372 protein-coding genes, 2 tRNA genes, 2 rRNA genes and 18 pseudogenes (1 of these 394 only partly in view) are annotated in these 461373 nt (G+C 71.5%); 182 read left to right on the top strand and 212 right to left on the bottom strand.

Annotation, left to right across the window (positions count from 1 at the left end; translation table 11 throughout):
- Positions 1-110: 110 nt before the first annotated feature.
- The 3 genes from F7Q99_RS22840 to F7Q99_RS22830 form a co-directional block, all read right to left on the bottom strand.
- The gene (locus tag F7Q99_RS22840; RefSeq protein WP_153464317.1) at positions 111-1937 is read right to left on the bottom strand and encodes an NAD(P)-binding protein; all 1827 of its coding nucleotides are present in this window, start codon (positions 1935-1937) and stop codon (positions 111-113) included.
- An 87-nt stretch (positions 1938-2024) separates the two neighbouring features.
- A complete protein-coding gene (locus F7Q99_RS22835) occupies positions 2025-2666 on the bottom strand; it encodes a DUF6461 domain-containing protein (protein ID WP_153464315.1) in 642 nt (213 codons plus the stop codon).
- A gap of 31 nt (positions 2667-2697) precedes the next feature.
- Entirely contained in the window at positions 2698-4143 is a 1446-nt protein-coding gene (locus F7Q99_RS22830) for a CoA transferase (protein WP_230210292.1), read from the bottom strand.
- A 161-nt stretch (positions 4144-4304) separates the two neighbouring features.
- On the opposite strand from F7Q99_RS22830, the gene F7Q99_RS22825 reads away from it, so the two are divergent.
- Both F7Q99_RS22825 and F7Q99_RS22820 read left to right on the top strand, forming a co-directional pair.
- Positions 4305-4997, top strand: a complete 693-nt coding sequence (locus tag F7Q99_RS22825) for an N-acyl homoserine lactonase family protein (protein ID WP_153464313.1) — start codon at positions 4305-4307, stop codon at positions 4995-4997.
- A 206-nt stretch (positions 4998-5203) separates the two neighbouring features.
- Positions 5204-6130 (top strand): hypothetical protein, encoded by a 927-nt coding sequence (locus F7Q99_RS22820; protein ID WP_153464311.1) that lies wholly within the window; start codon positions 5204-5206, stop codon positions 6128-6130.
- Positions 6131-6415: 285 nt separating this feature from the next.
- Here the strand turns inward: F7Q99_RS22820 and F7Q99_RS22815 are convergent, their stop codons facing one another.
- Positions 6416-6649 carry a zf-HC2 domain-containing protein gene (locus F7Q99_RS22815; protein WP_153464309.1) on the bottom strand — a complete coding sequence of 78 codons (234 nt, stop codon included), beginning with the start codon at positions 6647-6649 and terminating at the stop codon, positions 6416-6418.
- Between F7Q99_RS22815 and F7Q99_RS22810 the strand changes: the two genes are divergently transcribed.
- The 4 genes from F7Q99_RS22810 (at position 6648) to F7Q99_RS22795 (ending at position 11423) form a co-directional block, all read left to right on the top strand.
- Positions 6648-7268, top strand: coding sequence for a sigma-70 family RNA polymerase sigma factor (locus tag F7Q99_RS22810; RefSeq protein WP_153464307.1), 621 nt, complete (start codon positions 6648-6650; stop codon positions 7266-7268). The genes F7Q99_RS22815 and F7Q99_RS22810 overlap by 2 nt on opposite strands.
- A gap of 218 nt (positions 7269-7486) precedes the next feature.
- Positions 7487-8878 carry an MFS transporter gene (locus tag F7Q99_RS22805; protein WP_153464305.1) on the top strand — a complete coding sequence of 464 codons (1392 nt, stop codon included), beginning with the start codon at positions 7487-7489 and terminating at the stop codon, positions 8876-8878.
- Between the two features lie 64 nt (positions 8879-8942).
- Positions 8943-10319, top strand: a complete 1377-nt coding sequence (locus F7Q99_RS22800; RefSeq protein WP_153464303.1) for a cytochrome P450 family protein — start codon at positions 8943-8945, stop codon at positions 10317-10319.
- Between the two features lie 102 nt (positions 10320-10421).
- The gene (locus tag F7Q99_RS22795) at positions 10422-11423 is read left to right on the top strand and encodes an L-tyrosine/L-tryptophan isonitrile synthase family protein (RefSeq protein ID WP_153464301.1); all 1002 of its coding nucleotides are present in this window, start codon (positions 10422-10424) and stop codon (positions 11421-11423) included.
- Here F7Q99_RS22795 and F7Q99_RS22790 read toward each other — a convergent pair.
- The 3 genes from F7Q99_RS22790 to F7Q99_RS22780 are packed head-to-tail and all read right to left on the bottom strand — an operon-like array spanning position 11408 to position 14439.
- The gene (locus tag F7Q99_RS22790; RefSeq protein ID WP_153464299.1) at positions 11408-12217 is read right to left on the bottom strand and encodes an ABC transporter ATP-binding protein; all 810 of its coding nucleotides are present in this window, start codon (positions 12215-12217) and stop codon (positions 11408-11410) included. The two genes, F7Q99_RS22795 and F7Q99_RS22790, sit on opposite strands and share 16 nt — an antisense overlap.
- On the bottom strand, positions 12214-13344 hold the full coding sequence (locus tag F7Q99_RS22785; protein ID WP_153464297.1) for a FecCD family ABC transporter permease: 1131 nt from the start codon (positions 13342-13344) through the stop codon (positions 12214-12216). Before F7Q99_RS22785 ends, F7Q99_RS22790 begins: the two co-directional genes overlap by 4 nt.
- Positions 13345-13347: 3 nt before the next feature.
- Positions 13348-14439, bottom strand: coding sequence for an ABC transporter substrate-binding protein (locus F7Q99_RS22780; protein ID WP_153464295.1), 1092 nt, complete (start codon positions 14437-14439; stop codon positions 13348-13350).
- Positions 14440-14589: 150 nt separating this feature from the next.
- Here F7Q99_RS22780 and F7Q99_RS22775 point away from each other — a divergent pair, with 150 nt between their 5' ends.
- Positions 14590-15396: a helical backbone metal receptor gene (locus F7Q99_RS22775; RefSeq protein WP_230210290.1), complete on the top strand. Its 807-nt coding sequence runs from the start codon at positions 14590-14592 to the stop codon at positions 15394-15396.
- Between the two features lie 48 nt (positions 15397-15444).
- A complete protein-coding gene (locus F7Q99_RS22770; protein WP_153464293.1) occupies positions 15445-16464 on the top strand; it encodes a lytic transglycosylase domain-containing protein in 1020 nt (339 codons plus the stop codon).
- 60 nt (positions 16465-16524) lie between these two features.
- Here F7Q99_RS22770 and F7Q99_RS22765 read toward each other — a convergent pair whose 3' ends face one another.
- From F7Q99_RS22765 to F7Q99_RS22755, 3 genes are all read right to left on the bottom strand, one after another.
- Positions 16525-18654 (bottom strand): hypothetical protein, encoded by a 2130-nt coding sequence (locus F7Q99_RS22765; protein WP_153464291.1) that lies wholly within the window; start codon positions 18652-18654, stop codon positions 16525-16527.
- A 321-nt stretch (positions 18655-18975) separates the two neighbouring features.
- Positions 18976-20502: a lipase maturation factor family protein gene (locus F7Q99_RS22760; protein WP_153466516.1), complete on the bottom strand. Its 1527-nt coding sequence runs from the start codon at positions 20500-20502 to the stop codon at positions 18976-18978.
- 355 nt (positions 20503-20857) lie between these two features.
- The gene (locus tag F7Q99_RS22755) at positions 20858-21925 is read right to left on the bottom strand and encodes a GAF domain-containing protein (protein ID WP_153464289.1); all 1068 of its coding nucleotides are present in this window, start codon (positions 21923-21925) and stop codon (positions 20858-20860) included.
- Positions 21926-22332: 407 nt separating this feature from the next.
- On the opposite strand from F7Q99_RS22755, the gene F7Q99_RS22750 reads away from it, so the two are divergent.
- The 5 genes from F7Q99_RS22750 to F7Q99_RS22730 all read left to right on the top strand — a co-directional run bounded on the left by F7Q99_RS22750 (position 22333) and on the right by F7Q99_RS22730 (position 27627).
- Positions 22333-23607 carry an acyl-CoA dehydrogenase family protein gene (locus F7Q99_RS22750; RefSeq protein WP_407697817.1) on the top strand — a complete coding sequence of 425 codons (1275 nt, stop codon included), beginning with the start codon at positions 22333-22335 and terminating at the stop codon, positions 23605-23607.
- A gap of 442 nt (positions 23608-24049) precedes the next feature.
- A complete protein-coding gene (locus F7Q99_RS22745) occupies positions 24050-26098 on the top strand; it encodes a sensor histidine kinase (protein WP_153464287.1) in 2049 nt (682 codons plus the stop codon).
- Positions 26098-26529, top strand: coding sequence for a roadblock/LC7 domain-containing protein (locus F7Q99_RS22740; RefSeq protein ID WP_153464285.1), 432 nt, complete (start codon positions 26098-26100; stop codon positions 26527-26529). Before F7Q99_RS22745 ends, F7Q99_RS22740 begins: the two co-directional genes overlap by 1 nt.
- Entirely contained in the window at positions 26526-26906 is a 381-nt protein-coding gene (locus F7Q99_RS22735) for a DUF742 domain-containing protein (RefSeq protein WP_326847000.1), read from the top strand. The genes F7Q99_RS22740 and F7Q99_RS22735 overlap by 4 nt, the downstream gene beginning before the upstream one ends.
- 148 nt (positions 26907-27054) lie before the next feature.
- Positions 27055-27627: a GTP-binding protein gene (locus F7Q99_RS22730; RefSeq protein ID WP_230210289.1), complete on the top strand. Its 573-nt coding sequence runs from the start codon at positions 27055-27057 to the stop codon at positions 27625-27627.
- A 311-nt stretch (positions 27628-27938) separates the two neighbouring features.
- On the opposite strand, the gene F7Q99_RS22725 is transcribed toward F7Q99_RS22730, so the two are convergent.
- The gene (locus tag F7Q99_RS22725; protein WP_326846999.1) at positions 27939-29051 is read right to left on the bottom strand and encodes a PQQ-dependent sugar dehydrogenase; all 1113 of its coding nucleotides are present in this window, start codon (positions 29049-29051) and stop codon (positions 27939-27941) included.
- Between the two features lie 130 nt (positions 29052-29181).
- Positions 29182-29655, bottom strand: coding sequence for a hypothetical protein (locus F7Q99_RS22720; RefSeq protein WP_153464283.1), 474 nt, complete (start codon positions 29653-29655; stop codon positions 29182-29184).
- 63 nt (positions 29656-29718) lie between these two features.
- Between F7Q99_RS22720 and F7Q99_RS22715 the strand changes: the two genes are divergently transcribed.
- A complete protein-coding gene (locus F7Q99_RS22715; protein ID WP_153464281.1) occupies positions 29719-30450 on the top strand; it encodes a helix-turn-helix transcriptional regulator in 732 nt (243 codons plus the stop codon).
- Positions 30451-30590: 140 nt separating this feature from the next.
- On the opposite strand, the gene F7Q99_RS22710 is transcribed toward F7Q99_RS22715, so the two are convergent.
- Positions 30591-31190, bottom strand: a complete 600-nt coding sequence (locus F7Q99_RS22710; RefSeq protein ID WP_153464279.1) for a class IV adenylate cyclase — start codon at positions 31188-31190, stop codon at positions 30591-30593.
- A gap of 131 nt (positions 31191-31321) precedes the next feature.
- Here F7Q99_RS22710 and F7Q99_RS22705 point away from each other — a divergent pair, with 131 nt between their 5' ends.
- The gene (locus tag F7Q99_RS22705) at positions 31322-31726 is read left to right on the top strand and encodes a hypothetical protein (RefSeq protein WP_153464277.1); all 405 of its coding nucleotides are present in this window, start codon (positions 31322-31324) and stop codon (positions 31724-31726) included.
- Here F7Q99_RS22705 and F7Q99_RS22700 read toward each other — a convergent pair.
- Positions 31662-32828, bottom strand: a complete 1167-nt coding sequence (locus tag F7Q99_RS22700; protein WP_153464275.1) for a CapA family protein — start codon at positions 32826-32828, stop codon at positions 31662-31664. The two genes, F7Q99_RS22705 and F7Q99_RS22700, sit on opposite strands and share 65 nt — an antisense overlap.
- A gap of 225 nt (positions 32829-33053) precedes the next feature.
- Between F7Q99_RS22700 and F7Q99_RS43220 the strand changes: the two genes are divergently transcribed.
- The 4 genes from F7Q99_RS43220 to F7Q99_RS22680 all read left to right on the top strand — a co-directional run bounded on the left by F7Q99_RS43220 (position 33054) and on the right by F7Q99_RS22680 (position 36838).
- Positions 33054-33794: a universal stress protein gene (locus F7Q99_RS43220; RefSeq protein ID WP_153464273.1), complete on the top strand. Its 741-nt coding sequence runs from the start codon at positions 33054-33056 to the stop codon at positions 33792-33794.
- Between the two features lie 103 nt (positions 33795-33897).
- Complete coding sequence (locus F7Q99_RS22690; protein ID WP_153464271.1) at positions 33898-35118, top strand: M48 family metallopeptidase; 1221 nt, start codon at positions 33898-33900, stop codon at positions 35116-35118.
- A 63-nt stretch (positions 35119-35181) separates the two neighbouring features.
- Positions 35182-35604 (top strand): MarR family winged helix-turn-helix transcriptional regulator, encoded by a 423-nt coding sequence (locus F7Q99_RS22685; protein ID WP_326846998.1) that lies wholly within the window; start codon positions 35182-35184, stop codon positions 35602-35604.
- Positions 35605-35662: 58 nt separating this feature from the next.
- Entirely contained in the window at positions 35663-36838 is a 1176-nt protein-coding gene (locus F7Q99_RS22680; RefSeq protein WP_326846997.1) for a PP2C family protein-serine/threonine phosphatase, read from the top strand.
- 42 nt (positions 36839-36880) lie between these two features.
- Here the strand turns inward: F7Q99_RS22680 and F7Q99_RS22675 are convergent, their stop codons facing one another.
- Positions 36881-38281 carry an ABC transporter substrate-binding protein gene (locus tag F7Q99_RS22675; protein WP_153464269.1) on the bottom strand — a complete coding sequence of 467 codons (1401 nt, stop codon included), beginning with the start codon at positions 38279-38281 and terminating at the stop codon, positions 36881-36883.
- A complete protein-coding gene (locus tag F7Q99_RS22670) occupies positions 38272-38838 on the bottom strand; it encodes a hypothetical protein (RefSeq protein WP_230210288.1) in 567 nt (188 codons plus the stop codon). Before F7Q99_RS22670 ends, F7Q99_RS22675 begins: the two co-directional genes overlap by 10 nt.
- Before the next feature lie 106 nt (positions 38839-38944).
- On the opposite strand from F7Q99_RS22670, the pseudogene F7Q99_RS22665 reads away from it, so the two are divergent.
- The 4 genes and pseudogenes from F7Q99_RS22665 to F7Q99_RS22655 all read left to right on the top strand — a co-directional run.
- Positions 38945-39493, top strand: a pseudogene (locus tag F7Q99_RS22665) (hypothetical protein); the annotation flags it as partial.
- Between the two features lie 132 nt (positions 39494-39625).
- On the top strand, positions 39626-41587 hold the full coding sequence (locus F7Q99_RS22660; RefSeq protein ID WP_230210287.1) for a branched-chain amino acid ABC transporter permease: 1962 nt from the start codon (positions 39626-39628) through the stop codon (positions 41585-41587).
- A complete protein-coding gene (locus F7Q99_RS41365) occupies positions 41584-42384 on the top strand; it encodes an ABC transporter ATP-binding protein (protein WP_326846996.1) in 801 nt (266 codons plus the stop codon). Before F7Q99_RS22660 ends, F7Q99_RS41365 begins: the two co-directional genes overlap by 4 nt.
- Positions 42385-42466: 82 nt before the next feature.
- Positions 42467-43156, top strand: coding sequence for an ATP-binding cassette domain-containing protein (locus tag F7Q99_RS22655; protein WP_153464267.1), 690 nt, complete (start codon positions 42467-42469; stop codon positions 43154-43156).
- Between the two features lie 96 nt (positions 43157-43252).
- On the opposite strand, the gene F7Q99_RS22650 is transcribed toward F7Q99_RS22655, so the two are convergent.
- Positions 43253-44182 (bottom strand): NADP-dependent oxidoreductase, encoded by a 930-nt coding sequence (locus F7Q99_RS22650; protein WP_153464266.1) that lies wholly within the window; start codon positions 44180-44182, stop codon positions 43253-43255.
- 159 nt (positions 44183-44341) lie between these two features.
- Between F7Q99_RS22650 and F7Q99_RS43215 the strand changes: the two genes are divergently transcribed.
- From F7Q99_RS43215 to F7Q99_RS22615, 7 genes are all read left to right on the top strand, one after another.
- Positions 44342-45685: a helix-turn-helix transcriptional regulator gene (locus tag F7Q99_RS43215; RefSeq protein WP_153464264.1), complete on the top strand. Its 1344-nt coding sequence runs from the start codon at positions 44342-44344 to the stop codon at positions 45683-45685.
- Between the two features lie 193 nt (positions 45686-45878).
- Positions 45879-46310 carry a protein-tyrosine phosphatase family protein gene (locus F7Q99_RS22640; protein ID WP_326846995.1) on the top strand — a complete coding sequence of 144 codons (432 nt, stop codon included), beginning with the start codon at positions 45879-45881 and terminating at the stop codon, positions 46308-46310.
- Between the two features lie 319 nt (positions 46311-46629).
- Positions 46630-49413 carry a sensor histidine kinase gene (locus F7Q99_RS22635; protein WP_326847247.1) on the top strand — a complete coding sequence of 928 codons (2784 nt, stop codon included), beginning with the start codon at positions 46630-46632 and terminating at the stop codon, positions 49411-49413.
- Positions 49410-49871 carry a roadblock/LC7 domain-containing protein gene (locus tag F7Q99_RS22630; RefSeq protein ID WP_153464261.1) on the top strand — a complete coding sequence of 154 codons (462 nt, stop codon included), beginning with the start codon at positions 49410-49412 and terminating at the stop codon, positions 49869-49871. The genes F7Q99_RS22635 and F7Q99_RS22630 overlap by 4 nt, the downstream gene beginning before the upstream one ends.
- Entirely contained in the window at positions 49871-50299 is a 429-nt protein-coding gene (locus F7Q99_RS22625) for a DUF742 domain-containing protein (RefSeq protein WP_153464259.1), read from the top strand. The genes F7Q99_RS22630 and F7Q99_RS22625 overlap by 1 nt, the downstream gene beginning before the upstream one ends.
- A 5-nt stretch (positions 50300-50304) precedes the next feature.
- A complete protein-coding gene (locus F7Q99_RS22620; protein WP_153464257.1) occupies positions 50305-50931 on the top strand; it encodes a GTP-binding protein in 627 nt (208 codons plus the stop codon).
- Between the two features lie 20 nt (positions 50932-50951).
- The gene (locus tag F7Q99_RS22615) at positions 50952-52109 is read left to right on the top strand and encodes an FAD-dependent monooxygenase (RefSeq protein ID WP_153464255.1); all 1158 of its coding nucleotides are present in this window, start codon (positions 50952-50954) and stop codon (positions 52107-52109) included.
- Here F7Q99_RS22615 and F7Q99_RS22610 read toward each other — a convergent pair.
- From F7Q99_RS22610 to F7Q99_RS22595, 4 genes are all read right to left on the bottom strand, one after another.
- A complete protein-coding gene (locus F7Q99_RS22610; RefSeq protein ID WP_326846994.1) occupies positions 52072-52842 on the bottom strand; it encodes a serine hydrolase in 771 nt (256 codons plus the stop codon). The two genes, F7Q99_RS22615 and F7Q99_RS22610, sit on opposite strands and share 38 nt — an antisense overlap.
- Positions 52843-52972: 130 nt before the next feature.
- Complete coding sequence (locus F7Q99_RS22605) at positions 52973-54538, bottom strand: hypothetical protein (RefSeq protein WP_153464251.1); 1566 nt, start codon at positions 54536-54538, stop codon at positions 52973-52975.
- 85 nt (positions 54539-54623) lie between these two features.
- Positions 54624-55376, bottom strand: a complete 753-nt coding sequence (locus F7Q99_RS22600) for a leucyl/phenylalanyl-tRNA--protein transferase (RefSeq protein ID WP_326846993.1) — start codon at positions 55374-55376, stop codon at positions 54624-54626.
- Positions 55373-58753 (bottom strand): amino acid adenylation domain-containing protein, encoded by a 3381-nt coding sequence (locus F7Q99_RS22595; protein ID WP_195911149.1) that lies wholly within the window; start codon positions 58751-58753, stop codon positions 55373-55375. Before F7Q99_RS22595 ends, F7Q99_RS22600 begins: the two co-directional genes overlap by 4 nt.
- Positions 58754-58935: 182 nt before the next feature.
- Between F7Q99_RS22595 and F7Q99_RS22590 the strand changes: the two genes are divergently transcribed.
- A complete protein-coding gene (locus tag F7Q99_RS22590) occupies positions 58936-62091 on the top strand; it encodes a putative bifunctional diguanylate cyclase/phosphodiesterase (protein WP_153464246.1) in 3156 nt (1051 codons plus the stop codon).
- 86 nt (positions 62092-62177) lie between these two features.
- Here the strand turns inward: F7Q99_RS22590 and F7Q99_RS22585 are convergent, their stop codons facing one another.
- The 3 genes from F7Q99_RS22585 to F7Q99_RS22575 all read right to left on the bottom strand — a co-directional run bounded on the left by F7Q99_RS22585 (position 62178) and on the right by F7Q99_RS22575 (position 65625).
- On the bottom strand, positions 62178-62912 hold the full coding sequence (locus tag F7Q99_RS22585; RefSeq protein WP_153464244.1) for a hypothetical protein: 735 nt from the start codon (positions 62910-62912) through the stop codon (positions 62178-62180).
- 90 nt (positions 62913-63002) lie between these two features.
- Positions 63003-63536 carry a PadR family transcriptional regulator gene (locus tag F7Q99_RS22580; RefSeq protein WP_153464242.1) on the bottom strand — a complete coding sequence of 178 codons (534 nt, stop codon included), beginning with the start codon at positions 63534-63536 and terminating at the stop codon, positions 63003-63005.
- Between the two features lie 49 nt (positions 63537-63585).
- Positions 63586-65625, bottom strand: a complete 2040-nt coding sequence (locus F7Q99_RS22575) for an NADPH-dependent 2,4-dienoyl-CoA reductase (RefSeq protein ID WP_153464240.1) — start codon at positions 65623-65625, stop codon at positions 63586-63588.
- A 200-nt stretch (positions 65626-65825) separates the two neighbouring features.
- On the opposite strand from F7Q99_RS22575, the gene F7Q99_RS22570 reads away from it, so the two are divergent.
- The gene (locus F7Q99_RS22570) at positions 65826-67058 is read left to right on the top strand and encodes an FAD binding domain-containing protein (protein WP_326846992.1); all 1233 of its coding nucleotides are present in this window, start codon (positions 65826-65828) and stop codon (positions 67056-67058) included.
- A 76-nt stretch (positions 67059-67134) separates the two neighbouring features.
- Here the strand turns inward: F7Q99_RS22570 and F7Q99_RS22565 are convergent, their stop codons facing one another.
- Positions 67135-67710: a TerD family protein gene (locus F7Q99_RS22565; protein WP_326846991.1), complete on the bottom strand. Its 576-nt coding sequence runs from the start codon at positions 67708-67710 to the stop codon at positions 67135-67137.
- Positions 67711-67976: 266 nt separating this feature from the next.
- Here F7Q99_RS22565 and F7Q99_RS22560 point away from each other — a divergent pair, with 266 nt between their 5' ends.
- Positions 67977-68270: a hypothetical protein gene (locus F7Q99_RS22560; protein ID WP_153464238.1), complete on the top strand. Its 294-nt coding sequence runs from the start codon at positions 67977-67979 to the stop codon at positions 68268-68270.
- A gap of 18 nt (positions 68271-68288) precedes the next feature.
- On the top strand, positions 68289-68471 hold the full coding sequence (locus F7Q99_RS22555; RefSeq protein WP_153464236.1) for a hypothetical protein: 183 nt from the start codon (positions 68289-68291) through the stop codon (positions 68469-68471).
- On the opposite strand, the gene F7Q99_RS22550 is transcribed toward F7Q99_RS22555, so the two are convergent.
- Both F7Q99_RS22550 and F7Q99_RS22545 read right to left on the bottom strand, forming a co-directional pair.
- Positions 68468-70039: a glycerol-3-phosphate dehydrogenase/oxidase gene (locus F7Q99_RS22550; protein WP_153464234.1), complete on the bottom strand. Its 1572-nt coding sequence runs from the start codon at positions 70037-70039 to the stop codon at positions 68468-68470. The genes F7Q99_RS22555 and F7Q99_RS22550 overlap by 4 nt on opposite strands.
- A complete protein-coding gene (locus F7Q99_RS22545) occupies positions 70036-70659 on the bottom strand; it encodes a TetR/AcrR family transcriptional regulator (RefSeq protein WP_153464232.1) in 624 nt (207 codons plus the stop codon). Before F7Q99_RS22545 ends, F7Q99_RS22550 begins: the two co-directional genes overlap by 4 nt.
- Before the next feature lie 20 nt (positions 70660-70679).
- Here F7Q99_RS22545 and F7Q99_RS22540 point away from each other — a divergent pair, with 20 nt between their 5' ends.
- A complete protein-coding gene (locus tag F7Q99_RS22540; protein WP_407697816.1) occupies positions 70680-72302 on the top strand; it encodes an FAD-binding oxidoreductase in 1623 nt (540 codons plus the stop codon).
- Positions 72299-73210 carry a diacylglycerol kinase gene (locus tag F7Q99_RS22535; RefSeq protein WP_326846990.1) on the top strand — a complete coding sequence of 304 codons (912 nt, stop codon included), beginning with the start codon at positions 72299-72301 and terminating at the stop codon, positions 73208-73210. Before F7Q99_RS22540 ends, F7Q99_RS22535 begins: the two co-directional genes overlap by 4 nt.
- 32 nt (positions 73211-73242) lie before the next feature.
- Here F7Q99_RS22535 and F7Q99_RS22530 read toward each other — a convergent pair whose 3' ends face one another.
- Both F7Q99_RS22530 and F7Q99_RS22525 read right to left on the bottom strand, forming a co-directional pair.
- The gene (locus F7Q99_RS22530; protein ID WP_153464230.1) at positions 73243-74163 is read right to left on the bottom strand and encodes a DUF6891 domain-containing protein; all 921 of its coding nucleotides are present in this window, start codon (positions 74161-74163) and stop codon (positions 73243-73245) included.
- A 126-nt stretch (positions 74164-74289) separates the two neighbouring features.
- Positions 74290-75042, bottom strand: coding sequence for a helix-turn-helix domain-containing protein (locus tag F7Q99_RS22525; protein WP_326846989.1), 753 nt, complete (start codon positions 75040-75042; stop codon positions 74290-74292).
- An 86-nt stretch (positions 75043-75128) separates the two neighbouring features.
- On the opposite strand from F7Q99_RS22525, the gene F7Q99_RS22520 reads away from it, so the two are divergent.
- The gene (locus F7Q99_RS22520) at positions 75129-76070 is read left to right on the top strand and encodes an LLM class flavin-dependent oxidoreductase (RefSeq protein ID WP_153464226.1); all 942 of its coding nucleotides are present in this window, start codon (positions 75129-75131) and stop codon (positions 76068-76070) included.
- Here F7Q99_RS22520 and F7Q99_RS22515 read toward each other — a convergent pair.
- The 5 genes from F7Q99_RS22515 to F7Q99_RS22500 form a co-directional block, all read right to left on the bottom strand.
- Positions 76048-77406 carry a DUF2252 domain-containing protein gene (locus F7Q99_RS22515; RefSeq protein ID WP_153464224.1) on the bottom strand — a complete coding sequence of 453 codons (1359 nt, stop codon included), beginning with the start codon at positions 77404-77406 and terminating at the stop codon, positions 76048-76050. The two genes, F7Q99_RS22520 and F7Q99_RS22515, sit on opposite strands and share 23 nt — an antisense overlap.
- A gap of 123 nt (positions 77407-77529) precedes the next feature.
- Positions 77530-79098 carry a multicopper oxidase family protein gene (locus F7Q99_RS22510; protein ID WP_326846988.1) on the bottom strand — a complete coding sequence of 523 codons (1569 nt, stop codon included), beginning with the start codon at positions 79096-79098 and terminating at the stop codon, positions 77530-77532.
- Positions 79095-79565, bottom strand: a complete 471-nt coding sequence (locus tag F7Q99_RS41355; RefSeq protein ID WP_230210286.1) for a hypothetical protein — start codon at positions 79563-79565, stop codon at positions 79095-79097. The genes F7Q99_RS22510 and F7Q99_RS41355 overlap by 4 nt, the downstream gene beginning before the upstream one ends.
- A 264-nt stretch (positions 79566-79829) precedes the next feature.
- On the bottom strand, positions 79830-80636 hold the full coding sequence (locus tag F7Q99_RS22505; protein WP_230210285.1) for an aminotransferase class IV: 807 nt from the start codon (positions 80634-80636) through the stop codon (positions 79830-79832).
- 22 nt (positions 80637-80658) lie between these two features.
- Positions 80659-81564 carry a GNAT family N-acetyltransferase gene (locus tag F7Q99_RS22500; RefSeq protein ID WP_153464220.1) on the bottom strand — a complete coding sequence of 302 codons (906 nt, stop codon included), beginning with the start codon at positions 81562-81564 and terminating at the stop codon, positions 80659-80661.
- A gap of 492 nt (positions 81565-82056) precedes the next feature.
- On the opposite strand from F7Q99_RS22500, the gene F7Q99_RS22495 reads away from it, so the two are divergent.
- The 3 genes from F7Q99_RS22495 to F7Q99_RS22485 all read left to right on the top strand — a co-directional run bounded on the left by F7Q99_RS22495 (position 82057) and on the right by F7Q99_RS22485 (position 85983).
- Positions 82057-83496 (top strand): MFS transporter, encoded by a 1440-nt coding sequence (locus F7Q99_RS22495; RefSeq protein WP_230210284.1) that lies wholly within the window; start codon positions 82057-82059, stop codon positions 83494-83496.
- Complete coding sequence (locus tag F7Q99_RS22490; protein WP_153464218.1) at positions 83486-84487, top strand: Lrp/AsnC family transcriptional regulator; 1002 nt, start codon at positions 83486-83488, stop codon at positions 84485-84487. The genes F7Q99_RS22495 and F7Q99_RS22490 overlap by 11 nt, the downstream gene beginning before the upstream one ends.
- Before the next feature lie 212 nt (positions 84488-84699).
- Entirely contained in the window at positions 84700-85983 is a 1284-nt protein-coding gene (locus F7Q99_RS22485; protein ID WP_153464216.1) for a carbohydrate-binding protein, read from the top strand.
- 78 nt (positions 85984-86061) lie between these two features.
- Here the strand turns inward: F7Q99_RS22485 and F7Q99_RS22480 are convergent, their stop codons facing one another.
- A complete protein-coding gene (locus F7Q99_RS22480; protein ID WP_153464214.1) occupies positions 86062-87114 on the bottom strand; it encodes a hypothetical protein in 1053 nt (350 codons plus the stop codon).
- A gap of 14 nt (positions 87115-87128) precedes the next feature.
- Between F7Q99_RS22480 and F7Q99_RS22475 the strand changes: the two genes are divergently transcribed.
- Complete coding sequence (locus F7Q99_RS22475) at positions 87129-87284, top strand: hypothetical protein (RefSeq protein ID WP_153464212.1); 156 nt, start codon at positions 87129-87131, stop codon at positions 87282-87284.
- A 275-nt stretch (positions 87285-87559) separates the two neighbouring features.
- On the opposite strand, the gene F7Q99_RS22470 is transcribed toward F7Q99_RS22475, so the two are convergent.
- Together F7Q99_RS22470 and F7Q99_RS22465 are read right to left on the bottom strand one after the other, a co-directional pair.
- Positions 87560-88372 carry a hypothetical protein gene (locus tag F7Q99_RS22470; RefSeq protein ID WP_153464210.1) on the bottom strand — a complete coding sequence of 271 codons (813 nt, stop codon included), beginning with the start codon at positions 88370-88372 and terminating at the stop codon, positions 87560-87562.
- A 320-nt stretch (positions 88373-88692) separates the two neighbouring features.
- Positions 88693-90135: a glyceraldehyde-3-phosphate dehydrogenase gene (locus F7Q99_RS22465; RefSeq protein ID WP_326846987.1), complete on the bottom strand. Its 1443-nt coding sequence runs from the start codon at positions 90133-90135 to the stop codon at positions 88693-88695.
- A 141-nt stretch (positions 90136-90276) separates the two neighbouring features.
- On the opposite strand from F7Q99_RS22465, the gene F7Q99_RS22460 reads away from it, so the two are divergent.
- Positions 90277-90906: a hypothetical protein gene (locus F7Q99_RS22460; RefSeq protein ID WP_153464208.1), complete on the top strand. Its 630-nt coding sequence runs from the start codon at positions 90277-90279 to the stop codon at positions 90904-90906.
- 121 nt (positions 90907-91027) lie between these two features.
- On the opposite strand, the gene F7Q99_RS22455 is transcribed toward F7Q99_RS22460, so the two are convergent.
- Complete coding sequence (locus tag F7Q99_RS22455) at positions 91028-91915, bottom strand: LLM class flavin-dependent oxidoreductase (protein WP_153464207.1); 888 nt, start codon at positions 91913-91915, stop codon at positions 91028-91030.
- A gap of 267 nt (positions 91916-92182) precedes the next feature.
- Between F7Q99_RS22455 and F7Q99_RS22450 the strand changes: the two genes are divergently transcribed.
- From F7Q99_RS22450 to F7Q99_RS41340, 16 genes and pseudogenes are all read left to right on the top strand, one after another.
- Positions 92183-103117 (top strand): type I polyketide synthase, encoded by a 10935-nt coding sequence (locus F7Q99_RS22450; protein WP_407697873.1) that lies wholly within the window; start codon positions 92183-92185, stop codon positions 103115-103117.
- Positions 103118-103184: 67 nt separating this feature from the next.
- Positions 103185-105977 (top strand): annotated as a pseudogene (locus F7Q99_RS22445) (type I polyketide synthase); the annotation flags it as partial.
- Between the two features lie 71 nt (positions 105978-106048).
- Positions 106049-106489, top strand: a complete 441-nt coding sequence (locus F7Q99_RS22440; RefSeq protein WP_153464203.1) for an ester cyclase — start codon at positions 106049-106051, stop codon at positions 106487-106489.
- Positions 106490-106531: 42 nt separating this feature from the next.
- Complete coding sequence (locus tag F7Q99_RS22435; protein WP_153464201.1) at positions 106532-108910, top strand: acyltransferase domain-containing protein; 2379 nt, start codon at positions 106532-106534, stop codon at positions 108908-108910.
- Positions 108907-115389: a non-ribosomal peptide synthetase gene (locus F7Q99_RS22430; RefSeq protein ID WP_153464199.1), complete on the top strand. Its 6483-nt coding sequence runs from the start codon at positions 108907-108909 to the stop codon at positions 115387-115389. Before F7Q99_RS22435 ends, F7Q99_RS22430 begins: the two co-directional genes overlap by 4 nt.
- On the top strand, positions 115382-118378 hold the full coding sequence (locus F7Q99_RS22425; RefSeq protein ID WP_153464198.1) for a type I polyketide synthase: 2997 nt from the start codon (positions 115382-115384) through the stop codon (positions 118376-118378). The genes F7Q99_RS22430 and F7Q99_RS22425 overlap by 8 nt, the downstream gene beginning before the upstream one ends.
- The gene (locus F7Q99_RS22420; protein ID WP_153464196.1) at positions 118375-122814 is read left to right on the top strand and encodes a non-ribosomal peptide synthetase; all 4440 of its coding nucleotides are present in this window, start codon (positions 118375-118377) and stop codon (positions 122812-122814) included. The genes F7Q99_RS22425 and F7Q99_RS22420 overlap by 4 nt, the downstream gene beginning before the upstream one ends.
- Position 122815: 1 nt before the next feature.
- Entirely contained in the window at positions 122816-123658 is an 843-nt protein-coding gene (locus F7Q99_RS22415; RefSeq protein ID WP_153464195.1) for a methyltransferase domain-containing protein, read from the top strand.
- A 2-nt stretch (positions 123659-123660) separates the two neighbouring features.
- A complete protein-coding gene (locus F7Q99_RS22410; RefSeq protein ID WP_153464193.1) occupies positions 123661-123879 on the top strand; it encodes an MbtH family protein in 219 nt (72 codons plus the stop codon).
- A gap of 258 nt (positions 123880-124137) precedes the next feature.
- Entirely contained in the window at positions 124138-125676 is a 1539-nt protein-coding gene (locus tag F7Q99_RS22405; protein ID WP_195911148.1) for an MFS transporter, read from the top strand.
- A 191-nt stretch (positions 125677-125867) separates the two neighbouring features.
- Positions 125868-126287: an aspartate 1-decarboxylase gene (gene panD, locus F7Q99_RS22400; protein ID WP_153464189.1), complete on the top strand. Its 420-nt coding sequence runs from the start codon at positions 125868-125870 to the stop codon at positions 126285-126287.
- 139 nt (positions 126288-126426) lie between these two features.
- Positions 126427-127269 (top strand): 2OG-Fe(II)-dependent halogenase WelO5 family protein, encoded by an 843-nt coding sequence (locus F7Q99_RS41350; RefSeq protein WP_153464187.1) that lies wholly within the window; start codon positions 126427-126429, stop codon positions 127267-127269.
- A gap of 49 nt (positions 127270-127318) precedes the next feature.
- Positions 127319-128131: a phytanoyl-CoA dioxygenase family protein gene (locus F7Q99_RS22390; RefSeq protein ID WP_153464185.1), complete on the top strand. Its 813-nt coding sequence runs from the start codon at positions 127319-127321 to the stop codon at positions 128129-128131.
- On the top strand, positions 128128-129228 hold the full coding sequence (locus tag F7Q99_RS22385) for a zinc-binding dehydrogenase (protein WP_153464183.1): 1101 nt from the start codon (positions 128128-128130) through the stop codon (positions 129226-129228). Before F7Q99_RS22390 ends, F7Q99_RS22385 begins: the two co-directional genes overlap by 4 nt.
- Positions 129229-129429: 201 nt before the next feature.
- Positions 129430-135020, top strand: a pseudogene (locus F7Q99_RS22380) (type I polyketide synthase); the annotation flags it as partial.
- Positions 135021-135155: 135 nt separating this feature from the next.
- Entirely contained in the window at positions 135156-137816 is a 2661-nt protein-coding gene (locus tag F7Q99_RS41340; protein ID WP_153464181.1) for a type I polyketide synthase, read from the top strand.
- A 48-nt stretch (positions 137817-137864) separates the two neighbouring features.
- On the opposite strand, the gene F7Q99_RS22370 is transcribed toward F7Q99_RS41340, so the two are convergent.
- From F7Q99_RS22370 to F7Q99_RS22365, 3 genes are all read right to left on the bottom strand, one after another.
- Positions 137865-139025: a methyltransferase domain-containing protein gene (locus F7Q99_RS22370; protein WP_326846986.1), complete on the bottom strand. Its 1161-nt coding sequence runs from the start codon at positions 139023-139025 to the stop codon at positions 137865-137867.
- Positions 139022-139156: a hypothetical protein gene (locus F7Q99_RS42685; RefSeq protein WP_268267557.1), complete on the bottom strand. Its 135-nt coding sequence runs from the start codon at positions 139154-139156 to the stop codon at positions 139022-139024. Before F7Q99_RS42685 ends, F7Q99_RS22370 begins: the two co-directional genes overlap by 4 nt.
- Before the next feature lie 355 nt (positions 139157-139511).
- Complete coding sequence (locus F7Q99_RS22365) at positions 139512-139907, bottom strand: ATP-binding protein (protein WP_153464179.1); 396 nt, start codon at positions 139905-139907, stop codon at positions 139512-139514.
- Between the two features lie 454 nt (positions 139908-140361).
- Here F7Q99_RS22365 and F7Q99_RS41335 point away from each other — a divergent pair, with 454 nt between their 5' ends.
- The 6 genes from F7Q99_RS41335 (at position 140362) to F7Q99_RS22340 (ending at position 145140) form a co-directional block, all read left to right on the top strand.
- Complete coding sequence (locus F7Q99_RS41335; protein ID WP_230210282.1) at positions 140362-141465, top strand: hypothetical protein; 1104 nt, start codon at positions 140362-140364, stop codon at positions 141463-141465.
- Complete coding sequence (locus F7Q99_RS41330) at positions 141462-142022, top strand: GNAT family N-acetyltransferase (protein WP_326846985.1); 561 nt, start codon at positions 141462-141464, stop codon at positions 142020-142022. Before F7Q99_RS41335 ends, F7Q99_RS41330 begins: the two co-directional genes overlap by 4 nt.
- 14 nt (positions 142023-142036) lie before the next feature.
- A complete protein-coding gene (locus tag F7Q99_RS22355; RefSeq protein ID WP_153464173.1) occupies positions 142037-142615 on the top strand; it encodes an HD domain-containing protein in 579 nt (192 codons plus the stop codon).
- A gap of 46 nt (positions 142616-142661) precedes the next feature.
- On the top strand, positions 142662-143102 hold the full coding sequence (locus tag F7Q99_RS22350; protein WP_153464170.1) for an NUDIX hydrolase: 441 nt from the start codon (positions 142662-142664) through the stop codon (positions 143100-143102).
- A gap of 185 nt (positions 143103-143287) precedes the next feature.
- Entirely contained in the window at positions 143288-143833 is a 546-nt protein-coding gene (locus tag F7Q99_RS22345; protein ID WP_153464166.1) for an NUDIX hydrolase, read from the top strand.
- A 122-nt stretch (positions 143834-143955) separates the two neighbouring features.
- The gene (locus F7Q99_RS22340) at positions 143956-145140 is read left to right on the top strand and encodes a sporulation protein (RefSeq protein ID WP_326846984.1); all 1185 of its coding nucleotides are present in this window, start codon (positions 143956-143958) and stop codon (positions 145138-145140) included.
- 279 nt (positions 145141-145419) lie between these two features.
- Here F7Q99_RS22340 and F7Q99_RS22335 read toward each other — a convergent pair whose 3' ends face one another.
- From F7Q99_RS22335 to F7Q99_RS22325, 3 genes are all read right to left on the bottom strand, one after another.
- The gene (locus tag F7Q99_RS22335; RefSeq protein ID WP_195911147.1) at positions 145420-145956 is read right to left on the bottom strand and encodes an RICIN domain-containing protein; all 537 of its coding nucleotides are present in this window, start codon (positions 145954-145956) and stop codon (positions 145420-145422) included.
- A 250-nt stretch (positions 145957-146206) separates the two neighbouring features.
- Entirely contained in the window at positions 146207-147367 is a 1161-nt protein-coding gene (locus F7Q99_RS22330) for an acyl-CoA dehydrogenase family protein (protein WP_153464160.1), read from the bottom strand.
- A 239-nt stretch (positions 147368-147606) separates the two neighbouring features.
- Positions 147607-150267, bottom strand: coding sequence for a helix-turn-helix transcriptional regulator (locus F7Q99_RS22325; protein WP_153464158.1), 2661 nt, complete (start codon positions 150265-150267; stop codon positions 147607-147609).
- Between the two features lie 367 nt (positions 150268-150634).
- On the opposite strand from F7Q99_RS22325, the gene F7Q99_RS22320 reads away from it, so the two are divergent.
- The 4 genes from F7Q99_RS22320 to F7Q99_RS22305 all read left to right on the top strand — a co-directional run bounded on the left by F7Q99_RS22320 (position 150635) and on the right by F7Q99_RS22305 (position 158414).
- Entirely contained in the window at positions 150635-151642 is a 1008-nt protein-coding gene (locus tag F7Q99_RS22320) for an AfsA-related hotdog domain-containing protein (RefSeq protein ID WP_153464156.1), read from the top strand.
- Between the two features lie 13 nt (positions 151643-151655).
- The gene (locus F7Q99_RS22315; protein WP_230210281.1) at positions 151656-154244 is read left to right on the top strand and encodes an AfsR/SARP family transcriptional regulator; all 2589 of its coding nucleotides are present in this window, start codon (positions 151656-151658) and stop codon (positions 154242-154244) included.
- Between the two features lie 103 nt (positions 154245-154347).
- The gene (locus tag F7Q99_RS22310) at positions 154348-156675 is read left to right on the top strand and encodes an ATP-binding protein (protein ID WP_326846983.1); all 2328 of its coding nucleotides are present in this window, start codon (positions 154348-154350) and stop codon (positions 156673-156675) included.
- Positions 156672-158414 carry an AMP-binding protein gene (locus F7Q99_RS22305; protein WP_326846982.1) on the top strand — a complete coding sequence of 581 codons (1743 nt, stop codon included), beginning with the start codon at positions 156672-156674 and terminating at the stop codon, positions 158412-158414. The genes F7Q99_RS22310 and F7Q99_RS22305 overlap by 4 nt, the downstream gene beginning before the upstream one ends.
- A 42-nt stretch (positions 158415-158456) precedes the next feature.
- Here F7Q99_RS22305 and F7Q99_RS22300 read toward each other — a convergent pair whose 3' ends face one another.
- Positions 158457-159341 carry a polyprenyl synthetase family protein gene (locus tag F7Q99_RS22300; RefSeq protein ID WP_153464153.1) on the bottom strand — a complete coding sequence of 295 codons (885 nt, stop codon included), beginning with the start codon at positions 159339-159341 and terminating at the stop codon, positions 158457-158459.
- A gap of 251 nt (positions 159342-159592) precedes the next feature.
- Positions 159593-160363, bottom strand: a complete 771-nt coding sequence (locus tag F7Q99_RS22295; RefSeq protein WP_230210820.1) for a metallophosphoesterase family protein — start codon at positions 160361-160363, stop codon at positions 159593-159595.
- 390 nt (positions 160364-160753) lie between these two features.
- On the opposite strand from F7Q99_RS22295, the gene F7Q99_RS22290 reads away from it, so the two are divergent.
- Entirely contained in the window at positions 160754-161440 is a 687-nt protein-coding gene (locus F7Q99_RS22290) for a 4'-phosphopantetheinyl transferase family protein (RefSeq protein ID WP_230210280.1), read from the top strand.
- 519 nt (positions 161441-161959) lie between these two features.
- Positions 161960-163006: a helix-turn-helix domain-containing protein gene (locus F7Q99_RS22285; protein ID WP_153464148.1), complete on the top strand. Its 1047-nt coding sequence runs from the start codon at positions 161960-161962 to the stop codon at positions 163004-163006.
- Between the two features lie 11 nt (positions 163007-163017).
- Here the strand turns inward: F7Q99_RS22285 and F7Q99_RS22280 are convergent, their stop codons facing one another.
- The 34 genes from F7Q99_RS22280 to F7Q99_RS22115 all read right to left on the bottom strand — a co-directional run bounded on the left by F7Q99_RS22280 (position 163018) and on the right by F7Q99_RS22115 (position 206419).
- On the bottom strand, positions 163018-163869 hold the full coding sequence (locus F7Q99_RS22280; RefSeq protein ID WP_153464145.1) for a 4'-phosphopantetheinyl transferase family protein: 852 nt from the start codon (positions 163867-163869) through the stop codon (positions 163018-163020).
- Entirely contained in the window at positions 163866-164102 is a 237-nt protein-coding gene (locus F7Q99_RS22275; protein ID WP_153464143.1) for a phosphopantetheine-binding protein, read from the bottom strand. Before F7Q99_RS22275 ends, F7Q99_RS22280 begins: the two co-directional genes overlap by 4 nt.
- Positions 164099-166018, bottom strand: coding sequence for an HAD-IIIC family phosphatase (locus tag F7Q99_RS22270; protein ID WP_153464140.1), 1920 nt, complete (start codon positions 166016-166018; stop codon positions 164099-164101). The genes F7Q99_RS22275 and F7Q99_RS22270 overlap by 4 nt, the downstream gene beginning before the upstream one ends.
- Positions 166015-167046 (bottom strand): 3-oxoacyl-ACP synthase III family protein, encoded by a 1032-nt coding sequence (locus F7Q99_RS22265; protein WP_153464138.1) that lies wholly within the window; start codon positions 167044-167046, stop codon positions 166015-166017. Before F7Q99_RS22265 ends, F7Q99_RS22270 begins: the two co-directional genes overlap by 4 nt.
- A gap of 26 nt (positions 167047-167072) precedes the next feature.
- A complete protein-coding gene (locus tag F7Q99_RS22260; protein ID WP_230210279.1) occupies positions 167073-170009 on the bottom strand; it encodes a type I polyketide synthase in 2937 nt (978 codons plus the stop codon).
- On the bottom strand, positions 170006-170308 hold the full coding sequence (locus F7Q99_RS22255) for an acyl carrier protein (RefSeq protein ID WP_153464135.1): 303 nt from the start codon (positions 170306-170308) through the stop codon (positions 170006-170008). Before F7Q99_RS22255 ends, F7Q99_RS22260 begins: the two co-directional genes overlap by 4 nt.
- A gap of 59 nt (positions 170309-170367) precedes the next feature.
- Positions 170368-172113: an acyl-CoA dehydrogenase gene (locus F7Q99_RS22250; RefSeq protein WP_326846980.1), complete on the bottom strand. Its 1746-nt coding sequence runs from the start codon at positions 172111-172113 to the stop codon at positions 170368-170370.
- Entirely contained in the window at positions 172107-173927 is a 1821-nt protein-coding gene (locus tag F7Q99_RS22245; protein ID WP_153464132.1) for a fatty acyl-AMP ligase, read from the bottom strand. The genes F7Q99_RS22250 and F7Q99_RS22245 overlap by 7 nt, the downstream gene beginning before the upstream one ends.
- 181 nt (positions 173928-174108) lie before the next feature.
- A complete protein-coding gene (gene ahcY, locus F7Q99_RS22240) occupies positions 174109-175536 on the bottom strand; it encodes an adenosylhomocysteinase (protein WP_153464129.1) in 1428 nt (475 codons plus the stop codon).
- On the bottom strand, positions 175517-176428 hold the full coding sequence (gene metF / locus F7Q99_RS22235) for a methylenetetrahydrofolate reductase [NAD(P)H] (RefSeq protein WP_326846979.1): 912 nt from the start codon (positions 176426-176428) through the stop codon (positions 175517-175519). The genes ahcY and metF overlap by 20 nt, the downstream gene beginning before the upstream one ends.
- A complete protein-coding gene (gene metH / locus F7Q99_RS22230; RefSeq protein WP_326846978.1) occupies positions 176425-179916 on the bottom strand; it encodes a methionine synthase in 3492 nt (1163 codons plus the stop codon). The genes metF and metH overlap by 4 nt, the downstream gene beginning before the upstream one ends.
- Positions 179913-180911: a carbohydrate kinase family protein gene (locus tag F7Q99_RS22225; protein ID WP_153464125.1), complete on the bottom strand. Its 999-nt coding sequence runs from the start codon at positions 180909-180911 to the stop codon at positions 179913-179915. Before F7Q99_RS22225 ends, metH begins: the two co-directional genes overlap by 4 nt.
- Positions 180912-180959: 48 nt before the next feature.
- Positions 180960-182183 (bottom strand): methionine adenosyltransferase, encoded by a 1224-nt coding sequence (gene metK / locus F7Q99_RS22220; protein WP_153464122.1) that lies wholly within the window; start codon positions 182181-182183, stop codon positions 180960-180962.
- Positions 182184-182213: 30 nt separating this feature from the next.
- A complete protein-coding gene (locus tag F7Q99_RS22215; RefSeq protein WP_326846977.1) occupies positions 182214-183029 on the bottom strand; it encodes a thioesterase II family protein in 816 nt (271 codons plus the stop codon).
- The gene (panD, locus tag F7Q99_RS22210) at positions 183026-183445 is read right to left on the bottom strand and encodes an aspartate 1-decarboxylase (RefSeq protein WP_153464120.1); all 420 of its coding nucleotides are present in this window, start codon (positions 183443-183445) and stop codon (positions 183026-183028) included. Before panD (F7Q99_RS22210) ends, F7Q99_RS22215 begins: the two co-directional genes overlap by 4 nt.
- A 19-nt stretch (positions 183446-183464) precedes the next feature.
- The gene (locus tag F7Q99_RS22205) at positions 183465-184226 is read right to left on the bottom strand and encodes a thioesterase II family protein (protein ID WP_326846976.1); all 762 of its coding nucleotides are present in this window, start codon (positions 184224-184226) and stop codon (positions 183465-183467) included.
- A 22-nt stretch (positions 184227-184248) separates the two neighbouring features.
- The gene (locus F7Q99_RS41325) at positions 184249-184425 is read right to left on the bottom strand and encodes an acyl-CoA carboxylase epsilon subunit (protein WP_326846975.1); all 177 of its coding nucleotides are present in this window, start codon (positions 184423-184425) and stop codon (positions 184249-184251) included.
- A 305-nt stretch (positions 184426-184730) separates the two neighbouring features.
- On the bottom strand, positions 184731-185414 hold the full coding sequence (locus tag F7Q99_RS22195) for an HAD family hydrolase (RefSeq protein WP_153464114.1): 684 nt from the start codon (positions 185412-185414) through the stop codon (positions 184731-184733).
- 266 nt (positions 185415-185680) lie between these two features.
- Positions 185681-186466, bottom strand: a complete 786-nt coding sequence (locus F7Q99_RS22190; RefSeq protein WP_153464111.1) for an HAD family acid phosphatase — start codon at positions 186464-186466, stop codon at positions 185681-185683.
- A gap of 216 nt (positions 186467-186682) precedes the next feature.
- Positions 186683-187144 carry a winged helix-turn-helix transcriptional regulator gene (locus F7Q99_RS22185; RefSeq protein ID WP_153464108.1) on the bottom strand — a complete coding sequence of 154 codons (462 nt, stop codon included), beginning with the start codon at positions 187142-187144 and terminating at the stop codon, positions 186683-186685.
- Positions 187145-187271: 127 nt separating this feature from the next.
- Positions 187272-188114: an ABC transporter permease gene (locus tag F7Q99_RS22180; RefSeq protein ID WP_326846974.1), complete on the bottom strand. Its 843-nt coding sequence runs from the start codon at positions 188112-188114 to the stop codon at positions 187272-187274.
- Positions 188111-189076, bottom strand: coding sequence for an ABC transporter ATP-binding protein (locus tag F7Q99_RS22175; protein WP_153464106.1), 966 nt, complete (start codon positions 189074-189076; stop codon positions 188111-188113). The genes F7Q99_RS22180 and F7Q99_RS22175 overlap by 4 nt, the downstream gene beginning before the upstream one ends.
- 27 nt (positions 189077-189103) lie before the next feature.
- Positions 189104-190210 (bottom strand): thiopeptide maturation pyridine synthase, encoded by a 1107-nt coding sequence (locus F7Q99_RS22170; RefSeq protein WP_153464103.1) that lies wholly within the window; start codon positions 190208-190210, stop codon positions 189104-189106.
- Positions 190207-192633 carry a lantibiotic dehydratase gene (locus tag F7Q99_RS22165; protein WP_153464100.1) on the bottom strand — a complete coding sequence of 809 codons (2427 nt, stop codon included), beginning with the start codon at positions 192631-192633 and terminating at the stop codon, positions 190207-190209. The genes F7Q99_RS22170 and F7Q99_RS22165 overlap by 4 nt, the downstream gene beginning before the upstream one ends.
- The gene (locus tag F7Q99_RS22160) at positions 192630-194483 is read right to left on the bottom strand and encodes a TOMM precursor leader peptide-binding protein (RefSeq protein ID WP_153464097.1); all 1854 of its coding nucleotides are present in this window, start codon (positions 194481-194483) and stop codon (positions 192630-192632) included. The genes F7Q99_RS22165 and F7Q99_RS22160 overlap by 4 nt, the downstream gene beginning before the upstream one ends.
- Before the next feature lie 13 nt (positions 194484-194496).
- On the bottom strand, positions 194497-195912 hold the full coding sequence (locus tag F7Q99_RS22155; RefSeq protein ID WP_153464094.1) for a nitroreductase family protein: 1416 nt from the start codon (positions 195910-195912) through the stop codon (positions 194497-194499).
- A gap of 2 nt (positions 195913-195914) precedes the next feature.
- Positions 195915-196955 (bottom strand): lantibiotic dehydratase C-terminal domain-containing protein, encoded by a 1041-nt coding sequence (locus tag F7Q99_RS22150; protein ID WP_153464091.1) that lies wholly within the window; start codon positions 196953-196955, stop codon positions 195915-195917.
- Positions 196948-199608 (bottom strand): lantibiotic dehydratase, encoded by a 2661-nt coding sequence (locus F7Q99_RS22145; RefSeq protein ID WP_153464088.1) that lies wholly within the window; start codon positions 199606-199608, stop codon positions 196948-196950. The genes F7Q99_RS22150 and F7Q99_RS22145 overlap by 8 nt, the downstream gene beginning before the upstream one ends.
- Positions 199608-201185 carry a SagB family peptide dehydrogenase gene (locus tag F7Q99_RS22140; protein WP_195911146.1) on the bottom strand — a complete coding sequence of 526 codons (1578 nt, stop codon included), beginning with the start codon at positions 201183-201185 and terminating at the stop codon, positions 199608-199610. The genes F7Q99_RS22145 and F7Q99_RS22140 overlap by 1 nt, the downstream gene beginning before the upstream one ends.
- Positions 201182-202831 carry a TOMM precursor leader peptide-binding protein gene (locus F7Q99_RS22135; RefSeq protein WP_153464083.1) on the bottom strand — a complete coding sequence of 550 codons (1650 nt, stop codon included), beginning with the start codon at positions 202829-202831 and terminating at the stop codon, positions 201182-201184. Before F7Q99_RS22135 ends, F7Q99_RS22140 begins: the two co-directional genes overlap by 4 nt.
- A complete protein-coding gene (locus F7Q99_RS22130; RefSeq protein ID WP_153464079.1) occupies positions 202824-204800 on the bottom strand; it encodes a hypothetical protein in 1977 nt (658 codons plus the stop codon). The genes F7Q99_RS22135 and F7Q99_RS22130 overlap by 8 nt, the downstream gene beginning before the upstream one ends.
- Before the next feature lie 120 nt (positions 204801-204920).
- Positions 204921-205088, bottom strand: coding sequence for a thiomuracin/GE37468 family thiazolyl RiPP peptide (locus F7Q99_RS22125; RefSeq protein WP_153464076.1), 168 nt, complete (start codon positions 205086-205088; stop codon positions 204921-204923).
- A 60-nt stretch (positions 205089-205148) separates the two neighbouring features.
- Positions 205149-205316, bottom strand: a complete 168-nt coding sequence (locus tag F7Q99_RS22120; RefSeq protein ID WP_153464073.1) for a thiomuracin/GE37468 family thiazolyl RiPP peptide — start codon at positions 205314-205316, stop codon at positions 205149-205151.
- A 38-nt stretch (positions 205317-205354) separates the two neighbouring features.
- Complete coding sequence (locus F7Q99_RS22115) at positions 205355-206419, bottom strand: LLM class flavin-dependent oxidoreductase (RefSeq protein ID WP_326846973.1); 1065 nt, start codon at positions 206417-206419, stop codon at positions 205355-205357.
- Between the two features lie 303 nt (positions 206420-206722).
- Here F7Q99_RS22115 and F7Q99_RS22110 point away from each other — a divergent pair, with 303 nt between their 5' ends.
- Complete coding sequence (locus F7Q99_RS22110) at positions 206723-208744, top strand: radical SAM protein (RefSeq protein WP_153464071.1); 2022 nt, start codon at positions 206723-206725, stop codon at positions 208742-208744.
- 35 nt (positions 208745-208779) lie between these two features.
- Here F7Q99_RS22110 and F7Q99_RS22105 read toward each other — a convergent pair whose 3' ends face one another.
- The 12 genes from F7Q99_RS22105 to F7Q99_RS22050 form a co-directional block, all read right to left on the bottom strand.
- Positions 208780-209382: a response regulator transcription factor gene (locus F7Q99_RS22105; protein ID WP_326846972.1), complete on the bottom strand. Its 603-nt coding sequence runs from the start codon at positions 209380-209382 to the stop codon at positions 208780-208782.
- Positions 209379-210497 (bottom strand): sensor histidine kinase, encoded by a 1119-nt coding sequence (locus tag F7Q99_RS22100; protein WP_153464068.1) that lies wholly within the window; start codon positions 210495-210497, stop codon positions 209379-209381. Before F7Q99_RS22100 ends, F7Q99_RS22105 begins: the two co-directional genes overlap by 4 nt.
- On the bottom strand, positions 210494-211231 hold the full coding sequence (locus F7Q99_RS22095; RefSeq protein ID WP_153464066.1) for an ABC transporter permease: 738 nt from the start codon (positions 211229-211231) through the stop codon (positions 210494-210496). The genes F7Q99_RS22100 and F7Q99_RS22095 overlap by 4 nt, the downstream gene beginning before the upstream one ends.
- A 5-nt stretch (positions 211232-211236) precedes the next feature.
- Positions 211237-212139 (bottom strand): ABC transporter ATP-binding protein, encoded by a 903-nt coding sequence (locus tag F7Q99_RS22090; protein WP_153464064.1) that lies wholly within the window; start codon positions 212137-212139, stop codon positions 211237-211239.
- 171 nt (positions 212140-212310) lie between these two features.
- The gene (locus F7Q99_RS22085; protein WP_326847246.1) at positions 212311-213147 is read right to left on the bottom strand and encodes an RNA polymerase sigma factor; all 837 of its coding nucleotides are present in this window, start codon (positions 213145-213147) and stop codon (positions 212311-212313) included.
- 1071 nt (positions 213148-214218) lie between these two features.
- Positions 214219-214734, bottom strand: a complete 516-nt coding sequence (locus tag F7Q99_RS22080; protein WP_153464058.1) for a hypothetical protein — start codon at positions 214732-214734, stop codon at positions 214219-214221.
- Between the two features lie 17 nt (positions 214735-214751).
- Positions 214752-215780, bottom strand: coding sequence for an SCO0930 family lipoprotein (locus F7Q99_RS22075; RefSeq protein ID WP_230210278.1), 1029 nt, complete (start codon positions 215778-215780; stop codon positions 214752-214754).
- Between the two features lie 216 nt (positions 215781-215996).
- Positions 215997-217439: an NADH-ubiquinone oxidoreductase-F iron-sulfur binding region domain-containing protein gene (locus F7Q99_RS22070; RefSeq protein ID WP_326846971.1), complete on the bottom strand. Its 1443-nt coding sequence runs from the start codon at positions 217437-217439 to the stop codon at positions 215997-215999.
- A complete protein-coding gene (locus F7Q99_RS22065; protein WP_153464056.1) occupies positions 217436-218377 on the bottom strand; it encodes a hypothetical protein in 942 nt (313 codons plus the stop codon). The genes F7Q99_RS22070 and F7Q99_RS22065 overlap by 4 nt, the downstream gene beginning before the upstream one ends.
- 143 nt (positions 218378-218520) lie before the next feature.
- On the bottom strand, positions 218521-219909 hold the full coding sequence (locus F7Q99_RS22060) for a DUF1996 domain-containing protein (RefSeq protein WP_153464053.1): 1389 nt from the start codon (positions 219907-219909) through the stop codon (positions 218521-218523).
- 72 nt (positions 219910-219981) lie between these two features.
- Positions 219982-220653: a DUF4142 domain-containing protein gene (locus F7Q99_RS22055; RefSeq protein ID WP_326846970.1), complete on the bottom strand. Its 672-nt coding sequence runs from the start codon at positions 220651-220653 to the stop codon at positions 219982-219984.
- Positions 220654-221191: 538 nt separating this feature from the next.
- Positions 221192-222106 carry a helix-turn-helix domain-containing protein gene (locus tag F7Q99_RS22050; RefSeq protein ID WP_326846969.1) on the bottom strand — a complete coding sequence of 305 codons (915 nt, stop codon included), beginning with the start codon at positions 222104-222106 and terminating at the stop codon, positions 221192-221194.
- Positions 222107-222844: 738 nt separating this feature from the next.
- Between F7Q99_RS22050 and F7Q99_RS22045 the strand changes: the two genes are divergently transcribed.
- Positions 222845-223780 (top strand): LysR family transcriptional regulator, encoded by a 936-nt coding sequence (locus tag F7Q99_RS22045; protein WP_195911145.1) that lies wholly within the window; start codon positions 222845-222847, stop codon positions 223778-223780.
- Between the two features lie 659 nt (positions 223781-224439).
- Here the strand turns inward: F7Q99_RS22045 and F7Q99_RS22040 are convergent.
- From F7Q99_RS22040 to F7Q99_RS41320, 3 genes and pseudogenes are all read right to left on the bottom strand, one after another.
- Positions 224440-226986, bottom strand: coding sequence for a collagenase (locus tag F7Q99_RS22040; RefSeq protein ID WP_153464048.1), 2547 nt, complete (start codon positions 226984-226986; stop codon positions 224440-224442).
- Between the two features lie 717 nt (positions 226987-227703).
- Complete coding sequence (locus tag F7Q99_RS22035; RefSeq protein ID WP_326846968.1) at positions 227704-229035, bottom strand: NADH-quinone oxidoreductase subunit D; 1332 nt, start codon at positions 229033-229035, stop codon at positions 227704-227706.
- Positions 229036-229329: 294 nt separating this feature from the next.
- Positions 229330-229425: pseudogene (locus F7Q99_RS41320) on the bottom strand (Hsp70 family protein); the annotation flags it as partial.
- A gap of 121 nt (positions 229426-229546) precedes the next feature.
- On the opposite strand from F7Q99_RS41320, the gene F7Q99_RS22030 reads away from it, so the two are divergent.
- Positions 229547-229843: a helix-turn-helix domain-containing protein gene (locus tag F7Q99_RS22030; protein WP_326846967.1), complete on the top strand. Its 297-nt coding sequence runs from the start codon at positions 229547-229549 to the stop codon at positions 229841-229843.
- A gap of 23 nt (positions 229844-229866) precedes the next feature.
- On the opposite strand, the gene F7Q99_RS22025 is transcribed toward F7Q99_RS22030, so the two are convergent.
- From F7Q99_RS22025 to F7Q99_RS22010, 4 genes are all read right to left on the bottom strand, one after another.
- Complete coding sequence (locus F7Q99_RS22025) at positions 229867-230268, bottom strand: DUF2267 domain-containing protein (protein ID WP_153464045.1); 402 nt, start codon at positions 230266-230268, stop codon at positions 229867-229869.
- Positions 230269-230323: 55 nt separating this feature from the next.
- Complete coding sequence (locus F7Q99_RS22020) at positions 230324-230710, bottom strand: DUF2267 domain-containing protein (protein WP_153466484.1); 387 nt, start codon at positions 230708-230710, stop codon at positions 230324-230326.
- 74 nt (positions 230711-230784) lie between these two features.
- Positions 230785-231051, bottom strand: coding sequence for an anti-sigma factor antagonist (locus tag F7Q99_RS40465; protein ID WP_195911144.1), 267 nt, complete (start codon positions 231049-231051; stop codon positions 230785-230787).
- A gap of 140 nt (positions 231052-231191) precedes the next feature.
- The gene (locus tag F7Q99_RS22010; protein WP_153464040.1) at positions 231192-231626 is read right to left on the bottom strand and encodes an Hsp20/alpha crystallin family protein; all 435 of its coding nucleotides are present in this window, start codon (positions 231624-231626) and stop codon (positions 231192-231194) included.
- Positions 231627-231735: 109 nt separating this feature from the next.
- Here F7Q99_RS22010 and F7Q99_RS22005 point away from each other — a divergent pair, with 109 nt between their 5' ends.
- The 4 genes from F7Q99_RS22005 to F7Q99_RS21990 all read left to right on the top strand — a co-directional run bounded on the left by F7Q99_RS22005 (position 231736) and on the right by F7Q99_RS21990 (position 233713).
- Positions 231736-232419 carry a type III effector protein gene (locus tag F7Q99_RS22005; protein WP_153464037.1) on the top strand — a complete coding sequence of 228 codons (684 nt, stop codon included), beginning with the start codon at positions 231736-231738 and terminating at the stop codon, positions 232417-232419.
- On the top strand, positions 232394-232645 hold the full coding sequence (locus tag F7Q99_RS22000; RefSeq protein WP_153464034.1) for a hypothetical protein: 252 nt from the start codon (positions 232394-232396) through the stop codon (positions 232643-232645). The genes F7Q99_RS22005 and F7Q99_RS22000 overlap by 26 nt, the downstream gene beginning before the upstream one ends.
- A 247-nt stretch (positions 232646-232892) precedes the next feature.
- On the top strand, positions 232893-233399 hold the full coding sequence (locus F7Q99_RS21995; protein WP_153464031.1) for a J domain-containing protein: 507 nt from the start codon (positions 232893-232895) through the stop codon (positions 233397-233399).
- Entirely contained in the window at positions 233390-233713 is a 324-nt protein-coding gene (locus F7Q99_RS21990; protein WP_153464028.1) for an STAS domain-containing protein, read from the top strand. Before F7Q99_RS21995 ends, F7Q99_RS21990 begins: the two co-directional genes overlap by 10 nt.
- Positions 233714-233859: 146 nt before the next feature.
- Here F7Q99_RS21990 and F7Q99_RS21985 read toward each other — a convergent pair whose 3' ends face one another.
- Positions 233860-234819: a LysR family transcriptional regulator gene (locus tag F7Q99_RS21985; RefSeq protein WP_153464025.1), complete on the bottom strand. Its 960-nt coding sequence runs from the start codon at positions 234817-234819 to the stop codon at positions 233860-233862.
- Between the two features lie 202 nt (positions 234820-235021).
- On the opposite strand from F7Q99_RS21985, the gene F7Q99_RS21980 reads away from it, so the two are divergent.
- The 6 genes and pseudogenes from F7Q99_RS21980 to F7Q99_RS21955 all read left to right on the top strand — a co-directional run bounded on the left by F7Q99_RS21980 (position 235022) and on the right by F7Q99_RS21955 (position 239867).
- On the top strand, positions 235022-235717 hold the full coding sequence (locus F7Q99_RS21980; protein ID WP_153464023.1) for a type 1 glutamine amidotransferase domain-containing protein: 696 nt from the start codon (positions 235022-235024) through the stop codon (positions 235715-235717).
- 5 nt (positions 235718-235722) lie between these two features.
- Entirely contained in the window at positions 235723-236298 is a 576-nt protein-coding gene (locus F7Q99_RS21975; protein ID WP_153464020.1) for a TetR/AcrR family transcriptional regulator, read from the top strand.
- Between the two features lie 42 nt (positions 236299-236340).
- Positions 236341-237354, top strand: a complete 1014-nt coding sequence (locus tag F7Q99_RS21970; RefSeq protein WP_153464017.1) for an NADP-dependent oxidoreductase — start codon at positions 236341-236343, stop codon at positions 237352-237354.
- Positions 237355-237413: 59 nt separating this feature from the next.
- Positions 237414-238002: pseudogene (locus F7Q99_RS21965) on the top strand (YibE/F family protein); the annotation flags it as partial.
- 96 nt (positions 238003-238098) lie between these two features.
- Entirely contained in the window at positions 238099-239022 is a 924-nt protein-coding gene (locus F7Q99_RS21960) for a permease (RefSeq protein WP_407697872.1), read from the top strand.
- A gap of 11 nt (positions 239023-239033) precedes the next feature.
- The gene (locus F7Q99_RS21955) at positions 239034-239867 is read left to right on the top strand and encodes a TIGR03943 family putative permease subunit (RefSeq protein ID WP_153464012.1); all 834 of its coding nucleotides are present in this window, start codon (positions 239034-239036) and stop codon (positions 239865-239867) included.
- 2 nt (positions 239868-239869) lie between these two features.
- Here the strand turns inward: F7Q99_RS21955 and F7Q99_RS21950 are convergent.
- Positions 239870-240457 (bottom strand): annotated as a pseudogene (locus F7Q99_RS21950) (GTP-binding protein); the annotation flags it as partial.
- Positions 240458-241051: 594 nt separating this feature from the next.
- On the opposite strand from F7Q99_RS21950, the gene F7Q99_RS21945 reads away from it, so the two are divergent.
- A complete protein-coding gene (locus tag F7Q99_RS21945) occupies positions 241052-243046 on the top strand; it encodes a putative Ig domain-containing protein (protein ID WP_407697815.1) in 1995 nt (664 codons plus the stop codon).
- Between the two features lie 121 nt (positions 243047-243167).
- Entirely contained in the window at positions 243168-244364 is a 1197-nt protein-coding gene (locus F7Q99_RS21940; protein WP_153464009.1) for a S53 family peptidase, read from the top strand.
- Positions 244365-244501: 137 nt separating this feature from the next.
- On the opposite strand, the gene rpmF is transcribed toward F7Q99_RS21940, so the two are convergent.
- Genes rpmF through rpmB form a run of 5 tightly spaced genes read right to left on the bottom strand, consistent with a single transcriptional unit; the run spans position 244502 to position 246648 of the window.
- Positions 244502-244666: a 50S ribosomal protein L32 gene (gene rpmF, locus F7Q99_RS21935; protein WP_153464006.1), complete on the bottom strand. Its 165-nt coding sequence runs from the start codon at positions 244664-244666 to the stop codon at positions 244502-244504.
- Positions 244667-244678: 12 nt separating this feature from the next.
- The gene (rpsR, locus tag F7Q99_RS21930; RefSeq protein WP_153464003.1) at positions 244679-244921 is read right to left on the bottom strand and encodes a 30S ribosomal protein S18; all 243 of its coding nucleotides are present in this window, start codon (positions 244919-244921) and stop codon (positions 244679-244681) included.
- Between the two features lie 16 nt (positions 244922-244937).
- A complete protein-coding gene (locus F7Q99_RS21925) occupies positions 244938-246110 on the bottom strand; it encodes a CobW family GTP-binding protein (RefSeq protein ID WP_326846965.1) in 1173 nt (390 codons plus the stop codon).
- On the bottom strand, positions 246107-246412 hold the full coding sequence (gene rpsN, locus F7Q99_RS21920; RefSeq protein ID WP_153463999.1) for a 30S ribosomal protein S14: 306 nt from the start codon (positions 246410-246412) through the stop codon (positions 246107-246109). The genes F7Q99_RS21925 and rpsN overlap by 4 nt, the downstream gene beginning before the upstream one ends.
- On the bottom strand, positions 246412-246648 hold the full coding sequence (rpmB, locus tag F7Q99_RS21915; RefSeq protein WP_153463996.1) for a 50S ribosomal protein L28: 237 nt from the start codon (positions 246646-246648) through the stop codon (positions 246412-246414). The genes rpsN and rpmB overlap by 1 nt, the downstream gene beginning before the upstream one ends.
- A 142-nt stretch (positions 246649-246790) precedes the next feature.
- Between rpmB and rpmG the strand changes: the two genes are divergently transcribed.
- Complete coding sequence (gene rpmG / locus F7Q99_RS21910; protein WP_153463993.1) at positions 246791-246955, top strand: 50S ribosomal protein L33; 165 nt, start codon at positions 246791-246793, stop codon at positions 246953-246955.
- 41 nt (positions 246956-246996) lie between these two features.
- Here the strand turns inward: rpmG and F7Q99_RS21905 are convergent, their stop codons facing one another.
- A complete protein-coding gene (locus F7Q99_RS21905) occupies positions 246997-247245 on the bottom strand; it encodes a hypothetical protein (RefSeq protein WP_153463990.1) in 249 nt (82 codons plus the stop codon).
- On the bottom strand, positions 247220-247906 hold the full coding sequence (locus F7Q99_RS21900) for a hypothetical protein (protein ID WP_153463987.1): 687 nt from the start codon (positions 247904-247906) through the stop codon (positions 247220-247222). The genes F7Q99_RS21905 and F7Q99_RS21900 overlap by 26 nt, the downstream gene beginning before the upstream one ends.
- Positions 247907-248015: 109 nt before the next feature.
- Between F7Q99_RS21900 and F7Q99_RS21895 the strand changes: the two genes are divergently transcribed.
- Positions 248016-248450 carry an Hsp20/alpha crystallin family protein gene (locus F7Q99_RS21895; RefSeq protein WP_153463985.1) on the top strand — a complete coding sequence of 145 codons (435 nt, stop codon included), beginning with the start codon at positions 248016-248018 and terminating at the stop codon, positions 248448-248450.
- Positions 248451-248460: 10 nt separating this feature from the next.
- Complete coding sequence (locus F7Q99_RS21890; protein WP_153463982.1) at positions 248461-248916, top strand: DUF2267 domain-containing protein; 456 nt, start codon at positions 248461-248463, stop codon at positions 248914-248916.
- Positions 248917-248939: 23 nt separating this feature from the next.
- On the opposite strand, the gene F7Q99_RS21885 is transcribed toward F7Q99_RS21890, so the two are convergent.
- Together F7Q99_RS21885 and F7Q99_RS21880 are read right to left on the bottom strand one after the other, a co-directional pair.
- On the bottom strand, positions 248940-249278 hold the full coding sequence (locus tag F7Q99_RS21885) for an NIPSNAP family protein (protein ID WP_326846964.1): 339 nt from the start codon (positions 249276-249278) through the stop codon (positions 248940-248942).
- An 11-nt stretch (positions 249279-249289) separates the two neighbouring features.
- Positions 249290-250258, bottom strand: coding sequence for an NADP-dependent oxidoreductase (locus F7Q99_RS21880; protein WP_153463980.1), 969 nt, complete (start codon positions 250256-250258; stop codon positions 249290-249292).
- A 141-nt stretch (positions 250259-250399) separates the two neighbouring features.
- On the opposite strand from F7Q99_RS21880, the gene F7Q99_RS21875 reads away from it, so the two are divergent.
- Positions 250400-250777 carry a winged helix-turn-helix transcriptional regulator gene (locus F7Q99_RS21875; protein WP_153463977.1) on the top strand — a complete coding sequence of 126 codons (378 nt, stop codon included), beginning with the start codon at positions 250400-250402 and terminating at the stop codon, positions 250775-250777.
- Between the two features lie 245 nt (positions 250778-251022).
- Here F7Q99_RS21875 and F7Q99_RS21870 read toward each other — a convergent pair whose 3' ends face one another.
- The 3 genes and pseudogenes from F7Q99_RS21870 to F7Q99_RS21860 form a co-directional block, all read right to left on the bottom strand.
- Complete coding sequence (locus tag F7Q99_RS21870; protein WP_326846963.1) at positions 251023-251253, bottom strand: OsmC family protein; 231 nt, start codon at positions 251251-251253, stop codon at positions 251023-251025.
- Positions 251254-251314: 61 nt separating this feature from the next.
- Positions 251315-251842 (bottom strand): annotated as a pseudogene (locus F7Q99_RS21865) (MmyB family transcriptional regulator); the annotation flags it as partial.
- Between the two features lie 114 nt (positions 251843-251956).
- Positions 251957-252550: a TetR/AcrR family transcriptional regulator gene (locus F7Q99_RS21860; RefSeq protein ID WP_153463974.1), complete on the bottom strand. Its 594-nt coding sequence runs from the start codon at positions 252548-252550 to the stop codon at positions 251957-251959.
- Positions 252551-252666: 116 nt separating this feature from the next.
- Between F7Q99_RS21860 and F7Q99_RS21855 the strand changes: the two genes are divergently transcribed.
- Together F7Q99_RS21855 and F7Q99_RS21850 are read left to right on the top strand one after the other, a co-directional pair.
- Entirely contained in the window at positions 252667-253578 is a 912-nt protein-coding gene (locus F7Q99_RS21855) for an SDR family oxidoreductase (RefSeq protein WP_153463972.1), read from the top strand.
- Positions 253575-254531 (top strand): alpha/beta fold hydrolase, encoded by a 957-nt coding sequence (locus F7Q99_RS21850; RefSeq protein ID WP_153463969.1) that lies wholly within the window; start codon positions 253575-253577, stop codon positions 254529-254531. The genes F7Q99_RS21855 and F7Q99_RS21850 overlap by 4 nt, the downstream gene beginning before the upstream one ends.
- Positions 254532-254819: 288 nt before the next feature.
- Here F7Q99_RS21850 and F7Q99_RS21845 read toward each other — a convergent pair whose 3' ends face one another.
- Positions 254820-255461 (bottom strand): TetR/AcrR family transcriptional regulator, encoded by a 642-nt coding sequence (locus F7Q99_RS21845; protein WP_153463966.1) that lies wholly within the window; start codon positions 255459-255461, stop codon positions 254820-254822.
- 137 nt (positions 255462-255598) lie between these two features.
- Between F7Q99_RS21845 and F7Q99_RS21840 the strand changes: the two genes are divergently transcribed.
- The gene (locus F7Q99_RS21840; protein WP_153463963.1) at positions 255599-256708 is read left to right on the top strand and encodes an FAD-dependent oxidoreductase; all 1110 of its coding nucleotides are present in this window, start codon (positions 255599-255601) and stop codon (positions 256706-256708) included.
- An 18-nt stretch (positions 256709-256726) separates the two neighbouring features.
- Here the strand turns inward: F7Q99_RS21840 and F7Q99_RS21835 are convergent.
- Positions 256727-257122: pseudogene (locus F7Q99_RS21835) on the bottom strand (LLM class flavin-dependent oxidoreductase); the annotation flags it as partial.
- A gap of 172 nt (positions 257123-257294) precedes the next feature.
- A complete protein-coding gene (locus F7Q99_RS21830; RefSeq protein ID WP_195911143.1) occupies positions 257295-257447 on the bottom strand; it encodes a hypothetical protein in 153 nt (50 codons plus the stop codon).
- A 402-nt stretch (positions 257448-257849) separates the two neighbouring features.
- On the opposite strand from F7Q99_RS21830, the gene F7Q99_RS21825 reads away from it, so the two are divergent.
- Together F7Q99_RS21825 and F7Q99_RS21820 are read left to right on the top strand one after the other, a co-directional pair.
- Complete coding sequence (locus tag F7Q99_RS21825) at positions 257850-258404, top strand: cupin domain-containing protein (protein ID WP_153463960.1); 555 nt, start codon at positions 257850-257852, stop codon at positions 258402-258404.
- Positions 258405-258406: 2 nt separating this feature from the next.
- Positions 258407-258856: a rhodanese-like domain-containing protein gene (locus tag F7Q99_RS21820; RefSeq protein WP_153463957.1), complete on the top strand. Its 450-nt coding sequence runs from the start codon at positions 258407-258409 to the stop codon at positions 258854-258856.
- Here F7Q99_RS21820 and F7Q99_RS21815 read toward each other — a convergent pair.
- The 6 genes and pseudogenes from F7Q99_RS21815 to F7Q99_RS21790 form a co-directional block, all read right to left on the bottom strand.
- Entirely contained in the window at positions 258853-259092 is a 240-nt protein-coding gene (locus F7Q99_RS21815; RefSeq protein WP_153463954.1) for a hypothetical protein, read from the bottom strand. The two genes, F7Q99_RS21820 and F7Q99_RS21815, sit on opposite strands and share 4 nt — an antisense overlap.
- 25 nt (positions 259093-259117) lie before the next feature.
- Positions 259118-260107, bottom strand: a complete 990-nt coding sequence (locus F7Q99_RS21810) for an ABC transporter substrate-binding protein (protein ID WP_153463952.1) — start codon at positions 260105-260107, stop codon at positions 259118-259120.
- A 23-nt stretch (positions 260108-260130) separates the two neighbouring features.
- Positions 260131-260898 (bottom strand): amino acid ABC transporter ATP-binding protein, encoded by a 768-nt coding sequence (locus tag F7Q99_RS21805; protein WP_326846962.1) that lies wholly within the window; start codon positions 260896-260898, stop codon positions 260131-260133.
- Positions 260895-261869 (bottom strand): amino acid ABC transporter permease, encoded by a 975-nt coding sequence (locus tag F7Q99_RS21800; protein WP_153463948.1) that lies wholly within the window; start codon positions 261867-261869, stop codon positions 260895-260897. Before F7Q99_RS21800 ends, F7Q99_RS21805 begins: the two co-directional genes overlap by 4 nt.
- Positions 261866-262657 (bottom strand): annotated as a pseudogene (locus F7Q99_RS21795) (ABC transporter substrate-binding protein); the annotation flags it as partial. The gene F7Q99_RS21800 and the pseudogene F7Q99_RS21795, both read right to left, overlap by 4 nt.
- Before the next feature lie 40 nt (positions 262658-262697).
- Positions 262698-264260, bottom strand: a complete 1563-nt coding sequence (locus F7Q99_RS21790) for an ISL3 family transposase (protein WP_153463945.1) — start codon at positions 264258-264260, stop codon at positions 262698-262700.
- A gap of 169 nt (positions 264261-264429) precedes the next feature.
- Between F7Q99_RS21790 and F7Q99_RS21785 the strand changes: the two genes are divergently transcribed.
- A complete protein-coding gene (locus F7Q99_RS21785; RefSeq protein ID WP_153463942.1) occupies positions 264430-265125 on the top strand; it encodes an alpha/beta hydrolase in 696 nt (231 codons plus the stop codon).
- A 73-nt stretch (positions 265126-265198) separates the two neighbouring features.
- Here F7Q99_RS21785 and F7Q99_RS21780 read toward each other — a convergent pair whose 3' ends face one another.
- Positions 265199-265492: a hypothetical protein gene (locus tag F7Q99_RS21780; RefSeq protein ID WP_153463939.1), complete on the bottom strand. Its 294-nt coding sequence runs from the start codon at positions 265490-265492 to the stop codon at positions 265199-265201.
- A 130-nt stretch (positions 265493-265622) separates the two neighbouring features.
- On the opposite strand from F7Q99_RS21780, the gene F7Q99_RS21775 reads away from it, so the two are divergent.
- Positions 265623-268391: an ATP-binding protein gene (locus F7Q99_RS21775; protein WP_195911142.1), complete on the top strand. Its 2769-nt coding sequence runs from the start codon at positions 265623-265625 to the stop codon at positions 268389-268391.
- A gap of 2 nt (positions 268392-268393) precedes the next feature.
- Here F7Q99_RS21775 and F7Q99_RS42680 read toward each other — a convergent pair whose 3' ends face one another.
- The 5 genes from F7Q99_RS42680 to F7Q99_RS43200 all read right to left on the bottom strand — a co-directional run bounded on the left by F7Q99_RS42680 (position 268394) and on the right by F7Q99_RS43200 (position 272862).
- Positions 268394-271249 carry an ATP-binding protein gene (locus F7Q99_RS42680; RefSeq protein WP_195911141.1) on the bottom strand — a complete coding sequence of 952 codons (2856 nt, stop codon included), beginning with the start codon at positions 271247-271249 and terminating at the stop codon, positions 268394-268396.
- 149 nt (positions 271250-271398) lie between these two features.
- Positions 271399-271623: a response regulator transcription factor gene (locus F7Q99_RS42675; RefSeq protein WP_268267636.1), complete on the bottom strand. Its 225-nt coding sequence runs from the start codon at positions 271621-271623 to the stop codon at positions 271399-271401.
- Entirely contained in the window at positions 271620-271997 is a 378-nt protein-coding gene (locus F7Q99_RS41300) for a hypothetical protein (protein ID WP_230210277.1), read from the bottom strand. The genes F7Q99_RS42675 and F7Q99_RS41300 overlap by 4 nt, the downstream gene beginning before the upstream one ends.
- 39 nt (positions 271998-272036) lie before the next feature.
- A complete protein-coding gene (locus F7Q99_RS43205) occupies positions 272037-272561 on the bottom strand; it encodes an RNA-guided endonuclease InsQ/TnpB family protein (RefSeq protein WP_153463927.1) in 525 nt (174 codons plus the stop codon).
- Between the two features lie 181 nt (positions 272562-272742).
- Positions 272743-272862: a helix-turn-helix domain-containing protein gene (locus F7Q99_RS43200; RefSeq protein WP_326847242.1), complete on the bottom strand. Its 120-nt coding sequence runs from the start codon at positions 272860-272862 to the stop codon at positions 272743-272745.
- Positions 272863-273811: 949 nt separating this feature from the next.
- On the opposite strand from F7Q99_RS43200, the gene F7Q99_RS21750 reads away from it, so the two are divergent.
- Positions 273812-274264: a hypothetical protein gene (locus tag F7Q99_RS21750; RefSeq protein ID WP_153463923.1), complete on the top strand. Its 453-nt coding sequence runs from the start codon at positions 273812-273814 to the stop codon at positions 274262-274264.
- A gap of 28 nt (positions 274265-274292) precedes the next feature.
- Entirely contained in the window at positions 274293-275231 is a 939-nt protein-coding gene (locus F7Q99_RS21745) for a 3-hydroxyacyl-CoA dehydrogenase NAD-binding domain-containing protein (RefSeq protein ID WP_153463920.1), read from the top strand.
- A 936-nt stretch (positions 275232-276167) separates the two neighbouring features.
- On the opposite strand, the gene mctP is transcribed toward F7Q99_RS21745, so the two are convergent.
- Together mctP and F7Q99_RS21735 are read right to left on the bottom strand one after the other, a co-directional pair.
- The gene (gene mctP, locus F7Q99_RS21740; RefSeq protein WP_153463918.1) at positions 276168-277793 is read right to left on the bottom strand and encodes a monocarboxylate uptake permease MctP; all 1626 of its coding nucleotides are present in this window, start codon (positions 277791-277793) and stop codon (positions 276168-276170) included.
- Entirely contained in the window at positions 277793-278020 is a 228-nt protein-coding gene (locus tag F7Q99_RS21735; RefSeq protein ID WP_326846961.1) for a DUF3311 domain-containing protein, read from the bottom strand. Before F7Q99_RS21735 ends, mctP begins: the two co-directional genes overlap by 1 nt.
- 367 nt (positions 278021-278387) lie before the next feature.
- Here F7Q99_RS21735 and F7Q99_RS21730 point away from each other — a divergent pair, with 367 nt between their 5' ends.
- Positions 278388-279137 carry a COG4315 family predicted lipoprotein gene (locus F7Q99_RS21730; protein ID WP_153463911.1) on the top strand — a complete coding sequence of 250 codons (750 nt, stop codon included), beginning with the start codon at positions 278388-278390 and terminating at the stop codon, positions 279135-279137.
- A gap of 17 nt (positions 279138-279154) precedes the next feature.
- On the opposite strand, the gene F7Q99_RS21725 is transcribed toward F7Q99_RS21730, so the two are convergent.
- The gene (locus F7Q99_RS21725; RefSeq protein ID WP_153463908.1) at positions 279155-279775 is read right to left on the bottom strand and encodes an RNA-guided endonuclease TnpB family protein; all 621 of its coding nucleotides are present in this window, start codon (positions 279773-279775) and stop codon (positions 279155-279157) included.
- A 311-nt stretch (positions 279776-280086) separates the two neighbouring features.
- Between F7Q99_RS21725 and F7Q99_RS21720 the strand changes: the two genes are divergently transcribed.
- From F7Q99_RS21720 to F7Q99_RS21690, 7 genes are all read left to right on the top strand, one after another.
- The gene (locus F7Q99_RS21720) at positions 280087-280575 is read left to right on the top strand and encodes a sigma factor-like helix-turn-helix DNA-binding protein (protein WP_153463906.1); all 489 of its coding nucleotides are present in this window, start codon (positions 280087-280089) and stop codon (positions 280573-280575) included.
- The gene (locus F7Q99_RS21715; RefSeq protein ID WP_153463904.1) at positions 280572-281315 is read left to right on the top strand and encodes an anti-sigma factor family protein; all 744 of its coding nucleotides are present in this window, start codon (positions 280572-280574) and stop codon (positions 281313-281315) included. The genes F7Q99_RS21720 and F7Q99_RS21715 overlap by 4 nt, the downstream gene beginning before the upstream one ends.
- A gap of 389 nt (positions 281316-281704) precedes the next feature.
- The gene (locus F7Q99_RS21710) at positions 281705-282271 is read left to right on the top strand and encodes a sigma-70 family RNA polymerase sigma factor (protein ID WP_195911140.1); all 567 of its coding nucleotides are present in this window, start codon (positions 281705-281707) and stop codon (positions 282269-282271) included.
- 147 nt (positions 282272-282418) lie between these two features.
- Entirely contained in the window at positions 282419-282943 is a 525-nt protein-coding gene (locus F7Q99_RS21705) for a hypothetical protein (protein WP_153463898.1), read from the top strand.
- Positions 282944-283171: 228 nt separating this feature from the next.
- The gene (locus tag F7Q99_RS21700) at positions 283172-283627 is read left to right on the top strand and encodes a WhiB family transcriptional regulator (RefSeq protein ID WP_326846960.1); all 456 of its coding nucleotides are present in this window, start codon (positions 283172-283174) and stop codon (positions 283625-283627) included.
- Positions 283628-283863: 236 nt separating this feature from the next.
- On the top strand, positions 283864-284769 hold the full coding sequence (locus F7Q99_RS21695; RefSeq protein WP_326846959.1) for an oxygenase MpaB family protein: 906 nt from the start codon (positions 283864-283866) through the stop codon (positions 284767-284769).
- Between the two features lie 322 nt (positions 284770-285091).
- Positions 285092-286345 (top strand): threonine/serine exporter family protein, encoded by a 1254-nt coding sequence (locus tag F7Q99_RS21690; protein ID WP_195911139.1) that lies wholly within the window; start codon positions 285092-285094, stop codon positions 286343-286345.
- 26 nt (positions 286346-286371) lie between these two features.
- On the opposite strand, the gene F7Q99_RS43705 is transcribed toward F7Q99_RS21690, so the two are convergent.
- Positions 286372-286650, bottom strand: a complete 279-nt coding sequence (locus F7Q99_RS43705) for a lantibiotic dehydratase C-terminal domain-containing protein (protein WP_407697814.1) — start codon at positions 286648-286650, stop codon at positions 286372-286374.
- A gap of 605 nt (positions 286651-287255) precedes the next feature.
- Between F7Q99_RS43705 and F7Q99_RS43700 the strand changes: the two are divergent.
- Both F7Q99_RS43700 and F7Q99_RS41285 read left to right on the top strand, forming a co-directional pair.
- A pseudogene (locus F7Q99_RS43700) lies at positions 287256-287609 on the top strand (hypothetical protein); the annotation flags it as partial.
- Positions 287610-287916: 307 nt separating this feature from the next.
- On the top strand, positions 287917-288558 hold the full coding sequence (locus F7Q99_RS41285; RefSeq protein WP_326847241.1) for a site-specific integrase: 642 nt from the start codon (positions 287917-287919) through the stop codon (positions 288556-288558).
- A gap of 66 nt (positions 288559-288624) precedes the next feature.
- On the opposite strand, the gene F7Q99_RS21680 is transcribed toward F7Q99_RS41285, so the two are convergent.
- From F7Q99_RS21680 to F7Q99_RS21670, 3 genes are all read right to left on the bottom strand, one after another.
- Positions 288625-289023, bottom strand: coding sequence for a hypothetical protein (locus F7Q99_RS21680; RefSeq protein WP_326846958.1), 399 nt, complete (start codon positions 289021-289023; stop codon positions 288625-288627).
- The gene (locus tag F7Q99_RS21675; RefSeq protein WP_153463757.1) at positions 289020-289874 is read right to left on the bottom strand and encodes an IS5 family transposase; all 855 of its coding nucleotides are present in this window, start codon (positions 289872-289874) and stop codon (positions 289020-289022) included. The genes F7Q99_RS21680 and F7Q99_RS21675 overlap by 4 nt, the downstream gene beginning before the upstream one ends.
- A 397-nt stretch (positions 289875-290271) precedes the next feature.
- Complete coding sequence (locus F7Q99_RS21670) at positions 290272-291648, bottom strand: IS1380 family transposase (protein ID WP_326846949.1); 1377 nt, start codon at positions 291646-291648, stop codon at positions 290272-290274.
- A 1440-nt stretch (positions 291649-293088) separates the two neighbouring features.
- Between F7Q99_RS21670 and F7Q99_RS21665 the strand changes: the two genes are divergently transcribed.
- The 3 genes from F7Q99_RS21665 (at position 293089) to F7Q99_RS21655 (ending at position 300023) form a co-directional block, all read left to right on the top strand.
- On the top strand, positions 293089-297576 hold the full coding sequence (locus F7Q99_RS21665) for an AAA domain-containing protein (protein WP_153463889.1): 4488 nt from the start codon (positions 293089-293091) through the stop codon (positions 297574-297576).
- Entirely contained in the window at positions 297573-298421 is an 849-nt protein-coding gene (locus tag F7Q99_RS21660) for a hypothetical protein (protein ID WP_195911138.1), read from the top strand. Before F7Q99_RS21665 ends, F7Q99_RS21660 begins: the two co-directional genes overlap by 4 nt.
- Before the next feature lie 183 nt (positions 298422-298604).
- Positions 298605-300023: a hypothetical protein gene (locus F7Q99_RS21655; RefSeq protein WP_153463886.1), complete on the top strand. Its 1419-nt coding sequence runs from the start codon at positions 298605-298607 to the stop codon at positions 300021-300023.
- 160 nt (positions 300024-300183) lie between these two features.
- Here F7Q99_RS21655 and F7Q99_RS21650 read toward each other — a convergent pair whose 3' ends face one another.
- From F7Q99_RS21650 to F7Q99_RS21640, 3 genes are all read right to left on the bottom strand, one after another.
- A complete protein-coding gene (locus F7Q99_RS21650; RefSeq protein WP_153463883.1) occupies positions 300184-300927 on the bottom strand; it encodes an HNH endonuclease in 744 nt (247 codons plus the stop codon).
- Entirely contained in the window at positions 300924-302285 is a 1362-nt protein-coding gene (locus F7Q99_RS21645; RefSeq protein ID WP_153463880.1) for an AAA family ATPase, read from the bottom strand. The genes F7Q99_RS21650 and F7Q99_RS21645 overlap by 4 nt, the downstream gene beginning before the upstream one ends.
- A 658-nt stretch (positions 302286-302943) precedes the next feature.
- Positions 302944-304509 carry a hypothetical protein gene (locus tag F7Q99_RS21640; protein WP_153463877.1) on the bottom strand — a complete coding sequence of 522 codons (1566 nt, stop codon included), beginning with the start codon at positions 304507-304509 and terminating at the stop codon, positions 302944-302946.
- 21 nt (positions 304510-304530) lie between these two features.
- Between F7Q99_RS21640 and F7Q99_RS21635 the strand changes: the two genes are divergently transcribed.
- On the top strand, positions 304531-306648 hold the full coding sequence (locus F7Q99_RS21635) for a hypothetical protein (protein ID WP_153463874.1): 2118 nt from the start codon (positions 304531-304533) through the stop codon (positions 306646-306648).
- 70 nt (positions 306649-306718) lie between these two features.
- On the opposite strand, the gene F7Q99_RS21630 is transcribed toward F7Q99_RS21635, so the two are convergent.
- Entirely contained in the window at positions 306719-306895 is a 177-nt protein-coding gene (locus F7Q99_RS21630; RefSeq protein ID WP_153463871.1) for a hypothetical protein, read from the bottom strand.
- Between the two features lie 281 nt (positions 306896-307176).
- Between F7Q99_RS21630 and F7Q99_RS21625 the strand changes: the two genes are divergently transcribed.
- Positions 307177-308040 (top strand): helix-turn-helix domain-containing protein, encoded by an 864-nt coding sequence (locus F7Q99_RS21625; protein ID WP_153463869.1) that lies wholly within the window; start codon positions 307177-307179, stop codon positions 308038-308040.
- 28 nt (positions 308041-308068) lie between these two features.
- On the opposite strand, the gene F7Q99_RS21620 is transcribed toward F7Q99_RS21625, so the two are convergent.
- The gene (locus tag F7Q99_RS21620; protein ID WP_153463866.1) at positions 308069-309202 is read right to left on the bottom strand and encodes a Fic family protein; all 1134 of its coding nucleotides are present in this window, start codon (positions 309200-309202) and stop codon (positions 308069-308071) included.
- Between the two features lie 59 nt (positions 309203-309261).
- On the opposite strand from F7Q99_RS21620, the gene F7Q99_RS21615 reads away from it, so the two are divergent.
- Positions 309262-310542: a site-specific integrase gene (locus F7Q99_RS21615; RefSeq protein ID WP_230210276.1), complete on the top strand. Its 1281-nt coding sequence runs from the start codon at positions 309262-309264 to the stop codon at positions 310540-310542.
- 985 nt (positions 310543-311527) lie between these two features.
- Here F7Q99_RS21615 and F7Q99_RS21610 read toward each other — a convergent pair.
- Both F7Q99_RS21610 and F7Q99_RS21605 read right to left on the bottom strand, forming a co-directional pair.
- Positions 311528-312187: a hypothetical protein gene (locus F7Q99_RS21610; RefSeq protein ID WP_153463863.1), complete on the bottom strand. Its 660-nt coding sequence runs from the start codon at positions 312185-312187 to the stop codon at positions 311528-311530.
- A gap of 131 nt (positions 312188-312318) precedes the next feature.
- Positions 312319-312897 (bottom strand): DUF4240 domain-containing protein, encoded by a 579-nt coding sequence (locus F7Q99_RS21605; protein WP_153463860.1) that lies wholly within the window; start codon positions 312895-312897, stop codon positions 312319-312321.
- Positions 312898-312949: 52 nt separating this feature from the next.
- Here F7Q99_RS21605 and F7Q99_RS21600 point away from each other — a divergent pair, with 52 nt between their 5' ends.
- The gene (locus tag F7Q99_RS21600) at positions 312950-313552 is read left to right on the top strand and encodes an HD domain-containing protein (protein WP_153463857.1); all 603 of its coding nucleotides are present in this window, start codon (positions 312950-312952) and stop codon (positions 313550-313552) included.
- A gap of 228 nt (positions 313553-313780) precedes the next feature.
- On the opposite strand, the gene F7Q99_RS21595 is transcribed toward F7Q99_RS21600, so the two are convergent.
- Both F7Q99_RS21595 and F7Q99_RS21590 read right to left on the bottom strand, forming a co-directional pair.
- A complete protein-coding gene (locus tag F7Q99_RS21595) occupies positions 313781-314944 on the bottom strand; it encodes a HEAT repeat domain-containing protein (RefSeq protein WP_153463853.1) in 1164 nt (387 codons plus the stop codon).
- Between the two features lie 112 nt (positions 314945-315056).
- Positions 315057-315488, bottom strand: a complete 432-nt coding sequence (locus F7Q99_RS21590; RefSeq protein WP_153463850.1) for a hypothetical protein — start codon at positions 315486-315488, stop codon at positions 315057-315059.
- Between the two features lie 254 nt (positions 315489-315742).
- Here F7Q99_RS21590 and F7Q99_RS42665 point away from each other — a divergent pair, with 254 nt between their 5' ends.
- Complete coding sequence (locus F7Q99_RS42665; protein WP_153463845.1) at positions 315743-316000, top strand: IS110 family transposase; 258 nt, start codon at positions 315743-315745, stop codon at positions 315998-316000.
- On the opposite strand, the gene F7Q99_RS43695 is transcribed toward F7Q99_RS42665, so the two are convergent.
- The 5 genes from F7Q99_RS43695 to F7Q99_RS21560 form a co-directional block, all read right to left on the bottom strand.
- Entirely contained in the window at positions 315985-316866 is an 882-nt protein-coding gene (locus tag F7Q99_RS43695; protein ID WP_407697871.1) for an L-tyrosine/L-tryptophan isonitrile synthase family protein, read from the bottom strand. The genes F7Q99_RS42665 and F7Q99_RS43695 overlap by 16 nt on opposite strands.
- 494 nt (positions 316867-317360) lie before the next feature.
- Complete coding sequence (locus F7Q99_RS21575; RefSeq protein ID WP_153463839.1) at positions 317361-318131, bottom strand: hypothetical protein; 771 nt, start codon at positions 318129-318131, stop codon at positions 317361-317363.
- Positions 318132-318465: 334 nt separating this feature from the next.
- Complete coding sequence (locus F7Q99_RS21570; RefSeq protein WP_153463836.1) at positions 318466-319104, bottom strand: class I SAM-dependent methyltransferase; 639 nt, start codon at positions 319102-319104, stop codon at positions 318466-318468.
- Complete coding sequence (locus F7Q99_RS21565) at positions 319094-319651, bottom strand: KdsC family phosphatase (RefSeq protein ID WP_195911136.1); 558 nt, start codon at positions 319649-319651, stop codon at positions 319094-319096. Before F7Q99_RS21565 ends, F7Q99_RS21570 begins: the two co-directional genes overlap by 11 nt.
- Positions 319652-319680: 29 nt before the next feature.
- Positions 319681-320697 (bottom strand): zinc-binding dehydrogenase, encoded by a 1017-nt coding sequence (locus F7Q99_RS21560; RefSeq protein ID WP_153463830.1) that lies wholly within the window; start codon positions 320695-320697, stop codon positions 319681-319683.
- A gap of 867 nt (positions 320698-321564) precedes the next feature.
- Here F7Q99_RS21560 and F7Q99_RS21555 point away from each other — a divergent pair.
- Positions 321565-321969, top strand: a complete 405-nt coding sequence (locus F7Q99_RS21555; RefSeq protein WP_153463828.1) for a tyrosine-type recombinase/integrase — start codon at positions 321565-321567, stop codon at positions 321967-321969.
- 83 nt (positions 321970-322052) lie between these two features.
- Positions 322053-323186 carry an IS630 family transposase gene (locus tag F7Q99_RS21550; RefSeq protein ID WP_326846957.1) on the top strand — a complete coding sequence of 378 codons (1134 nt, stop codon included), beginning with the start codon at positions 322053-322055 and terminating at the stop codon, positions 323184-323186.
- A 24-nt stretch (positions 323187-323210) separates the two neighbouring features.
- Here the strand turns inward: F7Q99_RS21550 and F7Q99_RS21545 are convergent, their stop codons facing one another.
- Complete coding sequence (locus tag F7Q99_RS21545) at positions 323211-323507, bottom strand: hypothetical protein (protein ID WP_153463825.1); 297 nt, start codon at positions 323505-323507, stop codon at positions 323211-323213.
- A 138-nt stretch (positions 323508-323645) separates the two neighbouring features.
- On the opposite strand from F7Q99_RS21545, the gene F7Q99_RS41275 reads away from it, so the two are divergent.
- Together F7Q99_RS41275 and F7Q99_RS41270 are read left to right on the top strand one after the other, a co-directional pair.
- Complete coding sequence (locus tag F7Q99_RS41275; RefSeq protein ID WP_230210275.1) at positions 323646-324137, top strand: IS5 family transposase; 492 nt, start codon at positions 323646-323648, stop codon at positions 324135-324137.
- Between the two features lie 49 nt (positions 324138-324186).
- Positions 324187-324573: a transposase gene (locus F7Q99_RS41270; protein ID WP_326846956.1), complete on the top strand. Its 387-nt coding sequence runs from the start codon at positions 324187-324189 to the stop codon at positions 324571-324573.
- Positions 324574-324597: 24 nt separating this feature from the next.
- Here F7Q99_RS41270 and F7Q99_RS21535 read toward each other — a convergent pair whose 3' ends face one another.
- Positions 324598-325116 (bottom strand): cupin domain-containing protein, encoded by a 519-nt coding sequence (locus tag F7Q99_RS21535; RefSeq protein ID WP_153463823.1) that lies wholly within the window; start codon positions 325114-325116, stop codon positions 324598-324600.
- 124 nt (positions 325117-325240) lie between these two features.
- Here F7Q99_RS21535 and F7Q99_RS21530 point away from each other — a divergent pair, with 124 nt between their 5' ends.
- A complete protein-coding gene (locus tag F7Q99_RS21530) occupies positions 325241-325801 on the top strand; it encodes a TetR/AcrR family transcriptional regulator (RefSeq protein ID WP_153463819.1) in 561 nt (186 codons plus the stop codon).
- A 122-nt stretch (positions 325802-325923) separates the two neighbouring features.
- Here the strand turns inward: F7Q99_RS21530 and F7Q99_RS21525 are convergent, their stop codons facing one another.
- Complete coding sequence (locus tag F7Q99_RS21525; RefSeq protein ID WP_326846951.1) at positions 325924-327021, bottom strand: IS630 family transposase; 1098 nt, start codon at positions 327019-327021, stop codon at positions 325924-325926.
- 128 nt (positions 327022-327149) lie between these two features.
- Here F7Q99_RS21525 and F7Q99_RS21520 point away from each other — a divergent pair.
- Positions 327150-328136: pseudogene (locus F7Q99_RS21520) on the top strand (IS701 family transposase); the annotation flags it as partial.
- A gap of 229 nt (positions 328137-328365) precedes the next feature.
- Here the strand turns inward: F7Q99_RS21520 and F7Q99_RS21515 are convergent.
- The 3 genes from F7Q99_RS21515 to F7Q99_RS21505 form a co-directional block, all read right to left on the bottom strand.
- Positions 328366-328719: a DoxX family protein gene (locus F7Q99_RS21515; RefSeq protein ID WP_326846955.1), complete on the bottom strand. Its 354-nt coding sequence runs from the start codon at positions 328717-328719 to the stop codon at positions 328366-328368.
- A 64-nt stretch (positions 328720-328783) separates the two neighbouring features.
- Complete coding sequence (locus tag F7Q99_RS21510; protein ID WP_326846954.1) at positions 328784-329137, bottom strand: DoxX family protein; 354 nt, start codon at positions 329135-329137, stop codon at positions 328784-328786.
- A gap of 163 nt (positions 329138-329300) precedes the next feature.
- Positions 329301-329672, bottom strand: a complete 372-nt coding sequence (locus F7Q99_RS21505) for a hypothetical protein (protein WP_153463813.1) — start codon at positions 329670-329672, stop codon at positions 329301-329303.
- A gap of 3 nt (positions 329673-329675) precedes the next feature.
- Between F7Q99_RS21505 and F7Q99_RS21500 the strand changes: the two genes are divergently transcribed.
- From F7Q99_RS21500 to F7Q99_RS43690, 10 genes and pseudogenes are all read left to right on the top strand, one after another.
- Positions 329676-330434, top strand: a complete 759-nt coding sequence (locus F7Q99_RS21500) for a helix-turn-helix domain-containing protein (RefSeq protein WP_326846953.1) — start codon at positions 329676-329678, stop codon at positions 330432-330434.
- Positions 330435-330589: 155 nt separating this feature from the next.
- On the top strand, positions 330590-331801 hold the full coding sequence (locus F7Q99_RS21495; RefSeq protein ID WP_153463810.1) for an NAD(P)/FAD-dependent oxidoreductase: 1212 nt from the start codon (positions 330590-330592) through the stop codon (positions 331799-331801).
- A pseudogene (locus F7Q99_RS21490) lies at positions 331777-332756 on the top strand (RNA polymerase sigma-70 factor). The gene F7Q99_RS21495 and the pseudogene F7Q99_RS21490 overlap by 25 nt, the downstream one beginning before the upstream one ends.
- A gap of 35 nt (positions 332757-332791) precedes the next feature.
- Positions 332792-333823, top strand: coding sequence for a hypothetical protein (locus F7Q99_RS21485; RefSeq protein WP_153463807.1), 1032 nt, complete (start codon positions 332792-332794; stop codon positions 333821-333823).
- Between the two features lie 24 nt (positions 333824-333847).
- The gene (locus F7Q99_RS21480) at positions 333848-335047 is read left to right on the top strand and encodes an NAD(P)/FAD-dependent oxidoreductase (protein ID WP_153463804.1); all 1200 of its coding nucleotides are present in this window, start codon (positions 333848-333850) and stop codon (positions 335045-335047) included.
- Between the two features lie 205 nt (positions 335048-335252).
- Positions 335253-335918: a nitroreductase gene (locus tag F7Q99_RS21475; RefSeq protein ID WP_326846952.1), complete on the top strand. Its 666-nt coding sequence runs from the start codon at positions 335253-335255 to the stop codon at positions 335916-335918.
- Positions 335919-336130: 212 nt separating this feature from the next.
- Entirely contained in the window at positions 336131-337336 is a 1206-nt protein-coding gene (locus tag F7Q99_RS21470; protein WP_407697870.1) for an IS701 family transposase, read from the top strand.
- A 241-nt stretch (positions 337337-337577) separates the two neighbouring features.
- Complete coding sequence (locus F7Q99_RS21465) at positions 337578-338675, top strand: IS630 family transposase (protein WP_326846951.1); 1098 nt, start codon at positions 337578-337580, stop codon at positions 338673-338675.
- A gap of 48 nt (positions 338676-338723) precedes the next feature.
- On the top strand, positions 338724-339479 hold the full coding sequence (locus F7Q99_RS21460) for a tyrosine-type recombinase/integrase (RefSeq protein WP_326846950.1): 756 nt from the start codon (positions 338724-338726) through the stop codon (positions 339477-339479).
- A 736-nt stretch (positions 339480-340215) separates the two neighbouring features.
- Positions 340216-340557: pseudogene (locus tag F7Q99_RS43690) on the top strand (DUF317 domain-containing protein); the annotation flags it as partial.
- A 180-nt stretch (positions 340558-340737) separates the two neighbouring features.
- On the opposite strand, the gene F7Q99_RS21450 reads toward F7Q99_RS43690, so the two are convergent.
- A complete protein-coding gene (locus F7Q99_RS21450) occupies positions 340738-342114 on the bottom strand; it encodes an IS1380 family transposase (protein WP_326846949.1) in 1377 nt (458 codons plus the stop codon).
- A gap of 134 nt (positions 342115-342248) precedes the next feature.
- On the opposite strand from F7Q99_RS21450, the gene F7Q99_RS43685 reads away from it, so the two are divergent.
- Positions 342249-342680, top strand: coding sequence for a DUF317 domain-containing protein (locus F7Q99_RS43685; protein ID WP_153466470.1), 432 nt, complete (start codon positions 342249-342251; stop codon positions 342678-342680).
- A gap of 66 nt (positions 342681-342746) precedes the next feature.
- On the opposite strand, the gene F7Q99_RS21440 is transcribed toward F7Q99_RS43685, so the two are convergent.
- From F7Q99_RS21440 to dndB, 13 genes are all read right to left on the bottom strand, one after another.
- Positions 342747-343217: a DNA phosphorothioation-associated protein 4 gene (locus F7Q99_RS21440; RefSeq protein ID WP_153463794.1), complete on the bottom strand. Its 471-nt coding sequence runs from the start codon at positions 343215-343217 to the stop codon at positions 342747-342749.
- Positions 343217-345274: an AAA family ATPase gene (locus F7Q99_RS21435; RefSeq protein ID WP_326846948.1), complete on the bottom strand. Its 2058-nt coding sequence runs from the start codon at positions 345272-345274 to the stop codon at positions 343217-343219. The genes F7Q99_RS21440 and F7Q99_RS21435 overlap by 1 nt, the downstream gene beginning before the upstream one ends.
- Positions 345271-345435: a hypothetical protein gene (locus F7Q99_RS21430; protein ID WP_153463792.1), complete on the bottom strand. Its 165-nt coding sequence runs from the start codon at positions 345433-345435 to the stop codon at positions 345271-345273. The genes F7Q99_RS21435 and F7Q99_RS21430 overlap by 4 nt, the downstream gene beginning before the upstream one ends.
- A gap of 42 nt (positions 345436-345477) precedes the next feature.
- Entirely contained in the window at positions 345478-347637 is a 2160-nt protein-coding gene (locus F7Q99_RS21425; RefSeq protein ID WP_153463789.1) for a DEAD/DEAH box helicase family protein, read from the bottom strand.
- Complete coding sequence (locus tag F7Q99_RS21420) at positions 347637-348512, bottom strand: hypothetical protein (protein WP_153463787.1); 876 nt, start codon at positions 348510-348512, stop codon at positions 347637-347639. Before F7Q99_RS21420 ends, F7Q99_RS21425 begins: the two co-directional genes overlap by 1 nt.
- 335 nt (positions 348513-348847) lie before the next feature.
- Positions 348848-351016, bottom strand: a complete 2169-nt coding sequence (locus F7Q99_RS21415) for a ParB N-terminal domain-containing protein (RefSeq protein WP_326846947.1) — start codon at positions 351014-351016, stop codon at positions 348848-348850.
- Positions 351017-351103: 87 nt separating this feature from the next.
- Positions 351104-351823 (bottom strand): GIY-YIG nuclease family protein, encoded by a 720-nt coding sequence (locus F7Q99_RS21410; RefSeq protein WP_153463781.1) that lies wholly within the window; start codon positions 351821-351823, stop codon positions 351104-351106.
- A 170-nt stretch (positions 351824-351993) separates the two neighbouring features.
- Positions 351994-353730 carry an ATP-binding protein gene (locus tag F7Q99_RS21405; protein ID WP_326846946.1) on the bottom strand — a complete coding sequence of 579 codons (1737 nt, stop codon included), beginning with the start codon at positions 353728-353730 and terminating at the stop codon, positions 351994-351996.
- 100 nt (positions 353731-353830) lie between these two features.
- Positions 353831-354304 carry a hypothetical protein gene (locus tag F7Q99_RS21400; protein WP_153463778.1) on the bottom strand — a complete coding sequence of 158 codons (474 nt, stop codon included), beginning with the start codon at positions 354302-354304 and terminating at the stop codon, positions 353831-353833.
- A 361-nt stretch (positions 354305-354665) separates the two neighbouring features.
- A complete protein-coding gene (gene dndE / locus F7Q99_RS21395; protein ID WP_153463775.1) occupies positions 354666-355043 on the bottom strand; it encodes a DNA sulfur modification protein DndE in 378 nt (125 codons plus the stop codon).
- Entirely contained in the window at positions 355033-357024 is a 1992-nt protein-coding gene (gene dndD, locus F7Q99_RS21390; RefSeq protein ID WP_153463772.1) for a DNA sulfur modification protein DndD, read from the bottom strand. The genes dndE and dndD overlap by 11 nt, the downstream gene beginning before the upstream one ends.
- Entirely contained in the window at positions 357011-358519 is a 1509-nt protein-coding gene (gene dndC, locus F7Q99_RS21385; protein WP_153463769.1) for a DNA phosphorothioation system sulfurtransferase DndC, read from the bottom strand. Before dndC ends, dndD begins: the two co-directional genes overlap by 14 nt.
- On the bottom strand, positions 358516-359622 hold the full coding sequence (gene dndB / locus F7Q99_RS21380; RefSeq protein ID WP_326846945.1) for a DNA sulfur modification protein DndB: 1107 nt from the start codon (positions 359620-359622) through the stop codon (positions 358516-358518). Before dndB ends, dndC begins: the two co-directional genes overlap by 4 nt.
- A gap of 91 nt (positions 359623-359713) precedes the next feature.
- On the opposite strand from dndB, the gene dndA reads away from it, so the two are divergent.
- Entirely contained in the window at positions 359714-360850 is a 1137-nt protein-coding gene (gene dndA, locus F7Q99_RS21375; RefSeq protein WP_153463766.1) for a cysteine desulfurase DndA, read from the top strand.
- On the opposite strand, the gene F7Q99_RS21370 is transcribed toward dndA, so the two are convergent.
- On the bottom strand, positions 360851-362323 hold the full coding sequence (locus F7Q99_RS21370) for a DNA phosphorothioation-associated putative methyltransferase (RefSeq protein ID WP_153463763.1): 1473 nt from the start codon (positions 362321-362323) through the stop codon (positions 360851-360853).
- 300 nt (positions 362324-362623) lie between these two features.
- Between F7Q99_RS21370 and F7Q99_RS21365 the strand changes: the two genes are divergently transcribed.
- From F7Q99_RS21365 to F7Q99_RS21350, 4 genes are all read left to right on the top strand, one after another.
- Complete coding sequence (locus F7Q99_RS21365) at positions 362624-362785, top strand: hypothetical protein (RefSeq protein ID WP_153463760.1); 162 nt, start codon at positions 362624-362626, stop codon at positions 362783-362785.
- Positions 362786-362853: 68 nt separating this feature from the next.
- Entirely contained in the window at positions 362854-363708 is an 855-nt protein-coding gene (locus tag F7Q99_RS21360; RefSeq protein WP_153463757.1) for an IS5 family transposase, read from the top strand.
- A gap of 219 nt (positions 363709-363927) precedes the next feature.
- The gene (locus tag F7Q99_RS41265; protein WP_230210274.1) at positions 363928-364104 is read left to right on the top strand and encodes a hypothetical protein; all 177 of its coding nucleotides are present in this window, start codon (positions 363928-363930) and stop codon (positions 364102-364104) included.
- A gap of 479 nt (positions 364105-364583) precedes the next feature.
- Positions 364584-366155 (top strand): hypothetical protein, encoded by a 1572-nt coding sequence (locus F7Q99_RS21350; RefSeq protein ID WP_153463751.1) that lies wholly within the window; start codon positions 364584-364586, stop codon positions 366153-366155.
- Between the two features lie 675 nt (positions 366156-366830).
- On the opposite strand, the gene F7Q99_RS21345 is transcribed toward F7Q99_RS21350, so the two are convergent.
- On the bottom strand, positions 366831-367577 hold the full coding sequence (locus F7Q99_RS21345; protein WP_153463748.1) for a DNA-methyltransferase: 747 nt from the start codon (positions 367575-367577) through the stop codon (positions 366831-366833).
- A gap of 239 nt (positions 367578-367816) precedes the next feature.
- Here F7Q99_RS21345 and F7Q99_RS21340 point away from each other — a divergent pair, with 239 nt between their 5' ends.
- The 17 genes and pseudogenes from F7Q99_RS21340 to F7Q99_RS21260 all read left to right on the top strand — a co-directional run bounded on the left by F7Q99_RS21340 (position 367817) and on the right by F7Q99_RS21260 (position 385072).
- Positions 367817-369193 (top strand): IS1380 family transposase, encoded by a 1377-nt coding sequence (locus F7Q99_RS21340; protein WP_326846080.1) that lies wholly within the window; start codon positions 367817-367819, stop codon positions 369191-369193.
- Positions 369194-369826: 633 nt separating this feature from the next.
- Positions 369827-370966 (top strand): C40 family peptidase, encoded by a 1140-nt coding sequence (locus F7Q99_RS21335; RefSeq protein ID WP_153463745.1) that lies wholly within the window; start codon positions 369827-369829, stop codon positions 370964-370966.
- 93 nt (positions 370967-371059) lie between these two features.
- Entirely contained in the window at positions 371060-371368 is a 309-nt protein-coding gene (locus tag F7Q99_RS21330) for a DUF6112 family protein (protein WP_153463742.1), read from the top strand.
- A complete protein-coding gene (locus tag F7Q99_RS21325; protein ID WP_153463739.1) occupies positions 371368-372075 on the top strand; it encodes a hypothetical protein in 708 nt (235 codons plus the stop codon). Before F7Q99_RS21330 ends, F7Q99_RS21325 begins: the two co-directional genes overlap by 1 nt.
- Positions 372076-372101: 26 nt before the next feature.
- Entirely contained in the window at positions 372102-373517 is a 1416-nt protein-coding gene (locus F7Q99_RS21320; protein WP_153463737.1) for an SCO6881 family protein, read from the top strand.
- A gap of 142 nt (positions 373518-373659) precedes the next feature.
- A complete protein-coding gene (locus F7Q99_RS21315) occupies positions 373660-375117 on the top strand; it encodes an SCO6880 family protein (RefSeq protein ID WP_153463735.1) in 1458 nt (485 codons plus the stop codon).
- Between the two features lie 36 nt (positions 375118-375153).
- Positions 375154-375606, top strand: coding sequence for a DUF6238 family protein (locus F7Q99_RS21310; RefSeq protein WP_153463732.1), 453 nt, complete (start codon positions 375154-375156; stop codon positions 375604-375606).
- Between the two features lie 30 nt (positions 375607-375636).
- Positions 375637-377135, top strand: a pseudogene (locus F7Q99_RS21305) (ATP-binding protein).
- A gap of 114 nt (positions 377136-377249) precedes the next feature.
- Positions 377250-378026, top strand: coding sequence for a hypothetical protein (locus tag F7Q99_RS21300; protein WP_153463729.1), 777 nt, complete (start codon positions 377250-377252; stop codon positions 378024-378026).
- 27 nt (positions 378027-378053) lie between these two features.
- Positions 378054-378551, top strand: a pseudogene (locus tag F7Q99_RS21295) (hypothetical protein).
- A gap of 124 nt (positions 378552-378675) precedes the next feature.
- Positions 378676-379998, top strand: coding sequence for a hypothetical protein (locus tag F7Q99_RS21290; RefSeq protein ID WP_153463728.1), 1323 nt, complete (start codon positions 378676-378678; stop codon positions 379996-379998).
- A gap of 351 nt (positions 379999-380349) precedes the next feature.
- Complete coding sequence (locus F7Q99_RS21285; protein WP_195911135.1) at positions 380350-382137, top strand: type IV secretory system conjugative DNA transfer family protein; 1788 nt, start codon at positions 380350-380352, stop codon at positions 382135-382137.
- Positions 382134-383057, top strand: a complete 924-nt coding sequence (locus tag F7Q99_RS21280) for a hypothetical protein (RefSeq protein ID WP_326846944.1) — start codon at positions 382134-382136, stop codon at positions 383055-383057. Before F7Q99_RS21285 ends, F7Q99_RS21280 begins: the two co-directional genes overlap by 4 nt.
- 36 nt (positions 383058-383093) lie before the next feature.
- The gene (locus F7Q99_RS21275; RefSeq protein WP_153463725.1) at positions 383094-383330 is read left to right on the top strand and encodes a hypothetical protein; all 237 of its coding nucleotides are present in this window, start codon (positions 383094-383096) and stop codon (positions 383328-383330) included.
- A pseudogene (locus F7Q99_RS21270) lies at positions 383327-383449 on the top strand (DnaB-like helicase N-terminal domain-containing protein); the annotation flags it as partial. The gene F7Q99_RS21275 and the pseudogene F7Q99_RS21270, both read left to right, overlap by 4 nt.
- A gap of 211 nt (positions 383450-383660) precedes the next feature.
- Positions 383661-384164, top strand: a complete 504-nt coding sequence (locus F7Q99_RS21265) for a hypothetical protein (protein ID WP_153463723.1) — start codon at positions 383661-383663, stop codon at positions 384162-384164.
- A 71-nt stretch (positions 384165-384235) separates the two neighbouring features.
- Entirely contained in the window at positions 384236-385072 is an 837-nt protein-coding gene (locus F7Q99_RS21260; RefSeq protein WP_326846942.1) for a transposase family protein, read from the top strand.
- A 269-nt stretch (positions 385073-385341) separates the two neighbouring features.
- On the opposite strand, the gene F7Q99_RS21255 is transcribed toward F7Q99_RS21260, so the two are convergent.
- Positions 385342-386712, bottom strand: coding sequence for an IS1380 family transposase (locus F7Q99_RS21255; RefSeq protein ID WP_195911134.1), 1371 nt, complete (start codon positions 386710-386712; stop codon positions 385342-385344).
- A 199-nt stretch (positions 386713-386911) separates the two neighbouring features.
- On the opposite strand from F7Q99_RS21255, the pseudogene F7Q99_RS21250 reads away from it, so the two are divergent.
- The 4 genes and pseudogenes from F7Q99_RS21250 to F7Q99_RS21235 form a co-directional block, all read left to right on the top strand.
- Positions 386912-387985: pseudogene (locus tag F7Q99_RS21250) on the top strand (amino acid permease); the annotation flags it as partial.
- Complete coding sequence (locus F7Q99_RS21245) at positions 387982-389391, top strand: glutamine synthetase family protein (protein WP_153463714.1); 1410 nt, start codon at positions 387982-387984, stop codon at positions 389389-389391. The pseudogene F7Q99_RS21250 and the gene F7Q99_RS21245, both read left to right, overlap by 4 nt.
- A gap of 73 nt (positions 389392-389464) precedes the next feature.
- On the top strand, positions 389465-390151 hold the full coding sequence (locus F7Q99_RS21240; RefSeq protein WP_195911133.1) for a Mur ligase domain-containing protein: 687 nt from the start codon (positions 389465-389467) through the stop codon (positions 390149-390151).
- 140 nt (positions 390152-390291) lie between these two features.
- Positions 390292-390972, top strand: coding sequence for a glutamate ligase domain-containing protein (locus tag F7Q99_RS21235; protein WP_153463709.1), 681 nt, complete (start codon positions 390292-390294; stop codon positions 390970-390972).
- Between the two features lie 37 nt (positions 390973-391009).
- On the opposite strand, the gene F7Q99_RS21230 is transcribed toward F7Q99_RS21235, so the two are convergent.
- Positions 391010-392212, bottom strand: coding sequence for an IS110 family RNA-guided transposase (locus F7Q99_RS21230; RefSeq protein WP_153463706.1), 1203 nt, complete (start codon positions 392210-392212; stop codon positions 391010-391012).
- A 212-nt stretch (positions 392213-392424) separates the two neighbouring features.
- Between F7Q99_RS21230 and F7Q99_RS21225 the strand changes: the two genes are divergently transcribed.
- The 11 genes from F7Q99_RS21225 (at position 392425) to F7Q99_RS21175 (ending at position 404330) form a co-directional block, all read left to right on the top strand.
- A complete protein-coding gene (locus tag F7Q99_RS21225; RefSeq protein ID WP_153463703.1) occupies positions 392425-392946 on the top strand; it encodes a helix-turn-helix transcriptional regulator in 522 nt (173 codons plus the stop codon).
- 14 nt (positions 392947-392960) lie between these two features.
- Positions 392961-393188 carry a hypothetical protein gene (locus F7Q99_RS21220; RefSeq protein ID WP_153463701.1) on the top strand — a complete coding sequence of 76 codons (228 nt, stop codon included), beginning with the start codon at positions 392961-392963 and terminating at the stop codon, positions 393186-393188.
- A 146-nt stretch (positions 393189-393334) separates the two neighbouring features.
- Positions 393335-393808, top strand: a complete 474-nt coding sequence (locus F7Q99_RS21215) for a hypothetical protein (protein ID WP_153463698.1) — start codon at positions 393335-393337, stop codon at positions 393806-393808.
- A 300-nt stretch (positions 393809-394108) separates the two neighbouring features.
- Positions 394109-394588: an NUDIX domain-containing protein gene (locus tag F7Q99_RS21210; RefSeq protein WP_195911132.1), complete on the top strand. Its 480-nt coding sequence runs from the start codon at positions 394109-394111 to the stop codon at positions 394586-394588.
- Positions 394589-394590: 2 nt separating this feature from the next.
- Positions 394591-395130, top strand: coding sequence for an NUDIX domain-containing protein (locus tag F7Q99_RS21205; RefSeq protein ID WP_153463692.1), 540 nt, complete (start codon positions 394591-394593; stop codon positions 395128-395130).
- Positions 395131-395206: 76 nt separating this feature from the next.
- Positions 395207-395629, top strand: a complete 423-nt coding sequence (locus F7Q99_RS21200) for an NUDIX domain-containing protein (protein ID WP_195911131.1) — start codon at positions 395207-395209, stop codon at positions 395627-395629.
- Between the two features lie 32 nt (positions 395630-395661).
- Complete coding sequence (locus F7Q99_RS21195; RefSeq protein WP_326846941.1) at positions 395662-397581, top strand: ABC transporter ATP-binding protein; 1920 nt, start codon at positions 395662-395664, stop codon at positions 397579-397581.
- Between the two features lie 89 nt (positions 397582-397670).
- Positions 397671-398423, top strand: a complete 753-nt coding sequence (locus tag F7Q99_RS21190; protein WP_153463685.1) for a TnsA-like heteromeric transposase endonuclease subunit — start codon at positions 397671-397673, stop codon at positions 398421-398423.
- Positions 398420-400591, top strand: a complete 2172-nt coding sequence (locus F7Q99_RS21185; protein WP_326846940.1) for a helix-turn-helix domain-containing protein — start codon at positions 398420-398422, stop codon at positions 400589-400591. The genes F7Q99_RS21190 and F7Q99_RS21185 overlap by 4 nt, the downstream gene beginning before the upstream one ends.
- The gene (locus F7Q99_RS21180; RefSeq protein WP_153463678.1) at positions 400588-401724 is read left to right on the top strand and encodes an ATP-binding protein; all 1137 of its coding nucleotides are present in this window, start codon (positions 400588-400590) and stop codon (positions 401722-401724) included. The genes F7Q99_RS21185 and F7Q99_RS21180 overlap by 4 nt, the downstream gene beginning before the upstream one ends.
- On the top strand, positions 401721-404330 hold the full coding sequence (locus F7Q99_RS21175) for a TniQ family protein (protein ID WP_153463676.1): 2610 nt from the start codon (positions 401721-401723) through the stop codon (positions 404328-404330). Before F7Q99_RS21180 ends, F7Q99_RS21175 begins: the two co-directional genes overlap by 4 nt.
- A 145-nt stretch (positions 404331-404475) precedes the next feature.
- On the opposite strand, the gene F7Q99_RS21170 is transcribed toward F7Q99_RS21175, so the two are convergent.
- From F7Q99_RS21170 to F7Q99_RS21145, 6 genes are all read right to left on the bottom strand, one after another.
- On the bottom strand, positions 404476-404913 hold the full coding sequence (locus F7Q99_RS21170; RefSeq protein WP_153463673.1) for a PIN domain-containing protein: 438 nt from the start codon (positions 404911-404913) through the stop codon (positions 404476-404478).
- The gene (locus tag F7Q99_RS21165; RefSeq protein ID WP_153463670.1) at positions 404910-405458 is read right to left on the bottom strand and encodes a hypothetical protein; all 549 of its coding nucleotides are present in this window, start codon (positions 405456-405458) and stop codon (positions 404910-404912) included. Before F7Q99_RS21165 ends, F7Q99_RS21170 begins: the two co-directional genes overlap by 4 nt.
- A gap of 559 nt (positions 405459-406017) precedes the next feature.
- Complete coding sequence (locus tag F7Q99_RS21160; RefSeq protein WP_153463667.1) at positions 406018-406275, bottom strand: hypothetical protein; 258 nt, start codon at positions 406273-406275, stop codon at positions 406018-406020.
- A 13-nt stretch (positions 406276-406288) separates the two neighbouring features.
- Entirely contained in the window at positions 406289-407644 is a 1356-nt protein-coding gene (locus tag F7Q99_RS21155; protein ID WP_153463664.1) for a S8 family peptidase, read from the bottom strand.
- A 391-nt stretch (positions 407645-408035) separates the two neighbouring features.
- Positions 408036-408106, bottom strand: a tRNA-Thr gene (locus F7Q99_RS21150).
- A 57-nt stretch (positions 408107-408163) separates the two neighbouring features.
- Entirely contained in the window at positions 408164-408448 is a 285-nt protein-coding gene (locus F7Q99_RS21145) for a hypothetical protein (protein ID WP_230210273.1), read from the bottom strand.
- Between the two features lie 78 nt (positions 408449-408526).
- Here F7Q99_RS21145 and F7Q99_RS21140 point away from each other — a divergent pair, with 78 nt between their 5' ends.
- Together F7Q99_RS21140 and F7Q99_RS21135 are read left to right on the top strand one after the other, a co-directional pair.
- A complete protein-coding gene (locus tag F7Q99_RS21140) occupies positions 408527-409177 on the top strand; it encodes a helix-turn-helix domain-containing protein (RefSeq protein WP_153463661.1) in 651 nt (216 codons plus the stop codon).
- Between the two features lie 109 nt (positions 409178-409286).
- A complete protein-coding gene (locus F7Q99_RS21135) occupies positions 409287-410486 on the top strand; it encodes a tyrosine-type recombinase/integrase (RefSeq protein WP_326846939.1) in 1200 nt (399 codons plus the stop codon).
- A 115-nt stretch (positions 410487-410601) separates the two neighbouring features.
- On the opposite strand, the gene F7Q99_RS21130 is transcribed toward F7Q99_RS21135, so the two are convergent.
- From F7Q99_RS21130 to F7Q99_RS21105, 6 genes are all read right to left on the bottom strand, one after another.
- A tRNA-Pro gene (locus F7Q99_RS21130) sits at positions 410602-410675 on the bottom strand.
- Positions 410676-410813: 138 nt separating this feature from the next.
- A complete protein-coding gene (locus F7Q99_RS21125; protein WP_153463658.1) occupies positions 410814-412142 on the bottom strand; it encodes an MFS transporter in 1329 nt (442 codons plus the stop codon).
- A gap of 52 nt (positions 412143-412194) precedes the next feature.
- Complete coding sequence (locus F7Q99_RS21120; protein WP_153463655.1) at positions 412195-412986, bottom strand: DUF1684 domain-containing protein; 792 nt, start codon at positions 412984-412986, stop codon at positions 412195-412197.
- 224 nt (positions 412987-413210) lie between these two features.
- A complete protein-coding gene (locus tag F7Q99_RS21115) occupies positions 413211-414071 on the bottom strand; it encodes an acyl-CoA thioesterase (protein WP_153463652.1) in 861 nt (286 codons plus the stop codon).
- Positions 414072-414330: 259 nt separating this feature from the next.
- Positions 414331-415023: an alpha-ketoglutarate-dependent dioxygenase AlkB family protein gene (locus F7Q99_RS21110; RefSeq protein ID WP_407697869.1), complete on the bottom strand. Its 693-nt coding sequence runs from the start codon at positions 415021-415023 to the stop codon at positions 414331-414333.
- A 255-nt stretch (positions 415024-415278) separates the two neighbouring features.
- Entirely contained in the window at positions 415279-416043 is a 765-nt protein-coding gene (locus tag F7Q99_RS21105) for a LysM peptidoglycan-binding domain-containing protein (protein WP_153463646.1), read from the bottom strand.
- Positions 416044-416625: 582 nt separating this feature from the next.
- Here F7Q99_RS21105 and F7Q99_RS21100 point away from each other — a divergent pair.
- Together F7Q99_RS21100 and F7Q99_RS21095 are read left to right on the top strand one after the other, a co-directional pair.
- On the top strand, positions 416626-417531 hold the full coding sequence (locus tag F7Q99_RS21100) for a hypothetical protein (RefSeq protein WP_326846937.1): 906 nt from the start codon (positions 416626-416628) through the stop codon (positions 417529-417531).
- Positions 417532-417740: 209 nt separating this feature from the next.
- Positions 417741-418415, top strand: coding sequence for a hypothetical protein (locus F7Q99_RS21095; protein ID WP_153463641.1), 675 nt, complete (start codon positions 417741-417743; stop codon positions 418413-418415).
- Positions 418416-418587: 172 nt separating this feature from the next.
- On the opposite strand, the gene der is transcribed toward F7Q99_RS21095, so the two are convergent.
- From der to F7Q99_RS21075, 4 genes are all read right to left on the bottom strand, one after another.
- Positions 418588-420042 carry a ribosome biogenesis GTPase Der gene (gene der / locus F7Q99_RS21090; RefSeq protein WP_153463638.1) on the bottom strand — a complete coding sequence of 485 codons (1455 nt, stop codon included), beginning with the start codon at positions 420040-420042 and terminating at the stop codon, positions 418588-418590.
- Positions 420043-420190: 148 nt separating this feature from the next.
- Positions 420191-420904: a (d)CMP kinase gene (gene cmk / locus F7Q99_RS21085; protein WP_326846936.1), complete on the bottom strand. Its 714-nt coding sequence runs from the start codon at positions 420902-420904 to the stop codon at positions 420191-420193.
- A gap of 110 nt (positions 420905-421014) precedes the next feature.
- Complete coding sequence (locus F7Q99_RS41260) at positions 421015-421836, bottom strand: DUF4419 domain-containing protein (RefSeq protein WP_326846935.1); 822 nt, start codon at positions 421834-421836, stop codon at positions 421015-421017.
- A gap of 48 nt (positions 421837-421884) precedes the next feature.
- The gene (locus tag F7Q99_RS21075; protein ID WP_153463636.1) at positions 421885-422970 is read right to left on the bottom strand and encodes a prephenate dehydrogenase; all 1086 of its coding nucleotides are present in this window, start codon (positions 422968-422970) and stop codon (positions 421885-421887) included.
- A gap of 281 nt (positions 422971-423251) precedes the next feature.
- Between F7Q99_RS21075 and F7Q99_RS21070 the strand changes: the two genes are divergently transcribed.
- From F7Q99_RS21070 to F7Q99_RS21060, 3 genes are all read left to right on the top strand, one after another.
- A complete protein-coding gene (locus tag F7Q99_RS21070; RefSeq protein ID WP_153463634.1) occupies positions 423252-425390 on the top strand; it encodes a DUF4139 domain-containing protein in 2139 nt (712 codons plus the stop codon).
- Positions 425391-425393: 3 nt separating this feature from the next.
- Positions 425394-426956: a mucoidy inhibitor MuiA family protein gene (locus F7Q99_RS21065; RefSeq protein ID WP_153463631.1), complete on the top strand. Its 1563-nt coding sequence runs from the start codon at positions 425394-425396 to the stop codon at positions 426954-426956.
- A 61-nt stretch (positions 426957-427017) separates the two neighbouring features.
- Positions 427018-427380: a DUF952 domain-containing protein gene (locus tag F7Q99_RS21060; protein ID WP_153463628.1), complete on the top strand. Its 363-nt coding sequence runs from the start codon at positions 427018-427020 to the stop codon at positions 427378-427380.
- A 69-nt stretch (positions 427381-427449) separates the two neighbouring features.
- Here F7Q99_RS21060 and F7Q99_RS21055 read toward each other — a convergent pair whose 3' ends face one another.
- The 10 genes from F7Q99_RS21055 to F7Q99_RS21010 form a co-directional block, all read right to left on the bottom strand.
- Complete coding sequence (locus tag F7Q99_RS21055; protein ID WP_195911130.1) at positions 427450-428433, bottom strand: helix-turn-helix domain-containing protein; 984 nt, start codon at positions 428431-428433, stop codon at positions 427450-427452.
- A 220-nt stretch (positions 428434-428653) separates the two neighbouring features.
- On the bottom strand, positions 428654-429919 hold the full coding sequence (locus F7Q99_RS21050; protein ID WP_153463622.1) for a pseudouridine synthase: 1266 nt from the start codon (positions 429917-429919) through the stop codon (positions 428654-428656).
- Entirely contained in the window at positions 429919-430575 is a 657-nt protein-coding gene (gene scpB, locus F7Q99_RS21045; protein ID WP_230210786.1) for an SMC-Scp complex subunit ScpB, read from the bottom strand. The genes F7Q99_RS21050 and scpB overlap by 1 nt, the downstream gene beginning before the upstream one ends.
- Before the next feature lie 233 nt (positions 430576-430808).
- Positions 430809-431675, bottom strand: coding sequence for a segregation and condensation protein A (locus F7Q99_RS21040; protein WP_153463617.1), 867 nt, complete (start codon positions 431673-431675; stop codon positions 430809-430811).
- A gap of 92 nt (positions 431676-431767) precedes the next feature.
- Positions 431768-432298, bottom strand: coding sequence for a hypothetical protein (locus F7Q99_RS21035; protein WP_153466460.1), 531 nt, complete (start codon positions 432296-432298; stop codon positions 431768-431770).
- Positions 432299-432339: 41 nt separating this feature from the next.
- Positions 432340-433407 carry a ParA family protein gene (locus tag F7Q99_RS21030; protein ID WP_030290161.1) on the bottom strand — a complete coding sequence of 356 codons (1068 nt, stop codon included), beginning with the start codon at positions 433405-433407 and terminating at the stop codon, positions 432340-432342.
- Positions 433408-433831: 424 nt separating this feature from the next.
- Positions 433832-434947, bottom strand: a complete 1116-nt coding sequence (ald, locus tag F7Q99_RS21025; protein WP_326846933.1) for an alanine dehydrogenase — start codon at positions 434945-434947, stop codon at positions 433832-433834.
- Positions 434948-435207: 260 nt separating this feature from the next.
- A complete protein-coding gene (locus tag F7Q99_RS21020; protein WP_195911129.1) occupies positions 435208-437229 on the bottom strand; it encodes a tetratricopeptide repeat protein in 2022 nt (673 codons plus the stop codon).
- Between the two features lie 267 nt (positions 437230-437496).
- Positions 437497-438144 (bottom strand): NUDIX domain-containing protein, encoded by a 648-nt coding sequence (locus F7Q99_RS21015; protein WP_153463611.1) that lies wholly within the window; start codon positions 438142-438144, stop codon positions 437497-437499.
- Between the two features lie 113 nt (positions 438145-438257).
- Positions 438258-439937, bottom strand: coding sequence for a CTP synthase (locus F7Q99_RS21010; protein ID WP_153463608.1), 1680 nt, complete (start codon positions 439935-439937; stop codon positions 438258-438260).
- Between the two features lie 727 nt (positions 439938-440664).
- On the opposite strand from F7Q99_RS21010, the gene F7Q99_RS21005 reads away from it, so the two are divergent.
- Both F7Q99_RS21005 and F7Q99_RS21000 read left to right on the top strand, forming a co-directional pair.
- Positions 440665-442662 (top strand): glycoside hydrolase family 15 protein, encoded by a 1998-nt coding sequence (locus F7Q99_RS21005; RefSeq protein WP_407697812.1) that lies wholly within the window; start codon positions 440665-440667, stop codon positions 442660-442662.
- A gap of 102 nt (positions 442663-442764) precedes the next feature.
- On the top strand, positions 442765-443850 hold the full coding sequence (locus tag F7Q99_RS21000) for an IS630 family transposase (protein WP_326846734.1): 1086 nt from the start codon (positions 442765-442767) through the stop codon (positions 443848-443850).
- Here F7Q99_RS21000 and F7Q99_RS20995 read toward each other — a convergent pair.
- From F7Q99_RS20995 to yczE, 3 genes are all read right to left on the bottom strand, one after another.
- Positions 443847-445025, bottom strand: a complete 1179-nt coding sequence (locus F7Q99_RS20995; RefSeq protein WP_153463605.1) for a glycosyltransferase family 4 protein — start codon at positions 445023-445025, stop codon at positions 443847-443849. The genes F7Q99_RS21000 and F7Q99_RS20995 overlap by 4 nt on opposite strands.
- Positions 445026-445201: 176 nt before the next feature.
- Positions 445202-446935, bottom strand: a complete 1734-nt coding sequence (gene recN / locus F7Q99_RS20990; protein ID WP_153466457.1) for a DNA repair protein RecN — start codon at positions 446933-446935, stop codon at positions 445202-445204.
- A gap of 88 nt (positions 446936-447023) precedes the next feature.
- Positions 447024-447701 carry a membrane protein YczE gene (gene yczE, locus F7Q99_RS20985; protein ID WP_153463603.1) on the bottom strand — a complete coding sequence of 226 codons (678 nt, stop codon included), beginning with the start codon at positions 447699-447701 and terminating at the stop codon, positions 447024-447026.
- A 133-nt stretch (positions 447702-447834) separates the two neighbouring features.
- On the opposite strand from yczE, the gene yczR reads away from it, so the two are divergent.
- On the top strand, positions 447835-449346 hold the full coding sequence (gene yczR / locus F7Q99_RS20980) for a MocR-like transcription factor YczR (protein ID WP_153463601.1): 1512 nt from the start codon (positions 447835-447837) through the stop codon (positions 449344-449346).
- Between the two features lie 20 nt (positions 449347-449366).
- On the opposite strand, the gene F7Q99_RS20975 is transcribed toward yczR, so the two are convergent.
- The 4 genes from F7Q99_RS20975 to F7Q99_RS20960 all read right to left on the bottom strand — a co-directional run bounded on the left by F7Q99_RS20975 (position 449367) and on the right by F7Q99_RS20960 (position 452240).
- The gene (locus F7Q99_RS20975; RefSeq protein ID WP_153463599.1) at positions 449367-450275 is read right to left on the bottom strand and encodes an NAD kinase; all 909 of its coding nucleotides are present in this window, start codon (positions 450273-450275) and stop codon (positions 449367-449369) included.
- Positions 450276-450366: 91 nt separating this feature from the next.
- Positions 450367-451173, bottom strand: coding sequence for a TlyA family RNA methyltransferase (locus F7Q99_RS20970; protein ID WP_326846932.1), 807 nt, complete (start codon positions 451171-451173; stop codon positions 450367-450369).
- A gap of 37 nt (positions 451174-451210) precedes the next feature.
- A complete protein-coding gene (locus tag F7Q99_RS20965; RefSeq protein ID WP_153463593.1) occupies positions 451211-451420 on the bottom strand; it encodes a hypothetical protein in 210 nt (69 codons plus the stop codon).
- Positions 451413-452240, bottom strand: a complete 828-nt coding sequence (locus tag F7Q99_RS20960) for a hypothetical protein (RefSeq protein WP_153463590.1) — start codon at positions 452238-452240, stop codon at positions 451413-451415. The genes F7Q99_RS20965 and F7Q99_RS20960 overlap by 8 nt, the downstream gene beginning before the upstream one ends.
- A gap of 174 nt (positions 452241-452414) precedes the next feature.
- Between F7Q99_RS20960 and F7Q99_RS20955 the strand changes: the two genes are divergently transcribed.
- Complete coding sequence (locus F7Q99_RS20955) at positions 452415-452762, top strand: SCP2 sterol-binding domain-containing protein (RefSeq protein WP_153463587.1); 348 nt, start codon at positions 452415-452417, stop codon at positions 452760-452762.
- 62 nt (positions 452763-452824) lie between these two features.
- Here the strand turns inward: F7Q99_RS20955 and F7Q99_RS20950 are convergent, their stop codons facing one another.
- Together F7Q99_RS20950 and F7Q99_RS20945 are read right to left on the bottom strand one after the other, a co-directional pair.
- The gene (locus F7Q99_RS20950; protein ID WP_153463584.1) at positions 452825-453865 is read right to left on the bottom strand and encodes an HAD-IIA family hydrolase; all 1041 of its coding nucleotides are present in this window, start codon (positions 453863-453865) and stop codon (positions 452825-452827) included.
- A 61-nt stretch (positions 453866-453926) separates the two neighbouring features.
- Complete coding sequence (locus F7Q99_RS20945) at positions 453927-454529, bottom strand: tetratricopeptide repeat protein (protein WP_153463582.1); 603 nt, start codon at positions 454527-454529, stop codon at positions 453927-453929.
- Between the two features lie 105 nt (positions 454530-454634).
- Between F7Q99_RS20945 and F7Q99_RS20940 the strand changes: the two genes are divergently transcribed.
- Positions 454635-456005, top strand: coding sequence for a DUF1015 family protein (locus F7Q99_RS20940; RefSeq protein ID WP_153463579.1), 1371 nt, complete (start codon positions 454635-454637; stop codon positions 456003-456005).
- 98 nt (positions 456006-456103) lie between these two features.
- Here the strand turns inward: F7Q99_RS20940 and F7Q99_RS20935 are convergent, their stop codons facing one another.
- The 4 genes and pseudogenes from F7Q99_RS20935 to F7Q99_RS20920 form a co-directional block, all read right to left on the bottom strand.
- A complete protein-coding gene (locus tag F7Q99_RS20935) occupies positions 456104-457009 on the bottom strand; it encodes a tetratricopeptide repeat protein (RefSeq protein WP_153466455.1) in 906 nt (301 codons plus the stop codon).
- Positions 457010-457381: 372 nt separating this feature from the next.
- A pseudogene (locus F7Q99_RS43865) lies at positions 457382-458005 on the bottom strand (DEAD/DEAH box helicase); the annotation flags it as partial.
- Positions 458006-458585: 580 nt separating this feature from the next.
- A 5S ribosomal RNA gene (rrf, locus tag F7Q99_RS20925) occupies positions 458586-458702 on the bottom strand.
- Between the two features lie 110 nt (positions 458703-458812).
- Positions 458813-461373: ribosomal RNA gene (locus F7Q99_RS20920) — 23S ribosomal RNA — on the bottom strand (it continues 559 nt past the right edge of the window).

Here is a 461373-nt window from a genome sequence, read left to right as displayed (position 1 = left end):
AACAGCCAGCAGGAGACGGCGAACGGATGACAGCTGACAGATTTCATCATCTGTTATCTGTTCGCTGAAATCTGTCGGCTGTCAGCCGTCCCGGTCAGCCGCCAGCCCCATCAGCCCTCCTCCACCAGCACGGTGTTGAGCCGGGCGAGCCCACTGCGGGTGGCGGCAACCACGATCCGGTCACCGGGGCCGAGCCTGCGGGTGCGGTCTGCGAAGTTCCACTGGAGGTGCGGGCTGCGGGCGAGCCGGACGGCGATCACCCGGACGCCGCCCGGGTCCTCCAGGTCATGCCGGTTCCTGCCGATCAGCCCACTGCCGTCCTCCACGGTCAGCTCCGCGATCAGCAGCACGTGCCGGAACACCGAGAGGGTCCCCCTCACCTCGCGCCCCATCAGGGCGGCGGCGAAGGCGGGCGCCGCCAGGTAGGAGACGGACCGCGACGCTGCGTTGTCCAGCGTGGCGTAGACGTGGCCGGCGAAGTTGTCGTCGAACAGCCGCACCACCACGCGCACTTCGGGGTTGCCGTGGCGTGCCTCCAGCGCCGCCTCCAGGTTGGTGGCGTCATCGCCGCTGACCGCGACCAGGGCCCGGCTGTGCTTCAGCCGGGCCCGGCGCAGCTGCTCCTCGAACGGGCCGTCGCCGAGGACGAGCGGTATGCCGAGCGCCCGGACGGCGGCGATGCCGCGCGCCTGCGGGTCGCGCTCCATGCAGACCACCGGCACACCCAGCTCGTGCAGTTGGGCGGCGACCCGGGTGCCGACGTTGCCGAGCCCGACGACGATCACGTGGTCCCGGGTGCCCGCGCTCGGGTTGCGCGGCTGGCCGCGCCGCCCGGAGGCGAGCACCTCGACGACGATGGCGGTGGCGACCGGAGCGAAGGTGATGCCACAGATGGTGATGACCACCTGCGCGGCCCGCTGCCACGCACCGCCCGTCCCGGTCCCGGCGGCGATGTCGGCGGGCTGGTCGGGCTGGGCCGCGCCGGCGAGGTCGAGCAGTGAGATGTAGAGGGTCCAGCCGAAGTCCCGGTTGAGGTACCAGAGCACACCGAAGGACATCAGCACGGCGGCGAACGCCGTGAGCAGCATCAGTCGCAGCCGTGCGCTGGTGAAGAAGCGCGCCGTGTCGAGCACCCGCCAGCGCAGCCGCCGCCCCCAGCCGATCGGTTCGCGGGGTTCCGTGGGCAGTGCCTGCAGGGCGGCCACCCCGCCCGTCTCCGCGACGGTCTCCAGGGCCCTGTCCGCGTTCCGGTCCGCGCCGACGGCGGCTCCATCGACGCGGACCGGTCCGTCGCCCCCGATCTCGGTGGCGAGCCGGACGAACTCCGCGGAGCCGCCCTCCTGTTCGGGCATCAGGCGGATCTTGCTGAGGTCCTGGCGGTCGATGTGGTCGGCGACGATGCAGAGCCGGTCCGCGGCGATGGCGTCGTCGAAGGCGATGTGCAGGAAGCGCCCGCCGACCTCGACCGAGTTGGGCCGCCCGAGTGCGGCGGCGGCGAACGCGGGAGCGGCGGTGGCGGAGCCGGAGAGCGCGGCGCCGTTCCTGAGGAGGCGTTCGATGTTCTCGCCGAGACGCTGGTTGAACATCCGGAGCACGATCCGGATGTTCGGGTTGTGTCCCTGGGCGCTGAGCGCCGCGTGGATGTTCTCCTGGTCGCTGCCCTCGACGAGGGCGAGGCCGCGCGCGGTCCCGATGGACACCGCGCGCAGCGCCTCGTCGGTGATGCTGCTGTATTCGACCACGGCGGCGACGCCGGCCAGCTGCTCTATGTGGGGCGCGTGGTCTCGGCTGCGGTCCGCCACCAGGACGACGACGGGCACTTCGTAGTGTTCGACGAGTTCCAGGATCAACCGGTGGGCCAGCGCGTTTCCGCCGCAGACGATGTAGTGCTGGCTGATCGGCTCGACCGGAGGGGTCCCCCACCCTTCAGAAGTCATACCGCCGGATGATATCGACCGCGGGTGTTCTGAGGGTGTCGCTCCGGTAACCGGCGGCTGACCGATTGCGTCGCCCGCCAAGCGCGGTCACGGCCTGGGCGCGTAGCCGATCCGGAACGTGGCGGCCTCCAGCCGTTCGACGTCGAGGCGGACGTCGGTCAGCCGCTCGGCCAGCGCGAACGCGGCCTCGGTGTTGAGGTCGAGGTTCTTGTCGTCGAGCCGGAACCCGCTGGCCGTCAGCAGGTTCGGGATCCCGGGCGCGTCGGCGTCCGCGCCGTCCCGCTGGGTCGGGAACAGCGGCTCGAAGTGGAGCCGGCAGGTGGCGCCCTCCCACCAGTTGAAGTGGTCCACCGCGTTGACGTTCCGGAAGTGTGAGACCGCCCGGGTGCCGTCGGCGAGGCGGGGCAGCACGTCCCAGAGACTGCCGAGGTAACCGTAGGGCTCGGCCGCGAGGGCCCAGCCGTCGATCTCGGTGACGGCGACGAGGAGCCGGTCCGCGTACTCGTCCTCGTCGAACAGGTTCTCCGCCTCCTCGTCCTCCCCGTCGTCGAAGGTCTCCCAGGCCGCGACGACCGCTTCCAGCCCGGTGACCTCCCGGCCCGGGACGGCGTCGAAGCGGCGCAGCAGTTCGTCGGCGGTGACACCCTGGACGTGCGTCAGGCAGTACCCCTCGCCGAGGACGGGATAGCGCTTCGCGAACCAGGTGAAGTCGGTGGCGTCTGCAGTCATGGCCCGATGCTCCCAGACGGCTGTGACACCGTCAGAGCCAGGTGGCCGGATCGGTCCCCCAGCGGCTCGGCGGGCGGGACCAGTCGGTGGGTGCGCCGTCGTAGGAGATCGGCGGGAGGGCGTGGCGCAGCCGGCCGTAGGGGGAGTCGCTCTCGGTGAGCCACCGGGCCGGATCGTACGGCTCGTGGTCGGCAGGGGCTTCGGGCTCGATGCCGTGCAGCAGCCAGGCCGCGGTGGCGGCCAGGGAGAAGCGCACGTGGCGCCCGCCGGGGCGGCCGGTGCGCTGGTCGGTGAGGGCACGCAGGACGGCTGCGGCGACGAGGTAGCCGGTGCCGTGGTCGAGCGCCTGGGCGGGGAGCACGCCGGGGGCGCCGTCCGGGGAGGCCTCGTGGGCGGCGATGCCGACACCGGCCTGGACGAGGCTGTCGAAGCCGCGCCGCCCGGCCCAGGGCCCGGTCCAGCCCCAGGCGCAGAGCTGGGCGACGATCAGGCCGGGGCGGCGCTCCAGGAGGGCCTCGGGGGCGAGGCCGTGGGCGTGCAGGGCGCCGGGGCGGTAGCCGGTGATGACGGCGTCGGCGGTGGCGAGGAGGTCCTCGAAGGTGGCACGGTCGGCGGGTTCGGCGAGGTCGAGGCGGGTGGAGCGCTTGCCGAAGCCGGTGTCGGCGTGGGCGTCGTCGGCCTCGGGGAGGTGGGGCGAGTCGATGCGCAGCACGTCGGCGCCGAGCAGGGCGAGGGTGCGGGTGGCGACCGGGCCGGCGATGACGCGGGTGAGGTCGAGGACGCGGATGCCCGCGGCGGGCAGCGGCGCGGACCCGAGCGGGCGCGCCGTCGAGGGGCCGGAGTCGACGATTCGGGTCTCCACCAGGGGGTGCAAGGTGGCACTGACGGGCGCGACGGCCACGGCGAGCGCCCCTGCCTCGTAGGCGCGTTCCTGGATCCGCTCGGCCGGCTGCTCGCTCAGGACCTTGGCGAGCTGCTCGGGCCCGGCGTCGGCGGGCAGGTCGAGGGCGGCGAGCAACCGGGCGCGGTGGTGCGGGTAGTTGGCGTGGGTGCGGACCCAGCCGTCGGCGGTGCGCCAGAAGCCGGAGTGCGGGGCGAAGGTGACGGGTGTGCGGCCGTCCACGGTGAGGTGGCGCTCGCTGACGAAGGCGGTGGCGACGGCGCCCTGGTCGACGCGCACGGCCGGGACGGGGCCGCCGTTCCGGTGGGCGGCGAGTTCGGCGGCGGCCAGCGAGCAGGTGGCGACGGCGGCCCGGGCGAGCTGCCGCACCGGCAGGCCGGACGGAAGGACGGCGTCGGGGCCGTGGAAGGAGACCCGCTCCAGCAGCTCGGCGGATCCGTCGAGGGCGGCCCAGGCGTGCGCGGTGGGCGCGTCGAACGGGGCGCGCGCGGCGGCGGGTTGCTGCGCGGAGGTCTGTTCGGCCGGGGCTTGCTCCGTGGGGCGCTGACTGGCCGGGGGCATCGGACGCTCTGTCATGTCCGGCATTGTGCTCCCTCTGCCGGGCTTCCGCCGTGACGCCGGCCACCAGCCCGACGGCCAAATGGCCCCTGCCGATCGGCACATGGAACACGGACGACCGGCGGGTAGGGTGCGAACGGGGGCCGGAGCGGCACCCCGTACGGCGACAGGGGGCCTGAATGCACGCGATCCGCCGTCTCGACCTGGGCTACTTCGTCCGGCCGGCCGCCGAGGTGGGCGGCCCGCAGCCGCGGGTCGAACCGGTACTCGCCTACCTGGTGCGGCGCCCGGAGGGACTGCTGCTGTTCGACACCGGGATCGGCGCCGGCGATCCGGAGACGGAGGCGCACTACCGCCCGGTCCGCCGCCCGCTGCCGGAGGCGCTCGCGGCAGCCGGGGTCGCGCTCTCGGACCTCGACCTGGTGGTCAACTGTCACCTGCACTTCGACCACTGCGGCGGCAATCCGCTCCTGGCCGGCACGCCCGTGGTGGTGCAGGCGGCGGAGCTGGCGGCAGCCCGGAAGGGCGACTACACGATCGACGCGCTGGTCGACTTCCCGGGCGCCAACTACCGTGAACTGGACGGCGAGGCCGACGTGTGGCCGGGCGTGCGGGTGGTCCCGACGCCCGGGCACACGGCCGGGCACCAGTCACTGGTCGTGGAACGGCCGAGCGGCGGCGTCGTCCTGGCCGGCCAGGCGTACGACTTCGCGTCCGAGTACGGCTCGGCGATACTCGCACGGCGGGCGGTGTGCGAGGGCGCGGCGCCACCGCTGCCCGGTTACCCGGCCTGGCTGGACCGGCTGGCCGCGTCCGGACCGCGCCGGGTGCTGTTCGCGCACGACAACGCCGTCTGGGAGCCGGCCGGGTAGTCCGGGAAGGACGTGCGCAGGCCGAGCAGGAAGGCCGGGCAGTCGTGGTCAGGGGTGAAGGGCCCGGCTCGCCGACCGACCGCCGTTCCGGGCCGGCGGGTGGACAGCTCGCGGTGGCGATCGGGACGCGGTCGGGCATGGTCTCACGGAGTGGAACCGGCCAATACCGGAGGGTGCGGTCCGGGCCGAGCCGGGTGGGTGCGACGATGAGTGCCATCGTGATGACCGACCGGATCCGCTCGCTGCGCGCCGTGGTCTTCGCCGCGCTGTGCGTGGCGCTGGCCGCCACGGCACACGTCATCATGGGCGGGGTCGGCGTGTCGATGCCGGTGCTGGCCGGCGCGTTCGGCGCGGTCCTCATACTGACCTGGCTGCTCGCCGGAAGGCGGCGGGGCCTTGGGGCGATCAGCGCCTGGATGATCGCGGCGCAGAGCACTCTGCATCTGTTGTTCGAGCAGGCCGGGACGTTCGCCCCTGATGGCGGCGGTCTCGGCCGGCACGCCGGCACCGACTGGGCCGCCCTGCTGCTCTGCAACCCGGGCCGGGTGCCCGCCGGAGTGTCGCCCGCCGACCTGGCCAGGATGGCCGGGCTCGACCCTGACGTCCCGCCAGCCGCCGGTCTGCGCGCCATGTCCGGCCTGCACCACGGCGCGGGAGCCGGGACGGGCACGGGGACGGCATCGGTACCGGGCGACGGCATGGCGATGGACATGGCCGGAATGCCTGGCATGTCCTCGGTGTCAGGCGCGTCTGATGCCACCGGCCATGCCGTGGCGTCACCTGGCATGGCCGCGCACGACGTGACGACCCATGGCATCGCGTCCCACAGCATGGTGCACGGGATGTCCCTAGGGATGATCAGCGCCCACGTGCTGGCCGCGCTGGCCTGCGTGCTGTTGCTCTGGCGTGGCGACGCCGCACTGGTGCGGCTCTTCGAACTGCTCGGCACACTCCGCGCCGTCGTGGCGGGCGCACTGCTGCTCCCGCTCCTGGCGCTGTTCGCCCGGCCCCTCGGCTACCGTCCGCCGACCCCGCCACGGCCCACCGACCGCCGGACGCGACTGCCCCGGCAGGTGCTGCTCACGCACGCCGTCGTCCGGCGCGGGCCGCCCGCGCTCGCCCTCGCCTGCTGACGCGCCCGTCGCCGTACTCCACCCGCCACTCCCGGCCGCCTTCCCCCGCCGCCGGAGGCGCTGCGACGGGCAGGTCGCCCTGCCGTCCGGCCGATCGTTCCACCGCCGTGCCGTCAGGGCCCGGGCCCGCGCACGCCACCACCCCCTGTTCGGGGTGCGGCGCGCCGCGCGGAGGCCCCACGGACGCCGACGGCGCCGCCCAGGGCGGCGCCGCACCCAGCCATTCCTTCAGGACCTTCCATGCCTGACTACGACGACGCACCGGTTCCGGCCGACGCCACCGTCCTACCGTTCCGGGCCCCGCGGCCCTTCCTCACCCAGGCGAGCCAGCAGGCGGGCGGACCAGTCCGCCGACGGGCCCTCGGCGGTGACCCGGTCGCGCAGCCGCTGCGCCCGCTCCAGCCAGTCCCGGCAGCCTGCGCAGCGCGCGACGTGCTTGTCGAGGCGGCCGTCCGAAAGCCCGGCCGGCTCGCCGTCCATGCGGGCGGACAGAGCGGTACGGAACTGCGCGCATCTCATGCGACCATCGTCCCGCACGTCTTCGGCGGCGGGACCGGCCAGGTGGGAGGCCGCCTTGGATGACGAGCAGCTCACCGCACTCGCCCTGACCGCCCGTGCCGGACGGGCTCCGGACGTCGAGGCCTTCGTCCGCGCCACCCAGCGGGACGTGTGGCGGTTCGTCGCCCACTTGACCGACGTTCAGTCCGCCGACGACCTCGCCCAGGAGACCTTCCTGCGCGCGCTGCGCAGCCTTCCCTCGTTCGCCGGCCGCTCGTCCGCCCGCACGTGGCTGCTGTCGATCGCCCGACGCACCGTGATCGACCGGTACCGGACGGCCGCCGCCCGGCCGCGCTGCGCGGCGCTGCCGGACTGGCAGGAGGCCGCCGAGCGCCAGGGCGCCGAACCGGCGGCCGGGTTCGAGGACGGCGTCGCGCTCGGCGACCTGCTCGGCCGGGTGCCCGCGCAGCGACGGGAGGCGTTCGTGCTGACCCAGGTCGTCGGCCTGAGCTACGCGGAGGCCGCCGAGGTGGCCGGCTGTCCGGTCGGCACCATCCGGTCCCGGGTCGCCCGAGCCCGAGAGGAGCTGATAGCGCGGCTGCGGGCGGCGGAGAGCGGGGAGCTGGCGGCGGCCTGCTGACAGCGGACGGAGTTCAGGCAACAGATGACAGATGACAGATGACGGATTTCGAAATCTGTCATCTGTCATCTGTCGATTGTTCGCCGACACCGCCGACCGCCGACCGGAAACATTCCTTCAAGTGTTCGGGAACTGGATCCGCCGCGCCCCCGACTGCTGTACCGGACCCCGCCGCCGAGGCGGTGCCCGGTACGCAAACGGGGGAAACGGAGGACACCATGGCAGCGCAACACCGGCTGCCCGCCGATGGTTTGACGGTCGGCCCGGACGGATCCGACGACCGGTGGAACCTGGTCGTGGCCGCCGGGCTGCTCTCGTTCGTCGCGATGCTCGACATGAACGTGGTCAACCTGGCGCTGACCGACATCTCGGCCGGTCTGCACGTGTCGGCCGAGGTCGCCCAGTGGGCCGCGCTCGGTTACCAACTCCCCCTGGTGGCCTTGCTCTTGCCCGCCGGGCGGTGGCTGGACCAAGTCGGCACCCGTTCCGCGCTGCTGCTCGCGGTCGGCTGCTTCGCCACTTGCAGCGTGCTCGCCTCCCTTGCCCCGTGGGCGAGTTGGCTGATCGCGGCGCGTCTGGTGCAGGGGGCCTTCGGCGCGGTGCTGTTCGTGCTGATGCCTGTGCTCGCGGCCACCGCCGTCCGGCCCGAGCTGCGCGGGCGGGCCATGAGCGTGCCCGCCACGCTCGGTCCGCTCGGCGCCGTCACCGGGCCGGTGGTCGGCGGCCTGCTGCTCGACCACGTCGGCTGGCGGGCGGTGTTCCTGGTGAAGCTGCCCGTCTGCCTGGCCGCCGTGCTGATCGTGCGACGGCATGCCCCGCGCACCGGCACGTTGCGGCTGCCCGACCGGGGCTCGCTCGGCGACGCCGCTCTGATCGGTTCCGCCGTCGCAGCCGTTCTGCTCTCGCTCACCCTCACACCCCGGGCGCCGTTGTGGCTGCTCCTCGCCCTGCCCGCCGTGCCCCTGGTCCTGGTCTGGCTGCGCCGCCCCGGCGGTCGGCCGGTGGCCGAGACCCTGCGGGCCGCGGGCACCACCGGGGTCAACGCCTCCGTGCTGGCGCTCGCCGCCGGCTTCGCCGCCTGCCACTACCTGCTGGCCCAGCATCTGCGCGGGCAGGAGGGCGAGAGCGCCACCCGCACCGCACTCACCATGCTGGCCTTCCCGCTCGGCATGGTGGTGGCGGGCCGCTTCGGCGGACGGCTCGCCGACCGGTGGGGTGCCCGGCCAACCGCACTCACCGGCGCCGCCGTCACCACCATCGGCCTCCTGCTGCTCGTCCCGCTGGACGGCGGCTGGTCCAGCGGTGACATCGCGTGGCGGCTCGCCCTCGCCGGTGCCGGCATGGGCCTCAACGGCGGCCCCACGCAGGCTCTGGTGATGACCGCCTCCCCGCCCGGCAGGCTGGCCACCGCGGGATCCGCGGTCCAGCTCTCCCGCAGCCTCGGCTTCGCCCTCGGTCCCGCCCTCGCCACCGCCGCCACCCTGACCGGCGACCGCGCGACCACCGGTTCCAGAGCCGGCATCGCCCTGGCCGTCCTGTCCGCCGCGACGGCGGTCGCCCTCCTCGCCCTGCACCACCGCGCCCATCGTCGCCACCGCGCAACGGCGTGACGCCGCCGGCCCGACCGGCTGCCCGCCACCCCTGAGACACCGTACGACCGGAGGAACACCGCCCATGACCGACACCACCCCCCAACCGGCAGCGGGCTGCCCGTTCGGCCACGACCGAAGCACCGACCCGGCACTCCCGAACCCGGCACTCCCGGACCCGGTGCTCCCCGACCCGGTGCTCCCCGACCCCGTCAAGCTCTACGGGCCGGACTACAAGCGCGATCCGTACCCCCTCTACCGGCGGATGCGCGAGGCCGGACCGGTCCACCGGGTGGAGTTCCCGAGCGGCATCCACGCCTGGCTGGTCACCGGCTACCGAGCCGCGCACGCGACCCTCAACGACACCCGGCTCGGCAAGAACCACGCTCTGGGCAACGCGAATTGGCGCCGGCTCGCCTCGATCATGCCCGAGCCGCAGCACTCCCAGCTCCAGGTCCACCTGCTCCACCAGGACCCGCCCAAGCACACCACGATGCGCCGACTCGTCCTGGACGCCTTCGCGCCCCGCCGGGTGGAGGCCCTGCGCCCGCGCCTGCAGGAGCTCGCCGACGCCCTGGTCGACGCCCTGCCGGCCACCGGCGGCACCGACCTGGTGGCCGGCTTCGCGGCTCACTTCCCGTTCCGGGTGCTCGCCGAAGTCATCGGCCTGCCACCCGAGTTGGCCGCGCGTTTCGACCGGGACTGGGGCAAGGTCGTCCAGCCGGTCGGCCCGCTCGACCCGGCCCGGCCAGCGTACGAGGCGCGGCTGCGCGGGCTGCAGACGTACATCGCGGATGTCGTCGCCCACAAGCGTGCCCACTACGACCCTGCCCGGGCCGGGGAGGACCTCCTGGGCCGGCTCGTCGCCGCTTGCGACGCGGGCGAGTTGAGCCACGAGGAACTGGACTCGATGGTGTTCCAGCTGCTGGTCGCCGGCCAGGAACCGGTCACCAACCAGATCACCACCATGCTCATCACGCTGCTGCGCCACCCGCAGCAGCTCACCCGTCTGAGAGACGGCCTCACGGACGACCCCGGCCTGCTCGCCCGCGCCGTGGAGGAACTGCTGCGCCACGACGCCGCGTTCGAGCTCACCACCTGGCGGTTCTTCGCCGAGGACAGCGACCTGTTCGGTACCACCGTCCCGGCCGGTGACTCGGTCATCGTCTCGCTCTGCGCCGCCAACCGCGACGACGAGCAGTTCCCAGACGCCGACCGCCTCGACTTCGACCGCACTCCCAACGCCCACCTCGCGTTCGGCCACGGCATCCACTACTGCCCCGGCGCCGCCCTGGCCCGCACCGAACTCCAGATCGCCATCGGCACGTTGCTCATCCGACTGCCCGGACTGCGCCCGGCCGGGACGGAAGGGGGCGGCGGTATGAGCGCCCTCACCTGGATCCCCGCCGTCCTGGCCCGCGGGGTCGACAGGCTGCCGGTCGCCTACGACAGGCGCGTTTGATCGGCCACGCCACTCCCCGGCACCCCGGCGCCCCTTCCGCACACAGCCGGGGAGCGGCTCCGCCCTGCCCGAAGCCCGTACGACGTTCCGTGGAGGACCAGCATGCCGCCCGTCGGCACCCTTCCAAGCAGTTCCGCCCCTTCCCCCGTCTCCACCGTTCGCGGCGGTGCCCGGACCTCCCCGCCCGGCCGAGCGGGCGCCGACGAGCTCGCCGCCCGCATCCTCGGCCTGCTGCTCCCGCACCGCCGCGCCTCCGACCCCGAACTCGACGCAACGCCGGGCCACTTCCCACTCCAACTGGAGCAGCTCGTCGACTTCATCGCCGCGGGCGACCCGATCCTGTTCACGCTTCCCGGCTTCCCCTGCAAGTCACCGAACCCGGCGAAGGTGCTCGGCCACCTGCCCGACGAGGGCGAGCGCCTGTCCCTCACCTTCCTCAACGGGCTCTGCGGGGAGATCGGCGCCCTCTACGAGCCCGGCGCGCGGATCCTGATCTGCTCGGACGGGCACCTCTTCGGCGATCTGATCCACGTCCCCGACGACCACATCGACGACTACTCGGACGAGTTGGCCGCGATGATCGAGCGCGAGGGCCTGACCCACCTGACCACCTTCGACCTGCGGGCCGTCCTCGGCGACCTGCCGTTCGACGAGAAGCGCGCCCGCGTCCACGACCGGTACGCGCCGAGCGTCGAGGAGTTGCGCGAGCAGATCCTGACGGACGAGGAGACGCTGCGCCTCTACCGGGGCATCACCCGCTTCCTCACCGGGGACACCGTCGGCTTCACCGGCACCAGGTCGGCGCTCCAGCGCGACTGCCGCCGCCGCGCCTACGGCGTGATGCAGCGCAGCCGCGCCTGGGGCAACCTGATCGCCGAGCAGCACCCGCGTTCGTTCCGGCTGTCGATCCACCCGCAGAGGGCGGGGGTGCTGAAGTTCGGCATCCGGCTGCTGGAGGCGGCCGACAGCTGGATGACGCCCTGGCACTCCTCCGTGCTCCACCGAGCCGACGGCCGCTGGGAGTTGCTGCGCAGCGAGGACGCCGCGAAGGTCGGGCGGCTGGTCGAGCGCGACGGCCGCCCGAGCCACTACGAGATCGTCTGACGAGCGGGCCGCGGGGGCACATCCGCGGGCGTGCGGTGATCGAAGGCGATCAACGGGTCGCCGGTGAGGGGGTGTTCGACCACGGCCGCCCGCACGCCGAACACCTCGGCCAGCAGTTCGGCAGTGAGTACCTCGCGCGGCGCCCCGGACGCCACCAGGGTGCCGCGGTGCAGGACGTGCAGCCGGTCGCAGACCGAGGCGGCGGCGTTGAGGTCGTGCAGCGCGACGAGGGTGGTACGGCGCTGTTCCCTCAGCAGGGCGAGGAGTTCGACCTGGTGCCGGACGTCCAGGTGGTTGGTCGGCTCGTCCAGCACCAGGACGTCCGGCTGCTGGGCGAGTGCTCGGGCCAGCAGCACCCGCTGGCGTTCGCCGCCGGACAGCTGGGCGAACCGGCGCGCGGCGGCGTCCGTCATGCCGACCCGCACCAGCGCCTCGGCGACGATCCGGTGGTCCTCGGCGTCGTCCGCGGCGAACGCCCGCTTGTAGGGGGTGCGGCCCATCGCGACGACCTCGCGGACGGTCAACTCGAAGTCCCCACCCCGCTCCTGCGGCAGGGCGGCGATGTGCCGGGCGGACTGTGCGGGGCTGAGCTCGTCCAACTCCCGTCCGGCCAGCAGCACCCGCCCGGCGCTCGGCCGCAGGTGCCGGTAGACGGTGCGCAGCAGGCTGGACTTGCCGCTGCCGTTGGGTCCGACCAGTCCGGCGATCTCCCCCTCCTTCGCGACCAGGTGGACGCCGGCCACCACCGTCCGTCCGGACAGGGCGACGCTCAGGTCCTCGACGGCGATTCTCAACTGTGCTCCAGTCGTCGGTCCAGCAGGTAGAGCAGGGTGGGGGCGCCGAGCACGGCGGTGACCACGCCGATCGGCAGTTCCTGGCCGTCCAGGGCGGTGCGGGCGAGGGTGTCGACGACGACGAGCAGCAGGGCGCCGGTGAGCGCGGACAGCGGCAGCAGGCGCCGGTGGTCGCCGCCGACGAGCAGCCGGCACACGTGCGGCACCATCAGTCCGACGAAGCCGATCGCGCCGGAGACGGCGACCAGCACGCCGGTGAGCACGCTGGTCACGACGAAGATCTCGCGGCGCAGCCGGGTGACGTCCACGCCGAGTCCGGCGGCGGTCTCGTCGCCCATGAGCATCGCGTTGAGTCCGCGGGCGCGGGCCTGGAGCAGGGCCAGGCCGAGCGCCACGGCTGCGGCGGGGACGGCGAGTTGGGCCCAGACGGCGCCGCCGAGGCTGCCCATGAGCCAGAACAGGACGCCCCTGGTCTGCTGTTCGTCGCCGGTCTGCAGAACGAGGTAGCTGGTGATGCCGCCGAGGAACTGGGCGATGCCGATGCCGGCGAGGACCAGGCGCAACGGGGAGAAGCCTCGCCTGCCGCGCCGCGCGAGCAGCCAGACCAGCGAGAACGCGGCGAGCGCGCCGGCGAAGGCCGCCAGGGAGACGGCGAGTCCGAGCGCGCTGCCGAAGCCGAGTTCGAGGCCGAGGGAGGTGCCGAGGACGAGGGTGGCGACGGCCCCGAGGGAGGCGCCGGAGGAGATGCCGAGCAGGTAGGGGTCGGCGAGGGGGTTGCGGACGAGGGCCTGGACGGCGGTGCCGACCAGGCCGAGCCCGGCGCCGACGACGGCCGCCAACAGCGCGCGGGGCACGCGCAGTTGCCAGACGATGAGGTCGCGGGTGCCGGGTTCGGGGGCGCGCCCGGTGAGCCGTCGGGCGACCACCGACCAGACCTCGCCGGGCGGCACGTCGACGGCGCCGAGCGAGACGGCGGCGGTCAGCGCGAGCACGAGGGCGGCGGCGAGGGAGGCGGCCAGTGGCCCGGCCCGCAGGGCGCGGGCCGGGCGGGCGGCGGCTCTCCCGTTGGCTTCCTCGGTAGCCGTGGAAGCGGCCTGGGAGGTGCCCTTGGAGGCGGCCGACGTCATGCTCTACTGACCGCCCTTGACGAGATCCGGGTGGACGGTGGCGGCGATCTGCCGGACGGCGTCGGCGTTGCGCACGCCCGCGATGGTGGTGACCTCGGAGCCGATCCGCACGAAGTGCCCCTCCTGGACGGCCTTGAGGCCCTGGGTGGCCGGGAAGCTCCGCAGGAACGCCTCGGCGTCGTCGAAGGCCTTGCGGGTGGCCTCCTCGGTGCCGCGGTTTCGGACGGCGAGCTGGATCCAGTCCGGGTTCTTGGCGATCACGTCCTCCCAGGAGCCGGGTTTGAAGTCGGCGTCGCAGTCGGCGAACACGTTGCGGGCACCGGCCAGGGTGATCACCGCGTTGGCGACCTGCCGTCCGCAGACGGCGGTCGGCTGCTTGGTACCGGCGTCGAAGTCGAAGACGAAGTAGCTCGGCCGCTGCCCGTCCGGAACCGCGGCGAGTGCGGCGCGCACCTCGCCGATCCGCTGCTCCATGCCGGTGACGAGTTCCTCCGCGCGGGCGGCCGTACCGGTGACGGCGCCGAGCCGGCGGATGTCGTTCTCGACCTCGGCGAGGTCGGTGCGCGGCGCCTTGGCGGCCTTCGGGGTGCCGGCGCAGGCCGTGGAGAGCAGGAAGACGTGCTGGATGCCGGCCGCCGTGAACTCCTCCTCGGTGGGCCCGGTGGCGCCGCCGCCCATCATCGGCATCGCGCTGAAGGTGTCGACGTAGAGGTCGGCGCCGGAGCCGAGCAGTTTCTCCTTGGGGACGGTCCGGTCGCCGAGGACGGGCACCTTGCCGCCGCGCTCGGCGAGGTCCGCCGGCAGGGTGCCCTTGCCGGGCGGGAAGCCCGTGCCGATCAGGCGGTCGCCGGTGCCGAGCTGCAACAGCATCTCCAGTGCAGCGGCGTTGCTGGTGACGATCCTGGCGGGTGCCTTGGCGATGGTGGTCTCCCTGCCCGCGCAGTCGGCGACCTTGACGGGGAAGCCGCCGGCTGGGGCGGCCTTGGCGGCGTCCTGCGCGCCCCGGCCGTCCCCTCCCCCGCTGCTTCCGCAGGCCGTGGCCGTGGCGAACAGGGCGACGGCGGCCGCGATGGCGCGGACAACGCGAGGGCGCATGGGAACTCTCCTGGTCGGTGATCGTGCTCGGGGCCCGTCCTGCGGACCCGGACCAGGTAGTCGGCCGGATTCCCCGGCGGGTTCCCGAACGTTTCCAACCAGGCCGGAGACGACGGCAACAGGCTGGAGAGGTCGGCGTAGGCTGGCCGGATGTCCGCTCCCACCGTCCTGCGGGACGATCTCGACCTGCCCGTCCGGATCGGCCCGGGCCCGGTGCGGCGGGTCGTCTCGCTGGTGCCGTCGCTGACCGAGGCCGTCGCTGCCACCGCGCCCGAGCTGCTGGCCGGCGCCACCGACTGGTGCAGCCACCCGGCCGGACTCGTCGTTCCCCGGATCGGCGGCACCAAGAACCCGGACGTGCCGCGCATCCTCGCGCTCGCCCCGGACCTCGTCCTCGCCAACGACGAGGAGAACCGGCGGCCCGACCTGGACGCGCTGCGGGCGGCCGGTGTGCCGGTGTGGGTCACCGACATCCGCACCCTCGACGACGCGTTCCGCTCGCTCGACCGGCTGCTCACCGCCGCCTGCGGGCTGCCGCGCCCGGCCTGGCTGGACGAGGCCGAGGCCGCGTGGCGCGAGGTGCGCCCGCGGTCAGACGAACCGCGGGCGATCGTACCCATCTGGCGCCGCCCGTGGATGGTCCTCGGCCGCGACACCTTCGCCGGTGACCTGCTGCGGCACCTCGGCGTGCGGCTCGTCCACGCCGGCCACGCCGAGCGCTACCCGGCCGTCCCGCTGCCGGAACTGCTGGCCTGCACCCCGGACTTGGTGGTCCTGCCGGACGAACCGTACCGCTTCGCCGCGGACGACGGCCCGGAGGCGTTCCCAGACGTCCCCGTGGCACTGGTCAGCGGACGCCATCTGACGTGGTACGGACCCTCGCTGGTGACGGCCCCGGCCGTCCTCGCCGAGGCGTTGGGCCACCCGTTCGTACAAGGCGGGATCAACGCATCGTAGGATGACCGCCATTCACCGGGCCCGCCGGTGAAGAGTGGGGGGAACCACATGGCAGTGAGCACATCCCGGCGTGCGCTGGTGATGGTGTCGGCCGCGGCCGTCTCGACGGCCGTCCTGGCCGGGTGCGGCAGCAAGCCCGCCGACACCCGCACCGACGCGGCGCCGAACACGACGGCGGCGGCCGCGGCCGCCTCGGCCACGGACACGCCCGGCGCGAGCCCGTCCGCGACCGCGACACCGTCGCCGACGGCGAGCCCCGGAGACACCGGCAGCCCTAGCCCGACGGCTAGCAAGTCGGCCAGGCCCAGCCCGACCGCGACGCCGAGCACCACCAAGCCCGGCGCGACCAAGCCGTCCGCCGGGAGCGCCGACAAGGGCTTCGCGCAGGCCGCCCCCGTCGTGGCGGCCCCCGCACCGACCGCCAAGCCCGGCCCCGTCGCACCCCCGCCGCCGCCCGCACCCGCGACCCCGCACGTCCCTCCGTTGCAGAGCGGCTGCCAGCCGAGCAAGCCCCAGCCCGACGAGCCCAAGGAGGCCGTCGGCGCGGCCCTCGCGTCCGCCGCGGGCCAGCCCCGGACGCTCAGTCTCAGCAACGGCGGCACCGACAAGCTCCCACCGCTGCCCGTCAACCTGGTAAAGGCCATCGCCTGGCAGGAGAGCGGCTGGCAGTCAGGCATCCTCGCCTGCGACGGCGGCATCGGCACCATGCAGATCATGCCGAACACCGTCAGCTGGATGCACAACAAGTTCGGCACCGACTCGGACCCGAAGACGCTCGCCGGAAACGTCCAGCTCGGCACCCAGCTGCTCGACTGGCTGGTCGCCTACTTCGGCGACTCCTCCTTCGGAGGCAAGTACGACCTCTCTCCCGACGCCGCCACCGGCAGGACGCCACTGCTCGACCTGGTCATCTCCGCCTACAACGCGGGCGCGGGCAACGTGCACTACAACACCGTCACCGACCCCGCCACCGGTCAGACCGTCGGCAGCCTCGTCATCCCCAACCCGAGCTACGTCGCCAACGTCAAGGCGCTGATGTCCAGCCAGCCCTGGAACAAGGCGGGCTGACAGCGGAGGGCCCGGGACGCACGCTCGCGTCCCGGGCCCTCCGTGTGGCGTTGCTCGGCGTCAGCTCCGCGCGGCCGAGACGGCGGCGCCCAGCGCCTCCTTGATGCGCGGCCCGAGCCGGCCGAAGCCCAGCTCCTTCATCGCCGCCCGCAGCAGCTCCTCGTCACTGCGCTCGACACCGTCGCCGTCCACCCACCGCACCACGGCCAGCAGTTCCTCCGCCGAGTAGGCGGTCACGGGCCGCCCCGGCGTGAAGTCCGGCTTCGCCGGCCGCCCGGCGGGCTCGGCGGCGGAGGCGGGAGCCTCCTCGACGACCTCCGGCTCGGCGGCGGGCTCCTCAGCAACAGCCTCGACGGCAGGAGCCGCCTCCACCTCGACCTCGGCGACGGCCACCGGCTCGGGCTCGACGGCCGACTCCTCAGCCGGAACGGGCTCCTCGTCGCCGGCCTCGACCTCGGCCTCGACCTCCGCGGCAGGAGCTTCCTCAACGGCCTCCGGCTCGGCGGCGGGCTCCTCGACAACAGCCTCGACCTCGACGGCGGGCTCCACCTCAACCTCGACCGGACCCGGAGCCTCGTCGACGACCTCAACCTCGGTGACGGCCTCGGCTGCCGGAGCCTCCTCGACCTCGTCCGGCTGAGAAGCCTCAACCCCGGCAACCGGCTCCTCAGCGGCCTCCGGCTCAGACGTCAGCTCGGGCTCGACGGCCACCGGCTCCTCAGCCTCGGCAGCCTCCTCGTCGACGACCTCAACCTCGGCCTCGACGGTAGGAGCCTCCTCAACGGCCTCCGGCTCGGCGGTCTCGGCAGCCGGCTCTTCAGCACCAGCCTCGACCTCGGCAGCCGGCTCCTCAACCTCAACTGCCTCCGGCTCAGACGTCAGCTCGGGCTCGACGGCCACCGGCTCCTCAACCGGAACGGGCATCTCCTCGGCAACCTCGACCTCGACTTCGGCCTCGGCGACCTCGACTTCGACTTCGGCCTCAGCAGCCTCCGCGAGTTCGTCCGCCGCAGCGGCCTCGGCGAGGGCGGCGGTGGCGGCAGCCACGAGGTCGTCGGCGGCCGGCGAGGGCGCCGGGAGGGAGACGACGGCCGGCTCGGCCTCGGTCTCGGCGTCAGCTTCGGCCTCGGCTGTCTTCTCCTCCTCCGCGGTCGGCTCGACGTCCGGAGCCTCGGTCGAGGTCTCGACCTCGGCAACCGGCTCCTCCGCCGGCTCCTCCCCCGCTGCCTCCGCGAGCCCGTCGCGCTGGCCGCCGGCCAGGGCCTGGCGGGCGGTGTAGGCGGCCTCGGCGGCGCGGCGGTCGGCCTGGGCGGCGGCGAGTTCGGCGAGCAGCTCGCCGAGGCCGGCCTCCTCCAGGGTGGTGCGCAGGCCGCGGATGGTGGGCAGGCGGTAGAGGGTGCCTTCGTCGGCGGCGAGCCGCTCGACGAGGTCGACGAGGTCACCGAAGGCGATCCCGTCGAGGTCGTGGTCGGGGAGCACGCGGGCGAGTTCGCGCAGCCCGGCGTTGATCGCGTCGAAGGTCTGCGCGGTCCGCTCGACCAGGGCGCCGTCGGCGGGGGCGGCCGGGAGGGTGCCGGTGGGGGCGAGGACGGCCCAGGCGCGGCGCTCGATCTCGGCGGAGGTGAGTGCCTCGTGCAGGTCCTCGCGGCGGGTGCGGCGGTCGGTGGCGAGGGCGGCGGCCTGCTTGCGCAGGACGCGGGCGCGCAGCCAGGAGAGCTTGATGCCGCGCTCGCGCCGCCAGGCGCTGTCGGCGGTGGCGGCGGTGAGGGCGTCGAGGTCGGCGTCGTAGGCGGCCACGGTGAGGATGGTGGAGGTGCGGTGGACGCGCTGGAGCATCTCGACGAGGAGCGCGGTCTTGGCGACGGTGTCGGGCTCGTCGAGCTTGGCGTCGGCGGCGAGGGCGGTGACGGCGTCCCAGGTCTGCTGGAGGTCGCAGCCGCGGAGTTCGGCGAGGGCCGTGGAGGCCGCGCGGGCGTCCTCGGGGGTGGCGATGGTGTCGACCGCCGCGTACCAGGCGTGGGTGTCGGCGGTGAGGGTGAAGGCCCCGAGTTCGGCGTAGCGGCCGAGGTCCTCGCGGAGGTCGGGCTCCGCCGTGGTGGCCTTGGCGTCCTGGGGGTCCTTGACGTCTGCGGCGTCGGCGACGTCCGCCGGGTCGGCTGCGTCGGCGTTGCGCGAGTGAAGCACTGTCATGTGAGGTCCGGTTCTGGGCGACGACGGCGGGGCTGGCGGCGAGGGGCGGCGGACCGATCGCGCGGGGTGTCCCGGGTGTGGGGCCCGGGGGTCGCGCGGTCGGGCTGCCGGTTGTGGAGGCCCAGAATACGGGTGCCCGTTCGAGCCTTGCACGCACCCACCGTCCGACGGGCCGGTGTCGTATGCCATACCGCCCGCCTGGCCGCTACTCGGGAGGGCCGGACGGGTGGCCGGGTGCTGCTCCGGGCGGGTGGCCGGGGCCGTCACCACGTGGATGTCATCGCCCGTCCCGGTCCCCGTCCCTACGCCCGTTTCCCGCCCCTACGCCCGTCCGTTCCCGTGCCCCCGCCCGTCCCGGGGGCGGCGCAGCCGGTCCAGCGGGACGCTGCGGACCCGCCGTCCTAGGGGCGGGCGGTATCCGGCGCGGGTGAGGGCGGGGAGGTCGACGGGAGGGAGGTACTCGTACAGCGCGGTGCGGTGCCACCATGCGCCGGTTTCGCGCAGTTCGCGCCAATCGGTGAACCGGTAGAGGTGGAGGGTCGCCCGGACGTGGGTCGGTGGGGCGTCGGGGAAGGGGTTGTGGCGCAGCAGCCTGAGGGTGGCGGGATCGCCGGCGAGGAGGCGGGCGACGAAGGGCAGGAACCAGGGGCGGGCGTAGGCGGGTGAGATGCCGGCGAACCACATCAGCCAGTCGAGCCGCAGGTGGTAGGGGGCATACTGGCGTGGGAGGCGGCGCACGTCGCCGGGCTTGCCCTTGAAGCCGTACTCGCGCCAGACGGTGTGGGCGGTGACGACGGCCTCGTCGGTGCCTTCGACGACGACTTCCTGGCGGATCCGGTTGATGCTGCCGAAGGCGCCGTAGGTGTTGACGAGGTGGAGCCGGTTGAAGGAGCGGTTCATGATCTGGCGGCGGGAGAGGAGGTTGCGGGCGGGCCAGTAGCTGAGGACGGCGACGGCCGTGGTGAGGGCGATGACGAGGGCCTCGTACCAGGCGGGGGCGGCGGGGTAGCCGCGGGGGTGGACGGGCAGGCCGAGGCGGGCGGGTTCGACGGCGGCGAGGGCGAGCGTGATGGTGAGCCAGTTGAGCCAGGCGAAGTTGCCGGAGGCGATGAGCCACAGCTGGGTGGCGACGACGAGGCAGGCGGCGTAGGTGGCGACGGGCTGCGGGAGGAAGAGGCACACCGGTACGACGAGTTGGACGAAATGGTTGGCGGCGACCTCGACCCGGTGCAGCGGGTCGGGGAGGTGGTGGAAGAACCAGCTGAGCGGTCCGGGCATGGGCTGGGTCTCGTGGTGGTAGCGCAGGCAGGTCAGGTCGCGCCAGCAGCTGTCGCCGCGGATCTTGATCAGCCCGGCGCCGAACTCGACCCGGAAGACCAGCCAGCGCATCAGCCAGAGGACGAGGGCGGGCGGGGCGGTGTCGGCGTTGCCGAGGAAGGCGGCGAGGAAGCCCGCTTCGAGGAGCAGCGATTCCCAGCCGAAGGAGTACCAGGTCTGCCCGACGTTGACGATGGAGAGGTAGAGCACCCAGAGGACGGCCCACGGCAGTGGGGAGGCCCAGAGGGGGACGGCGTCGCCGAGTCCGGCGACGAGGGCGGCGGCGACCGCGGCGCCGGTCCAGGCGACGGCGGCGAAGAAGCGGTCGCTGTAGTGGAGATGGAAGAGTCCGGGTGACTGGCGGAACGGGACGCGGCCGGTGAAGCGGGGCACCGGGAGCATGCCGTCGGCGCCGATGAGGGCGCGGAACTGGGCGGCGGTGGCGAGGAAGCCGATCAGGTAGAGGCCGGCGAGCATCCGCTGGACGAGCAGCCGGCTCAGCCAGTAGTCGGGGGCGGCGAACCAGTCCATGCGGCCCATGCCTACCACCGGCGGCCGCCGGCCGGGCCCGAACAGGGGCGCTGGGGCGGACGGTTCACCCGACCGGGCCCGGAGAGGGGCACGAGGGCGGACAGTTCACCCTGCCCAGTCCGGACGAAGGCACGTACGGTTCACCCGGCCCGACCCGGACGACGGCGCGGACGGTTCGCCCCACGGCCCGGCCCCGGACGAAACGGCACCACTGGACGGCAAAGTGGCGGGGAGCCTCTCCTCGGGGGTGAGAGGCGCCCCGCCACACTGGACGGCCCGGACGCGAGGCGCGTCGTCGGGATGTTCGGTTGCGGACTGGTGCGGTGGGTGGTGCCGCGAACGGCCGGTCGGCGGCTCAGCCGGGCAGGACCAGACCGGAGTCCCCGCCGATGCCCGGGCGGCCGGCGACGGTTCCGCTCTGCTGGAGCCGGTCGACCAGGAGGGCGGCCAGCGTGCCGAGTTCCTCCTCGGTACGGGACTGCGCGGTGACGTCCATACCGACGGTGAGGACGCCGTTGATCTGGCCGGTGCGCGCGGTCCGCATCGGAGTGCAGGTGAAGCTGAAGATCTGCTGGCCGCGCTGGCCCTCGCGGCCGGACTGGATCCGGACGTCGTTGAGCACGGTGGCCCGGCCGGTGTGATACGCCTCGGCGACGGCCTGCTGGAGGCCGGCCGCGCCGAGCTGCGGGTAGCCGACGCCGATCGCCCCGTACGCCGCCGGCGCGCCGAAGGTCTCGGCGTGCTGGGCGTTGGCGTAGCGGATCTCCTGGCCGGGGCCGTCGGTGAGCATGATGGGGAACGGCGAGCCGTCGAACGCGGCGAACATCTCCTGCTGCTGGGCGAGGAGGTTGTCGCGCAGCCGGATCTCGGAGAGCAGCGCCTCGGCGAGGTGCTGGATGTCGCGCAGCCGCTCGCGGCCCCACTGCCGGGGCTCCCGGTCGAGGACGCAGACGGTGCCGATGACGGTCTTGGTGTCGTCGACGAGCGGGGCGCCGAGGTAGGCGCGCACGCCCAGTTCGTCGACGACCGGGTTCCCGGCGAACCGGGGGTAGGCGAGGATGTCGTCGAGGGCGAGCGGCGAGCGCTGGGCGACCACGTGCGGGCAGAAGCCGTGACTCAGCGGCATCTGCCGGGTGGGAAGGTCGAAGGCGATGCCGCGGTCGGCCCAGGACGCGCCCTCGTCCGCCACGACCTCCGGGGAGTTTGGCGGAATGTAGAGCCCCCGGAACATCTGGCGCTCGTCGTTGATGAAGTTGACCATGGCGATGGGGGCGCGGGTGATGCTGGCGGCCAGGTGGGCGAAGCGGTCGAAGGCCTCGTCCGCGGAGGGGTCGTTGAGACCGAGGCTGCGCAGTCTGCGGGTCCGCTCGGACTCCCCGGCGGCACCCGGGAACTGGCCTTGAGTGCTCATCACATCAGTCATGACCCACATGTAATCAGACATCCGGTACGTTCGGCGCTCCCGGGTTCGCCACCGGTTCTGCTGATGCTCAGCCAAAACCGCATGTGGGCCGCCCGTTCAGCCGGGCGGCGAGACGGGGAAGATCACTTCCCACCCGTCACCCCGTCAAAACCCGTTCCGGTTTCGACGGCCGGAATCCCGCCAATCCAAGATCGACTCTGGAGAGGCCCCGGTCGACATATGACAATGAGCCCTGCCGAAAACACGGACGGTATCCCTGAGGACGCCGCCCGTAGTTCCGCACGCACCGGTTTTGCGTTGGGGCAGCCGGCCGCCACTCTCAAGAACCCCCACTCCCCGAGCGGCCGGCGCGGGATCGGCGGCACGGACGGAGGCACGACCACCCCCTGAACCGAGAGGACCGCAGCATGGCGATGGAGTACTTCACCGACGAGCGTCACGAGAGTCTCCGGGCGGAGGTGCGCGAGTTCGCGGAGAAGGAGATACGTCCGCAGGTGGCCAGAATGGAGGCCGACCGGAAGGTCGAGTTCGAGCTCTCGCGGGAGATCGCCCGCCGTGGCTGGATCGGTGTGACCATCCCCCGCGAGTTCGGCGGCATGGGCCTGGGGCACCTCGCCAAGACGGTCATCGTCGAGGAACTGGCCCGGGTCAGCGGCGCGATGGGCGCCATGGCACAGGCCTCGCAGCTCGGCGTCGCCAAGGTCATCCACTTCGGCACCAACGCCCAACGGCGCAAGTGGCTGCCGAAGTTCGCCTCCGGGCAGGCGCTGCCGACCATCGCGGTCACCGAACCGGAGTGCGGCGGCCACGTGCTCGGCATGGCCGGCACCGCACGCCGGGAGGGCAACGAGTACGTCCTCAACGGCCGCAAGTGGTTCGTCGGCAACTCCCACATCGGCGACGTCCACGGCGTGGTGCTCCGCACCGGCCAAGGCAGCCGCGGCCTCTCCGCCTTCCTCGTGGAGAGCGACCGCCCCGGCTTCCGCACCGGCACCCTCGGCTCGCAGAGCGGACTGCACGGCTTCAGCTTCGGCGAGATCGTCTTCGAGGACTGCCGCATTCCGGCCGGAAACCGACTGGCCCGGGAAGGCCAGGGCCTGGACGTCGCCTACTCCTCCTCCACGCTGTACGGGCGGCTCAACCTCGCCGCCGTCGCGCTCGGCATCCACATCGCGATCGTCGAGGACACCGTGCGCTTCGCCGAGGAGCGGGTGCTGTACGGCAAGCCGCTCAGCCAACTGCCCAACATCGCACTGAAGCTCGGCGAGATGCAGTCCCGGCTGATGACCGCCAAGCTCGCCGCCTACCACGCCTCGCACCTGCTCGACCACGGCAAGGCCTGCGACGCCGAGCTGATGAACGCCAAGCTCATCAACACCGAGTACGCGCTGGACTCGGCACGCAACGCCATGGAGATCCACGCCGCGCGGGGCCTCCAGGCCGACTTCCACATCGAGCGCTACCTGCGCGACGCCACCCACGTCTACCCGCCCGCCGGCACCTCGGACGTCCAACGGCTGCGGCTCGGCCAGGTCGCCTCGGGCACCTACGGCAAGCAGTGGTCGGCGGAGCTGTCCGGGCTGGCCAGCTGGGCGTGGACCGAACTGGCCCAGCGCGAGGCGGCGGTGGAGGAACAGGCCGAACGCGGCGGCCTTGTGCTGCCGATGCCGCTGGCGGGCTGAGCGAGCACAGGCTGAGTGAGAACCGCCGACGGACCGAGCGAACCGGCCACCCCTGCATGCCGGACCGCCTGATCAGAAGTCTGCCGACCCTTCAGCATACCTACGGTTTTGACCTGTTCCTGACGGCTCTTCGGGAGGGCCCACCAACCTCCCGAGGAGCCGTCGCCACCCCCGCCGAACCTGCTTGACCTGCGACGATCCGTCGCCGCACGATTCGGCCGAAAGCTTTCATCGTGACCATCAACCGTTCAGATATCGTCAGTTGATGTTGCGATGAGGGCACCTGGGACTGGTAGCGTTCCTGACATAGGCGGCCGTGCTGCACCCCGCCCGGACGATGACGTCACGTCACACCGTTCGGCAACCCCGGCCGTGGCGCCCTGAAGCCCGGCCGGACCGCGCGCGGGCCAACCCGCCGTTCGGCCCTGCAACAAGGAATCAGATGCCAGGCATATCGGCCCCCCGCACGGGCCACCGCGCCGGCCCGTCCGGCTCCCTCCGCAGCTCGCTCCTCGCCCTCGTGCTGGTCCCCAGCCTGGGCCTCGCCGCCGCCTGGGGCTACGCCGCCTACCTCCTGCGCGACACCGGCCAGAGCACAGCCCTGCTGGCGGGCACCGCCGCCGTCTCCCTGGTCCTGCTGGTCAGTCTGATCCGCGGCGTCCGCGCCGCCCGGGCCCTGCCCGCCCGCCTCGCCGGGCTGCACGCCGACACCCTCGCGCTCGCCCATCAGGAGATCCCCGCGGTGGTCGGACGGCTGCGCTCCGGCGAGCCGGTGCCCACCCCGCCCACCTGGTCCCCGTCCCGGCGGGCCGGCGACGAGGTGCAGCAGACCGCCGACGGCCTCGCCGCCGTCCGCCAGGCCGCCGTCGCCGCCATCGTCCACCAGGCCCAGGGTCGCGAGGGGACGAAGAAGGTCTTCCTCAACATCGCCCGCCGCACCCAGATCCTGATCCACCGCCAGATCAGCATGCTGGACGCGCTGGAGCGCGAGCACGAGGAACCCGACCTGCTGCGCGAACTGTTCGCCGTCGACCACCTCGCCACCCGCATGCGGCGCAACGCCGAGAACCTGGTCATCCTCGGCGGCGCGCTGCCCGCCCGACGCTGGCGCAACGCCGTGCCCGTCGTCAACGTGCTGCGCAGCGCCGTCTCGGAGACCGAGAACTACGCGCGCGTGGTCGTCCAGGGCGTGCCGCGCGCCTCCCTCAGCGGGCAGGCCGTCGCCGACGTCATCCACCTCATCGCCGAGCTGATCGAGAACGGCACCACCTTCTCCCCGCCGTACACCCAGGTGCAGGTCTCCGCGCAGGAGGTCCCCAAGGGCCTCGCCGTCGAGGTCGAGGACCGCGGCCTCGGCATGAGCGAGGAGGAGTACGAGCGGCTCAACGACTACCTGGCCAACCCGCCCGAGCTGGACGTCTCCGCGCTCGGCGACGACCTGCGGCTCGGCCTGTTCGTCGTCGCGCGCCTGGCCGCCCGGCACGAGATCCAGGTGACCCTGCGGCCCTCGCCGTACGGCGGCACCCGGGCCGTCGTGCTGGTGCCCTCGGTGCTGCTGGAGCAGGCGGAGCAGCCGGCCGCGGTGCCCGGGCTGCCGTCCGGCGCGCGCGTCACGCGGACGCCGGTGCCCGAGCCGCTGCCGGCCGGGGACGGCGATCTCGGCGAGGTGGACGACGAGTTGTCGGGCGCGCTGGCCGGGGTGCTCGGCGGGCTCCTGGGCGGTGGGGCTCCTGTGGTTCCTGCGATTCCCGAGGCAGTCAGGGCGGCTCCGGCGCTGCCGGGTGTTTCTGGCGCTCCTGGTGCTCCCGGGGAGGACGACAGTGGCGCGATCATCGGTGAACTGCTCGCCCAGTACCCAGTAGGGGGCGGCCAGGACGGCGGTGCGCCCGCCAACGGCGGCCTGACCGTGGGCTCCACCATCCCCGGCCTGCCCGGTGCCGTGGTCGTCCCGCGGCCCGTCCTCCCCCGGCCGTACGACGACCTGGCAGAGGACCTGGCCGAGAACCCCACGGAGCGCCTCGGTGGCTCGGACGGCACGGAGGGCACGGGCAGCAGGACCGGGCCTGGCGGTTCAAACGGTGCGGGCGGTGCGGCCGGGGCCGGCTTCGGCGGCATGTCCGCCGACCGCGCCGTGCCCACCCACGAACGCGCCCAGGAGGCCTCCCTGGATCACGGCCCGGACGGCGAACTGCGCACCCCGCGCGTCCTGCCGCAGCGGGTCCGCAACGCCAGCCTCGCCGAGCAGCTGCGAGAGGCCCACGCGCCCGGCGCCATGATGCCCCCGCCCGCCGGACTCCCCGGCTTCGCCGGCCATGCCGCCCCTGCCGGCACCCGGTACGGCACCGCCGAGGCCGACGATCCGTCCCCGCAGCGCTCCCGCGCCACCATGGCCGCCATCCAGCGCGGCACCCGGACCGCCCGCGCGGCCGACCCCGAACCGGACGCGCCGACCGCACCGTCCGCCGCCCAGGAAGCCAAGGAACAGCAGTGATGACGCAGCAGACCGACACCCAGCGCGACCTCAACTGGCTGCTGGACCAGCTGGTGGCGCGGGTACCCGAGACCCGGCACGCCATCGTCCTCTCCGAGGACGGCCTGCTGGTCGGCATGTCGCAGGGCGTCGACCGGGCCGACGCCGAGCACCTGTCCGCCGTCGCCTCCGGCCTGCAGAGCCTCGCGCGCGGCGCCGGCCACCGGTTCAACGGCGGTCGGGTCCGGCAGACCGTGATCGAGATGGACCAGCTGTTCCTCTTCGTCACCACGGCCGGCCAGGGCGCCCGCCTCGCCGTGCTCACCAGCGAGCAGGTGGACGCCGGACTGATGGCCTACGAGATCAACATGCTGGTCAAGCAGGTCGGCCAGTACCTCACCGCGGCGCCGCGCAGCGACGCCGGCCAGGTCGGCGTGGGTGGCGGTGCGTGACCGCCGACACCGACGAGGCCTGGTTCTTCGACAAGGACGCAGGCCATCTGGTCCGTCCTTACGCGATCACCAACGGGCGCACCGGCCCGGCCCGTGACGGCTTCGCGCTGATCACCCTCGTCGTGACCGCCGACCCGCGCACCGACACCAGCCGGCTCGCACCCGAACCGGCCGCGATCCTCGACCTGTGCCGCGAACGCCCGCTGGCCGTGGCCGAGATCGCGGCCACGCTCGACCTCCCGGTGAGCGTGGTCAAGGTGCTGCTGGACGACCTGGCCGAGGCACGACTGATCCTCACCCGCGCCCCGGTCCAGCTCGCCGAGGCGCCGGACATCTCGCTGATCCAGGCCGTGATCGAGGGCGTCCGCCGGCTCTGAATCGCCGGCTCTGAATCGCCGGCTCTGAATCGCTGGCTCCGAACCGGCGGCTCCGAACCAATGGCGCCGAACCTGCACCGCTGAACCGGCCGCCACACCGACCGGCATCTCTCCGCGAAGCCCCCAGCCCCACTCCAGGAGACCCGAATTGACGACCCAGAGCCTGGTGCCGGGCGCGGTCAAGATCCTCGTCGCCGGCGGATTCGGCGTCGGCAAGACCACCATGGTCGGCTCCGTCAGCGAGATCGAACCGCTGCAGACCGAGGAGCGGATGACCCGTGCCAGCATCGGGGTCGACAGCCTGGAGGGCATCCAGGACAAGTCCACCACCACCGTGGCCATGGACTTCGGGCGGATCACCGTCCGCGATGACCTCGTGCTCTACCTCTTCGGCACGCCCGGGCAGTTCCGGTTCTGGTTCATGTGGGACGACCTCGCGCTCGGCGCCCTGGGCGCGATCGTCCTCGCCGACACCCGGCGACTCGAATCCAGCTTCGCCGCCGTGGACTTCTTCGAGCAGCGCGGCATCCCGTTCGCGGTCGGCGTCAACTGCTTCCACGGCCGGCGCGAGGCCACGCCGGAGGACGTCCGCCGAGCCCTCGACCTCGGCCCGGAGGTGCCGATCGTCCTCTGCGACGTGCGGGAGCGGGCGTCCAGCAAGGAGCTGCTGCTCGCCCTGCTCGACCGGGTCCGCCGCGACGCCCTCGCCGGGCGGCGGTGAGCGCTCACCGCTAGGTCTTTCTGTCCCAGGAGGCCGGTGTGCGGCCTGGCGACGCCAAACCCCTCGAACGAGTGAACGGCCTGGTCGCCGCCAGAGGGGTTGAACCCCGATCGGGTGACTTCGGGGCGAGGCCGGAATCGGCGCGGGTGCTGATGGGCTGTGCGTGGGTGAAGCGGTACTCGAACGAGGAGGCACCCATGCGGCACGTGGTGGAGATCCGGGACGAGACGTTCCGTGCGGCGCGGAGGCGGCGTGGGCGGGCGGCGCGTGCGTGCCCGCTGCGGGGGTGGTGGGCGACGCTGCTCCGCAGCCTACTTCGCCACGGTGAACCGGAGGATCCGGTCGTCGCCGGGGCGGAGGTCGCCACGGCCGTCGGTGTTGTTGGTGACCAGCAGGAGCGTGCCGTCGCGATCGGTGACGACGGTGCGAAGGCGGCCGTAGGCGTTGACGAGGTAGTCCTGCGGACGGCCGGCGAGGTGGTCGCCGGAGACCGGGATGCGCCACAGGCGGGTGCCGCGCAGGGCGGCCATCCAGAGGGCTCCGTCGGCGTAGGCGAGGCCGCTCGGGGAGGCCTCGGCGGGGCGCCAGACGGCCAGCGGGTCGATGTACCCGGGCCGGTTGCCGATGCCCTCGACGGACGGCCAGCCGTAGTTGCCGCCCGGGCGGATCAGGTTGAGTTCGTCCCAGGAGTTCTCGCCGAACTCCGAGGCCCAGAGCCGCCCTTCGGCGTCCCAGGCGATGCCCTCGACGTTGCGGTGGCCGTAGGAGTAGACCGGCGAGCCGGGGAACGGGTTGCCGGGCGCCGGAGCGCCGTCCGGGGTCAGCCGGAGGATCTTGCCGCCGAGCGAGCCCTTGTCCTGGGCGAGTGCCGAGTTGCTGCTGTCGCCGGTGGTGGCGTACAGCAGTCCGTCCGGTCCGAAGGCGATCCGGCCCCCGTTGTGACGCGGGCCGTGCGGGATGCCCGTCAGAAGGACTGCGGGCGCGCCGAGTTGGGCGGCCGCGGGCAGGGCGGGGTCGTAGCTGAAGCGAACGATCCGGTTGTCCGCAGTGGTGCTGAAGTAGGCGTACACGAGCCGGTCGGTGGCGAAGGCCGGGGAGAGCGCGATGCCGAGCAGACCGCCCTCGCCTCCGGCCGTCACGCCCGGCACGGTACCCGCCACGGTCTTCGCCCCACTGGCCGCGGCGACCCGGACGATCTGCGCGCTGTCCCGCTCCGAGACCAGCAGGTCGCCGTCGGGCAGCACGGCCACGCCCCAGGGAACGGCCAGCCCGTCCGTCACGGTGGCCTGAACGACCGGGGCGCCCGAGAACGACGCAGTCGCGGCCGGGGTGGTCGCGACGCCGCCTGGAGCGGGCGAGGAGGAGCAGGCGGCGGCAGGGCCGAGCAGCAGGGCCAGCAGGGCGGCGGCAAGACGATGGTGCACCGGGGCCCTTCCGTGGACGTGACGGGGTCCCAGCACAGCACACCCGCTCGCGCGGGCCCCGGCAACCCGCCGCACCACGGCCCGCGTGGCACGTCTTCCGCCCTTGATCCTGTCGCCGATCAGGTCGTTCTCAGTCCCCGATGGGCCCGTCGGGGAGGCGGTCCGCCAGGTAGCCGGACAGGTCAGGGGTGTCCGGGGCGAGCATGTGGCGGACCCAGGCCCGGCGCTCGTGTTCCATGGTGGGCAGCTCCCAGACACATCCGACATAGGGGGTGGAGTTGATCGTCCAGTGCTTCAGGTCGTCGTCCGGGCAGCCCAGGAAGGGCTCCCCCGCGGCAGCCACTCGGGCGTGGACGACGTTGTCCCAGACCCATGCGTACACGCAGAGGTAGAGGGCGCCCTGGCCTTCGTGCAGCACGAGCCAGCCGCCGGGCGGCGTGTCGTCGCGCTCGGGCAGCATCTTCGCCGCCGTCTCGTAGGCCGCTGCCACGAGTTCCGCCGCGAGAGGGCGGTCCGCGGCGCGGGTGATGTGGTAGGGCTTGAGCTGCCGGCCGTCGATCTCGACGGTCGGGAGTGCCTGAACGTACTTGTGGTGGAATGCCATGCCGGGAACGGTAGGGGGGATCGACTGACATCCTCTGTCAGTCGATCGGGAACGGAGGCGACCGTGCGGGCGAGCCGGCTGATGTCGATCGTGCTGCTGCTCCAGAGCCGCGGCCTGATGACCGCACGCGCGCTGGCCGAGGAACTGGACGTGTCGGTCCGGACGGTCTACCGGGACGTCGAGGCGCTGTCCGCCTCCGGTGTCCCTGTCTACGGCGAGGGCGGCCGTGACGGCGGCTACCGGCTGCTCGACGGCTACCGAACTCGGCTGACAGGGCTGACGCCGTGCGAGGCCGAGACGCTCTTCCTGCTGCCCATGGCAGGACCGGCATCCGACCTCGGACTGGCCTCCTACGCCGCGTCCGCGCAGCTCAAGATCGCCGCCGCGCTTCCCGCCGAAGTGGGCGATCACGCGGCCCGCATCGGGTCCCGCTTCCTGATCGACGGCGACTCCTGGCGCCGCGACGCTCCGGGCGTCGGCCGACTCCCGGTGCTCGCCCAGGCGGTCAAGGACGAGCAGGCGGTGGAGGTCCGCTACCGCACGCCGGACGGCAACGAAGACGAGGTGCACGCCGTCTCGCCGTACGGCATGGTGCTGGAGGCGGGCGCCTGGTACCTCGTGGCCGCCCACACACCTGGCACCACGCCGATGGTCCTGCCCGTGTCGTGGGTTCGCGCGACGGCGCCGAGTCTGCACGACTTCCGCCCGCCTGCCGACTTCGACCTGCGCACCTTCTGGGCCGCCCGCACCGCGGGTGCCACGCCGTCGGGCCGACTCACGGGTCAGTCCTTATAGCTCACGGGTCAGTCCTTATAGGGGGACAAGCCTCGACGGATCCAGCTCAAAGCCGAAACGGATCGGCAAAACGGATCGTCTCGCCGAATTCAATCAGGGCCAGCCAGAGGGGCACACCCACCCGAGAGCCCGCGCGACCGTCAACGTCCCGCCCGACCGGTACCTCCGCCACCGGCGCCCCTCCCCCGCCGGGCCACCGCGTCCGTGTACAGCTCGCTTGTGAAGTCGCCATGCTCGATGCCGAGTTCGGCCATCAGCTCGCGCACGGCGGCGAGCGCCGGCGTCAGCTCGTCCTCCCCCGCCGCAGCCGTCTCCACCTCCAGGTACACCCCGTCGAGCCCGGGCACCCGCACCAGCGTCACGAGGAAGCGCCGACCGGCGCGCTCCACGGCGTAGTTGCGACACCGTTTCTCGAACGCGAGCCGCGGCAGATAGCCGAGACCGCGGACGATCCCGTGCGCGGCCCCGGCGTCCGCCACCACCGTCTCGTACTCCGGTTTCGATCCGGACGCCTCGTCCACCCGGGCATCCTTGTACGTGAGCAGCGTCCGCCGGCTCCCGTCCGCGCCCTCGACCTCCCGGATGCGCAACTCACGGTCACCGTCGAGCAGTTCGCCGCCGGGCGCGTCGTAGTAGGTGTCCCGGTACACCTCCGCCCGCCCCGGCCCGTACCGGCCCTCCAGACGGCGCAGCAGCGCCCCCGACTGGCGCACGACCGCCTTCAGCTCCGCCTCGATCATCCCTCTGCCTTCCGGTCCGCTCGGTCCCTGCATCATGCCCCCACCAGGGACGTGGTGAGGACCGCTGCCGCTGCCCCGCGCCGCGCGAAATCCGGGTGCCGTCGCGCCGTCAACCTCCTACCGTGGCACGCATGTGTACGCGATCCCAGACCTCCCGGCGGCACTACGTGTGCCTGTCCTGCCGGGTGTCGACCAAGAGGCACGGGGCCGCCGGGCAGAACGGGTGCCCGCGCTGCGGCGAGGAACTGTTCGACGCCGGGCACGATCTGGAGGTGCCGAAGAAGCGGGACGAGGCGGGGTGGCGGGCGCTCACCGCACTGCTGCGCGCCGGCGTGACCTTCCACTCCAGGTGCTGCTACGGCCCCGGCTGGCGCCCGCGCACGCCGCGCGAGGTGCGCGAGCGCCTGGCGGCCTCGCGCGGTACCGGGCTGGCGGTGGCCGAGGCGTTGACGACGCAGGACGTCGAGGAGCTCAGTGCGAGGCGGCGGGCGCGGGCGCGAGTCCCGCGCAGCCGCGCAGACCGTCGCGCCGCTTGAGCGCCGCGTCGGCGGCGGCGCCGGTGACCGGCTGGGGGATGCCCTTGTCGTCGATGGCGGCCGGGGCGAACGCCTCCCCGGTCACCTTGCCATCCCGCGTGAGGGTGAGCGTGGTGACGCCGGTCTCGTTCGAGAAGGGGTAGTTGGAGGTGCCGTACCAGAGGAAGTTGCCGAAGCCGTACCCCACATAGGTGTTGCCGAGCATGCCGGAGCCGACCATCGTGTGGGCGTGCGTACCGACCACGGCCGTGGCGCCGGCGGCCGCGAGCTTCTTGGCGATGGTGGTCTGGGCGCCGGTCGGGCAGGCCTTCCCCTCCTCGCCCCAGTGCAGGTAGACGAGGACGACGGGGGCCTGCTGCTTCGCCGTCTCCACGGCCTTGACCAGCGCGGGGACGTCCAGCGCCGAGGCGATGCCCGGCTTGTCGGCGCCGGCGCGCCACTTCTGGTTGGTGAGGTCCTCGATCTGGCTGGCGGCGACGACGGCGACCTTCACGCCCCGCACGGTGGTGACGTACGGGGCGTACGCGTCCTTGGCGGTGCGGCCGACGCCGATCACCGGGATCGGTGAGGAGTCCTTGGCGGCGAGGGTGTCGGCGAGGCCGTCGGCGCCGAAGTCCACGGCGTGGTTGTTGGCCATGGAGACGACGTCGACGCCGGAGTCCCTGAGCAGGCCGAGCGCCTTGGGCGAGGTGCGGAAGGTGTAGAGCTTGGGCTCGGGGGCGCCGCGGCCGGTGATCGCGGTCTCCAGGTTGAGCACGGACAGGTCGGCGTCGGCGAGGGCCCCGGAGATCGGGCCGAGCGCCCGCTCGGGCGGCTGGACGGCGAGCCGGGCCTCGGTGCGGCCCTCGAAGTGGACGTCCCCGGCGAACGCCACCGTGATGGTGCCGTCGGGCCGGGGCGCGGTCGGCTTGGCGGTGCGCCCGGCGCTCGTCGTGCCGGATGCGGACGGCGATCCCGCCGGGGCACCGGCCGGGGCTCCCGACGGCGCCGCCTGCGGCGCCGTGGATTCGGCGGCCGAGCCGGGGCCGGGATCGTCCGGCCCGCAGGCCGCGACGGCGGTCAGCCCGATGAGCAGCGCGACGGCGGCCGCGGCACGGCGCATGAGTGGTCCCCCCGGGGTCGGTTCAAGAACGGTCAGCCTATGTCACTCCTCCACCACGCCTCCGCGCGGTATCCACAACGCCCCGAACGCAGTTCGGACAGGATCGGTACACGGTTCGGAAGGGATCGATCCGGCCCCGGCCGCGCACAGCGTGCACAGTGGAAGCAGTGGAAACCGTGGAAGCCCTGGAAGAGGACGCACGCTCGACGCCGAAGGTGGTACGCCATGGCCAGCAATCAGCCGACCGCCGGCCGCGCACGCCGGATCGTGGTCGGGATCGACGGTTCACCGCCCTCGAAGGCGGCCCTGCGCTGGGCGGTCGGGCAGGCTGTGCTCACCGGGGCGACGGTGCACGCGGTGGCGGCCTGGGAGTACCCGTCCCTCTACGGCTGGTTCGCGCCGACGGTGGACGACGGCTTCGAGGAGACCGCCCGCCGCACGCTCACCACCGAGGTGGACGAGGTCGTCGGCCGGGAGCGGCCGGTGGAGATCCGGGAGAGCCTGGTGCTCGGGCACGCCGCCGACGTGCTGCTGGAGGCGGCCGAGGACGCGGACCTGCTGGTCCTGGGCAGCCGCGGGCGCGGCACCTTCGCCCGGACGCTGCTCGGCTCGGTGAGCGCCCGCTGCGCGGCGCACGGGGTCTGCCCGGTGGTGATCGTCCGCGCCGACGGGACGGCGTCGCCGCCGCGCCCGACCACGGCCGAGGCGGCCGAGGGCACCGTCCGCACCAAGGACTGGCAGCTCAGTCTGCACGTGGTCGAGGAGGGGGACACCACCCGGGTGCACGCGGTGCTGGACACCGACGGCGACGTCCTGCACAGCGACGCGCTCGCCCGCCGCAACCCGCGCGACACCCCGGCGCCGGCCATCGGGGACGAGTTCGCGGTCGGCCGCGCGCTGGTCGACCTCGGGCACCAGTTGCTGCGCGCGGGCGTCCAGAGCGCCACCGGGCCCACCGAGGAGTGAGCGCCCGGGAGCGAGCACCAAGGAGCGAGCGCGGCTCCGGCGTGGTACGCCATGCTGAACCGCGACACCTCCCGCCCGACTTCCCCGGAGCCGCAGCCCACCCATGGACAGCACGACCACGGACGACGCCACCGGCGCCACCGACTCCGCCGACGACTTCACCCCCGCCGAACGCGCCCGCGGCCGGGCCCTGCGCCGCGCCCAGCTCCCGTGGGCACTGGGCGGACGCCTGACCGGCCTCGCGCTCACGCTGCTCCTCGGCCTCACCCCGGCCGGGGCCGGCCTGGTGACCGCCGTCGGCGGCTGGTTCGGCGGCTCCCGCACCGCCGAGGTGCTGGCGGGCGCGGCGGCGCTCGTCGTCCTGGGCCAGGCCGTGCAGTTGCCGTTCGGCGCCGGGGTGCGGGTCGTCCGGGCCCGGTACGGCCTGGTGACGCAGGGCTGGGCCGGCTGGGCGGCGGACGCGCTGCGCGGCCTGGCGCTCACCCTCGTGCTCGTCCTGCCGCTCGCCCTCGGCCTGTTCGCGCTCACCGCCTGGTCGCCGGACCGCTGGTGGCTGCCGGCGGCGGGAGCGGCCGCGCTGCTCACGGTGGCGCTGTCGTTCCTCCACCCCCTCCTGATCGAGCCGGTGTTCAACCGCTTCACCCCGATGCCCGACGGCCCGCTGCGCACGGCCCTCCTCGAACTGGCCGAGCGGGACGGCGTGCGGGTGCGGGACGTCCTGGTGGCGGACGCCTCCCGGCGGACCACCGCGCTCAACGCGTACGTGTCGGGGCTGGGCGCGACCCGCCGGATCGTCGCGTACGACACGCTGCTGTCGACGGCCGAGCCGCGCGAGGTGGAGCTGGTGATCGCGCACGAGCTGGGGCACGTGAAGCACCGGGACGTGCTGACCGGCACGGTGCTGGGCGCGGCGGGCGCGGCCGTGGCGGTGTGCATGCTGGGCCTGCTGAGCACCTGGCGCCCTCTCCTGCACGCGGCCGGGGCCGCGGACGCGGCCGACCCGCGGGCACTGCCGCTTCTGGCGGCGTGCGCGGCGCTGCTGGGCTCGCTGTCGGGGCCGGCGCAGTGCGTGGTGAGCCGCCGGATCGAGGCGAGGGCGGACCGGCACGCCCTCGAACTCACCTCGGACGCCGAGCAGTTCATCGCGATGCAGCGCAGACTGGCACTGGCCAACGTGTCCGATGTCGACCCGCCCCAGGTGCTTGAGCTACTGTTCGCCACTCACCCGAGTGCGACCCGCCGCATCGCCGCCGCCCGCGCCTGGAAGACGACGAGCGGAACCGCTGACGGCACGGCTGACGGAGCGGCGAGCGGCACCGGTTGAGCCGGTCATGCGCCAGGCGAAATCCGTTGTATAGTGCAACAAATTCGGAGAGGTAGGAACGCCGTGCCCGGCCGCCAGACGTCGATCGACACCATCCAGCGCGAGCTGACCGCCTTCGCCCGCCGCGCCCGGCACAAGGCCTCCCAGCTGCACCCCGACCTCTCTCTGGTCACCTACAGCATCCTCGACCTGATCACCGAGCGCGGCGGCTGCCGGGCCGCCGACGTCGCCGCGTACTTCATGCTCGACAAGTCCACCGTCAGCCGCCAGGTCACCGCCCTGGAGAAGCTCGGCCTGCTGCGCCGCGAGGCCGACCCGGACGACCAGCGCGGCCAGATCCTGCGCGCCACCGACGCCGGGCTCACCCTCCTGCGGGACGCCAACGAGCAGCGCCGGATCTCCTTCACCGCCCGCTTCACCGACTGGTCCGACGAGGACGTCGCCCGCTTCGCCGACTACCTCGCCCGCTACGGCTCCGAAGGCTGACGCCGGCCCCGAAGTGCCCGGGGTGCGCCCGACCGCCCCCACGGTGTACAGAGGAGAGGTGCCACTACGGCAGCGAGACCGTGACCCGCACCCCCGCGACCGCCGCCGGCCCTGGCGGCCCGACCGCCGCGTCCTGACGGCGCTGTCGCTCGCGCTGATCGTGGTGATCACGATCGTCGACATCCTCTCCCCGCCGCAGATCCACCTCGGCCCGCTGCTGATCGTCGCCCCCGCCCTCACCGCCTCCTTCGCCGGCGCCCGGGCCACCGCCGCCGTCGCCGCGCTGGCGCTCGCCGCGCTCACCGTCATCGGCCTGGCCCGGGACGGCCTCACCACCGCCAACCACCAGACCCAGCTCGGCGCCCAGCTCGCCGTCTCGGTGCTGATCGTCGTCCTGCGGGTGCTGCGCGACCGGCACGAGCGCGAACTGGCCCGGGTCCGCTCGGTGTCCGAGGCCGCCCAGCGGGTGCTGCTGCGCCCCCTGCCGGACCGGATCGGGCCACTGCACCTCGCCTCCGTCTACCTGGCCGCCGAGGCCGAGGCCCAGGTCGGCGGTGACCTCTACGCGGCGGCCCGCACCACCACCGGCACCCGGCTGCTGGTCGGCGACGTCCGCGGCAAGGGCCTGTCCTCGCTCGGCGACGCGGCCCTGCTGCTCGGCGCCTTCCGCGCCGCCGCCCACCTGCACGCCGACCTGCCCGGACTGGCCGCCTACCTGGACGGCAGCGTCTGCTGGGACCTCACCCAGCTCGCCGACCAGGCCCGGCGCCGCCGGCTCAGAGGGGACGCGGGCGACACCGCGGCCGACGACACGGGCGAGTCCTTCATCACCGCCGTCCTGCTCGACATCCCCGACGACGACACGGTGGTCCACATGATCGACTGCGGCCACCCGCCCCCGCTGGTGCTCCACTCCTACGGCGTCAGCCCGCTCGTCGCCCGCCACCCCGCACCGCCGCTCGGCCTCGGCGAACTGGCCCCGACCACATACGAGGTGGAGACCTACCCGTTCGAGCCCGGCGACCGGCTGCTGATCTACACCGACGGCGTCATCGAGGCCCGCGACGCCCGCCGCCGCTTCTACCCGCTCACCGAACGCGTCACCGCCTGGCAGTCCGACCGCCCCTCCGTCCTCCTCCACCGCATCCGCCGCGACCTCCTCGCCCACGTGGGCGGCCACCTGGACGACGACGCGGCCATGGTGATCGTCGAACGCCTCCCCGGCGACGGCTGACGCAGGCGCCTGAGCTGCCGGACGCCTCCGACGAAGCCAGCGCTACGGCTTGTACGGCAGCTGCGGGACGTCGAAGCACGTGGTCGTCATGGACGGCACCTGGGTGACCCAGCCGCCCTTTCCTCCCTGGGCCGCGTCCTGCCAGCGCGCGGCGTTCAGGCAGGCGTGCAGAAGACCGGTGGGCGGGGGCTGCGGGACGAAGGAGGCGGGCAGGATCAGGCCGTGGGCGTCGTACGGTTCGGCGCGGTTTATGAAGGCCTCCACGCACGCCCGGGTCAGGTCGGCGCCGCAGGAGTCCATCGCGTCGGTGAGCCACTGCGCGCCCGCCCAGCCCTCCAGCTCCCAGGCGGACAGCTGCGCCGCGCGGTCGGGGTAGTAGCGGGCCATCGCGGTGCGGAACTCGTGCACCGCCGGGTACTGCTCGTCCTCGTAGTTGAGGCTGGACGACGTCGCCCAGAGCGCGTTGCGGCACCCGGGCGAGGACTGGTAGTCGGTGCGCACCGACTCCGACCAGTTCTGCACGTTGGTCACCTTCGCGGTCACCTGCACCCCGGCCTCGTCCAGGGCCCGGCAGAGCGCCGCGTTGCCGCGGGTGTCCATGGCGTCGAACAGCAGCTGCGAGCCGTCGGCCCGGACGGCCGCCGCCACCGCCTGGAAGTTCGGCAGCGCGAAGTCCACCGTCTGGAGCAGCACCCGGTAGCCCTCGGCCTCCAGCCCGGCCTTCAGCTGGCCGGCGTAGCGGGCCGAGTCGGCCTGGTTGTACGCGACGACGGCGGCGCTGTGCGCGCCCAGCCGCTCCTTGAAGAAACGGAACACCTCGGTGCTCTGGTAGAGCGTCCCGTTCCAGCCGACGGCCCGCCCGTCGCGCGGGGCGCTGCTGCCGTAGATCCCGTACAGGTGCGGCCAGCGGTCGTACGCGGTGCCGATCGGCTGCCCGCCGACGTCCGGCACCGCCTTGCCGCTGACGTACGGGGCGCCCGCGTAGTCGAGGACGCTGCCGCTGACGAAGGCGAAGACGTGCCCCTGGTCGATCAGGCGGTGCACGCAGTCCTGGTTGCCGATGCCGCTGCCGCCGTCGTCGCAGGTCACGAGCCTGACGGTGCGCCCGTGCAGGCCGCCGCGGTCGTTGAGGGCCTGGAAGAACGCCTGGGCGCCGAAGCGCGGGCCGCTGAAAACCTCGCTGCCGACCGGGCTGGTCAGCGAGGTGACGATGCCGACCCGGATCTCGGTGGCGGTGACGCCGGTGTCCGAGGCCGGGTTGGTGCCCGAGGCGGAGGGGTGGGTCGGGGTGGGACGGCCGGAGAACGCGCCGTCCGGCAGCCGGGTGCCGCACCCCGCCAGCAGCAGGAGCAGGATCGGCACGGCTGCCGGCACGCGGCCGGGCCGTCGCCTGCGCGGGAGCGCGGCGGCGGCGCGGCTCGGGGTTCGGGCCGTCAGCTGCATCCGGGGATCGGGGTGCCGCTGGCGCCGGCGGCCTGGGTGAGCAGGCCGCAGAGCGTGGAGCGGGAGACCTTCCAGGTGCCGTTGTCGAGGACGGCCTGGCCGGTCGCGCTCTGCTCGACGACCTGGCCCTGGAGGGAGAGCGAGTAGGTGACGGTGGCGTCGGTCGGCGAGGTGAACGCCACGTCCGTCACCGTGGCCTTCACCTGGCCCACGCGCGGGTCCTGCGAGAAGCCCTGGAGCACGGGGAGCAGCGCGTCACCGTTCTGAAGCAGCTTGGCCTTGTCGGGGATGGGCGTGGCGGGGTCGAAGAACTTCTCCCAGTTGGCGGTGATCTGCGCCTTGGCGGCGGCCGCGTCGGCGGGCGCGGTGCCGGTCGCGGAGGCGGACGGGCTCTCGCTGGCACTGGCGCTCGGGCTGGCGCTCGCGCTCGGCGACGGCGAGGCCGTGGAACTGGGCTTGCTGCTGCTGCACGCCGCCACCGTGCCCGCCAGCAGCAGCGCGAGCAGCCCGCTCGCCGCCCGCAGGACCTTGGGGGTGCCGCTCCGCATCACGTGCATGGGTGTTCCCTCTCGACTGCGCCGGCCGGGGCGGTTTCTCGGTGTCCCGGATGCTGTTCCAGGCCGATCCTGGAAACGTCGCAAGTGACACCATGAAGGCGGATCGATGGACGAATCGCAATCCGGCGGAAGAATCACCCGAACCGCCGTTGAAGGTTCCCCCGTCCGGCGCGGTGCCCGCCTGCTGCGGACCGTCCGGGGCGTCCGGGGCGCGCGCGAGTGGGCCGGCTGGCTGCTCGTCGCCGCCGGAGCGGTGCTGTGCGTGCTCGGCTGGTATGGGGTGTCCGGCGAGCGCTTCGTCGAGCAGCAGATCCCGTACCTCGCGTCGTCCACCATTCCGGGCGCGGCCCTGATCGTGGCGGGCACGGTCCTGGTCGCGCTGCGCCCGGACGGGCCGTCCGGGCGCGGCGACCTGACCGACCGGAGGATGGAGCAGCTGTACGCGCTGCTGGTCGAACCGGACGAGCCGGGGCCGGCGGCCGGACGGCGGGCCGCCGGCGACGGGTGGCTCGCCGTCCCCGGGGGCACGCACTACCACCGGCCGGACTGCCCGCTGGTCGCCGGAAAGGCGCAGGCCGCGCCGGTGGACGCGCGGACCGTCCGGGCGCGGGGCCTGACGGCCTGCCCGGTCTGCGAGCCGCCCGCCGAGTCGGACGGACCGACCGCGCGGTCGGGCGAACCGGGCACAGACTCGGGCGAAACGCCCACCGGCTCGGGCGAAACGCCCACGGACTCCGGCGGACCCACCCGTCCGGGCGAATCCGACCCACCGAGCGGCTGAACCCCGATGACCCTCGCGCTCGCCGCCTCCGCCCCCGACTCGCTCGGCCTCACGATCGACCTCGCCCTCGCCGGGCTGACCGTCGGCGGCGCCGCCGCGCTCAGCGGGATCGGCCTGGTCGTCTGCCACCGTGCCACCGGCGTGCTCAACATCGCCCAGGGCGCCCAGGCCATGGCCGTCGCCTACCTGCTGCGCGAGCTCGTCGTGGTCCGGCACTGGCCGGTCTGGCCCGCCGTCGCCTGCTGCCTGCTGGTCGTCGCCCCCGTGCTCGGCATCCTGCTCGACGTCCTCGTCTACCGGCCCCTCCAGCGGCGCGGCGCCGGGCCCGCCGAGACCATGGTCGCCGGGCTCGGCGTGTTCGTGCTGCTCATCGGCGTCGTCGTGCTCGTGTGGGGCGGCGCACCACTGGCCGGGGTCCCGTCCCCGCTCGGGGGCGCCCCGATCCGGCTGTCCGGCGGGCACAGCCTGCGGCCCGACACCGTCGCCGAGCTCGCCGCCATCCTCGTCCTCGGCCTCACGGTCGCCGCCACCACCCGCTGGACCCGCTTCGGCCTCCACCTGCGCGCCGTCGTCGACGACCGCCGGCTCGCCGCCCTCGCCGGGGTGAACGCCGACCGCGTCTCGGCCGCCGGCTGGGCGTTCGGCTCGTTCACCGCCGGGCTGGTCGGCATCGCCCTCGCGCCCTACCTGCTGCTCGACCCGTACGGGCTGCCGCTGCTCGTCATGGAGACCATGGCCGTCGCCGTCGCCGCCCGGCTGCGCAGCATCCCGGTCGCCGTCGCCGTCGGGCTCGGCCTCGGCATCGCCCAGGCCGAACTCACCCGCCTGCGCCCGTCCGGCCAGTTGCTGCCCCTGGTCCAGGCCGTCCAGTCCAACCTGTTCGTCATCGCGCTGCTCGCCACCGCCCTCCTCGCCGGGCCGCGCATCGCCGGCGAACGGGCCGACGCGACGGCGCTGGCCGTTCCGCGGAGCGGCGGGAGCGGACGGGTCGCGAGCGCCGTCTGCCTCGTCCTGCTCCTGCTGCCGTTCGGCTTCCGCGGCAACGACCTGCGCAGCGCGCTCTTCGTGCCCGCGCTCGCCCTCGTCCTGCTGTCCATCGTCGTCGTCACCGGCTACGGCGGGCAGATCTCGCTCGGCCAGGCCGGGTACGCCGGGCTGGGCGCGCTCGGCACCGCGCTGCTGATGTCCGGGCGGATTCCGGGCCTTCCGCCGTTCCCGGCCGTCCCCGCCCTGCTGGTCGCGGTGCTCGCCACCGCGCCGCTCGGGCTGCTCACCGGCTGGCCGGCGATCCGGCGGCGCGGGCTCGCGCTCGCCCTGGTCACGTTCGCGGTGGGGACGGCCATGAGCCGCTTCGTGTTCCAGCAGCCGTACGCCACCACCGGGCTCACCCTCGACCGGCCCGCCTTCCTGGCCGGGGACCGCGCCTTCTACCTCGCCGAACTCCTCCTCCTCGGCCTCGGCCTGCTCGCCGTCCGCGGCCTCCACCGGGGCCGCCTCGGCCGTGCCCTCACCGCGATGCGCGACCACGAGGCGGGCGCGGTGGCGGCGGGGGTGGACGTGCCGGGGCTCAAGCTCTTCGCCTTCGTGGCGGGCGCGGCGCTGGCCGCGCTGGGAGGCGCGCTGACGGGCATGGCCGGGCGCGCCTTCGACGCCGCTTCCTTCGACCCGGTGCGGGGTCTGCTCTGGTTCGCCGCCGTGGTCGTCGCCGGCGCCGACAGCGCCCTCGGCGCCGTGCTGGCCGCCGCCCTTCTTATCGGTCTCGACGCGGGCACCGTCGCGGGCGTCTCGGCCGTGGCCGTGGGCATCCTCGCCACCGCCATCGGCCGCCTCCCAGGCGGCCTCGCCGGTCTCGCCACCCGCCTCCGTCCGGCTCCCCCGCCTCCTCTGCCCCCGGGCCGCCTCACCCCGGCGGGGCAGCGGGCCCGCGCCGGGATCGCCGCGCGGCTCGCCGGGAAGGAGCAGCCGTGAACGACCCGGCGCAGCGGCCTCCTCACCCAGCCAGGCCACGCCGGGCAGGGCGCCGCCAACCTCCGCAACCGGGTACCGCCGCCCGCCTCACCGCCCGCGGCATCGTCCGCCGCTACGGCGGCATCGAGGCCGTCTCCGGCGTCGACCTCACCGCCCCGCCCGGCCGCATCACCGCGCTCATCGGGCCCAACGGCGCCGGCAAGAGCACCCTCTTCGACTGCCTCGCCGGCACCGCGCGGCCGGACGCCGGGCGGGTGCTGCTCGACGGGCAGGACATCACGCGGGTTCCGGCGCACGCACGCGTCCGGCTCGGGCTGGCGCGGACGTTCCAGCAGATCGCCGTCTTCCCGACGCTGTCGGTGGCCGACAACGTCCGCGTCGGTGCCGAGCAGCGCCGGGGCCGCCCGGACGTCGAGGACGTGGCCGAGCGGACGGCGCGGGCCCTCGTCCTGTTCGGGTTGCAGGACGTCGCCGCCGAGTCGGCCGGGGCGCAGCCGACCGGGGTGCTGCGGCTGGTCGAGCTGGCCCGGGCGCTGGCGGGCGGGCCGCGGGTGCTGCTGCTGGACGAGCCGGCGGCCGGGCTGGATTCGGTGCAGACGGCCCGGCTGGTGACCGTGCTGCGGGGGCTCGCGGAGCGGGGCATGGCGCTGCTGCTGGTGGAGCACGATCCGGGGCTGGTCGCGGAACTCGCCGACACCGTCTATGCGATGGCGGACGGCCGGGTGGTCGCGGGCGGCCCGACGGCGGCGGTGCTGGCCGACCCCCGGGTCACCCGGGCCTGGGGCGGTGTGGCGTGATGCTTCCCGGATCCGGTCCGAACCGCGGCTGGGACGTCGGCCGGGCCGTGAGGCCTTCGGTCGCCCCGGGCGAGGTGGCGTGATGCCCGTCGAAGCGGCCCTGCACGCCGCCCGCGTCCGGTACGGCCCGCTCGAAGCGCTGCACGGGGTGGACCTCTCCTTCCCGTCCTCCGCCGTGACCGTCCTGCTCGGGCGCAACGGTGCCGGCCGGACCAGCGTCCTGCACGCCCTCGCCGGGGTGGTGCGGCTGTCGGGTGGGCGGGTGGTGTGGCGGGGGCGGGACGTGACGGGGCTCTCGATGCATCAGCGGGTGCGGCTGGGGATGGCGTTGGTGCCGGCCGAGCGGGCGGTGTTCGGGTCGCTGACCGTGGCCGAGCATCTGCAACTCGGCGGGCCCGGTCGCGATGCCGCGTTGGAGTTGTTCCCCGAGCTGACGGCGCTGCTGGCGCGCCCGGCCGGGTCCCTGTCCGGAGGGCAGCAGCAACTGGTCGCCATCGCAAGGGCGTTGGCGGCGCAGCCCGCCCTCCTCCTGCTCGACGAGCCCGAGCGCGGCCTCGCTCCCGCGGTGGCCGCCCGGTTGCACGCCCGCCTGCTGGCCGGTGACACCACGGTGGTCCTCACCGCGCAGGAGCTGCCGCGCACGCTCGCCCGGGCCGCCGTCGTGCACGTGCTGCACCGGGGGGAGGTCAGCTTCTCCGGGGAGCCGGCCGAGCTGAGCGCTGCTGCGGGCGCCGGGTCCGGATCGGCCGGCCCGGGGCCGTCGCTGCGATGAATACCCTCCAACGGGCTTCGTGCAGCGGCAAGTTCGTCGATCCCGGGGGTGTCCGCCCGCCCAGCCGGCGCCGGGCTGGCGGACCCCGCCAGAGGCTCAGACCGTGAGCACGATCTTCCCGCGCAGGTGCCCGTGCTCGCTCGCCCGGTGCGCCTCGGCCGCCTCCGCCAGCGGCAGCACCCGGTGCAGCGGCAGCCGTAGCGCGCCCGCCGCGTGCAGCGCGAGCGCCGACTCGTACGCCCGCCCGTTGTACGACTCGCCGGCCTCGGCGCCGCCGCTGAACCGGATCCCGTGTTCCGCGGCGCCCGCGAAGTCGGCGATCGTCAGCACCCGGTCCGCGCTGCCGGTCAGCTCCACCGACAGCGGCAGCACCCCGCCCTGGCCGGCCGCGTCCAGCGCCCGGTCCACGCCGCCCGGGGCGACGGCCCGCACCCGCTCGGCCAGCCCGTCGCCGTACGCGACCGGGATCGCGCCCAGCTCGCGCAGGTGCGCGTGGTTGCCCTCGCTCGCGGTGCCGATGACGGTGATCCCGCGCGCCCGGGCGAACTGCAGCAGCACGGTGCCGACCCCGCCCGCAGCGCCGTGCACCAGCAGCGTCTCACCGGCCCGCACGCCCAGGACGTCCAGCGCCCGCTCGGCCGTCTCGGCCGCCACCGGGATCGCCGCGGCCTGCTCCCAGCTCAGCGTGGCAGGCTTGCGGGCGAGCAGGTCGGCGGGCACGAGCGCGTGCTCGGCGTGCGCGCCGCCCATCACGGCGCCGAACACCTCGTCGCCCGGCGCCCATGCGGTCACGTCCGGACCGACCGACCGCACCACGCCGGCCAGCTCGAAGCCGGGGACGAACGGGAGGGGGACGGGGAACACTGCGGCCATCGCGCCGGCGCGGAGCTTGAAGTCCAGCGGGTTGACGCCCGCCGCGCGGACCTCGACCAGCACCTGGCCGGGGCCCGGCGCGGGCAGCTCGACGTCGATCGGGCGCAGCACGTCCGTGCCGCCGAACTCGAAGAAGGCGATCGCCTTGGTCATGTGGAAAGTCCTTGCCGTATCCGGACGTTGGAAGGGAGTCATCGGTGGTACGACTCCAGCCTCGGGCACGGACGGCGGCGGCGCGGCCCGCCTTTCGGACGGTTCCACCCGTCCGAACGGCCAGGTGGACCGGCGGCCCCGCGGGCTAGGGTGGTCGGCATGGACGACGTGACCACGGACGGCGGTTGGCAGCGCTCCTGGGGGCGTCCCGAGGACGCGCTCGCCCGGGCCGTCGAGGTGCTGCGCACCCCCCGGCCGGACATTCTGAGCCGCCTCTCCGAGGTGCTCGCCACCCTCGTCCCGCACGTGGCGATCGCCCAGCTCAGCGGCGTCTGCACGTACTCCCCCACACTCGCCCACGGCCTGCCGGAGCTCGCCGGGGACGTCGGCGGGCTGGAGCTCGCCCGGCTGGCCGAGACCGCGGCGGGCGCGACGGCCGGGGGCCTGCCCTGGCAGGGCGAGGCCGAACTAGCGGGCCGCAGCCGGCCCGTCGTGGTGGTCGCGGCGTCACCGGAGAACAGCAACCCCGCGGTTTTGGTGCTGGTCCGCGCCACGGCCGCCCCGGTGGCCGACGACGCGCTCGCCGTCCTCCAGCAGCTGTGGGAGCTGGTCACCACCCACTCGCACCACCGCGCGACCGACGCCGCTCCCAGGCACGCGGCGGCCTCGCGTGCCTCGGCGAACGCCCGGGCCCGCGCGATCGCCGAGTTCACCGGCAGGCACGGCGCGGCGCTCACCGCGATCCTCGCGCCGCTGCGCTCGCCCGCGCTGGACGACGCCACCGCGCGGCGCAGCGCCACCGAACTCGCCGTCACCGCGCTGCTGGACCTGCGCGCGGGTGCCGAACTCGACCGGGCGCTGAGCGAGGAGCCCGCCGGCACGGCGTTCGCCCGGCTCGCCGAGGAGTTGCGCCCGCTGCTGCGGCACGGCCGGGTCCGGCTCGACCTGGCGCCCCCGGCGGAGGCCGGCCGGTCCGTCCCCGCGGACACCGCGCACACCGCCCGGGACGCCGTCCGCGCGACCGTCCTCACCATGCTCGGCCAGGACGGCCTGACCAGACTGCGCGTCAGCTGGACGTTCACCGGCGACACGCTGCGGGCGGTGGTCCGGGACGACGGCCCCGGCCTGCTGGCCGCCGACGCGCTCGCCGTCCACCGCACCGCCGACCGGATCGCCGCCCTCGGCGGCCGGTCCACCGTGGACGCGGTGCCCGGCTGGGGCAGCACGGTGACGGTCGACCTGCCGCTCGTCGTACCCGAACCGGCCCTCGCCACCCACCCGTCGGACAGCCTGCAGCCGCGCGAACGGGAGGTCCTCGACCAGCTCGCACAGGGCCGCCGCAACCGCGAGATCGCCCAGGCCCTGCACATCAGCGAGTCGACGGTGAAGTTCCACGTCGCCAACATCCTCGCGAAGCTGGGCGTCGCCTCCCGCGGCGAGGCCGCCGCCCTCGCCCATCGGGCGGGCCTACCGACGGCGCCCGCGCTGGACGTCGCGTCGTGACGACGCCTGGCGATTCGGTTCAGCAGGCGGTGCCGGCCGTCGCGCTCCAGCCGGTGTCGTTGGTGCCGGGGACGAGGGAAGGAAAGCGCTCGATCATGGACATCTCCCAAGTTAAGGGGCCGTACAGCGACCCTTGCTGACGATTAAAATCGCCAGCTTCGTTCCAGACAAGCGGAAATCCCCGAGAGGTGACGTGACCGAGACAACATGGGACCCGGCGGCCCCCGGCATCCTCCGACTGCCCTCCGGCCGCCTCGTCCGCGGCCGCGGCCTGAGCCGCCCCCTGCCGCCCGGCCCCCTGCCCGAGTACGGGCTCTACCTGCTCGGCCGCCGCCCCGCCCCCGTCCCGTGGCAGAGCCGCTGGCTGCGCTGGCCCGACTTCCGCCTGCCCGCCGACCGCGCCGACGCCGCCGACGCCTTCCGTGAAGCCTGGGAACGGTCCGCCACCGAACGCGTCGAAGTCGCCTGCGCCGGCGGACGCGGCCGCACCGGTACCGCACTCGCCCGCATCGCCGTCCTGGACGGCGTCCCGCCCGCCGAGGCCGTCGCCTACGTCCGCACCCACTACAGCCCGCACGCGGTCGAGACGCCCTGGCAGCGGCGGTACGCCGAACGGCAACCCTGACCGGCCACGAGTCGACGCCGGCCACGCACAGGTGCCGGCCGGACAGCTGATGGCATGTTCGCGATCAACATCACACAGTTTTCACACGGGCGCGCACGCGCCACGCTGACATTTTGTCAAGAGGCTGCGACCAGGGATCCTTCGATGACGAACGGTCAACATCCAGGTGACATTGTGCCCAGTCCGTGTGCGAGCACCACCAAGGCGGCGAACGAATGTTCACTCGAATCACACGGTATGACTAGTATCGCCTCGTCAAGGCCCGTGCCCCGGACGGCCCGGCCCGAACCGGTCGGCCGCCAGCCCCAAGGAGTCAGCTCTGCGCGCGCGTGCGAATCGGCGGCCCCCGACGCCGAAGGACCCCCGCAGGCGTCCGCGCCTGTCGCTGCGGACGGCGCTGATCGTCCTCGCCGTCGTCCCCGGCGTCGCCCTCGCCCTGCTCTGGGCGGTTACCAGCGGCGAGACGCTGTTCTCCTTCCAGCGCCAGGCCGGCCAGGGCCTGCTCGCACAGAAGGCCGGGCAGCCGTCCAACGTCGTCTACTACAATCTCCAGGAGGAACGCCGGCTCAGCGCCGAGGCGCTCGCCCGGCCCGGCTCCAACGCCGACCAGCTGCGCCGCCAGCGGCAGCTGACCGACGACGCGGTGCGCCGGTTCCAGACGCTCTCCGGCGAGACCGCCGACGAGGCCCCCGCCGAGGTGCGCAGCGCCGTCGCCGAGGCCCGTCAGGCCATGGGCAGGCTGGCCGAGCAGCGGGCCGCCGTCGACCGCGGCGCGATCGACCAGCAGTCCCTGTACGCGTACTACACCGACCTGATCGCGGTCGACCTGCGGCTGTTCACCGCGCTCAGCCACGTCGACACCGGTGAGGTCACCTGGATCTCCAAGACCCTGGTGAACGCGTTCTGGGCCAAGGAGATGCTGGCCCGCGAGGACGCCGTCCTGGCCCGCGGCTGGCCGTCCGGGCGACTCGCCGTCGCCGACTACCAGCAGGTGCAGGAGGCGATCGGGGCGCAGAACCACCTGTTCGCCGTCCAGGTCGCGCCCTACGTCCCGGCCGGCGAGGCGCAGGCCTGGCACGACCTGATGAACAGCCCGGCCTGGCAGGCGAAGACGGCCGTCGAGCAGTCGCTGACCAGGCCGACGGCGGCCGAGCAGGGCGGCGCCACCGTCAAGCTGCCGCCGTCCCAGGACCAGTGGCGCCAGGCCGTCGACCAGCTCACCCCGCAGCTGGTCAAGGCGATCGAGACCCGCACCGACGGCGTCGTCGAGGTCGGCCGGGGCACCATCCTCTCCCTGCTCACCACCGTCGTCCTGACCAGCGCGGTCGGCCTGGTCGCGGTCGTCGCGGTGGTCGTCGCGAGCTGGCGGCTGAGCCGCTCGCTGCGCCGCCGAATCACGGAACTGCAGACCCAGGCCGAGGAGTTGGAGCGCACCCTGCCCGAGGTGGTGGAGCGCCTCGGACGTGGCGAGCAGGTCGACGTGGCGGCCGAGTCCCGGGCCATCACGGCCGGCCCGCACGGCAGCGGCACCGACGAGCTGGCCCGCCTCGGCCGGGCGCTCGACCTGGCCCGCACCTCCGCCCTGGAGACCGCCGTCCGGCAGGCCGAGCAGCACCGCGGCTTCGAGCGGCTGCTCCAGCGCATCGCCCGCCGCACCCAGCTGCTGATCGGCCGCCAGCTGCGCAAGCTGGACGAGCTGGAGCGCCGGCACGAGGACCCGGAGGTGCTGGAGGGCTTGTTCGACCTCGACCACCTCGCCGCCCGCCTGCGCCGCTACGAGGAGAACCTGGTCATCATGGCCGGCGGCCAGCCGCAGCGGCGCTGGCGCAAGCCCGTCCCGCTGCTGGACGTGCTGCGCGCCGCGCAGGGCGAGGTGCAGGACTACCGCCGGATCGTGCTGGACGTCGAGGGCCACCCGTGGCTGTCCGAACGGGCCGTCGGGCCGGTCGCGCACGTGCTCGCCGAGCTGATGGAGAACGCCACCGCCTTCTCCAAGCCGCCGACGCCCGTCGAGGTCCGGGCCGCCATGGTCGGGCGCGGGCTCGCGGTGGAGATCGAGGACCGCGGCCTCGGCATGGACCCGGAACAGTACGACGCCGCCAACGAGCTGATGATCCGCCCGCCGCGGATGGACGTGCTCGATCACGGGGACGACCTCCGCCTCGGCTTCCACGTGATCGCCCGGCTGGCCGCCGGCACCGGGCTGAAGATCGAGTTCCGCCCGTCGGCCTTCGGCGGCACCCGGGTGGTCGTGCTCGTCCCGACCGAGCTGGTCATCGACGGCGACGCCGGGCTGCCGGACGCCGCCCTGCCCGCCGCCGCCCCGGCCGGGCCGATCCCGCTGGTGCGGCGCTCGCGCAAGGCGCTGCTCACGGCCTCCAACGAGGCACCCGAGGAGCGGCCGGGGCAGCCGGTCGCTCCCGTGGACTCCTTCGGGCCGGCCGTACCGGGCTTCCGGGGGCTTCCGGCCGCGGCAGCTCCCGTCGAGGCGCTCGGGCACGTCGAGGCCGTCCGCCCACGCGCCGGCGCCCCCCGCGCCGACCAGCCGATCGAGCACAGCTCCCCCGCCCCCGACGCCCCGACGGACAAGGCGCCCTCGCACGGCGCCCCCGCCTACCCGGACATCGCCTACGCCCGGGTCACCGCCGCGGAGGCCCCCTACGCCGACGAGCAGTACCGCTCGGCCGACCACTACCGGTTGGCCGAGCGGCGGCAGCACCGCGGGCACGCCTCCGCGGTACCGCTCGGCGCGGCCGACGGCGAGCAGCCGCCGCTGCCGCAGCGGATCCGCCAGGCCAGCCTCGCGGCCGAGCTGCGCGTCCCGCCGCCGCGCCACCGGCAGCAGCCGGTCGACTGTGGCCCAGGTGGTTCCGAAGGTGGTTCCGAAGACGGCTCCGGCGGCCCGTTCCAGCGACCGGTGCGCCGCTCCGGCGCCACGATCGGCGCCTTCCAGCGCCAGTCCCGCGCCGCCCGGGCACGGGACGTCGCCCCGCAGACACCCCCCACTGCTCCCCCCGGCTCCCCGGCCTCCGCGCCGGACCCGTCCCCTTGGGCGACGTCGGCCGCGGACCCCCGAACCACACGAACGGATGACCAGCCATGAACCGAACGATCGCCACCCACCAGGACCTGGACTGGCTGCTGGACGGACTCGTCGACTCGGTGCCCGGGACCAGGAACGCCGTCCTGCTCTCCGACGACGGCCTGGTCGTCAGCCACTCCCGCTCCGTCGAGCGCGCCGACGCCGAGCGGCTGGCCGCCGTCGCCACCGGCCAGCAGAGCCTGGCCCGGGGCGTCGGCCAGCTCTTCGACGGGGGGCCGGTGCACCAGGTGATCGTCGAACTGGCCGAGTGCTGGCTGTTCGTCATCGCCGCGGCCCGGGGCACCCATCTGGCCGTGATCGCCTCCCAGGAGGTGGACGCCGAGGTGATGTCGGTGGCCATGCACACCCTGGTGCAGCAGGTCGGCCAGAAGCTCAGCACCCCGGCCCGCGGCGACGCCGCCCCGGCCTCGTTCGACGCCTTCGCCGCCCGCCGGTCCAACGGCAACGGGCAGGGCTGATGCCGGTGGTCCCGCACTGGAGCGCACCCTCCGACGAGGAGGCCGAGGACGACGCCGGGATCATGGTGCGCCCGTACACCATCACCCACGGCCGCACCGCGCCCGAACGCGACGACCTCACCCTGATCACGGTGCTCAGCACGGTCGAGGACGAGGCCGCCCCGGCCCCGGCGCGGGGCAGCCGCGCCGGCGCCCGCGGCCTCCAGCCCGAGCACCGGTTGATCCTCGACCGCTGCCGGCGCCCGGCCGCGGTCGCCGAGGTGGCGGCCGGCCTGGACCTCCCGGTCTCGGTCACCAAGATCCTGCTGGGCGACCTGGTCGCCCAGGGCCTGCTGCGGGCCCGGGCACCGCTCTGGGTGGCCCGGGCCGCCGGAGGCGTGGACCTCGGCCTGCTCACGGCCGTACGCGAAGGACTCCGGAGACTCTGAACCCCATGGCAACACCCAACCCCGGCACCGTCGTGGCGCCCCACGCCCCCGTCACGCCCGCGGAAGCGCCCGCCGCGCCCGCCGCCGTCAAGATCCTCATCGCGGGCGGCTTCGGCGTCGGCAAGACCACCCTCGTCGGCTCGGTCAGCGAGGTCACCCCGCTGCGCACCGAGGAGTACCTGACCAAGGCCGGCATCGGCGTGGACGACCTGGCCGGCGTCGACCAGAAGGACACCACCACCGTCGCGCTGGACTTCGGCCGGATCACCGTCAATCCGGACCTCGTCGTCTACCTGTTCGGCACGCCCGGCCAGGAGCGCTTCTGGTTCATGTGGAACGACCTGGTCAACGGCGCGCTCGGCGGGATCGTCATCGCCGACACCCGGCGGCTGGACACCAGCTTCGCCTCCGTCGACTTCTTCGAGAGCCGGGGCATCCCGTTCGCGGTCGCGATCAACTGCTTCCACGGCCACAACACCCGCACCCCCGACGAGATCCGGGCCGCGCTCGACCTCGACCCGCAGGTGCCGATGCTGCTCGGCGACGTCCGCGAACGGGCCTTCGGCCGGGACCTGCTGCTCGCCCTGGTCGACCACCTGATGGACCTCGCCGCCGTCGCCCCCGCCGGCTGACCCCCCTCCTGGAGCTCGTCATGACCCCATCCCTGCGCGTCCTCGTCCACGGCGGCGGCATCGGCGGCCTGACCCTCGCCACCGCCCTCGCCCGGCGGGGCCACCACGTCGACGTCGCCGAACTGCGCGACGGGCTGGAGGCGCTGGGTGTCGGCATCATCCAGCCGTCCAACGCCCTGCACGTGATGCGCGAGATCGGCGTCCTGGACGCCTGCCTGGCCGTCGGCTTCGAGTGGGAGGTGCTGACCATCTGCGACCCGGACGGTGCCACCCTCGCCGAGATCCCGCAGCCCCGGATGGGCGACGCCCCCTCCTGCAACGGCATTCCGCGCCCCGCCCTCGCGAAGGTGCTGAGCACCGCCGCCGCCGAGGCCGGCGCCGCCCTCCGGTTCGGCACCACGATCGCCGAACTCGCCGACGACGGCGCGGGCGTGGACGTCTCCCTCACCGACGGCCACACCGGCCGCTACGACCTCGTCGTCGGCTTCGACGGCATCGGCTCGCCGCTGCGCGGGCGACTGTACGGCGACGCGTACGCCCCCGAGTACACCGGCTTCGCCAACTGGCGCGTCACGCTGCCGCGTTCGCCCGAGGTACGGGGCGTGGTGATGTCCGCCGGCGACATCGAGGCGAAGGCGCTGCTCACGCCGATCAGCGACGAACTCATGTACCTGGGCTCGGTGTTCGCCGAGGCCGAGGACTTCCGCCCGGACCCGGCACGCGCCCACGAGCAGCTCGCCGAGCGCCTGGCGGGATTCGGCGGCCCGATCGCCGAGGCGCTCGCCCGGGTCACCGACCCGGCCGCGGTGGTGTACTCGCGCATCTCCCAGGTGACGGTCGAGGAGCCCTGGCACGTCGGGCGGGTCGTCCTGGCCGGCGACGCCGCGCACGCCAGCACCCCGCACCTCGCGCAGGGCGCCGCCATGGCAGTCGAGGACGCGCTCGTCCTCGCCCGCAGCCTCGACGCCGCCGACGACGTCCCCGCAGCGCTGACCGCCTGGGAGGAGCGCCGCCGCCCGCGCGCCATGTGGGTGCAGGCGCTGTCCCGGGCGATCCTCAAGCAGGAGACCGGCACGCCCACCACGCCGGAGGAGGACGGGCTGCTGAAGGTCGGCATCCCGGGCGCCGCGCACGTCCTCGTCAAGCCGTACTGGACGACTTCCCGTTCCGAGGGGTGATGTCCCGGCGGCGGGCCCACACCGCCGCCGAGATGCGGGCCACCAGCCGGGCCGCCGGGTCCGCGGTGCCCTTGCCCGAGGCGAGCGGTCCGGTGTAGCAGACCGCGATCAGGTACGGCGGGCAGTCGTCGGGATGGACGAGCCCGACGCTGTGGCGCGCACCGCCGACCCAGCCGTTCTTGAACGCGATCCGGGTGCCCGGCGGCAGTCCGGCCGCCAGATCCACCCGGAACACGTTCCGCTCCAGGATCCGCAGCAACTCCGGCTCTCCGTCCAGGGACTGGAGGAGCCGGACGAGATCCCGCGCGCTGACCAGGTTCTGAACACCCGCGTCACGTGCCGCGTGGTCCTCGATCCCGCGCGGGCTCGCGCTGCGCGTCGCCCCGGCCCGCCGCCACACCTCCGCCACCGCATCGCGGCCGACGGCGGCGAGGCACAGGTTGGTGGCGAGGTTCGACGAGTGCGTGATCATGCGCTCGGCGAGCGTGCGCAGCGGCGCCGTCCCGCCGAGGAGCTCCCAGGGCACCGGATCGCTGTCGCCGGCCCGGTCGTTGCCGAACTCGCCGCCCACGGCCGAGGGATGCCGGTTCACCACCGGCACCTCGGTGTCCAGGTCCTTGCCGCTCCGGTACAGCGCGGCCAGCACGGCCACCTTCATCGTGCTCGCCGCGTAGTGCAGTTCGTCCGGTGCCCGCGCGAACACCGGCTCGCCACCCTCCGAGGGAGCCACCACCACAGACAACATGCGAAGTGGCGTTCCCGGCGCCGTCGAGGGGCAAACTCCGCCTCCCCCGGGTCCACCCCCGCACAGCAACGGGCCCCGGCCGGGTAGTCCCGGCCGGGGCCCACGTGTTCACGCCTCGTCAGCTGCTCGGGCGCGGGGCCGGAATGGCGCCGGAGCCCGTCAGGAGCGGCCATTCGCGGTGGAAGGCGGGCAGCGGGAGCTTGCCCTCGATGATCGGGGTGCCGAAGATCTTCAGGTGCGCGGTCAGCGCGCCATTCAGGTCGATGCCGCCGACCACCGACCAGCTGCCCTGGGCCTGCGGGGCGCCGCCGGGGACGTCGGCGGTGAGGGAGCCTTCGGCCTTGGCGCTCAGGTAGGGGGCGACGGTGGTCTCGACGCCGACGGTGTCGTAGAGGCCGATGCTGGCCTCGGCGCCCAGGGACGCGCGGACGGAGGCCTTGCCGCTCAGGCGCAGGTGCACCGGGGAGACCTTGGTGTCGGAGGCGTCGGTGATCGGGGCCCAGCCCTTGCCGCCGGTGTAGTCGGCGCGGACGGCCCAGGTGCCGGTGGCCTCCTGCTCGGCTTCCACGTGGATCTGGCCGTCGGCGCCGATCTCCAGGTAGCAGGTCAGGCCGAGGTTGACGACGACGGGCAGGCCGGCGACGGTCAGCACCGGGCTGGCCTGGAGCTTGGCGAAGGGCAGGCGGATCGGGGCCGCGCCGGTGTTGCGGGCGAGGTCGCCGCTGACCTTCCACTGGGCGTGGGCGCCCAGGTCGAAGCCGATGGACGCGGTGCGCGGGCTGCCGGCACTGGCGCCGTGGTAGGCGAAGTGGACGGCCGGGTGGAGCTGGAGGGAGCCGGAGGCCGCCACGCTCGCGCCCTCGGGGAGCGGGATCGGGGCGTTGACGTCGACTTCCAGCGTGCCGGAGGCATCGGCCTTCACGCCGCCGTTGTCCTTGCCGATGCTCGCCTTGAGGTCCTTGACCAGGGGCGTGACCTTGATGTTGTGCGGGTCGACGGCGACCTTTCCGTCCGCCTCGGTGCCGCCGAGCAGCTCGGCGATGGTGGCGGGCCGGGTGGCGAGCTTGATGGTGTCGCCGGCGCCCTGCTGGACGGATGTGACGGCGACGAGGGCGCCCTGGGGTGCGGCGGCGGTGGGCGGGCTGGCGATCAGCGCGCCGGGCTGGACGGCCTGGGCACCGCTCGGCGTGGCGCTCGCAGTCGCACTCGCCGTGACGCTCGGCGTCGTGCTCGGGGTGGCGCTCGGGGTGGCGGTCGGGGTGGCGGTCGGCGACGCGGTGGAGGCCTGGGCGGCCGACAGGACCGCCGTCCCGCCCGCCGGGTCGTACGCAGTGAGCTGCAGGTTCTTCGCCGTGGCGGTGACCGCGCCGCCGTCCTTGCCGGGCGTGCCGATGGCGGCCTGCTGGACTCCGGCCGGGGCGGCCGTGACGGTCACGGAGGCGGTCGGCCGCGCGCTGGTGGGCGCGGAGCCGGGCGTGGTGGCGCGGGCGTGGGGTGTGCCGGAGGACTGGGCGGCGGCCGGGCCGGTCCCGGTAGCCGCAGCCGCTACCGGGGTGGCGGCCGGGTCGGTGCCGGCGGCGGCCTGGGGGGTACCGGAGGACGTCGGCCCGCACGCGGCGACCCCGGTCAGGACGAGGGTGAGGAGGGCGGGCCGGACGGCCCTGCCTATTGCGCTCTTGAACACGCGGCGTCATGTTACTGACGCGGAATAAGTTTGTCGAAGACAGGCCAAGTCGGGTAATGACACGACCACCGATGGTGAGAGGGCGTCAGGCCAGTCGTGCGGCCGGGAGCCGGTCCCCCGGGAGCTCCCGGACGTCGGCCGGAACCTCCAGCTCCGCGAGGTACCGCGCCCGCGGCAGCGGCACGGCGCCGAGGCTGCGGATGTGCGGCCCGTCCCACTGCGCGTCGAGGAGCCGGCCCCCGGCGGCCGCGAAGCGCGCCGCGAGGTCGGCGACGGCGACTCGGGAGGCGTCCGGGCGGCGGTGGAACATCGAGTCGAGGCTCAGCACCGGCCCCGCCGAGACGCCGAAGACGCCGCCTATCAGCTCGTCGCCGTCCCACACCTCCGCGCTGTGCGCGGCGCCGAGCGCGTGCAGCCGCGCCAGCCCGTCCTGCAACTCCTTGCCCAGCCAGGCCGGCTGGCGCCCCTGCGCGCAGGTGGCGAGCACCTCGTCGAAGGCCCGGTCGGCGCTGGTCCACCAGCCGAGGCGGTTGCGCAGCCGCCGCGCCAGCTGCCGGCCGATGCGGACGCCGCCGGGCGGAATGACGGGCCGGGGATCGGGCGACCACCACGCCACCGCGTACGGGTCCTCCCCGCCCAGCAGTGCGATCTCGCCCGCCGCGACGGACTCCTCGAACCGCGCCTCGTTGTACGCGCTCGCGAACTCGTCGGCCGCCGGCATCGGGAAGAGCCCGTGCCGGTAGGCGGCGAGCAGGTCCTCCGGCCCGACGCCACCCCCGAACGCCACCGGCCCGTCCCCGGGGCCGCGTTGGACGTCGAGGTCCGCGAAGACGCTCACGGCCGGCCTCCCGGAGGCGGTCCGAGGTAGCCGTCCGCCAGCAGCTGCTCCAGGTAGTGGTCGAGCAGCGCCGCGTCCACCGCCGGCAGGTCGATGCCGCTGCCGGTGAGCGCGGCCTCGGTGTTGGTCCGGTCGAAGAGCGGGAAGGTCGGCCGGAAGTACATCTCGCTGAGGGACAGGTCGGTCCCGGGGCTGCGGTCGACGAACAGCGGGACGAACGGGGTGATGGGGTGGGTGGGGTGTCCGGCGGCGAACCGGACCAGGCTCTGCACCCATTCGTCGTAGGGGAGTTCGGCCACCGGGTAGCCGCGGGCCCGGAGCCGGTCGGCGAGGTCGGCGAGGACGGCGGGCCGGGGCGAGGTCAGGTGGTACACCTCGCCGTTGGCGGGGGCGTGGGCGGCGATGTGGACGACGGCCTGGCCGAACCGGTCGGCGGGGACGAAGTCGAGCAGCAGCCGCGCGTCGGGACACGTGCCGCTCTCCGCCATGTACTTGATCAGGGCGCAGATCTCCGTCCCGGTGTTCATGACGCCCGTCACGAGGTCCCCGGTGACGTCGTTGGTGCGCAGCACGGTGACGGGCAGCCCGACGGCGGCGGCGTTGTGCAGCAGTTGTTCGGCGACCCACTTGCTCTCCACGTACCCGACGCCCAGCTTCTCCGGGTGGGCGAGCGGAGTCCGTTCGGTGACCTCGTCGATGCCGGCCGCGCCGAAGCCGACGAGGACGGCGAGCGTGGAGAGGTAGTGCACGGGGATGCCGCGGCTGTGTCCGGCGAGTCGGACGACCTCGCGGGTGCCGCCGACGTTGGCACCGCGCAGCTGGTGGTAGGGGTAGAGGAAGTTGACCTGCCCGCCGAGGTGGTGGATGGCGTCCAGGTTGCCGGCCAGCCATTCGAACTGGCGCTGTGTCAGCCCGAGCAGCGGTTCGGCGAGGTCGCCGACCAGCGGCACGACCCGGGTGTCGGACAGGTCGTGGCGCAGGAAGCGCTGTTGGGCGGCGCGGACGCGTTCGAGGGCGTGTTCCTCGTCGGGGGCGCGGACCAGGCAGTGGATGCGGGCACGGGTGGTGGCGAGCAGGGTGTTCAGCAGGTGCGAGCCGCAGAATCCGGTGGCACCGGTGAGCAGGATCTCGGCGGGTTCGGCGCGGCTGGGTGCGGGGCGCCAGGACTGCCGTACGGGGTGGCCGATTTCGGTTTCGGCGGCCCAGTCGACGGCGGCCCGGTCGGCGGGGCTGCCGCCCGAGGCTGTGCCGGCGCGGGCTTCCTGGACGGCTCCGGCGAAGGCACCGAGGGTGGCGTCGCGCAGCAGGGAACGGGTGAGGGTGCGGATCCGGGTCACGTCGATGCCCATCATGATGCGGGCTCGGGCGAGCATCTCCATGGCGAGCAGCGAGTTGCCGCCGAGGTCGAAGAAGTCGTCGGTGGGCTTGACCTCCTCGACGCCGAGCAGTTCGGACCACAGGTGCCCGACCACTTCCGCGGTCACACCGCCGGTCCTCGCCGGAGTCGGACCCGCCGCGGGCTCCGCCCGGCCCACCGCGCCCCCGCCGCCGCTGCGCCGCTGCAGCTGGGGCTCGGTGTGGGGCAGGAGCCGCCGGTCGATCTTGCCGGCCGGGGTGAGCGGCATGTCCTCCAGCAGCACGAAGTCGGCCGGGACCATGTACTCGGGCAGCCGTTCGGCGAGGTAGGCGCGGATCCGGTCGCGCCGCGCCCGGGCGCCGGACTTCTCCCGGTCGACGAGCGTGTAGTAGGCCGTCAGGATGCGGGCGCCGTCGAGGGGGCTGAAGTCGGCGGCGACCCGGGCCAGCCGGACGTCGGGGTGGCCGTCGAGCACGGCCTCGATCTCGGACATGTCGACCCGGTAGCCGCGGACCTTCACCTGGTCGTCGAAGCGGCCGAGGATCTCCAGCTGCCCGTCGGCCCGCCAGCGCCCGGCGTCGCCGGTGCGGTACATCCGCTCGCCGGGCACGGGTGCGTAGGGGTCGGGCAGGAAGGATTCGGCGGTGGCCACGGGGGCGCGCCAGTAGCCGCGGGCGAGGCCGGGCCCGCCGAGGTAGATCTCGCCCTTCTCGCCGGGCCTGACGGGGCTGAGCCGGTTGTCGAGGACGTGCACCTGTACGCCGGGCAGCGGCCGGCCGATCGGTACGGGCGCCGCCGCCGCGCCCGTGTCGCCGCTCTCCAGGAGCGCCGGGGTCACCTCGCACAGGGTGGAGGTGATGGCGGCCTCGGTGACGCCGTACGCGTTGACCAGCCGGACGCCGGGCAGCCGGTCGAGGCAGATGCGGCAGTCGTGGTCGTGCACGGTGTCCCCGCCGACGATGATCAGCCGCAGGCCCTCGGGCCCCGGCCCGCCGGCGGGCAGCAGCCCGAGCACGTGGTGCCAGTAGGCGGGGGTGAGGTCGGCGACGGTGAGGCCGAGATCGCGCATCCGGTGGACGAGCTCGGTGGGTGCCCAGGTGTGGCTGCCGCCGAGGACGAGGGTGGCGCCGGTGAGCAGGGTGGCGAAGACCTGCTCCAGCGAGGTGTCGAAGCCGAGCGCGGCGAGTTGCAGGACGCGGTCACGGGAAGTTAGCCCGTAGGCGCGGATGACCCGGTCGAGGGTGAAGACCATGGACCGGTGCGTGACCGCGACGCCCTTGGCCCTGCCGGTACTGCCGGAGGTGTAGATCAGGTAGGCGAGGTCGTCGGGCGCGGCGCCGTCGGGCAGTCGGCCGTCGGGCAGCGGCCCGTCGGGGGCCGGGGCGTCCACGGCCAGCACCTCCGCGCCCGGGAAGCCGGCGGAGACGCCGTCCGGGCCGCCGGAGGCGATGACGATCCGCGCCCCGCACTCCTCGACGGCCTGTGCCAGCCGCCGCGGCGGGTACGCCGGGTCCAGTGGCAGGAACGCCGCGCCCGTCTTGAGCACGCCCAGCCAGGCGACCGGCAGGTCCGCGCCGCGCTCCAGGCAGACCGGCACGACCTGCTCGGCCCCGACGCCCCGGGCCCGCAGCGCGCCGGCCAGGCGGTCGCTGCGGCGGTCCAGTTCGTGGTAGCTGAGCGTGGCGTCGTCGGCGATCACCGCGACCGCGTCGGGGTCGTGCGCGGCGCGCGCCCGGAACAGTCCGTGCACGGTGTCGGCGAAGCCGGCGACGGCACGGCCCGGATCACGGACGGTGGCGGGCCCGGGCGCGAACCCCAGCCCAGCGGGCCGCCATTCGCGCTCGACGTGGGCCCGGCAGTCCGCCCGGGTGGCGGGCCCGAAGACCTTGTGCCATCCGCCCGGGACCGTTAAGTCGCCCGGCCAGATGGCGTACTGACCGTTGTCATCGCGGACTACGGCGTGACGCTCGGAGTTCACATCCGTCCGTACGCCCTGTGCGCTGTTGGCTGCGTCATCCACCGGCTTGACCTCGTGGTGTGGCGGCAGAATGCTGAGAGGTACGACATTCCTGACTATACGCACTCACGGCACATTAGGAATGTCGAGCCGCAAACCAGCCGGAATCCAGGTGCCGTACCCTCATCAGGCGCCCTCGCAAACCGGCGGGGTGATGTCGCGGAGGAGCGGAGGAGGTTGCCCCGTTGACTCGCCGGCGACAACGCCTGATGGCCTGTTACCTGCTGTGGATGGTGCTGTTCACCGGCATCTACTACACCAACCCGGCCCAGCGGATCGTCTGGTGGACCGGCATCGGGGTGGGCGGCGTGGCCGCCATCGTGATCGGCGTCCGCCTCAACCGCCCGTCCCACGCGCTGTTCTGGTACCTGCTGGCACTCGCCAACCTCAGCTTCACCGCGGGTGAGGTGGTGCAGGCCGTCCAGCTCCAGATCCTGCACCTGGACAATCCGTTCCCGTCCGTCGCGGACGGCTTCTACCTGGCCGAGTTCGTCCTGTACGCGGCCGGCGTGCTCGGCTTCATCCGCTGGCGGACCGCCCGGCAGGACCGCGCTGGCCTGCTGGACGCGATGATCCTCACCATGGGCCTCGCTCTGCTCTCCTGGATCTACCTGATCCTCCCGTACGAGCGGGACCAGTCCCTCACCTGGATCCAGAAGGCCGTCTCGATCGCCTACCCGCTCGGCGACGTCGTCGTCCTCGCCCTGCTGCTGCGCCTGCTGACGCCGCGCGGCGGCAACAGCCGCTCGCTGCAACTGCTCACCGTCGGCACCCTCGGCATCCTGACCTCCGACGTGCTGTACGGGCTGATCCAGCTGCACGGCACCTGGCACATCGGCACGCCCGTCGAGCTCGGCTGGGCCGCCTTCTACACCGCCTGGGGCGCCGCCGCGCTGCACCCGTCCATGGTGGAGCTGACCCGGCCGGTGCCCACCCAGCAGCCCGACCTCGGCCGCGGCCGGCTGGCGCTGCTCACCCTCGCCTCGCTGATCGCCCCGGCGATCCTGATCATCGAGTCGCTGAACGGCAACACCACCAACGCGGGTGTGATCGGCGCCTTCTCGGCGCTGCTGTACCTGCTGGTCCTGGCCCGGCTGGCGGTCGTCGTGGTGGCCCGCCGCCAGGCCATCGCCCGCGAGCGCGCCCTGCGCGAGGCCGGCGCCTCGCTCACCGCGGCCGTCACCGTCGAGCAGGTCGCCGACGCCGTGCAGGCCGCCGCCTCCGCCCTGATGCCCACCCAGCCCGGGCACGTCGCCCTGCTCGCCGTCACGGAGGGTGGCGTGCCGCACATCCGACACGCCGAGCGCGGCGCGACGCGAAGTCACGTCGGGGCTCCTGCCGAGCCGGACTCGGACGAGGTGCTGGCGCTCGCCGCCCACCGCGAGACCCGGCTCCTGCCCGTCGAGGACGTCGGCACCGCGCTGTCCACCCGGCTCGACGGCATGCCCTCCGCGCTGCTCTGCCCGCTCACCCTCGCCGAGCGCCCCTCCGGCGACCCGCTGATCGGCGCGCTCGTCGTCACCGGCACCGAGCAGGAACTGACCAGCCTGTGGGGCTCGCTGGAGATCCTGGCCGCGCAGGCGGCACTGGCCGTCGAACGCGTCACGCTGAGTCAGGAAATCAACCGCCGCAACAGCGAGCTGTACTTCCGCACCCTGGTGCAGAGCGCGAGCGACGTCATCCTGATCCTCGAGGCCGACGACACCATCCGTTACGCCTCCTCCTCCGCCGAACGGGTCCTCGGCTACCCGAGCCTGGACGGCACCCTGCTGACCGAGCTGGTCCCGCCCGAGGAGAGCCACGCCGTCGGCAAGGCGCTGGCCCGGATGCGCGGCCCGGCGGACCCGCCCGTGGCGGTCCCGCAGTCCCGGGAGCACTGGCGGCTGCTGCGCCACGACCGCGCCCCGATCGAGGTCGAGGTCCGCCACAACGACCTGCGCGGCGACCCGACGGTGGCCGGCCTGGTGCTCACCCTGCGCGACGTCACCGAGCAGCGCCGGATGGAGCGCGAGCTCACCCACCGGGCCTTCCACGACTCGCTCACCGGCCTCGCCAACCGCGTCCTGTTCCAGGACCGGGTGGGCCACGCGCTGTCCCGCGGCGAGCGCAGCGGCGCGGTGATCGGGGTGCTCTTCATCGACCTGGACGACTTCAAGGTGGTCAACGACACCCAGGGCCACACGGTCGGTGACGAGCTGCTGGTGGCCGTCTCGCTGCGCATCTCCACCGCCCTGCGCACCTCGGACACTGCGGCCCGGCTCGGCGGCGACGAGTTCGCGGTGCTGGTGGAGGACGCGCTGCGCCCGGACGACGTCGACGCGATCGCGGCCGGCGTGATGGCGGTGTTCACCGAACCGTTCCGGCTGGGCGCGGGCTCGGTCCGGGTGACGGCGAGCATCGGCGTGGCGACGACCGAGGACAGCGTGGACGCGGCCGAACTGCTCACCCACGCCGATCTGGCGCTGTACTCGGCGAAGGCGGCCGGCCGGCGCCAGTGGCGCCACTACCAGCCGGTGCTGCAGACCGGGCTGGTGGAGCGGCACGAGCTGAACGAGCACCTGGACACCGCGATCGCCGAGTCCGCGTTCAAGCTGTACTACCAGCCGGTCGTCGACCTGCGGACGGGCGATCTGGTGGCCTTCGAGGCGCTGGTCCGCTGGCCGCACGACCGGCGCGGCATGGTCCTGCCCGACGAGTTCATCTCCCTCGCGGAGGAGAGCGGCCAGATCGTCCCGCTCGGCGCCTGGGTGCTGGAGCGCGCCGCACAGGAGGCCGCCGTCTGGCACGCCGAGAGCTCCGCCGTCCGCGCCGCCACCGGCCGGCCGCCGCTGCGCGTCAACGTCAACGTCTCCGCCCGGCAGTTCCGCGACGCCGGCTTCGTCGACGTCGTGCGCCACGCCGTCGACGTCTCGGGGATCGACCCGCGCGCTCTCGTGCTGGAGCTCACCGAGTCGGTGCTGATGCGCCGTGACGACCGCGTCCACACCGACATGCGCACCCTGGACGACCTCGGCGTCGGCATCGCCATCGACGACTTCGGCACCGGCTACTCCTCGCTCTCCTACCTGCGCGAGTTCCCGATCTCGATCCTGAAGATCGACAAGTCGTTCATCGACGGCCTGGGCGTCTCCCAGCAGCAGTACGCTCTCGTCGAGGGCATCGTCCGGATCGCCGACACCCTCGGCGTCCAGGTCATCGCCGAGGGCATCGAGCAGCCCGAGCAGCGCGACCTCCTCGCCGCCATGGGCTGCCCCCTCGGCCAGGGCTACCTCTTCGCCCACCCCCTCACCCCCGACCAGGCCCGCACCCTGGTCCGCGACACCACCTACGAGCCGGCCTGATCCTCCGTCCGACGTCAGTCGCCATGGACGTCCCGCGTCAATCGCCATGGACCGCGGCCGACTTGCCGGCTGTCGGCGGGCGACCGTCAGACGGCCAGGCCCGGGGTGAGGGTGGCGGTCGGCGGTGTGGTGCTGCCGGCGGTGGTGCCGAGGGTGTGTTCGGTCTTGGCGACGGCGGTGCGGTACTGCATGGAGGCGAGTTGGGAGGAGGAGCCCTCGCGCTGGAAGAAGCCGAAGACCATGCCGACGGTGCCGAAGCGTTCGATGCCGATGTAGGCGTTGAGCTGGACGCCGTCGAGGGTGCCGTCGAGGCGGACGGCGGGGGCGTCCTGGCGGTCGCCGAGGGTGACGGGGGTGACGGAGAAGGTCACGGAGTCGCTGGTGCCCGCGTCGAAGGTGATCTGGTGACAGGTCCTGAACGCGTCGGTGACGGTGTTGACGTCGCTCGTGAGCTTGCCCGGGTCCTCGGCGGTGAGGGATTCGGTCACCATCGGGTTGCCGTCCGGGCCGTCGAGTTCGACCTCCGCGTGCGGGGTGGCGGGTGTCGGGAAGGCGTCGGCCTGCTCGTTGATGAGCGCGCTCAGGGCGTCGCAGCCGCTGGCCGGGGATGGGTTCTCGCCGGGGGTGGGGCTGCTGGTGACGGGGATCGCGGTGTAGCCGGGGCCGAGGTCGTCGGCGGTGAGCAGGGCCGCCTTGAGCTGGTCGGCGGAGGGCAGGTCCTGGGCCGGTGCGGCAGCGGCGGCGAGGCCGGCCGTGCCTAAGGCGACCGCTGCGGCGACGGCCGCGGCGGTGAGGGCGTGGAGAGGCCTCGGGTGGAGCATGCTGGCCCCCGGTCGAGAGTTCGGGCAGGGACAGGTGACCAGTGTCCCATCGGGGCCTGCCCGGGGCGCGCGGAAGGGGGAAGGCACAGGTCAGGCCCGTGGCAGGGTGTCCAGGGTCTCGGTGAGCCACTCCACCCAGAAGGCCTCCAGGCCGATCCCGGCCCGCAGCACGGCGTGCTGGAGCCGGTTCTCGTCGGCCGCCCGCCCGGGCGGGAAGTCGCGCCGTTCGATCTCCAGATAGTCGTCCAACTGCGCACGGTGGAGCGCGAGATGACGTTCGAGTTCGGCGTCCAGGCCGGCCGTGCCGACGACCGCGGCGGCGCGCAGCCTCAGCAGCAGCGGTTCGCGGACGGCCCGTGGGTCGGAGCCGTCGGCCGTCCAGCGCTCCAGTTCGGCGCGGCCGGCGGGCAGCACCTCGTACTCCTTCTTCTGGCCGCGGGCCGGGCCGGCCTGCGGGAGGGCCCGGATGAGTCCGGAGGCCTCCAGCCGGCCCAGCTCGCGGTAGATCTGCTGGTGGGTGGCGGACCAGAAGAAGCCGATCGACTTGTCGAACCGCCGGGTCAGCTCCAGCCCGGAGGAGGGCTTCTCCAGCAGGGCGGTGAGGATGGCGTGGGGCAGCGACATGCCGTCGATCCTAGAGCTGTCGGCGCCGTGCTCGGATCGTTCGCGGTGCTCAGATCGCCGCGGCCAGTTCCGTCCCCTGCTTGATGGCCCGCTTGGCGTCGAGTTCCGCCGCCACGTCCGCGCCGCCGATCAGGTGCGGGGTGACGCCGAGGGCGCGCAGGTCGGCGTCGAGGTCGCGGCGCGGCTCCTGGCCGGTGCACAGCACGACGGTGTCGACGGGCAGCAGCTGCCGTTCGCCGTCCACGGTGATGTGCAGGCCGGCGTCGTCGATGAGGTCGTACGTCGCGCCGGCGACCATGGTGACGCCGCGGTGCTTGAGCTCGGTGCGGTGGATCCAGCCGGTGGTCTTGCCGAGCCCGGCGCCGACCTTGGTGGTCTTGCGCTGGAGCAGGTGGACCTGGCGCGGGGGCTTGGGCGGCTCGGGGCGGCGCAGCCCGCCGCGCTCGCGGTACTCGGGGTCGATGCCCCACTTGGCCTGGAAGGCGGGCGGGTTGAGGCTGGCCGCGTCGCCCTGGTCGGTGAGGTACTCGGCGACGTCGAAGCCGATGCCGCCCGCACCGAGGATGGCGACGCGCTCGCCGACGGACGCACCGTCGCGCAGCACGTCGAGGTAGCTGAGCACGCTGGGGTGGTCGATGCCCGCGATGTCGGAGGGAATTCGCGGCGTGACGCCGGTGGCGAGGACGATCTCGTCGAAGCCCTCGGCGGTCAGCTGCTCGGCGGTCACCGCGGCGCCGAGGCGCTGGGTGACGGCCAACTCGCCCAGCCGGGTGCGGTAGTAGCGCAGCGTCTCGTCGAACTCCTCCTTGCCCGGGATGCGCCGGGCGATGTTCAGCTGCCCGCCGATCGCCGCGGCGGCGTCGAACAGGGTGACGTCGTGGCCGCGTTCGGCGGCGGAGACGGCGAACGCGAGCCCGGCCGGCCCGGCCCCGACGACGCCGATCCGCTTGCGCGACTTCGTGGGAGAGAGCACGAGTTCGGTCTCGTGGCAGGCGCGCGGGTTGACCAGGCAGGAGGTGATCTGGAGGCTGAAGGTGTGGTCGAGGCACGCCTGGTTGCAGCCGATGCAGGTGTTGATGGACTCGGCGCGGCCGTCCTTCGCCTTGGCGACGAAGTCGGCGTCGGCGAGCAGCGGACGGGCCATCGAGACCAGGTCGGCGTAGCCGTCGGCGAGCAACTGCTCGCCGATTTCGGGGGTGTTGATGCGGTTGGTGGTGACGAGCGGGATCCCGACCGTGCCCATCACCTTCTTGGTGACCCACGCGAAGCCGCCGCGCGGCACCGAGGTGGCGATGGTGGGGATGCGGGCCTCGTGCCAGCCGATGCCGGTGTTGATGATGGTCGCGCCGGCGGCCTCGACGGCCTGGGCGAGCTGCACGACCTCGTCGAGCGTGGAGCCGCCGGGCACGAGGTCGAGCATGGAGAGGCGGTAGACGATGACGAAGTCCTCGCCGACCCGTTCGCGCACCCGCCGGACGATCTCGACGGGGAAGCGCATCCGCTGCTCGTACGGCCCGCCCCACTCGTCCTCGCGGTGGTTGGTGGCGGCGGCGATGAACTCGTTGATCAGGTAGCCCTCGGAGCCCATGATCTCGACACCGTCGTAGCCGGCGCGCCGGGCGAGGGCGGCGCAGCGGGCGAAGTCCTCGATGGTCCGCTCGACCTGCTCACTGGTGAGAGCGTTCGGGACGAACGGGCTGATCGGCGCCTGGATCGCGCTGGGGGCGACGAGGTCGCGGTGGTAGGCGTAGCGGCCGAAGTGCAGGATCTGCAGGGCGATCTTCCCGCCGGCGGCGTGCACGGCGTCGGTGATGACGCGGTGCTTGTCGGCCTCGGCCTCGGTGGTGAGCATCGCGCCGCCCTCCCAGGGTCGTCCGGCCTCGTTGGGGGCGATGCCGCCGGTGACGATCAGGCCCACGCCGCCGCGGGCGCGCTCGGCGTAGAAGGCGGCCATCCGCTCGAAGCCGCCGGGGGCCTCCTCCAGGCCGACGTGCATCGAGCCCATGATCACGCGGTTGGGCAGGGTGGTGAAGCCGAGGTCGAGCGGGCTGAGCAGGTGGGGGTAGGGGCTGCCGGGCGTGGCGCTCATCGACGTCTCCTGGGGCGGCGGGGGGCTCTTGGTTACCGCAGGGTAGGGGACGGGTGTGCGGCTATGCAACTAGTTGCATAAGGCGCCCGGGACGGGGAACCCGGGTATGACCGAAAGCCGCCGGCCACCGTCCCGACGGCGTATCGTCCTAGCGACGTCTCCTCCCAGCGACGTCGTGACGCGTCAGGAAGGGGACGGACGTGCGGGGTGGATCGATCGCCGTGGTCGGCGGCAGCATCGCCGGCAGCGCCTTCGCGCGGGCTGCAACCCGGCAGGGCGCCGAGCGGGTCGTGGTGCTCGAACGCAGCCCGGGCCGGCTAGAGGACCGCGGCGTCGGCATCTGCATCCTCGACGACCGCTTCGCCGAACTCGTCGGCGCCGGGCACGTCACCGAGGACGTCCGCCGCCACCGCCTCACCGTGCGCCGCTGGATCACCCGGGACGCGTCCCGTGGCGGGGACGCCCGCGGGCGGCACCTGTGGGCCCAGCCGTTCGCCTTCCACTCCTACCACTGGGGCGTGCTCTGGCAGGCGCTGCGCGAACGGATGCCCGGGAACGTCGAGTACCGGCTCGGCACGACGGTCACGGCAGTCGGCACCGGCGAGGACGACGCGTGGATCACGGACACGACCGGCGCCCGCGAGCCGTACGACCTCGTCATCGGCGCTGACGGCTACCGCTCGGTGGTCCGCGAGGCGGTCTGCCCGGACGCCCTGCCCGAGTACGCGGGGTACGTGTGCTGGCGCGGCAGCTACGACGCCGAGCGGCTGGCCGAACTGCCCGGCGGGGCCGAGGCGTGGCCGGAGCAGGAGTGCGCCACCGTCTGCTACCCGGGCGGCCAGGTGGTGATCTACCGCATCCCGGGCGTCACCCCGGGCCGTACGCAGGTGAACTGGGTCTTCTACGCGCCCGCGCCCGCGTGGCTGCGCCTCGACGGCCCGACCAGTATTCCGGCGGGCACGCTCGACGACGGCCGGGCGGACGAGCTGAAGGCCCTCGCGGAGCGCGAACTGCCGCCCTACTGGGCCGCGCTGGTCACCCTGACCCCGCTCGAGCGGACGTTCCTGCAGCCGATCTACGACCTGGCGACCCCGCGCCGCACCGCCGGCCGACTGCTCCTCGCCGGGGACGCCGCCACCGTCGTGCGCCCGCACAACACCAGCGGCGCGGTGAAGGCGCTGCAGGACGCGCACGCCTTCGAGGACGCCTGGCGCGCCGGGCGCTCATGGGCGGCCACGCTCTCCGCGTACGACCGCGAACGAGTCACGATGGGGCGGGAGTTGGTCGAGCTGGGCCGGCGGCTCGGCCGGGCGCAGGTCGGCGCCGCGCCGGACTGGTCGACGATGGACGAGCCCGGGATGATCGCCTGGTGGCAGCAACAGCTCACCGGCAGCGGAGGTTTCGGCGGCCATGCCCTGACGCGCAGGTCCTGACGCGCAGGCACTGCTGAGGCACTGGACGCGCGCCGGGCAGGCGGGCCGCCGAAACCCCGTGAGAACTCCCCGACCGTCAGACGTTGACGCCGTAGTCGGTCGCGATGCCGCGCAGACCGGAGGCGTAACCCTGGCCTATGGCGCGGAACTTCCACTCGGCGCCGTTGCGGTACAGCTCGCCGAAGACCATCGCGGTCTCGGTGGACGCGTCCTCGCTGAGGTCGTAGCGGGCGATCTCCTGGCCGTTGGCCTGGTTGACGATCCGGATGAACGCGTTGCGGACCTGGCCGAAGTTCTGCATCCGGGCGTCGGCGTCGTAGATCGACACCGGGAAGACCACCTTGGCGACGTCGGCCGGCACCCGGACCAGGTCGACCTTGATCTGCTCGTCGTCGCCGTCGCCGCCACCGGTCAGGTTGTCGCCGCTGTGCTCGACCGAACCCTCCGGGCTGCGCAGGTTGTTGAAGAACACGAAGTGCTGGTCCGAGACCACCTTGCCGAGCGCGTTGCAGAGCAGCGCGCTGGCGTCCAGGTCGTAGTCGGCCCCGGTGGTGGTGCGCACGTCCCAGCCGAGCCCCACGATCACGGCGCTCAGACCGGGCGCCTCCTTGCTCAGCGAGACGTTGCCGCCCTTGGCCAGCGAAACTCCCACAATGCCCTCCTCGGATCTCTCCCTGCGGACGAATCTACAACACTGTAGAGATCACGAGAATCCATCTGCGGTCGGGCCCGGCCCCGGGACTTCCTCAGGGTGCGCGGGCTTCCGCAGCAGCTTTCCCCAGCGGCTTTCCGTAGCGGCTTCTGTGGCGGCCTTCCTCGAGCCGCCTTCCGGCACGCGCGCCCGGGCGGGTCGCCGACCTAGACTGGCAGCACGGATCCACGCGCCGCCGGGCGGCGCTGGCCGCGCGGGAGGTCCCCATGCGCCGGCGGTACAGCTTCCACCTCGACCAGGCCGGGCACTCGGTCACCGTCAACGTCCGGTCCGGCTGGATCACCGAGACCGAGCTGCTGGTGGACGGCAAGGAGTGCGCCTTCCACCGCATCCACGGGCACGGCGTCTACCCGCTGACGCTGGCCGCGCAGCTCGCCGAGGACCCGCCGCTCCCACTCGCGGTGCGGCTGGACCGCACGGGGGCGGCGGAGCATCCGCTCGCGTGCGTGCTGGAGGTGGGCGGGGCCGCGCGGACGATGCCGGAGCGGGCGGCCCGCTGAGGAGTCGGGCGGACGTCTTTGTCCGGTCGAGCTGGTCGCCCGGCGCGCCACCGCGGGCGAGGACTTCGACGCGTTGCCCTGCGCCGTCCCGACCTGCTCGACAAGGAGCTGCTCACCCGCCACTACCGGCCCGGGACCCTCGCCGACGAGCGCGCCCGGACCAGCTGGGTCGCGCCCGACCTGAAACCGCTGGACGGCTAGACCTTCTGGCGCTCCGCCACGATCTCCTCGACGGCCTCCCGCGCCCGCTCGGCGTCCTCGTCGACCAGGCCGATCCTGGTCCGCCGGTGGAGCACGTCCGCCGCGTCCAGCGCGCCCTCATGGGTGACGGCGTACGCGATCTCGGCCCGCGTCACGGCGATGCCCTCGACGACGGGGGCGAGGTCGCCCGCCTCCAGTACCTCCCGGGCCGCGCCGCCGTGCCGGGCCAGCAGAGAGCCGGGCACGCCGTCCGCCCGGACGGGGCGGCTGTCCCGGTGGCCGGGGGCGCCGACCAGCGGCAGCCGGGCCGTCCAGCACGCCCGGGCCGGCAGGCCGCGCAGCCGGACGGCGGCGTCCACCGCGTCCTCGGCCATCCGCCGGTAGGTGGTGAGCTTGCCTCCGACCACCGTGACCACCCCGGACGGCGACTCCAGCACCGCGTGCTCGCGGGAGATGTCCGCGGTGTTCCCGCCCCCGGTGTCGATCAGCGGCCGCAGCCCGGCGTACGCGCCGCGCACGTCCGCCCTGGTCAGCGCGGTGCTCAGTGCGGCGTTGACGGTGTCGAGGAGGAAGGTGATCTCGCCGTCCGTCGGCACCGGCTCGTCCGGGATCGGGCCCGGCGCGTCCTCGTCGGTGAGCCCGATCGCCACCCGGCCGAGCTGCTGCGGCAGCGCGAAGACGAAACGGCTCACGGAGCCGGGCACCGGCACGGTGAGCGCGGCGGTCGGGTGCCCGAGCGCGGCGGCGTCGACCAGCACGTGGGTGCCGCGGCTGGGCCGCAGGCGGATGGACGTGTCCACCTCGCCCGCCCAGACGCCGGTGGCGTTGACGACGGCGCCCGCGGAGACGGTCAGCGACTCCCCGGTCAGCACGTCGGTCAGCCGGGCGGAGTCGCCGGTGACGTCCTCGGCGCGCACCCGGGTCAGCACCGTCGCACCGTACTGCGCGGCGGTACGGGCCAGCGCCACCACCAGCCGTACGTCGTCCACGAGTTGGCCGTCGTGCGCGACCAGCCCGCCGCGCAGGCCCGCCGTCCGGACCCCGGGCACCAGCCGGCGCGTGTGCTCGGCGTCGATCCGGCGCACCCGGGGCAGCAGCGCTCCCGGCGTGCCCGCGCTCATCCGCAGCGCGTCCCCGGCGTGGAAGCCCGCACGGATCAGCGCGCTCTGCCCGGGACGCAGCAACCCCGGGAGCAGCGGCACGAGTTGGGGCAGGGCGCGGATCAGGTGCGGGGCGGTGCGGGTCATCAGCACCCCGCGTTCGAGGGCGCTCTCCCGGGCCACCCCGATCCGTCCGGAGGCGAGGTAGCGCAGGCCGCCGTGCACCAGCTTGGAGCTCCATCGGCTGGTGCCGAACGCGAGGTCGCGGGACTCGACGAGCACCGTGCGCAGCCCGCGCGTGGCGGCGTCCAGGGCCACCCCGGCGCCCGTGACGCCGCCGCCGATCACCAGCAGGTCGATCTTCGGGCGGGCGGCGAGCGCGTCCAGCTCCAGCTGCCGCCTGGCGGCGTTCAGCTGACTCGTTCCGGCGAAGGGGCCGGCTATCACCCCGTGGTTCGGTGTCGTCATGGCGCGAGGTATCCGTTCAGTGCTCTGGCCAGTTCGCACCGCCAGGCCGCCTCGGGCAGCACGGAGGCGACCATGCGGTGCGACTGGACGGTGGACTGGGCGATCAGCAGCACCATGGCCGCCAGTTCGATCGGCTCCCCGGCCCGGATCGAGCCGTTCGCCTGGCCCTGTTCGATGCCGATGCGCAGCGCTTCGAGGAGCCCGCGCTGGCTGGTGCCGAGCCGTTCGACGACGTACTCCATGAAGAGGTCGGCGTCGGCGGAGTGCAGCAGCGCGCCGAGCACCGGGTGGTCGCGCAACCGGACGGCGACCTCGACGACCCGCTCGACGAAGGTCTCGCGGTCGCTCACGTCCAGCGCCGCGCCCTCCAGGGTGGCGAGGATCTCCCGGGTGAGCAGCGCGCCGATCACCGCCTTCACGTCCGGCCAGCGCCGGTAGACGGTCGGCCGGCTCACCCCGGCGCGGCGCGCGATCTCCGCCAACTGGGTGCGGCGCACGCCGAGATGGACGATCAGCCCGGCGGCGGCGTCGAGGATCGCGTCGTCCGTGCTGCGCGGCTGTTCGGAGCCGGCGGCGGAGGGCTGCTGGAGGCTGGGGGAGTCCGCGTTACTACTTGACATGATGTGTGAAACTGTAACGCATGGCACCTGAGACGCAAGCGGGACCGGCCGGCGCCGCGCTGCCGCTCCCCCCGATGAAGTGGGACGCCTGGGGCGACCCGGCCCTCGCCAAGGAACTGTCCGCCGACATCAAGGGACTGCTCGCCGCCGCCCTCGGCGTCACCGGCGACGCCGAGCCCGGCCCCACCGCCGACGAGGTCGTGCTCCGCCCCTCCCGGCTGACCGACGCCGACCTCAAGGCGCTCGCGGACGCCGTCGGCGAGGCGCACGTCAGCGCCGCCGACGCCGACCGGCTCCCCCGCGCCGGCGGCAAGTCCACCCCCGACCTGCTGCGCCGCCGCAGCCGCGAAGCGCAGGACGCGCCCGACGCCGTCGTGCTGCCCGGCAGCGAGGACGAGATCGCCGCCGTCCTCGCGCTCTGCGCCGAACGCCGCATCGCCGTCGTACCGTTCGGCGGCGGCACCAGCGTCGTCGGCGGCCTCGACCCCGAGCGCGGCGGGCTCACCGCCGTCATCTCGCTCGACCTGCGCCGCCTCGACCAGCTGCTCGACCTCGACGAGACCTCCGGCGAGGCCCTCCTCGGCGCCGGCCTCACCGGCCCGGCCGCGGAGGCCCTGCTCGCCGACCGCGGCTACGAACTCGGCCACTACCCGCAGAGCTTCCGCTTCGCCACCATCGGCGGCTTCGCGGCCACCCGCTCCTCCGGCCAGGACTCGGCCGGCCACGGCCGCTTCGACGAGATGGTGCGCGGCCTGCGCGTCGTCACCCCCGTCGGCGTGCTCGACCTCGGCCGCGCCCCCGCCTCCGCCGCCGGGCCCGACCTGCGCGAGCTCTTCCTCGGCTCCGAGGGCACCCTCGGTGTGATCACCGCCGTCCGGGTCCGCGTCCACCCGCTGCCCGCCGTCAAGGCCTACGAAGCCTGGAGCTTCCCCGACTTCGCCACCGGCACCGCCGCCCTGCGGGCCGTCGAGCAGCAGGGCACCGGGCCGACCGTCATCCGCCTCTCCGACGAGGCCGAGACCATGGTCAACCTGGCCATGACCGAGCAGATCGGCGGCTCCCCCGCCGTCAGCGGCTGCCTCGCCGTCACCGTCTTCGAGGGCACGGACGCCCTGGTCGCCGCCCGGCACCAGCTCACCCGCGAGGTCCTCCTCGCCGCCGGCGGCACCTCGCTCGGCGAGGCCCCCGCCCGGGCCTGGGAGCACGGCCGGTTCAGCGCGCCCTACCTGCGGGACTCGCTGCTCGGCGCGGGCGCGCTCTGCGAGACCCTGGAGACGGCCGCCAACTGGAGCCGGCTGCCCCACCTGCGGGTCGCCGTCACCGAGGCGCTCACCACCGCCCTCCCCGGCGCCCTCGTCCTCTGCCACATCTCGCACGTCTACCCGACCGGCGCGTCGCTCTACTTCACCGTCGTCGCCGCGCTCGGCGAGGACCCGCTCACCCGGTGGACCGCCGCCAAGCACGCGGCCGGCGACGCCATCGTCGCCGCCGGCGGCACCATCACCCACCACCACGCCGTCGGCGCCGACCACCGGCCCTGGATGACCGACGAGATCGGCGAGTTGGGCGTGCGCATCCTGCGCGCCGTCAAGGCCGAGCTCGACCCGGCGGGCATCCTCAACCCCGGCAAGCTGATCCCGTGACCGGGGGGCCGAGAGCGGTTCGCCGGGTCGCCGTCCTCGCCAACCCGGCGGCGGGGGCGGGACACGCCGGGGCTGCCGCGGGCCGGGCGGTCGCCCGGCTGCGGGCCCTCGGCGTCGACGTCGAACCGCACGCCGGACGCTCCGCCGCGGACGCCGTCCGCCGCGCCCGCGAGGCCGTCGCGGACGGCGTCGACGCGGTGGTCGTCGTCGGCGGCGACGGCATGATCAACCTCGCCCTCCAGGCCGTCGCCGGCACCGCCGTCCCGCTCGGCGTCGTCCCCGCCGGCACCGGCAACGACCACGCCCGCGAGTACGGCCTCCCCCGCGACGCCCCGGAAGCCGCCGCCGACGTCGTCGCCGCCGGGCGGACCAGGACGGTCGACCTCGGACGGATCACCGGCCCCGACGGGGCCAATCGCTGGTTCGGCTCCGTCCTCGCCACCGGCTTCGACTCCCTGGTCAGCGACCGCGCCAACCGCCTGCGCTGGCCGCGCGGCCGGATGCGCTACAACCTCGCCATCCTCGCCGAGTTCGCCAACCTCCGCCCCCTGCCCTTCCGCATCACCCTCGCCGACGGCACCGTCATCGAACGCGACCTCACCCTCGCCGCCGTCGGCAACACCCGCAGCTACGGCGGCGGCATGCTCGTCTGCCCGGCCGCCGTGCCCGACGACGGCCTACTCGACGTCACGCTCGTCGCCGCCATGCCCCGGCTGCGGATCGCCCGCTTCTTCCCGACGATCTTCAAGGGCACGCACATCCGGCACCCCGAGGTCGCCACCCACCGCACGTCCTCGCTGCGGATCGAATCGCCCGGCATCACGTCGTACGCCGACGGCGAGTTCATCGCTCCCCTGCCCATCGACGTCACCGCCGTCCCGAACGCCCTGCACCTGCTCGTCCCGTAGGGGCCGACCGTCGGAGGTGCCGGCTCTGACGGTCAGCCCACCAGCCGGCGGCGCCAGAGCAGGGGGTGTATCTCGATCGCCTCCGACGGCTCGCCGTTCCAGACCGCCGGGAGGCCGGCGTCCTTCAGAGCGGCCACCACCTCGTGGCCGACGGCGGTGGTCGTCAGCGGGGAGCCGTCGAAACCGCCGTAGTAGAGGGAGAGTCCGTGGCCCTCGGCGGCGGATTCGGTGCACTGGTAGTGGAAGTAGACGAAACCGCGGGCGTCGGGCGCGCCGGCCCCGCCGATCTCGCTCTCACCGCAGGAATGGCAGCAGGTGAAGTGCTCCCGGGCGGTGATGCCGCTCTCCTCCAGGGCGGCGAAGGCGCGGGCGAGCCGCTCCGGGTCGGTCTCGCCCACCCAGCCGGTCTGCTCGCCCACCCGCTCCAGCCACAGGCGGTCGGCGAGCTGCTCGGCCTGCTCGCGGGAGACGGGCCGGCGGTCCCCGGAGACGAGGTAGTCCTGGGCCTGCTCGGCGAGTCCGGCGCGCGTGGTGTAGCCGCAGGCCAGGGTGAGGCGCAGGCGCTCCTCCAGCACGCGGCGGTCGTCCGGGGGAACGTCGAGCGGCGGGACGGGCTCGGGCGCGGGGCCCGTGTCGAGCAGCTGCCAGTCCAGCCCGTCGCCCCACCCCGGCGCGCGGCGCGCCCAGCCGGTCATGGCGGCGATCACCGCGTCCGGGCCGTCGAGCGGGACCGCGAAGTGCCGGTCGGCGGCGCCGTCCCGGTGTTCGAGCCGGTAGTCGCCACCCTCGTCGTGCCACACCTGGATGAAGACGTCGGGCAGATCGGGTATCCGCTCCACGACCACGAAGTTGTCCCCGGGCGCGCCGAGCCTGCGGACCAGCAGCTCCAGGGCATGCTCACTCACCCGGACCTGCCGGGTCCCGTCGTTCTCCTGCACCGTGATCGCCAGCATGCGCACACCATGGCACACACCACTGACATCGACGATCACGAGGCCGGTCGGCGGCCGAGGCCCAATCCCGGGGCAGCTCGCGACGTCGAGGGCAGGAAATCCGGCCCGCCCCATTGGACGGGCGGATCACCGCGGACCACCAGTTCCCCGGGCTCTGAGCAGTACCTCCGCGGTCTCGGCGTCGGCCGGCAGGAACGCCTCCAACTTCAGCTCGGCGAGCGTGATGTCGACGGCGGTCGCGAAGGTGGTCACCGTCGTCATCAGGTGCAGCTCGCCGAACGAGGTGCGCAGGTGCAGCGGTACGGCGAATCCCAAGTGCTGGTCGGAGAGCTCCACTTCCGGCACGTAGGAGCGCAACTCCTCGTGCAGCTCGCGGAGATGGCCGGTGCGTTCCAGGACGTGCCGGGCCCACGCGACGAAGTTGAGGATGCGCGGCGCGAGGCCGTCCGGATGGAGGGCGAGCCGGTAGGCGTTGGTGCCGGGGCCGACGAGGCGCGGGTCGGCGCCCTCGGTCACCACCGCCAGCGCCTCGTTCACCGCGATCACGTCGCCGCGACGGTCCACCACCAGGGCGGGGTACGGGAGATGACCGGCCAGGATGTGGTCGATCGCCGCCCGGACCGGCGCCATCGACGGCCCGTCGAGCGGCGTCTCGGGGTAGACGGGAGCGTAACCGGCCGCCAGCAGCAGCTCGTTGCGCTCTCTCAGCGGCAGGTCGAGGGACTCGGCGAGCCGGACGACCATGCCCCGCCCGGGGACGGAGCGCCCGGACTCGATGAAGCTCAGGTGGCGCTGGGTCGTGCCCGCGAGGGCTGCGAGGTCGAGCTGGCTGAGGCGGCGGCTGGTACGGCGCTCGCGCAGCGCCTGGGGGAAGTCCACGCCACCAGTTCTAACCCGGAGCGATCCCACTCGCCATTCCCCCGGGGGAATTGAGCCCAGGCACCGGTGCCAGCAGGATCGGGGGCATGGACATCGGCGTTTTCCTTCCGACCGGCCAGGCCCTGTGGGAGCCTGCCGGCGACCCTCGCGAGCTGATCGGATTCGCCCGCCGGGCCGAGGAGTTGGGCCTCTCCTCGCTCTTCGTCAACGACTCCCTCCTCGGCCCGAGGATCGAACCGCTCACCATGCTGGCGGCGCTCGCCCCGGTGACGGACCGCATCCGCCTGGGCACCGGAGCCCTCCTGCCGGTCCTGCGCCGCCCGGTGCAGGCCGCGCAGACGCTGGCCTCGGTGGACCTGCTCTCCGGCGGCCGGCTGACGGTCGCGGTCGGCGCCGGCTTCCCGGGGCGGTTCGGGCAGCCGCTGCACGAGCTGTCGCAGGTGCCGTGGGAGCGCCGGTTCGCCCGGCTGGACGAGACGGTAGCCCTCTGGCGGGCGCTGTGGGCCGGGGCGACGGCCTTCCACGGCGAGTTCCACTCCTTCGACGCCATCCCTCCCGCGACCGCGCCGGCGCAGCCCGGCGGGCCGCCGATCTGGCTCGGCGGCGCGACCCCGGCCGCGCTGGCCCGCACCGGGCGGCACTACGACGGGTGGCTCCCGTACCCGCCTGACCCGGCCGACTACGCCGCCGGCCTCGGCGCCGTCCGGGCGGCCGCACGAACCGCCGGCCGCGACCCCGAGGCCGTCACGCCCGCCCTCTTCGTCAACGTCCGCGTCGACCGGAGCGCCGACGCGGCCCGGCGGGTCATGGACGCCTACGCCCTCGCCAACTACGGCATGCCGCTGGACGACCTGGAGAAGATCCAGGCCGTCGCCCTGGGCACCCCGGAGGAGGTCGCCGCCGCTCTCCACCGCTACGCCGCAGCGGGCGCCCGGCAGGTCGTGGCACGGCTCGGAGCACTGGACCTGGCCGGTCAGCGCGAGCAGTTGGAGCAGCTCGCGGCGCTCAGACCCCTCGTGTCGCCGTGATCCGTCCGGCCTCGATCGCCGCCACCAGCTCCGCGTGGTCGAGCACCGTCCGGTCGGCGTACCGGACCGCGAAGTCGGCGATCGCCTCCGCGAAGGAGTCCGCCGTTCCGAGGTAGCCCGCGATGGCGAGCCGGTCGCCGGTGCGGGCATGGGCGCGGGCCAGGGTGCGGCCGCACAGGTCGGCGTAGGCGCGCAGGCCGGACGGGGTCATGCGGGCGACCTCCGCCGAGCCCTTCATGTCGCGCAGCTGCCGCCCGTAGAAGTGGCGGCCGGCCGGGCCGGTGGTCCAGCCGAGGAAGATGTCGCTGGCGGCCTGCATCAGGTGCTGGCCGGTGACGACGCGCCGGCCGCCGTGGTGGGCGGCGACCTCGGCGTCCACCCGGGTGACCGGGAGGTGGTCCTCCAGGACGGACCGGCCGGCCTCCTTCAGCTGGAGGAACAGCGGGTCGCGCGCGTCCCGTCCCTCCAGCAGGACGATGAAGCAGCGGGTGCCGACGCTGCCCACGCCGACCACCTTGATCGCCGCATCGACGAAGGTGTAGCGGTCGAGGAGGACCCGGCGGTCCTCGGCGAGGGTGGCCCGGTAGTCGCTGAACACCTTGCCGATGCCGCGCAGTTCGGTCTTCTTCAGCGGTTCGATCAGCGGGGGTTCGCTGATGATGCGGCGGCGGCCTTCCCGTTCCTCGGTGAGTTTCTCGAAGGCCTGCAGGCTGGTGCGGCGCCTGGCCTGGGCGAGGCCGGCTTCGACGCGCTTGCGCTGCTTGGGATCGCGCACCAGCGGGAGCAGGTCCTCGGTGCGGATCCGGGCGTACCAGACGTCGAGTTCGCCCATGTCGGCGAGCCGGCGGATCGCGGTGCTGTAGCCGTGGGCCGCGCTGAGCGCGGCGCGGCGGACGCGGTCCTCGTCCTGGCCCCTGTCGCGGGCGGCGACGGCGACGCTGGCGGCGAGGCGTTTGACGTCCCACTCGAAGGGGCCGGGGTAGGTCTCGTCGAAGTCGTTGACGTCGAAGAGCAGCGCGCGTTCCGGCGAGGCGTACACGCCGAAGTTCAACAGGTGTGCGTCACCGCAGAGTTGGACGGTGAGACCGGTGTCGGGCACGGCCGCGAGGTCGGCGGCCATGACGGCGGCGGCGCCGCGCAGGAAGGTGAACGGGGTGTCGGCCATCCGGCCGTAGCGGATCGGCAGCAGCCGGGCGACCCGGTCCTCGCCCTGCCGTTCCAGCACGGCGACCGGGTCGGGCCGGTCGGCGGCGGCGATCCACCGCCCGTGGGCGGAGCGGGAGACGCGCTCACGGGCGGCCCGGCCGCGCCGGCGGCGTTCGGCAGGGGTGGTCATACGCGACTCCTCGTCCGGAGGGAGTGGGTGCACCTCCGATCGACGCTAGGCCATCGGCGCCGGAGGCGGCACCGCACGCCCTCCGGCGCTCCGCCGAACGGATGATCTCCCCGGTCCGCGGCGTCACTCCACGACGAAGTCCGCCATCATCGCCATGTCCTCGTGCTCTAGGTTGTGGCAGTGCAGCAGGTACGTCCCCGCGTAGTCGGTGAACCGCACCAGCACCTCGACCGCCTCGGCCGGCCGCAGGCCGACGGTGTCCTTCCAGCCCGCGTCGTACGGGCCGGGGTCGTCGCCGTTGCGCGCCAGCACCTGGAAGTGGTTGAGGTGCACGTGGACCGAGTGGTGCAGGTCGGACGAGAAGCGCCAGAGCTCGGTGCTGCCGAGCGCGGGCCGGGCGAGGTCGCGGCCGGGCTCGAACAGCTCGCCGTTGATGGTCCAGCCGTCGCCGCGGCTGCGCCGGAAGGTGAAGTCGCGGGTGGCGACGACGGCGTCGGGATCGAGGCGCTCGACGGCGGCGAGCCGCTCGGGCACCGTCGCGTCGTCGGTGACCCGGCGCGAGGAGACGTCGAAGCGCATCACCTCGGCCGTCCGGCCGGTGCCGAGGGTGTTCAGCAGGCAGACGGAGGTGCCCGGCTCGTAGCGGGAGAAGTCGACGACGACGTCGAAGCGTTCGGCGGGGGAGAGCTCCAGCGTGTCGTGGGTGACCGGGGCCTCCAGCAGGCCGCCGTCGGAGCCGATCTGGACCAGGGCGTCGCCGCCGGAGGGCTGCGGGTCGAGTTCGAGGCGGTAGAGGCGGGCGTTGGAGGCGTTGAGCAGGCGCAGCCGGTACCGGGCGCGGTCGACGTCCAGGCGGGGCCAGGGGGCGCCGTTGACGAGGATGACGTCGCCGAGGACGCCGTTCATGTAGTCGTCGGTGACGCCGGGCACGGCGGGGTCTGTGGGATCGGCCGCCGGGTAGGCGAAGGAGCCGTCGGCGGCGAAGGAGCGGTCGGCGAGCATCAGCGGGACGTCCCGGTCGCCCTGCGGCAGCGGCAGGGCGGCCTCCTCGTCGTCGTGGACGAGGTGGAACCCGACCAGGCCGCGCCAGACACCGGGGCCTGTGAAGCCCATCCGGTGGTCGTGGTACCAGAGGGTGGCGGCGCGCTGGTGGCCCGGGTAGGTGTTCGTCCGCTCGCCGGTGACGCACCTCCCCGCCGCGTGGTGCTCCATCCCGGGCATGCCCGGGATGCTGCGAGCGCCGTCCCACCCCACCGGCAGCAGCAGGTCCATCGGGTACCCGTCGCTGTCGGCGGGGGTGTGGCCGCCGTGCAGGTGGACCACGGACGGCACCGGCAGCTGGTTGCGGTGGCGGATCACGGCCGCCCGGCCGGAGCGGGTGGCCACGGTCGGCCCGGGGAAGCTGCCTCCGTACGTCCAGGCCTCGGTCCTCACGCCGGGCAGGATCTCCAGCTGCGCCACCTGCTGGGTGATCTCGTAGTAGTCGGACGTCCCGTCGCTGCCGACGGGCTTGAGCACCGGCGGCACCGGCAGCGGCACCTGGAACGGGGGCGGAAGTTCGAGCTCGCTGGACAGCACCTGGCCGGGGCGCCCCTCTGCCAGCAGCCGGACGGCCGAGGGGGCCGCGACGGCGGCCAGCGCGCCCGCGCCGAACACCGACGCGCCGAGGCCGAGGAACCGACGACGGTTCACTTGGCCACCTCCACCGGCCCGCCGGGCCGCGGAAGCCGCCCGTGGCCGTCCGGTCCGCTCGGGCTGTCCGCGCAGGCGGGCAGCGGCACCCGCCAGGCGCCGACCAGCCCGAACAGGACGGCGCTGACCAGCAGCACGCCGAGCGTGATGTGCACGCCGAGCGCACGCGTGTAGGCGGCGACGATCTGGCCGGTGACGGCGGCGGCAAGCGCGGCCGTGGTCCACAGCGGCCAGAGCGGGCCGCGTCCGGGCCATCGGACGAGGACGGCGGCCGCGAGCTGGAGCAGGACGGCGGCGGCCAGGGTCGTCGCGTTGTCGGCGTGGTCCCGAAGGGACTCGTAGGTGCCGTTGAGGAAGCTCGCGGCCAGCACGGTCTGCAGCAGGGTCAGCACCGCCAGCGTGGTCGCGGTGACGCGCAGCAGGATCAGCGGCCAGCGGTGTGCGGGGGCTGCAGGAGGACTGCTCATGTCGGGCTACTCTCTGCTCGGCGGTCGGGCGGGGGCGGGCGAGAGCGTAGCTGATCCGACATCACGATCAGTGGTGCGAAAGCGCGTTGGGGATCCGAGCCATCCCATTGCGCCCACTCGGCCCAGGGTTTGCCACCCGGACGAGCGACACCGGCCCGACCGGCTCCCGGAGGGCCCTGCCCGACCCGTGGGCGGCCAAGAGCACCCTGCTGCCACACCCCGGCGGCCACCTGGATGCGGCCGTCGGCCGACCGCGGCGCCGGCTCAGACCAGGTCGGTGGCCACCTCCTCGTAGGCGGCGCGCAGCTCGGCGAGCACGGGGTGGGCGGGGTCGAAGCGGAAACCGTCGACCGCCGCCACCGGGCGGACGCCGACGCCGGCGTTGACCGCGAACGCCGCTTCGAAACGGCCCAGGCCGGTGGCGTCCACCGGCTCGCGGCCCTGCGCCCCGCCGTACGCCCCGGCGAGCAGCGCGGCGGTGACGCCCGGCAGGCTCGGACCCTCGGGCCAGACCAGCCGGCGGCCGTCGAAGAACCCGGTGTTCCAGGTCGCGCCCTCGGTCACCCGGCCTGCCGGGTCGGTCAGCAACGCGTCGTCGTAGCCGTCCAGTTGGGCGCTCCTGCGGTGGCGGATCAGGCCGAACAGCCCGACGTGCTTCACCTCGGGCGTCTCTCGGACGTACGCCACCGTCCGCACCCGCAGCGGGCCGGGCGCGGCGGCCGGGGCCGGGCGGGTGGTCACCAGCACGCGCGGCACCGCCGGGCCGGACGGGCGCTCCAGACCGAGCTCCGGGTCGTACACGGTGACGCGGACGATCACCGGCGCGCCGTCCGCCGGCAGCACGGCGCGGATCCGCTCGCGCACCTTCGCCGGGTCCAGCTCGGCGGCGAACAGCGCCCGGCAGTCCCGGACCAGCCGCTCCATGTGCAGCGCCAGACCGCGGACCCGGCCCGCCTCGACCCGCAACGTGGTGAAGTGCCCGTAGTTCAGCAGCCCCAGCGCCGCGACCCGCGCCGCGTCGGCGGGCGAGCCGTCGATCTCGATCTGAGCCATGTCAGCCTTCTCAGCCATGGCGCGAGTGTGCCAGCTTCCGTTATGGGCTCACCGGCCGGTACGGGCTGACGACCCGCCGTCCGGCCGCCTGGGCGAGCTGCTCGAAGTGCTCGATCTTGTACGCCAGCCCCTCCGGCTCCCCGGTGTCCGACCAGCGCCACGCCTCCGCCCACCACTGCGGCCCTCGCACCAGCGGCCGGCCCGCCAGGGCCAGGTGCAGGGCCAGCGTGGAGCGCGCGTAGCCGCGCACCCAGCCGTCCGTCCCCCGGTAGGCGGCCGTCTCGTCCAGCCGCAGCCAGCGGCCCTCGCACCCGGCGGCCAGCAGCGGCACCCAGCCCTGCGGCCCGTCCGCGACCAGCAGGAGCAGCCGCCCGTCCTCCTCCCGCACCCGGTAGGGCGGGAGCTGGGGCATCCGGGACAGTCCGATCGAGTGCTTCCAGCCGACCACCCACAGGCCGCGGCGCAGGTAGTAGCGGACGGCGTGCTGCCAGGTCCAGTGCGCCTCCAGCCGGAAGCCGGGCAGGCCCTCGGCGGCGGCCGCCGCGTACACCTCGTCCAGCACTCCGGCGGCCAGGCCGCACCCACGGGCCTCCGGCCGCAGGTAGAGCGAGGAGACGGCGAGCTGGCCGGGCCCCTTCGTCCAGTTGTCCACGGCCACCGTCCCGGCGACCGCGCCGTCCGCGGCGAGCACCCAGTACCGGCGCCGGTACAGCTCGCCGCCCGGCCACTCGCGGCCGCTCTCGCCCAGCCGCTCGCGCCACCCGCGCTCGGCCTCCGGCGCGAGCCCGTCCGGGTCCACCGACTCCCCCAGCTCGCCCTCCACCAGGGACGCCAAGTCCCAGAGCGCGAACCGCCGTTCCTCACCCTCGGGCACCACCGTCAGCCGCGGCCCAGCCGCCAGCCGGTCCTGCGCCCGCTCCACCGCCGCATCCCACGACCTCAGCACGTCGCCACGATAGCCCCACGGTGGATGCGGATCGTAATTCGATGGACACCGAACGTCAGATCGGAGACGAATTCAGCTGTCCGGACGTCCCGGGTTTCCGCCGCTTTGTCGGGAGGCGGGACGGAACCCGCACGGGGAGGGGAGTCCCGTATGCACGTCTTCGTCATGGTTGTCGGCCTCCTTCTCTTCCTGTTCCGCTCGGTCGTGGGCGCGAGGGTCGAACGACCGTCAGCTTCGCGCCGTCGGGCCGGCCGGCGCGGCTTCGACGTGCGCCTCCGGCGGGGCCGGAGCCGGGGCGGTGGCCGGGGCTTCGGCCGGAGCCGTGGCCGGGTGGGTCGGGGGGCGGGCTGCTGAGTTCCCGAGACGGCACTTATCCGCGATTCAAAAGCCCACGATGGAGGTTTTCGCCGATGACGGGCCCGCTCGCTGGATCGGGGGCGGGGCACGCCGGAGGGTGGCGGGCGTTCCGGCCGCCGTCCGAGGGAGATCCCGTTGTCCACGAACCCCCCGAGCCCCCATCCGCGCCGCTGGGCGGCGCTCGCCGCGCTGCTCACCGCCGAGGCGATGAACCTGCTGGACACGACGATCGTGCAGGTCGCCGCACCCCGCATGCACGCCGAACTCGGCGGCCCGATATCCGCCGTGCCATGGCTGACCTCGGCCTACACCCTGCCGTTCGCCGTCCTCCTGCTCACCGGCGCCCGGCTCGGCGACCGGGCCGGACGGCGGCGGATGTTCCGGATCGGGGTGGCCGGTTTCCTGCTCGCCTCCCTGGCCTGCGCCTGCGCGCCCGCCCTCGGCGTGCTGATCGCCTTCCGGGCGGTCCAGGGCGCGGCGGCGGCCCTGATCGTGCCGCAGACCATCGGCCTGATCAAGGCGATGTTCCGCGGCGACGAGACGGCCCGCGCGCTCGGCAGCATCGGGCCGGTGATGGGTCTGGCGGCGGTATGTGGCCCGGTCCTCGGCGGGGTCCTCACCCACGCCGATCTGTTCGGCTCCTCCTGGCGCGCGGTGTTCCTCGTCAACGTCCCGCTCTCGCTCGCCGTCCTCGCACTCGCCCCATTCCTCGCCGAGGACCGCGCACCCCGGCGCCCCGGCCTCGACCCGGCGGGCACCGCACTCGCGGTCCTCGCCACCGGGCTGATCGTGCTTCCGCTGCTGAGGTCCGACGGCGGCGTGACGGACGGTTCTGCACTCGCCTCGCTCGGCGCCGGGCTCGCGGTCGCCGCGGCCTTCGCCGTCCAGCAGCGGCGCGGCACGCGACGCGGGCGCGGCACGCTCGTCGAGACCAGCCTCTTCACGTCCGCACGGTTTCCGGCCGCGCTGGTGAGTTCGGCGTTGTTCTTCGGGGTCAGCACCGGGCTCACCCTCGTCGTCGTCCTCCACCTTCAAGTCACTTCCAGCGCCGACGCGTTGACCTCGGGGCTGACCCTCCTGCCCTGCTCGGCCGGGATGGCGGCCGCGTCCTGGTGCGCGGGCGCCCACCTGGTCCGCCGGTACGGTTCGGCGGTGCTCGCCGCCGGGCTCGCGGTCATGGCGGCGGGTGTGGCGGCCACCGCAGGCGCGTTCGACGCGGCCGACCACCCCGCGCTGCTGCCGTGCGCGCTCGCCGTCGTCGGCATCGGGCAGGGCCTGTTCACGCCCGCGTTCTTCACCGCGGCCCTGCATCCGCTCCGACCGCAGGAGATCGGCTCCGCCGCGGGCCTCCTCAACGCCGTCCAGCAACTCGGCGCCACCCTCGGTGTCGCCGTACTCGGCCGCGTCTACCTGGCATCGGCGGCCGGCGGCGGGGCGCAGCGGGCCTGCTGGGCGAGCCTCGCCGCACTGGCCGTGGTCGCTGCAGCAGGGCGGTTGATGCACACGGCCGGCCGCCCGGTCGCGGCAGAATCGGAACCTGCCGCCGAACCCCTGGGGACCACGCATGCTCGATGAGCTCGACCGCGCCCTCGTCCACGCGCTGCGGATCGACGGCCGCGCCCCGTTCGGCCGCGTCGCGGCCGTCCTCGGCGTCTCGCCGCAGACCGTCGCGCGCCGCTACCGGCGTCTGCGCGCCGAGGCCGGCCTGCGGATCGTCGGACTCGCCGACCCGCACCGCACCGGTCGCACCCGGTGGCTGCTCCGCCTCAGCGCCGGTCCGCACGCCGCCCAGAGCCTCGCCCAGGCGCTGGTGCGGCGCGGCGACACGGCCTGGGTGAAGCTCACCTCCGGCGGCACCGAGATCACCGCCATCGTCGAGACCGCCCCCGGCGACGACGGCCACAGCCTGCTGCTGCGCGACATCCCGCGCGCCGCCACCGTCACCGCCGTCTCCGCCCACTGCCTCCTGCACACCTACCGCGGCGGCCCGACCGTGTGGCCGGGCAGCGCCGAGGCCCTGGACGAGGACCAGCAGGCGCGGCTCCGGCCGATGTTCGAGCGCCCCGCACGGCCGATGGCCGGCCTGGACGACTCCGACCGAGCACTGATATGCGCCCTCCACCACGACGGCCGCACCGCGCTCGGCGACCTCGCCGCCGCCACCGGCCGCACCCCCGCCACCGTCGCCCGCCGGCTCGCCGAACTCCGCGCCGACGGCACCGTCTTCCTCGACGTCGAACTGGACCCCCGCCTGCTCGGCGTCGGCCTCCAGGCGCTCCTCTGGATGACCGTCGCCCCCGCCCACCTCGACCGTGTCGCCCGCGCGCTCACCCACCACCGCGAACTCGCCTTCGTCGCCGCCACCACGGGCCCCACCAACCTGGCCGCGACCGCCCTCTGCGCCGACCCGGCCGACCTGCACCGCTACCTCACCCACCACCTCGCCGCGCTGCCCGGCATCACCGCTCTGGAGTCCGCCCCCGTCCTCCGCACCCTCAAGTCCGCCGGCCCCGTCCCAGCCCCACCGGGCCGCCCGTCCGGACCGCAGCGCCGCGCGTTCGCCTGACCCGACGTCACACCCGCCCAGGTCCTGGGGCATCCGTGTCCGCGGGGCCGCGGCCGCCGCAGGGGTTGACCGGGCTCCCTCAACAGGTCTATACCAGTGACAGTCCCCGGGCAACTACCCCACGCCCCCGGGCCGTTCGGCCTGTGCCCGCGCCACCCCCACATCCGGCGCGAACGGGCCAGTTCCCCCTGTCGTTTCCGGAAAGGCTTCCCATGGAACGCGCTCTTCCCCCACATTCCGCACCCCTGCACCGCCGCCCCCGCACGGCCCGGCGCCGGGCCGCCGTCGCCGTGGCAAGCACGCTCGGGCTGGTCGCGGGGGGTGTCGCCGCACTGGCCGGCACCGGGTCCGCCGCCGCCGGTACCACGACCGTCACCACCGGACTGGGCAGCAACTGGTACGCCTCCGCGCCGTACCTGATGCCCGAGGACAACAGCCCGCCGGACGCCGCAGCGGTGATGGACGCCACCGGACAGAAGGCCTTTCAACTGGCCTTCATCCTGGCCCAGGGCAGCAGCTGCGCCCCGGCCTGGGGCGGCACCTCCTCGATCGAGACCGACACCGCCATGCCCACCGTGATCCGGACGATCCGCGGCAAGGGCGGGGACGTCTCGGTGTCGGTCGGCGGCTACGGCGGCACCAAGCTCGGCCAGGTCTGCGGCACGCCGGAGGCGACCGCCGCCGGGTACCAGCAGGTGATCACCAGGTACCAGCTGAAGGCGATCGACTTCGACCTGGAGGAACCGGAGTACGAGAACAGCGCCGCCATCCACAACGAGATCGGCGCGGCCCGGATCCTCCAGCAGAACAACCCGGGCCTGTACGTGTCGATCACCACCGCCGGCACCACCTCGGGCACCGGCTGGTTCGGCACGCAGATGCTCAACGAGGCCAAGGCGCAGGGCTTCACGCCGAACAACTACTCGATCATGCCGTTCGACGGCGGGTTCAACGGCGCCGCCGCGCAGACCGACGCGCTGGTGAAGTTCAACCGCATCCTGCAGACCACCTTCGGCTGGTCCGAGGCCACCGCGTACGCCCACGAGGGCGTGTCGATGATGAACGGCCGCACCGACACCGCCGAGTACTTCCGGCAGGCGGACTTCCAGACCGTGCTGGACTTCGCCACCGCGCACAACCTCGCGCGGTACACCTACTGGTCGGTCAACCGCGACCGCCAGTGCCCGGGCCCGGTGGACCCGGGGCTGTCCGGCTCCTGTTCCAGCGTGGCGCAGAACGACTGGGACTTCACCAAGTACACGGTGAAGTTCGCCGGCGCGACGCCGCCCACCACTCCCCCGACCACGCCGACCACGACGCCGCCGACCACCCCGGGCAGCTGCACCGACCCGGTGTGGAGCGCGAGCACCGTGTACACCGCGGGCAACAAGGTCTCGTACAACGGCCACCGGTACCACGCCAAGTGGTGGACGCTGAACGAGGTGCCGAGCGCCAGCGGCCAGTGGGGCGTCTGGGCCGACGACGGCCCCTGCTGACGGCCCGGGCACAACGAGGCCTCCGGCACGAGAAAGGGGGCGGGCCCGGGTACACCGGGCCCGCCCCTCACGCGCGTCTCAGCTCTCGCTCGCCGCGATCCGCTGCCGCAGGTCCGCCAGGATCTCCGCCGCCTCCGGCAGCCCGACGGCCTGGCAGCGGGTGATGGCGGCGGTCAGCCGGGCCACCGCCGCCTGCGTCCGGCCGAGGTCGGCACCCTCGATCAGCGCGGCCAGCCGGACCGCCTCGGCGCGCGGCGACTCGGCGGGCCGGCCGCCCTCCTCGTACGCCGGGACGGCCCGCTCGACCTCGGCCAGCGCCTCCTCGAACCGCCCGGCGATGGCCAGGCAGCGCGCCCGTTCGTAGTGCGAACCACCGCGCAGGAACCACGAGTTGTACGACGCACCGGCCCGCTCGGCGGCCTCCCCGACGGCGTCCGCCTCGGCCAGCAGGGCGAGCGCGGCGTCCATCCGGTCCGAGCCGTGCTCGCGAATCACCAGCTTGGCGAACTCGCGCAGCGTCCCGACCATCTGGTCCCACTGGGGCGCCTTGGCGTGCGCCGCGAGGGCGCGCTCGCGGGCGGCCTCGACGGCCTCCCAGCGGTCCGCCCGGGCCAGTGCGAGGGAGGCCTCGCAGGCGACCATGGTGTGGGTGGACTGGTCCTCCCAGCCCGCGACGGCGTCGGCGAGCCTCAGGTACTCCTCGGCCGCGTCCCGGTGCTCCTCCAGCTCGGACAGCCCGCGGGCGAGGTCGAGCCGGACCTGGGCGAGCATCCGCTCGTCCAGGTCCGGGGCGGCGGCGTCGAGCAGCACCGACTCCAGTACGGCCACCGCGTCCGCCGCCCGTACGTTGCCGCGCAGCAGGTCGGCGAGCTGGAGCCGCACCTGGGCGGCCTCCTCGACGGCGGCCCGACCCTTGCGGTCGAAGCGGGCGGCGGCCTCGGACAGCGCCCGGATCGCCGCGCCCTCGTCACCGGCGCACGCGCTCGCGTGGCCGAGCATCATGTAGGTGGGGGCGAACGGATAGGAGTCGTCGCCCCAGCGGCCGGCCTCGGCCAGCGCCCGGTGGAACACCTCGACGGCCTGGGCGGCTTCGCCGTTCTGCAGCAGCACCTGGCCGAGCAGTCCGAGCACCCGCGGTGTCTGCCATGGGCAGTTCCGCCGCGTCCAACTGCGCCATGACCTCGCGCAGTTCGGCCGCGGCCTCGGCCATCCGGCCCTGCCGGGCGGCGGCGTCGGCGGCGTACTGCCGCGAGGCGGCGGCGCGGCGGATCGAGCCGAGCGCGGCGCTCTCCGTCCCGTAGGCGCGGACGGCCTCCTCGAACCGCGCCACGGCCTCGGCGGGCGGCTCGGGCAGCGCATCCACCAGGTCGTGGTGCGCGGCGAAGGCCCGGCACTGGAGCACGATCAGGTAGTCGTCGTCGGAGATGCCGCCGGCGGCGTGCAACTCCCTTGCGCGCACGAGGGCTTCGTCGAGGGCCGGCCAGCAGATGACAAGGAACAGATAACAGATGACAGATTTCAGCGAACAGATTCTGTCATCTGTTATCCGTCCGTTGTCCGTCCACTCACCGGAGCGTCAGTTCGGACCGAGCCCCGCGTCCGGCGCCTTCCCCGCCTGCGCCTGTTCGATCCGCTTGACCAGCATCGCGGCGAACCGCCGAGCCGCCGCGACGTCCGCCGGGCCGCCCTCGGTCGTCACGCTCGCCACCACAGTGCCCGACCGCACCACGATGCCGACGCCTTCGCTGCCGGCCAGCTGCCCCTGGAAGGCCTGGCTCTCGCTGCCCAGCACCGCGACGTCCACGGCCTTGAACGGCCCGCTCCGGTACGAGGCGTAGGTCTCCTTGAGACGGTCCTTCGCCGCGTCCCGGGTCGGCAGGGTGTCGACCATGAACCGCGCGACGAGGTCCCCCGAGGAGAACCGGACCGACCCGCTCAGCGGCTTGCCCGTGCAGGGTGCCGTCGCGGTGCAGGTGGTGGCGTGGTCGGCGGTGTCGACGCGCCGCTTCTCCTCCTCCCACCCGGCCATCGCCTTCTGGTCCGGCAGCACCCGCATGACCACCTTGTCGTCCAGCAGCACCGCGTCCGAGTCGGCCCCGGGTGCACCGGCCCCGCCCGCCGGCGGCGGCACGGGCGCGCCGGTGCCACCGGCTACGGCAGACGCCGTGGCGCCGGCGGACGCGGGCACCGAAGCCGCGCCGGAGGCGGCGGGGGCAGACGCCTGCGCGCTGGCCGCCGCGCTCGCCGAGGGCGCCGCACTCGATCCCGAACTCGCGCTGCCCGCCGCGCCCTTGACAGCCTCCGAGCCGTCCGACGCGCACCCGCCGAGCACCCCCACCAGCACGCCGACCGCCACCGCGGTGGCCATCCGCCGACCGACCTTGCCCATCGCCCGCTCCCTCCTGCTGTCCGTGACCCATCAAGATAGCCGCCCGCCCCGGCCGGACTCCGGGCGGGTTCGCCCTGCTCAGCCCCGGCCGCCGGCGCAATCCGGCGGCGTCCACCCCGGCCGACTCCGACATTCCGTCACGTCGAGGCCTGGGCCAGCAGCCGATATCCGAGCTCCTCGATCCACCGCCCGGCACGGTCAGATCGCGCCGCCTGATCCACGACGCGGGAAAGGCAGACGGCGGTGGGCGGCGACCACACTGGTCGCCGCCCACCGCCGCTCATGCATCGCCGCACTACCGCGCTACGGCATCGGACGGATCAGACCGCCGGAGCCGGGTAGGTCGGGTACTCGACGCCCGAGATGTACTGGACGACCCGGACGACCTGGCAGGAGTAGCCGAACTCGTTGTCGTACCACAGGTAGAGGATCGCGTTGTCGCCGTCGACCTTGGTGGCGCCGGCGTCGACGATCGAGGCGTGGCGCGAGCCGATGAAGTCGCTCGACACCGCGTCGGGGGAGTCGATGAAGTCGATCTGGCGCTTCAGCGGCGACGTCAGCGAGACGTTGCGCAGGTAGTCCAGGACCTCCTCGCGGTTGGTCTCGCGCTTCAGCTGCAGGTTGAGGATGGCGATCGAGACGTCCGGCACCGGCACGCGGATCGAGCTGCCGCTGATCTTCGCCTTGAGGTCCGGCAGCGCCTTGGCGACGGCCGAGGCGGCACCGGTCTCGGTGATCACCATGTTGAGCGGTGCCGAGCGGCCGCGGCGGTCGGCCTTGTGGTAGTTGTCCAGCAGGTTCTGGTCGTTGGTGAACGAGTGGACGGTCTCCACGTGGCCGCGGAGCACGCCGTACTCGTCCTCCATCGCCTTGAGCGGCGGGACGATCGCGTTGGTGGTGCAGGAGGCGCAGGAGAGGATCTGCTCGTCCGGCTTGATCATGTCGTGGTTGACGCCGTGCACGATGTTCGGCACGTCGCCCTTGCCCGGGGCGGTCAGGACGACCTTGGCGATGCCGGGGCGCAGGTGCTTGGACAGGCCCTCGCGGTCGCGCCAGCGGCCGGTGTTGTCGATCAGGATGGCGTCCTTGATCCCGTACTCCGTGTAGTCGACCTTGGCCGGGTCGTCGGAGTAGATCACGGTGATCTCGTTGCCGTTGGCGATGATCTTGTTGTTCGCCTCGTCGACGGTGATCGTGCCCTGGAACTGGCCGTGGATGGAGTCGCGGCGCAGCAGCGAGGCGCGCTTCACGATGTCGTCGCCGCCGCTGTTGCGGACGACGATGGCCTTGAGTCGCAGGCCGTTGCCCGAGGCCTTCTCGATCAGCAGGCGGGCGACGAGGCGGCCGATGCGGCCGAACCCGTACAGCACGACGTCGCGGGCTTCCCGGCGCTCCAGCTTGTTGTCGCCGGTGGCGCCGGCGACGGCACGGGCCGTGAACTCCTCGACCGACAGGCCGCGGTCGTCCGCCCGGTAGGTGGCGGCGAGCATGCCGATGTCGATCTGGGAGGGGCCGAGATCCAGGGTGGTGAGCGCGCTCAGGAACGGCATCGTCTCGGTGACCGAGAGCTCCTCACCGGCGATCTGGCGGGCGAAGCGGTGCGTCTTGAGGATGCTGACCACCGACTTGTTCACCAGCGACCGGCTGTGGAGGAGGACGGTCACGTCCCGCTCCCGGTGCAGTCGACCGATGATCGGGATCATCGACTCCGCGATCTCCTCGCGGTTCTTCCAGTCCGTGAACACGTCGTCGTTGACAGTCACAAGTCCATCTTTCGAGCTGAGGGTGTTGCCCACATGGTAACTAGGCGGATTTTCGACCCGCCGCCCTCCCCCGCCCGCTGTTGACCCGGGGGCCTGGCGAGACCTACTTTGAACGCGTTCAAGACGATCGGGGGAGGGCTCGTGGAAGACGCCGTGGACGCCGGACCGGCGATCGTCGAACCACCCGGGCGGGCGGTCGGGTACGCGTTCGGGAAGCCCGCTCTGACGGCCCTCCTGGCGCAGCCCGTCCTCGCGGTCGGGCTGCACGCGTACTGGTCCGGTCCGCAGGTGCTGGAGATCACGGGCCCGGTCCTGGGCATACCGGTGCTGCTGGTCCTGTCCGTCCGCCTCATGCGCCCGCTCGGACGGTCGCGCCTCCGGGCGGAGACATGGTGGCTGGCTCAGGCGGCGGCCCGCTACGTCGCATGCTGTGTGACGCCGCTGCTCGTGCCGCTGCTGGTCGGGATGGCGACGACGCAGGCCTGCCGGATCGGAGCCGGGTGTTACGAACTGGATACGCGCGGATATGCCGTGTTCATCAGTGCTCTCACGTTCGGCGTGACCTGCCCGGCGCTGGCGCTCCTGCTCCTCCTCGCCCCACACGCACTGCGAGGCCGGCGCGTCCGCACCCTCTTCGCGCTGATCACCAACGCCCCGTCCGCCCTGCTCCTGCTCGCCGGGTTCGGGCCCGCCTTCCTGATCATCTGTGCCCAACTGATCTACGCCTACGCTCTCCTGCCCGTCGCCCCGCGGCCGGCCCGCGCCCGCTGAGCCATCCGCCGCCGGCCGCACACGAGCACGCACACGCCCAGTGGCAGCCCGGCGCGCCGAACACAACTGCCCCGGATCGCCGTTGGCGGTCCGGGACAGTTGTGCTGAAGGTGCGCTCGGCTCAGGCGAGTTGGGCCAGTCCCTCGGTGGCGATGCGTTCGAAGGTGGTGGGGTCGGTGGCGAAGACGGAGTCGGGGATGGGCCAGTGGATGACGAGGTCGGTGATGCCGAGGTCGCGGTAGGTGCCGGCCCAGTGGACGAAGGCGTCGACGGAGGCGAGGGGGCTGTCGGCGGTGGGGAGTTGGAGGAGGACCTTGGCGAGGTCGTCGGGGTTGCGGCCCTCGGCCTCGCAGGCGGTGCGGAGGTTGGCCAGTTGGGCCGCGACGACGGCCGGCGCGCGCTCGGCGCGGGGGTCGGCGGGGCCGGCCGGGTCGCCGTAGGTGACCCAGCCCTGGGCGTGGCGGGCAGCCAGGCGCAGGCCGCGGGGGCCGGTGGCGGCGAGGTAGAAGGGGACGCGCGGGCGCTGGACGCAGCCGGGGATGTTGCGGGCCTCGACGGCGGAGTAGTAGCGGCCCTCCGCCGTGGTGGCGTCCTGGGTGAGGAGGTCGTCGAGGAGGGGCACGAACTCGCCGAAGCGGTCGGCCCGTTCCTTCGCGGTCCACCCCTCCTGGCCCATCGCCGTCGTGTCGAAGCCCGGCGCGCCGGCGCCGATGCCGACGGTGAGGCGGCCGCCCGAGATGTCGTCGAGGGTGAGCAACTCCTTGGCGAGGGTGACGGGGTGGCGGAAGTTCGGTGAGGTGACCAGGGTGCCGAGGCGGATCCGCTCGGTGGCGGCCGCGGCGGCGGTCAGGGTCGGGATCGCGCCGAACCAGGTGTCGTCCCGGAAGGACCGCCAGGACAGGTGGTCGTAGGTGTAGGCGGCGTGGAAGCCGAGGTCCTCGGCGCGCTGCCAGATCTTCTGGCCGAGGCTCCACCGGTGGACGGGAAGGATCACTGTGCTCAGGCGCATGGCGGCGACCCTAACCCGGATCGGCCCGGCCGGAGCCGGTGCCGTGCCCCCTGTCCCGGTGGCCCGGTAGGGGTCCGGGTTAGGGGTTTCGCGGGCTCGGCGGCATTGGGACATTGACGTCGAGCAAATGATCGAAGTGCGGCCGATGCGGGGCGTGAGGCCGTTCTCGATTCCTCCGGAGAGGTCGGGGTCCGTCCGCGCGGCGGTCGGCCCCCGTGAGCCACGGTCACCGCCCCTCGACCCACCTCTGTTGTGCCCGAGGAGTGACTGGACCCCATGTCGGAAGAGAAGCTGCGCGGTTATCTGAAGAAGGTCACCACCGAGCTGCACCGCACCCGTCAGCGGCTGCGCGAGCTGGAGGACGCGGAGCACGAGCCGATCGCGATCATCGGGATCGGCTGCCGCTTCCCCGGCGGGGTGACGTCGCCGCAGGACCTGTGGCAGCTGGTGGCCGACGAGGTCGACGCCGTCTCGGAGTTCCCCGCCAACCGCGGCTGGGACCGGGAGGGCCTGTACGACCCGCAGGGTGCGGTGCCCGGCACCTGCTACACCCGCAACGGCGCCTTCCTCTACGACGCGGACGAGTTCGACCCGGAGTTCTTCGGGATCAGCCCCCGTGAGGCGCTCGCGCTGGACCCGCAGCACCGCCTGCTGCTGGAGACCAGCTGGGAGGCCTTCGAGCGGGCCGGCATCGACCCGAGCACGGTCCGCGGCAGCCGGACCGGGGTGTTCGCCGGTCTGATGTACCACGACTACGGCGGCCGGCTGCTGCGCGCGCCCGAGTCGCTGGAGGGGCACGTCCGGATCGGCAGCCAGGGCGGCGTGGCGTCCGGCCGGGTCGCGTACACCTTCGGGCTCCAGGGCCCGACCCTGTCCGTGGACACCGCGTGCTCGTCCTCGCTGGTGGCGCTGCACCTGGCGGTGCGTTCGCTGCGGGCCGGGGAGTGCACGATGGCGCTGGCCGGCGGCGTCACCGTCATGGCGACGCCGCAGATGCTGGTCGAGTTCTCCAAGCAGCGCGGCCTGTCGCCGGACGGGCGCTGCAAGTCCTTCGCCAAGGCCGCGGACGGCACCGGCTGGGCCGAGGGCGCCGGCATGATCCTGGTGGAGCGGCTGTCGGACGCGCGCCGCAACGGGCACCCGGTGCTGGCCGTGATCCGCGGCACCGCCGTCAACCAGGACGGCGCCAGCAACGGGCTGACCGCGCCCAACGGGCCCGCGCAGGAGCAGGTGATCCGGGACGCGCTGGCCGACGCCCTGCTCGGCCCGGCCGACATCGACGTGGTGGAGGCGCACGGCACCGGCACCGTCCTCGGCGACCCGATCGAGGCCGAGGCGCTGATCGCCGCCTACGGGCAGGACCGCCCGGCGGACCGGCCGCTGCGGCTGGGTTCGCTGAAGTCCAACATCGGCCACGCCCAGGCGGCGGCCGGGGTGGGCGGCGTCATCAAGATGGTCGAGGCGATCCGGCACGGCGTCATGCCGAAGTCGCTGCACATCGACGAGCCCTCGCCGCACATCGACTGGGCGGGCGGTGCGGTGTCGCTCCTCACCGAGCCGACCGCGTGGCCCGAGACCGGCGCGCCGCGCCGCGCCGCCGTCTCCTCCTTCGGGCTCGGCGGCACCAACGCGCACCTCGTGCTGGAGCAGGCGGACGAGGAGGAAACGGAGGCCGAGGCCGCGCAGGCGCAGGCCCTCCCCGCGCTGCCCTGGCTGCTCTCCGCCCGCACCGAGGCGGGCCTGCGCGAGCAGGCCGAGCGGCTGCTGGCCGAGGTCGAGCGGCGGCCCGAGCTGCGGCCGGAGGACGTCGCGCACACGCTGGCCGCCGGCCGGAGCCGGTTCGAGCTCGGCGGCGCCGTGGTCGGCCGCGACCGCGCCGAGCTGGTCGACGCGCTCACCGCCTTCCTCGCCCGCGACCGGCGGGCTGACCTCGTGACCACGGACGCCGGCCGCACCGCCTGGCTGTTCTCCGGGCAGGGCGCCCAGCGGCCCGGGATGGCGCGCGAACTCTACGCCGCCGCACCGGAATTTGCCCGGCTGCTGGACGAGGTCTGCGCCGAGCTGGACCGTCACCTGGACCGGCCGCTGCGCGAGCTGATGTTCGCCGAGGCCGACAGCGCCGAGGCCGCGCTGCTGAACGAGACGCAGTACACCCAGTGCGCGCTGTTCGCGGTCGAGGTCGCGCTCCACCGGCTGCTGGCGCAGTGGGCGCCCGCGCCCGACTTCCTGATCGGCCACTCGGTCGGCGAACTCGCCGCCGCCCACGTCGCCGGCGTGCTGACCCTCGAGGACGCCTGCACGCTGGTGGCCGCGCGCGGCCGGCTCATGCAGGCCCTGCCGGGCGGCGGCGCGATGGCGGCCGTCGAGGCGGCCGAGGCCGAGGTGCTCGCCGCGCTCGCGGGCCGCGAGCAGCAGGTGACGATCGCCGCGGTCAACGGGCCGCGCTCGGTCGTCGTCTCCGGTGACGAGGACGCGGTCGCCGAGCTCGTCGCGCAGTGGCGCGAGCAGGGGCGCCGCACCAGCCGGCTGCGCGTCTCGCACGCCTTCCACTCGCCCCGCATGGACGCGATGCTGGAGGACTTCCGGGCGGTCGCCGCGGGGCTGGTGTTCAGCCCGCCGAGCATCCCGGTGGTCTCCAACCTGACCGGCCGCACGGCCGACGCCGCCGAGCTGTGCACGCCCGACTACTGGGTCCGGCACATCCGGGAGGCGGTGCGGTTCGCGGACGGGATCCGCCACCTGCGCGCCGAGGGCGTGACCACCTTCGTCGAACTCGGCCCGGACGCGGTGCTCACCGCCCTGACCGAGGAGATCCTCGCCGACGGCTCCGAGGACGCCACCGGGGACACCGTCTGCACCGCCGTCCTGCGCCGCAACGTCCCCGAGCCGGTGGCCGCCGTGACCGCGCTCGCCGTACTGGCCGGCCGCGGCGCCGTCGTCGACTGGGCCGCCCTGCTGCCCGGCACCCACCTGCCCGAGCTGCCCACCTACGCCTTCCAGCGGCAGAGCTACTGGGTGCACCCCGCCGAACGCCGCGCCGAGGACGTGCTGTCCGCCGGGCTGCGCCCGGTCGGCCACCCGCTGCTCGGCGCCGCCGTCCGGCTCGCCGACGACCGCGGCGGCATGCTGCTCACCGGCCGCCTGTCGGCCGCGGCGCAGCCCTGGCTCACCGACCACCGGGTGCACGGCCGGATCCTGGTACCGGGCACCGCCCTCGCCGAACTCGCCCTGCGGGTGGGTACGGAGGCGGGCTGCGACCGGCTCGACGAGCTGACGCTGGAGGGGCCGCTGGTCCTGGACGAGGACGGCGGCGCCGACCTCCAGGTGTCGGTGGGCGCCCCGGCCGCGGACGGGCGCTGCGCGTTCCGGCTGTACTCGCGCCCGCAGGACGCGGCGGCCGACGCCGAGTGGACCCGGCACGCCTCGGGGACCCTCGCCATCGACGAACCGGCCGACGAACCGGCCGACGACGCCTGGGAGTTCGCGCTCGCCTGGCCGCCGGCCGGGGCGCAGCCGCTGGATGGCGCGCAGGCCTACCGGGGCTTCGCCGAGGCGGGCATCGAGCACGGTCCGGCCTTCCGGGGCCTGCGGGCCGTCTGGCGGCACGGGCGGGACCTCTGCGCCGAGGTGGCCCTCGACGGCGTCGGGGCGGACGACTTCGGGCTGCACCCGGCGCTGTGGGACGCGGCGCTGCACGCGATCGGTCTGGGCGAGCTGCCCGAGGTGGCCGCCGGATCGCTGCCGTTCTCCTGGTCGGGCGTCACCCTCCACGGCGGCCCGACGGACCTGCTGCGCGTGCGGATCTCGCCGGCCGGCCCGGGCACGGTGTCGCTCGCGCTCGCGGACGGTGCCGGCCAGCCGGTCGCGTCGGTGGCCGCCCTCGCCGTGCGGCCGGTGCCGTCGGGGGCGCTGCGGAGCACGTCCGACGCCCTGTACCGGCTGGCCTGGTCCCCGCTGCCGGACACCGCCGGGGCGGCCGTCCCGGAGGGCTGGGCGGTGCTCGGCGACGCCGTCGCCGGTCCGGTCCCGGCCGCTCGCCACCTCGACTTCGCGGCGCTGGCCGCCGCCGTCGACGCCGGCGCGGCGGTGCCCGCCACGGTGCTGGTCGCGGTGGACGCGGCGCGCGACGCCGCGTCGGTGCCGCAGGCCGTGCGCACGGCCACCGGCGCCGTGCTGGAGCTGCTGCACGCCTGGTCGGCCGACGAGCGCTTCGCCGGCTCCCGGCTGGTCCTGCTCACCCGCGGCGCGGTCGCCACCGGCAGCGGCAGCGACAGTGACATCACCTCCGATCCCGTCCAGGCGGCCGTCTGGGGCCTGGTCCGCTCGGCGCAGACCGAGCAGCCGGGCCGGTACGTCCTGGTGGACCTCGACCCGTTCGACCAGGCCGACGCCTCCGAGACGCGGGTGCTGGCCGCCGCCCTGGCCAGTGGCGAGCACCAGCTCGCGCTGCGCAGGGGTGCGGCGAGCGCCGCCCGGCTGGAGCGGGGCACGGCCGGCCAGGACGCCACGGAGTGGGACCGGGACGGCACCGTCCTGGTCACCGGCGCCACCGGCGCGCTCGGCCGCCTGGTCGCGCGGCACCTGGCCGCCGTCCGCGGCGCCCGCCACCTGCTCCTGGTCAGCCGTCAGGGCGCGGCGGCCGCCGGTGCGGCGGAGCTGGCCGCCGAGCTGTCCGAGGCCGGTGCGCAGGTGTCCTTCGCCGCCTGCGACGTCGCCGACCGCGCGGCGCTGGCCGCCGTCCTCGACGCGATCCCGGCCGACCGGCCGCTGACCGCCGTCGTGCACGCCGCCGGCGTCACCGAGGACGCCACCCTGGGCGCCCAGTCCGGCGCGCACCTGGACCGGGTGCTGCGGCCCAAGGCGGACGCGGCCTGGCACCTGCACGAGCTCACCCGCGACCGCGAGCTGGCCGCCTTCGTCCTGTTCTCCTCCGTCGCCTCCACCATCGGCAGCGCCGGCCAGGCCAACTACGCGGCCGCCAACGCCTTCCTGGACGCCCTCGCCCGGCAGCGGCGGGCCGCCGGCCTGCCCGCGGTCTCGGTCGGCTGGGGGCTGTGGGAGCTCTCCGACGGCATGGCGGGAGCGCTGGACGAGGCGGCGCTGCGCCGCCTGGAGCGCTCCGGCCTGGCGCCGATCGGCGCCGAGGACGGGCTGGCCCTGTTCGACGCGGTGCTGGCCTCGGACGAGCCCGCCCCCGTCGCCGCCCGGCTGGACCGGTCCGCGCTGACCGCGCTGGCCGAGGCCCGCACCCTGCCCGCGCTGTTCGGCGCCCTGGTGCGCACCCCGGCGGCCCGGGAGCAGAAGCCCGCCGCCGCGCCGCTGAGCCGGATCGCCCGGCTGCCCGAGGCCGAGCAGCAGAGCGCGCTGCTGGAGCTGGTGCGCGCCAGGACGGCGGCCGTGCTCGGCCACCCGTCCGCCGACCGGGTCGACCCGGAGCGCAACTTCAGCGAGCTGGGCTTCGACTCCCTCATCGCCCTCGAACTGCGCAACGAGCTCACCGAGGCCACCGGCCTGCGGATGCACTCCACGGTGATCTTCGACTACCCCACCCCCACCGCACTCGCCCGGCACCTGCGCGGCGAACTCGCCGGCACCCGGCAGACCGCGGCCACCGCTTCCCCGGCCGTGGCGCAGGCGGCCGCGCGCGTGGACGCCGACGAGCCGCTCGCCGTCATCGGGATGGCCTGCCGCTTCCCCGGCGGGGTGCGCTCGCCCGAGGACCTGTGGCAGCTCGTCCTCGACGAGACCGACGCGATCGGCCCGCTGCCCGAGGACCGCGGCTGGGACCTGGACGGGCTCTACCACCCGGACCCGGACCACACCGGTACCAGCTACGTGCGCGACGGCGGATTCCTGTACGACGCCGCCGGGTTCGACGCCGACTTCTTCGGCATCACCCCGCGCGAGGCGCTCGCCATGGACCCCCAGCAGCGGCTGCTGCTGGAGACCGCCTGGGAGGTCCTGGAGCGGGCCGGCATCGACCCGGCGTCGCTGCGCGGCACGGACGCCGCCGTGTTCGCCGGGCTGATGTACCACGACTACGCGACCGGCCTGGCCACCGTCCCGGACGGCGTGGAGGGCCTGCTCGGCACCGGCGGCGCCGGCAGCGTCGCCTCCGGCCGGATCGCCTACACCCTCGGCCTGGAGGGGCCCGCCCTCACCGTCGACACCGCCTGCTCCTCGGCGCTGGTCGCGCTCCACCTGGCGGGCGAGTCGCTGCGCCGCGGCGAGTGCTCGCTGGCCCTGGCCGGCGGGGCGACGGTGATGTCGACGCCCGGCACGTTCGTCGAGTTCAGCCGCCAGCGCGGGCTCTCCCCGGACGGCCGCTGCAAGCCCTTCGCGGCCGGCGCGGACGGCACCGGCTGGGCCGAGGGCGCGGGCTGGATCCTGCTGGAGCGGCTGTCCGACGCCCGCCGCAACGGCCACCGGGTGCTCGCCCTGGTCCGCGGCAGCGCGATCAACCAGGACGGCGCCAGCAACGGCCTGGCCGCCCCCAACGGCCCCGCCCAGGAGCGGGTGATCCGGCGGGCCCTGGAGGCCTCCGGGCTGACGCCCGCCGAGGTCGACGCGGTGGAGGCGCACGGCACCGGCACCCCGCTCGGCGACCCGATCGAGGCGCACGCCCTGCTCTCCGTGTACGGGCGCGAGCGGCAGGACGAGAACCCGCTGTGGGTCGGCTCGGTGAAGTCCAACATCGGCCACACCCAGGCCGCCGCCGGCGTCGCCTCCGTCATCAAGACGGTCATGGCGATGCGGCACGGCGTCCTGCCGAAGTCGCTGCACATCGACGAGCCGTCGCGGCACATCGACTGGCAGTCGGGGGCCGTGTCGCCGCTGACGGAGCGCGTCGAGTGGCCGCGGACCGGACGGCCGCGCCGGGCCGGCGTGTCCTCGTTCGGCATCAGCGGCACCAACGCGCACGTCCTGCTGGAGCAGGTCACCGAGGACGAGCCGCAGTCCGCTCCGGCGAGCAGCCTGCCCGTCCCGCTGCTGCTCTCCGCCCGCAGCGAGTCGGCCCTGCGCGACCAGGCCTGCCGGCTGCGCGCCCGGCTGGCCGATCCGGCCGGGCCGGCCCCGCTCGACGCCGCGCTCTCGCTGGCCACCACCCGCGGCGCTCTGGAACACCGGGCGGCCGTCACCGGCGCCGGCCGCGCCGAACTGCTGGACGCCCTGGATGCGCTGGCCGCCGGCCGGCCTTCGCCCGAGGTGGTGCAGGGCATCGCCGGCGGCGAGCGCAAGGTGGTCTTCGTCTTCCCCGGCCAGGGCTCCCAGTGGGCCGGCATGGCCGCCGAACTGCTCGACACCGCACCGGTGTTCCGGGCCCGGATCGAGGAGTGCGAGCGCGCGCTGGCGCCGCACACCGACTGGTCGCTGACCGAGGTGCTGACCGGCGCGCCGGGTGCGGCCTCACTGGAGCGGGTCGACGTCGTCCAGCCGGTGCTGTGGGCCGTCATGGTCTCGCTGGCCGAGCTGTGGCGCTCCTACGGCGTCGCGCCGGCCGCCGTGATCGGCCACTCGCAGGGCGAGATCGCCGCCGCCGCGGTGGCCGGGGCGCTGTCCCTGGAGGATGCGGCCCTGGTGGTCGCGCTGCGCAGCCGGCTGATCCGCACCGCGCTCGCCGGCAAGGGCGGCATGGTGTCCGTCCAGGCGTCGCAGGCCGAGGTGGCGCAGCGGATCGCGCCGTGGGGCGAGCGGATCTCCGTCGCCGCCGTCAACGGCCCCCGCTCGGTGGTCGTCTCCGGCGACCCGGAGCCGCTGGAGCGGCTGGTGGAGCAGTGCGAGGCGGACGGCGTGCGGGCCCGCCGGATCGACGTCGACTACGCGTCGCACTCCGCGCAGGTCGAGTCGCTGCGCGCGGAGCTGCTGGAGCTCCTCGCCCCGATCCGTCCGCGCCGCTGCGAGGTGGCGTTCTACTCCACCGTCGAGGCCGAACTGCTCGCGGACACCAGCGTGTTGGACGCGGACTACTGGACGCGGAACCTGCGCCGGACCGTCCGCTTCGAGGAGACCAGCCAGCTGCTGCTGGCCGACGGCCACAGCGCGTTCGTCGAGTCCAGCCCGCACCCGGTGCTCGCCATCGGACTGCAGGAGACCGTGCTGGACGCGGGCGCGGACGCGGTGGTGTTCGGCTCGCTGCGGCGCGGCGAGGGCGGCCTGCCCCGCTTCCTCGCCTCCCTCGGCGAGGCGCACACCCGCGGCGTGCGCGTGGACTGGCGGACGGTCTTCGAGGGCAGCGGCGCCCGCCGCACCGACCTGCCGACCTACGCCTTCCAGCACCGGCGCTTCTGGCTGGAGAGCACCGGCGCGGGCACCGCCGACGTCACCGCGGCCGGCCTGACCGCCGCCGGGCACCCGCTGCTCGGCGCGGCCGTCGACCTCGCGGACGGCGCCGGACGGGTCTTCACCGGGCGCCTCTCGTTGCACACCCACCCCTGGCTGGCCGACCACGGCGTGGCCGGCACCGTCCTCGTCCCGGGCACCGGGCTGCTGGAGCTCGCCCTGCGGGCGGGCGCCGAGGCCGGCTGCGACCGGGTCGAGGAGCTCACCCTGCAGGCCCCGCTGGTGCTGCCGGAGAGCGGCGCCGTGCGGGTGCAGGTCACCCTCGGCGCCCCGGACGCCACGGGCCTGCGTCCGCTGGGCATCTACTCCCGCCCGGACTCCCGCGAGGACTCCCGCCCGGACGGTGACGGCGAGGAGCGGTGGCGGTGCCACGCAGCCGGCCTGCTCGCCGCAGACCCGGCCCCGGCCGGCGCGCAGCTGGGCGCCTGGCCGCCGGCGGGCGCCGAGTCCGTCGACGTCGCCGGCATGTACGACTCGCTCGCGGAGCGCGGCTACGACTACGGCCCGGTGTTCCGGGGCGTGCGCGAGCTGTGGCGGCGCGACGGCGAGTACTTCGCCGAGGTGGCGCTGAACGCCGCCGAGGCGGAGCAGGCGGGCGCGTACGCGGTCCACCCGGCGCTGCTGGACGCGGCGATGCACGCCGCGCTGGTCGGCATGTTCGACGGCGAGCGGCCGGTGCTGCCGTTCAGCTGGAACCGCGTCGCGGTGCACCGTGCGGGCGTGCCGGCCGTGCGGGTGCGCATCCGGCGCGACGGCGAGCACGCGGTGAGCGCCGACCTGGTGGGCCTGGACGGCCTGCCGGTGGTCAGCGTCGGCTCGGTGTCCGGGCGGCCGGTCGAGCCGGAGCAGCTGTCCGACGCGTCGGCCCGCCTGGACCGGCTGCGCTACCGGGTCCGCTGGACGCCGGTGCGCCCCGCCGAGGCGGCGCCGGTGCGCGGCACCTGGCTGGTGCCGGTGCCCGCCGAACTGGTCCAGGACGGCTGGGTGCTGGGCGTGGTCCGGGCCCTGGAGGAGCACGGCGCCCGCGCCGTCACCGTCCCGGTGGACGGCGCCACGGCCGACCGCGCCACGATGGCCCGACTGCTCGACGAGCACCCGGACCTCTCCGGCGTCCTCGCCCTGCTCGCGGTCGACGAGGAGCCGCATCCGCGGCACCCGGCGGTGCCGCGCGGCCTGGCCGGCGTGCTGGCGCTGCTCCAGGCGCTGCGCGACGGCGGCAGTGCGCTGCCGCTGTGGCTGGCGACCCGTCAGGCCGTCGCGGTGGCACCCGGCGAGCACCTGGCCAGCCCCGTGCAGGCGATGGTCTGGGGCCTGGCCCGGGTGGCCGGGCTGGAGGAACCGCGGCGCCTGATCGGCCTGATCGACCTGCCCGAACACCTCGACGCCCGGGTGGCCGCGCACCTCGCCGCCGTCCTCGGCGCGGCGGGCGACCGGCAGACCGGCGACGTCGAGTACGCGGTGCGCCCGTCGGGCCCGTACGTCCGCCGCCTGGAGCGGGCCGCGGCCACCGCGGCGCCGGACACCGAGCCGTGGCGGCCCGCCGGGACGGTGCTGGTCACCGGCGGCACCGGGGCGCTCGGCGGCCACGCCGCCCGCTGGCTGGCCCGCTCGGGTGCCGAGCACCTGGTGCTGACCAGCCGGGCCGGGGCCGACGCCCCCGGTTCCGCCGAACTCGCAGACGAGCTAAGGGAGTCGGGCGCCGAGGTGACGGTCGCCGCCTGCGACGTCGCCGACCGCGCGGCGCTCGAAGACCTGCTGCGGACGCTCGCCGAGGACGGCCGTACCGTCCGCGCGGTGGTCCACACGGCGGGCGCGGGCGACACCTTCCCGCTCGCCGACGCCACCCTGGCCGAGGTCGCGACCGTCCTGGCCGGCAAGGCTGCCGGCGCCGCGCACCTGGACGAGCTGCTCGGCGACGACCTGGACGCCTTCGTCCTGTACTCCTCGGGTGCCGGCATCTGGGGCAGCGCCGGTCAGGGCGCCTATGGGGCCGCCAACGCCTACCTCGACGCCCTCGCCGAGCACCGGCGCGGCACCGGCCTGGCCGCCACCGCGGTGGCCTGGGGCCAGTGGGGCGGCGGCGGTATGGCCGACGAGGAGATCGGCTCGCGGCTCGACCGGTTCGGCGTGCTGGCGATGACCCCGGAGACCGGGATCGCCGCACTCGGCGCCGCGCTCGACCGGCAGGACGTCGCGGTGGTCGTCGCCGACATGGACTGGAAGCGGTTCTACCCCGTCTACACGGCCACCCGGCCCGGTCCGCTGCTGCGCGAACTCCCCGACGTCCGCCGCCTCGTGGCCGCCGAGAAGGAGCCCGACGCGGCCGCCGACGGCTCCGCCGATCCGCTCGCCGAGCGGCTGGCGGCGCTCTCCGCACCGGAGGGCGAGCGCCTGGTACGCGACCTGCTCCGCGCCCACGTCGCGGCCGTGGTCGGCCTGGCCGGGCCTGACGAGGTCGAGCCCGACCGCGCCTTCCGCAGCATGGGCTTCGACTCGCTGTTCGCGGTCGAGCTGCGCAACCGGCTCTCCGCGGCCACCGGGCTGCGGCTGCCCGCCACGCTCGTCTTCGACCACCCGACGGTCGCGGAGCTGTCCGCGCACCTGTACCGGCTGGCGGGCGAGGGCACGCCGCCGGCCGGCGCCCCCGCTCCGGCCGGCAACCCGGCCGAGGACCTCGACCGGCTGGAGGCGAGCCTGCTCGCCGTCGGCCCGGACGAGCCGGGGCACCCGGAGCTGGTCGAGCGGCTGCGCGCGCTCCTGGCCAAGGTGGCGCCCGCCGAACAGCCCGCGCAGGCCGCCCACCTGGCCGACGCCGACGTCGACGAGGTGCTCGCCTTCATCGACCAGGAGCTGGGGGTCTGACGCCGTGACCGCCACGCCCACACCTCCCGCACACACGAAGGACTCGACCATGTCGAACGACGCCCGGCCGACGGACGCCAAGCTCGCGGAGTACCTCAAGCGCGTCACGATGGAGCTGGCCGCCACCCGGCAGCGCCTGCAGGACCTGGAGCAGGCCCGCCAGGAGCCCGTCGCCGTGGTCGCCATGGGCTGCCGCTACCCCGGCGGCGTGACCTCCCCCGAGGAGCTCTGGCAGCTGCTGCTGGACGGCCGCGACGCGGTCTCCGACCTGCCCGGCGACCGCGGCTGGAACCCCGGCGAGCTGTACGCCCAGGACGCCGACGCGCTCGGCCACAGCTACACCCTGGAGGGCGGATTCCTCGACGGCGCCACCGAGTTCGACCCGCTGCTGTTCGGCATCAGCCCGCGCGAGGCGACCGGCATGGACCCGCAGCACCGGCTGCTGCTGGAGGTGACCTGGGAGGCGTTCGAGCGGGCCGGCATCGACCCGCGCGGCCTGAAGGGCTCGCGCACCGGCGTGTACGTCGGCGCGATGTACAACGACTACTGGCGGCTGCTCCAGGCCGAGCCGGAGAGCTACGAGGGCCACCTGGTCAGCGGCAACGGCACCAGCGTCGCCTCCGGCCGGCTCTCCTACGCCTTCGGCCTCGAGGGCCCGGCCGTCTCGGTCGACACCGCCTGCTCCTCCTCGCTGGTCGCCGTCCACCTGGCCGTCAAGGCGCTGCGCGCCCGGGAGTGCTCGCTGGCCCTGGCCGGCGGCGCCACCGTGATGGCGACGCCCGAGATGCTGGTGGAGTTCAGCCGGATGCGGGCGCTCTCCCGGGACGGGCGCTGCAAGGCGTTCTCGGCCGAGGCGGACGGCTTCGGCATGGCCGAGGGCGTGGGCCTGCTGGTGCTGGAGCGGCTCTCCGACGCGCGCCGCAACGGCCACCCGGTGCTCGCGGTGCTGCGCGGCACGGCGATCGGCCAGGACGGCGCCAGCAACGGCATCACCGCGCCCAGCGGCCCGGCCCAGGAGGGCGTGATCCGCGAGGCGCTCGCCGACGCGGGCCTGTCCGCGGCCGAGGTCGACGCGATCGAGGCGCACGGCACCGGAACCCCGCTCGGCGACCCGATCGAGGCCGGCGCGCTGCTCGCCACCTATGGCCGCAACCGGCCCGCGGACCGGCCGCTGCTGCTCGGCTCGGTCAAGTCCAACCTCGGCCACACGCAGGCCGCGGCGGGCGTCGCCGGCGTCATGAAGGCGGTGCTGGCGCTCCGCCACGGGGCACTGCCCCGGACCCTGCACGCCGAGCGGCGCAGCGAGCACGTCGACTGGGACGCGGGGGTGCTGCGGCTGCTCGACGAGACCACACCCTGGCCCGAGACCGGACGGCCGCGCCGCGCCGCGGTCTCCTCGTTCGGCATGAGCGGGACCAACGCGCACGTGATCGTCGAGCAGGCCCCCGAGCCGGAGGCCGAGCCCGCCACGGAGGCCCCGGGGCCGGTACGGTCGGCCACGCTGCCCTGGCCGATCGGCGCCCACAGCGCCGCCGCGCTGCGCGGCCAGGCCGAGCGTCTGCGCAGGCACCTGGCCGAGCACCCGGACGCCACGCCGGCGGACCTCGGCTACTCCCTCGCCACCACCCGCGCGCGGCTGGAACACCGGGCCGTCCTGCTGGTCGACGACGCCCGGGGCGCGGCCGAGGACCTGCGGGTGCTCGCCGCCGGCGGCGAGTCGCCGACCCTGCTGCGGGGCAGCGCCCGGACCGAGCCGGACCTCGCCCTGGTCCTGCCCGGCGACCTGGAGGCGGTCCGTTCCTGGAGCCTTCTTGCCGCCCAACTGCCGCTGGACGCACCGGTCTTCGCCGAGCGGATCAGCGCCTGTGAGCAGGCCCTGGCAGGCCTGGTCGACTGGTCGCTGTGGGCGGTGCTGGCGGACGAGCCGGAGGCCCCCTCCCCCGCGCTGCCCGAGGTCGCCGCGCCGGTGCTGTTCTCGGTGCTGGTCGCGCTGGCCGCGCAGTGGCGCGCCTGGGGCGTCCGGCCCACCGCGGTCCTCGGCACCGGCGGCCCGGGCGAGGCGGCCGCGGCCGTCGCGGACGGTAGGCTGCCGCTGGCCGACGGCCTGCGCGCGGTGCTCGCGGGCCGGTCCGGCTCCGGCGAACTCCCCGGCGGGAAGAGCCTGTTCCTCGTCCCGCTGGCCTCCCCCGGCACCGTGCGGGCGCTGACCGCCGCCGGCGCGAGCGTCCTGGCGCCCGACGCGGGACCGGACGCGACCGCCCGGCTCTCCGGCGAGCTGCACGTGCGGGGCGTCGACCTGGACTGGGAGGCGTTCTACGCCGGCCGGGGCGCGCGCCGCACCGACCTGCCGAGCTACGCCTTCGCCCGCGAGCGCTACTGGCCCGACCTCGCGGCCGAGCGCTTCCACAGCGCCGGCCGCACCCGGCCCGCCCAGCCGCCGGCCGGCCTGCGGACCGGCTGGCAGCCCGACGATCGGCTTCCCGAGTCCGCGGCGGCCGGGGAGACCTGGCTGGTCGTCGTCCCGGCCGCGGGCGCCGACGGCGCCGAGGCGTGCGAGGCCCTGGACCGGCTGCCCGCCGGCGCCCGGACCCTGCGGGTCGACCTGCCCGGGCCGGACACCGGCCGCCGGGAGCTCGCCGGGCTGCTGCGCGGCGCGACCGGCGACGCGACCGCCCTCGCGGGCGTGCTCTCGCTGCTCGCCCTGGACCGCACCCCCGTGCCGGGCAGCCCCTCGCTCCCGGCCGGCGCGGCGGCCACCGCCGCCCTGGTCGGCGCGCTGCACGACACCGCCCTGCGCGCACCGCTGTGGTGCGTGGGCGAGGACGCCCCGGCCGCCGTCCGGGTGCCGCTCACCGCCTGAGCGGCGCCCCCCTCAGACCATCCCGATCCATCCCGATCCATCGCAATCCATCACCGAAAGAAGGAAGTTCCATGACTCCGGAAGAGCAGAAGGCCGCCGAGGCGCTCCTCAAGCGCTACCTGACCGAGCACCTCAACGGCCGCAACGACGACGTCCTGGACGAGTTCATCCACCCCGACTTCGTCCACCACACCGACGAGTCGGCGCTGGGCTTCGAGAACACCGAGCCCGACCTGGCGGGCATCAAGGCCGGCATGGTCGAGATGCGCGAGAAGCTCGACCCCACCTACGAGTTCGAGATCGTGAAGTGGGAGGACGACTGGGTGCACCTCAACTGGACCTTCCACGGCGTGCACCGCGGCGCCGTCATGGGTCTGGAGCCCACCAACAAGCCGTTCACCATCCACTACACCGGCCGCACCCGGTTCAAGGACGGCCGGATCATCGACGCCCAGAACGAGTGGGACCCCGCCGCCACCCTCGAGGTCGTCAAGGCCCAGATCTACAGCTGACGGCCGGAAATCCAGGAACAGAAGCCCGTGGAGGGGAATCTCATGCACGCGCACCACGGACGACCGCACCCGGTCGCCCTGCTCCCACTGTCCGGGGAAGACCCACAGGCCTTCGCTGCCCGGGCCGCCGCCTGCGCGGACGCGCTGGAGCAGGGCCGCGGTGAGCCCGCTGGCCCTCTCCACGGAGCCGCCGTTCCCGGCACCCGCCACCGTTACCGCCGGGCGGTGCGGGCGCACTCGCCGGAGCAGGCCCGCCAGTGGCTGGCCGAGCTCCGGCAGAACCCGCCCGCGCCGTCCCCGGGCACCGGGCCGGTCGCCCTGGTCTTCTCCGGCCAGGGCAACCAGTGGCCCGCCATGGTGGCCGAACTGCTCGCGGCCGACCCCGTCGCGGCCGAGGTGCTGGCCGACTGCGACCGCGTCCTGCGGGACGCGGCCGGCTGGTCCCTGCTGGACGGGTTCGGCGCGGGCGCGGATCCGTCGGCCGCCGAGCGGCTGACCGATCCGGCGGTGCTCCAGCCCGTGCTGGTCGCCCTCCAGGTGACCGTCGCCCGGGTGCTGGCGCACTGGGGCGTCACCTGGTCCGCCTGTGTCGGCCACAGCCTCGGGGAGCTGTCCGCCGCCGTGGTCTCCGGCGTGCTCGACCTGGACACCGGTCTGCGGCTGGCCGCCGCCCGCGGGACGCTGATGCGCGACGCGGTCGGCACCGGCCTGACCGCCCTGCTCGGCCGACCGGCCGACCGGGTCGCCGAGTTGCTGGACCGGCTCGGCCCCGGCACGGACGTCGCCGCGTGGAACGGGCCGAGCTCCACCCTGATCGCCGGCCGTGACGAGGAGGTGCGCGCGATCGTCGACGAGCTGGCGGCCGAGGGCGTCTTCGCCCGGGTGCTGCCCGGCACCGTCGCCTTCCACAGCCGGTACCTGGAGCCGCTGCGCGCACAACTCGCCGACCGGTTCCAGGATTTGGTGCCGGCCGCGGCGAGCGGCGCGCTGGTCTCCACCGTCACCGGCGACTTCATCGACCCGGCCGAGCTGGACGCCCGCTACTGGGGCGCTAACCTGCGCGAGCCGGTGCGCTTCGCACAGGCCGTGCACGCCCTCGCCGCGGCCGGCTACCGCACCTTCGTCGAGGTCGGTGCCCACCCCACCCTGCAGCCCTCGATCCGCGAGATCCTGGGCGACGGCTGCGACGTCATCCCGACCCTGCAGCGCGACCACGGCGGCCGCGACACCCTGCTCGACGCGGCGGTACGGCTCTTCGAGGCCGGCGCCGACCTCGACTGGGACGCCCTGGCCGGCACCCCGGTCGACGCGCCCGCGCCCGCCGCGGCCGAGGGCACCGGGCTCTGGCGGGCCGTCAGCACCACCGGCTCCGCCGGGCACCGGCCCGGCACGGCCCGCACCGAGATCATCGCCACCGCCCTGGCCGCCGCCGCGCACGCCACCCGCGCGGCCGGTCCGCGCACGGTCACCGACGTCCGGCTGACCGGGGCGGACGCCCCGGACGAGGACCTCGTCGCCGTCACCGTCGCGCCCGGCACCGTCGAGGTGCACGCGCGCACCGCGGCCGGTGGCTGGACCCGGCGGGCGGTGGCCACCACCCGTCCCGCGGGCCCGGCTCCCGAGGCTCCCGACCTGGCGGCCGACCAGGCCGCCGGCCGCCCCGACAACGCCGTTGGGGAGCGGGAGCTGGTCGACCTCCGGCTCGCGGACGCCACCGGCGGGCAGCTGCTGCGGCTGCTGCCGCACGGCCTGTCCGCGCTGGAGGTGCTGCTCCACCCCGAGGTCACCCCCGGCCTGCCGACCGCCCTCGTCGGCTGGGAGCAGGCTCCGGGCAAGGACGGGCAGGCCCGCTGGATCCGCCTGTGGCCGGCCACCGACGTCGCGGCCACCGGCCCGCAGTACACCGCCGCCGTCCTCGACGCCGCTGGCGCCGTCTTGGCCCGCGCCGACCGCGTCGTCCTGCCCGCCGGCACCGCCACGACCGACCCGACCGCCGCCGAGACCTCGCCGCGCGAGGCCCTGCTCGCCGTCGACGGCGAGCAGCGGGTGCAGCAGCTCGCCGACTACCTGGCCCGGGAGGCCGAGCGGGTGCTGCGGCTGCCGGCCGGCGGCGTCGACCACGACCGTCCGCTCAACTCCCTCGGCCTCGACTCGATCATGGGCCTGGAGCTGTCCCGGCGGATCGAGGCCGACCTCGACCTCGCGGTGCCGATCGTGCGCCTACTGCGCGACGCGTCGGTCGCCGCGCTCGCCCCCGAGCTCGCCCTGGAGCTCGCCCCGCCGGCCGCCGACGGCGCGCCACTCACCCTCGACGACCCCGACCGGCTGGAACAGCTCCTCGCCGACGTCGACTCGCTCTCACCGGAGGAGGTGGACTCGCTCCTCGCCCAGCTCGGCGCCGAGGCAGCGGGAGAACGATGACCACACACGCCGTCCCCACCGCCCCCACCGAGGCCGACCGGCGCGAGCAGCTGCGCGCGCTGCTGAAGGCCCGGGCCGCGCGCGGCCCGCAGTCGCACCCGGTCGCCGAGGGCCAGCAGGCCCTGTGGACCTTCCAGCAGATGTACCCGCACTCCCCCGCGTACAACGTCGGTGTGGCCGCCCGCGTCCTGGGCGACCTGGACGTCCCGGCGCTGCGCACCGCGCTCCAGCGCCTGCTCGACACCCACCCGGCCATGCGCACCGCCCTGGTGGCCGAGGACGGGCAGCTGCGCCAGCGCGTCCGCACCACCGTGCCGCTGGACTTCACCGAGGTCGACCTCACCGGCCGCACCCCGGCCGAGATCGACGCGGCGGTCGCCGCCTTCAACGACCGCCCGTTCGACTTCGCGCAGGACGCCATGCTGCGCGCCGCCGTCGCCCGGCTCGACGGCGGCACCCACCTGCTGATGCTCTGCGCCCACCACGTGGCCAGCGACCTGTGGACCTTCGACGTCCTCATGCGGGACCTCGAACAGCACTACCGCGCCGTCCGGGCCGGCCGCCCCGCCGGGGCGGCGCGCCCCGAGACGGAGTACCTGGACTTCGTCCGCTGGCAGCGCGAGTGGCTCGCCTCCCCCGCCGGCCGGGCCGCCGAGCGGTACTGGCTGGACCGCCTCGACGGCGACCTCCAGCCGCTCGACCTGCCCCTCGACCGGCCCCGGCCGGCCACCCCGGCCCACCGGGCCGGCGCGCACACCTTCCGCCTGGGCGAGAAGCTCACCGCCGCGCTCAAGGACCTCGCCCGGGAGTGCGGCGCGACCCCGTACTCCGCCTCCCTCGCGGTGTTCCAGCTGCTGATGCACCGCTACACCGGCCAGCGCGACGTCCTGGTCGGGTCGGTCGCCTCCGGGCGCAGCCGGGCCGCGTTCCAGCAGGTCGCCGGGTACTTCGCCAACCCGCTGGTGATCCGCGCCGAAGTGCGCGGCGAGCAGAGCTTCCGCGAGCTGGTCGGGCAGACCCGCACCACCGTGCTGGACGGGCTGCAGTACGGGGACTACCCGTTCCCGCTGCTCGCCCGCCGCCTCGCCGAGCGGCGCCCTGGCTCGCCGAGCGGGCTCTACAACGTCACCTTCTACTACGAGTCGGCGTCCTGGGACGCCCAGGACGGGCTGTCGCTGTTCGGCACCGGGCACGCCGACGCCCAGATGCGCTTCGCCGACCTGACGCTGCGCCCGTACCCGCTGGCCGTCCAGGGCAACGAGCACGACCTGACGCTGTTCGTCGAGGAGGTGGACGGCAGCCTGTGCGGCTCGCTGCGGTACGCCACCGACCTGTTCGACGCCGCGACGGCCGCCCGGATCGCCGAGCACTTCGTCAGCTGCGCCGAGGCCTGCGTGGCCCGGCCCGACGCCGCCATGGGCACGCTGCCGCTGCTCACCGCGGACGAGGAGCGGCAGCTGGCCTCCTGGAGCCGCCCGGACGACGGGGTGGCGACGGCCGACTCGCTCGTCCACGAGCTGATCCTGGCCCAGGCCGAGCGCACCCCGGACGCGGTGGCCGTGGACGCCGGGCAGGACCGGCTGACCTACCGGGAGCTCGTCGAGCGGGCGCACCGGCTGGCCGCCGTGCTGCGCGGCCACGGCATCGGGCCGGAGGACAAGGTCGGCCTCAGCGTGGACGGCTCCGTCCGGCTGGTGACCGGCATGCTCGGGGTGCTGCTGGCGGGCGGCGCGTACATCCCGATGGACCCCAACTACCCGGTCAAGCGCCTCGAGTACATGATGGAGGACTCGGCGGTCCGGCTGCTGCTGACCGAGCGCCACCTCCTCGGCAGGCTCCCGCACGAGGGCGTCCCGGTGCTCTGCCTGGACGAGGACCACCCGCTGCCCGACCCGCTGCCGGAGCCGGCCGCCCCGCGTGCCGACAACCTGGCCTACGTCATCTACACCTCCGGCTCCACCGGCCGCCCCAAGGGCGTGATGGTCGAGCACGGCGGCCTGGTCGACCTCGACCTCGCGCACCGCGAGGCGCTGCCGCCGCAGGCGGGCCGCCGGGTGCTGCAGAACGCCTCGATCAGCTTCGACGTCTCCACCTGGGAGTGGATGTCCGCGCTGTGCACCGGCGCCACGCTCTGCCTGGCCCCGCGCGAGGAACTGCGGCCCGGTCAGCCGCTGGTGGACACCGTCCGGCGGCTCGGCGTCACCGCGCTCAGCGCCACCCCTTCCGTGCTGGCGACCATGGATCCGGCCGAGGTGCCGTCCATCACCGAGCTGACCTCGGTGGGCGAGGCGATCTCCGCTGACCTGGTGCGCTCCTGGTCGCCCGGGCGGCGGATCGTCAACGCCTACGGCCCGACCGAGATCACCGTCTTCTGCACCACCGAGACGCTGGTCGCCGACGGCCGCACCCCGCCGGTGGGCCGGGCAGTGGCCGGCACCGAGCTGTACGTCCTCGACGAGCAGCTCCAGCAGGTGCCGATCGGCGCGGTCGGCGAGCTGTACGTCGGCGGCACCGGCGTCACCCGCGGCTACCAGAACCGGCCCGACCTCACCGCCGACCGGTTCGTCCCGCACCCGTTCTCCGCCGAGCCCGGCAGCCGCCTGTACCGCACCGGCGACCGCGTCCGCTTCGACACCGAGGGCCGGCTGCACTACCTCGGGCGCTCCGACCACCAGGTGAAGATCCGCGGCGTCCGGGTGGAGCCCGGCGAGGTGCTGGAGGCGCTGGCCGGGCACCCGGCGGTGCGCGAGGCCGTGGTGCTCGCCCGGCCCGTGCGCGGCGAGCTGCAGCTGGTCGGGTACGTCGTCCCCGAGGCCGGCGTGGTGGCGCCGGACGCGGCAGAGCTGCGCACCTACCTGGCGCAGCGGCTGATGCCCACGATGATCCCCACCTTCCTGGTGGTGCTGGAGAAGTTCCCGCTCAACCCGAACGGCAAGGTGGACCGCGCGCTGCTGCCGGATCCGGAGCAGATCGACCTGCCTGCCTCCTCCGCACCGCCGGCCGGCCCCACCGAGCAGGCCATCGCGGACATCTGGTCGGCCGTGCTCGGCCTGCCCTCGGTCGGCCGCGACGACGACTTCTTCGACCTCGGCGGCCACTCCCTGCTGGCCACCAAGGTGGTCGGCCGGGTGCGCGAGGCACTCGCCGTGGACCTCCCGCTGCGCGAGCTGTTCGAGGGCCGCACCGTCCGCGCGCTCGCCGAGCGGGTGGACGCCCTCACCGGGTCGGGCGGCGCCGTCGACGCGCCCATCACCAGGCTGGCGCGGGCCGGCAGCGGGCTGCCGCTGTCCTTCGCCCAGCAGCGGCTCTGGTTCATGGAGCAGTTGCGGCCCGGCGACCAGGCGTACCGCATCGCCGGCGAGCTGCGGCTGACCGGGCCGGTGGACGCCGCGCTGCTCGACCGGGCGCTCGCCGAGGTGATCCAGCGGCACGAGGTGCTGCGCACCGTCTACCGCGCGGTCGACGGCGAGCCCCGGCAGATCGTCGCCCGCACGCCGGCCGAGCCGCTGCCGCTGATCGACCTGACCAACTCCGTGGCGATGACGGTCGAGGAGGCGCGCGTCGCCCACACCGAGGCCTTCGACACCACGCCCTTCGACCTGACCCGCTCCCCGCTGCGGGCCCGGCTGCTGCGGCTGGCCGAGGACCGGCACGTGCTGCTCCTGGCGCTGCACCACATCGCCTCCGACGGCTGGTCCATGCGCGTCCTGCTGCGCGAACTCACCGAGGTCTACCGGGCGTTCGCGAAGGGCGAGGACTCGCCGCTCACCGGCCCCGAGGTCCAGTACGCGGACTTCGCCTCCTGGCAGCGCGAGCGCCAGGAGACCGGGCAGGGCGCGGCCGCGCTCGCCTACTGGGAGCAGCGGCTGGCCGGCAGCCCGCCGGCCCTGGACCTGCCCGCCGACCGGCCGCGCACCCGCCCCGGCGGCTCGGCCGCGGGCAGCACCGCCACCCGGCTCGACCCGGACCTCGTCCGCTCGCTGGAGCGGGTCGCGTCCGGCGCGCAGGCCTCGCTGTCGATGGTGCTGCTCAGCGCCTTCAACGTGGTGCTCTCCCGCTGGTCGGGGCAGCAGGACGTGCTGGTCGGCATGCCGGTCGCCGGCCGGCTGCGGACCGACCTGGAGAACACCGTCGGCCTGTTCGTCAACACCGTGGTCGTGCGCACCGACAACGCCCCCGGGCAGTCCTTCCGCGACCTGCTCGGTGCCGTGCGGCAGTCCACCCTGGACGCCGACGCGCACCAGGAGACGCCCTTCGAGCGGATCGTCGAGCGGATCGCCCCCGTGCGCGACCTGACCCGCACCCCGCTCTTCCAGGTCGTCTTCAACATGCAGAACCTGGACGCGTTCACCGCCGAGATCCCGGGCGTGGACGTGCAGCTGGTGGAGGCCGAGGACGTCAACGCCCGCTTCGAGCTGACCCTGTACGCCGTCCCGCGGGACGGGCGGGTGGACCTGCGGCTGGTGTACGACGCCGGGCTGTACCTGCCGGACACCGTGCGGGCGATGCTGGCGCAGCTCGTCCACGTCCTGGAGCAGGTGGCCGCCGACCCCACCGCCGTGGTCGGCGAGCTGTCGCTGGCCGGCGGCGAGCCGGCCCAGGACCCGGCGCTCCCCCTGCCGCCCGCCCCCTGGCGCTCCGCCGTGCACGAGCGCTTCCTCGCGGCGGCGCAGCACACCCCGCACGCCCCCGCCCTCTCCCTGCCCGGCGGCGCCAGCCTGAGCTACGCCGAACTGGCCTCCTGGACAGGCAGGTTGGCGGAGCGGCTGCGCGGCCACGGCATCGGCGCCGGCGACCGCGTGGTCATCGACGCCGAGCGCACGCCCGGCCTGGTGGCCGCCGTCATCGCGGTGCTGCGCACCGGCGCGGCGTTCTGCGTGCTCGACCGGGCCCACCCGCTGGAGCGCCGCGAGCACTGCGCCCGGCTGCTGCGCCCGACCGCCTGGCTGGACGCCACCACGGCGCCCGCCGCGGACGGGCCGCAGCTGCCCGGCGTGCGCTGCACCCTGCGCGCGGAGGACGAGCGGCACACCGAGGGCACCGGCGGCCGGGACCTGCCCGCCGCCCCGGACCAGCTCGCCTACGCCGCCTTCACCTCCGGCTCCACCGGCACCCCGAAGGCCGTCCTCGGCCCGCACGCGCCGCTCGCCCACTTCGTCGACTGGTACACCGAGACCTTCGACGTCGGCGCGGACGACCGGTTCGCGCTCACCGCCGGGCTCTCCCACGACCCGCTGCTGCGCGACATCTTCGTGCCGCTCAGCCTCGGCGCCGTGCTGCACGTGCCCGAGCCCGCGCGGCTCGCCGCGCCGGAGAGCCTCGCCGCCGAGCTGACCGGCGCTGGCGTGACGGTCTGGCACCTGACCCCGCCCACCGCCCGGTTCCTGTCCGGGCTGCCGGCCGGGGCGCTGCCGACACTGCGCCACGCGTTCTTCGGCGGCGACGTCCTCACCGGGCACGAGAGCGGCATCCTGCGCGCCCTCGCCCCGGGCGCCACGCTGGTCAACTTCTACGGCGCGACCGAGACCCCGCAGGCGCCGGCCTTCCACGTGCTCACGGACGAGGACACCCAGGGCCCGATCCCGCTGGGCACCGGCATCGACCGCACCCAGCTGCTGGTCCTGCGCGACGGACGGCCCGCCGGCGTCGGCGAGCTCGGCGAGATCGCGGTCCGCGGCCCGTACCTGGCCGAGGGCTACGCCGACGACCCGCAGGCCACCGCCGAGCGGTTCCTGCCCTCGGGCGCGGCCGGCGAGCGCGCCTACCGCACCGGCGACCTGGGCCGGCTGCGCGCCGACGGCACGGTGGCCTTCGCGGGCCGCGCCGACCGGCAGGTCAAGGTGCGCGGCTACCGGGTCGAGCCGCAGGAGATCGAGGCCGCGCTGCGGGCCGAGCCGGAGGTCCGCGAGGCGCTGGTCGACGCGGTGACCGACGGCTCCGGCGAGACCGTGCTCACCGGCTACGTCGTCACGAGCACGCCGGTCGGCCCGATCGAGCTGCGCGCCCGGCTGGCCGGGCGGCTGCCCGCCCACCTCGTCCCGGCGTCGGTGGTGGCGGTGGACGCCTTCCCGCTGACCGCCAACCGCAAGGTCGACCTGGCCGCGCTGCGCCGCCTCGGCCAGGCCGCCCGGCCCGCCGCCGCGGGGCCCACCCCGGCCGACGGCCCGGAGGCCCGGATCGCCGAGCTGTGGCGCCGCCTGCTCGGGGTCGAGCACGTGGGCCGGGAGGAGAACTTCTTCGACCTGGGCGGCCACTCGCTGATGATGGTCCGCCTGCACACCCTGCTGCGGGACGAACTGGGCCACGACGTCCCGGTGGTGGACCTCTTCCGCTACCCGACCGTCGCCGCGCTGGCCGCCCACCTGCGCGGGCCCGCGGCCGACGACAACCGGCCCGCCGCGGCCCCGGCGGCCGCGAACACGAACCATCTGCGCGCCGCACGCCGGCGCCGCCTGAACAAGGAGCGCAACGGTGGCTGAGGACCTGCAGGACCACGAGGGCGAGCCGCTGGAACGGATCGCGATCGTCGGGATGGCGTGCCGGGTGCCGGGGGCCGCCGACGTCGGCGCCTTCTGGCGCAACCTGCTCGGCGGCGTCGAGTCGCTGCACCAGGCGGACGGCGGGCCGGACGCCCCGGAGGGTTACGTCCCGGCGACCGGAAAGCTGGACGGCGTCGAGGAGTTCGACGCCGAGTTCTTCGGCATCCCGCCACGCGAGGCCGAACTGATGGACCCCCAGCACCGGCTCTTCCTGGAGCAGTGCCAGGCGGCCCTGGACGACGCCAACTACGGCTCCGGGCGCCCCGGCGAGCGGGCCGGCGTCTTCGGCGGGTGCGGCTTCAACGCCTACATGCTGCTCAACCTGGCGCCGCACTACAGCCGGGGACAGCTGCTCTCCGAGTACCCGGCGGCGCTGCTGCACGGGAACGACAAGGACTACCTGACCACCCGGGTCGCCTACCGGCTGGGGCTCACCGGCCCCGCCGTCACGGTGCAGACCGCCTGCTCCTCCTCGCTGGTTGCCGTCGCCCAGGCCTGCCAGTCGCTGCTCGACTACCAGAGCGACTTCGCGCTGGCGGGCGGCGTCTCGGTGAAGCTCCCGCAGGACTGGGGCTACGTGTACGAGGCGGGCGGCATCCAGTCCGCCGACGGCCACTGCCGGCCGTTCGACGCCGACGCCAGCGGGACGGTCTTCGGCAGCGGCGTCGGCGTGGTCGCCCTCAAGCGGCTCTCCGACGCCCTGGAGCACGGCGACCGCATCCACGCCGTCATCCTCGGCACCGGCGTCAACAACGACGGTGCCGCGCGCGCCGGTTACACCGCGCCCAGCGTGGACGGGCAGGCCGAGGCGATCGCCGCGGCCTACCGCGAGGCCGAGGTCAGCCCGCTGACCGTCGGCTACGTCGAGGCGCACGGCACCGGGACGGCGGTCGGCGACCCGATCGAGATCGCCGCGCTGGACACCGTGTTCGGCGCGGAGGGCGCTACACCGGACTCCGTCCTGATCGGCTCGGTGAAGAGCAACATCGGCCACCTCAACGCCGCCTCGGGCGTGATCGGGCTGGTCAAGTCCGTCCTCGCGGTGCGCGAGGGGCAGCTGCCGCCGAGCCTGCACTACCACAGGCGCAACCCCAGGGTCGCCGAGAAGAGCGCCTTCGCGGTCAACGACCGGCTCCGGGCCTGGCCGGAGCAGGACGGTCCGCGCCGGGCCGCGGTCAGCTCCTTCGGAGTCGGCGGCACCAACGTGCACCTCGTGCTGGAGCAGCCGCCCGCCGAGGAGACGTCCGAGCGCCACGCCCGCCGGCACCAGGTGCTGACCGTCTCGGCCCGCACCGCCCCGGCCCTGGAGCAGGCCCGCGCCGAACTCCTCGGCGTGCTGGCCGAGGCCGGGCCCGGCGACCTGCCCGACATCGCGCACACCCTGCAACTCGGACGCCGCCGGCACCCGCTGCGGCTGAGCGCCGTCGGTGCCACGCCGGAGCAGGCCGCCGCCGCCCTGGCCGCGGCCCCGGCCCGGCAGGCCGCCGAGGGCAGCCCCGTCGCGTTCCTCTTCCCCGGCCAGGGCAGCCAGTTCCGCGGCATGGCCGCCGACCTGCTCGCCACCGAGCCGCGCTTCGCCTCGGTCGTCCGCGAGTGCGTGGAGATCCTGAACCCGCTGCTCGGGGTGGACCTGCTGGAGCTGCTCGCCACGCCCGCGCCGCCCGGCACGCCCGACCCGCTGACCGACACCGCCCTCGCCCAGCCCGCCCTGTTCACCGTCGAGTACGCGCTCGCCCAGTGGTGGCGCGGGATCGGCGTGGAGCCGTCGGCGATGCTCGGCCACAGCATCGGCGAGTGGGTCGCCGCCTGCCTCGCCGGGGTGTTCGAACTGCCGGACGCGCTGCGCCTGGTCGCCGCACGCGGCCGGCTGATGGCCGGGCTGCCGTCCGGCGCGATGCTGGCCGTCGAGCTGTCCGAGGCGCAGGCCGCCGCGCTGGAGGGCCCCGAGCTGTCGCTGGCCGCCGTGAACGCCCCCGACCGGTGCGTGCTGTCCGGCACCCACGAGGCGATCGCCGCCGCCGAGGCACGGCTGGCCGCGGACGGCCGCAGCACCCAGCGGCTGCACACCTCGCACGCCTTCCACTCGGCGATGCTCGACCCGATCGTCGAGCAGTTCGCCGAACTGGTCGCACAAGTGCCGCGCAAGGAGCCCCGCATACCGTTCCTTTCGAACGTCACCGGCACCTGGATCGGCGCCGCCGACGCGACCGACCCGCGCTACTGGGCCCGCCAGGCCCGCGGCGCGGTGCGGTTCGCCGACGGACTCGCCGCCCTGGTCACCGGGGAGCGTCCCGCCCTGCTGGAGGTCGGCCCCGGCCGATCGCTCGGCCGGCTGGTCGCGCAGACCGCGGGGCCGGGAGTCGCGGTGGCCCAGGCCATGCCGCACGCCAAGGAGGAGATCCCGTCCGACGCGGTGCTGCTGGCCGCGGCCGGCCGGCTCTGGGAGGCCGGGGTGGCGCTCGACTGGACCGCGTTCGCGGCCGAGGAGGAGCGCCGGCCGACCGGACTTCCCGGCTACCCCTTCCAGCGGCGCCGCCACTGGGTGGAGCCGCCGGCGGAGGTCTTCGGGGCGCTCCCGGCGGCCCCGGCCGCCGACCCGGCCGACGCGGCGGCGCCCGCGCCGGAGCGGGAGCGGCCGGACGCCGGGGACGACGCGCCCGCGATGGACCGTACGACCCGGATGGTGCACGTGCTGTGGCAGGAGATGCTGGGGGTCAGCGAGGTGAGCCTGGACGACAACCTGTTCATGCTCGGCGGCGACTCCCTGCTCGCCACCAAGCTCGTCTCCCGGGCGCAGAAGCTCTTCGACACCGAGATCCCGCTCGACCAGTTCCTCGACGACCCCACCGTCAGCCGGATGGCGGCGCTCGTCGGCGGCGCGACCGACGTGACCGACCCTCAGGACCCGCACAAGGCGGTAGACCAGTGACCATCACCCCCACGCACCACCGGCCCGGCCCAGCGCCCGTGCCGCGAGATCCCGCCGCACCCCAGCCGCTCTCCTTCGCGCAGCAGCGCATGTGGTTCGCCGAGCAGCTGGCGCCCGGCACCGCGCTGCAGAACGTCCCGCTGGCCGTCCGGCTGACCGGACGGCTGGACACCGCCGCGCTCACCGAGGCGCTGCGCCGGGTCGTCGCCCGGCACGAGTCGCTGCGCACCTCCTTCGCGGTGGTCGACGCCACGCCGGTGCAGCGGATCGCGCCCGAGGCCGTCCTGACGGTCGACCACCGGGACCTGAGCGGGCTGCCGGAGGCCGCGCGGGAGAAGGCCCTGCGCGGCTGGCTGGACGCGCTGGCCACCACGCCGTTCGAGCTGGACCGGGCGCCGCTGGTGCGGGTCGGCCTGGCCCGGCTCGGCGAGGACGTGCACGTGCTCGCGGCCACCCTGCACCACCTGGTCGCGGACGGCTGGTCGACCGGCGTGCTGATGCGCGAACTCAGCGCGTACTACGCGGCCCTGGTCGGCGAGGGCCCGGCCGAGCTTCCGGAACTCCCGCTCCAGTACGCCGACTTCGCCATCCGGCAGCGCGAGCGGGTGGAGTCCGGGGCGCTCGACGGCGCGCTCGACTACTGGCGCGAGCACCTCGCCGACGAGGACGCGGCGCCGCTGGAGCTGCCCACCGACCGGCCGCGCCCGGAGGAGCCCGGCTACCGTGGGGCGCGCGCCCGCCGGCCGATCCCGGGCGAACTCGTGGCCCGGGTCGGGGCGCTGGCGCGCAGCACCGGCGCGACCCCGTTCATGGTGCTGCTCGCCGGGTACGCGAGCCTGCTCGGCCGGATCACCGGCCGCGGCAGCGTGGTCGTCGGCACGCCGATCGCCGGCCGCAACCAGCTGGAGACCGAGCAGCTGATCGGCCTGTTCGTCAACACCCTCGCGCTGCGCGTCGACCTGGCCGGCGACCCGGAGTTCACCGAGCTCGTCCGCCGGGTCCGCAAGGCGGCGATCGGCGGATTCGCCCACCAGGAGCTGCCGTTCGAGAAGATCGTGGAGGCTCGCCGGCCGGACCGCGCCAGCCACCTCTCGCCGCTCTTCCAGACCATGTTCGTGCTCCAGAGCGCGACCGGCGACGAGTTCCGCCTGCCCGGCCTGGACGTCGCCACCGTCGAGACCGACACCTGCACCGCCCGGTTCGAGCTCCAGCTGTTCGTCAGCCTGCGCCCCGAGGGCTGGGTCGCCACCCTGGAGTACGACACCGACCTCTACGACGTGGCGACCGCCGACGCCGTGCTGGAGCGCTACCTGACGCTGCTGGCGGGCGCGGTGGCCGAGCCCGCCACCCGGCTCTCCCGGCTGCCGGTGCTGAGCCCGGCCGACGAGCAGATCGCCCTCGAACTCGGCCGCAGCACCGCCGAGTTCCCGGTGGAGCACTGCCTGCACCAGCTCTTCGAGGAGCAGGCCCGGCTGCGCCCGGACGCCGTCGCGGTGCGCTGCGCCGGCGAGCAGATCAGCTACGCCGAGCTGGACGCCCGCGCCGACCGGCTGGCCGCCCGGCTGCGGGGGGCCGGCCTCGGCCCGGAGCAGCTGGTCGGGCTCTTCCTGGAGCGCGGCATCGACACCGTCGTCGCCATCCTCGGCGTGCTGAAGACCGGCGCCGGCTACGTCCCGATGGACCCGCTCTACCCGCGGCCCCGGCTGGCCCGGATCCTCGCCGACGCCCGGCCGCCGGTGGTGCTGGTGCACGAGAGCCTGCGCGAGCTGCTTCCGCCGTACGAGGGCCGGCTGCTCGACCTCGACGACCAGGACGCGTGGGGCCCGGACGGGCCCGCGGCCCCGGCGCAGGCGGAGCCCCGGCCCGACAACGCGGCGTACGTCATCTACACCTCCGGCTCCACCGGCACGCCCAAGGGCGTCCACACCACCCACTCCCAGGTGGTGCGGATGTACGCGGCGATGCGCGCCGCCACCGACGCGATGGCCTTCGACGAGCACGACACCTGGGCGCTGTTCCACTCCTTCGCCTTCGACGTGTCGGTGGTCGAGATGTGGGGCGCGCTGCTGCACGGCGGCCGGCTGGTGATCGTGCCGGCCGACACCATCCGCGACATCGAGTCCTACCGCGAACTCGTGTGCGCCGAGGGCGTCACCGTGCTCAACCAGACGCCGTCCGCGTTCGCCCAGCTCTCGCTGGTCGACGCCGCCCACGACCCGGCCGAGTTCCCGGTGCGCACCGTCCTGTTCGGCGGCGAGGCGCTGGAGCCCGGCGCGCTGCGCAGCTGGTTCGAGCGGCACGGCGAGCGCGGCCCGCGGCTGGTCAACCTGTACGGCATCACCGAGACCATCCACGTCACGGCCCGCGAGATCACCCCGGCCGACCTGGCGCTGGCCGGCCGCAGCCCGATCGGCCGGCCGATGCCGGACCAGCAGCTGTACGTGCTGGACGACCTGCTCCAGCCGGTGCCGGTCGGCGTGACCGGCGAGCTGTACGTCGGCGGCGCGGGCCTGGCCCGCTGCTACTTCGCCGACCCGCACAAGACCGCCGACCGGTACGTCCCCAACCCCTTCGGCCGGCCGGGCGAGCGCCTGTACAAGAGCGGCGACCTGGCCCGGATCTCCCGCCGGGGCGAGCTGGAGTACCTCGGCCGCGCCGACCACCAGGTGAAGATCCGCGGCTACCGGATCGAGACCGCCGAGATCGAGGCCCGGCTGCTGGACCACCCGCTGGTCCACTCCGCCGTGGTGGTGCCGCTGGAGTCCGCCACCGGGGAGCTCCAGCTGTACGCCTGGGCGACCCTGGACGCCGAGTCCGCCGCCGAGTGCACCGCCGACGAGACGGGTGCCGTCCTGCGCTCCCACCTCGCCGAGCAGCTGCCCGGCTACATGGTCCCGGCCGCCGTCCTGGTGCTGGACGCCCTGCCGCTCACGGTGAACGGCAAGGTGGACCGGCGGGCGCTGCCCCGCCCGGACGCCGATCAGGCGGTCGCCGGCATCGAGTACGTCGCGCCGCGCACCGACACCGAGCGGCGGGTCGCCGCGGCCTGGTGCGAGCTGCTCGGCCGGGAGCGGATCGGCGTCCTGGACAACTTCTTCGACCTGGGCGGCCACTCGCTGCTCGCCACCCAGCTGGTCTTCCGGCTGCGTGAGGAGTTCGGCACCGAGCTGCCGCTGCGCACCCTGTTCGCGGTGCCCACCGTGGCCGGGGTCGCCGAGGCGCTGGACGGTGCCGACGGCCGCACCGACGGGCCGGACCTGGAGGGCGACGCGGCGGTCCTCGGCGACGGCATCGCCGGCTACCCCGCGCCGGCCGCGCCCGGCGGGACGGACGAGGTGCTGCTCACCGGCGCCACCGGCTTCCTCGGCGCGTTCCTGCTGGGCGACCTGCTCGCCCGCACCGGCGCCGTCGTCAACTGCCTCGTCCGGGCGGCCGACGAGGCTTCCGGCCGGGAGCGGATCGAGCGGACCCTGCGCGGCTACGGCCTCTGGCGGGACGGCTGGGCCGGGCGCGTCCGCCCGGTGCCAGGCGACCTCGGCGCACCCCGGCTGGGGCTGTCCGAGGCCGACCACCGCCGGCTGGTCGCCGACGTCGAGGCGATCTACCACTGCGGGGCCGAGGTCAACCTCGTCTTCCCGTACGAGAAGCTGCGCGCCGCCAACGTCGACGGCACCCGCGAGGTCCTGCGGCTGGCCACGGCCACCGGCCGGGCGCCGGTCCACCTGGTCTCGACCGTCGGCGTCTTCGCGGGCGCGCCCGAGGACGGCTCGGTGCTCGCCGAGTCCGCCCCCACCGGCCCGTCGCGGCTGCTGCGCCAGGGCTACACCCAGAGCAAGTGGGTGGCGGAGCAGCTGGTCTTCCAGGCCCGGAAGGCGGGCGTGCCCGTCACCGTGCACCGCCCCGGCCGGATCTCCGGCCACTCCGGCAGCGGCGCCTGCCAGGCCGACGACTTCCTCTGGCGGGTCGTCAAGGGCTGCGTCGAGGCCGGCGCCGTCCCCCGGGACGTCGACGTGCCGATGAACCTCGTCCCGGTCGACTACGTGAGCGCCACGATCGTCGAGGTGTCCCGGCGGCCGGAGGCCCTGGGCGGCGCCTACCACGAGGTCAACCCGGCCGACGTCTCGCTCGGCGAGATCTTCGGCCACCTGCGGGACTTCGGCTACCGGCTGGAGCTCCTCGACACCGACGCGTGGCTGGCGCGGATCCGCGCCACCCCGGAGAACTCGGCGTTCCCGCTGCTGAGCGTCTTCGAGTCCGGCTCGGAGGGCGGCTTCGGCTACGTCGCCTTCGGCTCCGACCGCACCCGCGAACTGCTCGACGGCTCCGGCGTCACCTGCCACGCCCCCGACGCGGAGCTGTTCCGCACCTACCTGTCCTACTTCGCATCCACCGGCTACCTGCCCAACCCGGCAACCGCACAGAAAGACTTCGAGTGAGATGACCACCACCACGCCTCGCCCCACCTCCTACTACCTGCCCGGCGAGCACCCCAAGCCGGAGAACGAGCTGGCCCGCCTGGCCCGCCAGGCCACCCTGTCCTGGGCCAAGGAGGCGAACCTCCTGCGCGAGTACGGCCTCGCCGCGAACCACGACGTGCTGGAGGTCGGCTCGGGCCCCGGCTACATCAGCGAGCTGATGCTGCGCGAGATCCCCGAGGGCACGCTGACCTGCCTGGAGCTCGAAGAGCACCTGATGGACTACGCCCGCGGCTACCTCGCCGACGCCGGCCCGCGCCTGACCCTGGTCAACGGCTCGGTCCTGGAGTCGCCGCTGGCCGACGAGTCCTTCGACCTCGCCTACGCCCGCCTGGTCATCCAGCACGTGCCCGGCCCGGACAAGGCCCTCGCCGAGATCCACCGGATGCTGCGCCCGGGCGGCCGCGTCGTCATCGCCGACGTCAACGACGAGGTGTGGGGCTGGGTCTCGCCCGACCTCGGCACCCCGGCCTTCCAGGAGGTCCTCCAGGCCCGCATCGACCTCCAGGTCGAGCGCGGCGGCGACCGTCTGATCGCCCGCCGCCTGCCGCAGCTGCTGCGCGAGGCCGGCTTCCAGGACGTCCGGGTCGACGCGGTGATGGTCTCCAGCGACGAGTTCGGCATGGACGACCTGCGCCCGCAGATGGACTTCCGCTCCCGCACCGCCGCGATGGTGGCCGCCAAGCCCGAGTCGGGCCCGGCCGTCGAGGCCACCGCCGACGCCGTCGACGAGTGGCTGAAGGAGCCGAACGCCTCGGTCAACATGCTCATGTACCTGATCTCCGCCACCAAGCCGGAGGCCTGAGCATGAGCGCGGTGGACACGGCCGCCGGTCAGGACGCCCGGACCTGGGCCGTGGTCCTGAACGACGAGGAGCAGTACTCGGTGTGGCCGGCCGACCGGCAGCCCCCCGCGGGCTGGACGGCCGTCGGCGCGCAGGGCACCCGGGAGGAGTGCCTCGCCCACATCGCCACCGTCTGGACGGACCTGCGCCCGCTGAGCCTGCGCCGGCGCATGGCCGCCTGAGAGCCGCGAAGCGCGGGTCGGCAACAACTCCCCCGGTTGCCGGCCCGCGCTTCGCCGTGTCCGGGTGGGCACGCCCGGACGACCGTCCGCATGACCTCCCTGGTGACCGTCCTGATGACCGTCCGTCACCAATGGTTCGTGGCAGCACAGTAGGGGTTGCCCCTAACCTCGCGCGAACGCGTTGAGCAGCCATTACGCGGACCTTAGCGTTGAAGCATCCGATTCATGTCAAACCAACCCCAAGGAGGCGGAGGAGCCGTGGCAGATCACAAGGCCCAACCTCGCAAGTGGGCGATTCTCGCGGTATTGGCGGTCGCGGTCTTCGTGGTCTCCATCGACTCGACCATCCTCAACGTCGCGCTGCCCACGCTCGGCGAAACCCTCAAGGCCAGTACCGACCAGCTCCAGTGGATGGTCGACGCCTACTCCCTCGCGATGGCCGGCCTGCTGCTGATGTCCGGCGCGCTGTCCGACCGCTTCGGCCGCAAGAGGCTGCTGATCCTCGGTCTGCTGCTGTTCGGCGTCGCCTCGGTGGCCGCCGCGGTCTCCACCGAGGCCTGGCAGCTGATCGCCGCCCGCGCCGTGATGGGGGTGGGCGCCTCCGCGTTCATGCCCGGCACGCTGTCGATCCTGGTGCACGTCTTCCCCGAGGACGAGCGCGAGAAGGCGATCGGCATCTGGGGTGCGGTCACCGCGCTCGGCGTCGTCTTCGGCCCGCTGCTCGGCGGCGTCCTGCTCGACCACTTCTGGTGGGGCGCGGTCTACCTGATCAACGTCCTCGTGGTGGCGGTCTCGGTGTTCGGCGCCCTGGTGCTGGTGCCGGAGTCCACCGACCCGGGCGCCCACCCGCTCGACGTCCTCAGCACCCTGCTCTCGGTGATCGGCGTGACCGCCCTGGTCTACGGCGTCATCGAGCAGCCGCACTTCGGCTGGGGCTCCCCGCGGGTGCTCGCCGGGCTGATCGGCGGCGGCGTGACGCTGGTGCTGTTCTTCGTCCGCCAGGCCACCGCGCGGCACCCGATGGTCGACCTGAAGATCGTCCGCAACACCCGCTTCCTCGGCTCCAGCGGCACCATGGCGGTGCTGATGTTCTCGCTGACCGGCATCCTGTTCGTCCTCACCCAGGAGCTGCAGCTGCGGCTCGACTTCTCGCCGCTGCTGGCCGGCGCCGCGATCCTGCCCGCCGCCGGGGCCCTGATGATCGCCTCGCCGCTGTCGGCCGTGCTGTCCAAGGCGATCGGCACCCGCAACACCGTCGTCGTCGCCCTGCTGGTCTTCGCCGCCGGTTTCGGCACGCTCGCCCAGTTCACCAAGGACCAGGGCTACCTGGCGATCGCCGTGGCCATGGTGCTGCTCGGCATCGGCATGGGCCTGTCCCAGCCGATCGTCAACGACGTGCTGATGTCGGCCGGCCCGAAGGAGCAGTCGGGCCTGCTGTCCTCGATGAACGACACCGTCCAGGAGCTGGGTTCGGCCTTCGGCATCGCCGTGGTCGGCAGCGTGCTCGCCGCCCGCTACAGCTCCGCCTACGAGCTGCCCGGCAAGACGGCCGCCTCGCACTCGCTCGGCGAGGCCGTGGTCGCCACCCAGGGCATGCCGAAGGACGCGGCCGCGGCGACCGTGCACGCCGCCAAGTCGGCCTTCGACTCGGCGTTCTCGACCTCGTCGCTGGTCTGCGCCGGTGTGGCGCTGCTCGGCGCGGTGGCCGCGATGGTCCTGCTGCCGGCCCGGCTGCGCACCCCCGGTGCGGACGCCGAGGCGGAGCAGGCGCCGGCGGAGCCCGTTCTCGCCGTCTAGCGACTTCCTTGTGAACGAACAGATCTGACGGACCGTCGGCACACTCTTCGGGGAGTGCGCCGACGGTCCTTTTGGCATGTCCGGGCCCGGAAGAACAGTAGGGGTCGACAGGGGTGCCCCCGCGCACCCCCCGCTGCCTACCGTCGAAGCGCCGACCCGCCGGCACCCGAAGCCTCAGGGAGCGAGATCCCATGTACCGCACCATGTTCAAGTCCAAGATCCACCGGGCCACGGTGACCCAGGCCGACCTGCACTACGTCGGATCCGTCACCATCGACGCCGACCTGCTCGACGCCGCCGACCTGCTGCCCGGCGAGAAGGTCGACATCGTCGACATCGACAACGGCAACCGGCTCTCCACCTACGTCATCGAGGGCCCGCGCGGCACCGGCGTCATCGGCATCAACGGCGCCGCCGCCCGCCTCATCAGCCCCGGCGACCTCGTCATCATCATCGCCTACGCGACCGTGACCAACGCCGAGGCCCCCGCCCTGGAGCCGCGCGTGGTCTTCGTCGACGAGACCAACCGGATCGTCCACCAGGGCAGCGACCCCGCCGACGTCCCCGCGGGCAGCGGCCTGCACCGCGGCGACCTGGTCGCCGCCCGATAGTCGGCACCCCTGGGATCCAACACCCCTGGGATAAGGGGCGGTTAGGGGTGCAACGGGGGACTCGCCGCTCCTACCGTCGAGCCCGAGGGGCCACCCGAGGCGGGAACGTTCCTCCTCACACTGACTACCTGGAGTACCCGTGGCAACCATCTCACCGGCCAAGCAGGCCAACGTCAGCAGCAACCAGACCCCCATCTACGTCCTCTTCGACGCGGAGACCGTCGACGGCGCCGCCGCGCTCACGCGCGACCACCTGGTGCGCCTCGCCGCCGGCACCGTCGGCGCCGTCCGGATCAGGAACTTCGGCAGCCCGCAGGAGTGCGCGAGCGTCCTGCACGGCCTCGACACCTGCCCGATGGGCTCGTACGACGAGGAGATCGTCGTCCCCCGGATCCCCAAGCTCGGCCCGGCCGCGTACGATCACTACGACGCCCACGGGCTCGGCGAGGCGTACTGGCGCGACGCCGAGGAGTCGGAGCACCACCGCTCCACCCTGCTCGACGGCGCCGACCCGCTCGACCTCGCCGTCGACCGCATCCGGCGGGCCTGGGGCGGCGGGATGACCCCGGCGACGTGTCGCGGCCGCGCCATGTACGCGGGCATGATCCGGGAGACCACCGGCGGCATGAAGATGCACTGGGACGAGATCGCCCGCGAGCTGCCCGGCGCGCTAGACGAGCCGGTCATCGCCCAGCTCGGCTTCAACTGGTACCTGTCGATGCCCGAGGGCGGCGGCGCCACCAAGATCTTCCGCCGCCGCTGGCTGCCCGGCGACGAGCAGTGGCGCGACGGCTACGGCTACGCCGAGGAGATCGCCGAGCACGAGCCGAGCGTCCTGGTGCGCCCCGAGGCGGGCGACGCGGTGCTCTTCGACCCCCGCAACTTCCACGCGGTGCGCGGCAACGAGGGCCCGGGACGCCGGGTGGCGATCTCGTTCTTCATGGGCGTCACGGCGAGCGGATCGCTCGTCTACTGGTCCTGAGCCTGGTTCCGATCCACGTCAACCCGCCCACCACCGAAGGACATTCACCATGACCCTGAGCCAGGAACAGATCGACCGCTACCACGAGGACGGCTTCCTCGTCCTCGACTCCGCCCTCGACCCGCGCGAGGTGGAGAGTCTGCGCGAGGCCTTCGAGCGGGACTGCGAGACACCGGGCCCGCAGGTCGTGCCGGAGGAGGGCAGCAACCGCGTGCGCGCGGTCTACGCCTCCCACCAGCGCCAGCCCGAGTACGCCGGCCTGGTCCGCGACCCGCGCGTCCTCGGTGCGGCCAAGCAGCTGCTCTCCGACGACCTCTACATCTACCAGTTCAAGATCAACGCCAAGCCGGCCCTCGGCGGCGAGAAGTGGTCCTGGCACCAGGACTACGTGGCCTGGCAGATCGCCGACAACCTGCCCGCCCCGCTCCAGGTCAACGTCGCCGTCTTCCTCGACGACGTCGACGAGTTCAACGGCCCGGTCATCTTCCTGCCCGGCTCGCACCGCTCCGGCCTGGTCCAGCAGTCCCGCAAGGCCACCGCCAAGTCCGAGCAGCACCTGGACCCGGAGGACATCGCGCTCAGCGGCGCGCAGCTCACCGAGCTCGTAGGCCGGCGCGGCATGGTCAGCCCCAAGGGCCCGGCCGGCTCGGTCGTGCTCTTCTCCCCCGAGATCGTGCACGGCTCCGGCCCCAACATGTCGCCGTTCGCCCGCCGGCTGCTCATCATGACCTACAACGACTCGTCCAACCTGCCCAGTTGGAGCGGTGAGCCGCGCCCGGACCACCTGGTCTGCCGCGACACCGAGCCGCTGCGGCAGCTCGACACCACCTTCCTCGCCGCCCTCCAGGGAGCCGCGGCATGACGCCCCGCGCCCGCGCCGTCGTCCTGGAGAGCTTCGGCGAGCCGCTGCGGCTGCGCGAGTTCGACCTGCCCCCGGCCCCGGCCGGCGGCCTCACCGTCGCGTGCAGCCACGGCGGCGTCTGCGGCACCGACCTGCACCTCCAGCAGGGGCACCTGGCCATCCCCACCCCGCTGGTCCTCGGGCACGAGGGCCTCGGCACCGTCCACGGGCTGGGCAGCGCCGACGCCCGCGATGCCGCCGGCCGCCCGCTGCAGGTCGGCGACACCGTGATGTGGGCCTCGTCGATCGCCTGCGGCACCTGCGTGCCGTGCCGGCTGCACCGCGAGCCGACGCTCTGCGAGAACCGCCGCACCTACGGCGTCAACCGCCCGCTGGACGGCGGCGAGCCGCTCTCCGGCTCCTGGGCCGACCACATCGTGCTGGAGCAGGGCACCACCGTGGTGAAGCTCGCCGACGGCACCGACCCGCTCGCGGCGATGTCCCTCGCCTGCGCGGGCCCGACCGTCGTCCACGCCCTCTACGAGCGGCGCCCGGTCCGCGTCGGCGAGACCGTCATCGTCCAGGGCAGCGGCCCGGTCGGCCTCGCCGCCGCGGCCCTCGCCCAGCTCGCCGGGGCCGCCAAGGTCGTCGTCCTCGGCGGACCGGCGGCCCGGCTGGAGGCGGCGGCCAAGGCCGGCATCGGCGACGTGCACATCGACGTCACCGGCCCCGGGGGCGTCGAGGCGGCCATGGAGCGGGCCCGGGCGGAGGTCGGCGGCGGCGCGGACCTCGTCATCGAGTGCGCCGGGGTGCCGGCCGCCGTCGCCCAGGGGCTCACCCTGGCTCGGCGGGGCGGCTCCTACCTCGTCATCGGCCAGTACACCGACGCCGGCGACACCCTGCTCAACCCGCACCAGATCGTCTACCGGCAGCTCGACGTCGTCGGCTCGTGGGCGTTCACCGGCGCCCACCTGGTCGAGTACGTGACCCTGCTCCCGGCCCTGACCGCCCGGTTCGACCTGGCCTCGCTGGTGACGGCCTACCCGCTCGCCGAGCACGGCGCCGCCCTGGCCTCCGTCGCCGACGGGACCGCGCTCAAGGCCGTCCTCACCGCCTGAGTACGCCGCGCCGCCGCCCCGTCCGGGACAACGGGCGGGGCGGTCCGGCTCACCCTTTCGCACCGGCCTCCGCGGCTCTTGGCCGCGTTGACACCGTCTTCTGCACCGCCTTTTGCGCCGCGTTCGCACCGCCTTTCGCACCGCCTTCTGCACCGCCGCCTTCACACCGCACCAACCTGCCACGAGGGGAATCGAGTTCATATGCGTACGGACGAGGGGACGACCCGGGACCGCGTAGCGGCCGACGAACCCGTGGCCATCGTCGGCATGTCCTGCCGCCTGCCCGGCGCGGACTCCCCCGACGACTTCTGGCGGCTGCTCAGCGGCGGCGGCTGCGCCATCACCCTCGACGAGCGGACCGGCCGCCGGCGCGGCGCCGTCGAGGGCTCCGACACCTTCGACGCCGCGTTCTTCGGCATCTCCGCGCGCGAGGCCGCCGCCATGGACCCGCAGCAGCGCATGGCGCTGGAGCTGGCCTGGGCCGCCCTGGAGGACGCCGGCATCGTGCCCGCCCGGCTGCGCGAGAGCAGCGTCGGCGTCTTCGCCGGCGTCATCGCCGACGACTACGCGACCCTCGTGCGCAAGGCCGGCCCCGCCGCGACCTCCGGATTCACCGTCACCGGTCTCAACCGCGGCATCATCGCCAACCGGGTGTCCTACCTGCTCGGGCTGCGCGGCCCCAGCCTCACCGTCGACTCGGCCCAGTCCTCGTCCCTGGTCGCCGTCCAGCTCGCGTGCGAGAGCCTGCGGCGCAGGGAGAGCTCCCTGGCGCTCGCGTTCGGCGTCAGCCTGATCCTCGCCGAGGAGAGCAGCCGCGGCATGGAGCAGATGGGCGCGCTCTCCCCCGACGGCCGCTGCTACGTCCTCGACGCCCGCGCCAACGGCTACGTCCGCGGCGAGGGCGGCGCCACCGTCGTCCTCAAGCCGCTCCGCGCCGCCCTCGCCGACGGCGACCGCATCCACGCCGTGATCCGCGGCGGCGCCGTCAACAACGACGGCGGCGGCAACAGCCTGACCGCGCCGAACGCCGCCGCGCAGGAGGAGCTGCTGCGCGCCGCGCTGTGCAACGCCGGCGTGGGCGCGCACGACGTCGGCTACGTCGAGCTGCACGGCACCGGCACGCCGGTCGGCGACCCGGTGGAGGCGGCCGCGCTCGGGGCCGTCCTCGGCGCCGGCCGCACGGCCGGACGGCCGCTGCTGGTCGGCTCGGCCAAGACCAACGTCGGCCACCTGGAAGGCGCTTCGGGCATCGTCGGGCTGGTCAAGACCGCGCTGTGCCTCACGCACGGCCGGATCCCGGCGACCCTCGACCACGAGACGCCCAACCCGGCCATCCCGCTCGACGAGCTGGGGCTGCGGGTCCAGACGGACCTGCGCGAGTGGACGTCGCCGACGGATGCTCCGCTGCTGGCCGGCGTCTCGTCCTTCGGCATGGGCGGCACCAACGCGCACCTCGTGCTGGAGCAGGCGCCCGCCGTCATCCGGGACGAGCCGGTCGACGAGCCCGAGGGCGCCACCGCGTTCGTGCTGTCCGCCCGGACGCGCGCCGCTCTGCGCCGCCAGGGCGAGCGGCTGCTCCGACACCTGGAGCTGCACCCCGAGCTGCGGACCTCCGCGGTGAGCCGCGCGCTGGCCACGACGCGGACCGCGTTCGAGCACCGGGCGGTGGTGGTGGGTGCCGACCGTGGTGAACTGGAGGCCGGGCTGCGGGCGTTGGCCGCCGGTGAGCCCGCCACCTCCGTCGTCACCGGCGTCGCCGAGACCGACAACCCCGACGTCGTGTTCGTCTTCCCCGGCCAGGGCACCCAGTGGGCCGGCATGGGACGCGAACTCCTCGCCACGTCCGACGTGTTCCGGGGAGCGATCGAGGAAATCGCCACCGCCATGGCCCAGTTCACCGACTGGTCCCTCATCGACGTCCTCAACGACGCACCCGGCGCGCCCTCCCTGGAACGCGCGGACGTCGTCCAGCCCGCCTCCTTCGCCATGATGGTCGCCCTCGCCCGCGTCTGGGAATCCCTCGGCGTCACCCCCGCCGCCGTCATCGGCCACTCCCAGGGCGAAATCGCCGCCGCCCACATCGCCGGCGCCCTCACCCTCACCGACGCCTGCCGCATCAGCACCCTCCGCAGCCAGATCATCGCCCAACAACTCTCCGGCCACGGCGCCATGGCCCACGCCAGCCTCCCCGCGAGCACCGTCCAGGAACACCTCGCCCCCTGGACCGGCCACATCGACATCGCCGCCCTCAACGGCCCCGCCTCCACCGTCCTCAGCGGCGAACCCACCGCCATGGACGAATTCCTGGCACACCTCACCGCCCAGGGACACCGAGCCCGCCTCATCCCCGTCAACTACGCCAGCCACTCCCACCACGTCGAAGCCATCCACCAGCAACTCCTCGACGCCCTCGCCCCCATCACCCCCCACACCCCCCACACCCCCATCCACTCCACCCTCCTCGCCCGCCGCCTCACCGACCACGACACCCTCAACGCCGAGTACTGGTACCAAAACCTCCGCAACCCCGTCCTCTTCCACGACACCATCGCCACCCTCGCCACCGACGGCCACACCCACTACATCGAAATCAGCCCCCACCCCGTCCTCACCAACGCCATCCACGACACCCACGAACAAACCACCGGCCAACCCCCCACCCTCACCACAGGCACCCTCCGCCGCGACGACGGCGGCCACAACCGCCTCCTCACCAGCGCCGCCACCGCCCACACCACCGGCACCACCATCACCTGGCCCACCACCCCCACCCCGCACCTCCACCTCCCCACCTACGCGTTCGAGCGGACCAGGCACTGGCTGCCGGGTCTCGACGACGCCAACTCCCCCGTCTCCACCGCGCCTGCCACCGAGGCCGTGGTCGAGGTCGTGGCCGCGGCCGAGGCCGAGGCCCTGCCGGTGCTGCCGCTGCACGCCGAACTCGCGCCGCTCACCGCGGCCGAGCGCGTCCGGCGCCTGCTCCGGCTGGTGCGCGCGAGCGCGGCGGTGGTGCTCGGGCTGTCCGGGCCGGAGGGCGTCCAGGTCCGCGAGACCTTCAAGAACCAGGGCCTGGAGTCGATCACCGCGGTCGAGCTGCGGGACCTGCTGCGCGAGGCGACCGGCCTGCGGCTGCCGAGCACCGTGGTCTACGAGCACCCCACCCCTGCCGAGCTGGCCGACCACCTGCTCGCCGAGCTGGCCGAACTCCCCGAGCCGTCCGCGCCCTTGACGCTCCCCACCCCCGTCGAGACCCCGCAGGCTCCGGCCGCTGCGGCACCGGACGCGACCGAGGACGACGATCCGATCGCCGTCGTCGGCATGGCCTGCCGCTTCCCCGGCGGCGTCGCGGGCCCGGACGACCTGTGGCAGCTCGTCACCTCCGGCACCGACGCGGTCGGCGGCTTCCCCACCGACCGCGGCTGGCAACTGGACGGCCTCTACGACCCGGAGCCCGGCACACCCGGCCGCACCTACGTCGGCGAGGGCGGATTCCTGCACGGTGCCGGCGAGTTCGACGCCGAGTTCTTCGGGATCTCGCCGCGCGAGGCGGTGGCGATGGACCCGCAGCAGCGGCTGCTGCTGGAGACGGCGTGGGAGTCGCTGGAGCACGCCGGAATCGACCCCACCGTGCTGCGCGCCAGCAACACCGGCGTCTTCGTCGGCGCCATGGCCCCCGAGTACGGCCCCCGCCTGCACGAGCAGGCCCAGGGCGCCGAGGGCTACCTGCTGACCGGCAGCACGGTCAGCGTGGCGTCCGGCCGGATCGCGTACACGCTGGGCCTGGAGGGTCCGGCGGTCACGATCGACACCGCGTGCTCCTCCTCCCTGGTCGCCCTGCACCTGGCCGGCCAGTCGCTGCGCTCCGGGGAGTGCACGCTGGCCCTGGCGGGCGGCGCAGCGGTGATGTCCTCGCCGGGCATGTTCGTGGAGTTCAGCCAGCAGTGCGGCCTCGCCCCCGACGGCCGGTGCAAGGCCTTCTCCGAGGACGCGGACGGCACGGCCTGGGGCGAGGGCGTCGGCATGGTCGTCCTGGAGCGCCTCTCGGACGCGGTCCGCAACGGCCACCCCGTCCTCGCGGTGGTGCGCGGCTCGGCGATCAACCAGGACGGTGCCAGCAACGGCCTGACCGCCCCCAGCGGCACCGCACAGGAGCGTGTGATCCGGCAGGCCCTGACCGCCGCCGCACTGGAGCCGCACGACGTGGACGCCGTCGAGGCGCACGGGACGGGCACCAGGCTCGGCGACCCGATCGAGGCGCGCGCGCTGCTCGCGGCCTACGGCCAGGGGCGGCCCGCGAACCGTCCGCTCCGGCTGGGCTCGCTGAAGTCCAACATCGGCCACACCCAGGCCGCCGCCGGGGTGGGCGGTGTCATCAAGATGGTGATGGCCCTGCGGGCGGGCGTGCTGCCCAAGACCCTGCACGTCAACGAGCCCAGTCCGCACGTGGACTGGTCCGCCGGCGCGGTCTCGCTGCTGACCGAGCAGGTGCGCTGGCCGGAGACCGGCCGGCCGCGCCGGGCGGCGGTCTCCGCGTTCGGGATCAGCGGCACCAACGCTCACCTGGTGCTGGAGCAGGCTCCGGCGGTCGCCGTCGCGGAGCCCGTCGTGGAGCCGGACACCCCCGTGACGTGGCCGCTGTCGGCTCGCGGCGAAGCGGCGCTGCGCGAACAGGCGAAGCGGCTGCTGGAGTTCAGCTCCGCCAACCCCGGTGTCTCCGCGCACCGCATCGGCTCCGCACTCGCGACGGACCGGGCGGCGCTGACCCACCGGGCGGTGGTGGTGGGTGCCGATCGTGGTGAACTGGAGGCCGGGCTGCGGGCGTTGGCCGCCGGTGAGCCCGCCACCTCGGTCGTCACCGGCGTCGCCGAGACCGACAACCCCGACGTCGTGTTCGTCTTCCCCGGCCAGGGCACCCAGTGGGCCGGCATGGGACGCGAACTCCTCGCCACGTCCGACGTGTTCCGGGGAGCGATCGAGGAAATCGCCACCGCCATGGCCCAGTTCACCGACTGGTCCCTTATCGACGTCCTCAACGACGCACCCGGCGCGCCCTCCCTGGAACGCGCGGACGTCGTCCAGCCCGCCTCCTTCGCCATGATGGTCGCCCTCGCCCGCGTCTGGGAATCCCTCGGCGTCACCCCCGCCGCCGTCATCGGCCACTCCCAGGGCGAAATCGCCGCCGCCCACATCGCCGGCGCCCTCACCCTCACCGACGCCTGCCGCATCAGCACCCTCCGCAGCCAGATCATCGCCCAACAGCTCTCCGGCCACGGCGCCATGGCCCACGCCTCACTGCCCGCCCACACCGTCCAGGAACACCTCACCCCCTGGACCGGCCACATCGACATCGCCGCCCTCAACGGCCCCGCCTCCACCGTCCTCAGCGGCGAACCCACCGCCATGGACGAATTCCTGGCACACCTCACCGCCCAGGGACACCGAGCCCGCCTCATCCCCGTCAACTACGCCAGCCACTCCCACCACGTCGAAGCCATCCACCAGCAACTCCTCGACGCCCTCGCCCCCATCACCCCCCACACCCCCACACCCCCATCCACTCCACCCTCCTCGCCCGCCGCCTCACCGACCACGACACCCTCAACGCCGAGTACTGGTACCAAAACCTCCGCAACCCCGTCCTCTTCCACGACACCATCGCCACCCTCGCCACCGACGGCCACACCCACTACATCGAAATCAGCCCCCACCCCGTCCTCACCAACGCCATCCACGACACCCACGAACAAACCACCGGCCAACCCCCCACCCTCACCACAGGCACCCTCCGCCGCAACGACGGCGGCCACAACCGCCTCCTCACCAGCGCCGCCACCGCCCACACCACCGGCACCACCATCACCTGGCCCACCACCCCCACCCCGCACCTCCACCTCCCCACCTACGCCTTCCAGCACCGGCGTTACTGGATGGAGCCCGCGCGACCCGCGGCCGACGCGGACGACCTCGGCCTGGACCGCACCGAGCACCCGTTCCTGGCCGCCTGCCTGGAGCCGGCCGACGGCGGCCCGACGGTCTTCACCGGCCGCGTGTCGCTGCGCACCCACCCCTGGCTCGCCGACCACGGCGTCCTGGACAGCGTGCTGCTGCCCGGCACCGGCTTCGTCGACCTGCTGCTCCACGCCGGCGCCCGGCTCGGCTTCGCCGACCTGGACGAACTCGTCCTCCAGGCGCCGCTGGTGCTCACCGAGGACACGGCCGTGCGCCTCCAGGTCGTCGTGGCGCAGCCCGACGGCTCCGGCCGCCGCCCGGTGACGGTCCACTCCCGCGCCGAGGGCCCGGGCGCCCCGGAGGCCTGGACCCGGCACGCCGCCGGCCTGCTCGCCCCCGGCGGCGCGGCCCGCGAGGCGGCCGGCGAGTGGCCGCCCGCGGCCGCCGAGCCGATCGACCTCACCGGCCTGTACGAGCGGCTGCTGGCCCGCGGCTACGCGTACGGTCCGGCGTTCCAGGGCCTGAAGGCCGCGTGGCGGCTCGACGGCGAGGTGTACGCGGAGGTCGCGCTGCCCGACTCCAGTGGCGCGAGCGCGTTCGGCCTGCACCCGGCCGCGCTGGACGCCGCCCTGCACGCGATCAGCCTGCTGGACGGCGGGGACGGCAAGCTGCTGCTCCCGTTCTCCTGGAACGGGGTGCGGCTGCACACCCACGGCGCCTCGCAGCTGCGGGTGCGGCTGGCCCGCAGCGGCCAGGACGCCGTCTCGCTGGCGGTGTTCGACGGCGCGGGCGCTCCGGTCGCCTCGGTGCAGGAGCTGGCGATGCGACCGGTCGACCCGGCACGGCTGACCGGCGGCAGCGACAACCTGTTCCAGGTCCGGTGGGCCCCGGTGCCGCTCGCTGCTGCGGCAGCCGCCGGTACCCACACCGTCCTCGGGAGCCTGCCCGGCCTCGACAGCCACGGCTACGCGGACGTGTCCGCGCTGGTCGCCGCGCTCGACGCCGGTGTCGCCGCGCCCGCCGTCGTCTACCGCCCGGTCCTCGCCGACCCCACCGACCCGGCCGCGGCCTCCCACCAGGTGACCCGGGCCCTGCTCCGCGACGTCCAGGCCTGGCTGGCCGAGGACCGGCTGGCCGGCTCCCAGCTCGTCGTGGTGACGCGCGGCGCGATCCCCACCGACCGCGACGCGGACGTCCCGTCCCTGGCCGAGTCCACCGCGTGGGGCCTGGTGCGGAGCGTCCAGACCGAGCACCCGCGCCGGGTCGTCCTGCTGGACGCCGACACGTGGTCCGCCCCGCTCTCGCGTGCCGTGGCCACCGCCCTGGACCTGGCCGAGCCGCAGCTCGCCCTGCGCGGCGAGGCCGCCTACGCGCCGCGCCTGGCGCCTGCTGCGGGCACCCCGCGCACGGACCGTCGCACGCTGGACGGCACCGTGCTGATCACCGGCGGCACCGGCACCCTGGGCGCGATGCTCGCCAGGCACCTGGTGACGCAGCACGGCGTCCGCCACCTGCTGCTCACCAGTCGTCAGGGAGTCCGGGCCGCGGGCGCCGCCGAACTGGTGGCCGAGCTCTCGGAGTTGGGGGCAGAGGCAACCGTCGCCGCCTGCGACGCCGCCGACCGCGACGCCCTGGCGGCCACCCTCGCGGGCATCAGCACCTCTCACCCCCTCAACGCCGTCATCCACGCCGCCGGCCTGCTGGACGACGCCACCGTCACCGCCCTCACCCCCGAGCAGCTGGACCGCGTCCTGCTGCCCAAGGCGGACGCGGCCTGGAACCTGCACGAGCTCACGAAGGACCACGACCTCGCCGCGTTCGTGCTCTTCTCCTCCGTGGCGGGCACCCTCGGCCTCGGCGGCCAGGCCAACTACGCGGCGGCCAACGTCTTCCTGGACGCCCTGGCCCACCGGCGCCGGGCCCTCGGCCTCCCGGCGGTCTCGCTCGCCTGGGGCCTGTGGGAGCAGACGAGCGGCATGACCGGCGCCCTGAGCGAGGCCGACCACTCCCGGATGGCCCGCTCCGGCGTCGCCCCGCTGCCGTCCGCGCAGGGCCTGGCCCTGTTCGACTCGGCGCTGGAGCTCGCGGATCCGCTGCTCGTCCCGGTGGCCCTGGAGACGACGGCCGTCCGCGAACGCGCCGCCGCCGACCCGTCCTCCCTTCCGCCCATGCTGCGCGGAGTGGTCCGTGTGCCCGCACGCCGGGCCACCACCACCGAGCCCGCTCCGGCCGCGGCGCAGCCGGCCGGCTTCCTCGACCAGATGGCAGCCCTGGACGAGGAGACCCGCCTGGAAACCGTCCTCGACCTGGTCCGCCGCTGCGCAGCCGCCGTCCTGGGCCACTCGACGGTGGACACCGTGCCGGCCGACCGGATCTTCATGAAGATCGGCTTCGACTCCCTGACCTCGGTGGAACTCCGCAACCGCCTCAACACCGAGACGGGCCTCCGCCTGCCCACCACCCTCCTCTTCGACTGCCCGACCCCGCGCGCAGTGGCCGAACGCATCCTCGCCCCGCTGGCCGAGCAAGCCTCTGCGGCCCCCGAGCCCGAGGAGCAGGAGGCGGTCCTCGCCGAAATCGAGACGGCCGACGACGACGAGATGTTCGCCTTCATCGAGGAGGAACTCGGCATCCTCTGATAACCCCTGTTACGGCCCCGCCCTCGGTCTCCCGAGGGCGGGGCCGCCCTATGGCAGCGCCCGAATCAGATCGGTAGGCCGGTCCAGCCAGACCCACTGGTCAGACCTGGTGACCGTCAGCCCGAAACGCTCCGGCCCCGGCCGGTCGTGCTGCTCCCACCACCGATGGGCGGCCTCCATCTCGTCCCAGAGTCGACGGGGACCGTGCTGCCAGACGATGAACCGCTCACCGTCAGGGTCCACCGCCGCCCAGGACCGGGCATCGGTGGTCGCTACCCAGAGCCGGCCCGAGTCATGGTCCCACGCAGTCCAGACGTCACCCAGCTTCAACCCGAGCGCGAACCGGGCCTCCCAGTCGTCCCCGGCCACTTGGTGCGGCGACAGCGACATGCTGGACTCATCGGGAACGTGGTCGTCTCGGACGACATCGCGAAAGATCCGCAGATCCCGACGCTGGCCCCGCATCAGCATGAATGCCGAGTGCGGGCTGAATCGCCCCTGCGCTTGATCGGGCCCGACAATCAGCTTCAGCAGGCCCCAACAGAGCATCGGGTTGTCCCACGGCGTGAGGATGATGCCACCGGGTGTGGTCTGCTCGATCCAGGCCTTCGGCACGTGTCGAACCGAACAGGTCGAGATGATCCGGTCGAACGGCTGCCGGAGCATCCAGCCGCGGACGCCGTCCCCACAGAGCACGTCCACGCTCAGGCCGGCCGCGTTCAGCGAGCCGCAGGCCTGTCTGGCCACCTCCTGATCGACCTCGACCGAGGACACATGGCCGGCTCCGAGGCGATGAGCCAGGAGCGCCGCGTTCCAACCGGTGCCGGTCCCGATCTCCAGGACGTTCATACCGGGCTTAACGTCAAGGTCCTGCAGCATCCTGACGACGATCGACGGCGCCGAGGCCGAGGAGGACGGCCAGACGTCGTCCGGGCCGTCGGGCTCCACCCCGTCGTTGACCTGGGTCACGACGGGGACGTCGGAGTACGCCGCCTCGAACCACCGCTCGGGGTCCCGTTGGATATCGCAGGGCGCGTAGCCACCGTCGCCGTCCTCCAGCCAGATTCTCTCGGGCAGGAAGCAGTGACGCGGGACCGCCTTGATCGCTTCCTTCCACTCCGTGGGGACCGGGCCGCCGAGTTCGTCACCGACGGCCCGGAGCAGGCCACGCACAGCGGCCTGCTCCGGTCGATGCACGGGATTCGTCACTTCTTGTCGTCGTCCTTCTTGTGCTTCGGGGCAGGCGCCGGCCGCGCGCCGTCCGGGGACGGCTTGTCCGTGCCGGGGTCCTTCTTGCCCCCGTGCTTTCCGCCGCTGTTCTTGTCGGTTCCCCAGCCCATGGGGGTCTCCTTGTGCGATCGATAGGTGGATGGTGAACGCTGTCTCGCTACCGGTCCGGCGGCCGGGGCAACGGCTGGCTGTCGGGCTTCGGCGGAGGCGGCTGAGGCTGCGGGGTGGGCATGGCGGAACTCCCTTCTGGTGACAGTGCGGAGGTGTCCCGCCCGGTGCCGCTTCGCCAGCGGCACCGGGCGGGAGATCAGTGGGTGCGCGTGGACAGCACCAGAGCGACAGCAGCGAGGTGGAACAGGGCCGTCACCGACACTGCGCAGGCGGTCCAAACCCGGATGGCATCGGGCTCACCGCCCCGACGGTGGTCGTCCGTAGCGTCAGTGTGGTGGCCCGCAGGCGATTCACTCACCGACTGATGTCGGCGTGGACGACCTTGCCGAGCGGCTCGACGGTAACTCCCCACCGCCCACTGGTCAGTTGGTGGACAAGGCCGAGCCCGCGGTGCCCTTCGCCGCCCTCCGAAGCCTGGATCAACACGGGAAGGGTTCGCGACCCGTCCCGCACCAATACACGCACCGTCGCGCTGGCAACGAGCTGAACGGTGACCGTCATCCGACACTGGCAGCCGGTCTTCGCCGCGTTGGTGACGAGCTCACTGGTCACCAACGCAGCGGAGTCGATCAGGTGGGACAACCCCCACCCCGTCAGCGCTTCACGGACCAACCGCCGAGCCTGCCCGACCGACTCCGACCGGTACGGCAGGTAGATGGTCGCCGGTTCGGTTAGTTCGCTACCGGCCAACTCGGTGAGTGCGACCCTTGAAGGGCACAGCGGCTGCCCGCTGCCAACACCCGCGTGGGCCGGCAACATGGACCGTGGAGGCATCGAGGTCACTCCCTCGGGTGGTCCGGTCATAGTTTCCCCGACGGTTTATCCGCCGGGGAGGTACTCCTAGTTCACCGTCTCGGTAGGGTCCGCGGAGCGAGAGCGACCGGACGTTTCACCGGACGTTTCGGGTCTGGCCGGTGTTCCGCAGTGGCAAGGTGACCGAGCCACGGGGACTCTTGAGGGGAACTCTGTGACAGCACCACCGTTAGCCGAACGACGGAAAACTGCCGGTTACACCCAAGAAGCCTTTGTCGTAGCGTTCTCAGACATGGCGCGACGCATGGGCATCGACGCAGCAGTGAGTGTGCGCCAGCTCAGACGATGGGAGTCGCCCAGTCCCCCCTTGCCACACCCTGGCCAACAGGCCGTGCTGGAATCTCTGTTAGGCGTCCCGCTTGGGGAACTCGGGTTCACCGTCCCTTCCCGGCGGTCCTGCGGCATAGCGAGAGGCGACGAGCAGGAGGACGTGTTGCACCGTCGACAGTTTGTCGTAGATGTCGGAGCCCTCGTCGGCGCCACCGTTCTTCCCGCTGCGCGGACTGGCCGACGGATCGGCACAGCCGATATTCAGGCCTTTCGATCAGACATCGCCGGCCTGTACGCCATCGACCACTCACAAGGCGGCAGAGCAGCCCGGGAAGCCGCAGGGCACGTCCTACGGAGCGTCGAGAAGGCCATGACCGACGGGGCCTACCTTGCTCCGGTCGGACGTGACCTTCAGGCTCTGGTAGGAACACTCCATTCTCACCTTGGATGGATCGCGTTCGACGCGGGGAAGTCGGCGGCAGCCCGAGTGGCGTGCACCGAGGCGCTGGCCTCAGCCCGTTTGGTCGGCGATCCTCTGTTGGAGGTACGGGCGCTAGATAGCCTGTCCCTGCTCGCGGTCGAGCAGAAGCGGCCCTGGGAGGCGGTCGCAGCTGCGGTCGCCGCTGGGGAGATCGCGCTGACGATGGGCGGGCCGAAGGTGAAATCCGTGGTGGCCCTGCGGCAAGCCCGGGCCCTTTCATCAGCCGGAGATCACGCGGGTGCCCGTAGGGCGCTTTCGCAGGCGCTGACCTGGCAGGACCGGTCCGACAAGGACACCGACGCACCGCCGTGGACGGCGTTCGCCGGCCAGGTCGAAGTGGACTACGCGACCGCCGCATGGCATGTGGAGGCCGGGCAACTCGCGCACGCAATCCCCTTTCTCCGGTCCGCCGTCGACAGGCTCGGTCCGGCATACAGTCGAAACGCGGCACTCTACCGGGCGCGGTTGGCGGAGGTATTGATGAACGCTGGCGAGATCGAAGAGGCTTGTGCCGAGGCAGTGTCAAGTGCCATCGCATCCCAGGGGATGACTTCGGCCAGGCTCGCGGACCGGCTGCACAGCGTGGCGTATTCGGCTGCCCAGGTGAATACGGCAGCGGCAAAGGACTGTGTCGAGGAACTTCGAGGGCTTGGAGTTTCGGTACGGAAGCAGAGGACAGCGTGACGGTGACGATCCGACTTTTGGACGGCGAGCAGACGACAAGGTTGGAAGGCCAGTTGAAGGAGGTGTTTGCCGAGGCATTCGCAGAGCCTCCTTACGACGAGGGGCCGGCCGACGTGGAGCGTGCGTTTCGCCGGTTCCGCTCCCAGGTGCGGCGGCGCGGGTTCCGGGCGGCGGTCGCCTTCGATGGCGACGCCGTGGTGGGCATGGCCTACGGCTACCCGCTGTCGGCGAACACGCGGTGGTGGGACACCCTGACTGATCCCGTTCCCGACGATCTCAAACACGAGGACGGGAATCGCACGTTCGGGCTGTTCGAGCTGGCGGTCCGGCCTGCGTGGCGCCGCCAGGGCGTCGCCACGCGCATGCAACGCGTCCTCATTGGCGGGCTCGACAACGCCAGGGTGATGCTGAACAGCCGGCCGGAGGCCACCGCAGCTCAGGCGTCCTACCGTGTCTGGGGCTACCGGCGCGTCGGATCGGCGATCCCGTGGGACGGAGCGGCCCGGCACGATGTGATGATCCTCGATCTGGTTGGGACGAGCAGTGACACGCGATGATCGAGAGGATGGTCATGACGGAAGACATGCAGGCGAAGGGCACGGCGGGCTACCTCTTCGAGGCGGGGATGCTCAAGCGGGCCAAGCGGTCCGGCTGGTGGATCGCGGGGGTGAAGGACCCGGAGACCATCGCGGAGCACTCCTTCCGCACCGGACTGGTCGGCGCGGTCCTTGCGATGATGGAGGGCGCCGACCCGGCGAAGGTCGCCCTGCTCTGCCTCTTCCATGACACCCAGGAGACCCGGATCGGCGACATCCCGCACATCGGTCGCCGCTACCTGACCGCCGCCTCCAACGAACGGGTCACCGCCGACCAGATCAGCGCCGCCCATCCGGCCGTCGTCTCGGGTGTCCAGGCGGTCGTGGAGGAGTACGAGAACGGGGAGAGCCCGGAAGTCGTCGTGGCACACGACGCCGACAAGCTCGAATGCCTGCTCCAAGCCGTGGAGTACCGTGAGCAGGGATACCAGAACGTACAGCCCTGGATCTACAGCAGTCTCGGCAGCCTCAAGACCGAATCCGCTCGCCAACTTGCGGAGGTGGCGCTGTCGATGACCTCACTGGAATGGCAGAAGGTCTACCTCGGCCAGTGACCGCTTACCCACCCGGGTGATCGGCCACAGAATGGGAGCAGTCCGAATGGCCAACAGCGCAACGCCGCTCCACTCGGTGTCCGTCGCTGGCGTCGTGGTCCGCGAGGACGGCCGGGTTCTCGCGATCCGCCGTACAGACAACGGCACTTGGGAGCCTCCGGGTGGCGTGCTGGAGCTGACGGAGGCCGTCGAGGACGGCGTGCGCCGGGAGGCCTACGAGGAGACCGGGATCAAGGTCGGCGTGGAGCGGCTCACCGGTGTCTACAAGAACGTGACGCGCGGAATCGTCGCCCTGGTCTTCCGCTGCCACCCCGAAGGCGGGACCGGCCAACTCACGGACGAGTCGACCGCCGTGGAGTGGCTCACGCCCGCGGAGGTCTCGGAGCGCATGGCGGAGGTCTATGCCGTGCGCGTGCTGGACGCGCTTCGGGACGACGTGGCACCGTGCATCCGGACCCACAACGGCCGGCACCTGCTGGGCGAGTAAGTGGGTGTGAACGATCCCGAAGGTGGAGCATGCCCAGGCGTGACTACAAGGACGATTCGAACGCCCCAAGTCCAACAGCCTGATGCCGACCGAGAGCGTCGTCGTGGGCGACGGCGACGGCCGAGCTCACAGCGCGCGTGAGAGAGTCGGAGCACCAGCTCGCACGCGCGTGAGGAGTACCCGGGATGGAGTGGGCGACGTACGGTCGGCAGCGGGTGTACGGCTCCGCGTGGGTTGAGGTGTGGCTCGACGACGTGGACGTCCCTGGCCTCGGCCGGATCAACCACCACGTCATCCGGATGCCCCGACCGTCGGTGACCTCGGTCGTCACCGACGAGCAGGGGCGGTTCCTCCTGATCTACCGGCACCGTTTCATCACCGGCCGGTGGGGCTGGGAGGTTCCCGCCGGCTGGGCCGACCCGGGCGAGGACCCGGCAGAAGCGATCGCCCGCGAGGTCGAGGAGGAAACCGGCTGGCGCCCTGGCAGAGTCGAGTTGATGGCCGAGTACGACGCCCTCGCTGGTATCTCGGACATGCACTTCCGTTCGTACCACGTCACCGGCTGCACGCAGGTCGGCAAGCCCGAGGACGCCAGCGAGGCCACCGCTGTCGAGTGGGTCCCGGAGGTCGAGGTGGTCAAGCTGCTGACCAGCGGCGGGGTGGCCGACGGCCCGTCACTGGCCGCGCTTTCCTACTACCTCGGACCGTACCGGCTATGTCGACATTCCTGAGCTGAGTCCAGCGCCTGGCCAACAGTGCCAAGTAGCCGCAGTCGACGCCGCTCGACTCCACCCATACGAGTGTTCTGCGCTGGCTCCGCGGCCACCCGCCCAATGAGCCGATTCCCGCCCTCGTGGCCGCTGCGCTGGCCGAGCGCGTCGGCCGCCGGGTCAGCGAGGCCGACATCGGCATGGACGGGGTCCACGATCCGGTGGCGGCAATGGGGTTGGATTTCCCGAGAGATCCGACCACCGCCGTGCGCGGCGCCGTGACCTACTGGAGAAACGTGCAACGTCGTCACTTCCTCACCACCGGTGGCTTCGCCGTCTCCGCCTACGCGACTCCGGTGACGCGCTGGCTGGCCGTCCCGTCCACGGCTCCGACGGCGCACCGGGGTACCCGGCACGTCGGCCAGAGCGATGTCGAGGAGTTGTGGGCGGCTGCCGAGGACGCCCGACTCCAGGACAGCAGGTTCGGCGGCGGGCACTGGAAGTCCTCCTCCGTCAGCCAGTGCCTCACCCACCAGGCCGCCCCGCTGCTGAACGGCACCTACACGGAGGCGGTTGGCAGGGAGCTGTTCTCCGCCACCGCCGAGCTGTCCCGGGTGGTGGGGTGGTCCGCGTTTGACGTCGGCCAACATCACGCGGCGCAGCGCTACTTCATCCAGGCTCTGGCAATGGCACGGGCCGGCGGCGACGTCCAGGCCGGCTCGTACATCCTGGCGACCATGGCCCTGCAGACCTGTCTCGGCGGCTATCCCGACCAGGCCGTCGACATGGCCCAGGGCGCCTCCGAACGGGGCAAAGGAGTCGCAGCCCCGCGCGTCCTGGCCTTCGCGAAGCTGGCCGAGGCCCGAGCCCATGGCAGGCTCGGCGACGCCGCGGCCGCGTCCTCCGCCCTGCGGCAGTCGGAGACCCTCCTGGAGACGATCCAGCCCGGCGGCAACGACCCGGACTGGCTCGCGTACTTCACCCACGAGCGGATCTCCGCCGACGCCACCGAGATCTACCGCGACCTGCGCAACCCCCGCGCCGCCTTCGTCTGGAACCAGCAGGCCGACGCCATGCCCGCCGGCCGGTACACCCGGGCGGTGGGCATCAGGTACGCCGTGTTGGGCACCGCCCACCTTCAGCAGCGCGATCTCGACCAGGGACTCGCCATGGGCCATCAAGCCGTCAAAGTGCTCGGCCGAGTACGGTCTTCCCGGGCCTGCGGCTACATCTCGGACTTCGTGGGCGCACTCGGTGAATGGAAGGCGGAGCCTCGCGTGGCCGACTTCATCCACCACGCACGGAGCGAACTCGCCGCCACGACCTGACCCAACACGGCTGAGTCGGGCGAGGCCGGAAAAGCGTCCGGGGCCGGTTCCCACGAACCGGCCCCGGACGTCGTTTCGAGATTCGGAGCACCGAGGTGCTCCCGGTCGTGCGGTAGGCCACCAGGATCGGCTGTCGATGGCTCGCTGGAGCCGCAGCAGACGGCACCGGCAGGAGCGGCCGAATCCGCTCCTGCCGGGAGTCCGTCAGATCGCCCCTGTGTCCCAGAGCCACCTCGACAACTCGGCTGATCAACACGGACCCCACGGCCTGATGGCCAGTCAGCCAGCGGGGTTGAGGCTCCAGCGCTGGTTCGCGTGGTTGTCCGCGTACCACTGGATCACCGGGGTGCCGTCGTTCGCGTTCGCGCCGGCGACGTCGAGGAGGAGGCCGCTGTGGAAGTTGACGACGGCCTGGGTGTCGCCGTTGACGTTGACCTTCCCCCAGCGCTGGTTGTCGCCGCCGTTGCAGGTCCACTGGTCGATCGCCGTCCCCGCGGCGGTGCTCCAGCCCGGCGCCTCCAGGCACTTGCCGCTGTTGACGTTGACGACGTAGCCGTTGCGGACCTGCCACTGCTGGTTGTCGTCGCCCGTGCAGGCCGCCTGGCGCACGGGCGCGCCGTCGTCCGTGCGCGAGTCCGCGACCTCCAGGCACTTGCCGCTGAAGGCGGCCCGGATCTCCACGGCGGAGTCGGCCGAGAGCGGGACGAAACCCGAGGCCGAGGCCGGTGCGGCGGCCAGCAGCCCGCCCCCCAGGCCGAGGGCGAGCACGGCGGCGGCGGAGCCGAGGCGGCGCTTGGCGGCGGTGTGGATGTTCATGGTTGGTTCCCCCCTGTGGATCCTGTGGATCCCGTACGGATGCGGTTCGAAGCGAGACACCCGGGCCTCCCCGCCGTCTCGCTTCCATAGACGTGCGGGGTGCGCGGAGGTTGCAGGTCCGTCAGAACCTTTTTTGCGAAACGGAATTGGGAGGTGATGACTGCGACCGCATCGCGGGCACGCAGGCTGCGTGGATGGACGACGTCCGGGGCCGGTTCCCATGAACCGGCCCCGGAAGTCGTTACGGGATTCAGCCCCGGTTGGCGGCCGGAAGGACGTAGCGGTTGTAGACGAGCTCGCGGAGGACGTCGTCGCCGCCCTCGATGATGGAGACGTAGCGCACGTCGCGCAGCAGCTTGCCGATGATCGAGTCGTGGGTGTAGCCCATCCCGCCGAACATCTCCGAGGCGGCGGCGGCGATCTGGAAGCCGGTCTGGCCGCAGAACATCTTCGCGGCCAGGGCGGACTTCAGCGTGCCCCGGCGGTAGAACTCCTGGGCGGCGTCCGGGCGGGCGGCGATCTCGTCCCACTCGCGCGCCGCGGCCAGGCACTGGCGGGTCATCACCTCGATCTGCATCTCGAACTGGCCGAGCCGGCCGGCGAAGACGGCGTTGTCCTCCAGCGGGGCGCCCTTGACCTGCTTGGTCGCGGCGTAGTCCATGCACAGGTCGCGGACCCGGCGGGCGATGCCGAGGGCGGTGGTGGCGATGAGGATGCGGCTGGCGTTGAGGCCGATCTCCAGCAGGCGCAGGCCGTTGCCCTTGAGGGCGTGGTCGGCGGGCACCCGGCAGTTCCGCAGCGACACCTCGTACGTCGCCGAGGAGCGCACCCCGATCACGTCCCAGCGCTTCTCGACGACGAGCCCCGGGGTGTCCCGCGGCACCACGATCGCCAGGTAGTCGCCCGGGTCGTCCGCCGAGCGGGCGATCACGACGACGAAGCGGGCGAAGCCGGTGTTGGTGGAGAACGCCTTCTTCCCATCCAGCACCAGCTCGTCGCCCTCGCGGCGGACGGTGGTGGTCATCCGGCCCAGTTCGCTGCCGGCCTCGTGCTCGCTGCCGAGCGTCGCGCAGAAGCCCGGGTGGGCGACCAGGCCGGGCAGGTACTTCTGCTTGAGCTCGGGGCTGCCGTACAGGTTGACCATGCTCGTCGCCAGCACCGTCATGAAGAGGCTGAAGGCCGCGCCCGCGTCGCCGTAGCTGAGCGCGGACACCATCCGCACGCTGTCCTCCAGGCTGACGGCCTGCCCGCCGTACTGCTCGGGCAGCCACCAGTTGGCGAGCCCGGTGTCCATGAACGACTTGTAGAGCGGCAGCGGTGCGTCGGCCAGCGAGTCGAGCGCGGTCTCCTGCCCGATCAGTTCCTGGCGGACGAAGTCCTCGACGGTGCGCAGGCGTTCGGCCTGGTTCATCACAGTGCTCCCCGTTGAAGTGCGGTTGTGCTGAAGGTGGATGCTCGGAGTGTGGCCCGAGTGGCTAAAGAAACGGCTGCGCCGGCGGGGCGACGCAGAGACGGCGCCACGGGTAGGACTCGGTTGACGGGCCTGGCGGTTGACGGGCCTGAAGGAGCAGCCCCCCAACGCTGCACACGACGAGGCGCCCCCGCCCGGGTGTGCGGGCGGAGGCGCGGCGGGTCGGCGGGTCACGCGGTCTACACGGCGGCGCCGAGTGCCATGGGCAGGGCCTGGCGGCCGCTGATGTCGAGCTTGCGGTAGACGCGGGTGAGGTGCTGTTCGACGGTGCTGACGGTGATGAACAGCTTGACCGCGATCTCCCGGTTGGTGCAGCCGTGGACGGCGAGGATCGCCACCCGGCGTTCGGAGTCGCTGAGTGCGGCGCCCGGTTCGCTGCCAGCCAGGCCCGCGGTGGGGGCCGGCGGGCGCTCCTCCAGCTGGGCGGGCCGGTTGAGCACCTGGTCGTGCAGGGTCTCGGCGCCGCATTCGCGGGCGAGGTGCCAGGCGCGGCGCAGCACGATCTCGGCCCGCCCGGTGTCGCCGCGTTCCTTCAGCACCTGCCCGAAGTCGTCGAGGGCGAGGGCGAGTTCGTAGCGGTCGCCGCAGCGGCGCAGGTCCTCGACGGCGCGGGTGAGCAGGGCCTGGCGTTCCTTGGGTTCGCTGAGCGCGGCCTGGAGGCGCAGCGTGGTGCCGGAGACCTTGGGGTGGCGGGCGTCGGCCGAGGCGAGCTGATCGGCGACGAAGCGCGCGGCCTGGCCGACCTCGCCGAGCCGGAGGAGGGCCTCGGCCGCGCCGGTGCGCCAGGGCAGCAGCAGCGGGCGGTCGACGCCCCAGCGTCTCATGGTGCGGCCGATGTCGAGGAAGTCGCCGAGCGCGGCGTGGAAGCGGTTGACGGCCAGGTGGTGCTGGGCGCGCGCCCGCAGGTAGGCGAGCCCGGGCATCGAGCCGGCGAGGCTGTCGGGCTGTGCCCGGGAGAGCTCGCGGGCCGCGTCGTCGTGGCGGGCCAGGGCGGTCTGGGCGCGGACGAGTGTCGCGGTGACGCCTGCGGCGAAGAGGCTGTCCACGCCCTCGGGGCCCTCGGGCAGCAGTGCCAGTGCGGCCCGGGCGCCCTGCTCGGCGGCGACGAGGTCGCCCTGGCAGAGCCGGGCTTCGGCGTTCAGGGCGGTGAACAGGGCCTCCCAGCCGACGGCGCCGCTGCGGGCGGCCTCGGCCTGGAACACCTGGCTCCAGGTGGCGGCCGAGGCCGGGTCGTCGCCGTGGAGGAGGCAGCGGACGGCCTGGGCCACCGAGGGCAGGGTGCCGTCGGTCAGGTTCACCCCGCGCAGGAACTTCTCGACGGTGGCGGTGGCGCCGCTGCCGGGCGTGTACTCGGGCACCCGCCACAGGGCGACCGGGGAGCCGGCCTCGGCCCACTGCGGGAAGGCGGTCAGGCCGTCCAGCGGGTCGAGCCGCCGGCTGCGGGCGGGCCGGCCGGCGGCTCCGGGCGGCGGCGGGACGGGCGTGAGGCGCTCCATCACCTCGACGGCCTCGTCGATGCGCCCCTGGACGGTCAGCAGCCGGGCGAGCGGCACCAGGCCGTCGGTGTCCAGCCGGCCGTCGCGCAGCAGCCGCAGCGGCTCGGTCAGGTGGCGTTCGGCCGCGCCGGGGTCGGTGCGCCCGGCGGCGGCCGCGATCCTGATCCGGAAGCGGGACCGCTGCTCCTCGTCGGTGCTGCCGCGGAAGGCGAGGTCGAGGCAGGCCACCGCGCGGTCGACGGCGCCCTCGGCGAGCAGCTGCTCGGCGGCGGCGCACAGCACGGGCGGCGCCCACTCGGGCATCGGCCCGCCGGCGGCGAGCAGTTGGGCCGCGACCGCGCGGGCCGGCAGGCCGCGGCGCTGGGCGAGGGCGGCGGCGGTGCGGTGCAGCGACCCGCGGGCCTCCGGGTCCATCCAGTCGAGGACGGCGGCGCGGGCGGCCGGGTGCCGTACCTGGGCGTCGGCGGTGAAGCCCGCCGCGTCGAGCCCGGCCAGCTCCCGGGTGACGGCGGCCTGTGCCACGTCCAGCAGGCGTCCGGCCAGTTCGGCCGTGGCGAGTTCGCCGAGCACCGCCAGGGCCTCGACCACCTGTCGGGTGGCCGTCGGGCAGCGGTGCAGGCAGGCGATCACGGCCTGGCCGAACGGCCCGCTCGGGGACGGCTCGGTCCGTCCGGTCGCGCGGTACTCCTCCAGCAGGGCGCGCAGCAGCAGCGGGCTGCCGCCGGACGCGTCCGCCAGCGCGCCCGCCGCCGCCTCGTCGGCGCTCCCCCGCAGCGCCTCGGCGACGGCCGTCCGGTCCAGCCGCTCCAGCCGCATCCGGCGGAAGTTGGGCAGCCGCAGCAGCTCGGTGCGGAACACCGGGTCGTCGCTGCACGCGTGGATCGACTCGGAGAGCACCAGCACCAGGCGTTGCGCCCGGCTGCGGCGGGCGAGGTGCAGCAGGTAGCGGCGGGACAGCTCGTCGGCGTGGTGCAGGTCGTCGACGCAGACGACGACGGGCGCGCTCGCGCTGAGCCGCTGCACGGCGGTGCAGAACGCCTGCATCGCCTCCACCCGGGCCGCCAGCGACGGGGCGGGCGCGGGCGCGAGCCCCGGTTCGCGATCGGCCGCGCAGGCGGCGAGCTGGGCGATCACGCCCAGTTCCAGCTCGCGTTCGCCCTCCGTGGCGATGGCGCGCAGCACCAGTGCCCCGGCGGCGGTGGCCCGTTCGGCGACCGTCTCGGTGAGTTCGCTCCGGCCGCAGCCCACCGCCCCCTCCAGCAGCAGTATCCGGCCGGAGCCGGAGCGGCCGGCGGCGAGTGCGTTGTCTATCTCGGCGAGTTCCGACTCACGACCGATCAGCATGATTTGATCCCCCGTAGGTCACGCAGATGGGAGTGGATCACGACGGCAGCCGACGGCAGACGAGCTGCGGACGACCCGTCGGTCACGCTCCGCCGATCAGCTTAGGAGCGATCACCGGCCCGGCCCGGTGCCCGGCCGCTGACCGCAAGTTGCACCGCAGCAACTGACACCACGGCGACCGGGAGCGTCCGTTCAAGCTCCCGCGGGCCGGAATCCGCCGATCCTCCCGTTACCCGCGCGAAGGCGCCGGTACCGCCGGAGTACTGGCCGTGCAACATGCTGCCAGCGCGCTGCGGTGGCCCCCGTCCGTTTCCGCCGCGCACGCTGATGGTCCGGGCACGGGTCCGTGCCGACGCGAGGAGAAACCATGACGGATGTCACCACGATGGCCGGCAGGCCGTCCGCACACCGCGGGCGGCGCGCCCACGACAGCGGCACCCGGCACCTGGTCCACTGCCCGCCGTCCTGGGAGAACTACCTGCTGGACGCCCCCAGCCTGGGCGACGAGCATTTCACGCTGACCGGCGAACTGCCCGGCCGGCACCCGCTGTTCAACGACGGGCCGGGAATCTTCCACGACGTCCAGACGGTGACCGAGTCGGTCCGGGAGGTCGGCGAGTTCGTCGGGCACCGCTACTTCGGCGTCCCGGCCGACCGCACCGGCCTGTTCCACAGCTTCGCGCTGACCCTCACCGACCTCGCCCCCTGGCGCGTCGTGCCCGGCACCCGGCCCCGGCTGAGCACCGAGATCCGCGCCACCCCGGCCAACGTGGTCAACGGCGTCCCGCGCGGCCTGGACTTCCAGCTGCTGGCCCGGGTGGACGGCACCCCCTGCGCGACCGGCTCGGCCGGCCTGGTCTTCCTGATGCCGAAGCTGTACGGGAACCTGCGCGCCCACAACCGCCGGGCCGTCCGCGCCACCCCGGAACTCGACGACCGCCCCAGCGGCCCGGTGCTCGCCGCCGACCCAGCCGCCGTCGGCCGCGCCAGCGCCGCGAATGTCGTCGTCGCCCGGCCCGAACCGGACTCCCGCGACCGGCTCAGCACCTGGGTGCTCACCCGGGACGTCGGCGCCGTCTTCGCCGCCGGCGACGAGCGGCTGCCCGGCCTGCACCTGCTCGAATCCCTGCGCCAGGCCTCCCTGCTGGCCGCCGGACGCAGCCGCGGGCTGACCGCCTCGCGCTGCGTCCTGGCCTCCCTCGAGGTGCGCTTCCGCAGCGAGGCCGAGGCCGCGCTGCCGCTGCGCTGCCTGGCCACCGCCGAACCGGTCGGGCGCGACGCCCACGGCCGCCCGTCCGTACCGGTCACCGTCACGCTCACCCAGTGCCGCCGGACCGTGGCCGAGGCGCGCACCGTCGTGGTCCAGGATTTCTGAGAGGCCGCCGCACATGAGGTTCCGGATACTGGGGCCGCTGGAGATCGCCGGCGACCCGGACGCTCCCGACGCCGGGAGCAGGGTGCCGCGCGCCCCCAAACTCCGGGCCGTCCTGGGCACCCTTCTGGTCCGCGCCAACGAGGTCGTGTCGGTCGACAGCCTGATCGACGAGCTGTGGCCCGACGCCCCGCCGCGCACCGCCACCAGCACCCTCCACGTGTACGTCTCCCACCTGCGCAAGCTGCTGCGCGCCGCCGACGCGAACCAGGGTCCCGGCACCCTCCTCACCCGCAGCCCCGGCTACCTGCTCGCCGCCCGCACCGACGAGCTGGACGCCACCGTCTTCACCGAGCTGCACGAACAGGCCACCACCGCACTGGAGGAGGCCAGGTACGCCCGCGCCGTCGAACTCGAACAGCGCGCCACCCGGCTCTGGCGCGGCCCGCTGCTCTCCGACACCCCGCACGGCCTGCTGCTGGAGAGCGCCGCCACCCGGCTCGGCGAGGCGCGCCTGGCCGCCGTCGAGCAGCGCATCCTCGCCGAACTGCACCTCGGCCGCGGCGCCGCGCTGGTCAGCGAGCTCCAGGCGCTGACCACCGAGCACCCGTTGCGCGAGGAGTTCCACGCCCAGCTGATGCTGGCCCTGTGCCGCAGCGGGCAGCAGGCCGAGGCGCTGCGGGTGTACTCGCACGTGCGCCGCACCCTCATCGACGAACTCGGCATCGAGCCCGGCCCCCGGCTGCGCCGCCTGCAGCAGCAGGTCCTGGACGGCGACGAGGCGCTGCTGCCGCCAGGACGGGCCGAACTCGCCGACCTGGCACCGGCGTTGGACGCATCGCCGGTGGCCGAGGAGCCGGCGGTGACCGCCCCGGTCAGCCTGCTGCCCGCGCCCGACCCCGGCTTCACCGGCCGCGCCGAACAGCTCGACCAGATCGAGCACCTGCTGCTCACCGCCCCGCCGGGCGGCTGGGTCGCCGTCCTCGGCATGCCCGGCAGCGGCACCTCGGCGGTGGCCGCCGTCGCGGCCCGCCGGGTCGCCGACGCCTTCCCGCACGGGCTCGTCTACCTCGACCTGCGCCCCTCGCACGGGCCGCAGCTGGGGCCCGTCGAGGCGGCGGCGGCGCTGCTGCGGCGGGCCGGGGCCGCGCCGGTCCGGGAACCGGTGGAGGAGCTGCAACTGCTGCTCGCCCGGCGCCGCATGCTGCTCGTCCTCGACCACGCCGCCACCGAGGAGCAGATCCGCCCCCTGCTGCCGACCACGCCCGGCAGCACCGCGCTGGTCACCGGCCGGCTCGCGCCCACCGGCCCCGCCGGAATGCTGCCGGTCGTCCTCGGCGGCCTCACCCGGTCCGAGGCCCGGCAGCTGCTGGGCACGCCCGACCACGCCGCGGCCGACGAGATCACCCGCCTCTGCGGCGGCCTCCCGCTCGCCCTGCGCACCGTCGCCGCCCACCTGGCCGCCCGCCCCGAACTCACCGCCGCCGCCTTCGCCGCCCGGCTGCGCGAGGAACGCACCCGCCTCACGGTCCTGCGCGTCGGCGGCCTCGACGTCCGGGCCCGGCTGCACGGCGCCTACGCGCGGCTGGCCGACGGCGAGCGGGACGCCTTCCGGCTGCTCGGCCTGCTGCCGCGCGGCCGGTTCGGGCTCGGCGCCGCGGCCGCCGTCCTCGGGCGCGATCCGGTCGAGGCGGCCGTCCTCGCCGAAGCGCTGGTGGGGCGGCACCTGCTGGCCCCGGTCGGCGCGGACGCCTATGCCCAGCACGAGCTGCTGCGGCTGCTGGCGCGGCACCTGCTGGCCGAGCAGGACGGCACGCGGACCGTCCGCGCGGCCACGGCTCGCATGTGCGAGTGGTACGCGCAGGAGGCCGAGGCCGCCGCCCGCATGCCCGGCGCCTCGGTCGTCGCACCCGAGGGCCCGCCCCGCCGCATCGAACTGGTGTACGCGCTGCGGGCCGCCCACGAGGCCGGCCTGTGGCCGCTGACCGTCCGCCTCGCCGACGCCCTGAGCATCCCCCTGGAACGCGACGGCGCCTGGGACGACTGGGCCACCGCCCACAGACTCGCCCTCGACGCCGCCCGGCGCGGCGGCGACCGCCGCGCGGAGGCCAGGATGCTCCGCTCGATCGGCGAACTCGCCTGGTACCAGCGGGATCTGACCCGCGCCGCCGACTGCTACCGGCAGGCCGCCCGGCTGGCCACGGACCCGGCCGAGTACGCCCGCATCCTGGTCGGGCAGGCGGAGCTCCTGCTCGACGAGGGCGCCGCCGACGAGGCCCGCGCGCTCCTCGACCCCGCCACCGCCGCACTCCACGACGGCCCGCCCGGCCGCAGCCACTTCGAACTCCACCGCGCCCTGGCCCTGGTGGCCCTGGAACGCGGCACCCCCGAGGCGGCCCGCGAGTCGTTCGCCGAATGCGCCCGTATCGCCGCGGCCCTCCGCGACCCCCGGCTGGAGTCCTACGCCCGCCGCCGCCTGCGCACCGTCGACGACTCCCCGGAGGCCCTCGAGATCCGCCCCGGCCTCTGGCGCCTCCGCCCACCGGCGACGGCCGTCCGCACCCCCGTCGACGGGGACGTGCTCGCCGGCGTCGGGAGCGAGTGATGACCATCGACACCGCAACACGCTCAGCACACCCGTGCCCGCCGGTAGCCGGCGTGCCGACCGCGAACGAGCCGAGCACTGCAGCCGGGAGGGAAGGATGACCGTGGAGACCAGCGTTGCCACCCCGTACGTGCCTGCGGCGGCCGGGCCTGCCGGTCCTCCGGCGCCGACGGCCGCGACTGCCGGGCCGATCGGGCGGGAGGCCGATCTGCTCGCGCTGGACGGGCGGCTGCACGATCCGGGGATCCGGCTGATCACGTTGATCGGGCCGGCGGGCGTCGGCAAGAGCCGGCTGGCGGAACACGCGGCCCGAGCCGCCCGCGGCGCGTTCCGGGCGGTGGCCACACCGGACCTCGGCAGCACCGACGATCCGGCCGCATCCGCCGAGCGCATCGCCCGCGCGGCCCGGGCCCTTCGGGGCACGTCCGACGCCGGGCCCGGCCGACACGCCGGAACCACCGGCCAGGACGCCGGAAGCACCGGCACCGACGAGCCCGCCGGGCGGCGGCTGCTCGTGCTCGACGGGTGCGACCACGACGGGCGTCCCGATCCGGCCGCGCTGGCGGCGTTGCTGGACGCCGAACCGGGCCTGACGGTGCTCGCGACCGCCCTGCGGCCGCTCGGGCTGTACGGCGAGCAGCTGGTGCCGGTCGGCCCGCTGGCGGTGCCCGGCGACGAGGTGGGGGACAGTCCGGACGAACTGCTCCGGGTGCCCTCGGTGGCGCTCTTCGTGCGGCGAGCGGCCCAGGCGCGGCCGGGGTTCGCACTGACGGAGGAGAACGCCACCGCCGTCGCGGACCTCTGCCGGCTGCTCGAAGGGCTGCCGCTGGCCGTCGAGTTGGCGGCCGGACGGTTGCGGCTGTTCCAGCCGCAGGAGTTGCTGGACCAGCTGCGCCGCGCCGGGGTGAGCTCGCTGGCCGGGGGTCCCGCGTACGCGCCGGCGCGGCACCGTTCGCTGGCGGCTCTCGCGCAGTGGCACTGCGCGGGGCTGGATCCGTCCGAACTGGCGCTGCTGGAGCGGCTGGCCGTCCACGTCGGCGGGTTCGCCGCTAGCGCCGTCGAGCGCCCGGACGCGGCGGCCTTCGAATCGCTGCTGGACCACGGTGTGGTCACCGTCGCCGGGCCCCGGTTCGTCGTCCCCGAGCCGGTGCGCTCCAACTGCCTTGCGCTGCTGGACGGTTCCGTCCGCGACCAGCACGCCGAGCGGTACCAGCAGCTGGTGGCCGCCGCCGCGCCCCGCCTGGCCGGGACCGAACAGGCCCACTGGCTCGGCGTGCTGGCCGCCGAGGGGCCGAACATCGAGGCCGCGCTGGACCGCTTCCAGGAGCGCGGCGCCCACCAGGCCGCAGCAGCCACGGCGGTCGCCTGCCTGGAGTCCTGGCTGGCCCGGGGGCTGCTGCGCGAGGGGCTCGACCGGTACGACCGCCTCGCCGCCACCACCGGCCTGCCCGAACAGCTCACCGCCCAACTCACCGACGCCTCCGGCACCCTGGCCCTCGCCCTCGGCGACCCGGCCGACGCCGCCGAGCGCCACCGGCAGGCCCAGGCGGCGGGCCGGCGCGCCGGCGACCGCCGGCTCGTCGCCCTGGCCACCGCCCGGCTCGGCTCGGCCCAGCTGGCGGCGGGCGACCTGCCGGCCGCGCGCGCCGCCCTGGAGTCGGCGCTGGCCGCCCAGGAGTCGATGGGCGCGGCGGGCCAGGCCGCCCGGACGGCCACCGCGCTGGCCCGCACGCTCCGGGCGCAGGGCCAGCTGCGGCCCGCCGTCGCCGCACTGGAGCGCGCGCTGACCGGCGCCCGCCGCACCCGCGACGGCCGGGGCTTGGCGCAGGCGCTCCACCTGGCCGCGGCCGTCGCCACGGACCGGGGCGACCACGCCGAGGCCGACCGCCACCTGCGCGAGTGCCTCGCCCTCCACCGCACCAACGGCGAACGGACCGAACTGCCCACCGCTCTGGAGTCGTTCGCCCTGCTGACGCTCGCCGCGGCACCGACCCAGCAGCCGCGGGTCGTCCGGCTGATCGCCGCCGCGACCCGCCTGCGCCAGTGCCTCGGCACGGCGCCCGACACCCCCACCGGCACGGCCCTCGACGAGGCGCTCGGCGGCCTGCGCGCCCGCCTGGGCTGGACCGGCTTCACCGTCGCCCACGCCGAGGGCCTGCGCCTGGACCCGGCCGAGGCCGTCCTGGAGGCACTGTCCGCGCCCGAGGCCGGCCGCCCCGCCAAGGAGGCCGAGGACAAGGACCAGCAGCAGCTCACCCCACGCCAGCTCCAAGTGGCGATGCTGGTCTCGGAGGGTCTGACGAATCGTCAGATCGCCGAACGCCTCGGCCTGTCGGAGTGGACGGCGGTCAACCACGTGCGTCAGGTGATGCGCCGCCTGGGCTGCACCTCCCGCGTGCAGGTCGCCTGGTCCCTCGGGCGGCGGCCGTGAACCCCCGGGCCGCCGCGGCCGGCCCCGGCCTGACCCCGGCCGTCCTCGACGCCGTCACCGTCCCGCCGCACGTCGCCGAGGGCTACCGGGCCGAGGGCTGGTGGCGCACCGAGACCTTCCTGCACGACCTGCTGCGCACCGCCGCCCGCGCCCCCGAGCGCCCGGCGGTGATCGCGCACCGGCTGCACCGCCCGGCCGGCCGCCGCGTCCAGACCGTCGGCTACGCCCAACTCGCCGCCTACGTCGAGCGGTTCGCCGCCGCCCTGTACGCACTCGGGGTTCGCGAGGGCGATCCCGTCGCCTACCAGCTGCCCAACTGGTGGGAGACCACCGCGCTGACCCTGGCCTGCCTGCGCCTCGGCGCGGTCGCGGCGCCCGTCCTGCCGACGGTGCGCACCCACGAGCTGGCGCAGACGCTGCGGCTGACCGGCGCCCGGGTGTGCGTCGTGCCGGACGTCTGGGAAGGCCATCCGCACGCCGAGGCGTTGGCGGATCTGGCCGCCGACCTGCCGTGGCTGCGCCACCGGGTGGTCCTGGGGGACGCCGCGGCCACCGGAGCGGTGGACTTCACGACCCACTTCCTGCGCACCCCCCACGAACGGGCCCTGCGCCCGCCGCAGCCGCGCGCCGACGCCGACCGGCCCGCCCTCGCCGTCTCGGTGATGAACGTGGACGCCGCCGCCTCCTGCGTCCTGCACACCCCGAACACGCTGTACGCCAACATCAGCGCGCAGCACGACCCCACCGGGCCGGGCCGCCGCCCCGGGGAGGTGTTCTACTCCGCGCTGCCCCTGACCTCGCTGGCCTCGCTGCTGTACACGGTGTACTGGCCGCTGGCGGTCGGCGGCACCGGGGTCTGCCAGGACGTGTGGGACCCGGACGTCTGCCTCGACCTGCTCGACACGGCGGCCGTCGACCAGGCCTACGCCGCCCCGGTGTACTGGACGGAGGTGCTGGCCGCGCAGCGCCGCCGCCCGCGCACCCCGCACCGCCTGCGACTGGTCCTGTCCGGCGGCCGGACCGGCACCCCGGGCCCGCTGCTGGACGACCTCGGCCGGGCGCTCGACACCTCGGTGCGGACCCTGTGGGGCGCGCCCGAGGTCGGCATGGGCACCCTGACGAAGGGCGACACCCCGGCCGAGCGCGAGGGCCGCAGCGACGGACTGCCGCTGGACGGCCTCCAGATCTCGGTGCTCCCCCGCCCGGGCCACGCCGGCGCGAAGGCGGGCGCGCTGCGCGTGCGCGGCCCCTCGGTGTGCCTGGCGCGGTGGCACCACGGCGAGCCGACCCCGGTCGCGACCTGGGCGGACGGCGACGGCTGGCTCGGCACGGGCGACACGGCGCTCGGCGACGGCCTGGGCGGGATCCGGGTGACCGAACGGGCCGGCACCCGCACCGGCAGCATCTTCATGGCGCCGGTGGACCGGATCGAACGGGAACTGCTGGAGCATCCGGCCGTGGCCGAGGCGGCGGTCGTCGCCCACACGGATCCGGACCTCGGCGAGCGCACCTGCGCCGTGGTGGTGCCCGCGTCGGACCAGCCTCCGCCCGCGCTGCTGGAGCTGCGCGAGCACCTGGCCGGGGGCGGCACCGGCGAGGCGTTCCTGCCGACCCGGCTGGAACTGGTGAGCGCGCTGCCCCGGGACGAGCACGGCGCCGTCCGGCACGAGGGCCTGCGCCGCTGGATCTCCCGGCTGCTGCCGGGCCAGCCGCGCACGACACCGTTCACGGGCACCTGAGCACCGTTCACGGGCGGCTGACCGGCGTCGACTGAACGCCGGTCACGGCCGGGTGAGCGCCTCCAGGCAGTCGTACAGCTCGGCCCGCCAGTCCGCCCGCAGCGGTGCGGCCCGCAGGGCGGCCCGGGCGCGGTCGAGCTGTTCGGTGATGAGCAGTTCGGCGCGGTCGTGGCTGTCCTGGTCGAACAGGACCTCGCGCAGCAGCCGGGCCATCCCGTCGAAGCCCTGCCCGCCGCCGAGGAAGCCGCGCAGCCGCCAGCCGGCGTGCACGGCCCGGCCGAGCTCGCCGTAGTGCGGGTCGAGGTCGCGCCGGCCGGCGAGGGCGGCGCCGAGCAGCAACGGCTGTTCCACCGCGTACCAGCCGGCGGCACAGCCGTGCCCGCAGTCGCCGAGGCATTCGGCGGGCCAGGGCTCGTCGCGGTACTCGCCGGCCCGGGCGGCTTCGCTGTACGCGCCGAGCACCCGGTCGGTGCGCAGTTCGTCCCAGACGCTGCGGGCACGCTGGGGCAGGCCGACGGCGAGCCGGTCGGCGAGGGCGAGCGCGAGGTCGCCGGCGAGGACGGCCATGCCCTCGCCGAAGCGGCGGGACTCGCCGCGCCAGCCGTTGCGCTCGTGTTCGGCGGCGTGGCTGACGTGCAGGGTGGGCAGTCCGCGGCGCAGCACCGCGCCGTCGCGGGTGTCGTGGCGGATCAGGTGGGAGGTGTCGAGGAGTTCGAGGGCGGCCGCCGCGTCGACGATCTCGGCGCCCTTCGGGTCGCCGCCGGCGGCGAGGTAGCCGGTGACGCAGACGGCGGCACGGATCCGGTAGCCGACCCGCACCAGCGCGCCGATGTCGCCGACCAGGCAGGCGGCGTAGCCGTCGGCGGCCACGCGGCGGTCGCGCTCCTGGGTGAGCAGCCCCCCCAGCCGGGTTTCGACGCGACGCATGAGCTGGTCCCGGAATTCGCCGGGCCCGGCGGTCCTTTGCGTGGTCGGTTGCGTCGTCATGCTGGCGTCCCCTCTCGGCGGGCTTCCTCACGACGAGCTTTCAGCACATCGGATTCGGCCGCAGCACAAGGGAGTTCGGCACGGTGCGACACGGGGCGGCGATTCCCCCCGGTGGGCTGGTTCCGGTCAGTGGGGTTCGCCCCCACCCGGCGGTCAGCCATGCGCTTGCCATAACCGGGGGTACCGGCCGGTCACCGCCCCCACCCGGGCTCGGGAAAGATCCTGCGCGGCACGGTCCTCGGGTGCCCGGGCCGCTGCCACTCGCGGGGGTAGCCGACCGAGACCTCCTCGAACCGCACCCCGTCGTGCCACGTGGTGCGGGGGACGTGCAGGTGCCCGTAGACGACGGCGGCGGCCCGGAAGCGCAGGTGCCAGTCGGCGGTCAGCTCGGTGCCGCACCACTGGGCGAACTCCGGATGGCGCAGGATGTCGGTGGGTTCGCGCAGCAGCGGGTAGTGGTTGACCAGGACGGTGCTCAACTCGGGGTCGCACTCGGCGAGTCGGGCCTCGGTGGCGACGATCCGGGCGCGGCACCATTCGGCGCGGCCCGGGTACGGGTCGGGGTGCAGCAGGAACTCGTCGCTGCACACCACCCCGGCCTCGTAGGCCTGTTCGAGCGCCTGGGCACCGGTGTCGGCCGTCGGGGTGCGGAAGCTGTAGTCGTACAGCAGGAAGAGCGGTGCGACGACGAGCGGTCCGCCCGGGCCGACCCAGACCGGGTACGGGTCCTCCGGGGTGAGCACCCCGAGCGAGCGGCAGAGTTCCACCAGGCGCAGATAGCGCTGCTCGCCGCGGAGTTGGACCGGGTCGTCCGGCGTGACCCACAGTTCGTGGTTGCCGGGGGTCCAGATCACGCGCGCGTAGTGGCGGCTCAGCGTTTCCAGGGCCCAGGCGACGTCGGCGAAGACCTCGCCGAGGTCGCCGGCGACGAGGAGCCAGTCGCCGGGGTGCTCGGGCCGCATCCGCTCGACGAACGCTCGGTTCTCGGGGTGCCGGACGTGCAGGTCGCTGATGGCGAGAAGGCTCGGCTGGGTCACCTGGCAACACTAGGTGCGGCCGGTTTCACCCGACACCCCTACCGGCCCCACACCCCGCTGCGGCCTGCCATGGCAAGGCGATGGCAAGGTCGGCGGCCGGGCCCGGCCGGGCACTGGCTGCCCGGCCACGACCGCGGTCGGCCGATGGCTGCAACCGGCCGCCCCAAGGCGTTTGCGGCGCCCGGTCGGGTCGGCGGGAGGCCGCCGGAGGGGCGTTGAGCCCGGCCGGCGGCGAGCGTGGAAGCAGTCCACCGCGAGGCGTCGGGAACGCCGCCCGCGGCCGTCGAGCGAATCGGGATCGCGATGCTTTCCACCATGTTGCCCTCGTGCGTCTCCGCCGAGGAGTCCAGACAGGACCTGGTCGAGATCGAGCTCTTCCCGGAGGAGGAGGCCCATGTCAGCAATGCGGTGAGCCAGCGCCGCGCCGAGTTCACCACGGTCCGCTGGTGCGCCCGCCGGGCGATGGGCCGGCTCGGCCTCGGCCCGGTGCCGATCGTGCCCAACCGTCGCGGTGCGCCGGGCTGGGACGAGCGGCTGGTCGGCAGCATGACCCACTGCCGGGGCTACCGGGCCGCGGCCGTGGCCCTGAAGAGCCGGGTGCACTCGATCGGCATCGACGCCGAGCGCAACGACGCCCTGCCGCCAGGCCTGCTGGAGTCGATCGCGCTGCCGTCGGAGCAGGCCTGGGTGCGCGACCTGCTGCGCACCGAGACCTCGGTGGCGTGGGACCGGCTGCTGTTCAGCATGAAGGAGGCGGTCTTCAAGACCTGGTACCCGCTGACCGGCCGGGAGCTGGACTTCGAGGAGGCCCGGATCACGGTTGACCCGGAGGAGGGCACCTTCCGGGCCCGGCTGCTGGTCGACCCGGGCACCGAGCTGTGCCCGCAGGTGCTCTCCGGACGCTGGCACGCCGACGAGGAGATCCTGCTCTCGTCGATCGCGCTGACCGTCCCCGCCCCGGTACGGCACTCGGCCCCCCACGCAGTGCTCGTGAGGGGCTGAGAGGCTCCGGACCCGCCGGCCCGCACCGGGTGCGGCGGGTCATCATGTGCTGGAAAGTCAGTTCAACTGTCGTCAGTTCCAGCGGTCGTCGCCTGGACTCGGTGTCACCTGTCAGCCGATCCGCGTCAGTTCCACCGATCGTCGGCCGGGGTCGGGTGGGGCGTCGGGGCCGGCGGCGGCGTGACGCCGGCGACCGTGCCCGCGGTCGGAGCGCTCGGCCCGGATGCGGACCCACCACCCAGCAGAACACCGACACAAGCCGCGGCCACGACCGCCATACCAGCTGCAGTGCGCACAAAGCCGACATTGAATCGCATTTTTGTCTCCCCCGAGACTCAAATTAATCCGGTCTTCAACCAAACTCCCTCCGGAGGGGTTCCGACCGCTTCCGGAGGCATGAGCAATATTGCTGGGAGGTACGACGGATAACCAAGGCGTCGCCGCTGGCGTACTGTTGCATGGCAACAAGTACGCATGAAACAGCGTGTGCGGTCGGTTATCGGGGGGTGAGCCGCCGGGATGGTGGCTGAGCGGGATTCGTTTTCACATTTCTCGGAGCTGGACGACACCAGCGCCGCGGCCTACGGCCAGGCGGTGCGCCTCGGGGAGTTCGAGCGTGACGTCATCGCCGAGCGCATGAACGTGCCGCTCAGGGACGTCGAGCGCGCCGAAGCGGTGCTGCGGAACCTGAGGCTGCTCCAGCCGATGCCCGGGCGCCGGGACGTCCTGGTCCCGATCGGCCCCGAGGTCGCCGCCGCCGACCTGGTCGGGGACGCCGAGCGGCAGATCCGCGAGCTCCAACAGGCCGTCACCAGCGTGCGCTCCACCCTGATCTCGCTCATGCCCACCTACTTCGAGGGCCGCCGGGAGCGCAACAGCCTGGAGGCCTTCGACATCGTCAACGACGCCGACCTGGTCCAGTCGATGATCGACGAGCAGCGGGAGAAGTGCCGCTCCGAGGTCCTGATGGTCCAGCCCGGCGGCCCCCGCCCGGCGAACATCCTGTCCGCGGCCCGGGACTCGGCCACCTCGATACTCTCCCGCGGCGTGAAGATGCGCACCATCTACCAGCACACCGCGCGCAGCGACCTGCCCACCCGCGCCTACGTCCGCGACATCATCGACCTGGGCGGGGAGTTCCGCACCTGCGACGAGCTGATCGACCGCATCTTCATCTACGACCGCGAGGTGGCGTTCCTGCCCGACCGCTCCGGCGGCCCCGAGGCCGCGCCGGGGGCCGCCATCGTGCGCGAGCCCGTCCTGGTCAACTTCCTGTGCTCGGTCTTCGACTACATGTGGAACAACGGCAGCCCGTTCACCGCGGAGTCCACCAAGGCGCCGGCCGTGGCCGACGACCTGAAGACCGCCATCGTGCGGCTGATGGTGCAGGGCCACAAGGACGAGATGGTGGCGCGCCGGCTGGGCATGTCGGTGCGCACCTGCCGGCGCCACATCGCGGAGATCACCGAGGACCTCCAGGCCACCAGCCGGTTCCAGGCGGGCTACAACGTGGCGGCGCTGCAGCTGCCGCACCTGGGCCCGCCGGTCGACACGGATGCGGGGTAGCCGGCGGGACGTCACCGACCGCTCTCCAGGGAGTCGTTGATGGCGTCCACCCAGTCCTGGTCGAGCATGGTGGTGATGACGGTGTCGGCGGTCGCCCCGAATCCGGCGTCGTAGACGGCGGCGCTCACGCAGTAGCCGCTGTCCAGCGTGAAGGTGCGGAACGCCCACTCGTCGCCGGTCCCGGTGGTGCCGTCGGGCCGCTGCACCCGTACCGGCTTGCCGTCCGGGCCGAACCCGAAGTCGGTGAAGCGGAACTGCATGCCCTGGCCGATCGCCTTGCTGTACGCCTCCTTGAGCGTCCACAGCCGGACGAGCCCGGCGTCGCGTCCGCTCTCCGGCAGCGAGGCCAGGGAGATCAGCTCGAACGGCGTGCAGACGGTCCGGCTGAGCCCGCTGCTGTACAGCGGCCGGTCCGTCCGCTCGGCGTCCACCCCTATGAGCCCGCGCCTGGTCAGCCCGACCAGGAGCAGGCCCTCGGTGTGGCTGAGGCTGATGTCGATCTGGTCGTAGCCGCGCAGGTACGGGCGCCCGGTGGGCCCGTAGGCCAGCTCCAGGGCCGCCGGGTCGCCGCCGAGCACCTTGCTCGCGGCGGTCTTGAGCATCACCCGGGACGCGGCGTAGCGCGCGCGGACGTCCGAGTGCGCGAGCTCCAGATAGCGGCTCCAGTCCCGGCCGAGCACCCGGCGCAGTTCGTCGTCCGCCGGCATCAGGGGCAGCAGTTCGGCGAGCTCCGCGTGGACGAGGGCGGTGCCGTACTCCCGCAGGTGCCGGCCGACCTCCTCCCAGGCGGTGTCGGAGTCGCCGCGCACCTGGATCGGCGCGCCGAGCGGGGGTCCGACGGCGGAGTCACCGGGGGCAGTCATCGGACCTCCGTCACGAGTTCGTGGAGTCGGCCCAGGGTGCGGGCCTCGATCATTGCGCGGATCGGAAGATTCCGCTTCTGTCGGCGTTCCAGCAGGGCCACCAGTTGGAGCAGGAACAACGAGTCCCAGCCGGGGATCACGGCCAGTTCGGTCTCCTTCTCCAGGCCTTCCGGGACCAGGCCGAATTCCTCCTGGAGAAGATCCAGAAATGCCTCGAAATCCACCGGATTCACCTCGCTTCCTCGCTTTCTGACCCTTCTGACGTGTCCCGCACAAATGATGGGACTGTCTCGCCAGACGTCATGGAAATGTGCGCCGGGATCTCCGGCAGCTCCCCGCCCAGGTCGTGGCGGAACAGCACCCGGTCGGGGTGCTCCTCCACCGTCGCGAAGCCGAGCGAGGGGTAGAAGCCGCGCGTCCTGGCGTTCTTCGGGGTCGGCCGGTACCAGGCGTGCACCGCCGCGGCCCCGCGGCTCCGGGCCTCGGCCAGGACCGCAGCAAGGCAGGCCTGCTCGATGCCCCGGGAGAAGACCCGGCAGCTGAGCCAGACGTTCTCCAGGTGCAGCCCGTCGCCGTCCCAGCGGCCGAGCACCGCGCCGACCAGCCCGTTCGAACCGAACCGGTCGGACGTCCGGGCGGCCAGCACCAGCGACCGCGGGTCGGCGCAGCGCAGTTCGAGCTGGGCGGCCGTCAGCCGCAGGCCGGCGACGTTGAACTGGTTGGTGCGCTGGGTCAGCTGGGCGAACCGCTCGTACTCGTGCCGGCCGGCCGGTGCCAGCTCGACGCCGACCCGCAGCTCGCGCAGGAAGCCCGCCTCGCCGCCGGCCCGTTCGCGCAGGCGCTCGCGCTCGCCGTCGAGCCGGTACTGGCGGGTGCGGTCCAGGTCCTCCTCGGTGAGCCGCGGGCAGTCGAACCAGCCGTCGGCCAGCAGCCGGGTGACGTGCAGCGCGGGCTCGTCGTCCAGCGGGACCAGGGCGATCTCCGGTGCGCCGTGCCGCACCCGGGCCCGCTCGGCCGGCGAGTCGTCGGCGAACACCAGGGCGCCGGGCGCGATGCCGAGGCTCCCGGCGATCTCCAGCAGGTTGCCGTCCTTGGGCTCCCAGTTCGCCCGGACCCGGACGAAGTCCTCGCCGCGCAGCACCAGGTCCGGGTGGTCCCGCAGCACCTCGGCCACCCGGTCCGGGTCGTTCTTGCTGCTCACGGCGAGCAGCACGCCCTGCGAGCCGAGCTGCTTGACGACCCGCTGGAACGCGCCGAACGCCTCGCCGCGCAGCGTCCCGGCGGCGGCGACGCCCTCCGGGCCGTCGTCTCCGAGCACGCCGTCCCACAATGTCTGGTCGAGGTCCACCACCAGGCACTTGCGGGCCAGCCCGCGCAGCGCGCGGACCAGGTGGGCCACCTCGCGGGCGTAGCCGGCCAGCAGCGGCTCGGTGTACTGCGCCCCGGCGTACACGGCGAGCCGGGGGTCGTGGACCGGCCCGGTCTCGGCGACCAGCGGATCGAGGTCGATCACCTGCACGCCGGGGTGCTCGTCGGCGAACCGCAGCAGTCCGCTGTTGAACTCGCGCCAGCGCAGCGCCAGTTGGGTCCTGGCATGCCGGTCGATCAGCTGGTGGCTGTACCGCCGGGTCAGCGGGACGGTGTTCAGCACCAGGGTGCCCGGCTCGGCCGCGGCGATCACCGCCAGCTCGGCCAGCACCTCCGCGGCGGCCCGTTCGACGTCGGCCGGGCGCCACACGGCGGGCAGCCGCGCGAAGACCGTCTCCTGGTCGAGCAGGCAGAGCGCGAGGTCCCGGTCGACGCCATGGAAGCGGCCGCCCGGCTCCGTCAGGTCGTAGCGGTACGCGCCGTGGTCGCCGAGCAGCGGGCGCAACAGGACGCCGTGCCGGGCCAGTTCGGCGGTCAGCGGGTCGACCAGCCCGGCGACGGTGGACTGGCCGGTGATCGCCACCGTGACCGTCTCCATGCCGGGGCAGGCCGCCAGCACCGCGTCCGGGTCGAGCCCGGCCAGCAGCCGGCCGGCCCGGTGCAGCTCGTCCGGGTCGGCGGCGAGGGCCTCGTCGGCGAGCAGCCCGGCGACGGCCGGATACTCGCGTTCCAGCAGCCCCTGCGCGCGCAGTTCGCGCAGGCGGGCGAGGGCGGTCGTCATTCCACGCCCCCGACCCGCTCCAGGCCGAGCCCGGTCTTGATCCACTTGCTGGACTCGACCGCCAGCACCAGGGCCCGCTCGCCCTCCTCCATCTGCTCCATCAGCTGTTCGAGCTGGAGGAACGGCAGGGCGTTGCCGGTGTTGCCGGTCCGCGCCACGCAGGAGACCTCGCGGGGGCCGTCGAGCGCCAGCTGCTGGACGATGCGCTCGGTCATCCGCCCGGAGAGCTGGGGCGGCAGCAGGTAGTCGACGTCCTCGGGGCGCCAGCCGAGCCGGTCGAGCAGCTCCCAGAGGATCTCGCCGGCCAGGGTCGGGACGCCCTCCTCGATGGCCTTGTAGTCCTCCCGCAGCATCGGCCGCTCGCTGTCGCGGTCGGTGACGCCGTACCAGTCGATCCGCTGGCCGGCCGGGCGGCCGCGGCCGACGAGGCGGTGCAGCACGCCGCGTACGGCGACGGCTTCCGCGACCGGCTCGGCGGTGAGCACCGCCGCGCCCGCGCCGTCGCCGAACAGCACGTAGTTGACCAGTTCCTCGCCGGGGATCCCGGTCGCGTCGACCCGCAGGTCCAGGTGCCGGTGGGTGACGTCGCCGCCGATCACCAGTCCGGCCCGGGCACCCGCCGCCAGCAGCGCCTGCCCGAGCTCCACCGCCTGGAGGGCGCCGGAGCAGCCCGCCTGGATCTGGTAGGCGGGCAGCTGGTCCAGGCCGAGCAGGTCGGCGACCTCGCTGGCGGTGGTCGGCAGCAGCGTGTCCGGGGTCGCGGTGGCCAGGACCAGGAACTCGATGTCGGCCGGCTCCAGGCCCGCCGCCGCCAGCGCGTTCCGGCCGGCCTCGGCGCACAGGTCGGTGAGCGTGCGGCGCACCTCGCCGGTCGACAGGTCCCGGCCGAAGTACCGGTGGCTGGTGCCGACGAAGACGTCGATCCACTCGGCGCTCACCCCGAGCGCCCGGCCGAGGGCGATGTTGTCCACGGCCTCGCCCGGCAGGGCGGTGCCGATGCCCGCGAGGTACGCCGTCGTGCGTTCCATGTCCTTCTCCACGTTCCTGACTCCGCTCATGCCGCCGTCACCAGCAGCAGTTCGCGCAGGCACTGGGCGAGCGAGTCGATGCTGCGCAGCGCCGGCAGCAGGTGGTGCACCGACAGCTCGCCGAGCGCCGGGAGTCTGGTCTCCAGCTGCACCTTGAGCTGGACGATCATCACAGAGTCGAAGGCGAGGTCCTCGTAGAACCGGGCCTGCGGCCGGACGACGTCCTCGGCGTAGCCGCCGACCTGGACGATCGCGTCGATCACCGTCGCGAGCACCGCGTCGGGCTCGACCCGGCTCCGCTCCAACTCCGCTGGAGCCGGCGGCCGTTCCACCGCACGCTCCGGCCCGGCAGGTGTCCGCACCGGCTCCCAGCGGGCCCAGTAGCGGTGCGCGGTGGCGAACCTGTACGGGGGCAGCCGGTCGGCGAGCGGCCGCCCCGGCTCGTACAGCGCCTCCCACTGCGGGTCGAGGCCGGCCCGGTACAACTCGGCGATGACACCGGCGAGTTCACGCCCACCCGAGCGGCCGCCGGGGCCGGGGTGCAGCAGGCACGGGGTGTCGGGCAGTCCGGCGCGGCCGACCAGCGGCAGCAGCTGCGCACGGGGGCCGATCTCCATCAGGTGCGTCGGCGCCGCCGATCCGACCAGCGCGGCCAGGGCGTCCGAGAACAGCACAGGCCGGGCGGCCTGCCCGGTCCAGTAGTCGGCGTCCAGCGCATCTGACGGATCATCACTGATCATCCGTCCACGATACGTCGAGGCGAACGGCATCGCGGGCGCACCTGCAGGAAGCTGCCGGATCGCCGCGCGGAACCGCGCCTCGCTCTCCGCGGACAGCGGGGTGTGGAAGGCGTGCGAGACCTCCAGCATCCGGGTCCGGACGCCCTCGCCGGCCAGCACCGCCTCGATCCGCTCCAGCACCTCGACCGGCCCGCTGAGCACCGTGTCGCCCGGCCCGTTGACGGCGCCGAGCGCCACCTGCGGCTCCGCCGCCAGCAGTTCGGCCACGCGCTCCCGGCCTGCGCCGACGGCCAGCATGCCGCCGCCGGCCGGCTGCTCCCGCAGCAGGGCGCCGCGGGCGGCCACCAGCCGGGCGGCGTCCGGCAGTTCGAGCGCGCCCGCGATCACGGCGGCCGCGATCTCACCGACGCTGTGGCCGAGCACCGCCGCCGGGCGGATCCCGAGGTCGGTCAGGGTGCGCGCCAGGGCGTAGCCGACGGCGAACAGGGCGGGCTGGGCCAGGCCGGTGTCCCGCAGGTCGTCCGCGCCTTCGACGATCAGGTCCCGCACCGAGACTCCGACGTGCGGGGCGAGCGCGGCGTCCGCCTCGTCCAGGTGGGCGCGGTAGCGCGCCGAGTCCCGGTAGAGCTCGGCGGTCATGCCCGCGAACTGGCTGCCCTGCCCGGTGAAGGCGAAGGCGACGACGGGCGCGCCCCACGGGCGCTCCCCGGACTCGCCAGCCGTGCCGAGCACCCGCCGCAGCTCCCCCGCGAGCTCGGTGGTGTCCCCGGCGGCGACGGCGAACCGGTACGGCAGGCCGGTCTTGGTGCGGTTGCTGAGCCGGCACAGCGCCGCCGCCGGACCGTGCGGGCGGCGGGCGAGCGCGGCCTCCTGCTCGACGAGGTTGCGGCGCAGCGCCTCCGGGGTGTCCGCGGTGACGGTGAACACCCCGCCGTCCCACCGCGCCCGGCGGCCGCGCTGCGGCCGGGCCGGGCGGACGCGCGGGGCGGAGGCGAGCACGACGTGCGCGTTGGTCCCGCCCATGCCGAAGCTGGAAACCCCGGCGAGCGACTCGCCGGGCGGCAGCCGCAGCGGGGACTTGAGCAGCCGCAGCCCGCGGTCGGCCAGGCGCAGCTGCCGGTTCTCCCGGTCGGCGTGGCGGCTGGCCGGCACCACCCGGTGGTGCAGCGCGAGGGCGGCCTTGATCAGGCCGGCGATCCCGGCCGCGCCCTCGGTGTGGCCGATGTTGCCCTTCACCGAGCCGATGGCGCACGGCTCGGGCCGGGCCACGCCGTGCACGGTGCCGAGCGCGGCGCACTCGATGGCGTCGCCGAGCAGCGTCCCGGTGCCGTGGGCCTCGACGAAGGCCACCCGGTCGGGGGTGACCCCGGCCCGGCGGTAGGCGTTCTCCAGGACCTTCTGCTGGGACCAGCGGTTGGGCGCGGTGACGCCGTTGCTGCGGCCGTCGTGGCTGACCGCGCTGCCGCGGATCACCGCGTACACCCGCTGCCCGTCTGCGACGGCGTCGGCCAGGCGGCGCAGCACCACCACGCCCACGCCGTCGCTGCGGCCGATGCCGTCCGCGTCGGCGCTGAACGGCCGGCACCGGCCGTCCGGCGAGCCGACGCCCAACCGGTCGTACACCAACCCCAGGACCGGCGAGAGCACCAGGTTGACCCCGCCCGCGAGCGCCGTGTCGCACTCGCCGGCGAGCAGGGCGCCCGCCGCCAGGTGCACGGCGACCAGCGAGGAGGAGCAGGCGGTGTCCACGGCCATGCTGGGGCCGGTCAGGTTGAGGTGGTACGAGATCCGGTTGGCGGTCATCGCGGCGCTGCTGCCGGAGCCGTCCTGTGGGCGGATCCGGTCCGGGTCGGCCAGGGTCAGCCGGCCCCACTCGCCGCCCATCGCGCCGACGTAGACACCGGTGCCGGTGCCGGCCAGCGCGGCCGGCGACACCCCCGCGTCCTCGATCGCGCGCCAGGCGCACTGGAGCAGCAGCCGGTGGTGCGGGTCCATCGCGGCGGCCTCGCGCGGGGCGATGGAGAAGAACTCGTCGTCGAAGGCGTCCGCGTCGGCCATCAGCCCGGCCGGGGCGAGGTCGGGGTGGTCGGCCCGGTCCCAGCGGGTGCCCGACGCCGCGCCCGCGGCGTCGGCGCCCCGCATCAGGACGTCCCAGAAGGCCTCCGGGTCGGCCGCCCCCGGGAAGGCGCAGTCGAGCCCGACGACGGCGATGCCGTCGCTCAACGCACTCCCTCCTCGGCGGTGGCCGGCAGGTCGGGCAGGGCGTCCGTGAGGTACCCGAGCAGGCTCTCGATCGTCGGGTAGTCCCACAGCAGGGTCGGCTCGACGTCGAGGCCGAACTCCTCCTCCAGGTCGCCGCAGAGGCTGAGGGCCTGGACCGAGTCCATGCCGTACTCCGCCAGCGGCACGGTGGGCTGGATGCTGATCGCGGGCCGGCGCAGGTACATCGCCACTCGTGCCGACAGCCACTCGTGCAGGGGCGCGCCTGAGGTCGCGGCCGGCAGGCGGTAGGGGGCGGTCATCGCTGGGCTCCTTGTCGTGCGGGTTGTCTCGTGCGGGTCGTCCTCGACGGACCGTCGGATCAGCCGGAAACGGGGGTGTTCCACAGGTCGTAGCTGTGCCGGGCGCTGAACCGGATCCGGACCTCCTGGAGGATCCGGGCCTCGCACTCGGGCGGCAGGGCGGGCACCTTCGGGGTGAGCCGTCTGGCCACCTTGTGCAGGGCGGCGGCGGCCCAGGACGGGTCGGCGAGGAAGGGATCGTCGCCGCCCTGGGCGTGCCGCCAGACGCCGAGGACGCTGGCACCGGCCAGCAGCAGCGCGTACCGGTCGACCAGCGCGAAGCCGGCGACCTCACGCGCGGCCGGATGCTCCTCCAACTCCAGTACCTGCTCCCGCAGTTCCCGGAACTGCTCGGCCAGCAGGGCGACCAGTTCGCGCAGCACGGCGAGCACCCTGCCGCGCCCGGCGGCCTCCTCCGCCACCCCGGCCAGCAGCTCGGCGCTCACGCTGTCGCGGTCGCAGGCGAGGCTCAGCCGCTCGGTCCGCAGCGGCGGCAGCGGGTCGCGCAGCCGGAACAGCCCGGCCGGGGCCGGCTCCTCAGCGAACCAGGACCGCCTTGCCAGCCACGGCAGTTGCGGGATCACGGTGGCCTGGCAGGCGACCGTCCCGGCGTGGCCCAGGCTGAGCACCGGGACGTCGCGCAGGTGCTTCTGGAAGATCCCGAGGCTGCCCTCGCGCGCGTAGATGCCGGAGCCGAGGACGGTCGACAGCTCGTACATGGTCTCGATCAGCACCCGGGGCATCAGGTACTTGAGCGCGGCCGAGTAGACGCTGGTCTGCTCGGGCAGCAGGTGCAGGGCCCGCAGCGCGACCGCCGCGAAACTGTCGTAGAGCAGCACGTTGACGAACGCGCCGGCCACGGCGGTGTCGGTACGGGCGGCGCTCGCCCGGGCCGCGCCCCAACCGTTCGGCCGGTGCGACTGGTCGAAGCCGGCCGCGGTGCGCAGCACCGTGTCCACCGCCCCGACCGCCAGCGCGGACATCACCGTCCGGCTGAGGTGGAACGAGCGCAGCGCGGCCTCGATCCCGCTGCCCGGCGGCCCGAGCAGGGCGCCGTCCGGCAGCGGGCAGTCGTCGAACTCCAGCCCGGCGAACCGGCAGCCGCGCAGGCCGACGGCCAGGTGCCGGGGCAGCGTCCGGGCCCGGCCTAGCGGCAGCTCGCGCGGGTCGAACAGCAGCGCCGACAGGCTGCGGCTGCCGGGCTCCGGGTCGGTGCGGCAGAACAGCACCAGCGCCTCGGCCCGGTCCAGGTTGTTGATGGCCGGCTTGCCGCCGCTGAGCAGCAGTCCGTCCGCCACCCGGCGGGCGGTCACCTGGCTGCGCACGTAGTCGTTGCTGTGAGTGGTCTCGGGCTGGGCGATGGCCGCCCGGCCGCCGGCCAGCAGCACCTTCGCCAGCCGGGCCTGCTGCTCAGGCGTCCCCTCGGTCCACACGTCGGAGGCGGCCATGTAGCTGGTCATCCCGTAGCCCATGCCGAGCGCGACGTCGCGGCGGAACACCGGGCGCATCACCTCGACCAGGCCGGGGACGGAGTCCAGCCGCCCGCCGAGCTCCACCGGGACGAACTCGGCGGAGCCGCCGAAGCCGTCCAGCGCGTCCTCGCCGGCGTCGAACCGCCGTGCCTGCTCGTCGGCCCGCAGCAGGGCGGCGAAGCCGAGCGGGTTGCCCGGGTCGCCGGGGTCGCCGAGCCGGGCCTCCAGCTCGGCGGCCCGGGCGGCAGCGGTCGGGGCCGGCCGGGTGGTCGGGGCCAGCAGGGCGGTCACCACGGCTGCACTCCCCCGCCGACCGGCTGCGGGTGGAGCAGGTCCTCGCCCAGCGCGCGGTCCCGGGCCCGAACGACCGCGCGCACGGCGCCGTCCAACACCTCGTAGTCGCCGCGCACCTCGCCCGCCAGGAACAGCGAGCGCATCAGGGTGCGCTGGACCTTGCCGCTGGTGGTGCGCCGGACGGTACCGGGCCGCACCAGCAGCAGGTTGGCGACCGGGACGTTGAACTCGCGGCCGACCTTCTCGATGATGCGCCGGGACAGCTCGCGCAGGGTCTCCTCGCTCTGGCCCGCACTGCGGACCTCCTGCACCAGCACCAGCTGCTCGCGGCCGGCATCGACGCTGAACGCGGCGCCGGTGGCGGCGGACAGCTGCGGGGCGGTCGAGCGGACGGCCGCCTCGATGTCGTACGGGTAGAGGTTGCGCCCGTTGAGGATCAGCACCTCCTTGAGCCGGCCGGTGACGTACAGCTCGCCGTCGCGCAGCACGCCGAGGTCGCCGGTGCGAAGGTAGCCGCTCTCGCCGCCGCGCAAGGCGGCTCTGAAGGTCTCCTCGCTCTCCTTGGGCCGGCGCCAGTAGCCCTGGGCGACGCTGGGCCCGCGCAGCCACACCTCGCCGACCGTGCCCTCCGGCAGCTCCGCGCCGGTGGACGGCTCGACGATCCGCAGGTCGTAGCCGGCCGGGCGGCCGCAGGCGACCAGCGTGCGGGCGTCCGGGGCGCGCTCCGCGACCGGCTCGAAGACGTTCCGCTCCAGCTCACGGGGGTTCACCGGGGTGCGCCCGTACGGCTCGCCGGGCGTCCCGGCGGAGACCAGCAGGGTCGCCTCGGCCAGGCCGTAGCTCGGGTACATCGCGGTGGCCCGAAGGCCCGCCGGCGCGAAGCGGGCCGCGAACGCCTCCAGGGTGTCGCGCCGGACGGGCTCCGCGCCGTTGAGCACCAGCCGCCACCGGGAGAGGTCGAGGCCTGCCACCTCCTCGTCGCGGATGCGGTTCAGGCACAGGTCGTAGCAGAAGTTCGGGCCGCCGCCGACGGTCACGCCGTGGTCGTCGATCGCGCGCAGCCAGCGCAGCGGGTGCTTGACGAAGGCGACCGGCGACATCTGCACGGAGGCGCTGCCCAGCCAGAGCGGGTGCAGCAGGTGGGCGATGAAGCCCATGTCGTGGAAGTGCGGCAGCCAGCCGCCGAAGCGGTCCTCTCCGGTGGTGCGCAGGGTGGCCTGGAGGGCCTCGTGGTTGGCGATCAGGTTGCGGTGCGAGACCATCACGCCGCGCGGCCGGGAGACCGAGCCCGAGGTGTACTGCAGGAAGGCCAGGTCGTCCGCGCCGGTGCGGGGCCGGCGCCAGTCGTCGGCGTCGCCGCGGTCCGGGTCGTCGGTGACCACGCAGGTGACGCCCTCGGCGCGGGCGGTGGCGAGCCACAGGGAGACGTCCGGGGCGCTCGCCGAGCCGGTGAGCACCAGCCGGGCCGCGCTGTCCTGGAGCACCCCGGTGACCCGGTCCACCGCACGTGCGGCCCGGCCGCCCGTGCTCGGCATCGGCGCGGGCACGCCGATCGCCCCCGCGTACAGGCAGCCCACGTAGGCGGCGAGGAAGTCGGCGGTGGACGGGTAGAGCAGCAGGACGGGGCTGCCCTCGCCGCCGTGCCGGCGGATCAGCGAGGCGATCCGCCGGGCCGTCCGGTCCAGCTCGCCGTAGGTCAGCCGCCGCTCGGCCACACCGGCCGGGCTGTGGCTCAGCTCGATGTGGGCGTCCGCCTCGGGTTGCTGCTCCGCTCGGTCGAGCATCAGCTCGGTGAAGGTCCGGAACCCCGCCATGACTCCCCCTGTGGATACGACGTCTGCTGATCGGCGGAGTCCCCCGATCGGTACTCCCCACGCGCGTAACGGTCCGATACCGGGCTTAAGTCCTGCTTGCGGGGCCGTCGGTGCCGGCGGACGGCAACGCGCGAGCGCCCGGCGTCGGGGTCTCCGACGCCGGGCGCTCGCTGGTGTTCGGTCAGTAGCGGTACTGCTCCGGCTTGTACGGGCCCTCGACCGCCACGCCGATGTAGTCGGCCTGGTCCTGGGTCAGCGTGGTCAGCTTCACGCCCAGCGCGTCCAGGTGCAGACGGGCGACCTTCTCGTCCAGGTGCTTCGGCAGCACGTACACGCCGATCGGGTACTGCTCGGTCTTCGTGAACAGCTCGATCTGCGCGATCGTCTGGTTCGCGAACGAGTTCGACATCACGAACGACGGGTGACCGGTCGCGTTGCCCAGATTCAGCAGACGACCCTCCGACAGCACGATGATCGTGCGGCCGTCCGCCTTGCGCCACTCGTGCACCTGCGGCTTGACCTCGGTCTTCACCACACCCGGCAGCTTCGCCAGACCGGCCATGTCGATCTCGTTGTCGAAGTGGCCGATGTTGCCCACGATCGCCTGGTGCTTCATCCGCTCCATGTGGGAGGCCAGGATGATGTCCTTGTTGCCCGTGGTGGTGATGAAGATGTCGGCGGTCTCGACGACCTCCTCCAGGGTGGTGACCTGGTAACCGTCCATCGCCGCCTGCAGCGCGCAGATCGGGTCGATCTCGGTGACGATCACGCGCGCGCCCTGGCCGCGCAGCGACTCCGCGCAGCCCTTGCCCACGTCACCGTAGCCGCAGACGACCGCGACCTTTCCACCGATCAGCACGTCGGTGGCCCGGTTGATGCCGTCGATCAGCGAGTGCCGGCAGCCGTACTTGTTGTCGAACTTCGACTTGGTCACCGAGTCGTTGACGTTGATCGCCGGGAACAGCAGCTTGCCGTCACGGTGCATCTCGTACAGGCGGTGGACACCGGTCGTGGTCTCCTCGGTCACGCCCTTGACGGTGCCGGCGATCGCGGCCCAGTCGATGGTGGAGCGGCCCAGCAGCTCCAGGACGATCCGGTACTCCTCGTTGTCGGCCGTGGCCGGGTCCGGGACCTGGCCTGCCTTCTGGAACTCGACGCCCTTGTGGATCAGCAGCGTGGCGTCACCGCCGTCGTCCAGGATCATGTTCGGGGTCTTGCCGTCCGGCCAGGTCAGCGCCTGCTCGGTGCACCACCAGTACTCCTCCAGCGTCTCGCCCTTCCAGGCGAACACCGGGATGCCCGCGGCCGCGATCGCCGCGGCCGCGTGGTCCTGCGTCGAGAAGATGTTGCAGGAGACCCAGCGGACCTCCGCGCCCAGGGCGACCAGGGTCTCGATCAGCACCGCCGTCTGGATGGTCATGTGCAGCGAGCCGGTGATCCGGGCGCCGGCCAGCGGCTTCGAATCCGCGAACTCGGCGCGGATCGCCATCAGGCCGGGCATCTCGTGCTCGGCCAGTTCGATCTCCTTGCGCCCGAGTTCGGCCAGCGCGAGGTCGGCGACCTTGAAGTCGGCCCACTCGGTGTGCTGCTCAGTGTCGTGCGAGGGCATGCCCGGTACTCCTAGAGGTCTGGACGTTCTGGTGGATCTCCACGGTCGCCGTGGAGCGGTTGAGCGTGATGTAGTGCAGGCCGGGAGCGCCCTCGGAGAGCAGCTGCCGGGCCATCGCGGTGGCGTGCTCGACGCCGATCCGGTGGCCCTCCCGCGGGTCGTCCCGGGCGGCGTGCAGCCGGTGCGCGAGGTCCTCCGGGAAGACGGCGCCGCTGAGTTCGGCGAAGCGGGCGATCTGCCGGACGTCGGTGGCCGGCATGATCTCCGGGATGATCGGGGTGTCGCAGCCGGCCGCGGCCACCCGGTCGCGCAGCCGCAGGTAGTCCTCGACCCGGAAGAACATCTGGGTGACGGCGTAGTCCGCCCCGGCCCGGCACTTGGCGACGAAGTGCCGGATGTCGCTCTCCCAGTCGGGCGAGCGCGGGTGGCGCTCGGGGAAGGCGGCCACGCCGACGCTGAAGTCGCCGGACTCCCTGACCAGGCTGACCAGTTCGTGCGCGTGGTGGAAGCCATCGGGGTGCGGGTGCCACTCCCCGCGCGGGTCGCCCGGCGGGTCGCCGCGCAGCGCGAGGACGTCGCGCACGCCCGCGTCCGCGTACTGGCCGATGATGCGGCGCAGTTCGGCGCGCGAGTGGCCGACCGCGGTGAGGTGGGCGACCGGCCGCAGGGTGGTCTCGGTCGCGATCCGGCGGGTCATCTCGACCGTGCGGTCCCGCGAGGTGCCGCCGGCGCCGTAGGTCACCGACACGAAGTCCGGTGCCAGCGGCTCGATGCGGCGGATCGCCTCCCACAGCGTGCGGGCGCCGGCCTCCGTCCTCGCCGGGAAGAACTCGAACGAGAACGTCGGTCCGCCGCTGCGCAGCCGTTCCCTCAGCGTGCTCGGCGTGCTCACGGGCGGCCTCCGATGTTGAAGTAGGTGGCGTCGGGGTGGTGGATGACGATCGCGTCGGTGGACTGCTCGGGGTGCAGCTGGAACTCCTCGGAGAGCACCACGCCGATCCGCTCGGGTCGCAGCAGCTCGGCGATCTTGGCGCGGTCCGCCAACTCCGGGCAGGCGCCGTAGCCGAGCGAGAACCGGGCGCCCCGGTACCCGACCGCGAACATGTCCTTCATGTTCGCCGGGTCCTCCCCCGAGTAGCCGAGTTCGGACCGCACCCGGGCGTGCCAGAACTCGGCCAGCGCCTCTGCGAGTTGGACGGAGAGGCCGTGCAGCTCCAGGTAGTCGCGGTAGGCGTCGGCCGCGAAGAGCTCGTTGGCTGCCTCGGAGATCCGGTTGCCCATGGTGACGACCTGGAGGCCCACCACGTCCGTCTCCCCCGACTCCTCCGGGCGGAAGTAGTCCGCGAGGCACAGCCGGCGGCCCCGCTCCTGGCGGGGGAAGGTGAAGCGCATCCGCTCCCCGCCGTGCTCGTCCAGGATGATCAGGTCGTCGCCCTTGGAGACGCACGGGAAGTAGCCGTACACCACCCCGGCGTCGAGCAGGTGCTCCGTCTGGACGCGCTCCAGCAGCGCCCGCAGCCGCGGCCGGCCCTCGGTCTCCACCAGCTCCTCGTAGGACGGCCCTTCGCTGCGGCGGGACGGCTTGAGGCCCCACTGCCCCTTGAAGAGCGCGTCCTCGTCCAACCAGGAGGCGTAGTCCTTGAGCTGGATGCCCCGCACCACCCTGGTGCCCCAGAACGGCGGCGTCGGCACCCGGTTGTCCACGGCCACGTCCGAGCGGGTCGGGCCGCCGGCCGTCTCGGGCTTGACCTCGACGCGGGCGTGCCGGCGCTTGCGCAGCTCCGGCAGCACCGCGCCCGGCACGCCGCGCTTGATGCCGATCAGCGCGTCCATCAGCCGCAGGCCCTCGAACGCGTCACGGGCGTAGCGGACTTCACCGTCGTAGATCTCGTGCAGGTCCTGCTCGACGTACGCCCGGGTGAGGGCCGCGCCGCCGAGGATCACCGGATAACTCGCCGCCAGCTTGCGCTGGTTGAGCTCCTCCAGGTTCTCCTTCATGATCACGGTCGACTTGACCAGCAGGCCGGACATCCCGATGACGTCGGCCCTGTGCTCCTGCGCGGCGTCGAGGATGGCCGAAACCGGCTGCTTGATGCCGAGGTTGACGACGTTGTAGCCGTTGTTGGACAGGATGATGTCGACCAGGTTCTTGCCGATGTCGTGGACGTCGCCCTTGACGGTGGCCAGGACGATCGTGCCCTTGCCCTCGTCCTCCGACTTCTCCATGTGCGGCTCCAGGTGCGCCACCGCGGTCTTCATCACCTCGGCGGACTGGAGCACGAACGGCAGCTGCATCTGGCCCGAGCCGAACAGCTCGCCGACCACCTTCATCCCGTCCAGCAGCGTCTCGTTGACGATCTCCAGCGCGGGCCGCACCGCCAGCGCCTCGTCCAGATCGGCCTCCAGGCCGTTCCGCTCGCCGTCGACGATCCGGCGCTTCAGGCGCTCGTCCAGCGGCAGCGCGGCCAGCTCCTCCGCCTTCGACGCCTTCACCGACGCCGCGCTCACCCCCTCGAACAGCTCCAGCAGGCGCTGCAGCGGGTCGTAGCCGTCCCGCCGGCGGTCGTGGACCAGGTCGAGGGCGGTCTCGCGCTGCTCCTCGGGGATCCGCGCCATCGGCAGGATCTTGGACGCGTGCACGATCGCCGAGTCCAGGCCGGCCTCCACGCACTCGTGCAGGAACACCGAGTTCAGCACCTGCCGGGCCGCCGGGGAGAGACCGAAGGAGATGTTCGATAGCCCCAGCGTGGTCTGGACGTTCGGGTGCCGGCGCTTCAGCTCGCGGATCGCCTCGATGGTCTCGATGCCGTCGCGGCGGGACTCCTCCTGGCCGGTGCCCAGGGTGAACGCCAGGCAGTCCACCAGGATGTCCTCCTCCCGGATCCCGTACTCGCGCCCCAGCTGCCCGATCAGCCGCTCGGCGATCGCGACCTTCTTCTCGGCGGTGCGGGCCTGGCCCTCCTCGTCGATGGTCAGGGCGATCAGCGCCGCACCGTGCTCGCGCGCCAGCCCGGCCACGCGGCCGAAGCGGGTCTGCGGGCCGTCGCCGTCCTCGTAGTTGACCGAGTTGAGCACCGCGCGGCCGCCGAGCATCTCCAGGCCCGCCCGGAGCACGTCCGGCTCGGTGGAGTCCAGCACGATCGGCAGGGTGGAGGCGGTGGCCAGGCGTCCGGCGATCTCCTTCATGTCGGCGACGCCGTCGCGGCCGACGTAGTCCACGCACAGGTCCAGCAGGTGCGCGCCCTCGCGGATCTGATCGCGGGCGATCTCCACGCAGGCCTGCCAGTCGCCGGCCAGCATCGACTCGCGGAATTTCTTCGAGCCGTTGGCGTTGGTGCGCTCGCCGATCGCCAGGTACGAGGTGTCCTGACGGAACGGCACCGCCTGGTAGAGCGACGCCGCCGACGGCTCCGGCTGCGGCGTGCGCGAGGCGATCTCCCGGCCGCGCACCCGCTCCACCACCGCCCGCAGGTGCTCGGGTGTGGTGCCGCAGCAGCCGCCGACCAGCGACAGCCCGTACTCGCGGACGAAGCCCTCCTGCGCCTCGGCCAGGCCGGCCGGGTCCAGCGGGAAGTACGCCCCGTCCTTGCCCAGCACCGGCAGCCCGGCGTTCGGCATGCAGGACAGCCCGATCCGGGCGTGCCGGGCCAGGTACCGCAGGTGCTCGCTCATCTCGGCGGGGCCGGTGGAGCAGTTCAGCCCGATCAGGTCGATGCCCATCGGCTCCAGGGCCGTCAGCGCGGCGCCGATCTCGGAGCCGAGCAGCATGGTGCCGGTGGTCTCCATCGCCACCTGGACGATCAGCGGCAGCGACACCCCCGCCTCGGCCAGCGCCTGCCGGGCGCCCAGCAGCGCCGCCTTGATCTGCAGCAGGTCCTGGCTGGTCTCGATCAGCAGCGCGTCCGCGCCACCGGCGATCAGCCCGGCGGCGTTGCGCTCGAAGCCGTCGCGCAGCACGTCGAACGGCAGGTGGCCGAGCGTCGGCAGCTTGGTGCCCGGGCCGATCGAGCCGAGCACCCAGCGCGGGCGCTCCGCGGTGGCGAAGGCGTCCGCGGCCTCCCGTGCCACCCGGGCGCCCGCCTCGGACAGCTCGAAGATCCGGTCGGGGATCTCGTACTCGTTCAGCGCGGAGAAGTTGGCACCGAAGGTGTTGGTCTCCACGCAGTCCACGCCCACCGAGAAGTAGGCCTCGTGGACGCCGCGCACGATGTCGGGCCGGGTCAGGTTCAGGACCTCGTTGCAGCCCTCAAGGTTCTGGAAGTCCTCCAGCGAAGGGTCCTGCGCCTGGAGCATGGTGCCCATCGCACCGTCCGCGACCACGACCCGGGTGGCCAGTGCCTCGCGGAGAGCGTCCGCACGACGCTGCTGACTGACAGTCACAGCTTCTCCTCCGTAGGGATGGTGGCCAGCACGATGTCCAACTCGGCGACGGCGTCCGCCCCGTAGGCGGACCGCACCCGGGCCGCCAGCTCCGCACGGTCCACCCGGTACTCCTGGCCGCCGACCGCCTCCAGCACCACCGCCGCCAGCGTGCAGCCCAGCTGCGCCGACCGCCGCGCGTCCAGGCCCTGGGCGTACGCGGCGAGATAGCCGGACCGGAAGGCGTCGCCACCCCCGGTGGGGTCGGCCACGGCCGCGACCGGGACGGCCTCGACCACGAGCGGTTCGGCCCCGGCCCGGGCGATCCGGGCCCCCTGCGCGCCGAGCGTGGTGATCCAGACCCCGGTGCGGGAGAGGATCTCCTCCTCGCTCCACCCGGTGCGCTCCTGCAACAGCGCGGCCTCGTACGCGTTGGTGAACAGGAGCGCCGAACCGTCGACCAGTTCGCGCGCCTCGGCCGGCTCCAGCCGGGCGAGCTGCTGCGAGGGGTCGGCCGCGAACGGGATGCCCAGCGCCCGGCAGTCCCGGGTGTGCCGGACCATCGCCGCCGGGTCGTTCGGCGAGACGACCACCAGGTCCAGCCCGCCGGTTCGCTCCGCCACCGCGGCCAGGTCGATCTCGCGCGCCTCGGCCATCGCGCCGCCGTAGAACGTCGCGATCTGGTTCTGCGCGGCGTCGGTGGTGCAGACGAAGCGCGCGGTCTGCCGCTCGGCCGAGACGTGCACCGCGCCGGTGTCGACCCCGTGCCCCTTGAGCCAGGTCTCGTACTCGGCGAAGTCCGCGCCGACCGCGCCGACCAGGACCGGCGACAGCCCGAGCCGCCCCAGCCCCAGCGCGATGTTGGCCGCGACCCCGCCGCGCCGGACCTCCAGGGTGTCCGCCAGGAACGAGAGCGACACGTGCTCCAGGCGGTCGGCGACCAGCTGATCGGCGAACCGACCCGGGAAGACGAACAGATGGTCGGTGGCGATGGAACCGGTGGCGGCGATCCGCATGACGCTCCTTCGGTCGGCTGCGGCGGGGACGGTCGGCGGAGCGGCGGGTCAGCGCCCGGCTGCCCGGCGGAGCTGCTCGGCCCGGTCGGTGCGCTCCCAGGTGAAGTCCGGCAGCTCACGGCCGAAGTGGCCGTACGCGGCGGTCTGCGAGTAGATCGGCCGCAGCAGGTCCAGGTCGCGGATGATCGCGGCCGGACGCAGGTCGAACACCTCGGTGACGGCCTTCTGGATCGCCAGCACCGGCACCGACTCGGTGCCGAAGGTCTCCACGAACAGACCCACCGGCTCGGCCTTGCCGATCGCGTACGCGACCTGCACCTCGGCCCGGCGCGCCAGACCCGCGGCGACGATGTTCTTCGCCACCCAGCGCATCGCGTACGCGGCCGAACGGTCCACCTTGGACGGGTCCTTGCCCGAGAACGCGCCACCACCGTGACGGGCCATGCCGCCGTACGTGTCGATGATGATCTTGCGGCCGGTCAGCCCGGCGTCACCCATCGGACCGCCGATCTCGAACCGCCCGGTCGGGTTGACCAGCAGCCGGTAGCCGTCGGTGGTCAGCTTGATGCCCTGCTCGGCCAGCGCCTTCAGCTCCGGCTCCACGACGAACTCGCGGATGTCCGGGGTCAGCAGCGACTCCAGGTCGATGTCGGAGGCGTGCTGGGTCGAGACGACCACGGTGTCCAGGCGGACGGCCTTGTCACCGTCGTACTCGATGGTGACCTGGGTCTTGCCGTCGGGACGCAGGTACGGGATCGTCCCGTTCTTGCGCACCTCGGTCAGCCGGCGCGAGAGCCGGTGGGCCAGGGTGATCGGCAGCGGCATCAGCTCGGGCGTCTCGTCCGACGCGTACCCGAACATCAGACCCTGGTCGCCCGCACCCTGCTTGTCCAGGTCATCCGCGTCGTCCCCCTGGGAGGCACCCTCGACACGGGCCTCGTACGCCGTGTCCACACCCTGCGCGATGTCCGGCGACTGCGCACCGATGGACACCGACACGCCACACGAGGCGCCGTCGAAGCCCTTCTTGGAGCTGTCGTAGCCGATCTCCAGGATCTTGTCCCGGACGAGCTGGGCGATCGGCGCGTACGCCTTGGTGGTCACCTCGCCGGCCACGTGCACCTGGCCGGTGGTGATGAGCGTCTCCACGGCGACCCGGGACGTCGGGTCCTCCCGCAGGAGAGCGTCGAGGATGGTGTCGCTGATCTGGTCGGCGATCTTGTCGGGGTGCCCCTCGGTCACGGACTCCGAGGTGAACAGACGGCGGGACATAAGGGGTTCTCCAAGAGGTGAGTCGATAACTCAGGCCGATTCGTCGGCCCGGTCCAGCTGCGCGGTGACGGTCGCCAGGACCTCCCGCTCGTGTTCGGCCAGGTAGAAGTGGCCGCCCGGGAAGACCCGGAGGTCGAAGGAGCCGATCGTGTGGTCCCGCCAGGCCGCGGCCTGTTCGAGGTCGACCCGCGGGTCCTGGTCGCCGAGCATCGCGACGACGCGGCAGCGCACCCGGCTGTCGTCCTCCGCGCGGTAGTTCTCCACCGCGGCGAAGTCGGCGCGGATGGTCGGCGCCACCATCGCGAACAGCTCGGGGTCGTCCAGCAGCCGCGCGTCCGTGCCGCCCAGCTTCCTGAGCTCGCGCAGCAGCTCCTGGTCGCCGAGCCGGTGGAAGCCGTCCTCCCGGCGCAGCCCCGGTGCGCGCCGGGCGGAGACGAACAGCAGGCTCGGCGCCGGGCCGGCCCGGTGCGCCTCCAGCCGCAGGGCGGTCTCGAAGGCGAGGACGGCGCCCATGCTGTGTCCGAAGAACGCCAGCGGGCGGTTGCCCGTCACCGTCTCCGCGATCGCGCCGGCGATCCCGTCGGCCAGTTCGGCGACGGTCTCCAACCGCCGCTCCGCGTACCGGTCCTGGCGCCCCGGGTACTGCACCGCCAGGACGTCGTACCGGGCGGACAGGGCCTCGGAGTAGCGGTGGAAGAAGCTCGCCGCCCCGCCCGCGTGCGGGAAGCAGACCAGCGTGGCGGCCGGTCGCGCCGGCGGCCCGTGGTAGCGGCGCAGCCAGGGGCCCCAGTGCGCGGTCAGCGCCCGCCCCCGGCCGGCCGCGACGGGCAGGACCACCGGGCTCACCCGGCCGCGACCAGGTCGCCGCGGAAGAGGCCGCTGCCCGCGGGCACGTCGGCCGGGTCGCTGCCCTGGTGGACGATCCGGTTGGTCTCGTCGACGAAGACCACGCGCGGCTCCAGGGCGGGGGCCTCGGCGTTGGTCACGGTCGCGTAGGCGATGATGATGACGAGGTCTCCGGGGCTGATGAGGCGGGCGGCGGCGCCGTTGATGCCGATGACGCCGGTGCCGCGCGGGCCCTCGATGACGTAGGTGGAGAGCCGGTTGCCGTTGTCGATGTCGACGATGTCGACCTTCTCGCCGGGCAGCAGGTCGGCGGCGTCGAGCAGGTCGGCGTCGATGGTGACGGATCCGACGTAGTGCAGGTCGGCCTGGGTCACCGTGGCCCGGTGGATCTTGGACTTGAACATGGTGCGGTACATGGGAACTCCCCCGTGTGGTCTATGAGTTGACGTTCGCGAGCTCTCGTGCAACGAACCCGCGGATCCGCTCCACCAGGGCCGGCACGTGATCGTTCAGGTAGAAGTGGCCGCCCGGGTGGACGTCCAGCTCGAAGCCGCCGGTCGTGTGGTCCACCCAGCCGCGCGCCTCGGCGACCGACACCAGCGGGTCCGCGTCGCCGGTGAGGCCCACGATCGGGCAGGCCAGCGGCGGCCCGGGGCGATAGGTGTACGTCTCCGCCGCCTTGTAGTCGCCGCGCACGCACGGCAGCACCAGCCGCAGCAGCTCGTCGTCGGCCAGCAGGGCGTCGTCGGTGCCGCTCAGCCGGCGCAGCTCGGCGATCAGCCCGTCGTCGTCCAGCAGGTGCGCGGTGTTGTGCCGCTCCACGTGCGGCGCCCGGTGCCCGGAAGCCAGCAGACCGAGCGGCCGCCGGCCCTCCGCCTCCAGCCGGCGCGCCACCTCGTAGGCCAGGACGGCGCCCAGGCTGTGCCCGAACAGCGCGAACGGCCGGTCCAGCCACGGCCGCAACTGCTCCACCACCCGGTCGGCCAGCTCCGGCACCGAGTCGATCACCGGCTCGTGGCGGCGCTCCTGCCGGCCCGGGTACTGCACCGCCAGAACGTCCAGCCCGGGGGCCAGCATCCGCCCCACGTGGTAGAAGTACGGCGCCGAACCGCCCGCGTGCGGGAAACACACCAACCTGGCCGGAGCCTGGTCGGCGGGGTGGAACCGGCGCACCCATTCCTCCGTCGCTGTCGTCACTGCCCGTCCTCGCTTCCGTTCGTCATTCGTCCCACGCCCCCGGGGCCCGGTAGCCCACCGCTCGCCACCGTGCCCGCCCGGCTGCCGGCCAGCCGGCCGCAGCGGGGCGGCGCCGGCGCAGCGCAGCGATCAACACCACGGTAACGGCGGCGAGTTCGTCGTCCGCCACCGAGCCCCGCTCGACCCGAAGCCCGTCCACGCCCGCCCTTTCCGCCCCATCCCGTCCCGCGGAGCATTGAATCCGGAGTCCCACTCACCCCGACACAGCGATCCACCCCTATCCCGACCGCACCGCACCCCTACCGGCCGCGACGGAGACCGACGCGGGGTGGAAGCACCCTTCGCCCTACGGAAGGTACGGGTGGGAGATCGAGCGACGACGGAGAAGAGGCCGTCCGGCCGCCGCGCGGGCGGGGAGTCGGCCTCTGAAACGCACGACGGGCAGCACCTCCAGGTGTAGGAGGGGCTGCCCGTACGGCTGCGGCTTCTAGCGGAGCGGGTGGATCAGAAGTGCTCCAGCAACTCGGCGAAGCCGCGCAGCGCGAGCGTCGCGTCCTCGGGCCGGAACTCCTCGTGCTCCAGCACCCAGGTGTGCTCGTGCGGGATGTAGACGGCCTTCAGGCCGGCCCGGAGCGCGGGCAGGATGTCGGACTTGGGCGAGTTGCCGATCATCCAGGTCCGGCCGGCGTCCAGGCCGAGGTCGGCGGTGAGCTGCCGGTAGGTGTCCACGTTCTTCTCGGGGACGATGTGGATGCTGCGGAAGTGGTGGGCGATGCGGGAGGCGTCCACCTTCCGCTGCTGCTCCTCCAGGTTTCCCTTGGTGAGCAGCAGCAGTTCGTGGTTCTCGGCGAGTGCGACCAGGGTCTCGGCGACGCCCTCGATGAGCTCGACCCCACGGTCCGTCAGGGGGGTGAGGAGTTCTTCGATGCGGGCGTTCTCCTCGGCCGTCGGGATTCGGCCGTTGACGACCTCCAGGCAGTCCCGCAGGCTCTGCCGGAACATCTCCGCGCCGTACCCGAGCGACACCGCGTTCTTCGCCTCGATCTCGTCGAGAAGCGTCCTGGTGCGGCCGCGCTCCTCCGGAGCGGAGACCCAGTTCAGAAAGCCGTCGATGACGCGCTCGAAGAGCACGTTGTTCTCCCACAGCGTGTCGTCGGCATCGAAGACGAGCGTCTGGCCCTTGAACATCCCTGATCCACCCCTGAGTTCGCGCCGAAGACCGTGTCCCGCGACTCGGACGTGAGCGGACGACGAACGGGTGCGGAAGCGGTCGTACAGAAACCTCATCATGCCAGAGCGGCCACCGGTGCACGGGCGTCGCGCCGCGGAGATCACCGCCGACGTCGACCAGCCGTCACCGCCGCCCCGGCTTTCGGCGTGCCGACCGCCGGAGCCTGCCGCCCGTGCCGTCTCCGCCCCCGGAACGACGCGCGGCAGGCCCGGCGGCCAACGGCCTACGGCAGGTAGTACATCGGGTTGGGCAGCTTGAAGCCCTTGTCCGCGTGGCCGCCGGCCAGGTCGCTGTTCTGGTCGCCGAAGTTGCCCACGATGTCGTAACCGAGGCTCTCGATGTGGGCCCGGGTACCGGACTTGTACTCGGTGACGGTGCAGTTCGCCCCGCACGGCAGGTACGGCGCGGGCGAGGTCTTGTTCTTCATGAACAGGTGCGAAGAGTCCGCGGCGGGGAATCCGACGGCGGCGAGGTTGGCCGCCGTGGGGGTGCGCTGCTCCTCGGGGCGGCCGGTGATGTAGAAGACCGTGTAGCCCTGCTGCTCTGCCCAGGTCGCCAGGTCGTTCATGCCGAAGACGGCCGGCATGGTCTTCGTGGCGATGTACTGGGCGTTGCCCGCCGGGCTGTAGACGAAGGTGGTCTCCAGCTCGTAGTTGTACGTGGACAGCGAGGTGTCGTCGACGTCGAGGACGATGGCCTTCTTGCCGGAGTGGTCGTGCTTGACGCGCTGCGCCAGGTACTTCTTCGCCTGGGACTCGATGCCCCGGACCTGGTTGGCGTAGTTGCTGTCCGGGGAGGCCCAGTGCTCGCCCTTGGCGTCGACGGTGTCACCGTAGTACGCCTTGATCTTGGCCACCTCGTCAGTCATGTTCGTGATCTGACGGTCAGTCTTGGGGGCGGCGGCGTCGGCCGCCGCTATCCCCCCGCCGACCACCACCGCGCCGGCGACAACGCCGACGGCAAGGGTGGTCAGCTTCCGCGTACGGGACGTCAGGGTGCTGTCGAGCATGAGGGTTTTGCTCCTTCTGCCGCAGGCCGGGAGGGCGTGACTCGCCCGTCGAACCGATGTGGCGGCTGCGTGATGCCCGAACCGTAGGGGCGATCAACACCACAGGTCAAGCACACTCTACGCGCATGGTCTACGCGCGATGCCGACCAAGGACGGTTGGTCCCACCGGCCTCGCGCGGGCGCGATGGCATCGACGCCCCCTGCGCCACGCGGCGGTCACAGCATCGAGGGACGCCCTTCGGGGGATCCGCCCGGGGGAGCCGAGGCGGGCCCCGGGGGCAGGGGGGTTCCGTAATCGAGCATCCGCCGGTCGTATTCCTTCTGGTGCGCCCGGATCTCGTCCGTGTTGTCGACGGCCCAGGTGTGCAGCCGGCTGAACGGCTCTCGCAGGGATTCGCCGAGCCGGGTCAGCGAGTACTCGACCCCGACCGGCGAGGTCGGCAGCACCCGACGTCTGATCATCCCGTTGCGCTCCAACCGGCGCAGGGTCTGGGTCAGCACCCGCTGGGTCACCCCCTCCAACTGACGCTTGATCTCGTTGAACCGCTTGGGCTCGCTGAGGACCGCCAGGACGGTCATCGACCACTTGTCGGCGATCTGCTCGAGGATCGGGCGGCTCGGGTCGTCATTGGGTCGACGGGCGCCGTTCACGGCGGCACCGGACTCGGAAGTAGCCATGATGCTCCCCCTCACGTTCGCGGCACACTGGGCAGGAAGTGCGCCGGAAGCATGAGCATGCCACAGCAAGCTGGCATTCAGTTATATATGGTCATATTGAACAACATTGCTGCGTTCCGAAAGACCATCAGCCGATCGCGCGGGACATGAACCCCCTGATGCCGACCGCCGCGGCGACCAGCAGCGCGAGGAGCAGCACCAGGACATCGGTCCACAGGGCGATGGACCCGTGGCCGGGCAGCGTCGCGGCCCGCAGCCCCTCGCTGACGTAGGTCAGCGGGTTGAGCGCGGAGATCACCTGGAACCATCCGACGTGGCCGAGGGACGACCACGGGTACTGGACGGATCCGGTGAACGTCACCGGGGCCAGAACCAGCGCGAAGGTGACACTGATGCGGTCCGGGGCGATCACCGTGCCCAGCACCAGCCCGATGGCGGCTCCGGTCGCCGAGCCAAGTGCGAGGATGAGCAGCACACTTGGCCAGACCGTCGGCGCCCAGCCGGAGGTGCCGAGTACGAGAAAGCCGATCGGGGCCATGACCAACCCGGCGAACAGGCCGCAGAGCGTCCCGAAGACCAGCTTGGCCGCGGCCACCAGAGGTCCCGGCAACGGCGCGAGCAGCCGGTCCTCGATCTCGCCGGACCAGGAGAAGTCCATGATCAGCGGCATCGCGGTGTTCTGCAGGGACACCAACACCGCGTTGAGCGCCATCACACCGGGAAGCAGCGTCGCGCCGAAGTCGCCCCTGGTGTAGCCGGCTTCGTCCAGCACCTTGCCGAAGACGAAGAACAGCAGCAGCGGTTGGACGATCACCTGCACGAGGAAGGCGGTCGGCCGGCGGGTCGTGGTGAACACGTCGCGCCACAGGACCGCGAGGAAGGTCCGCAGCACCGACCCGAGGTCGTACCGCGGTCGCCTCCCGGCGTCGGGGCTCGTGTCCGGTTCGGCGGTCTCCGCCAACGTGGTCACCGCAGTTCCCTTCCGGTCAGGCTGATGAAGACGTCCCGCAGGCTCGGCCGCTCGACCGACAGGTCGACCAGATCGGCCCCCTCCCCTCGCTCCACGACGGTGCGCAGCACATCCGGCAGCAGCGCGGCCGGGTCCTTCTCCGTGCGTACCCGGAAGCAGCCGGAAGACGCGTCGTGGTCGACGGCGCCGGCGCCGGGCAGCTCCGCCAGCGCGGCGGCGATCGTGTCGGCAGACCCCAGCGTGACGCGGGCCCGCGCGGTGATCGTGGCGCCGCCGGGGAGTGCCGCGGTGAGCGCACGCGGCGTGTCCAACGCCAGCAGCCGGCCGTGGTCGACGATGCCGACGCGGTCGGACAGGCTCTCGGCCTCGTCCATGTCGTGCGTCGTGAGCACCACGGTGACGCCGCGGTCGCGCAGTTCGCGGATGCGCTCGTGCAGGAAGAGCCGCGACTGCGGGTCCAGCCCGGTCGAGGGCTCGTCCAGGAACAGCACCTCGGGGGCGTGCATCAGCGCCCGCGCGATCACGACCCGCTGGGCCTGGCCGCCGGAGAGCCGCTCGACCCGCTGGCCGGCCTGGTCGGTGAGCCCCATCAGTTCGAGCAGCTCCGCCGCGCGGCGCAGCCGTTGCTCGCGACGGACGCCGTGGTAGCGCGCGTGGAAGAGCAGGTTCTGTCGCACGTCCAGTGAGCGGTCCAGGTTCTGACGCTGCGGCACCACCGCCAGCAGGCGTTTCGCCGCGGCGGGGTGGGCCACCACGTCCGTGCCGAGGACCAGGCAGCGGCCCGAGGTCGGCAGGATCCGCGTGGTCAGCACGCCGACGGTGGTGGACTTTCCCGCCCCGTTTGGGCCGAGCAGGCCGAAGACCTCGCCCTTCGCGACGGTGAAGCTCAGACCGTCGACGGCGGGCGGCGCCTGCGGGTGGTAGCGCTTGACCAGGTCGGTGACGGTGACGGCGTGGTTCATCTCGTGCTCCCCTCTCCTGTGGTCCGGCTACAGACGACCGCCGCTGTCGACGAAGCCGATCAGGTCCTGGATCCTGTCCATCGCGGTCACCCCGTTCACGTCCTCCACGGCCCGGGAGACCACGTGGCAGACCAGGTTGCGTTCCAGCTCGCCGATGCCGATCCGGTACATGTTCAGATACAGCCAGTTGAGGACGACCCGGTACTGCTGGAAGGTGTTCCAGCCGCCGAGTTGGTCCGCCGCCCCCCGGTGGCCGCCGAGCGTCCGGTGGAACGGGCTGCGGTCGGACCAGGCGCTCCAGCTCGAACCCCACTCCTCCGGTTGGCCGTTCGCGTCGGTGTCGAGCGCCAGCTCCCCGGCCCGGATCAGCTCGTCGGCCCGGTTGCGGTAGCGCAGCAGGGTGTCGAGCAGGCTGCCGAACGGCAGCACCTCGTGGTAGTCGGCCGCCGCCGTGATGGTGACGACCCGTTGCCTGAAGCGCTCCGCGTTGCTCTCGTAGACCCGGTCGAACCGCTCGCGCAGACCGTCGGGGTGCTTGGCGAGGAAGGCGTCGGCGTGCCCGCGGTAGGAGAGGTAGCCGTAGGTCACCGGCGGCAGGAACCGGTGCGCCGCCGCGATGAACAGGTCGACCGCGAGCGCCATCCTCGAACCGCCGCCGCGGACCCGGTCCAGGACGGCGAAGACGGTGTCGTTGGTGTCCACGTAGTAGTCGGCGAGCAGGTCGGCCGCGGCCTGCCCGCCGAGGACGGACAGGCGCCGGTCGAAGGGCTCGACCTCGACGGAGTTGTTGGCCGCCCACGGGGTCAACGGCCCCTGCTCGCGCTCGTACCGGGCGAGCAGCCGGTGCTGCTCCAGCGCGGCCTGCTCGTCGAGCACCGCCGTGGACGGGTGCGCCCGCAGGTACGCGCCGAGGATGTCCGCCGCGGCCGGAGCGACCACGGTGTCGAAGGTCTCGGCGCTCGCCTGGATCGGGATGCGGACGTGCGGCCCGCGCCGCCAGTGCGGCTGGAACCAGACCCGGGAGGTCGCGGGGGCCACGGCGCGCAGGAACGGGCGCACCGCGTCGAGCAGCAGATCGGTCCGGTCGCCGTCGTGATGGTAGACGTTCACGCTGCGCCAGGTGGACTCCGTCATCGTCCATCTCCTTGACAGTTCAGCTCGATCAGGAATTCGGTCACCCGCGGCAGGCCCTCGTGGTCGGTGAGTGCCGTCTCCGGCTCCGGCGCGACCTCGGAGAAGACCGCCGCGGCGGCCGGATCGGCAGCCAGTTTCTCGAAGGCCATCACCAGCGGCGGCGAGCCGATGTCGACCAGCAGCGGTTTTCGGGCCCGGTCGCGGGCGAGTGAGCCGGCCGAGCCGTCGCCCAGGCGCAGCACGGAGGCGAAGAACCGGGGCGGGATGCCGTGTTCGGTCAGCCAGGCCGCCAGCAGGAGCAGGAAGTCCGCGTCGGACTGGCCGGCCGCGCGGCGCGGCAGGGTCCCCGGCTGGGCCACCCAGGTGGCCCGCCTGAGCACCACGCGCCCGACGTCCAGCCGCGGCGCGTGCAGGACCCGGCCCGTCCCGGTCCCCGCGGCGGCGTCGTGCTGCAGCGGCTGGTCGGGCCGGAGCAGGATCGGGTTCTCGCCGAACGCCTCCACCAGCAGGGCCATCACGGGGGGGAGCTGTCGCTCGTAGGAGAGCCCGCCGTGGACGGGGCGGACGGCCGTTCCGCCGTCGAGCAGGACCGGCAGACCGTCCGCTCCCACGCCGACGGTCAGCCGGGCGGGCGGCGGGTAGTCGAGGCGCTCCGGCAGGGCGAACTCGCGCTGGTTGAGCGAGGTGGCCAGGGTCTGCGCGAACTCGGCGTACCTCGCCCCGCCCGGGTGCACCGCCGCGACCGGGAGCGGATCCCCGCCGACGGCGCTCAGCAACCGGCGCAGCTGGGAGCGGCCGCGGCCGAAGCCGGAGTTGACCGCGTTGACGACCAACTGCCCGCCGTCGTACTGGGCGTAGACCGCGACCGATCCCACCGGGCGCACCCAGGCCGGGAGCGCATCCAGCACCTGCGCGATCCGCCGCCGGTCCGGCAGCGAACGCCGCACCTCGCCGATCAGGCCGGCCAGTCGGCGCACCTCCGCGATCGGGCTGGCGGCCAGGGTCCCGGTCAACCCGGTCGCGGCGAAGGCGACGGCGGCCGGATGCAGGCGCATCGCCTCACGGCCGCCCCGCACCAGCTCGGCGTAGAACCGGTCGAACGGCACCGGCGTCCCCACTCCGAACCGCTCCCTGACGAACGAGGCGATCGCCAGCTTGAACGGCAGCGTGTGGTCGAAGACGGCCAACAGCCGGCAGGTGAGGGCCAGATCGTCGAGGGCCGCCTGCCACGACGGCAGACCCGCCTCGATCACCACGCCGGGGATGACCGACTGCTCGGTCACCACGTCCCGCAGCCGGCCGGTGACGCCGAGCGGCGCGAGGCGTTCGGACAGCGTCGCCCCGAGCACGGCCCGCTCGGATCCGTCGGCGTGCGCGTAGGCGCGCAGCGCCTCCCGGACCGGAGCCAGCTCGGGTGCGCGCCGCACCAACTGGCCGAGCGGGTCGGGGCCGTGCTCGTCGAGATCGGGCTCGGCCAGCAGCAGTCCGGCTGCCAGCAGCGAGCGCAGATACCCGGCGGCCTGGTCCGGCGGCGCGGGAAGTCCGGCGGTCAGCTCGGCGAGGGTCGGCCGGGCGGCGGCGGTCCGCAGGCAGTGCCGCAGCGACGCGGTCAGCGGCAGGCTGAGCAGTTCCTCCCTCGGCGCCGGGCCGAGGAACTGGACGGCGCCCGAGACCACCCGCGCGCTCGGGTTGACGCCGACCCGAGTACTGGTCGCCCCGGTCCGTTCTGCGGCCAGCGGGACCAGCGCCGCGAGATCGAGCTCGACGACCGACCGAGCCGGTGCGGTCGCGGTCCAGCGCAGCGCCGGACCGTCCGGGACGAAGCGGCCCAGGCCGCTCGCGGTGAAGGTGCTGAACGGGCTGGTCTTGACGGCGGCCCGGGCGACGTAGACGGCCAGCCGGATCAGCTCCTGTCGGCCCGGCCTGCGCCGCAGCACCTCGCGCAGGGTGGGGCTGGCATGGGCGAGGCCCTGGTCGAAGCGGGGGTGGGCGCCGATCTCCCGCAGGGCGGCGGTCACGGCCCGCTCCGCCTCGGCCAGCAGCGCCGGCAGCTCCGCACGCTCGGCCCGGTACCGGTCCACGCTGTGCCCGAACTCGGCGACATCAGCGGCCAGTTCGTGGCCGAGGGCGGCGGCGACCAGCGGATCGGCCAGCAGTCTCGACGTGTCCCGCAGCTGGTGCACGCGGCGCCGCAGCGCGACCAGCTTCGGCTTGGCGGCCGGGTCCGGGAGCGCCCCGATCACCGCGTGGCAGCGGTCGGACAGCGCGGCCGCGCGGGCCGTCAGCTCGGTGGCCGTGCCCGCCGTCGCCAGCAGCGCGTCGCGCAGCCGCTTGTCGACCAGCCGCTCGGTCACGGCCGCCGGCAGGGCCGCGACCCGGACCCCGAAGGTGGGGGCGACGGTGGTGGGGTGACGGCTGCTCATGGGAACGGGTGGGGGTGGGGGTTGATGTCGGCGTCGGTGAGCGGGTGCGGCGCGTGGCCGAGCCGGTACGGCACCTCCCGCAGCCGGGGCAGGCCGGTGATCCGCCGGTTGCGGTGACCGAAGGTCATCGGCAGCGCGCCGGGCGCGATGACCTTCACGCAGTGCAGGCCGGCGGCCCGGTGCAGCGGCGAGGTCTGGTCGACGACGACCACGTCCATGCCGCCCGCCAGCATCCGGCCGACGGCCTCGGTGAGGTCGTCCCGCAGGTCGGCGTGGTGCGGCCAGGGGCCGCGGCCCAGGCGGTCCCAGCCGATGGTGCGGTCGGGGCCGGAGAGCAGGAAGGAGAAGCGGTCGAAGGCCTCCGGGGTCGCGCTGCACAGCGCATGGTCGGTCATCACGCGCACCAGCTCGGGATCGGCCGCCATCCGCCGGGCCCGCTCGGCCTCGGCGGGGTAGCGGCGCAGCTCCTGCTCGACGATGGGCGCGAGCTCGCCGAGGGCGCTGAGCACGGCGGCGGCCGGGTCCAGGGCAGATCCGCTGGTGCAGACGACCCGGGGCCGCGCGGCGTCACCGCCGGTGTCCTGCGCCAGCACCCAGAACGCGGGGATCGCCTCGGACAGGGTCGTGTCGAAGACCCGCACCCGGTAGCCGGTCCGTTCCAGGCGTTCGACGACCAGCCCGATGCGCGGGTCGGGCGCGCGGGCCAGGTCGACCTCGGGCACCGGCATCCTGGCGTACCAGGTCATCAGGAAGGCGTCGCGCTCGACGACCTCCAGGATGCCGTGCAGGATCGCCTCCTCCAGGCAGCCGCCGAGCGCGCAGCCGTTGGAGATCTCGAAGGTGAAGGGCTTGTCCGCCTCGGCTCCCGGCTGCCAGGTCGTCCGGTAGTAGGCGTGGCTCTCCGGGACGAGCACCGGCCGGGCGCGGCCGAACGAGTACCCCCACACCCAGGACACCACCGCGTCCTCGGTGAACGGCTGGTAGACGCCGTCCGGGTCCGGGTGGCGCTCCGGCGGGAACAGGCCGAGCGAGCGCGGGTCGAGGGCGTCGTCCGCGAGCTCGGCGTAGCTGCCGCGCACGGTGGTCCGCTTGCCCCAGGGCCACTGGCCGCCCAGGCGTTCCAGAGCCTCGGCGACCGCGGTGACCCGGCAGGAGGAGTAGTCGCGGCCGCGCCCCCAGCCCGCCTCGCCGCGGTAGCCGTACTCGGCCAGGACCGCCTCGGCCAGCGGGAACCGTGCGTCCCGCATGCCGTTCGGCGGGGCGACCACGCCGGTTTCGGCGTCCACGTACAGGCCGGTCAGCTCGGACTCGGACAGGTCGCGGACCCTGGTGGCCCCCGGCCGCGGCTTGGGCCGCGACCGCGGGGTGATCGCGGCCAGGGCGGCGGTGTCCTCCGGCAGCGCCCCGCAGACCCGGCACAGCGGGTCGGGCAGGAACGGGTGCCGGGCGAGGGAGAGGTCCCGCAGGCCCAGGTACCAGCAGCAGTCCGAGGCCGCGCCGGTGTGCAGCAGCTCGCGCACCGTCTCGGCGGCGAAGGAGGACAGCCAGGGCGAGGGCCGCTGCGCGATCCGCTCGTCCTTGCGCAGTTCGGCGGTCCACTGGTCGCGGCGGGGCGCGGCGGCCCGCCAGGTCTGCACGCACCACGCGCAACCGGGCTCGCCGGGCCGGACGACCGGGCCGATCACGACCCGGTCGAGCTCGGTCCACACCGGCAGCCAGGGCTCGCCCCGGTCGTGGGCGGCGGCCCAGTCCCCGGTGTCCCACGCGTCGTGCGCCACCACCAGCAGCGACGGCGGACGCCTGGCGACGGCGTCGGCCAGCAGGCCGTCGCCGATTACCGTCTCACTCACGTACGCCTCTCCCTCACCACGTCAGCCGGAACTCGGGGCGCAGCCCGGCAGGGTGCTCGGTGCCCAGCTGGGCCATCAGCAGGCTGCGCTTGCGCCCCTCCAGGCCGAACCACTGGTCCAACAGGTGCGTGAGCACGTCGTTCTGGATCCGGCTCGCCACGTCGATCGACGCGGCGGCCAGGCAGGCCCGGTGCAGTGCGGCGCCGGCGGCGGCCTGCTGCACCCGGTACCAGCGGGCGCCGAACCGCGCCTCGGCGGCCTCCGCGTCGCCGACCGGCAGCAGCCACAGGTTCGCGGTCCGTGCGCCCTGTTGGGTCAGTGCGGCCAGTGCGGCCTCGCGCAGCCGCTGCCGGGGGTCGCCCTCGGCGACCAGCTCCAGCTGGTGCTCGTCGGGCAGGTAGCGATAGGCCCCGGACGGGATGCCGGTCACGTCGGCGACGACGCAGTAGAACTCGACCAGATCGGCCGGCAGGTCCCAGCGCGCCTGCTGTCCGTAGGCGGCGAGGACGGTGGCCAGCGCGCCGGGCGACATCGGGTCGCCGTTGAAGCCGCGTATGGCCGCGTGCCGGGTCAGGGTGCCAGCCCGCAGGTCGGGTGCGGCCAGCGGCAGGCTGATCCGCTTGCCGTCCCCCGCGGCGCAGGTCGCCAGCGGCTCGGGGCCGGGACGGCTCTGTGCGAGCACGGCCGCGTGCGCGCCGTGGGCGCGCGGGAAGGCGGCCAGCGACGGGCCGCGCACGGCGGGCGGCGTCGGCGGGAGCAGCTCGACGAGCGCGTGGACTCCCTCCTCACGCGGGTCGAGGCCCAGCAGGTCAGTGAGGTCGGCGTCGGGGAAGCAGAGCCGGGCCGTGGCCTCCTGCTCGCCCGCGACCGCCAGCGCCTGCGCCACCTGGATGCCGGCCTCCAGACAGGCGAGCCGGTAGTGCATCTCGCCGTACTTCGCGGCCAGCCGCCAGAACACGTTGGTCTGCACGAGCACCGTCGCGGCCGGCCGGGAGGCGACCTGGGCGCGGTAGTCGCCCGCGCGCAGCCGCACCAGGTCGTGGCGGGCCGGGTCGTAGTAGTGGACGCCGGTCGGCACCTCGGAGTCGGGACCGGCGATCACGTACCACTCGGCGCTGTAGCGGGCGCCGCCCGACGGTGTCGGACGCCTGGTCACCAGCCACTGCAGCGGGTCGTCGTCGGGGATGGCCTCGAAGCTGTCGGTGAAGGGCAGCATGTCCAGCGGCGTCAGCCACTGCGAGCGGGTGATGCCGCCGAGGTCGGCGAGCAACCGGCCGAGCCGGTGCCCGGCGCGCTCCGGCGGCCAGGGCAGCGGATGCCGCGGCGCGCCCGGGTAGCTCTTGACCACCCGGGGCGGGAACGCCTGCGGGTCGGCCACCTCGGTCGGCGTGTGCACGTCCTCCTGGTAGCGCGTGACCTGGTCGCTCATGGTCACACCGCACACAGGTCGAACGCGGTCCGGGTCAGCAGCAGCCGCAGGTGGGACTCCTGGGCCAGGCTGATGCCGAGCCGGTTGCACATCAGGTGCGCGCACCGCTCCACGATCAGCTGCGGCACCAGGTGGTTGATGTGGTCCAGCACGTCGGCGGGCGCCTCGAAGCTCGGATAGGCGTCCAGCCGGCCCAGCAGCTCCAGTTGGACCAGGGTGTCGTTCAGGTCCCTGGTGCTCGCCAGCCAGCCGTTCGCCACCGACCCGTCGGGCAGCGCCACGCCCCGTGTGGCCGCCCACACCGCCTCCAGGGTGGAGCGCAGCTGGGCCTTGTTGGCCTCGAAGTACCGTTCGAACTCCGGCGTGCCGATCAGCTGCGCCGCCTGACCGCCGCTCTCGACCATGAACCGGGCCTGGTAGGCGAGTTCGGGCAGGATACCGGTGAACAGGGTGCGGTTGGCGGCCAGCATGGCGAAGGCGTCCATGGCACGCTGCCCGGGCTTGCGGCCGCGGGCGATCAGCTCCACCGCCAGCGCGCTGGCCGCCATCAGCTGCCGCTCGACCGCCTCCAGCGAGCGGCCGGTGCCGAACACCTCGGTCTCCGGCACGTAGTCGACGAACGCGACCGAGTTGTCCGGGTGGAGCACCGTGTCGTAGTCGGCCATCCGCTCCAGCGCGGCCAGGCCCGGCGCGGAGTCGGCGTACTCCCGGGGAGTCATCGAGGACTCCGACGGCGAGGCCCGGTAGAACTCCGAGGCCGTCTCCTCGATCACGGACCGGACCTGCGCCACGTGCTCGGGGCCGGTGAGCACCCGCAGCCGCACGTGCGGGCCGCCCTCCCAGTAGCGCAGGAAGAAGAAGCCCTCGGCCTGCCCGGCCAGGCGCAGCCGTTCGACGGCGGGCCGGACGGCGCCGACGACCACGGCGTCCTGGTCGCCGTGGTAGAAGAGGTGGGCGCTGACCCAGGTGCGTTCGGCCGTCTCCGGCATCTGCGGCATGTCGGCCATGGCGGACGTGGCAGGCGTGGCAGACGTGTCAGACATAGGTGACTCCGGGCTCGTTGAGTTCCACGATGTACTCGGCGACGCGCTCGCCGCGGATCCGGCCGGGGTCCGGCAGCATCTCGCTGATCTGCACGATCGCGTTCGGCTCGGTGAGCCGGCGTTCCAACCCGAGCAGCAGCAGCATGCTCGCGAAGTCCACGTAGTTGGGTTTGGTGTCGTTGCTCGGGCCGTGGCCGCCGCCCTGGGCCAGGACGGCCGGGTCGAGCACGGTCACGAAGCACCGCTCGGGGATGCCGTGTTCGGCCAGCCACGCGGCCGTCCGCAGCATCCAGGCCGCGTCGGTGGCGGCCTCGGCGCGCCGGGGCAGCCGGTCCGCGCGGGTCATCCACATGGCGCGGCGCAGCACCACCTTGCCCACCATCAGCCGCGGCAGGTGGCGCACCCCGCTGTCGGCGCGCGGGTCCGAGGTCATCCGAAGTTCGGTGTGCGCGCCGAACCAGGTGTTGGACTCGCCGAAGGCCTCGACCATGAACCGCGCGGTGGGCGGCAGCAGCCGGTCGCCGAGACCGGGGTGAACGGGGCAGATCTGCCTGCCCAGCCGCCGCGACATCAGCTGGAGCAGCCCGTCGCCGCCGAGCCGCACCGACAGGTCGTTGACGGGCAGCAGGTCGTCCGGGTCGCGCACGCTGCGCACGCCAGGGTAGTCGACGACGAGCCGCACCCCCGGCTTCCTGACGTTGACCGCGGACCTGGCCACGGCCTCGAACTCGGCGAACAGCACGTCGCCGTGGCCGTCGGCCAGCCCCTGTTCGGCCGGTGCGCCGGCGCTCAGGTCGAGCCCGTCCAGGATCTGCCGCACCCGGTTCCGGCCGCGGCCGAAACCGCAGCTGATGGTGTTGACCACCAGCTCCCGGCCCTGCGTGGCGTCGGCGAGCTGGCAGTAGGCCGCCACGGAGGTGGGGGTGCGCACCCAGCTCGGCCACTCCTTGGCCAGTGTGCGGACCTCCTCCGGGTCGACGCGGACGACCCCGTCCGGATCGGGCTCCCGCTCGCCCAGCAGCCGCTTGCCGGCGGCGCGCAGCCGCTGCAGCTCGCGCAGCGCGTCCCCGGCGCTGTCCTCGTCCGTGTTGTCCCCGTCCGTGCTGTCCCGGTCCGCGCCGGCCCGGTCGGAGGCCGCGGGGGCGCCGGTCTGCTGCTGGGCCAGCACGTCCCGGTAGAACACCAGCAGCGGGACCTCGGCCCCGGCCGGATACCGGCCCTGGAACAGCCGGCTCAGGGTCAGCTTGGTGGGCAGGTCCGGCCCGATCAGGCCGAGCAGGGCGCGCACGGCGTCCAGGTCGTCCAGAAGGGGCTGCCACCGCTCCGGGTCCAGCACGGCGGCGGTGCCCGGGTGGACCGCGTTCTCGTAGAAGCTGTACCGGGCGAACTCCTTGGCCAGCTTGGGGTTGTGCAGATGGGCGTGGTCGCCCGCCTCGCGCAGGGCCGTGTCCAGGCCGCGGACCACGGCGTCGCGCACGTCGACCCGGGCTCCGGCGGAGGCGATGGTCGGGTAGTTCGACAACGCCTCCTGCACGCCGTGCAGGGTCCAGTCCAGCTTCCGCAGACCGGGCTGGCGCAACTGGTGCAGCCAGGCGCGCAGTTCGGCGACCGGGTCCGGCGTCTGGTCGGCGAGCGGCGGGACCAGCTCCAGCACGCCCAGTGTGACCAGGCGGCGCAGGAACACGTCGACCTGGTGGCCGTCGGCCGCCTGTGCCAGCAGCGCGCCGCGCAGGTCGTCCAGGGTGGTGTCGTGCGTGGTCACGTCGAGCACCCGGCGCAGCGTCGGCGTGAGCGCCAGGCCGTGCACGTGCTCGACCGGGCGGCGGCCGAGGAAGACCAGCGCGTCGTCGACGACCGTGGCGCTCGGGTTGATCCGGATCCGGCAGCCGCCGACGACCTCCGGGCGTTCGCTGACGGCGCGCGCGATCCGGTGCAGCGAGCCGATGCTGACCTCGGTGCCGGTCGGCGCGGCGAACTGCCCCTCCGCCAGCCGCCCGGACAGCTCGACGATGTCGTCGGACCGGCTCCAGGCGGCCAGTCCGCTGCTGGTGAAGGTGGAGTAGGGGCTGGTCTTGGCGGCGGAGCGGGCCAGGTACTGGGCCAGCCGCAGCATGCTCTGGCGCTGCGGCGCGCGCCCGGTGGCCAGCCACTTGTGCAGGGCCAGGAACATGTCCGGATTGGCGTGCACCAGCCCCAGTTGGAAGGCCGGCAGTCGGCCGGCGTCGCGCAGCGCCTGGCAGCTCGCCGCCCAGTCCTGTTCCAGCTGCCGCGGCAACTCCCCCTGCAGCCGGTCACGTTCGGCGAGCAGCTCGGACCACTGCTGTAACGGGCCGGTGAGGTCGGCGGGCACGTCGGCCAGTCGAGCGGGATCGACGCGGCGGCTGCGGTGGACGGCCCGGCGCACCGCGACCAGCCTGGCCTTCGCCTCGCCGTCGCCGAGGGCGCCGATCGCCGCGTGCAGCAGCTCCGACAGCTCACCGGCCGCCTCGGAGATCTCGGCGCGCAGGCGCACCAGTTCCCGGGCGGTGCCCCAGCTCCGCGCGCAGCGCAGGCCCTCCAGCGCGACGACCGGGCTTCCGGCGAGCCGGACCACGGCGGCCGGGCCGAGCGCGTACCGCGCCGCTCCCGGCGCGGCTTCTCGCAGGCTCTCCATCACTCCACCGCCTCGGGCTCGACGGGCACGATCACGCGTCCGCCCGGCCCCGTCCTGGCCAGCAGGATCTGGAAGACCGGGGTGTGGCGCTGCTCGGTCAGGCCGAGGGCCGCGCGGACCCCCTCGGCGTGGTAGGCGTTGACGATGCGGCCGGACATGCCCTGCGCGGCCGCGGCCACGCAGATGCGGTGGGCGAGCAGCCCGGCCTCCTGGTTCATCACGCGGTAGCCGCGGTCGCCGAAGGTGTCGAAGGCCCAGTCGCGGTCCCCGACCAGGTGCACGACGGCGTTCATGTGCGTGAAGACCGGTCCGGGGATGGTGACGCGCTCGATCGCGGTGACGGCGTTCAGGCCGGCGTCGGCGGCGTCGCCGCGGGTCTCCGCGCGGGCGACCGGGTGCAGCGCGCCGGTCTCCGGGTCGAGCCGGTAGGCCCCGGCCGGTATGCCGGTGAGGTCGCCGACGGTCAGGAAGATCTCCAGCGGGGCCGGTGCTCCGGCAGGGACGGCGTCGCTGACGATCCCGGCTCGGATCCTGGCCAGTCGCGCCCACAGCTCGACTCCGTCGACGCGCGAGGCGACCGGCCGGAAGATGCCCGGGCCCGAGTCACGCGCGCGCAGCACCTCGGCCAGGCCCGGCTCGGGGACCTCGGTCGTGGGCAACGGCCGCGGCTCGGCGTCGGAGACGGCGGGCGCGACCGGTACGGCCGTCGTGAAACCCGTGGTGTCGGTGCACAGGGACGACCGGTTGACCCTGGTCAGCATGGGGCAGGCCTGGGGGACGCGCAGGCCGCTCGGGACCACCGGCGGCTCGATCGCCTCGATGGTCGCGGCCAGCGACGCGGCCGTCTCCGCGACCGGCGGGCCCGTCGAATCGGCGCCGGCGGCGGCCTCGGCGAGGTGGAGCGGCAGCACCAGCAGGGCCGGTTCCTCGTCGCCGTCGAGCCCGAGCAGCTTGTCGACCGGCTCGTCCAGGAACTGGTGGTGCACGTGTGCCCGCAGGCCCATGGCCCGGGCGACCAGGTCGAGGTTCCCGGCGACCATGCCGGCTTCCTGCGTGCACAGGCGGTAGGCGTAGTCCCGGTAGATGTAGGCGATCTTGGAGAACAGTCCGGAGAGCACGAACACGGCCTGCGGCACCGGGCCGCCGGTTCCCGTCGCCCGGGTGAGCAACCCCCGGTGGTCTCCCTCGCGCAGCCGCACCAGCGCGTGGTGCGGCGCGTCGTAGTGGTGGACGCCGTCGGGCAGGCACACGTACAGCTGGACGCCGAACAGGCAGCGCGCCGAGGCGACCATCCGGTGGTAGGGCCAGGTCCCGTTGGTGTCGAACTCCTGCCGGGAGATGCCGTAGCCGTAGTGGAGCAGCGTCGACAGGGCCGGCTCGTCGAAGGCGTCCACGGGGCCCAGTTCGGCGGGCAGCCTGGTGGTCAGCGGGCGGCGCGGCAGGCCCCGGTAGATCTTGAACTTCAGCGGCTCGTCCGGGTTGCCGTACTCCGACTGCCGGGTCTCCATCGCCGTGGCCAGGTCCTCCAGGCTGATCCGCCAGAACTCCCGGCCGACGCCGTCCGCGCGCCCCGTCACGGGAACGGGTGCGGATGCGGATTGCGCACCCGCCCCAGCCGGGGCAGTCCGGTCACCCGCCGGGCCGTGTGGCCGAAGGTCATCGGCACCGAGCCCGGTGCTATCACCTTGACGCATGTGAAGCCTCCCGATGCCTGTTCCGTTGAGGTGGTGTCGACGGCGACGACGTCCATGCCGGCGGCCGCGAAGCGCCGCACGGCCTCGTCCAGGTCCGCGCCGATCTCGGCGTTGCGCGGCCACCGCCAGCGTTCGAGTCCCTGCTGCCAGGTCGAGGCCCGCGGGTTGTCCAGCAGGAACGCGTACCGGTCGAAGCTGTCCGGATCGGCCGCGCAGAGCAGGTGGTCGGCCATCGAGACGACCTCGTCCGGATGCCCGGCCAGGTGCCGGGCGCGGTCGCGCCACCCGGGGTCCAGCGCCAGCAGGGTCACGTACTCGACGGTCTGGCTGAGCTCGTGCAGCGCGGCCAGGATCGCCTCGGCCGGTTGCAGCCCGCTGCCGCCGGTGGAGACGGCTCTCGGCCGCCCGTCGCCGGTGACGTCCTCGGCGAGGGTCCAGAACGAGGGGATCCCGTGCTCCCGAGTGCTGTCGAAGACCCGCACCCGGTAGCCCTGTCGCTCGATCCGCTCGGCCACCAGCGGGATCCGTCGGTCGGGCACGGCGGCCGGGTCGAGCTCGGGCAGCGGGGTGCAGCCGTACCAGGCCGTCAGGAACGCGTCGCGCTCGGCGACTTCGAGGACTCCGTGCAGCACCGCCTCCTCGTAGCAGCCCCCCAGCGCGCAGCCGCTGGAGATCTCGCAGGCGAAGGAGGCCTCGCCGCCGTTCCTCGGCAGCCGGTAGTAGACGAAGCTCTCCGGGACCAGTACCGGACGGGCCTGGCCGAACGACCAGCCCCACACCCAGTTCGCCACCGCGTCCTCGGTGAACTCCCGGTAGGGGAAGCCCGGCGTGCGGTACCGGTCGGCGGGATACAGCCCGAGTGCGCGAGGGTCGACCGCGTCGGCGGCCACCTCCGCCCAGCCGGCCCTGACGCCGGTGCGCTTGGCCGGCGCGTAGGCCGCGAGCCGTTCCAGCGACTCGGCGACCGCGACGGCCCGCGCGGACGCGAAGTCGCGGGTGCGGCCGTAGCCGGACGCCTCGGTGGAGCCGCCGGGCACGGCCAGCACGGCTTCGGTGAAGGGGAACGCGTGCTGCGTGTAGGAGGTGACGGACGGGATCAGGCCGCTCTGCCCGTCCACGTAGGCCGCCTCCAGCCCGGCCCGGTCCAGCAGGCGGACCCGGCTCGACCCGGGGGAGAGCTTGGGCCGCGCCTGCCGGGTGATCCGCGCGCCCTGCTCGGTGTCGGGGGTGACGGTCGAGCAGGTCGGGCAGTGCGGGTCGGCCAGGAAGGCGTGCCGGGACAGCGCGAGCGTGGCCGCGTCGACGATCCAGTAGCGCTGTTCCTGCGGCCCGGCCCCGGTCAGCTCGGCGACGGTGTCCGCGAGGAACGTCGGAAGCTCCGGGCGCGGTGTCCCGGTGGCGGGCTCGGCGGTGCGGTCGTCGCCGGACGCCGCGGTGCGCCGGGTGCGCAGGCACTCCGGGCAGCCCGGCGGCCACGGTCCGACGATCACCTGATGGGGTTCGAGCAGCACCTGGGGCCGGTCAGCCATGGACGACCACGGCCTGTGCCACGAACGGACACAGCCGGGCGACGCCGGGATCGTGGTCCAGCGGCACCGCCACCACGCGGCCGCCCTCGCGCGTCAGCCGCGCCACGACGTCGTCCAGGGTCACCGGTCCCGGCCACGCCCCGCTCCGCCCGTGGTCCGGCTCCCCGCGCAGCTCCGCGGGCAGGTCGGGCACGGGCTCCGGCGCGTAGCCGGGCTGCTTGGCGGCCCGGGACTGGTAGGCGAGCAGGGTCAGCTCCAGCCCCTGCTCCAGCGCGGCGCCGGCCTCCAACCCGCTGGCGAAGGCGACGGTGGCCTCCGGGGTGGTGAACGCGAAGGTGGGCAGGCCGAGCAGTCCGGACAGGTCGTAGACCTCGAACGGCTGGTCGACGATCGCCAGCAGCTTGCGGTAGCGCGCGCCACGGGCGGTCAGCTCGGCGCCGTCCAGGTCGAGCCGGGGCAGCGGCGCGGTCGCGGTCGCGAGCGCCGCGCCGACGCCCGCTCCGGCCGCCGCGACCACTGCGGCGCGCACGGCCTCGGACCAGTCGCCCCCGGACGCCGCGGTCCGCGCCGGGAAGACGGCCGCGGCCTCGACCTCGACCGGCTCACCGGTCAGCACGTCCACGCCGTGCAGGCGCTCGCCCTTGCGGGAGTCGGGCATCACGGCCGCATAGCGCTCGAACGCGCGCCGCACGGCCCGCTGGCGCGATTCGACGACGCTCTCGCCGCAGCCGTGCACCGGGAACGGGCCGCCGGCCAGGCCGACCGGGTCGGAGACCACCACTTCGCTGACGAACAGCGGCAGCTGTTCGTAGTCGCGCTCGGTGATCTCCGCGAACACGCCGGTCCGGGCGTCGACGCAGTCCACCGCGCGCCGGCCCAGCTCCTCGTCGTCGACGGGCGGTGCGGCGGACAGGACGGCCAGTCGGGCCGGGTCGTCGGGGACGGCGGGGAGCGCCAGCGGGTGCGGCAGGAAGGCGTGGGTCGCGGTCTCCAGCGTCTCCAGGTCGAACCGGACCAGCCGGTCGGGCGCCTGGCCCTGGTCGATGCCGGTCAGGTGGCGGAACGCCGCGAAGCAGAGCTGGTTGGCGACCAGGGCGACGGTCGGGCCGCGCAGGAACTCGCTCGGCGCGAGCTCCGGGTGGTCGCGCAGATCCGCGCCCGCGAGGTCCGGCGCGAGCGCGCGCAGCCGCCGCCAGGCCGACTCCCAGGCCGTGGCGTCGCCGTCCTTGCCGATGACCGGGCCGATCCACGCCTCGTCACCGACCGCGACCGCCTGCGCGAACGCGGCGTTCGCGGCGCGGGCGGCCCTCGGCAGTCGCAGGGCGCGCTCGATCATGGGCCGGTCGGCGACGTGCAGCACCATGGCGGCGCCGGCCACGAGCCGGTCGTCCGCGGCGGCGTCGAGGTAGGCCACGTGCTGGTCCGGGTCGAGTGCCCGGGCCGCGGCCAGGTGCTCGGCGACGCGGTCGCGGTCGAACGGGGACTCGGCGAACGGTGCGACCGAAGCGGTGCGCACACCGGAGCGCAGCTGCGAGTTGGTCAGTGCCTGCAGCAGCGGGCCCGCGCCGGCCAGCACGACGGCGGCGTCGCGGTAGCGCTCGAAGCGCAGTTCCGGCGAGTCCACGAAGTACTCGATGAAGGCGATGTTGGCGGCGTAGGTGCCGGCCAGGTCGGCGGTGAGGGTGTGCGGGCGGTCGTCCAGGACGTTCTTGACGTAGCCCTTGCCCAGCAGCAGCAGTGTCAGCTTGGCCAGCGCGGCGCGGCTCTGCTCCGGTACGGCCGCGCACAGCTCGCCGAGGGTCCTGGTGCCGTCGAGCAACGGTGCGATCCGCTGGATCCACTCGTAGGTCGACGCGCCCTTGAGCATCGACCCGCCCAGGTTGCTGCGGATGTAGGCGCCCTCGGGCACGCGCATGACGTACACGTCACCGCGCAGGCGCGGCCGGATCCGCTCGACATTGACTTCCATGTCCACCGCTTCTTCAGGCAGAACTGATGACAGGTCAGGAGGAGGACCGAGAGCCACCCGGTCCCCGTTCACGAACACGCACCGGCTAGAGCACAAGTGCCGGAAAGATCAGCACCCGGATCAGGTGCAGGAGCAGCACGGGCAGCAGCAGCAACAGCTGCTCGCACCACCGGAAGCGGACAGCTCCGTGAGGCCGTATCCGGCCGTCACCGACGCGGGCACCACCTCGCCCAGGTCGACGAGCTCGAAGGCGCCGTCGTCCAGCACCAGGTCCTCGAATCCCTCCATGTCTTCACACCCCCCTTCTCTTCTCGATGTCGAGCACGCGACGGAAATCCGGCACCTGGATCAGGTGCAGGAGCAGCACGGGCAGCAGCAGCAACAGCTGCTCTGGCCGCCGGAAGCGGACAGCTCGGTCAGGCCGTATCCGGCCGTCACCGACGTGGGCACCACCTCGCCCAGGTCGACGAGCTCGAAGGCGCCGTCGTCCAGCACCAGGTCCTCGAATCCCTCCATGTCTTCACACCCCCCTTCGCAGTCCGGGTGACGGATCGTCACAGTGATTTCACTTCGGGCAGCACCTTGGTGCAGAAGAGCTCCAGGGTCTGCCCAGCCTCGGCGAGCGGCATCGCACCGAAGTCGATCTGCCAGAGGATCTGGTCGACGCCGCCGATGTGGTCGTTGAAGGCGCGGATCCGGTCGATGACCGTGGACGGGGAACCGACGATCGCGCCGCCCTCGGTGAAGAGCTTGGCGGGCTTGAGGTTGCGCAGCATCCAGCCGAATCCGGAGTAGCCGCGGTAGGCCGTGGACTCCCTGCGGTCCCAGGCGTTGACGGCCAGGGCCCACACGTCCAGGTAGCGCTGCAGGTAGGTCTCGGCGATCTGCTCCGCGCGCGCGTCGGTGTCGGCGACCACCAGCGGCAGGCTGGCCGCGACCCGGGGGCGGAGCCCGGTACCGCCGTGCGCGGCGTGGAACGCGTCGCGGTAGAGGGTCAGGTGGTCGCGGAACTCGTGCGGCGAGATCAGCGGGGTGATCAGCAGCCCCAGTCCCTCCGCGCCCAGCCAGGTGAAGCTCTCCGGCGTGCGCACCGCCGCACCCCAGACCGGCGGGTGCGGCCGCTGGGTGGGCCGCGGCAGACCGGTCACGTCGCGGTAGGAGAAGAACGGCGTGTCCTCGCTCACCTTCTCCTCGGTCCAGATGCGCAGCACCGCCCGGATGGTCTCCCGGAACCGGTCGGTGCTCTCCTCCATGGCCAGGCCCAACGCGTCGAACTCGTCGGGCAGGTAGGCCCGGGCGAAGCCCACGTCCAGCCGGCCGCCGCTGATCGCGTCCACCTGCGCGGCCTCCGCGGCCAGCTGGATCGGGTGGTGGAACACCGGCAGGACGCAGCCGGTCATCAGCCTGACCGAACTCGTCCGGGCGGCCACCGCGGAGAGGAAGCCCAGCGGGCTCGGGCAGTAACCGCCGTAGTAGTGGAGATAGTGCTCGGTCATCTTGATGGAATCCAGGCCACCGAGCTCCGCTTGGACCGACAATTCCAGCGCGTCACTGAAATAGGTCTGCGGAGATTTCGTCTCGGGCGTGCAGTCAGGAAGGAAGGAAAGCCCGAAGCGCACCGACACCACTCCTTGAAACGGATGCCCGGGGATATCCGGGGATATTCGCGAGATCGACGTCCGCGGTGGTCATCCACACGGTCCGAGGCCAGTTGGCACCCAGCCGGGGGTTTTTCCGGGCCGACGCTACATCGAGCCACCGACGTCGTCAATATCCAACATCCAGACCGGCCGCACAGGAAAGGATTTCAGGTCGGGGCCGGTATCCTCCGGGATACTTACGATACAAATCGCGCGTTATTGACTGAGCCACCTTGCGCTGCGAACGTGTGTATCCGTTGCCGACTGCACGGATTGGTAGCCATGACCTCCACCTGGCCGGCCGGCGCGGCCGCGAAGAAGAAGACCGTCCGGCTCGTCGAGTTCACCGCGATGCACGGTGTCCGGTACAGCGTCACCCTCGGCTATTTGAAGGCCACCGCGGTCGCCGACCCGGTGCTCGACGATGCCTGCGATTTCCGGATCAGCGTGCGCGAGCAGAGCGGTGGCGAGCAGGCCATGACCGAGCTGCTCGACTCCTGGGACGAGCCGTTCGCCGTCGCGCTGACGGTGTTCTTCTGGAACCGCGCCCAGTCCCTGGAACTGGCCCGCCGGGTGAAGGAGCGCTGGCCGAACTGCCGCGTCGTCCTCGGCGGAAACGACGTCAGCCACCAGCAGGACCCGCTGTTCGCAGAGGCGCCCTGGGTGGACGTGCTGGTCCACGGCGAGGGCGAGCTGCGGTTCCGCGACCTGATCCGTTGCTTCCTGGCCGAGGGTGACCTCGCCACCATCCCCGGCATCAGCTACTGGTCCGACGGCGTCGTCGTCACCACCGCGGACGCGGACCGGATCACCGATCTCGAACAGGTCGTCTCGCCGATCCTGACCCCGGTCTACTCCGACGAGGAGATCGCCGGCTCTTCGATGATCGTCTACGAGACCAACCGCGGATGCCCCTACAAGTGCGCCTTCTGCTACTGGGGCGGCGCCACCAACTCCAAGGTGCGCCAGTTCGAACTGGACCGGATCTTCGGCGAGTTGGACCGGCTCATCCGGCTGATGCCGACGGACGCCACCCTGTTCATCGCGGACGCCAACTTCGGCATCGTCGCCCGGGACCGGCAGATCGCCGAACACATCGTGGAGCTCACCCGGCGCTACGACAAGCGGCTGATCATCAGCACCAACTGGGCCAAGAACGGCAACGACCGCATCGTGGAGATCGCCGGCATGCTCCATGCCGCCGAACTCACCGGCGCGATCACCCTGTCCGCGCAGTCCTTCGACCCCGACGTGCTGAAGATCGCCAACCGCGCCAACATCCGCACTGACCACTACCGCCGGCTGCTGTCCCGGTTCCGCGCGCTGGACGTGCCCACCTACACCGACCTGATCTGGGGCCTGCCGGGAGAGACCCACGACTCCTACCTGGCCGGGGTCGAGGAGGTGCTGACCGCGGGCGGCTCGCCGGTGATCTATCCGCTGCTGCTGCTCAACAACACCGAGTACTCGCGGGAGTCCTTCCAGGACAAGCACAAGCTGACGACGCGACGGATGCCGGCCGACGTCACCAACCCCGAACTCGTCGCCGAAGTCGTCGTCGCCCACGACGACATGACGGCCGAGGAGTGGGTGAGCGGCATGGCGTTCCGGGTCTCCATGACGCTGTTCCAGAAGATCCTGCTGCGCTGCGCGCTGCGCGTCGTCCACGCCACGACCGGCGTGCGCATGGTCGAACTGTGCGAGCAGCTGTGGTCGTTCCTGCTGGAGGACTGCGCCGACCCGTTCCTGCGCGCCGTCGCCCGCAACGTCGCCGTCGCCCACCGGGAGCCTGCCGACCTGGACATGGCGCTGCTGCGGACGGTGATCGGCGACCGGGTCGTGGTGCCCGAGGAGGTGCACTTCCAGGCGCTGCTGTGCCGCGCCGCCGGCACCGAACGCGCCTCGAGGGAGCTGCTCACGGCCGCGGTCGATTGGCTGTGCGACCGGCTGGCCGCTTCCGGGCACGAGATCGACCGCGCGCTGGTCGACGGCGCGCTGACGCTGGACCTCGCGGCGACGACGATCCTGCGTGCGAGCCTGCGCGCCGAGCTGGACGAGGCGGAGTTCGCCGTGCCGCGCAGGGCCTGGGAGCTGCTGGTGGAGGCCGGGGACGTGCCCTCCGGCCTGGACGCCGACGGCCAGGGCGCCACCGTGCGGGGCACGGTGTGGGCGCCGCCGCGCTGGATCCACTACCCGATCAGCGTCTACGCGCTCTCCATCTGGCACGGCACCGGCCGACCGTTGCACGACCTTCTGTTCGCCCTGTCCGCCGGACCGGCCCGGGGGCCGGTGGTCCTCGGCTGAGCCGGGGCGGGGCCCGCGGCGCGGTGTTCCCCGCTCTACAACCAGCCGCGCGCCTTCGCCGTCCTGGCGGCCTCCGTGCGGTTGCGCGCGCCCAGCTTGGCCATCGCGGTGGACAGGTAGTTGCGCACGGTGCCCTCGGCCAGGAACAGCCGCGCCGCGATCTCCACGTTGCTCGCCCCGTCCGCGACCGCGCGCAGCAGTTCGCGCTCCCGGTCGGTCAGCGGATCGGCCGCGTCCCACGCGGCCACCGCGAGCTCCGGCGCGACCACGCGCTCGCCCGCGTGCACGCGGCGCAGGGCCGCCGCGAGCTCGCCGATCGGCGCGTCCTTGAGCACGTAGCCGGCCACCCCGGCATCGACCGCGCGGCGCAGGTAGCCGCTGCGCGCGAAGGTGGTCACGATCAGCACCCGGGTCGGGTCGCCCATCCGGTTCAGCTCCGCGGCCAGGTCGAGGCCGGTGCGGCCGGGCATCTCGATGTCGGTCACCAGCACGTCGGGGCGGTGCTCGCGTACGGCGGCCAGCGCGTCGTCGCCGTTGGTCGCGGTCGCCACCACCGTGATGTCGGGCTGCAGGTCCAGCAGGGAGGCGAAGGCGCCCAGCACCATGCCCTGGTCCTCGGCCAGCACCACCCGGATCACCGGGCCGCCGCCTCGAGCGGAACGGTGATGGTCAGCGTCGTGCCGGCCGAGCCGCTGCGCTGCACCACACCGCCGAGCTTCGCGATCCGCTCCCGCAGCCCGGTCAGCCCGGTGCCCTCCGGAGCCGAGCCGCCGATCCCGTCGTCCGCGATCACCAACTGCACCCTCTTCTCGTCCGCGTCCAGTCCGATCCGGCAGTGGGAGGCCCGCGCGTGGCGGGCCACGTTGGTCACCGCCTCGCGCAGCGCCAGCCCCAGTTCGTGCTCGACCGCCGCGACCAGCAGCAGCCCGTCGTCGTAGTCCACACCGAGGCTCACCCCGGTCCCGGCCAACGCCCGCCGCGCCGCCTCCAGTTCGCTGCGGACGGTGGTCCGCCGCCAGCCGGTGACCGTGCTGCGCACCGCGGCCAGCGCTTCGCGGGCGTTGCGTTCGATCTCCTCGGCCTCGGCGCGCGCCCGTTCCGGATCGACGGGCACCAGCTCCTTGGTCAGCTGTGCGCGCATCACCACGGCGGTCAGGGAGTGCCCGAGCAGGTCGTGGAGGTCACGCGCGATCCGCTCGCGCTCGGCGAGGGTCGCCAGCAGCTCGACCTGGGAGGTGCGCAGCCGCTGGTTCTCCCACTCCTGCCGCCGGTCGCGCTGCCTCAGTTCGAGCAGACCGATCACCCAGATCAGCACGGACGCCGACACGAAACCCCACAGCCGGTAGGGCATCGGCACCCTCGACACCACGGCGGCGGCACTGCCCAGGACGGTCAGGGCCGCGAACCACAGCCGCGCCTCGCGCCAGGACAGGGTGTCGCCCACGACGGCTGCCGCGTAGACGAGGAGCACGCTCGCGTTGGTGTTGAACGGAGTGGCCAGCGTGCCGATCGCGGCCATCGGCACGATCGCCGTCCAGACGTGACGTGCGGCCGGACCGCGCAGCAGCTTCGCCGCGTACAGCGCGGCCGTGGCGGTGCACACCGCGATCGCCAGCGGCCACTCCCACCACGCCGGACGGGGTGAGAAGTACGGCTGCGCGGGCACGAACAGCAGATAGCCGAGGTAGACCCAGTCCCAGGTCCGCAGCCGGGCGGTGAGCGACCCGGCAGCGGCGGCCCGCGGGACGGTCATGTCCGGGCGTGGCGGTAGGCCAGCATCGCCAGTCCGAACGCCGCCGCCGTCGTCACCAGCAGGGCGAGGACGTGGATCAGCACGCTGCCCTGGCTCAGTTGGGAGAGCCCGAGTTGGGCGAGGTGGTAGGTGGGCAGGAACCTGGCGATCTGACGCACCGCCGCGGGCAGGAACTGGAGCGGGATCCACAGCCCCGACAGTACCGCGAGCGGGAAGAGCAGCGCATTGAGCAGCGCGATCGTCGCGTTGGTGCGGAATCTCAGCCCGACCGCCACGCTGACCAGCGTGAACGGCACGGTGCCCAGCAGCAGTACCACCGCCACCCGCACCAGCTGCCAGGCCGAGGCGTGCAGGGTGCCGAAGGCCGCGGCCGCCACCCCCATCAGCGCCAGCACCCCCACCCCGTACAGCAGCGCGGCCGTGGCCTTCGCGGCGAGGCTGATCCCGATCGGCACGGCGGAGACCCGCTTCATCCGCAGCCAGCCGAGGTCACGGTCCTGCGCGACGCCGATCCCCGGTTGCAGCGCGGCCACCGTGATCACTCCGTAGGTGCCGAAGGTGGCCACCATCGCCGTGCCGGCCGAGATCCCCCCGGTGACCTTGTCGCCGTAGAGCAGGTTGAACAGCACGAAGAACCCGACCGGCATGAGGATGCTGAAGAACAGCGAGGTGGGCTCGCGCACGATCGCCCGCAGCTCGTCCCGCAGCTCCACTCCGAAGACCCGTGCCGTCATCGCGCTCACTGTGCCGCCTCCGCCCTGTCCGTCAGCGCGAGCACGGCTTCCTCCAGGCCCGCGTCCTGCACCCGCAGCTCCGACAGCTGCTCGTCCCGGTCCAGCAGCGCCCGCAGCAGGTCCTCGGGCGAGCGCGTCTGGATCCGCATCAGGTCGTGCTCCGGGGTGACCGAGAGCACTCCCGGCAGTTGCTCGAGTTCCCACCGGTCGAGCCGGGTGCTGACGGTCACGGTGCGGTCCGGCAGCCGGGCCACCAGCTCCTCCGGCGGCGCGTCGGCCAGGATCCGGCCCCGGTCGAGCACCACCACGCGGTCCGCGACCGCGGCCGACTCCTCGATCAGGTGCGTGGTCACCAGCACCGCGGTGCCCTGCGCCCGGCGCCGCGCCAGGATCTGCCAGAAGTGCCGCCTGGCCGAGGTGTCCAGGCCCACGGTCGGCTCGTCGAGCACCAGCAGGGCCGGGTCGGTGACCAGTGCCATCGCCAGCTGCACCCGCTGCTTCTGACCGCCCGACAGCTTGGGCACCCGCCTGCGCCGCAGCTCGGCCAGTCCGAGCTCCGCCAGCACCGGAGCGGCGGCGGAGGCCCTCAGCCCGCCGCGGACGGCGGCGCCGGTCACCAGCTCGTCGACGGTCAGCGTGTTCGGAAAGCCGAGCGTCTGCTGCGCCACCCCGAGCCGCCGCCGGGTCGCCGCGCGGCGCGGATCACCGCCGACCACCCGCACCGAGCCCTGCTGCGGAGCGAACAGCCCGACCGTGAGTGCCACCAGCGTCGACTTCCCGGCGCCGTTCGGCCCGAGCAGCGCGACGCACTCCCCGGGGTCGACCCGAAGGTCCACACCGTCCAGCGCGAGGGTCTCGCCGTACCGGTACCGCAGCCCCTCGGCAGTCATCACCGCCTGTGTCGTCATGGTCGCCAGCCTCGCGCCGGACGACCCACGCCGGTAGTGATGCCCTGTCACCGGCCCCGAATGACAAATGTCAACGGCGAAGCCATCCGGCGGCCCGACCCCGCCTGCCCGCGGAGGCAGGACGGGGCCACGGTGATGCATCGGCGCCGTGCGAGAGTCGAGGACGGCTCCTCACCGCGACGGGATCGGGTGCCGGCGTCGGCGCGCGGCCTCGGGGCCCGGGGCCGTCGACACCGTCTCCACCGCGCGGTGGCTGGCACGCTCGACCTCCTCCGCCACCCGGGCGCACCCCTCGCAGTTCTCCAGGTGCCGTGCCAGGTCGGGGCCGCGCCGCCGGCCGGGGCGCCGGATGGCGTCGGCCAACCTGGCGGTGAAGTAGCGGCACGCCGGCTCGGCCGCCTCGTCCGCGTCCTCGCGCAGGTAGGCCTCGCGCAGTCCCTCCCGGGCCCGCGCGGCGAGGGAACGCACCCCGCTCGGTGTCATCCCCATCCGTCGCGCGACGGCGGCCGCCGGCTCCCCCTCCACGACGGTGAGCCACAGCAGCGCCTGCCACCGCTCGGGAAGGGAGCCGTAGGCCTTGGCGACCAGGGCGGTCTCCTCGGTGGCGAGCAGCGCGGCCTCGGTCTCCGCGTCCCCGGCGAGGTGTTCGACCCAGGTCTCGAAGTCCTCCGGCAGCAGCACGCGACGGGTGAAGTGCCTGCTCCACTCCATCGCGGTGCGGCGGACACAGGCCATCAGGTAAGGGCGCCAGGCATGGCGCGGTCCGTGGCCACGGGCCACCGACATGTACGTACGGGCGTAGGCCTCGGCGGCGAGGTCCTGCGCGGTCTGCGGATCGCGGCAGTACCCGCGCGCGTAGGCCAGCACCGCGCCGTGGTAGCGGGTGAAGACCTCGGCCATCACTTCTCCGACACGGGAGGTGTCGGTGGCGGTCGCGGCGGGAAGGACCGCGGAGAGCTCGACGTCGCTCAAGGTGCTCAGACCCAGTCCGTAGTCGTCGGAACGCACGGTCAATGTGTTCTCCTCAGGTCTGGTTGCCTCGTGACGGGCGGATCGCGCGCACCGGGGGGTGCGGCGGCCGCACGGGGCGGGGGGGGAGAGATCGGGCGTGGCTCGGTTGTCGGCGAGGCGGGGCAGGCGCGGCGCTGCGCCTGGCGGCTCTTGGGTGGACGGGCGCGGGGGCACCCGGTCGCGGGGGACGTGACGTTGTCGACCCTCGGCCTGCCCGGGTTGGACGACACCGGTGACGGACGGCTGCCGTGCCGTCGGGAGGCGGTGCAGGGTGGTCCACAGCACATCAGCCGGACGGCGTTCGGGCAATCGTCTCCATGCCCGCCTCCCGCCCGCCCATTCCCAAACCGAATAGCGAGCGGCGCCCGTCGGGCGGTGCGCGCCGTGTCGGGTCGCTCGCAGGCCCGCGTCTCCGCAGACCCCACTGGTCCCATCCGTCCCAGGCTCCTGTCCGGCGTCGCGGGTATAACAGAAATACGGATTCGGGTTTCGCATGTTGCGATTCGGTAGCGCGTGCAACCGGTGGCACCGTGACCGACGAGCGATGCCACGCGGGCGGGGACGGGACTCGTGAGGGGGCTGTGAAGGACGGGCGGAACCCGCCGCAGAGATCTGTCACATCGCCAGGAGTCGCTTCGCCAGCACGAGTTCGGCTCGTCGTCGCCCGCACCACGAGGGCGGTTTCGAGAGGCCCGGGCACTGCGGACCGCGCGCACGGCTGCCGGACAGCCCTCTGTCGCCCACTGGGCGGTGGAACCGTGGAACCGGCCGTAGCGGCGCTCTGGCGCCCGCGACGCCGGCGAAACGGCGCGCTCCCGGATGAAGTCACCAGGGCCGCATGGTCGGCCGCCCGTCCCCCCGTGGGGACCGGCGTGGGCCCGCGCGGACCTGGTCGTCCCCACGGTCAGCGGCTGCACGGCCGGCGGGACCGCAGCCGGGCACGCCGGCCCCGGCCGGGGACGCCCGGACTCCGACGGCGGTGGCGACACGACGGGGACTCCCCGGGCCCAAGCCCGGGGAGTCCCCGTCGTGTCGCCACCTTTTTGATCTGTCGAACGCTCGCCGGGGTCAGCCGGCCCCGGACGGATCGTGGCCGGTTTCCTCGGCATGGTCGCCGTGATCGCTGTGATCGGCACGGTCGGCGTGATCGGCGTGCCCCGTGTGGTCGGCGCCGCCCGTGATCACCCCGCCCAGCTTCGCGTGCAGGAGGTCCGCCGTGGTGTCGGACACGACGAGCACCCACCGGTCACCCACCAGGTACGACCCTCCGTACGCCTCGGCCTCCGAAGTCCAGGCCTTCTGGGCCCCGGTGGTCGGGAAGGTGGCGATCCAGACCTCGTCCTCGCCGAGGGTGCACAGTCCCTGGCGGAGGTCCGTGGTGTCGGCGGTGATGTCGGCCGTACAGCCGATCCGCTGGGCCAGGTCCTCCACCGTGGCCCGGGCGACGTCGGCCGACGTCCGCGGCGGGCCGAGCAACCCTCCTGTCCCGCCGAGCAGTTCGACGACGCCCAGGACGAGCAGGACGGTCAGCGCGAGCCACTGGAGCGTGCGACGGACGGCCTTCTGCGGTCGGACGGCCGCCACGGTGGAGTCCCCGGCCGTCACTTACCGGTCACCGGCTTCCCGGCGGGGTTGATGGCGAACCACAGGTTGTCCTTGCCGTTCCCGTTGGCGTCACCGGGGGCCTTGTCGCCCGCGAAGGTGTAGACGGGCTTGCAGTTGACGGACAGCTGCCACGTGCCGTCGGAGCGCTGCAGCTTGCCGATCAGCTTCGGGTCCACGCCCTTGACCTGGCTCGGGTCGACCACGGGCGCCGGCTTCCAGGTCATCGCGCACTGGCCCTCGCACATGGACTTCATCGGCCAGGACGGGTCCTTGGCGAACTGGTACAACGTCATGCCCTGGCCGTCCACGACGATCTGTCCGAGCTGCGGGTTGTTGGTCACGGAGACCCCGGCCCCACCCGTGGCGGGCTGCGCCGGCTGGGGCGCCGGCGCCGCGCTGGTCGGCGTCTCCGACGGGTAGGTCGACGTGCCGGGGGCCGCGGCGGCCGCCTTCTTGCCGTCGGGAGCCACGGCGAACCAGGTGCCGCCGACGCCCTGGCCCTTGGTGTCGCCGGGCGCGGTGTCCTGCGCGTAGCGGTAGACCGGCCAGCCACCCAGCGTCAGCTGCTTCGATCCGTCGGCGCGCGTGACCTCGCCGATCACGCCGGCGTCGATCCCGCTCCCGCTCACCGCGGTCGTGCCCTCCTTGGCGACCGGCGGCCAGGTCTTGGCACAGCCGTCGTTGCAGTTGGACATCGGGGGCTTGGCGGTGTCCTTGTCGAACCGGTAGAGGGTGAAGCCCTGGCCGTCGGTGACCACCATGCCGAGCTTGGCGTCGTTCCGCACGGTCAGCGCTCCCCCGGCCCGGCCGCCGGCGGACGGCGACGCGCTGCCACCGCCGTAGGAGTCGTACGAGCCGTAGGATCCGCTGCCGGCCGGCGCGGCGTCCTGCGCGCCCACCAGCTGGCCGGGGCCCGAGCCGGACGGCGTCTTGGCGCTGCTGCTCATGCTGCCCCACAGGGCCATCACCACGAGTCCCACCAGCAGGACGCAGAGCCCGGCCAGTCCGTATCGCTTCGTCATCATGTTCCTTGCCTTTCCATCGGTGGAATTGGCCTTCCGTGGATGTGTGCGTGCCCCGGTGATCCGGTCCGGCGTCGAACGCCGGCCCCGCGGACACGGGGCGTGGGTTTCAGGGTCGATAGCCCTCCGGAACCTCTCGATCGGCCGGCCGCCACGAACGCCCCGGGCCGGACGGGCCACGTTCGGGCAGGAGCGGCAGCGCTCGGAACCGCGTCGGCCTCACTGGATCCGCAGGGCGAGCGCGGGACAACGGTCGACGGCTCGCGCCGCCTGGGAGAGCAGCTTCGCGGGTACGGGCATCACGCCCGCGGCGGGGAACCCGTCCTTCCCCAGCCGGATGACGTCCGGCAGGACGCCGGTGCACAGGCCGTGGGCCTCGCAGAGCGTCCAGTCGACCACGATGGTGCCGGCGCTCTCCACCTCCGGCAGCGGCAGGACGTCCTGCGACGGCCGCCCGCACCCTCCCTGGTACGAGTGCGCGACCAGGTCGTCGTCGAACACGGCCAGGGACGAGGCCACGAATCGGGCGGCGGCGTCGGGGTGACTGCACGCACCCCGGCCGGTGACCGCCCGCATCCCGGCCTGCACCCGGTCGAGTGCGCGCTGGCCACCGCCGCGCACCAGGTCCTCCAGGGACGCGGTCAGGTCCGGGAGCCCCAGGTAGCAGGGCCCGCACTGGCCGGCCGTCTCGTCCGCCATCCAGCGGGAGATCCTGACGACCTCCCACAACGGACAGGTCGTCTCCGGCAGCGGCAGGATGGCCCCGGCACCCAGTGCCCCTCCGAGGCTCTGGAAGGACTGGCGGGACACCACGGCCGAGCGGGCGGCCCCGGGGGTCAGCCACTTCCCGTGGTAACCGCCGACCAGGACCCCCTGTCCCACGTCCAGGCCGCACGCCGCGAGGACGGTTTCGAGCGGGACTCCGGTGGGGGTCTCCACGACGGTCGAGCCGGCGATCGTGAGCAGCACCGTGCCGGGTTCCTCGGGGGTGCCGATCTCCCGGTAGGGCAGCGCACCCCACCGGGCCGCCACGGCGAGCTGGGCGTACGTCTCGGCGTTGGACAGCAGCGTGGGGGCTCCCCCGACACCGCTGTCGCTGGTGCGCACGCCGCCTCCCCGGGGCAGGGCTATCCCGTTGGTGATGCCACGGGCGAGGGCGCTCCCCTCGCCCGTGACGAACCGTTCGGGCAGCCGCACCACCGACACCGGCGGCTTCACCGACCTCCGTTCGGCCAGCGCCCGGCGCAGGGACTCCTCGGTGTCGGTCCGCGTGACGCCGATCGCCACCTGTTCCGCGTCCAGCGCGGCGGCCGCGATCAGGGCACCGTCCACCACCAGGTGCGGGGTGCGCAGGAGCAGCGTGGTGTCTTTCAGGCAACTCGGTTCTCCTTCGGTTCCGTTGACGACCACGACCGGCCGGGTGCGGCGCCGGGCGACCGCTTTGACGACCGCCCTGAGCTTCCGGGCGAAGGGGAATCCGGCACCTCCCCGGCCGCGCAGGTCCACGTTCTCCGCCAGCTCGGCCAGCTCCTCCGCGCGCAGCGCCGGCATCTGGCCGTGGACCACGAGGTGGGAGCGGTAGTCGACCCGGTCCAGGCTCTCCAGGCCGGCGAACAGGACCGGCCGTCCGAACCAGATGACGGGTGCGGGGAAGCCGCTCACCCGTCCTGCCGCCTACGTGCGAGTCCGATGCCGGCCAGGCCCGGCCCTGCGGCCATGCCCTGTCCCACGGCCAGGCCCGGCCCGGCGGCCATGGCCTGTCCCACGGCCACCGGAACGCGCGTGCCGGTGATCTCGGGGCTCGTGGCCACCGGCAGGCGCGGGACGGTGACCTCGGGGCCGCCGGCCTCCGGCGGGAGCGGCCGGACGGGGGCCTGACGCGGACCGGAACGGTCCTGGAGGACCAGCCTGAGCGTGAGCGCGACGATCACGCCGACCACGGCCAGGCCGTACAGCATCACCACCCAGGAGGCCGCGAGCCGGCCCGACTGCAGCCCGTGGATCAGACCCGCGCCCCAGGCCGGGTACGCGGACAGGTGGATGGCCCTCCACCGGCGCGCGTTACCCGAGCGGGCGAGCCGGTTGCGGGCGGCGCCGGCGAGCGCCACCGCAGGGAACAGGTAGCCGGCGACGGTCCCCAGTCCGAACACCACCGGCTTGGCCGAGTCGGTGAACGGGATGAAGGCTGCGATCACACCGATCTGTCCGACGATCAGCTTCATCCAGACGTGCAGGACCAGGAAGACGACGCCCGCGACGCCCATCACGCGGTGGACGGTCTGTGCGACGAGCCGGTGGGCCGGGCTGAGGATCAGCCGGTCGGTCGCCACCAGCCCCCACAGGACCCCGGAGGTGAACGACACGAGTGCGAGCACCCCGACGGCGTACGTCAGGAACGACTGCAGTCTGGGGTCGACCACGACGGCCGTCACCCCCAGGCCCGCCGCCAGCGGCGGCAGGAGCGACCACGGGCTCGGCCGCTTGCGACCGCCCTCCGCGGGCTGCTCGCCCCCGGCCGCCGCGCGCGCCCGGCCGGCCCGCTCGACGCCCCGCGGTACCGGGCCGAACCGCCGTGACCGCCGCTTCTGCCCTCTCACCATTGCTGAGCCCTCCGGCCTCGTCCTGAACCTGTTGTCTAATCGGATGTCCGGGATCCCGGCGCCGGCGGCGCGGGCAGTCGCGATCGCTCCCGGGCTCCGGGCCCGCCCGTTGCTCTCCGGGAGCCGGCCCCGGAAGGGATGGGTCACTCGCAGCGACGCCCCTGGTTGATGCAACTGACCATCTGGTCCAGCAGGTCCTTGTTCATGTTGTTGATGAAGTCACCGTGATCGGTGATCGGGTTGTGCAGCTGTTCGGGGAAGCTGTCGACGGCGAACCGGACCCCGGCCGGCACGTCGTAGGCGATGCGCTGCGTCAGTTGCGGGATCGCCCTGAAGTTCTTCGGGCACGCGCCCGACTTGTCGGAGAACGCCGTGTGGGTCCGGTGGTTGGCGCTGTCGATGTTCTTGCCGTCCCAGCAGTCCGGGAACTTCAGCGTCCGAACGACCCTGCTCCCCTGCGGGCAGATCGGGTACTTGTCGACGACCTGGCGGTTCTCGAAACCCGTGCAGCTCCACGACGCATGGGCGTTCGCCGGCCCGTTGGTGAAGGCCTTGGCGTCGCCGGTGATGATGCGCAGGAACCGCTTCATCGGCTGGACGGGGTTCCCGACGTTGGAGGTGTAGGTGATGTCCGCCTCGGCCGGCTGGAGGATCCGTCCCACATTCTTGTCCTTGCCACCACCGGGCGCCTTGGCGTCCTTCTCGTTGGTGCCGTCGAAGACGCGCAGGACGGGCCAGTAGTACGCCGACCCGTCGCCGTTGCTGCACGTGGTGCCCGAGGCGGCGAGCTTGTTGTTGGAGGCGAACGCGTCCGTGGCCACGTTCCCCACGTAGTCGTGCATGTGGTGCGCGCCGTTGCTCACACCGGGGGCGACGATCACGTTGTCGGGGTTGAGGTGACGGTTCTCGTTGCGCCCGCACTGGGACGTGAAGGAGCCGGTGGCCGACCCCTTCTTGACGGGCGTCGGGACGTTCGGGGACACGCTCTTGATGTCGACGAACCCCTTCTTGGGGAGGGACTTCACCTGCGCGGCCGCCTTGGTCTGGGCGACGGCGCCGCCCATGCCGTCGGCACTGAACCCCTTGGCCGCGTCCTGAGCCACCAGGTCGCGCCTGACCGTGCACTTCGCCATGCCCGAGAGGTCCTTGGGCAGACCGGAGTCCGGACCGGCGCTGTCCGCCAGCTTCTTCAGGGTGTCCGCGCGCTTGTCGGCGAGATCGCCCATGACGCGGTTCTCGTTGTCGCCCGGGGCGGGCGCGGACAGCCGGTTGTACGCGTCCGCCACCTGGACGTCGAGCTCGGCGAGGTTCTTGTCGACCGAGTCCTGTGACGCTTCCGGCACCTCGTTCAGGGCCACGCCGGCGTCGGCGCAGGCGACGGTGCCGAGCTGCGGGGACGCCGACTTCCAGGTTCCGGGCCGCTGGCCGGCGAAGGCCACCGCCGCCACCGTTCCCGCCGCGCCGGTACCCAGGACCACCGCCAACAGCAGGGCACCGGCCCTTCTCCTCGTGCCACGTTTACGGGACTTCATGGAATTTCACACTCCTCAGACGGGATCAGGCCTGCCGAGCAGGCCGGGGACGGCCTTCATCCGGGCCGTCGTCTAGCGGGTCGATCCGGCGGGCGCCGGCGAGCGGCTCGCGGACGGAGCGGCCGAACCGGTCGGCAGCGGGGTGAGCTTGTCGAACTTGACGAGTTGGGTGTTCTCCAGGACGTTCATGTGATCGAGCACCGTGCCGTTGGCCGTGTTCGCCAGATCGCGGATCGTGGAGTTCTGGGTGGCGGCGCGCACCTGGGCCACGACCGCGAACACCTGACCGTGCGCGCTGCGCAGGATGTTCGCGAAGAGTCCGTCGAACTCCCCGCCCTGCGCGGCGTCCAACTGCTTGAGCCATCCCTGCTGCTGGGCCGATGGCTCGCTGGGCACGTCCAGGTTCAGCGTCTGCGCGGCGGTCAACACCGCCTTGTCGAGATCGGTGTGACCTTGGATCAGATGCTGTCCGGCCTCCCTGACTTCAGGGGTCGTGCCCTTCGCGAGGGCCATCCGGCCGGCGGGGATCTCCCACAGTCCGGCCAGCCGCACCCGCTTGACGAAGTCACGGTCGAGCGCGGTGAGCGGCCCGGTGGGCGTCTGCACCACTCCCTGGTCGTCGCTCACCGGGGCGCTGCGATAGGCACCGGCCGACTTCGCCACCGGGTACAGCAGGGCCGCCGCGGTGAGGATCATCGCGACGATGATCAGGAGCGTCGCGAACGACCTCGGAAGACGGCTCACCACAGGGAGGCCGTAGGCAGCCGTTCCCCGTCCGCGCTTCTTCCTCAAAGATGACATGGGGCTCTTCCTCCATCGCACCGGGAGGATCGGGGCCGCGCGGAACCCAGCGGAACCGGCCCGGGTGGGCCTGCCTGGTCCGCACGGCGATGACACGCGCAGCGGTCCACGGACGGCGCGACCGACGAGGGGATGACGCGGCAGCGCGGGACGGCTGCCACGATGGGACGGCCCGGCTTCGAACGCTCGGCGTCGCCCCGGAAGGGATCACCGCCAGGACCACCGGGCCGACGGACCACGGACGCGATCAGCGGCTGGATCCACGGCGGAAAGACGGGTGGTGTGTCGAGCGCGTGACGGGCGGTGTACCGCGCGGTTGGGCGGCGTGTCACGCGTGACGGGCGGCCTTACGTGCTTGATCGCGGGCCACGTCACCGACGTCGGCGCTCAAGCCCTGTGGCGGCGGGGACACTCCCGGAGCCGGGCGCTCCGGGTGCCGTACGTCGCCGGCGTGGAATAGGCCGGCGTCAGCGGGCGGGCCTCAGCGCCCGCTCGTCCGGGCGTTCCGCTGGGGCCCGGACGACTGGAGCAGGGACAGCATCCCGGCTCTGCGGCGCAGGCGCGCGTACTCGGACGCGATGATCTGGATCTTCAACGCCAGCAGGAGCTCGAACCTGGCCCGGGGGTCACGCAGACCGCTGCCGAAGATCTTCTCCAGGTTGCGCAGCCGGTTCCGGACGGCCTGCGGGTGGATGTGGAGCAAGCGGGCGGCCGGGAGAATGCCGCCGCCCTCCAACCAGGCGAGCAGCGTCTCCTCCGTCCACGCCCTCTGCTGCGGTGTCATGTCGGCCAGGCGCCCTAGCCACTTGGCCGACAGGTGACCCGCCAGCAGCGGGTCCTGGAACAGCATGAGCGTCGCCAGGTGGTCCTCGACGAAGTGGATCCCACCGGAGGCTCCGTGCGGCACCATCGTCAGCAGCTTGCGGGCCCAGCCGAGCGAGACCACCGCGTCCTCGACCGGCACGGCCGGCCCCACCACGGCGGTCCGACCGTCCAACCAGCCGGCGAGCACCCGGGGCATGCCCGGCAGCGGGTCGGGGATCAGCAGGTAGGGCAACGTCCCCTTGATGCCGGCGACGACCTCCGTTCCGGAGAGGCCCGACGGCGGCGCTCCCGGCGACGAGTACAGCGCCACCGCCTGGACGGTGGTCGGCTCGGTGCGCCGCACCCGGCCACCGTGGGGACCGTGACCGGTGCCGGTCCGTCCCGCCGCGGCGCCGTGGCGCGTCATGCCGGTGCGGCCTTTCATGCCGGTCCGGCCCGCCGTGCCATCACGGCCGGCGGCGCCGCCATGACTCACCGCGCTGCCGATCCCCGCCGTGCCCCCATGACCGGCGAGCCGGCGTTGCGCGGGTTCCCGGCGGTCGACGGCCCCCGGTAGGGCGAGATCGCTCACCGCTGCCTCCTTCCCGCGACGCCGAGACTCCCGCCGCCGGCACCCTCCGAGAGCGCGCCGACCCGGAAGGCCCGGGTGGGACGCGACCCGACGCACCGCGACCCGGTGGCCGCCTCTCCGCCCGCGACCCTTCCCAGCACGAAGAGTTCGTACGGAGTCGGCACCGGCGACCTGCTGCCGGAGCATGCTTCCCGCATGACGACACCCCTCTCTCTTGAAACCGTCGGCCCCAACCGGGCCGGACACGTTTAGAGATGGGCCGCCAGAGGTTTCGTCCCGCCGCGTTATCAATCCGTTATCTTCCGCGCGGCACCCCGCACCCCTCACCCGCCACCGGATCCGGCGCCACACAAGGACCGCAAGTGCACGCACCGATGGCGTCAACGGTCGTTCCGACACGTGCACTTGACGCAACCTCGGTCACCCTTGAGCCCCCACAACCCCATGCGACCGACACTCGCGCCACACTTTGAAACCGTGCTGACGCACCATCACATCGCCACGATCGTGGACCGCTTCACTCCGATCAGGAGAGATCAACGGCGGAGCGCGGAGAGTCGTGTTGAGCCCCGAATCGACGAACGCCGGTCCGCCCCCGCAATTGTGCCGACCGAACAGGTATTCTCCGGGTTGCTTGTAGGCTGTGGCCCCCATCAGGGGATGACAGGAACTGCGGAAGCCTGTCCCACGGCCCGCAGGCCCGTTGCCCTGCACCACATCCACGCGATCGGGGCCGTGATGCGACTCAACCTGAACCAGCTGGCGATCTTCGCGAAGGTCATCGAATGTGGTGGGTTCTCCGCGGCGGCCCAGGTGCTGTTCCTGAGCCAGTCCTCGGTCTCCAAGCAGGTGCAGAACCTGGAGACGTCCCTGCGGACCGTCCTGGTCGACCGCTCGGGCCCGAAGATCCGCCCCACGCCGGCCGGACGGGTCCTGCTCGCCCAGACCAAGGAGATGCTGGCGCTGGCCGATCACGCCGTCGGCGCCGTCCAGGCGGCCGCGCGCTGGCCGATCGAACGCCTGGTGGTCGGCAGTACGAGCGCGGTCGGCGACTACCTGCTGCCGGCGGTGATGCGGGAGCTGCGGCGCCGCGAACCCGACGGGCTGTTCACCGTGGTCGTCAATAGCCCCGAGTGCCTGGCGGGCGCGCTCGAGCAGGGCCGCATCGGCGTCGGCGTGGCCGACGGCCCGCTGCCCCCGGGTCGGTACGAGTCGGAGCAGCTCGCTAGCGACGACATGGTGTTGATCTGCGCGCCCGACCACCCGCTGGCCGGGCAGGAGGTCACGCCGGCAGAGCTCTCCTCCGAGTCCTTCCTCCTCCTCGAACCCGGCTCCCAGACCCGACGACAGCTGCTGGAGCTCCTGCACACCTGGGACCTCGTCGGCGCGCGCACCCTCGACCTGTGGGGTACCGAGAGCGTCCGGGAAGCCGTCCGCATCGGCCTCGGCGTCAGCCTGGTCTCTCGACGCTCCGTCCGCTTCGAGCTCCTCCACGGCATCCTCGCCGAACTCCACACCCGCCCCGGCCCGGCCCCCCGCACCGTCACCACCAACTGGACCCTCGCCCGCCCCCTCTCCATCTACGAGGAACTCCTGCTCTCCCTCCTCCACGAAGTCGCCGACGCCCCCGCCCCCACCGCCCCCCACCGCCCCGCCGAACTCATCACCGACTGACCCCGCCGCCCCAACACCCACGGCCGCGGCCAAGCCCGACACACTTGCCACCAGTCGCGGCCACGGGCAGACCAACAAATGGTGGCGGCAGCCCGGTTGGCGTTCAGCATCGCGGCGCCCAACACCGTCCCAGCCGCTACCGATGCGGGAGTCGGCCCGCCGTTCTCGCCGAGGCTCCTCAACCAGAACCCGCCGTCCATCAGCCGCCCTGTGCGCTTCGCCGCCCAGGGCTCGACGTCGAGACGGCAGCCTCATCGACGCACCCCGCGATCCGCCCGGCCTCGCGGCCCGGCCGGCCCCCGACGCCATCGCCTAACGTGAACACAGCTGCATTTCGGCGATCGGCATGCCCTGACTGGCCGTCCGGTGATTCCTCTCGACCTGGAACGAGTAACCGTTGGACCGGAACCCAACCTCCGAAACGTCCGCGACAGGCTGACCAAAGCTGGCCAGCCTGTCACATGACAGACTTATACGATCCTTTTGTGCGGGTTTAACCCCACCGGCCCAACCGGAGTGGCCGGGCGACCCTTCGCGGCCTGGCGCCGGCACCGTCCTGCTCGAATCGCTTGAACCCGAACCCCGAACGTGAATCCGGCGTCGAACAGCGGCAGTTCACCGGCAGAGAGCCGGACGTCGGGACGGCGCGACCGGCGGGGTCAGAACGTGGTCGTCACGGTGGCGCCGGTGAGGGCGGCGGTGGCGTGGAGGGTGATGTAGTTCCAGCCGGCCGGGGGGTTGGTGATGGTGAGGGTGTGCGGGCCGTTGCCGGTGGCGGAGGCGGTGTTGGCGGTGCTGTCGGCCCAGGTGGTGGGACTGTAGTAGAGGTCGGCGGTTCCGGTGCCGGGGGTGGTCGTGATGGTGAGGTTCTTGGTTCCGGCGGGGATGTCGATGTAGAGGTAGCTGTTGTCCCGGGCGGCGGCGGTGAGGTTGGACCGGCTGCAGTTCTGAGCCAGGCGGCGGGTGTCGTCAGCGGTGCACTCGGCGGTCGAAGCACCGACCGCGACCGTCTGGTCGGCGGTTGCGGTGGCGCCGGCCTTGTCGGTGACGGTCAGCCGGACGTGGTAGCTGCCCGGTTTGGCGTAGGTCTTGGTCGGATTGGCATCGGTGGAGGTGGTGCCGTCGCCGAAGTCCCACTTGTGAGCGGTGATCGCTGCGGAGTCTTCGGTGGTGTCGGTGAGCGCGACGTTCAGGCCGTTCGCCTTGGCGGTGAATGTGGCGGTGAGCGGCTTGCCGGGGGCGTTGCACGCACCTGCGGCGCATTCCTTGAGCCACTTGGCCCAGTCGGCGTCGTAGCTGGTGCCGATGGAGTTGATCAGGCCGAATGCGGCTTTGTAGTCACCGGATCGGTAGTGGCCGAGCAGGGTGTCGATGTCGGAGCGGTGGTGCTCCATCATGTAGCGCACCGCGAGGTAGCCCCAGGGATAGATCCGGTCCGTGCCGCTGCTGTAGGTGTTGGCGAAGACGGTGCTGAGCGGGTAGCTGCCCTTGGCCGCATCGGCGACCGCCGCGGTGTCGGTCACGCCGCGGTAGCCGTAGGACTCGTACTCGGCGAAGCCTTCGATCCACCAGATGGTGCCAGGGGTGGCGGTTGCGGCGGCGAAGTCGCCGGCGGTGTTGAAGCGGCCGTCCAGGTAGTGGGTGTACTCGTGGTTGAGGTTCCAGATCTGGAAGTTCGGACGCAGCCAGTCGGCTTCGTAGGCGACGAACCGGGCGTGGTTGTCGGGCTTGGAGGGGTCGCCTTCCTCGTAGATGCCACCGTTGTTGGTGTCGACGCCGAAGATGACGTTGGCGTAGGTCTGGTAGTCGCTGGTGGAGTGGAAGACGTCGACCTCCATGGCGCTGTTGTGGTCGTTGGGCAGCGGGCCGGGGTCCTTGGCGAGCTTGTGGAAGTAGGCGTTCTCGCCGGTGAGGCTGTCGCAGGTGCTGAGCAGCTGCTCCTTGGTGAGCGCCTGGGTCACGATGTGGATCGTGCCGCACTGGTAGTCGATGGTCAGCACGGCCTTCTTGAGCCGGTTGGGGAGGTCGCAGGTGCCGTAGTCGGAGCAGTTGTTCTGGTCGTTGTCGTTCGCCTGGGCGGCGATGCCGACCCAGAGGGGGGCGGTGGGGCCGGTCATCGAGGACTTGGCCAGCAGGTTCTTGATCATCGGGCGGACGGTGGGGGCCAGGGTGCGGTCCTGGAGGAACCGGGCCAGCTCGGTGCCGGCGTTGGACGCCAGGTAGCTCTGCGGTCCGCCCAGGAGGCCGAGGTTGTTGTTGGCGAAGGTCTCGAGGGTGGTGAGGATGGAAGGGTCGGCTTCGGTGGCGGTGGCGAAGTCGGCGTTCTGGTGGCCGCGGAAGAGGACGGTGTAGACGTTGTTGACCGCGGTCAGCATGTTGTACGAGTTGTTGTACGAGCTGTTGTAGCCCGTGAGCAGCTTCTTGAGGACGGGCAGGTAGCGGGCGTTCTGGCTGGCGCTGTCGATCAGGGTGACGGCTTCCGAGAGGACGGCACCGTTGGCGTCGGTGGCGTCCAGGCTGTGGGCGTTGGCGTAGAAGGCGTCCAGGGCGGACCGGATCGCGGTCTGCAGAGCGCTGCCGTAGGTACCGACGTCGGATTTGTGGTTCCACTGCACGTAGTAGCCGGCCCGGAGGTAGAGCACGAGCTCCAGAACGTGGGTGCTGTTGTCCCCCGGGTAGCTGCGGGAGGCGGCGGCCAAGGCGTCCGCCACCGTGGTCATCTGCGACTCCTGGAAGGCCAGGTGTGCGTCTGAACCGGTGACGTTGAACAGGCCGTTGATGCAGTCCGGGCCGGCGGACTGGATCGCCTGGATCAGGGCGCCGCCGGTGTTCGTGGTGAAGGCGCTGATGGAGCAGGCGGCGGCGCTCGCCTTCGGGCCGCCTGCCTCCCCGGTCGTTGCCTTCGACTTTGCCGCGGCGGACCTTGTCGGGCTGCCGTAGTCCTGGTGCTGTGCCTCGTTGCTGGACGGCAGAGGTCGACGATCCTTGGGGCGCACCTGCTTCGCGTCGTCCTGGACGGCGTCGGTGGCCGACTGGGGTGCCAGATCTGGGCGGGGAGCGTCGGTCTTGGCTTCGGGGGACGGGCTGGTGAGACCCGCGTGAGCGCTGCCCGGCCCGTTGGAGGCGATCCCGACCCCGGCGGTCAGCGCGAGGGCGGCGGCTATCAGGAGCTTGGGCAGCTTGTTGCGGGCGTGTGCGGCTTTCATGGGTTCTCCTGGTGTGGGGGCAGCACCCGTGCGGCGCGGCCTAGTGGGGAGGCTGCGCAAATGAGGTGATGCTTCGTCACTTTTCCTGACGCGGCTGGCCCGTGTCGGTTGTGGGGCGCCGAGCCGATGGCTGGTCCCGGCCGGTCGCGGGCCCGGCGATGAGTCGACTGACAGTCAGTTCGGGGACCATCCGTGGCGGGACAGGGTGGCGACGATGACGCTCGCCGCTACCGAAGTGCCCACCAGTACAGGGCCGTTGTCGCGCCCGCGCACCACTCGTTTGCCGGTCATGTTCTCTCCTCGTCGGCAGAGGGGGGTGGTTTGCTGCCGACGTATGGGAGATCGGACATGGAGCTGCGGATAACGGAAAAGTCTGCGAGATCTTCAGGATGGTGGACGCGGGTGCTCGGCACGAAGCGCTCGACCGCAGGTGGGAGGCAGTCTGGTGGCGTGTCAACTTCCGTGCCGTGAAGGCCGATCCGGCAGATGGCATCGCTGGTTGTGAGGCGGTCCCCCATGTCGAGTGACCCGTCAGACTGAGCCTGCGATCACGGCGAGCAACCATCGAAACCATAGTTGTGACCGCCAGAGCAGACATAAAGGTAGGAACGACGCGATAGTCACCAGTTCACGACCGGCTCCAGTCACGGCGAGCAAAGGGAAATCTGTCGGGCTTTCAACGCCGCCAGCAACGGCGCGTCCGCGGTGCGACGGCTCTCACCGGTCCACGCCCCCCATCACCGGGTCGATGCTCGCCACCGCGACGATGACGTCCGCGACCTGCCCGCCCTCGCACATCGCGGCCATCGTCTGCAGGTTGGTGAAGCTCGGGTCGCGGAAGTGCACCCGGTACGGCCGCGTGCCGCCATCGGAGACGACATGGACGCCCAGCTCACCCCTGGCGGACTCGACCGCCACATAGGCCTGCCCCGTCGGGACGCGGAAGCCGTCCGTCACCAGCTTGAAGTGGTGGATCAGCGCCTCCATGGACTCGCCCATGATCTTTCGGATGTGGTCGAGCGAGTTGCCCAACCCGTCCGGGCCGACGGCCAGTTGGGCGGGCCAGGCGATCTTCTTGTCGGCCACCATGACCGGGCCGGGGGCCAGCCGGTCCAGGCACTGCTCGACGATCCGCAGCGACTGGCGCATCTCCTCCAGCCGGATCAGGAACCGGCCGTAGGAGTCCGCTGTGTCGGCCACCGCGACCTCGAACTCGTAGTTCTCGTAGCCGCAGTAGGGGTCGGTCTTGCGCAGGTCGTGCGGCAGGCCGGTGGCCCGCAGGATCGGGCCGGTGGCGCCGAGCGCCATGCAGCCGGCCAGGTCCAGGTGGCCGACGTCGACCAGCCGGGCCCTGAAGGCCGGGTTTCTGGTCGCCAGCTTGTCGTACTCGTGCATCCGCGAGCGCAGCAGCTGCACGCCCTCGTGGATCTGGTCCAGCGCGCCCGGGGGCAGGTCCTGCGCCAGGCCGCCTGGCCGGACGTAGCCGTGGTTCATGCGCAGGCCCGTCACCAGCTCGAAGATGTCGAGGATGACCTCGCGGTCCCGGAAGCCGTAGACCATCAGCGTGGTGGAGCCGATCTCCATCCCGCCGGCGGCCAGCGCCACCAGGTGCGAGGAGATCCGGTTGAGCTCCATCACCATCACCCGGATCACGCTCGCACGCTCCGGGATCTGCTCGGTGATCCCGAGCAGCTTCTCCACCGCCAGGCAGTAGGCGGTCTCGTTGAACAGCGGAGTCAGGTAGTCCATCCGGGTCACGAAGGTCGTGCCCTGAACCCAGTTACGGAACTCCATGTTCTTCTCGATGCCGGTGTGCAGGTAGCCGATACCGCAGCGGGCCTCCTTCACCGTCTCGCCGTCGATCTCCAGGACCAGGCGCAGCACACCGTGCGTGGACGGGTGCTGCGGACCCATGTTGACGATGATCCGCTCGTCGTCCGCGCGGGCGACGGTGTCCACCACCTCGCCCCAGTCGCCGCCGGTGACGGTGTAGACGCGGCCCTCGGTCGTGTCCCGCGCTCCTGCCGACTCGTGCTCGATGCCGTTCACCAGCCGTATGACCTCCGCTCGGGTCGCCGGTCGCGCCTGGTACGTCCGTGTCGCGGCGCGCGATCGGGCACGACGGGGCGCGGCCCGTCTCAGCAGGCCAGCCCTCGTGCCGGGCACACGGCACGACTTGGCGGCATGGGCTGCTCAAATCCAGGATCGCGCACATCCGCTATGCCCACCCGGCCGGACCGGCAGCGCACCATCCATGGCCATACCGCGGAGCGGTCAGGCGGTTCTGGGCCGGGCAGGCCGTTTTCGTGATCGGCACGCACCGCGCCGAAGGTCCGGCGGACGGCCCGCGCAGCCGGGGACGACTGTCGGCTCGCCGCCCTCCAGCACGCAGACCACCGAGTTCGTCGTTCCCAGGTCGATACCGACTGCGCGTGCCATCGCCGGGCCTCCTCTCCTGCTATCCCTCCCGCCTTGCCTCAACGGGAGGTAGAAAACTTGTGGCTGGAGGAAATCTGTAACGTGGAAGTGAGGTTTCAGCGAACGACGAGGTGAGGTCGCGGTGGTGGAGCTGCCCATTGATGACGCGGATGCCGCGCTGTACACGGTGGGGCAGGTCGCCGCGATGCTGCACGCCCAGGTGGCGTTCCTGCGGCGACTGGACGAGCTGGGCGCGGTCGTGCCCGTGCGCTCGTCGGGCGGCCAGCGGAGGTACTCGCGTCGGGAGATCAACCGTGTCGCGGCCCTGATGAAGCTGATCAGCGAGGGACTGACCCTGGAAGGCGCGCGCCGGGTACTCGAGCTCCAGGCCCGAGTGGAGGAGCTGGAGGCCGACCTGGACCAGGCCCGCGGGCAGTGACGCCGGCCCCGGCCCGTCGGGGTTCAGGCGGCGGTGGCGGCGAGGTCGGCACGGCCGAACAGGAGCGCGTAGCCGCGGGGCAGATGGTTGAGGACGCGGTCGGTGAGCCGCTCGCCACCGAGGGATGCGAGGGCAGCCAAGACGGAGGAGGCGTCCCAGCGGGCGCTGGTGAGGCTGGTATTCAGGCCTCGGGCGACGGCTTCGACGAAGGCGGGGGCGGCGACGGGTTCGGGCAGGGGGACCTGCGAGGCGAAGACGGCGCGGGCCCGCTCGGGGAGCACGGCGGCCAACTCGCAGCGCTCGTCGCCGGTGAGCTGGGAGCCGAGGACGGCCAGGACCGTGTCGAGGACTCGTTCGGCTTCCTCGTCGCTGGGGTAGCGGCCGAGTCTGCGGACCTGCTGGATCAGGCGGCGGTGTCGGGTCATGGAGGTGGCCTTCCGGTACGGGCCGCCGCAGCGTGGGCGGCGGAACGAAAGCGGGTCAGGGTCGGCGGCCGGGGGCGGGGCGGCCGAACAGGACGTCGTAGCCGGGCGGCAGCTGGAACAGCACGCGCTCCATCAATTCGTCGCCGGCGGCGTCGGCCACCGTGGACAGGACAGCTCCGATGTCCCACACGGCGGTCTTCTCGGTGGCGCCCTCGATCCAGGCGGCGGTGGCGCGCACGAACCGTTCGGGACTGAGCGGCTCGGCGGCCTGCAGGGGATTGAGCAGGATCAGGGCGAAGGTCTCGGGCAGGCGGGCCGCGAGCTTCGCGCGCACGTCGCCGACCAGGTGAGCACCGAGCAGGGCCAGCACAACGCGGGCCGCGCGCTCGGCGTCCTGGGGCGTGTCGTACTCTCCGCGTTCCTGGACCCGGTCCAAGAACATCTCCCATCGAAGAGTCACCGCGCATTCCTCCCTTCGTCCCGGCACGCTGCCGGGTCCGGGCGTACGGGGGCCGGTCAGGGGCCGGCGGCAAAGCGGCGACTGAGGCCAGTGATCTTGAGCAACCTGGCCACGGGCCTGTCTACGCCGCGCAGGACGAGCCGCCCGCCGCACCGGTCGGCCTGGTTGCGGGCCTGGACGAGGACGCCCAGGCCCGAGCAGCCCATGAACGTCACCTCCGGCAGCTCGAGCACCACCTCCCGGTGCGCCTCGAACGCGGCGCCCAGCCGATGGCGAAGCCGCGGCTCGGTGGCGATGTCGATCTCACCACCGGCCCTCACCACGCACGGTGCCGACCGCCCATCGCACCGGGCATCGCCGGCCGGCACTGCGCATGCCTGCCCAGGGGACGCGGAGCCGCTGCGGGGGTTCCGTGCCGCCCGCTCGGGGGGTGCAGGCGGCACGGAAGGGCACAGGGACGTGGTCAGGCCTTGATCTCCTTGCGGTTTCCGCTGTGGCCGATGGCGATCTTGCGGGGCTTGGCCTTCTCGGCGACCGGGATCTTCAGGGTCAGCACGCCGGAGTCGTAGTCGGCGGTGACCCCCTCGGGGTCGAGCCTGTCGGAGAGCATGACCTGCCGGGAGAAGACGCCGAGCGGACGCTCGGACAGCTCCCACTTCACGTCCTCGCCCTCGTGGCGGGGACGCCGTTCGGCCTTGACGGTCAGCATGTTCCGCTCGACATCGATGTCGATCGCGTCGGGGTCCACCCCCGGCAGGTCGAAGCAGATCACGTACTCGCCGCCGGCGCGGTAGGCGTCCAGCGGCATCGGGGTCGGCCTCGACCAGGTACCGGCCGTGCCGAAGAACTGCTGGGTCAGCCGGTCCAGCTCGCGGAACGGATCGGTGCGCATCAGCATCGCGAAACACCTCCACTGATCGATGGGTGCCAGTGCGCTTCACCTGAAACCGTTCTAACATGTCATCTATCCGATGACAAACCCTGACGTCGCCAAAGGAGTGACACCGATGAGAAAGCGGCCCGAAGCGCCAGCCACCGGCGGCGGACCGCCGAGGGGCCCGGCGTCCTTCCTCGCCGCCGCCGCGGCGCTCGCCGCCATAGACGACGCCGTCCGCACCGCGCAGGACACCGAAGGTATGAGCCCGCCCACCACCCAAACCGGCCCCGAGCAGGCCTTGGCCGCCCTGCTGCTGCTGCGCGAGCTGCGTACCGAGCTCGCCGACTGGGAGGCCCCGCTGGTGGAGACCGCCCGCGCCGCCGGCGCCACCTGGGCCGACCTCGCCCGCCCCATGGGCGTCGCCAGCCGCCAGGCCGCCGAGAACCGCTACCTGCGCCTTGCGCCACCCGCCATCGACACCGCGGGCACCACCAGGGCCAAACGTGTCAAGGCCGTACGCGACCGCCGCGCCGCAGAGCGCTCCGTCACCGACTGGGCCCGCGCCAACGCCGCCGACCTGCGCCGGCTCGCCGCCCAGGTCACCGCGCTGACCGACCTCGCCCCGGCGGCCCGCCCCGCCCTCGACCGCCTCCACACCGCGCTCGGCGCCCCGGACGCCACCGAACTCCTCACACCCCTGGCCGCCGTCCGCCCTCACCTCGGCACCCGCCATCGCCAAATCGCCCACCGCCTCGACGACCTCGCCCAGCACACCGACCAGCTGCGCCATGACAGCGACCACCGGCGCGCCTGACCCCCTGGCCGCCGCCGAGGCGCGCTGGCGGCGGATCGAGGACCGGCTCCCGGCCGTCGGGCACCAGACGCGGACCGACAGCGACGCCGCCATCGCCTCGATGGACGCCTGCCTCGCACACCTGGAAGCCATACGCGAAGCCCTCCACACATCCCTGGTACAGGTCGAACAGGACATCGCGGCGCAGACCGGGGCCAGCGCGGCGCATCACACCGCCGGGTACTGAGGGACCGTCATGCCGACGACAGTGGGGGGACCCCATCAGGCCGAGGGGATCTTGCTCGCCCGGCAGTACCGCGGCCTCGCGGCGGAGCTAGTCACTCTCCTTGTGGGTCGGTGACAGCGATGAGGCTCTCGCGGGAGTCCACCAACAGCCCATACACCCCCATTTCGGGCATCTTGACAAGCGTTGGCCAAGGTTCTATCCAGGTCAATGAGGAGGTTTGCCGGGGTCACCCGGGAGGTGGTCCGCCATGACGAGATCGCGAGATCGACGCGATCACTATGCGGTGCTGGGAGTGGAACCCACGGCGTCCGCGCGGCAGGTCACCTCGGCCTATCGCACCCTGGTCCGGCTGCTGCACCCGGACACCAGCCCCGTCGAACCGGGATCGGCGGAGCGGCTCGGCGCGGTGGTCGCCGCCTACGAGGTCCTGCACGATCCCGAGCTGCGAGCCGCCTACGACGCCGAACGCGAGACCGCCCGGCCCCACCCGGGGACCGCCCGCGCCTCGGCCCCTCCCCCGACCGCGGGCCGACGGGTGCCCATACGAGTCGTCCGGAAAACCGGTGGGGCGGGGCCTGCGCGCGCCGCGCCTACTCCCCTCGTCGGAGCGATGACACGAGGAACCGGACCGCTCGTTCGAGTGGGCCCGGTGCGGACCGCACCGCCAGGTGCGTCGACGTGGGCGCGGGATGAATCCGGCGACCTCTGGGAGTGGATAGTGCACCGGCCGTGGGAGGTGGAGCCATGGCTGTGAACGGCAACGACTTCCGCACCGCCGTCTCCCGGTGGGACGGCCAGGTCACCGTCGCGATCACGGGCGAGATCGACCTCGCCACCGCCGCCGAGCTGGAGAGCCGTGTCAAGGAGTGCCTGGCGCACCGGCCCAGGCGCATCGACCTCGACTTCGCGCAGGTGAGATTCTGCGACTGCTCGGGCGCGCACACCCTGGAACGGCTCCATCACCAGGCGCAGGAGGAAGGCGTCGTCCTGAAGGTCACGGATGTGCGGGCCCCGATCGTCGCCCGGCTGTTCGACCTTTCTGGCCTCGCCGACCTGGTTGACGGCTGACACCGGGCCGCGTACCGCGGCGCTGCCACCATCGCGCCCGCTTCGTGAACCCTCCGGCAACAGGCCCTGGTCGAGGACCTTCCCGGCGGCCGGGTGGGACGAGCGGCTGGTCGACTTCGCCGCCGCCCTGAAGATCGCGGATCAGCTCACCGCAGGTGAGAGGGGATCGTGATCGGCTGCGGCGGCCCCCAGGCCTCGTGGGCGGAGCGCATCAGGTGGTCGCGGACCAGTGCGACGTGGGGATTCGTGGACGATCCCGGGCGCTGGACCAGGAAGCCGGTGTTGATCGGTGGGTCGTCCGGATCGTTGAGGAGGGCCAGGGCGCCTGAGGCCAGGTCGTCGGCGCACAGGTAGCGCGGCAGCACGCTGAACCCGGCGCCGCCGACGACAGCCTCTTTGACCGCCCTCAGGTCGGGCACGGTGACGGTCGGACTGCAGGTCAACCGCCTGCCGAAGACATGGCGCCAGTAGCGGCGGACGATCGGCAGGTCCTCGGCGTACGAGACGAGCGGCACTCCGTGCAGCGCTGCGGGCCCCTCGGTGGCAAGGCGTGATCCGATCCGTTCGGCCCATGAAGGTGCGGCGACCAGGACGAATTCCTCGTCGGCCAGCGGTACGGAGGCGAGCGCACGGCCGCGTGGGCGCAGGGTGGCCACCACCAGGTCGTGCCGGCCCGCGCGCAGTCCGTCGAGCAGATCGTCGGTGAGGCCGAATGCGACGCGTAGGCGCACCCCCTTGTCAACGAGCGGGGCGAGCGTTGGCATGACGCAGTGCGTGAGGTACTCGGCAGGCCCCGCCAGGTGCACGGGCTCCGCGTCGCTCTCGCCGAAGAGGGCGCCGCCGCTGACCGGGCCGAGGGCGTCCAACGGCTCCATGACCCGAGCGGCCAGCTCGTCGGCGAACGGGGTCGGGGCGACGCCGCGGGACAGCCGCTCGAACAGCTCCCGGCCCAGCTGCTTCTCCAGCGAGCGGATCTGCGTCGTCACTGTCGGTTGTGACAGGCCCAGCACGCGGGCGCCCGCGGTGAACGCGCCGGCGCGGTACACCGCGAGGAACGTGCGCAGCAGATTCAGATCGAGAAGGCCGCTGCCCTGCGGCGACGGCATTCCCGGCTGTCCATTGGGATCCCTATCTCTCACATGTACGAGCCTATTGGATTCCGATGGGGTAGGGGTCCTACCTTCGAGGACATCGCCGCACTGACGAACTGGGTGCGAAGTGTCAGTGCTTCGGAAACGTCAGCGGCGGCGACGCACCGTCCCCGATCCCTACGGCCCGTACGGGATCCGCACCCTCGGAGACCACCTCATGTCGAAGATCCTCTTCGTCGTCACCGGCACAGACCACTGGACGCTGGCCGACGGCACGAAGCACCCCACCGGCTTCTGGGCCGAGGAGGCCGTCGCTCCCTACCAGGCCTTCAAGGCGGCCGGTCACGAGATCGTGGTCGCCACGCCCGGCGGTGTCGTTCCCGCCGTCGACAAGGGCAGCCTCGCCCCCGAGGTCAACGGCGGGCAGGACAACGCCGACCGCATCGCCGACGCCCTGGCCGGCTTCAGCGAGCTGCAGTCGCCGATCAAGGTCGAAGACGTCAACCTCGACGACTACGCGGCCGTCTTCTACCCCGGCGGCCACGGCCCCATGGAGGACCTCGCGGTCGACGCCGACTCCGGCCGCCTCCTCACCCTCGCCCTGGAGTCCGGCAAGCCGCTCGGCGTGGTCTGCCACGCCCCGGCCGCGCTGCTGGCGGCCGCCAGGGCCGACGGCACCAACGCCTTCGCCGGCTACGACGTCGCCGCCTTCACCAACGCCGAGGAGACCCAGGCCGGCTTTGCCGACAAGGCGAAGTGGCTGCTCCAGGACCGCCTCACCGAGGCCGGAGTGAACGTCCGGGTCGGCGAACCGTGGGTGCCGAACGTGGTCGTCGACCGCAACCTGGTCACCGGCCAGAACCCCGCCTCCTCCGCCCCGCTGGCCGTCGAACTGCTCAAGAGGCTGGCCTGACCCCGATGGGCACCGACCGGCTCGACGAGGTCCTCGACGCCACGTACGACTGCCTGACCAGGTACGGCGTGCGGCGCACCACGATGGACGACATCGCCACCACCATGGGCGTGTCCCGGTCCGCGGTCTACCAGTACGTGCGCAGCAAGGACGACGCCTTCCGGCGGCTCGCCGGGCGCCTGCACGAGCAGGCGCTCGTGCGGGCCCGCCGGGCGGCGGCCGACACCACCCTTCCGTACGCCGCCCGCGTCCGGGGCGTCCTCGCCGCCAAGCTCGAACTCGTCCTCGCCCTGTCCGGTGACTCCCCGCACACGGCCGAACTCCTCGACGACAAGGCCCGCCTCTTCGGCGGGATATGTTCCGACTTCACCGCCGAGCTGCGCCACCTGCTCACCGGACTCTTCACCGAGGCGGGCACCGTCGAAGGGGCCGGGCCCGCCAGGGCCGCGGACATCTGCATCGCGCTCGTGGTCGGCCTGGAGAACACGACGGACGCGCACTGCCTGCTGCCCCTGGGATCCGATGCCCTCGTGGCCGGTCTGCTGGGCGTACCCGTCTCCACCGTTGCCGCGGGCAGCTGACTTCCCTGTCTCCCTCACACTGCACTACTCCCTAGGATCGTCATGTCTTCTTCCAGCCGTGAATGGCACCTCGTCGCCCGCCCCGTCGGCGAGCCCAAGGACTCGGACGTCGCGTTCGAGACGGCCACCGTGCCCGACCCGGGCCCCGGCCAGGTCGTCGTCCGCAACGACTACCTCTCCGTCGACCCCTACATGCGCGGGCGGATGAACGAAGGCGAGTCCTACATCCCGCAGTTCGAGCTGGGCGAGGCCATGACCGGCTCGGCCGTCGGCACCGTCGTCGCCTCACAGGCCCCCGAGGTCCCGGTCGGCGCGACCGTCACCCATTTCCTCGGCTGGCGCGAGTACGCCCTGCTGGGTGCCGCCGACGTTCAGCTCGTCGACCCCGACCTCGCCCCTGCCCAGGCCTACTTGGGCGTCCTCGGCACCACCGGCCTGACCGCCTGGGCCAGCCTCAAGGAGGTCGCCCCGGTCAAGGAGGGCGATGTCGTCTTCATCTCCGGTGCCGCGGGCGCCGTCGGTTCCGTCGCCGGGCAGTTCGCCCGCAAGCTCGGCGCCTCGCGCGTCATCGGCTCGGCCGGCGGCCCGGCCAAGGCCGAGCGGCTGACCGAGGACTTCGGCTACGACGTCGGTCTGGACTACCGCGCGGGCGACATCGCCGGACAACTCGCCGCCGCCGCTCCGGGCGGCATCGACGTCTACCTCGACAACGTCGGAGGCGACCACCTCGACGCCGCACTCCGGACCATGAACCTGCGCGGCCGCGTCGCCCTGGTCGGCGCCATCTCGATGTACAACGCCACCGAACTGCCCGCGGGCCCGCCGCACCTGCCGCTCGCCATCGGCAAGCGCATCAACCTGCGCGGCATGAACGTCAGCGACCACCTCCACCTCGTTCCGGACTTCGCCCGGCAGGTCGGCGGCTGGCTCAAGGACGGCTCGCTCATCACCGACGAGACTGTCGTCGACGGCATCGAGAACGCCTTCGAGGCCTTCCAGGCCATGATGCGCGGCGCCAACACCGGCAAGATGCTCGTCCGCCTCCCGCAGGCCTGACCTCGCCAGGCCTCATGAACGCCGGCAGGTGGGCGCCCCCCAGCCCACCTGCCGGCTCACTGCTCTCCCGCACGGGGTCGGTCTTCACCTCCTGGGCGCATCTGACGGGCAACACCTCGGAGGAGAGCGGCCTCATCCACGACCTGTATCCGAACATCGAGATCCGCGGCCTGCTGCTGGCCGGATTCATCATCGGCTCGCTCGGCGTACTCGACGACGTGACGGTCACCCAGACCAGCTCCGTGTGGGAACTGCACCAGGCGGACCCGGCGATGGGCGCCCGCAAGCTCTACCGAGCGGGGCGGGATCGGGCGCGACCACATCGCCTCCACGGTCAACACCCTGGTGCTCGCCTACGCGGGCGCGGCGCTTCCGCTGCTGCTGCTCTTCTCGGTCGCCCACCGCGACGTGCTGTCGGTGGCCACCAGCGAGCTGGTGGCCGAGAAGATCGCCCGCACCCTGGTCGGCAGCATCGGCCTGGTCGCCTCGGTACCGGTCACCACCGTGCTCGGCGCGCAGATTACCGATCGCGGGAACGGCGCGAAAGACCTAGATGAATATGATTATCACCGCTACGCTGTCTCCGGCTCCCCGAACATGACGGTGAGCAGACAGGTCTCGCCGGCGGATCGGCGGCGAGTGGGCTGAGGAGCGGTCACCTTGGTGGAGACGAGTCTCGGCAGCGTCCGGCACGTCCCAGTAGCGCCGGCGGAGGCCCCGCCGCGCTGGAAGTCGCCGCTGCTGATCGGAGTACCGGCGGTCGTGGCGGTGGCCGCGCTGGTAACAGTGTGGGACGCCGGCAGTGTGCAGACCTGGCGGACGGTCATGGTTGCCATCGTGGTTCAGGGCGTGCCGTTCCTGGTTCTGGGCACCGTGGTGTCGGCCGCGATCGGTGCGTTCGTCCCGGAGCGGGTGTTCACCCGGGTGCTGCCGAAGAACTCGGCGCTCGCCGTACCGGTAGCCGGGGTGGCCGGCGCCGTCCTGCCGGGCTGCGAGTGCGCGTCCGTCCCGGTGGCCGGCAGCCTGATGAAGCGTGGGGTCGCGCCGGCTGCCGCCCTGGCGTTCCTGCTCTCCGCGCCCGCGATCAACCCGGTCGTCCTGGTCGCCACCGCGATCGCCTTCCCCGGCAAGCCGGAGATGGTGCTGGCCCGGCTGCTGGCCTCGCTCGCCACCGCGGTCGTGATGGGCTGGCTCTGGGTGGCCTTCGGCCGGCCGGAGTGGCTGCGGCTGCCGAAGAGTGCGGGTGGTCACGGTGAGGGCGGCGCACGCAACCCGTTGGAGGAGTTCCGGCGCGGCCTGCAGCACGACTTCCTGCACGCCGGCGGCTTCCTGGTGGTCGGCGCGGCAGCCGCGGCGACGTTCAACGTGCTCGTCCCCCCGTCGGTTCTGCGGATCTTCTCCGACTCGCCGTGGCTGGGCGTGCCCGTGCTGGCCTTCCTCGCCGTGATCCTCGCGGTCTGCTCGGAGGCGGACGCCTTCGTGGCCGCCTCCCTCACCGGCTTCTCCCCCACCGCCCGGCTCGCCTTCATGGTCGTCGGCCCGATGGTCGACCTCAAGCTGATCGCCCTCCAGTCGGGCGCCTTCGGACGCGCCTTCGCGCTCCGGTTCTCCAGCGCGACCTTCCTGGTCGCCGTCCTCGCCAGCATCGTGATCGGAGGGACGCTGTGAAGGCCACCGCTGTGACAGCCACCGTCCGGGGGCTCGCCCCGTCCCTGCTCGTCGCACTGGTCGGGGCGGCCCTGCTGCGGATCACCGTCGGCAGCGACGTGTTCCTGCAGTACGTCAAGGAGGGCCTGCGGATTCCGCTGATCGCCTCGGGGATCGTGCTGCTCGGGCTGGGTATCGCGGGCGTGGTGCGCCGCGTGACCGCCCACCGGCAGGAGCCGGTGATGCAGTTCGGCCGGGACGCCGAGGGCAACGCGGTCTGGCTCCGGCCCGCCAAGGACGACGGACACGGACACGATCACGACCACGGCCCGCGCGTGGCCTGGCTGCTGACCATCCCCGCCGTGCTGCTGCTCTGCCTCACCCCGCCCCCGCTCGGCTCGTTCAGCGCCTCCCGGGAGGGCACGGACGCCGTCGTCGAACCGGCGAAGTACGCCGACCTGTCCCAGCAGCCGGCTGCCCCGGGCAGCGCCGCCGGTGCCTCCGTCACGGTGCCGACTCCGATGTCGCTGACCGAGTTCATCGGCCGCAGCCACGACCCGAACAAGAGCCTGGCGGACCGCAAGGTGCGGCTCACCGGCTTCGTCTCCCCCGGAGCGCAGCCCGGCGAGTGGTACCTCAACCGGCTGGTCGTCAGCTGCTGCGCGGCCGACGCCCGGCGGCTGCGCGTCCTGGTGCACGCCACCGGGCCGGCCCCTGCCACCGACAGCTGGGTGGACCTCACCGGCGTCTGGAATCCGACCCCGGAGGCACCGGCCACCACGGCGCCGCGGATCGACGTCTCCGAGCAGCACGCCGTCCCCCAGCCGCGTGCCCCGTACCGGGACCTCCCGCCCTCGGACCAGTAGCCCTATACGGGGCAGTCGCCGTGCGCCTCCCAGGCGGGGAACGGGTCCCCGCCCCGCAGGATCGGCTCGCCGTCGGCCAGTAGGCAGGCGGCGAGTCGATCGTGCAGGGCGTCGGCGTTCAGTGCGGTGCCGATGAAGACCAGTTCCTGGCCCTGGCCGTCCGCATGGACGCCGGCCGGTTCGAAGCGGGCGACCGAGCTGGCCTGGGACCACAGGCCGGTGACGTGCGGCCTGGTGGCCAGGCGGAAGAAGCCCTTGGAGCGCAGGACGGTGCCGTAGGCGCCGCCGTCCAGGTCCTCGGTGACGAACTCCCAGAGCCGGCCGGGGTGGAAGGGCCGCTCGGCGCGGAACACCGTGCTGGAGATGCCGTACTCCTCGGTCTCGGGGATGTGGTCGCCGTTGAGTTCGGCGACCCAGCCGGGGGCCTGCTGGGCGCGTTCGACGTCGAAGCGGCCGGTTCCGAGCAGTTCGGCGGGGTCCACCCGGCCGTGCCGGGCCGGGACGATCCGGGCGGCGGGGTTGAGGCGGGTGAGGGCGGCCCGCAGCCGTACGGCCTCCTGCTCACCGACCAGGTCGAGCTTGTTGAGGACTGGCAGCCGCCGGCTCGGGAACCGTCGTGACGCTTCCCGAGGACGACCACGCCCTGGCACTCCTCGGCCGACAACTGTTCGTCGCACGGATTCGCTAACCTCCCCACAACGTAATGGGGGTTCGCCGGGCCACCCAGGGCGTCGACCGCAGTATGGCCGCCGCACGGGTCGACGCCCCCGTGACGGCACGGACGCGGGCCGGCCCACAGCCCGCCGCTGACACTCACCCGACCCGGCCTCGTCACACGATCTTCCTCTGCTCTACTCCTCGGAAATTCATGGGCAAGGGGCGGTAAAGGCAGCGACCGTCGCCTTGTTGCCCTCGATGACCCGTCAGTAACCTCAAGGCCCGCACCAGTCGGCGACAGTCCGGCGCGGTGAGGCCATCGACCGGCAGCTGCCTGTCATGAGCCTGGCATTCCACCCCTCTGGAACGCCCAACTCCCGTACAGCGCAAGCACCACGTCGGTCCGTGGACACCCACCGGGGCCGACGGCACATGCCGAGATCCGTCAGCACGGGCACGAGCCCGTACCGGCGAAAACCCCCATGCCGGCACCGGCCGCGCCCTCGTCCCCCACGGAGGGTCGACTCTTGCGCTCCCACTCCCCCAGCAGCCCGCGGCTGCCCAGAGCCCGCAGACTGCTCGCCGCCCTGCCCGCCCTCGCCATGGCCGCCACCGGCCTGCTCGCGATCGCCGCGCCGGGCGCCAACGCCAAGACCGACGCGCCCACCAACGGCGCCGCCACCAAGCGGGTCTGCGCCGCCCCCACCCACCCCGGACAGATGGCCTGCCTGGCCCTCGCCCGCACCGACGTGCCCCAGCACCTGACGCTGGCCCCGAACATCAACCCGTCCGGGTACGGCCCGAGCGACCTCGCCTCGGCCTACAACCTGCCCGCCTCGGCCGGCTCCGGCGCCACCGTCGCCATCGTGGACGCCCAGGACGACCCCAACGCCGAGTCCGACCTCGCCGCCTACCGCTCCCAGTACGGCCTGCCCGCCTGCACCACCGCCAACGGCTGCTTCAAGAAGGTCGACCAGCGCGGCGGCACCAGCTACCCGAGCGCCGACAGCGGCTGGGCCGGCGAGATCTCGCTCGACGTCGACATGGTCAGCGCGGTCTGCCCCAACTGCCACATCCTCCTGGTCGAAGCCGACAGCGCGACCATGGACAACCTCGGCGCCGCGGTCAACACCGCCGTCTCGATGGGCGCCAAGTACGTCTCCAACAGCTACGGCGGCCCCGAGGACTCCACCGACCCGAGCTCGGACGCCAGTTACTTCAACCACCCGGGCGTCGCCATCACCGTCTCCTCCGGTGACTCCGGCTACGGCGTCGAGTACCCGGCCGCCTCCCAGTACGTCACCGCCGTCGGCGGCACCAGCCTCAACCGCGCCTCCACCAGCCGTGGTTGGAGCGAGAAGGTCTGGGGCAGCAGCTCCGGCGGAAACGGCGCCGGCTCCGGCTGCTCCGCCTACGACCCCAAGCCCAGCTGGCAGAAGGACACCGGCTGCGCCAAGCGCACCGTCGCCGACGTCTCCGCCGTCGCCGACCCCGCCACGGGCGTCGCGGTCTACCAGACCTACGGCGGCTCCGGCTGGAACGTCTACGGCGGCACCAGCGCCTCCGCCCCCATCATCGCCGCCGTCTACGCCCTCGCCGGCACCCCGGCCACCGGCACCAACCCGGCTTCCTACCCGTACGCCCACACCGGCTCGCTGTACGACGTGACCAGCGGCGCCAACGGCAGCTGCTCCCCGTCCTACCTGTGCACCGCCGGCGCCGGCTACGACGGCCCGACCGGGCTCGGCACCCCCAACGGCACCGCCGCCTTCACCTCCGGCAGCACGGGCGGCAACACCGTCACCGTCACCAACCCGGGCAGCCAGAGCACCGCCCAGGGCTCCCCGGTCAGCCTGCAGATCCACGCCAGCGACTCCGCGTCCGGCCAGAGCCTCAGCTACAGCGCGAGCGGCCTGCCCGCCGGACTGTCCGTCAACGCCACCACCGGCCTGATCACCGGCACCGCGACCACCGCCGGCAGCTACACCGCGACCGTGACCGCCACCGACACCACCGGCGCCAGCGGCTCCACCACCTTCAGCTGGACCGTCACCGGCACCGGCGGCGGCTGCACCGCCACCCAGCTGCTCGGCAACCCCGGCTTCGAGACCGGCAGCGCCGCGCCCTGGACCGCGACCCCCGGCGTCATCGACAACAGCAGCAGCGAGCCCGCGCACAGCGGCAGCTGGAAGGCCTGGCTCGACGGCTACGGCTCCAGCCACACCGACACCCTCACCCAGACGGTGACGATCCCGGCCGGCTGCAAAGCCACCCTCAGCTTCTACCTCCACATCGACACCGGTGAATCCGGCTCGACCGCGTACGACAAGCTGACCGTCCAGGCCGGCACCACCACCCTGGCCACCTTCAGCAACGTCAACGCGGCCGCCGGCTACACCCTGCGCAGCTACGACCTGAGCGCCTTCGCCGGCCAGAGCGTCACCGTCAAGTTCACCGGCACCGAGGACTCCTCCCTCCAGACCAGCTTCGTCATCGACGACACGGCCCTCACCACCTCCTGAGGCCACGCCGGGGTGGGTCGCGGCCACGGCCGCGACCCACCCCGGCCACGACCCGGCATCCCCAAAGCCGTTGCCGTGCAACGCCCCCACGCCCCGCCCCCACCGATCCGGAGGACCTCCGTTGCGCGCCACCACCCTCACCCCCCACCTCGCCCGCCGCACGGCCGCCGCGCTCGCCGGCTCGGCCGCCCTCGCCACCATCGCCGTTGTGGCCCCCGCCAACGCCCTTCCCTTACAAGCTGGTTCACCGTCCTGGGTGCGCTCCTGCACAACCCTCGCCAAGGGCGACACGATGTCCTGCCACGCCCTGCGCGTCACCGACACCACCACCGCCCTCACCCCCTCCGGCTACGGCGCCGCCGACCTGCGCAGCGCCTACAGCCTGCCCGCCAACGGCGGCGCCGGTGTCACCGTCGCCATCGTCGACGCGTACGACGATCCCAACGCCGAGGGCGACCTCGCCGTCTACCGCGCCCAGTACGGCCTGCCCGCCTGCACCACCGCCAACGGCTGCTTCAAGAAGGTCGACGAGAACGGCGGCACCAAGTACCCGCGCGCCGACCGCGGTTGGGCGGGCGAGATCGCCCTCGACCTCGACATGGTGTCCGCCATCGCCCCCAACGCGAAGATCGTCCTCGTCGAGGCCTCCCGCGCCACCACGGCCGACTTGGGGACGGCCGTCAACACTGCCGTGAGGCTCGGCGCCAAGGTCGTCTCCAACAGCTACGGCGGCAGCGAGTCCTCCAACGACCCGACCTACGACAAGCAGTACTTCAACCACCCCGGCGTCGCCATCACCGTCTCCTCTGGCGACTCCGGCTACGGCGCCCAGTACCCCGCCGCCTCCCGCTACGTCACCTCGGTCGGCGGCACCACCCTCAAGAAGGCCGGGAACACGCGCGGTTGGAGCGAGTCCGTGTGGAACGGCGCCGGCTCCGGCTGCTCCGCCTACGACGCCAAGCCCAGCTGGCAGAAGGACACCGGCTGCGCCAAGCGGACCATCGCCGACGTCTCCGCCGTCGCCGACCCGGCCACCGGCGTCTCCGTCTACCTGACCTACGGCGGCAACGGCTGGGTCGTCTACGGCGGCACCAGCGTCGCCGCCCCCGTCATCGCCGGCGTCTACGCCGACGCGGGCGCGCCCTCGGCGGGCAGCTACCCGGCCGCCTTCCCCTACGCCCACACCGGCTCGCTGAACGACGTCACCAGCGGCTCCAACGGCAGCTGCTCGACGTCCTACCTGTGCACCGGCACCACCGGCTACGACGGCCCGACCGGCCTCGGCAGCCCGAGGGGCACCACCGCGTTCACCGGCTGACCCGCCTCGGGTGGCCGCGCCGGGCCGACCGGTCCCGGCGCGGCCAGCGCACCTCGGGCACCTGTGCCGGCCTTGCCGCTCATCGGCCCGAGATCCGCCGCGAGGGGGCAGCGGTCACGCCACGGCTCCTCGTGCTCTCACGGCGTCAGCAGCCCTCGCTCGTACGCCTTGACCAGGTTGCGGGGCACCAGGTGCTCGCGCCCGTCGACGGTGATCGGGACAAGCTGCGGGGCCGCGGCCTTCCACTGGGCGCGGCGGTGCCGGGTGTTGCTGCGGGAGGTTTTCCGCTTGGGAACGGCCATGTGGGGTCTCTCCTATCGGGCGGTGGAGGCGTAGGGCAGCAGGGCCATCTCGCGGGCGTTCTTGATCGCCCGGGCCATCACCCGCTGCTCCTGCACAGTAAGACGGGTGACCCGGCGGCTGCGGATCTTGCCGCGGTCGGAGATGAACTTGCGCAGCAGGTTCGTGTCCTTGTAGTCGACGTACGTGATCCCGGCTTCCATGAGCGGGTTGGGGCGCGGGCGGGCCGGACGTCCGCCGGTGGGGCGCTTGGCCATCGGTTCTTCTCTCTGGTCAGGAGACGGGTTCGAGCAGGTCCTCGAAGGCGTCGGGCAGGGTCTTCCAGCCGGCCTCCCCCGCCATCAGTTCGGCGTCGGTGAGCAGGCAGGAGTCGAGCAGTTCGGTGACGCCATCGACGTCCAAACCCTCGGCGATGAAGGCGAGTTGCTGGACGCGGTCGCCGTGGACCGGGTGCCAGTCGAGGGCGGCGGCGGCCCTGCGGGCGGGCGGGTAGAGCTCCCAGGCGGCGTCCGGCAGCGAGGCGAGCCAGGGCCCGCACTCCTCGACGGCGAGGTTGGCTCCGGCGGCGTCCCAGGCCAGCATCAGTTCGGGCCGGTTGGCCAGCCAGAACCGGCCGCGGCTGCGCTGCGCCGCCGGGACGAGCAGCTCCAGCGCCTCATACAGGCGGACCGGGTGCAGCGGTCGGCGCCGCTCCCACACCAGGGTGGCCACCCCCGCCTCGTCGGCTTGCTGCGGCAGCAGCGCGAGGGCCGGATTCACCCGGTCGCGGGCGGCGGCCACGTCGAAACCGCCGAGCGCCGCCCGCAACAACTCACCGGTACCGAGCAGGACCCGCCGAGCCGTCGGGTGCAACTGGCGGAGCATGGACAACCCTGCCTCGCCGCCACGGGCGACGGCGATCGTGGCGGCGTACTCGATCTGATGGGCGAGCGCCTCGGCGCGGGTACGGGAGTCGTCCGGGGCGGTGTGCTCGCCGTGCTCCGCCAGGTCGTCGGAGACGGAGAGTTCTCCGAGCAGCCGGTCCGGGTCGACGGCGACCACCGCGCCCGCCAGTTCGATGGACTCCCCCATCGGACGGCCGTCCACCTCGCCCCCGGCAATCAACTCGACCGCCGGGTGCGGGTCACTGCCGCCCCACAGCTCGACGATCGCGAGCCCGTGCTGCCCGGCCTCGGCCAGGCGCAGCAGCTCGGGCAGCAGGTCCTCGCGCAGCGCGCAGCAGGGGCAGTCGTTGGTCAGCGGGACGTCCGCCGTCATGATGGTGTCGCTGGCGTCGCGGAGTTCGCGGTGGACGGTGCCACGCGGGGCATCGCGCAGGTCGTGGTGGAGGACCACGCCGTTGACGCTTCCGTCCAGCAACTCCTGGACGGCGCGGCGGCGTTCGGCCCGGTGGAGGCCGGCCACCACCACGACCGGGAGCCTGACGTGTTCGGGCACCGCGCTCACCAGCTCGACTTCCGCACACCGGGCAGCTGTCCGGCGTGGGCCAGGGTGCGCAGGTTGATCCGGGAGAGGCCGAAGGCGCGCTGGTAGCCGCGCGGGCGGCCGTCCACGGCGTCGCGGTTACGGATCCTGGTGGCGCTGGCGTCGCGCGGCTGGCGGGCGAGTTCGGCCTGCGCGGCGGCGCGCTCGGCGGGCCCGGTGTCGGGGTGGGCGATGGTCCGCTTGAGTTCGGCGCGGCGCTCGGCGTACCGCGCGACGACCGCGCGCCGCTGCTCGTTCTTGGCGATCTTGCTCTGCTTGGCCATCAGACCTTCTCCCCACGGGCGCGGATGCGGGCCACCGCAGCCTCGATTCCGATCACGTCGACGGTCTTCAGGCCCTTGGCGCTCAACGTGAGGCGCACGTACCGGCCCTCACTGGGCAGCCAGTAGCGCTTGCGCTGGATGTTGGGGTCGAAGCGGCGGCTGGTACGGCGGTGCGAGTGCGAGATCGCATTGCCGAACCCAGGCTTACGACCGGTCAGTTGGCAGTGTGCGGACATGGGCTGCTCCATCGGACGGGCACAAGGACATGGCGAGAGGCCACCCCGGGCACGGCGGCCCGGACGGCATCCTCACCTTAACCTAGATGAAAATGGATTTCATTTGCTATGGTCGATTCCCATCCGACCACAGGAGGACCTCATGGCCCGCAACGAGCTGCGCCCGATCATCAAGCTCCGCTCCACCGCCGGCACCGGCTACACGCACGTGACCCGCAAGAACCGCCGCAACGACCCCGACCGACTGGTCCTGCGCAAATACGACCCCGTCGCCCGCCGTCACGTCGACTTCCGCGAAGAACGCTGACCCCACCAAAACCCGGGTGGCTGCGGTGGCTCCCGGCCCTGTCAGTCCGGCCGGTTGTTCGGCGGTGTGGCCTGGGGACTGCCCGGATCGGGGGCGGGCAGTGGCCAGGTGGTCTGAGCGAGCTGGTGGCCCAGGGCGTCGAGGCGGGCGAGGTGGGTGTCGAGGGCGATGGTGACGGTGCTCGTGGTGGCGGCCACTCGTGCTTCGAGGTCGTGGATCCGGTCCAGGAGGTCCTGCCAGCGCCTTTCGGCGGCGGCGACAGGGTCAGGCGCGGCGTCGGTCGCTGTCATCGCGGAGCCGGGTGGTGTGGTGGGTGAGGGCGGCGAGGCGGGCGGCGAGGTCGCCCTGGCCGGTGCCGAGGTGGGGGCGGATGGCGGCGAGAGGCTCTATGAGGTCGGCGGGGTCGGTGGCTCCGAGGGCGGCGGTCAGGGCCGCCTGGGCGGGGCGGGCGCCGGGGGCGAGTGCGGTCATGGTGATCTGGGCGGCGAGGACCCGCAGCTCGGCGGCGTTGTCGCGGGCCCAGGCGGTGACCGTTCGGTCGGCGGCCCGCCGGTCGCGGACCGCCTTGACGCGTTCCGCGCCGGTACCGGCCTGCGTCGTGCCGCTGGCGGGCTTGAGGCGCAGGTAGCGGTTCTCGGCGGCCTGGCGGCTGGCCACGCCCATGGGGCGGGCGAGGTCGGCCCAGGTGGCGCCGGCCTCCCGGGCGGTCTCCACCAGGCCGGCTTCCCAGCCGGCGAGCTCGGTGCGCAGCTCGCGCAGCAGCACCAGGGCAGCCAAGGCCTGCTCGGGGCCTGCCTGCGCAGCAGGGGCGATCGGGGGCTGGGACGCGGGGTTCTGGGCGGTGCGGACGGCGTCGTCGATGGCGGCCAGCGCCGCCGCGGCCGCCAGGAACGAGGTGGGCTCGACCGGCCGGGGAGCGGCAGCGGCGGGTCTGCGGGGCTTCTCACTCATGCAGTCACTCTATAGGCGACACCAGGACTTGTCATCGGATGGATGACGCGCTAGAAAGGTGGCAGGTGAAGCGCACTGGCACCCATTCGATCAGTGGAGGTGTTTCGCGATGCTGCTGCGCACTGACCCGTTCCGCGAGCTGGACCGTCTGACCCAGCAGTTCCTGGGCAACACGGGAACCTGGTCGCGTCCGGCGCCGATGCCGCTGGACGCCTACCGGGCCGGCGACGAGTACGTCATCTGCTTCGACCTGCCCGGAGTGGACCCGGAGGCGATCGACATCGACGTCGAGCGGAACATGGTGACCGTCAAGGCCGAGCGCCGCCCGCGCCAGGAAGGCGAGGGCGTGAAGTGGGAGCTGTCCGAGCGCCCCCTCGGCGTGTTCTCCCGCCAGGTCATGCTCTCCGACACCCTCGACCCCGCCGGGATCACCGCCGACTACGACGCCGGCGTGCTGACCCTGAAGATCCCGGTCGCCGAGAAGGCCAAGCCCCGCAAGGTCGCGATCAGCCACAGCGGCGACCGCAAGCAGATCCAGGCCTGACCGGCCCCCGATGCCGTTCCGCGCCGCCCCTGATCTCTCCCCTCGATCGAAGGGGCGGCCGGAACATCCCCCGACCGCCGACCGCCGGCCGCCTCGCCGAGACCGCCCGCGGCGACGGGGCAACGCCAAGTACGACACCCCGCAGGAAGCCGAGCGCGCGGCCCGGGTCGTCCTGGCCCTACTGGGCGCCCACCTGGTCGCCGAGGTGCGCGCCGAACTGGCCGCCCGCCTGCCGGAGACCATGGCCCTGATCCTGCTCAACCCGCTGCGGACTGCCGAGCCGCTCAGCCCGGAACGGTTCGTGCGCGCCACCGCCGCTTGGATCGAGGGCGCCACCGAAGCCACGGCCCTGTGGGACATCGGCGCCGTCCTCAGCACGGTGGCCGACGCCGCCGGCGAGGACCTCACCGGGCGCGTCCTGCTCCAGCTGCCGCGTCTCCTGTGTCGCTGTACTGGTGGCGAGTGACGGGTGCGGGGGCCGCAGCCGGGTCACCGCAGCGGCGAGGCGGGCGTGGGGGTGACGCGGGTGACGACGGACTTCTCGGGGATCAGCAGGCCGTAGACCACCGGGCCGATCTCGTTCTTCCAGCGGTCGTTCTGGTAGACCGCCTCGTACAGCGCCTCGCTCTGAGCCTCGTCCTCGAAGCGGCGGATCCACACATAGCCGTCCTCGTCCTGGGCGTCGACGAAGGAGGCGGTCACGTCCATGCCCAGCGAGGCCTGGAACGGGATGACCACGTCCTCCATGTAACGCACCCACTCCTCGCGACGTCCGGGCTGCGCCTGGTAGCGGCGGATCTCGTAGTACATGCTTTCTCCGAACTCCACGTGAGAATGGTTCAGTTGGTGACAGTCAGAACGAGCTTGCCGCGGGTGCGGCCGGCCTCGCCGCGGGCGTGGGCCGCGCCGGCCTGCTCCAGCGGGAAGGTCTCCTCCACCTCGACGGCGACCTCGCCGGCGTCGATCAGCCCGGCGATCGCCGTCAGCGCGGCACCGTCCGGCTCGACCAGGAACGGGGTGACTCGCACCCCGGCGGACTCGGCGGCCTGCGCCAGCTCCGGTGAGACACCGGCCGGAATCGCGACCAGCAGGCCGCCCGGGCGCAGTACCTTCAGCGAGCGGGTGCTGGTGCTGTCGTGGGCGTCGCCCACCAGGTCGATGACGACATCGACGTCCTTGATGGCGTCCTCGAACCGGGTGGTGGTGTAGTCGACGCTCTCGTTGGCGCCGAGTTCCTTGAGCCAGGGGTGGCGGGCGGCGCTGGCGGTGGCGATTACGTGGGCGCCCAGGTGGCGGGCGAACTGGACGGCGAAGTGGCCGACGCCGCCGGCCGCGGCGGTGATCAGGACGCGCTGGCCAGCCGTGACGTGGGCGGTGTCGACGACGGCCTGCCAGGCGGTCAGCGCCGCCAGCGGTACGGCCGCCGCGTGCACGTGGTCGAGGGTGGCGGGCTTGCGGGCGAACTGCCGGGCCGGCGCGGTCACGTACTCGGCGTAGGCGTTGGCGACGCGCGGGAACCACGGCATGCCGTACACCTCGTCGCCGACCTTGAGGGTGGTCACGCCGAAGCCGACCTCCTCCACCACCCCGGACACGTCCCAGCCGAGGGTGAACGGCGGCTCGCCCAGCAGGCCGGCCATGCCGGTGCCGCCACGGGTCTTCCAGTCCACCGGGTTGATTCCGGCGGCGTGCACCCGCACCAGCACTTCGGTCGGCAGCGGCGCCGGGCGCGGCACCCGCTCGACCCGCAGCACCTCCGGGCCGCCGAAGGTGTCCTGGACCACCGCGCGCATCATGTCTGCGGACATGCGTCATCTCCTGAAAGAGCACTCTGCGGAAGGCCGTTGCCAGGCCTTCCTGTTGACGTCGACGACGCTATCCCCGTGGGTATAGTTACCTTCAAGGTCCATTACTTCCCATCAGGAAGTGACCTGGTGAGGAGAGCAAGCATGACGACCACCTGCCCCAGCGGCCAGCACTCGCACCACGACGTCTACGCCGCCCAGTGCCCCTGCCGCGCACTGCTCGACCTGCTCGCCAACAAGTGGTCCGCCCTCGCCATCGGCGCCCTCGAGGGCGGACCCCAGCGGTTCGGAGAGCTCCAGCGCAAGCTTCAGGGCGTCAGCCCGAAGGTGTTGACCCAGACCCTGCGCCGTCTGGAGGAGTTCGGCATCCTCGACCGCACGGTCTACCCCGCCGTGCCGCTGCACGTCGAGTACTCCCTCACCCCGCTCGGTCAGAGCGCCGCGATCCCGCTCAACCACCTGCGCAACTGGGTCGAGGACAACATCGACCACGCCTTCCGGCCGGAGCCGGTCGCGTCCTGAGGCCGGCACCTCCGGGTGGTGCCCGAGTCCGGCGCGAGCCGAGGCCGGCGGGACTCGGCCGTAGTGGGGGCGACAGCCCCGCCGCGAAGGCGGCAGGGCCAGTCGGCGGCAGTTCTGCAACAGGCCTCGGCTTTCTACGCGGGCGACCCCCTACATGCACGACCCGAAGCTGCACGGCCGCCTGCCGGTTCGTGCCCGTCCCCGACGGCGACGTGAGCCGCTCACGTCGGGACGGCTGCTCGGGCTCAGACGGTGGCGCTCAGGTCCACCTCCACGTTGCCGCGGGTGGCGTTGGAGTAGGGGCAGACCTGGTGGGTGGCCTTGACGAGCTCGTCAGCCACACCCTGGTCCATTCCCGGCAGGTCCACCCGCAGTCGCACGGCGAGAGTGAAGCCGCCGTCGTCGAGGGCGAGCAGGCTCACGGTGGCGGTGACGCTGGACTCCGACAGCACCACGCCCTGCTGACGTGCGATCACACGATCGCAGTCGGCCCACCGCGTCCCTGGCCTTCTTCGGCCAGTCCTCGTAGAGGTCCCGGGTGTGGGGGTCGGTGAAGACCAGACGCGCGGTGTTCGGGCGTGCGGCCGGATCGGCCGGACTGTCCGGGTCGAGGTGGCCTGCGAACAGTGCGTGGCCGGTGGGGTTCCAGCCCAGCACGTCGCTGCGCAGACCCAGGACGATCACAGGGGTGTCGCCGAAGGCGGCGATCAGCTGCCTCGTCTCCTCGCTCAGCCGCTCCCGCGCCCGGCTTCGCCCCCTGGCGCGACCTCCCTCGTCGGCCGCGCGCGCCGCGCCGGCCAGGTCGTACAGGTGGCTCCGTTCGGTGGCGTCCAGGAGCAATGCCCCCGCGATCGCGTCCAGCACCTGCGGCGAGGCGTGCTGCGAAACCCCCTGTTCCAGCCGGATGTAGTACGACTCCCCCACCCCGGCCAGTCGAGCCACCTCGTCCCGGCGCAGGCCCGGCACCCGCCGCTGCTCGCCATAGTGCGGCAACCCCACGTCAGCGGGCTGCAGCTGTCCCCGGCGGGCCCGCAGGAACCGTCCCAACGGCGTTGTGCTGTCCATGCGTTCGAGTATGACCACAGCCCCTGGCGGCTGCCTGCCCCTGCCAAGGTCAGGCAGCCGCGAACTCGCGCACTTGGCGTCGTGACCAGCCACGTGATCGGCCGGATTCCCAGGTCAGGCGCGAACCTCGGTGTCTGCGGCAAGACCGGCCGCGCGGGACTGGAGATCGCGCAGGGTCGTGCGCGCGATCTCGGTGTACGGCTGCCGGTTCTCCGGCGCCGCCCAGCGGGCGAAGGCGGTGCTGAAGGCGAGGACCCCCAGCGCGGCGGCCAGGTCGGCGGTGGTCTCGTCGGCTCCGTGTGCCCGGAGGGCGTCGGCGATGGCGGACGTGAGGCGGGCGCGTTTGAGGAGCTCGCGTTCCTGCAGTTCGCTGTTGGCGGCGATGATCGCTCGCCGTTGAACGGCGAGGTCGTGGCGCTCGGGTGTGAGCCCGGGGGCGGCGGATTCCAGTGCTGCGGCGAGGCAGTCGCCGATCGTCGCCGATGGCCCGGCGGCCCGGATCGCGTCGCTGAAGAGTTCCGCCAGCATGTCCTGCCTGCCGAACACCACCTCTCGCTTGTCGGCGAAATGCCGGAAGAACGTGCTCTTGGTCAGGCCTGCGCGGTCCGCGATCTCGGGGACGGTCGTGGCGTCGTACCCGCGTTCGGCGAACAGTGCGAGCGCGGCGCGCTCCAGGCGTTCCCACGCGTTCGGTTCCCATCTGGCCATGACCACATCCTAAGTGATGGCACCGAGTCCCATCACGCGCTACGGTGGAACTAGTGACGGGACTCAGTCTCATCACTTCTTCCTGCCCTTCCCCCACCACACCCACGGGAGTCACCATGCGTGTCTTCGTCACCGGTGCGTCCGGCCATCTCGGCTCGGCGATCGTCCCCGAACTCGTCGCCGCCGGGCACGACGTCGTCGGTCTCGCGCGATCCGACGCCGCCGCAGCGGCGGTGACCGGGTACGGTGCGACCGCGCACCGCGGCGACCTCGCCGAGCCCGCCGCGATCGCCGAGGCCGCCGCGGACTGCGACGGTGTCGTCCACCTCGCCTTCGACCACGAGCAGATGCGCTCCGGGAACTACCCCGCCGCCGTCGCCGCGGACCTCGCCGTCGTGCACGCGCTCGGCGAGGCGCTCGCCGGCACCGGCAAGCCGCTGGTCGCGGCGTCGGGCACGCTCGGCCTGGTGTCCGCGGGCCTGGGCCGGCCCGGCACCGAGGAGGACGCCGGCGGCCCCGGCGGCCGCACCGAGAACGAGAACGCCGTGCTCGCCCTGGCACGGCGGGGCGTGCGCTCCTCGGTCGTGCGCATCCCGCCCATCACCCACAGCACCCTGGACCGGCACGGCTTCGCCAGGACCCTGATCGCCATCGCCCAGCGGACCGGCGTCTCCGGCTACCCGGGCGACGGCGGGAACCAGTGGCCCGCCGTCCACACCCTCGACGTCGCCCACCTGTTCCGCCTCGCGCTCGAGAACGCACCGGCCGGCACCCGCTGGCACGCGGCCGGGGACGAAGGCATCCCGCTGCGCCGGATCGCCCAGAGCATCGGCGACCACCTCGACATACCCACCGCGAGCATCCCCGCCGACCAACTGCAGGCACACTTCGGGTTCCTCGCGATGGTCATCTCCCTCGACAACCCGACATCCGCCCTGACCACCCGGCAGGTCCTGGGCTGGGAACCGACCCACCCGGGCCTGCTCGCCGACTTCGAGACCGGCGACTACTTCAAGGGACTGCGATGAACTACGGACCGCACAACCCCGACGCCACCTACGTCGAACACGGCTACCCCGAGGAGACGTTCGACACCGGCGAGGTGACACTCAACTACGCCACCACCGGACCGGCCGACAAGCCGGCCCTCCTGCTCATCCCCGCACAGGGGGAGTCCTGGTGGGGCTACGAGGCAGCCATGAAGCTGCTCGAAGACGACTTCGAGGTCTTCGCCGTGGACCTGCGCGGCCAAGGCCGCTCCACCCGCACCCCCGGGCGCTACACCCTCGACAACATGGGCAACGACCTGGTCCGGTTCGTCTCCGGACGCGTCCGCCGCTCGGTGGTCGCCTGCGGCCTGTCCTCCGGCGGCGTCATCGCGGCCTGGCTGTCCGCCTACGCACCGCCCGGCATGCTCCGCGGGGCGTACTACGAGGACGCACCGCTGTTCTCCTCCGAGATCCAGCCCCCCTACGGCCACGGCATGCACCAGGCCATCGGCCCGTGGTTCACGCTCATCAGCAAGTACCTCGGCGACCAGTGGTCGATCGGCGACTGGCGGGGCCTCAAAGAGGCGATGGCCCGCGAACTGCCGCCGGTACTGGCCAAGGGCCTGGCGCAGATGGGCGCCTTCATGGACGGCGACGAACCGCCCCAGACCTGGAAGGAGTACGACCCCGAGTGGGCCCGCGCCTTCGCCACCGGCTCGGCCAGCGCCTCCTGCGACCACGCCCGCATGCTCGCCTCCGTCAAGGTCCCCGTCATGTTCTCCCACCACTTCTGGAAGGTCGACGAGGAGAGCGGCCGGCTGCAGGGGGCCGTCTCGGACCTCCAGGTCCGGCACATGCGCGAACTCATCACCAAGGCCGGGCAGCGGTTCGACTACCAGTCGTTCCCGAAGGCGGGCCACGTCATGCACCAGAGCGACCCGCAGACGTACGTCGCGGTCCTGCGCGACTGGATCTCCACACTCGACGCCTGATCTCGACGAGACATGACCAGGGACCACGCGGCCGAGCACCAGCGACACAGGGAGGCGGCCGCAACGCACCGCCACACACGGTATGCGTGTCCACGGGCGGTCGGGCGCGCCAAGCCGCCCGACCGCCGCCACATGCACCCGCAGAAAGACATGTTCGCAACGAACATGTTCGCTAGATTGGCGGCATACTCGCCAGGAGCTCCGCGCCCGAACATGGCCGGGCGCGCGGCGTGGTCAGCCGGGCGCGGAAACGCGCTAGGACCCGCGTCCGCCTGCTTGAAACCGGCTCTATGCGGTTGGGGAGGTGGCAGTGGCGGGGTCGTGTCGGGCGACCGCGGTCGTCCAACCCTGGTCGAGCAGGAGACAGGCCTGCTCGACGGCGGCGGCCGGGTCAGGACGGGATCCGGCGAACGCGATGATCTCCAGGGTGAACCGGGCATAGGCGGCGCAGATGAGGTCGTCGTGCGGCCGGCCGGTCTGGTCGGCGAGAGCGCGGGCCAGAGCCTCTTCGTGGCGCAGCCACATCGCGCGGGCGTACTCGCGTAGGGCCGGAGTCTGCTGGATGAGCCGCTGAAAGTCGGCGAAGCGGGGGTCTCGGGTGTGGGCCGAGTCGACGAAGCCGGTGAGGTGGGCGCGCAGGGCGTCGGAGACCGTCTGGCCCGGGGGCCGGTCGGTGACCGCACGGACCAGGGCGGCCTCATGGCGGGCGTCCTCGTCGAAGACCAGGGCTTCTTTGCCTTGGGGGAAGTAGTTGAACAAGGTCGACACCGACACGTCGGCGACCTCGGCGATCTCGCGGACGCCCACCTGCTCGTAGCCGCGCTCCAGGAACAGCCGCAGCGCCGTGTCGGCGATCGCCTGCCGGGTGGCGGCCTTCTTGCGTTCGCGCCGCCCGCCCGTTCCTGCGCGGTCGATCGTCGTCTCTGCCATGTGCCAACCCTACCCGGAATCCAGCAAAATCGAAACAGTTGCATATTTGGAACGGTTCAAAAATAATGGAGTCGGTGTCTGACGACTCCGCGGCACAGGGCCGCGGCCGCGATCCGGCACCGGCGAAGGGACCACCCATGAACTCCCCGGCACCTGCCCATGCCCGCATCAGCATCATCGGCGCGGGACCCGGCGGGCTGACCTGCGCCCGCATCCTCCAGCGGCGCGGCCTCGCGGTCACCGTCCACGACCGCGACCCGGGCCCGGACGCGCGCAACCAGGGCGGCACCCTGGACCTGCACGCCGACAACGGCCAGATCGCCCTGCGCGAAGCCGGCCTGCTCGACGAGTTCTTCCAGCTGGCCCGCCCCGAAGGGCAGGAAATGCGCCGGCTGGACCCGACCGGCCGGATGACGTCCCATCAGCTCCCGGAGGCCGACGAGCTTTTCAAGCCCGAAATCGACCGCGGCCAGCTGCGCGACCTGCTGCTCGACTCCCTGCAACCGGGAACCGTGCACTGGGGACAGGCCCTCGACTCGATCAGCGGGCCCGCCGACGGGCCGCGACAACTGCACTTCACCGACGGCACGACCGTCGAGACCGATCTGGTCATCGGCGCCGACGGCGCCTTCTCCCGGGTACGCCCGGCCGTCTCCCCCGCCGTCCCCCAGTACACCGGGGTGAGCTTCCTGGAGGCACGGTTCTCCGACGTCGAGAACCGCCACCCCGACCTTGCCGAACTGGTCGGCCCCGGCAGCGCTTTTTCAGCCGACGGCCACCGCGGCCTGGTCGCCCAGCGCAACAGCGGAAACCACATCCGTGCCTACGTCATCCGGCGGGTCCCGGTCGACTGGATCAGCCGGAGCGGTCTGACGACCGACGACACCGACGGCATCCGCGCCCTGCTCCTCGACGAGTACGCCCACTGGTCGCCCCGCATGCACCAGATGATCACCGACAACGACGCCCCCTACGTCGACCGCCCGATCTTCGCCCTCCCCGTACCGCACACCTGGCAGCACAACCCGACGGTGACCCTGCTCGGCGACGCCGCCCACCTCATGCCCCCGCTCGGCGTCGGCGTCAACCTCGCCATGCTCGACGCCAGCGAACTCGCCCTCGCCCTCGCCAACTCCACCACCGTCGACGAGGCCATCCGCACCTACGAGAAGACCATGCTCCCCCGCTCCACCGAGACCGCCAAGATGCTCGAAGGCGGCGCCGAGCACCTGCTGTCCGCCGACTGACGCGAGCAGGGCGCGGTAGGCGGCCTGCGCGTCGTCCAGGGAAGCGCCGGCCACCCTGGCGTAGTGGCCGGGCTGTCCGACGCTGACTCCGGGGTTGAGCCGGCCGCCGGACAGCAGGTCGGTGGTGGCCAGGTCCTCGGCCAGCCGGAGCGGGTTCTCCCACCCCAGCGGTATGACGGCGGTGCCCAGGTGGATGCGGCTGGTGCGCTGGGAGGCCGCCGCCAGCACGGCGATGGGGGAGGAGATCCCGTGCTGCAGATGCCGGTGCCGTACCCAGGCACTGTCGAATCCCAGCTGCTCGCCGAGTTCGATCAGCCGAAGCGTCGACTCGTGTCCCCGGGCAGGATCGGCCGGGTCGAACAGCCCGATGGTCAGGAATCCCAGTTTCCGAAGGGGCTGCGGGCGCGACGGCACCGGGTCCTCCGTCCTCCGCAGCGGGCTCGGCACCGAGCAGCGCGGTTCGTCCTGCACGGCCCCGGTGCCGATCACCGGGCGTCCGGGCCACCCTCACACGCGGGGCGAGCGGTGCTCAAGTGCCGCAGCGGAAAAGCAATCCGGGGCAACACTCCCGTGACTTTCCCGCAGATCACTCGAACGCGGCGGCGGCCTCCCGCAGGGCCTGGGCCACGGTCTCCGGGTCGTACGGGGTGGGCTCACCGGGCAGGTGGGGCACCGAACGGAGGCCGCCGCCGTAGCGGAAGGTGCGGTGCCGTTCGAAGACGAGCCAGGACACGGGCAACTTGCGGTCCGCGCCGACGCTGACGGCCTGGCCTGGGCAAGCCGCCCGCGCATGGTTGTCCACCAGCGTCGATGCCGATGCCGCCCCGCGCCGGCCCGACAGGCTTGACCTCTTCACTACTCTCCTGGTTCACTGCCGACCGTGGGACACCTCGACCTCAGGCTCTTCCGGCGCACGCACCTGGACACCGTCCGGTACGCCGGCTGCCTGTGTTGTCGCCCCGCCGCCTGATCGAAGCGCAGCCCCCGAGACTCCGTCCGTGCGGGAGCTCCATCCGCGCCCCCTGGGGCAGTCTGCCGCGCACAGCGCCTGCGCACGCCCGCGCACTCGATCAGTCGGCTCCGGAACGCGTCACCATCCGCAGCCCGTTCCCCAGGGCGACCCACACGCAGGACGGTTCCCTTGCTCCGCACCGACGGCACCGCTGTATCCAGCCCCACCCCGGCGATCCGCCCCACCGGCAACGACGGCCCCACGCTCGGCGAGCTGCTCGAGTTCGCCCACCGGACCGCGGCCGACCCCGGGGTGCTCGCCCGCCTGCCTCGCCGGCCCGGCGAACGCAGCTGGATCTCGCTGCCCGCACCCGGCGGCGCCGAGGCCTGGGTGATCGGATGGCCTCCGGGCGCCGAGACCGGCTGGCACGACCACGGCGGTTCCCGTGGCGCCTTCGCCACCGCCTCAGGGCTGCTGCGCGAGAGCTCGATCGCCGTGGAGCTGCCCACCGAGGGTTGGCGGGTGCTGGAGCTGGCCGACGGCGTGGACCGCCGGCGGGAGCTCTCCACCGGGCGGGGCCGCGCCTTCGGCCCGCACCACGTCCACCAGGTGGTCAATCCGTCCCGGACCGAGCACGCGGTGTCCGTCCACGTCTACTACCCGCCGCTGCCGCTGATGCGCCGGTACACCCGCGACGGCCGGGTCCTGCGGCTGACACGGACCGAGCAGACCCAGGAGTGGTGATCATGCCGGAAATCCCCAAGACCGTCGACCAGCTCCTCGCGGAAGCCCGGAGCCCGCTGCACCGCCTGACGCCGAGCCAGGCCGCGGCTGCCGCACGCGAGGAGGGGGCGCTGCTGGTGGACACCCGGTACGGTGCGCTGCGCGACCGCGACGGTCTCATCCCCGGAGCGGTCGTCGTGGAACGCAACGAACTGGAGTGGCGCCTGGACCCGCAGTGCCCATACCGGCTGCCCGAGGCCACCCATCACGACCTGCGGGTGATCGTGCTGTGCAACGAGGGCTACGCCTCCTCCTTCGCCGCACTGTCCCTGCGGCAGCTGGGGCTGCGGCGGGCCACCGACGTGATCGGCGGCTTCCAGGCCTGGGCGGCCGCCGGGATGCCCGTCACGCCGCCGGGTGCGGAGCCGTCCGTACCGACTCCGCACCTGCCCCCGCACGGCCGGCCTTCCTAGCCCGGGGACACCCGGACCACACCGGTCACGGCGCCCTGGAACACCACCCCGCCCGGCGCGACGGTGCCGGTCATCTGCGGGGTGTCGTACAGGAAGCCGCTGCCCAACCCTTGCGTCGCACCACCTCCCCCGTCGCGGGCGAGATCTCCGCGTACACGTAGTGCGGCCGGCGTGGCCAGGGCCAGGAGGGCGGCTGCCGAGAGCACGGCGGCACGGCTGAGCGGCTTCAGTCGCATGAGGAGGCCCTTGGGGATGCCTGGGCTACGGGTTGGTCTTGGGCAGCCCGGGCGGGTTGGTCTCCGAGGTCGGGACGGCCTCGTTCGCCAGGCCCCAGCGCTTGAGCGCCTGCCCGTAGGTCCCGTTCTTGATGATCTCGTTGATCGCCGCGTTGAGGGCCTTGACCAGGCCGTCGTCCTTCCGGGTGGCGGCTCCGATCTTGCCCACGGTGTCGGCTCCGGCGCCGGAGTAGGTACCGATCACCTCGGTCTCGCCGGTCTGGGCGGCGTGGAAGGCGAGCAGCGGGTTGGGGCCGAGGTAGGCGTCGATCCGGCCGGAGGAGAGGGCAAGGTAGCGGTCGGAGGCGTTCTGGTAGTACTTGATGTCCACCGGCTTGAGCCCGGCCTTGACGTTCTGGTCGTTCCAGCTGACCAGCAGCTTCTCCTGGTTGGTGCCGGACTGCACCGCGATGGTGTGGCCGGCCACGTCCTTGGGGCCGGTGACCTTCCAGCCGGTGCCCTTCTTCGTCTCGAAGCCGAGGATGTCCAGACGGTAGGTGGCGAAGTCGTACTTCTCCTTGCGCTCCTCGGTGACGGTGATGTTGGTCAGGCCGACGTCGTACTTGCCGCTGTCCAGGCCGACGAAGACGTTCTCCCAGGAAACCGGGTTCAACTCGACCTTGAGGCCGAGGACATCGCCGATCAGGTACGCGATGTCCGGCTCGACGCCGATGATGGTCTTGTTGTCGGTGGCGTAGAAGTCGAGCGGCGGGGTGGTGCCCAGGCTGTCGACCACCTGAAGGGTGCCGCGCTGTCTGATGGCGTCCGGGACGAGGGCCGCGACGGCGTCCACCTTGGGGGTGGTTATGCGCTTCTGATCAGCGGTCAGGTTGACCAGGGTGCCGTCGGGCGCTGCGCTTCCCTTTCCCGCGCCGAGGTCGGCGGAGGCGGTGTCGGCACTGCCGCAGGCGGTCAAGGTGAGCGCGGCGACCAGGCCGAGTGCGGAGGCGAGAAGGGCGCGGCGGGTCAGAGGCATGGCGTTGGCTCCAGTGCAGAGGGTCAGAGGACTTTGGAGAGGAAGGCGCGGGTGCGCTCGTGCTGCGGGTCGTCCAGGACGTCGGCGGGCGGTCCCTGTTCGACCACCACCCCGCCGTCCATGAACACCACCGTGTCCGCCACCTCGCGGGCGAACCCGATCTCGTGGGTGACCACGATCATGGTGGTGCCGGCCCGGGCGAGGTCCCTGATCACGTCCAGGACCTCGCCGACCAGTTCGGGGTCGAGCGCGGAGGTGGGCTCGTCGAAGAGCAACACCTTGGGCTCCAGCGCCAGCGCCCTGGCGATGGCGACGCGCTGCTGCTGGCCGCCGGACAGTTGGCGCGGGTAGGTGTCGGCCTTGTCGGCGAGGCCGACCCTGGCGAGCAGGTCGAGGGCAGACGAACGTGCCTCGGACTTGGGCTTCCTGAGGGCGCTGACCGGGGCCTCGATGACGTTGTCGAGCACGGTGAGGTGCGGAAAGAGGTTGAAGTTCTGGAAGACGAAGCCGATGTCGGTGCGCTGGCGCAGGACTTCGCGCTCGGGCCGCTCGTGCAGTTTGCCGCCCGCGTAGCGGTAGCCGATCAGTTCGCCGTCGATGGAGACGTAGCCCCGGTCGAGCTTCTCCAGGTGGTTGACCGCTCGCAGCAGCGTGGACTTTCCGGAGCCGGACGGACCGAGGATGACGGTGACCGAGCCGGCCGCTACCTGGAGGTCGACGCCGCGCAGCACTTCGAGTCGGCCGAAGCTCTTGTGCACGCCTCGGATGTCGACCATCGCGGTGGTGGTCATCGGGTGGTCCTCGCAGTCGGTGGGGTCGGCCTGTCGGCCAGGGTGGTGTACAGGAGCCCGCGGATGCGCTGCCACGGGGTCGGCGGCGGGTTGCGCAGGCTGCCGCGGGCGAAGTGCCGCTCCACGTAGTACTGGGCGATCGACAGCAGCGTGGTGAGCACGACGTACCAGACGGTCGCGACCATCAGCAGCGGCACGACCCGGCCGGTCCGGCCGTAGATCACCTGGACCTGGTAGAAGAGTTCGCCGATCGCCATCACGTAGACGATCGAGGTGCCCTTGAACAGCGACACGACCTCGTTGGCGGCGTTCGGCAGGATCGCCCGCATCGCCTGCGGCAGGATGATCCGCCGCGCCTGCCGCAGGCGCGGGATCCCGAGCGCCGCTGCCGCCTCCAACTGGCCGCCGTCGACCGCGATCACACCGGCCCGGATGATCTCCGCCGCGTATGCGGCCTGGTGCAGGGCGAGTCCGAGGACGGCGGCCCCCGTCGCGCCGAGCAGTCCGTTGGTGTCGAAGGAGAGGAACGTCGGGCCGAACGGGACACCGACGCCCAACTGCTTGTACAGGTAGGAGAGGTTGAACCAGAAGACCAGTTGGACGATGAGCGGGATCGAGCGGAAGGCCCAGGTGTACGTCCAGGCGATGGTCTGGAGTATGGGGCTGCGGGAGAGTCGGAGGGCGGCGACGGCGGCGCCGGTGGCGAAGCCCAGGACCGTGCCGTAGCAGGTGAGTTGGATGGTGACACCGACGGCTTGCAGGATGACGGGGGTGGTGAGGTAGGCCTGGAAGGTCGGCCAGTCCCAGCCGGGGTTGGTGGCCAGTCCGTGCAGGAACTGCGTGACCAGGACCAGGGCGGCTGCGCCGGCCGCCCAGCGCCAGGGATGGCGGGCCGGGACGACGGGGAGATCGGCCAGGTTCTCGACCGGTGCGATGCCGGCCGGGCTCTCGGTACGGATGACGGTGCTCATGGGTGCTCCGGTGGGCTGATGTCCGACTTCTCGATCGCGGAACCGGTGATGCCCCACTTCCGCAGGATGCGGTCGTAGGTGCCGTCCTTGATCAGTTGGTTGACGGCGGCCTGGAAGGCGGGGGCCAGCGGCGATCCCTTCTTGAAGGCGACGCCGACGTCCAGCCGGTGGAACTCGCCCAGGAACCTGGTGCTGGAGGCGGGTCGGCTCTCCTGGTAGCGCAGGCCGTTGATGGTCGACATCACGGTGTCCACCCGGCCCTGCTGGAGGCTGGTGAGGATGGCAGCGGTGTCGGAGTAGACCTTCACCTCGTACGGCTTCTTGCCGGCGGCGGCGCAGACGTCCTTCTTGGCGTTGAGTGTCGTCTCGAAGGTGGTTCCGGCGCCGGTGCCGATGGTCAGCCCGCAGAGCTGGGTGAGGTCGGTGACGGGCTGGAGGGAGGTGTTGTCCTTCCGTACGGCGAAGCCCTGACCGTCGTCGATGTAGGTGACGAAGTCGATTGTCTTCAGACGGGCGGTGGTGACACCGAAGTCGCCCGTCCCGACGTCGAACTTGCCGCTGCCCAGTGCCGGAAGTATGGACTCGAAGGACGCCTCCTGCCGGTCCACGGTGATGCCCAGGACCTTGGCGACGGCGTCGGTGACGTCGATGTCGACGCCGGCCGCCTGCTTCTTCGCCGGGTCGGGGTAGTAGGCCGACGGCGGCGTACCGATGGACGCGCCGACCTTCAGGACACCGACTCTGCGGACATCCGCCGGCAGCAACGCGGCGACGGCCTCCACCTTCTGGCTCTGGCGTGAGTTCCGTGAAAGCCGCCCGCGGTGACCCTCAGGACGCGAGGAGTACACGCTTGCGCAGGAGGTCGAGCTTGGCGCGTCCGAACATCTGCCTCTTGAGCATCTTGATCCGGTTGACGTGACCCTCGACCGGGCCTGAGTTCCAGCGGAGCGTGAGGCCGGCCATGACCGCGTCCCAGTCCTTGCGCAAGCCGGTAGCGAAGCCTCGCAGCTCGGGCATGGTGCTCGCCTGAGCGTCTGCCGTCCACTGTTCGAGTTCCTCCTGGCCGCGCCGGTTCACGAGGATCGAGGCGAACCGGGAGATGAGGTCACACGCGTCGCCCAACTCCCTGCAGCGGAGACGTAGTTCCTTCAGGAGGACTTGCTGTTCCTCGGACCGGTGGTCGGGGCGGGTGAGGATCAGTCCAGTCACCTCGCGGACCTTGGGGACCGGCGGGCAGGTGGTCGGCTTGGCGTTCTCGCGCAGCCTGTACACGAAGCGTCGTATCGTGCGCTCGCTGACGGCCAGGCCGCGCTCGGTGAGTTCACGATGGAGCCGAAGTGCGCTGTGGCAGCCCTCGTTGAACCGGGCGATCAGGTAGGCGGTGTGGCCCTGCAAACTGGTCTGCCGACCGCCCGAAGGCCCCGCGCCGATCAGCTCGTCTGCAGTGGCGGCCCTCATGAACTTCCGTACCGTCTTCGGGTCCAGGTGCAGTTCGGCGACGATCTGGCTGTGCCCCATACCCCTGTCCATCAGCGCGTGGACGGCGGCGTGGCGCTCACGAGTGCGCCGGGCCCGCGGTCCTTCGGGCAGCGCCACCTTCTCCTTGTCTGGCGCGGGCGGGACCCACTGCGGGCGCAGGCGGGCGACCAGCCGCTCGGCCGCATCGCCGAGGTTCGCCCAGAGGTGGTACCTGTCCGCGACCTGCGTCGCGGTGCCGGCACCGCGGGTCGCGCCCTCGGCGTAGTAGGCAGCCCGGTCACGGCAGATCACCTCGACGCCGGGGTGCTCGGTGAGCCAGTGGGCCAGGGCGTCGGCGGACCGCTCGGGCAGGACCTCGACGGGACGGCGACCTTCGATGTCGATCAGGACGGTGCCGTAGTGGTGGCCCTTGCGCAGGGCGAAGTCGTCGACGCCGAGCACGCGGACCCGTCCGGTGGCCGGGTCTGGTAGTGCGCGGATCAGGCGTATCAGGGCGTCCCGACCGATCCCGACTGACAGGTGCTCGGCCAGGCGAGCTCCGGCTCGGCCGCCGAGTGCGAGAGCGACGGCCTCGCGGAGCTTCCGCAGCGGCACCGTGCACCGCCCATAGCGGAACGTCAGGCCGGGGATCTGCTCGGCGAAGGTCCGCCGCCCGCAGTCGTCGCTGTCGCAGAAGAACCGGCGAACCCGCAGGTGAAGCACCAGCTCCTGGCCGGAGACCGCCGTGTCGCTGACCCGCCGCTCGTAGCTGCTGTGGACACGCCCGGACCACCTCGCGCAGCCCGGGCACTCCGCCCCCGGCGCCCGACCCCGGGCATGCACTCGTACCGACCGGCCAACCGGCCTGATGAAGTCCACGCTCAGCAGCGCGAACTGGGGGAACAGGATGGCCAGAAGATCAGCGACAGACACCCATCATGATCGACAATCACCAAGATCCGCGGGCGGCTTTCACGGAACTCACGCCAGAGCCTCATCTGGGTCTGGCCGCGATTCCGTGAATGATCTTCGCCTCCCCGTCGTAGCGGCGGCTACGTCTACCGTTGGTGGAAGGGCAGTCAAGGCAGACGTGGAGGCAGCCATGAGGGTCGTGTTCGTACATGGGGCATGTGTGCGGGACGGGTCGTGGTGGTGGCACCGCACCGCCGAGCTGCTGCAGGAGCGAGGGGTGCCGAGCGTGGCCCCGGCGCTGCCGAGCTGCGGCGAGGCGGGCCTGCCCGGTGGCGTCGGCGGGCCGGGGCTTTCCGAGGACGTCACGGCGGTGCGGCAGGCGCTGCTGGGCAGCGACGAGCCGACCGTTGTGGTCGCCCACAGCTACGGCGGCATCGTCACCGCGGAAGCCGCTGCGGGTATCGGGTCGGTACGCCACCTGGTGCTGGTCTCCAGCTACCTGCCCGAGGTCGGGCAGAGCCTGTCGGAGTTCGGGGACGGCAGCCCCGCCCCGTTTCTCGACGTCGACACCGACGCCGGCACCTTCGGGGTTCGCCCCGAGTTGCTCGTGAACACGTTCCTGCAGGACTGCGACCCCGAGATCCAGGCGCAGGCGGCGGACCATCTCGCCCGGCAGAGCGTGCAGGTGACCGGGCAGCCGGTCGGGGCGGCCGCATGGCGGCAGGTGCCCTCGACCTACCTCGTCTGCGCCCAGGACCGGGGCACCCCGCCGCACCTCCAGCGCGAGTTCGCCCGCCGGGCCGGCGGCGTCGTCGAACTCGACGCCGGCCACCACCCGTTCCTGTCCCAGCCTGCCGCGGTCCGTGACCTGCTGCTGAGCCTGTGACGGCAGCGACAAGATCGCTCACGGAATCGCGGCCAGAACCAAGTCCACCTGGCCACTGATAGTCCGGCCCGCATCACATCACTCCGCGGGCCAGGGCCAGGCATCGCAGGTCACGCTCCAGGCCCTCGTCCTTGTGTCGGAGCCAGGCGGTCGCGCGTGCGCCGTCGGCGAGACGGAGCTCTTCGCCGAACCGCTCGTCTTGCGTGTCACGCGTCCGGTCGGGCCAGATGCTCTGGCCGTCTTCCGGCTTGGGGCCGATTTCCTTGATCCACGGACCGACGAGGCACGCTTTGTCAACCTGGCGCTCTCCCCGTCTCGGTTGCCCCACTCTACGCACCGGACGGCCGGCGGGTTCGACGTGATCCACGCCACGGCCCCGAGGGCCGGAGTTGGCATCAGGTAGCCTCCTGACCGGAATGGGGAGCGAACGGTTGATCGACTCGTTTCCTGGTCAGTGCGGGCGAAACGGGCAGATGGCGGGCGGCGGGCAGAAGACGATGACGGCAACCGACGAACCGCTGTTCGGCCGTGACACGGAGCTGGCCCGCCTGGCGGACCTGCTCACCCGCGCCCGCCAGGGCTACGGCGCCGCCGTGTTGGTCGAGGGCGAGCCCGGCAGCGGCAAGACCACGCTGGTGGAGGCGCTCGAAGCACAGGCGCGGCCGGCCGGCTGCACGGTGCTGCGCGGCTGCTGCGACGAGGCCGCCGTCGATTTCCCGCTGCTGCCGGTGCTCGACGCGCTGGGCGTGCACCGCCGCGGCGAGGACGTCGCCCGCGCGGAGATCCGTCAGTTGCTACGCGTGGGCGCGGGAGCGAACCAGGACGCCATCCCCGCCCTGGTCGAGCGGCTGCTGGACCTGGTGGAGACCGCCTGTGCGGCCGGACCGGTGGTGCTCACCGTCGACGACCTCCAGTGGGCCGACGACACCAGCGCCGTGTGGTGGCAGCGGCTCGCGCGCTGTGCCGGCGAGCTTCCCCTGCTGCTGATCGGCGCGGTGCGCAGCAGGGCCGACTCCCCCGCCGTGGACGCGCTGCGCCGCGGCCACACCAGACGCCAGGGCCCGACGCTGCGTCTGGGCCCGCTCGCCCCGGCCGCGCTGACCGCACTCGCCACCCACCGGCTGGGCGCCGCCCCGGGCCCGAGGCTCTCCCGGCTGCTGCTGGCCACCGGCGGCAGCCCGCTCTGCGCGGTCGAGATCCTCGCCCACGTCGGCCGGGAGAACCTGCTCCAGCCGGGCGCGGACGGCCAGGCCCTCGACCTCACCAAGGAACTGGCCGGCGCCACGCTGGCCGGCGCGGTCCGCAACCGGATCAGCCATCTCAGCCCGGAGCAGCGCGAGTTCCTGCAGACCCTCAGCGTGCTCGGTCCGGAGTTCGGCACTGATCAGGCGCTGGCCGTGCTGGACGGCTCGGCCCGCGAGCTGGCCCCGCTGTTCGCCACGACGCAGGGCGTCGGCCTGCTCGCCCAGCACGGGACGGTGACCGCGTTCCGCAATCCACTGCTCCAGGAACAGCTGTACGAGGAGATCCCGCTCCCGCTGCGGGCCCGGCTGCACACCCAGGCGGCCGAGCGGCTGGAGGCCGCCGGCGCCCCGCTCGACCGCGTGCTGCAACAGCTGACCAAGGCCGCCGCCGGGTCGGACTCGTATGCCCCGCAAGGCAGTTGGGCCCACGGCTGGCTGCACGAGCACACCGAGGCGCTGGTCAACCGCACGCCCGCGGTCGCCGTCGAGCTACTGTCCCCGCTGGTCGATCCGGCGGCACCGGGCGGCCCGGTGCACCTGGCCGTCCTCACAGCGCTGCAACGCCTGCAGCGGCACGATGAGGTGGAGGCGCACTGCCGGCGGCTGCTGGACTCCGCCGCCGACCCCGAAACGATCGGCCAGGCCGGCTACCAGCTCGCGGTCTGCCTTCAGCGCGGGGCACGGTTCGCCGAGGCGAACGACCTAACCGACCGGCTGTTCGGCCGCGGCGACCTCCCACCGAAGTGGCGCGCGGCGCTCCATGCCGTCCGCAGCACGACTGAGGACAACGTGGGCCGCCAGGAGGCGGCGGAGCACCACGCCGAGCTGGCGATCACGCTGGGCCGGTCCTGCGAGGCCTGGTTCGCCGTCGGTCTCGGCGGCTGGTACAGCGCGCAGTTCGCGGCATCGGCCGACCCGCATCTGGCGCTGCGCCGGTACGACGAAGCCGTCGACGCGCTGCGCCGCGACCCGTCGCAGCGCTTCATGCTGACCATCGCGCTGGGCGGCCGGCTCGGTCTGCTCCACTGGCTCGACCGCACCGCCGATCTCGCCGACACCGTCGACTCGATGCGCCGCCTGATCGGGGCCAACGGCGGCGTCGCGCCGTTCGTCACCACCATGAACCTGGCCGAACTCCGGTACCACCAGGGCCGCTGGGACGAACTCCTGGCGGACACCGAGCACCTGACCGAGCAGAGCCCGGCCGAGAACTGGCAGCTCTACACGCTGCACGGGATGCTGGCCGTGGTCGCGGCCCACCGCGGCGACGAGGCGGCGCTTCGCCGGCACCTCGACAAGTGCGCGGACATGCCGCAGGAGGAGGGGTACCTGCTCGACTTCGGACAGTGGACGAGGCTGGCGCGGGCGGTGGCGGCGGACCGGGCCGGGGAGCCCGGCCGGGCGGTGGCCGCTCTGCTGGAGTTCCACCGCCCCGAGCTGATGCACCAGCAGCGGCTGCGCTTCCACCTGCTGCCCCACCTGGTGCGGTTCGCGCTGGCCGCCGGAGAGCGGGCCACCGCCGCCGACGCCGCCCGGCTGTGCCGGGCCCAGGCGGAGCCCCGCCCGGTTGCGCACTGGCAGCACGCCGCCGCGCACTGCGCGGCCATGCTCGCCGACGACGCGGCCACCCTGCTCGACGTGGCGGCGTACTACCAGCGCACCGAGCGACCGTTGGAACACGCCCAGACCTTGCAGGACGCGGCGCGCGCGTTCACGGCCGTCGGCGACCATCAGGCGGCCGAGGCTGCCACGGCCCAAGCGGCCGCCGCCTGCCACCGGCTCGGCATCCCGAGCGGCGTGGACGCCCCGGCAAAACAGCCCGACCGCGGCTGGGAGTCCCTGACCGCCACCGAGCAGCGGATCGCCCGGCTGGCCGCGCGGGCCAGGTCGAACCCGCAGATCGCGGCGGAACTCAACCTGCCGCGTCGGACCGTCCAGACCCACGTCTCACGAATCCTCACCAAGCTCCAGCTGCGCTCCCGGGTGGAGATCCCGCTGCACGTCCCGGCCGACGCCCGGTAGCCTCAGCGCGCGCCCGGACCCTCGGCGCGGAGGGCGAGTTCCCGGGCGATGGCAACCCGGGAGGTGGCGCCGAGCTTCGTCAGGATGCTGGATACGTGGGTCTGCACCGTTCGCGCGGAGACGCCCAGCCGGGCGGCGGTCTCCGGGTTGGACAGACCCTGGCCGACCAGCCGGGCCACCGTCAGTTCGGTGGGCGTCAGCGCCTCCCAGCCGGCCGCAGCCCGCCGCCGCCCGGCCCGGTGCCGGACGACCGCGTCGACGCCCGTCGCGCGCAGCCGGTGCTCGGCCCGCCGGGCCTCGGCCAGCGCGCCCATGCCCCGGTACAGCTCCAGTGCCTCGGCCAGGGCCGGCCGGGCCTCGGCGATCCGTCCGGTGGCCGCCCGGGCCGCCGCCAGGTCCTCCAGCGCCCAGGCCAGCTGGGTGCGCCGCCCGGCCGAGCGGAGGTATTCGGCGACGGCACCCAGCTCGGTCGGGTCCACCGCGACCAGCGCCTCGCACCAGGCCAGCAGCCAGGCCCGGTGCGGCACCGGCTCCACGGCCGCCGTCTGCCGGGCGAACTCGACGAACCGCTCGGTGAGTTCGCGGTGCCCGCAGTCCAGAGCGTGCCGTACCGCCCGGGGGCACCAGAGCAGCCGGTACGCCGCGCCCGCCACGCGCCCCGCGGTCAGCTCGCCCTCCAGCGCCCGCAGTGCCCGGTCGGGTTCGCCCGCGCGCTCGGCCTCCATCGCCTCGGCGACCCGGAGCAGCGTCGCGGCCCGGCCCACCGCCCGGCCGCCGGCGATCTGCTGGGCGCGGCGCAGCTGCTCGGACGCGGCCTCCGGCTCGGCGCAGACGGCCTGCTGGACGGCAAGGGCGCAGTGCGCGCTGAGCATCGGCTGCGGCTCGTCCGGGCGGCACAGTTCGGCGAGTTCGTCCCCGCCGAGGGACCAGTCGCCGTTGCGCATATGGAGGGCGAAGCCCGCCACGGCCGTCCAGCGCCCGTCATGGGTGCGCGAGCGTGCGGCCGAGGCCCTGGCGCGCGCCTGCGCGGCGTCCGATTCCGTCCGCCGGTCCAGCTCGCCCAGCAGGTCGGCCAGTTCGGAGAGCACCACCGCGTGCAGCTCGGGCCGGCCGTCCTCGCTGCCGCCCAGCAGGCCGTCGGCCTCCTTCAGCAGCGCCAGAGCCCGCTCGGCCGGGCCGTTCGCCCGGGCCGCGACGGCCCGGCAGAGCGCCAGTCCGGCCAGCGCCCAGTGGTCGCCGGACGCGCGCGCCGCGGCCTCGGCGGCGGCCTCGGCGGCGGCGAGCCGAGCCGGGACGGGCTCGCCGGGCACCACGAGCGCGTAGACCAGGCAGGCCCCGAGCCGGGCGCGCAGTGCGAGCGGAACGCCGTCTCTGGCGAGCTGCTCCGCGCACAGCCGGCCGGCCTCGGTGTGGCCGCCAACCAGGTGGAGGCTGCGGGCGAGGTCCCAGGCCAGCTCGGATGTCAGCACCGGGTCGTCGGCGGAGGCGAGGATGTCGCGGGCCAGTTCCAGCGCCTGGGTGTAGCGCCGGGTGCGCAGCATGGCCCGGGCCAGCGCGGCCTGCAGCGCCGTGTCCCGGTCGTCGAGCTGTTCCCCTCCGGCCGCCGCGCGCAGCACCGGTACGGCGACCTGCGGCGCCTGCTCGACCAGCACGGACGCCTGTTGGCGGACCCAGCCGACGGCCCACCGGCTCAGCACCGGCCCGGCCCGCTCCAGGTGCTCGGCGACCTGGCCGGCGTCGGCGCCGGCCTCGGCCAGCCGACGCGCCGCGTCGGCGTGCATCGACCAGCGCAGCACCGCCGGGACGTTCTCGCGGATGCCGCGCCAGAGCACCGGGTGACGGAAACTCAGGCCCGTCTCGGTCTCCGCCAGCAGCCCCGCCGAGACGGCCTCCCGTACCCCGGCCAGCAGGGCGGTCGCGGGCTGCCCGGTGACGGTCGCGAGGTCCGAGACCCGGGTGCGCCGCCCGAGCAGCGCCGCTTCCCGGACGGCCTGCGCCGCGCCCGGCGAGAGCTCCGCGAGCCGGAGTGCGGCCAGCTCCGTGAAGGCCGGTTCGGTCTCGCCCTCGACGACCTCGACCGCGGTCGCGGTACGGCGCAGCAGGCCCTGCCGGTCCAGGACGTCGAGGAGTTCCAGCAGGTAGCGGGGGTTGCCGCCGACCTGCGACAGCAGCCGGACGAGGCGCTCGCCCGGCGCGGCGCCCAGCCGGTGGCGGGCCAGCGCCAGGATGGCGTCCGGTGCGAGCGGGCCGAGTTCGATCACGTCACCGTCCAGCCGGCCGGCCACCACCAGGGAATCCACCGGCCGGGACCACTGCCCCTGCCGCACGCAGGCCACCAACAGCAGCGGCAGGTCCCCGGCGGCCCGGGCCAGCCGGCGCCAGGCCGCGACGGAGGCGTCGTCCAGCCACTGCGCGTGGTCGATCACCAGGACCAGCGGCCCCCGCGCGCACTGCTCCTCGACCGCTTCCAGCAGCAGACCGCTGGTCGCGGCCACCGACACCGCGCCGCCGGCGCTGCGGGCCAGCTCGGCCAGGTCTGGGCTGGAGCGGTAGAGCGCCCGGCCACCCGCCGTCCGGCACTCCAGGAAGGGCAGCAGCGGCAGCCGCCGGTCGAGCTCGTCCGCCTCGCCGCGCCAGACCTGCACGCCGGCCCCGACGGGCTCGGCCAGGCAGTGCTCCACCAGGCCGGTCACGCCCGCACCGGCCTCGCCGGTCAGGAGCACTCCGCCGCCGGAACCGCTCCGGGCCCGGGCCAGCCGGTCCCGCAGCGCGGCCGTCTCGCGCTCCCGGCCGAACAGGGCGGCGGCGTCGGCCGCGCGGCCCGGCCGGCGCTCCGGCAGGATGGAATCGGCGTCCAAACGGAACTCCTCAGCGGTACGTGACGGGCCGGCCCGGTGCGCCGTCGATCCGTCAGGTGCGGTCCCGTTCCCGGCCCTCATCCTCCGCCGGGCGGTGCCTGGCCCACAACCGGGTGAACACGTAATCGGTGTCCGGGCGGAGTACGTGCTCACCCCTCGCTGCGGACCACCCAGACCGCGAGCTGGGCCCGGGAGCCGAGACCGAGCTTGGTCATGATGCGGCTGACATGGGTCTCGACCATGCGGTGCGAGAGCACCAGCCGGTCGGCGATCTCCCGATTGGTCAGGCCCTGCGCCACCAGGCCGGCGACCTCCTGCTCGCGCCGGCTGAGCTCCGACCGGTCGGCGGCCGTCGGCCGTTCCCCGGTGCTCAGGGCGAGCCGGACCGCCTCCGCCAGTTCCAGCCGGGTCCCGGCGTGGAAGGCCTCGGCGAACGCCGCTCGCCCAGCTCGGCCCGCGAACGCCGCACCGCCTCCTCGTAATACGCGACCATGTCCTGGAACCCGAACTCCAGCGCGCCGACGGACTGCCAGATCGGCTCGGTGGAACCCAGCAGGCGGGCCGCGAACTCCGCCCGCCCGTCCGCCGCCGCGACAAACCCGAGGATGTCGACCGCCATCGCCAGCCCCAGTGCATCCCGGAACGGCGCGCGCAACTCCACACTGCGCAGAGCCAGCGCCTTCGCCTCGCCGAGCTCGCGTCGGCGTCCGACGAAGCTGGTGAGGTCCGCCGGGAGGTTCCCGTTCATACGATCGACGTGCGCTTCCACACAGCAGAGGTATCCCGCTCATCGATCGTCTGTCCAATCGCGCCCCACCGGACAACCGTCAGGAAGCGGTGCACTCGGCCCGCACGGCCGCCGCCGCGTGGTGCGTACGTCTTCCTCCCGCCGGACCAGTCCTGGCCCCGGGTGTGCAGCATGACCGCGAGCCGGGCGTCGGCGACCGGGTAGCTGTCGGCGTCGACCCACTGGCCGAGGTGGCCGGCGGGACAGCTCCCGCTGCGCGGCCTTGAGCTTCTTCTCCGCCTTACGGAGGAAGCGCGGATTGTCGATCACGCTGCCGTCGGAGAGGACGGCATAGGTGGTCAGTCCCAGGTCGATACCGATCTCGGCCGGCACCTCCGGCAGGGGATCGGGCTCCCCCTCCACCACGAAGCTGGCGTGATACCTGCCCGCCGCATCGAGCACGACCGTCACCGACGACGGGTCCGCGGCAAGCGAGCGGGACCACTTCACCCGCACATCGCCGATCTTCGCCAGGTTCAGCTTCCCGTTCGAACGGATACGGAACCCGTTACGGGTGAACCGCAACGCCGGTTGTCCCGCTTCGACTTGAACCGGGGCAGACCGACCGGACGCCCGGCACGCTTGCCGGACACCGAGTCGAAGAAGTTCCGATAGGCCGTGTCAAGATCCCGAAGGGACTGGATCAGCGGGTCCACCCCGACCGAAGCGAGCCACGCCCGCTCCGGGGTCTTCTTCGCCGCCGTGATCACCAGCTTCTGGAGATCCGTGCTCCTGGGGTACGGCTGCCCGGCCTTCCGGCTTCCTTCCGTGCCGCGAGAGCGTCGTTGTACACCACCCGCGCGCACCCGAACCTCCAGGCCAGCACAGCACGCTGACCTGCCGTCGGATAGATGCGATACGAGTACCGGAGATGCACGAGATCAACCTACCGAGGCCCACTGACAACGGCCTCATCCAGAACTCCGGAGCTCACTCCGCCGCATCGCGGCTCCGAGACAAGGAGCCGATCCCTCCCAAGGCTGAAGCCCCGGGCTTCCTCGGCAGAATCAGGTGAACTCCTCAACCCGAACCCGCACAACTCGGGTGATCCGCGTCACGCCACTTCCGCGAGACCCGGTCCGGACCCGGCTGAACCGGGCACCGCGACCACCCGTCAAGCAGGCCGGCGGCACCCGGAACGAAAGAGAGAGCATGTCGGCGACACTGGCACCGCGCACACCGAACACCGAGGAGGGCGACCGCACTCCCGCCGGGGACGGGCCGCAGTTACTGAAGGACCAGCTCGGCTTCGTGGCCTCCGTCCGTTCCACCGAGGAGAAATCGTCCCGGTCCGCCTCGGGCCTCGGGAGGTGTATCTCCTCACCTCGCCGGACCTGGTGGAACAGGCACTGGTCGACGAGCTCGCCCGCTGGACCTTCCGGCCGATCTCCGACCAGCCGGTGCGACCGGTCGTGCGCCGCACCGTCCGCCCGGACCGGCTCGAGCCGACAATCAGCCCTCGTCGTGCAAACCCCACCGTCACCTCCCCAGCCCCGGAAGGTCCGCTGCCGTGCGCGCCATGAGCAGGATCAATCCGCTTTTCACGCTCACCTCCCTGTCCGTCGTGCTCGTCGCCGTCGAGCGCTTCTCCTTCACCCCCGGAGTCCTGCTGCAGCCCTACGGGTTCCTGCGCCTGCACGAGCTGCTGCAGATGACCGTACCGATCCTCGTCAGAGTGATCATTCCGGCTCTGATCTTCCGCGAGGTGTCCCCGCGACTTCGCGGCCCTGCGGTCGGGGAAGGGGACATGGCTCTTCCTCCTCTTCGTCATCGGCGTGTACTTCTACGCCACCGGAAACGGCCTGCACGAAGTCGCCTCTGCTGCCTTCAACGAGTACTGCGACCCCGACATCTTCAGCGGTGATCTCTGCGGCGGCCTGTTCGTCAACGACTTCTACACCGGCAACACGATGTTCTTCGTCGGCGTCCTGCTGATGAACACGAGCCTGCTGATCACCGAGCGCAGGAATCCGGACGAGACTTCCGCCGGGAGCTCACAGGCCGCCCTCATGGTCAACGCGGCCGTGTACGCGGTGACCGTCCTGGCGTACGCCGGATTCGACCGGGCCCCCGTCGGCCTCGTCTACTCCGTGGCGATGCTCCTGATCGCGGGCGGGCTCTTCCTGAATGTCCGTCCGCAACACCGGAAGTTCCCGTTCATCACCTACAGCGCCCTCGGGTACGCGCTCGGCGGATCCGCGTCGCTGGTGGCTCGGATATGGGCCTGACATCCTCCCCGCCGCGAAAGGCAATCACATGAGCACCTCGAAGACTTTCTCCCGCGTCGCCGTCGTCGGCGCCGGCACCATCGGCGCCTCCTGGGCCGCCCTCTTCCTCGCCCACGGCCTGCACGTCACGGTCAGCGACCCGCGCCACGACCTGGAGGAGTACGTCACCGCCCAGCTCGCCGCATTCACCCCGACGCTGGCCGCGCTCGGCCTGCCGACCGATGACCTCACCGCGCGACTCGTCTTCGAGCCGGAGTTGGAGAAGGCCGTCGCCGACGCCGACGTGGTCCAGGAGAGCGGCCCGGACGACCTGAACCTCAAGCAGGAGCTGTTCGCCCGGCTGGGGGCGGCCACCCGCCCCGGCACCCTTCTGCTCTCCTCGACCTCCGGCATCCGCGCCACCGACTTTACCGCGCGGATGGCCGACCCGGGCCGAGTCGCGGTCGGCCACCCGTTCAACCCGCCGCACCTCATCCCGCTGGTCGAGATCGTGCCCGGCGAGCAGACCGAGGCCGGCACCCTGGCGGACGCCGCCGCGTTCTACCGCCAGGTCGGCAAGCAGCCGCTGATCCTGCGCCGGGAGATTCCGGGCTTCGTCGCCAACCGCCTGCAGTCCGCGCTGTTCCGCGAGGCCGTCCACCTGGTCACCACCGGGGTCGTCGGCCTCGAGGACCTGGACACGATCGTCACCAGCTCGATCGGCCCGCGCTGGGCGGCCGGTGGCCCGTTCCTCACCTTCAATCTCGGCGGTGGCCCCGGCGGCCTCGAGCACTTCCTGAAGCACCTCGGCTCCGGCATGGAGATGCTGTGGCAGCTGCTCGGCAAGCCGTCCTTGGACGAGGCCACCGTCGCCACCCTGAACGCCCAGGTGCGCGAGGCCTACGGCGACCGGACCCACGGCCAGCTGAGCGCGGCCCGCGACCGTGACCAGCTGGCCCTGATGGCCGCCCTGCGCAACGCCGACTGAGCGGTCCGGAACAGAAGTCAGCCAGCTCTTCCGACAGCCGGCTGCGCGCCGCACTCACTCCGGGCAGCACTCCGGTCGACGTCCGAACCGAGCTTCCCGAGGTTCTGGCCGGCGTCGGTGCGAGCCCCGCACACGCACGGCTCTCGGTCGAGGAAGTAAGGACGGCGGTGCTGTTCCGTCCGTAAGAAAGGTCGCGCGGCGCCGACGGCTTCCGCCCCGCACTCCGTTCGGGAGCGTCAAGGAGGGCATCGGCGTCACCCTCGAGGTCGCGGTCGTCGACCCCGAGACCATGGAGCACTCGGTCGGCAAGCTCAGCCGCGTCCATGACCTGCGGGAACGGTGATCTGCGCCGACCGGCACGGACTCGGGACTTCGGTCGACGGCCTGTCACTGCATCTTCGTCGCCAAGGGCGTCCGACGCGGCGCGTCCTCTGCGCCGACCCGCTACCGTGGGTGCGTGTTCGGCCTCCGCTGGCAGACTGGCCCAGAGCAGTGCCCGGGCGAGTTCGACGTCAAAGTCCCGGAAGTTCTCGCCCGCGGTGGCGGTGGCACGGTGCAACAGCTCGACCGCGAGCGCCGGTGCCCGAACCAGGAGCGGATCCAGCGGCGCGCGCAGCCACGCCACGTCCTTCCGGGTGGTCCGGGGGGAGCCGTGGCCACCGCCACGGCGACGGCGCTCTTCCTCACCGACGCGACCACCCAGGCACCGCTCGTCGTCGCGGGCGGCATCGCGATGCTGCTGCCCGCGAGCCCGTGGCCGAAAGCCGGTCCCGGTCCGTCAGGAGCCGACCCGGCGTCGAACTTCGTGGCCTCGTCCACCAGGATCTGTTCGAGCGGTGGCACGGAAGGTCAATCGCGTCCGGACCGGGTTCTGCCGAGTCCGGCGGGCCGGGGAGTGGCGCCGTGCGGGCGCCGCACCCGGCCCGCCGCAGCGGGTCAGTCGGCCATGGCCGGGGCCGGACCCGGCGTCGGCTCGGGCGCCTCCGCTTCAGCCCGGTAGTCCTCCGGGCTGGTCTCGTCGGTGCCCTGCGGAGTCCGCGCGAGGCGCAACAGGACGGTGAGCACGGCGGCGACCAGGAGGTTGAGCACGAAGGCGGTCAGGCCGATGTAGCCGTTCTGGCCGATCAGCGGGATCAGCGTGGTGCTGCCGCCGAAGTGCTTGGTGGCGGGCGTGGCGATCCCGTACGCCTGCCAGGTGCCGTAGGCCATGCCGACCGCCCAGCCGGCCAGCAGCGCCCAGTGGTGGAACCACCGGGTGAATAGGCCCACGACGACGGCTGGCAGGGTCTGCAGGATCCACAGGCCGCCCAGCAGCTGGAGGTTGATCGCGAACTGCTTGTCCATGCTGAGCACAAAGGCCAGCGCGCCGACCTTGACCAGCAGCGAGGAGACCTTGGCGACCTTGGTCTCCTGCTCGGGCGTGGCGTTCGGCTTCAGGAACTCCTTGTAGATGTTCCGGGTGAACAGGTTGGCCGCGGCGATCGACATGATCGCCGCCGGGACCAGCGCGCCGATGCCGATCGCCGCGAAGGCCACGCCGGTGAACCAGCCCGGGAACAGCTGGTCGAACAGCTGAGGCACCGCGAGCTGGGCGTTGTAGCCCTTGACGTCCTTGCCCACGCCGGCCGCGATCGCCATGAAGCCGAGCAGCGCCAGCAAGCCGAGCATCAGCGAGTAGGCGGGCAGGAGCGCCATGTTCCGGCGCACGGTCTTGCGCGACTTGGCGGCCAGCACACCGGTGACGGTGTGCGGGTACATGAACAGCGCCATCGCGGAGCCGAGCGCCAGCGTGGCATACGCCCACTGGGCGTTCGGGCCGGTCACCATCGAGCCGGTCGGCTTGTGGGTGACGGGGCTGACCGTGCTGAACTTGGTCGCCGCCGCGTCGAAGATGTGCCCGTAGCCGCCCAGCTTCATCGGGAGGTAGACCACCGCGACGATGATCACGATGTACACCAGGGTGTCCTTGACGAAGGCGATCAGCGCCGGCGCCCGCAGACCCGAGGAGTAGGTGTACGCGGCGAGGACGGCGAAGGCGAGGAACAGCGGCAGGTCCTTCATGAACCAGTTCCCGCTGCCGCCGACCCCGAGCACGTCCAGCACCGCCTGGATGCCGACCAGTTGGAGCGCGATGTACGGCATGGTCGCCAGGATGCCGGTCACCGCCACCGCCAGCGACAGCGCCTTGGAGCCGTACCGCCCGCGCACGAAGTCCGCCGGGGTCACATAGCCGTGCACCCGGGCCACCGACCACAGCCGGGGCAGGAACAGGAACACGAGCGGGTACGCGATGATCGTGTACGGCACCGCGAAGAAGCCCGCCGCACCCGTGCCGTAGATCGCCGCCGGGACGGCTATGAAGGTGTACGCGGTGTACAGGTCACCGCCGAGCAGGAACCAGGTGACCCACGTCCCGAAGGAACGCCCGCCCAGGCCCCACTCGTGCAGGTGCAGCGCGTTGTCCGCCTTGCGCCAGCGCGCGGCGAGGAAGCCGAGCACCGTCACCAGCAGGAAGAACAGCACGCACACCACGAGGGCCGGCACATTGACGTGATTGCTCATCACACATCACCGCCCCGGACAGCCTTGCGCTGCTTCTCGTCCCGCCCGACCAGCAGGTACGCCGCACCGGTGAACACGGCCGACACCGGGATCCACAGGATCTGGTACCAGTAGAAGAACGGCATCCCGCCGACCGTCGGCGTCAGCTTGGCGTAGGAGGAGACCCACAGCACCGTAACCACCGGCACGGCCAGGGCCAGCCCGGCGAGCACCCGTTCCGGTGTCACCGGCGGCAGGCTGCGCGACCCCTCTTCCCCGCTGGTTTGACGGACTTCCGTTGACATCTGTGCAGCCTCCGTGTTTCTGATCCAGCATCCGCTCGGTCGGGCTCTCCCGGCCGGCGCATGCCCACCCTTACGGCGGTGCACCGGCTCGGGTTCAGGCAGTGGAGGGGCTCATTGCCCGAAGAGCCGTCCGGGCCGTCAACCGCGCCGGCGCCCGCGCGGGACGACCACGGCGAGGCCGGCGACCAGCAGGCTCACCCCGAGGGAGACCGCGCCCCAACGGCGTTCCTGTCCGCGGCAGTTGGCCGAGCCCCTGGGTGACCTACCTCACATGCCGGAGTTGGGGCGCGGTTGAGGAATTCGCGGACCGGTGCCGTCAAGTCGCCGGACGGCTGCCACCGCAACGGTCGTCCACAACGCCGCCGGCTTCACGCTCTACCGGTTCGACAAGGACATTGCGAAGCCGTCCAAGTCCAACTGCCACGACGCCTGCGCCACCACCTGGCCGCCGGCCCTGGTGCAGCCCGGTTCGCGGATCTTCGTCGACGGCGTGCCCACCTCGGAGATCGGAATCGTGGACCGCGCCGACGGAACCCGTCAGGTCACCATCGGGGGTTGGCCGGTCTATCGCTTCAGCAAGGACACGGCCGCAGGGCAGGCCAACGGCGAAGGTGTCGGCGGTACCTGGTTCGCGGCCTCCCCGCACGGTGGGAAGGTCCTGCGCCCGACGGACGGTACGGGCGCGCCCTCCTCCGCCACGCCGAGCGCCGGCGCCTCCGCGTCCGCCTCCTCGCCGGCGAGCGCTCCCACCGGTACGCCGAGCGCCGCCGCGCCGTCCAGCCCTGTTACCTCCCCGGTGGCCCTCGGAAACGACGTGGTCACCCTGGACAGCGGCCTCAACTTCACCGAGCCCGACGCCTCCGAGAACATCGCCGGCCCGGGCTGCAAGAACACCGGCCGCGGTGACCTGGCGCTGTCCCTGGACCTCAGCGGCGGCCCGGTCAAGATCTGGACCGGCCGCGACTGCACCGGCACCTCGGCCGTCGTGACCAGCAGCATCCTGGACCTTTCCAAGATCGGCTTCGACAAGAAGATCGCCTCGATCCGGTTCGGCGACTGATTGACTTCCTCCCCCGGCTAAAGCCGGGGGATTCCTCCCGCGCCTGCGGCACGGACACCCGTGGGTCGCAGGTCGCCGAGGTGGGTTCCCCGTTCAACGGGCCGTGCCTGGCGTGGGATCGCCACACCGGGACTTGCCGGCTCTCCAGGGGCGTTTAGCCTGTCCGCCTGCCCGGCGGCCAGGATGTTGCGAGCAGCGTTGAGATCACGGTCATGCAGCACACCGCACGCCGGGCAGGCCCACTCGCGCACCGCGAGGGGCTTGGGTCCGTCACGGTGCCCGCACTCCGAGCAGAGCTGGGACGACGGGAGCGCGCGGTGCACGATGTGGACGGTGCGCCCATACCGGGCCGCTTTCTCTTCGAGCAGTCGCCGGAAGGTGGCCCATCCGGCGTCGTGGACGGACTTGGCCAGACGGCCCCGGGCGAGGCCGCGCACGTTCAGATCCTCCAGGGACACCGCTTGGGTTTCGCGGATGATCCTGGTGGTCTGCTTGTGCAGCCAGTCCATGCGGCTGTCGGCCACCCTGGCGTGCGCCTTGGCGACCTTGCGCCGGGCCTTGGCCCGGTTCCTGCTGCCCTTGGCCTTACGGGACAGCTCCCGCTGCGCGGCCTTGAGCTTCTTCTCCGCCTTGCGCAGGAAACGCCGTCGCGCTCAAGCCGGCGAGCCTCGTCATGGTCTTCCGCATGCTGGCCGCTGTCCTGCCCTGTCGGTTCGCCCTTGACCTGGAAAGAGAGCCGTTCAACCGATTGTCAGACTCACGCGGGGATGGTCCTGGACACCGGCCGGACGTCCGCCTGCCGCCGACCGGTGGCGCGAGCGACGTGGCGAGACCATGACGGGGATCACGCTGAACCGGACGCCTGGCCTGTCCGTAAGGTGAGAGGACGTCGAGTGGGAGGCGGCCCGACCGCGCGCTCCCACCGCTGCCCCGGAAGATTGTCAGGCTGATGAAGCATGCTCAGGAGCGGCTGGTGCGCGAGTTGTACGCGCGGCACGCCGCTGCGGCGTATCCGCTGGCCCTCGCACGCACAGACGGCGACCGGGAGCGGGCCGGTTCGCTGCTCCGGGTTGCCCTGATGGGCGCTCTGCGCCGCCCGGCCGCTCCGGCCGGTGCCGACATCGGCGGCCGGCTGGCCGATGAGCTGCGTCGGCGGTCCGCCGCCCGCCCGCGGTTCGGGCTGCTGCGAAGGCGCCGCAGTGCCCCGGCCGAGCCCGAGCCCGCCCGGCCGCCCGTCGGGCCGCCAGCCATCGCGGACACGCTGGCCGGACTGCCGTCCGAGTACCGGGATGCCCTGGTCGAGACCTTCCTCAGGGGCCGGACCGTGCAGCAGGCCGCGGAGGCCCTCGGCGTTCCGCCTCAGGCGGTGAAGTCCCGTCTGTACTACGGGTTGCACCGCCTTGTCCTCGCGATCGAAGAGCAGGAGTCGACCTGGTGAACCGGAGTCCCGCCTGCGCCGACCTGGGCGCCTACGTACTTGGCGGACTGGACGGGCCGGAGACCGACGGGTTCGAGGAGCACCTGCTCGGCTGCGAGCAGTGCCTGAGCGAGATCGGATCCTTCCAGTCGGTGCGCGACCTGTTGCTCCCGCTCGTCGGGCAGCCGCTGGAGCCCGCCGTCGCCGGCGAGAGCCGCACGCCGGTCGCAGGCCCGCCGGGTGACGACCTGCTGCACGAGCTGCTGCGGGACGTCGCCCGGGAGCGGCACCGCGCGACCTGGCGGACCGTGGCGGCGCTGACCGCTGCCGCCGCGCTGCTGGTCGCGCTGCCCTTCGTCGCGCTGTGGTCCGGCTCCGGTCGGCCGGTGGCCGGCGGCCCGGCCACTTCGATGCCCAGCCCGGCCGCGATGCTGATGATGACCGGTGAGCAGCACACCGCCACCGACGCGGTGACCGGCGTCACGGGGGCGGTCGGCCTGGAGGACAAGGCCTGGGGCACCCATGTCGCGCTCCAGCTGAGCGGCGTCGACGGGCCGCTGGTCTGCTCGCTGGTGGCGGTGTCCAAGAGCGGCGAGCGGGAGCCGGTGACCAACTGGTCGGTGCCGTCGCCCGGGTACGGCGTCGCGGGTCACCCCGATCCGCTGGTCGTCCACGGCGGCACCTCGCTGACCCGGCCGCAGCTCGACCACTTCGAGGTGCGCACCGCGGACGGCCGCCGGCTGGTGTCGGTTCCCGTCTGAACCCGCTCCGCCTCTGAGGAAGGGGACGGCCCGGTCCACTGGACCGGGCCGTTTCCGCGTTTCCGGCCACCGCCGCGTGCGGTGGCGGCGCCCGCTGAACGACACTGTCACGGAACCCCGCCAACTGGCACATCGTCGCAGGTCAGCGCGGCGATGAAGGCCTATTCGCGGCTCAGCCGCCGGTGCACCGGGAGGAACGGGCGACCGTTGGACCCGCGAAATCCTCCGTTCGTCGCGCACAGCGGCGCCCTGGACGTGCCGTCACCTCGCCGAAACGGCGCGGACCGCGCGCTTGCGGAGCCACTTGGCGGATGTGCGCGATCACGGCAGCCGGGAGGCTCGGTATGACTCGCCAGAGAGGCCAGCAATCACCGCATCAGAGGACCCTCATGACCCAGCTCGCCCGTCAGCCCCAGGCCGCTCCCGCGACCGGGACGCGGATGACCGACGCCAAGTTCCGCGCCGTGCTGACCACGTACCAGCCGGCCGTGTACAGCTACATCGTCAAGCGCACCTTCGGCGACGCCCAGCTGGCGGAGGACCTCACCCAGGAGGTCTTCGTCCGGGCCTGGCACCACCCGGAGATCCTCACCACGGACCACGGCACGCCGCTGCCGTGGCTCTACCGGGTGGCCCGGAACCTGCTCATCGACCACCTGCGGGCCCGCGGCAGCCGGCCGACCGAGGTGGGTGCGCCGGACTTCTCCGTCTTCGCGGAGAAGTCCGCGCTCGGCGACGAGATCGACCGGCTGCTGAACAACTGGTCGGTCCGCCAGGCCCTGGCGTCGCTCAGCGAAGCGCACCGGACCGTACTCACCGAGCTGTACTTCAACCACCGCTCGCTCGCCGAGACCGCGCAGCTGCTCGGAATTCCCGAAGGAACCGTCAAGTCCCGTTGCTTCTACGCCATCCGCGCGCTACGCCTGGCGCTCCAGGAGCACGGCCTGCCGCGGTAGCGGCGCTTTTCCCGGACGGGTACGCGAATTCGGCGAAGAAATTCCGAACGGATTGAGACCCGACACCATTCGGCCCGTTAGGGGGGATGCGGGCGACGACCAAGACCGCCCCGTACCTCCCACTACCTGTCAGCCAGGAAGGCCACCATGCCCACGTTCAGCCGGACCGCCCTGCTCGCCGTCGCCGGCGCCGCCGCCCTGACTCTGGTCGCCGCCTGCGGGTCCGACGGCACCTCGGGGACCGCTTCGCCATCGTCCGCCGCGGCCTCCGGCGGCCCGGCGCTCGTGGCGGCCGGATCGAACACGCTCGGACCGATCGTCACCGACGCCGACAGCAACACGCTCTACCGGTTCGACAAGGACCCTGCCAATCCTCCGCCTCGAACTGCACCGGTGCCTGCGCACACCACCTGGCCGCCGGTGCCCGCCGCGGAGCACATCCGGGCACAGGGCGTCGACAGCGCGCTGATCGGCTCCGTGACCCGGACCGACGGCACCAAGCCGCTCACCCTGGGCGGCTGGCCGCTCTACCGCTACGCCTCGGACGCCAAGCCCGGCGACACCAAGGGCCAGGGCGTCGGCTGCACCTGGTTCGGGAGCACGCCCACCGGCAAGAAGGCCCCCGCAGCCACACCCGCCGCCAGCGCCGCCCAGAGCGGCAGCGGCTACTGAGCAACCCCGGGAGCGGCGCGCGCCGTCTGACCGGCCGCCGTGCTCTCCGCTGTCCAAGCCTCCTCTCGAAAGGGTGAGTTCCATGTCCGGTGCCCCAACGCACGCCGGGCTCTGGCCGGCGGACCGGGCCGGCGAGGACCCGATGGCCGACGCCGCCTGCCGATGCGTAGACCCGGAGCTGTTCTTTCCGGACAACCGCGGCGGCGGCGGACCCCTGCCGAAGCCCGGGTGACCAGGGCCAAGCAGATCTGCCGGGCCTGCCCGGTCCGCCGCAGGTGCCTGCGTCAGGCGGTCCGGGACCGCGAACTGTACGGCGTGTGGGGCGGCCTCACCGGACAGGAGCGCCGCGGGCTGCTCAAGCAGGTGCAGAACTTCCGCGGCCTGCCCGCCGGGGTGCCGGCCCGGCTTCAGTACGGCGAGCCGGTGCGGGTCCGGAGCCAGGACCGACCCGCCGTCGCGGCCACCTTGGTCAGGGCCGGCTGGAGCAATCAGCGGATCTGCCACGCCCTCGGCATCGATCCGTCAGAACTGCGGGCCGTGCTGCGGGTCGCCCGGCGGGTGCTGTGGGTGATCGACCTGGTGGGCACCGACCAGCCGCCCGCCCTCCCCGAGGGCCGCCGCCGGCCTGCGGACCCCACCGCCCACTGGCGTCGCCCTCCGGGCGGGCTGCCGCACGCCGCCTGATGGGAGCTACAAAGTCAAAGAGACTCGGTGCCGTAGCCGCCGGCAGGTCAGCACTCTCGCGGCCGGAGCCGTTCGAGCACTGAAGTACCTGACCAGGGGAGGAAGAGTTGCTGCTGATCTGAGGAGATCGACCCCGCGGTGACCGGCGATTCGTCGCTGTGAACCAGTGTCTGCACACGTCCGTAAGACGGCGGGTGCAGGAAATCCCTGCCCGGGCAGAGCAGTAAAGGCCGACCGTGAAGACCCTTGCCACCCCGACCAGCCGGGACACCGCCGACTGTGGGCTATTCGGCCCGTCCTCGGTGACCTGGCACCTGCACGCCGATCCCGCCATGTGGGCCGGTGGGATCAGCGCACTCCACCTGCAGGCGCTGCATCCCCTCGCGGCGCTCGGCATCGTCCAGAACTCCTCGTTCGAGACGGACCCCTTCGGCCGGCTCTTCGGAACCGGCTCCTTCATCGTCGCCACCACCTGGGGCACCCGTGCCCGGGCGGAACAGGCCGGCGCCCGGGTGCGGGCCGTGCACGAGCGGCTGCGCATCCACGATCCGCGCAGCGGCGCGGTGCACCGGCTCGACGACCCGGACCTCCTGCTGTGGGTCCACTGCGCGCTGGTCAGGTCCAACCTGCACGCCGTCCAACGAGGCGGCCTGCCGCTTCGCGCCCAGCAAGCGGACGACTACGTCCGCGAACAGCGGCGCATCGCGGCACTGATAGGGCTCGCCCCCGGCGATGCCCCCGGGTCGGTCGCCGACCTGGAGGACTACCTGGCGGGCATGCGGCCCGTGCTGACCGCCTCCGCCGAGGCACTGGACATCCACCGCTTCGTCTCCCGCCCACCACTGCACGGGCCGCACCGCGCGCTGCGCCCCATCTGGAGCGCGGCCTCCCGCCTCGGCTACTCGCTCATGCCCTCGTGGGCCCACGACCTCTACGGCCGGCCCGGTCGGCCCGCGACGGTAGCGACCGGGATGCTGCGCGCCGCTCGGGCCACGGCTCTGCTGGTCCCGTGGCGCACCCGGCTCGGCTTCCCAACCCGCGATCTGCACCAGGCCGTCGAACGACTGGGACGGACCGCCCTGCCCTCCCGCCGCCGACTGCGTAGGCGCACCACGCCTACGGCGACTGATCGCAGCCAGTGAGGCCCGGTTCGGCGTCGGCGCAGCGATCTTCGTCGCGGCTTCCCTCTGAACATCGGCCTGGCCGGGGCCGTCATCTCGGCTGAGCGACGCACACAGCGCGCCCCGGATCACGAGGAGATCTTCATGACGGACTTCTGACAGCACTCGGCTCTCGCCTTGTCTTGGTGGTCAGTCACCGGTGCGGGTGGCCCTGCCCCGGGCGTACCGGTCGCGCATCGGCCAGTTGTGACCGATGCGCATTGCTTCACAGCCGCCGCATCGCCACCAAGGCGGCCCCGTACACGTAGAAAACGGAAAAAGGTTGCACGCGACCGTACGCGCCATGTTCAGCACAGTTCCGCCAGACCGGGGTCCCGACTCCCCGGCCGACCCGCGGCGCCGCCTCCTGCTCGAACTCGGTGCAGGCCTGTTGAGCGGCGGCCTGCCCGTCCACGATGTGGAGGAGGAGCTGCGCGGGCTCGGACGGACGCTGGGAGCGCCCGATGTGCGGGTCGCCGCCCTGACCACCGGGCTGTTCGTCGCGCTGAGCGCGGACGACGCAACCGCGTTCGAGCCCGTCGGCCCCGCACTGCGGTTCGAGCAGACGGCCGACCTCCTCGACGTGGTGCACCGGCTGCGCGCGGGCGGACTCGAAGGGCACCGGGCGCTGCGCGACCTGGACGCGATCCGCCGGGCACCGGCGCGCTGGCCCGCCTGGGTCGCGGACCTCGGGATGGTGCCGGTCGGGGTGGGGCTCTGTCTCTACCTGCAACCGGTGGCCTCGAACGTCCTCGCCGCCGCGATCGGCTCGCTGCTCGTGGCGGGCCTCACCATGACGGCTCGCCGGCTGCCGCTGCTGCGGCCACTGCTGCCGGTCACCGCCGGCTTCCTCGTCTCCGTTCTCGTGCTGGGAGCAGCCCGGGTCTCACTGCTGGACGGTCCGCTGCGCACGATCGTCGCCACCCTGGCGATCCTGCTGCCGGGCGCTCTTCTGGTGACCGGACTGTCGGAGATCGCTGCGGGTGCGGCCAGCGCCGGAACGGCCAGGCTGGTATCCGGCTCCGTGCAACTGGCGCTCTTCCTCACCGGCGTGGTGGCCGCCGCCACCGTCACCGGCGTTCCCGTCTCCGCGCTGGCCGACACCCAGGTGGCCACACCCAGTTGGTGGGTGATCTGCCTGGGACTGGCGCTCGCCGTGGCCGGGCTCGTGATCAACGTCAACACGCCACCGCCGGCCATCCCGTGGATCGTCGCGGTGATCGCGGTGGCGGCCGCCGTCCAGGTGACGGTGGGCTCCGCCAACGGCGCGGCAGTGGGCGGCCTGGCCGGCGCGGTCGCCGCCGCGGCTGCGGCCACCGTCGCGCATTGGCTATGGGGCGGCTCATCCTGGCAGGTGCTGTACCTTCCCGCATTCTGGGTCGTGGTGCCCGGCTCCTTCGGCCTGCTCAACACCGCACAGATCGAGGTCGGCAACGGGGCACACGCCGTGCTCGCAGCAGTGTCCGCCATGTTCGGGGTTTCCATCGGCACGCTGATCGGCTCGGTTATCAGCCGGATTCCCCAGCCCACAACCGCTCCGCCGCGGCCGCGGCCCTGACCAGGCAGACAGCCACGCCGCCGGCTTCACACGAGTGGCGCAGTCGGCGAACACCACGGCCCGCCACCCGACCGCTCGCACGGTTCATGGGTCAGGAACTCGAGCCGCCGGGGATCGGCGGCGAAGATCCGGTTACAGCGCATGTGCAGCACGGATGCCAGCACACGGACGGTTGTTCTGGTGTTCTCAGCGGAACGGAGGGATTCGATCAGCGCCTTGAGTGCTGCCGCAGCCCCCGGGCGCACCGCGCCCTCGCCCAACTCCCGCTCCAACGCGGCACGATGCTCCCGGTGGTACCTGCCCACGCGGTTGCCCGTAAGAAGGAGAGGCGCAGGCCGTCCTGACTGGCTCTGACAGGTCGGCCTGCGCCTCGTGCCCGGTGACACGGATCCGGCGCTCTTTCTCCTGCCACTCCTCGAGCTGGTGGTCGATGCTCCACGATGCGGACCTGCGCCTGCGGCAGTTGGTGCTTGGCACTGAAGGTCTCCGTGTCGGCGTCGAGGCAGGAGCCGCCGAACTCGGCGATGGCTGCCCGCTGGCCCTACCGTCACCGTTGGGGAAGTTGTACTGCTTTCGAGGTCGGCCGGGGGTGAGCGATCCAAACGATCCCGTCCCCGTGAACGCCGCGCGCCGGGCCATCCGCCGCTGGTCGAGGCCGAAGACACCGGTCACGATCTCCTTGAGCTCGGCCGGGATCTCCAGCTCGCCCTATTGCACCCCCATATCCGTCATCGAGATCGCCCGCCGATGACAGGTGCACTTGTCGCCACGACAAGGGATCGCCCCAGGTCAGAGGCCCCTTTCACCCGCTTGTGGGTGAGGCGTGAGGGCCGGGATTCACCGCCTGCTGACGCCCGCCAGGAGATCATGAGCATGGCTGTTCGCACGACCCGTGTTGGAAGTGATCACCATGCGCTCCGCAGCCCACACCGGGCACATATACCGCCGATGCGGCTGCCGCGACCAGGGTGGCAAGCAGCTCGCAGCCCACTGCCCCGAGTTCGCCACCGATCCCGATCACGGCACCTGGACCTTCTCGCTCGACCTCCCCTCCCCCGACCGCCGTCGCAACAACATCCGCCGCGGCGGCTACCCCACCGCCGAAGCCGCCCGAGCAGGGCTGCGCCGGATGATCGATGGCCAGGCCGCCGGCTACCGCGCCGACCCCAACCAGACCCTCGCCGACTACCTCACGACCTGGCTCAAGGACAAGCAGCTCGCACTCAAGCCCACCACCTACGTCCGCTACCGCGATTACGTCACCCACGACCTCATCCCCGCCCTCGGCACGATCAGGCTCGACGACCTGGGTCACTCCCATATCGCCGCTTCACCCACACCCAACTCGCCGCCGGACGTGGCCAGGTCACTGCCCACCGCTGCCTCGCCACGCTCTCCAGCGCCCTCGGCGACGCCGTCCGCCACCGCCGGCTCCCCTACAACTCCGCCCGCCCCACCGTCATCCCGAGGCCCACAGCGGCAGAACGGCAGAACGGCAGATCTGGACCGTGCAGGACGCAATCCGGTTCCTGGACTGATGCCGAGCCACCAACCCAGCCTTCGCCGGCCTCATCGAAGTCCTCATCGGCACCGGCATCCGCAAAGGCGAAGCCCTCGCCCTGCACTGGAACGACGTCCACCTGCCCGAACGCGTCCTCTACATCCGCTACACGCTCTCCGCCATCGACAACAACCGCCTGATCCTCACCTCACCGAAGACCCGATCCAGCAAGGCCTGGGTCGCCATCTCCCCGCGCGTCGCCCTGCGCCACCGCGCCGAGAACAAGGACCTGTCGCTCTCCCACGCGGGCCACGGCGGCTTCGTGTTCCACCACCCCGACGGACGCCCCCTCCACCCCGCCTACGTCCTCAACCACTTCCACGACCTCTGCCGCGAGTTCGACGTCCCCCGCACCACCGTCCACGACCTTCGCCACCTCGCGGCCACCATCTCCATCACCGCAGGCGTCCCCCTCATCGTCGTCTCCAAGACCCTGCGCCACGCCACCCTGTCCACCACCGCGAACATCTACGGCCACCTCACCACCGAGGCCGCCCGCGACGCCGTCAACACCATCGACCGCGCCCTCACCACCGCCGACCAGCCGGCGCCCCCCATCCGGCTCCCCCGCCCGAGAACACCCGGGACTCACGCATCCCGGATCCCCAGGCAACGCACCACGGACAAGGATCCGACACAGAAGGCAAGTTGATGCCTACGCCCGAAGGGCGAGAAGATCCATCCCAGATCCCCGATATCACCATGCACTCAGTGGACGTTAAGTCCGTTTCTGGTAGCGGCCTCGTCCGGGTTGGGTGAGGAAGCCTTGGCGGGTGAGGCGTCCGAGGCGGCTGCGGGTGATGTTGACGGACGCCTCGTCGGTGGGTATGCCGAGGAGTTTGTGCAGCTCGCGTGCCCGGAATGCCTGGTCGGGGTGCTGGTTGAAGGCATTCACGATTGCCTGGTAGGTGGTGTTCGTCTCGGGTGGTTCGGATTCGGCTCCTGCCGGCGTGACCTCCGCGATGATCTTTCGGGTGGTGGCCAGGTCCGTGAGCCGCGCTTCGGTCTCGGTCAGGTCGGCGGCGAGCTCTTCGATCCGGACCCGTAGTTCTGCGGCCCGGGCGGCGGCCTCGTCCTGCCGGGTCTGGAGGTCTGCCAGGAGTTCGGCGACGTTCACGCGGCCAGTCCAAGGGTGTCGCGCCAGGCCGGGGCTGGTGTGGTGAGGCGGCGGGTCATGTTCGCGGTGGAGGCCCAGTAGACGCGTGAGGCGGAGGTGTCGGGCCGGTGGTCGTACTCGCGGGCGAGGCGCCGATGCAGCATCAAGGTGCCGTTCGTCTGCTCCACCACCCACCGTTTCGGCTGCGGGACGAAGCCCTTGCCCTGGTCGGCCGGGTTGCGGCGGACGACTTCGACGTCGATGTCCAGCAGTGCACCGTGGATGACGACCTCGTCCTTGAAGCCCTGGTCCACCAGGGCCTTCTCCAGACGCATCCCGCACCGTTCGGCGGCCTGGTCGAGCAGGGCGGTGCCGGCGGCGTTGTCGTGGGCGGAGGCGGCCAGGACGACGACACCGATGATCAGCCCCATGACGTCGACGGCCAGTCCCCGCTTGCGGCCCGACACCTTCTTGTTCGCGTCCAGTCCCGTGGTGCTCTTCGGAACACCGGCGGCCGCGCGGACGGACTGGGTGTCGATGATCACGAGGGACGGGTCCTCTAATCGGCGGGCCCTCTCCCGGATTTGGCAACGCAGGAGTTCCTGGATCCGCTGGTCGAGCCCATCCTGGCGCCACAGGCCGAAGTAGTAGAACACCGCCGACCAGGACGGCAGGTCATGGGGCAGGTAGCGCCACTGACAGCCCGTCCGGTTCTGGTAGAAGACCGCGTTCACGATCTCCCGCAGATCACAGGACCCCGGATCCCCGGTCGCCGATCGCGCCACCCGGTCCTGCTTCCAGGCCGTGATCATCGGCTCGATCAACGCCCATTGCTCGTCCGATAAGTCGCTCGGATACGCCCGTCTGTCCATGCGCCGCAGAACATCACCCGAACCACGACTGGCACGCCAGTACGGCCAACGTTCACACGAACGAGCGATCACGAGCCGAGAGAAAAGGGACTTAACGTCCACTCACACGGCCCCGAAAACGCGTCAAGGCCGTTTCCGCATCACTGCGAAAACGGCCTCCGACCTGCGAAAACGCTGGTCGGGACGACAGGATTTGAACCTGCGACCCCTTGACCCCCAGTTAGCCTCGATCTTGCATGACGGCTCGTCAGCCTGGCTGGCGGGCCGTTTCTGCTTGGCTGGGCTGGGTGTTCTGCCGACGGGTATGGCGAGGGCCCGGCTGTCGCGTCGGGTGGGCGCCGGGTTCCACGGCTCCGGAAAGTGGCGGGTGCTCGTCGGGACGGGGTGTTGTCGCTGGTCAGCCGGGGTTCGGCAGGGCTTGCAGGCGTGCGAAGGCGTCTGTGATCAGGTCGGTCCAGGGCCAGTGGCGGGCGAGGCGGAGGTGCCAGCGGCGGCCGGTGGTGACCAGCTGGGCGGCGGCGGAGAACAGCCGCAGCCGCAGGCGCTTGGGCTCCCACCGGCGAGCGGACCCGGTCAGGGCGAGCATCGGCATCCAGGCCAGTAGGTCGAGCGCGATCTGGACGATCTCCAGCCAGACCTGGTTCTGGGCGGCGTCGTGCAGGGGCAGGTTGCGCAGTCCGGTGTCACGGGCGGCGCGGATGCGGTCCTCGGCGCGGGCCCGCTGGCGGTGCCGCAGTTCCAGGTGCGCGATCGGGGCGTGGGCGGTGTTGGTGGCGAAGCAGGTGAGCCGCATGCCGTCGGCGTCGGTGAAGCGCAACTGGGCTCCGGGGTGCGGCCGTTCCTTGCGGACGATCAGCCGCATCCCCTTCGGCCAGCCCTTGAGCACGTCACCGGCGAGCTCGGCGACCCAGGCGCCGTCACGGACCTCGCCGTCCGGCTCGACGGCCGCCGTCCAGGTCGAGGCCGGGACCAGGAGCACGGCCTGGTGGATCGCATCGGTGATAGTCATCCCGACCGAGTAGGACAGCCATCGGCCGCGTGTGGTGAGCCAGTTGAGGAACTTGTGGGTGCCCCCGCCGGAGTCCGTCCGGATCAGCGTTCGGCGTCCGCGCCGGTGCTTCCTCGGCAACTGGGCCAGCGCCAGACGGGCCGCTTCGATGTGGTCGGCGGCGGTGTTGCTGCCCGCGTTGCCCGGTCTCAGCAGGCCGGCGACCGGTTCCCCGGAACCATCGCGTCCGTGGTCGACGAACGCGAACAGCGGGTGGTGGCCGAAGGTCTTCTTCCAGGTCTTGGCGGCGTGCTCTTTCTCGGAGTGCGCCAGGACCAGGACCCCGTCGATGTCCACGATCACCTCGCCGCCCGCGTCCGGGGCAGCGTTGCCGGCCAACCGCCAGACCTGCTCGCGGACTTCGGCCCTGGCCCGGCGGATCGCCGCGAGCGCTCGCGGTCCGGCCATGGCCAGGGTGTCGACCAGGCGGGAGACGGTCGGGTCGGAGGCCACCGGGCCGAACAGGGCGGGCTCGGCCCGCAGCATCGCGATATCGGCCAGGCAGTCCCCGCCCAGGGCCACGGCGAGCGCGACGTCCAGAAGGATCTTGCCGGGATCATGAACCGCCCGCTGCTTGCGCCACGGCGTCAGCGCCGCCGACAGCGCCGCGTCCAGCCCCGCCTTGCGGGCGGTCTCGACCAGCAGCACGGCGCCGGACTGCGAGACCACCCCGCGACCATCGCCCTCGACGCGGACACTCGGATACAACCCGCTACGCTTCTTCACCTGAGGAGTGCAGCTTTCTTGATGACGATCATGACCCTAGACAAGTCCAATCGTCCCAGGTCAGCGGCACTCCTCGTTCTTTTGATCACGCCTCGGACAGCGCTGCTCGTGAAAGCGCGAGGTTAAGGGGTTCAAATATTGTCGACAGCCGAGACCTCAAGGTCTCGGCTTTTCCGTTGCTCAACTACCCTTCACCACAGGGTCATTGAAGAGATCCGGCGTGCCGAACCGACTGCAGCACGCCTCCGAGGGTGAGGCACCGTCAGTGTTCACTTCGTACATAGACGTCCGTTTTCGCCCATGGGCGCTCATACGCGCTCATCTCGTGTGGTCCCAAAGTGGTCCCCAAGTGGTCCCCAGGGCTCCGGTCACGGCGAGTGACAGATATCTGGCGGACCCTCAGCAGCGCTCGACAGCGGCGCCTGGCGGTCGGCCAGGATCGGCGCAGCCAGGCGTGGTCGGAGCGGGCGGATCAAGGTCGCCTACCCACTGGCTACGGATCGTGACCTTTCGGGTCGTGTGTCGTCTTGAGCGTGTCATGTCCGCCTGGTTCTGACGTGCCTCGCGCACCGCCCTGTACGCCCTGCCGACACGCCCGGCACCGCAGCGAACCTTGGATCCGGGATCACCGAGTCCCAAGAAGGAGGAACCATGGGACAGCGTTCGCGGCGTGGCCGGGTCTATCGGCGGTGTGGGTGCACGGACGGAAACAGGAATCAGCTCGGGCCGTGGTGCCCACGGCTGGCCGGGGACCTCAAGTACGGGACGTGGACGTACGCCGTCAATCTCGCGCGGGAGGAGGGCCTGCGTCGTGTCCGCTGGCGGGGCGTGTTCGCGAGCCGTGCCGAGGCCGCGCGCGAGATGGCTGCCATCCCATGACGTGCGACACCTGGCCACCATTGTGCTCACGAACCATGTCGAGGTCACCGTCATCTCCCAGACCCTGCGCCGCCGCGCCGCCATCGCACCATCAGCGACATCTACGGCCACCTCATCAACCCTGCCGCCCGCGACTCCGTCAACGCGATCACTGACGCCCCGACCGCAAGGAACGCGAGGCGTTCGATCGACCGGTATTGCCCGAGCAAGGCCGGTCGGCACCATCAAGCCGGCACCGGCCAGTGCGGCAACGCCGCCTGATCAGCTCTTGGAGCGGGACGTAGGCCTGGGCGCACCGGCAGACCAGCCGCAGCCGCCCCTGCCGCAGCCGCCGGTGTCGCAGCCGCCAGCCGAGAATGGGCCCGCCGGCAGCAGCCATCCCCCCGTGGGAAACGACGCGACGAACAGACCTGCACATCCCGGCACCCGTCCGCACCGATCCTCAAGCAGCCGTCAGTCGGCCTTGAAGAGAACCGACTTAACAATTGCGCCAGGCATGCACCGAATCAGGACATCGTTCGTCGTCCGCATGCTCGGCCTGGAGAACTCCCTCATTCTTGAATGTTCGCCACCAGACGACAGGGAGTGATGGTGAGTTCCTCCACGCGGCATGCGCGCAACCCGGAGATCGTCGCCGCGACGACACAGTTGGTCAGCTTCCTGCGGGAGCTGGTGCAGACCGGTACCCGCCGGGTGCGGGACTGCCGGGACAAGTCGAGGGAGATTCTGTGGTTGGCCGACTTGCCGGAGGATGTGGCCCAGCCGTGTGAGCGCGAGGACGGCTTGGTGTTGTCACTGGACTTCGTTCCGCCTGCCGCACCTCCGGAGTTGCCTGCTGTGCTTGAGGGGTGGGTGGATCCGGTAGCAGCGGCTGACCCATACGCGGGGGATCCGCCTCTCGCGGGGGAGGGACCGGCGGTACAGGTCGGACCGCAGGATCCGGTGCCGGTAGCTGGAGAGTTGGTTCCCCGGCATGAGGCGGCGGAGCAGTTGGCCGCATACGCGACGTGGTTGGCCAGGTGGCGGCGTTGGGCGGAGGCAGAGCAACAGGACGCTCCGCGTCGGAGCCTATACGAGGGCTTGTACGCGTGGCACCAGGTGCTGGCGGTGCAGGACGACCAGCGCGAGCTCGTCCTGGCGGTCGGCCTGCTGTCGTTCGAGGACTCTGCCGGCGCGGGCGTGTTCCGCCACATGCTGACGCAGCGGCTGCACACGGCCGTGGACCGGCGCACTGCCCGGCTGACGGTGCGGCTGGCTCCGGAGGGCGCACTGCGGGTGGAGGACCAGGACTTCCTCGACAGCGACGACGGATGGGATCCGGAACGTGCGATCGCTGTTGGGGAGGAACTACAGGCCCGGTCCCCGCACCCCTTGGGGGAGGCGGTCCTTGAGCAGCTGGCTCAGTGGCAGGAGCGTGCGCTCGCCCGGCCCGTGGTGTTCACCGCGGCTTGGGAGGCGCCGGGCAGGGCCGGCGACCCGGTCGCGCGCCTGACCTACGCACCCGCGCTGGTGCTGCGCCCACGTGACCGCAATGCCCTTATCCGTGTCTACGAGCAGATCGGCGATTCGATCGCGTCCGAGGCGTACGCCCCGTTGGGCATCGCGCAGCTGGTGACACTGGCCAACGACAGCGAGCGCCGCGCCTGGACCGGGGCCCTACCCGAACCCTTGTTGGGGGACGACCCGCTGTTCCCGTTGAAGACGAATGCGCAGCAGCGGCAGGTGCTGCGGCGGCTCGAACAGGACACCGGGGTCGTGGTCCAGGGACCGCCGGGTACTGGCAAGACGCACACGATCGCGAACCTGACCGCCGCGCTCCTCGCGGAGGGCAAGCGCGTCCTGGTCACCAGCGCCCGGGATCAGCCGCTGACAGTTCTGCTGAGCAAGCTCCCGCCGGCGGTCCGGGAGCTGTGTGTGCTCCTGCTGAGCGCCACCAGTCGCGACGGAACCAGCGAGCTGGACCGGACCGTGAACACGCTGATCGACCAGGTCGCTGCGGCCGACCCCGAGGCCGTCACCGCTGCCGTCGACCGGCTCACAGCCGAACGCGACCGGCTACGTGCCCGAATTGACTCCGTCACCGACCGGATCGTCGCCGCGCGTGTCGCAGAGACCGAACATCACTCGGGCGTCGCCCCGGGATACGAGGGCACCCTCGCCGCCCTCGTATCGCAGGTGCAGGCTGAGGCCGACCAGCTGGACTGGATCGGTACCCTCCCCGAGCAGGCCGCACCAATACCACCGCTCCTCGCGGCTGACGCCCTGGAGCTTCTCCTCCTGCTGCGGGCAGGTGCGATGAAGGAGGACAACCCGGGCTGGCTCCCCGCCGAAGCCGATCTCCTCGGGGCCGATGAAACGGGCTTGCTCATCGAAGCGTCACGTTCCGCAGACAGCGGTCTCGACACCTCGACACTCCGGGTTCGCGATGCGCTCACGAGCCTCCCGATCGCCGTCACCGACGAGATCGCCCACCATCTCGCCGAGGCATTGAAGGCACTGCACCGCCTCGGCCTGCCCGACAGCCCCGCCCGGTGGCCTCGCGACCACTGGCAGACCCGCGCCCTGACCGATCGGCTCGCACGCCGGGAGACCTACGTCTGGCAGCGCGTCACAGCAGTCGGCCCCGACCTGGAACAGGCACGCAGTCTGCTGGAGGCCACCGGCATGGCCACCGTCGCCCTGCCCGAGCCGCTTACTCAGGACCGGGCAGCCAGCCTCATCCACTGCGCGGAAGAACTGCGGGACTATCTGCGTGACGGCGGCAAACTCCGAACCCGCTTTCCCACGGCCGTCCAAAAGCGCACCCAGGAGAGCCTGCAGACCTGCGCCGTCGACGGACGCGTCCCACAGAGTGTCGACGCCCTCGACACCTTGATCGCCCATGTCCGCGCCCACCGCGACGTCCTCGCTGCCACCGCCCGCTGGAACGCGGCCGGTGTCACCTGGCCGCCTGCCGACCCCCACACCCAGCTAGCACGCCTGGTCGAACATCACGAGCAACTCGCCGCCATCGACACCTTCGCCAGGGCCCGCGAGAGCGCCGACTCTCTCCTGAACCGACACGGCCTGCGCATCCCGTTGAACACCCCGGAGGAATGGCACGACCTCGTCCAGGCAGAAGATGCGCTCGGCCGCCGCCGGGAGGCCGACGCGGCCGACCGCGATCTCGACACCCGCGAAAGGGAGTTGCGCGCCCACGCCACTCCCGCCCCGGCCGCACTCGCCCTCGCAGACGCCCTGCGCGACCGCGACCCCAACGCCTACGCGGCGGCGCTCCAAATGCTCCTGGACGCGCGCGACGCCGCCTCGTCCCACCGCCGCTGCGTCGAACTGCTCACCACCCTGCAACAGGCACACCCCACGCTCGCGGACCGACTCACCCGCGACCCCAACCACCCCGTCTGGGACCAGCGAATGAACCGGCTCGGCCCCGCCTTCGCCTGGGCGGCCGCGTCCCGCTTCGTCGCGCAGCAGCCCACCGCAGGCCTCGACCACCGGCTCCAGGCCGAACTCGCCCAGCTGGACCAGCGACTCGAAATCGTCACCGGAGACCTGGTCGCGGCCCGCGCCCGCGCCCACCTGATCGCCAGGATCACTCCCGAGCAGCGCTCCGCCCTGCAGGCATACCGCTCCCACATGACATCCGTCGGCAAGGGAACCGGCCGCCATGCCGGCCTCTATCGCGCGGCCGCACGCGACGCCATGAACGTGGCCCGGGACGCCGTGCCCGCCTGGGTGATGCCGATCGCCCAAGTCGCCGAAACCCTCCAGGCGCACCGGGACGCCTTCGATGTGGTCATCGTCGACGAGGCCAGCCAGGCCAGTATCGACAACCTGTTCCTGCTGTGGCTCGCGCCGCGCGTCATCGTCGTCGGCGACGACAAGCAGTGCACCCCACCGCCGAACGCGCTCGGCCCGCTCCAGATCGTGCAGGACCGGCTCACGGCCTACCTGCCCGACCTGCCCCCGCGCCTGCGGCAGCTCTACACCGCCCACACCAATCTCTACGGGCTGCTGACCAACTTCTTCCCCAAAGTGATCCGGTTGACCGAGCACTTCCGCTGCATGCCGGAGATCATCAAGTGGTCCTCCGACGAGTTCTACGACAAGGCGCTCGTCCCGCTGCGGCAGTTCGGCGGGGACCGGCTGCCGCCGTTGGCCACCCACTTCATTGCGGACGCCGTCGTGGCGGGCCGCGATGGCCGCATCCACAACGTCCGCGAAGCTGAAGCCCTCGTCGACCACCTCGCCACCCTGATCGACGACCCCGCCTACAGCGACCGTACCTTCGGAGTCATCGTCCTCCAGGGCCATCAGCAGGTCCGCGTCATCGAACGGCTCATCAACGCCAAGATCCCCGCCACCGCCCGGCAACGGCATGCCTTGCGCGTCGATGTCCCCTCCGGATTCCAGGGCGACGAACGCGACGTGATCCTCCTGTCGATGGTGGTCACTAGCCCGGGCCGCATCTGGGGAGGCAACCGGTTCGAACGGCAAAACTACAACGTGGCCGCCAGTCGGGCCCGCGACCAGATGCACCTGTTCCACTCCGTGCCCCGCCACCGCCTCAAAACGGACGACCTGCGCCTGAAACTCCTGGCCCACATCGAAGACCCGGGCGCTGCCTACGACAGCCAGGACATCGGGCCGGTCCACCCGGACCGACCGAACCGCGCATTCGAGTCCCTGTTCGAGCAGCGCGTGTACCTGGCGATCACCGCGCGCGGCTACCGGGTCGTACCCCAGTTCCCTGCCGGCGGCAAGCGTATCGACCTGGTCGTCGTCGGCACCCACCAGCGCCTCGCCGTCGAATGCGACGGCGACTACTACCACTCCGACGCCGACGATGTCCGCAAGGACCACCAGCGCGAGCGCGATCTGGAACGCGTCGGCTGGCAGTTCTGGCGCGTCCGCGACAGCGAGTTCCGCCGCGACCCCGAGTCAGCCCTCGCCAGCCTGTGGCCGCTCCTGCAGCGGCTCGGCATAGATCCGAAGAGCACCGACGAAGACCCGCACGCCACCTCGACCGCCACGGAAGGATCCCAGTGACCGACACCACCGCTCCCGACATCTCCCAGCTCGATGTCGCCACCCTCAAGGAGCTTGCCCGCGTCATCTGCGGAGACGACGACCTCTACTACCGCAGCGGCCGGGACATCTCCGAGTTCCTCACGCGCGCTGGCTGGGAACACGTCCCCGCCTACCAGGGACAATACCGCCGCGAATGGACTGTTGAACTCCTCATCGAACGCCGCCACTTGCCTGGCCAGTTGGAGAAGGTTCTACTCCGGCTGGCCGAGCCACTGGAGTACCTCGACGAACCGGAGCAGCTCGCCGCCGTCGTCACCGCTGTCAACGCCTTCCTGATCCACGAAGGCCTTCGCATCGTCACCCCAGGAGGCCGGCCCCGCATCATCACCTGCGACCCGGCACTCGCCGGCCCCGGACACCACTCCCCCGCCGAGTTCCGCGGCACCCTCGCCGACATCATCACCGACCCCCGCGCCGCCCAGGTCCTTCAATCCCGCATGGACGAAGCACAGACCTGCTACGAAAACGGCGCCCACGTCGCCGCGATCATCATGCTCGGCAGCATCCTCGAAGGCGTCCTGCTGCGCGCCGTCCTGGAACGCGACCCCTCACTGCTCGGCAACGCCAAGGTCGACAAGATCTCCCTGGCCGAACTCATCAAGCGCTGCCACACCGCCGGCTGGATCGACGCCGACATCGAAAAGTTCTGCCACGAGCTGCGCGAGTACCGCAACTATGTCCACCCCCGCCAGGAGATCGACGCCACCCACACCCCCGACCGCGACACGCTCAACGTGTCCTGGCAGGTGGTTGGTGCTGTGCTCAACGACCTCCACGCCAGCCGACCGCAGCCCACCTCCTGACCGGGCACACGAACGAGCCCCGGCCCCACGCAGGCGAGGGCACCCTGCCGGACCGCCGCGCCGGCCGATCAGGCCGAAACAGTCAACCCGCGTCCTCCCACCAGGGGCGCGGGCCTGGCCCGACCCCGCACCCACGTCAACTGCGCATGCAGCCACCCACAACCGGAAGTGAGGGAACCGCAGATGTCCGCAGCGACCGACCGGATCTTGGCCGAACTCGCCGACACCACCCGCGTCCACGTCCGCTCCGCCGCCCAGCTGGTGTCGGACGCTGACAAGGCCGCCGCCGGAATCGACCGCGAACGCGCCCGAAAGGCCGAGAACAAGGAGGAGGTGTTCCGCAAGCCGTTGACCGAGCCGCTACCCGCCGCCGAACGCGAGGACCTCACGCTCACCACCTGGCAGGTGCTGGGCACCCTCGCCAGGTCCAGCACACTGGCCCGGCACGGACAGGGTCGAGGACTCGCCGAGCACTGGCAGTCCCTGAAGTACTGCCGAGCCATGGCCACCCCCAAGGGCGCTCATCTACGGCTCAGCTCCAGCGGCGAGAGTCCCGAGCAGTTCCACCGCGGCCTTCAGGCACGGGAACTCGGACGCGCCTTCGGCCTCGCCCTGGCCGAGCGCACCATCCGTCTGCGCCACCCCGACCGCATCATCGCCACCATCGACGCCGAAGCCGCACTCCTACCCGGATTCGCACGCAGCGACAAGCAACCCACGCTCGGCGCATGGCCCCGCCCGGACTACCTCATCGAGGCCTGGAAGCCTGACGAGCCGTCGATCGTCTACGCCGTGACAGCCAGCGGCAACCACCAAATCGCCACCCCGCGCACCGGCAAGGCGCAGCGCACCACGTTCCGCCAGCTCGCGAGGGCCAGCGAACGTGTCGAACACCTCCACATCGGGACTTGGAACAACACCGGCTGCTTGCTGATGTCGACCGAGCTCCTTGCCCCCGGCGGCATCACTGTCCACGCCCTGCAGGCATCCGGCAGCGCGCAGCTGCGGAACGCGCACCTCGACCTCGAGGACGGCTCCGACATCGACCGCCGGCTGAAGCGCAGTCTGCAGTACGTAGACACCGTCCGTGTTCCCGGCCCGGAAGGCCTTCCCCGAGAGCACAGGCACAACGCTTTCCTCATACCGGTCAAGGAACTCAGCTGGTTCGCCCAGGTACTGGCGGCTACCGGCGCCGCCGGGCAACTCGCCTGGACCGGAGCCGGCAGAGAGATCAGCCGTTACCTGACCGCCGTACAGGGCCGCCACCGTTACCAGGAACGTACCTTCGCGGGCGCGGCCAGTGTCCGCGACGCCCACCACACCTTCAACGGTGAGCGTTTCGTCGGCACCGACCAGGTCTTCCGGCTCGACGGACAACGAGTCGAGGCGTTCTCCGGAATGGCGGCACCCCTGTACGAGCTCCTGGAGATGGGGAAGGTGGAGGAGTACCGCCGCCTCGCCTACGAACGCCGGGATGTATGGCCAACCGGAACCACTGCACCCGGCTGGGGTCCTACGTCCTTCCGTGACGACGGCACCGTCATGGCACTGCGCATTCTCCCCAAGGAGCCTGCTGTCCGCCGCACGCAGCGGATCCGGTAGAAACCCGCATTCGGTTCGAAGACCTGGAGATGCTCTACAGCCGCACCGTCAAGGTCTGGCCGCCTTGTCCGACAGAGCGTCCCGGCTCAATTCAACCAGCATCGGTGGACTACCGTGCCAAGACGCAGTGCGCGAACCGGCCCGCCCGGCCGCCGACGTTTTACTGGATGAGCAGCGCCGATCGGAGCTGGGGCTCGCGGAGGTGGGCGAGGAGCTGGGGGTCGTCCTCGAAGAGGACCGCAGCGGCTGGGTCGAGGGCCTGGTGCAGCATCGCCTGGACGACGTCGGCCATCGGCTGTTCGTTGACGACTGCGGCCCAGTGGGCGGCGGCTTCGTGGTCGCCCTGGGCCGTGGCGCTGGCCCACTGGGCGACGCAGGCTTTGGTGATGTGGAAGGCGTGTATCCGGCCCTTGGCCAGCAGGCCCCGGTTGAGGTCGAACAACTCGATGGTGGCCTGGCCTCTGGGGGTGAGCGGGTGGTACATGCCGACCGCCAGGATCAGGCGGAGGTGTGGTGTCGGGTCTTCGACCGTGGGATCGATCAGCAGCGGCTTCCCGTCTTCGTCGAGCGGGAACGCGGCGCCCTTCAGATGGCTGTTACACAGAGAGCAGGCGAGGACGTGGTTAGTCCAGTCGAAGGCGCGCATCGGGTGCCGGTCGATCGGCTCGAAGTGGTCGATGTCAGTGCCTTGGTTATCCCCGCAATACATGCACCGCTCGCGTCCGGCTGCCATGTCCGCGAGGAGGTCTCGAAGCGGCACGTGCACGTGGCGTCGTACGGTCGTGTGCTTCCAGAGCTGTCGCGCCTTGGTCTCCGGTTCCGGGGCCAGCGCGATCTCACAGGTGCATTCGGCCATGCGGGAGCGCGGCGGCTCCGGCAGCGGAGGCCGCCGGATCCGGATCACGCGACGTGTCCGGTCAGGGAGTGCAGGTGTGCAGCGACCTCGTCGACTCGAGCGGACGGGGAGCTGGTCAGCATCCGCTTCAGCTGGCGGTAGCGCTCCCGCTCCTGCTCGTCAGCCTCGCCAGCCACGATCTTCATTTCCAGTGTCACCAGGAGAGCCCGGGCCTCGTCCGCGCGCTGCGAATACGGAGTGTCGAGGCCGAAGAGTTCGGACAGCACCGCATCGTCGCCGCTGCCGAACACCACCCGGTCATACAGATCCACCCCAACAACTTCGGGAGTTTCATCGACATCGGGCCCAGGCAGGCGAATCAGTCCGCCAGGGTCGGCCGCCTGACAGATGTAGGGGCTGTGGGTGGTGACGAGGAACTGCACCAGCGGGAAATGCTGCTTGAGCCAGCCCCCAATCCGCTTCTGCCATGACACGTGCAGGTGTGCATCGATCTCGTCGATGATCACGACACCGGGAACGGTCACGACCGGGTGGCCGCTGTCACGTTCGACGTGAATGGCGCCGTAAGTGTCGTGGAGCTGCTTGAGGATGTCGACCACCAGCGCAGCAACGGTCCGGTAGCCGTCGCTCATCTCGCGTAGAGCGAAGGACCGGCCGCCGTGCGCGACCCACAAACCGTCGGAGTCGACGTCGCCAATGGCGTAGTCGTCAGGTAGAAGTTCGTCGCCGAGAATCTCCAGAGCGGTCTGCTTCAGCTCGGCTGCGCCCGGGCGGTTCTCCAAGGACCGAAGGTGCTGCTCGATCAGCCAGCTGACGCCCTCGGCCAGCGAGGCGTCCTCGTGAAAGAGACTGGTCAACCTGGCTACCGCGCCCGATCCCGCCATACGCCGTTGAACCTCCCCCGATCCGCCGGCAAGCCGGCGGAACGGCCCGTAGCCCGCGCAGAACCACCCCACCGGATTGTCCGCCCACGGCCCGCGCTGGGCAGCAGTGGGCGCCTTCCTGTAGACCACGGCGCTCAGGGCCGGCTGAGCATGTCTTCCAGCCGCGGTGGCGGTTTCCGGCGCGGTCCACTTCAAGCCCGCCCAGAACACGCCAGCCGGAGGCCTCCCCGTAGTAGTGAACCTGTCCTCCGACGGGTCCGGATGCAGGCATACCTCCGCGAATGCCTCGGAGCACTCATCGCTGATCCACGAGTCGAAGCCGGACACCAGTCCTCGTGCTGCACTCGGCCCACTGACTGCCAGCGCGACAGCGCGCAGCAACGTCGACTTGCCAGACCCATTGCGGCCAGCCAGAACCGTCCACCCGGCATACGAGCCGTCGGGCCGGGTGAGGTCAAGGTCCACCTCACGGGCGCCGCGGAAACCACGAACGTTCCGCACCCGCACGTTCTTGAGGTACATGCCCCGTTCCTCCAACCCTGCCCACCATGCCACTCACTTCCGAGCCGCTGCCACGACTCTATCCGCGCCCCGACCCGTACCGGAGAATCTCCCCGTCCGGCAGTCCCCGCGCAGGGGTCAGCGAACCCGCGAACGACTGCTTCCTTCTGCCGATCAATTCAGGGGCCACGGCTGCTGCGACTGTGGGCGTCATCTCCGCAGTCGCCCGGTCTATCGGGGCGAACAGGCCCGCGTCGTCGCCGAGCCGGTCAACGATGCGGTGCTGCCTTTACCGCGTAGCCTCCGGCGAGGGCGTAGCCGGTGTTCTCGGCGAGGGCGTCCAGTCCGATCTTGATCAAGCGACGGTGCTGCTCGTCGGGCCGGTGGCGAGGCCACCCGATGTCCGCGCCCTGTTTCCGGGCAGCGAGGGTCCGTCTGTGTTCTGCCTCAAGGACGGTGGCGCCGTCGCCCTGGTCATTGCCTCCACCGGGAAGGTATGCGGGAAACTGCCGCTCTCTGTCCTTGGTGGCCGTGCTCTGCGGAGGCCCAGCCTGGATGATCGAGGTCTGAGTTCCCGTGGAGTACTGCCAGCCTTGCGGTTCGCTCGCGGGCCGGCGCGGATCAGAAGGGCGGGTCGGGAGGCGTGCCTCCCGACCCACCTGCGGGCCATCGAGGACGCTCAGCGGCGGAAGCCGCGGTGGGGGTCGCGGGTCTTCACGTTCAGGAACGGCTCGAACCAGGCTTTTGCGCGCAGGTCGCCGCCGCCGAGCTGCTGGTTGGTGTCGGCGTCCGGGTCCTCGATGCCGTCGAAACGGGGGCTGTAGAGCATGAGCACGTCGGTGTCCTGGAAGAACATCTCCGTACAGGTGCCGTAGTCGTAGTCGTCCGGGTGGGTCGGCAGCATGCTGTGGGTATCGGAGTCGTCTTCCTCGTCGAGTTCGGTGGCGCGGTCGCGGGCGTCGTCGAGGGCCAGGTGCAGGGCGAGTTCCTCGGCGGTGCAGGTCGGCTGCGGCCATCGGCCGTGCTCGAGGTCGTCGGCGAGGTCGTCGGCGGCGCGGGCGAACCGGCGCCGCCACTGGAGGTCCGCGTCGAACGTCAGCTTCGGCAGGCGCGCGAACACGCCCCAGTTGCCTTCGTGCTCGTCCGGCACCAGCCGCCCGTCGCCGAGTTCATCGGCATCGTCGTACGCCTCGTCCGCGAGGAGGCACAGGGTGGTGTGGAGGATGTCCGCGGTACGGGGGGTGAGCTGCCACTGGCAGGGTTCCTCTCCGCACTCCGGGTCGTCGCAGTGCGCGGACTCGACGCGGAAGATCTCTGCGAAGTCCGGGAGCTCTTCGTCGCGGGTGCTCTCCTCGCTCCGGTCGGTTTCTGGTTGGCGCCAGCCCGCGCCGAAGTCCTCGACGATGGGCTCGGCGCTCCACTGCGCGACCTCGTGGCCTTTGTCGCGCCGGAGGCAGAAGCCCTGTGTGCGGTCGAGGAGGCTGTCGGCGCCTTCGATTTCGATGGCCGGGTCGGCGAGCCACATCACCGCGCCGACCAGATCGTGCGGGTCGTCGTCGGTCAGGTCCTCGGCGGGCAGCGCTGTCCAGCCCTGCTCGGCGGCCGCGTCCAGCAAGGCCTTCCGGTCGTGGACGTGGAACTCCCGCAGCATGGCGACTCGCACGACCGGGCCCGCGAGGTCCCGCAGCCTCGCATCATGCGGTGTCCGGGTGGCCCGGTCCGACTCCTCCCCATCCTGGTCGCTTTCACCGTCGCCGTCGAGATTGTCGCCCTTGAGATCGTCGCCGTCATCGCTCCCGGCATCCGCCCGGCCTTCGGGCCAGTTGATCAGCGTCCCCGCCGAGGCGGTCCAGATCCCGGCGAGAGCGCGCTCAACGGCTTGCCGCAGGGAGGCCGCCGGCGCGTCCGGCAACTGTCCACAGAGATCGTCGACACGCTCTGCGACCCACGGACCGGGCCGTGAGCGCAACGCGCTCAGCAACAGCTGGGCCGCACGGTGGGCGACTTCGGGTTCACGGCAGGTGAGAACCGCTTGGAGCGAGGCCGGGCCGCCGTCATGAGCGACGAGCGCGAGGACACGGCTCTTGCTGGGTGTGTGTTCACAGAGAAAGTCGCGAGGAACGGAGGTGAGTTGGTAATCGGGCATGCGGACAACTCCGGAGATGAAGTGGACCTGGCGTGCAGGCAGGTGGAGTTCCGCTGGTGGACGCGCTGCTAACGAGTCCCCGGACGGTGATGAAGTCATGGACCACAGCTGGTTCCGCCGATGCTGTCGGCGGCCCGGACCGGGTGCTGCCGAACACGGTACATGACGTCAGCACCGGTGTCCGCTGCGAAAATCCAACCAGCCCTGCTCGAAACCCCATCGCCCCGCCCGGCGATGTGGGATGTCCGACCCGTGGAGCAGGATGGAGGCAACGATTCCCCCAGGAAGGGAAGCAAAGGAATGACCGCCAACGGCCTGCGGCTGCCCGTGGAGTTCCTGATCGCAGTCGCGGCCGGTGCCGAGGCTGGGTCCGCGGCGGCCCGAATGGCAGCCGAGCAGGCACGGGGCCTGACTGATGACCGGGATCACGGGAGACTGCTCGAAGCGCTCCTCGCGAAGCCCTTCCGGGAGGCGGCGCCCGCCTGGCTGCTGGAGGCAGCGGTGACGAATGGGCTGCGACAGGCCGAGTCCGAGCACCTCACCGACGGGACCGAGCTGGTGGCCCTCGCCCTCGCTCACCCCGAGTGCACAGAGAGGCTGCGGACCAGTTCGCTGCAACGCTGCACGGACAGCCGGCTCGGCTCCCTCGGCACCGCTGGCCGCCCGCCGGCTCTGCTCGAGGCCGTCGTCACCGAGCTGCGTAGGCGGATGCCGCAGGTCCCGCACATCACACCCGACTTGATCAAGGAACCGACGCCCGCACAGGTGGTCCTGCGTACCGGTCGGCTCCATGACGACGTGTTCGAGGCCGCTGTCACCCTCCTCCCGTCCGCGCCCTCTCGCAAGCGCCTGGAGGACGAGGACGGCGTTGCCTGGTCCAAGAGGATCAGGGCGGCTCACGGTGCGTGGGAGCGCATGTGGAGGGTCGTGCTCGAACGTCATCCCGAGCGGCATGCCCAGCTCGTGGAGACGACAGCCGACACCGCAGCGAACCATGTCGTCCGGGACCAGTTGCTCGGCGGCATTCCGTGGACTGTCGAACCGGTGCTACTCACGGAGATCGCGCTGTCCGACCTCTCGCTATTCAGCACGGCCATGCTCGTGACGCGGCTCTGCCGCTTCCTCATGAACGGCGAGTCCGTGGAAGAGGCCCGGCAGCACTTCGCGACACAGCTCGACGCCCTTGACGACGCGGGTCGACGGGAGGTCGAGCTGTACCTGGAAGAGGACAAATTCGAGGCCAAGTGGGGCGTCGACAGTGCGGTCTCATGGGTGCGTTACGCGGCAGCCGGGCGGTGGCGCCTGGTGCTCAATCCCGCCGAGGCCAAGCCCTCGTACGGCGAACCCCATCACTGGCTCACGCCGACGGACGAACTCGCTATGCTGGGACGGAAGTTCGCCGAGACGGCCGTCGAGGCACTGCAGACATGGCAGCCGGACAGTTCCTCCGGGATCAGCAGGGCAGACGAGCTCCGTTGGGTGCACGACATGCTGATCCACCTCCCCGAGGTGACACCGCCCGTCAAGAAGACGGTCCAGCTCATGATCCGCGACGCCCACCGCGGCCAAGCCGCTCACCGGTCCTACGACTTCACGGCCCAGGAGGACCGCCGACAGTTCGGCGAGCTCCTGACGACGATCACCCGGATCGTCGCCGACCCCCTCCCGCAGCACCCCGTCACGCGACGTGCTGCCCTCGGCGATCCCACCCAGGTGACAGCCCAGAGCCTGTCCATGGTCGCGTCCGAGGTCCTCGACGAGTACCTGGACCGGCATGCCGGTGACGACGCGCTCGTGGACAAGGCCCTGTTGTCCTTCGCCTGGCATCGCCACTACCGGCCCGGGCCGTCGTTCTCCGAGGTCCTCGACCGGCACTCGAACCCGCAGGAGGCCCTCCGCGCCATCACCCGGAACCTACGGAGTCGACTCGGTGGCAATCCCGCCAACCGGGAAGCGTGGGCTCAGCAGATCCTCGCGCTGCCTGGATGCCCGAGCGACACCATCCTTGAGTTGCCCGCCTGGACGGCGCTCAAGACGCGGGGAAACCGCTATGACAGCGCACATCCCGCAGTCGTCGACCTGGTGGTCAGCAAGCTCGGGGACGACGAGCGGGCCTGGCAGCGACTCGCCAACAGTCCGATCAGCTACTCCGGCCCCAACGCCTGGCTCCGTCTGGGAGACATCCTCAAGGCCGCCGCGGACGGCACCGACTGGCCGAAGCCACCCGCCTCCCGTTGATCTGACAAATGGGTCTGGCAGGAGCGGAGTCGACGGGAAAGCATCGTGGATCACTGATTCCGTGCGCGCTCTACCCGACTGCCTGGAGGAGGAGGGCGGGGTCGGCTCGCAGTGCCCGTAGCCCGACGCGTTCCTGTGGGATTCGCTGCCGGGTGGCGATGAGGTTCTCGGCGGTGGTGGCTGCGCTTGCCGCGATGCGCAGTCCTGCGGCGTCGAGGTCGCCGAAGTAGTAGGCGGCTGTGGGCACGGGGTCGAGGAGGGTCAGGGCGGTGATGGAGGTGGGGAACTGGTTTCCGCTGCCCCAGCTTCCGCCGACAACGCGCTGGGAGATCGCTCACAGCGGACCTGATCGGTCCAACTTACAGGCCTCGGGTGTCGGCGATCGCGAGCAGGCTTCGCAGGAGGATGAACCGGCGCGAGGCACCCGTGGGCGGCCTCGATCAATGTCGATCAAGATCGGCCAGGCCCAGGCGGGAGCATCGCACGACGGGGACGATGCGGTCCGTTGGCAACCACGGAGGACGATTCATGGACGACGTTGGAACCCCGATCGAGCGGATGCGTGCGCTCGATCACCTCAGCCCGCTGGAGGCCGCGAAGGCGTGGGGCGTCCCGAAGCCCGCGCTGAAGAACGCCGCGGAGCAGATCCGCCAGATCCGGGCGGGGGCGGACCGGTCCCTGGCGCGTGACAGGCCACGCTGCCCCGAACCGGTCGCCTCGTTCTACGGCTTCCCCTGCAAGGTCCCGGTCGAGCCCGGCATGGAGGTCTGCTACCAGCACCGGCGGGTGAAAGCCAACCCCGGCGCGGATGTGACCTCCTACGCTCTGGCGGCCGTGCAGGCCCACGCGAGTTGGGAGGAACTGCGCGAGAGCATCCGAGGCCTGGACAAGCGTTCGCTGCAGACCGAACGCCTGCGGCTCTTCCGCGCCTTCGAGGCCAAGGCACCGATGACCGAGGAGGACTACCGGCTCGCCTCCCTGCTACTGCCCTCCGAGGATCCGGCGACGCAGGCTCGCCGCGCCCTGGGCCTGCCCGGGCCCAACGACGGCATCGGCGACGGAGCCCGCCTGCGCGGACTCGGCGTGCTCCTCGCCGCCGCGGAGGCGGCCGCACTCGACCTGCCCACCGGGCTACCCGGCTCCAAAAACAAGTCCAAGGCTCCGCCGGCCAACGACAAAGCCAAGAGCGACGAACCCTTGCTGTACTCCATCGCAGAAGCCGCGAAGCGCCTGGGCGTGGGTGTGGCCTGGCTACGCTCGGAGTCAGCCGCCGGCCGGGTTCCACACCGGGAGATCGGCAGCCACCGCATGTTCAGCAACGACGATCTGGCCCAAATCGTGAAAGATGCCTACCGGCCCAGCAACGGGAAGACCCGCGGCAGACGCTGGTAAGGGCGCGCATGCGCCTCAGCACCATTCGTCACGCGTACGGGTCGCGCAGCGGTCGGGGTTCGCGGACTCCGCGGGTGATCGCCTCGGGGAGGTCCGGGCCGGCGGTGTAGTAACGGCCCTGGGCCTCGCCCTTGGCGGTGAGCCAGCCGGCGCGCACGAGTTCGCGGATGTCGCGTTGGGCCTGCTGCTCGCTGAGTTCGGCGTCGGCCTGGTAGGTGGCGCGGCGCAGGCGGTTGCCCATGGCGGCGGGGTAGAGGGCGTAGAGCATGCGCTCGGGCCAGCCACGCGCTTCGATCGCTTCGTCGAGGGCGGTCCAGACCTCGCGGGTGGTGTTCACCTGACGCTCGACGCTCTGGGCCTGCTGGTGATGGGCGCGCAAGCAGAACCGGACCCACGGCAGTGTCTCGCGGTCCGGGGTCCAGACGGGTCCGCCGACGTCGGCGAGGACGTCGTAGTAGCGGTAGGTGTTGCGGGCCCTGCCGAGCCACTCCTCGATGCTGGAGAACTCCGGCGCCATGACCCCTTCGCGGGCCAGCACCAGGGTGTGCAGGGCGCGGGACATCCGCCCGTTCCCGTCCGACCACGGGTGGATCGCCACCAGGTTCAGGTGCGCCATCGACGCCCGCACCAGCCCTGGAGCGTCCAAGTCGCCGTCGTTCAGCCAGTCCACCAACTCACCGGTCAGCGCCGGCACCTGCTCGGCGCCCGGGGCGGTGTACGCGGCGATGGTCGGGTCCTCCGCCGAGGTGACGTACACCGGGCCGGTGCGCCACCATCCGGGCCGCTTGAGCAGGTGGTGACCCTGCATCATGAAGTGCAGCGCATTCAGCAGCCCCTTGCTGTACGCGAAGTCCTCCCCCGCCTCGGCGAGGCGCTGGATGTAGGTCATCGCCTGCCGGTAGCCCTCGATCTCGACCGCGACGGTGTCGTTAGCCTCGATCGGCGCCTCGCCGACCATGATGTCCTCGACATCCGACACGCTCGCCGCATAGCCCTCGATCGTGTTGGACCCGGCGATCGCCCGGGCGGTCAGGTTGCGCCGCAGCTGCCCCTCCCAGCGCCGAGGCGTGCGCAGATGCAGGCGCAGACGTCCCCGCATCTCCTCGATCTCCGCGAGGACGGCCTGGTCGACGTCGTGCAGTGCGGGCAGAGCGTAGAGCATGAAGCAATGACACCATGACGGCATCAATCAGTCAAGGATGTACGGGGCGACCGTGGCATATGAGCACGCCAACACCTTTCGCGAATTCTTCAGAACCAGCGAGGGCGGCCACCACCCCTGCGCCGGCCCCTCTCATCACCCGCCGGCCCCGCCACCGCACCGCACGCACCGCCCCGGCCACCGGCATCGACCCAGCGCTCCGGACACCCGTCACCGTCAGCCCCGCCCAGACACACGCGTGGGCCACCTTCCTGGCCGAGACTGTCCACAACGGGCTCGACCCGGCACTGGTCACCCAATGGCTGACCATCCTCGCCGACGCCACCGGCAGCCCCGTACTCCCCTCCCTGGCGTCGATGCCCCTGGCCGAGTACGTCGAACTCCGCCTCCCGATCATCCTCGCCGGCCTTGAGACCACGACCCACGTCCCCTACCTCGCCGGATGGCACCACCGAATCGAGCCCGACCTCGGACACCTCCCCATCCGCCTGGTCACCACCGGCACGATCGCCAATGCTGTCGACAGCTGGATCCCAGAGGGCTGCAGCCGCTCCACCATCAAGAACACCCTCGCCATGCTCTTCCGCACCCTCGAACAGGCCGCCGTGGACGGCCTCATCGAACGCGCACCCGCCCGCGTCACCGGATGGCAGAGCGCATACCAACAGGCGGAGGACGAACTGCTGGACCCCCGAGCCCTCGCCCTGCGCGACTGGGACGCCCTCACCAAACTCGCCGCCGCCCTGGTCGACGCCTCCTACAACCACTACCGAGGCTGGGGCGACGTCGTCATCCACGGTGCCTGCACCGCCACTCGCATCGGAGAGGTCTCCGGAGTCCGGGCCCGCGACATCGACACCACCAACTGGCTCCTGACCTGCCGCCGGCAGACCACCCCCGCACCCGGCGGCCTCGTCGACAAACACACCAAGGGCAAGGAAGCCCGCTTCATCCCGATCATCGAACCGCTACGCCCGCAGATCATCCGACGCCTCCAAGCCGCCCGCGGCGACCCCGACGCCCGCCTCTACACCGGCCCCCGCGGCGGCCGCATCAGCACCGCCGTCCTACGTGACGCCACCCAGTGGGACGACGTCACCCACGACCTCGGCTACGAACACCTGCGCCGCCACGACCTGCGCCACACCGGCCTGACCTGGATGGCCGACGCCGGGATCCCGCTCCACATCCTTCAACAGATCGCCGGCCACAAGGAAATCACCACCACCCAGCGCTACTTCCACCCGGACATCCGCGAACTCGCTAAAGCAGGCGAAGCCCTCACCCGCTACCTCGTCGAACAACTCCGCCTCAACGGACAGATCCCCCACCGCTGGTAGTCGCGGGCACCCGCCCTCAAACACCTTACGGAGCGTCACCAAATTGCCTGACACTCAGCCACCTCCCCCAACTCGCCCAATACCCAGGAAGACTGCGACGCGGGTGATCGAAAATCACAGGTCACGATCCAGCATCGGTCACCGCCAGTAGCGAAATTCCGGCGCTGCTAGGCCATTTCACACCCCTGCGCCGCGCCCGAGGTATTCCCGAGAACCCGTCACGCCTGATGGCCAGTCACGCACAGGGCCTCTGACCTGGGATTTCTCCGCCGCCCCTAACTGTCACCCACTTGACCCCACCTTGCGGTCGGTCAAGTGCGCCACAGACACCCCCGCTAGCGATCCAAAGGGCAGCCACGCGTGAAAGCGTCGAATCCGTCGCAAGAATGGACAAATTCCTTTGATTTCAGGGAAGAGGCCCTGGCGCTTCGGCGGCAAATGCCCGTTTTGCGATGTCCGAAAACCGCCAAAGGCGGCCTGCTCTTTACGAGCAAACCGCCTCTGACCTGCGACTTTACAGTCGGGACGACAGGATTTGAACCTGCGACCCCTTGACCCCCAGCGGTCGAAAGGTCGTAACGGTCTGTCCATTCAGTCCAGAACCTGCAGGTCAGGGCCCTACTCCGTCCACCACGCATGACGCCCGATGACACCTCATGACGCCCAGTCCGTGAGAGGTGCGTGAGAGGCACCTGACGACCGGGGCTTCGAGAGTGACTTGCCTCACAGTTACATCTAGAACTCACTCACCGCTATGATCACCACGCTTTCGCGGCAGCAGGGCAACGCATCACCCACTAATAGTTCGGCGCGGAAAAACCACGCGCATTACTGCCGGCAAGGTGGCTGACGGAGCAGCAACGCTGAGATATCGGAAGCCGTGGACCATGACGCGCATCCCGTAACTGTCCTCTCAGTCGCGCGGGACGGCAGAGATCTCGGCGCGCACCGCCTTCGCGGCGGATTACTCATTCGGTAATTTTCCCTACGTCGTGGGGTAGCCGATCTCGGCGATGTCCTCGGCAAGGTTCTCGAGGGTCAGGTCGGCGTTGAGGGCGCGGACCACGTCATCGGTGAGCGGCCTCAGAGCACAGATGTGCCGGACGGTATCCAGGTCGACTGGTACCTCGTAGTAGTCGACGGCGAAGCTCGCGTACGCCTCCGGAGATCGGTCGGCGAGGAGCCGGAACAACCAGTCGGCCCCGTCAGGGTCGACATGGCCCTCTGGGAAGTCGATCTCGCCCGTCTGCCAACTTTCATCAGTCGTCCTATGCCACAGGCAGGCCGTCACCGTCGGTACGCCGTCGTCGTTGAACGCGGGTTCCTCGACGCAGGACCGGAACTCTTCGGGAACGGAGTCCACCACGCCGGGCCGCACTCCGTCCTCGGCATAGGGGCTCATCGGCGACTCGTGGTCGAAGCCCCGAACGTACACACCGGCCGAAGCGAAGACGATCGAGTACTCATCCCCCGAACCGTTGCGCATCGACGCCATCTCTTCCGTCGGCGACCACCGCGCGTCATAGGAGTAGTAGCGCGAGGACCAATCGGGACTGAGGATCGCATCCAGCATCGCCAAAGCCCGGCAGTGGTCCCGCAGAACGTTGGGATCCGGCAGAGAACGGGCGACATCGTTGACGGTCATGCCCACCATCCAAGCGGACCCCAGTGACAACCCGCACGGTCGCCGCCAAGCCGCCACACAAGGGACATCGGCAACCAGTCGGGACAGCAGCCCCATCCGAATAGCGACGCTCTTCAAGGCGCTGACACGTCTCAGCCGGCGGCTGCGCCGAGGTAAAGGGCAGCAAGACGGGGAAGGCGACGGTGCATCTCTTCAGCGTCATCGAAATCGAAGTCCTCACCCATGTCGGACTCCAGCTCCGCATCCAGGTCCTGCCCGGCCCGATGGCGCTTCCACGCCTCGTGGAAGGCATCGGCGTCACCCGTGAGGCGCTCGAACGCGTAGCTGGCCGCGTAGTTCACGCCCTCATCGAAGATCACGTAGTCGTCACCCCGGGTCGCGGCCTCGATCACTGCGGGGTGGTCCGCCAGATCGTCCGGGCGGGCGGCTGCCAGCTCGTACCAGTCCCGCCCGAGGGCGATCAGGCCGGCCCGGAAATCCATGAAGCTGTCGTCCGAGCAGCCTCCGCCGATGAGATAGGCGGCAGCCCACACGTCCCAGCGGTACACGGCGCCGTGCACCTCGTCGAATCGCTCCTGATAGCCGAGGATCTCCTCCTGCGGGAGCCCCGCCAGCTGGTCGACCATTGCCTCGGCGAACGCCTTACCATGCGGACCGCTGCTTTCGGCCCGTGCTGCCCCGACCACATTCCAGAACCCGTCGATGTCCATAACCATCCACCCTTGCAGCAGGTTCCGACATTTGAGGCCTACCGTGTCCCGAATGACCCCCAATGCACTGCAGCGAGCCCTCACCCTGCCCGGCGACCCCGTACTGCGACCCCTCCCGCCCCAGGTCGCCGTCCTCCTCGAAGAGTTGCAGGCCCCACCGAGGCTCGCGGCCCATCTCCGGGCCGTCCACGACGTCGCCCACCAACTGGTCGACTGGGCCGAACAGCACTACCCCCAGCTGGACTTCAACCGGCACGCCGTCCTCTTCGGCGCCGCCACCCACGACATCGGGAAGGTCCTGCACCCCGAGGAGCTTTCCTGGCCCGGCTCCGCACACGAGGTGGCCGGCCACGACCTGCTGATCGCCCGGGGAGTCACCGAGGAGCTCGCCCGCTTCGCCCGCAGCCACGCATCGTGGAACGCCCCCGGCGTCAGCACCGATGACCTGCTGGTGAGCCTGGCCGACAAGGTCTGGAAGGGCAAGCGCGTCACTGATCTCGAACAACTACTGATCGAGCGCCTCTCCGAAGCCAGCCACCAGCGACCGTGGGAGGCGTTCGTGGCACTCGATGATGTTCTCGACCAAATCGCCCAGGATGCCGAACGCAGGCTGGCGTTCCAAGCTGAGCACCCAGTCGCTCCGGGCATCGGATGAGCGCCCGAGGCACTGCCGCATGCCGCACACCTGCAACCCCTCCGCCAGCCTAGTTGGGATCGATGCCAGCGGCGGAGGATGTCAGGTGAAGACCGTGGCGATCACGCTGATCCGATCCGCAGATGACATGGGCGCCGCCGCCTGCCCGCCTTGTGGCGGGTACCGGAACTCAGGCCCCCGCCTCCGACGACCAGCAGGGCCGTTACGGTCTGAGCTCTTCACGCTTCGTCAGACATCGGCGGCCTGGCCGGGGTTTGCCAGGAGGACCCCGAAAGAGGCGCGGTCCGTCGGTAGGCCAGCTCTGCGAAGCCATGTGATCTTGTTGCCGATGTTGCCCCAGCAGTCGTCCTTGGCCGCAATGGCGCTGAGGAGTTGGCGCTGAGCGTCGGTGAGGGCGGCCTCGCTGACGTTGCCGTCGGGGAAGGCGCGCAGCAGGAGCGGTCCCCAGTCGCGTTCGACGGTGAAGTCGTTGGCCATGGGCATCAGTGCCAGGGCGGCGTCGAGGATTTCCTCCAGGGTGGTGGTGCGGGCGAGCAGGGCTTGGAGGAGGGTGAAGCGGAACCAGCCGTCGAGTTGGGGCAGGGGTTCGGCGTCGAACCAGTGGTCCACGGCATGCGGGTCCGACAGTGCCTCCAGAAGGATGGCAGTGGGGCGCGGGTCGTCGGCGGGGAGCGGGGCGAGGGCGGCGCAGGCGCGGATCGCCGGATCCGGGTCGGTGAGCAGGTCGCTGGTGTCCTGCGCCCGGGCGACGAGGGTCAGAACTGCCGCGGCGCGCTCGCGCCGGTCTTTGCTTGTGGTCAGGGTGGTACGCAACCGTTGGGCGGCGTCGGGTATCCGGTCGCGGAGCTCGGGTGCCTTGAGAAGGTGGCCGACGGCGCCGACGGTGGCTTCGCGAACGACGGGGTCGGGATCAGCCAGGTAGGGAGTCACCGCCTGATGGATCGCGGGGCGGGCGGCGCGGCAGGCCGCGATGTCGGCTGGGGCCTCGTACTCGGGATCCTGCTCGCGGTCGTCGTAGTAACCGACCGACTCGGCGATCTCGCCCAGCCACTCCAGCAGTGCGGCCCGCAGGGGGCGGACCCGGTCGTCCCACGCGTACTCGCTCGCGTGCGCGGCCAAGGTGCGCGGATCGCCCAGAATGCCGGCCACGAAAAGCGCGACCGGCGCGGTACTGCTGTAGAGCGAGCCCTGGTGGAGGACCGACATCTGCAGTTGACCCAGGGCATGGGCCTGGACCTCGGGGGCGTCGTCCAGCAGGCCGGCCAGCAGGGTGGGTGTGTCCTCGGCCGACCCGTACGCGTGGCTCAGCTCCGCCCATGGCGTGTCGAGCAGGACGGTCTTGGGGTGCGGGGCCGATTCGATGCCGGCGGGCGGCTCGCCAGAAGTGTTCATGAGTGGCAGTGTTGCGGGCGGGGCTGACAAACGGTCGTCCTCCGTGGATGGAGTTCGATCCCTCCGTTGTCGGCCGTTGCGGCTGCGACAAGGGCGTCCGATTGCGACCCGCCTACAGGGACATGCCGCAGTACAGGCCGCGTTGCCCGGCGTCGCGGGCGAGCTCGGCCAGCCGCCGCAGGAAGTCGGCCACCAGCTCCGCGTCCTGTCCCGCGCCGTCCTCGGCGAGCGTCCAAACGAACGCCGCCTCCTGCAACCGCCCGCTGGTGGCCACCGCGAGCGCGTCGCGAAGGCTGTCCGTGAGCGAGACCAGCCAGTGGCCCTCGTGCTGAGGATCGCTCAGCAGTTCGCAGAAGCGCGGGTCGGCTTCCACCTGCTCTTCGGGCACTCCCGTCAGGTGTGCCTCGACGGCTCCGAGGAGCAGGTAGGGGTCAACCCCCTTGAGACCGACCGTACCGAAGGGGTCGTCGATGCGGCCGTCCTCGAAAACGCCCAGGGCCTGTGTGTCGTCGGTGGCCGCGTAGTAGTCATAGATGTTTCCCATCGCGTGATCGTCCCAGCCGCCAGCGACAGGCAGCTACCGGAGTCCGGGCTCACCCGACCCAGCGGCCCTGCAGGAGCCGACGGACCGCGTTGAGGCCAGAGGCTGTGCAGGCGCGGGCGTGCAGCCAGGCCCAGTCCTGGTCTCCATCCAGGCGCAGCAGCGCGCTCAGTGCGGAGTGGTCGCCCGGCGCCCCGCGACGACACGGCCACTCATTGGGACGCGCGATCAAGATCGCTTCGTAAGGACACGTCGGCGTGGTCGTCTGCAGGGAACAGCAACGAATCGACGAGGGAGGCACGGGTGCCCGAGCTTTGGGCGGGACGGACGCGGGCAAGACCGAACATCACCGCACGGTGATCGACGCCGACGGGGCGAAGGTGCTGTCGCGGCGGGTGCCCAACAGCGAGCCCGAACTGCTCGAACTTCCACCGCTTGAGGCGACACACGCCCAGCACACAGTGATCCCAGGCGAGAAGACGGCGGCCACCATAAGAATCTATGGAACTTCGTAATAGAAGGCATCTCCACAGCCTTCCAGGTGAACGCTAACATCTGCCCCCTGCTGCCAAGCGCGGTGAATTCTCACACTTCCAAGGTCCGCCCATCCCCGCCCCCGACGACGCCGCACAGCCACTCCATTCCACGGCGCCACATGGCCAATTCTGGGAATGGCCACCTGCCCCCTCTTAGCATGGGACGTAGCCCGGATAGCAAGCGGGAACTGACATTCAATCACACGGGCCAACCGGAGGGCAATGTTGCATGACACGTACCGCAGTGTCGTTTCTCGAGATTGTTCAGATACTTCGGTACGGAGCGGCGAGCGCCCCTTTCTCCTTATGATTCTCCAGAGTTCTTGATGCGTCATTGATTGCTCGTACCTTCGCGTGTCCAAGTTCCACATCATGTCCCCTGCTAGTACTTGGAGCGCGTCATCAACCTCTCTATCTTTTCTGCTTACAGACTCAAGCGCATGGCGAATGTCGGCAGAGTACTTGGCGAATGCCTCCACGCCAGACTTTCCCCCGTACAAATATTGAGTCTTCGCCACCAGATCCAGAAGAGATAGCACATTGATAGTAGAGCCAAGGTTAAGGTTGTCTCGGAAGGATCGAATTCGCTGCAGATATCGTTGGGCAACGCCAGAATCCAAACCAAAGAAGGGGGCATATAGTGGCCCATCCGAGAGAATTATCCACTGGACCTCCTCAGCGTACAGGCGCGACAAAGCGAGAGCCAGGCAATGCATTCTCACTAATAGCGCCACCTCTCCAAAGTCTGGCTGGTCCGCGCTACAGTCGGTATTGAATGCCCCCTGATCCTTGAACGGGAAGGCCGGCAGGGCCAGGTACAGTGGCAAGCGCCCATCCGACGCCATAGCGAGCCGCTGGTGAATCACAACTGAATCGACGTTCTCCCGATTCTGTGTGTTCCCTAAGAGCGGGTCAGCTAGCACGCTCAGGATCTTTTCTGTCCTGTCAAGATCGCTCTTCGCTATATCTTCCAAAGGACCATAATCGACAAGCGCCGTCTCAGCCCAGCCCAAATAGTCTGCAGTCACACTCTCAGGCACGTTAACGTGTTTCATGGTCCGCGGGCGAGGTGGATTTGCACTCAATCCAGTGTCGCCCTCATGCGACCTCACGGCCGACAATAGTTCTTTTCTTACCTCGGATTCGGAAATCGGCCTGAGGCGGCGCTCTCCAGGGCTGATCTGCTCGTTCTCGTATCCAAGGTGCGAGAAAAACATGCAACTCGCGAAGTCGTAGGAGTCTGAGCGCGTAGGCCGAAGGCGCGTTCCTTTAGCCAAACCAGAAAAATTCTCCTCCAGGACTGTATTCCCAGACCTTGTCAATTTCGTCAAGTGCCCAGTCATGCTCTTCGCAACCGTTCCGTGGGGGCGCCGAGGTCTCTGATAGCCGCCAGTCGCGTCGGGGACAGTAGTGCTACGAGACGTTCCAGGTGAACTGTGACACCGCCTATCCGGACGTGTGATGACCACTCAGTGACATCGCCCTCTGCGACAACAATACCTTGGGGATAAATTATACGGAATATAGCGTGATGTATACCATCGTCTTCTCTGGCCTCAGGCAGCCACTCAATGCGCGGCGTGTCAATCTCCTTGCTTGGCATTGCAGCAACTGGTACTTGAGGCCACTGATCTGCGCCCCATGTGACACGCGACACCGCCGTGTCCCCCTCCTGAAGCAGGTCCCGGAGTATCGTCTCAGAAAAACAGATCACCTCTTCAATTGAGGTATCAATTTGTCTTGCCACTAGGGTCAGTTCCTCTGCACTGGAAAAACCATCGCGATATGCCGATGAGAAACACCTGCCGACTGCGAATACCCGATGCTCTCCGGTCTCAAGGAGAGTTTGAAGGAGCTGTGGCGCGGGCGAGATTGCCAGACTCAGTGAGGATCCCCAGCCTTCGAATGAAACACTCACTGGCCCTGAGTCCCTATTCTGCAGCGGGGTCGATATGTAATACGGTTCGAACTCGCGGTAGCCGAGCTTGGTTGCTGATGCTGTTGCGATACTGCGGAGACGTGCTAAGAGGAAGCTTGTCAAGATATGGCTTGGCACCTCTGGTTTTTCAGGCCAGTGCTGCCCTAGCGAGCCTGCCGGCAAGACCTCCATACTGTCCGGATAAAGTACCAACTGTTGACGGGACGAGATCACAGCCGACCCTGTCACCTCAACTCGCCGTCCTACCTGCATCTGAGATATATCAACCGCTGGATCACGACGGTTGACAATAACATTCGCGCGGCCGGTGAGTTCCAGTACCCAGCGTCCAGTGGAGTCGCCCTTACTCCATTTCTTTACCACTATGCCCCTTATTTGGGCAGGGACCTGTGTGCCAGTTGGACAGCCGTCCAGGTGATAGTGGAGACCACGCACAGTACGAAGAGCTACAGTCATTTTGGCTAAAACCTCACAGGCGCCAGATCCCGGTTACGCCAAGCCCCATTCACGCTGCTATCAGGGTAAGAGCCAACTTCGGTTCCTGGATCTCTTCCTGCCTAGCAGGCTCACCATGTTCTGCAGAGATAAGATTCCACCCTGCGAGTTCGAGAAGAGGCTGGAGCTCCGGCACTCGCCACATCGACGCGACCAGGAATTCACCCGCAACGAGACTCGCAGCTATCACTCTCTCGTCATCCCCTTCTTTCAGAAGGAGAAGACTCCTCCCGTTGGCCTTGATAACCCTCCTGAGTTCCTGCAGAACCGACTGGACATTCTTCTTGGGTATGTGCAGCAGCGAGTAGGCAATCAATAGGCCATCAAATATGCCTGACCTGAAGGGAAGTCGCTCCATGGTCCCCTGAACCATTGGATGATGAACACCTCTGCGCTGTCGTCCTACGGATAGCATTTCGAATGAGATGTCGATGCCAACAGGACAATGTCCTCTACTACCAAGATAGTTAGAGAAGTTTCCAGGACCACATCCCACATCTAGGATCAAGGACGGTGCTTCAAGAGAACTGGAGAACGAATCAAGCCAGTGCGCATCACTGAGGTCGTCAAAGAAGATCTCCTCGTAATCCCGCGCTGCCAGATCATAAACACGACGAGTGTTTCCAGAATCCATGGCGTCATTCATCATATCGCGCCATTAGAGAGCCGCGATCTATATCTTGGGCCTCGAGAGTCATATCGGCTATCTGTCGAACAGCCCCTCGGCCGCCTCCATAGGAAGAAATCACGTCGGCAGCAGCGAGAGCCTCTACTGCCGCGTCGCAGGAAGACGCTGCGACGTCACAAGCTCTCATCGCTGCCAGATCCCAAAGGTCATCCCCCATAAATAGTATCTTTCCTCTCGTATGCCGCTGCATATCTCTGACGCACCTGAGCTTATCGTTGACACCCAAGCAGACACTTTTGATGTGCAGTTCTTCGGCGCGTTTTCTAACTATCGGGGAATCTAGAGCAGACACAAAAGCAACTGATACGCCAGCCCTCTGCAAGAGTGCAATTCCCAAACCATCCCGCGCATTGAATGTTACTAGCGCTCGCCCGCTCTCGCTGTATATTATTGAACCATCTGTCAATATTCCATCGACGTCCAGGCATACGAGTTCAATGTGTGCGAATTCATCGCACAAGCCTATTGGGAGCCTCTCGAGGTTATCTCGAGCGGCTACGGGATCCAACTGATGGTTGAACGGGCGCGCATGTATGCTCATTCGAAATTATTCACCACTATCTTTCCAACGATGCCCCCATCTTCCATTGCTTGATGCGCTTCTGAAATCTGCGACAGCGGGTACACCTTTCCAACCACTGGCTTTAGGTGCCCTTCGGTGACGGCTTTCAGCATGTTCTCGAAGTCTCGCTCATCGCCCATCCTGCAGCCGCATAGCGCCCACTGGTTATAGAAGAAATCGCTCAGATCAAATGTCACAACGTCGCCAGCTGTTGTGCCCGCGAGAACCACCCGTCCCCCCGGCCTCAGCGACTGCAATGTCGCAGACCACGTGGGGCCAGCCACAGAATCGAACACGAGATCTACTTTCCTCCCTATCAGATCGATTACCTGTTTTGCCACCTCTCCGAGATCATAGCGAATTATTCCTTTCGGCTTAAGCCCCGCTACTTGCTCAGCATCATGGTCGCTTCCAGCTGTCGCGAGTACATTCGCACCAAGATAATTAGCTAGCACGATCGCAGCAGTTCCCAGACCGCCGGATCCACCCCATATGAGGACGTACTCTCCACGTTCGACCATTCCCCTTCTTGCAAGCATGCGCCAAGCGGTTAGGTAGGTGAGCGGTATCGCTGCTGATTCCTCGATCGTTAGATGGCTTGGTGCTGGAAATATGTTTCCGATCGGAACATCACAGTATTCTGCACATGTGCCAGCGCAGTTGTATCCCAGTATGTCAACGATATCCCGATACGGATCGGACCATGAGCGCTCACCAGTCGGGAGCTGCAGTGCTGGGTTAATTACTACTTTTGAGCCTGTTTCGATGGTGCTCTCGCCCCTCAGTTCTACCAATACACCACATCCGTCGGATCCGGGGATATGGGGATATGAGGAGACTATTCCTGGATGCCGAGTCCACAAGTCTGCGGCGTTTACAGAACTTCGTTCTATCTGCACTCTAGCCATACCAGGGGCGAGTGGCCCCTGGGGGACGTCTCGAAGTTCTATAACTTCTGGCCCTCCCGGGCGAACGACTACTGCAGCGCGCATTTGTTCAATCCTTGCCCTGGAGATCAAACGAAGAAATGCTGTGAAAATGCGCCATGCCTTAAGAGTCCCCGTGGCTCTGAGCCGAAACGGCAATCCCGACCAACAGCAGATCGCAAAAAATGTTCGGCTGAAGGTTTGTTCAAGCTTTGATGAACCGGCGCAGTGCCAGGACTGATGCACCTGACGGCACGTGTTTGATTGTGAGCACCGAGGGAATCTTCCGCAGGCTGGGCGACACTTCGTCCTCCTCGTTAGCCCTCCTTCTCAAGTATGGGCACTCTCAAGCGACATGTCGCGCTGAGGTCAGCCAGCTTGGCAGCATCACGCTGCGGGTGACCCGGCTAGCAACCTCAGGCCGACCGGGCGGCCAGGCGAAGACATGGCGGTGCTGACGCGGGACCAGTGGGTGCGGCCAGGGCGGAATGCCCGCAGGCGCGGCCATCCCTGGTTCAGGTTCGCATTAGCAGATTGGCGCTGCCCGATAGCGTAGTTCGCGAATCTCGACCAACAGATAGGTCACCGCCACACCAGGCTCTCGCTTCAGGTGGTGGCGCAGGCTCGTGGTAAGACCGACCGGCGTGGAACAGTTCGGAGGGCGTAAGTCCTCGGCCAATCCGGTTTCGGTACGGCCGTGGTGCGGCCCTCGTTGATCTGCACCCGCGTAGTGCTACCAACCGCAGCCGCCCAATGCTCACGCTCACGTGCACAACAATGGGTACCAATCAGATCCTTCCCCCGCCGATAAGCGCACTTGTCGCCACGACAAGGGGTTGTCGCATGTCGGACGGCATTCAGCGCCGCTTGTGGTCGCACGTGAGCGCAGACTGAACGGACCAGGAGAACCTCCAGCGTCAGGATGCGATCATCATGCGCTCCTCACCCCGCAACGGCCGCGTCTACCGCCGATGCGGCTGCCGCGACCCACAGCACAAGCAACTCGGCGCCCACTGCCCCCGCCTCTCCGCCGACCCCGAGCACGGCACCTGGACCTTCGCCGTCGACCTCCCCGCCAACGGCAACCGCCACACCCTGCGCCGCGGCGGCTTCCCCACCGAGGAGACCGCCCGCACCGCCCTCCGGCGGGTACTCGAGGGCCAGGACGGCGGCTTCAGCGCCGACCCCAACCAGACCGTCGCCGACTACCTCACCGCCTGGCTCCAGACCAAGGCCCTCACCGTCAAGCCCACCACCCTGGTCCGCTACCGCGACTACGTCACCAACGACCTCATCCCGAACCTCGGCCGCATCGGGCTCGACGACCTCAGCCACTAGTGCCGCATCAGGCAACGTTCGCCCCGTCGTGACCTGTCGCCTGGTTGCTGTGCCGGGCGGCACCGGACGGTCAGAATGATCACGTGGCTGAACGCGTGCAGGTCCGTGAGATCGATGACGACGAGGGCAGACGGCTGCTGCGGATTGTCCGCCGGGGCGCTGGGTCGGTGGTGACCTGGCGGCGGGCCCACATGGTGTTGCTCTCTGCCCAGCGCATGCCCGTGGCGAAGATCGCCGAGGTCACGTTCACCAGCGCGGACCGGGTCCGCGACGTGATCCACAACTTCAATGCCGACGGCTTCGACTCGCTCTACCCGAAATACAAGGGCGGACGGCCCAGGACCTTCACGCTGCCCGAGCGCCGGGAGATCAAGAAGATCGCCAAGTCCAAGCCGGCCGAGCACGGCCTGCCCTTTTCGACCTGGAGCCTGGCCAAGCTGGCCGACTTCCTGGTCGCCGAGGGGGTGGTCGACGACATCAGCCATGAGGGCCTTCGGGTCCTGCTCCGCGAGGAGGGCGTCTCCTTTCAACGCGTGAAGACCTGGAAGACCTCGAAGGATCCCGACTACGAAGCGAAGAAGGCCCGCGTCGAGCACCTCTACGCGATCGCCGACGGCGAGGTCATACCCGAGAAAGGTGAGCCCGAAGTCGTCTTCTGTCTGGACGAGTTCGGGCCACTCAACCTCCAACCGCACCCCGGTCGGCAGTGGGCCGAACGCGGTGGCAAGGGCAAGGCCCCCGATCGCGAGCCCAGACCCCGGCGTCGGGCCACCTACACCCGACCGCACGGCGTCCGGCACCTGTTCGCCGCCTACGACCTCGCCAAGGACCAGCTCTACGGGCACATCAAGAAGACCAAGAACCGGTCCAAGTTCCTGGAGTTCTGCCGCTACCTGCGCTCGCTGTACGCGGCGGACGTTCGCATTGCGATCATCTGCGACAACTACTCACCGCACCTGACGACGAAGCGGTGCCAGCGGGTCGGGACCTGGGCGGCGGCGAACAACGTGGAGATCGCCTACACCCCGACCAATAGCTCCTGGCTCAACCGGATCGAAGCCCAGTTCACCGCCCTGCGCTACTTCGCCCTCGACGGCACCGACCACCAGAGCCACAAGGAGCAGGGAAGCATGATCCGCCGCTACATCATCTGGCGAAACAAGCACGCTGCCGACGAACGCCTCAGCGCGGTCGTCAATAGGGCGAACATCGCCTGATCTGCCATCGCGGGGCCGGCCAGGTCACCCCTCGTCCCTCGGCGTGACGGGACGTACGTACCACGCGGAGCAGAAATCTGCCTGGAGGACCACTTCGTCCCGGTAGAGGTAGTCGGCGTCATGAAGGACGACACCGCTCACCACGAAGTGGCTGACGCCCGAGTCAACCGAGTCGCGCGTCTCGCCTGACCTCGGGCTCAGCGGCACGTCGATACGAATCGGGGCCTCGGCGGGCAATTCGCTGAGGGCTTCGAGTAGCTCCCCCACCGTCAGCTCCACGGTCTCATGCCGGTAGCGCTCGATCTCCATGTCATCGGCCATGCGGCACAGGATACGAGCACAGATCCTTGATCAACTGGTGCCGATCAGCTCTTGTCCAGCGGCATCAGAGCAGGGCAAACGTTGCCTGATGCGGCACTAGGCAGTGTCCTGGCGATCAGTTGAGTCGTTGATACGACTATGGGGAGTAGGGGTGATCTGACGGATGCCCAGTGGGAGCGGCTGGAGCCGCTTCTGCCGGTGAGTAACGGGCGTTGTGGCAGGTGGCGGGACCATCGCCAGGTCGTGAACGGGGTTCTGTATCGGATACGCACGGGGGTGCAGTGGCGTGATCTGCCGGAGCGGTACGGCCCGTGGAAGACGGCGCACGAGCGGCATCGTCGCTGGTCGGCGGACGGGACGTGGGAGATGCTCCTCCAGCGGATTCAGGCCGGGGCGGACGCGGCCGGCGAAATCGACTGGGACGTCTCGGTCGACTCGACGTCCGTGCGCGCTCACCACCATGCCGCCGGTGCCCGGCAGGCTCCGCCACCTGTCGTCAAAGGGGGCTTCGGTCAAGCGGTCAAAGTCGCTCGAGTCCGGGCGGAACTGATCGACCGGCTGGCGGAGGTGGTGCGGGAGGTGAGGCGCTCGGCCGCTCGCGCGGCGGGTTCACGACCAAGATCCACCTGAGTGCGGACGGCCGCTGCCGGGTGCTCTCGCTGGTCATCACTCCCGGACAGTGCGCCGACTGCACCCAGTTCGAGCCGGTCATGGACAAGATCCGCGTGCCGAGGCTGACGACCGGGAGGCCGCGCACGAAGCCGACAGCGTCAGCGCGGACAAGGGCTACAGCAACCGCTGGATCCGCCGGTACCTGCGCAGACGCGGGATCCGACACGTCATCCCGGAGAAAGCCGACCAGGCCGCCAACCGGGTCCGACGTGGCAGGGCAGGCGGCCGACCGCCCGGTTTCGACAAGGACCGCTACAAGAAGCGCAACACCGTCGAACGGGCGATCAACAAGCTCAAGGCCTTCCGCGCAGTAGCGACCAGGTTCGACAAGCGCGGCTACGTCTACCTCGGCACCGTTACCGCAGCCGCGCTCGTCGTCTGGCTCCGCTCGTAATCGCCAGGACGCCGCCTGGCTCGCTCAGGCGCTGAACGGCGGGGTCAGGCCGTACCGCGTGATGACGTCGGGCAGCCAGTCGGGTTGCCCGAACTGGAGCCCGTACTTGGCGGCGAGCGCCGGTATCGCGTCCTCGGTCGGCGGCGGCCCGTCGGCGAGCATCTCGGCCATTTCGCGGAAGCAGTGCTCGAAGCCGGCCGGACTGATGATCTCGATCATCCGGGCCGGGACAGGACCGGCGTTCCACATCGCGTGCAGCTCCCCGCGCGGCTTGGTGATGTAGCCGCCGGCGCCCAGGACAACTTCGCGGTCGCCGGACCGGAAGCCGATCTCGCCCTCGGTGACGATCGAGTATTCGTCTTCCCGGGTGTGCAGGTGCGGCGGCACCAACGCCCCGACCGGGAATGGGTGTTCGACGACGGAGACCGCGCCGTTGGTGTCGGCGCCCCAGAGCTTGAAGGCGACCCCGATTGAGCCGAGGTAGCCCTCACCTCCCTCGCCGGGGCGGACGATGGTGAGTGGCGGGGCCAGCGGCTCTGTCATGGTGATCACTCCTCCATGCATTTTGGAGATACACTGGTGTTCTCTTAAAAAGTCTCCGCCTCGGATCGCAGGGCGTCAACAGGTGAGTGAACAGCAGCGTTCATCGAAAACGCGTGGTTACGAGATGCGCAAACGCGCCGAGGGCATGGGCCGGACGCGACAGCGCATCGTCGAGGCCGCCGTACATCTGCACGGCACCACGGGTCCGGCGGCGACGAGCATCGCGGCGATCGCCGAACGTGCCGGGGTCACCCGACTGACCGTCTACCGGCACTTCCCCGACGAGACCGCGCTGTTCCAGGCGTGCTCGGGGCACTGGCTGTCGCAGCAGCAGCTGCCCCAACCCGAGGAGTGGGGCGTGATCGGGGATCCGGTCGAACGGCTGACGGCCGGGCTCGCCGACCTCTACCGCTTCTACCGCGCGGGCGAGCAGATGCTGACGCTGGTCAGCCGCGACCTACACGCGGCGCCCGACTCGATTCGCGAGGCCTGGGAGGCGAGGAACAGGCGCTACGTCGAGGTGCTGGCCGACGCGTGGCCGACCGCGGGTGAGCCCGTCCGGCGGGCGGTGATCGGCCATGCAGCGGCGTTCCCGACCTGGCGGTCGCTCTGCCGAGAGCAGGGGCTGACGGACCGTGAGGCGGTCGAGGTCATGGTCACGCTGGTGGGAGCGGTCGGTAACTGACAGGCCAGGCGAATGAGTTCATCGGCCAGGTTCCGGAATACCCAGGGCATGGCCGAAGCTGACCTGATCACCCCTACTCCCCATAGTCGTATCAACGACTCAACTGATCGCCAGGACACTGCCTAGTGTCCTGCGCCGGAGATCCGTCGGCAGAATCGGGCGAGGGAGTCGAGGATCTCGTCGGCGGTCTTGGTCCAGGTGAACGGTTTGGGGTCCTCGTTCCAGTTCTTGATCCAGGCGCGGATGTCCCTCTCAAGGGCCTGAACGTTCTTGTGGGCACCACGTCGGATCATCTGGTCGGTGAGAAAGCCGAACCACCGCTCCACCTGGTTGATCCACGAGGACCCGGTCGGGGTGAAGTGCATATGGAATCGGGGATGTTGCGCCAGCCAGGCACGGATGGCCGGGGTCTTGTGGGTGCCGTAATTGTCGCAGATCAGGTGGATGTCGAGCCCGTCGGGAACCTCGCGGTCGATCTTGACGAGGAACTTCTTGAACTCCGCCGCACGGTGCCGGCGGTGCAGTGAAGTGATGACCTTCCCGCTGCTGGTGTCGAACGCGGCGAACAGGGTGGTCAGACCGTTGCGCACGTAGTCGTGGGTTCGACGCTCCGGCATGCCCGGCATCATGGGCAGGACCGGCTGGGAGCGGTCGAGGGCCTGGATCTGCGACTTCTCGTCGACCGACAGCACCACCGCACCTTCGGGCGGGTCGAAGTACAGGCCGATCACGTCGTGGACCTTCTCGATGAAGAGCGGGTCGGTGGACAGCTTGAAGGTGCCGACCAGGTGGGGCTTGAGCTGGAACTTCCGCCAGATCCGTCCGACGGTCGACTTCGAGAGGCCGCTGCGGGCGGCCATCGAGCTCCGGGACCAGTGTGTCGCGTTCTTCGGGATCTCCTCCAGCGTCGCCACGACGACCGCCTCGATCTCGTCGACCGCGATCGTGGGCGGCCGGCCCGGTCGGGGTTCGTCTACCAGGCCGTCCAGCCTCTCGGCGAGGAACCGGCGTCGCCACTTGCGGACCGTGTCCGCAGTGATGCCCAACTCCCTTGCCACGCCGACGATCGACGGCACATCAGGACCGTCGCAGGCCAGCACGATCCGGGCCCGCAGAGCCAACGCCTGGGCGGACGAGGCTCTGCGGGCCCACCGCGTCAGCGTGGCCCGTTCCTCGTCGGACAGCAACAACGGTTCCAAGGCGGGACCACGACGGCGCACCGGGAGATCAGGAGAAGAAGAGCTCACACACAACTAACGACGGATCTCCGGCGCAGGACACTAGTAGTGCTTTGTTAGGTGGTGCGCGGGGGCTGGTCACGTGTGCTGTTCGGCGGTTCTCTGCGGGCATGACTCCGGACGAACTTGGTGCTTTACGTGATGAGTTGGAGGCGTTCGCGGCGGAGGTCTTCGCTCCGCTGCGGCGCTCGGACCAGCGGGACAAGGGCATCAGCTACCTACGAGGCCTCCTGCTCGACGGCCGGCGCAAGTCGATGCAGCCGATGGCCGAGCGACTGGGCATCGACCACCAGCGCCTGCAACAGTTCGTCTCCTCCTCGACCTGGCCGGTGGACCAGGTCAGGTCGAGGCTGGCCGACCGTGCGACACGCGCCCTCGAACCGGACGCGTGGGTCGTGGACGACACCGGTTTCCCGAAGGACGGCGCCGGCTCGCCGGGCGTGGCCCGCCAGTACTCGGGCACTCTCGGCAAGGTCGGCAACTGCCAGGTGGGGGTGAGCGTGCACGCGGTCACCGACAGCGCGTCGTGCCCGCTGAACTGGCGCCTGTTCCTTCCCGCATCCTGGGACCCAGTCATGGCCGGTGATCCGGCCGGGGCCGCGTTCGTCGAGCGCCGCAGGGCCCGCTGCGGCGTCCCGCAGGCGGAGGGCCACCGGCCGAAGTGGCAACTGGCTTTGGAGATGATCGACGAGCTCGCCACGTGGAAGCTCTCCCCTCCGGTCGTGGTCGCCGACGCCGGCTACGGAGACAACGCACACTTCCGCGCCGCCCTCGGCGAACGCGAGCTGCGGTGGATCGTGCAGGTCAAGGGCCTGGCCACCGCCCACCCGGTCGACGCCGTCACCCACCAGCCGTCCTACGGCGGACTCGGCCCCAGACCCAAGCCCCGCTACCGCACCCGCCCCGTTTCGCTGGCCGAGCACGTCCGGGCCGCAGGCCGGGCAGCGGCCCGGACGGTGACCTGGCGGCGCGGCTCACGCGACCGGCTGACCTCGACCTTCGTCGTCCTGCGCGTCCGCCTGGCCGGCCGCCGTCCACGACTGGAGGAGGACGGCACCCTGCCCGCCTGTTGGCTGCTCGCCCAGTGGCCGCCGGACCTGCCCAAAGGCAGCATGGACCAGCTCACCCGGCCAAGCTCCCCCAAAGCGCCCCGCACTACCCAACACACCCACCGAATGATCGGCTACACCACCAAGCGGGCACCATGCGCTGCGGGGCTGGCAGTAGCTGGCCGCGGAACGGCGATGAGGTAGCCACCTCCGCCCTGGTCAGCGTCTTGGATCACTGGGCGTCATGCTGGGCGGGGCTGATCACGCCACCAGTTCATCATGTGCCGTTGTGCACCAAGCTCACGGCCAGGGCGGCCACCGGCAGACAGAAAAATACGGCCCAGGGGCCCAACTGGTAGTCACGGACCCGCAGGTGGGCACACAACGCACCCAGGAAGTACAGCACGAGACAAGCGGCGGCGAGTGTGCCCAGCACCGGCACAGCGAACCCGGCCAGCAGTCCCAGCGCCCCCGCCGCCAACAGTGCGCCCAGCGGGCGCATCCAGGACCGAGGCACGCGCAACTTGTCCGCCTGGCTCTTGGGGTACTCGTGGCCGATGAAGTTGGCCATGGCGGCCAAGCCGTTGACGGCCGAGGTGAGGATGATGACCACGAGGTAGGTGGCGAACACGAAAGTCTCCTTCTTCGGGCCTTGGCGTCGCGAAGCCGATCTGACCAGGCTTCCCAACACGTTCTCAGGCGTTCTGCAGGGCGAATACGAAGGTGGCCGTGCTGAGCACGAGCATGCCGGTGGCGTTGAGGAAGAGGTTGCGTCCCAGATCGCGGGCGCGAATGTGCATGCCCACGGCGGTGAGGAAGTAGCAGACGACGGCGGCGCTGGTCACCACCGCCAGCGGGGCGGACCAGATGCCCGCGACCAGTCCTGCGGCCGTCACGGTCTTCAGCAGCGGCAGGAGCGGCCAGAACCGGCGGGGGAATCCGACGTCCTGCAGGCAGTCGCGGATGAAGCCGACCGGCTTGAGGCACATCGCGGCGTCCGCGAGATGGATGACGGCGAGGCCGGCCAGCGGCCACCAGGGCTGGACCACAGTTGTTGCTCCTTCGAAGGTTCGGATCTGCGTGCGTCGAGCAGGGGCACATCTGAGAGACAGGGCGGCGCGGCGATTTGTGACACCGTCACCGAAGGGCTGTGGTCGGGGCGTGGCGGCCGAGGAGCGGTGGTCGGCGTCCTTCGTCCCGTCGGGTACCGCATCAAGCGGCCGCCTCGGCGACCGCGATCGACCAGCAGATGTAGAAGAGGTTGACCACCAGCCGGGCCGCCGCTCCGACCGGCTGCTCCAGGAACCGGGTCCGGTCGGCACGGGCAGACCGTAGGGCGTCGACGTGGGAGACCAGATAGATGGTGATCAGCGCGGCGGCGGCCCACCCGCCCGCCGCACGCCACCGCGGGGTCAGCACCAGCGCGCCCACCGCGATCTCCGCCGCGCCGGCGGCGGCGACCAGCAGCGCGGGCTGAGTGAGCCACCGCGGAACCAGGGTGCGGAAGTATCCGGGCACCACGAAGTGCGCCGCCCCCACCCCCGACAGGAAGATCCCCAGCGAAACGGCCGCGATACGGTTCATGGCGTGAGCATCGCCCCCGCCCGCGCCTGGGCGCTTGAACGAAACGATCGCCGCCTGGTGTTCGCCTCGGGCCCCGACGGGGCGATGTTCGCCGAGACCGGCGCGTTCGGCGTCACCGCGCACCGCCACCCGGTCTGGAAGGTCGTCCTGTCGCCCCACGGACTCGTCGAGACCCGGCTGCCAGGACAGCATCCGATCACCTCGGCCGGCGTGATCGTGCCGCCCCAATTCCTCCACACGGCCGCCGCTTCAGCCTCCTACACCGCTCTGTTCCTCGACCCCTGGCGACTCCGTCCGGAACTGGGCCTGACCTGCCTCGACCGGGCCGCCGTGCGCCGCATCCTCGCGGCCCTGGACCGCAGCGAGGCACCCGGCCCGGGTGCCGACCTCGCCGCCGCCGGAGCGGAGCTGACTGCCCTGACCGGCGCGGCACACCCACTCGATCCCCGCGTCGCCCACGCGATCGCGGAAAGCACCCGCGCCGACCCACCCGCCGCGATCGGCTCCATCGCCGCGGACGTCGGGCTGTCCCCGCCCCGGCTGCGCGCCCTGGTTCGCGTATCAGTGGGAGTCCCGCTCGTACAGCTGAGGACATGGGCGCGACTGCGTACCGCCGTTGCCGCCCTGCACGACGGTTCGGTGGCCGCGGCCGCCGCGTCCTCCGGCTTCGCCGACCAGGCCCACCTGGCCCGCACCGCCCGCAGCCTCCTCGGACGCACGCCCGCCTCAATGGGGCGGCCCCCGGCCCACCAGGCGCGCTGAAGCGGCTCCGGTCTTCACCTCTCGGGTCGGGTTCGGCCACTCGATCACACGATGAACCGAGGACCGAGCCGCTGAGTGATCCGCCTCACATTGCTGTCAGGATTTCCGTCGATGCGGTGTCTTGTGCTCGAGCCCCTCGGAGCGAAGGAGACACCATGGGCGAGAACACCGACGTGGTCGTGATCGGCGGCGGATACGCCGGAGTGATGGCGGCCAATCGTCTGACGCAACGCGACGACGTGACGGTGACCGTGGTCAACCCGCGCCCGGTCTTCGTCCCGCGGTTGCGCCTGCACCAGCTGGTCGGCGGGACCCACGACGCGGTCATCGACTACCGGGAAGTCCTGGCCGAGGGCGTCCGGTTGGCCGTCGACAGCGCGACCCGGATCAACGCCCCCGGGCGCAGTGTGACGCTGGCCGAGGGCGGCGGAATCGGCTACGACTACCTGGTCTACGCGGTGGGCAGCGGCAGCTCCGGCCCGCGCGTGCCGGGCGCGGCCGAGTTCGCCCACCCGGTAGCAACCCTGGAGGAGGCGCAGCGGCTGCGATCGGTGCTCGACGACACGCCGTCGATGGCCCCGGTGACGGTCGTGGGGGCCGGTCCGACCGGCGTCGAGACCTCTGCGGAACTGGCCGAGCAGGGTCGCACCGTCACGTTGGTCTGCCGCGGTGTCCTCGGTCCGTACCTTCACCCCCGGGCTCGGGGCACCGCCCGTAAGTACCTCGCCGGGCTGGGGGTCAGCGTTCTCGAAGGCCCCGGCACCTCGGTCACCGCGGTGATCCGGGAGGGCGTGGAGCTCCACGACGGCCGCACGTTGGCCAGCGCGGTCACCGTCTGGGCGGCGGGCTTCGGGGTTCCCGATCTGGCCGCTCGCAGCGGGTTGTCCACAGATGCCGCCGGTCGTCTGCTCACAGACGAGACCCTGACCAGCGTCGAGGACGAGCGCATCGTCGCGGCGGGCGACTCGTCGGCACCGTCCGATCTGCCGTTCCGGATGAGCGCCTACGCCGCGGGGTGCCTGGGCGCCCATGCGGCCGACACCGTGCTGAAGCGGATTGCGGGTGGCCGGCCGGTGCCGGTCGACCTGTCGTTCCCGGCCATGTGCCTCAGCTTCGGCCGCCGCGCCGGGATCTTCCAGTTCGCCCACAAGAACGACACCGCGATGCCCCTGTACCTCGGCGGGGCCGTCGGCCGGAGGCTCAAGGAGCTGTCCTGCGACTTCAGCGTCAAACACCTGGTGACCGAAGCCCGCAAGCCCGGCTCGCACTCCTGGCCCAAGGACGGCAAGCACCGCCCCGCTCTGCTGCGGTCCCGGCGCGGCAACGCGGTGGCACCGGTCGCATGGGAGCAGGAGAGGACAGCATGAACATCAACCCGGAACCCAGTGGGCAGCGGCAGACCGGCAGCGAGCCAGCGGACCGCGACAGCGGCGACCACACCGCCATCGAGGCGACGGAAACGTTCGTCGCCCACCGCAACCTGCTGTTCACCGTCGCCTACGAGATCTCGGATCGGCGGCCGACGCCGACGACGTCCTGCAGGAGACCTGGTTGCGCTGGGTCAGAGTCGACGCGGCGCACGTCAACGACCCCCGCGCCTACCTGGTTCGAATCACCACCCGTCAGGCGCTCAACCGGCTCCGGTCGGTGAAACGCCGCCGGGAGGCGTACCTGGGCTCCTGGCTGCCGGAGCCACTACTCACCACTGCGGACGTGGCCGCCGACGTCGAACTCGCCGAGAGCGTGTCGATGGCGCTGATGCTCGTACTCGAAACGCTGACCCCGACCGAACGGGCGGTGTTCGTGCTGCGCGAAGCGTTCGGGATCGGCTACGACGAGATCGCGGCCGCGCTCGACAAGACCCCCGCCGCCGTGTACCAGATCGCCCACCGCGCCCGCCGCCACGTCGAAGCCCGCCGTCCGCGCCGCTCGGTCACCGCACGCCAGGCCGAGGCGGCCGCCGAGGCGTTCCGGCGCGCGCTCGAGACCCGGGACCTGCAGGGCCTGCTCGACGTGCTCGCCCCCGACGTCGTGGCGATCAGCGACGGAGGCGGCATCAAGCAGGCCTCGCCACGGCCGATCACCGGCGCCGACAAGGTGGCCCGTTTCATCGTCGGCGGCCTCACCAGGAACGATGTCGCGCTCACCGTCGAGGCGACCGTGGTCAACGGCAGCCCCGCACTCGCCCTGCACGTGGACGGGGAACTCGACGGCGTCATCGCGATGCGCGTCGACGACACCCACATCACCGGCCTCTACTACGTCCGCAACCCGCAGAAACTGACCCACATCGCATCCGAAACCCCGCTCACCCTGCGATGAACACAGGTCACAGCCCAACAATTCGAGGAGGGGACATGACAGCGCGAGTGCCGCTCGCCACCGACACGCTTCCGTCGCGATGGCCGAGGGTGGCAGGAGCAGTCGTCCTGCTCACAATGATCGTCACTGTGCTGCTCACCGCCTTCGCCTGGCCGTCGGTACGGTCGTCGGTGCACGAGGTGCCGATCGCCGTCGCCGGACCGGCCGGCGCGGCAGCCCCGATCCGTACCGCACTCGATCAACGTCTGCCGGGCGGCTTCGAGATCACCGAGGTCGCCGACACCGCCGCCGCCGAGCAGCTCATCCGCGACCGGCAGGTGTACGGGGCGATCGACCTCAGCTCCGGCACCCCGCACGTCATCGTCGCCTCCGCCGCCAGCACCGCGGTCGCCCAGACCCTGCAGATCATGGCGACCGGCCTCAGCCAGCAAGAGAACCCTGATACGGCGGTCGCCGTCCGCGACCTCGCCGCCCTGCCCGCCGACGACCCGCGCGGCGCCGGCCTGGCCGCAGGCGCCCTGCCTCTGGTCATGGGCGGTCTGCTGGCCGCAGTGCTGCTGGCCAGGCTCGTTCGCGGCACCGTCCGGCGGGTCGCGGGGGCGCTCGCCTTCGCGGCAACCGGCGGTCTGGCCGTGGCAGCGATCCTGCAGTTCTGGCTCGGCTCGCTGAGCGGGTCCTACCCGGCCAACGCCGGTGCCGTCGCGCTGAGCATCGCGGCCACCTCCCTGACCGTTCTCGGGCTGGAATCCCTGCTCGGATTCCTCGGAATCGGAATCGGCGCCGTCGCCATGGTGCTCATTGGCAACCCCCTCTCGGGTACGGCGACCGCACCCGAGATGCTGCCCGGCCGATCCGGCACGCTCGGCCAGCTAATGCCACCCGGGGCCGGCGGCCGGCTGCTCCGATCAACCGCCTTCTTCGACGGCCGCGGCGCCACCCACGCCGTCACCGTCCTGGTCGCCTGGATCGCGCTCGGTGCGGCGCTCTGCCTGGTCGGCAGCCTGCACACACGCCACAGGCAGTTCCCGTCAGCAATCGCGGCGCCGTCCCGTTCAACTCACCGGTAGCAAACGAATCGACAGGAGCATCACATGAAGCACCGCATCGTCGTCCTCGGCGCCGGCTACGCCGGAGCCTATGTGGCCGGGAACCTGGCCCGCCGGCTGTCCCCGGCGGACACCGAGATCACCGTGGTCAACGCCGCCCCGGACTTCGTCCAGCGCGTGCGGCTGCACCAGCTCGCGGTCGGCCAGAAGATCGGGGCTCCACAGCTCGCCGACGTCTTCGCGGGCACGGGGATCCGGCTGCGCCTGGCCCGTGTCACCGCCGTCGACCCCGAGAGCCAGGTCGTCGCCATGGCCGACGCCCACGGCGGCGGCGAACTCGGCTACGACACGCTTGTCTACGCGCTCGGCAGCCACGGCGACCTAGACGCAGTCCCTGGCACTGCCGAGCACGCCTTCGACGTCGCCACCCGGCCCTCGGCGCTGCGCCTCCGCGAGCGCCTGGACGGCCTGGGCAGGCAGGGCGAGGGCGGGCGGGTGGTGGTCGTCGGCGACGGGTTGACCGGCATCGAGACCGCCACCGAGATCGCCGAATCCCGGCGCGGCCTGTCGGTGACGCTCATCGCCCGCAGCGAGCTCGGCACCCCGCTCTCCGCCGGAGCCCGCGACCACCTGCGCCGAGCCTGCGACCGGCTGGGCGTCACCGTCCTGGAGCACACCACCGTGGAAGCCGTCGAAGCGACGCGGGTGCTGTGCGCCGACGGCACCGCCCTGGCGTCCGACGCGACCGTGTGGACGGCCGGCTTCGCGGTCGCCCCGATCGCCGCCGCGGGCGGGCTGGAGGTCACCGAGAACGGTCGGATCGTGGTCGATCGCACCATGCGGTCCCTCTCGCACCCGAACGTCTACGCCGTCGGCGACAGCGTCCACGCCATCGGCGACAACGGCAGGCCGCTGCCGATGTCCTGCGGTTCGGCCGGCTACACCGGCGTGCAGGCCATCGAGGCGATCATCGGACGTCTGACCGACCGCAAGGTCCCGAACACCAAGCTGGTCTACACGTACAACAACATCAGCCTCGGGCGGCGGGACGCGATCCTGCAGATGGTCGACAACGAAGGGAAGGCGAAGCCGAAGCACATGGGCGGCCGGAAGGCCGCGCGGATCAAGACGGTCCTCGTCACGCTCTCCGGATGGGCCGCCGCCCACCCGACCCTCGGCATGCCCAAGCGCAAGCGCCGCCTGGCCGCCACGGCGGACGCGTCCACCGCGAAGGCCGTCGCGTAGCCGCCTGAGGTGAGCCGCGCGGGCAGCAAGCGCCATGCCGAGCGCCGCGAGCATCCGCTGCAGAACGGGCGTGCGCCGCTCCGTCTCCCACAGTCCTATCAACGACTGGACTGATCGTCGGGACGTCTTCCAGCCCCGGCGATGCTCGGTACTGACGGCTGAATACGGTGGAGGTAGGCCCGGTTGAATGAGAGGACGCGAAGACGTGGATGTGTATGAGGCCGTGGACACTCGCCGGGCCGTGCGGGCGTTCAGCGATGAGCCCGTGCCCAAGGAGGTACTCGAACGAGTGCTGACCGCAGCGGCGCGGGCTCCGTCCAGTGGGAACCTCCAGCCGTGGCATCTGTACGTCGTGACCGGTGAACCCTTGGCGGAACTCAAGCGGACCGCGACGGCCAGGGCACTGGTGGGGGACCCCGGCGACGAGCGTGAGTACCCGATGTACCCGGACGGGCTGGCCTCGCCGTATCTGGACCGCTTTGCTGCTGCCGCCGCCCAGCGGTACGAATCGCTGGGGATCGAGCGCGACGACCCAGACCGGCCCAGGAAGATCGCCACCTTGAACTCGGAGGCGTTCGGAGCGCCAGCCGTCCTGTTCTGCTACCTCGACCGGACAATGGGGCCCGGACAGTGGGCTGACGCGGGGATGTACCTGCAGACGGTCATGCTGTTGTTGAGGGCCGAGGGGCTGCACAGCTGCCCCCAGGTGATGTGGACCGTGTACCGGGAGACTGTCAGCCGGGCAGTCGGAGCCGATGACGGACTCGTGCTGTTCTGCGGCGTCTCAGTGGGGTTCGAGAAGGAGGGCGTGCCGCAACTGCGCACCGGGCGGGCGGACATGACGGAAACGGTGAGCTTCATCGGAGTGTGACCGTTGGATGGCCGAGATCGACAGGACAGGTCCTAGTACTCCAGCCGGACTTCTCCATTCCTGCTGGTCAACGGCTTGGGAGTGGGGAGTGTAGCCGGGTGGGAGCGGGTGCGGGGCGGTCTTCGCCGCCCGGTCCCACCAACGGATGACCGCGCCGCGTGTAGTGACAGCGTTCCGGGCAGTGCGCCCATGTGATCGATGCAGCAACCAGCATGTGGGAACAGGAACTTGGTCGCCTTCTCCTGATGATCGGGGCGCGCTTCACCCGTGTGGAGCCCCGGCGCCGTGTGCGGGACTACGTCCGCGGGCTCCTGGGCCCGGTGGGCCGCAAGAACGGCTGGCAGCTGGCCGAGTACGCGGGCCACGCCACCCCCGACGGACTGCAGCACCTGCTGTCCCGCAGCCGCTGGGACGCGGACGAGATCCGCGACGACCTGCAGGCCTACGTCGCCGAACACCTCGGCACCGACGACGGAGTGTTGATCATCGACGACACGGGCTTCGTCAAGAAGGGCACCACCTCCGCCGGAGTTCAGCGCCAGTACTCCGGAACCGCCGGCCGCACCGAGAACTGCCAGATCGGCGTCTTCGCCGCCTACGCCACCACCCGCGGCCACACCCTCGTCGACCGTGAGCTCTACCTGCCCAAGTCCTGGACCGAGGACCGCGAACGCTGCCGCTCCGCCCGCGTCCCCGACGACCGCGCCTTCGCCACGAAACTGGAGCTGGCCCGGGCCGTGATCCGGCGGGCCATCGCCTCGCCCCTGCCCATCGCCTGGGTCACCGCGGATGCCGCCTACGGGCAGGACGCCCATTTCCGCCGCTTCCTCGAAGAGGCCCAGCTCTCCTACGTGGTGGCGGTGCCCAAGTCCCAGCAGGTCCACGGTCCGCGCATCGACCACCTCATCAAGCAGGCCCCGCCCGAGGCCTGGCAGCGGCTGTCCGCCGGAAGCGGCGCCAAGGGCGAGCGCTTCTACGACTGGGCCGCCGCTCGCCTGCCCGCCGTCTGGGAGTTCGACGGCGATCAGCCCACCCGCCAGCGATGGATGCTGGCCCGCCGCAGCATCGCCAAGCCCGACGAGATCGCCTACTACCTCGCCTGCACGCCCCTGGAGGCCACCATCGCGGACCTGGTCCGCATCGCGGGTTGCCGCTGGAAGATCGAGGAGTGCTTCCAGAGCGCGAAGAACGAATGCGGGCTGGACCAGTACGAGGTCCGTCGCTACGTGGGCTGGTACCGGCACATCACCCTCGCCATGCTCGCACACGCCTTCCTGGCGGTGATGGCCAGTCAGGAACGGGAAAAGGGGGCACCGAACGGGACACGCCCGACCTCGTGGACCTCACACCGGCCGAGATCCGCCGTCTGCTGGCAACTGGACCCCGCCGCCGTGCTCCGGACCGCCACCACGTCATGACGTGGTCCCATTGGCGCCGCCGCCACCAGGCACGCGCCCGCCGCTGTCACTACACGCGGCGCGGTCATCCGTTGGTGGGACCGGGCGGCGAAGACCGCCCCGCACCCGCTCCCACCCGGCTACACTCCCCACTCCCAAGCCGTTGACCAGCAGGAATAGAGAAGTCCGGCTGGAGTACTAGTGTCCTGCGCCGGAGATCCGTCGTTAGTTGTGTGTGAGCTCTTCTTCTCCTGATCTCCCGGTGCGCCGTCGTGGTCCCGCCTTGGAACCGTTGTTGCTGTCCGACGAGGAACGGGCCACGCTGACGCGGTGGGCCCGCAGAGCCTCGTCCGCCCAGGCGTTGGCTCTGCGGGCCCGGATCGTGCTGGCCTGCGACGGTCCTGATGTGCCGTCGATCGTCGGCGTGGCAAGGGAGTTGGGCATCACTGCGGACACGGTCCGCAAGTGGCGACGCCGGTTCCTCGCCGAGAGGCTGGACGGCCTGGTAGACGAACCCCGACCGGGCCGGCCGCCCACGATCGCGGTCGACGAGATCGAGGCGGTCGTCGTGGCGACGCTGGAGGAGATCCCGAAGAACGCGACACACTGGTCCCGGAGCTCGATGGCCGCCCGCAGCGGCCTCTCGAAGTCGACCGTCGGACGGATCTGGCGGAAGTTCCAGCTCAAGCCCCACCTGGTCGGCACCTTCAAGCTGTCCACCGACCCGCTCTTCATCGAGAAGGTCCACGACGTGATCGGCCTGTACTTCGACCCGCCCGAAGGTGCGGTGGTGCTGTCGGTCGACGAGAAGTCGCAGATCCAGGCCCTCGACCGCTCCCAGCCGGTCCTGCCCATGATGCCGGGCATGCCGGAGCGTCGAACCCACGACTACGTGCGCAACGGTCTGACCACCCTGTTCGCCGCGTTCGACACCAGCAGCGGGAAGGTCATCACTTCACTGCACCGCCGGCACCGTGCGGCGGAGTTCAAGAAGTTCCTCGTCAAGATCGACCGCGAGGTTCCCGACGGGCTCGACATCCACCTGATCTGCGACAATTACGGCACCCACAAGACCCCGGCCATCCGTGCCTGGCTGGCGCAACATCCCCGATTCCATATGCACTTCACCCCGACCGGGTCCTCGTGGATCAACCAGGTGGAGCGGTGGTTCGGCTTTCTCACCGACCAGATGATCCGACGTGGTGCCCACAAGAACGTTCAGGCCCTTGAGAGGGACATCCGCGCCTGGATCAAGAACTGGAACGAGGACCCCAAACCGTTCACCTGGACCAAGACCGCCGACGAGATCCTCGACTCCCTCGCCCGATTCTGCCGACGGATCTCCGGCGCAGGACACTAGCACATCGTCGACTTCGCCCACGCCCAGATCGCCCACGGCCGCGGCCGCGTGACCCTGTACCGCTGCCTCGCCACCCTCTCCAGCGCCCTCGGCGACGCCGTCCGACAGGACCGCCTCCCCCACAACCCCGCCCGCCCGAGCGTCCTGCCCCGACCAGCGTCACCCGAGCGACGCATCTGGACCGCGGACGAAGCTGCCCGGTTCCTGCGCTACTGCCACCAGGCCGACCCGTTCCTGGCAGATCTGTTCGAAGTCCTCATCGGCACCGGCATGCGCAAAGGTAAAGTCCTCGGACTGCACTGGGATGACGTCCACCTCGACCAGCACATCCTCTACGTCCGCTACCCGCTCTCCGCCATCGACAACGCCCGCACCGTACTCACCGCACCGAAAACCAGCAGCATCAAGAACTGGGGCGCCATCTCACCACGGGTCGCCACCGCCTTCCGCCACCGCGCCGCCGCCCAAGGCCCCATTCCGCCCGGTGCCCTGGTCTTCTGCAAGCCGGACGGCCAACCGCTGCGCCCGCAACGCGTCCTGGACCGCCTCCGCCATCTGTCGGCCGAAGCCGGCGTACCCACCATCCGCGTCCACGACCTGCGCCACCTCGCCGCCACACTCCCCATCACGGCCGGCGTCCCCCTCGTCACGGTCTCCAAGACCCTGCGGCACGGGACACTCTCCACCACCGCCAACATCTACGACCACCTCACCCGACAGGCAGCCCACGACGCCGTCGACACCATCGCGGCCATCCTCTCCGCAGCAGACAAGAACGCCGTCCGCAGCCACTGGCCCCGCTAGCTGCGACCACACCGCGACCACACGACGCGGCTCCCAAAGGAGGCAAGGAGCGTCAAACTCCCTACAGCAGCCTCTGCATAGACCGCTGCCCGCACTGCCCCAGAGAGACCTGCGACCACAATGCGACCACTATCTGACGGAACGACAAAAAGGCCGCCTCCGCATCTCTGCGAAAACGGCCTCCGACCTGCGAAAACGCCGGTCGGGACGACAGGATTTGAACCTGCGACCCCTTGACCCCCAGCAACGGGCGTCCGACTGGTGTTCACCAGTCCGAATCGCGCAGGTCAGGGCCTACCTCATCCACCCTGCATGATGCCTGATGCCACCTCATGACACTCGGTCCGTGAGAGGCGGCAAGCAAGTCGACGTTCGGGAGTGATTTGCATCGCACCCCATTGTAGCTCTAATCCCGCCGGCTTTCAGAGCGATGGATACGCCTCCTCGCTACGCCACGACAGCGCGCGTCAGACTCCAGACAAACGATCCTGCATCGCTGACGGCAGACAGGAACGACTGGAAGCTCCGATCGAGAGCATGCCAATCTACAGGTGGCCGCGAACCGCAGGTGGCGAATCCGCACAGCCCACCTAACGCGAGCAGCTCCTCCCTTACGCGCGTGACGCCCTACGCTTCTCCGTTCGCCTAATCGACCGCGCCAGACACCAGGGCCCCTTACCTCCCGGCATGCGCCCGCGAGGCAATTCGCGCTGTCCTCGAAAGGAATCACCGCACCATGGCTTCCAACACCCCCGGCGCCGACGCAGTCCGGCGTATTGACTCTGCGAAGGCGTTTGCTGTCTCCCCTGCTTACCTCGCCGGCGAGGACCGCAGTGCTGGCGCTCACGTAAGTCGACCGCTGGAACTCGACTTCGACTGGTCGGCGCGTCGGCTCGGAATCACCAATGTCATCCTGGACAGCCCCTGCCGACGGGCCCGAATCGGGTACCTGCCCACCCGTGACGACTACACCCATCTCTGGATCGTCAACGTAGCCAAGGGGCCCCTGCATCCGACACTCTGGCGGATGACCTTCGGGCATGGTGTCCCCTCCGAACTCGTCGCCGCGCTCACGCGCCGCCTAGCCTCGATCTTGCATGACGGCTCGTCAGCCTGGCTGGCGGGCCGTTTCTGCTTGGCTGGGCTGGGTGTTCTGCCGACGGGTATGGCGAGGGCCCGGCTGTCGCGTCGGGTGGGCGCCGGGTTCCACGGCTCCGGAAAGTGGCGGGTGCTCGTCGGGACGGGGTGTTGTCGCTGGTCAGCCGGGGTTCGGCAGGGCTTGCAGGCGTGCGAAGGCGTCTGTGATCAGGTCGGTCCAGGGCCAGTGGCGGGCGAGGCGGAGGTGCCAGCGGCGGCCGGTGGTGACCAGCTGGGCGGCGGCGGAGAACAGCCGCAGCCGCAGGCGCTTGGGCTCCCACCGGCGAGCGGACCCGGTCAGGGCGAGCATCGGCATCCAGGCCAGTAGGTCGAGCGCGATCTGGACGATCTCCAGCCAGACCTGGTTCTGGGCGGCGTCGTGCAGGGGCAGGTTGCGCAGTCCGGTGTCACGGGCGGCGCGGATGCGGTCCTCGGCGCGGGCCCGCTGGCGGTGCCGCAGTTCCAGGTGCGCGATCGGGGCGTGGGCGGTGTTGGTGGCGAAGCAGGTGAGCCGCATGCCGTCGGCGTCGGTGAAGCGCAACTGGGCTCCGGGGTGCGGCCGTTCCTTGCGGACGATCAGCCGCATCCCCTTCGGCCAGCCCTTGAGCACGTCACCGGCGAGCTCGGCGACCCAGGCGCCGTCACGGACCTCGCCGTCCGGCTCGACGGCCGCCGTCCAGGTCGAGGCCGGGACCAGGAGCACGGCCTGGTGGATCGCATCGGTGATAGTCATCCCGACCGAGTAGGACAGCCATCGGCCGCGTGTGGTGAGCCAGTTGAGGAACTTGTGGGTGCCCCCGCCGGAGTCCGTCCGGATCAGCGTTCGGCGTCCGCGCCGGTGCTTCCTCGGCAACTGGGCCAGCGCCAGACGGGCCGCTTCGATGTGGTCGGCGGCGGTGTTGCTGCCCGCGTTGCCCGGTCTCAGCAGGCCGGCGACCGGTTCCCCGGAACCATCGCGTCCGTGGTCGACGAACGCGAACAGCGGGTGGTGGCCGAAGGTCTTCTTCCAGGTCTTGGCGGCGTGCTCTTTCTCGGAGTGCGCCAGGACCAGGACCCCGTCGATGTCCACGATCACCTCGCCGCCCGCGTCCGGGGCAGCGTTGCCGGCCAACCGCCAGACCTGCTCGCGGACTTCGGCCCTGGCCCGGCGGATCGCCGCGAGCGCTCGCGGTCCGGCCATGGCCAGGGTGTCGACCAGGCGGGAGACGGTCGGGTCGGAGGCCACCGGGCCGAACAGGGCGGGCTCGGCCCGCAGCATCGCGATATCGGCCAGGCAGTCCCCGCCCAGGGCCACGGCGAGCGCGACGTCCAGAAGGATCTTGCCGGGATCATGAACCGCCCGCTGCTTGCGCCACGGCGTCAGCGCCGCCGACAGCGCCGCGTCCAGCCCCGCCTTGCGGGCGGTCTCGACCAGCAGCACGGCGCCGGACTGCGAGACCACCCCGCGACCATCGCCCTCGACGCGGACACTCGGATACAACCCGCTACGCTTCTTCACCTGAGGAGTGCAGCTTTCTTGATGACGATCATGACCCTAGACAAGTCCAATCGTCCCAGGTCAGCGGCACTCCTCGTTCTTTTGATCACGCCTCGGACAGCGCTGCTCGTGAAAGCGCGAGGCTAGCGGTCGCACTGGCCAGCGGGGCAGGCAGCTCCCAAGATAAGAACACTCCAGATCTGATCACCGCTCCGCTACGTCAGGCTGGTTGGCAGAGACTTCCGGAAACGCCAGCTGGCCTCCCGCCATCCGAGCTACTGGGCTTTGTCTCGCCAGATGGTCTCGCCACTGTCCGACAGCCCAGCATCCAACAGGGCGAGGAACCAGGCCTTCACGGACGTACCGCGTGGGAGATCACCGCTGGTCCACCGGGCGCGGACTGGACGGCGGCCTTCAGCTCAGCGATGCCAGATCATCTCCTGGCAACGGCTACGCGATGGCTCGCCTCACCGCGGCCAGTGTTCCGCGATCAACGCGACCTTGCTCCGGAATCGCTGGAACATCTCCGAGTTGTCTCACGGTCGACGCCCAGTGGCGATGGCGAACATAGACGTCCCCAACGCTGAAGCCTCAGCCTACGGCGGGCCCTGATACTGGAGCCCACCGTAGGCCAGGTGTGTCGCGAGCGCCCGCTACCAGTCGAGCGCGCCCTCTCCGAGGAGGTCAGTCACGATGTCCTTCTTCTCCTCGGCCGCCGTGGCTGTCAGGGCCTCCATCACCAAGCCACTAACGAGCGTGGTTAGATCGCGCCGGCCGCTCGCGTTGAGCTCGCCCTGAAGGTAGTTCAGGCCACCGTTGGCGTACTCCTCGAAGATCCTGATGCGCTCCCTGATGCAGTCGTCGCTCAGAATCGTGGCGTCGTCAGGGCGCTCCACCACGGCCAGCATGTCAATCAGCGCCTCGCCGAAGTCACGCCGCTCGACTCGCGCCAGGTCGATCGGCTCGCCCGTGTTCTTGAATTCCTCGCGCTTGCGCTTCTGCTTGCCAAGAGCTGCGGCGAACATCATGGCCTCGTACATAGCCGAGAAGGGCCCATCCTTGCTGGACAGGTCCTGCAGCAGCTTCTCGTGGTCGGCGGGGCGCCGGAACCGCTCGTCAGCCATCAGACCGTCACCTCCTCAAGCACAGAATGCTCAAACTCGCCGCGTGTTACGTAGGGCACAGCCCGGTTGTTGATGGTGATGAACTGCTCCTGTGCGTCCGGCTTCGGGGTCACATTCCGAAGGACATACATCCGCGTCGCCGCGGAACTCAGGTGATGCATCACCCTTCCGCGCGCCTGGGACTGCGACAGCAGGGTGATGATCTGCGACGTGAGCTTGGGCAGGGACTCGGCGACCTGGTCCTGATACTCCACGTCCAGACTCCCGAACGGCGCATCCATCACGACGGGGTAGACGCCTCCCTCGTCCAGCGCGCCGGCCTCAGAATCGCGCTTTCGATCGTCACGTTCCCTGGCCATCTCGGAGACAGCACCCACGAAGGAGAGTCCCAGGATCTGGTTCTCTCCAGTGCTGCGGATGGCGGCCATTCCGTTGCTGTCGGCTTTCAGCTCCAGTTCGAACGAGCTCGTCACCTCTGGCACGAATGTCTTCACGAAGATGCGGGAGAAGACGCTCTTCACCCGCGCGTCGAGCTCCCGTCGCACCTCCTCGGTCTTCAGGTTGAGGATCCGAGTGAAGGCATCGATGACCTCATCGATCAGAGCGAGTTGGCTCTGGACGCGTCGAGCCTCCTCGTTCTGAATCTCCGCAGAGTGCAGCTTGCGACGCGTCGCCGCGATCTCGGCCTCCACCTCTTCCAACTCGTCCTGCGCGCGGCGATGCTCAGACTCGGCCTCGAACCGCTTCTCGTCGAACTCTTTCCGGCGCTGCTCGAGCTTCTGGACATCCATGACGTCTACGCCCTGCAGCTGGCGGTCGATGTCGCTCTGTTCAGCATCCTTCTGGTGAATCCTGGACTCGACCTCGGTCTGATCCCTGGCGATGTCGCGCAGCTCATCGAGCAGCGCCCTCCGTGCATCCATCAGCCGAGCGCTGTTGCCTCGCAGGTTCATCCATCGGGCCTGGACATCCACTAGGCCCGCGTTGTACTTGCGCTCCGAGAGCGCCAAGAACCCAGCGGACCCCTCCGGGACGGGCGTGCCGCACATACACGTCCCGTCCTCGAGAAGCCCCTCAATGTAGTCACGCTGGATGCCGGCCGGGAGCTCCTGCCGGCGGCGCATGCCCTCGGCGAGCTCCATGACGGACTCGTCGATTCCTGCGGTGAAGGAGATAAAGCCCCGCTCCGCCAGTGCCTTGCGCTTGCGCTCCTGGAGCTCCTGGTAGCGCTCCTTCTCAGCATTCAACTCTTGGTTGAGCTTGACACGCCTCTTCTGCAGAGGAGCTGCCATGCCGTTGTCAAGAAGCGCCTTCGCCGCATCCTCAGAGGCTCGCTTGTAGCTCGAGATGTCATCCGAGAGCTTAAGAAGCTTTGCGTGCACCGCCAGCTTCTTAGCGTCCAAGGCGGTCTGCTGTTCAGCAAGTTGCTGGAGCCGGCCGTCTCCTAGCTTCTGAGCCTCGACCATCAGCTTCCGCCTTGCGGCAGGCAGATGAACGTCGATGGCCCGCTCAATGGCTTCGAGTCCCAGCAGCGTCTTGATAGCGTTCTTGACGTCCTCACTTCCGTCGCCAACGAACATGCGCTCCATGCGCTCGCCGTTGAAGAAGAAGAAGCGTCGCAGGCCCTCGGGCAGGATCTTCTCGATGCGGTCCTGGCCGTTGTCGACCCTCACGCTTTCCCCAAGGCGGGTCTCGGTCACGAGTAGCCGGGGATTCGGCAGGTCCTGATCCTGCGTGGACCTGGTGACGGTGACTTCGCGCAGCACGACAAATGTAGAACCCTCGTGCTCGAACTCCAGCTTCACCGAGCCGCTCACCGGAGTACCGAACGGGGTCTGCGCCCATGCGTGGTCGTTGATGACCCGTTCTTGGCGCTCCACGTCGTTGGAAAAGGATCCGTACAGTGCCCATGCAAAGGCGTTCAGCAGAGTCGTCTTCCCCGCACCGTTCATCCCGAAGATCAGCACGGCGGGCTTGCCATCGGCGACATCCAGGTTCAGGACGTGCTTTCCGTAGAACACGCGGAAGTTGTCAACGGTCAGCTTGAGCAGCTTCACTTGGCCAGCTCCTTCACGGCTTCGACGATCTTCGTCGTCAGCAGGCTAGAGGTCTTCAGGTGCAGGTTCTCCTTCTCCAGCTGATGGACTCTCGCAACCAGTTCTTTGGCCTCGGGCGAGAGCCCGTTCAGGATGTCGGCAACGCTCTCTTGGTTGCTCACGCTCACTCCCCGATCACTTTCCCTATCAAAATCTCGGCCGCTTCAGGTGTCCAGGAGCCCGAACCGCAGGCGCAACGGGCGCAGAATGTCCAAGGTGTCAGCCTCGTTCTCGGCCAGACGGGCAAACTCAGTGACCCGAGCCAACTCTCGTGCAACCAGGCGTCGTTCGGTCTCTCGGTGCAGCTCACTCGTCTGCTCAGGCGGGATGACGATGAAGTCCACGATGTCCGCGTACTCCTTGCCCGGTGCACGGCGCAGCACCCTTCCTCGTCGCTGGATGAACTGTCGCGGGTTGGACGAACTAGCGAGGAGATAGGCAGTCCGAGCCGCAGGCACGTCCACACCCTCATCGAGGCACCGCATCGAGAGCAGCACCTGCAGGTCGTCCCCCGAACTGAACCGCCGCAAGAGCTCTCGGCGCTTTTCCCGGGGGGTCTCGGATGTGTAGCTCGCCGAGGCCATCCGCAGATTCTCGCCAGCCAACCTGACGGCCTGCTGGAGTTGGCTGGGCTCATGAGGATCTCCGTACTCGCCATCGGCGAGCGGGTGTCGGCCCTCCGCGCAGTACAGCAACTGGAACCACTCACTACGACGTTTCATCATCTGATCACGCAGGGCAGGCAGCTTGGCCCGCGCGTGGCCAAGGATGTTGGCGCGCTTGCGCAACAGCATGCCGAGCGGGCTGTCATCGTCGCCGTCCTCGCTGAATTCTTGAACGGCGAGCATCTTTGCGATCTTCTCGGTGACTTCGCCGTACAGCTCGGTCTCTTCCCCGTCCAGCTCGACCACCACCGGCGTGTAGGTGTAGCGGCACAGGGCGCCGGCCCCAATGGCGTCGCCGATGCCCATCTCGAAGACGACCTTGCCGAAGTAGTCCTGAAGGGCCTCCGTACCGCGGTCGTCGAACCAGCGTTCCGGGGTTGCGGACAGACCGAGGCGATAGGTGGCGGAGTCGGGCAGACGCTCTCGAAGCCGCTTGGCCCCGAGGTTGTGCACCTCGTCGGCGATCAGCAGGAAGTGCCCTCGGTGGCGCCTGAGGATGCTTTGGAAGGGATCTCCGCTGAAGGTGGCGTTGGTCGTGACGAGTACCCCACCACGGCTGGTACCGAGAGCGAGAGCATCGAGCAGAGACGCCGCCTTGCCATACCAGGAGTCCGTGGATTCGTAGGCTCGGATCGGCGTCATACCGAATCGTTCGATGTCCGTGGACCACTGGTCAACCAGATGCTGGAACGGCACGACCACGACCGTCAGAAGCGCAGCCTGAGCTTGCTTGCGTCGCAGGCCTTTCGACAACTGTGCTGCTGCCGACAGAGCCGTCAGCGTCTTTCCCGTGCCGGTCGCCATGCGCAGAATGCCGCGGAAGCCGTTGTCGAACCAGCTCTGGACTGCCTGTTTCTGGTAGTCCCGGACATCGAGCTCCTCGGGGATGACGAGCATTCCGTCGGTGTCCGGTCGAGGTAGGACCATGGTCGTGCCGTCGATGGGCAGCGGCTCCAGGTGCGCCTGGTTGCCTGTCCGCTGTGCGTACTCCTCCGTGAGCAACTTCATCGCCGCGGTGAAGGGAATGACGCGCAGGAGTGGCGTCCGGTCGGACCAGAGGTCATCGAAGTCGCGCCTGATGCGTTGGGCCCGCTGACCATCCTCGATGTGCCAGCTGCGGAAGACTTCGATGGACTCGAAGTTGCCGACCAGGCCGGGAAGGGTCTCGTTCGCGCTGCCCTTGAAGGCGACCAGGTCGCGCTCGTCGCGGAATATCCCGATCTTCTCGTGGTACATGCCTATCCGCCCAGCGGCGGCCACGTACGCCAGCTTGAGGTCGAGCAACCCGTCGGCCACCATCAGTCCGAGCTTCCCTAGGCCGCTCGCAGCCCGCGGGTCTTCGCACGCCTCCCGGAGGTCGCGCAACGCAGCCTTCTCGAGGACTGTCCGCAAGGCGTACCCGCCTCGGATCTGCTCTACGTCCTCGTGGCGCAGCTGCGGCGAGGCCACGATGCGTATCCGACCACCACGGGCTGCGAACTCGTCCAAACCCTGGCCGAGCACCGAGAGCACCGAGGCGGTGAAGTAGCCCACCGCCCGGTCGTAGGACATGGAAGCCGCGAGAGCCGGAAGGTAGAAGTCCTCAACGATGTCGCAGCGATCGCTGCGGTAGTCGCTCTGCAAGCCCGCTGTACGCAGCGGAAGTTGACCCTTCTTCATCAGAGCCCCAGCATCCTCATCAGTTCCTCTGCCGACAGCCCCGCTGTCGACTTGTCCTCGATCACCAGCTGCTCAGGGAGGCCGCTGGCCGTAGAAACGTCAGCCAGGCGTCGGACCACTCCGGCCTTCACACAGAACGGCGCCGACGACATCGCCTGCCGGATAGTCGACTCCTTGATCGAGAATTCGCGGGTCAGGATTCCGACGAGCCGAGACGCCTCAATGACGCCACCGGCCTTGTCCAGCTCCTCGCCGACGAGTTCCTTGACCGTTGTGTAGGGACGCATCCCCCATGCCGTCAGCGCCCAGGCATCAATGTCGCTGCGCACGAAGCGCTGGTCGACGCTGAGTGTCTCCTTGACCATGCGCGAATCCACCGCACCCATCCGCGCCACGAGCATGTCTGTCCCCAGAGGACAGTCGGCTTCCTGGAGGATCCGAGACGCTTCCTCTCGCACTGCAAACCGGCTGAGGCGACGGACCGCAGACTGATCCTCCATGACCGGCTCCGCAGGCGCGGGTACCAACGCATCCGGATCCAGAGCCGGCTGCGACGTCTCTTTAGCGGAGTAGACCCAGCCTCCGCCCGCAGCAATCGCCACCTCATCGGCGCTGAAGAGGATCCCGCGGACTGCCGACAGCTCTGCGGGGGTTCGGAGACGCTCGATGATCTGGGTGGTCGTCAAACCACCTGCAGCACCTGCGAGAATCGCAAAGATCTCATCGTCCAGTTCAGGACGCTCTTCTGGTCGGGACGTCGCCGGCTCGGATCGGCTCGCCGACACCACCCACTCGCCGTTGCGTACGGTCACGTCGAGTAGCTGGTTCAGCAGGATGCCAAGCGATGCGGGTAGCAGCTCGGTGTTGCTACGCAAGAGTGAGCCCAAGGTCGAGGTAGGAGCGTACGTGCTTATCTCCGCCGCTAGTTGGTCGAGAAGTCCGTACAAGGGCTGTTGAGACCCCTCGTCGCCCTGCCTCTCGGTTCCCAGGTGCGCCAGCGATGCTGACGCCACGTTGACGGGGCTCTGGATGGCAGTCCTCGGACGGGGCGAGTCCGCGCGGGCTGTCTCAGCAGCATGCTCTTTGTTAGGCGGGGATGGCAGAGGAGGCATCGTAACGACCTAAAGTGCGTCGGCGAGAGGATCGCATGTCTTCTTGAGGTAGAGGCCGCGCGGCGTGAACGTGAGGCCGCGCAGCCACTCGCGCTCGGTCAATCGCCAAGCAGATCGTTCACGCTGGTGGCTGGGGCGTCCTCATCCGTGACCTCCGCCAAGTCCTCGTCAGTGGTGGGGTCGAGGTCGTCAGCGCTACTGGGAAGTTCCTGGGTCACAGGCTTCACATCTCGCGAAGCGAACCACTGATCGTATTCGTCGTCGGAGACATAGAACCAGTCGCGCAGAGCCCGCTTGAGCGAGGTGCTGGCCGTCCTCAGGGCCTCCTCGTCGATCTTGGGCTCAGCAACCTGCTTACTGGTCTTCAACGCCTTGGTCTGCTGCTCCACGCAGAAGTCCAGGTAGAGTCCGCGGGCGGCCCGAAGCATCTGGTCGAAGCCGTCCCGTCCGCTGAACCAGTCGGCCACGTGCTCCCAGGCCACCGGCGTGCTCAGCGCCTGCATCCAGAAGTACCGAAAGTACACGGCTTGCGGGGTATCCATGTTCGCGATCTGGTTCAGCGGGTGGGTGATGACGCCGTCTGCCTTGATGAAGGCCAGCTTGCGGTCACGAGCCTTGCCTTGCTCCTGCGAGAAGTAGGCGTTCCACCCGTTTACCAAGGCGTCAGCAAACGCTGGCAGGTCCTTCAGGTCCGCGACACCGGGCTGGCTCTTGCGGAGCTCCCACAGCGACCCGAGTGTCATTGCCAGACCGAGCTGGCAAGCGTGCGTGTTGAACACCGCGTAGGCGGCCTTGGACTGCTTCAAGCTGATCGCCCGACCTGAGTCGAGGAATGCCTGGACACGATAGTTCTCGAAGGCTTCTTCACGCGCCTTGAGCGCCTCCCACGCCCTTATGACGTCGGACTTGGCGGCCTTGGCACCGCGGTCCCTGTTCTCCTGGAAGTGCTCGTAGCTATCCCTCAGCGTCCAAAAGACGCCAACCCCACTGAACAGAGCGTCGCGTGCCAGGGTCAGGTGCGTGTCGTCGACATGCCAGGCGTCCTTCAACTGCGTTAGGGCCTTCGCGTGGGCCGCGTAGGGAGCGGTTTTCGAAAGCAGAGTGAGGATGGCCCGGCCCCACGTCTCGGCGAAACGGTCGCTGATGACATCAACCTGCCCAAGAGGGAAGTTGATATTGCCGATGCCGTCACGGTGGTACGTGAAGCCGCCGTCCTCGAACTGGCCCGGAAACAGCTCGATAAGGCGGAGCTGCTCGTCGCGCATAAACGAGTCCAGCTCTACCTGCTTGGGACGTCCGGGGCCGAACCTCTGCCCAGCGTCGGTCAGGTACTTGGACGGCCCGAAGACACAGCGATCCACCGCGGACTTGAGCAGATGAATGTTCGTCAGCACAGACCAGCGAGCTGGCCTGGTGGAGTTGACCTCCGGGTTGTCGTACTCAACCGCGTACAGAGGAAGGTACGACTCGTCCGCTCCACCACGCAGCTCGTTGAGCATCCTACGGGTGAGTACATTGCTCAACTCGGAGTCTGACAGCAGGATGATCCGAGACTTGGACGGCGGACGTGCCTCCTTGTTGACGTCCACGAAGAGCTTGCGTGCGGCCTCGTGCGGCTTCGCATCTTCACCCGTCTGCTCCGGGAACCAGCAAACCGTGACGGGTACCTCGACCCTGCCCAGATCGATCGCGTCCTGGCGCGCCTCCTGCAGCGCCTGCTTGACCTGGCTCTCGTAGAACGAACGGAACCGGGCGCCACCGGAGTTCTGCCAGCTATTCGTCATAGTCCGCTCGACAGCGAGCAGGGCCATGGCCCGGTGCTGGCCATCGAGCACGACCAGCTGTGCCTCAATCTTGTTCCACCAGAGCTTGCCGACACTGGCCGGGTGGAGGCGCTTGTTGTTGTCCAGCAGGCGCTGCACCTTGAAGGAATTACCGGCTCGCTCCTGCTGCCAATCCACGCCGTCCTCGGGTTCAACAGTGGGCTCGCCGAGGCTGGCGAAGGACGAAGGCCGCTGGTTCCGAAAGGGGAGCAGGACGGCCACGATCGGGGGGAAGAACGCAGGGCCGGTCTGCTGCGGCTTCAGCAGATATGGGATGAGCTTGACGGCGACCCGGTGGTCGTCGAGATCGCGTTGGAGGAGCTGGTTGAAGTCCAGGTCTCCTGCCTCCATGACCTCGCGGACCGGCGCCAGGCTCTTGGTGAGCTGCCGCTCGGGCGCGTCGGAGTCCTCTCCCAGACGTGCCTTTGTCATGATGTAGTCCACGCGACCGGCGGGGGTAGTGAAGCTGCCCCACGTGCCCTGCACATAGTCTCGGAACGTCAGCGTGTTGCCTGAGCCGAACATGTTGTTCTACTGCCTTCCCAGAATCGGCGAGTACAGCCTGTGCAGCAGCCATTCGGCTGACTCCGCTGTGTTCCGCAGATGCTTCTTAGTCACTTCGTCGTTTTCTTCGTCGGCCAGGTCGATGACCCACGCCTCGAGGTGTTCCATCGCGATGTTGCGTGCGGCTGCTCGAGCGCCGAAGGACTTGCCGCGTGCCTTAACCTCTTCGGCGTCCTCTGGGTGGTCACGGAGCCAGTCGTAGCTCTTCGTGTAGTCGCGACGGTGCTGGCTGAGGCGCTGACGCAAGTTCTCCGCGACCCCTATGTAGAGCGGCGCGGAGAAGACCGGTGCCGACCGCTGGAGGATCGTCGCCATGATGCGGCGACGGTCCTCCGTGTCCAAGGAGTCCATCAGGATATCCAGCCGCTTCGCGGCGTCGTCCTCGTTAACCCGAGTTTCGTCCTGGGGCTCACGCAGCGGGTAGTCGAGCTCAAGGGAGCCCTGCCACTTGGCTCCGTAGGCTCCGCGCCCGGCCAGTCCGATCGGGAGCGGCTCGTAGTAGCCGGCGTACTTGCGCAGGAGGTTCAGGAACCCCTCGATGGCCTGGTCACCGTTGGGGCCAGGCTTGATCTTCCAATCGTGCGGTCCCGCACGAAAACTGACGTACCAGGCATAGAGCCCCGGCGACTCGGGTGCCTGATCGACGTCGCGCATCGAGAAATTGATGAGCGAGAGGGCGTCTGTCACAGCGTGCGAATCCTCGATCCTTGCTGCGGTTCTGGCTAGCTGATGTACATCCCCGGAGCGTGTGCTGGCGGCGCCGCTGAGGTACAGGCCAGGCGTCTGTCGTGGGTGGGGGGCCTATGCCCAAGTCGACTGCCGTCCGAGGAGCCCCGGTCCAGTCGGTCGAGCCTGAGTCAGTCTTTGAACTTCTCCTTCAGATACTCCTGGGCGAAGATGCCCCACTGGGTCCGCAGACCATCGAAGATCTCGGGCTCTGTCTGAGTCGCCTCTGCCCGGACGAAGGCCATGAGGAGCAGGTCGATTGCAGCTTCGGCCTTTCGAGCGAGATCGATCATGTCTTCTGGGGCCATGTCGTCTGTACCCTCGTCCGCGACCCGCTTGATGGGCGCGTAGACGTCCCGGAAGAAGGGGTGCCGGTGGTTGAGCACTGTGACTGACCTGCCGTTCAGGTGACTGATCTCCATCAGCTCCTTGCCCGGCCAGGCCCCGTCCAGCATGGTGACCGGCTTGGTGTCGATCTGCTGCAGGATCTGCTCGATCTTGGATTGGTGCTCCGGGTCACTCGGATCCAGCCGGAGGTCCTCGATCGTCTGATCCTTGATCCGCTGCTCGTTCTCGAGCGTGACACGGCGGCCGGCGACGCCCTTGGGGAATCGCGACTCGACGTTGGCTGCTGTGTCCATGCTGTCTGCATGCGCGCCCTGCTCGATCTTCTTCCTGGTGTCCTGGTAGTTCCAGAACGCCTTGATGTCTGCGCGGGCCTTGCGCACCGGCCGGACTAGCCACAGTCGCAGTTCCTCGCGCAGCTTGCTGACCGGCTCCGCTCCGCGCTTGACGTGCCTGACCTGGAAGAAGTCGTCGAGCTCAGCAGGGAAGCTGACCTCGATCCCTATGTAGCGGTTGACCTTGTCGGTCCGCCCACCGGGCAGGAGCTTCGGGACGAGGTCGTAGTAGATCTCGCGTCCGTTGCGCAGGATGCTGAGCTTGCCAGCGTTTTCGTCATTGATCTGGAACTCGCGGATGTCGCGCCCATCCATGTCGTGCTCACCGCCGGCACCGCGAAAGTAGCGGAACTCCTCGGGAACCAGCGTGACCGTCACGTGGACCTTGTGTCCGTCGACAAGCAAGTCGGACTCTTCCACCACCGTGCCCCGTACGTCACGCGGCTTGTAGTGGCTGATGATCCGTGGGTTGTCCATGAGGAACAGGGGGTCGTGCAAGGTCACGACCTTGCCCTCGAGCTCGAACGTCCGGCCAGTGTCAATGAACTTGCGGTAGGCCCGCGCGATGAATTTGCGTAGGTCGCTGACCTTCTCCTGGAGCGATGTTCCGTAGCGGCCACCGCCCTTCAAGCGGTCGATCTTCCCGAAGATCACGACGGTCCCAGAGACAAACGGGTTACCTCGCTCGTCCGACATCAGGTCTCGCGCGTGCTTGGGCCAGTCCTCAGCGATCGTTGTCGCTGTGTACAGCTGCTTGCCCGCCTGAATGTCATGGAGGTCGATATAGCTGTGGTAGATGCGGGGATCGTCCGCCCGCTTGGAGTACACGTCTAGGCGCTCGCCCAGGCTCAGCGCAGCAAGCTTCAGACCAACTCCGAAGCGACCCAGCCCTTGCCGTTGGCCGTATCGAGTGCTGTAGCCCATGGACAGGATGTGGTGAAGGACCGCCGGGTCAATGCCCGTTCCGTTGTCAGCAAAGATAATCTCGTCGATCGACTTCCGGTCCTGCGAGTACACCGGCATCACGCGCAGGATCGTGGCGTCAGCCTCGATCGAGTTGTCCAGGGGCTCGCCAGCGGCTGCAGTCAGGTCAAAGCCGGCATCGCGCATGGATTCCAGAGCCTTATCAACCTGGATGAGGCTGGCACGAGAATCCTCGGGTGACAAGAACAACGGGGTAGTGCTCACTGGTGATCCTTTCGGCCTTGCATTGGCAGACCCAGCTGGGTGATCAGAGCAATCTGCGCCTCGGCGAGCGGCTGAACTGCCAGACACAGGAAGGGCATTCTCAAGCAGCCAGAGCTAGATCCGGCCACGCCTTGCGGGCAGTACACCGCAGACGGCTGATGCGTTCGCGCATCCGTGGGACCGGCACGGCGTACTTCTCGGCAAGGGTCAGAGCGTCCGCTCCCAGGACCAAGTGCCCGAGAATCACCCGGTCGGCGTGCTTGAAGGACGGCTCGACGCGGATCAACTCCAGCAGCTCCACCTGGTGGTAGCCCTGTTCGGTGTAGCCGACCGTCTCCCGCTCAGGGCACAGCTCGCCCTGGGGCGCGATCTCCCTACGACGCTGCAGGAGCTCGTAGGCGTGGGCGAGCGCGGAGCGCACGCGATGGCGGGCAGGGGTCTTGTCGTCCCCAGGGTTGCGCAGGAGCTCATCGATGGCGCGCTCGATGCGGTCCAACTGGTACATGTCGCCCGTGCGCATCGCCTGCTTCTGCAAAGCATCGATGGCAGCCACGACCTCGTCGCTGATCTTCATGTAGTGCGCTCCGGTGTCTGATTGCGGGCCCCATGCGGTGGCTCGCGGTCGAAGAGGAGGCAGTGCTGTGGACTTGTGGTTCTGAGCATAGAGGACCGGCCTGACAGCCCGTGAGGACTTGCTCCAACTGTGGGCTCGTCGGCCTGGATCGTGCTCTCAACCTGTCAGGTCGGGTGACACGCAAGGTCGTTGCAAGGGAATGTGGGAAATCTTCAACGCTCTGTGCAGCCGCAAGTTCCGCGACTTGGTGGCCCCGTCCAGGGCCGCAGCTCAACTGGGCGCCGTGACGGCGACGGCCGGTCTGCCCCACAGTGTGTGAGGCAGACCGGCCGTCAACTTCTCTTCGTTGGAGCTGAGTCAGTCAGTCTGAGGTTGTGCCCACCAGTTCTCTGATCGTGCGGATCTCCTTGTTGCCAGCGAGGTAGCCGATACCGCGGTGGAGGTGGACGGTCAAGGTCTGGTTGATCGACTCGTCGGTGAGGGGATCGCCATCCGTCGCGCAGCGCTGCTTGAGCAGCGCGAGGTAGATGTCGCCGTAGGAGCCCGCGAAGGTCTTCCAGCTCATCTCCACGTTGGAGTCCGTCGTGATGTCCTTCACCAGCGGGGTGGAGGGGTCCCTCAACGACATGGCCAGCGCCCAGCGGCAGAGCACGTTCCAGTGCTTGATGCCCGTAGTGCGCTTGAGACGCACGAGCTGGTCGCGGGCCGGCTGGGAGAGGCGGACGGTATCAAGCGACATGCGTTGCTCCGGAGGTCCACCAGTAGCCGGGCTCAACCGAGGTGGTAAATGTGGTGTCGTCGTGCACAAGCGTGTACGTGTGTGCGATGGAGGGCTTGAGTCGCTTCAGGAGGTGCTCGTCGATCTCCTCATCGGTCGACAGCAGCAACACCTGATGGCTGGCGTGTGGGAAATATCGGTCGACGAGATGCTCCCGGTGGCGGCTATCGAGGCGGCCGAGCGGGGTGTCAATGACGCTGGGCAGCCAGTTTCCGGCGACACGCGCCAGCCCCCAGAGCAGGGACACTGCCAAAAGCTGCCGCTCGCCGGCGCTCAGGCGCCCTGGATCCAGCGGCTCACCTTCGGAATCGACAAGCGTCAGCCGGAATCGGTCCGTATCGATGTTCAGATCGCGGACGAGGCCCCGCTTGCGCATCAAACGGGAGAAGCTCTCCAGCACGGCTACCTCAAGCCGGTTGATGTGACGCTTGAGCAGCGCATCGCCGAACCTGTCCATCACCTCACGCTGGCGGTCGCAGTAGGCGACGATCCGCTCGATCTCCTCGGCCCGGACCAGGCTCTTGACCCTGGCATCGTGGGCACGCTCCAGCTGCGTTTTCAACGCATCGCGGCGGCTCTTGGCGGCGCTGTGAGCCTCTACGGCGCCCGCGAGCAACGCCTCGGCCCGGTGCAGGGCCTGGCGTGCGCTCTCGCGGTCCTCCAGGCGGGAGGCAATCAGCTTCTCATCGGGAACACCGGCCAGTTGCCTGTCCAGTGCTTCTACGGTTGCCGCCTGGTCTGCGGCGAGCGCGAGCAGTTCGTCTGCGCGCTTCTGCTCGTGAGTCAGAACTTGGTCAAGCCCAGCGAGCTGCGTCTGCCCGTCGGGGGTCAGGTTGAGGACGCGCTCAGCCTTGCTGCTGTGCTCTCGCTGCTGGCGATCCGAGTCCAGGTGCTCGCGAAACGCTCCCAGGTCATCCTTGGGCAGTAGCGTTTCGAGGCGGGCCAGCAGCTCCTGGTCGCGGGCAACCAAGACGCTGAGAATCTGTGCGGCCTCGTTGCCCTCCTGTTCTACGGCAGCTTGCTTGTGGACGGCAACGAGCTGATCAGTCAAAAGGCGCAGTGGCAGCACGCCTGCAGCAATGCTCAGGAGTGCTTCCTGAGTGGCGGTCAGGTGTTTGGCCGCATCCTTACGACGGGCCTCCAGCTCCTTGCGGCGCTCGAACAGTTCCCCGCCGTCACGGGCAAAGGCATCGTCCGCGCGCACCATGTTCTTCTTGGCTGTGCCCAGGGCGGAGCGCAGTGAAGCCGCTTGCACCTGCGCGCGCTCCACTTCGGCCTGGACGGCCTCGTGACGCTCCTCCAACTCGCGAATCTGGTCGATGGCCTCCTGCTCCTCGTCAGCGAGCTTCTGCCTGCGCTGAAGAGCGAGGAGGTCCGTCCGAAGCTGCTGGACGGTGTTGACTCCGAGCAGCGAGTGCACGGCTGACTGGATGACCGCCGAGGCCCGCTCGGGGTCGGCCAGAGATTCGATCTTCTCCCCGTCGAAGAAGAACAGCGAGCCGATCTCCAGGGGCAGTAGGTCCTCGACGTGGTTGGCCCAGCCTTCGCTGATGACACGGTCCCAGACGCCGTCAACCTTGACGTTGACGTATTCATGCAGGGTCTTGCCGTTCGCCACCCAGTTTCGAGTCAGCTTGTAAATGCGTTCCTTGCCCTCGACAGTGATCGAGAACTCGAGTGTGAGCGCCGCACCGCGCGACGGGTCAGCCTTGCGGTTGATGCAGTCTCGAAGGTAAGCCTCGTAGGGGCGATTGCCCCGTCCGCTGCAGCGTGCGCGAGGTCCGTAGAGCACGAGTTGCAGCGCGTCCAGGAGCGTCGTCTTGCCGCAGCCGTTCAACCCACCGATGAGCACAATCGGCTTACCGGGGCGGGTGGTGAGGTCGAGGGACTGCTTGCCTCGGTAGGCGCCGAAGTCCTCCAGGGTGATGTTACGCAGGAGCATCGGCGTTCTCTTCGTCCTTGCTGTCCTCGATGAGCGGCAGGTACTCGGCGATCTCTTCGCGCAGCTGCTTCTTCTTCAGCGCCCAGGCATGGGCGTCTTCCTTGTCCTGGAAGAAGCCTCGCTTGACGCTCTTTTCCAATTCCTCGAACAGTCCAGAGCGGCGGGTCATCGTACGGAAGCGGCGCTCCACGGCCAGGAGTTCGCGGGCGGTGCTGAACAGCAGCTCGTCCCCTTCACACGCTTCCCGCAGCAGGTCGATCTCGTCCGCACCAAGCGTCAGGTGCTCGTCCAAGGGCCGTCCAGGGAAGTCCTCTCCGGTCTTCTCCTTGTAGATGCGCGGGAGCGAATCCTCGACTTCGTGCTTCTCGAACACCCAGAGCTGGCGGATCTCGTGCAGCTCCGCCATGGTGATCAGCTCAAGGCTCCGCACTTCCTCCGGGCCGTTGGCTCGTACCCAGGTCTGGGCTTCGAGCAGGTCTCGGAGCCAGGTCTCGCGGGACTGCTGCGTGTAGGGGCCGTGGACGATGCGGTCACCGAAGAGCTGGATGTTGCCCTTCATCTTTCGGAAGTCCCGCAGGTGGCTGTCATCACTGACGTCCAGCTTGTTGCGCAGGTCGAGGAGTGGTCGCATCCACTCCTTCTCCTCATCGTTCTGGATCATGGCGGCCATCGACTTGTCCTGCTCCACCAGGGTGCAGGTCCAGCAGCCGAAACGGCTGTCACCGCACGACGGCGTGGAGCTGTCGACGACCAGCGGGCATTCCGAGTCTGCGGAGGCGCCCTGATACATGGTGAGCAGGTCCTTGTTGGAGTAGCCCCAAGGGTTGGCCTGCTGCATCAGGAACGTCCATACCTCGTCGTTTGACCAGTCCTCAATCGGGCTGTAGACGAGCGAGTTGGGCAGGTTCCCGTTGGGCGAGAGCCGGTCCCGCACACGGCGCTTCTCGTGCTTGGCCATCGCTCGGGCGCGAGCCTGGCTCTCCTGCTTGCGAATGCCCAGCACCATGATCGCCTCGCCATGCTGGCGGACAATGCGTCGAATGAATGAGTTTGACGGCTTGATCTTCATCCGCTCGGTGCACCAGCGGAACTTCGGACGCGGCGCCGGATAGCCGCGGCCGATCAGGTTGACCCAGAAGGTGTCCTTCGTGGCCGGCGTGAGGCGGTTCGGCTCGATCGGCAGCGCTTGCTCTTCGGCGGCCAGGCGCATCGTCTCGAGCGACTGACTGACCCACGAGGCCACAATGGGATTCTCGACCAGCGTGTCGGTGCTGATGACGTAGACCGTCTTCTTGCGCTGCTCGACGGGCAGTTCCTTGAGCGCAAGCCAGACGAGCTGGAGGATTGCCGTGGAGTCCTTGCCTCCGCTGTAGCCGATCACCCACGGCACCTCGTCCGCGGTGTAGAGCTCGCGGACCTCTTCGGTCAGCTCCGCAACGACCGCGTCGAGACTGCTGCCCTCGAACGGCGCGGCTCGTCGTGTCGGGGTACTCATGCATCTCCTCGCTTGTACGCGTCCTCGGCTCGCTGCTCCTCCGGCGACAGTCGGAGGCCAAGCGCGCGGCGCAGGTAGTTCACGGTCAGGGTTACTTGGGTGTGGCTCTTCGAGACGCGGCCGCCGATGATCGCTCGGCCCTCCCAGTCAGGGTTGGAGCGCGCCCAGTCGACGGACGAGAGCTTCACCAGGCGCGGCTTCCATTTGGAAGGGACAACCGAGTCGCGTAGCAGCGCGTTCCCAACTCGGCCGATCGCGTGGAGCGCGATTCCATGACTGTGGATGTAGTCCCGGCGGACGTCTGGGGCAGTCAGTGTCCGCTTGCGGACCATGTCCCACTCGGGGATGAGCCCGTCGACGTGCTCCCAGAAGGCTTGGACCACAACGTCGGCTTGCTCCTTCTCCATCTGCATGCCCTGGAGGAGTGCCTGGTTCGCCGAGTGCACGGCACTCAGCGTGAATAGCTTCCGGGAGCGTGCAGAGAGCGTGCTGCTCTCCATCTCAACCTGCTGCTTGAAGACAGGCGACTTCATGGCAAGCAAGCGAGTCAGGCTGGCAAGGTCGTCGCGCTGATCGTAGAGGACGCCGATCGATCGAGAAGGACGCACAGCATGGCGGTTCAGGTCGGCGAACATCTGCTGAGAGCGAGCCAGACCCGCGTCGTGAAAGAAGACCACCGCGATGGTCTCGTCACCTAGGTCCGGGTTCTCCCTGAGGGCCAGCTCGATGGCGGCCCGACGGTGCTGCCCGTCGTTGATCAGAAACCGCGCCGCCATGGGGACGCGGATCTGACCGGCCCGCATTCCGGTGCCCGCTTCAGCGATGCTCTCGAAGCGGATGTCTCCATCGATCGAAGCTGTGAGGGCACTGAAGACGTAGTCGTCCGGATTGTCCAGAATGTACCGACTCAGAGCGGGCAGCCTGCCCTTGTTCAGTACCCGCTGCGCCCGAACCTCAGGCGCGATCTCATCCTCATCGAACAAAAAGATCTTGGGGATCAGGCGCAGAGGACACATGGAGACGAAGAACTCTCGCCCCGCCTGGACTCCGCGGATCGCCGGGAACACGTACTCGAAGCCGACAGATGTCGTCTCGCCTGCCACCAACGCGCCTCTCGCCTCAGCCGTCACTGTATCGTGTCTGTACGTTATCTAGGAAACGTACTGTACGGGAAGCGCCGAGGAGACCGCCACGATGCCGGTAACGTATCTGGATGCCGCCGCTACTACTCGTGTTGACCCCCGTGTCGCCGAAGTCGTCCTCCACTGGATGACGGAGGACTTCGGCAACGCCGGAAGCCGCACGCACGAGTACGGAACGCGAGCAAAGAAGGCGGTACAGCAAGCGCGCGAGCAGCTCGCTGCCCAACTTGGCGCGTCCTCAGATGAGTTGATCTTCACAAGCGGCGCGACTGAGAGCAACAACATCGCCCTGCTCGGTCTAGCGCCGTATGGCGAGAAGTCCGGGCGGCGCCACATCATCACGTCGGCGATCGAGCACAAGGCTGTCCTTGAGCCTCTGGAGCACCTGCAGACGCGCGGCTTCGAGGTGGACTTCCTCAAGCCGGACAGCAGCGGACGGATCAGCGTGCAGGCGATCCAGGAGCGGTTGCGCCCGGATACCCTGCTGGTCTCGCTGATGCACGTCAACAATGAGACGGGAGTGATCCAGCCGGTTGCCGAGCTCGCCCGGCTCCTCCGCGAGTCGCCGACGTTCCTCCACGTCGACGCTGCCCAGGGCTTTGCCAAGCTGCCCGACGACCTCACCGCGCCGATCGACATGGTCAGCATCAGCGGGCACAAGATCGGCGCGCCGAAGGGCATCGGCGGGCTGCTGACCCGGCGGCGCGGTTGGAACCGCATCCCGCTCGAACCGATCATGTTCGGTGGCGGGCAGGAGCGGAAGCTTCGTCCGGGGACGCTGCCGGTGCCGCTGGTAGTCGGTCTCGCGAAAGCGGAGGAGATCTTCCGCAGGGAGCACGAGCAGTGGCTCGCCGGCGCGGAGAAGGTCCGCTCACAGCTGCTCGATGCCCTTGGCTCCACGCGGTACCACCTCAATGGCAACCCGGAACACCGGGTGCCTCATATCCTCAATGTCTCGTTTGAGGGGGTGGACGCAGAAGCCCTGATCGTCCGGCTCAAAGAGATTGCTGCGGTTGCGACCGGATCTGCATGCACAAGCGCGTCCTACACGCCGAGCCACGTCCTCACGGCGATGGGTCTGACGGAGGAGATCGCCGCGAATGGGTTGCGGCTGTCATGGTTCCCCGCGGAGACGGACAACCTCGAAGCTCAGGAAATCGCTGCGGCGGTTTCCGCATTCCAAGGTTGATCAGCTCGATCCGTCGGCTGGTACGCCGGCTTCAGTCTGTGCCTCACGCCGGCGTACCAGCCGGTGCCCACGAAGGGCCCGGCCGCAGCGCACCAACTCGGCTTCCCAACCATTCTCGGTGCCGATTAGGTGTGGCTTCTCATACAGCCCCGCGCGGACCTCAGCCTCGGTAAGCCTGCGGTACTTGGAGACGTCCGGGTCGTCGGCTGCCAGGAACTCGTGCTTGCGGTGCAGGAGCGGCCGGTTAGCCGAGTCGACATAGGAGACGTAGGAGGTGTCGAGGCCTTTCATCTCCACGGAGTACGACGACACCAGCTTCGGATGTGGGTCGGTGTCGAAGTCCGGGTAGTCGAGCCAGCTGACGGCCCGGCCCTCATGCCGGAGCTTCAGGACACTCCACTCGGCTGGCCGCCCAGCCGCGATCGAAGCGCAGTGTTCGTACAGCCGCAGCACGGTGGGGATCCGGCTCACCGCTCGCCGGTGAACGTAGAGGGCGCTCGGCGTCAACTTGCCGGCTGCCGAGGCGCGCATGGCTCCGCGGATGTAGGTGTCATCACGGAGTTTCAGCAGAAGTCGGTCGGCCCGCTGGCATGCCTCCTTGTACGACACGAAGCAGGTCCTGATGTCTAGCTGGACGGACAGCGGAAGACTTCCGAACGGGCCCCGGCCGTTGAACAGCTCGACCGCGAGAAAGAGGAGGGTGTTGAGGGTAGACCGACCGACTCCTGCGACGACCTTCTCAGGGTCGGCGGAGCGCTTGACCAAGCGATGCAGGTCCGCCTCACGCAAGTGGGAGAGCAGTTCTGCAAGTTGGGTCGGCATCTCCTCCAGCCGCGGGAACCGCCCGCGCTTCTCGAGGTAGTCGACGATCGCTGCGCCTGCAGAAGCCTTGTCGTCGGAGACCAGCCACTCAGCATCGGGGACGATTCTCCGTGCCAGGAAGGCGATACGGGCCTGGTCATCCTTGAACGCATACACCACCCCTGGGGCCGCCGACACACACCGGACGCCAGCGGTGTCTTGAACGAAGTCACGCAGTTCACTCGCGCCAAACAGATGCTGGAAGGTCTGCCGGCTGGTGAGGATGCCGTCAGCGAACTCATCGCCACGGACCTTGCTCTTCTCCCACGTCAGCCGGGCTGAGACCACCAGGACCGTCCTCGCCAACTCCCACGCTCGGAGCAACGTCTCACGCCGTTCTCGCGGATCCTCGATCACATTGAGGACGTACGTGAGGAGAACCGCGTCTGAGGGTTCCTGCCTGCCGTCGGGATAGAAGTACGGATCCCAGCCAGAGGCATCGAACTGCATCTCCTGCAGGCCCCGGACATCACCACCACGCCCGCAGCCATAGTCCAACACGCTCATGCCCGGGACGATCTGCCGATCCACGAGCGCCTGACGAGCGGGCGCAGACAATGTCGTGCGACCGATGGCTGTCAACCGACGTTCGGTACCCCACTCTGTACGCATGCCACCCCACCAGTGACTCAGGCGATGCCGAGAGCATACGGGCGGACCGGCAACAGTGTGGTCAAGATGCACGACGATCACCCGAAGAGGCAGTGGTCAGGACGCCTCACCCAGCGGGCCCGGTCGAGGCGGTGAGGCCGTCTGGTGGAGCGCTCAAGCTCAACTGCGGGCAGGCACTGACACATGATGGTCCCTCCGGCAACGAGGCCAACGTCAGGAGTGGGCGTTCTTCCCGATCTTCCGGCCCACTCCTCGTAGACTGGCCTTCGCACTTGCCATCACCGGCGGATGGGGTTTGAAGTGGCTGATCTTGACGGCCTGCTCCTGGCCAGGGTCGATTCGACCGATCCTGCGCAGATGCTGCGAGAGGACCTTGAGGACGCGCTCAAGGAGTATGGAGAGCTCGACCTGCTGGTCGAGCTGCTTCAGTGGACGTTAAGTCCCTTTTCTCTCGGCTCGTGATCGCTCGTTCGTGTGAACGTTGGCCGTACTGGCGTGCCAGTCGTGGTTCGGGTGATGTTCTGCGGCGCATGGACAGACGGGCGTATCCGAGCGACTTATCGGACGAGCAATGGGCGTTGATCGAGCCGATGATCACGGCCTGGAAGCAGGACCGGGTGGCGCGATCGGCGACCGGGGATCCGGGGTCCTGTGATCTGCGGGAGATCGTGAACGCGGTCTTCTACCAGAACCGGACGGGCTGTCAGTGGCGCTACCTGCCCCATGACCTGCCGTCCTGGTCGGCGGTGTTCTACTACTTCGGCCTGTGGCGCCAGGATGGGCTCGACCAGCGGATCCAGGAACTCCTGCGTTGCCAAATCCGGGAGAGGGCCCGCCGATTAGAGGACCCGTCCCTCGTGATCATCGACACCCAGTCCGTCCGCGCGGCCGCCGGTGTTCCGAAGAGCACCACGGGACTGGACGCGAACAAGAAGGTGTCGGGCCGCAAGCGGGGACTGGCCGTCGACGTCATGGGGCTGATCATCGGTGTCGTCGTCCTGGCCGCCTCCGCCCACGACAACGCCGCCGGCACCGCCCTGCTCGACCAGGCCGCCGAACGGTGCGGGATGCGTCTGGAGAAGGCCCTGGTGGACCAGGGCTTCAAGGACGAGGTCGTCATCCACGGTGCACTGCTGGACATCGACGTCGAAGTCGTCCGCCGCAACCCGGCCGACCAGGGCAAGGGCTTCGTCCCGCAGCCGAAACGGTGGGTGGTGGAGCAGACGAACGGCACCTTGATGCTGCATCGACGCCTCGCCCGCGAGTACGACCACCGGCCCGACACCTCCGCCTCACGCGTCTACTGGGCCTCCACCGCGAACATGACCCGCCGCCTCACCACACCAGCCCCGGCCTGGCGCGACACCCTTGGACTGGCCGCGTGAACGTCGCCCGAACTCCTGGCAGACCTCCAGACCCGGCAGGACGAGGCCGCCGCCCGGGCCGCAGAACTACGGGTCCGGATTGAAGAGCTCGCCGCCGACCTGACCGAGACCGAAGCGCGGCTCACGGACCTGGCCACCACCCGAAAGATCATCGCGGAGGTCACGCCGGCAGGAGCCGAATCCGAACCACCCGAGACGAACACCACCTACCAGGCAATCGTGAATGCCTTCAACCAGCACCCCGACCAGGCATTCCGGGCACGCGAGCTGCACAAACTCCTCGGCATACCCACCGACGAGGCGTCCGTCAACATCACCCGCAGCCGCCTCGGACGCCTCACCCGCCAAGGCTTCCTCACCCAACCCGGACGAGGCCGCTACCAGAAACGGACTTAACGTCCACTCAGAACGCTCTCGACGCTATTGATGACCGCCGCTTCCGTCTCGTTTGTGATGCGGCTCGCAAGGACCCCGAAAGCTCAACAACAATCGAGGCCTGGAACCGGGCGGTTCTTGAAGCCCTTGAGAGCGAGCACGACGAGTACGCAGGGTGCGAGACGATGGTAGATAGGGCCTCCTTCTACAGGATCGCAAGCAACGATGCACTGCGAAGGCAGCAATGGTTTGAAATCCTTGGCCGTCACTTTGCAGCCGATGCCACTACTCTTTTGACGGCGGCAAGCAGTTCTCGAAACCTGTTGCGTGTGACAGTCCGGGTAGGACCACCTCACTGGATCGAGATCGAGGATAGCGGATCGGGAATCGAGGACATCCCCTCTGTCTTCCGGCATAAGACCTCCGGGAAACGCCACACTGGTCGTCGACCTCGCCGACTTGGGGTCAGAGGCAGCCACGGCTGGGGACTAAGTGCGGTCTTGGCATTGTCGGATCGTGTTGAAATCCTGTCCAGGCCCTCAGGTGGCGAGCCGTCAGCCTACGCCTTTTCAGACTATGCCTCGTTCGTTCGTGGATCAGCGCAGCTTCCGCGCAATGAGGAGATTCCCGTAGATTCTCCACTCGAGAGCAGCCCCTTCTCTCAAGATATCCTTAGCGGCTCTTCTGGAACTCATGTCCGCGTCCGCATTGCAGAGCACGATGACACAAATGTACTCGGTTACGCGCTTAGCAATTTCAGCCACGACAAGTTCGAGAATATTCTGCGACTATATACGCCGATAGGGCAGGTCAATGACTATCTCATGCATCCCGCCTATCATACTATTCGATCCCGCGATCTCATCGTAGAGCTAAGCACAGCATGTGGCGATATCAAGAATCGCAGTAGCATTCCTTTTGACTTCTTCAGCTTCGAGGGAAGAAGTCGCCCCAGCCACATGGATTTCTATCGGTATATCGATGCCCAATCGCCGAGAAATAAATCCGTCCATACAATTTCTCGAACCAAGCGCGGCGATGCGATCTATCTCTCGGCGGCGGACATTCAGGCGGCCGACCTTGTGCACCAATTGGAGAGTGATCTCGCAGCTGCTGATGCACTGCCAGAGCACCTGGACGAGCTGGGCAAGAAAAGCGGTGAGATCCCCCGTGGATTTCAGCTGGCCCTGTCGGGAGGCATGCGCTCCGAGCACTTGGCTCGCGCTCCGCGGAGTACGGGGGCGGCCTTCCGGGGAATCATTCTTGCCGAAACAGCTCGACCAACACTCGGGCGCAAGCACGTTGTCGATCAACGCACGGCCATTGCAAAGGCCGCAGCTGATCACGAGACAGAGTACGACGCCATCAGGCGCTCAGTTCTTCCCAGCTCTGAGCCTCCGCCTGCGACGCCCGCCGCGATGAAGTGGAAGCGGGAATTCTTCGAGCGCACCACTGCGGAGCTGAAAAGTCAGCCGCCGAAGTCGGAAACCTTGCACATCTGGTGCGGCAGAGAATCCCTTGAAGCGCGTGTCATGATTGGCTTTGGGGAGCTGCTAGCTCTGGGATTCTTCGGAGATATGCGCATTCTGCGTAGTCACCTTCAGGACATCTACGACTTCGCATTCCTCTATGTCGAGCAGTTGGGCTCTGAGAGCTTCCCCTGCGTCGCACTTGCCGAGACGCTAAGCGCCGGCGGATATGTCGAGATCGGCAAGCATCAAGTGCTTCGCCGTTATGGCATTGGGGAGTTCAAGGAGAGGGGTGAGTCTATTCTCGATGACTTCAACCCCAAGAATCCTCGAAAGTCGCCCACGACTCCAGATTTGCTCGTGTGTTGGAGCTTCTCCAAAGAGGACGTGGAAGAGTACCCGTGGGTTGTGGAACCGGCAACCAATGACAACTCGGAGTTTCGTGGACAAACCCACCTTTGGGTTCCCAATCGTGGTGAAGTTGGTCGAGAGCGGGCCTTGCCGGTAATCGCAATCTCCGATCTGCTCGACCGCTTTGTGGAGGAGGGTAGCCTCTCTGCGCCCCCCGAATGGCCCAGCTCCCTGCCGGAGGTCTACTACTAATCAGGAAGTGGGGTCATAGTGCCGTCGTAGTGCCGGCATGCGGCACTTACCGGAAGAAGGGGTCCGGGGGTCCAGTCCAGCGAATCGACCTCGCACGGTAGCGGGTCTTCGATAGCGGACTGCTGAGTCTGCAGCTGGTCGAGTCAGCACAGGGGACTCCAGCCCTGGCCCCGGCGAGACGCTGGCCACTCGTGCGGGACCTGGCGCCCGAGGCGGGTGGCAAGGCACCAGTGGCGGGCGGGCAGATGATGGTCGAGGTACCGAAGGGTATTTGGCCGCAGTTCGACGAGTTGGACGAGATACTCACCGCCTCAGGAGGGGTCGAGGCGCCGTCCTCAAGCATTACGTCGCTTACCGACGGCTCGTGAACGTGGCCACTGTCCTCTTCCGCCCGGGAACGGGGAGGTCCTGCCCTATCTCGAGATCGACCCTAGCACCGTCGAGCTGGGGGAAGACTTCACCCGCGACGTGCGCGGCATCGGCCATCTCGGGACCGGAGACCTTGAGATCCGGATCGCGACGGCAGCTGATGTGGCGAAAGCCGAGCCGCTGATCCGGCGGGCGGTTGGCGTGTCCTGACGGACGACGAAGGGCGGCTGGTGCATCGGTGTCTCGATGCGCCAGCCGCCCTTTCGCGTCTGTGGTCCCCCATCCCCGGACGGACTGTTCTCATGCTCATGCCTCCGGTCCGGCCAGGACGAAGTCGTCCTGTGTCAGCTCTGCACGCAGGCGCTGTTCGGCGACGTTGGCGTAGTGGCTGGAGAGTTCGACTCCGACGAACTTCCTGCCCTCCTTGAGCGCGGCGACGCCGGTCGAGCCGGAGCCAGTGAACGGGTCGAGGACGGTTCCGCCTTCGGGGCAGATCTGGACGAGCTGCTGCATGATCTCCACCGGCTTCTGGGTGATGTGGACTCGGTCCTTGCGCGGCTGCGAGGCGATGAAGTGGCCCGGGAGGTAGATCTCCCGGTTCCTGTTGAGGCTGCCCTTGACGCCCCAGGTGATGAACTCGGCGGACTGCTTGAAGCCGCCCTTGCGCGGGCGGCTGGCGGGCTTGATCCACGGGATCGTGCCGCACCAGGTCCACCCGGCCATCTGCAGGGCGTCTGAGGTGGTGGGCTCCTGCCTCCAGTCGGAGAAGACCATCGCGACGGAGTGCTCCTTCGACGCCCGGTAGCCCTCGGTCAGCAGCGCGGTCAGCCACGCGCGGTACGAGCGCTGGTCACGGTTCTCACCGGGGAAGGTCTGCAGGTCGTGCGCGGAGCCGCTGGTCACGTACTTGGCGCGTGCGTCGCGGGCGGTGCGCTCGGAGCTGGTACGTCCGCCGGAGTTGTACGGCGGGTCAGTGATCACCGCATCGACGCTGTCGTCGGCCAGGGTCTTCAGCACGGTGAGTGCGTCTCCTCGGTGCAGGGTGTAGCTCATGCGCGGGGCCTCTTTCAGGGCGTGACGGGACTGGGCCCACTCCGAGCGACGCCGATGCGGCAGCCGCTCGGAGTGGGGATGCGCCGGAGGTTAGCCGCGATATCCGGCCGCACCTAACCTCGCGCTTTCACGAAGTGGGCTGTCCGGCAGGTGATCAGCAAAGCAGAAAGTGCCTCTGACCTGCGAGAATAAGGATTGTCTAGGCCCTTGTTCCCGCACCAGCCGGAGGCACTTCCCAGGTGAGTAAGCGTATCGGGTCGTATCCGCGTGTGCGGGTGTCGGGTGGCGGTGGCGGGATTGTCTCGCAGGCCGGCGGGGTGCTGCTGGTGGAAACGACCCGAAGAACAGGGCTGGCTGATGCGCTGTCTGCGGCGCTCGCGCCGTGGCGCAAGCCCAGGGCGGTTCATGACCCCGGCAAGATCCTGTTGGATCTCGCGCTGACAGTGGCATTGGGCGGGGACTGCCTGGCGGACGTCGCGATGCTGCGGGCCGAGCCCGCCGTGTTCGGGCCGGTGGCATCGGATCCGACTGTTTCCCGCCTGGTCGACACCCTGGCGGCGGCTGGACCCAAGGCACTGACGGCAATCCGCCGTGCTCGGGCCGAAGTCCGCGAGCGGGTCTGGCGGTTGGCCCGCGAGGCGGCCCCGGACGCGGGCGGCGAGGTGATCGTGGACATCGACGGCGTGCTGGTCATGGCGCATTCCGAGAAGGAGCACGCCGCCAAGACCTGGAAGAAGACGTTCGGCCATCACCCGCTGTTCGCGTTCGTCGACCACGGCCGAGACGGGTCCGGGGAACCTGTCGCCGGCCTGCTCAGGCGCGGGAACGCGGGCAGCAACACCGCCGCCGACCACATCGAGGCCGCCCGAATGGCCCTGGGCCAGCTGCCGAAGAAGTACCGGCGTGGACGCCACACCCTGATCCGCGCCGACTCCGGCGGCGGCACCCACAAGTTCCTCAACTGGATCACTGCACGCGGAAGGTGGCTTTCCTACTCGGTGGGGATGACCATCACCGACGCCATCCACCAGACCGTCCTGCTCGTGCCGGCCTCGGCCTGGACGCCCGCGATCGGGCCGGACGGCGAGATCCGGGACGGCGCCTGGGTGGCCGAACTCGCCGGGGACGTCCTCACTGGCTGGCCGAAGGGCATGCGGCTGATCGTCCGCAAGGAACGGCCGCACCCCGGAGCCCAGTTGCGCTTCACCGACGCCGACGGAATGCGGCTGACCTGCTTCGCCACCAACACCGCCCACGTCCCGATCGCCCACCTGGAGCTGCGGCACCGCCAGCGCGCCCGCGCCGAGGACCGCATCCGCGCCGCCCGCGACACCGGCCTGCGCAACCTCCCCCTCCAAGCGGCCGCGCAGAACCAGGTCTGGCTCGAGATCATCCAGCTCGCGCTCGACCTGCTCGCCTGGATGCCCATGCTCGCCCTCACTGGGCCCGCCCGCCGGTGGGAACCCAAACGCCTGCGGCTACGGCTGTTCTCCGCCGCCGCCCAACTCGTCACCACCAGCCGCCGCCGCGTGCTCCGCCTCGCTCGACACTGGCCCTGGACCGATGTGATCACCAGCGCCTTCGAACGGCTACAAGCCCTGCCGAACCCGGGCTGACCAGCGTCGATGCCCTATCCCAGCCAGCAACTGACCCTCCCCGGAGACGTGGAACCCGGCGCCCACCCGACGCGACAGCCGGGCCACAGGCATCCTCGCCACCGCCAGAAAGCCGAAACGGCCCGCCGGATGAACCGACGGACCGTCACGAAAGATCGAGGCTAATGAGGCGTCCGCCCGTTTCTGGGGCCTGTTCCGGGGTCGTTTGGTGCGGCCGGAATCCGCGTCTAATGTCTGGCCTGTCACCGAGGCGGAACCCAGCTTCACTCCCGCTGACCTGTGCTGATTCATGTTGCGCCGTCCAATTGCGGTGCACTGTCGGCGCATTCGAACCCCGATTCCGCGATCCGAGGAGAACCCCCGTGCACCGCCTGAGATTACGAGCGCGGCTGGCTGCCGCGCATGACCCGAGACCGGCGTCCGGGAGCTACCAACTCCCCTGAACCGGGCCCGCCTCCAAGGGGGCGGATTCACAACGGCGCGGTGCCGGTGGCTTTGCACGAGAAGCCGGCACCGCGTCTCCTACGACCAGCGAGGAGCCGCTGCGATGCAGCATGCCCTGATACACCCGCCGCCGTGCCCGACCCTTCGTCCGGTCAAGGCCGTTCACGCCGTTGACTGTTGGCGGCGGCGATGAAGAAGACCGCCGGAGCCGTTGTCGGCCTGGCCGCTGCCGGCCCGCTGATGCTGGCCATTCCGGTCCTCGTCGCGGCAGCCGGATCCGCCGCCGCAGCCACGTCCTGCCCTAACGGTGCACAGGCTGTGGATACCCCGGCGGTAGCCGCTCAGGTGAAGGCGATTCTGGACGGGGGCGGCAAGAGCACCGTTGCCGTGCCGGGGCTGGACAATCCGGCCGAGCAGGTGCCCAACGCCAAGACAATCCAGGCCACCGGCGTCGCGATGCACATCCCGGTCCGGGGGCAGATCGTGGCACTGGCGACCGCTCTGCAGGAGAGCGGCCTGCGCAACCTCACCTACGGGGACCGCGACAGCCTGGGCCTGTTCCAGCAGCGGCCTTCCCAGGGCTGGGGCACCGCGGAGCAGATCCTCGACCCGGTCCACGCGAGCACCGAGTTCTACTCGGCGCTCCAGCAGGTCTCGGGCTGGGAGTTGATGACCGTCACCCAGGCCGCCCAGGCGGTGCAGCGTTCGGGCTTTCCGGACGCCTACGCCAAGTGGGAACCCTTGGCCACCGCGTTGCAGAGGGCGATCGAGCCGCTGCTCACCAAGAACGGTTCCACGCCGAGTCCCAGCCCTAGCGGCGGAGGCAGTCCTCCGCCGATCCCGAACGGTGGCGGCTGTACGAGCGGTGGGGACGGATCGGGCTTCGGGACCATCCCGCCTGGCACCCTGCCGGCCGGGTACACGATCCCGGCCGACGCCCCACCCCAAGTGCAGACCGCGATCCGGTGGGCACTGGGCCAGCTCGGCACGCCGTACCAGTGGGGCGGTAACTGCAACGATCCGCACGGGCCGGACCCGATGGGCCGGTGCGACTGCTCTGCGCTGATGCAGGCGTCCTACCGCGCCGCTGGGGTCACCCTCGGGCGGACGACCTACGACCAGATCACCGACGGCCAGCCCATCTCTGTCGATGCCCTCAAGCCGGGTGACCTGCTGTTCACCGAGGGAACAGCCCAAGCGCCCAATCACGTGGGCATGTTCATCGGCTCGGGCCTTGTCGTCCAGGCCCCGCACACCGGCGACGTGGTCAAGATCTCGACCCTCGCCGATTGGAAGCCGCAGATTCTCGCGGCCCGCCGAGTCATCTGACCGGCGCTTCTCCCCTCCCCCTTCCCGCTCTACCGCACCGCCTCCTTCCCCGATCCGGGCTGGCGCGTGCCATAAATCGAACTGGAGTTCTTAATGTTTCTCGCCGACAAGGCCATCCAGCTCGCCTATGACCCGGGCATCCAGCCGAACGAGGGCGGCTTGCCCGGCCTCGCGGTCCTCAAGCAGGTCATGGGCTCGATCAACCTGTTCGGCATCATTGCTGTCGTCGGCGCGCTCGCGGTGAGCGCTGGCGTGTGGGCCTGGGGCCACCACTCCGGTGGCCACCAGGCCGAGGCCAACGGCAAGAAGGGCGTCCTGGTCAGTGCCGGCGCGGCCCTGCTGCTCGGCGCCGCAAACGGTGTGGTCGCGTTCTTCTCCACGCTCGGCGGCCAGGTCCACTGATGCGCAAGCGTTCCTTCGCCGCTGACCGTAGCGGCAACCCCGGCGGCGCATCTCGCGTGCGCCGCCGGGCGCTGCTCGGCACCGCCGCCCTGGCCGTGCTCGTCGCCCTCTCCGGGCTGCTCGCGTATCTCACCCGCGACGGCAGGACGACTACCAAGGGCCCTTCTGTCCCCGCGAGTTCCGCTTCCTCCCCCTCCACACTGCCTTCCGCCACCGCGGCTTCGGCCTCACCCGGTGATCGTGTTGCCCTGCCCGTCCCGCCTGCCACCCACGATCCGATCGCCTTCGGCAAGGCGGCGGCATCCGCGCTGTGGTCGTACGACACCCGCTCGTACGCCCAGCCCGAGCTGCTGGCCGCGCTGCACACGTGGATGACGTCGGACGCCAAGTACGCCGACAGCGCCTCGGTCGATGCCCTGATGCCGTCACCCGTGCTCTGGGGCCGGATGGCCGACAACGGCCAGTACGCGACCGCGAGCGTGAACGAGGCACACTTCCCCGCCTCCTTCACCCAGGCCCTGCAGGCCGACCCGGGAGCGATCACGCAGGCGTACGTCTACGCCGTCACCGTCTCCGGCCAGCAGTCGATCGCCTGGAACGGCACGCCCGCCGGCGGTGCCGAGGCCCGCTCGACCACGCTCGCCGTGCAGTGCCGCCCGTCCCAGAACTGCGCTCTCGCCGGCGTCTTCCCGACGGTCTCCCCCTGACCCCGTCCTGAAAGGAGGTGCCCACCATGGGTGTCTGCGACCTTCCCCTCATGAGCCAGGTGTGCGATGCGGCCAACTTCGTCTCCGATCCCGGCAAGTCGATCACCGACGGCATCGGCGCGTGGATCGCCAAGTCCGCAGGTGAACTTGCGTCCAGCGCGGCCGACCTCGCCGCGAAGGCCGTCAACGCGACCACCAGCATCGACCTCAACGCCCCCTGGTTTCGCGACAACTACGCCCTGCTGCTGCCCATCGGACTGTCGATCATCGTCGGCACGTTCTGCATCCAGCTGATGTTCGCCGCCTGGCGCCGCGACGAGCGCGCCCTCGCCCAGGCCGCGATCGGCACCATGACCGGCGTCCTGTTCTCCTTCTGCGCGATCTCCTTCACCAGCGTGGCGATCACCGTGGTCGACGCCCTGAGCGACGGCCTGTTCCAAGCCGCCAACACGTCCGTGGAAGACGCGATCCGCCGCGTCGTCAAGGTGAACGAACTCGGCGCGATGTACGGACTCGGCTGGGGCGTACCGTCGTTGGTCGCTCTGGGCTGTGCGATCGGGGCTTTCCTCTACTGGTGCACGATGGTGGCCCGCAAGGTCGGCGTCCTGATCCTGGTTGCCCTGGCGGTCTTCGCCGGCAGCGGCGGCGGCTGGGAGGTCGCCAAGCGCTGGCGGCGCGGCTGGATCGAGGCCACCGCCACGCTGGTGGTCAGCAGGCTGCTGATGACCGTGGTGTTCCTGATCGGCGTCTCCGCGATGGGCAAGTCGGATGCCAAGGACGGCATGTCGGCCCTCTCGGACGCGATGGCGGGCATCGTCGTGATGGTCCTCGTCCTCCTCTGCCCCTACGCGACCTACAAGTTCGTGCACTGGGCCACCGACAACGGCGGGCACGACGACCTGCATCGCACCGGCGTCGCCGGGGTGACGGTCGCCGCAGGCGCGGCCAAGACCGCGGCGAGCATGGCGATGCAGGTGGGCACCGGAACCCCCGCGCCTCAGGGCCCGGCCAAGGTTCCGGGCATGGGCCAGGACGGTGTCGCCTCCGGGATCGACCCCTCCGGGCGGTTCAGCAAGGAAGGCATCGACGCCGGACCGCCGAGCACGCCGAGCACTTTCCGGTTCGGCGAGAACCCCAGCGCTGGTGGCGACCGGGGCCGTGGTCTCATCCAGCGTCCGGGCATCCCCGCACTCATCACCCGCGCACTCAGCGGTGAGGGCGATTCCGGCTCGGAGTCGGGCGGCTCCGCCGGCCAGAGCGCCGCATCGCCTGTCCAGGGCGCACCGGTCGGCCAGCGTTCGGGCGCCACCGCCCATGCTCCGGGCTCCTCCGGTTCCGCACCGAGCGGCCCCCCGGCTCCGCCGGTCGGTGGACCGCCGCCGCAGGGCTCGCCGGCACCGCAGCGCTGGGTGTTCCCCCAGCAGCCGCCCTCCGGGTCCTGACCGCCCATCTCCTCGGGGCGGGCTGCTGACCGCACGGCCACAGCCCGCCCCTCCTATCCTCGAACAGGAGTTCCGCCATGGCTTCCAGAAGAGCGCCGCGCCCGCCGCCCCCATCCTCCCGCTCGCACCTCCTGGATCCTCGATGTCTGACACCTCTCCCGCCACGGTGAAGTTCCCGCACCGCTCCAAGCGCGGCATCCTGCTCGGCCTGACCGCCGCCCAGCTGATCGTCGCCTCCCTCGCCGGCCTTCTCCTGCTCGCCGTCGTCCTCACCCGCGGCGTGGTCGGCGCGCTCGAACTCATCCCGCTGTGGGCCGCCGTCGGCCTGTTCGTCCTCGTCCGCCACCGTGGCCGATCGCTGGCCGACTGGGCGCCGATCGTCACCCGCTACGCGCTGCGGCGGATGCGCGGTCAGCTGGTCTGGCTCGCCCGGCCCTCCCGGCGGCCGGTGCGCGAGGGTCTGCTGCACCTGCCCGGCACCGCCGCCAGCCTTCGGGTCGTCACAGCACCCGACCGCCGGTACGGCGCGGTCCACGACCCTCGCGCCGGGACGCTGACCGCGGTCGTCAAGGTCAGCAGCCGTGCCTACGCGCTTCTCGACCCTGCCACGCAGAACACCAACGTCAACGGGTGGGGCCGGGCACTGGCGGCGCTCGCCCGCACCGGGCACATCGCCCGCATCCAGGTGATCGAGCGCACGATGCCGGCCTCGGGCGATGCGCTTCGGCGCTACTGGGAGAAGACCGGCAACCCCGACGCGCCGGTCGCCGGTGAGATCTACGGCGAGCTGGTCAAGAACGCCGGACCGGCCGCCGCCCCGCACGAGGTATACGTCGCCATCGCGCTGGACTTCAAGGCGGCCCGGCGGCTGATCAACCAAGCCGGCGGCGGCCTCGCCGGCGGATCCTCGGTGCTGGCCCAGCTGACCGCCACCTTCGACCAGGCCGCCCGCACCGCAGGTCTCAACCCGGTCGGCTGGCTGTCCGCCACCGAGATCGCCGCCGTGGTGCGCACCGCGTACGACCCCAAGTCGCTGACCGGGCTGGAGCGCTGGTCCTCCTCCGGCTGCCCGGAGGCCGACCCCGCCGCCGCAGGGCCCGTGGTCGTGGTCGAGCGCGCCGGCCACATCGCCACCGACTCCGCCATTCACTGCACCTACTGGGTGGAGAACTGGCCGCGTACCGAGACCAGCCCCGGGTTCCTGCACCAGTTGCTCTTCAGCGGCGGGGTCCAGCGCACCCTGTCCCTGGCGTACGAGCCCAAGGGACTGGACGCGGCGATGCGCGATGTCCAGCGCAAGAAGGCCAGCATCATCGCGGACTCGGCCGAGCGCGCCCGCCGGGGCCAGGTCGACAGCGAAGCCGACTCGGTCGAGTACCAGGACGTCAAGCAGCGTGAACGCCAGCTCATCGCCGGCCACGCCGATATCGCCCTGACCGGCCTGCTGACGGTGAGCGCCGACACCGAGGACGAACTGCGCTCGGCCTGCGCCGTCGTGGAGACCGCCGCCGTCGCCGCCCAGCTCGACCTGCGCCCGCTCACCTGGCAGCAGGCCGAGGCGTTCACCGCCGCCGCGCTCCCCCTCGCCCTCGCCGCCTGAACCACCACCCCCACATCCCTTGGAAAGAGCACCGCCATGCCCCTCACCACCACTCCCCTCGCGGAGGACTTCCTTCCCTTCGCGACCGCGGCGGTCGACTTCCACCGCACGCTCAACATCCCCGCAGGCGCGCTCGTCACCTCACGCACCGAGCTGGACAGCCTGCACGCCCACCTCGTCTCCCTCCACACCCTGCTCGACGCCCACGCCAGCCGCACCGGAGCGCTCGTGCCGATCGAGGGCGAGCAGCTGCGGGCCGCCCGCACCCGGATCTGGCAGGCGGCCGACCACGTGCACGCCGCCTACCACGCCTCCCCCCGGCCCGTCACCGGCGAGGTGCCCGACCGCGAGGCGTGCCAGGCCGGCCTTCCCGAAGGCGCGCCCGAGCTGACGATCTGCCGGCGCCACCAGCGCACCGCCCACCGCGTTCGGCGCCAGACCACCCCGGCCGACCTGCACACCCCGTTCACCGGCCTCGTCCGCCACTGACACCCCCACCACCCACCGGAGTCCATCGCCATGCCCAAGACCCGCGCCAGCGCCAGCCCCCTCTTCGTCCCCCGCAAGTCCTCCCGTTCCGAACTGCGCGCGGCTCGGCGCGACTTCGACCGGGCCCGCCGCAAGGCCCGCCTCGCCGAGGCCCCGCCCGAGCGGGAGGAGGAGGGCTCGATCCGGAGCTTCGGGCGCCCTACCCGCCGTCAGGGCGACCGGGCCCGGCCTCCGCCCGTGGCGGGAAGGTCCGCCTGCCGGCCCACCGGATGACCACCGCGGTGGCGAGCGGGGCCTATCCGTTCCTGGCGGAGGGCGGCCTCGGCTCCGAGGGGATGTTCGTCGGCCGGGACGTCCATGCGGAAGGCTCGTTCTGCTTCGACCCGTTCAGTCTCTACAACAGCGGCAAAGTCGAGGGCTTCACGAACCCCAACGCCGTGCTGGCCGGGATCATCGGCATGGGCAAGTCCGCACTCGCCAAGTCGATAGCCACCCGGTCCATCGCCCACGGTTACAAGGTCTATGTGCCGTCCGATCCGAAGGGTGAGTGGACGCTGCTCGCGGGCGAGCTTGGTGGGCAGACCATCGCGCTCGGGCCGGGATTGAAGGGCAGGCTCAACCCGCTCGATGCCCCCGCGCGGCCGGACGGCGTGAGCGAGGAGGACTGGGCGGGCGAGGTCCGCAAGCGGCGCCTTATGCTGCTGGCCGGCCTCGCCCGCACGGTGCTGGGGCGCGACCTGCTGCCGATGGAGCACACCGCCCTCGACCTCGCGCTGGACCTGGTGGTCGCCGACGCCCAGGCGCGCGGCACGGTGCCGCTGCTCGGCGAGATCGCGCACACCCTCGGCTCGCCCGAGCGCCTCGATGCCGCTCTCGGAGATCAGGGCGGGCGGATGGGCCCGGCCGCCGAGGACCTCGCCCATGCCCTGCGGCGCCTGGTCCACGGTGACCTGTCCGGGATGTTCGACGCCCCGAGCACCTTCGCCTTCGACCCGAGCGTCCCCATGCTGACGATCGACCTCTCCCGCCTGGGCGGCAGCGGCGACGACACCGCGCTCGTCCTCGCGATGACCTGCGCGAGCGCCTGGATGGAGTCCGCGCTCGCCGACCCGCGCGGCGGTCGCAGGTGGGTGATCTACGACGAGGCATGGCGAGTGATGCGCCATGTCGGCCTGCTGGAGCGGATGCAGAGCCAGTGGAAGCTCTCGCGCGGGCTGGGCATCGCCAACCTAATGGTGATCCACCGCCTGTCCGACCTGCTGTCCGCCGGCGATGCCGGCTCGCGCGGCCGAGTCCTGGCCGAAGGCCTGCTCGCCGACTGCAGCACGCGCATCATCTACCGCCAGGAGAGCGACCAACTCGCGACCGCCGCCTCGTTGCTGGGACTCACCGGCGTCGAGACCCATGCGGTGTCCGCACTTACCCGAGGACGCGGGCTGTGGAAGGTCGCCGGGCAGAGCTTCATCGTGCAGCACATCCTCCACCCCGCCGAGAAGGCACTGTTCGACACCGATGCCCGAATGACCTGAGAACTCAGAGGAGTTCACAAATCCCGAACTGGAGGCATCCCGTTGAACCGCACCAGCAGATCCCAGCTCCATCCCGCGGCATTCCCGATTCCCCCTCCCCCGGATGGACCTGCCATGCCCGACCCCAGGCTCGGCCACGCTCGCTTTCAACCGGACATTGCCATCGGCCGCGACCCCGAACTCGGGATCTGCGCAGCCAACCCACGCCAACTCGCGGGCGCCGACTGGATGCTGGAACGCCTGGGATTCCAGCGCGTCCCCGACAGCAAAATCATGTACGCGCTCACCGACCAGCACCTCGACGGCAATACCCGCGCCACCACCGCCGTGGACATGCTCCGGAATGCCGGCTACGCCGTGCACGCCGACGACGACCTCGACCCGGAACCGGCGTCCACCCGATGGACGGTGAACGGGCGCACGGAACCGGACGTCGCGTTCGCCGAGCACCCGAAGCTCGGCGTCGTCGCCGCCACCGCCGACACGATCAACGCCGTCGAACGCGGTGGAGCGATCCTCGAAGCGCACGGCTGGAGCTTCCAGCACGCGCTGGACGTCTATACCCTGCCCACCGCCACCGACCGCAGCGAGGCGCTCGGCAAGCTCGCCCGAGCCACAGCAGCGATGCAGCGGGCCGGTGACCTTCAGGTAGCCGTCCAGCCGCAGCTCGCCGAGGCCGCCACTCGACGCCAGCTGGCTCCGGAAGTAGCAGTCCGCCACGAGAGCGGCCCAGGTTTCACCACCCACCGGTTCCCGCTCAATGCAGCCGCCCTCGCCGCGAGCCCGGCCCGCACCGGTGTCCCGGGCAAGGCGCCCGCCGCCGAGCCCAGCTCCGCCCTCCCGGCTGCGCGTCCCGTGGACCCTCGCATCGCATTCGCCCGAAACCGCTGACCCCAACGCCCCTAAGGAGCAGTCCCCATGGCCGTGAAGAAGACCTGGAAGATCACCCACACCTGCGGGCACGAAGGCGAGCGCGACCTTTCCGGCCGCCCGGCCGACCGGCGCGTCGGCTACGCCAAGTGGCTCGCCAAGCAGGAGTGCACCGACTGTTGGCGGGCCTCCAAAGAGGGTGACGAGCAGGACAAGGCCGCCTGGCTGGCGGCCAAGCGTGCCGAGGAGCAGGCCGAGTCCGAAGCCTGGTCCGAGCAGTACCGCATGCCGCCGCTGCAGGGCACCGAGCGTGCCGTCGCCTGGGGCGTGCGCTGCCGGCACCAGATCCTGTCCGCGGCCTACGCCGCCCTCGTCCTCTAAGGCGAGACGAGCGAGGCCGAGTGGGAGGCGATCGAGGACGCTGCCCGCACCATCACGCGCGCCGGCTGGTGGATCGACCAGTGCGCCTCCGAGCCCGGCGACCTGACCGAGCTGCTGGAAGCGGCAACGGAACGGGACCGGCCGGTCGAGAACCCCCACTTCTGAGTCGAGCGGCCTGGCTTCTACCAGGCGGTTCCGGCCGTACCAAACCGGCGAATCCTCGGATTCTTTCCCCGGCCGCCCGAACCCGCGGGCGGCCGGACCGCCGTTCTCCTTCGAGGTAGCTCCCGTGATCGCCCACCTGCGTCGTGCCAGCAACACCGCCGGCCTGCTCACCGAGCTGTACGGGCCGGGCGAGCGCGGTACCCAGAGCAACGCCCGTCTGGTCGGCGGGGACTGCCACGGCGCCCCGATCGGGCTGCTCGACCGCTCCGGGGCCCTGCCCTACCTCGCGCAGGTGCTCGACGAGCCGCTCCAGCGCCGGGGCACCCGGGTGCCGGAGCGGCCCGTGTGGATCTGCTCGGTCCGCTCCGACCCCCGGCACGGCGACCTGACCGACGCCCAGTGGGGCGAGGTGGCCCGGCGCCTGGCAGCCACCAGCGGCATCGCTCCGGACGGCGATCCGGACGCCTGCCGGTGGATCGCCGTACGCAACGAGGACCGCCTGGTCCACGTCGTGGCCACCCTCGTTCGCGAGGACGGCCGCTTCCACCGCACCTACCGCGACGCCTTCCACGTCCAGACCGAGTGCCGGCGCATCGCCGCCGACCTCGGCCACCTTCCCGGCGCCCACCTTCCCGCGCCCCGCTTCCCGGAGATCTCCGTGCCCGCACCGTTCATCACCATCAACATCGAGCCCAGCGGCAGCGTCTCGGCCAAAGGCGCCAATGACGACCTGTCCGCCACGCTCCTCAAGCACGCCGGATTCACCGAGATCAGCGACTGGTACGGCCGCCGCCACCGCCTGCCCACCACCACCGCGCAGAACGACCGCGCTGCCGTCGCCACCCACGCTGCCGAGATGCTCCGGGCCGCCCGGTACAGCGTCCAGTTGGACCCCGACCTCGACGCCAGCAGGCTGACGCCCCCCACCGACCCGCACGGCCTGCAAGTCGTCGGCGGCCAGGTCTTGCGGCTAACCGACCAGATCCGCGGCGCCGCAAACGCCAGGGCAGCGGCAAACGCGCTCGACCAACTCCTCGACCCCGCCGACGGCGTTCTGGTCCGGCTGCAGGAAGCGCTGGGAGCTGCCGCCGAGCAGGTCGGCGACCTCGACGGCGACGCATACGAGCTGGCCGACCGCTTCACCGCTGCCTCCGAACAGCTCACGAGCGTCGGCGAGGAGCTGGATGGTGCGGCAGACGAATTCCGCGCTCTCGACAAGTCGTCCCAGATGCGGGGCGGCGACTACCAGGCCAAGGTCGCCACCTTCTACGCGACAGCCGTCACCAGCGCCTCCCGCACCGCTGACCACATGCCGTCCGCGAGCAACGCCGCCCGCGCCGCCTCCCCCGCCGCATCTGCGCGCGCCGTCGGCCAGTCCCCAGCCGGCACCACCCTCACCACCGCCCCGGCAACCACCCCCGCAGCACAGCGCCCGGTGACCCGATGAACGAGGAGACCGCTGTGCCGACCGACAGGGACTTCTTCGCCATGTCCTAAGAAGACCAAGCCGACTGGCTCGCCGAGCACTTCACCGTGCACGGCCTGCCGCGCCCCGGCTCTGGCCGCCGGCTACACCGGGGCCACTCACGATGTCGACCAGCAGCGCCTGGCCGCCGCACAAACCAACGCCGCTGCCCAGCCGCCAGCCACCGCTGCTGTACCGGCCGCCAAGGTGCCCCACCAGCGCAAGCGCTGAAACGTTTCCCCTCCCTCGACCAGCAAAGGAGTCCCGCCGTGATCCGCACCAGAGCCGAGCGCGCCCCGCCCCACCGCCCGCTCGCCACCCCCTGGACTCCCCATGCCTGCTCCGCGTACCAGCGCGCCGTCGACCACCACCGGTACCGACGCACTCCTCTACCTCCTCTTCGGCCTCGTCGGCGCCGCCCTCGCCTTCGGCTCCCTCGCCTGGCTGACCGGCAACCTCGCCAATTCCCTTCTCGGCAGCGGCCCGTGGTGTCCGGTCAAGCCGGTCGACGCACTCCTTCACCCGCAGCTCCTGTGGCCACACCTCACGCCGACCACTATGCAGATCGGGGCGAGGATCGTCCCGGGCCTGCTCACCGCGCTCCTGGCCGGCATCGCGCTCGGCGTGGTGCTGCATCGGCGCGGTGGCGCGAAGAACGGGCTTGCTCGCAAGGCCGATCTCGCTCCGCTGCTGGACAAGGAGATCACCGCCAAGGCGAAGAGCCTGCGGCCGAGCCTGTCCGACCTCAAGCCGAAGCAGATCGCGCCGGCCGACCGGGGCGTACTCGCCGGCACCCTCTCGCCCGGCCGCACTCCAGTGCGCGGCTCCTGGGAGGACGTGTTTCTCGCCATCATGGCGCCCCGCAGTGGCAAGACCTCCGGCCTGGCGATCCCCGCCATCCTCGCCGCCCCCGGACCCGTTCTGCTGACCTCGAACAAGGCGGCCAACGACGCGTTCACCGCGACGGTCGACGCCCGCGCGAAGGTCGGCACGATCTGGACGCTCGACCCGCAGCAGATCGCCCACCACCCGCGCGAGATGTGGTGGGACATCCTGGCCGACGCCCGCGATCTCGCCGGCGCCAAGCGGCTCGCCGGGCACTTCGCCGCCGCCAGCGTGGATGAGTCCAACGGCAGCGACTTCTGGAGCACCGCCGCGAGCAACACCCTCGGAGCGCTCTTCCTCGCCGCGGCCTCGTTCCGCCGCCCGATCACCGACGTGCTCGCCTGGCTGGCCTCCCCGGCGGACCGCACCCCGGTGGACCTGCTGACCGATGCCGGCCACCACGCGGTCGCCGCCCAGCTCCAGGGCACCGTGTCCGGCGCGACGGAAACCCGTGATGGCATCTACGAAACCGCGCGCCAGTACGCGAGTTGCCTGCTGGATCCGGAGATCGCCGCCTGGGTGACGCCCACCAAGCGCCTGCCCGAGTTCAAGCCCGCCGACTTCGCGACCTCGCGGGACACCCTGTACCTGCTCAGCAAGGACGGCGGCGGTAACGCCGGGGCAATCATCGCGGCTGCGGCCGACGCGGTGATGCGCGCGGCCGTCATCGTCGCCGAGCGCTCGGGCGGACGGCTCGACCCGCCCGCGCTGTGCGTCCTCGACGAGGCCGCCAACGTCTGCCGGATCAGCGATCTCCCCGACCTGTACTCGCACTTGGGCAGTCGCGGTGTCATCCCGATGACGATCCTGCAGTCCTACCGGCAGGGCCAGAAGTGCTGGGGCGAGGCCGGCATGGACTCGCTGTGGAGCGCCGCGACCGTCAAGATCATCGGTAGTGGCATCGACGACAGCGACTTCGCGGACCGCCTGTCCCGCCTGATCGGCGACCACGACGTGCAGACCACCTCCGTCTCCACCAGCGATGGCGGCAAGTCCACCTCCGTGTCGATGCGCACCGAGCGGATCCTGCCCCCCGACGCCATCCGCGCGCTACCCAAGGGCAAGGCCCTGCTGTTCGCCACCGGCCTCCGAGCGGCGATGCTCGAGCTTCGGCCCTGGTATAAGGAGCCCTCCGCGAAAGAGATCGGCCCGGCCTCGGTCCTGGCCACGCGGGCGATCACCGAGCGGGCCATCGCCAAGACCGCCGGTCGCGACGACTTCGGGCTGGCGTCGTGAGCGCCCCGCAGCTTCGCTCGCTCTCGCTCGGCGCTGGGGTCCAGTCAACCCGTCTTCTGCTCCTGGCCGCCGAGGGCCATCTTCCCGGCCTGGATGTGGCGATCTTCGCCGACACGGGCTGGGAGCCCCGTGCCGTCTACGAACATCTGGACCGGATCGAGCGGGAGATCGCCGAGCCCGCGGGCATCCCGATCCTGCGGGTCTCCTCCGGCAACATCCGCGAGGACGCGCTCGGCCCGTCCAAGCGGTTCGCGTCGATGCCGCTGCACATCCTCAACCCCCAAGGCACCGAAGGGCTTTCACGTAGGCAGTGCACGGGTCAGTACAAAATTCGGCCGATCAAGGAGCAGGTCCGCCAGCTGCTCGGCTACCCGCACCCGCAGCGCGTGCCCGCCGGGGTCTTCGTCGAGCAGTGGATCGGTATCAGCACGGATGAGGTCCACCGGGCCAAGGACGCCGACGTCGCCTACATGAAGAACCGCTTCCCGCTGATCGAGCTGGGATTCTCCCGCTCGGACTGCGTGCGGCTGCTGCGCTCACGGGGCCTCGGTTCGACCCCAAAGAGTGCGTGTCTTGGGTGTCCGTACCACGGCAACTCCCAGTGGAGGCAGCTGCGCGACGGCTCGCCGGAGGAGTGGCAGGACGTCGTGGAGTTCGACCACGCCATCCGCAAGGGCAACGCGCGGGCCACCGCGCAGGGCACCCCGCTGCTCGGCCAGGCGTACCTGCACCGCTCGCGCCGCCCGCTCGACCAGGCGCCGATCGACCGGGTCACGGCCCATGAGTGGTCCGGGCGCCAGGGCGACATCTTCGACGCCATCGCGGACGCCGAGCTGGAGAACGGCGACGCGGACGGCTGCTCGCCCTGGTCGTGCCGCTCCGGCGCCCCGGTGAGCGCCGGCTTCGATCTCACTGCCTGAAATCCCGTCCCGTTCCTCTTCCGTCAGGAGCCCTCTGTGTCCTCGAACACCCCGTCCTCGTCAGCTCCCCGTTCCGAGCGCCTCGCCAACTCACCTGTCGTCCGCCGTGGCGGCCAGTGGTGGCTGGTCACCGGCAGCCGTTCCATCCTGTCCACTGACCCGACCTTCACCGGTGAGCTGGACCGGTTCGCCGCCGCGATGGCCGCCGCCGACCAGGCCGTTGCCGAACTGCGTACCCAGAAGCGCGAATCCGTTCGCCGGGACGCGCGGTGAAGCCCCTTCTGCGGGCCGAGCAGGCGGTCCTCGGCGCCGTCCTCCTGGACCCTGGCCAGCTCGCCGCGCTCTCCTGGCTCGCCCCTGACCACTTCTACCGCCCAGTGCACCGGGCGCTGTCCACCACTGAGGAAGTTCCATCGTGATTCGTGCAGGTCACCGGCCCTGGTGTGACAAGTGGTTGGGGTGCTCGCGCAGCTCATCACGGTGATCGTCGCGCGGAGATCATCCGTCAGCCTTTCTGGCTGTCTTCCCGGGATCTCCTGCACGCTGTGTGCCGGTCCCCTACTGTGCGAGCAGGGGCTGTGGTGGGCCCGCGCGGGAGGGGATATGGCTCAGAACCTGATGGTGTGGCTGCTGGAGCGCCGCGTGGTGCTGGAAGAACGCGTTGAGCGGCTGCGCAAGCAGCTGGCAGACACCGAGGCCGAAGTGGCTCGGTTGGAGGCCGCTGAGGTCGTCTACCGGCAGTACCAGGAGGACGCTGACGCCGGGCATCCCGACGCCGAGGCCTGGCAGCAGGCCCTGGAGGAGGCCACCGGCGGAGAACCCGCCGCGCCCGCGCCCGGCGCCGGTGTGACGCCGGGCGCCGCAGGCCAGCTGCTGATCCCGCACTGCGGCCAGGACAGCGGCCCGCAGGACCTGCCGGCCGACTATCAGGCGATCATGGGGATCGTCGCGGACGGCGACGGCCCGCTGCAGGCCAAGGACGTGGCCCGTGAGCTGGGGCTGGATCCGGTGCCGGCGAAGGTGGAGCCGGTGCGCGGGAAGCTGCGCAAGCTGGCCGAACGCGGCTGGATCACCCGAACCGCGGCCGGACGCTACCTGCCCCGGTAGGGCGCGCGGTCCCGGAATAACGGCCGATTCCCGCCGCAACACGGCTTACCCCGGCGGGAGTTGGGAAGCTCGTGAAAACCAGGACCAGCCCCACCGGGGACACCGTCAGCCTTGTCTACTCCGTCCGCCTGCCGCTGTCCAGCCGGACCGTCAACTACGTGGCCGGCCTGATCCGCGCCCACCGCAAGACGATCCGCTCCCGCTGGCGCAAGCTGGACGCCGGGCGGATCGCCGTGATCGCACTGGCCCACCTGCGCAACGACGAGCGGCTGGCCGACCTGGCCGGCGGCAACGCGGTCTCGGCCTCCACGGTGCGCCGGTGGGTACTGGAGGTGATCGACCTGCTGGCCGCACGCTCTCCCCGCCTGGACCGAGCGCTGGCGAAGGTGGCCAAGGACAGCGGGTGCGTGGTGCTTCTGGACGGCACGCTGATCCGTACCCGGCGGCGGACCGGCCGGGCGAACCGGAAGAACTACTCGGGCAAGCACAAGGCGCATGGCCTGCTGTTCCTCGCCCTGACCGACGCGAAGGGGCGGCTGTTGTGGATCTCCTCGGCCCGCCGGGGCGCCTGCAGCGAGATCACGGCCGCCCGCTACGAGAAGCTGTGCGCGCGGCTGCGGGAACTTCGACTGGGTGCGGTGGCCGACCTGGGGTTCGTCGGCCTGGACGACGGGGACCAGGAGCAGCCGGCGGTCATCACGGGGTTCAAGGCGAGCGGCGGAAAGCGCCTCTCGTCCCCGAAGAAGGTCGTGAACCGGCTGGTCAGCAGCCTGCGAGCGCCGGTCGAGCACGGCTTCGCGAACCTGAAGACCTTCCGGATCCTGACCAAGGTGCGCATGCATCCGCGGCACGCGACCGCACTCGTGCGGGCCCTGCTGGTGCTGACGCACCACCAGGTGGCACGGTGACGGATGATCTCCGCGCGGTGATCACCGTGATGAGCTGCGCGAGCACCCCAATTATTCGTCACACCAGGACCGGTGACCTGCACGAATCACGATGAAACTTCCTCAGTCCCGAATCCGCAGATAGTGGCCGACGGTCAATCAGTTGATCTCTGTGCTGGCTGTCAGTGCGGTTGTGGTGTGTCCGGGTAGGTCGAGGGCCCGGCTGTCGTGCCGGGTGGGCGGCTTTCCAGGGCGGTTGGGGGTGGTTCGGGCCCGGGTCGGGCGGTCGGTCAGGCGGGCAGGAGGGGCCGGTGGGCGCGAATCCGGGCCAGCGCCTGCGCGATCAAATCGGCCGCTGCCGTGGTGAAGTGGAGTTCGTGGCGGCGGGCAGTGAGCGTCCAGCGGGCGGCGCGGGCGATGAGCAGGCGCCGAACGGTGGCGATCCGGCGACGTGCCGTGCCGATCGGAGCGAGCATCTGCAGCCAGGCGGACAGGTTGTAGGCCAGCAGCGCGCCCCACATCCACATGCTGTTGACCGCGTGGGAGCCGGAGGGCAGGTGGTTCAGGCCGGCGCCGTGGGCGGTGTCGCGGAACAGCTCCTCGATGCTTGTGCGGCGGCGGAACTCCCACTCCGCCCTCGCGATCTCCTCGTCCAGGTCCAGCTCTTCGTCGGTGGCGATGAAGGAGTAGGCGTACGCGGTGTCGGCGATACCGTCCAACACGAGGGCGAGCTGGTCGCGGCCGACGGTGCGCGAGCGGCGCGAGCGAGGGTCGGCGGACAGTTCTGCGGCGTCGTAGCGCACCCGCCGGGCGATCACGCGGGTACCGTCGGGCCATCCGGTGGGCGCGTAGTCCAGCAGCGCGACCTGCGCGCCCGGGTAGTCCAGCGCGTCGGTCCAGTCATCCTCGTACACCCGCGCCACGGCCCGCCACAGCGGCTTGGAACGCGGGACGCCGAGCCGGAACAGTCCACCACGGGCGACGATTTTCTCGGCGACCTTCCCGGAGTAGTAGCCCGAGTCGCCCTGGAACAAGATCCGGCCGGTGGCCCCGGCGGCTCGCGCGGCGTCCACTGCCCGGTCGATCTGGTCCGGGGACTGGGTGCGGCCGTCCGAGCGGCCGTCCAGCAGGTCCGCGGCCAACAGCACACCGGCCTGGGCCCAGTGCGCGGCGTGCACCCGTCCGGCGATCTCGCCCTTGTAGGAACGGACGATCTGCTCCTTGCGCGTGGAGTAGACCTCGATGTCCTTGGCGTCCAGGTCGATCGTCACCGGCCCGGTCAGGATCCGGGCTCGTTCGGTGATCGGGAGTGCGGCCAGCGCACGGGCGGTGACCTGCGACGAGGCCCGTTCCAGGCCCTCGCGCTGCACCTGCTTGAAGCGGGCGGCCAAGGTGGCGGCCGTCGTCGCGGCCGGGACGGGCGCGGGCAGCAGCCCTTCGCCGACCGTGTCCGCACGCAGCCGGTCGAAGCCGACCAAGTGGTCCTCGCCGCACAGCTGCACTGCCGCCAACGCCAGCGCGAACTCCCCGCCCGACAGGCCACGGTCACGCATCTTGACCGGGCCGATCCCAGTGTCCAGGGCGGCGGTGATTCCCAGCGTCCGGTCCAGCTCGGCCACCAGCACCAGGCCGCCGTTCTCCGTCAGCGACCCGTTCGGCACCCCCACCCGAGCGTTCAGCCTGGTCCAGCGACGACCGGGGGCACCGGATACGGTACGGCGACGCGATATCGTCTTCACTCGACAGGTGCACTTTCACGTTTGAGCTGGTCACGGTGTAGGAACCCCGATCTTCTCAAACCGAAAGCGCACCTGTCGTCGTATCAGTCACCGATCACCGCCACTACCTGCGGATTCGGGTCAGTGGGGGGTCGAGCCCACCCCTGGGCTGATACTCACGATCTTCGCGACCATCCTGATCCTGCATGCCCTGGTGAACCTGCGCGGCGTCCACGTGGTGTCGATCCTCAACTCGGTCTCCGTGTGGTGGCACCTACTCGGGGTGCTGGTGATCGTCGGTGTTCTGTGGGTCGTCCCCTCTCATCATCAGTCCGCTTCCTTCGTGTTCGGGCACTTCGTGAACGGCACCGGCTGGTCAAACCCGATCTATGTGTCGGCCATCGGCCTGCTGCTCTTCCAGTACACCTACAGCGGCTACGACGCTTCGGCGCACCTGTCGGAGGAGACCACCGACGCGCAGGTGGCTGCTCCTCGCGGGATCGTCCGCTCGATCTGGGTCTCGCTCCTGGCGGGCTTCGTCCTGCTGGGCGGGTTGCTGTTCGCAATGCAGGACTACGACCGCACCGTGAGCGCGGCCGTACCGCCGGCCCAGATCTTCCTCGACACGCTCGGCGACGGTGGCGCGAAGCTGCTTCTGCTGATCGTGATCGGCGCCCAGCTGTTCTGCGGCTCCGCCGAGACCGCGGCGGCATCAAGGATGATCTTCGCGTTCTCGCGGGACAACGCCCTTCCCGGCTCGGCATCTTGGCGACGGGTATCGCGCAATGGGACACCGACGAGGGCGGTGTGGCTGGCCGTGGTCGTGGCGTTCGTCCTGGCGCTGCCCTCGCTCTGGTCGACGGCCGCCTATGGGGCCGTGACTGCCGTGAACGTGGTCGGCATGACCCCGGCGTACGCCATCCCGGTCTTCCTGCGGCTGCGCAAGGGCAAGCACTTCAAGCCGGGGCCGTGGAACCTGGGCCGGTGGAGCCGCCCCGTCGGCGTCCTCGCGGTGGCGTGGGTGGCCGTGGTGACCGTGCTGGTGTGCCTGCCGCAGACCAACCCGGTGACCGCCCAGACGTTCAACTACGCACCGATCACTCTGGTAGTGGTCCTGCTCCTGTCCGCGCTGTGGTGGCGGATGGCAGGCCGGAAGTACAGCGTGCCGGTCGTCGACGACCCGCAACTGGCGAGCCTTGAGGAGCAGGTCGTATGAGGGTGGCGACGCGCTCCGCACGGTCACGTGCGGCACGGGCGGCGGCGACCGTACAGTCCCCAGTCGGTCCGCTGCACGGACTGGTGGACGCCTTCGGCCTCGACACGGTGCTCCTAGCGGCGATCGACGTGCAGGGCCGACTCAAGGGCAAGACGTACGACGCCCAGGTGTTGCTCGAGCGGCTCCGGTCGGGCCGGATCACCCCCGAGATGTGCGGGTATGTGATCGGCACCGACCTAGGCATGTCCACCCCGCAGCACGGCGCCTTCGCGTCCTGGAACACCGGCTACGGCGACATCGCTCTCCTGCCCGACCTCGCCTCGGCCCGCCTCCTGCCCTGGCTGCCGGGAGCTGCACTGGTCCTCGCCGAGCCGATCGAGGACAGCTGGCCACACCCGCTCGCGCCGACCACCCTGCTGAACCAGCAGCTCACCCACCTCGCCGGCCTCGGTCTGAACGTGGCGGTCGGGATCGAGACCGAATTCATCCTCTACGAGGGGACCGTCGGCCAGGCCGCTGCCGCCGGGTGGCGGCAGCTTCGGCCCGCGACGTGGGACAACCGCGACTACGCCATCGACCAGCCCTCCACCATCGCCGCTTTCAGCCGACGGCTGCGACAGGTCCTCGGCGGAGCCGGGCTCCCGGTCGAGGCCGTAAAACTCGAAGGGGCCGCCGGTCAGGTGGAGGTGACCTTCCCGTACGGGGAACCGCGATTGGCTTGCGAGCAGCACCTGCTGTTCAAACACGCAGTGCGGGCGACTGCGGAGGAGCACGGGCTGGCGCCGACGTTCATGGCATCCCCGGCGACTGGCGTGAGCAGCGGTATGCACCTGCACGTGTCGCTGTACCGAGACGACCAACCAGTGCTCGGCTCCGGCCGAGAGGAAACCGGCCTGTCCGAGCTGGGCGAGCAGGCGGTCGCCGGCCTGCTGGAAGTACTGCCGCAGACGGCCCCGTTGTGGGCCCCGTACGTGAACTCCTACAAGAGGTTTGCCAAGCACTCCTTCGCTCCGGCCCGCTTCGCCTGGGGCCGGGATAACAGGTCCTGCGCGGTGCGGGTGGTCGGGCACGGCGGCGGGCTGCATCTGGAGGTGCGGCTGCCGGGCGCGGATGCCAACCCCCACCTCGCGTTGGCCGCCGTCCTCGCCGGTGTCCGCCACGGCATCGAGGCGGGCCTCAAGCCCAGGCCGGCCAGCGAGGGCGACGCCTACCGGGATGCCGAGGCTCCGCTGATCCCGCGTCATCTCGCCGATGCGGTCCGCACCTTCGAGGCCAGCACGCTGGCAGCCGACCTGCTGGGCGAGCGGCAGGTCGCCCACCTGTCCGCTGTCGCCCGCCTCGACGTCGATGACCACGCCGCCTGCGTCACCAACGCCGAGGTCGAGCGCGGCTTCGCCCAGGCGTAACCCCCACGGGGCAGGTCCCGGCACCCACTTGGACCTGCCTTCTCCCCTCCCCCGATCCCGATTGGAGACCCGTATGGACACCGCGACCCAGCCCGAGGCCGCTCCCGCCATCGCCGTGCCCGACCTGCTGTCCGCCCCGCACCTGGTCGATGTCGCCAAACCGGGCATGGCGGGCCTTGCCCAGTGGCTGGCCGAGCAGGGCGCCGACGTCACCGGCTCCGTCACCCCCGAGGAGCAGCACGACGCGATCGTCGGGCAGCTGAAACAGGCCGGCGTGCGGGTGGCGGTGGGCTTCGAGGCCGGTCACGTCGCCGAGGACCGCACAGCCGTGGTGTGGTCAGGCATTGTGATCGGCCCGCACGCCGAACTTGACCAGGCCCAGCAGCTGCGGCTGCCGGTGCTGGCCCGCGCGTACGCGCTGTCTGCGGTGTGCGCGAAGGCCGGGCGCGAGGCTGTGGCGGTCGGCGGCAGCCACAGCACCGCGACCGCGGCGGCGGTGCTGGCCGCCGCGCTCGACGACGGGCGGACGGCCTGGATCCTCAACGCCCCGGCCCGCGGCCTGTCGGCCGGTCACGGCGCACCGGGGCGGCTCGTCGTGGACTTCTGCCCCGACACCGCGACCCACGAGGCGGCGCCGCCCGGTGCCTGGCAGCACCGACCTGCCACCCGCTACCTGGGCAGCATCCCGAAGCCCGCCGTGGCGCTGATCACGGCCACCAGCGCGAACGCCCGCACTACGCGGACAACATCGAGGGCCTGACCGCTGCCGAGCACCTCGCCCGCTCAGCCGCCACCGTCGTCCTGCCGACTTGGGACAGCGGTACGCGGATCCTGCACGAGCGCCTACGCGATCGGCCCGGCCCCCACATCGTCACCGTCGGCCTCAACGAGACGGACGACGTGCGGATCCTGGTGCCCCGCTGGACCGGCGACGCCTACCACCCCACCCTCCAGCACGACGGCGCCCGGCACGCGTTCGTCCTGCCGATCGCCGGCCGCCACCATGCCCTGGCCGCCTGCGCGGCCATCGCCGCCGCGCTCGTCCTCGGTGAGAGCGCCCCCAAGATCGCCGACCGCCTCACCGCCTTCCGCGGCGTCGAGCGTTCGCTGGCCGTCCTCGGCACCCAGGCCCGGATCACCGTCGTGGACTCCCGAGCCCGCCACCCTCGAGAGATCTCCGAGGACGTCTCGGCCGCCCGGTGGCTCACCGAGGGCTCGGTGACCGCCGTGCTGGAACCGGACAGCTTCGCGCGGGCCTCCGCCCATTCCGCCGAACTCGGCGCCGCCCTCGGCGACGCGGACAAGGCGGTGCTGCTGCCTGTCAGCACCCCGCTGACCACTGTGAACGCCAACGACCCGCTCGACGCCATCGCGCAGGCCGCCAGCGAGGCCCTCGGGCCCGAGGCAGTCCACCGGATCCAGACGGGCGCCTGCGAACAGAGCACCGAGCAGATGATCGCCGCCATCGCCGAACCCGGCGACCTCGTCCTCGTGATCGGCGCGGCCGAGGCCGCCCGGCTCGGACCCTGTCTGCTGTTCCACCTCGCAGCCCCCTCCACTCCCATCCCTCACACGCTGTGAACCGCTCGGCCGCCGCAGGAGAATCTCAATGACCGTGTCAAGCCGTCTGCGTGACGGGTGGGACGGAGGTGAACTCCCTCTTGTCACGCAGCATCGCCCACAGGACGTTCACTCGGCGGCGGGCGAGCGCGAGCAGGGCCTGAGTATGGATCAGCCCCTCGGCGCGCTTCTTGAGGTAGTAGTCCCGCGATGGGCCCGGACGCATCATCGAGGACTGCGCGGACATGTAGAACAGCCAGCGCAGACGGCGGTTGTAGCGCTTGGGCCGGTGATAGTTGCCGGTCCGGCGCCCGGAGTCGCGGGGCACCGGCGCGAGGCCGGCATGCGAGGCCAGGCGGCCCGCGTCCCGGTAGCCGGACAGGTCGCCGGCGATGGCGACGAACTCGGCGCCCAGGATGGGGCCCATGCCGGGCAGGGACTCGATGATCTCGGCGCGTTCGTCGGTGCGGAAGGTCTTCCGGATCTCCCGGTCGTTGTCCTTGATCCGCTCGTCCAGGGCGAGGAGCTGGTGGGCCAGGTCGCAGACCAGTTTGGCGGCACGAACCTCGCCGGGCAGGGCGGTGAGCTGGGACTGGGCGGCCTCCACGGCCTTGACGGCGACGTCGGCGGCGTTGCGCACCTTGCGCCGATCCAGCCAGGTGGTCAGCCGCTTGACGCCGATCCGCCGCAGGGCGGCTGGGGTCTGGTACTCGGTCAGCATCACGACCGGGCCCTTGGCCGCCGAGTAGTCGAAGGCCCGTTCCAGGGCCGGGCAGATACCCACCAGCAGGTCCCGCAGCCGGTTGATCAGCCGGACGCGGTCGGCGATCAGGTCGCGCCGGTAGCCGGTCAGCAACTGCAGCGTGGACACCAGTTCCGGCGGCGTCTCGATCGGGGCGAAGTCTCGGCGCATGCGAGCCTGGTCGGCGATCACCAGGGCGTCCTTGGCGTCGGTCTTACCCTCGCCGCGGTAGGCGCCTGTCATGCGATTGACGGTACGGCCGGGCACGTAGACGACCTGCTGGCCGTCGGCGATCAGCTGGGCCAGCAGCAGCGCGCTGGCCCTGCCGGAGATGTCCACCGCCCAGCGCACCTCATCGGCCTTCTCCCGGGCCGCCCCGATGAGTTGGAGGATCTGGCCCTCGTCGTTGATCACCTTGGTCGAGAACAGCGTCCGGCCCTCGGCGTCGACCGCCACCGCCCAGTGATGCCCCTTGCCGGCGTCGATGCCGACCCATATCCGCTCGTGCGACCCGCTCAAGCCTTGCGCTCCGTTCCACCGTGACCAGCACCTCCATGGCCCGAGGAACACTCCGCCGACAGGTCCTTAACCAGCGATGCCCGCAGTTCTCAATCAGCAGTCGGAGCGTCCCGGAGGACCGGGCGGCCATTCTCCTGGAGCCATCAAGGGCAACCACGCCATCAGCCACACCCGGTCCTCCCGGACCGCCCAACATTCTTAAGGACACCGCCATGACCGACCTTTCGCCCATGCCCGAACTCACCGGACAGGACACCGCGCTCCTCATCCTGGTCGCCGCTGGGGCCAGCCACGACACGATCGCCCGCGACGCCACGCTCGCTCTGAAACCGCACGAGGTCGGCGACGCGATCGAGGCCCTGCTCGCCAAGACGTGCACCCGCACCGTGCTCCACCTCGCCGCCTGGGCCACCGCCTACCGGATCGTCACCGACACCGCCGAGCCATGCGCCGCGCTGGCCATCGCCCCGCGGCTCACCCCGCGCTTGCTCCAGATCCTGCGTGGCTGGGCCGGAGGGCGGAGCACGCCCGAGCTGACCGCAGACTTCGGACTCTCGCCGACGACGATGCGCACCTACACCAAGACACTCCTGTCCGAGCTGGGCGTCCACAGCCAGGTCCAGGCGAGCGTCACCGGCGTCCTCACCGGCCTGACGCTCCTCAGCGACATCGACTCCGCCTGGCCGGCCCGTCCCCTGCGCCGCACCGCCCAACCCAGCGGGCTGGCGGCGTGAGTACCCGGCACTGGTTGAGGCGGCTGGTACTGGGAGCCATCTGTTTCCTCATCGGCACCCAGGTCGGCGCCGCTGCCCTCTACCTCCTGCTGCACCGCGCCGAGATCCACCAGCCGGTATACCTGGGCATCTTCGCCGTCGCCACTTTCGGCACCCTCGCCGCCGTCGACCGCCTGGTCAACCACCGCGCTGCGCCCTCGGATCGCCACAGCAGCCGCGTCAACCAGCCACCAGCTGGCTGATACTCCCGCACCGCCAGCACCAACCCATGGCGGCCGTCCGGGCCAGGGCCGCACCCCTCCAACCACGCAGCGAGCCCCATCGACACAGCGCTCGCCTATCGGCCACCCACCATGCACATCACTGCCCGCCCCGAGAAAAGACCGGGATGAGAGTCGACGAGCCACTTGACCACCCACCCGCCGACAACACGGGTCCGTCGGTGTTCCTTGCCGCCGGCCCCGACGCCACCTGGCAACAGGAGGCACTGCTCCTGCTCGCCAACGCCGCCTTCACCGGAACCGTGTTCAACCCCGTGCCCACCTCCCCTATCGCCGACCGCGACGCACCCTGGCGGCCCTTCGGCTGGCACCAGCTGATGCTCCGCCGCTCCACCGCAGCACTCTTCTGGAACCCGCCAGGCCCGGTCATGGCCACTGACCTTCTCTCTCGGCATGCCTTCGGCTTTCTCGACACGGCCATCGTCGTCGGTTGTGACCCGGATATGCCCGGCCCACGCGAGGCCAAGGAGCAGTTCCTAAGGGCGATGCCGTGGCTGACCGTAGAGCAGTCCCTTCCCGACGCCGTCAACACGGTGCTCGCCAGCTTCGCCACCACCCTCCCCTCCGACACCCTGGCCTGACCAGTCATCGGTGCGGGCAGGCGCGGTATCTCGCCGCCCGCCGCGGATGAACTGTCGGCTGAGAGCCACCTACAAGAACGGCTGGGTGCGCCTCGCATATCCGGATCTGGTGGACTGACCCGCTATCCGTACAACACTCGCACCGCGAGATCCGAAGAGAAGCGACCAGCCGCACGGCAACGCGCCGGTATCGAACTGATGTTGCCACCATCGAGTGACGCCCAGCCCGACGCGCCGACAGCTAGGCACCGGCCCTGCCAGGATCGTCGCTCCACCCACCAACCCGTAGAGGAACAACCCATGTCCGAACGTGCCCGATTTTCCGCCGCAGCAGCCGCCTACATCGCCCAACCCGACGGCCGTGTCCTTCTCGTCCACCATGCCAAGGCGGATCGATGGGTCCTGCCCGGAGGAAAGGCGGAGCACAACGAGCCCCCGCTGACGACCTGCCGGCGTGAGGCTGAGGAGGAAATCGGCGTACCTGTGCGAGTCGGTCGGCTCCTGACTTTCAACTGGTTGACGCCCGCCGCAGCCCTGTGGCCAGAGGCCGTTGACATCGACTACGCCTACCCCTGCCACATGCTGACCTTTCACGCCACAATCGACCCGGCCGACGTGGAACGCATCAAGCTGCCCGCCCGTGAACTCCTGGCCTACCGCTGGTGGGACGTTGACGAGGCCGCCGCATCCGGCGTGATGGAACAGTACAACGCCCGGAACCTGCTCGCCGCGACCCAAGTCCACCGTGGCGAACGGCCCGCCGCGTACCTGGAGGCGTGACCATGACCGACTCAACGAAGGTAGCCGGGTGGTTCCCACCCGAGAAGTACGTCCGGACCATTGCCAACGCCACGATGTACGGGTGCCTGTACTTCACCGACACCCAGGGCCGGCCGCTCGGGCTGCGGTCCACCATCAACCCCGACCTGTGGCAGTGGCCCGGCGGGAACACCGACAAGGGCGAGACTCCGTGGCAGACGGCGGTGCGGGAATGCAAGGAGGAAACCGGGATCGCGTTCACAGGTGAGTGTCGGCTGATCGGCATGAACTTCGCGCCGGTCGGCGGTGGCTGGCCTCTATGCCGGGTCGGCTTCGTCTTCAACGGCGGCACCCTCACCGACGCTCAGCTCGACGCGATCGTTCTCGACCCGGCCGAGCACACCGAGTGGCGCGTCCTCACCATCGACCAGTGGCGGACGGTCATGGACCCGCTCACCTTCGACCGCCTGGCGCACACCGACGCTTCCCGCCGAACCCGTACCACCATGTACGCGGAGCACCAGCCCGTCCAGTGCGTGCGGCCGAAGAGCCTGGAGCCGTGATCATGAGCCTCGCGGACCTCTCGGAGGCCGAATGGCTGGCCGGCATGGTCCCCGCGCCTACATCGGAGCAAGCGTCATGGTGACTGATCCGGCCGGCCGGGTCCTGCTCCTCAAACCGCCGTACCGCGACACCTGGGGCTGGCCCGGCGGAATGATCGACCACGGCGAGACCCCGGCCGCGTGCGCCGTGCGTGAACTCCGTGAGGAGACCGGCCTCGTGCTGGAGGTCCGCCCGCTGGTCATCGAGTGGCGCGACCCGATCCCCGCACAGAACGGCCACGCCCATCCGGCGGTGCACTTCATGTTCGATGCGGGCACCACCCCCGCCGACACGCCGATCCAGCCGCAGCCGAACGAGGTGGCGGACCACGGGTTCTTCCTCCCGGACCAGGCCGCCGCCCTCCTCCACGAGCACGGCGTACAGCGACTCATCCGTGGTCTCCAGGCCCGCACGGAGGGCGCCACCGTCCTGCTCCACACCCCCGGCTACCTCGGATAGCGCCCCTCACACCCCCGGACTGGACGGTGACCGTGACCGACACCACCACCCCCGACACCCCGACTGACACCACGCCGAGCGAGGAGCTGACGTTCCAGCACCCCGGCGGCGACCGGCTCGACATCGCCGAGTCCATCACCGCACGCAACATGGCCAGGAGGCTTCCCGGCCTGATGCGCCGCACGCTCGGCCTCGCGTGGCGGGTTGACCGGGTCGCCGTGGCCGTCCTGCTGATCTGCCAGGCCGCCTCCGGGCTCCTCGGGGCCTTCGGGCTGCTGGCCACCACCGGCACGATCAAAGCGCTGATCGCCTCCGGGCACATCACCGACCGCCTCCACCAGGCGATCCCATCCATCGCGGTCGTCGCCGGGGCGGCCGGCCTACGGTCCCTGCTCGGGATCACCATCAGCGCGCTGTCCTCCCGGATCTCCCCGAGGGTCGCCCGCGAGGCGGAGATGATGCTGCTGGACGCGGCGACCAACGCGGAGCTGACCGCATACGACCGCGCCGGATACAACGACCGCTTCGACGCGGCCGACCGCGGGGCCGAGGTCTCACGTGACCTCATCGGCCAGACCCAGAACGTCATCGCCTCCGCCGCGTCCCTCGTCGCCGCCGTCGTCGTCCTGACGGCCCTTCACCCTGCGCTCCTCCCGCTCCTGGTCCTCGCGGCCCTCCCCCAGGGGATCGCCTCCGTGCGAGCCGCCCGGATCTCCTACGTCACGATGGTCGAGACCTTCCATGACCGGCGGGTGCTGAACCTGTTGCGCTGGTACCTGGTGAACAAGGAACCCGCCGATCAGATCCGCTCGGGCACAATGGCGCCGTTCCTGACGCACCGCTACCGGACGACCGGCGAGCGCGTCACCACCGCCACCAATCGGGCCGCCTGGCGCAGTGCCAAGGCATACATCGTCGGGGCCATCGCCTCCGGACTCGCCTCTGCGCTGGTGTGGGCGGCGGTGGTCGTCCTGCTGGCCACGGGGCACATGTCGGTGGCCTCCGCCGGCACTGCAGTCTTCGCTCTGAGCACCGCCGCCAGCGGCCTGCACGGCATCGTCGGGTACGGGGCCGACCTGTACCGGTCGGGCCTCTACCTGGACGACTGGTCGAGGTTCCTGGATGAGGCGGGCGGCCATCGACTCAACCGGGGCAACAAGAGCCCGGCGGCCCCCGCCCTGGTCCGGGCCGAGAACCTGACCTATACCTACCCCGGATCCGACACCCCCTCGCTGGAGAAGATCAGCCTGGACTTCCGTCGTGGCGAAGTCGTCGCCCTGGTCGGTGAGAATGGCTCCGGGAAAACCACCCTGTCCAAGATCCTGGCCGGCCTCTACATCCCCACCGAAGGCGCGGTCACGTGGGACGGCACCGACACCCGCGACCTGGACCCGGCGGCCCTGTGGAGGGAAACAGCGGTCGTGCCTCAGAGTTACGCGCGCTTCCCCCTGTCCGCCCGCGAGAACATCACCCTCGGCCAACCGCACGGTGGTGACGAGGCGGTCCACGCCGCCGCCGTCGCCTCCGGGGCCATCGATGTCCTGGACGATCTGCGCGCCGGCCTGGACACCCTCCTCGCACGGGAGATGTGGGGCGGCCAGGAGCTCTCCGGCGGCCAGTGGCAGAGGATCGCCATCGCTCGGGCCTTCTACCGGCGTTCGGGCCTGCTGGTCCTGGACGAGCCGACCTCCGCGCTCGATCCCCGTGCCGAGCACCGGATCTTCTCCGGCTTGCGCGCTCTCGCCCGTGACCGCGCCGTGGTGCTGGTCAGTCACCGCCTCGCCAACGTCGCCATGGCGGACCGCATCGTGGTCCTCGACCACGGCCGCATCATCCAGCAGGGCACCTTCATCGAACTCGTTGCCGACACGGCTGGCCTCTTCCACGAGCTGTGGCAGCTGCAGAACGACCGCGGGATTCCCAACCAACGCGGTTCTAGGTTCCACGGATGAATGCGCAATGGATACGTGAGATGCGCAGTGAATACGCAATTCCAGGATTCGCTGCGCATCGACTCCGGACGGTAACTAAGGTCCCTCCTATGATCGTTCAGAGTCCAGCCCGAGTCCGCGGGAAGTACGAACAGCCGATCGCGTCGATCCGGTACGACGACGCATCGGTGCGGAAGGTCCCTTTCGGAGACCTGCGGTTAGCGGATTTCACCTGGTCTGTGCCGTGGAGGAAGTTCCGCTCCGTCCATGGCCAGACGCACTACTCGGGGCGCTACGCATCGGCGACGATGGCCGGCCCAGTGGTCTATGAGAGCCGTCTGGAGCTCGCGCGACTTCTCCTGGCCGACATGGATCCTGCAGTGCGTGGAATCTACGCCCAGCCTTGCCATCTGACGGCCCGGGTCGGTGGCCGGGTACGTCGGCACGTGCCCGACTTCCTGCTGGTCATGGACTCGGGCGTGGTGCGGGTGGTGAACGTCAAACCTGCTGACCGGGCCGCAGATCCGAAGATCGCGGAAGCCTTGGCCTGGCCGGGTGAACTGGTCGGGCGGCACGGCTGGGAGTACGAGATCTGGTCCGGAGCGGATCGGGTGCTGCTGGAGAACGTCCGATTCCTCGCGGCCTACCGCCGTCCAGGGCTGGTCCCGGAGGCCGACATCGAGCGCGCATGGGAGTGCGTGCGGGACGGAGACCGGCTCGGGGTCGCCGAGCGTCGGCTGGCGGCCGGACGGCCGGATCACGAGGCGCGTCCTGCACTGTTGGCACTGGTGTGGTCCGGTCGCCTGACTACTGATCTGTCCCGCCCCCTGAGCGGCGACTGGGTTCTGCGGAGGTCCGCGTGAGTACGTGGACGACGACTCTTCGACCGGGGCTGCCGTTGACCTACGACGGCGAGCAGTTCACCATCGCGGAGATCGAGGGCCGCCGGGTCCTGCTGCAGCAGTCGTCGGCCCACGGCCGCCCCTCGTGGCGGCAGGTCGACCTCTCGGTACTGCTGGCCGATCCCTCGACTGAGTTCCTGGTGGAGGCTCCGCCTGCAGAGCCGGCGGCCGCAGTGCTGCTGAGTGGTCTCAGCGGCGCTGAGGACGATGCGCTCACTGTCCGGTTCCGGCATGTCCAGGAGGTCCGCTGCGGTTATCAGTTGGGTTCTGCCGAACTGGCGTTGGAAGGCGAGCCGCGGCCGGACTACGCCCCGGGGGTGCCGTTGATGCACCGGTACCGGGCGAAGGCCGCAGAGCTGGGAGTCGACCCGGCGACGGTGCGCCGTTGGGTATCCAAGGTCGAGGAAGCCGGCCCGGCGGGGTTGGTGAGCAAGCGTCAGGCCCGAGGCGTCCTGGACCGGGCGGATCCGCGCTGGGTGGAGATGGCGCGATCGGTGATCAAGGGATACGAGAAGTCCAGCCGCCCGGTGCGGGGTCTGGTGCTGATGGAGATCGAGGAGCGTCTGGCCAAGGAGTACGGTCGCGATGCGGTGCGGATCCCGAAGCAGTCAACCGGCTATGCCCTGCTGCGCGAGCTGGGCCGAGGGACGAACGCGTTCGAGGGAAGCACGAAGGGCAAGCGGTCGATCGCGAACAGCCCGCAGGGGGTCTACGGCAGGCTGCGCGCGACGCGTCCTGGTGAGTACGTCGTGCTGGACACCAACAGCCTGGACGTCTTCGCGATGGAGCCGGTGACCTGCAGGTGGGTGCGGTGCGAGCTCACCATCGCCATGGACCTCTACAGCAAGGTGATCACCGGACTGCGGCTGACACCGGTGTCGACGAAGTCGACGGATGTGGCCGGCGTCCTGTTCGAGACGATCCGCCCCCGCGAAGTGCCGGACGACCGGGGCGAGCCGCTTCCGTACTGCGGCGTCCCATCCACCGTGGTGTTGGACGCTGAAAAGCTGGTGGACGCCCACGGCCAACCGCTGCTGCCGCCTGTCGCCGCGGAGACGATCATCTACGACCACGGCAAGGTCTACGTCTCGAACCACATCGCGAGCGTCTGCGCGAAACTCGACATCTCTCTGCAGCCGGCGCGTCCGTATACGCCCACCGACAAGCCGGTGGAGCGGTGGTTCAAAACGCTCAACCAGGGCCTGCTGGCGGCACTGCCCGGCTACAAGGGCCCGGACGTGCACAGTCGGGGGGAGAAGGTCGAGGAGGAGGCGTACTTCTTCCTGGACGAGCTGGAGGCGATCATCCGCGAGTGGATCACGCTGATCTATCACAGGCGGGTCCACCGAGGGCTGACGATCCCGGAGGTCCCGGGTCTGAAGCTGAGCCCGCTGGAGATGTTCGAACACGGGGTGACCAGGGCGGGACCGTTGCGGATCCCGTCCCGGCCGGGGCTCGCGTTCGAGTTCCTGGAGGAGGAGTGGTGCCCCATCCACCGCTACGGGGTGGAAGTCAACGGGCTGCGCTACAACGGCCCGGGGCTCAACGACTACCGCAACCAGATCAGCGCGCACCGCGGCGAGCATGCCGGCAAGTGGCCGGTCGGGGTGGACCGCGCCGACATCAGGAAGATCTACTTCCAGGACCCGAAAGCCCCGCACCTATGGCATCGGCTGGACTGGGAACACGCCCCGGCCTTGAACGGGCCGGCCAGCCTGGAGGCGTTGAAGTACGCGCGGCGAATCGCGGCCAAGACACACCGGTTCCCGGACACCAAGCGCGCCCTGATCGAGTTGCTGGAACGCTGGGGCACGGGGCTGACCGCAGACCGCACCGAGCGGCGGATGGCGGTGCGACTTTCGCAGGAACGCCTGCATCTGGTCACTGAGGACGCCCCGGCCGACGCCGTCGCCGACCTTCCTTCTGTGCGCCGCCTGGCTGCCCTGAACGCCCCGGTGGAGAGCAGAGACCAGCAAACCGCGCCGGAGTTGCACCTGGTCGCGCCGGGCGACGCGGATCTGGGCGGGGACGACGACGAGGACGGGGAGTGCGACGCTGCCCTCCCCGGCGACGGCGCCGCCCAGATCGATGAGGACGACTACTACGCCGACGTCTGGGACATCCGTTGAGCACGGAGGCTGGCATCGAGCCGTTCGAGGGCGATGACCGCCAGTACACCCCCACCCGGTTGGCGGGCTGGCTGCAGGAGGTCAACGGACCGGACCGCATCCAGCCCGAGCAGCTCACCCGTGCCCAGCTCGCCGACCTGTCACCCCGGGAGCTGCTGGTGCACAACGACGGCCGGGAGGTATGGCACGCCAACATCGGCCCTATCGAAACACCCCAACTCCTCTCCCTTCACGATGGATTGGCGGAGATCGTCGAGTCGAACCGGCAGGACGGCGACAAGACCAAGCCGGCGGCCCTGGTGGACGCCTATCCGGGGCTCGGCAAGAGCACGGCGGTTCGGGCCTACGGACGTGCTCTGTTCCGCAAACAAGTGGCCCTGCGTGGGGAGACCACACCCAGCGGACACCGCAGAGTCCCCATCATCTACATCGCGCTGAGCGGCAACACCCGGATCCGGGGGCTGAACGCGGCAATCTGCCGCTTTTACGGCCTGCCTGTCACCGGAGACGCCGACACACTGGCCGAACGGGCCGTTGACGCCGTGCTGTCCATGAGGACCTCCGCGATCGTCATCGACGATATCCACTTCCTCGCCGGGGTGAACTCCAACTCGGTCCGCATGGCCAACCAGTTGAAGTACCTGGCGAACGTCTTCCCCGTCACCCTGATTTACGTCGGCGTCGGCGTCCAACATCGCGGTGTGCTGCGTGAAGGATTCTCCGGCCAGCAGACGGAGCTCGCCCAGTTCGGGCGCCGCACCACCCCACTGACCCTGGCGCCCTTCCAGATCGAACACGATCAGGGGCGAACTGAGTGGCAGACCCTGCTCAAGACGATCGAGCAGAAGCTCGTCCTGACCGATAAGTACCCGGGGATGCTCGCCCGGGACCTGTCGGACTACCTCTACGCCCGCTCCACCGGACACTTTGCCTCACTCATGGCACTCATCAACCGCGGTTGCCTGCGCGCGATCCGATCCGGTCGCGAGCGCCTCGACATAGACCTGATGAACCAGGTCAAGAACGACGCCGCTGCCGAGGAGGCCCGCAAGGAACTCCAGGCAGCAATCGAAGCCGGTCTTCTGACCACACACCCGGCGCCGAAGCCGCAGCGTCGAAGGAAGTCGGCATGAAGGAGTGGACCGACCAGCGGATCCCGATCTGGGTGCCTCCTCTGCCCGGAGAAGCACTGGACAGTTGGCTGGAGGCATACGCACGGCGGCTGAGGGTGACCACCCACGTCTTCATGGCCTTCGTTGGGCTCCGGGGGTCCCGCCCCTCACGCATGACCGAACGCCTGAGCGGAAGTGAACGCGAGATCCTGAGCCAGGTGACCGGGCTGAGCCCACAGGAGCTCGCCGCGATGACGTTGGAACCCTATGAAGGGCTGACGGTCACCTTCAAGTCAGGCCAGGACGGCATGAATCGTCCTCCGACCTGGCGGTACTACGGCACCCACAGCCGGTTCTGCCCGGCCTGCCTGGACGACACCCGCGGCCGGTGGCTGCTGGCCTGGCGCCAGCCTTGGTCGTTCGCCTGCCTGCGGCACCGCCGTCTCTTGCTGGAGCGATGCCCCGCCTGCGAGCAGTTCGTCCGCGCGCAGGGAACCCGCGTCGGCGGCCCCTCGAAACCGGCGCACTGCACCCGAGGCCGGCACCGCACCGAAGGATGCCGCCGAGTCCTCGTCGCCTGCGGATTCTCGCTCGCCCAGTCACCTGCCCAAATTCTGCCGGCATCCGGCCTGGTCCTTCAGGCTCAGCAGCACGTCGATGCTCTGCTCCAGGACCGCTTCTCCCAACCGGGTTCGGCGCGAACGCAGTTGCACGACATGTACTCCCTGGGCTGGCGATCCCTTGCCGGTCTTGCTACCGACCTCGGCTCAGCACCGCGGGTCGTCCACCAGGTGCTGGAGGAGACCGGTGGCGCAATGCCGATCCAGACTCACGCCCAGGACGCCACCGACGTCCGCAGCATCGCCATCGGGACGGCGCTGGCCCGCCTGGCCGACCCACGTCCCACACCGGCCGACCCGAAGCTGTTCGAATGGATCCTCAAGACCAGCGACCAGTTGAGCACCGCTCAGGACGGCTCCAGTCCGAGCTCTCGCGCCACCGCCTGGAGACGAGCCAGCCCGCACCTCTCCGGATACGCCCTGGCTCGCCTCGATGCCGACCTGACCCTCATCGCACGAGTGCGTTACGGCACTGCCGCACCCCGTCCCTACTGGAGAAGCCTCACCCAAGACCAGATCCGTCGGCGGGCTGCCTCGCTGCCCGACAAGCTCTGGCCGTCCTGGACCATGCGCCTCCTTACACCCGCCCTGGCCAATGGCCGGTCAGCTGACAGGTTCCGACGAGCCGCCAGCACCCTGCTCATGCTTCCCGGCACCCGCCTGGACTATGGCCCCGCCACCGCGCTCCTGGACCACAAGCCCAACGCCAAGGCGCGCAGGATGCTGGACTCCTACCCCCAGGACGTGCTGGCTTCCGTGATCGCTCAACTGGCTTGGGCGATTGACGAACAGGGGGCTCCCATCGACTACGCCCGCCGCCGCAGGCTCTTCCGAGAGGACACCATCCGACTCGACCTCCCAGCCCTCAACACCATCTCCACCAAGCTCGGTTGGGACTCCGAGCCCGCCCGAACGAGGCTCATCCGATGGCATCTTCTTGACCTCCTCCTCGGCTCTTCTCCGGAATCCGTCCAGGACAAGATCACGACTCATCACCGATTCCGGCTACACATGCCTCGACCGTTGAAAGACTTCCTCCATGACCAAGCCGAGGCCAATCTGGAGCGATTCGGGATCGACGAGCCGGTCCGCTGGGAACCCCCGGACGACTGGGCCACCGTCGACACCTGGCCGGGATTCGACAGCGACAACATCGATCACGGTCTTGCGTCCCACCTTGCGGCAGCGGGCTTCTCTGAAGCCCTCCTGGTCCGAGAGCTCGGTCTCACCACGACCCACTTCAGGCTCTACTGCGAAAGCCTCGGCATCACCATCACGCCCTCACCCAAGCCGGCCCGCCGACCCACCGGCCGCACCAGAGGCAAGGGCGTCCCGAGAGTCGGCCCGCTCGCTCCCGACCAGCTACACGATCGCTACATCAAGCAGAAGATGACGACAGCTCAGATAGGCCGACTCGCGGGCTGCAGTGGCAGCACGGTCAGCCAAGCCCTCCGAGAAGCAGGAATTTCGACCCCGCAGCGTCGTCCCAACGGTGTCTTCGAACGCACTATCGACCGTGACTGGCTCGAAACCGAGTACCGCATCAAGGGCCGAAGCGCCCCAGACATCGCACGCGAGCTCGGTCTCCACAAGAACCCAGTCATCAAGCTGATCAAGAAGTACGAAATCCCCCGGAACACCCCGGGGCTGCACTCCAACCCTTTCGCACCGCTCGACATCCAGCTCTCGCCGACCATGGCAGCCGTCAACCGCACCCCGAACTGCGTTCAACGACTCCGCCATCTGATCCAACTCCCCGGACAGCCACACGTTGCGGCGGCAGCCAAAGCACTGGGGCTGCGCGACAGCGTCCTGCGCTACCAGATCAACGCCATCGAGAAGACGACAGGATTCCCCGTGATCACATGGAGAACCAGCCCGCTCGCGGCCACCGCTCCCGGCCGTGAGCTCCTCGCAGAAGCCGAGCTCCTGCTACTTCTGCTCGACCGCCACTCATCACAGACAGTTACTGGCGAACCGCAGCCAGGGAGGCGTAGTGCGCACTGACAGCGGACACAGCCAGTGCGCATCAGCCTCGACTCTCGACGTTCCCGCAGGATGCGATGCGCATGCAGTCGCGGACCCTATAGCGGTAACTGACCTCGGATACGCCAGTGTGCCGGGCTGACGAGGAAGGGCTGTCGGTGTGTGATCAGCGGAAGAGCTGGATAACTACACGCAGATCCCCCCGGTCGTGGAACTCCTTCCAGCCACGTTCGCCGGTGATGACGACCGCCTCACCGAGCTGTTCACCCGTGGCGATGCAGATGGCGTCGCCGAGTGAGAGTTCCGCCCTCTGAGGCTCGCCGTTGTCACCGGTGAAGTGGATCTTGGGCAGTCGTACTAGCTCGGCCAGCCGGACCGGCGCGAACTGCGCCGGGATCACCTCCAAGCCGGCCGCCACCAGATCCTCGGCCAGCTGCTCAGGGTTGCGGATTTCCAGGCGCATAGCAGTGCTGATGACCTCGGCCAGGTTCACATCGGTGATCACCGACCGGGAGAGAAGATCACCGATGTCCTTACCGCCGATCTCGTCGTACGCCCAGGCGAGCACGGCGGATGCGTCCAGCAGAAAAGGGCGCTCAGTCACAGGCCAACCGCCTTGCGGAACTCCTCCTGGCGCTCCCGACTAGCCTTGGTCTCCTCGGCCTGCACGTACCGCTTGCTCAGCTGACGGTCTTGGCCCCGCATCTCCCGCAGAACCGCGGTCGCGCTGACACCACCGGCCCGAGCCTTCTCGGTGCTCTCCAGGATGCGCCGCTTCGCGGCCTCGGCGGAAGCCTCGACCTCGGCGGAAGCCTCGATCTTGGCGTGCGCGAGAATGGTGGCGCCGAGGACCTGCTTCCACCACCGGTCAGCCTGGTGCGAGATCCGCGGCTCCAGCAGCCCGCGCACGCTTTCTTGTACCCAGTGCTCGTGCTCCGGATCCTGGGAAACGTGAACGATAAGGATCACCTTGACGGCGTCCCGAACCGGGCGGGCGCGCTCGCGGTCGGCGTCCGACAGGGCGTCCCAGAGGCGCACCACCACGTTCTCGGCGAAGTGGACTGCATCCTCCGCAGCCACCAGGGTCAGTGCCTTCGGCTCCTGGCCCTTCTGGTGGAGGTCAAGCCGCTCCGGCGACTCGATGGTCATCGTTTCACCTCTCCCTCTTCCTGGTCCTCACGGTACGAGGGTCGGCGTCATTTCGGCTAGAAGAATGCCCTGTCCGGCGGGACGATGCTTCCGGGCCGTACGGCCAGCATCCCGCGTCCTGCTGGTCGGCACCAAGGCGAGCGTATGGCGCGGGAACGTTGCCGGTGTCCCAGGCGTTCGACAAGCCGTATAAGGGGTGTTGGTCGAGGTTGCTTGTCGAACGCCTGGGACACCGGCAGGGAACGTCTGCTCCGGAGCCCTAAAAAGGCTCCTGACCTGCGGATTCCGTGTCGAGGCCGCACAGAGTCCGTGGAAGGGGATCTTCGGGCATCGGGATCGGCGCCAGCCGCGTGGACAGTAGAACCACCGGCTCGACACCGCCAGGATCGATCTCCTGGCCCAGATCCAGCTCGAAGAGCACGACAATCGCAGCAGCACTCGCGCTGCCCCGGATGCGAAACCTCCCGCACGGCCAGCATCCGAAGCGAGCGAGCAAACAGCCTGAGCCGTAAAGCCCGGGGGTTCCGGCCGAACGGACCGGTCGGGACCCCGGAGTACGTTAGACGGGCCCGAACGGCTCGATCTTGGGGTTCGCGAAGGGCCCAGAGTACTCGCCAGACTGCCCGTGATCTCTGATGCGGGCGGCGGCGGACTCCGCCACTAGCAGGACGTAGAGTCCCCGGCTCGGGTCCAGGGAAACCAGGCCGTACTCCTGATCGATCTCCTCAGCTGACAGACCGAGCTTGTCGAGGGCATGCTGCATCGTCGCTCCCCTTGGGAGAGCCACGGTCATGAGGAGGGTGTGTTCCTTCAGCATCCTGCACCGCCAGTCAGATGAGTCCCTGCACTCCAAGTTTCTCCAGCAATCCAGGGACGCTAACGATCCCATGGCCGTAGTCATCTGTGAACCCCCGCCCGGTTACGTCATTGGCCGCGCCCCGAACCATCTCGCGCATCGCCTCGGGGGAGATCGTTCCGCACGGGAATCTGCTCCTGATCGCAGCCAGTACTCCAGCTGCGACAGGACACGCGGTTGAGGTTCCGCTGTCCGCGGAGCCAGGTCCGTACACTTCCGACCCCAGGAAGTGAGTGTAGGCACATATGTCAGGCTTGTGCCGGTCCAACCGGCCCGGCCCCTGGGAGGAGTAGCCGACCCGTTCGTCCTGGATGTCTACACCTCCGATGGACAAGACGTCGGGGTGCGAGTTGGCGCCCACTATGGTCCGCTCCGAGTAGACACACTTGCCGGAAGGGCAGGGCCTGCCGCAGTTGCCGGCCGCGAATAAGATGTCCGCGCCAGCGCTTTCCAGTGCGCCCACCACGATGTTGAACGGGTGACTCAGGTTGTCCGAGTAGTTCGCGGGGTCTCCCACCGGGAAGTCCCACGCGGGGTCGTACGACCCCCAGCTGTTGCTGCTCACAACCAGCGCCTTGTGGTCTTGCTCCATGCTTTCCAGGATGGTTCGCAGGTACGCAAAGGCTACGATGCCATCCGATGTGAGTGCCTCCATACGGTTGCGCGCCCTCCGCCGAGTCCGGAGCAGGGCTATGTCGAGCAACGCGGCCTGTGGTGCAGCGATCCCGGCCGCGAAGGCGCACATGGTTCCATGGCCGACATCGAAGCGGCCTGGGGTGTGGCTCGCACTCGCCGGGGTCCAGCTCCTGGCGGCGTCGACCGCGATCTCGGCACCTGCTGTGACCAGGTGGTCCGCGTTGATGCCGGTATCAACTACCGCGATCGGGACGCCAGCGCCGTCCATCCCGTGGGCGAGGAGCTCTGGAACCTTGAGGCGGTCACCCACGTCCTGCCAAGTACCGCTCGGGCCGTCGCCTGGGCACACGGGCATGGTCTCGATCACCGGATCAGAGAAGATGCCAACGATGTCGGGGTTACTGGCGCTGAGCCGAGCCCGGCGCGAGGCCACGTCGTCATCGGCAATCTCCCCTCGGACCAGGACGCTCGCCGAATCCGGCTCAAGCGAGAAGGTCATTGCTTGGTGCATCGACAGCGGATCGCCGTCGTCGGCCTTCGGCACGGGCTTCGGTAGAGCCACTGGCGGATATGACTCGTCCAACTCGACGCCCGGAAGGTCTCCGGCTACATCGGCCGCAGTCTGCTTCTCCGGGTCATGAATGACAGCCGAAGTGACGTCAGGGACGGGCCGGATCTGGATCAGGATGCGCATTGCCTCCACCACCTGCTGATCGTGCGCCTGCGGGCACTCCCTTCCAGGCTCCTCCAATGGCACTGTCTCGGCGAACGGGTGGCGGACCATGGGTCCGCACTACTTCATGAAGAGGCAACCGGCCTACCTAGGCGGGCAGCGCCGTGGCCAGTAGCGAGTGGGATGCTTCTTGGCGATCTTGCGGCTTGTAGGAGCCCCACAGTCTTGCGAGGGTCGGCGCGGCCACGCCGCAACCAGTGGCGGCCACACTTCTGCAGTGCCATTGCACTAATGGCTGCACCATGGCCTCACGCGGGCTCGATGCGGCTGACCGCAGCTTGGCACGAGCAGATCCAGGGGTAGTAGGCAGCAAAAAACCCAGGTCACGGGCTATGTGACCTGGGCCTTCCTGAGCCGCCTGCGGGATTCGAACCCGCGACTTACGCATCACGAGTGCACAGGCTCCACGAACCCGGAACAGGCGCTGCTTCCGAGAGGCTGCAGCCCGGACTTCGACGCCGTCATGCACAGAGGTCGTGATCAGCAGCAGACCCCCTCACCAGTGAACCAGCCACCCGCGGGCTGCCGCTCGACCCCCAAGACCCGAAGCAGATCGGCCGTAACCACTCGATACGTATTGCCCAGCCTGAGCACCTTGGCCGGGTACTGGTCCCGCTTCGCCAGGCCATATCCCGTACTGCGGCCGATAGCCAACGCCTGGTTCGCCGTGTCGAGGTCTATGACGGCAGGCAGAGCGAGTAGCTCCTCGCCCGTCAGGGCGCGCCCGCCTCGAGCCAGATCAGATGTCGCCATGATGCCCTCCATGCTCATATCGGCCAACCAGCGGGAGCAGTTGTATCACGGATGTTGCAGCAACACTTTTTCACGAGCTAACATGTAGCCATGAGCATTGATCAATGGTCGAAGGACGTCGCCGCTCGGGTAGCAGAACGGATCCGCGCGACCCGGGACGCCGCCGGCCTCACGGTGCCCGAGCTCGCGCAGCTGTGCGCGGACCGCGGGTTGGCCATCCCCCGCACAACGATCACAAACCTGGAAACCGGTCGCCGGACTTCCGTCGATCTGGCCGAGTTCCTGGTCATCGCGGATGCCCTCGGCATCCCGCCCATCAGCCTGCTGTTCCCGGTCGGCACTGCCGCCACCGTGGAGGCGCTCCCCGGACGGGCGGTGTCGACCTGGGAGGCCGTGGCCTGGTTCACCGGGGAGACGCCGTCGATGGAGATCCCGCCCGCAGGCAGCGAGCGCGAGCTGCTGGACACCTTCCGCGCACACGATGAGTCCGTGGCAGCAGCCGCCACCTCCACCGCCCTCGCCAAGGACAGACGACGCAAGGCGGGCACCACCCTGGACCCGAGCCGCCGAGCCGACCTGCTGGCGAAGGCTGCAGGCTACGAGGAACTTGCATTCGATGATTGCCGGGATCTCAGGACGTTCCGCGACAGGATGCGCGCGCGGGGCCTGACGCCACCCGCGCTGCCCGCCGAGCTTGCCTTCGTGGACCAGCCCGAAGACCACTCCGAGATCGGCGAGTGAGGGGCTCACTCACGCGACCGGGTCCGCGCGATTTGGCCAATGCCAGCGAACGAGCACCGCCTCGGCGCATGCTCGCCGCGCCAACCCGATTCGCAAGCAAGGAAGTTACGTGAAGGAACCCATACGCAAGATCACCCACAAGGATGGGAGTAGCCGCTACCGCCTGGTCGTGGACATCGGCGTTGACGCCGAGGGCAAGCGCAAGCAGCTCACACGCACCTTCAAGACCAAGAAGGAGGCACTCGCCGAACTCGCCCGCATCCGCCATGAGCGCAGCACCGGCTCGTTCGTGGCGCCCAGCAAGATGACGCTGAACGGACTGCTGGACATCTGGCTGAAGAGCGCGACGCGCGACGTCGAGGAGGGGACCGCTTCCAACTACGAGAGCGCGATGGTGCCGGTGCGCACCCATAGCGGCGAGAAGGAACTCCAGAGCCTCACGGAGGAGGACATCGAGGCCCTGGTCGACTGGATGCTGACCAGTGGTCGGCGACGCGGCGGCCAGCCCGGAACCGGACTAGGCATCAGGAGCGTGCGGCTCGCCCTGGGGCGCCTGCGCGCCGCCCTGAACCTCGCCGTCCGGCGCGGGCTGATGGTGCGTAACGTCGCCCAGCACGTGACCATCTCCCGTGAGGCGAAGAAGAAGGCGGAGGCGGCCAAGCCGAAAAGCGTCCCGTGGGACGAGACCGAGGTCAAAGCCTTCCTGGAGGCGATCAAGGGTCACCGCCTCTACGCGGCCATGATGCTGGCACTCATCGCGGAGCGTCCCGCCGAGGTGTGCGGCGCGCGCTGGGACGAGGACGTCGATCTCGACGGAGCCAGCACTATCGCCGTCCAGAACACCCGCACCATCGTCTACGACCGCACACTGGAGAAAGGAGTCCGGAACAAGGTCGTCGAGAAGGACACCAAGACCGAGGCCGGAAAGCGAACCCTTCCGCTGCCGACCCCCGCGCACAAAGCGCTCAAGGCATTCAAGGCGATCCAAGCAGCGGAGAAACTCGCTGCCGGACCGGCCTATAACGACAGCGGATATGTTCTCGTGGACGAGTTGGGAAACCCACTCAAGACGGACAAGCTCCGACGTGAGGCGTACAAACTCATGGATGCCGCCGGCGTTCGAAAGGTCCGCCTCTACGACGCCCGCCACGCCACGCTCTCGTGGATGGCCAACAACGGCGTCCCCGACACGGTGGTGTCCGCGTGGGCCGGTCACTCGGACCTCAGCTTTACGAAGCGGGTCTACGTGCACCCCGATCCGCAGAGCCTCAAGGCGGGTTCGGAGAAGCTGGGTGAGCTGCTCGGCTGACCATGATCATCACCGATGTGAGAAGTTGTGAGAGGCAGGCCCGGAAAACGATCAAGGACCCTGCTTCACTCTCGTGAAACAAGGCCCTGACCTGCGACAATGGAGCGAACTCCAGTCGGGACGACAGGATTTGAACCTGCGACCCCTTGACCCCCAGTCAAGTGCGCTACCAAGCTGCGCCACGTCCCGTGGTCTCGGTGCCGGGCGGCGGGGCCTGGGGGGCTCTGCTGATCGGCTTCTCGACCTTGTCTCCGGTTGTCCCGGCGACGTGGAAAACAATACAGCACGTGGAGGGGTGCTCGCTGCCAGGTTTCGAGGTGGGGCGGGTCAGGGGGTGGGGTGGCGGGCGTCGTAGGTGAGGAAGGCGGGGCGGCGGGCGGCGAGGAGGAGGACGGCGGCGGCGCAGGCGAGGCCGCCGGTGATCACGGAGGTGGCGGGGCTGGTGAGGGCGGCGACGGTGCCGGATTCGAAGTCGCCGAGGCGGGGGCCGCCCGCGACGACGACGATGAAGATGCCCTGGAGGCGTCCGCGCATCTCGTCGGGGGCGGCGACCTGCATCATCGTGCTGCGGAAGATCATGCTGACGGTGTCGGCGCAGCCGGCGAGGGCGAGCAGGAGGAGGCCGAGCCAGAGGTTGCGGACGAGGCCGAAGGCGGCGATGGCGAGGCCCCAGGCGGCGACGGCGGCGAGGATGACGGCGCCTTGGCGGTGGATGCGGGCGACCCAGCCGGAGAAGAGTGCGCCGACGAGGGCGCCGACGGCGGGGGCCGAGACCAGGAGGCCGACGGTGCGGGCGTCGCCGCCGTAGAAGGTGACCGCAATGGCGGGGAAGAGGGCGCGCGGCATGCCGAAGATCATCGCGGCGAGGTCGGCGAGGAAGCTGGTGCGCAGGTTGGGCTGTTCGCGGAGGAAGCGGAGGCCGTCGAGGACGGAGGCGCGGCCCTTGCGGTCGCCGAGTGGGCGCATGGCGGGCAGGCGCCACATGGCGTAGAGGGTGCCGGTGAAGGCGACGGTGTCGACGAGGTAGGCGGCCTGGGCCCCGTAGGCGCCGATGAGGAGACCGCCGGTCATGGGGCCGACGGTGAGACCGAGGTTCATGCTGACGGTGCTCAGGGCGTTGGCCGCGGGGAGCTGGTGGGCGGGGACGAGGCGCGGGATCATCGCGGAGCGGGCGGGCGAGCTGAGCGCGAAGAAGCCGGCCTGGAGGGCGACGGCGGCGTAGAGGACGGCCACCTGGCCGAGGCCAGCCAGTGCCTGGGCGGCGAGGAGGGCGGAGACGGTGGCCAGGCCGGCCGAGCCGGTCAGGCCGAGCTTGCGCCGGTCGACGCTGTCGGCGATCGCTCCGCCGTAGAGGCCGAGGGCGACGAGCGGGACCAGCGAGAAGAGGCCCACCAGGCCGGTCGCGAAGGCGCAGCCGGTGAGGTCGTAGACCTGGACGGAGACGGCGACGGCCGTCATCTGCTGGCCTATGGAGGAGACGGCCTGGCCGGACCAGACCCGCCGGTAGTCGGGGTGGTCGCGCAGCGGGCTGAGGTCGGCGAGGGACCGTCGATACCACGGGAGCGAGGCAGAAGATGCGGGAGCGACGGGCGTGGGGGCGGCGGACTGCGGGACATCCGCCTCGGAAGGATGATGATCGGTCGACACAGCCCCCATGCTCCGCCCGGCCGTCCGCGCCGCCCCCACCGGGGCCCGGCCGGCCGACCGCCTACCTGGTCAGGACCTGCTTCTCCCCCGCCTCCACCGCGAAGTCCAGCCGGTTCCCGGGCGGCGGGAACGGGCAGATGAAGTGGTCCGCGAAGGCGCACGGCGGCAGGTAGGCCCGGTTGAGGTCGAGCACGGTGCGACCGTCCGCGTCCGGCGCGGGGAGGTTGATGAAGCGGAAGCGGTAGGTGTCGATGCCGCTCGTCGCGTCGGCGATGACGCCACTGAGGCCGTTGCCGGCGCGGCTGACCGTCAACGTGCGGTGCTCGCCGGCGACGGTGAACGCGATCTCCCCGGTGACGGCCAGCGGACGGTCCTTCCCGTCCGCGCTCGGGACGACGACGGACTGGGCGTCGCCGTCCTCGAACGGGGTGAAGACCGCCGGGACGGCCCACTCCGGCGAGTAGGGGTAGGCGGAGATGCCGGCGAAGGACGCCCGGCGGGGGGATGCCGGGTCGAAGACCCGCAGGGCCAGCTCGCCCTCGCGCTCGATCGGGACGAGCAGCAGGTCACCGAGGGTGGCGGTGTCGGCGGCCGGGTCGGTGTCCGGCCGGAGCAGTACCTCGCCGTCGACGGGGCCGGCGACTCCGCGGACGGTGATGCCGTCCGCCGCCGCCGCGCGGACCCGGACGCCCTCGGCGTCGGCCCACCAGCGCCCGGGCAGGCCGGGGATCTCGACGGGCTCGGGCTCCATCCAGTGCGTGCCGGTGAGTGCGAGCTGGCCGTGCGGCGCGCTTACCGACGCCGCCCGGTTGTCGCTCCAGTGCTTCCAGTCCTCCGCGGCCGTCGCCGTCATCGGCAGACCCTCCCACTCCGGTCCGCGGCCCGTCGGTCGGGCCGTCCCATCTCGGTCACCTTCTCGGCCACCTCTCGGTCACCTCTCGGCCACCGTCGCGGTCGACCTCACGGTCACCATCTCGGTCAACCAGCACAACACCGGCCACCCGGCCGGATCATTCCCGCGAGCACCCGCAGTACGGGAACGGAGGGAACGGCAGGACACCCGTACCAGCAGCGACCTCACCCCTTCAACGGGCGGAACAGGCCCTCCTGCACCACGGACACCACCAGCTGCCCACTCCGGTCGAAGATCTGTCCGCGTGCGAGACCGCGCGCGCCGTTGGCTATCGGGGACTCCTGCTGGTACAGCAGCCAGTCGTCGGTCCGGAACGGGCGGTGGAACCACATCGCGTGGTCCAGCGAGGCCATGTCGAAGTGCCGGGTGCCCCAGAGCGGCTCGACGGGGGCGCGGACGGCGTCCAGCAGCGTCATGTCGCTCGCGTAGGTGAGAGCGCAGACGTGGATCAGCGGGTCGTCGGGCAGCGCGCCGTTCGTCCGCAGCCAGACGCCGCTGCGCGCCTCGACGTCGGTCAGCTCCTCCTTCGTCCAGCGCAGCCGGTCGACGTAGCGGATGTCGAAGGGCTGGCGGCGGCTGATGAACGGAGGGAGTTCGCCGAGCCGCGAGCCGACCTCCTCCAGGGCGCTGGGCAGCTCTTCGGGGGCGGGGACCGCCGGCATCGGGTACTGGTGCTCGATGCCGCCCTCCTCGGGGAGGTGGAAGTCGGCGGTGAGGGCGAAGATCGACCGGCCGCCCTGGATGGCGAGCACCCGGCGGGTGGTGAAGGAACGGCCGTCGCGGATCCGGTCGACCTGGTAGACGATCGGCACGCCGGGGACCCCGGGGCGCAGGAAGTAGGCGTGCAGCGAGTGGACGGGCCGCTCGCCGTCCACCGTGCGCCCCGCCGCGACCAGCGCCTGGCCGGCGACTTGGCCGCCGAACGTCCGCTGTAGTGCTTCCTCGGGGCTGCGCCCGCGGAAGATGTTCAGCTCGATCTGCTCCAGGTCGAGCAGATCGACGAGATCGTCGACGGGGGTTCCCATGGGTGCGCTTCCTCTCCGGGCCCGTGGCCCGGGCGGAGGTCTTCCGTCCGGCTGCCGGAGCCCGTTCCTCTCGAATTCTCCAGCCGGTTCGAAGTCTCCAGCGACCCGGGGAATTCCCGCTCACCGGGGTCGCGCACCCGATTCACTCGAACGAGTGCCCGATCGGCGCTGCCGACGTCGCGGCCACGGACCCGCCCGGCAACAGACCCCGCCCGACAACGGCCCACGCCCAACAACAGACCACGCCCGACAGCCCGGGCTACTCCGCCGCCAGCCCCGACTGCCGCACGGTGATGTTGAGCCGCCCCACCAGTCCCAGCGCCGGGTCCGCCGTCCCCGGCAGCGTCCGCACCACCCCGTGGTACGCGAGGCGGGTCGGGCCGCCGAACACCAGCAGGTCGCCGCTGCGCAGCTCCAGGTCGGTCCACGGGCGGGTCCGGGTCTCGGTGTTCCCGAGCCGGAAGACGCAGGTGTCGCCGAGCGAGAGCGAGACCACCGGCGCGTCCGTCCGCTCGTCGCGGTCCTGGTGGAGACCCATCTTCGCGCCGTGCGGGTAGTGGTTGACGATCGCGATGTCCGGTTCGTACGAGGCGGCGCCCGCGATGTCGGCGATGCCCGGCCCGTAGGCGTCCGCCACCGCCCGGCGGGCCAGCAGACCGAGCTCGGACGGGAACGGCTTGACCGGTGCGCCGTCGTCCGCGACACGCCTGTAGCCGTACGGAAACCAGTGCCATCCGAGGCTCACCATCCGGACGGACATCATGCCGCCGGTCGGCATCCGGACGCTGTGCAGGCCGGCCGGGCCGCGGGCCCATTCCCGGCAGGCGGCGACGAGGCTCAGCTGGGCGTCGTCGTCCAGCCAGCCGGGGAGGAGGACGGCGCCGGGCGCGGGTTCGGAGCGCTCGCGCGCGGCGGAGGCCCCCGACGGGTCACCGAACAGCTCGCCCTGGATCACGCCACCATCCTCCCGCATCCCCGGAACCGGGCCCGGGAGCCCTCACCCCGATACGCCGGACACGCCGGACACGCCGGACACGCCGGACGAGGACGCAGAGGACGCAGAGGACGCAGAGGACGCAGAGGACGCAGAGGACGCGGCGAACGCAGCGGACACGCCGACGGCCGCTCCCCCGCGCGGCGGACAAGCGGCCGTGGTGTCAGCTCGTCGGCGTATCAGCACGCAGCCACGTCGACGACCGACCGGACGTCAGATGCTCAGGGTCTGACCCGGGAAGATCAGGTCGGGGTTGCCACCGATGACCTTGGCGTTGTTCTTGTACAGGTCGTGCCAGTCGAGGCCCTGCGCGGCGGCGATGGCGCTCAGCGTGTCACCGGACTTGACGGTGTAGCTGCCGCCCTTGGCCGGCTTGGCGTCGTTGGAACCGGTCCAGGACTGGGCGCCCTTGTCGGCCTTCGGCGCGACGTCGTTCTTCGGCGCGGCAGCGGCCTTCGGGGCAGCCGCAGCCTTCGGAGCCTGAGCCGGCTTGGCGGCCGGCTTGGCAGCCGGGGCGGCGGGCTTGGCGGCGGTCGAAGCCGCGGCCGAACCGGTCGAGGTGTTGACGGCGGCCGGGGCGCCGCCCTTGGTCAGGCCGGCCTTGATGGAGCAGACGGGCCAGGCGCCGGGGCCCTGGGAGGCGAGGACCTTCTCGGCGACGGCGATCTGCTGGTCCTTGGTGGCCAGGTCGGCGCGCGGCGCGAACGCGGTGCCACCGAACGCGGCCCAGGTGCTGTTGGTGAACTGCAGGCCGCCGTAGAAGCCGTTGCCGGTGTTGATGGCCCAGTTGCCGCCGCTCTCACACTGGGCGACGGCGTCCCAGGTGGCGACGGAGGCGGCGGAGGCCGAGGTGGCCGTGACGAGGCCGGCCACCGGCAGGGCCGCGACAGCGGCGCCCGCCACGACAGCCATCCGGACGCGGTTGCGCTTGGTGGCGGTGGAGGGGGTGGCAGCGGTGGTCTCGTTACGGAAGGTCATGGGGTTCCTCTCGACAGCCCCGGGGCGGGCATGCGGAACCAGGCCCTGGGGAGGGCCGCGTTCGCTTGCCGCGTCCGTCGGGCGGCCGTGCACGTGTCGGACGTGCCGCTGCCGCCCCGGCCACCCAGCCGCTCGCCGGCGCTCCGTTCGAGCGATCGTGCCGGCGGGCACGCGCCTCGGCCGGTGCGACCCGGCGGGCTGTGCCTCGGGGGTGAACCCGGGTGGCGCTCGTTGCGCCGTCGAAGAAGCTACGAGCCCGTCGGCGGGGAAACCAAAACTTCGACGGTCTGCCCAGCTCACGCAAGGGTTACCGGCGGTAATAGGCGCACAATCCTGACCGGAATGTCTGCTTTATCCGTCATTTCCTTGATCGGACATCGCAGCACCGTGATTCACCTCACGGAGGCATTCCGGCAGGCCTGCCACCGACATCGACACATTGCGACCACGAGAACACGCGGCGCGGTCGGATCCGGGGCAATTCCCGTCAGCCTCGCCGCGCACCCGTGACGCCTGACACAGGGGTCCGTTGGTCATGGCGACGTCCCCGTATCCGCACCCACACCCACCCGAGGAGACCCTGTGCCGCGCATGCTCGACGTCAGCGACGAGGTCCGGTCAGAGATCGGCGACGACGAGGCCGACCGCCTCCTCGGCGGCGACCGCGCACCCGACAGCTACGAGTGCACCTCCTGCCGCACCCCCGGCGACACGCACGCGGAGCCCACCAGCACCGTGCTCTTCGTCGGTGACGAGACCGCGGTCCTCGCCTTCGCACACGCACGCTGCATCCCGTCCCAGGTGGTGCCGGTGTCGGAGGAGCAGCTGGCGGGTGCGGTCCGCAGCATCAGCCAGGCCCCGCCCGACGCCCCGGCCTTCCCCGCCCCCGTCACCGCGCCAGCGCCGTTCGCCGACGCCACCCCGTTCGCCGACCCCGGCCCGATGACCGTCCCCGCCGCCGTGGCCCCGGCCCAGGGGGGCTTCGCCGGGAACCCCGCCGCGAGCCGGCCGGCCGCCCAGGCCGCCATCCTCGGCATCACCTGCGGGCTGGTGCTGCACGGCAAGGTGGGGCACGCGTCGCTCGTGGTCGAGCCGACCGGGCCGGTCGGCCGGCCGGGCAACACCTCGGGCGCGGACGAGTTCCTCGACCTGCTGCAGGACGCCGGCTTCCAGCCGGTCACCGACCTCGACGAGACGCCGGGCCAGCTGCCCGGCTGGTCGGTCCTGGTCGCGATGGGCAAGCTGCACGCGATCCTCCAGCCCGCGGCGGGCGGCGGCAGCACCGGGTGGTGGCAGGCGCACCAGCCGCTCCAGGTCACCGACGCGTGGCGGACGGCCGCGAGCCAGCTCTCCGAGGTGACCATGTACGCCGTCCCGGCCGGCACGGTCGGCCGCCAGCCCCGCGAGGACCTGCTCCGCCAGGCCCTGGAGCGCGCGGTGACGCTGGGCCAGGTGGTCGCGGCCTCCCTCCCGCTCGCCGGCACCTGATCCGCCGCCCAGCCCCCTCCCGAAACCTCGACTCCGGAAAACGTCGAATCCCGAAAGACCTCGACCCAGGAGCCTCGACCCAGCAGCCTCGACAAACCTCGACACCGCTCGACGGCCGGAAGGCGCGCCTCCACCCCCCGCACGGGCCACCTTCCGGCCGGGGTCCCCACACCCCGCATCCCCCGGCCCTCTCACTCGTTGGCCCCTACGTGTACAGCTACGACGTCTCCGCGTCCCCCGGCCGGTCCACCACCGCCCCCCGCTCGATCCCGGGCATGCGCCCGTCGTACGACGCGGAGCACCCGCACTCCACGACGCCGATCTACGACGAGCTGTACTCCGAGTACCGGCGGCTGTTCCGCGCTCTGCCGGGCGACCGCTCGGGCGAGGAGGACCTGAAGTTCACCGGCTTCGCGAGCCGCGACGGCTACCCGGTGCTGGGGGAGCCCCGGCCGTACCCGCCCCAGCAGCAGGCGTTCCGCACGCAGGCGGGGCAGCCGGTCGGCGTGCCGCAGTTCGTGCCGACCCAGCAGGATCCGCAGACCCAGCCCCGCCCCCACCCCGAGCCCGCCAACCCGACCAGCGACGGCTTCGGCCAGGCGGCCCACCACAGCCCGACCACCCACCAAGGCGTCAACTCTCACCACCCCCAGAGCGGCAACCAGAGCACCCCACACCCACAGAGCGCTCAACACGCCCCGCCCGCGGCCCAGTTCACCGACGGTCAGGGCTGGGTCGCCGCCGGCTACCTCGGCCCGACCCCGCACCCGGTGCCCGCGCCGCCCCCGGCCCCGTCACCCCTGATGGGCACCGCCCCGTCCACCGGCGGGCGCCACCGCCAGATGCTCTCGCTCCCCTCGGGCCGCAACGGCGACCACCACTGAAGCCCAAGGCACCATTGAAACCCGAGGCCCCACCGAAACCCGAGGCCCCACCGAAACCCGAGGCACCACCGAAACCCGAGGCACCACCGAAGCCCGAACGAAACGAAGCCCAGGAACCAGCGAGGGCCCCGCCGCCACAGCGACGGGGCCCTCGCCCACACCTAGGTGTCCACTACTTCTTCTTGCGCTTCTCCCGCACCCGCACCGAGATCGAGATCGGCGTCCCGACGAAGCCGAACTCCTCGCGCAGCCGGCGCTCGATGAACCGCCGGTACCCGGCCTCCAGGAAGCCCGAGGCGAACAGCACGAACCGCGGCGGACGGGTGCCCGCCTGGGTGCCGAACAGGATGCGCGGCTGCTTGCCGCCGCGGATCGGGTGCGGGTGGGCGGCCACCAGCTCGCCGAGGAAGGCGTTCAGCCGGGCGGTCGGGATGCGGGTCTCCCAGCCCTCCAGCGCGGTCTCGATCGCCGGGACGAGCTTCTCCATGTGGCGGCCGGTCTTCGCCGAGACGTTGACCCGGGGGGCCCACTGCACCTGGACGAGGTCGCGTTCGATCTCGCGCTCCAGGTAGAAGCGGCGCTCCTCGTCGAGCTGGTCCCACTTGTTGTAGGCGATGACGACGGCGCGCCCGGCCTCGACGGCCATCGAGATGATCCGGGTGTCCTGCTCGGCGAGGGTCTCGCTGGCGTCGATCAGGACGACCGCGACCTCGGCCTTCTCCAGCGCGGAGGAGGTGCGCAGCGAGGCGTAGAAGTCGGCGCCCGCGGTCAGGTGGACGCGGCGGCGGATGCCGGCGGTGTCGACGAACTTCCAGGTCTTGCCGCCCAGTTCGATCATCTCGTCGACCGGGTCACGGGTGGTGCCGGCCAGCTCGTTGACGACCACCCGCTCCTCGCCGGCGACCTTGTTCAGCAGGCTGGACTTGCCGACGTTGGGCCGGCCGATCAGGGCGATCCGGCGCGGGCCGCCGGGGGCGGCGTCGCCGAAGGTCTGCGGCGGGGCCTCGGGCAGGGCGGCCATGACGGCGTCGAGCAGGTCGCCCGAGCCGCGGCCGTGCAGGGCCGAGACGGGGTACGGCTCGCCGAGGCCGAGCGACCACAGGTAGGCGGCCTCGGCCTCGGTGGACGGGCCGTCGACCTTGTTGGCGCACAGCACGGTCGGCTTGCCGGCCCGCCGGATGATCTTGATCAGGGCCTCGTCGGTGTCGGTGGCGCCGACCTTGGCGTCCACGACGAACAGCACCGCGTCGGCCTGCTCGATGCCCAGCTCGGCCTGGGCGGCCACCATCGCGTCGATGCCGAGGACGTCGATCTCCCAGCCGCCGGTGTCGACCACCTTGAAGCGGCGGCCGTTCCAGCTGGCCTCGTAGGTGACCCGGTCACGGGTGACACCGGGCTTGTCCTCGACGACGGCCTCGCGGCGGCCGATGATGCGGTTCACCAGCGTCGACTTGCCGACGTTCGGGCGGCCGACGACGGCCAGCACCGGCAGCCGGACGTGCGCGGCACCGTCGAGGCCGTCCACGTCGTCGAAGTCGAAGCCCTCCTCGGCGGCGAGCGCCATGAACTCGGCGTACTCGGCGGCGTCCAGCTCACCGTGGCCGGTGGCGGAGTGCTCTGCGGTCATGTTCGTCTGTTCCGTTTCCCGGCCCGGCCCTTCCCAGGGGCGTGCCGTGCGTACCTGCCCCGCTCGGGGCAGCGCGAGTACTTCTCCTGCGGCACCTCGGCGGTACCGCAGTCGTATGGATCACCGGGCCGGCATCGGCCCGACCCGGTCAGACCGAGGACAGCCCGGCCCGCTCCTCCACCAGCGCGGCGATCCGGTCGATCACCTGCTCCAGGGTGAGCGCGCTGGTGTCCACCAGGACCGCGTCGGCGGCCTGGGTGAGCGGTGCCGTCTCCCGGGAGGAGTCGGCGGCGTCCCGGCGGGCGAGGTCGGCGGCCATCGCGGTGATGGTCGCCTCGTCGACGCCCTTGGCCCGCAGCTCGGCCGCCCGGCGCTCGGCCCGGGCCGTCTCCGAGGCGGTAAGGAAGATCTTGACGGTGGCGTCCGGGAACACCACGCTCCCCATGTCCCGGCCCTCCGCGACGATGCCGCTCTCGGCGACCTCGGCGCAGCCGCGCTGCAGCTCGACCAGCCGCGCCCGCACCGCCGGCACCGCGGCCACGGCACTGACCTTCGCCGTGACCTCGGGGCCGCGGATCGGTCCGGAGACGTCCTGCCCGTCCACCTTGATGGTGGGCCCGTCGGCGTCCGTCCCCGACACGATCACCGGCTTGCCGCACGCGACGGCCACCGCCTCCGCGTCGTCGACGTCCACGTCGTTGGCCAGCATCCACCAGGTCATCGCCCGGTACATCGCGCCGGTGTCCAGGAAGCTCAGGCCCAGCCGGGCGGCGACGGCGCGCGAGACGGTCGACTTGCCGGAGCCGGAGGGTCCGTCGATGGCGACGACGACCGGGGCGTGCGCTCGGTCGGCAGTGTCCACGGGGCGAACCTCTCTCTGAGCATGGGACCCGGAGCCTGGGCAGGCGTACGACCGGGGATTGTCTCCCTCAAGGTTAATGGACGACCGCCGGACCCGATCCGCCCGCCCACTCAGCCCCCCGTCAGGACCCGCAGGGCGGTCTCCAGGTCACGGCCGAGGCGCAGGACGCTGGTGATGTCCCCGGTCGACGGATCGAGGAATCCGCGGTACCAGGTCTCGTCACCGACCGCACGGAACACGCAGTCGCCCGCGAAGTTGATGACCGCGGCCGGACGTCCCAGGGGGATCAGGCCCTCAGCGGACTCGGCGAACAGCTCGCGGTCGGTGCTGAGCAGCCGGGCCGACTCAACCCCGGTCGCCTCCCGCACCCGCTCGACCGTCCACCATGGCCTTCGTGGGCGGCGTGCTCGGCATCGAGAGGGACGGCGAGTACGTCCGGCCCCGCCTGGGGAACGCGGTCGTGGAGATCCTGCGGGCGGCCCCGGACCCGGCCGTCGAGCAGGCGGACTGGCCGCCGCGCACCTGCCGAACGGGTCGAACAGCCCGTCCGGCCGCAGCCAGTCCACCGGCACCTTCGACACGTGCGACGGGAAGGCGTTCTCCGTGAACCGCTGCGCCCGCCAGTCGAAACCCGTCCGCAGCTGTGGCCCCGACGGCGTTTGGGTGTGGGCGAAGAACGCCGTGATCCACCCGGAGACGTAGTCCCCGCCCGACTCCGACCGCCACTTGTACAGCGAGCGCCAGAACTCCTCGTCGACCGGCCGGCCCGCCGCCGTCCGCGCCACGACCTTCAGCACCGACCGCAGTTGCGCGAACCACGGCCCGAGCGGCTCGAACCACTCCGCCAACTCCCCCACCCGCGAAGCCAGCAGCGCCCAGTCGTCCGCCGTCCCCTCCAGCCGGACACGGGGAATGCCGCACAGCGAGATCACCGAGCGGTATCTCGACGATCATTCCCGTCCCCCCTCGACCTCGGGCACTCAGTCCCGGACACTCCACCCGCGCGCCCGCAGCGTCGCCGTCAGCGACTTCACCGCGCCCGGGGCGACGGACAGTTCGACGAAACCGACCTGCTGGCCGGTCGAGTGCTCGATGACGACGTCCTCGATGTTGACCCCGGCCGCGCCGACCTCGCCGAACAGCCGCCCCAGCTCGCCGGGCTGGTCGCCGAGCACGACCGACACCGTCTCGTACCGGGTGGGCGGCGCACCGTGCTTGCCGGGGATGCGGGCCTGCCCGGTGTTGCCGCGCCGCATGACGGACTCGATACCGGCCGCGCCGGCCCGGCGCTCGCCCTCCTCGGCGGCCTCCAGGGCGCGCAGCGCGGTGACGGTCTCCCCGAGGTCGACGGCGACCTCCTCCAGGATGTCGGCGACCGCGCCCGCGTTGGCGGAGAGGATGTCGACCCACATGCCCGGGTTGGAGGCGGCGATCCGGGTGACGTCCCGCACGCCCTGCCCGGAGAGCCTGATCGCGGTCTCGTCCGCGTGCTCCAGCCGGGCGGCGACCAGCGAGGACACCAACTGCGGGGCGTGCGATACCAGCGCCACCGCCCGGTCGTGCGCGGCGGCGTCCATCACGATCGGCATCGCGCCGCAGAGCGCGACCAGCTCCAGCGCCGCGTTGAGCGTCTCGGTGTCGGTGTCGGCCGTGGGGGTGAGCACCCACGGCCGGCCCTCGAACAGGTCGGACCGCGCGGCCAGCGGGCCGGAGCGCTCGCGGCCGGCCATCGGGTGGCTGCCGATGTAGTGGACGGTGTCGCAGCCGAGCGCGGTGACCTCGGTGCGCGGGCCGGCCTTGACGCTGGCGACGTCGGTGTACCAGCGGGCCAGGTTGCGGCGCTGGCAGTCGGCGAGCACCTTGCCGACCAGCGCGGGAGGGACGGCGATGACCGCCAGGTCGACCGGGCCGTCGGCCGGTTCGGTGGTGCCCGCGCCGAGCGAGGCGGCCGTGCGGGCGGAGTCCGGGTCGGCGTCCTCCAGGTGGACGGCGAGCCCGCGGCCGGTCAGGGCGAGCGCGATGGAGGTGCCGATCAGTCCGGTACCGACGACGACGGCAGTGCGCATGGCGGTTCGTTCTCCTTCACGTTCACGGGACCGGCCGGAGGCTCGGGGCGGACCGGGGCCCGCTCGCCCCATCCTCTCGCACCCGCCCCACCGAGGACTCCACCGCCCACGAGCCACCGCCCACCGGCCACCGCTCACCGGCAACCGCCGCGCCCCCTCCTCCGTCCCTCACGGTGCACACACGCCGCACACGGCGAAATCCGGAGACGCCCGCGCCGAGGCGCGGCAGACTGGCCGCCCGAGGCAGGGCAGGCGACAGAACGCGAACGAAGGGGTTGCGCATGGACGATCAGCACAGCAGCGGGGCCGGACAGCCGAAACCACCGGCCGTACCGGCCCATCCGTCGGTCCTCGACTCCGTCGTCGTCTATGCGGAGGGCGCGGTCTGCCGCCGGCGGGCCACCGTGCCCGTCCCGCCCGGCGGCCGGCTGCGGCTGACCGGACTGCCGTCCGCGCTGGACGGCCGCTCGCTGCGCGCCCGGGTGCTCGGCGGATCGGCCGGCACCGCCGTCACCGAAGCCCGCCTGGAGCAGCTCGCCGAGCTTCGCGAATCCGACGAACTCCCGGAGCTGCGCCGCGAGTTGGAGGAAGCCGGGGAGCGCCGGGGAGCCCTCGCCGAGCGCCACGGGCTGGTCCTCGCCGCGATCGCCGAGACGACGAACCTGCACGCCGTGCCGCCACAGTCGCGGCGCGGCGAACCGCTCCGCCGCACGCCCGCCGACGCCTGGCTGGAGCTGGCCGAGTTCGTCGACGAGCGCCTCGCCGGGCTCCAGGAGCGCGCCGAGCGGCTCGTCCGGGAGATCGAACTCGCCGACCACGAGATCGGCCTGATCACCGACCGGCTGAACCGCGCGTCCACCGCCGGCCCCTCCCGTCCGGTGGAGACAGCCACGACCGTTCTGCTCACCCTCACCACCCCCGGCGGGAACCCGGCCGACGAGAACCCGGCCCCGGGCGAGCACCCGGCCCCCGGCCACCTCGACATCGAGCTGGAGTACGGCGTCCCCGCCGCCCGCTGGGTGCCCGCCTACCGCCTGTCCTACCGGCAGGGCTCCGACTCCGGCCGGCTCGTCCTGCGCGCCTCCGTCGCCCAGCAGACCGGCGAGGACTGGACGGGAGTCCGCCTCGCCCTCTCCACCGCCGACCTCGACCGCCGCACCGACCTGCCCAAGCTGCGCTCGCTGCGTATCGGCCGCAGCCAGCCCAACCCGCCGCCGTCCGGCTGGCGCGAGCCCCCGGCCGGCCTGTCGGACCTCTTCACCGGCTACGACGCGGCCGGCGACCTCCCGGGTAAGCCGTCGCCCCGTCCGGGCCCGGTCGTCGTCTCGGCCCCGGCCGCCGTTGCCCCGCGCGGGCCGCGCCCGTCCATGCCCCGTGTCGCCGGCTTCGGAGGCGCCCGCCCCGGTGCCGGACCGGCCGCCCCCGGCGGCCCGCGAGGCGGCACCCTCGACGTCGCCGACGAGGAGTTCGTGCTCCCGTCGGCGCCCATGCCCGCACCGCTGCCCCCACCGTCGCCCGGCTTCGCCGGCTACGGCGCACCCGCCGGCGCGGTGCCGCAGGGCGCACCGCCGTACGGCCCGCAGCCGCTCACCGGCATCACCGGCATCGCCCCCGACGCCGCCCTGCTCGACTACCCCGACCTCGTCCTGGCCGGCCCCGACGAGCCAGCCGCCCGCCGCGGCACCCTCCACCCGCCCGCCGCCCGGCCCGGCACCGCCCCCGCCGGCGCGAGCCTGCGCGGGCTCCGCCTCCCCCACCACGCCGTCCCGCCGCGCGTCTCGGCAGGCTCCTTCGACCACCGCTTCGACGCCACCGCCCCCGCCGACATCCCGTCCGACGGCACCTGGCACACCGTCACGGTGGACGAGATCCCGCTCTCCGTCCGTCCGGAGTACGTCACCGTCCCCGCCGTCGAGGAGAAGGTGTACGCGACCCTGGTGCTCGCCAACCGGACCGACCGCGCCGTGCTGGCCGGCCCGGTCGAGGTCACCGTGGACGACGAGTTCCTGCTCACCGCCGCACTGCCCACCCTCGCGCCGGGCGGCATGCGGCGCCTGGGCATCGGCGTCACCGAGAGCATTGAGGTGGCGCGCCGCACCGAGCTGCACGAGTCCACCGCGGGCATGCTGAACAACAGCACCGTGCTCGACCACCGCGTGCACGTCCGGCTGGCGAACCGGCTCGGCCGCGCCGTCACCGTGGAGGTCCGCGAGCGCGTGCCGGTCACCTCCGACGCCGAGATCCGGATCGAGGAGCGGGCCGACTGGCACGCGCCGACGGTCCCCGGCCGGGAGTGCCCGCCCAGCACTCGGCTCTGGCGGGTCGAACTGCCGCCGGGCGGACGCGCCGAGCTCGACGGCGGCTACCAGATCAAGATCCCGGCCGGAAAGGCCATCGTCGGCGGAAACCGGAGGAACTGAAGAATGACCGGAGCCACCATCCCCCTCCCCGTCACCGCCGTCACCTGCCTGGAGGACCGCAGCCAGGTCGAACGCACGGTGACCGTCGAGCTCGCCGCCGGCGTCCAGCGGCTGCGCCTCGGCCCGCTCACCGCACTCGCCGTCGACCGCACCCTGCGCGCCGAGACCGACGCCCCCGGCACCCGAGTCCTGGACGCCCGGCTGGTCCGCACCTGGACCCCGCGCGCACCGCTGCCGCCCGGCCCGGACGACTCCGAGCTGCGCCACCGGCTGCACGAGCTGGAGGCCCAGAGCCGCCTCGCCGACCAGACCCGGGCCCGCCTGGAGGCCCGGCTGGCGCTGCTCGCCCAGCTCTCCGCCGACCTCCTGCGCGAGATCGGCGAGGGCGCCGGCGTCGGCGAGGTCGAGCGCGCCCGCTGGGCCCGCGAGCTGGACCGGGTGGACGCCGAGCGCGAACGCCACGGCGAGGAACTGCGCGCCACCCGCTCCCGGCTGCGCCGGCTGGAGGAGGAGCGCTCGCTGGCCCTGATCGCCCTCGACGAGGCCGAGGAGGCGCCGGCCGAGCTGGTCGCCCACCTCGACCTCACCGTCGAGGCCGCCGCGGCGGGCCCGACCGGCCTGACCGTCACCCATCTGGTGCCGTGCGCGCTCTGGCGCCCGTCCTACCGCGCCACCCTGGACGGCTTGGCACAGGACGGCAGCAGCCTGCGGCTGGAGTCCGAGGCGGTCGTCTGGCAGCGCACCGGCGAGGACTGGTCGGACGCCCGGCTCACCTTCTCCACCGCCCGCTCCGCCCTCGCCACCGACCCGCCCGCGGTCGTCGAGGACGTCCTGATGCTGCGCGAGCGCACCACCGAGGAGCGCCGCACCGTCGAGGTCGAACTGCGCGAGGAGACGATCAGCACGCTCGGCCCGGCGGCCGAGGTGCCGGGGGTGGACGACGGCGGCGAGGTCCGGGTGCTGCCCGCGCCCGCCCCGGCCTCCGTGCCGTCCGACGGCCGGGCGCACCGGGTGCCGCTCGGCGCCTTCACCGCACCGGCGAGCAGCGAGTACGCGTGCGCGCCGGAGCTGTCCCCACTGGTCACCCAGGTGGTCCGGTTCCGCAACGCGGCCGGTCACCCGCTGCTGGCCGGCCCGGTCGAGCTGGTCCGCGGCAGCGGCTTCACCGGCCGGGGCGAGCTGCGCTTCACCGCGGCCGGCGCCGACGCCGAGCTGGCGTTCGGCTCCTCGGACGGCTACCGGGTCGTCCGCGAGACCGAGGAGCGGCAGGCCACCGGCGGGCTCACCGGCCGGCAGACGACCACCCGGACGGTGCGGCTGCACCTGTCCCGGTTCTCCGGCCCGGAGGAGCGGGACGAGCAGGTCGTCACGGTCCGCGAGCGGGTGCCGGTCTCCGAGGTGTCGGCCGTGGAGGTGCGGCTGCGCAAGGACGAGTGCTCCCCGGCACCGGACGCCTTCGACGCCGAGGGCATCGTCCGCTGGGACGTGCCGCTCGGGCCGGGCGCCCGCCGGACCGTCACGCTGGTGTACGAGATCTCCGCCTCCGCCAAGGTGGCCGGGCTCTGACCGCCGGAACACCAGGACGCTCGTGACGACCGCTCAGGACCAAACCGGGTACAACAGGAACATGATCCTCCACCTCGCACCCCTGGACGACTGGCTGGCCGACCCCGGCCGGCCGTACGCCGCCGCGTCGCTGCTCACCGACGGGTTCATCCACTGCTCGGCGGACGAGCAGACGGCGCTCGCGGTGGCCAACGCCTTCTTCGCCGACGCTCCCGATCCGCTGATGGTGCTGCTGATCGAGGAAGCGCTGGTGGAGCCGATGGTCAAGTGGGAGGCCCCGCACGGCGCACCGCCGCCCGGGTCCACCCCCGGCGCGCTGTTCCCGCACATCTACGGGCGGCTGAACCGCTCCGCCGTGGTCGGGCTGGAGAAGGTCGAGCGTGGCCCGGACGGCCGCTGGGCGTCCCTCAGCCCCTGGAGCTGAAGCGCCCGGAGCGCTGCCCCCACAGCGCCGGAACCCTCGGGGCTGAGCCAACAGCTCACAGCCAACGGCTCACAGCCAGCCGCGCTCCCGGGCCGCCATCCCGGCCTGGAACCGCGTGGTGGCTCCCAGCGCCCGCATCAGGCTCTGCAGCCGGCGCTGGGTGGTCCGGGCGCTCCAGCCGAGCGACCGGGCGATCGACTCGTCGGTGAGGCCGGCCGCCAGCAGGCCCAGCAGCTTGCGGTGGTCGGCCTCCGGCCCCAGCGTCGCGTCGGCGGACCCGATCGCGGCCTGGAGCTGGACGGCACGCTCCCACTCCGCCTCGAACAGCGTGTCCAGCGCCTGGAGCAGCGCCGAGGGGTGGATGACGTACGCGGCGTCGAGGACGCTGTCGCCGACGCTGATCGGGATGATCGCCATCCGGTCGTCCGACATGATCATCTTCATCGGCAGCGTCGGCCGGACCCGCGCCTCCTCGCCGTCCGCGACGCCGACCAGGATGTTCCTCTCCAGCCGCCCGGGCCAGGCCACCGCCTCCCGGTCGTAGATGGTCCGGAACCGCAGCCCCTCCCGCAGCCGGTCCCGCTGGAGGGGGATCGGCGCCACCGGGTCCTGGATGTACGGCGGGCAGTCGAAGCCCCGGACCTGGTACCTGCTGGTCTGGGTGATGTGCTCCAGCCGCTGGGCGATCGCCTCGCCGCCGGTCAGGACCTCGACCGAGTGCGCCGGGTCGGTGAACCGCGAGGCCTCCCGGAAGGCATCCATCAGCCGGTGCATCTCGGCCCGCGCGTGCCGCAGTTCGGACTCGCGGTGCCCGATCAGGGTGCCGATCGCCACGTCGGGGGCGACCGGCAGGTAGCGCTGCCGGTCCACCGGCGCGCGGGTCGCCATACCCTGCTGGGCCAGCCGGTCGAGCGCGCGCACGCTCTGCTGGAGGGTCAGGCCGCAGCTCTCGGCCAGGTCCTCCGCGGTGGACTGCGGATTGGCCACCAGCGCGGCGTAGACCTGCCCGTCCGGCTCGGCCAGTCCCAGTGCGCTGAGTGGTGCATCGGACACGACGCCGTCTCCCCCTGTTCGTGTTCTCCCCCCACCGGCGCCCGTGCTGGCGCAGTCCCGCCACGCGGCGGGGTGGTGGCCCGGTGGCCATCCTCTGCCACGGATCATGACGCTGACAAGGCCGTGACCAGGGGGTGCCTGCCGGCTCACAGAGGCTTCACACACACGCCAGAGGGTCCCCCCGCCACCACGGGGCGGGGGGACCCTCCGTTCGAACGCCTTACAGGCCGACCTCGCGCATCAGCTGGCCGACCTCCGGGTTGGTGAGACGGCGCAGCCAGCCCGACTTCTGGTCACCCAGCGCGATCGGGCCGAAGTGGGTGCGCACCAGCTTCTCGACCGGGAAGCCGACCTCGGCCAGCATCCGGCGGACGATGTGCTTGCGGCCCTCGTGCAGGGTCACCTCGACCAGGTAGTTCTTGCCGACGTTGGAGACCACCTTGAAGCTGTCGGCGCGGGCGTAGCCGTCCTCCAGCTCGACGCCCTGGGCCAGCTGCTTGCCCAGGTCGCGCGGGATCGGGCCCTGGATGGCGGCCAGGTAGGTCTTGGTCACGCCGTACCGGGGGTGGGTGAGGCGGTGGGCCAGCTCGCCGTGGTTGGTGAGCAGGATGATGCCCTCGGTCTCGGTGTCCAGGCGGCCGACGTGGAACAGCCGGGTCTCCCGGTTGGTCACGTAGTCGCCGAGGCACTGGCGGCCGTCCGGGTCCTCCATGGTGGAGACCACACCGGCCGGCTTGTTGAGCGCGAAGAACAGGTACGACTGGGTGGCGACGGTCAGGCCGTCCACCTTGATCTCGTCCTTCTGCGGGTCGACCCGCTTGCCCTGCTCGGTGACGACCTTGCCGTTGACCTCGACCCGGCCCTGCTCGATCAGCTCCTCGCAGGCGCGGCGGCTGCCGATGCCGGCCCGGGCCAGCACCTTCTGCAGGCGCTCGCCCTCGGGCTCGCCGAAGGTCTTGGGCAGCTTGACGGCCGGCTTGTCGTGCCGGGCGAGGACGGCGTCCTCGATCTTGGCCTGGAGCTCGCGCGAGCGCTGCGGCTGGCGGCGCGGGTCGCCCGGGGCACCCTGGCCCTCGCGGCGCGGGCGCGGCGCCGGGCCGGGGCGCCGGCCGGCGTAGCCGCCGCGGGCGGGGGTGGCGTTGGGGCCGCCGCCGTACTCGGGGCGGTCGTAGCGCCGCTCCTCGGGCCGCAGCGGGCGGTCCGGGTAGCGGCGGTCGTCGCGCCGGTCGTCGCGCCGGTCGTCGCGGCGGGAGTCCCGCCCGGACGAGCCGGAGCCGCCACGCGAGCCGGAACCGGAGCCGTACGACCCCGACCCGCCCCGACCGCTGCCGCCGCCGTACGACCCACCGCCGTACGAACCGCCGCGCGAGCCCGAGCCGCCGCGACCGGCGCCGCCCCCGTAGGAGCCGCCGCCCCGGCCCCCGCCCTGTCCGCCGCGACCGCTTCCGCCGCCGCTGCCGTTCCTGCCGTTGCCACTGCTACGCATCAAAGTGTCCGTACGTCGTTCCGTCTGGGATGTGCGGTCGTTTCGGCCGACCTCACCGCCCCCTGCCGATCGGGCGCAGCCCGACCGGCCTCGCCACTGCCGTCCGCGGCCTGCGCGGCAGCGGCGGCGACCGCCTCCGCGATCATCGTGCCCTCCAGGGACTCCGCTTCCACGTCGTCGACCTCGGGCAGGAAGGGAGCGAGCTCCGGCAGCTCGTCCAGGCCGCGGAGCCCCATCCGTTCCAGGAAGTAGTTCGTCGTCCGATACAGGATCGCACCTGTTTCGGGCTCGGATCCGGCCTCTTCCACCAGTCCTCGCTGTACCAGGGTACGCATCACGCCGTCACAGTTCACACCGCGGACGGCGGAGACCCGCGATCTGGACACCGGCTGACGGTAGGCGACCACCGCCAGGGTCTCCAGTGCGGCCTGGGTCAGCCGGGCCTGCTGGCCGTCCAGGACGAAGCGGTCGACGGCCGGTGAGCAGGCCGCGCGACTGTAGAACCGCCACCCGCCGGCCACCTGGCGCAGGTCGAAACCGCGGCCCTGGGCGGTGTACTCGGCGGACAGCTCGCGCAGCGCCGTGGCGATCTCGGCCCGGGGCCGCTCCAGGACGGCGGCCAGCCGGTGCTCCCCGACCGGTTCGTCGACGACCATCAGGATCGCCTCCAGCTCGGCCCTCAGCCCGGCGCCCGGCTCCTCGGCCGCCGCCTCCGGCGTCGGCGGAGCCGGCTTCTGGTGCACCACCCTCGCCTCGGCCTCCGGCGGCTCCGTCACCAGCTCGAAGGCCGGCTCCAGCCACTCCTCGGTCCGCGGCTGCCCGGGAAGCCCGAGCCGCCGGCGCACCGGCCGTCCGCCGTCCGCAGGGCTCTGCTCGATCCCGCTGGCCATCAGCGCCCGTCCTCCTTCGTCTCCCCCGCCGGCCGGTCGAACTCGTCCGTCACCTCGACCGCGCCACGGCCAGCCTCGGCCACCCACCGCACGGTCAGCTCGCCGAGCGCCTCCGGCTGTTCGAAGGCGAGCACCCGCTCCCGGTACAGCTCCAGCAGCGCCAGGAAGCGGGCGACGACCACCAGCCGGTCCGGCGCGTCCGCGACCAGCCGCTGGAACGACGCCTCACCGAGCTCGGTGAGCAGCCCCACCACCAGCCCGGCTTGCTCGCGCACGCTGACCGGCGGGGTGTGGATGTGGTCCACGTACACGACGGGCTCCGGCCTGGGCTCCATCGCCTTGGCCGCCAGCTGCGCGAACCGCTCCGTGCCGATGCTGATGACCACCTCGGGCAGCAGCTCGGCGTGGTGCGGCTCCAGCCCGGCGGTGCGCGGGCGCCGGAGCAGCTCGGCGGCCCAGCGCTCGCCGAAGACGGCCGCCGCCCGCTTGTACGCGCGGTACTGCAGCAGCCGCGCGAAGAGCAGGTCGCGCGCCTCCAGCAGCGCGAGGTCCTCCTCGTCCTCGACCTCGGCGGCGGGCAGCAGCCGGGCGGCCTTGAGGTCGAGCAGCGTGGCGGCGACGACCAGGAACTCGGTGGCCGCGTCCAGGTCCCAGTCCGGGCCCATCGCCCGGATGTGCGCCAGGAACTCGTCCGTGACGGTGGCCAGCGCCACCTCGGTGACGTCCAGCTTGTGCTTGGCGATCAGGCCGAGCAGCAGGTCGAAGGGGCCTTCGAAGTTGTCCAGCCGCACCCGGAAGCCACCGCGCGACCCGTCGTCGGGCCCGGCGCTCGCGGCGGAGGCAGGTGGGTCGGTGGTGCTCGGCATGACGGTCCATCTTCACCCGGCCCCGCCGCACGCCCCGCGCGGGGGTCGCCGACACGCCGTGCACCGGACGCCCGGAGGCGCCGGCCGGTGCCCTACCGACCGCGCAGGCGCCGTACCAGGATGGAGGCCTCACCGCGCTGCTCCAGGTCCGCCAGGACGACCGCGATGGCCTCCCGGACGATCCGCCCGCGGTCCACGGCCAGGCCGTGCTCGCCGCGCAGCACCAGCCGGGCGTGCTCCAGGTCCATGAGCTCCTCGGCGGACACGTACACGGTGATCTTCTCGTCGTGCCGCTCGCGCCCGCTGGGGCGGCGTGGCGCGCGCCCGCGCGGACGGGGGCGCACGGCGCCGCCCGGCTGTTCCTCGGCGGCGGTGGCGCCCCGGCCGCCCGGCACGGTCTTGCCGGCCTGGGCGGCGGCCTGTGCGGCCCCCTGGGAGCCGCCCGGACGCTGCGCGGGCGCCGGGACGGTGGCGGCCGGCTGCTGCTCCTGGGACGGCTGGCGCCCCGACGTGCCGGCGCCCTCGACGCCCTCGGCGCCGTCCGTGCCGTTGACGGTCCGCGCGGTCTCCGGTCTGGATGCCTCGGCGGCCGGACGCGCCGCGAGGGACGGCGACAGCGCCATCCCGCCGGTGGTCCGGAACAGCTCGTCGGCACCCGGGAGACTCACTCGGCGGGGCGGCACCGGTCGAGCACCTCCCTGGCGAGCTGGCGGTAGGCGGCGGCACCGACCGAGTTGGTCGCGTACGTGGTGATCGGCTCGCCGGCGACGGTGGTCTCCGGGAAGCGCACGGTCCGCCCGATGACGGTGTGGAAGACGTGCTCGCCGAACGCCTCGACGACCCGCGCGAGCACCTCACGGCTGTGCACGGTGCGCGAGTCGTACATGGTGGCGAGGATGCCGTCCAGGCGCAGCTCGGGGTTGAGCCGCTCGCAGACCTTCTCGATGGTCTCGGTGAGCAGCGCGACGCCGCGCAGCGCGAAGAACTCGCACTCCAGCGGGACGATGACGCTGTGAGCGGCCGTCAGTGCATTGACCGTCAGCAGGCCCAGCGAGGGCTGGCAGTCGATGATGACGTAGTCGTAGTCGGGCAGCAGCGGCTTCAGGGCGCGCGCCAGCGCGGACTCCCGGGCCACCTCGCTGACCAGCTGCACCTCGGCGGCGGAGAGGTCGATGTTGGACGGCAGCAGGTCCATGCCCGGCACGGCCGTCTTGAGCAGCACTTCGTCGGCCGTCAGGCCCCGCTCCATGAGCAGGTTGTAGACCGTGACGTCGAGCTCCATCGGGTTGACGCCGAGGCCGACGGAGAGCGCGCCCTGCGGGTCGAAGTCGACGAGCAGCACGCGGCGGCCGTACTCGGCCAGCGCCGCGCCCAGGTTGATGGTCGACGTGGTCTTGCCGACGCCGCCCTTCTGGTTGCACATGGCGATGATCTGCGCGGGGCCGTGCTCGGCCACCGGCGCGGGGATCGGGAAGTACGGCAGCGGGCGACCGGTGGGGCCGACCCGCTCGCGGCGCTGGCGCGCGGCGTCGGGGGCCAGCGTGGCCGCGTACTCCGGGTCCGGCTCGTACTCGGCGTCCGGGTCGTCGTAGGCGCCGTAGGCGAACTCGCCGTAGGCCAGGCCGTAGGCCGCCAAGTCGGTGTCGTGATCGGTCACCGTGGTCACCTGCGCTGTGTTCTGGCGTGCTTCGAAAGTACGGAGTGCGACCGATCCGACCTCGGCCGAGCCCACGGAGGGCTGCCGGGCCCCGGGCTCCTCACTCGGCTGGCCGGCGGTGAGCTCCGCCAGTCCTGGCTGACCACCCCCGGGAGCAAATGTCGACTCATTCACAAGTCGTCTTACCTCCTTGGGGATCCAGGACTCTATGTCGATTCGTCAGCGTGGCAGCAGGCCGACGGTTTGCGACTCTAGGCCGTTCAAGGCGTTCGCAGCAACACAATCCACGGTAGTGGGCAGGATGTGTCGACTGTCGGGCGGGCCGATGTCAAGGGATGGGCGGGCCCTTGACCCTAACGTTTCGGCGGTGGGGTGACACGACCGACGGAAATTGACGACAGAGCGACCCGCCCGGGCTTTTGACCGTTCACGGGCATGGCGAAGCCCCCGACCTGAGGGGATCAGGTCGGGGGCGAACGACCGCTGTGCGGCCGGGGGATCAGGCGAGCACGCTCTCCAGCGAGACCGACTCCAGACCGAACGCCTCGGCGACGGCCGGGAAGGCGATCTGGCCCTCGTGCACGTTCAGGCCCTTGGCGAGCGCCGGGTCACGGCGCAGCGCCTCCTTCCACCCGCGGTTGGCCAGCTCGACGACGTACGGCAGCGTCGCGTTGGTCAGCGCGTAGGTGGAGGTGTTCGGGACGGCGCCCGGCATGTTGGCCACGCAGTAGAAGACCGAGTTGTGGACCTGGAAGGTCGGCTCGGCGTGCGTGGTCGGACGGGAGTCCTCGAAGCAGCCGCCCTGGTCGATGGCGATGTCGACGAGCACGGAGCCCGGCTTCATGCGGGAGACCAGCTCGTTGGTGACGAGCTTCGGGGCCTTGGCGCCCGGGATCAGCACGGCGCCGATGACCAGGTCGGCCTCGATGACGGCCTTCTCCAGCTCGAAGGAGTTGGACATGATGGCCTTGATCTTCGTGCCGAAGATGCGGTCGGCCTCGCGCAGCTTGTTGATGTCGCGGTCGAGCAGGGTCACGTCGTAGCCCATGCCGATGGCGATGGTGGCCGCATGCCAGCCGGAGACGCCACCGCCGATGACGACGGCCTTGGCCGGGTGGGTGCCGGGCACGCCGCCGGGCAGCACGCCGCGGCCGCCGACCGGGCGCATCAGGTGGTACGAGCCGACCTGCGGGGCGAGACGGCCCGCGACCTCGGACATCGGGGCGAGCAGCGGCAGGGCGCCGTTGGCGAGCTGCACGGTCTCGTACGCGATGGCGGTGGTGCCCGAGGCGATCAGCGCGTCGGTGCCGGCACGGTCGGCCGCCAGGTGCAGGTACGTGAAGAGGGTCTGGCCCTTGCGCAGCCGGTGGTACTCCTGGGCGATGGGCTCCTTGACCTTCAGCAGCAGGTCGGCGGTGGCCCACACCTCGTCGGCGGTAGGGAGGATGGTGGCGCCGGCGGCCACGTACTCCTCGTTGGGGATCGAGGAGCCGACACCGGCGTTGTCCTCGATGTAGACCTCGTGTCCGTTGCGGACCAGCTCATGCACGCCGGCGGGCGTGATGGCCACGCGGTACTCGTGGTTCTTGACCTCGCGGGGGATGCCGACCTTCACGGCTAAACACGTCCTCTTGCCATGGGGGTCCCTACCGGAGAAGACCGGCGGGCGACGCGCACGGGGGAAGCCTCCGGGGCAGGCCGGGGCATGGATCGCTGCGCGACTGAGTTCGAGTGTAATGAAGCCCAGTCGGCGTGTCAGCCTTCCAATGTGAATAATTTTGCCGGACGCATTGGCAGGTTCGTAGGCTTCCGCCGTGATCTTCCCGCCAAAGACGACCTAACCGGGCATTTTCGACAATACCCCTGAAAGGCCCCTCACCACCCGGCGTCGAGGCGTTCCCGCAGGTCCGCGAGACGCGCCGCGACGGCCTCCCGGCCGCGCTCGTCGCCGAGCCTGCGCAGCACCGACAGCGCGGCCCGGTACTCGCGCTCGGCCTCCTCGAAGCGGCGCTGGGCGGTGTGCGCCTCGGCCACCCGGGCAAGCAGCCGGGCCTCCGACGCGTGGTCCCCCAGCGACTGCCGCAGCCCGAGCGCCCGCCCGTACCAGTCGGCCGCGCGCACGGCGTCCCCGAGCGCCCGGTGGCAGCCGGCCGCACCCTCCAGCGCCCGCGCGCAGAGCGGCTCGTCGCCGACGCTCCGGGCGTGCTCCAGGGCGGCCCGGTAGTGGGTGCCGGCCTGCTCCCAGCGGCCGGCGGCGGCCTGCAGATCGCCCAGGTTGAGCAGCGCGGCCGAGGCTCGGCGGGGTTTGCCGTGCCGCTCGGCGACGGTCAGCACCAGCTCGTGCAGCCGGTACAGGTCGGCGGGCGCGGCTCCGCCGGTCAGCGGCAGCGCCCGCAGCAGCGCGGTGACCAGCCGCCCGGCCGAGCCGTCCAGGTCTCCCTGCCCGATCGCGTCGCCGACGGCGTCGAGCAGCAGGTCCCGCTCGCCGAGCAGCCACTCCCGGGCGTGCGCGGCCGAGCGCAGTCGCAGTGCGACGGGCAGCGGGTCCGCGCCGGGCCCGGCGGACGGGTCGAGCAGTGCGCGGGCCGACTCGGTGAGCCGTACCAGCCGCTCCAGCAGCCGGGCCCGGGCCAGTTCGGTCTCGGCGGGCCGGTCCTCCTGCTCGCGCAGCCGGACGAGCCGCGGGTAGAGCCGCCCGGGCACCCGGTAGCGCGGAGTGCCGTCGGCGGCCGGCGGCTCCTCGCCGAGCAGCTCCCGCTCGGCGAGCGCGGCCAGCGTCGCGGCGGCCTCCGGGGCCGGGCAGCCGGCCAGGGCGGACGCGGTGCGGGGGTCGGCGATCTGGGCCGGGGCGAGGGTGAGGGCGCGCAGCATCCGCGCCTGGAGGACCGGGAGCGTGCCGTACAGCAGGGTGAACGCGCCGACCAGCGGATCGTTGTCCGGGACGGGCACCGGCCCGGCGGGCTCCGGTTCGGGCTTCACCCAGGTCGCCGGGTCGCCGGGCGGTTCGGCGGGCGGTTCGGCGGGCGGTTCCGGCCTCGCGGCCTTCGCGTCGTTTCCGTCCCTTTCTTTCTTGGCAGCCGTCGAGGGCTTCTCCTCGGCCTTCGCCGGCCGGCCCGCCTCCTCACCCAGCACGTTCGCGAGCTCGCGCGCCGCGTCGGTGACGGCCGTCTTCGGGTTGCCGCGCAGCCACCCGGCCATCAGCCGCAGCGCGGCGGGCCGGGCGGCACAGGCCTCGGCCAGGTCGGCGGCGCCGACCGGGTCACAGGAGATGCGGGTGCCGCCGACCAGGTCCGCGAGGAGTTCGCCGGAGGCCTGCCGGTCGAGCCCGCCGAGGATCACCGGGTCGATGTCCTCGATCCCGGTGAGCGGCCCGGCGGTGGTGGCGAGCACCAGGCAGCCCGGCTCGTCCGCGAGGAGCGGCCACAGCTGCCCGGCGTCCCGGACGTCGTCCAGCAGCAGCAGGACCCTGCGCCCGACCAGGGCCTCGCGCAGCGCGACGCAGGCCGGCTCGTCCCGCCCGTCCTCGACGGCACCGGGCAGCGGGACGGCCGCGTCCGGGTCGAGCTGTTCCAGCAGCAGGCGGGCGGCCCGGACGGGCGGCACCCGGCTGCCGTCCGGGGCGGACAGGTGCGCGAAGAGCACGCCGTCGGGGAAGTCGGCGCCGGCGGTACGGGCGAAGCGGACGGCCAGCGCGGTGCGGCCCGAGCCGGGCCGCCCGGCCAGCACCAGCACCGGGCTGCGCCCCGCGGCCGGCCGGGCGGCGGCGGCCCGTAGCGCGGCCAGCTCAGCGCGGCGCCCGACGAACACCGTGGGCCCGGCCGGCAGCCGGTCCAGACCGGGGACGGCCCCGGCGGGCGCGCCGGGGCCGGGGTCCATCGTCGCCGTCTTCCTCGCCACCCGTCCCACTCCCGACGTCATCCGGCGCTCAGCGCGGGCGGCCCGGAACAGGCGCCCTGCCTGCGAAGCGTAGTTCGACCGTCCGGCTCGGCCGAGGTGACATCCGGTCGTACGAACCGGCGAATCACCCCGGCGGATCAAGCAGGGCGGGACACCGCTCGCTCATGCGGCCCACGTCTCCCCCAGCCAGCGGCCGGGGGTACCCCCACCGCTCGGCGGCCTCTTCGCGAAGCGCGCACCTCTATTCAGTTCGCTCGCTCAGCTCGCTCACGCCTCGAAGGGCCGGGCCGGCCAGGGCGCGTCCGCCGGGCGCAGCGCGTCCAGCCCGCCCGGGCTGGTGAGCGCGGCGTGCACGGCGAGGGTGCCGGTGATCAGGGTCGGGTTGTGCAGCTGCCCCGCCTGGATCAGCCGGATCAGCTCGGGCACCGGCACCCGGGCCACCTCGATCTCCTGCTCCTCGCCTTCCGCCGCGTGGCGCTCGCCCTCGGCGTCGGACAGGTCGGTGGCGACGAACATCCGCAGAGCCTCGTCGGTGCCGCCCGGGGAGGTGTAGTAGTCGGCGAGGACCCGCCAGGAGTCGGCCCTGACGTACGCCTCCTCGTACAGCTCCCGCTGGGCGGCGTGCCACGGGTTCTCGCCGGGCACGTCGAGCAGGCCGGCCGGCAGCTCCCAGAGCCGCTGGCGGACGGGGTGGCGGTACTGTCGCAGGATCAGCACCCGCTGCTTGTCGTCGAGGGCGAGTACGGAGACGGAGCCGGGGTGGGTCTGGTAGTCGCGGCGGGCCCAGCTGCCGTCGGGCATCCGGACCTCCTCGCTGCGCACTCCGGTGACCCGGCCCTGGAACGGCGTCCGGCTCTCCCGGACCTCCCATTCCTCGGCCGCGTCGGCAATCACGCGGTCGCTGTGGTCGTCCATCGCTCTCCCCTTTTCGTCAGTACGACACAATCTAACGCCGGACGGCGGCCCCGCGGGAATCGCGGGGCCGCCGTCCGGTGAACGACCGACGACTTGCTCGGCCTTGCCCGGCCTTACTCGGCCGCGGCGGTCTTGATCTCGATGGCCGCCTTGACCAGACCCGCGAACAGCGGGTGCGGGCGGGTCGGGCGGGACTTCAGCTCCGGGTGGGCCTGGGTGGCCACCAGGTACGGGTGCACCTCGCGCGGGTACTCGACGTACTCGACCAGGTCGCCCTTGGGCGAGAGGCCCGAGAAGAGCAGACCGGTCTTCTCCAGGTCCGCGCGGTAGGCGTTGTTGACCTCGTAGCGGTGGCGGTGGCGCTCCTCGACGTACTGCTCGCCGCCGTAGACCTCACGGACGATCGAGCCCTCGGCGAGTTTGGCCGGGTAGAGGCCCAGGCGCATGGTGCCGCCCAGGTCGCCCTTGCCGTCGACGATCGCCAGCTGCTCGGCCATGGTGGAGATGACCGGGTACTTGGCGGCGGCGTCGAACTCGGTGGAGTTGGCCTCGGGCAGGCCGGCCAGGTTTCGGGCGGCCTCGATGACCACGCACTGCAGGCCCAGGCAGAGGCCCAGCAGCGGGATGCGGTTCTCGCGGGCGTAGGTGATCGCGGCGACCTTGCCGTCCACACCGCGGTCGCCGAAGCCGCCGGGGATGCAGATCGCGTCCACGTCGCCCAGCTGCTCCTGCGCGCCCTCGGGGGTGACGCAGTCGTCCGACGTGACCCACTTGATCTCGACCCGGGCGTTGTTGGCGAAGCCGCCGGCGCGCAGCGCCTCGGTCACCGACAGGTAGGCGTCCGGCAGGTCGATGTACTTGCCGACCAGGGCGACCTTGACGATGTGCTGCGGCTCGTGGACGCGGCGCAGCAGATCGTCCCAGGTGGTCCAGTCCACGTCGCGGAACGGCAGGTCGAGGCGGCGCACCACGTAGGCGTCCAGGCCCTCGCCGTGCAGGACCTTGGGGATGTCGTAGATCGACTTGGCGTCGATGGCCGCGACCACGGCCTCCTCGTCCACGTCGCACATCAGCGAGATCTTGCGCTTGATGGCCTGCGGGACCTCGCGGTCGGCGCGCAGCACGATCGCGTCGGGCTGGATGCCGATGTTGCGCAGCGCGGCGACGGAGTGCTGGGTGGGCTTGGTCTTGAGCTCGCCCGAGGGGCCGATGTACGGCAGCAGGGAGACGTGCACGAAGAACACGTTGTCCCGGCCGACCTCGTGGCGGACCTGGCGGACGGCCTCCAGGAACGGCAGCGACTCGATGTCGCCGACGGTGCCGCCGACCTCGGTGATCACCACGTCGACGTCCTCGGTCGCCATCCGGCGGATCCGGGACTTGATCTCGTTGGTGATGTGCGGGATCACCTGGACGGTGTCGCCCAGGTACTCGCCGCGGCGCTCCTTGGCGATGACGGTGGAGTAGACCTGGCCGGTGGTGACGTTGGCCGAGCCGTGCAGGTTGGTGTCGAGGAACCGCTCGTAGTGGCCGATGTCGAGGTCGGTCTCGGCGCCGTCGTCGGTGACGAAGACCTCACCGTGCTGGAACGGGTTCATGGTGCCCGGGTCCACGTTGAGGTACGGGTCGAGCTTCTGCATGGTGACGCGCAGGCCGCGGGCCTTGAGCAGGGCGCCCAGGCTGGAGGCGGTGAGGCCCTTGCCGAGCGAAGAGGCGACACCCCCGGTGACGAAGAGGTGCTTGGTCGTCACGGCGCGGCCGTTCGCTGCCTTGCCGGAATGGGGCTGTGCCAAGAGGGGGCTCCCGTGGGTCGCGTGTCGGAAGTGACGTGGGCGGGAGGCTCACCGGGCCGCCGGGCGACGCGAGTGCGGTGTGAGGCACGGCACTCGAAGAGTCGACAGTTCGGCTGGTCCGGGGCGTTTGATCCCGCCGGTCCACGGGATACCAGGGTATCAGTGACCCGACCGGGTCGCCTTCCCACCCGCTCGCGGTACCCCGGGGGCGTGCGCCCGGCGCACCACCCGCGCACCTTCGAACGCATCCGCCCCACCGGTCGCACCACCGGCCTGACCGGGCCACTGCCGCACGCCCCGACCGGGCCATGCCGGCCCCTCCCTGCGGACCACCCCGAACTGATCCGTCCGGACCATCCTGCCCGGCGCCTTCGCGATGCACGGCATTTCCGCCGAATTGTGATGCCGTACGAGGCTGCGCCCGCGTGCTTCGCCCCTTTCGTCCGTCGTAAGCTGCACGGACGCATCGCCGACAGCACGAGCACGCGGAGGGCGTGGGAGGGTCAGGACACTCCCGGTCCCAGATGCGCGACCGGACCTCCCCGTAATCCAGCTCCCCCCACCCACTCCAGGGGCTCGACCGAGCCCCGCGCGGACACTCCAGCAAGGCCCGCCACCACCCCTCGGCAGGCCGGACGTCCCGGGGTGAACCTCCGGCCCCGCAGACCGCGCTCGCTCCATCCGGATCGCCGATGCGTCGTGACCACATTGCGAACTGGAGATCCACGTGGCCGGCCGTATCGAGGACTACGCACTCATCGGGGACATGCAGACCGCCGCCCTGGTCAGCAGGGACGGGGCGGTGGACTGGCTCTGCCTGCCCCGCTTCGACTCGCCGGCCGTGTTCGCCGGCCTGCTCGGCACCGATGAACACGGCTTCTGGCGGATCGGCCCGGCCGAAGCCGTCCTGACCGAGGTCCCCGCCCCCACGGCCGCCCCAGCCGCGACGACTCCCGCCCGCGCCCGCATCGCCGACACCGCCGACCTCCGGATCCCGCCGCCCACCGTCGGCGCCCCCGCCGTGCCCGCCGACCGCCGCCGCTACCGGGGCGACTCGCTGATCCTGGAGCAGGAGTGGGACGCCCAGGGCGGCACCGTCCGGGTGATCGACTTCATGCCGCCGCGCCCGCTCGCCGGCCGGGACGCCGTCCCCCAGGTGATCCGGATCGTCGAGGGCGTGGCCGGCACCGTCCGGATGCGCTCGGCGGTGCGGATGCGCTTCTCCTACGGCCGGATCGTGCCCTGGGTGCACCGGGTCGAGCAGGCCGACGGCGGCCACCGCACCGTCGCCGTCGCCGGCCCCGACTCGGTCTGGCTGGACGGCGAGGCCGAGACCTACGGCCGCAACCTCACCACCTACGCCGACTTCACCGTCACCGCCGGCGAGCGGATCGCCTTCGCCCTCACCTGGCAGGCCTCCCACCTGGAGGCGCCCAAGGCCCCCGACGCCGAGGAGATGCTCGACGCCACCGCCGACTTCTGGCACGACTGGGCCCAGCAGTGCACCTACCAGGGCCCCTACCGAGAGGCCGTGATCCGCTCCCTGATCACCCTCAAGGGCCTCACCTACGCCCCCACCGGCGGCATCGTCGCCGCCCCCACCACCTCGCTGCCCGAGGACATCGGCGGCGAGCGCAACTGGGACTACCGCTACACCTGGCTGCGCGACGCCGCCATCACCCTGTCCTCCCTGCTGCGCACCGGCTACCGCGACGAGGCCCGCGCCTGGCGCGAGTGGCTGCTGCGCGCGGTGGCCGGCGACCCGGAGAACCTGCAGATCATGTACGGCATCGCCGGCGAGCGCGAGCTCACCGAGTCCTCCCTGGACTGGCTGCCGGGCTACGAGGGCTCCCAGCCCGTCCGGGTCGGCAACGGCGCGGCCGGGCAGCTCCAGCTGGACGTCTACGGCGAGGTCGTCGAGGCCCTGCACCTGGCCCACATGACCGGCCTGGTCCGCAACGACCACGCCCACCACCTCCAGCTGCGCCTGATCGACTACCTGGAGGACCACTGGCAGGAGCCGGACGAGGGCATCTGGGAGGTCCGCGGCCCGCGCCGGCACTTCGTCCACTCCAAGGTCATGGCCTGGGTCGCCGTCGACCGGACGATCAAGCTGCTGGAGCAGACCCCCGAGGACGCCCCCTCCGGCGGCCACCTGGAGCGCTGGCGCGAGCTGCGCGAGACCATCCACCGGGACGTCTGCGAGAAGGGCTACGACCCGGCGCGCAACACCTTCACCCAGTACTACGGCGGCCAGGAGCTGGACGCCTCGCTGCTGCTCATCCCCCAGGTCGGCTTCCTGCCGCCGGACGACAAGCGCGTGATCGGCACCATCGAGGCGATCCAGCGCGAGCTGTCCACCGAGGACGGCTTCGTGCTGCGCTACCCGACGCACGACGCTCAGGGCGAGAATGTCGACGGCCTCTCCGGCCACGAGGGCGCGTTCCTGGCCTGCTCGTTCTGGCTGGCCGACGACCTCGCCATGATCGGCCGGGTGCAGGAGGCCCGCGAGCTGTTCGACAAGCTGCTCGGGCTGCGCAACGACCTCGGCCTGCTCGCCGAGGAGTGGGACCCGCGCGAGAAGCGCCAGGTCGGCAACTTTCCGCAGGCCTTCAGCCACGTTCCGCTGATCGACACCGCGCTGCGTCTGACCGCCTCCGGCGGTGCCTACCTCTCCGCCCAGCCCGACGGCCGCGCGGACCGGATGGAGCAGGCCACGGTCTAGTGAGCTGGTTCGGAGTCGGTCCGTCGCCTCATGAGTTGCCGTGCGTACCGACTTCCTGGGAACGGCTGCGGCTTGGGCCTTGGGCGCGGTGTGCTGGGGTGCGTGGGTGACAGCAGGCTGAAGCCGCTTGTGCTCTCCGAGGCGGAGCGGCAGGTGTTGCAGGGCTGGGTGAAGCGCCGGACGACCGCGCAGGGGCTGGCCCTGCGGGCACGGATCGTCCTGGCGTGTGCGGAGGGCGGCAGCAACCTCGCGGTGGCGGCCCGACTGGGCGTGAACCGCGGGACCGTGACGAAGTGGCGGGCCCGGTTCCTGCGCGCACGGCTGGACGGCCTGACAGACGAGCCGCGCCCCGGGGTCCCACGTACCATCACCGATGCCCAGGTGGAGGAAGTGGTCGTGCGAACCCTGGAGGAGGTGCCGGACGGCGGCACGCACTGGTCCAAACGCGAGCTGGCCAGGAAGATCGGCATCTCACCCTCCAGCGTGCTGCGGATCTGGCACGCGTTCGGGCTGCAGCCCTGGCGCACGGAGGTGTTCAAGGTCTCCCCGGACCCGCAGCTGATCGACAAGATCCGGGACGTCGTGGGCCTCTACCTGGCGCCGCCGGCGAACGCGGCGGTGTTCGCGGTCGACGAGAAACCGCAGATCCAGGCACTGGAGCGGACCGCCCCGGTGCTGCCGATGCTGCCCGGGGTGCCCGAGCGCCGCAGTTTCGACTACGTCCGCCACGGCACCGTCGACCTGTTCGCGGCCCTGGACATCGCGACCGGAAAGGTGATCGGGAAGCTGTCGGCTCAGCACCGGGCGGTGGACTTCCGGGACTTCCTCGACGAGATCGACCGCCAGACCGAGCCCGGTCTGGCGGTCCACGTGATCTGCGACAACCTGTCGGCTCACAAGGCGCCCGTGGTGCATCGCTGGCTGCTGGCGCATCCGCGTTTTCAGCTGCACTTCACGCCGACGTACTCGTCGTGGATCAACCAGGTCGAGCGGTGGTTCGCCGAACTGGAACGGCGTTGCCTCGAACGCGGCGTGCACTGCTCGCTGGACGACCTCAAGGCCAGCCTTGAGAACTGGATCAAGGTTTGGAACGAGAGCGCCAAGCCGTTCAGGTGGACCAAGACCGCCGACCAGATCATCGATCGAATCTGCCGCTACTGCTCACGCATCTCCGAACCAGCTCACTAGACCCGCTGCACCAGCTCGTCGTAGGTGCTGAGCACCTGGGCGACGGTGGCGGCCTCGTCGGGCCAGGTCTCGGCCTGCAGGCGCCCGGCCGCCACCAGCTGCTCCCGGCGCGCCGGATCGGCCAGCAGCTCGCGCGCCGCCCGGCCGATCGCGGCCGGGTCGCCGGAGGGCACCAGCACGGCCGCGTCACCGACCAGTTCGGGGATCCCGCCGACGGAGGTGGCGACCACCGGCACGCCGGCCCGCATCGCCTCCTGGACGACCAGCGAGCGGGCCTCCCAGCGGCTGGAGACCACCACGACGTCGGCGGCCGCCAGAAGGTCGGGCACGTCGGTGCGGTGGCCGAGCAACTGCGCCGGCAGCTTCTCGGCGGCGATCCGCTCGCGCAGCGCGCCCGCCTCGGGGCCGTCCCCGGCGATCAGCAGCAGCGGCTCCGGATCCAGCGCGGACAGCTCGCGGGTGGCGTCCAGCAGCAGTCCGAAGGCCTTCTGCGGGACGAGCCGGCCGATGGCCAGCACCAGCGGGCGGTCCGGGCCGTCGCCGAGCAGCGCGGCCCGCGCCGCTGCCCGGTCCAGCCTGCCCTCGGGCGCCGGCGGGGCGGCCACCGGGCCGAGCCGGGCGTCGGTGGCGCCCAGCTCCCGGGCCCGGGCGACCAGGTCGGAGGAGGCGCCGAGGACGAGGTCGGCGGCGCGCGCCACCCTGCGCTCCATGAGCCGCAGGAGGCGGCGTTCCATGCCGGTGGCCAGCAGGGCGTGGTGCGAGGTGACCACCAGCGGCGTCTCCGGGCGCAGGCCCGGGAAGCGGCCGGCGGTGCGCAGCGCCAGGTCGGAGAGCAGCCCGGCGCGCAGCCCGTGGGCGTGCACCACGTCGGCGCCGGTGAAGGCACGGCGCAGCTCGCCGATCGCGGTGGCGTCGCTGCGCGCGCCCGCCGTGGGGGTGATGTCGACGGTGTGGAACCGCGCGCCGGTGCGGGAGAAACCGAACAGCGCGTCCGTGCCGGCCGGCGCGCAGACCGTGACGCTCACCCCGTGCGCGACCAGGCCCTGTGCCAGGGAGCGCACGTGCGCACCGATGCCGCCGGTGCTGGCGGCCAGGACGAGCACCACGTGCAGCTGGCCCGGCTCGGGGGCGGCCGGGGTGACCCGGGCGGCGTAATGGTCCACGTCGTCTCGCATCCGACTCGATCAGGTTCGCGCGCCGCGTGCGAGGATCGCCCGCTGGCGGCGCTCGGGACTGGAAAGCCAGCTTCCAGCCGCCACCATGCCAGGTCGGCGGCCCTCTTGGACAGTCGGCGCCACCGGGGGCGCGTCGCCGTCGTACCGTGAGGGCCGCCGTCGCGGCGACGGGTCGGCTAGCGCTGGCGCGGGGCCCGGGCGGCGGCCAGCAGTTCCTCGGCGTGGGCGCGGCCCAGCTCGGAATCCTCCAGACCGGCCAGCATCCGGGAGAGTTCGCGTACCCGCTCCTCGTCGTTCAACACCTTGACACCGCTGCGGGTCACGGTGCCGTCGTGGGTCTTCTCCACCACCAGGTGCCGGTCCGCGAAGGCGGCGACCTGCGGGAGGTGGGTGACCACCACGACCTGGGCGCTTTCGGCCAGCTTGGCCAGCCGGCGGCCGATCTCGACCGCGGCCTTGCCGCCGACGCCCGCGTCGACCTCGTCGAACAGGTAGGTGGGGACGGGGTCGGCGCCGGCGAAGACCACCTCGACGGCGAGCATCACGCGGGACAGCTCACCGCCGGAGGCGCCCTTGGCGATCGGGCGGGGCTGGGCGCCGGGGTGCGGGGCGAGCAGCACCTCGACCTCGTCCACGCCGTGCGGGCCGTAGGCGACGGTGCGGCCGTCGATCTCGATCCCGGACAGGTCGTCGACCTGGGTGATCGAGAAGGTCACCCGGGCGTGCGGCATGGCCAGTTCGGCGAGTTCGGCGGAGACGGCCGCGGCGAAGCGCCCGGCCGCGGCCTGCCGGGCGGCCGACACCTCGGCCGCGAGTTCGGCCAACTCGGCCCGCAGCACGGTCTCCTGGGCGCCGAGCTGGTCGATCCGGTCGTCGTCGCCGTCGAGCTCGGCGAGCCTGGCGGCGCCATCCTCGGCCCAGGCGATCACCTCGGCGAGGGTGTTGTCCGGGCCGCCGTACTTGCGCAGCAGCTGCGCCAGCGCGGCCCGGCGCTCCTCGACGGCGGCCAGGCGCACCGGGTCGGCGTCCAGGTCGTCCGCGTAGCCGGCCAGGTCGCCGGCGACGTCGGCGAGCAGGTAGCCGACCTCGCCCAGCCTGTCGGCCAGCGCGGCGAGCCGCTCGTCGTGGTGGCGGACGGCGTCCACGGCGCGGCGGGACTGGGCGAGCAGGGTGCCGGCGTCCAGCGCCTCCGGGTCGGCCGGGTCGCCGGCCAGGGCGGCGTGGGCAAGGGTGGCGGCGGAGGAGAGCGCGTCGGCGTGGCCGAGGCGCTCGGCCTCGGCGGCCAGCTCGACGTCCTCGCCGGCCACCGGCTCGGCGGCGGCGATCTCGTCCAGGCCGAAGCGGAGCAGGTCGGCTTCCTGGGCCCGTTCGCGGGCCCGGGTGGTGAGCTCCTCCAGGGTGGCCGACACCTCGCGCAGCGCCCGGTAGGTCTCCCGGTAGCGGGCCAGCGGCTCGGCCACCGACTCGCCCGCGTACCGGTCGAGCGCGCCTCGCTGGCGGGCCGGGCGCAGCAGCCGCTGCTGGTCGGTCTGGCCGTGCACGGCGATCAGGTCCTCGCCGAGCTCGGAGAGCAGCCCGACCGGCACGGCCCGGCCGCCGACGTGCGCCCGGGAGCGTCCCTCGGCGGAGACGGTGCGGCTGATCAGCAGGGCGCCGTCGTCCAGTTCGGCCCCGGCCTCGACGGCGCGGGCCGCCACCGGGGAGCCCGCGGGCAGTTCGAGCCGGCCCTCGACGACGGCCCGTCCGGAGCCGTTGCGCACCAGGCCCGGATCGGCCCGGCCGCCGAGCAGCAGGCCGAGGCTGGTCACCACCATGGTCTTGCCGGCGCCGGTCTCACCGGTCACGGCGGTGAAGCCGGGGGCCAGTTCGACCACCGCGTCGTCGATGACCCCAAGATCCCGTATCCGCATCTCGTCCAACACGGAGACGACCTTACGAGGTTCCACCCCCGGCGCGCGACGAGCGGCAACGGTGAGCGGCAACACCGTGACCTGAAGTTCACCCCTTCCGGGAGGTTTGCCCGGCGGTGGGCACGGTGCACCAGGGCAGGAAGAACTGCACCAGCGGGCCGATGGCCAGCGCGTACGCGACGGTGCCGACGCCGGCGGTGCCGCCGAGCAGGACGCCGGCGACCAGCACGGTCAGTTCGATGCCCGTGCGGATCAGCCGCAGCGAGCGTCCGGTGCGCCGGTGCAGGCCGGTCATCAGGCCGTCGCGCGGGCCGGGGCCGAAACGGGCGCCGATGTAGAGGCCGGTGGCCAGGCCGTTGAGCACGATCGCCGCGACGATCAGCCCGATCCGGGCGGGGAGCCCGGCCACGTCGCCGACCACCCGGAGGGTGAGGTCCATGGCCGCGCCGATCATCAGCACGTTGGCGACGGTGCCGAGGCCCGGACGCTGGCGCAGCGGGATCCACAGCAGCAGGACGGCGGCGCCGCAGATCGTCACCCAGGCGCCGACGGAGAGGCCCGCGGTGCGCTGGAGGCCCTGGTGGAGGACGTCCCAGGGGTCGAGGCCGAGCCCGGAGCGGAGCATCAGCGCCATGCTCGCGCCGTACAGCGTCAGGCCGAGGGCGAGCTGCGGGAGGCGGCGGCCGAGTGCGTGGGTATCGCCGAGGACGCGGACGGCGAGGGACGGCCGGGTGCTCTCGCGAACGGGTGTGGTCGTTGTGGCCAACGGGTGCTCCTGCGGGTGGTGCTGCACCCCGGGCGGCCCCGGTGGTGGCGGACTCGATGGCCGCCCTGTCATGATGATGGGGCCAAAGAGGCCCCTTCCAGGGCCAATCACGAGCAAGTGGACTGGATCCGCCATGGCCGACTGGCACACCACCGTCACTCCGCCCGCGCTCGCCCGGCTGCTCGCCACCGCCCGGCTGCCCCAGCCGGCCACCACCCGCCGGCCCGCCTACCGCACCCTCGCCGGGCAGATCCGGCTGCTGGTCACCGAGGGCCGCCTGCCGGTCGGCGCCCGCCTGCCCGCCGAGCGCGAGCTCGCCACCGTCCTGGAGCTGAGCCGCACCACCGTCGCCACCGCCTACGAGACCCTGCGCACCGACGGCTACCTGCGCAGCCGCCGCGGCTCCGGCAGCTGGACGGCCCTGCCCGAGGGCGCCCCGCCGCCCAGCGACGCCCTGCACCCCGTCCCGCCGGACGAGCAGAACCGCACCCTGGACCTCGGCGTCGCCGCGCCGCCCGCCCCGCAGCCCTTCCTCGGCGAGGCCGCCGCCCGGGCCGTCGAGCAGCTGCCCTGCTACGCCGCCGGGCACGGCCACTACCCGACCGGCGTGCCCGTGCTCCGCGAGGCCGTCGCCCGCCGCTTCACCGAGCGCGGGCTGCCGACCACCCCCGACCAGATCCTGATCACCACCGGCGCCATGGGCGGCCTCCACCTGCTCCAGCGGGTACTGATCGGCCGCGGTGACCGGGTCGCCGTCGAGGCGCCCAGCTACGCCCACACCCTGCAGGCGCTGCGGCTCGCCGACGCCCGGCTGGTGCCCGTCCCGTACGCGTGGCCGAACGGGCCGCGACGGCAGCCCGAGTGGGACCTCGCCGGGTGGCGCCGGGTGCTGCTCGGCGCCACGCCCAAGGTCGCCTACGTCCTGCCGGACTTCCACAACCCGACCGGCGCGCTGATCGGCGAGGAGCAGCGCCGGGAGCTGCTGGCCGCCGCCCGGACGGCCGGCACAATCGTCCTGGTCGACGAGACCACCGCCGAACTCGGCTGGGGCGTACCGGAGTCCGCGCCGCTGCCGCGCCCGATGGCCGCCCTGGACCGGGCCGCGCAGGTGGTCACCGTCGGCTCGGCGGGCAAGCTGCTCTGGGGCGGGCTGCGGATCGGCTGGGTACGGGCCGCGCCCGCGCTGGTGCGCCGACTGGCCGCCGAGCGGGTCTACAGCGACGTCGGCACCCCGGTGCTGGACCAGCTGATCGCCGCCGAGCTGATGGGCGAGGCCCTGCCGGCCGTCCGGGCACACCAGCTGGGCAGGCTGCGGGCCACCGCCGACGCCTTCGCCCGCGCGCTGCCCGTCCACCTGCCGACCTGGACCTACGCGCCGCCGCCCGGCGGGCTCTCGCTCTGGGTGTCCACCGGCGGCCTGTCGGGCGCGGCGCTCGCGCTGGCCGGGGAGCGCGGCGGGGTGCGGATCGCCTCGGGCAACCGGTTCGGTTCGGACGGCGCGTTCGAGCACCACATCCGGATCCCGCTCACCGTGCCCGCCGCGGCCGTCCCCGCCGCCGTCGAACGCCTCGCCGCCCTCGCCGCCCGGGCGAGCGCCGGCGGGCGGTTCGGCTCGACCGACGGCACCGAGCCGCTGGCGGTCTGACCGACAGTCAGGTCGGGTGGCTAGTGGTGCGTGTCGGCCCGGCCGCGCCAACCCGTCACCGGCAGTGCGAACTTGGCCACCAGCCGGTCGGTGAACGGCGCCCGGTGCAGCCGGGCCAGGCGCACCGGCGTCCTTCCCCGGCGCACCTCCACCCGTGCGCCGGCGGGCAGTTCGACCGAACGCCGTCCGTCGCACCAGAGCACGCCGTGCGGGGTCTTCTGCTGCACCTCCACCGCCAGCACCGATTCCGGCGAGGTCACCAGCGGGCGCGCGAACAGCGCGTGCGCGGAGATCGGCACCATCAGCAGCGCCTCCACCTCCGGCCACACCACCGGCCCGCCGCCCGAGAACGCGTACGCCGTGGAGCCGGTGGGCGTCGCACAAACCACCCCGTCGCAGCCGAAGTTGGAGACCGGGCGGCCGTCCACCTCGGTCACCACCTCCAACATCCGCTCCCGGGACGCCTTCTCGATCGACGCCTCGTTCAACGCCCAGTCCTGGTGCACCACATCGCCGTTGGTGCGGACGATGACGTCGATCGTCATCCGCTCCTCGACCTCGTAGTCGGCCTTCACCACCCGCTCGACCACCACCGCGAGATCGTCCCGCTCGGCCTCCGCGAGAAAGCCCACCCGGCCCAGGTTGATCCCGAGCATCGGCAGCCCGTGCTCGCGCGCCAACTCCGCCCCGCGCAGCAGCGTCCCGTCCCCGCCGGCGACCAGGATCAGCTCACAGCCGTCCGCCGCCCCCGGCCCCCCGGCCACCTTCTCGACGCCGCCCGGCAGGTCCAGGCCCACCGCCTCCGCGGCCAGCAGCCGGATCCGGATGCCCGCCTTCAGCAGCCCGTGCACCAGACCCTCGACGCTGCGCATCGCCGCCTCCCGGCCGGTGTGCGCGATCAGGAAGACCGTGCGTTCTTCATCGCTCATGCCGCTGCCCTCTCCCTAAGCCTGCCGGTCCGCCCTCGGCCCGGTGCGGCCTCGTCACACAGCATGACGGACCGGTCGTCCGCAGAGCACCCTATCGGGGGCCCTCGGCGACGGCCCGGTCCGCGTCCGCCGGGTCCAGCTGCGGGGCGTCCCGGCGCAACCAGAGGAAATACTCGACGTTCCCGGACGGCCCCGGCAGCGGGCTCGCGGTGACCGCGCGGACGCCCAGCCCGAGCTCCCACGCCTGCCCGGCGACCTGGCGCACCATCTCGGCCCGCAGCTGCGGGCTGCGCACCACCCCGCCGCTGCCCAGGCGCTCCTTGCCGATCTCGAACTGCGGCTTGACCATCAGCACCAGGTCGGCGTCCTCGGCCGCGCACCCGGCCAGCGCCGGCAGCACCAGGCCCAGCGAGATGAACGACAGGTCGCCGACGACCAGGTCGACCGGGGTGCCGCCGATCAGCTCCAGGGTCAGCTCGCGGACGTTGGTGCGGTCCATCACCGTCACCCGCTCGTCGCTCTGCAGCGACCACGCGAGCTGCCCGTAACCGACGTCCACCGCCAGCACGTGGGCCGCGCCCGCCCGCAGCAGCACGTCGGTGAAGCCGCCGGTGGACGCGCCCGCGTCCAGCGCCCGGCGGCCCTCGACCACCAGGCCCTGCGGCACGAACGCCGCGAACGCCCCGGCCAGCTTGTGGCCGCCGCGCGAGACGTAGTCGGGGTCGTTCTCGTCCTTGACCACCACGATCGCCGCCGAGGTCTCCACCTGGGTGGCCGGCTTGGTCGCGGTGGTACGGCCGACGGTCACCCGACCGGCCGCGATCAGCTCGGACGCGTGCTCGCGCGACCGGGCCAGCTTGCGGCGGACCAGCTCCGCGTCGAGACGGCGTCGTGCCACTGCCACTGGTGTTTCAGCTCCTACGGGGTCGTGCAGGTCATTCCTGGTCGAGCGCGGCCAGCGTGTCGGCGAACCGCTGGTGAACATCTTCGTACACCGCGACGTGCGCCTCGGCCGGCACCCCGTCCAGCGCCTCCAGCCGGGCCAGCCCGGCGTCCACGGCGGGGTGGCCGGTCGGGGTCAGCTCGACGCCGAGCGGCAGCGGCGCGGTCTCGCGTACAGGGCCTCGTGCGGGGTCGTCAGGCATCGGAGTTCTTCGTACTGGTGGCCTTGCGGACGGTGGTCTTCTTCGTCGCCGTGCGCTTGGCGGGCGCCTTGGGCTGGGCGGCCGGCTCGGCGGCCGTCTTCTTGGCGGTGGCGGTCTTCTTGACGGCGGTCTTCTTCACCGGAGTCTTGGCGGCCGACTTCCCGGCGGCCGTCTTCCGGGCGTCCGCCTTCTTGGCAGCTGCCTTCTTCTCGGCCGGCTTCTTCTCGGCCGGCTTCTTCGCCGGGGCCGCCTTTGCCGGGGCCTTCGCGGCCGCGGCCCTGACGGGCGCCACCGGCGGGTCGACCTCGATCGGCTCGTCCACCTCCACCCGCTCCGCCACCATCGGCTGCCCCACCGCCCGGGCCGCCGGCGGCTCGTCCTGCAGCTCCCAGCCGCGCCCGAACAGGTCGTCGGCCCGCGGCGCCGGCGCGGGCACCTCGGCCTCCTCCTCCGCCCCCGGCTTCGCGGCCGGGACGCCGCCCTCCTCGACCTCCCGCAGCTTGCTCTCCAGGTAGGCGAGCACCACGCCCACCTTGGTCACCTGGTCGCCGACCTTCTCGAAGGCCTTCTCCACCTCGCCGCGCGCCACCCCGACGGCCAGGTCCACCCCGGCCCGTCCGGCGGTGACCGCCTCCTCGGCGAGCGTCTGCAGCGTCTTCGCCGACGGCGGGAACTGCCCGCCCAGGCGGCGCTCCACCTCGGCGACGTCGACCCCGGTCCGTTCCAGGATCGTGGCCGCCGTCCCGACGACCCGCTTGCCGACCTCCTCCACCACCACGGCGGCGGCCTCCACCACTCCCCGCACCGTCCTCGGCAGCATCCGGGTGCCTCCTTAGCGCCTACGCGCATCGCTCCGTCGCCGTCGGTGCCCGGCCGGTCCCGGGCACTCCACTGACGACGCTACCGCCAAAACCCGCCTGCGGTACCGTGGCCCCGCACCTACCGCCGCCGCCGACCGCCGAAAGTCCGGCCCCCGGGGAGGAGATCCACCGCCATGGCGAACGCCGAGGAGTGCCGCGAGGCACTGGAACAGCTCAGCCGGAACATGGCGAGGTCCACCGGCGACGTCCGCAAGGCCGCGGCCCTCGACCGCTCGCTCAGCTGCCGGATCACCGACCTCGACCTGACCTTCACCGGGCGACTGCGCGACGGCCGGATCCAGGACGTCGTCTCGGCGCCCGGTGCTCCCGCCGAGCGCGCCGAGATCCGGCTCACCATGAGCAGCGACGACCTCCTCGCCCTGGTCGGCGGCCGGCTCAACTTCGCCTCCGCATGGGTCGGCGGCCGGGTCAGGCTGGAGGCGAGCATCCGCGACCTGCTGCGGCTGCGCACCCTGCTCTGACCCGGGCTCCGGCCCCCAGCCCCTTGCTCTGCCCTCGGCTCCGACCCGGCCGTTGGGCCCGGTCAGAACCCCAGCTCGGCCAGCGCCTTCCGTCCGTCGGCCGGCTCACCGTCCGCGTCCAGCGCCGTCCAGGCCGCCGCGCAGAGCGCCCGCAGGCCGTCCCACCGGTCCGCCCCAGCGCCGTCCAGCCGCAGCACGCTGCCCTGGGCCCGCGCCGTCCAGCCGCCGCAGCGGAAGCCGCCGTCCTCGGCCGCCACCGCCGGGTGCGGCTCCAGCAGCCCGCGCAGGTCCGCCGCCAGGTACGTCGGCCGGTGCTCGACCGGGGCCTCCAGCAGCTGCGCCGCGGTGGTCACACCGGTGAACACCAGCAGGCTGTCCACCCCGCCGTTGAACGCGCCCTCGATGTCGGTGTCGAGCCGGTCGCCGACCACCAGCGGCCGCTTTGCACCGGTCCGCAGCACGGTCTCCCGGTGCATCGGCGGCAGGGGCTTGCCCGCCACCACCGGGTCCACCCCGGTCGCCGCCCGCACCGCCGCCACCAGCGTCCCGTTGCCCGGCGCGATGCCGCGGGCCGTCGGCACGGTCAGGTCGGTGTTGGACGCCACCCACGGCAGCCCGCGCTGCACCGCGTAGGAGGCCTCCGCCAGGTGTGCCCAGCCCACCGACGGGTCGTAGCCCTGGACCACCGCGAGCGGCTCCTCGGCCAGCGTGCGGACCGCGACCAGCCCGCGCTCGGCCAGCGCCTCCTCCAGCCCGAGGCCGCCCACGACCAGCACCTTCGCCCCGGCCGGCACCTTCTCGGCGACGACCCGGGCGGCGGCCTGCGCCGAGTTGATCACGTCGGCGGGCGCTGCGGGCACGCCCAGCTCGGTCAGGTGCTCGGCCACCACCCGCGGCGGGCGGGAGGCGTTGTTGGTCACGTACGCCAGCCGCATCCCGACCGTCCGGGCGGCCGCCAGGGCGTCCACGGCGTGCTCGATCGCGTGCGGGCCGGCGTAGACCACGCCGTCGAGGTCCAGCAGCGCCGTGTCGTACGCCTCGGTGAGCGGGCGCTCACTGCCTCCGGGGGCGGTCCGTCGCACGGTGGTGGCCGTCTCGGTCATGCCTGCTCTACCTCATTCACTGCGTTCACTGCATCGGTCACTGCGCTGTTCACTGCGCCGTTCACGCGTCGCCGTTGACGCCGTCGGGCTCGTCCGTGGCCTGGCCGGCCGCGGACGCCGGGGGCTCCAGGTAGCCGGGCGCACCCGGCAGCAGCGGGCCGAACGCCCCGGCTCGTGCCGCCAGCGTCGCCCGGGTCTGCCGCAGCGCGGCCCGGTAGTGGTCGGTGTCCGGCCGCATCGCCACGGCCAGCGCCAGGTGCTCGGCGGACGTCTCGAAGTCGCCCATCCGGGCCGCCGCCACGCCCCAACCGAACTGAGCGTAGTCGTCCGACGGATCGGCCAGCGCGACGGCCCGGAAGTTCTCCAGCGCAGCCGCGTACGAGCCGGCGTCGAACTGTGCCCGTGCCAGCGTCTCCCGGATGCTGCGCGAGTGCGGCTCGGCCGCCGCCGCCCGGGCCAGCAGCTGCTCGGCCGCCGCCGCGTGGCCCTGGGCGAGCAGCTTCCCGCCCCGGCGGAACCAGTCGTACACGTCGCCGGCCGGCTCGCCCGACCGCTCCTGCGCCGGCACGCCGCCGCCCTCAGGACCGCCCCCGCCGGTAGCGCCGTCCGGCCCGCCCGGCTCGGCCGGACCGCCGCCGTCCACCCGTTCCCACCCGTCGTTCATGCCGTACCTCGCCCTCGATTCGGCCCCTCGACTGCCCACCCGCCCCACACGTCGGCACAGGTGTTCCCATCTCCCAACAACGCGTCCCCGGTTACGATGCCCAGAATGAGCACCTCCAGTGCAGAGAACGGAGCCGAGACTCCGCAGGGCGGCCCCGGCGATCCCGGGCACGTCGCCACCGCAGGTCTGTCCCTGTCCCCGTTCCGCGGCCTTCGCTACGTCCCCGACCGGGTCAGCGCCCTGGCCGCCGTCACCTCACCTCCGTACGACGTCGTCGACCCCAGCCGTCGGCTCGACCTGGAGACCGCCGACCCGCACAACGTGGTCCGGCTGATCCTGCCGCGCCCCGAGCCCCAGGACAGCGGCGACCGCCCCGACCGCGACACCCGGTACCGGCACGCCGCACGGCTGCTGCGCGACTGGCAGCGCGAGGGCGTCCTGGCCGCCGACCCGGAGCCCGCGCTCTACGTCTACGAGCAGCGCGTACCCGCCACGGCCGACTCCCCCGAGCTGCTGCAGCGCGGCCTGATCGGCGCCCTCGCGGTCAGCGGCAGCGAGGCCGGCGTGGTGCTCCCGCACGAGGACGTGATGCCGCGGCCGGTCGCCGACCGGGTCGGCCTGATGCGCACCACCCGCGCCAACCTCGAACCGCTGCTGCTCACGTACCGGGGCAGCGGCGGAGCGGCCGGTGTGATCGAACGCACCGTCCGGCAGGACCCGCTGCTCGCCACCGCCACCAGCGACGGCACCCACCACCGCCTCTGGGCCGTCACCGACCCCGGCGACACCGCCGAGATCGGCCGCGACCTCTCCCGCTGCCGGGCACTCATCGCCGACGGCCACCACCGCTGGGAGATGTACCTGCGGCTCCAGCGCGAGCACCGTCACCTCCCGCGCAGCCCGTGGGACCGCGGCATGGTGCTCCTGGTGGACACCGCCCGCTACCCCCTGCGCGTCCGGGCCATCCACCGTGTGCTGTACCGGCTGCCGGTGGCCGAGGCGCTGGAGCGGCTCGGCGACCAGTGGAAGGTCAAGGAGATCCCCGGCCCGCTCAACGCCGCGCTCCAGGCCCTCGCAGAGCAGAAGCGACACGGCGGGAACGGCTTCGTGCTGACCGGCGGCGACGGCGTCTTCTGGCTCGTCGCCGAGCCCGAGGAGGCCCTGCTCGACGCCACCGTGCGGCACGACCGCCCCGAGGAGTGGCGCCACCTCGACGCGACCGTCCTGCACGCCACCCTGCTCGACCACACCTGGCACGTCCCCGACGGCCCGGACGACATCGGCTACCTGCACACCGCCGTCGCCGCCGAACGGGAGGCCGCCCGCACCGGCGGCACGGCCGTCCTGCTGCACCCGGTGCGGGAGAGCGTGGTGCGGCGGCTGGCCGAGCAGGGCGTCACCATGCCGCGCAAGTCGACCTCCTTCGGGCCGAAGCCGGCCACCGGGCTGGTCCTGCGTAGCCTCGAACTGGGCTGAGCGGCACCGGTGTCGCGGCCGGGGCCGTAACGCAGTGAGGCCCTGCCGCACTCCGGGAACTCCCGGGGTGCGGCAGGGCCTCACTCGTTGCTCAGGGCTCAGCTCTTGGCGTCGGTCTCGACGTCGGTCGCGTCGCTCTTGGCGTCGGTCTTGGCGTCACCGGAGCGCTGGGGCACCACGCCGTCGAAGTCCTCGTCGATCTCGAGGTCGTCCTCGTCGTAGTACTCCTCGACGTCCTCCTCGTCCTCGAAGATCACGCGGTCGTCGGCAATCTCGCCGCCACGCTTCTTCGCCGGGGCCTCGGCCTCCTCCTCGGCGAGCTCCGGGTCGAGGGCGTCCACGAATTCCACGCCGTCGATCTCGGCCAGCCGCTCCGAGGCGTTGGTCGAGCCGTCGGTGTCGGCCTCGGCCGCCTTCGCGAACCACTCGCGGGCCTCGTCGCCCCGGCCGGCCGCGATCAGCGCCTCGGCGTAGGCGTACCGCAGCCGCGCGGTCCACGGGTGCACGGCGCTGGAGGCCAGCTCCGGGCTCTGCAGGGTGACCACGGCCGCGTCGAACTGCTCCATGTCGGTGCGGGCACCGGCCGCCACCAGGCGCATCTCCACCTGGCCGGCCTTGTCCAACTGCTTGACCTCGGCCTCGCCGGCCATCGCCAGCGCCCGCTCCGGGCGGCCCAGACCGCGCTCGCAGTCCGCCATCACCGGCCACAGGTCCGCCCGGCCGGTCATCCGGCGGGCGGCGCGGAACTCGGTCAGCGCCTCGGAGTAGCGCTGGGTCATGTACGAGGCGAAACCGGCCGCCTCGCGGACGGCCGCCACGCGGGAGGCCAGCCGCAGCGCGACGCGCGAGTACTGGTACGCCTCCTCCGGCTCGCCGTCGAGCAGGCGGGCGACCATCACCAGGTTGCGGGCGACGTCGTCGGCGAGCGTCTTGGGCAGGCTCTTGAGCTCCTGGCGCACGTCCGCGTCCAGCTCGAAGCCGGTGACGTCCTCCGGGATCGGCAGGCGCTTGACGGGCTCGTACGTGCCGCGGCGGTCGTCGTAGTCCCGGCCACCGCGGTCGTCGCGGTCACGGCGGTAGGCGCCACCCTGGCGGTCGTCACGGCGGAAGCCACCGCGGTCGTCCCGGCGGCCCTCGAAGCGGCCACCACGGTCGCCGCCGCGGTCGTCACGGTCACGGTTGTAACCACCGGAAGGGCGGTCGTCGCGACGGTAGCCGCCACCGGCCGGACGGTCATCGCGACGGAAGCCACCGCGGTCGTCACGGTCACGGCCGTAACCACCCGACGGGCGGTCATCGCGACGCGGACGGCCGTCACGCTCGTCACGACGGAAGCCACCGGAGGGGCGGTCGTCGCGACGGTAGCCGCCACCGGCCGGACGGTCATCGCGGCGGAAGCCGCCACGGTCGTCACGGTCACGGTTGTAGCCACCGGAGGGGCGGTCGTCCCGACGGAAGCCACCCGACGGACGGTCATCGCGACGCGGACGGTCATCACGGTCATCACGACGGAAGCCACCCGACGGGCGGTCGTCCCGACGCGGACGGTCGTCACGCTCGTCACGGCGGAAGCCACCGGAGGGGCGGTCGTCCCGACGGAAGCCACCCGACGGGCGGTCGTCACGGCGGAAGCCACCGCGGTCGTCACGGTCACGGTTGTAGCCACCGGAAGGGCGGTCGTCCCGACGCGGACGGTCATCACGCTCGTCACGACGGAAGCCACCGGAGGGGCGGTCATCGCGACGCGGACGGTCATCACGGTCATCACGACGGAAGCCACCCGACGGGCGATCGTCCCGACGCGGACGGTCGTCACGCTCGTCACGGCGGAAGCCACCGGAGGGGCGGTCGTCACGGCGGAAACCGCCGCCGGCCGGACGGTCATCGCGACGGAAGCCACCGCGGTCGTCACGGTCACGGCCGTAACCACCCGACGGGCGGTCATCGCGACGCGGACGGTCGTCACGCTCGTCACGGCGGAAGCCGCCGGAGGGGCGGTCGTCGCGACGGTAGCCGCCACCGGCCGGACGGTCATCGCGACGGAAACCGCCACGGTCGTCACGGTCACGGTTGTAGCCACCGGAGGGGCGGTCGTCACGGCGGAAACCGCCGCCGGCCGGACGGTCATCGCGACGGAAGCCACCGCGGTCGTCACGGTCACGGCCGTAACCACCCGACGGGCGGTCGTCCCGACGCGGACGGTCGTCACGCTCGTCACGACGGAAGCCACCGGAGGGGCGGTCGTCACGACGGGAGCCGCCACGGTCGTTGGACCAGCCCCCACGGGACCGGGGCTCGTAGCCGCGGCCGTCGTCCGATCGACGCTCGGGACGGTCCTGGGGCTGGTTCGACATCGCGGTGACTCCTTCTGCTGCTTAAGCTTCGCCGCGGCACGGGCCGAACATCGCTGCCCTCACGCGGCTCAGTGCCGGCCTCCTGGCCGCGCACCATCTCCATTGTCCGGCATCCCGGAACACTCCGCGTCCGAGCGGAGGTCCGGTCCTGCCGGCCGTGTACGTTCGCAAAACACAAAAAGGCCGCGGCCCCAGCGAATCGCTGGGGCCGCGGCCTTGAATAATTGTTCGGCGGCGTCCTACTCTCCCACAGGGTCCCCCCTGCAGTACCATCGGCGCTGTGAGGCTTAGCTTCCGGGTTCGGAATGTAACCGGGCGTTTCCCTCACGCTATGACCACCGAAACCCTATCGGGTATTCAGCGAATACACACTTTTCAGTTGATAAGTGTTTCTTGTGTTCGCCGGCGATAGCTGTTCGCTACCCGGGAACCACACAGTGAACGCGAGCGTCTGAGGACAAGCCCTCGGCCTATTAGTACCGGTCAACTCCACCCCTCACAGGGCTTCCATATCCGGCCTATCAACCCAGTCGTCTACTGGGAGCCTTACCCTCTCAAGGAGGTGGGAGTGCTCATCTCGAAGCAGGCTTCCCGCTTAGATGCTTTCAGCGGTTATCCCTCCCGAACGTAGCCAACCAGCCATGCCCTTGGCAGAACAACTGGCACACCAGAGGTTCGTCCGTCCCGGTCCTCTCGTACTAGGGACAGCCCTTCTCAACACTCCTACGCGCACAGCGGATAGGGACCGAACTGTCTCACGACGTTCTAAACCCAGCTCGCGTACCGCTTTAATGGGCGAACAGCCCAACCCTTGGGACCTACTCCAGCCCCAGGATGCGACGAGCCGACATCGAGGTGCCAAACCATCCCGTCGATATGGACTCTTGGGGAAGATCAGCCTGTTATCCCCGGGGTACCTTTTATCCGTTGAGCGACGGCGCTTCCACAAGCCACCGCCGGATCACTAGTCCCTACTTTCGTACCTGCTCGACCCGTCAGTCTCACAGTCAAGCTCCCTTGTGCACTTACACTCAACACCTGATTGCCAACCAGGCTGAGGGAACCTTTGGGCGCCTCCGTTACCCTTTAGGAGGCAACCGCCCCAGTTAAACTACCCACCAGACACTGTCCCTGATCCGGATCACGGACCCAGGTTAGACATCCAGCACGACCAGAGTGGTATTTCAACGACGACTCCACAACAACTGGCGTTGCCGCTTCACAGTCTCCCACCTATCCTACACAAGCCGAACCGAACACCAATATCAAGCTATAGTAAAGGTCCCGGGGTCTTTCCGTCCTGCTGCGCGAAACGAGCATCTTTACTCGTAATGCAATTTCACCGGGCCTATGGTTGAGACAGTCGAGAAGTCGTTACGCCATTCGTGCAGGTCGGAACTTACCCGACAAGGAATTTCGCTACCTTAGGATGGTTATAGTTACCACCGCCGTTTACTGGCGCTTAAGTTCTCAGCTTCGCCCCACCGAAATGGAGCTAACCGGTCCCCTTAACGTTCCAGCACCGGGCAGGCGTCAGTCCGTATACATCGCCTTACGGCTTCGCACGGACCTGTGTTTTTAGTAAACAGTCGCTTCTCGCTGGTCTCTGCGGCCACCCCCAGCTCAAGCAGCAAGTGCTATCACCAGGAATGGCCCCCCTTCTCCCGAAGTTACGGGGGCATTTTGCCGAGTTCCTTAACCATAGTTCACCCGAACGCCTCGGTATTCTCTACCTGACCACCTGAGTCGGTTTGGGGTACGGGCCGCCATGAAACTCACTAGAGGCTTTTCTCGACAGCATAGGATCATCCACTTCACCACAATCGGCTCGGCATCAGGTCTCAGCCTTAACGTGAGGCGGATTTGCCTACCTCACGGCCTACACCCTTACCCCGGGACAACCACCGCCCGGGCTGGACTACCTTCCTGCGTCACCCCATCGCTCACCTACTACAGACTCGGTTCAGCGGCTCCACCACTCCCCTTCACCCGAAGGATCCAGGACGGCTTCACGGCCTTAGCATCACCTGGTTCAGCGTTGGCGCTTCAAAGCGGGTACGGGAATATCAACCCGTTGTCCATCGACTACGCCTGTCGGCCTCGCCTTAGGTCCCGACTTACCCTGGGCAGATCAGCTTGACCCAGGAACCCTTGGTCAATCGGCGCAAGAGTTTCCCACTCTTGTATCGCTACTCATGCCTGCATTCTCACTCGTATACCGTCCACGACTGGTTTCCACCGCCGCTTCACCCGGCACACGACGCTCCCCTACCCATCACAGCAGGCGTTGGCCCTCATGCTGCAATGACACGACTTCGGTGATGTGCTTGAGCCCCGCTACATTGTCGGCGCGGAATCACTTGACCAGTGAGCTATTACGCACTCTTTCAAGGGTGGCTGCTTCTAAGCCAACCTCCTGGTTGTCTCTGCGACTCCACATCCTTTCCCACTTAGCACACGCTTAGGGACCTTAGTCGGTGTTCTGGGCTGTTTCCCTCTCGACCATGGAGCTTATCCCCCACAGTCTCACTGCCACGCTCTCACTTACCGGCATTCGGAGTTTGGCTAAGGTCAGTAACCCGGTAAGGCCCATCGCCTATCCAGTGCTCTACCTCCGGCAAGAAACACGTGACGCTGCACCTAAATGCATTTCGGGGAGAACCAGCTATCACGGAGTTTGATTGGCCTTTCACCCCTAACCACAGGTCATCCCCCAGGTTTTCAACCCTGGTGGGTTCGGTCCTCCACACGGTCTTACCCGCGCTTCAACCTGCCCATGGCTAGATCACTCCGCTTCGGGTCTTGGGCATGCAACTCAAACGCCCTATTCGGACTCGCTTTCGCTACGGCTACCCCACACGGGTTAACCTCGCTACACACCGCAAACTCGCAGGCTCATTCTTCAAAAGGCACGCAGTCACGGCCCACCAGCAAGCTGATGAACGACGCTCCCACGGCTTGTAGGCACACGGTTTCAGGTACTATTTCACTCCGCTCCCGCGGTACTTTTCACC

The organism is Streptomyces kaniharaensis (genome assembly GCF_009569385.1).
In the GTDB taxonomy this organism is placed as follows: domain Bacteria; phylum Actinomycetota; class Actinomycetes; order Streptomycetales; family Streptomycetaceae; genus Kitasatospora; species Kitasatospora kaniharaensis.
The sequence above is the reverse complement of the archived record's forward strand: the minus strand, read 5'-3'. Positions and strand labels throughout refer to the sequence as shown.

What these genes read in the sequence shown, in the direction of transcription:
- F7Q99_RS22740 (WP_153464285.1), top strand. Translation starts at nt 26,098, where the DNA reads ATGACGCAGCAGACCGACACCCAGCGCGACCTCAACTGGCTGCTGGAC.
- F7Q99_RS22410 (WP_153464193.1), top strand. Translation starts at nt 123,661, where the DNA reads ATGAGCGCGGTGGACACGGCCGCCGGTCAGGACGCCCGGACCTGGGCC.
- F7Q99_RS21600 (WP_153463857.1), top strand. Translation starts at nt 312,950, where the DNA reads ATGACCCCCAATGCACTGCAGCGAGCCCTCACCCTGCCCGGCGACCCC.
- F7Q99_RS21065 (WP_153463631.1), top strand. Translation starts at nt 425,394, where the DNA reads ATGACCGGAGCCACCATCCCCCTCCCCGTCACCGCCGTCACCTGCCTG.
- dndD (WP_153463772.1), bottom strand. Translation starts at nt 357,024, where the DNA reads ATGCTCCTGCGTAACATCACCCTGGAGGACTTCGGCGCCTACCGAGGC.
- F7Q99_RS21285 (WP_195911135.1), top strand. Translation starts at nt 380,350, where the DNA reads ATGCCTGCTCCGCGTACCAGCGCGCCGTCGACCACCACCGGTACCGAC.
- F7Q99_RS21360 (WP_153463757.1), top strand. Translation starts at nt 362,854, where the DNA reads ATGGACAGACGGGCGTATCCGAGCGACTTATCGGACGAGCAATGGGCG.
- F7Q99_RS41300 (WP_230210277.1), bottom strand. Translation starts at nt 271,997, where the DNA reads ATGAACGGGAACCTCCCGGCGGACCTCACCAGCTTCGTCGGACGCCGA.
- F7Q99_RS22520 (WP_153464226.1), top strand. Translation starts at nt 75,129, where the DNA reads ATGGACATCGGCGTTTTCCTTCCGACCGGCCAGGCCCTGTGGGAGCCT.
- F7Q99_RS22655 (WP_153464267.1), top strand. Translation starts at nt 42,467, where the DNA reads ATGCCCGTCGAAGCGGCCCTGCACGCCGCCCGCGTCCGGTACGGCCCG.
- F7Q99_RS21980 (WP_153464023.1), top strand. Translation starts at nt 235,022, where the DNA reads ATGTCGAAGATCCTCTTCGTCGTCACCGGCACAGACCACTGGACGCTG.
- F7Q99_RS20955 (WP_153463587.1), top strand. Translation starts at nt 452,415, where the DNA reads ATGGCGAACGCCGAGGAGTGCCGCGAGGCACTGGAACAGCTCAGCCGG.
- F7Q99_RS22485 (WP_153464216.1), top strand. Translation starts at nt 84,700, where the DNA reads ATGGAACGCGCTCTTCCCCCACATTCCGCACCCCTGCACCGCCGCCCC.
- F7Q99_RS21905 (WP_153463990.1), bottom strand. Translation starts at nt 247,245, where the DNA reads ATGACAGCGACCGACGCCGCGCCTGACCCTGTCGCCGCCGCCGAAAGG.
- F7Q99_RS21495 (WP_153463810.1), top strand. Translation starts at nt 330,590, where the DNA reads ATGGGCGAGAACACCGACGTGGTCGTGATCGGCGGCGGATACGCCGGA.
- F7Q99_RS22835 (WP_153464315.1), bottom strand. Translation starts at nt 2,666, where the DNA reads ATGACTGCAGACGCCACCGACTTCACCTGGTTCGCGAAGCGCTATCCC.
- F7Q99_RS21610 (WP_153463863.1), bottom strand. Translation starts at nt 312,187, where the DNA reads ATGACCGTCAACGATGTCGCCCGTTCTCTGCCGGATCCCAACGTTCTG.
- F7Q99_RS22770 (WP_153464293.1), top strand. Translation starts at nt 15,445, where the DNA reads ATGGCAGTGAGCACATCCCGGCGTGCGCTGGTGATGGTGTCGGCCGCG.
- F7Q99_RS22815 (WP_153464309.1), bottom strand. Translation starts at nt 6,649, where the DNA reads ATGAGATGCGCGCAGTTCCGTACCGCTCTGTCCGCCCGCATGGACGGC.
- F7Q99_RS21745 (WP_153463920.1), top strand. Translation starts at nt 274,293, where the DNA reads ATGAGCACCTCGAAGACTTTCTCCCGCGTCGCCGTCGTCGGCGCCGGC.
- F7Q99_RS22750 (WP_407697817.1), top strand. Translation starts at nt 22,333, where the DNA reads ATGGCGATGGAGTACTTCACCGACGAGCGTCACGAGAGTCTCCGGGCG.
- F7Q99_RS21640 (WP_153463877.1), bottom strand. Translation starts at nt 304,509, where the DNA reads ATGACTTCATCACCGTCCGGGGACTCGTTAGCAGCGCGTCCACCAGCG.
- F7Q99_RS21855 (WP_153463972.1), top strand. Translation starts at nt 252,667, where the DNA reads ATGCGTGTCTTCGTCACCGGTGCGTCCGGCCATCTCGGCTCGGCGATC.
- F7Q99_RS22040 (WP_153464048.1), bottom strand. Translation starts at nt 226,986, where the DNA reads ATGAAAGCCGCACACGCCCGCAACAAGCTGCCCAAGCTCCTGATAGCC.
- F7Q99_RS21325 (WP_153463739.1), top strand. Translation starts at nt 371,368, where the DNA reads ATGCGCAAGCGTTCCTTCGCCGCTGACCGTAGCGGCAACCCCGGCGGC.
- F7Q99_RS21300 (WP_153463729.1), top strand. Translation starts at nt 377,250, where the DNA reads ATGCCCGACCCCAGGCTCGGCCACGCTCGCTTTCAACCGGACATTGCC.
- F7Q99_RS21160 (WP_153463667.1), bottom strand. Translation starts at nt 406,275, where the DNA reads ATGCTGAAGGAACACACCCTCCTCATGACCGTGGCTCTCCCAAGGGGA.
- F7Q99_RS42685 (WP_268267557.1), bottom strand. Translation starts at nt 139,156, where the DNA reads ATGGGCTGGGGAACCGACAAGAACAGCGGCGGAAAGCACGGGGGCAAG.
- F7Q99_RS21775 (WP_195911142.1), top strand. Translation starts at nt 265,623, where the DNA reads ATGACGGCAACCGACGAACCGCTGTTCGGCCGTGACACGGAGCTGGCC.
- F7Q99_RS21900 (WP_153463987.1), bottom strand. Translation starts at nt 247,906, where the DNA reads ATGAGTGAGAAGCCCCGCAGACCCGCCGCTGCCGCTCCCCGGCCGGTC.
- F7Q99_RS22475 (WP_153464212.1), top strand. Translation starts at nt 87,129, where the DNA reads ATGGGCAGTTCCGCCGCGTCCAACTGCGCCATGACCTCGCGCAGTTCG.
- F7Q99_RS22805 (WP_153464305.1), top strand. Translation starts at nt 7,487, where the DNA reads ATGGCAGCGCAACACCGGCTGCCCGCCGATGGTTTGACGGTCGGCCCG.
- F7Q99_RS22765 (WP_153464291.1), bottom strand. Translation starts at nt 18,654, where the DNA reads ATGACAGTGCTTCACTCGCGCAACGCCGACGCAGCCGACCCGGCGGAC.
- F7Q99_RS22675 (WP_153464269.1), bottom strand. Translation starts at nt 38,281, where the DNA reads ATGCAGCTGACGGCCCGAACCCCGAGCCGCGCCGCCGCCGCGCTCCCG.
- F7Q99_RS22345 (WP_153464166.1), top strand. Translation starts at nt 143,288, where the DNA reads ATGGAGTGGGCGACGTACGGTCGGCAGCGGGTGTACGGCTCCGCGTGG.
- F7Q99_RS22000 (WP_153464034.1), top strand. Translation starts at nt 232,394, where the DNA reads ATGACAGCGACCACCGGCGCGCCTGACCCCCTGGCCGCCGCCGAGGCG.
- F7Q99_RS21265 (WP_153463723.1), top strand. Translation starts at nt 383,661, where the DNA reads ATGGCTCAGAACCTGATGGTGTGGCTGCTGGAGCGCCGCGTGGTGCTG.
- F7Q99_RS21165 (WP_153463670.1), bottom strand. Translation starts at nt 405,458, where the DNA reads ATGACCATCGAGTCGCCGGAGCGGCTTGACCTCCACCAGAAGGGCCAG.
- F7Q99_RS22720 (WP_153464283.1), bottom strand. Translation starts at nt 29,655, where the DNA reads ATGGCATTCCACCACAAGTACGTTCAGGCACTCCCGACCGTCGAGATC.
- F7Q99_RS22390 (WP_153464185.1), top strand. Translation starts at nt 127,319, where the DNA reads ATGACCCTGAGCCAGGAACAGATCGACCGCTACCACGAGGACGGCTTC.
- F7Q99_RS21330 (WP_153463742.1), top strand. Translation starts at nt 371,060, where the DNA reads ATGTTTCTCGCCGACAAGGCCATCCAGCTCGCCTATGACCCGGGCATC.
- F7Q99_RS22120 (WP_153464073.1), bottom strand. Translation starts at nt 205,316, where the DNA reads ATGGAGGGATTCGAGGACCTGGTGCTGGACGACGGCGCCTTCGAGCTC.
- F7Q99_RS22630 (WP_153464261.1), top strand. Translation starts at nt 49,410, where the DNA reads ATGAACCGAACGATCGCCACCCACCAGGACCTGGACTGGCTGCTGGAC.
- F7Q99_RS22745 (WP_153464287.1), top strand. Translation starts at nt 24,050, where the DNA reads ATGCCAGGCATATCGGCCCCCCGCACGGGCCACCGCGCCGGCCCGTCC.
- F7Q99_RS22290 (WP_230210280.1), top strand. Translation starts at nt 160,754, where the DNA reads ATGTTGCCCTCGTGCGTCTCCGCCGAGGAGTCCAGACAGGACCTGGTC.
- F7Q99_RS22825 (WP_153464313.1), top strand. Translation starts at nt 4,305, where the DNA reads ATGCACGCGATCCGCCGTCTCGACCTGGGCTACTTCGTCCGGCCGGCC.
- rpsN (WP_153463999.1), bottom strand. Translation starts at nt 246,412, where the DNA reads ATGGCCAAGCAGAGCAAGATCGCCAAGAACGAGCAGCGGCGCGCGGTC.
- F7Q99_RS21705 (WP_153463898.1), top strand. Translation starts at nt 282,419, where the DNA reads ATGCCCACGTTCAGCCGGACCGCCCTGCTCGCCGTCGCCGGCGCCGCC.
- F7Q99_RS22775 (WP_230210290.1), top strand. Translation starts at nt 14,590, where the DNA reads ATGTCCGCTCCCACCGTCCTGCGGGACGATCTCGACCTGCCCGTCCGG.
- F7Q99_RS43695 (WP_407697871.1), bottom strand. Translation starts at nt 316,866, where the DNA reads ATGGCGTCGGATGGGCGCTTGCCACTGTACCTGGCCCTGCCGGCCTTC.
- F7Q99_RS21590 (WP_153463850.1), bottom strand. Translation starts at nt 315,488, where the DNA reads ATGGGAAACATCTATGACTACTACGCGGCCACCGACGACACACAGGCC.
- metK (WP_153464122.1), bottom strand. Translation starts at nt 182,183, where the DNA reads ATGTCCCGCCGTCTGTTCACCTCGGAGTCCGTGACCGAGGGGCACCCC.
- dndA (WP_153463766.1), top strand. Translation starts at nt 359,714, where the DNA reads ATGCCGGTAACGTATCTGGATGCCGCCGCTACTACTCGTGTTGACCCC.
- F7Q99_RS22780 (WP_153464295.1), bottom strand. Translation starts at nt 14,439, where the DNA reads ATGCGCCCTCGCGTTGTCCGCGCCATCGCGGCCGCCGTCGCCCTGTTC.
- F7Q99_RS21190 (WP_153463685.1), top strand. Translation starts at nt 397,671, where the DNA reads ATGATCGTTCAGAGTCCAGCCCGAGTCCGCGGGAAGTACGAACAGCCG.
- F7Q99_RS20995 (WP_153463605.1), bottom strand. Translation starts at nt 445,025, where the DNA reads ATGCGAGACGACGTGGACCATTACGCCGCCCGGGTCACCCCGGCCGCC.
- F7Q99_RS41340 (WP_153464181.1), top strand. Translation starts at nt 135,156, where the DNA reads ATGGAGCCCGCGCGACCCGCGGCCGACGCGGACGACCTCGGCCTGGAC.
- F7Q99_RS22355 (WP_153464173.1), top strand. Translation starts at nt 142,037, where the DNA reads ATGACGGAAGACATGCAGGCGAAGGGCACGGCGGGCTACCTCTTCGAG.
- F7Q99_RS21075 (WP_153463636.1), bottom strand. Translation starts at nt 422,970, where the DNA reads ATGCGCACTGCCGTCGTCGTCGGTACCGGACTGATCGGCACCTCCATC.
- F7Q99_RS21470 (WP_407697870.1), top strand. Translation starts at nt 336,131, where the DNA reads ATGTGGGAACAGGAACTTGGTCGCCTTCTCCTGATGATCGGGGCGCGC.
- F7Q99_RS21480 (WP_153463804.1), top strand. Translation starts at nt 333,848, where the DNA reads ATGAAGCACCGCATCGTCGTCCTCGGCGCCGGCTACGCCGGAGCCTAT.
- F7Q99_RS22530 (WP_153464230.1), bottom strand. Translation starts at nt 74,163, where the DNA reads ATGCTGGCGATCACGGTGCAGGAGAACGACGGGACCCGGCAGGTCCGG.
- F7Q99_RS21335 (WP_153463745.1), top strand. Translation starts at nt 369,827, where the DNA reads ATGAAGAAGACCGCCGGAGCCGTTGTCGGCCTGGCCGCTGCCGGCCCG.
- F7Q99_RS21225 (WP_153463703.1), top strand. Translation starts at nt 392,425, where the DNA reads ATGACCGACCTTTCGCCCATGCCCGAACTCACCGGACAGGACACCGCG.
- F7Q99_RS22810 (WP_153464307.1), top strand. Translation starts at nt 6,648, where the DNA reads ATGCGACCATCGTCCCGCACGTCTTCGGCGGCGGGACCGGCCAGGTGG.
- F7Q99_RS21140 (WP_153463661.1), top strand. Translation starts at nt 408,527, where the DNA reads ATGAGCATTGATCAATGGTCGAAGGACGTCGCCGCTCGGGTAGCAGAA.
- rpmB (WP_153463996.1), bottom strand. Translation starts at nt 246,648, where the DNA reads ATGTCCGCACACTGCCAACTGACCGGTCGTAAGCCTGGGTTCGGCAAT.
- F7Q99_RS22335 (WP_195911147.1), bottom strand. Translation starts at nt 145,956, where the DNA reads ATGAACATCCACACCGCCGCCAAGCGCCGCCTCGGCTCCGCCGCCGCC.
- rpsR (WP_153464003.1), bottom strand. Translation starts at nt 244,921, where the DNA reads ATGGCCAAGCGCCCCACCGGCGGACGTCCGGCCCGCCCGCGCCCCAAC.
- F7Q99_RS22455 (WP_153464207.1), bottom strand. Translation starts at nt 91,915, where the DNA reads ATGCGCCTGAGCACAGTGATCCTTCCCGTCCACCGGTGGAGCCTCGGC.
- der (WP_153463638.1), bottom strand. Translation starts at nt 420,042, where the DNA reads ATGACCGCAGAGCACTCCGCCACCGGCCACGGTGAGCTGGACGCCGCC.
- F7Q99_RS22585 (WP_153464244.1), bottom strand. Translation starts at nt 62,912, where the DNA reads ATGCTCCACCCGAGGCCTCTCCACGCCCTCACCGCCGCGGCCGTCGCC.
- F7Q99_RS21895 (WP_153463985.1), top strand. Translation starts at nt 248,016, where the DNA reads ATGCTGCTGCGCACTGACCCGTTCCGCGAGCTGGACCGTCTGACCCAG.
- F7Q99_RS22095 (WP_153464066.1), bottom strand. Translation starts at nt 211,231, where the DNA reads ATGACGGCACGGGTCTTCGGAGTGGAGCTGCGGGACGAGCTGCGGGCG.
- F7Q99_RS21050 (WP_153463622.1), bottom strand. Translation starts at nt 429,919, where the DNA reads ATGCGTAGCAGTGGCAACGGCAGGAACGGCAGCGGCGGCGGAAGCGGT.
- F7Q99_RS43220 (WP_153464273.1), top strand. Translation starts at nt 33,054, where the DNA reads ATGGCCAGCAATCAGCCGACCGCCGGCCGCGCACGCCGGATCGTGGTC.
- F7Q99_RS22710 (WP_153464279.1), bottom strand. Translation starts at nt 31,190, where the DNA reads ATGATCGAGGCGGAGCTGAAGGCGGTCGTGCGCCAGTCGGGGGCGCTG.
- F7Q99_RS22800 (WP_153464303.1), top strand. Translation starts at nt 8,943, where the DNA reads ATGACCGACACCACCCCCCAACCGGCAGCGGGCTGCCCGTTCGGCCAC.
- F7Q99_RS21145 (WP_230210273.1), bottom strand. Translation starts at nt 408,448, where the DNA reads ATGGAGGGCATCATGGCGACATCTGATCTGGCTCGAGGCGGGCGCGCC.
- F7Q99_RS21240 (WP_195911133.1), top strand. Translation starts at nt 389,465, where the DNA reads ATGGACACCGCGACCCAGCCCGAGGCCGCTCCCGCCATCGCCGTGCCC.
- F7Q99_RS21060 (WP_153463628.1), top strand. Translation starts at nt 427,018, where the DNA reads ATGATCCTCCACCTCGCACCCCTGGACGACTGGCTGGCCGACCCCGGC.
- F7Q99_RS22295 (WP_230210820.1), bottom strand. Translation starts at nt 160,363, where the DNA reads ATGCGGCCCGAGCACCCCGGCGACTGGCTCCTCGTCGCCGGCGACCTC.
- F7Q99_RS22755 (WP_153464289.1), bottom strand. Translation starts at nt 21,925, where the DNA reads ATGACTGATGTGATGAGCACTCAAGGCCAGTTCCCGGGTGCCGCCGGG.
- F7Q99_RS22045 (WP_195911145.1), top strand. Translation starts at nt 222,845, where the DNA reads ATGCGACTCAACCTGAACCAGCTGGCGATCTTCGCGAAGGTCATCGAA.
- F7Q99_RS21620 (WP_153463866.1), bottom strand. Translation starts at nt 309,202, where the DNA reads ATGCTCTACGCTCTGCCCGCACTGCACGACGTCGACCAGGCCGTCCTC.
- F7Q99_RS22195 (WP_153464114.1), bottom strand. Translation starts at nt 185,414, where the DNA reads ATGTTCAAGGGCCAGACGCTCGTCTTCGATGCCGACGACACGCTGTGG.
- mctP (WP_153463918.1), bottom strand. Translation starts at nt 277,793, where the DNA reads ATGAGCAATCACGTCAATGTGCCGGCCCTCGTGGTGTGCGTGCTGTTC.
- F7Q99_RS43215 (WP_153464264.1), top strand. Translation starts at nt 44,342, where the DNA reads ATGGACGACGTGACCACGGACGGCGGTTGGCAGCGCTCCTGGGGGCGT.
- F7Q99_RS22165 (WP_153464100.1), bottom strand. Translation starts at nt 192,633, where the DNA reads ATGAGCAGCCGTCACCCCACCACCGTCGCCCCCACCTTCGGGGTCCGG.
- F7Q99_RS22515 (WP_153464224.1), bottom strand. Translation starts at nt 77,406, where the DNA reads ATGACCACCCCTGCCGAACGCCGCCGGCGCGGCCGGGCCGCCCGTGAG.
- F7Q99_RS22090 (WP_153464064.1), bottom strand. Translation starts at nt 212,139, where the DNA reads ATGACGACACAGGCGGTGATGACTGCCGAGGGGCTGCGGTACCGGTAC.
- yczR (WP_153463601.1), top strand. Translation starts at nt 447,835, where the DNA reads ATGGCCGACTGGCACACCACCGTCACTCCGCCCGCGCTCGCCCGGCTG.
- F7Q99_RS22795 (WP_153464301.1), top strand. Translation starts at nt 10,422, where the DNA reads ATGCCGCCCGTCGGCACCCTTCCAAGCAGTTCCGCCCCTTCCCCCGTC.
- F7Q99_RS22075 (WP_230210278.1), bottom strand. Translation starts at nt 215,780, where the DNA reads ATGATGACGAAGCGATACGGACTGGCCGGGCTCTGCGTCCTGCTGGTG.
- F7Q99_RS21690 (WP_195911139.1), top strand. Translation starts at nt 285,092, where the DNA reads ATGTTCAGCACAGTTCCGCCAGACCGGGGTCCCGACTCCCCGGCCGAC.
- F7Q99_RS21840 (WP_153463963.1), top strand. Translation starts at nt 255,599, where the DNA reads ATGAACTCCCCGGCACCTGCCCATGCCCGCATCAGCATCATCGGCGCG.
- F7Q99_RS22625 (WP_153464259.1), top strand. Translation starts at nt 49,871, where the DNA reads ATGCCGGTGGTCCCGCACTGGAGCGCACCCTCCGACGAGGAGGCCGAG.
- F7Q99_RS21015 (WP_153463611.1), bottom strand. Translation starts at nt 438,144, where the DNA reads ATGGACGACCACAGCGACCGCGTGATTGCCGACGCGGCCGAGGAATGG.
- F7Q99_RS22330 (WP_153464160.1), bottom strand. Translation starts at nt 147,367, where the DNA reads ATGAACCAGGCCGAACGCCTGCGCACCGTCGAGGACTTCGTCCGCCAG.
- F7Q99_RS22435 (WP_153464201.1), top strand. Translation starts at nt 106,532, where the DNA reads ATGCACGCGCACCACGGACGACCGCACCCGGTCGCCCTGCTCCCACTG.
- F7Q99_RS21985 (WP_153464025.1), bottom strand. Translation starts at nt 234,819, where the DNA reads ATGCCGTCGCCGCAGGGCAGCGGCCTTCTCGATCTGAATCTGCTGCGC.
- F7Q99_RS20945 (WP_153463582.1), bottom strand. Translation starts at nt 454,529, where the DNA reads ATGAACGACGGGTGGGAACGGGTGGACGGCGGCGGTCCGGCCGAGCCG.
- F7Q99_RS21810 (WP_153463952.1), bottom strand. Translation starts at nt 260,107, where the DNA reads ATGCCTCTGACCCGCCGCGCCCTTCTCGCCTCCGCACTCGGCCTGGTC.
- F7Q99_RS22470 (WP_153464210.1), bottom strand. Translation starts at nt 88,372, where the DNA reads ATGGGCAAGGTCGGTCGGCGGATGGCCACCGCGGTGGCGGTCGGCGTG.
- F7Q99_RS21625 (WP_153463869.1), top strand. Translation starts at nt 307,177, where the DNA reads ATGGACGACGTTGGAACCCCGATCGAGCGGATGCGTGCGCTCGATCAC.
- F7Q99_RS21205 (WP_153463692.1), top strand. Translation starts at nt 394,591, where the DNA reads ATGACCGACTCAACGAAGGTAGCCGGGTGGTTCCCACCCGAGAAGTAC.
- rpmG (WP_153463993.1), top strand. Translation starts at nt 246,791, where the DNA reads ATGGCCCGCAACGAGCTGCGCCCGATCATCAAGCTCCGCTCCACCGCC.
- F7Q99_RS22005 (WP_153464037.1), top strand. Translation starts at nt 231,736, where the DNA reads ATGAGAAAGCGGCCCGAAGCGCCAGCCACCGGCGGCGGACCGCCGAGG.
- F7Q99_RS22785 (WP_153464297.1), bottom strand. Translation starts at nt 13,344, where the DNA reads ATGACGTCGGCCGCCTCCAAGGGCACCTCCCAGGCCGCTTCCACGGCT.
- F7Q99_RS20965 (WP_153463593.1), bottom strand. Translation starts at nt 451,420, where the DNA reads ATGCCTGACGACCCCGCACGAGGCCCTGTACGCGAGACCGCGCCGCTG.
- F7Q99_RS21575 (WP_153463839.1), bottom strand. Translation starts at nt 318,131, where the DNA reads ATGGAGGTCTTGCCGGCAGGCTCGCTAGGGCAGCACTGGCCTGAAAAA.
- F7Q99_RS21820 (WP_153463957.1), top strand. Translation starts at nt 258,407, where the DNA reads ATGCCGGAAATCCCCAAGACCGTCGACCAGCTCCTCGCGGAAGCCCGG.
- scpB (WP_230210786.1), bottom strand. Translation starts at nt 430,575, where the DNA reads ATGGTCGTCGACGAACCGGTCGGGGAGCACCGGCTGGCCGCCGTCCTG.
- F7Q99_RS22830 (WP_230210292.1), bottom strand. Translation starts at nt 4,143, where the DNA reads ATGACAGAGCGTCCGATGCCCCCGGCCAGTCAGCGCCCCACGGAGCAA.
- F7Q99_RS22320 (WP_153464156.1), top strand. Translation starts at nt 150,635, where the DNA reads ATGACGGATGTCACCACGATGGCCGGCAGGCCGTCCGCACACCGCGGG.
- F7Q99_RS21175 (WP_153463676.1), top strand. Translation starts at nt 401,721, where the DNA reads ATGAAGGAGTGGACCGACCAGCGGATCCCGATCTGGGTGCCTCCTCTG.
- F7Q99_RS21970 (WP_153464017.1), top strand. Translation starts at nt 236,341, where the DNA reads ATGTCTTCTTCCAGCCGTGAATGGCACCTCGTCGCCCGCCCCGTCGGC.
- F7Q99_RS21635 (WP_153463874.1), top strand. Translation starts at nt 304,531, where the DNA reads ATGCTGTCGGCGGCCCGGACCGGGTGCTGCCGAACACGGTACATGACG.
- F7Q99_RS22545 (WP_153464232.1), bottom strand. Translation starts at nt 70,659, where the DNA reads ATGTCAAGTAGTAACGCGGACTCCCCCAGCCTCCAGCAGCCCTCCGCC.
- F7Q99_RS20960 (WP_153463590.1), bottom strand. Translation starts at nt 452,240, where the DNA reads ATGCTGCCGAGGACGGTGCGGGGAGTGGTGGAGGCCGCCGCCGTGGTG.
- ahcY (WP_153464129.1), bottom strand. Translation starts at nt 175,536, where the DNA reads ATGCCCTCGCACGACACTGAGCAGCACACCGAGTGGGCCGACTTCAAG.
- F7Q99_RS21370 (WP_153463763.1), bottom strand. Translation starts at nt 362,323, where the DNA reads ATGCGTACAGAGTGGGGTACCGAACGTCGGTTGACAGCCATCGGTCGC.
- F7Q99_RS22010 (WP_153464040.1), bottom strand. Translation starts at nt 231,626, where the DNA reads ATGCTGATGCGCACCGATCCGTTCCGCGAGCTGGACCGGCTGACCCAG.
- F7Q99_RS20950 (WP_153463584.1), bottom strand. Translation starts at nt 453,865, where the DNA reads ATGACCGAGACGGCCACCACCGTGCGACGGACCGCCCCCGGAGGCAGT.
- F7Q99_RS21120 (WP_153463655.1), bottom strand. Translation starts at nt 412,986, where the DNA reads ATGACGGCGACGGCCGCGGAGGACTGGAAGCACTGGAGCGACAACCGG.
- F7Q99_RS22225 (WP_153464125.1), bottom strand. Translation starts at nt 180,911, where the DNA reads ATGCGGATCGCCGCCACCGGTTCCATCGCCACCGACCATCTGTTCGTC.
- F7Q99_RS22820 (WP_153464311.1), top strand. Translation starts at nt 5,204, where the DNA reads ATGAGTGCCATCGTGATGACCGACCGGATCCGCTCGCTGCGCGCCGTG.
- F7Q99_RS21040 (WP_153463617.1), bottom strand. Translation starts at nt 431,675, where the DNA reads ATGCCGAGCACCACCGACCCACCTGCCTCCGCCGCGAGCGCCGGGCCC.
- F7Q99_RS22560 (WP_153464238.1), top strand. Translation starts at nt 67,977, where the DNA reads ATGCGCCGGCGGTACAGCTTCCACCTCGACCAGGCCGGGCACTCGGTC.
- F7Q99_RS22060 (WP_153464053.1), bottom strand. Translation starts at nt 219,909, where the DNA reads ATGAAGTCCCGTAAACGTGGCACGAGGAGAAGGGCCGGTGCCCTGCTG.
- F7Q99_RS21215 (WP_153463698.1), top strand. Translation starts at nt 393,335, where the DNA reads ATGAGAGTCGACGAGCCACTTGACCACCCACCCGCCGACAACACGGGT.
- F7Q99_RS22620 (WP_153464257.1), top strand. Translation starts at nt 50,305, where the DNA reads ATGGCAACACCCAACCCCGGCACCGTCGTGGCGCCCCACGCCCCCGTC.
- F7Q99_RS22190 (WP_153464111.1), bottom strand. Translation starts at nt 186,466, where the DNA reads ATGCTCGACAGCACCCTGACGTCCCGTACGCGGAAGCTGACCACCCTT.
- F7Q99_RS22430 (WP_153464199.1), top strand. Translation starts at nt 108,907, where the DNA reads ATGACCACACACGCCGTCCCCACCGCCCCCACCGAGGCCGACCGGCGC.
- F7Q99_RS22100 (WP_153464068.1), bottom strand. Translation starts at nt 210,497, where the DNA reads ATGACCGTCCCGCGGGCCGCCGCTGCCGGGTCGCTCACCGCCCGGCTG.
- F7Q99_RS21710 (WP_195911140.1), top strand. Translation starts at nt 281,705, where the DNA reads ATGACCCAGCTCGCCCGTCAGCCCCAGGCCGCTCCCGCGACCGGGACG.
- F7Q99_RS21975 (WP_153464020.1), top strand. Translation starts at nt 235,723, where the DNA reads ATGGGCACCGACCGGCTCGACGAGGTCCTCGACGCCACGTACGACTGC.
- F7Q99_RS21860 (WP_153463974.1), bottom strand. Translation starts at nt 252,550, where the DNA reads ATGGCCAGATGGGAACCGAACGCGTGGGAACGCCTGGAGCGCGCCGCG.
- F7Q99_RS22385 (WP_153464183.1), top strand. Translation starts at nt 128,128, where the DNA reads ATGACGCCCCGCGCCCGCGCCGTCGTCCTGGAGAGCTTCGGCGAGCCG.
- F7Q99_RS22670 (WP_230210288.1), bottom strand. Translation starts at nt 38,838, where the DNA reads ATGCACGTGATGCGGAGCGGCACCCCCAAGGTCCTGCGGGCGGCGAGC.
- F7Q99_RS22550 (WP_153464234.1), bottom strand. Translation starts at nt 70,039, where the DNA reads ATGACGACACCGAACCACGGGGTGATAGCCGGCCCCTTCGCCGGAACG.
- F7Q99_RS22265 (WP_153464138.1), bottom strand. Translation starts at nt 167,046, where the DNA reads ATGGAACGCACGACGGCGTACCTCGCGGGCATCGGCACCGCCCTGCCG.
- F7Q99_RS22285 (WP_153464148.1), top strand. Translation starts at nt 161,960, where the DNA reads ATGGTGGCTGAGCGGGATTCGTTTTCACATTTCTCGGAGCTGGACGAC.
- F7Q99_RS21400 (WP_153463778.1), bottom strand. Translation starts at nt 354,304, where the DNA reads ATGAAGATCAGCGACGAGGTCGTGGCTGCCATCGATGCTTTGCAGAAG.
- F7Q99_RS21595 (WP_153463853.1), bottom strand. Translation starts at nt 314,944, where the DNA reads ATGAACACTTCTGGCGAGCCGCCCGCCGGCATCGAATCGGCCCCGCAC.
- F7Q99_RS21535 (WP_153463823.1), bottom strand. Translation starts at nt 325,116, where the DNA reads ATGACAGAGCCGCTGGCCCCGCCACTCACCATCGTCCGCCCCGGCGAG.
- F7Q99_RS22660 (WP_230210287.1), top strand. Translation starts at nt 39,626, where the DNA reads ATGACCCTCGCGCTCGCCGCCTCCGCCCCCGACTCGCTCGGCCTCACG.
- F7Q99_RS21850 (WP_153463969.1), top strand. Translation starts at nt 253,575, where the DNA reads ATGAACTACGGACCGCACAACCCCGACGCCACCTACGTCGAACACGGC.
- F7Q99_RS21665 (WP_153463889.1), top strand. Translation starts at nt 293,089, where the DNA reads ATGTTCGCCACCAGACGACAGGGAGTGATGGTGAGTTCCTCCACGCGG.
- F7Q99_RS21615 (WP_230210276.1), top strand. Translation starts at nt 309,262, where the DNA reads ATGAGCACGCCAACACCTTTCGCGAATTCTTCAGAACCAGCGAGGGCG.
- F7Q99_RS22350 (WP_153464170.1), top strand. Translation starts at nt 142,662, where the DNA reads ATGGCCAACAGCGCAACGCCGCTCCACTCGGTGTCCGTCGCTGGCGTC.
- F7Q99_RS21310 (WP_153463732.1), top strand. Translation starts at nt 375,154, where the DNA reads ATGCCCCTCACCACCACTCCCCTCGCGGAGGACTTCCTTCCCTTCGCG.
- F7Q99_RS21125 (WP_153463658.1), bottom strand. Translation starts at nt 412,142, where the DNA reads ATGGGGGCTGTGTCGACCGATCATCATCCTTCCGAGGCGGATGTCCCG.
- dndE (WP_153463775.1), bottom strand. Translation starts at nt 355,043, where the DNA reads ATGTCGCTTGATACCGTCCGCCTCTCCCAGCCGGCCCGCGACCAGCTC.
- F7Q99_RS21645 (WP_153463880.1), bottom strand. Translation starts at nt 302,285, where the DNA reads ATGTACCTCAAGAACGTGCGGGTGCGGAACGTTCGTGGTTTCCGCGGC.
- F7Q99_RS21035 (WP_153466460.1), bottom strand. Translation starts at nt 432,298, where the DNA reads ATGGCGCTGTCGCCGTCCCTCGCGGCGCGTCCGGCCGCCGAGGCATCC.
- F7Q99_RS22155 (WP_153464094.1), bottom strand. Translation starts at nt 195,912, where the DNA reads ATGAGCGACCAGGTCACGCGCTACCAGGAGGACGTGCACACGCCGACC.
- F7Q99_RS21320 (WP_153463737.1), top strand. Translation starts at nt 372,102, where the DNA reads ATGGGTGTCTGCGACCTTCCCCTCATGAGCCAGGTGTGCGATGCGGCC.
- F7Q99_RS21440 (WP_153463794.1), bottom strand. Translation starts at nt 343,217, where the DNA reads ATGGCTGACGAGCGGTTCCGGCGCCCCGCCGACCACGAGAAGCTGCTG.
- F7Q99_RS22505 (WP_230210285.1), bottom strand. Translation starts at nt 80,636, where the DNA reads ATGGCTGAGAAGGCTGACATGGCTCAGATCGAGATCGACGGCTCGCCC.
- F7Q99_RS22020 (WP_153466484.1), bottom strand. Translation starts at nt 230,710, where the DNA reads ATGTTCTTGGACCGGGTCCAGGAACGCGGAGAGTACGACACGCCCCAG.
- F7Q99_RS22315 (WP_230210281.1), top strand. Translation starts at nt 151,656, where the DNA reads ATGAGGTTCCGGATACTGGGGCCGCTGGAGATCGCCGGCGACCCGGAC.
- F7Q99_RS22025 (WP_153464045.1), bottom strand. Translation starts at nt 230,268, where the DNA reads ATGACCCGACACCGCCGCCTGATCCAGCAGGTCCGCAGACTCGGCCGC.
- F7Q99_RS21200 (WP_195911131.1), top strand. Translation starts at nt 395,207, where the DNA reads ATGGTGACTGATCCGGCCGGCCGGGTCCTGCTCCTCAAACCGCCGTAC.
- F7Q99_RS20975 (WP_153463599.1), bottom strand. Translation starts at nt 450,275, where the DNA reads ATGAGCGATGAAGAACGCACGGTCTTCCTGATCGCGCACACCGGCCGG.
- F7Q99_RS22135 (WP_153464083.1), bottom strand. Translation starts at nt 202,831, where the DNA reads ATGGCTGACCGGCCCCAGGTGCTGCTCGAACCCCATCAGGTGATCGTC.
- F7Q99_RS21245 (WP_153463714.1), top strand. Translation starts at nt 387,982, where the DNA reads ATGAGGGTGGCGACGCGCTCCGCACGGTCACGTGCGGCACGGGCGGCG.
- F7Q99_RS21070 (WP_153463634.1), top strand. Translation starts at nt 423,252, where the DNA reads ATGGACGATCAGCACAGCAGCGGGGCCGGACAGCCGAAACCACCGGCC.
- F7Q99_RS22650 (WP_153464266.1), bottom strand. Translation starts at nt 44,182, where the DNA reads ATGACCAAGGCGATCGCCTTCTTCGAGTTCGGCGGCACGGACGTGCTG.
- F7Q99_RS41275 (WP_230210275.1), top strand. Translation starts at nt 323,646, where the DNA reads ATGGGGAGTAGGGGTGATCTGACGGATGCCCAGTGGGAGCGGCTGGAG.
- F7Q99_RS21155 (WP_153463664.1), bottom strand. Translation starts at nt 407,644, where the DNA reads ATGCGCATCCTGATCCAGATCCGGCCCGTCCCTGACGTCACTTCGGCT.
- F7Q99_RS21720 (WP_153463906.1), top strand. Translation starts at nt 280,087, where the DNA reads ATGAAGCATGCTCAGGAGCGGCTGGTGCGCGAGTTGTACGCGCGGCAC.
- F7Q99_RS21315 (WP_153463735.1), top strand. Translation starts at nt 373,660, where the DNA reads ATGTCTGACACCTCTCCCGCCACGGTGAAGTTCCCGCACCGCTCCAAG.
- F7Q99_RS22700 (WP_153464275.1), bottom strand. Translation starts at nt 32,828, where the DNA reads ATGCGCCGTGCCGCGGCCGCCGTCGCGCTGCTCATCGGGCTGACCGCC.
- F7Q99_RS21675 (WP_153463757.1), bottom strand. Translation starts at nt 289,874, where the DNA reads ATGGACAGACGGGCGTATCCGAGCGACTTATCGGACGAGCAATGGGCG.
- rpmF (WP_153464006.1), bottom strand. Translation starts at nt 244,666, where the DNA reads ATGGCCGTTCCCAAGCGGAAAACCTCCCGCAGCAACACCCGGCACCGC.
- F7Q99_RS22150 (WP_153464091.1), bottom strand. Translation starts at nt 196,955, where the DNA reads ATGTCTGACACGTCTGCCACGCCTGCCACGTCCGCCATGGCCGACATG.
- F7Q99_RS22760 (WP_153466516.1), bottom strand. Translation starts at nt 20,502, where the DNA reads ATGGACTGGTTCGCCGCCCCCGACTACTGGCTGAGCCGGCTGCTCGTC.
- F7Q99_RS21105 (WP_153463646.1), bottom strand. Translation starts at nt 416,043, where the DNA reads ATGACCTTCCGTAACGAGACCACCGCTGCCACCCCCTCCACCGCCACC.
- F7Q99_RS21530 (WP_153463819.1), top strand. Translation starts at nt 325,241, where the DNA reads ATGCGCAAACGCGCCGAGGGCATGGGCCGGACGCGACAGCGCATCGTC.
- F7Q99_RS21785 (WP_153463942.1), top strand. Translation starts at nt 264,430, where the DNA reads ATGAGGGTCGTGTTCGTACATGGGGCATGTGTGCGGGACGGGTCGTGG.
- F7Q99_RS22440 (WP_153464203.1), top strand. Translation starts at nt 106,049, where the DNA reads ATGACTCCGGAAGAGCAGAAGGCCGCCGAGGCGCTCCTCAAGCGCTAC.
- F7Q99_RS21555 (WP_153463828.1), top strand. Translation starts at nt 321,565, where the DNA reads ATGCGCTCCTCACCCCGCAACGGCCGCGTCTACCGCCGATGCGGCTGC.
- F7Q99_RS21570 (WP_153463836.1), bottom strand. Translation starts at nt 319,104, where the DNA reads ATGATGAATGACGCCATGGATTCTGGAAACACTCGTCGTGTTTATGAT.
- F7Q99_RS21800 (WP_153463948.1), bottom strand. Translation starts at nt 261,869, where the DNA reads ATGAGCACCGTCATCCGTACCGAGAGCCCGGCCGGCATCGCACCGGTC.
- F7Q99_RS22110 (WP_153464071.1), top strand. Translation starts at nt 206,723, where the DNA reads ATGACCTCCACCTGGCCGGCCGGCGCGGCCGCGAAGAAGAAGACCGTC.
- F7Q99_RS22575 (WP_153464240.1), bottom strand. Translation starts at nt 65,625, where the DNA reads ATGAGCGCCACGCCCGGCAGCCCCTACCCCCACCTGCTCAGCCCGCTC.
- F7Q99_RS21115 (WP_153463652.1), bottom strand. Translation starts at nt 414,071, where the DNA reads ATGGGAACCCCCGTCGACGATCTCGTCGATCTGCTCGACCTGGAGCAG.
- F7Q99_RS21990 (WP_153464028.1), top strand. Translation starts at nt 233,390, where the DNA reads ATGGCTGTGAACGGCAACGACTTCCGCACCGCCGTCTCCCGGTGGGAC.
- F7Q99_RS22065 (WP_153464056.1), bottom strand. Translation starts at nt 218,377, where the DNA reads ATGGTGAGAGGGCAGAAGCGGCGGTCACGGCGGTTCGGCCCGGTACCG.
- F7Q99_RS22170 (WP_153464103.1), bottom strand. Translation starts at nt 190,210, where the DNA reads ATGACGGAGTCCACCTGGCGCAGCGTGAACGTCTACCATCACGACGGC.
- F7Q99_RS22580 (WP_153464242.1), bottom strand. Translation starts at nt 63,536, where the DNA reads ATGTCGCTGCCCCACGCCATCCTCACCGCCCTGCTGGAGAAGCCCTCC.
- F7Q99_RS20940 (WP_153463579.1), top strand. Translation starts at nt 454,635, where the DNA reads ATGAGCACCTCCAGTGCAGAGAACGGAGCCGAGACTCCGCAGGGCGGC.
- F7Q99_RS21805 (WP_326846962.1), bottom strand. Translation starts at nt 260,898, where the DNA reads ATGACCACCACCGCGATGGTCGACATCCGAGGCGTGCACAAGAGCTTC.
- F7Q99_RS21890 (WP_153463982.1), top strand. Translation starts at nt 248,461, where the DNA reads ATGCCGTTCCGCGCCGCCCCTGATCTCTCCCCTCGATCGAAGGGGCGG.
- F7Q99_RS22325 (WP_153464158.1), bottom strand. Translation starts at nt 150,267, where the DNA reads ATGCTGATCGGTCGTGAGTCGGAACTCGCCGAGATAGACAACGCACTC.
- recN (WP_153466457.1), bottom strand. Translation starts at nt 446,935, where the DNA reads ATGCGGATACGGGATCTTGGGGTCATCGACGACGCGGTGGTCGAACTG.
- F7Q99_RS22705 (WP_153464277.1), top strand. Translation starts at nt 31,322, where the DNA reads ATGTGTACGCGATCCCAGACCTCCCGGCGGCACTACGTGTGCCTGTCC.
- F7Q99_RS21345 (WP_153463748.1), bottom strand. Translation starts at nt 367,577, where the DNA reads ATGAGCTACACCCTGCACCGAGGAGACGCACTCACCGTGCTGAAGACC.
- F7Q99_RS21815 (WP_153463954.1), bottom strand. Translation starts at nt 259,092, where the DNA reads ATGCGACTGAAGCCGCTCAGCCGTGCCGCCGTGCTCTCGGCAGCCGCC.
- F7Q99_RS22415 (WP_153464195.1), top strand. Translation starts at nt 122,816, where the DNA reads ATGACCACCACCACGCCTCGCCCCACCTCCTACTACCTGCCCGGCGAG.
- F7Q99_RS21545 (WP_153463825.1), bottom strand. Translation starts at nt 323,507, where the DNA reads ATGGCCGATGACATGGAGATCGAGCGCTACCGGCATGAGACCGTGGAG.
- F7Q99_RS21995 (WP_153464031.1), top strand. Translation starts at nt 232,893, where the DNA reads ATGACGAGATCGCGAGATCGACGCGATCACTATGCGGTGCTGGGAGTG.
- F7Q99_RS21210 (WP_195911132.1), top strand. Translation starts at nt 394,109, where the DNA reads ATGTCCGAACGTGCCCGATTTTCCGCCGCAGCAGCCGCCTACATCGCC.
- F7Q99_RS22175 (WP_153464106.1), bottom strand. Translation starts at nt 189,076, where the DNA reads ATGAACCACGCCGTCACCGTCACCGACCTGGTCAAGCGCTACCACCCG.
- F7Q99_RS22130 (WP_153464079.1), bottom strand. Translation starts at nt 204,800, where the DNA reads ATGGAAGTCAATGTCGAGCGGATCCGGCCGCGCCTGCGCGGTGACGTG.
- F7Q99_RS22300 (WP_153464153.1), bottom strand. Translation starts at nt 159,341, where the DNA reads ATGCGTCGCGTCGAAACCCGGCTGGGGGGGCTGCTCACCCAGGAGCGC.
- F7Q99_RS22615 (WP_153464255.1), top strand. Translation starts at nt 50,952, where the DNA reads ATGACCCCATCCCTGCGCGTCCTCGTCCACGGCGGCGGCATCGGCGGC.
- F7Q99_RS21845 (WP_153463966.1), bottom strand. Translation starts at nt 255,461, where the DNA reads ATGGCAGAGACGACGATCGACCGCGCAGGAACGGGCGGGCGGCGCGAA.
- F7Q99_RS21560 (WP_153463830.1), bottom strand. Translation starts at nt 320,697, where the DNA reads ATGCGCGCTGCAGTAGTCGTTCGCCCGGGAGGGCCAGAAGTTATAGAA.
- F7Q99_RS22185 (WP_153464108.1), bottom strand. Translation starts at nt 187,144, where the DNA reads ATGGCTACTTCCGAGTCCGGTGCCGCCGTGAACGGCGCCCGTCGACCC.
- F7Q99_RS22255 (WP_153464135.1), bottom strand. Translation starts at nt 170,308, where the DNA reads ATGACCGCCCCCTACCGCCTGCCGGCCGCGACCTCAGGCGCGCCCCTG.
- F7Q99_RS22245 (WP_153464132.1), bottom strand. Translation starts at nt 173,927, where the DNA reads ATGGCGGGGTTCCGGACCTTCACCGAGCTGATGCTCGACCGAGCGGAG.
- F7Q99_RS22840 (WP_153464317.1), bottom strand. Translation starts at nt 1,937, where the DNA reads ATGACTTCTGAAGGGTGGGGGACCCCTCCGGTCGAGCCGATCAGCCAG.
- F7Q99_RS21655 (WP_153463886.1), top strand. Translation starts at nt 298,605, where the DNA reads ATGTCCGCAGCGACCGACCGGATCTTGGCCGAACTCGCCGACACCACC.
- panD (WP_153464189.1), top strand. Translation starts at nt 125,868, where the DNA reads ATGTACCGCACCATGTTCAAGTCCAAGATCCACCGGGCCACGGTGACC.
- F7Q99_RS22125 (WP_153464076.1), bottom strand. Translation starts at nt 205,088, where the DNA reads ATGGAGGGATTCGAGGACCTGGTGCTGGACGACGGCGCCTTCGAGCTC.
- F7Q99_RS22540 (WP_407697816.1), top strand. Translation starts at nt 70,680, where the DNA reads ATGGCACCTGAGACGCAAGCGGGACCGGCCGGCGCCGCGCTGCCGCTC.
- F7Q99_RS21425 (WP_153463789.1), bottom strand. Translation starts at nt 347,637, where the DNA reads ATGAAGAAGGGTCAACTTCCGCTGCGTACAGCGGGCTTGCAGAGCGAC.
- F7Q99_RS21485 (WP_153463807.1), top strand. Translation starts at nt 332,792, where the DNA reads ATGACAGCGCGAGTGCCGCTCGCCACCGACACGCTTCCGTCGCGATGG.
- F7Q99_RS22145 (WP_153464088.1), bottom strand. Translation starts at nt 199,608, where the DNA reads ATGGAGAGCCTGCGAGAAGCCGCGCCGGGAGCGGCGCGGTACGCGCTC.
- dndC (WP_153463769.1), bottom strand. Translation starts at nt 358,519, where the DNA reads ATGAGTACCCCGACACGACGAGCCGCGCCGTTCGAGGGCAGCAGTCTC.
- F7Q99_RS21880 (WP_153463980.1), bottom strand. Translation starts at nt 250,258, where the DNA reads ATGTCCGCAGACATGATGCGCGCGGTGGTCCAGGACACCTTCGGCGGC.
- panD (WP_153464120.1), bottom strand. Translation starts at nt 183,445, where the DNA reads ATGTACCGCACCATGTTCAAGTCCAAGATCCACCGGGCCACGGTGACC.
- F7Q99_RS22490 (WP_153464218.1), top strand. Translation starts at nt 83,486, where the DNA reads ATGCTCGATGAGCTCGACCGCGCCCTCGTCCACGCGCTGCGGATCGAC.
- F7Q99_RS22690 (WP_153464271.1), top strand. Translation starts at nt 33,898, where the DNA reads ATGGACAGCACGACCACGGACGACGCCACCGGCGCCACCGACTCCGCC.
- F7Q99_RS41355 (WP_230210286.1), bottom strand. Translation starts at nt 79,565, where the DNA reads ATGAGCAGTCCTCCTGCAGCCCCCGCACACCGCTGGCCGCTGATCCTG.
- F7Q99_RS22270 (WP_153464140.1), bottom strand. Translation starts at nt 166,018, where the DNA reads ATGACGACCGCCCTCGCCCGCCTGCGCGAACTGCGCGCGCAGGGGCTG.
- F7Q99_RS21505 (WP_153463813.1), bottom strand. Translation starts at nt 329,672, where the DNA reads ATGAACCGTATCGCGGCCGTTTCGCTGGGGATCTTCCTGTCGGGGGTG.
- F7Q99_RS21605 (WP_153463860.1), bottom strand. Translation starts at nt 312,897, where the DNA reads ATGGACATCGACGGGTTCTGGAATGTGGTCGGGGCAGCACGGGCCGAA.
- F7Q99_RS21875 (WP_153463977.1), top strand. Translation starts at nt 250,400, where the DNA reads ATGACGACCACCTGCCCCAGCGGCCAGCACTCGCACCACGACGTCTAC.
- F7Q99_RS22280 (WP_153464145.1), bottom strand. Translation starts at nt 163,869, where the DNA reads ATGACTGCCCCCGGTGACTCCGCCGTCGGACCCCCGCTCGGCGCGCCG.